This is a genomic window from Rhodanobacter denitrificans (assembly GCF_003335105.1).
Taxonomy (GTDB): domain Bacteria; phylum Pseudomonadota; class Gammaproteobacteria; order Xanthomonadales; family Rhodanobacteraceae; genus Rhodanobacter; species Rhodanobacter denitrificans_A.
Genome location: NZ_QFWQ01000006.1, coordinates 1 through 452,741, shown reverse-complemented (window position 1 = coordinate 452,741; position 452,741 = coordinate 1). Strand labels below are relative to the sequence as shown.

General features: G+C 68.5%; 400 protein-coding genes, 4 tRNA genes, 1 other RNA gene and 3 riboswitches (1 of these 408 running past the window's edge). Of the genes, 207 read left to right on the top strand and 198 right to left on the bottom strand.

Features of this window, described 5'->3' with window-relative positions:
- Together metE and metK are read left to right on the top strand one after the other, a co-directional pair.
- Window positions 1-1,470: the 3' portion of a 5-methyltetrahydropteroyltriglutamate--homocysteine S-methyltransferase gene (gene metE, locus DEO45_RS11605; protein WP_114343699.1), read on the top strand. Its footprint begins 825 nt before the window's first position; only the last 1,470 of its 2,295 coding nucleotides appear in the window; the start codon falls outside the window, past its left edge; it ends in the stop codon at window positions 1,468-1,470.
- A 180-nt stretch (window positions 1,471-1,650) separates the two neighbouring features.
- On the top strand, window positions 1,651-2,850 hold the full coding sequence (gene metK / locus DEO45_RS11600) for a methionine adenosyltransferase (protein WP_114343697.1): 1,200 nt from the start codon (window positions 1,651-1,653) through the stop codon (window positions 2,848-2,850).
- A gap of 59 nt (window positions 2,851-2,909) precedes the next feature.
- Here metK and DEO45_RS11595 read toward each other — a convergent pair whose 3' ends face one another.
- The 4 genes from DEO45_RS11595 to DEO45_RS11580 all read right to left on the bottom strand — a co-directional run bounded on the left by DEO45_RS11595 (window position 2,910) and on the right by DEO45_RS11580 (window position 5,188).
- Entirely contained in the window at window positions 2,910-3,458 is a 549-nt protein-coding gene (locus tag DEO45_RS11595; RefSeq protein WP_114343695.1) for a DUF6933 domain-containing protein, read from the bottom strand.
- A gap of 85 nt (window positions 3,459-3,543) precedes the next feature.
- The gene (locus DEO45_RS11590; RefSeq protein ID WP_114343693.1) at window positions 3,544-3,729 is read right to left on the bottom strand and encodes a hypothetical protein; all 186 of its coding nucleotides are present in this window, start codon (window positions 3,727-3,729) and stop codon (window positions 3,544-3,546) included.
- 18 nt (window positions 3,730-3,747) lie between these two features.
- Complete coding sequence (locus DEO45_RS11585) at window positions 3,748-4,851, bottom strand: HigA family addiction module antitoxin (protein WP_189339732.1); 1,104 nt, start codon at window positions 4,849-4,851, stop codon at window positions 3,748-3,750.
- Window positions 4,844-5,188: a type II toxin-antitoxin system RelE/ParE family toxin gene (locus DEO45_RS11580; RefSeq protein ID WP_114343688.1), complete on the bottom strand. Its 345-nt coding sequence runs from the start codon at window positions 5,186-5,188 to the stop codon at window positions 4,844-4,846. Before DEO45_RS11580 ends, DEO45_RS11585 begins: the two co-directional genes overlap by 8 nt.
- Before the next feature lie 180 nt (window positions 5,189-5,368).
- Between DEO45_RS11580 and DEO45_RS11575 the strand changes: the two genes are divergently transcribed.
- The 5 genes from DEO45_RS11575 to DEO45_RS11555 all read left to right on the top strand — a co-directional run bounded on the left by DEO45_RS11575 (window position 5,369) and on the right by DEO45_RS11555 (window position 9,618).
- Window positions 5,369-7,255: an ATP-binding cassette domain-containing protein gene (locus DEO45_RS11575; protein ID WP_114343686.1), complete on the top strand. Its 1,887-nt coding sequence runs from the start codon at window positions 5,369-5,371 to the stop codon at window positions 7,253-7,255.
- A gap of 232 nt (window positions 7,256-7,487) precedes the next feature.
- On the top strand, window positions 7,488-7,883 hold the full coding sequence (locus DEO45_RS11570; RefSeq protein WP_114343684.1) for a hypothetical protein: 396 nt from the start codon (window positions 7,488-7,490) through the stop codon (window positions 7,881-7,883).
- Window positions 7,855-8,493 carry an HD domain-containing protein gene (locus DEO45_RS11565; RefSeq protein WP_114343681.1) on the top strand — a complete coding sequence of 213 codons (639 nt, stop codon included), beginning with the start codon at window positions 7,855-7,857 and terminating at the stop codon, window positions 8,491-8,493. The genes DEO45_RS11570 and DEO45_RS11565 overlap by 29 nt, the downstream gene beginning before the upstream one ends.
- 197 nt (window positions 8,494-8,690) lie before the next feature.
- Complete coding sequence (locus DEO45_RS11560; protein WP_114343679.1) at window positions 8,691-9,320, top strand: glutathione S-transferase family protein; 630 nt, start codon at window positions 8,691-8,693, stop codon at window positions 9,318-9,320.
- 4 nt (window positions 9,321-9,324) lie between these two features.
- Window positions 9,325-9,618 carry a GIY-YIG nuclease family protein gene (locus tag DEO45_RS11555; RefSeq protein WP_114343676.1) on the top strand — a complete coding sequence of 98 codons (294 nt, stop codon included), beginning with the start codon at window positions 9,325-9,327 and terminating at the stop codon, window positions 9,616-9,618.
- A 26-nt stretch (window positions 9,619-9,644) separates the two neighbouring features.
- Here the strand turns inward: DEO45_RS11555 and ppc are convergent, their stop codons facing one another.
- Window positions 9,645-12,350: a phosphoenolpyruvate carboxylase gene (ppc, locus tag DEO45_RS11550; RefSeq protein WP_114343674.1), complete on the bottom strand. Its 2,706-nt coding sequence runs from the start codon at window positions 12,348-12,350 to the stop codon at window positions 9,645-9,647.
- Between the two features lie 111 nt (window positions 12,351-12,461).
- Window positions 12,462-12,591, top strand: a riboswitch (S-adenosyl-L-homocysteine riboswitch).
- A 19-nt stretch (window positions 12,592-12,610) separates the two neighbouring features.
- Between ppc and ahcY the strand changes: the two genes are divergently transcribed.
- From ahcY to DEO45_RS11530, 4 genes are all read left to right on the top strand, one after another.
- Window positions 12,611-14,050, top strand: a complete 1,440-nt coding sequence (ahcY, locus tag DEO45_RS11545; RefSeq protein WP_114343672.1) for an adenosylhomocysteinase — start codon at window positions 12,611-12,613, stop codon at window positions 14,048-14,050.
- A 193-nt stretch (window positions 14,051-14,243) separates the two neighbouring features.
- A complete protein-coding gene (gene metF / locus DEO45_RS11540) occupies window positions 14,244-15,068 on the top strand; it encodes a methylenetetrahydrofolate reductase [NAD(P)H] (RefSeq protein ID WP_114343670.1) in 825 nt (274 codons plus the stop codon).
- Window positions 15,069-15,093: 25 nt separating this feature from the next.
- Window positions 15,094-15,669 (top strand): DUF4124 domain-containing protein, encoded by a 576-nt coding sequence (locus DEO45_RS11535; RefSeq protein ID WP_114343667.1) that lies wholly within the window; start codon window positions 15,094-15,096, stop codon window positions 15,667-15,669.
- A 53-nt stretch (window positions 15,670-15,722) separates the two neighbouring features.
- The gene (locus DEO45_RS11530) at window positions 15,723-16,640 is read left to right on the top strand and encodes a branched-chain amino acid transaminase (RefSeq protein ID WP_114343664.1); all 918 of its coding nucleotides are present in this window, start codon (window positions 15,723-15,725) and stop codon (window positions 16,638-16,640) included.
- Between the two features lie 192 nt (window positions 16,641-16,832).
- Here DEO45_RS11530 and DEO45_RS11525 read toward each other — a convergent pair whose 3' ends face one another.
- The 5 genes from DEO45_RS11525 to DEO45_RS11505 form a co-directional block, all read right to left on the bottom strand.
- Window positions 16,833-18,116: a sensor histidine kinase gene (locus DEO45_RS11525; protein ID WP_114343662.1), complete on the bottom strand. Its 1,284-nt coding sequence runs from the start codon at window positions 18,114-18,116 to the stop codon at window positions 16,833-16,835.
- The gene (locus DEO45_RS11520; RefSeq protein ID WP_068090153.1) at window positions 18,100-18,786 is read right to left on the bottom strand and encodes a response regulator transcription factor; all 687 of its coding nucleotides are present in this window, start codon (window positions 18,784-18,786) and stop codon (window positions 18,100-18,102) included. The genes DEO45_RS11525 and DEO45_RS11520 overlap by 17 nt, the downstream gene beginning before the upstream one ends.
- A gap of 462 nt (window positions 18,787-19,248) precedes the next feature.
- Window positions 19,249-20,172, bottom strand: a complete 924-nt coding sequence (rimK, locus tag DEO45_RS11515) for a 30S ribosomal protein S6--L-glutamate ligase (protein WP_114343660.1) — start codon at window positions 20,170-20,172, stop codon at window positions 19,249-19,251.
- Window positions 20,169-20,624 carry an ATP-dependent zinc protease family protein gene (locus DEO45_RS11510; protein WP_114343659.1) on the bottom strand — a complete coding sequence of 152 codons (456 nt, stop codon included), beginning with the start codon at window positions 20,622-20,624 and terminating at the stop codon, window positions 20,169-20,171. Before DEO45_RS11510 ends, rimK begins: the two co-directional genes overlap by 4 nt.
- A gap of 33 nt (window positions 20,625-20,657) precedes the next feature.
- Window positions 20,658-20,731: transfer RNA gene (locus DEO45_RS11505), tRNA-Gly, on the bottom strand.
- Between the two features lie 208 nt (window positions 20,732-20,939).
- Here DEO45_RS11505 and DEO45_RS11500 point away from each other — a divergent pair.
- The 4 genes from DEO45_RS11500 to trmB all read left to right on the top strand — a co-directional run bounded on the left by DEO45_RS11500 (window position 20,940) and on the right by trmB (window position 25,130).
- Window positions 20,940-23,204, top strand: coding sequence for a DUF6600 domain-containing protein (locus tag DEO45_RS11500; RefSeq protein ID WP_114343658.1), 2,265 nt, complete (start codon window positions 20,940-20,942; stop codon window positions 23,202-23,204).
- Between the two features lie 133 nt (window positions 23,205-23,337).
- Window positions 23,338-23,538 carry a sulfur carrier protein ThiS gene (gene thiS, locus DEO45_RS11495; protein WP_114343657.1) on the top strand — a complete coding sequence of 67 codons (201 nt, stop codon included), beginning with the start codon at window positions 23,338-23,340 and terminating at the stop codon, window positions 23,536-23,538.
- Between the two features lie 33 nt (window positions 23,539-23,571).
- Window positions 23,572-24,372 carry a thiazole synthase gene (locus tag DEO45_RS11490; protein WP_114343656.1) on the top strand — a complete coding sequence of 267 codons (801 nt, stop codon included), beginning with the start codon at window positions 23,572-23,574 and terminating at the stop codon, window positions 24,370-24,372.
- Window positions 24,373-24,425: 53 nt separating this feature from the next.
- Window positions 24,426-25,130 (top strand): tRNA (guanosine(46)-N7)-methyltransferase TrmB, encoded by a 705-nt coding sequence (trmB, locus tag DEO45_RS11485; protein WP_114343655.1) that lies wholly within the window; start codon window positions 24,426-24,428, stop codon window positions 25,128-25,130.
- Between the two features lie 130 nt (window positions 25,131-25,260).
- Here the strand turns inward: trmB and DEO45_RS11480 are convergent, their stop codons facing one another.
- Entirely contained in the window at window positions 25,261-25,608 is a 348-nt protein-coding gene (locus tag DEO45_RS11480; RefSeq protein WP_114343654.1) for an endonuclease domain-containing protein, read from the bottom strand.
- 312 nt (window positions 25,609-25,920) lie between these two features.
- Between DEO45_RS11480 and DEO45_RS11475 the strand changes: the two genes are divergently transcribed.
- The gene (locus DEO45_RS11475) at window positions 25,921-27,738 is read left to right on the top strand and encodes an SLC13 family permease (RefSeq protein WP_114343877.1); all 1,818 of its coding nucleotides are present in this window, start codon (window positions 25,921-25,923) and stop codon (window positions 27,736-27,738) included.
- A 45-nt stretch (window positions 27,739-27,783) separates the two neighbouring features.
- Here the strand turns inward: DEO45_RS11475 and DEO45_RS11470 are convergent, their stop codons facing one another.
- Entirely contained in the window at window positions 27,784-28,152 is a 369-nt protein-coding gene (locus DEO45_RS11470; protein WP_114343653.1) for a Rieske (2Fe-2S) protein, read from the bottom strand.
- Window positions 28,153-28,230: 78 nt separating this feature from the next.
- On the opposite strand from DEO45_RS11470, the gene DEO45_RS11465 reads away from it, so the two are divergent.
- The 3 genes from DEO45_RS11465 to DEO45_RS11455 all read left to right on the top strand — a co-directional run bounded on the left by DEO45_RS11465 (window position 28,231) and on the right by DEO45_RS11455 (window position 31,051).
- Complete coding sequence (locus tag DEO45_RS11465) at window positions 28,231-28,497, top strand: hypothetical protein (RefSeq protein WP_114343652.1); 267 nt, start codon at window positions 28,231-28,233, stop codon at window positions 28,495-28,497.
- A gap of 54 nt (window positions 28,498-28,551) precedes the next feature.
- Window positions 28,552-29,463, top strand: a complete 912-nt coding sequence (gene yedA, locus DEO45_RS11460) for a drug/metabolite exporter YedA (RefSeq protein ID WP_114343651.1) — start codon at window positions 28,552-28,554, stop codon at window positions 29,461-29,463.
- 199 nt (window positions 29,464-29,662) lie between these two features.
- Window positions 29,663-31,051, top strand: coding sequence for a short-chain fatty acid transporter (locus DEO45_RS11455; RefSeq protein WP_114343874.1), 1,389 nt, complete (start codon window positions 29,663-29,665; stop codon window positions 31,049-31,051).
- Between the two features lie 79 nt (window positions 31,052-31,130).
- Here DEO45_RS11455 and DEO45_RS11450 read toward each other — a convergent pair whose 3' ends face one another.
- The 4 genes from DEO45_RS11450 to DEO45_RS11435 form a co-directional block, all read right to left on the bottom strand.
- On the bottom strand, window positions 31,131-32,456 hold the full coding sequence (locus tag DEO45_RS11450; protein ID WP_189339731.1) for an ABC transporter permease: 1,326 nt from the start codon (window positions 32,454-32,456) through the stop codon (window positions 31,131-31,133).
- Between the two features lie 13 nt (window positions 32,457-32,469).
- The gene (locus DEO45_RS11445) at window positions 32,470-33,636 is read right to left on the bottom strand and encodes an ABC transporter permease (RefSeq protein ID WP_114343650.1); all 1,167 of its coding nucleotides are present in this window, start codon (window positions 33,634-33,636) and stop codon (window positions 32,470-32,472) included.
- A gap of 10 nt (window positions 33,637-33,646) precedes the next feature.
- Entirely contained in the window at window positions 33,647-34,333 is a 687-nt protein-coding gene (locus DEO45_RS11440) for an ABC transporter ATP-binding protein (protein WP_114343649.1), read from the bottom strand.
- A 69-nt stretch (window positions 34,334-34,402) separates the two neighbouring features.
- Complete coding sequence (locus tag DEO45_RS11435; RefSeq protein ID WP_114343648.1) at window positions 34,403-35,644, bottom strand: efflux RND transporter periplasmic adaptor subunit; 1,242 nt, start codon at window positions 35,642-35,644, stop codon at window positions 34,403-34,405.
- 224 nt (window positions 35,645-35,868) lie between these two features.
- Here DEO45_RS11435 and DEO45_RS11430 point away from each other — a divergent pair, with 224 nt between their 5' ends.
- The 3 genes from DEO45_RS11430 (at window position 35,869) to DEO45_RS11420 (ending at window position 38,645) form a co-directional block, all read left to right on the top strand.
- Window positions 35,869-36,555 (top strand): fumarylacetoacetate hydrolase family protein, encoded by a 687-nt coding sequence (locus tag DEO45_RS11430; protein ID WP_114343647.1) that lies wholly within the window; start codon window positions 35,869-35,871, stop codon window positions 36,553-36,555.
- A 110-nt stretch (window positions 36,556-36,665) separates the two neighbouring features.
- The gene (gene mscL, locus DEO45_RS11425; protein WP_114343646.1) at window positions 36,666-37,076 is read left to right on the top strand and encodes a large-conductance mechanosensitive channel protein MscL; all 411 of its coding nucleotides are present in this window, start codon (window positions 36,666-36,668) and stop codon (window positions 37,074-37,076) included.
- A gap of 135 nt (window positions 37,077-37,211) precedes the next feature.
- Window positions 37,212-38,645 (top strand): M20/M25/M40 family metallo-hydrolase, encoded by a 1,434-nt coding sequence (locus DEO45_RS11420; protein WP_114343645.1) that lies wholly within the window; start codon window positions 37,212-37,214, stop codon window positions 38,643-38,645.
- Between the two features lie 164 nt (window positions 38,646-38,809).
- Here DEO45_RS11420 and DEO45_RS11415 read toward each other — a convergent pair whose 3' ends face one another.
- The 4 genes from DEO45_RS11415 to DEO45_RS11400 all read right to left on the bottom strand — a co-directional run bounded on the left by DEO45_RS11415 (window position 38,810) and on the right by DEO45_RS11400 (window position 44,117).
- A complete protein-coding gene (locus DEO45_RS11415) occupies window positions 38,810-39,181 on the bottom strand; it encodes a hypothetical protein (protein WP_114343644.1) in 372 nt (123 codons plus the stop codon).
- A gap of 58 nt (window positions 39,182-39,239) precedes the next feature.
- A complete protein-coding gene (locus DEO45_RS11410) occupies window positions 39,240-42,332 on the bottom strand; it encodes an efflux RND transporter permease subunit (RefSeq protein ID WP_114343643.1) in 3,093 nt (1,030 codons plus the stop codon).
- Window positions 42,333-42,336: 4 nt separating this feature from the next.
- A complete protein-coding gene (locus DEO45_RS11405; protein WP_114343642.1) occupies window positions 42,337-43,446 on the bottom strand; it encodes an efflux RND transporter periplasmic adaptor subunit in 1,110 nt (369 codons plus the stop codon).
- A 218-nt stretch (window positions 43,447-43,664) separates the two neighbouring features.
- Window positions 43,665-44,117 (bottom strand): MarR family winged helix-turn-helix transcriptional regulator, encoded by a 453-nt coding sequence (locus DEO45_RS11400; protein WP_114343641.1) that lies wholly within the window; start codon window positions 44,115-44,117, stop codon window positions 43,665-43,667.
- A gap of 72 nt (window positions 44,118-44,189) precedes the next feature.
- On the opposite strand from DEO45_RS11400, the gene DEO45_RS11395 reads away from it, so the two are divergent.
- Window positions 44,190-44,708 (top strand): O-acetyl-ADP-ribose deacetylase, encoded by a 519-nt coding sequence (locus tag DEO45_RS11395; protein ID WP_114343640.1) that lies wholly within the window; start codon window positions 44,190-44,192, stop codon window positions 44,706-44,708.
- Between the two features lie 75 nt (window positions 44,709-44,783).
- Here DEO45_RS11395 and DEO45_RS11390 read toward each other — a convergent pair whose 3' ends face one another.
- The 11 genes from DEO45_RS11390 to DEO45_RS11340 form a co-directional block, all read right to left on the bottom strand.
- Entirely contained in the window at window positions 44,784-46,433 is a 1,650-nt protein-coding gene (locus DEO45_RS11390; RefSeq protein WP_114343637.1) for a BatD family protein, read from the bottom strand.
- A gap of 32 nt (window positions 46,434-46,465) precedes the next feature.
- A complete protein-coding gene (locus DEO45_RS11385) occupies window positions 46,466-48,343 on the bottom strand; it encodes a tetratricopeptide repeat protein (protein WP_114343635.1) in 1,878 nt (625 codons plus the stop codon).
- A complete protein-coding gene (locus tag DEO45_RS11380; RefSeq protein ID WP_114343634.1) occupies window positions 48,340-49,326 on the bottom strand; it encodes a VWA domain-containing protein in 987 nt (328 codons plus the stop codon). The genes DEO45_RS11385 and DEO45_RS11380 overlap by 4 nt, the downstream gene beginning before the upstream one ends.
- Entirely contained in the window at window positions 49,319-49,837 is a 519-nt protein-coding gene (locus tag DEO45_RS11375) for a DUF4381 family protein (RefSeq protein ID WP_114343631.1), read from the bottom strand. Before DEO45_RS11375 ends, DEO45_RS11380 begins: the two co-directional genes overlap by 8 nt.
- Entirely contained in the window at window positions 49,834-50,769 is a 936-nt protein-coding gene (locus tag DEO45_RS11370; protein ID WP_114343628.1) for a DUF58 domain-containing protein, read from the bottom strand. The genes DEO45_RS11375 and DEO45_RS11370 overlap by 4 nt, the downstream gene beginning before the upstream one ends.
- Window positions 50,766-51,761, bottom strand: a complete 996-nt coding sequence (locus DEO45_RS11365; protein WP_114343626.1) for an AAA family ATPase — start codon at window positions 51,759-51,761, stop codon at window positions 50,766-50,768. The genes DEO45_RS11370 and DEO45_RS11365 overlap by 4 nt, the downstream gene beginning before the upstream one ends.
- A gap of 185 nt (window positions 51,762-51,946) precedes the next feature.
- Window positions 51,947-54,094, bottom strand: coding sequence for a type IV pilus secretin family protein (pilQ, locus tag DEO45_RS11360; protein WP_114343624.1), 2,148 nt, complete (start codon window positions 54,092-54,094; stop codon window positions 51,947-51,949).
- Between the two features lie 57 nt (window positions 54,095-54,151).
- Complete coding sequence (locus DEO45_RS11355) at window positions 54,152-54,697, bottom strand: pilus assembly protein PilP (RefSeq protein ID WP_114343622.1); 546 nt, start codon at window positions 54,695-54,697, stop codon at window positions 54,152-54,154.
- Complete coding sequence (locus tag DEO45_RS11350) at window positions 54,697-55,350, bottom strand: type 4a pilus biogenesis protein PilO (protein WP_114343619.1); 654 nt, start codon at window positions 55,348-55,350, stop codon at window positions 54,697-54,699. Before DEO45_RS11350 ends, DEO45_RS11355 begins: the two co-directional genes overlap by 1 nt.
- Window positions 55,347-56,087 carry a PilN domain-containing protein gene (locus DEO45_RS11345; protein ID WP_114343616.1) on the bottom strand — a complete coding sequence of 247 codons (741 nt, stop codon included), beginning with the start codon at window positions 56,085-56,087 and terminating at the stop codon, window positions 55,347-55,349. The genes DEO45_RS11350 and DEO45_RS11345 overlap by 4 nt, the downstream gene beginning before the upstream one ends.
- Window positions 56,087-57,145 carry a pilus assembly protein PilM gene (locus tag DEO45_RS11340; protein ID WP_114343606.1) on the bottom strand — a complete coding sequence of 353 codons (1,059 nt, stop codon included), beginning with the start codon at window positions 57,143-57,145 and terminating at the stop codon, window positions 56,087-56,089. Before DEO45_RS11340 ends, DEO45_RS11345 begins: the two co-directional genes overlap by 1 nt.
- A gap of 256 nt (window positions 57,146-57,401) precedes the next feature.
- On the opposite strand from DEO45_RS11340, the gene DEO45_RS11335 reads away from it, so the two are divergent.
- Together DEO45_RS11335 and DEO45_RS11330 are read left to right on the top strand one after the other, a co-directional pair.
- Window positions 57,402-59,930, top strand: a complete 2,529-nt coding sequence (locus DEO45_RS11335) for a penicillin-binding protein 1A (RefSeq protein WP_114343604.1) — start codon at window positions 57,402-57,404, stop codon at window positions 59,928-59,930.
- A gap of 59 nt (window positions 59,931-59,989) precedes the next feature.
- The gene (locus DEO45_RS11330) at window positions 59,990-60,661 is read left to right on the top strand and encodes a hypothetical protein (protein ID WP_114343601.1); all 672 of its coding nucleotides are present in this window, start codon (window positions 59,990-59,992) and stop codon (window positions 60,659-60,661) included.
- Between the two features lie 79 nt (window positions 60,662-60,740).
- Here the strand turns inward: DEO45_RS11330 and DEO45_RS11325 are convergent, their stop codons facing one another.
- The 7 genes from DEO45_RS11325 to rpoZ form a co-directional block, all read right to left on the bottom strand.
- A complete protein-coding gene (locus DEO45_RS11325) occupies window positions 60,741-62,036 on the bottom strand; it encodes a citrate synthase (RefSeq protein WP_114343598.1) in 1,296 nt (431 codons plus the stop codon).
- Window positions 62,037-62,309: 273 nt separating this feature from the next.
- Window positions 62,310-62,564: a type B 50S ribosomal protein L31 gene (locus DEO45_RS11320; protein ID WP_114343596.1), complete on the bottom strand. Its 255-nt coding sequence runs from the start codon at window positions 62,562-62,564 to the stop codon at window positions 62,310-62,312.
- An 81-nt stretch (window positions 62,565-62,645) separates the two neighbouring features.
- Window positions 62,646-63,581, bottom strand: a complete 936-nt coding sequence (locus DEO45_RS11315) for a nucleoside hydrolase (protein ID WP_114343594.1) — start codon at window positions 63,579-63,581, stop codon at window positions 62,646-62,648.
- A 146-nt stretch (window positions 63,582-63,727) separates the two neighbouring features.
- Window positions 63,728-65,842 (bottom strand): ATP-dependent DNA helicase RecG, encoded by a 2,115-nt coding sequence (gene recG, locus DEO45_RS11310; RefSeq protein WP_114343591.1) that lies wholly within the window; start codon window positions 65,840-65,842, stop codon window positions 63,728-63,730.
- Between the two features lie 82 nt (window positions 65,843-65,924).
- Window positions 65,925-66,308 (bottom strand): Rid family detoxifying hydrolase, encoded by a 384-nt coding sequence (locus tag DEO45_RS11305; RefSeq protein ID WP_114343589.1) that lies wholly within the window; start codon window positions 66,306-66,308, stop codon window positions 65,925-65,927.
- Between the two features lie 86 nt (window positions 66,309-66,394).
- Complete coding sequence (locus DEO45_RS11300; RefSeq protein WP_114343586.1) at window positions 66,395-68,560, bottom strand: RelA/SpoT family protein; 2,166 nt, start codon at window positions 68,558-68,560, stop codon at window positions 66,395-66,397.
- A 127-nt stretch (window positions 68,561-68,687) separates the two neighbouring features.
- Complete coding sequence (rpoZ, locus tag DEO45_RS11295) at window positions 68,688-68,978, bottom strand: DNA-directed RNA polymerase subunit omega (RefSeq protein ID WP_068092597.1); 291 nt, start codon at window positions 68,976-68,978, stop codon at window positions 68,688-68,690.
- A 221-nt stretch (window positions 68,979-69,199) separates the two neighbouring features.
- Here rpoZ and DEO45_RS11290 point away from each other — a divergent pair, with 221 nt between their 5' ends.
- Window positions 69,200-70,006: an MlaA family lipoprotein gene (locus DEO45_RS11290; protein ID WP_114343584.1), complete on the top strand. Its 807-nt coding sequence runs from the start codon at window positions 69,200-69,202 to the stop codon at window positions 70,004-70,006.
- A gap of 78 nt (window positions 70,007-70,084) precedes the next feature.
- Here the strand turns inward: DEO45_RS11290 and DEO45_RS11285 are convergent, their stop codons facing one another.
- The 7 genes from DEO45_RS11285 to DEO45_RS11255 all read right to left on the bottom strand — a co-directional run bounded on the left by DEO45_RS11285 (window position 70,085) and on the right by DEO45_RS11255 (window position 75,175).
- Window positions 70,085-70,393, bottom strand: a complete 309-nt coding sequence (locus tag DEO45_RS11285) for an STAS domain-containing protein (RefSeq protein ID WP_114343582.1) — start codon at window positions 70,391-70,393, stop codon at window positions 70,085-70,087.
- Window positions 70,390-71,061: an MlaC/ttg2D family ABC transporter substrate-binding protein gene (locus tag DEO45_RS11280; protein ID WP_114343580.1), complete on the bottom strand. Its 672-nt coding sequence runs from the start codon at window positions 71,059-71,061 to the stop codon at window positions 70,390-70,392. Before DEO45_RS11280 ends, DEO45_RS11285 begins: the two co-directional genes overlap by 4 nt.
- A 50-nt stretch (window positions 71,062-71,111) precedes the next feature.
- Window positions 71,112-71,963, bottom strand: coding sequence for an outer membrane lipid asymmetry maintenance protein MlaD (gene mlaD, locus DEO45_RS11275; RefSeq protein WP_114343578.1), 852 nt, complete (start codon window positions 71,961-71,963; stop codon window positions 71,112-71,114).
- A gap of 34 nt (window positions 71,964-71,997) precedes the next feature.
- A complete protein-coding gene (gene mlaE / locus DEO45_RS11270) occupies window positions 71,998-72,774 on the bottom strand; it encodes a lipid asymmetry maintenance ABC transporter permease subunit MlaE (RefSeq protein WP_114343576.1) in 777 nt (258 codons plus the stop codon).
- Window positions 72,771-73,607 (bottom strand): ABC transporter ATP-binding protein, encoded by an 837-nt coding sequence (locus DEO45_RS11265; protein WP_114343574.1) that lies wholly within the window; start codon window positions 73,605-73,607, stop codon window positions 72,771-72,773. The genes mlaE and DEO45_RS11265 overlap by 4 nt, the downstream gene beginning before the upstream one ends.
- A gap of 78 nt (window positions 73,608-73,685) precedes the next feature.
- Window positions 73,686-74,318 (bottom strand): guanylate kinase, encoded by a 633-nt coding sequence (gene gmk, locus DEO45_RS11260; protein WP_114343571.1) that lies wholly within the window; start codon window positions 74,316-74,318, stop codon window positions 73,686-73,688.
- Window positions 74,315-75,175, bottom strand: coding sequence for a YicC/YloC family endoribonuclease (locus tag DEO45_RS11255; RefSeq protein WP_114343568.1), 861 nt, complete (start codon window positions 75,173-75,175; stop codon window positions 74,315-74,317). The genes gmk and DEO45_RS11255 overlap by 4 nt, the downstream gene beginning before the upstream one ends.
- A 104-nt stretch (window positions 75,176-75,279) precedes the next feature.
- Between DEO45_RS11255 and rph the strand changes: the two genes are divergently transcribed.
- The 10 genes from rph to cydX all read left to right on the top strand — a co-directional run bounded on the left by rph (window position 75,280) and on the right by cydX (window position 85,419).
- Window positions 75,280-76,008, top strand: a complete 729-nt coding sequence (rph, locus tag DEO45_RS11250) for a ribonuclease PH (protein ID WP_114343566.1) — start codon at window positions 75,280-75,282, stop codon at window positions 76,006-76,008.
- Window positions 76,009-76,112: 104 nt separating this feature from the next.
- A complete protein-coding gene (gene rdgB / locus DEO45_RS11245) occupies window positions 76,113-76,715 on the top strand; it encodes an RdgB/HAM1 family non-canonical purine NTP pyrophosphatase (RefSeq protein WP_114343564.1) in 603 nt (200 codons plus the stop codon).
- Complete coding sequence (gene hemW, locus DEO45_RS11240; protein ID WP_114343562.1) at window positions 76,712-77,893, top strand: radical SAM family heme chaperone HemW; 1,182 nt, start codon at window positions 76,712-76,714, stop codon at window positions 77,891-77,893. The genes rdgB and hemW overlap by 4 nt, the downstream gene beginning before the upstream one ends.
- 90 nt (window positions 77,894-77,983) lie before the next feature.
- Window positions 77,984-80,275, top strand: a complete 2,292-nt coding sequence (locus DEO45_RS11235) for a DUF1631 family protein (RefSeq protein ID WP_114343560.1) — start codon at window positions 77,984-77,986, stop codon at window positions 80,273-80,275.
- Complete coding sequence (locus tag DEO45_RS11230) at window positions 80,272-80,622, top strand: PilZ domain-containing protein (RefSeq protein ID WP_114343558.1); 351 nt, start codon at window positions 80,272-80,274, stop codon at window positions 80,620-80,622. Before DEO45_RS11235 ends, DEO45_RS11230 begins: the two co-directional genes overlap by 4 nt.
- A gap of 176 nt (window positions 80,623-80,798) precedes the next feature.
- The gene (gene pepQ / locus DEO45_RS11225) at window positions 80,799-82,115 is read left to right on the top strand and encodes a Xaa-Pro dipeptidase (RefSeq protein ID WP_114343555.1); all 1,317 of its coding nucleotides are present in this window, start codon (window positions 80,799-80,801) and stop codon (window positions 82,113-82,115) included.
- Window positions 82,116-82,323: 208 nt separating this feature from the next.
- On the top strand, window positions 82,324-82,554 hold the full coding sequence (gene cydP, locus DEO45_RS11220; protein ID WP_114343553.1) for a cytochrome oxidase putative small subunit CydP: 231 nt from the start codon (window positions 82,324-82,326) through the stop codon (window positions 82,552-82,554).
- Window positions 82,551-84,122, top strand: a complete 1,572-nt coding sequence (locus DEO45_RS11215) for a cytochrome ubiquinol oxidase subunit I (protein ID WP_114343551.1) — start codon at window positions 82,551-82,553, stop codon at window positions 84,120-84,122. Before cydP ends, DEO45_RS11215 begins: the two co-directional genes overlap by 4 nt.
- Window positions 84,123-84,132: 10 nt before the next feature.
- Window positions 84,133-85,263: a cytochrome d ubiquinol oxidase subunit II gene (cydB, locus tag DEO45_RS11210; protein WP_114343549.1), complete on the top strand. Its 1,131-nt coding sequence runs from the start codon at window positions 84,133-84,135 to the stop codon at window positions 85,261-85,263.
- Between the two features lie 15 nt (window positions 85,264-85,278).
- Window positions 85,279-85,419: a cytochrome bd-I oxidase subunit CydX gene (gene cydX, locus DEO45_RS11205; RefSeq protein WP_114343546.1), complete on the top strand. Its 141-nt coding sequence runs from the start codon at window positions 85,279-85,281 to the stop codon at window positions 85,417-85,419.
- Window positions 85,420-85,446: 27 nt separating this feature from the next.
- On the opposite strand, the gene DEO45_RS11200 is transcribed toward cydX, so the two are convergent.
- On the bottom strand, window positions 85,447-86,787 hold the full coding sequence (locus DEO45_RS11200) for an aminopeptidase P N-terminal domain-containing protein (protein ID WP_114343544.1): 1,341 nt from the start codon (window positions 86,785-86,787) through the stop codon (window positions 85,447-85,449).
- Window positions 86,784-87,347, bottom strand: a complete 564-nt coding sequence (locus tag DEO45_RS11195; protein ID WP_114343542.1) for a UPF0149 family protein — start codon at window positions 87,345-87,347, stop codon at window positions 86,784-86,786. Before DEO45_RS11195 ends, DEO45_RS11200 begins: the two co-directional genes overlap by 4 nt.
- Before the next feature lie 97 nt (window positions 87,348-87,444).
- On the opposite strand from DEO45_RS11195, the gene DEO45_RS11190 reads away from it, so the two are divergent.
- The 6 genes from DEO45_RS11190 to rpiA all read left to right on the top strand — a co-directional run bounded on the left by DEO45_RS11190 (window position 87,445) and on the right by rpiA (window position 90,075).
- On the top strand, window positions 87,445-87,684 hold the full coding sequence (locus DEO45_RS11190; protein WP_114343869.1) for a TIGR02449 family protein: 240 nt from the start codon (window positions 87,445-87,447) through the stop codon (window positions 87,682-87,684).
- Between the two features lie 8 nt (window positions 87,685-87,692).
- Entirely contained in the window at window positions 87,693-88,001 is a 309-nt protein-coding gene (locus DEO45_RS11185) for a cell division protein ZapA (RefSeq protein WP_114343540.1), read from the top strand.
- A gap of 75 nt (window positions 88,002-88,076) precedes the next feature.
- Window positions 88,077-88,263: non-coding RNA, 6S RNA (ssrS, locus tag DEO45_RS11180), on the top strand.
- A gap of 66 nt (window positions 88,264-88,329) precedes the next feature.
- Complete coding sequence (locus tag DEO45_RS11175; RefSeq protein WP_114343537.1) at window positions 88,330-88,950, top strand: 5-formyltetrahydrofolate cyclo-ligase; 621 nt, start codon at window positions 88,330-88,332, stop codon at window positions 88,948-88,950.
- A gap of 11 nt (window positions 88,951-88,961) precedes the next feature.
- Window positions 88,962-89,399, top strand: a complete 438-nt coding sequence (locus DEO45_RS11170) for an EVE domain-containing protein (RefSeq protein WP_189339738.1) — start codon at window positions 88,962-88,964, stop codon at window positions 89,397-89,399.
- A 34-nt stretch (window positions 89,400-89,433) separates the two neighbouring features.
- Entirely contained in the window at window positions 89,434-90,075 is a 642-nt protein-coding gene (gene rpiA, locus DEO45_RS11165; protein ID WP_114343533.1) for a ribose-5-phosphate isomerase RpiA, read from the top strand.
- 50 nt (window positions 90,076-90,125) lie between these two features.
- On the opposite strand, the gene DEO45_RS11160 is transcribed toward rpiA, so the two are convergent.
- The 4 genes from DEO45_RS11160 to rplM all read right to left on the bottom strand — a co-directional run bounded on the left by DEO45_RS11160 (window position 90,126) and on the right by rplM (window position 93,132).
- Complete coding sequence (locus tag DEO45_RS11160; RefSeq protein ID WP_114343530.1) at window positions 90,126-92,021, bottom strand: chloride channel protein; 1,896 nt, start codon at window positions 92,019-92,021, stop codon at window positions 90,126-90,128.
- A gap of 192 nt (window positions 92,022-92,213) precedes the next feature.
- Window positions 92,214-92,288, bottom strand: a tRNA-Gln gene (locus tag DEO45_RS11155).
- Between the two features lie 12 nt (window positions 92,289-92,300).
- Window positions 92,301-92,693 carry a 30S ribosomal protein S9 gene (gene rpsI, locus DEO45_RS11150; RefSeq protein WP_114343866.1) on the bottom strand — a complete coding sequence of 131 codons (393 nt, stop codon included), beginning with the start codon at window positions 92,691-92,693 and terminating at the stop codon, window positions 92,301-92,303.
- Between the two features lie 10 nt (window positions 92,694-92,703).
- The gene (gene rplM / locus DEO45_RS11145; protein WP_108472001.1) at window positions 92,704-93,132 is read right to left on the bottom strand and encodes a 50S ribosomal protein L13; all 429 of its coding nucleotides are present in this window, start codon (window positions 93,130-93,132) and stop codon (window positions 92,704-92,706) included.
- 417 nt (window positions 93,133-93,549) lie between these two features.
- On the opposite strand from rplM, the gene coq7 reads away from it, so the two are divergent.
- A complete protein-coding gene (gene coq7, locus DEO45_RS11140; RefSeq protein WP_114343527.1) occupies window positions 93,550-94,191 on the top strand; it encodes a 2-polyprenyl-3-methyl-6-methoxy-1,4-benzoquinone monooxygenase in 642 nt (213 codons plus the stop codon).
- Between the two features lie 12 nt (window positions 94,192-94,203).
- On the opposite strand, the gene DEO45_RS11135 is transcribed toward coq7, so the two are convergent.
- A complete protein-coding gene (locus tag DEO45_RS11135; protein WP_428992443.1) occupies window positions 94,204-94,470 on the bottom strand; it encodes a phosphotyrosine protein phosphatase in 267 nt (88 codons plus the stop codon).
- 99 nt (window positions 94,471-94,569) lie between these two features.
- Complete coding sequence (gene speD / locus DEO45_RS11130; protein WP_068092516.1) at window positions 94,570-95,355, bottom strand: adenosylmethionine decarboxylase; 786 nt, start codon at window positions 95,353-95,355, stop codon at window positions 94,570-94,572.
- 294 nt (window positions 95,356-95,649) lie between these two features.
- Here speD and crp point away from each other — a divergent pair, with 294 nt between their 5' ends.
- Both crp and DEO45_RS11120 read left to right on the top strand, forming a co-directional pair.
- Window positions 95,650-96,345 (top strand): cAMP-activated global transcriptional regulator CRP, encoded by a 696-nt coding sequence (gene crp / locus DEO45_RS11125; protein WP_114343522.1) that lies wholly within the window; start codon window positions 95,650-95,652, stop codon window positions 96,343-96,345.
- 90 nt (window positions 96,346-96,435) lie between these two features.
- Window positions 96,436-97,179, top strand: coding sequence for a sulfite exporter TauE/SafE family protein (locus DEO45_RS11120; RefSeq protein ID WP_114343519.1), 744 nt, complete (start codon window positions 96,436-96,438; stop codon window positions 97,177-97,179).
- A 15-nt stretch (window positions 97,180-97,194) separates the two neighbouring features.
- On the opposite strand, the gene DEO45_RS11115 is transcribed toward DEO45_RS11120, so the two are convergent.
- From DEO45_RS11115 to DEO45_RS11070, 10 genes are all read right to left on the bottom strand, one after another.
- Window positions 97,195-97,854, bottom strand: a complete 660-nt coding sequence (locus tag DEO45_RS11115; RefSeq protein ID WP_223250852.1) for a haloacid dehalogenase-like hydrolase — start codon at window positions 97,852-97,854, stop codon at window positions 97,195-97,197.
- Window positions 97,855-97,874: 20 nt separating this feature from the next.
- Window positions 97,875-98,669, bottom strand: coding sequence for an indole-3-glycerol phosphate synthase TrpC (trpC, locus tag DEO45_RS11110; RefSeq protein WP_114343517.1), 795 nt, complete (start codon window positions 98,667-98,669; stop codon window positions 97,875-97,877).
- A gap of 88 nt (window positions 98,670-98,757) precedes the next feature.
- A complete protein-coding gene (gene trpD / locus DEO45_RS11105) occupies window positions 98,758-99,816 on the bottom strand; it encodes an anthranilate phosphoribosyltransferase (protein ID WP_114343515.1) in 1,059 nt (352 codons plus the stop codon).
- Window positions 99,813-100,409, bottom strand: a complete 597-nt coding sequence (locus tag DEO45_RS11100; RefSeq protein WP_114343512.1) for an anthranilate synthase component II — start codon at window positions 100,407-100,409, stop codon at window positions 99,813-99,815. Before DEO45_RS11100 ends, trpD begins: the two co-directional genes overlap by 4 nt.
- A 201-nt stretch (window positions 100,410-100,610) precedes the next feature.
- Window positions 100,611-101,846 (bottom strand): dicarboxylate/amino acid:cation symporter, encoded by a 1,236-nt coding sequence (locus DEO45_RS11095; protein WP_114343510.1) that lies wholly within the window; start codon window positions 101,844-101,846, stop codon window positions 100,611-100,613.
- Window positions 101,843-102,622, bottom strand: a complete 780-nt coding sequence (locus DEO45_RS11090; RefSeq protein WP_114343508.1) for a L,D-transpeptidase family protein — start codon at window positions 102,620-102,622, stop codon at window positions 101,843-101,845. Before DEO45_RS11090 ends, DEO45_RS11095 begins: the two co-directional genes overlap by 4 nt.
- Window positions 102,623-102,772: 150 nt before the next feature.
- Window positions 102,773-103,630 (bottom strand): MurR/RpiR family transcriptional regulator, encoded by an 858-nt coding sequence (locus tag DEO45_RS11085; RefSeq protein WP_114343862.1) that lies wholly within the window; start codon window positions 103,628-103,630, stop codon window positions 102,773-102,775.
- A gap of 2 nt (window positions 103,631-103,632) precedes the next feature.
- Complete coding sequence (locus tag DEO45_RS11080) at window positions 103,633-104,730, bottom strand: dipeptide epimerase (protein ID WP_114343505.1); 1,098 nt, start codon at window positions 104,728-104,730, stop codon at window positions 103,633-103,635.
- Window positions 104,731-104,783: 53 nt separating this feature from the next.
- A complete protein-coding gene (locus DEO45_RS11075) occupies window positions 104,784-106,187 on the bottom strand; it encodes an SH3 domain-containing protein (protein WP_114343503.1) in 1,404 nt (467 codons plus the stop codon).
- Window positions 106,188-106,214: 27 nt separating this feature from the next.
- Window positions 106,215-107,372 carry a DUF819 domain-containing protein gene (locus DEO45_RS11070; protein ID WP_114343501.1) on the bottom strand — a complete coding sequence of 386 codons (1,158 nt, stop codon included), beginning with the start codon at window positions 107,370-107,372 and terminating at the stop codon, window positions 106,215-106,217.
- 161 nt (window positions 107,373-107,533) lie between these two features.
- On the opposite strand from DEO45_RS11070, the gene DEO45_RS11065 reads away from it, so the two are divergent.
- From DEO45_RS11065 to DEO45_RS11030, 8 genes are all read left to right on the top strand, one after another.
- Window positions 107,534-109,060, top strand: a complete 1,527-nt coding sequence (locus DEO45_RS11065) for a transglutaminase-like domain-containing protein (RefSeq protein ID WP_114343499.1) — start codon at window positions 107,534-107,536, stop codon at window positions 109,058-109,060.
- A 54-nt stretch (window positions 109,061-109,114) separates the two neighbouring features.
- A complete protein-coding gene (locus tag DEO45_RS11060; RefSeq protein WP_114343497.1) occupies window positions 109,115-112,129 on the top strand; it encodes a TonB-dependent receptor in 3,015 nt (1,004 codons plus the stop codon).
- 61 nt (window positions 112,130-112,190) lie between these two features.
- Window positions 112,191-113,459, top strand: a complete 1,269-nt coding sequence (lysA, locus tag DEO45_RS11055; RefSeq protein ID WP_114343494.1) for a diaminopimelate decarboxylase — start codon at window positions 112,191-112,193, stop codon at window positions 113,457-113,459.
- Window positions 113,456-114,667, top strand: a complete 1,212-nt coding sequence (locus tag DEO45_RS11050; protein WP_114343492.1) for a dipeptidase — start codon at window positions 113,456-113,458, stop codon at window positions 114,665-114,667. Before lysA ends, DEO45_RS11050 begins: the two co-directional genes overlap by 4 nt.
- Before the next feature lie 217 nt (window positions 114,668-114,884).
- Entirely contained in the window at window positions 114,885-116,402 is a 1,518-nt protein-coding gene (locus DEO45_RS11045) for a serine hydrolase (RefSeq protein ID WP_114343490.1), read from the top strand.
- Window positions 116,399-117,217, top strand: a complete 819-nt coding sequence (locus tag DEO45_RS11040; RefSeq protein WP_114343488.1) for a M15 family metallopeptidase — start codon at window positions 116,399-116,401, stop codon at window positions 117,215-117,217. The genes DEO45_RS11045 and DEO45_RS11040 overlap by 4 nt, the downstream gene beginning before the upstream one ends.
- A 107-nt stretch (window positions 117,218-117,324) precedes the next feature.
- Complete coding sequence (locus tag DEO45_RS11035) at window positions 117,325-118,374, top strand: serine hydrolase domain-containing protein (protein ID WP_114343486.1); 1,050 nt, start codon at window positions 117,325-117,327, stop codon at window positions 118,372-118,374.
- Between the two features lie 89 nt (window positions 118,375-118,463).
- Window positions 118,464-119,252, top strand: coding sequence for an N-acetylmuramoyl-L-alanine amidase (locus DEO45_RS11030; protein ID WP_114343484.1), 789 nt, complete (start codon window positions 118,464-118,466; stop codon window positions 119,250-119,252).
- Window positions 119,253-119,261: 9 nt separating this feature from the next.
- On the opposite strand, the gene DEO45_RS11025 is transcribed toward DEO45_RS11030, so the two are convergent.
- The 7 genes from DEO45_RS11025 to pdsR all read right to left on the bottom strand — a co-directional run bounded on the left by DEO45_RS11025 (window position 119,262) and on the right by pdsR (window position 130,242).
- On the bottom strand, window positions 119,262-122,381 hold the full coding sequence (locus tag DEO45_RS11025; RefSeq protein ID WP_114343482.1) for an efflux RND transporter permease subunit: 3,120 nt from the start codon (window positions 122,379-122,381) through the stop codon (window positions 119,262-119,264).
- The gene (locus DEO45_RS11020; RefSeq protein ID WP_114343480.1) at window positions 122,378-123,520 is read right to left on the bottom strand and encodes an efflux RND transporter periplasmic adaptor subunit; all 1,143 of its coding nucleotides are present in this window, start codon (window positions 123,518-123,520) and stop codon (window positions 122,378-122,380) included. Before DEO45_RS11020 ends, DEO45_RS11025 begins: the two co-directional genes overlap by 4 nt.
- A gap of 22 nt (window positions 123,521-123,542) precedes the next feature.
- A complete protein-coding gene (locus tag DEO45_RS11015; RefSeq protein ID WP_189339736.1) occupies window positions 123,543-125,132 on the bottom strand; it encodes an efflux transporter outer membrane subunit in 1,590 nt (529 codons plus the stop codon).
- A gap of 275 nt (window positions 125,133-125,407) precedes the next feature.
- Complete coding sequence (gene trpE, locus DEO45_RS11010; RefSeq protein WP_114343859.1) at window positions 125,408-126,883, bottom strand: anthranilate synthase component I; 1,476 nt, start codon at window positions 126,881-126,883, stop codon at window positions 125,408-125,410.
- Between the two features lie 57 nt (window positions 126,884-126,940).
- A complete protein-coding gene (locus DEO45_RS11005; RefSeq protein WP_114343476.1) occupies window positions 126,941-128,959 on the bottom strand; it encodes an ATP-binding protein in 2,019 nt (672 codons plus the stop codon).
- Window positions 128,960-128,971: 12 nt separating this feature from the next.
- Window positions 128,972-129,565, bottom strand: coding sequence for a hypothetical protein (locus tag DEO45_RS11000; protein WP_428992441.1), 594 nt, complete (start codon window positions 129,563-129,565; stop codon window positions 128,972-128,974).
- The gene (gene pdsR / locus DEO45_RS10995; protein ID WP_068092446.1) at window positions 129,553-130,242 is read right to left on the bottom strand and encodes a proteobacterial dedicated sortase system response regulator; all 690 of its coding nucleotides are present in this window, start codon (window positions 130,240-130,242) and stop codon (window positions 129,553-129,555) included. Before pdsR ends, DEO45_RS11000 begins: the two co-directional genes overlap by 13 nt.
- Before the next feature lie 305 nt (window positions 130,243-130,547).
- Between pdsR and DEO45_RS16780 the strand changes: the two genes are divergently transcribed.
- Window positions 130,548-130,679 (top strand): hypothetical protein, encoded by a 132-nt coding sequence (locus DEO45_RS16780; RefSeq protein WP_262982191.1) that lies wholly within the window; start codon window positions 130,548-130,550, stop codon window positions 130,677-130,679.
- 371 nt (window positions 130,680-131,050) lie between these two features.
- On the opposite strand, the gene rpe is transcribed toward DEO45_RS16780, so the two are convergent.
- From rpe to DEO45_RS10980, 3 genes are all read right to left on the bottom strand, one after another.
- Entirely contained in the window at window positions 131,051-131,719 is a 669-nt protein-coding gene (gene rpe / locus DEO45_RS10990; protein ID WP_114343473.1) for a ribulose-phosphate 3-epimerase, read from the bottom strand.
- Between the two features lie 117 nt (window positions 131,720-131,836).
- Window positions 131,837-132,655, bottom strand: coding sequence for a co-chaperone DjlA (djlA, locus tag DEO45_RS10985; RefSeq protein ID WP_114343471.1), 819 nt, complete (start codon window positions 132,653-132,655; stop codon window positions 131,837-131,839).
- On the bottom strand, window positions 132,652-132,966 hold the full coding sequence (locus DEO45_RS10980) for a c-type cytochrome (RefSeq protein WP_114343468.1): 315 nt from the start codon (window positions 132,964-132,966) through the stop codon (window positions 132,652-132,654). Before DEO45_RS10980 ends, djlA begins: the two co-directional genes overlap by 4 nt.
- A 127-nt stretch (window positions 132,967-133,093) precedes the next feature.
- Here DEO45_RS10980 and DEO45_RS10975 point away from each other — a divergent pair, with 127 nt between their 5' ends.
- The 3 genes from DEO45_RS10975 to DEO45_RS10965 are packed head-to-tail and all read left to right on the top strand — an operon-like array spanning window position 133,094 to window position 134,885.
- A complete protein-coding gene (locus tag DEO45_RS10975; protein WP_114343855.1) occupies window positions 133,094-133,990 on the top strand; it encodes a phosphoribosylaminoimidazolesuccinocarboxamide synthase in 897 nt (298 codons plus the stop codon).
- 20 nt (window positions 133,991-134,010) lie between these two features.
- A complete protein-coding gene (locus DEO45_RS10970) occupies window positions 134,011-134,481 on the top strand; it encodes a DUF962 domain-containing protein (RefSeq protein ID WP_114343466.1) in 471 nt (156 codons plus the stop codon).
- Window positions 134,478-134,885 (top strand): hypothetical protein, encoded by a 408-nt coding sequence (locus DEO45_RS10965; RefSeq protein WP_114343464.1) that lies wholly within the window; start codon window positions 134,478-134,480, stop codon window positions 134,883-134,885. Before DEO45_RS10970 ends, DEO45_RS10965 begins: the two co-directional genes overlap by 4 nt.
- 78 nt (window positions 134,886-134,963) lie before the next feature.
- Here the strand turns inward: DEO45_RS10965 and DEO45_RS10960 are convergent, their stop codons facing one another.
- The 3 genes from DEO45_RS10960 to DEO45_RS10950 form a co-directional block, all read right to left on the bottom strand.
- Window positions 134,964-135,407, bottom strand: coding sequence for a hypothetical protein (locus tag DEO45_RS10960; protein ID WP_114343462.1), 444 nt, complete (start codon window positions 135,405-135,407; stop codon window positions 134,964-134,966).
- 170 nt (window positions 135,408-135,577) lie between these two features.
- A complete protein-coding gene (locus DEO45_RS10955) occupies window positions 135,578-137,713 on the bottom strand; it encodes a beta-agarase (RefSeq protein WP_114343852.1) in 2,136 nt (711 codons plus the stop codon).
- 109 nt (window positions 137,714-137,822) lie between these two features.
- The gene (locus DEO45_RS10950; protein WP_114343460.1) at window positions 137,823-139,154 is read right to left on the bottom strand and encodes an APC family permease; all 1,332 of its coding nucleotides are present in this window, start codon (window positions 139,152-139,154) and stop codon (window positions 137,823-137,825) included.
- 174 nt (window positions 139,155-139,328) lie between these two features.
- Window positions 139,329-139,404, top strand: a riboswitch (S-adenosyl-L-homocysteine riboswitch).
- Between the two features lie 17 nt (window positions 139,405-139,421).
- Between DEO45_RS10950 and DEO45_RS10945 the strand changes: the two genes are divergently transcribed.
- The 4 genes from DEO45_RS10945 (at window position 139,422) to DEO45_RS10930 (ending at window position 142,876) form a co-directional block, all read left to right on the top strand.
- Window positions 139,422-140,336 (top strand): ATP-grasp domain-containing protein, encoded by a 915-nt coding sequence (locus DEO45_RS10945; RefSeq protein WP_114343458.1) that lies wholly within the window; start codon window positions 139,422-139,424, stop codon window positions 140,334-140,336.
- On the top strand, window positions 140,326-141,288 hold the full coding sequence (locus tag DEO45_RS10940; protein WP_114343455.1) for a UPF0104 family protein: 963 nt from the start codon (window positions 140,326-140,328) through the stop codon (window positions 141,286-141,288). Before DEO45_RS10945 ends, DEO45_RS10940 begins: the two co-directional genes overlap by 11 nt.
- Before the next feature lie 46 nt (window positions 141,289-141,334).
- Window positions 141,335-142,429: a DNA polymerase IV gene (dinB, locus tag DEO45_RS10935; protein WP_114343453.1), complete on the top strand. Its 1,095-nt coding sequence runs from the start codon at window positions 141,335-141,337 to the stop codon at window positions 142,427-142,429.
- Window positions 142,430-142,588: 159 nt separating this feature from the next.
- On the top strand, window positions 142,589-142,876 hold the full coding sequence (locus tag DEO45_RS10930; RefSeq protein ID WP_114343451.1) for a hypothetical protein: 288 nt from the start codon (window positions 142,589-142,591) through the stop codon (window positions 142,874-142,876).
- Between the two features lie 117 nt (window positions 142,877-142,993).
- On the opposite strand, the gene DEO45_RS10925 is transcribed toward DEO45_RS10930, so the two are convergent.
- Window positions 142,994-143,620 (bottom strand): trimeric intracellular cation channel family protein, encoded by a 627-nt coding sequence (locus tag DEO45_RS10925; protein ID WP_114343448.1) that lies wholly within the window; start codon window positions 143,618-143,620, stop codon window positions 142,994-142,996.
- Window positions 143,621-143,679: 59 nt separating this feature from the next.
- Entirely contained in the window at window positions 143,680-144,006 is a 327-nt protein-coding gene (locus DEO45_RS10920) for a DUF6249 domain-containing protein (RefSeq protein ID WP_114343446.1), read from the bottom strand.
- A 121-nt stretch (window positions 144,007-144,127) separates the two neighbouring features.
- Between DEO45_RS10920 and DEO45_RS10915 the strand changes: the two genes are divergently transcribed.
- From DEO45_RS10915 to DEO45_RS16610, 4 genes are all read left to right on the top strand, one after another.
- The gene (locus tag DEO45_RS10915) at window positions 144,128-144,709 is read left to right on the top strand and encodes an RNA polymerase sigma factor (protein WP_114343444.1); all 582 of its coding nucleotides are present in this window, start codon (window positions 144,128-144,130) and stop codon (window positions 144,707-144,709) included.
- Window positions 144,706-145,185, top strand: a complete 480-nt coding sequence (locus tag DEO45_RS10910) for a hypothetical protein (protein WP_114343441.1) — start codon at window positions 144,706-144,708, stop codon at window positions 145,183-145,185. Before DEO45_RS10915 ends, DEO45_RS10910 begins: the two co-directional genes overlap by 4 nt.
- 93 nt (window positions 145,186-145,278) lie before the next feature.
- Window positions 145,279-145,818 (top strand): hypothetical protein, encoded by a 540-nt coding sequence (locus DEO45_RS10905; protein WP_114343439.1) that lies wholly within the window; start codon window positions 145,279-145,281, stop codon window positions 145,816-145,818.
- A 9-nt stretch (window positions 145,819-145,827) separates the two neighbouring features.
- Window positions 145,828-145,971, top strand: a complete 144-nt coding sequence (locus tag DEO45_RS16610) for a hypothetical protein (RefSeq protein WP_189339729.1) — start codon at window positions 145,828-145,830, stop codon at window positions 145,969-145,971.
- Between the two features lie 15 nt (window positions 145,972-145,986).
- Here DEO45_RS16610 and dapB read toward each other — a convergent pair whose 3' ends face one another.
- From dapB to aceF, 4 genes are all read right to left on the bottom strand, one after another.
- Complete coding sequence (gene dapB, locus DEO45_RS10900; RefSeq protein ID WP_114343437.1) at window positions 145,987-146,787, bottom strand: 4-hydroxy-tetrahydrodipicolinate reductase; 801 nt, start codon at window positions 146,785-146,787, stop codon at window positions 145,987-145,989.
- 126 nt (window positions 146,788-146,913) lie between these two features.
- Entirely contained in the window at window positions 146,914-147,561 is a 648-nt protein-coding gene (locus DEO45_RS10895; RefSeq protein ID WP_114343434.1) for a dihydrofolate reductase family protein, read from the bottom strand.
- Between the two features lie 180 nt (window positions 147,562-147,741).
- Window positions 147,742-149,562: a dihydrolipoyl dehydrogenase gene (gene lpdA / locus DEO45_RS10890; RefSeq protein WP_114343432.1), complete on the bottom strand. Its 1,821-nt coding sequence runs from the start codon at window positions 149,560-149,562 to the stop codon at window positions 147,742-147,744.
- Window positions 149,563-149,577: 15 nt separating this feature from the next.
- Window positions 149,578-150,933, bottom strand: a complete 1,356-nt coding sequence (gene aceF / locus DEO45_RS10885) for a dihydrolipoyllysine-residue acetyltransferase (RefSeq protein ID WP_114343850.1) — start codon at window positions 150,931-150,933, stop codon at window positions 149,578-149,580.
- 222 nt (window positions 150,934-151,155) lie between these two features.
- Here aceF and DEO45_RS10880 point away from each other — a divergent pair, with 222 nt between their 5' ends.
- Both DEO45_RS10880 and DEO45_RS10875 read left to right on the top strand, forming a co-directional pair.
- Entirely contained in the window at window positions 151,156-152,040 is an 885-nt protein-coding gene (locus DEO45_RS10880) for an ABC transporter ATP-binding protein (RefSeq protein WP_114343430.1), read from the top strand.
- A 31-nt stretch (window positions 152,041-152,071) separates the two neighbouring features.
- Window positions 152,072-155,671 (top strand): ABC transporter permease/M1 family aminopeptidase, encoded by a 3,600-nt coding sequence (locus DEO45_RS10875; RefSeq protein ID WP_114343427.1) that lies wholly within the window; start codon window positions 152,072-152,074, stop codon window positions 155,669-155,671.
- A gap of 2 nt (window positions 155,672-155,673) precedes the next feature.
- Here DEO45_RS10875 and DEO45_RS10870 read toward each other — a convergent pair whose 3' ends face one another.
- The 8 genes from DEO45_RS10870 to DEO45_RS10835 all read right to left on the bottom strand — a co-directional run bounded on the left by DEO45_RS10870 (window position 155,674) and on the right by DEO45_RS10835 (window position 160,188).
- The gene (locus DEO45_RS10870) at window positions 155,674-156,522 is read right to left on the bottom strand and encodes a mechanosensitive ion channel family protein (RefSeq protein WP_114343425.1); all 849 of its coding nucleotides are present in this window, start codon (window positions 156,520-156,522) and stop codon (window positions 155,674-155,676) included.
- Between the two features lie 94 nt (window positions 156,523-156,616).
- Window positions 156,617-156,922, bottom strand: coding sequence for a DUF2845 domain-containing protein (locus tag DEO45_RS10865; protein WP_114343423.1), 306 nt, complete (start codon window positions 156,920-156,922; stop codon window positions 156,617-156,619).
- Window positions 156,923-156,989: 67 nt separating this feature from the next.
- Window positions 156,990-157,565, bottom strand: a complete 576-nt coding sequence (locus DEO45_RS10860) for a DUF924 family protein (protein WP_114343847.1) — start codon at window positions 157,563-157,565, stop codon at window positions 156,990-156,992.
- Between the two features lie 11 nt (window positions 157,566-157,576).
- Entirely contained in the window at window positions 157,577-158,014 is a 438-nt protein-coding gene (locus DEO45_RS10855; RefSeq protein WP_114343421.1) for a hypothetical protein, read from the bottom strand.
- 125 nt (window positions 158,015-158,139) lie between these two features.
- Window positions 158,140-158,892, bottom strand: coding sequence for a DUF2884 family protein (locus DEO45_RS10850; RefSeq protein WP_114343419.1), 753 nt, complete (start codon window positions 158,890-158,892; stop codon window positions 158,140-158,142).
- Window positions 158,893-158,959: 67 nt separating this feature from the next.
- On the bottom strand, window positions 158,960-159,433 hold the full coding sequence (locus DEO45_RS10845) for a hypothetical protein (RefSeq protein ID WP_114343417.1): 474 nt from the start codon (window positions 159,431-159,433) through the stop codon (window positions 158,960-158,962).
- Window positions 159,433-159,612, bottom strand: a complete 180-nt coding sequence (locus DEO45_RS16605; RefSeq protein ID WP_189339728.1) for a hypothetical protein — start codon at window positions 159,610-159,612, stop codon at window positions 159,433-159,435. The genes DEO45_RS10845 and DEO45_RS16605 overlap by 1 nt, the downstream gene beginning before the upstream one ends.
- Window positions 159,613-159,729: 117 nt before the next feature.
- Entirely contained in the window at window positions 159,730-160,188 is a 459-nt protein-coding gene (locus DEO45_RS10835) for a hypothetical protein (RefSeq protein ID WP_114343844.1), read from the bottom strand.
- Here DEO45_RS10835 and DEO45_RS16710 point away from each other — a divergent pair.
- From DEO45_RS16710 to DEO45_RS10825, 3 genes are all read left to right on the top strand, one after another.
- The gene (locus DEO45_RS16710; RefSeq protein ID WP_223250849.1) at window positions 160,181-160,378 is read left to right on the top strand and encodes a hypothetical protein; all 198 of its coding nucleotides are present in this window, start codon (window positions 160,181-160,183) and stop codon (window positions 160,376-160,378) included. The two genes, DEO45_RS10835 and DEO45_RS16710, sit on opposite strands and share 8 nt — an antisense overlap.
- Window positions 160,379-160,441: 63 nt before the next feature.
- A complete protein-coding gene (locus tag DEO45_RS10830; protein WP_114343414.1) occupies window positions 160,442-160,858 on the top strand; it encodes a universal stress protein in 417 nt (138 codons plus the stop codon).
- 135 nt (window positions 160,859-160,993) lie between these two features.
- Window positions 160,994-161,815, top strand: a complete 822-nt coding sequence (locus DEO45_RS10825; RefSeq protein WP_114343412.1) for a ferritin-like domain-containing protein — start codon at window positions 160,994-160,996, stop codon at window positions 161,813-161,815.
- Between the two features lie 3 nt (window positions 161,816-161,818).
- Here the strand turns inward: DEO45_RS10825 and DEO45_RS10820 are convergent, their stop codons facing one another.
- The 3 genes from DEO45_RS10820 to DEO45_RS10810 form a co-directional block, all read right to left on the bottom strand.
- Window positions 161,819-162,271: a DUF6491 family protein gene (locus tag DEO45_RS10820; protein ID WP_114343842.1), complete on the bottom strand. Its 453-nt coding sequence runs from the start codon at window positions 162,269-162,271 to the stop codon at window positions 161,819-161,821.
- Window positions 162,272-162,332: 61 nt separating this feature from the next.
- Window positions 162,333-163,067, bottom strand: a complete 735-nt coding sequence (locus tag DEO45_RS10815; RefSeq protein WP_114343410.1) for a hypothetical protein — start codon at window positions 163,065-163,067, stop codon at window positions 162,333-162,335.
- Between the two features lie 70 nt (window positions 163,068-163,137).
- Window positions 163,138-164,004 (bottom strand): LytTR family DNA-binding domain-containing protein, encoded by an 867-nt coding sequence (locus tag DEO45_RS10810; protein WP_114343408.1) that lies wholly within the window; start codon window positions 164,002-164,004, stop codon window positions 163,138-163,140.
- A gap of 157 nt (window positions 164,005-164,161) precedes the next feature.
- Between DEO45_RS10810 and DEO45_RS10805 the strand changes: the two genes are divergently transcribed.
- Window positions 164,162-165,991 (top strand): FAD-binding oxidoreductase, encoded by a 1,830-nt coding sequence (locus DEO45_RS10805; RefSeq protein ID WP_114343406.1) that lies wholly within the window; start codon window positions 164,162-164,164, stop codon window positions 165,989-165,991.
- Between the two features lie 180 nt (window positions 165,992-166,171).
- Here the strand turns inward: DEO45_RS10805 and DEO45_RS10800 are convergent, their stop codons facing one another.
- The gene (locus tag DEO45_RS10800; protein ID WP_114343403.1) at window positions 166,172-166,474 is read right to left on the bottom strand and encodes a DUF3247 family protein; all 303 of its coding nucleotides are present in this window, start codon (window positions 166,472-166,474) and stop codon (window positions 166,172-166,174) included.
- 224 nt (window positions 166,475-166,698) lie between these two features.
- On the opposite strand from DEO45_RS10800, the gene DEO45_RS10795 reads away from it, so the two are divergent.
- From DEO45_RS10795 to DEO45_RS10775, 5 genes are all read left to right on the top strand, one after another.
- The gene (locus tag DEO45_RS10795; protein WP_114343401.1) at window positions 166,699-167,616 is read left to right on the top strand and encodes an arginine deiminase-related protein; all 918 of its coding nucleotides are present in this window, start codon (window positions 166,699-166,701) and stop codon (window positions 167,614-167,616) included.
- A gap of 46 nt (window positions 167,617-167,662) precedes the next feature.
- Entirely contained in the window at window positions 167,663-169,516 is a 1,854-nt protein-coding gene (locus tag DEO45_RS10790) for a family 43 glycosylhydrolase (RefSeq protein ID WP_189339727.1), read from the top strand.
- Window positions 169,517-169,553: 37 nt separating this feature from the next.
- A complete protein-coding gene (locus tag DEO45_RS10785) occupies window positions 169,554-170,222 on the top strand; it encodes a glutathione S-transferase family protein (RefSeq protein WP_114343399.1) in 669 nt (222 codons plus the stop codon).
- Between the two features lie 88 nt (window positions 170,223-170,310).
- Window positions 170,311-170,640 carry a hypothetical protein gene (locus DEO45_RS10780; protein WP_114343397.1) on the top strand — a complete coding sequence of 110 codons (330 nt, stop codon included), beginning with the start codon at window positions 170,311-170,313 and terminating at the stop codon, window positions 170,638-170,640.
- 89 nt (window positions 170,641-170,729) lie between these two features.
- The gene (locus DEO45_RS10775) at window positions 170,730-172,340 is read left to right on the top strand and encodes an MFS transporter (protein ID WP_114343394.1); all 1,611 of its coding nucleotides are present in this window, start codon (window positions 170,730-170,732) and stop codon (window positions 172,338-172,340) included.
- A gap of 60 nt (window positions 172,341-172,400) precedes the next feature.
- Here DEO45_RS10775 and aceE read toward each other — a convergent pair whose 3' ends face one another.
- From aceE to rsgA, 4 genes are all read right to left on the bottom strand, one after another.
- Window positions 172,401-175,115, bottom strand: coding sequence for a pyruvate dehydrogenase (acetyl-transferring), homodimeric type (aceE, locus tag DEO45_RS10770; protein ID WP_114343392.1), 2,715 nt, complete (start codon window positions 175,113-175,115; stop codon window positions 172,401-172,403).
- A 190-nt stretch (window positions 175,116-175,305) separates the two neighbouring features.
- Window positions 175,306-177,597 carry an NADP-dependent malic enzyme gene (locus DEO45_RS10765; RefSeq protein ID WP_114343390.1) on the bottom strand — a complete coding sequence of 764 codons (2,292 nt, stop codon included), beginning with the start codon at window positions 177,595-177,597 and terminating at the stop codon, window positions 175,306-175,308.
- Window positions 177,598-177,711: 114 nt separating this feature from the next.
- Window positions 177,712-178,995 carry a flavohemoglobin expression-modulating QEGLA motif protein gene (locus DEO45_RS10760; protein ID WP_114343388.1) on the bottom strand — a complete coding sequence of 428 codons (1,284 nt, stop codon included), beginning with the start codon at window positions 178,993-178,995 and terminating at the stop codon, window positions 177,712-177,714.
- Between the two features lie 126 nt (window positions 178,996-179,121).
- Window positions 179,122-180,177: a ribosome small subunit-dependent GTPase A gene (rsgA, locus tag DEO45_RS10755; protein ID WP_114343386.1), complete on the bottom strand. Its 1,056-nt coding sequence runs from the start codon at window positions 180,175-180,177 to the stop codon at window positions 179,122-179,124.
- Window positions 180,178-180,352: 175 nt separating this feature from the next.
- Between rsgA and DEO45_RS10750 the strand changes: the two genes are divergently transcribed.
- The 4 genes from DEO45_RS10750 (at window position 180,353) to grxD (ending at window position 184,175) form a co-directional block, all read left to right on the top strand.
- Window positions 180,353-181,597 carry an aminotransferase class I/II-fold pyridoxal phosphate-dependent enzyme gene (locus DEO45_RS10750; RefSeq protein WP_114343383.1) on the top strand — a complete coding sequence of 415 codons (1,245 nt, stop codon included), beginning with the start codon at window positions 180,353-180,355 and terminating at the stop codon, window positions 181,595-181,597.
- Window positions 181,598-181,604: 7 nt separating this feature from the next.
- Window positions 181,605-182,216: an SGNH/GDSL hydrolase family protein gene (locus DEO45_RS10745; protein WP_189339726.1), complete on the top strand. Its 612-nt coding sequence runs from the start codon at window positions 181,605-181,607 to the stop codon at window positions 182,214-182,216.
- A gap of 87 nt (window positions 182,217-182,303) precedes the next feature.
- Window positions 182,304-183,170, top strand: a complete 867-nt coding sequence (locus DEO45_RS10740; RefSeq protein WP_114343381.1) for a UDP-2,3-diacylglucosamine diphosphatase — start codon at window positions 182,304-182,306, stop codon at window positions 183,168-183,170.
- A gap of 81 nt (window positions 183,171-183,251) precedes the next feature.
- Window positions 183,252-184,175 (top strand): Grx4 family monothiol glutaredoxin, encoded by a 924-nt coding sequence (gene grxD, locus DEO45_RS10735; protein WP_114343379.1) that lies wholly within the window; start codon window positions 183,252-183,254, stop codon window positions 184,173-184,175.
- A gap of 94 nt (window positions 184,176-184,269) precedes the next feature.
- Here the strand turns inward: grxD and DEO45_RS10730 are convergent, their stop codons facing one another.
- A complete protein-coding gene (locus tag DEO45_RS10730) occupies window positions 184,270-185,586 on the bottom strand; it encodes an aspartyl/asparaginyl beta-hydroxylase domain-containing protein (protein ID WP_114343834.1) in 1,317 nt (438 codons plus the stop codon).
- A 227-nt stretch (window positions 185,587-185,813) separates the two neighbouring features.
- Between DEO45_RS10730 and DEO45_RS10725 the strand changes: the two genes are divergently transcribed.
- Both DEO45_RS10725 and DEO45_RS10720 read left to right on the top strand, forming a co-directional pair.
- On the top strand, window positions 185,814-187,400 hold the full coding sequence (locus DEO45_RS10725) for a tetratricopeptide repeat-containing sulfotransferase family protein (protein ID WP_114343377.1): 1,587 nt from the start codon (window positions 185,814-185,816) through the stop codon (window positions 187,398-187,400).
- The gene (locus DEO45_RS10720) at window positions 187,397-189,046 is read left to right on the top strand and encodes a tetratricopeptide repeat-containing sulfotransferase family protein (protein ID WP_114343375.1); all 1,650 of its coding nucleotides are present in this window, start codon (window positions 187,397-187,399) and stop codon (window positions 189,044-189,046) included. Before DEO45_RS10725 ends, DEO45_RS10720 begins: the two co-directional genes overlap by 4 nt.
- A gap of 7 nt (window positions 189,047-189,053) precedes the next feature.
- On the opposite strand, the gene DEO45_RS10715 is transcribed toward DEO45_RS10720, so the two are convergent.
- The 3 genes from DEO45_RS10715 to DEO45_RS10705 form a co-directional block, all read right to left on the bottom strand.
- A complete protein-coding gene (locus tag DEO45_RS10715) occupies window positions 189,054-190,874 on the bottom strand; it encodes a tetratricopeptide repeat-containing sulfotransferase family protein (RefSeq protein ID WP_223250848.1) in 1,821 nt (606 codons plus the stop codon).
- Between the two features lie 79 nt (window positions 190,875-190,953).
- Window positions 190,954-193,887 (bottom strand): TonB-dependent receptor plug domain-containing protein, encoded by a 2,934-nt coding sequence (locus DEO45_RS10710; RefSeq protein WP_114343370.1) that lies wholly within the window; start codon window positions 193,885-193,887, stop codon window positions 190,954-190,956.
- Window positions 193,888-194,348: 461 nt separating this feature from the next.
- Window positions 194,349-195,140 (bottom strand): AMP nucleosidase, encoded by a 792-nt coding sequence (locus DEO45_RS10705; RefSeq protein ID WP_114343368.1) that lies wholly within the window; start codon window positions 195,138-195,140, stop codon window positions 194,349-194,351.
- Window positions 195,141-195,332: 192 nt separating this feature from the next.
- Here DEO45_RS10705 and DEO45_RS10700 point away from each other — a divergent pair, with 192 nt between their 5' ends.
- Entirely contained in the window at window positions 195,333-196,277 is a 945-nt protein-coding gene (locus DEO45_RS10700) for a DegV family protein (protein ID WP_189339725.1), read from the top strand.
- A 22-nt stretch (window positions 196,278-196,299) separates the two neighbouring features.
- Here DEO45_RS10700 and DEO45_RS10695 read toward each other — a convergent pair whose 3' ends face one another.
- Window positions 196,300-197,082, bottom strand: a complete 783-nt coding sequence (locus DEO45_RS10695; protein WP_114343363.1) for an SDR family oxidoreductase — start codon at window positions 197,080-197,082, stop codon at window positions 196,300-196,302.
- Between the two features lie 102 nt (window positions 197,083-197,184).
- Between DEO45_RS10695 and DEO45_RS10690 the strand changes: the two genes are divergently transcribed.
- Entirely contained in the window at window positions 197,185-197,394 is a 210-nt protein-coding gene (locus tag DEO45_RS10690) for a hypothetical protein (RefSeq protein ID WP_114343361.1), read from the top strand.
- 29 nt (window positions 197,395-197,423) lie between these two features.
- On the opposite strand, the gene sppA is transcribed toward DEO45_RS10690, so the two are convergent.
- Complete coding sequence (gene sppA, locus DEO45_RS10685; RefSeq protein ID WP_114343359.1) at window positions 197,424-199,304, bottom strand: signal peptide peptidase SppA; 1,881 nt, start codon at window positions 199,302-199,304, stop codon at window positions 197,424-197,426.
- A 36-nt stretch (window positions 199,305-199,340) separates the two neighbouring features.
- Complete coding sequence (locus DEO45_RS10680; RefSeq protein ID WP_114343356.1) at window positions 199,341-200,726, bottom strand: MATE family efflux transporter; 1,386 nt, start codon at window positions 200,724-200,726, stop codon at window positions 199,341-199,343.
- Between the two features lie 106 nt (window positions 200,727-200,832).
- Between DEO45_RS10680 and DEO45_RS10675 the strand changes: the two genes are divergently transcribed.
- Window positions 200,833-202,029 (top strand): DUF3667 domain-containing protein, encoded by a 1,197-nt coding sequence (locus tag DEO45_RS10675; RefSeq protein ID WP_114343354.1) that lies wholly within the window; start codon window positions 200,833-200,835, stop codon window positions 202,027-202,029.
- Between the two features lie 401 nt (window positions 202,030-202,430).
- Window positions 202,431-204,605, top strand: a complete 2,175-nt coding sequence (locus DEO45_RS10670; RefSeq protein ID WP_114343352.1) for a primosomal protein N' — start codon at window positions 202,431-202,433, stop codon at window positions 204,603-204,605.
- A gap of 6 nt (window positions 204,606-204,611) precedes the next feature.
- Here the strand turns inward: DEO45_RS10670 and tatC are convergent, their stop codons facing one another.
- The 4 genes from tatC to DEO45_RS10650 all read right to left on the bottom strand — a co-directional run bounded on the left by tatC (window position 204,612) and on the right by DEO45_RS10650 (window position 206,809).
- Window positions 204,612-205,370 carry a twin-arginine translocase subunit TatC gene (tatC, locus tag DEO45_RS10665; protein ID WP_114343350.1) on the bottom strand — a complete coding sequence of 253 codons (759 nt, stop codon included), beginning with the start codon at window positions 205,368-205,370 and terminating at the stop codon, window positions 204,612-204,614.
- A complete protein-coding gene (gene tatB / locus DEO45_RS10660) occupies window positions 205,357-205,791 on the bottom strand; it encodes a Sec-independent protein translocase protein TatB (RefSeq protein ID WP_114343348.1) in 435 nt (144 codons plus the stop codon). Before tatB ends, tatC begins: the two co-directional genes overlap by 14 nt.
- Before the next feature lie 27 nt (window positions 205,792-205,818).
- A complete protein-coding gene (locus tag DEO45_RS10655) occupies window positions 205,819-206,058 on the bottom strand; it encodes a twin-arginine translocase TatA/TatE family subunit (RefSeq protein ID WP_114343346.1) in 240 nt (79 codons plus the stop codon).
- A gap of 61 nt (window positions 206,059-206,119) precedes the next feature.
- The gene (locus DEO45_RS10650; protein WP_114343344.1) at window positions 206,120-206,809 is read right to left on the bottom strand and encodes a lipid-binding SYLF domain-containing protein; all 690 of its coding nucleotides are present in this window, start codon (window positions 206,807-206,809) and stop codon (window positions 206,120-206,122) included.
- Between the two features lie 96 nt (window positions 206,810-206,905).
- On the opposite strand from DEO45_RS10650, the gene hemH reads away from it, so the two are divergent.
- Together hemH and DEO45_RS10640 are read left to right on the top strand one after the other, a co-directional pair.
- Complete coding sequence (gene hemH, locus DEO45_RS10645; protein WP_114343342.1) at window positions 206,906-207,961, top strand: ferrochelatase; 1,056 nt, start codon at window positions 206,906-206,908, stop codon at window positions 207,959-207,961.
- On the top strand, window positions 207,958-208,809 hold the full coding sequence (locus DEO45_RS10640) for an alpha/beta fold hydrolase (RefSeq protein WP_114343340.1): 852 nt from the start codon (window positions 207,958-207,960) through the stop codon (window positions 208,807-208,809). Before hemH ends, DEO45_RS10640 begins: the two co-directional genes overlap by 4 nt.
- Window positions 208,810-208,832: 23 nt before the next feature.
- Here the strand turns inward: DEO45_RS10640 and DEO45_RS10635 are convergent, their stop codons facing one another.
- Window positions 208,833-209,831, bottom strand: coding sequence for a YncE family protein (locus DEO45_RS10635; protein ID WP_114343337.1), 999 nt, complete (start codon window positions 209,829-209,831; stop codon window positions 208,833-208,835).
- A gap of 46 nt (window positions 209,832-209,877) precedes the next feature.
- On the bottom strand, window positions 209,878-212,712 hold the full coding sequence (locus tag DEO45_RS10630; RefSeq protein WP_114343334.1) for a TonB-dependent receptor: 2,835 nt from the start codon (window positions 212,710-212,712) through the stop codon (window positions 209,878-209,880).
- A 211-nt stretch (window positions 212,713-212,923) separates the two neighbouring features.
- Between DEO45_RS10630 and DEO45_RS10625 the strand changes: the two genes are divergently transcribed.
- Together DEO45_RS10625 and DEO45_RS10620 are read left to right on the top strand one after the other, a co-directional pair.
- The gene (locus DEO45_RS10625; RefSeq protein WP_114343332.1) at window positions 212,924-213,601 is read left to right on the top strand and encodes a response regulator transcription factor; all 678 of its coding nucleotides are present in this window, start codon (window positions 212,924-212,926) and stop codon (window positions 213,599-213,601) included.
- Between the two features lie 4 nt (window positions 213,602-213,605).
- Window positions 213,606-214,967 carry a sensor histidine kinase gene (locus DEO45_RS10620; protein ID WP_114343330.1) on the top strand — a complete coding sequence of 454 codons (1,362 nt, stop codon included), beginning with the start codon at window positions 213,606-213,608 and terminating at the stop codon, window positions 214,965-214,967.
- Between the two features lie 10 nt (window positions 214,968-214,977).
- Here the strand turns inward: DEO45_RS10620 and DEO45_RS10615 are convergent, their stop codons facing one another.
- Window positions 214,978-216,696, bottom strand: a complete 1,719-nt coding sequence (locus tag DEO45_RS10615; RefSeq protein ID WP_114343328.1) for a dipeptidyl-peptidase 3 family protein — start codon at window positions 216,694-216,696, stop codon at window positions 214,978-214,980.
- Window positions 216,697-216,881: 185 nt separating this feature from the next.
- On the opposite strand from DEO45_RS10615, the gene DEO45_RS10610 reads away from it, so the two are divergent.
- The 11 genes from DEO45_RS10610 to DEO45_RS10560 all read left to right on the top strand — a co-directional run bounded on the left by DEO45_RS10610 (window position 216,882) and on the right by DEO45_RS10560 (window position 226,510).
- A complete protein-coding gene (locus tag DEO45_RS10610) occupies window positions 216,882-218,234 on the top strand; it encodes a TCR/Tet family MFS transporter (protein WP_114343326.1) in 1,353 nt (450 codons plus the stop codon).
- Complete coding sequence (locus DEO45_RS10605; protein WP_114343324.1) at window positions 218,231-218,737, top strand: DUF1993 domain-containing protein; 507 nt, start codon at window positions 218,231-218,233, stop codon at window positions 218,735-218,737. The genes DEO45_RS10610 and DEO45_RS10605 overlap by 4 nt, the downstream gene beginning before the upstream one ends.
- 139 nt (window positions 218,738-218,876) lie before the next feature.
- Window positions 218,877-219,098, top strand: a complete 222-nt coding sequence (locus DEO45_RS10600) for a hypothetical protein (RefSeq protein WP_114343321.1) — start codon at window positions 218,877-218,879, stop codon at window positions 219,096-219,098.
- 155 nt (window positions 219,099-219,253) lie between these two features.
- On the top strand, window positions 219,254-220,918 hold the full coding sequence (locus tag DEO45_RS10595; RefSeq protein WP_114343318.1) for an NAD(P)/FAD-dependent oxidoreductase: 1,665 nt from the start codon (window positions 219,254-219,256) through the stop codon (window positions 220,916-220,918).
- A gap of 75 nt (window positions 220,919-220,993) precedes the next feature.
- Window positions 220,994-221,647 carry a DsbA family oxidoreductase gene (locus DEO45_RS10590; protein WP_114343315.1) on the top strand — a complete coding sequence of 218 codons (654 nt, stop codon included), beginning with the start codon at window positions 220,994-220,996 and terminating at the stop codon, window positions 221,645-221,647.
- Between the two features lie 188 nt (window positions 221,648-221,835).
- Window positions 221,836-223,953: an ATP-dependent DNA helicase DinG gene (gene dinG / locus DEO45_RS10585; protein WP_114343313.1), complete on the top strand. Its 2,118-nt coding sequence runs from the start codon at window positions 221,836-221,838 to the stop codon at window positions 223,951-223,953.
- Window positions 223,950-224,504: a HutD/Ves family protein gene (locus tag DEO45_RS10580; RefSeq protein ID WP_114343311.1), complete on the top strand. Its 555-nt coding sequence runs from the start codon at window positions 223,950-223,952 to the stop codon at window positions 224,502-224,504. The genes dinG and DEO45_RS10580 overlap by 4 nt, the downstream gene beginning before the upstream one ends.
- Window positions 224,505-224,574: 70 nt before the next feature.
- Window positions 224,575-225,153 (top strand): NnrU family protein, encoded by a 579-nt coding sequence (locus DEO45_RS10575; RefSeq protein WP_114343309.1) that lies wholly within the window; start codon window positions 224,575-224,577, stop codon window positions 225,151-225,153.
- A gap of 92 nt (window positions 225,154-225,245) precedes the next feature.
- Complete coding sequence (locus DEO45_RS10570; protein ID WP_114343308.1) at window positions 225,246-225,443, top strand: hypothetical protein; 198 nt, start codon at window positions 225,246-225,248, stop codon at window positions 225,441-225,443.
- A gap of 13 nt (window positions 225,444-225,456) precedes the next feature.
- Window positions 225,457-226,053, top strand: a complete 597-nt coding sequence (locus DEO45_RS10565; RefSeq protein ID WP_114343307.1) for a DUF938 domain-containing protein — start codon at window positions 225,457-225,459, stop codon at window positions 226,051-226,053.
- Window positions 226,054-226,108: 55 nt separating this feature from the next.
- A complete protein-coding gene (locus tag DEO45_RS10560; protein WP_114343306.1) occupies window positions 226,109-226,510 on the top strand; it encodes a YchJ family protein in 402 nt (133 codons plus the stop codon).
- A 320-nt stretch (window positions 226,511-226,830) separates the two neighbouring features.
- On the opposite strand, the gene ligB is transcribed toward DEO45_RS10560, so the two are convergent.
- Both ligB and DEO45_RS10550 read right to left on the bottom strand, forming a co-directional pair.
- Window positions 226,831-228,522 (bottom strand): NAD-dependent DNA ligase LigB, encoded by a 1,692-nt coding sequence (gene ligB, locus DEO45_RS10555; protein WP_114343305.1) that lies wholly within the window; start codon window positions 228,520-228,522, stop codon window positions 226,831-226,833.
- Between the two features lie 93 nt (window positions 228,523-228,615).
- Window positions 228,616-229,392, bottom strand: a complete 777-nt coding sequence (locus tag DEO45_RS10550) for an NRDE family protein (RefSeq protein WP_114343304.1) — start codon at window positions 229,390-229,392, stop codon at window positions 228,616-228,618.
- 378 nt (window positions 229,393-229,770) lie between these two features.
- Between DEO45_RS10550 and DEO45_RS10545 the strand changes: the two genes are divergently transcribed.
- Both DEO45_RS10545 and DEO45_RS10540 read left to right on the top strand, forming a co-directional pair.
- On the top strand, window positions 229,771-230,991 hold the full coding sequence (locus DEO45_RS10545) for a murein hydrolase activator EnvC family protein (RefSeq protein ID WP_114343303.1): 1,221 nt from the start codon (window positions 229,771-229,773) through the stop codon (window positions 230,989-230,991).
- A gap of 118 nt (window positions 230,992-231,109) precedes the next feature.
- Window positions 231,110-232,501, top strand: a complete 1,392-nt coding sequence (locus DEO45_RS10540) for a S41 family peptidase (RefSeq protein ID WP_114343302.1) — start codon at window positions 231,110-231,112, stop codon at window positions 232,499-232,501.
- 78 nt (window positions 232,502-232,579) lie between these two features.
- Here the strand turns inward: DEO45_RS10540 and rpoH are convergent, their stop codons facing one another.
- The 6 genes from rpoH to DEO45_RS10510 form a co-directional block, all read right to left on the bottom strand.
- A complete protein-coding gene (rpoH, locus tag DEO45_RS10535) occupies window positions 232,580-233,443 on the bottom strand; it encodes an RNA polymerase sigma factor RpoH (RefSeq protein WP_114343301.1) in 864 nt (287 codons plus the stop codon).
- Window positions 233,444-233,601: 158 nt separating this feature from the next.
- Window positions 233,602-234,324, bottom strand: coding sequence for a uracil-DNA glycosylase (ung, locus tag DEO45_RS10530; RefSeq protein ID WP_114343298.1), 723 nt, complete (start codon window positions 234,322-234,324; stop codon window positions 233,602-233,604).
- Window positions 234,321-235,163, bottom strand: coding sequence for a response regulator (locus DEO45_RS10525; protein WP_114343295.1), 843 nt, complete (start codon window positions 235,161-235,163; stop codon window positions 234,321-234,323). The genes ung and DEO45_RS10525 overlap by 4 nt, the downstream gene beginning before the upstream one ends.
- A gap of 138 nt (window positions 235,164-235,301) precedes the next feature.
- Window positions 235,302-236,282, bottom strand: coding sequence for a permease-like cell division protein FtsX (gene ftsX, locus DEO45_RS10520; RefSeq protein WP_114343292.1), 981 nt, complete (start codon window positions 236,280-236,282; stop codon window positions 235,302-235,304).
- The gene (gene ftsE, locus DEO45_RS10515) at window positions 236,279-236,956 is read right to left on the bottom strand and encodes a cell division ATP-binding protein FtsE (protein WP_114343289.1); all 678 of its coding nucleotides are present in this window, start codon (window positions 236,954-236,956) and stop codon (window positions 236,279-236,281) included. Before ftsE ends, ftsX begins: the two co-directional genes overlap by 4 nt.
- 110 nt (window positions 236,957-237,066) lie before the next feature.
- Window positions 237,067-238,785 (bottom strand): DEAD/DEAH box helicase, encoded by a 1,719-nt coding sequence (locus DEO45_RS10510; RefSeq protein ID WP_114343287.1) that lies wholly within the window; start codon window positions 238,783-238,785, stop codon window positions 237,067-237,069.
- A 388-nt stretch (window positions 238,786-239,173) separates the two neighbouring features.
- On the opposite strand from DEO45_RS10510, the gene trxA reads away from it, so the two are divergent.
- The 3 genes from trxA to DEO45_RS10495 all read left to right on the top strand — a co-directional run bounded on the left by trxA (window position 239,174) and on the right by DEO45_RS10495 (window position 243,159).
- Complete coding sequence (gene trxA / locus DEO45_RS10505; protein WP_114343285.1) at window positions 239,174-239,500, top strand: thioredoxin TrxA; 327 nt, start codon at window positions 239,174-239,176, stop codon at window positions 239,498-239,500.
- 185 nt (window positions 239,501-239,685) lie between these two features.
- Window positions 239,686-241,479 (top strand): transcription termination factor Rho, encoded by a 1,794-nt coding sequence (gene rho, locus DEO45_RS10500; protein WP_114343832.1) that lies wholly within the window; start codon window positions 239,686-239,688, stop codon window positions 241,477-241,479.
- Window positions 241,480-241,791: 312 nt separating this feature from the next.
- Window positions 241,792-243,159, top strand: a complete 1,368-nt coding sequence (locus DEO45_RS10495) for a glutamate--cysteine ligase (protein WP_114343282.1) — start codon at window positions 241,792-241,794, stop codon at window positions 243,157-243,159.
- A 113-nt stretch (window positions 243,160-243,272) separates the two neighbouring features.
- On the opposite strand, the gene pyrC is transcribed toward DEO45_RS10495, so the two are convergent.
- The 3 genes from pyrC to hemB form a co-directional block, all read right to left on the bottom strand.
- Entirely contained in the window at window positions 243,273-244,322 is a 1,050-nt protein-coding gene (gene pyrC / locus DEO45_RS10490; protein ID WP_114343280.1) for a dihydroorotase, read from the bottom strand.
- Between the two features lie 888 nt (window positions 244,323-245,210).
- Entirely contained in the window at window positions 245,211-246,152 is a 942-nt protein-coding gene (locus DEO45_RS10485; RefSeq protein ID WP_114343278.1) for an alpha/beta hydrolase, read from the bottom strand.
- Between the two features lie 95 nt (window positions 246,153-246,247).
- The gene (gene hemB / locus DEO45_RS10480; protein WP_114343276.1) at window positions 246,248-247,240 is read right to left on the bottom strand and encodes a porphobilinogen synthase; all 993 of its coding nucleotides are present in this window, start codon (window positions 247,238-247,240) and stop codon (window positions 246,248-246,250) included.
- A gap of 156 nt (window positions 247,241-247,396) precedes the next feature.
- On the opposite strand from hemB, the gene DEO45_RS10475 reads away from it, so the two are divergent.
- From DEO45_RS10475 to DEO45_RS10460, 4 genes are all read left to right on the top strand, one after another.
- On the top strand, window positions 247,397-249,031 hold the full coding sequence (locus DEO45_RS10475) for a S53 family peptidase (protein ID WP_114343274.1): 1,635 nt from the start codon (window positions 247,397-247,399) through the stop codon (window positions 249,029-249,031).
- A 112-nt stretch (window positions 249,032-249,143) separates the two neighbouring features.
- Window positions 249,144-250,154 (top strand): glucokinase, encoded by a 1,011-nt coding sequence (glk, locus tag DEO45_RS10470; RefSeq protein WP_114343272.1) that lies wholly within the window; start codon window positions 249,144-249,146, stop codon window positions 250,152-250,154.
- A 15-nt stretch (window positions 250,155-250,169) separates the two neighbouring features.
- The gene (locus DEO45_RS10465) at window positions 250,170-250,853 is read left to right on the top strand and encodes an HAD family hydrolase (protein WP_114343270.1); all 684 of its coding nucleotides are present in this window, start codon (window positions 250,170-250,172) and stop codon (window positions 250,851-250,853) included.
- 104 nt (window positions 250,854-250,957) lie between these two features.
- The gene (locus tag DEO45_RS10460; protein ID WP_114343268.1) at window positions 250,958-251,275 is read left to right on the top strand and encodes a hypothetical protein; all 318 of its coding nucleotides are present in this window, start codon (window positions 250,958-250,960) and stop codon (window positions 251,273-251,275) included.
- A gap of 9 nt (window positions 251,276-251,284) precedes the next feature.
- Here DEO45_RS10460 and DEO45_RS10455 read toward each other — a convergent pair whose 3' ends face one another.
- From DEO45_RS10455 to secB, 3 genes are all read right to left on the bottom strand, one after another.
- On the bottom strand, window positions 251,285-254,302 hold the full coding sequence (locus DEO45_RS10455) for a DEAD/DEAH box helicase (protein WP_114343829.1): 3,018 nt from the start codon (window positions 254,300-254,302) through the stop codon (window positions 251,285-251,287).
- A gap of 101 nt (window positions 254,303-254,403) precedes the next feature.
- Window positions 254,404-255,429, bottom strand: a complete 1,026-nt coding sequence (locus tag DEO45_RS10450; RefSeq protein ID WP_114343265.1) for an NAD(P)H-dependent glycerol-3-phosphate dehydrogenase — start codon at window positions 255,427-255,429, stop codon at window positions 254,404-254,406.
- A gap of 9 nt (window positions 255,430-255,438) precedes the next feature.
- On the bottom strand, window positions 255,439-255,942 hold the full coding sequence (gene secB, locus DEO45_RS10445) for a protein-export chaperone SecB (protein WP_114343263.1): 504 nt from the start codon (window positions 255,940-255,942) through the stop codon (window positions 255,439-255,441).
- A gap of 295 nt (window positions 255,943-256,237) precedes the next feature.
- Here secB and rpmB point away from each other — a divergent pair, with 295 nt between their 5' ends.
- The 4 genes from rpmB to DEO45_RS10425 all read left to right on the top strand — a co-directional run bounded on the left by rpmB (window position 256,238) and on the right by DEO45_RS10425 (window position 257,787).
- Entirely contained in the window at window positions 256,238-256,474 is a 237-nt protein-coding gene (gene rpmB / locus DEO45_RS10440; RefSeq protein ID WP_007513766.1) for a 50S ribosomal protein L28, read from the top strand.
- A gap of 10 nt (window positions 256,475-256,484) precedes the next feature.
- Window positions 256,485-256,652, top strand: a complete 168-nt coding sequence (gene rpmG / locus DEO45_RS10435) for a 50S ribosomal protein L33 (RefSeq protein WP_007513765.1) — start codon at window positions 256,485-256,487, stop codon at window positions 256,650-256,652.
- Window positions 256,653-256,831: 179 nt separating this feature from the next.
- Window positions 256,832-257,374, top strand: a complete 543-nt coding sequence (locus DEO45_RS10430) for a DUF4166 domain-containing protein (protein ID WP_114343261.1) — start codon at window positions 256,832-256,834, stop codon at window positions 257,372-257,374.
- A complete protein-coding gene (locus DEO45_RS10425; protein WP_114343259.1) occupies window positions 257,371-257,787 on the top strand; it encodes a thiol-disulfide oxidoreductase DCC family protein in 417 nt (138 codons plus the stop codon). The genes DEO45_RS10430 and DEO45_RS10425 overlap by 4 nt, the downstream gene beginning before the upstream one ends.
- Here DEO45_RS10425 and DEO45_RS10420 read toward each other — a convergent pair.
- Complete coding sequence (locus DEO45_RS10420; RefSeq protein WP_114343257.1) at window positions 257,777-258,889, bottom strand: saccharopine dehydrogenase family protein; 1,113 nt, start codon at window positions 258,887-258,889, stop codon at window positions 257,777-257,779. The two genes, DEO45_RS10425 and DEO45_RS10420, sit on opposite strands and share 11 nt — an antisense overlap.
- Window positions 258,890-258,963: 74 nt before the next feature.
- The gene (locus tag DEO45_RS10415) at window positions 258,964-260,157 is read right to left on the bottom strand and encodes a DesA family fatty acid desaturase (RefSeq protein ID WP_114343255.1); all 1,194 of its coding nucleotides are present in this window, start codon (window positions 260,155-260,157) and stop codon (window positions 258,964-258,966) included.
- A gap of 172 nt (window positions 260,158-260,329) precedes the next feature.
- Here DEO45_RS10415 and DEO45_RS10410 point away from each other — a divergent pair, with 172 nt between their 5' ends.
- The 5 genes from DEO45_RS10410 to mutM are packed head-to-tail and all read left to right on the top strand — an operon-like array spanning window position 260,330 to window position 264,555.
- Window positions 260,330-261,094: an ABC transporter ATP-binding protein gene (locus tag DEO45_RS10410; protein ID WP_114343253.1), complete on the top strand. Its 765-nt coding sequence runs from the start codon at window positions 260,330-260,332 to the stop codon at window positions 261,092-261,094.
- Window positions 261,091-261,861, top strand: a complete 771-nt coding sequence (locus DEO45_RS10405) for an ABC transporter permease (protein ID WP_114343250.1) — start codon at window positions 261,091-261,093, stop codon at window positions 261,859-261,861. Before DEO45_RS10410 ends, DEO45_RS10405 begins: the two co-directional genes overlap by 4 nt.
- Window positions 261,861-263,216, top strand: a complete 1,356-nt coding sequence (locus DEO45_RS10400) for a GldG family protein (protein WP_114343248.1) — start codon at window positions 261,861-261,863, stop codon at window positions 263,214-263,216. Before DEO45_RS10405 ends, DEO45_RS10400 begins: the two co-directional genes overlap by 1 nt.
- Before the next feature lie 3 nt (window positions 263,217-263,219).
- Window positions 263,220-263,711 carry a hypothetical protein gene (locus DEO45_RS10395; protein WP_114343246.1) on the top strand — a complete coding sequence of 164 codons (492 nt, stop codon included), beginning with the start codon at window positions 263,220-263,222 and terminating at the stop codon, window positions 263,709-263,711.
- A 16-nt stretch (window positions 263,712-263,727) separates the two neighbouring features.
- Window positions 263,728-264,555, top strand: a complete 828-nt coding sequence (mutM, locus tag DEO45_RS10390) for a bifunctional DNA-formamidopyrimidine glycosylase/DNA-(apurinic or apyrimidinic site) lyase (protein WP_114343244.1) — start codon at window positions 263,728-263,730, stop codon at window positions 264,553-264,555.
- Window positions 264,556-264,704: 149 nt separating this feature from the next.
- Here mutM and DEO45_RS10385 read toward each other — a convergent pair whose 3' ends face one another.
- The 3 genes from DEO45_RS10385 to DEO45_RS10375 all read right to left on the bottom strand — a co-directional run bounded on the left by DEO45_RS10385 (window position 264,705) and on the right by DEO45_RS10375 (window position 267,582).
- The gene (locus tag DEO45_RS10385) at window positions 264,705-265,475 is read right to left on the bottom strand and encodes a hypothetical protein (RefSeq protein WP_114343242.1); all 771 of its coding nucleotides are present in this window, start codon (window positions 265,473-265,475) and stop codon (window positions 264,705-264,707) included.
- A gap of 22 nt (window positions 265,476-265,497) precedes the next feature.
- Window positions 265,498-266,130 carry a thymidine kinase gene (locus tag DEO45_RS10380; protein WP_114343240.1) on the bottom strand — a complete coding sequence of 211 codons (633 nt, stop codon included), beginning with the start codon at window positions 266,128-266,130 and terminating at the stop codon, window positions 265,498-265,500.
- 120 nt (window positions 266,131-266,250) lie between these two features.
- Window positions 266,251-267,582, bottom strand: coding sequence for an NAD(P)/FAD-dependent oxidoreductase (locus DEO45_RS10375; protein WP_114343238.1), 1,332 nt, complete (start codon window positions 267,580-267,582; stop codon window positions 266,251-266,253).
- Between the two features lie 106 nt (window positions 267,583-267,688).
- Between DEO45_RS10375 and DEO45_RS10370 the strand changes: the two genes are divergently transcribed.
- Both DEO45_RS10370 and DEO45_RS10365 read left to right on the top strand, forming a co-directional pair.
- Window positions 267,689-269,671, top strand: coding sequence for a UvrD-helicase domain-containing protein (locus DEO45_RS10370; RefSeq protein WP_114343235.1), 1,983 nt, complete (start codon window positions 267,689-267,691; stop codon window positions 269,669-269,671).
- 80 nt (window positions 269,672-269,751) lie between these two features.
- Entirely contained in the window at window positions 269,752-271,332 is a 1,581-nt protein-coding gene (locus DEO45_RS10365; RefSeq protein ID WP_114343233.1) for a tetratricopeptide repeat-containing sulfotransferase family protein, read from the top strand.
- 16 nt (window positions 271,333-271,348) lie between these two features.
- On the opposite strand, the gene DEO45_RS10360 is transcribed toward DEO45_RS10365, so the two are convergent.
- A complete protein-coding gene (locus DEO45_RS10360; RefSeq protein WP_114343230.1) occupies window positions 271,349-272,380 on the bottom strand; it encodes an AI-2E family transporter in 1,032 nt (343 codons plus the stop codon).
- Window positions 272,381-272,507: 127 nt separating this feature from the next.
- On the opposite strand from DEO45_RS10360, the gene DEO45_RS10355 reads away from it, so the two are divergent.
- From DEO45_RS10355 to DEO45_RS10325, 7 genes are all read left to right on the top strand, one after another.
- Complete coding sequence (locus DEO45_RS10355; RefSeq protein ID WP_114343228.1) at window positions 272,508-273,407, top strand: 5'-nucleotidase, lipoprotein e(P4) family; 900 nt, start codon at window positions 272,508-272,510, stop codon at window positions 273,405-273,407.
- A gap of 292 nt (window positions 273,408-273,699) precedes the next feature.
- Entirely contained in the window at window positions 273,700-274,632 is a 933-nt protein-coding gene (locus DEO45_RS10350) for a hypothetical protein (RefSeq protein ID WP_114343226.1), read from the top strand.
- A 31-nt stretch (window positions 274,633-274,663) separates the two neighbouring features.
- Window positions 274,664-277,288, top strand: a complete 2,625-nt coding sequence (gene plsB, locus DEO45_RS10345; RefSeq protein WP_114343224.1) for a glycerol-3-phosphate 1-O-acyltransferase PlsB — start codon at window positions 274,664-274,666, stop codon at window positions 277,286-277,288.
- Window positions 277,289-277,443: 155 nt separating this feature from the next.
- Complete coding sequence (locus tag DEO45_RS10340; protein ID WP_114343222.1) at window positions 277,444-278,799, top strand: metal-dependent hydrolase family protein; 1,356 nt, start codon at window positions 277,444-277,446, stop codon at window positions 278,797-278,799.
- Window positions 278,800-278,809: 10 nt separating this feature from the next.
- Window positions 278,810-279,565, top strand: a complete 756-nt coding sequence (gene ubiE / locus DEO45_RS10335; RefSeq protein ID WP_114343827.1) for a bifunctional demethylmenaquinone methyltransferase/2-methoxy-6-polyprenyl-1,4-benzoquinol methylase UbiE — start codon at window positions 278,810-278,812, stop codon at window positions 279,563-279,565.
- An 88-nt stretch (window positions 279,566-279,653) separates the two neighbouring features.
- A complete protein-coding gene (locus DEO45_RS10330) occupies window positions 279,654-279,920 on the top strand; it encodes a DUF2249 domain-containing protein (RefSeq protein WP_114343220.1) in 267 nt (88 codons plus the stop codon).
- Window positions 279,920-280,534 carry an FmdE family protein gene (locus DEO45_RS10325; RefSeq protein WP_114343217.1) on the top strand — a complete coding sequence of 205 codons (615 nt, stop codon included), beginning with the start codon at window positions 279,920-279,922 and terminating at the stop codon, window positions 280,532-280,534. The genes DEO45_RS10330 and DEO45_RS10325 overlap by 1 nt, the downstream gene beginning before the upstream one ends.
- A gap of 173 nt (window positions 280,535-280,707) precedes the next feature.
- Here the strand turns inward: DEO45_RS10325 and DEO45_RS10320 are convergent, their stop codons facing one another.
- The 3 genes from DEO45_RS10320 to DEO45_RS10310 are packed head-to-tail and all read right to left on the bottom strand — an operon-like array spanning window position 280,708 to window position 282,649.
- Window positions 280,708-281,400 carry a glutathione S-transferase family protein gene (locus tag DEO45_RS10320; protein ID WP_114343214.1) on the bottom strand — a complete coding sequence of 231 codons (693 nt, stop codon included), beginning with the start codon at window positions 281,398-281,400 and terminating at the stop codon, window positions 280,708-280,710.
- A 15-nt stretch (window positions 281,401-281,415) separates the two neighbouring features.
- Window positions 281,416-281,736 carry a cupin domain-containing protein gene (locus DEO45_RS10315; protein WP_114343212.1) on the bottom strand — a complete coding sequence of 107 codons (321 nt, stop codon included), beginning with the start codon at window positions 281,734-281,736 and terminating at the stop codon, window positions 281,416-281,418.
- A complete protein-coding gene (locus tag DEO45_RS10310; protein ID WP_114343210.1) occupies window positions 281,723-282,649 on the bottom strand; it encodes a DMT family transporter in 927 nt (308 codons plus the stop codon). Before DEO45_RS10310 ends, DEO45_RS10315 begins: the two co-directional genes overlap by 14 nt.
- 124 nt (window positions 282,650-282,773) lie before the next feature.
- On the opposite strand from DEO45_RS10310, the gene DEO45_RS10305 reads away from it, so the two are divergent.
- The 3 genes from DEO45_RS10305 to pip all read left to right on the top strand — a co-directional run bounded on the left by DEO45_RS10305 (window position 282,774) and on the right by pip (window position 286,058).
- Window positions 282,774-283,268, top strand: a complete 495-nt coding sequence (locus tag DEO45_RS10305; RefSeq protein ID WP_114343207.1) for an Lrp/AsnC family transcriptional regulator — start codon at window positions 282,774-282,776, stop codon at window positions 283,266-283,268.
- An 83-nt stretch (window positions 283,269-283,351) separates the two neighbouring features.
- Window positions 283,352-285,049 (top strand): acid phosphatase, encoded by a 1,698-nt coding sequence (gene acpA, locus DEO45_RS10300; protein ID WP_114343205.1) that lies wholly within the window; start codon window positions 283,352-283,354, stop codon window positions 285,047-285,049.
- Between the two features lie 55 nt (window positions 285,050-285,104).
- Complete coding sequence (gene pip / locus DEO45_RS10295; protein WP_114343204.1) at window positions 285,105-286,058, top strand: prolyl aminopeptidase; 954 nt, start codon at window positions 285,105-285,107, stop codon at window positions 286,056-286,058.
- 150 nt (window positions 286,059-286,208) lie between these two features.
- Here pip and DEO45_RS10290 read toward each other — a convergent pair whose 3' ends face one another.
- On the bottom strand, window positions 286,209-288,344 hold the full coding sequence (locus DEO45_RS10290) for a putative bifunctional diguanylate cyclase/phosphodiesterase (protein ID WP_114343201.1): 2,136 nt from the start codon (window positions 288,342-288,344) through the stop codon (window positions 286,209-286,211).
- Window positions 288,345-288,554: 210 nt separating this feature from the next.
- Here DEO45_RS10290 and DEO45_RS10285 point away from each other — a divergent pair, with 210 nt between their 5' ends.
- The 3 genes from DEO45_RS10285 to DEO45_RS10275 all read left to right on the top strand — a co-directional run bounded on the left by DEO45_RS10285 (window position 288,555) and on the right by DEO45_RS10275 (window position 292,199).
- The gene (locus tag DEO45_RS10285) at window positions 288,555-290,411 is read left to right on the top strand and encodes a M1 family metallopeptidase (protein WP_114343199.1); all 1,857 of its coding nucleotides are present in this window, start codon (window positions 288,555-288,557) and stop codon (window positions 290,409-290,411) included.
- Window positions 290,412-290,516: 105 nt separating this feature from the next.
- Window positions 290,517-291,461, top strand: a complete 945-nt coding sequence (locus DEO45_RS10280) for an alpha/beta fold hydrolase (protein ID WP_114343197.1) — start codon at window positions 290,517-290,519, stop codon at window positions 291,459-291,461.
- Between the two features lie 150 nt (window positions 291,462-291,611).
- On the top strand, window positions 291,612-292,199 hold the full coding sequence (locus DEO45_RS10275) for a sterol desaturase family protein (protein ID WP_114343195.1): 588 nt from the start codon (window positions 291,612-291,614) through the stop codon (window positions 292,197-292,199).
- Between the two features lie 18 nt (window positions 292,200-292,217).
- On the opposite strand, the gene DEO45_RS10270 is transcribed toward DEO45_RS10275, so the two are convergent.
- The 4 genes from DEO45_RS10270 to ttcA all read right to left on the bottom strand — a co-directional run bounded on the left by DEO45_RS10270 (window position 292,218) and on the right by ttcA (window position 296,253).
- Window positions 292,218-292,988 carry a M48 family metallopeptidase gene (locus DEO45_RS10270; RefSeq protein WP_114343192.1) on the bottom strand — a complete coding sequence of 257 codons (771 nt, stop codon included), beginning with the start codon at window positions 292,986-292,988 and terminating at the stop codon, window positions 292,218-292,220.
- A 119-nt stretch (window positions 292,989-293,107) separates the two neighbouring features.
- Complete coding sequence (locus tag DEO45_RS10265; RefSeq protein WP_114343190.1) at window positions 293,108-294,025, bottom strand: recombination-associated protein RdgC; 918 nt, start codon at window positions 294,023-294,025, stop codon at window positions 293,108-293,110.
- A gap of 159 nt (window positions 294,026-294,184) precedes the next feature.
- Complete coding sequence (locus DEO45_RS10260) at window positions 294,185-295,387, bottom strand: aromatic amino acid transaminase (protein WP_114343188.1); 1,203 nt, start codon at window positions 295,385-295,387, stop codon at window positions 294,185-294,187.
- A gap of 14 nt (window positions 295,388-295,401) precedes the next feature.
- A complete protein-coding gene (ttcA, locus tag DEO45_RS10255; protein WP_114343169.1) occupies window positions 295,402-296,253 on the bottom strand; it encodes a tRNA 2-thiocytidine(32) synthetase TtcA in 852 nt (283 codons plus the stop codon).
- 108 nt (window positions 296,254-296,361) lie between these two features.
- Here ttcA and DEO45_RS10250 point away from each other — a divergent pair, with 108 nt between their 5' ends.
- The gene (locus DEO45_RS10250; protein ID WP_027484175.1) at window positions 296,362-296,568 is read left to right on the top strand and encodes a YdcH family protein; all 207 of its coding nucleotides are present in this window, start codon (window positions 296,362-296,364) and stop codon (window positions 296,566-296,568) included.
- 19 nt (window positions 296,569-296,587) lie between these two features.
- Window positions 296,588-297,187 carry a GNAT family N-acetyltransferase gene (locus tag DEO45_RS10245; RefSeq protein WP_114343167.1) on the top strand — a complete coding sequence of 200 codons (600 nt, stop codon included), beginning with the start codon at window positions 296,588-296,590 and terminating at the stop codon, window positions 297,185-297,187.
- Window positions 297,188-297,283: 96 nt separating this feature from the next.
- On the opposite strand, the gene pssA is transcribed toward DEO45_RS10245, so the two are convergent.
- From pssA to DEO45_RS10210, 7 genes are all read right to left on the bottom strand, one after another.
- On the bottom strand, window positions 297,284-298,675 hold the full coding sequence (gene pssA, locus DEO45_RS10240; RefSeq protein WP_114343165.1) for a CDP-diacylglycerol--serine O-phosphatidyltransferase: 1,392 nt from the start codon (window positions 298,673-298,675) through the stop codon (window positions 297,284-297,286).
- A gap of 62 nt (window positions 298,676-298,737) precedes the next feature.
- Window positions 298,738-299,745: a biotin/lipoyl-binding protein gene (locus tag DEO45_RS10235; RefSeq protein ID WP_114343162.1), complete on the bottom strand. Its 1,008-nt coding sequence runs from the start codon at window positions 299,743-299,745 to the stop codon at window positions 298,738-298,740.
- 9 nt (window positions 299,746-299,754) lie between these two features.
- Window positions 299,755-299,955 carry a DUF1656 domain-containing protein gene (locus DEO45_RS10230; protein WP_189339724.1) on the bottom strand — a complete coding sequence of 67 codons (201 nt, stop codon included), beginning with the start codon at window positions 299,953-299,955 and terminating at the stop codon, window positions 299,755-299,757.
- Complete coding sequence (locus DEO45_RS10225; protein WP_223250847.1) at window positions 299,948-302,077, bottom strand: FUSC family protein; 2,130 nt, start codon at window positions 302,075-302,077, stop codon at window positions 299,948-299,950. Before DEO45_RS10225 ends, DEO45_RS10230 begins: the two co-directional genes overlap by 8 nt.
- A gap of 4 nt (window positions 302,078-302,081) precedes the next feature.
- On the bottom strand, window positions 302,082-302,576 hold the full coding sequence (locus tag DEO45_RS10220; RefSeq protein WP_114343819.1) for a MarR family transcriptional regulator: 495 nt from the start codon (window positions 302,574-302,576) through the stop codon (window positions 302,082-302,084).
- Window positions 302,577-302,729: 153 nt separating this feature from the next.
- Entirely contained in the window at window positions 302,730-303,137 is a 408-nt protein-coding gene (locus DEO45_RS10215; RefSeq protein WP_114343160.1) for a DUF4156 domain-containing protein, read from the bottom strand.
- A 142-nt stretch (window positions 303,138-303,279) separates the two neighbouring features.
- Window positions 303,280-306,141: a M16 family metallopeptidase gene (locus DEO45_RS10210; RefSeq protein ID WP_114343158.1), complete on the bottom strand. Its 2,862-nt coding sequence runs from the start codon at window positions 306,139-306,141 to the stop codon at window positions 303,280-303,282.
- A gap of 261 nt (window positions 306,142-306,402) precedes the next feature.
- On the opposite strand from DEO45_RS10210, the gene DEO45_RS10205 reads away from it, so the two are divergent.
- The 8 genes from DEO45_RS10205 (at window position 306,403) to DEO45_RS10170 (ending at window position 312,070) form a co-directional block, all read left to right on the top strand.
- Window positions 306,403-306,606: a hypothetical protein gene (locus DEO45_RS10205; protein WP_114343817.1), complete on the top strand. Its 204-nt coding sequence runs from the start codon at window positions 306,403-306,405 to the stop codon at window positions 306,604-306,606.
- Between the two features lie 41 nt (window positions 306,607-306,647).
- Window positions 306,648-307,118: a tRNA (uridine(34)/cytosine(34)/5-carboxymethylaminomethyluridine(34)-2'-O)-methyltransferase TrmL gene (trmL, locus tag DEO45_RS10200; RefSeq protein ID WP_114343156.1), complete on the top strand. Its 471-nt coding sequence runs from the start codon at window positions 306,648-306,650 to the stop codon at window positions 307,116-307,118.
- A gap of 28 nt (window positions 307,119-307,146) precedes the next feature.
- Window positions 307,147-307,797 carry a ubiquinone biosynthesis accessory factor UbiJ gene (locus DEO45_RS10195; RefSeq protein ID WP_114343154.1) on the top strand — a complete coding sequence of 217 codons (651 nt, stop codon included), beginning with the start codon at window positions 307,147-307,149 and terminating at the stop codon, window positions 307,795-307,797.
- Window positions 307,794-309,443: a ubiquinone biosynthesis regulatory protein kinase UbiB gene (gene ubiB / locus DEO45_RS10190; protein WP_114343151.1), complete on the top strand. Its 1,650-nt coding sequence runs from the start codon at window positions 307,794-307,796 to the stop codon at window positions 309,441-309,443. Before DEO45_RS10195 ends, ubiB begins: the two co-directional genes overlap by 4 nt.
- 119 nt (window positions 309,444-309,562) lie before the next feature.
- Window positions 309,563-310,279 (top strand): pseudouridine synthase, encoded by a 717-nt coding sequence (locus tag DEO45_RS10185; protein WP_114343815.1) that lies wholly within the window; start codon window positions 309,563-309,565, stop codon window positions 310,277-310,279.
- Window positions 310,280-310,394: 115 nt separating this feature from the next.
- Window positions 310,395-310,817, top strand: a complete 423-nt coding sequence (gene arfB / locus DEO45_RS10180; RefSeq protein WP_114343149.1) for an alternative ribosome rescue aminoacyl-tRNA hydrolase ArfB — start codon at window positions 310,395-310,397, stop codon at window positions 310,815-310,817.
- A complete protein-coding gene (locus tag DEO45_RS10175; RefSeq protein WP_114343147.1) occupies window positions 310,814-311,410 on the top strand; it encodes a lysophospholipid acyltransferase family protein in 597 nt (198 codons plus the stop codon). Before arfB ends, DEO45_RS10175 begins: the two co-directional genes overlap by 4 nt.
- A 30-nt stretch (window positions 311,411-311,440) precedes the next feature.
- On the top strand, window positions 311,441-312,070 hold the full coding sequence (locus DEO45_RS10170) for a LysE family translocator (protein ID WP_114343144.1): 630 nt from the start codon (window positions 311,441-311,443) through the stop codon (window positions 312,068-312,070).
- Window positions 312,071-312,073: 3 nt separating this feature from the next.
- Here DEO45_RS10170 and DEO45_RS10165 read toward each other — a convergent pair whose 3' ends face one another.
- On the bottom strand, window positions 312,074-313,108 hold the full coding sequence (locus DEO45_RS10165) for a LysR family transcriptional regulator (RefSeq protein ID WP_114343142.1): 1,035 nt from the start codon (window positions 313,106-313,108) through the stop codon (window positions 312,074-312,076).
- Between the two features lie 123 nt (window positions 313,109-313,231).
- Here DEO45_RS10165 and aceB point away from each other — a divergent pair, with 123 nt between their 5' ends.
- Entirely contained in the window at window positions 313,232-314,860 is a 1,629-nt protein-coding gene (aceB, locus tag DEO45_RS10160) for a malate synthase A (protein ID WP_114343139.1), read from the top strand.
- A gap of 22 nt (window positions 314,861-314,882) precedes the next feature.
- Window positions 314,883-316,178, top strand: a complete 1,296-nt coding sequence (gene aceA, locus DEO45_RS10155; protein WP_114343137.1) for an isocitrate lyase — start codon at window positions 314,883-314,885, stop codon at window positions 316,176-316,178.
- Window positions 316,179-316,270: 92 nt separating this feature from the next.
- Here the strand turns inward: aceA and DEO45_RS10150 are convergent, their stop codons facing one another.
- The 3 genes from DEO45_RS10150 to DEO45_RS10140 all read right to left on the bottom strand — a co-directional run bounded on the left by DEO45_RS10150 (window position 316,271) and on the right by DEO45_RS10140 (window position 320,132).
- Window positions 316,271-318,064 (bottom strand): cation:proton antiporter, encoded by a 1,794-nt coding sequence (locus DEO45_RS10150; protein WP_114343135.1) that lies wholly within the window; start codon window positions 318,062-318,064, stop codon window positions 316,271-316,273.
- A 166-nt stretch (window positions 318,065-318,230) separates the two neighbouring features.
- Window positions 318,231-319,724: a YifB family Mg chelatase-like AAA ATPase gene (locus tag DEO45_RS10145; protein ID WP_114343133.1), complete on the bottom strand. Its 1,494-nt coding sequence runs from the start codon at window positions 319,722-319,724 to the stop codon at window positions 318,231-318,233.
- Window positions 319,725-319,871: 147 nt separating this feature from the next.
- Complete coding sequence (locus DEO45_RS10140) at window positions 319,872-320,132, bottom strand: accessory factor UbiK family protein (RefSeq protein WP_114343812.1); 261 nt, start codon at window positions 320,130-320,132, stop codon at window positions 319,872-319,874.
- Window positions 320,133-320,311: 179 nt separating this feature from the next.
- On the opposite strand from DEO45_RS10140, the gene glnK reads away from it, so the two are divergent.
- Entirely contained in the window at window positions 320,312-320,650 is a 339-nt protein-coding gene (gene glnK, locus DEO45_RS10135) for a P-II family nitrogen regulator (RefSeq protein ID WP_114343130.1), read from the top strand.
- Window positions 320,651-320,739: 89 nt separating this feature from the next.
- Window positions 320,740-320,954, top strand: a riboswitch (cobalamin riboswitch).
- 155 nt (window positions 320,955-321,109) lie between these two features.
- Entirely contained in the window at window positions 321,110-323,575 is a 2,466-nt protein-coding gene (locus DEO45_RS10130) for a ribonucleoside-diphosphate reductase subunit alpha (protein ID WP_428992438.1), read from the top strand.
- Window positions 323,576-323,699: 124 nt separating this feature from the next.
- On the opposite strand, the gene DEO45_RS10125 is transcribed toward DEO45_RS10130, so the two are convergent.
- On the bottom strand, window positions 323,700-323,996 hold the full coding sequence (locus tag DEO45_RS10125) for a GIY-YIG nuclease family protein (protein ID WP_114343128.1): 297 nt from the start codon (window positions 323,994-323,996) through the stop codon (window positions 323,700-323,702).
- A 186-nt stretch (window positions 323,997-324,182) separates the two neighbouring features.
- Here DEO45_RS10125 and DEO45_RS10120 point away from each other — a divergent pair, with 186 nt between their 5' ends.
- The 3 genes from DEO45_RS10120 (at window position 324,183) to DEO45_RS10110 (ending at window position 327,535) form a co-directional block, all read left to right on the top strand.
- Window positions 324,183-325,208, top strand: a complete 1,026-nt coding sequence (locus tag DEO45_RS10120) for a ribonucleotide-diphosphate reductase subunit beta (protein WP_114343126.1) — start codon at window positions 324,183-324,185, stop codon at window positions 325,206-325,208.
- A gap of 82 nt (window positions 325,209-325,290) precedes the next feature.
- A complete protein-coding gene (locus tag DEO45_RS10115; RefSeq protein ID WP_114343123.1) occupies window positions 325,291-325,677 on the top strand; it encodes a BlaI/MecI/CopY family transcriptional regulator in 387 nt (128 codons plus the stop codon).
- 1 nt (window position 325,678) lies between these two features.
- On the top strand, window positions 325,679-327,535 hold the full coding sequence (locus DEO45_RS10110; protein WP_114343121.1) for a M56 family metallopeptidase: 1,857 nt from the start codon (window positions 325,679-325,681) through the stop codon (window positions 327,533-327,535).
- 149 nt (window positions 327,536-327,684) lie between these two features.
- Here DEO45_RS10110 and DEO45_RS10105 read toward each other — a convergent pair whose 3' ends face one another.
- Entirely contained in the window at window positions 327,685-330,021 is a 2,337-nt protein-coding gene (locus tag DEO45_RS10105) for a S9 family peptidase (RefSeq protein WP_114343118.1), read from the bottom strand.
- A 226-nt stretch (window positions 330,022-330,247) separates the two neighbouring features.
- Here DEO45_RS10105 and DEO45_RS10100 point away from each other — a divergent pair, with 226 nt between their 5' ends.
- Window positions 330,248-331,000, top strand: coding sequence for a glutathione S-transferase family protein (locus DEO45_RS10100; protein WP_114343116.1), 753 nt, complete (start codon window positions 330,248-330,250; stop codon window positions 330,998-331,000).
- A 31-nt stretch (window positions 331,001-331,031) separates the two neighbouring features.
- Window positions 331,032-331,415: an acyl-CoA thioesterase gene (locus DEO45_RS10095; RefSeq protein WP_223250846.1), complete on the top strand. Its 384-nt coding sequence runs from the start codon at window positions 331,032-331,034 to the stop codon at window positions 331,413-331,415.
- Window positions 331,416-331,479: 64 nt separating this feature from the next.
- Here the strand turns inward: DEO45_RS10095 and DEO45_RS10090 are convergent, their stop codons facing one another.
- Complete coding sequence (locus tag DEO45_RS10090) at window positions 331,480-332,382, bottom strand: LysR family transcriptional regulator (protein ID WP_114343110.1); 903 nt, start codon at window positions 332,380-332,382, stop codon at window positions 331,480-331,482.
- 108 nt (window positions 332,383-332,490) lie between these two features.
- On the opposite strand from DEO45_RS10090, the gene DEO45_RS10085 reads away from it, so the two are divergent.
- Window positions 332,491-333,498, top strand: coding sequence for an aldo/keto reductase (locus DEO45_RS10085; RefSeq protein ID WP_114343108.1), 1,008 nt, complete (start codon window positions 332,491-332,493; stop codon window positions 333,496-333,498).
- 78 nt (window positions 333,499-333,576) lie between these two features.
- On the opposite strand, the gene DEO45_RS10080 is transcribed toward DEO45_RS10085, so the two are convergent.
- Genes DEO45_RS10080 through DEO45_RS10060 form a run of 5 tightly spaced genes read right to left on the bottom strand, consistent with a single transcriptional unit; the run spans window position 333,577 to window position 340,756 of the window.
- On the bottom strand, window positions 333,577-334,512 hold the full coding sequence (locus DEO45_RS10080; protein WP_114343105.1) for a hypothetical protein: 936 nt from the start codon (window positions 334,510-334,512) through the stop codon (window positions 333,577-333,579).
- Window positions 334,509-336,890 carry an LTA synthase family protein gene (locus tag DEO45_RS10075; protein ID WP_114343103.1) on the bottom strand — a complete coding sequence of 794 codons (2,382 nt, stop codon included), beginning with the start codon at window positions 336,888-336,890 and terminating at the stop codon, window positions 334,509-334,511. Before DEO45_RS10075 ends, DEO45_RS10080 begins: the two co-directional genes overlap by 4 nt.
- A 13-nt stretch (window positions 336,891-336,903) precedes the next feature.
- Entirely contained in the window at window positions 336,904-338,190 is a 1,287-nt protein-coding gene (locus tag DEO45_RS10070) for a YaiO family outer membrane beta-barrel protein (RefSeq protein ID WP_114343100.1), read from the bottom strand.
- Window positions 338,187-339,698 carry a glycosyltransferase family 2 protein gene (locus DEO45_RS10065; RefSeq protein WP_223250845.1) on the bottom strand — a complete coding sequence of 504 codons (1,512 nt, stop codon included), beginning with the start codon at window positions 339,696-339,698 and terminating at the stop codon, window positions 338,187-338,189. Before DEO45_RS10065 ends, DEO45_RS10070 begins: the two co-directional genes overlap by 4 nt.
- Entirely contained in the window at window positions 339,695-340,756 is a 1,062-nt protein-coding gene (locus DEO45_RS10060; RefSeq protein WP_189339723.1) for a HEAT repeat domain-containing protein, read from the bottom strand. The genes DEO45_RS10065 and DEO45_RS10060 overlap by 4 nt, the downstream gene beginning before the upstream one ends.
- 424 nt (window positions 340,757-341,180) lie before the next feature.
- Between DEO45_RS10060 and queF the strand changes: the two genes are divergently transcribed.
- Both queF and DEO45_RS10050 read left to right on the top strand, forming a co-directional pair.
- Complete coding sequence (gene queF, locus DEO45_RS10055; RefSeq protein ID WP_114343096.1) at window positions 341,181-342,005, top strand: NADPH-dependent 7-cyano-7-deazaguanine reductase QueF; 825 nt, start codon at window positions 341,181-341,183, stop codon at window positions 342,003-342,005.
- Between the two features lie 189 nt (window positions 342,006-342,194).
- Window positions 342,195-342,776 carry a hypothetical protein gene (locus DEO45_RS10050; protein WP_114343093.1) on the top strand — a complete coding sequence of 194 codons (582 nt, stop codon included), beginning with the start codon at window positions 342,195-342,197 and terminating at the stop codon, window positions 342,774-342,776.
- A 449-nt stretch (window positions 342,777-343,225) separates the two neighbouring features.
- On the opposite strand, the gene DEO45_RS10045 is transcribed toward DEO45_RS10050, so the two are convergent.
- Both DEO45_RS10045 and DEO45_RS10040 read right to left on the bottom strand, forming a co-directional pair.
- Window positions 343,226-343,302, bottom strand: a tRNA-Arg gene (locus tag DEO45_RS10045).
- Between the two features lie 168 nt (window positions 343,303-343,470).
- Complete coding sequence (locus tag DEO45_RS10040; protein WP_114343091.1) at window positions 343,471-345,369, bottom strand: M61 family metallopeptidase; 1,899 nt, start codon at window positions 345,367-345,369, stop codon at window positions 343,471-343,473.
- A gap of 277 nt (window positions 345,370-345,646) precedes the next feature.
- Between DEO45_RS10040 and DEO45_RS10035 the strand changes: the two genes are divergently transcribed.
- Window positions 345,647-346,717 (top strand): GGDEF domain-containing protein, encoded by a 1,071-nt coding sequence (locus DEO45_RS10035; RefSeq protein WP_114343088.1) that lies wholly within the window; start codon window positions 345,647-345,649, stop codon window positions 346,715-346,717.
- A gap of 11 nt (window positions 346,718-346,728) precedes the next feature.
- Here DEO45_RS10035 and DEO45_RS10030 read toward each other — a convergent pair whose 3' ends face one another.
- From DEO45_RS10030 to DEO45_RS09995, 8 genes are all read right to left on the bottom strand, one after another.
- Window positions 346,729-348,240, bottom strand: a complete 1,512-nt coding sequence (locus tag DEO45_RS10030) for an amino acid permease (RefSeq protein ID WP_114343086.1) — start codon at window positions 348,238-348,240, stop codon at window positions 346,729-346,731.
- A 168-nt stretch (window positions 348,241-348,408) separates the two neighbouring features.
- The gene (locus DEO45_RS10025; RefSeq protein WP_114343083.1) at window positions 348,409-349,695 is read right to left on the bottom strand and encodes a sterol desaturase family protein; all 1,287 of its coding nucleotides are present in this window, start codon (window positions 349,693-349,695) and stop codon (window positions 348,409-348,411) included.
- Window positions 349,692-350,462 (bottom strand): lysoplasmalogenase, encoded by a 771-nt coding sequence (locus DEO45_RS10020; RefSeq protein ID WP_114343804.1) that lies wholly within the window; start codon window positions 350,460-350,462, stop codon window positions 349,692-349,694. Before DEO45_RS10020 ends, DEO45_RS10025 begins: the two co-directional genes overlap by 4 nt.
- Window positions 350,463-350,516: 54 nt before the next feature.
- Window positions 350,517-352,787: a TonB-dependent receptor gene (locus tag DEO45_RS10015; protein WP_114343081.1), complete on the bottom strand. Its 2,271-nt coding sequence runs from the start codon at window positions 352,785-352,787 to the stop codon at window positions 350,517-350,519.
- A 200-nt stretch (window positions 352,788-352,987) separates the two neighbouring features.
- Window positions 352,988-354,097, bottom strand: coding sequence for a glycerophosphodiester phosphodiesterase (locus DEO45_RS10010; RefSeq protein WP_114343801.1), 1,110 nt, complete (start codon window positions 354,095-354,097; stop codon window positions 352,988-352,990).
- Between the two features lie 86 nt (window positions 354,098-354,183).
- The gene (locus DEO45_RS10005; RefSeq protein WP_114343079.1) at window positions 354,184-355,941 is read right to left on the bottom strand and encodes an alkaline phosphatase; all 1,758 of its coding nucleotides are present in this window, start codon (window positions 355,939-355,941) and stop codon (window positions 354,184-354,186) included.
- Between the two features lie 58 nt (window positions 355,942-355,999).
- Window positions 356,000-356,263, bottom strand: a complete 264-nt coding sequence (locus tag DEO45_RS10000) for a hypothetical protein (RefSeq protein ID WP_114343077.1) — start codon at window positions 356,261-356,263, stop codon at window positions 356,000-356,002.
- A 143-nt stretch (window positions 356,264-356,406) separates the two neighbouring features.
- The gene (locus tag DEO45_RS09995; protein WP_114343075.1) at window positions 356,407-358,074 is read right to left on the bottom strand and encodes a sulfatase-like hydrolase/transferase; all 1,668 of its coding nucleotides are present in this window, start codon (window positions 358,072-358,074) and stop codon (window positions 356,407-356,409) included.
- A 267-nt stretch (window positions 358,075-358,341) separates the two neighbouring features.
- On the opposite strand from DEO45_RS09995, the gene DEO45_RS09990 reads away from it, so the two are divergent.
- A complete protein-coding gene (locus DEO45_RS09990; protein ID WP_114343072.1) occupies window positions 358,342-360,339 on the top strand; it encodes a bifunctional 2',3'-cyclic-nucleotide 2'-phosphodiesterase/3'-nucleotidase in 1,998 nt (665 codons plus the stop codon).
- A 708-nt stretch (window positions 360,340-361,047) separates the two neighbouring features.
- On the opposite strand, the gene DEO45_RS09985 is transcribed toward DEO45_RS09990, so the two are convergent.
- From DEO45_RS09985 to DEO45_RS09950, 8 genes are all read right to left on the bottom strand, one after another.
- Entirely contained in the window at window positions 361,048-361,731 is a 684-nt protein-coding gene (locus tag DEO45_RS09985; RefSeq protein WP_147269695.1) for a hypothetical protein, read from the bottom strand.
- A gap of 773 nt (window positions 361,732-362,504) precedes the next feature.
- The gene (locus DEO45_RS09980; protein WP_114343068.1) at window positions 362,505-363,398 is read right to left on the bottom strand and encodes a UbiA prenyltransferase family protein; all 894 of its coding nucleotides are present in this window, start codon (window positions 363,396-363,398) and stop codon (window positions 362,505-362,507) included.
- A 4-nt stretch (window positions 363,399-363,402) separates the two neighbouring features.
- Entirely contained in the window at window positions 363,403-364,113 is a 711-nt protein-coding gene (gene ubiG / locus DEO45_RS09975; protein ID WP_114343065.1) for a bifunctional 2-polyprenyl-6-hydroxyphenol methylase/3-demethylubiquinol 3-O-methyltransferase UbiG, read from the bottom strand.
- Entirely contained in the window at window positions 364,091-365,242 is a 1,152-nt protein-coding gene (locus tag DEO45_RS09970; RefSeq protein WP_114343063.1) for a sedoheptulose 7-phosphate cyclase, read from the bottom strand. Before DEO45_RS09970 ends, ubiG begins: the two co-directional genes overlap by 23 nt.
- Window positions 365,239-365,721 carry an S-ribosylhomocysteine lyase gene (locus tag DEO45_RS09965; protein ID WP_114343060.1) on the bottom strand — a complete coding sequence of 161 codons (483 nt, stop codon included), beginning with the start codon at window positions 365,719-365,721 and terminating at the stop codon, window positions 365,239-365,241. Before DEO45_RS09965 ends, DEO45_RS09970 begins: the two co-directional genes overlap by 4 nt.
- A gap of 29 nt (window positions 365,722-365,750) precedes the next feature.
- Entirely contained in the window at window positions 365,751-366,992 is a 1,242-nt protein-coding gene (locus tag DEO45_RS09960; protein WP_114343058.1) for a sugar phosphate isomerase/epimerase family protein, read from the bottom strand.
- 262 nt (window positions 366,993-367,254) lie between these two features.
- Complete coding sequence (locus DEO45_RS09955; protein WP_114343055.1) at window positions 367,255-368,541, bottom strand: cytochrome c; 1,287 nt, start codon at window positions 368,539-368,541, stop codon at window positions 367,255-367,257.
- Window positions 368,538-369,293, bottom strand: coding sequence for a c-type cytochrome (locus DEO45_RS09950; protein ID WP_114343053.1), 756 nt, complete (start codon window positions 369,291-369,293; stop codon window positions 368,538-368,540). Before DEO45_RS09950 ends, DEO45_RS09955 begins: the two co-directional genes overlap by 4 nt.
- Before the next feature lie 402 nt (window positions 369,294-369,695).
- On the opposite strand from DEO45_RS09950, the gene DEO45_RS09945 reads away from it, so the two are divergent.
- The 17 genes from DEO45_RS09945 (at window position 369,696) to DEO45_RS09865 (ending at window position 391,748) form a co-directional block, all read left to right on the top strand.
- Window positions 369,696-370,847: a homoserine dehydrogenase gene (locus DEO45_RS09945; protein ID WP_114343051.1), complete on the top strand. Its 1,152-nt coding sequence runs from the start codon at window positions 369,696-369,698 to the stop codon at window positions 370,845-370,847.
- Window positions 370,844-371,842, top strand: a complete 999-nt coding sequence (locus DEO45_RS09940) for a homoserine kinase (protein WP_114343049.1) — start codon at window positions 370,844-370,846, stop codon at window positions 371,840-371,842. Before DEO45_RS09945 ends, DEO45_RS09940 begins: the two co-directional genes overlap by 4 nt.
- A 103-nt stretch (window positions 371,843-371,945) precedes the next feature.
- On the top strand, window positions 371,946-373,256 hold the full coding sequence (thrC, locus tag DEO45_RS09935; RefSeq protein ID WP_189339722.1) for a threonine synthase: 1,311 nt from the start codon (window positions 371,946-371,948) through the stop codon (window positions 373,254-373,256).
- Between the two features lie 189 nt (window positions 373,257-373,445).
- Window positions 373,446-373,583 (top strand): hypothetical protein, encoded by a 138-nt coding sequence (locus DEO45_RS16600; protein WP_189339721.1) that lies wholly within the window; start codon window positions 373,446-373,448, stop codon window positions 373,581-373,583.
- 108 nt (window positions 373,584-373,691) lie between these two features.
- Window positions 373,692-375,338, top strand: a complete 1,647-nt coding sequence (locus DEO45_RS09930; RefSeq protein WP_114343048.1) for a 2-isopropylmalate synthase — start codon at window positions 373,692-373,694, stop codon at window positions 375,336-375,338.
- Window positions 375,335-376,276 carry a branched-chain amino acid transaminase gene (locus DEO45_RS09925; RefSeq protein ID WP_114343047.1) on the top strand — a complete coding sequence of 314 codons (942 nt, stop codon included), beginning with the start codon at window positions 375,335-375,337 and terminating at the stop codon, window positions 376,274-376,276. The genes DEO45_RS09930 and DEO45_RS09925 overlap by 4 nt, the downstream gene beginning before the upstream one ends.
- Window positions 376,276-377,688 (top strand): 3-isopropylmalate dehydratase large subunit, encoded by a 1,413-nt coding sequence (gene leuC, locus DEO45_RS09920; RefSeq protein ID WP_114343046.1) that lies wholly within the window; start codon window positions 376,276-376,278, stop codon window positions 377,686-377,688. The genes DEO45_RS09925 and leuC overlap by 1 nt, the downstream gene beginning before the upstream one ends.
- Entirely contained in the window at window positions 377,685-378,266 is a 582-nt protein-coding gene (gene leuD / locus DEO45_RS09915; RefSeq protein ID WP_114343045.1) for a 3-isopropylmalate dehydratase small subunit, read from the top strand. The genes leuC and leuD overlap by 4 nt, the downstream gene beginning before the upstream one ends.
- Complete coding sequence (gene leuB, locus DEO45_RS09910; RefSeq protein WP_114343044.1) at window positions 378,263-379,360, top strand: 3-isopropylmalate dehydrogenase; 1,098 nt, start codon at window positions 378,263-378,265, stop codon at window positions 379,358-379,360. Before leuD ends, leuB begins: the two co-directional genes overlap by 4 nt.
- A 249-nt stretch (window positions 379,361-379,609) precedes the next feature.
- Window positions 379,610-381,313 carry a dihydroxy-acid dehydratase gene (locus DEO45_RS09905; protein ID WP_114343043.1) on the top strand — a complete coding sequence of 568 codons (1,704 nt, stop codon included), beginning with the start codon at window positions 379,610-379,612 and terminating at the stop codon, window positions 381,311-381,313.
- Window positions 381,310-382,323, top strand: a complete 1,014-nt coding sequence (gene ilvC / locus DEO45_RS09900) for a ketol-acid reductoisomerase (RefSeq protein ID WP_114343042.1) — start codon at window positions 381,310-381,312, stop codon at window positions 382,321-382,323. The genes DEO45_RS09905 and ilvC overlap by 4 nt, the downstream gene beginning before the upstream one ends.
- Before the next feature lie 187 nt (window positions 382,324-382,510).
- Complete coding sequence (ilvB, locus tag DEO45_RS09895; protein WP_428992437.1) at window positions 382,511-384,367, top strand: biosynthetic-type acetolactate synthase large subunit; 1,857 nt, start codon at window positions 382,511-382,513, stop codon at window positions 384,365-384,367.
- An 11-nt stretch (window positions 384,368-384,378) separates the two neighbouring features.
- Entirely contained in the window at window positions 384,379-384,627 is a 249-nt protein-coding gene (gene ilvN / locus DEO45_RS09890; protein ID WP_114343040.1) for an acetolactate synthase small subunit, read from the top strand.
- Complete coding sequence (gene ilvA / locus DEO45_RS09885) at window positions 384,624-386,171, top strand: threonine ammonia-lyase, biosynthetic (protein ID WP_114343039.1); 1,548 nt, start codon at window positions 384,624-384,626, stop codon at window positions 386,169-386,171. Before ilvN ends, ilvA begins: the two co-directional genes overlap by 4 nt.
- A gap of 227 nt (window positions 386,172-386,398) precedes the next feature.
- The gene (gene ubiA / locus DEO45_RS09880; RefSeq protein ID WP_428992445.1) at window positions 386,399-387,292 is read left to right on the top strand and encodes a 4-hydroxybenzoate octaprenyltransferase; all 894 of its coding nucleotides are present in this window, start codon (window positions 386,399-386,401) and stop codon (window positions 387,290-387,292) included.
- 289 nt (window positions 387,293-387,581) lie between these two features.
- The gene (locus DEO45_RS09870) at window positions 387,582-390,095 is read left to right on the top strand and encodes a TonB-dependent receptor (RefSeq protein ID WP_223250844.1); all 2,514 of its coding nucleotides are present in this window, start codon (window positions 387,582-387,584) and stop codon (window positions 390,093-390,095) included.
- 111 nt (window positions 390,096-390,206) lie between these two features.
- Window positions 390,207-391,748, top strand: coding sequence for a CehA/McbA family metallohydrolase (locus tag DEO45_RS09865; RefSeq protein WP_114343035.1), 1,542 nt, complete (start codon window positions 390,207-390,209; stop codon window positions 391,746-391,748).
- On the opposite strand, the gene DEO45_RS09860 is transcribed toward DEO45_RS09865, so the two are convergent.
- Both DEO45_RS09860 and DEO45_RS09855 read right to left on the bottom strand, forming a co-directional pair.
- Window positions 391,729-392,457, bottom strand: coding sequence for a ComF family protein (locus DEO45_RS09860; RefSeq protein WP_114343034.1), 729 nt, complete (start codon window positions 392,455-392,457; stop codon window positions 391,729-391,731). The two genes, DEO45_RS09865 and DEO45_RS09860, sit on opposite strands and share 20 nt — an antisense overlap.
- A gap of 13 nt (window positions 392,458-392,470) precedes the next feature.
- A complete protein-coding gene (locus DEO45_RS09855; RefSeq protein WP_114343033.1) occupies window positions 392,471-392,677 on the bottom strand; it encodes a hypothetical protein in 207 nt (68 codons plus the stop codon).
- A 152-nt stretch (window positions 392,678-392,829) separates the two neighbouring features.
- Here DEO45_RS09855 and bioB point away from each other — a divergent pair, with 152 nt between their 5' ends.
- Genes bioB through bioC form a run of 5 tightly spaced genes read left to right on the top strand, consistent with a single transcriptional unit; the run spans window position 392,830 to window position 397,494 of the window.
- Window positions 392,830-393,873 carry a biotin synthase BioB gene (gene bioB / locus DEO45_RS09850; protein ID WP_114343032.1) on the top strand — a complete coding sequence of 348 codons (1,044 nt, stop codon included), beginning with the start codon at window positions 392,830-392,832 and terminating at the stop codon, window positions 393,871-393,873.
- The gene (bioF, locus tag DEO45_RS09845) at window positions 393,860-395,065 is read left to right on the top strand and encodes an 8-amino-7-oxononanoate synthase (protein ID WP_114343031.1); all 1,206 of its coding nucleotides are present in this window, start codon (window positions 393,860-393,862) and stop codon (window positions 395,063-395,065) included. Before bioB ends, bioF begins: the two co-directional genes overlap by 14 nt.
- Before the next feature lie 28 nt (window positions 395,066-395,093).
- Window positions 395,094-395,837, top strand: a complete 744-nt coding sequence (locus DEO45_RS09840; RefSeq protein WP_114343030.1) for a sulfurtransferase — start codon at window positions 395,094-395,096, stop codon at window positions 395,835-395,837.
- Window positions 395,834-396,619, top strand: a complete 786-nt coding sequence (gene bioH / locus DEO45_RS09835; protein WP_114343029.1) for a pimeloyl-ACP methyl ester esterase BioH — start codon at window positions 395,834-395,836, stop codon at window positions 396,617-396,619. The genes DEO45_RS09840 and bioH overlap by 4 nt, the downstream gene beginning before the upstream one ends.
- Entirely contained in the window at window positions 396,616-397,494 is an 879-nt protein-coding gene (bioC, locus tag DEO45_RS09830) for a malonyl-ACP O-methyltransferase BioC (RefSeq protein WP_114343028.1), read from the top strand. The genes bioH and bioC overlap by 4 nt, the downstream gene beginning before the upstream one ends.
- A 277-nt stretch (window positions 397,495-397,771) precedes the next feature.
- On the opposite strand, the gene DEO45_RS09825 is transcribed toward bioC, so the two are convergent.
- The 3 genes from DEO45_RS09825 to DEO45_RS09815 all read right to left on the bottom strand — a co-directional run bounded on the left by DEO45_RS09825 (window position 397,772) and on the right by DEO45_RS09815 (window position 400,334).
- On the bottom strand, window positions 397,772-398,602 hold the full coding sequence (locus tag DEO45_RS09825) for a transporter (protein ID WP_114343027.1): 831 nt from the start codon (window positions 398,600-398,602) through the stop codon (window positions 397,772-397,774).
- 90 nt (window positions 398,603-398,692) lie between these two features.
- Entirely contained in the window at window positions 398,693-399,451 is a 759-nt protein-coding gene (locus DEO45_RS09820; protein WP_114343026.1) for a hypothetical protein, read from the bottom strand.
- A gap of 304 nt (window positions 399,452-399,755) precedes the next feature.
- Entirely contained in the window at window positions 399,756-400,334 is a 579-nt protein-coding gene (locus DEO45_RS09815; RefSeq protein ID WP_114343025.1) for a DNA-3-methyladenine glycosylase I, read from the bottom strand.
- Between the two features lie 79 nt (window positions 400,335-400,413).
- On the opposite strand from DEO45_RS09815, the gene DEO45_RS09810 reads away from it, so the two are divergent.
- On the top strand, window positions 400,414-401,295 hold the full coding sequence (locus DEO45_RS09810; protein WP_114343024.1) for a DMT family transporter: 882 nt from the start codon (window positions 400,414-400,416) through the stop codon (window positions 401,293-401,295).
- A gap of 68 nt (window positions 401,296-401,363) precedes the next feature.
- Window positions 401,364-402,479, top strand: a complete 1,116-nt coding sequence (locus DEO45_RS09805) for a sterol desaturase family protein (RefSeq protein WP_114343023.1) — start codon at window positions 401,364-401,366, stop codon at window positions 402,477-402,479.
- 13 nt (window positions 402,480-402,492) lie between these two features.
- On the opposite strand, the gene DEO45_RS09800 is transcribed toward DEO45_RS09805, so the two are convergent.
- Window positions 402,493-403,440 carry a pyridoxal-phosphate dependent enzyme gene (locus DEO45_RS09800; RefSeq protein ID WP_114343022.1) on the bottom strand — a complete coding sequence of 316 codons (948 nt, stop codon included), beginning with the start codon at window positions 403,438-403,440 and terminating at the stop codon, window positions 402,493-402,495.
- On the bottom strand, window positions 403,440-404,471 hold the full coding sequence (locus DEO45_RS09795) for an aldose 1-epimerase (RefSeq protein WP_114343021.1): 1,032 nt from the start codon (window positions 404,469-404,471) through the stop codon (window positions 403,440-403,442). Before DEO45_RS09795 ends, DEO45_RS09800 begins: the two co-directional genes overlap by 1 nt.
- A 37-nt stretch (window positions 404,472-404,508) precedes the next feature.
- Between DEO45_RS09795 and pepN the strand changes: the two genes are divergently transcribed.
- Window positions 404,509-407,163 carry an aminopeptidase N gene (gene pepN / locus DEO45_RS09790; RefSeq protein ID WP_114343020.1) on the top strand — a complete coding sequence of 885 codons (2,655 nt, stop codon included), beginning with the start codon at window positions 404,509-404,511 and terminating at the stop codon, window positions 407,161-407,163.
- Between the two features lie 178 nt (window positions 407,164-407,341).
- Here pepN and DEO45_RS09785 read toward each other — a convergent pair whose 3' ends face one another.
- Window positions 407,342-407,527, bottom strand: a complete 186-nt coding sequence (locus DEO45_RS09785; protein WP_114343019.1) for a hypothetical protein — start codon at window positions 407,525-407,527, stop codon at window positions 407,342-407,344.
- Between the two features lie 599 nt (window positions 407,528-408,126).
- On the opposite strand from DEO45_RS09785, the gene mnmG reads away from it, so the two are divergent.
- The 4 genes from mnmG (at window position 408,127) to DEO45_RS09765 (ending at window position 415,252) form a co-directional block, all read left to right on the top strand.
- Entirely contained in the window at window positions 408,127-410,004 is a 1,878-nt protein-coding gene (gene mnmG / locus DEO45_RS09780; protein ID WP_114343018.1) for a tRNA uridine-5-carboxymethylaminomethyl(34) synthesis enzyme MnmG, read from the top strand.
- Between the two features lie 63 nt (window positions 410,005-410,067).
- Complete coding sequence (locus DEO45_RS09775; protein ID WP_114343017.1) at window positions 410,068-410,817, top strand: RDD family protein; 750 nt, start codon at window positions 410,068-410,070, stop codon at window positions 410,815-410,817.
- A 146-nt stretch (window positions 410,818-410,963) separates the two neighbouring features.
- On the top strand, window positions 410,964-413,291 hold the full coding sequence (locus tag DEO45_RS09770) for a Tex family protein (RefSeq protein ID WP_114343016.1): 2,328 nt from the start codon (window positions 410,964-410,966) through the stop codon (window positions 413,289-413,291).
- A 113-nt stretch (window positions 413,292-413,404) separates the two neighbouring features.
- Window positions 413,405-415,252, top strand: coding sequence for an autotransporter outer membrane beta-barrel domain-containing protein (locus DEO45_RS09765; RefSeq protein WP_114343015.1), 1,848 nt, complete (start codon window positions 413,405-413,407; stop codon window positions 415,250-415,252).
- Window positions 415,253-415,331: 79 nt separating this feature from the next.
- Here DEO45_RS09765 and DEO45_RS09760 read toward each other — a convergent pair whose 3' ends face one another.
- The 7 genes from DEO45_RS09760 to DEO45_RS09730 all read right to left on the bottom strand — a co-directional run bounded on the left by DEO45_RS09760 (window position 415,332) and on the right by DEO45_RS09730 (window position 424,834).
- Window positions 415,332-416,213 carry a YbaY family lipoprotein gene (locus DEO45_RS09760; protein ID WP_114343014.1) on the bottom strand — a complete coding sequence of 294 codons (882 nt, stop codon included), beginning with the start codon at window positions 416,211-416,213 and terminating at the stop codon, window positions 415,332-415,334.
- A gap of 181 nt (window positions 416,214-416,394) precedes the next feature.
- Entirely contained in the window at window positions 416,395-417,678 is a 1,284-nt protein-coding gene (gene purD, locus DEO45_RS09755; RefSeq protein WP_114343013.1) for a phosphoribosylamine--glycine ligase, read from the bottom strand.
- Between the two features lie 89 nt (window positions 417,679-417,767).
- A complete protein-coding gene (locus DEO45_RS09750; RefSeq protein WP_114343012.1) occupies window positions 417,768-419,141 on the bottom strand; it encodes an AMP-binding protein in 1,374 nt (457 codons plus the stop codon).
- Between the two features lie 135 nt (window positions 419,142-419,276).
- Window positions 419,277-419,849, bottom strand: a complete 573-nt coding sequence (locus tag DEO45_RS09745; protein WP_114343011.1) for an L-threonylcarbamoyladenylate synthase — start codon at window positions 419,847-419,849, stop codon at window positions 419,277-419,279.
- A complete protein-coding gene (locus tag DEO45_RS09740) occupies window positions 419,850-422,348 on the bottom strand; it encodes a DNA topoisomerase I (protein WP_114343010.1) in 2,499 nt (832 codons plus the stop codon).
- Window positions 422,349-422,453: 105 nt separating this feature from the next.
- The gene (gene dprA / locus DEO45_RS09735; RefSeq protein ID WP_114343009.1) at window positions 422,454-423,620 is read right to left on the bottom strand and encodes a DNA-processing protein DprA; all 1,167 of its coding nucleotides are present in this window, start codon (window positions 423,618-423,620) and stop codon (window positions 422,454-422,456) included.
- Window positions 423,621-423,712: 92 nt separating this feature from the next.
- Complete coding sequence (locus DEO45_RS09730) at window positions 423,713-424,834, bottom strand: LysM peptidoglycan-binding domain-containing protein (protein ID WP_114343007.1); 1,122 nt, start codon at window positions 424,832-424,834, stop codon at window positions 423,713-423,715.
- A gap of 187 nt (window positions 424,835-425,021) precedes the next feature.
- Between DEO45_RS09730 and def the strand changes: the two genes are divergently transcribed.
- The 6 genes from def to DEO45_RS09700 all read left to right on the top strand — a co-directional run bounded on the left by def (window position 425,022) and on the right by DEO45_RS09700 (window position 432,027).
- On the top strand, window positions 425,022-425,531 hold the full coding sequence (gene def, locus DEO45_RS09725) for a peptide deformylase (protein WP_114343004.1): 510 nt from the start codon (window positions 425,022-425,024) through the stop codon (window positions 425,529-425,531).
- 26 nt (window positions 425,532-425,557) lie between these two features.
- Window positions 425,558-426,484 (top strand): methionyl-tRNA formyltransferase, encoded by a 927-nt coding sequence (gene fmt, locus DEO45_RS09720; protein WP_114343001.1) that lies wholly within the window; start codon window positions 425,558-425,560, stop codon window positions 426,482-426,484.
- A 10-nt stretch (window positions 426,485-426,494) separates the two neighbouring features.
- Entirely contained in the window at window positions 426,495-427,796 is a 1,302-nt protein-coding gene (rsmB, locus tag DEO45_RS09715) for a 16S rRNA (cytosine(967)-C(5))-methyltransferase RsmB (RefSeq protein ID WP_114342999.1), read from the top strand.
- 80 nt (window positions 427,797-427,876) lie between these two features.
- Window positions 427,877-429,598 (top strand): ArnT family glycosyltransferase, encoded by a 1,722-nt coding sequence (locus DEO45_RS09710; protein ID WP_114342996.1) that lies wholly within the window; start codon window positions 427,877-427,879, stop codon window positions 429,596-429,598.
- Between the two features lie 161 nt (window positions 429,599-429,759).
- A complete protein-coding gene (locus DEO45_RS09705) occupies window positions 429,760-431,013 on the top strand; it encodes an O-antigen ligase family protein (protein WP_223250842.1) in 1,254 nt (417 codons plus the stop codon).
- Between the two features lie 12 nt (window positions 431,014-431,025).
- Window positions 431,026-432,027 (top strand): glycosyltransferase, encoded by a 1,002-nt coding sequence (locus DEO45_RS09700; protein ID WP_114342990.1) that lies wholly within the window; start codon window positions 431,026-431,028, stop codon window positions 432,025-432,027.
- Here the strand turns inward: DEO45_RS09700 and DEO45_RS09695 are convergent.
- From DEO45_RS09695 to DEO45_RS09685, 3 genes are read right to left on the bottom strand one after another with little or no spacing between them, the layout of a single operon-like run.
- Entirely contained in the window at window positions 432,015-432,869 is an 855-nt protein-coding gene (locus tag DEO45_RS09695) for a glycosyltransferase (protein ID WP_114343797.1), read from the bottom strand. The two genes, DEO45_RS09700 and DEO45_RS09695, sit on opposite strands and share 13 nt — an antisense overlap.
- 20 nt (window positions 432,870-432,889) lie before the next feature.
- Complete coding sequence (locus tag DEO45_RS09690; RefSeq protein ID WP_114342987.1) at window positions 432,890-433,816, bottom strand: glycosyltransferase family 2 protein; 927 nt, start codon at window positions 433,814-433,816, stop codon at window positions 432,890-432,892.
- Window positions 433,813-434,763, bottom strand: coding sequence for a UDP-glucuronic acid decarboxylase family protein (locus tag DEO45_RS09685; protein ID WP_114342984.1), 951 nt, complete (start codon window positions 434,761-434,763; stop codon window positions 433,813-433,815). The genes DEO45_RS09690 and DEO45_RS09685 overlap by 4 nt, the downstream gene beginning before the upstream one ends.
- A gap of 167 nt (window positions 434,764-434,930) precedes the next feature.
- On the opposite strand from DEO45_RS09685, the gene DEO45_RS09680 reads away from it, so the two are divergent.
- The 4 genes from DEO45_RS09680 to DEO45_RS09665 all read left to right on the top strand — a co-directional run bounded on the left by DEO45_RS09680 (window position 434,931) and on the right by DEO45_RS09665 (window position 438,910).
- Window positions 434,931-435,746 (top strand): glycosyltransferase family 2 protein, encoded by an 816-nt coding sequence (locus DEO45_RS09680; RefSeq protein WP_114342981.1) that lies wholly within the window; start codon window positions 434,931-434,933, stop codon window positions 435,744-435,746.
- Window positions 435,746-436,777, top strand: a complete 1,032-nt coding sequence (locus DEO45_RS09675; RefSeq protein ID WP_114342978.1) for a CDP-glycerol glycerophosphotransferase family protein — start codon at window positions 435,746-435,748, stop codon at window positions 436,775-436,777. The genes DEO45_RS09680 and DEO45_RS09675 overlap by 1 nt, the downstream gene beginning before the upstream one ends.
- 85 nt (window positions 436,778-436,862) lie before the next feature.
- Entirely contained in the window at window positions 436,863-438,587 is a 1,725-nt protein-coding gene (locus DEO45_RS09670; protein WP_114342975.1) for an ArnT family glycosyltransferase, read from the top strand.
- The gene (locus DEO45_RS09665) at window positions 438,584-438,910 is read left to right on the top strand and encodes a tetratricopeptide repeat protein (protein ID WP_114342973.1); all 327 of its coding nucleotides are present in this window, start codon (window positions 438,584-438,586) and stop codon (window positions 438,908-438,910) included. The genes DEO45_RS09670 and DEO45_RS09665 overlap by 4 nt, the downstream gene beginning before the upstream one ends.
- A gap of 104 nt (window positions 438,911-439,014) precedes the next feature.
- On the opposite strand, the gene DEO45_RS09660 is transcribed toward DEO45_RS09665, so the two are convergent.
- Window positions 439,015-439,908, bottom strand: coding sequence for a lipid A biosynthesis acyltransferase (locus DEO45_RS09660; RefSeq protein ID WP_114342970.1), 894 nt, complete (start codon window positions 439,906-439,908; stop codon window positions 439,015-439,017).
- A 115-nt stretch (window positions 439,909-440,023) separates the two neighbouring features.
- Between DEO45_RS09660 and dtd the strand changes: the two genes are divergently transcribed.
- Window positions 440,024-440,464 carry a D-aminoacyl-tRNA deacylase gene (gene dtd / locus DEO45_RS09655; RefSeq protein WP_114343795.1) on the top strand — a complete coding sequence of 147 codons (441 nt, stop codon included), beginning with the start codon at window positions 440,024-440,026 and terminating at the stop codon, window positions 440,462-440,464.
- Window positions 440,465-440,631: 167 nt separating this feature from the next.
- A complete protein-coding gene (gene rpoD, locus DEO45_RS09650) occupies window positions 440,632-442,509 on the top strand; it encodes an RNA polymerase sigma factor RpoD (RefSeq protein ID WP_114342968.1) in 1,878 nt (625 codons plus the stop codon).
- Between the two features lie 59 nt (window positions 442,510-442,568).
- Here the strand turns inward: rpoD and DEO45_RS09645 are convergent, their stop codons facing one another.
- The gene (locus tag DEO45_RS09645; RefSeq protein ID WP_114343793.1) at window positions 442,569-442,940 is read right to left on the bottom strand and encodes a nuclear transport factor 2 family protein; all 372 of its coding nucleotides are present in this window, start codon (window positions 442,938-442,940) and stop codon (window positions 442,569-442,571) included.
- A 121-nt stretch (window positions 442,941-443,061) separates the two neighbouring features.
- Between DEO45_RS09645 and DEO45_RS09640 the strand changes: the two genes are divergently transcribed.
- Both DEO45_RS09640 and DEO45_RS09635 read left to right on the top strand, forming a co-directional pair.
- Window positions 443,062-443,137: transfer RNA gene (locus DEO45_RS09640), tRNA-Ile, on the top strand.
- Between the two features lie 191 nt (window positions 443,138-443,328).
- Window positions 443,329-444,540, top strand: coding sequence for a tyrosine-type recombinase/integrase (locus DEO45_RS09635; protein ID WP_114343791.1), 1,212 nt, complete (start codon window positions 443,329-443,331; stop codon window positions 444,538-444,540).
- A 381-nt stretch (window positions 444,541-444,921) separates the two neighbouring features.
- On the opposite strand, the gene DEO45_RS09630 is transcribed toward DEO45_RS09635, so the two are convergent.
- Window positions 444,922-445,212 (bottom strand): helix-turn-helix domain-containing protein, encoded by a 291-nt coding sequence (locus DEO45_RS09630; RefSeq protein WP_114343789.1) that lies wholly within the window; start codon window positions 445,210-445,212, stop codon window positions 444,922-444,924.
- Window positions 445,213-445,437: 225 nt separating this feature from the next.
- Between DEO45_RS09630 and DEO45_RS09625 the strand changes: the two genes are divergently transcribed.
- From DEO45_RS09625 to DEO45_RS16505, 6 genes are all read left to right on the top strand, one after another.
- Window positions 445,438-446,592 carry a hypothetical protein gene (locus DEO45_RS09625; protein ID WP_147269694.1) on the top strand — a complete coding sequence of 385 codons (1,155 nt, stop codon included), beginning with the start codon at window positions 445,438-445,440 and terminating at the stop codon, window positions 446,590-446,592.
- A gap of 177 nt (window positions 446,593-446,769) precedes the next feature.
- Window positions 446,770-447,111 (top strand): hypothetical protein, encoded by a 342-nt coding sequence (locus DEO45_RS09620; RefSeq protein ID WP_114342963.1) that lies wholly within the window; start codon window positions 446,770-446,772, stop codon window positions 447,109-447,111.
- A gap of 602 nt (window positions 447,112-447,713) precedes the next feature.
- Window positions 447,714-448,115 (top strand): DUF3482 domain-containing protein, encoded by a 402-nt coding sequence (locus DEO45_RS09615; RefSeq protein WP_223250853.1) that lies wholly within the window; start codon window positions 447,714-447,716, stop codon window positions 448,113-448,115.
- A 101-nt stretch (window positions 448,116-448,216) separates the two neighbouring features.
- Window positions 448,217-449,173, top strand: a complete 957-nt coding sequence (locus DEO45_RS09610; RefSeq protein ID WP_114342958.1) for a DUF932 domain-containing protein — start codon at window positions 448,217-448,219, stop codon at window positions 449,171-449,173.
- A 532-nt stretch (window positions 449,174-449,705) separates the two neighbouring features.
- Window positions 449,706-451,439, top strand: coding sequence for an Eco57I restriction-modification methylase domain-containing protein (locus DEO45_RS09605; protein WP_189339719.1), 1,734 nt, complete (start codon window positions 449,706-449,708; stop codon window positions 451,437-451,439).
- A 75-nt stretch (window positions 451,440-451,514) separates the two neighbouring features.
- Window positions 451,515-452,741, top strand: a 1,227-nt coding sequence (locus DEO45_RS16505) for a hypothetical protein (protein WP_223250841.1), incomplete at its 3' end; no start/stop codon positions are given.

The window sequence follows — 452,741 nt, the reverse complement described above, 5'->3', positions numbered from 1 at the left end:
GTGCTGGATGCGCTGCCCGCCGACCGCATCCTCAGCGCCGGTGTGGTCGACGGCCGCAACATCTGGCGCAGCCATCCCGCGCGCGTGCTGCCATTGCTGCGCAGGGCACAGGCGCGGATCGGCGGCGAACGCCTGTGGCTGGCGCCATCGTGCTCGCTGCTGCATGTGCCGATCGACCTTGAAGCGGAAACCGGGCTCGACCCGCAGCGTCGCGCGTCGATGGCGTTCGCGCGGCAGAAGCTCGAGGAGCTGCGCGTGTACGCCGATGCCCTCGCCGGCCAGCCCGAAGCCGATGCCGCACTGGTCGCGCAACAGGGGCTGCTGGACGCGCAGGCGAATGCGCCCGGCGTGGTCGTTGCCGGCGTGCGTGGCCGCCTGCACGCGCTCGGCCCGCAGGCCTCCCTGCGCCGATCCGCCCATGCGAAGCGCCGGGTGACCCAGGCCGAAGTCCTCGACCTGCCACCGCTGCCCACCACCACGATCGGCTCGTTTCCGCAGACCGACGACCTGCGCAAGGCACGCGCCGCGCATCGCGCCGGCAAGCTCGACGACGCGGCCTACGAGCAGCGGCTTCAGGCGGAAATCAACCGGGTGGTGCGCTTCCAGGAGCGCCTCGGCCTGGATGTGCTGGTGCATGGCGAGCCCGAGCGCAACGACATGGTCGAGTACTTCGGCGAGCAACTGGACGGCTACCTGTTCACCCGGCTCGGCTGGGTGCAGAGCTACGGTTCGCGCTGCGTCAAACCGCCGGTGATCTGGGGCGACGTGGCCCGGCCCGCGCCGATGACGGTGCGCTGGTCGCGCTACGCGCAATCGCTCACCGACAAGCCAATGAAGGGCATGCTGACCGGCCCGGTGACGATGCTGCAGTGGTCGTTCGTACGCGACGACCTGCCGCGCGAAACCGTCTGCCGGCAGATCGCGCTGGCCCTGCGCGACGAGGTGCACGACCTGGAAGCGGCCGGCATCGGGCTGATCCAGATCGACGAGCCGGCCCTGCGCGAAGGCCTGCCGCTGCGTCGCGCCGACTGGCCCGGCTACCTGGCGTGGGCGGTGGAATGCTTCCGCATCGCCGCCGGCGGGGTGCGCGATGCAACCCAGATCCACACCCACATGTGCTACTCGGAGTTCAACGACATCATCGAGGCGGTGGCGGCGATGGACGCCGACGTGATCTCGATCGAGACCAGCCGTTCGCGGATGGAACTGCTCGACGCCTTCGCCCGCTTTCGCTACCCGAACGGCATCGGTCCCGGCGTCTACGACATCCACTCCCCGCGCGTGCCCGGGCAGGAGGAAATCCTCGCTCTGCTGCACAAGGCGCTCGACGTGCTGCAGCCCGGGCAGCTGTGGATCAACCCCGACTGCGGCCTGAAGACCCGCGGCTGGCCCGAGGTGGAACAGGCCCTGCGCCACATGGTCGACGGCGCGCTGCAGCTGCGCGCCGAGCTGGCGGCCATTCCCGGATAGCGTGTCACCGGCGATCGTCCGCTCTCGCGGGAGCGGGCGATCCTGCGGCCGTCCAAACGGCTGAACATGGACCTAACCCCACAGGACCCAGAATCGCCGCGGGCTGCAAAACCGCGGGCGGCGATGTATCATGCCCGACTTCATTTATCTTTCTATCCGTACAAAGGGATATAAACCGCGATGTCCAACTACCTGTTCACCTCCGAATCGGTCTCCGAAGGCCATCCGGACAAAGTCGCCGACCAGATCTCCGACGCCGTGCTCGACGCGATCATCGCGCAGGACCCGCGCGCCCGCGTCGCCTGCGAAACCATGGTCAAGACCGGCGTGGCGATCGTCGCCGGCGAAATCACCACCAATGCGTGGATCGACCTCGAAGCGATCACCCGCAAGGTGATCCTCGACATCGGTTACGACTCCAGCGACGTCGGCTTCGACGGCGCCACCTGCGGCGTGATCAACCTGATCGGCAAGCAGTCGCCGGACATCAACCAGGGCGTGGACCGCAAGAAGCCGGAAGAACAGGGCGCGGGCGACCAGGGCCTGATGTTCGGCTACGCCACCAACGAGACGAAGGACTTCATGCCGGCGGCGATCTACTACTCGCACCGCCTGGTCGAGCAGCAGGCGAAAGTCCGCAAGCGGAAGAACTCGCCGCTGCCGTGGCTGCGCCCGGACGCGAAGAGCCAGGTCACCCTGCGCTACGAGAACGGCATCGCCACCGCGATCGACGCCGTGGTGCTGTCGACCCAGCACGATCCGGACGTGAAGCAGAAAGACCTGATCGAGGCCGTGCGCGAGACCATCCTCAAGCCGGTGCTGCCGGCCAAGCTGCTGCACAAGGGCACCAAGTTCCACATCAACCCGACCGGCAAGTTCGTGATCGGCGGACCGGTGGGCGACTGCGGCCTGACCGGCCGCAAGATCATCGTCGACACCTACGGCGGCTGGGCCCGTCACGGCGGCGGCGCGTTCTCGGGCAAGGATCCGTCCAAGGTCGACCGTTCGGCCGCCTACGCGGCGCGTTACGTGGCCAAGAACATCGTCGCCGCCGGCATCGCCGACCGCTGCGAGGTGCAGGTGAGCTACGCGATCGGCGTGGCGCACCCCACCTCGATCTCGGTCACCACCTTCGGCACCGGCAAGATCAGCGACGAGAAGATCGAGAAGCTGATCCGCAAGCATTTCGACCTGCGCCCGTACGGCATCCTGCAGATGCTCGACCTGATCCACCCGATGTACCAGCAGACCGCCAGCTACGGCCACTTCGGCCGCACCCCGCACCAGATGAAGGGTCCGGACGGCAAGGCCTTCACCGCGTTCTCGTGGGAGAAGACCGACCGCGCCGAGGCGCTGCGCAAGGATGCGAAGCTGAAGTAAGCCGCATTCGCTTTGCACGTGAAGAAAAGGCCGCCCCCGGGCGGCCTTTTCCTGTTCGCTCACTGCAGCAACATTCCCGGCGGCAAATACGCGGCCAACCGGCGACGGTGATCGATCGGTGGCAGGCCGAAAGCCTCGCGCACGCGGTCGGCGGGAAAGCCGATGTGTTTCGGCTTGATCACCACGACCTCGCTCAGCCGCTCGGTCAATTCGCGTGCCGAAGCAGCCTGGCCATGCCACAGGTCGCTTTCGATATGAAACGCGAACTGGTTCAAGGTGGCCAGCACCGAACGCGAGTTGCTCGACGCCAATTGCACGTCCCGCATCGACTCGGCCTCCGCCGCCGCCATATCAGCCGGAATCTCCAGATGCAGCAGCGCCTTGAACAGGGCGTGGCCGAAGCGCTCGGGAATCAGCTTGTAGGGTGCCGCATCGATCACCACGCCGAGACGGGTCGGCTCGCTCACTGCCAGCACCAGCTGGATGTGCGAGGCACGAATCAGGTTGGCCGTCCATTCGCCCAGGCGATTGTCGGCGGGCGCCGGATCGGCCACCGGCGTGGCCTTCATCGCCTTGAGCAGTTTGGCGGTGCAACGGAAGGCAGTCATCTCGATCGGACCCGTCTTTATCCACTGATGGCTCGACGTAATTGCGCCGCGACCGAGGTCCCGACCGTCACCGCATCCGTCGCCATCAGGAACACCCAGCGCCCCTCGCTGGCAGCCGCCCACACGACAGGGCGTCCAGGTTGTCGCCCAGGATCAGCAGGTTGTCCGACGCCGGGTCGCCCACCTGTTCGACGGATTGCAGCAGGCGATACGGCACCTGGCGCGCGGCCAGTTTGGCCTTGCGGTCGCCGAGCCAGTTCAGTTCAGGCATGGGTTGTTCTCTTCCAGGTCAGGCCGCGCGAGTTTCGTGAGTCCAGCGGAAACTGGTCTTGAGTTTGCTCAGAGGATGCCGGAACGGAACTGCGCCACGATGCTGCAGCTGCCCGGCGACGATACCAGGTGCCACGTTCTGTTGCCCGGCAAACGCCTGTACGGTGGCGATGCGGAAATCCCCGGCTTCAATGAGCTGCGCCAGGGCATTGGGCGCAACCAATTGGCTTGCCGCGAACTCGTTGGCCTCCCGTTCCTGCACATTCACGTCGTGCGCTTTCTCGAAATCGATGAACTGGCTGCGCTTGCCGTGCAGCAGCACATGGCCGAGTTCGTGGAACAGGGTGAACCAGAGTTGGTCGTCGGTCTTGTAGCGCAGGCTCAGTTGCACCAGCACCTTGTCCTTGCTGAGCCAGCGGGTGGCACCGCAGACGCGGGCACCATCCGGCGCCGGCACAAACGCCAGCGCCACACCAAACTCGCCGCAACGCCGCACCAGCGGCTCCACGAAGGTCACGCCGGGTAGGCGGGACATCGCCTTCAGCTCCGGCAGCACCGCGCGCAGGCCGGCGGCGTCAAACGGCCGGCAGCCGAGCCGCTCCGCCTCCCGCTCGCCCTGCGCCAGCCAGGCCAGCAGCGCCCATTCGTGCGACTGGAACGCCTCGGCCTTGCGATAAGCCGCCTGCACGTTGCCCCACACGTCCGGCAGGTAGTTGAGCGAGCCGACGCAGAAAAATGCGCGCAAGGCACGTACCAGTTCCACGTCGCGCAGGCGCGCGGGAATCCAGCCGAGCTTGGCCAGGGCGCGATGCGGCAGCTGATCCAGCCACGGCAGCTCGACAGCGAGGCCGGCATGCTCTGCCTCGCGCGCCAGGTGCTCGCGGTAGCGCGCCTCCAGCGCCAGCCAGACCCGCGCGGGCAAGCCGAATACCGCCTCCAGCTTGAGCGCAGTTTCCGGCGTCACCGGCTCGAGGCCCGCCAGCAGCCGGTTGACGTGCTTGGGGGAAAAGCCGATGCGCTGGGCCAACTCGGCTTGGGTCAGCCCGATGGCTTCGCGATGTTCGTCGAGCACGTCGCCGGGAGAGACGGCATGATCGGGCAGGTAGGTGTTGCGACTATTCATGGGTGTCTGCGATTTCGAGGATGCGGATTCCATTGACACGGCTCCAATCCAGGCCACCCGCATCACGCTCCGGCAGCGGGTCGTGATTGGGTGAGAAGATCAATCTGTAAGGGTGATCGAGGTCGATCGAGAGTTGGCCGGCACGGTCGCCGGTCAATTCGTGGCAGCGCATGGGGCCGCGGTAAGGCGGCCCGATATCGGCGAGACAAGTGGCGGCGGCCAACACGGCGAGCCGGCTCTTCAAGAGCTTGGCACGGCGTTCGCCATGCCTGCGCAGCAACAGGCGAGCATTATTGCATTCCTTCTCGAGCTTGCGATCAGCGAAGCAGATGTCCATCCGTGGCACCTTGTTTATTACCCATTAGGTTAGCAAAACTCTTTCATCCTGTCCAGCGTCGGGATGAACGAGGCCTCGGCCGCCGGATGCCAGTGCATTGAAAGTATTGGTCCGTTTTCTTTCAAGCCGGCCGGCTCTCCAAAAGCAGGTTTTCAATGTCGCTACCGCTACAATGACCGGATGTCCCTTATCCAACTGCAACGCGTCGACTTCAGCATCGGCGGCCCACTCCTGCTCGAACATGTCGATCTGTCGATCGAGGCGAACGAGCGGGTGTGCATCGTCGGCCGCAACGGCGAAGGCAAATCCACCCTGATGAAGCTGATCGCCGGCGAGCTGCACGCCGACGACGGCGAGGTGCGCGTGCAGAACGGCATCGTGGTCGCGCGGATGGCGCAGGAAGTGCCGCACGGCACCGAAGGCAGCGTGTTCGACGTGGTCGCCGATGGCCTGGGCGATCTCGGCCACCTGCTGGCGCGCTATCACCACCTGCTCGACGAAGGCGACTTCGACGCGCTGGGCGACGTGCAGCACGAAATCGAGGCGCAGCACGGCTGGGACCTGGACCGCCGCGTCAGCGACGTGCTGACCCAGCTGGAACTGCCCGGCGAAACCGATTTCGCCGCGTTGTCCGGCGGCATGAAGCGCCGCGTGCTGCTGGCGCAGGCGCTGGTGCGCAAGCCCGACGTGCTGCTGCTGGACGAACCGACCAACCACCTCGACATCGAAGCGATCGGCTGGCTGGAAACCTTCCTCAAGCAGTTCGCTGGCAGCATCATCTTCGTCACCCACGACCGCAGCTTCCTGCGCGCGCTGGCCACGCGCATCGTCGAGATCGACCGCGGCGCGCTGACCGACTGGCCCGGCGACTACGACAACTACCTGCGCCGGCGCGAGGAGCGGCTGCATGCCGAAGCGCAGGCCAACGCGCTGTTCGACAAGAAGCTGGCGCAGGAGGAAGTGTGGATCCGCCAGGGCATCAAGGCCCGGCGTACCCGCAACGAGGGCCGCGTGCGCGCGCTGAAGGCACTGCGCGTGGAACGCGCCGAGCGACGCAATCTCGGCGGCAACGTGAAGATGACCGCAGCCAATGCGCAGGCCTCGGGCAAGAAGGTGATCGACCTCGAGCACGTGCACCAGGCCTACGGCGGCCGCGTGCTGGTCGACGATCTCACCACCACCGTGATGCGCGGCGACCGCATCGGCATCATTGGCCCGAACGGCGCCGGCAAGAGCACCTTACTGAAGATCATGCTGGGCGAGCTCAAGCCGCAACGCGGCACCGCGGAGCTGGGCACCGGCATCCAGGTCGCCTACTTCGACCAGCACCGGCTGCAGCTCAACGACAACTTGAATGCGCTGGACAACGTGGCCGAGGGGCGCGAGTACATCGAGCTCAACGGCCAACGCAAGCACATCATCGGCTACCTGCAGGATTTCCTGTTCTCGCCCGAGCGTGCGCGCGCGCCGATCACCCGCCTGTCCGGCGGCGAGCGCAACCGCCTGCTGCTGGCCAAGTTGTTCGCCCAGCCGTCCAACCTGCTGGTGATGGACGAACCGACCAACGACCTCGACGTCGAGACGTTGGAATTGCTGGAAGAACTGCTGACCGACTACCAGGGCACCCTGCTGCTGGTCTCGCACGACCGCGCCTTCCTCGACAACGTGGTCTCCAGCACGCTGGTACTGGAAGGCGAAGGCCGGATCGGCGAGTACGTGGGCGGCTACAGCGACTGGCTGCGCCAGCGGCCTCAACCCCGTCATCCCGGCGAAAGCAGGGAGCCAGTGCCTTCCGCCACGAACAAGTCGCTGGATCCCGGCCTTCGCCGGGATGACGAGAAAAAAACGAAACGCAAGCGCAGTTTCAAGGAACAGCACGAACTGGAACAGCTGCCGAAACGCATCGAGCAGCTCGAAGGCGACATAGCCGCGCGCACGGCGGCGATGAACGAGCCGGCCTTTTTCCAGCAGGACAGCGCCGCCATCGTCAAGGCGAACGAGGCATTGGTCGCGCTACAGGGCGAACTGGAAGCGGCCTATGCGCGCTGGGCGGAACTGGACGGCTGAGCACGCAGCCTCTGCCTGAGCGTGGGAGGGAAACCGTGATTTTGCCCGTCATCCCAGCGAGGCGCTTCATAACGACCGAAGGGCCGGTCAAGCCGGGATCCAGCGCCTTCAAGTGAAGGCATGCGAAGACAGTGTGACTCTGCTTGACCAACCCTTAAGCTGTTGAAAAGCTTCCCGCTGCAAGAAACCGATTGCTCCGGCCTTCCCTGACCATGGACGAAGGAGACTCGACGTGCCCACCATTCCAAAGACGGAAACCCTTCACCTGGCCTCCGGTCGGCGCTGTGAGCTTTCCGCCATCCGGAACGAGCTGATTCCGAATTACTACTTGCTGGCCTTCCCGAAGAGCCAAGGTCAGCCGTCTGCCGAGGAGGTGGCAGAGATGCTCGACTTTGGCATTCGCCAGGCACAACGCCTGTCACAGGAACTACTCAACGACACCCAAGCCTTCACGGTTCTCTACAGCGGGTACAGCGCAAGACGCGAGAAAGGTTGGCACGTTCATGTCATTCTGCTTGGCAACCGCTGGCGCAAAGCATGGTTGTACACCGTGCTGGCTGGCAAAAACCTGGTGCAGGCCCTCGGATTGAGGAAGGACGATGCTCCACGACTCACAGATGACGCCTGAGCGCTGGTCACGGCTGATGACTGCCTGGGGCTTCCCACGCAGGCGTGAAGTTTTCGACAAACTGGTGGCTGCCTACTCGGAAAGCTGGCGCCATTACCACACAGCCGAACATATCTCGGCGTGTCTTCGGCATCTGGACCTGACCACTGCCCTGCTTGATGCCCCTCATGAGGTGGAGATCGCGCTGTGGTTCCATGACGCGATCTACAAGCCCCTGTCCCACGACAACGAGCTGCGCAGCGCAGATTGGGCTGCTGCTTTCATGCGGGATAACGGTGCAGCCACGGATGCCGCCACCCGCGTGCACCGGCTCATCATGACCACTCGCCACATAGGCTCTGCGCAAACCAGGGATGAGGCCACACTGGTGGACATCGACCTGTCGATACTTGGCACGAGTCCGCCGGTGTACGCGCGCTATGAGCAGCAGGTGCGCCGTGAATACAAACTCGTGCCTGCTTTTCTTTATCGGGAAAAGCGGGCAGCGATCCTGCGCAGCTTCCTGGAACGGCCAAAAATCTACACTAGCGATTGCTTTCCCGATGCAATGGAACAGCAGGCCATAGTGAACCTTCAGCATGCCATCGCCGAGCTGGAAGGGAGGCGCTGACGGACCCCGGACCGCCGAAACCCGATGTTGTATTCGCCAATGATCTGCGCATCGCCGATGACGTGACAGAAGACGTTACCGCCAACAAGGCGATCACAAAACTGCGGGGCGGATTCGATGCGGCCCATGCACACCGAGCGGAACTGAATGGCTTGACGCGGCGTACAATTCGCAACTTGTCTCCACGGAAACCCACCATGTACAGGCTCTACTACGCCCCCGGTTCGGCCAACCTGCTGGTGCACCTGGCGCTGCTGGAAATCGGCGCGCCGCACGAGCTCAAGCGCATCGACATCGAGAAAGGCGAGCAGCGCAGCGCAGCGTACCTGGCGATCAATCCGAACGGCGTGGTGCCCACCCTGATGATCGACGGCGTGCCGCACGGCGAAGCCGCGGCACTGGCGATGCTGCTGGCCGAACGCCATCCCGAAGCCACACTGGCGCCGGTCCCCGGCAGTACCGAACGCGCGGACTACCTGCAGTGGATGCTGTACCTCGCCAACACCCTGCAGCCACTGTTTCGCCAGTGGTTCTACCCCGGGGACCATCTGCCGGAAGGCGCCGACGCGATCAAGCAGGCCGCCCGTGCCGGCATCGAAAAGTGCTGGACGAAGATCGACGCCCACCTCGCAACGCATGGCCCGTACCTGCTCGGCGAAAACTTCAGCGTGGTCGACCTTTACGCCCTGATGCTGATGCGCTGGTCGCGCAACATGCCGAAGCCGGCAACAGCGTGGCCGCAACTGGCCGCACTGGCCACGCGACTGAAGGCGCGCCCGTCATGGAAACGCGTCTGCGATGCCGAAGGCCTGATCGAATGGGCCTGAGGGGATGAGCGACGCGGATGCGCCCGGCGACGACGCCTGGGCCGTCTACCTGCTGGAATGCGTGGACGGGCGCGTCTACACCGGCATCGCGCGCGACCCGGAGCAGCGCTACGCGAAACACCTCGGCGGCAAGGGCGCCCGCTTCACCCGCGCCAACCCGCCGAAACGGCTGCTCGGCTGGGTCTGGGTCGCCAGCCGCAGCGAGGCGCTCAAGCTGGAGATCGCGTGGAAGCGCTTGCCGCGCGAAGCCCGCATCGCCGCCCTGCGCGAAAGCAAACGCCCCACGCCCCTCCCGTAGGACGGGCACCGCCCTACGCGGCCGGATCAGCCGGTGTTCTGCAGGCCTTGCGATACACCGTTGACGCAGGCGACCAGCGCCTGCAGCACGGCATCGTCCGCGCGATCGCCTGCCCGCCAGCGCTGCAGCAGGTCGACCTGCAGCAGGCTCATCGGATCGACGTAGGGATTGCGCAGGCGGATCGAGGCGGCCAGGCGCGGCTCGCCGCGCAAGAGCACCTCACTGCCCTTCAACCGCAACAGCCAGTGGCGGGTGCGCGCGAACTCGGCGCGGATCAGGCCGAAGAATTCCTCATGCAGCGGGCCGGACAGTTTCGAGAAGGCCTCGGCGATGTCCAGGTCGCACTTGGCCAGCACCATCTCCACGTCGTCCAGCAGGTTGCAGAAGAACGGCCAGTCGCGCGCCATCTCCGCCAGCACGGCTTCGCCGAACTGCTGCACCCCCTGCTCCAGCGCGCTGCCCAGGCCGTACCAGCCAGGCAGGATCGAGCGGCACTGGGTCCAGGCGAATACCCACGGGATCGCGCGCAGGTCCTGCACGCCGCGCATGCTGCGGCGGCTGGCCGGGCGCGAACCCAGGGTCATCCGCTCGATCACGTCGACCGGCGTGGCGCTGCGGAAATAGTCGACGAATCCGTCGCGCTCGACGAAGGCGCGATAGGTCTGCCGGCTGGCCGCCGACAGCGTGTTCATCACTTCGCGCCAGCGCTCCTCGCGCGGCTCGTCTTCGCGCGGGCGCAAACTGGCGCGCAGCACCGCACCCACGGTCTGCTCCAGGTTGCGCAGTGCCAGCGCGCGGATACCGTACTTGCGATGGATCACCTCGCCCTGTTCGGTCACCCGGAGCACGCCGGCCACCGCGCCGCGCGGCGAGGACATCAGCGCCGGCGTGATGCGCGCGCCGCCGCGACTGGCCGAGCCGCCGCGGCCGTGGAAGAAGGCCAGGTGGATGCCGGCCGCGTTCGCTACCTCCAGCAATTCCACCTGGGCGCGCTGCAGGCCCCAGCGCGAGGCCAGCGTGCCACCGTCCTTGCCGCTGTCGGAGTAGCCAAGCATCACCCATTGCTGGTCGCCGCGCGCGGCGAGGTGGCGACGGTAGACCGGATCGCCGAGCAGCGCGCGCAGCGTGGCCGGCGCGCTCTTCAAGTCGTCGACGGTCTCGAACAGCGGCGCGATGTTGAGCGGCACGTCGCCCGCCGCATCGACCAGGCCGCCGCGCCGCGCCAGCGCCAATACCGCCAGCACGTCGGCGGCCGAACGCGCCATGCTGATGATGTACAGGCCGGTGGCGTCGCGGCCGTGGCTGCGGCGGCTGTCGCGCAAGGTGGCGAATACCGCCTGCAGCGACTCGGCATTCGCGTCGCTGCTGTGCGCAAACACGGCTTCGCCGCTGGCGTAGGGGCGCAACCGGTCGGCGCGTGCAGTGCTGTCGCGGGCGGACCAGTCCGGATCGGCCAGCAGGGCCGCCAGCGCGTCGTCGTGCACGCGCGAATCCTGCCGCACGTCGAGCCGCGCCAGGTGGAAGCCGAAGCTGCGCACGCGGCACAGCAGGCGCTCCACCGCGTAGGCGCCGGCGTGCACACCGCGATGCTGGAGCAGGCTGTCGGCGATCAGCTGAAGGTCGTCCAGCAATTCGTCACTGGACGGATAGCCGTCCGACGATTCGTCACCGGTCAGCGCCAGCCGCGCGCCGACCAGCTGCAGCAGGCAGCGATACGGCATGTCGGCGTGGCGTGGACGGATCTGCGCCGCGGCGGCGGGAAAGCGTGCACGGTAGTCCGCCAACCGTGCGCGCAACGCCGCCGAGGCGGCGACCCTTCCCTCGGTCTGGCTGAGCGACCGCGCCAGCGTGGCAACGTCCTCGCGGTAGCGCTCCAGCACCAGCGCGCGCTGCGAGTCGAGGCAGTCGGCGATGGTGTCGGCGCCCACGTTCGGATTGCCGTCCATGTCGCCGCCGACCCAGCTGGCGAAGCGCAGCAGCTGCGGCAGCCGGATCGCCACGCCGTAGGTTTCCTGCAGCGCCTGCGCCAGCGATTCGTACAGCGCCGGCACGATCCGGTACAGCGGGTTGGCCAGGTAGAAATCCACGTGCTCGCGTTCGTCCTGCACGCTGGGCCGTACCGGCGAGGCCTCGGCGGTCTGCCAGCCGGCGGACAGCGCCATGTAGATGCGGTCGTCGTCCTCCTGCCGCTCCTGCGGCGTCCGCTGCGGGTCGAAGCCGTCGATCAGCGAAGCGACGATCGCCTGCTCCTTCTCCAGCAGCGAGCGGCGCACCGCCTCGGTCGGGTGCGCGGTGAACACCGGCTCGATCCACAGCCGGTCGAGCCAGCCGGCCAGTTCGTCGGCGCCCACACCCTCGGCCTTCAACCGGCCCAGCACGTCGAGCAGCGATTCAGGCTGCGGCGCGCTGCCCTCGCGCTGGTAGTCGCGGCGACGACGGATGCGGTGCACCCGTTCGGCCGTGTTCACCGCCTGGAAATAAGTGGCGAACGCGCGTGCCAGCGCCTCGGCATCGGCGGCGTCGAGGCCGGCCAGCGAGTCGGCCAGGTCGTCGACCGAAGCTCCTTCACGGCGACGGCGGATCGCTGCGGTACGCACCTGTTCGACCCGCTCGAAAAACGCCGTGCCGCCCTGCTCGGCCAGCATCTGCCCGACCATCGCGCCGAGCCGGCTGACGTCCTCGCGCAACGGGCCGTCGGGCGGCAGGAATTCGGGTTCGCGACTTTGTTCCACGCAGCTGCTCCATGACGGGCCAAGCCTCCAGCGTAACCAATCCCGGCGCGGGGGACACCCAACCATGCGGCATAAGCTCATGTCTGCCGTTACAATGCCCCCTCTGTACTGCCCGCCGAGGGGCGCTGCGACCGTTGCCGTGAAGGCGGATTCATCCGCAAAATCCCGCATCTCCCTGCGGGACCTTCACAGAAAGCGGCCAGGCTCGGCGCGGCACGTTCCACAACGGCGCCCGGTTGTTTCAAGAACCGGAGATACCTATGAACGCCGCACTCAAAGAAAACCCCCACGACTACAAGATCCGCGACCTCGCGCTGGCCGACTTCGGCCGCAAGGAACTGGACATCGCCGAGCACGAGATGCCGGGCCTGATGTCGATCCGCAAGAAATACGCCGCCACCCGGCCGCTGAAGGGCGTGCGCGTGACCGGTTCGCTGCACATGACGATCCAGACCGCGGTGCTGATCGAGACGCTGAAGGACATCGGCGCCGACGTGCGCTGGGCCTCGTGCAACATCTTCTCTACCCAGGACCACGCCGCCGCCGCGATCGCCGCCACCGGCACGCCGGTGTTCGCCTGGAAGGGCGAGACGCTGGAGGAATACTGGGACTGCACGCTGGACGCGCTGTCCTTCCCCGACGGCAAGGGCGGTTTCCTCGGCCCGCAGCTGGTGGTCGACGACGGTGGCGACGTCACGTTGCTGATCCACAAGGGCTACGAGCTGGAAAACGGTTCGAAGTGGGTCGACGAGAAGGCGTCCTCGCACGAGGAGCAGGTGATCAAGAACCTGCTCAAGCGTGTGCATGCCGAGCGTCCGGGCTACTGGCACACCGTGGTCAGGGACTGGAAGGGTGTCTCCGAGGAGACCACCACCGGCGTGCACCGCCTGTACCAGCTGGCCGAGGCGAAGTCGCTGCTGGTGCCGGCGATCAACGTCAACGACTCGGTCACCAAGAGCAAGTTCGACAACCTGTATGGCTGCCGCGAGTCGCTGGCCGACGGCCTGAAGCGGGCGATGGACGTGATGCTCGCCGGCAAGGTGGCGGTGGTCTGCGGCTACGGCGACGTCGGCAAGGGTTGCGCGCATTCGCTGCGCGCCTACGGCGCGCGCGTGGTGGTCACCGAGATCGACCCGATCAACGCGCTGCAGGCGGCGATGGAAGGCTTCGAGGTCAACACGGTCGAGAGCACGCTGGGCCGCGGCGACATCTACGTCACCACCACCGGCAACAAGGACGTGCTGACGCTGGAGCACCTGAAGTCGATGAAGGACCAGGCCATCGTCTGCAACATCGGCCACTTCGACAACGAGATCCAGGTCGACGCGCTCAACGCGATGGCCGGCGTGACCAAGCTCAACATCAAGCCGCAGGTGGACAAGTACACCTTCAAGGATGGCCGCGCGATCTTCCTGCTCGCCGAGGGCCGCCTGGTCAACCTGGGCTGCGCCACCGGCCACCCGAGCTTCGTGATGTCCAACTCGTTCTCCAACCAGACGCTGGCACAGATCGACCTGTGGGCGAACAAGGACCGCTACGAGGCCAAGGTCTACATCCTGCCGAAGAAGCTCGACGAGGAAGTCGCGCGCCTGCACCTGGAGAAGATCGGCGTGAAGCTGACCACGCTCAGCGCCGAACAGGCCGCCTACCTCGGCGTGCCGGTGGAAGGCCCGTACAAGCCGGAGCACTACCGCTACTGATGGCGGCGGATCGGGGGTAAACGCCCGATGCTCCAGGCAAAACGGGGTGCAGCAATGCACCCCGTTTTTTTTGCCCACCTACGACGCCTTGCTCTCCCCTGCGAAGGAGGGGGTCGGGGGTTGTCTTTTATCCATCGCTTCATCGCGACATAAAGATATATACTCGCCGGCACCGCAACCAGGAACCCGTGCGATGCCTTCGATCAGCTTCGAATTCTTCCCGCCCAAGACCGACGAGCAGCGCACGCAACTGGACCGGGCGGCACAGGTGCTGAAGGCGCACCAGCCGGAATATGCCTCGGTCACCTTCGGCGCCGGCGGCTCCACGCTCAGCTACACCGGCGATACGGTGGCACGCCTGCACGCGCAGCATGGCCTTGATGTGGCCCCGCATCTTTCGTGCATGGGCGGCACCCGGGCCGAGATCGCCGCACTGCTGGACAACTACCGCGCCGCGGGCTATCGGCGCCTCGTGGCGCTGCGCGGCGACATGCCCTCGGGCATGGCCACGGCGGGCGACTTCCGTTATGCCGCCGAACTGGTGGGCTTCATCCGCGAGCACTGCGGCGACCACTTCCACATCGAGGTGGCGGCATACCCGGAAACCCATCCGCAGGCCGACGACGCGCTGCGCGACCTGCAGCATTTCAAGGCTAAGATCGACGCCGGCGCGAACGGCGCGATCACCCAGTACTTCTTCAACCCCGACGCGTATTTCCGCTTCGTCGACGACGTGCGCAAGCTCGGCGTGAACGTGCCGATCGTGCCGGGCATCATGCCGATCGCGAACTACAGCCAGCTGAAGCGCTTCTCCGACCTGTGCGGCGCCGAAATCCCGCGCTGGATCGCCAAACGCATGCAGGCTCACGGTGACGACGCCGATTCGGTCCGCGCGCTTGGTGCCGAGGTGGTGTCGCAGCTGTGCCGGCGCCTGCTCGACGGCGGCGCGCCCGGCCTGCACTTCTACACGCTCAACCGCGCCAGGGCGACGCAGGCGGTACTGCAGCAACTTTCCTGATCCAGGGGAGGGCTATGCTGGCGCGATGCGCCGGTCAGCCATTCTCTCCTGCCAGATCCTGCTTGCGTGTACCGTACCCGCCGCAGCGCAGGCGCCGATCCATCGCTGCATCGGCGCGAACGGCGGCGCGGTGTTCACCGATCAACCCTGCGCGGCGCTGCAGGCCACCCCGGCCGCCGCCGCCAAACCCGGCGACATGGCAACGCCGGCCGCCGCACCGCCACCGATCCTGTGCGCGGCCAGCCGCCACGAACTGCGCCAGAGCGTGATCGACGCGTTCGCCAGCCGCGACGCGAATCGCCTGGCCGGGCTGATGCTGTGGAACGGCTACGGCCGCGGCACGGCGATCGCGGACATCCACTCGCTGGCCGAGCTGATGAAACAGCCGCTGCTGGACGTGGACATTCCGGGCGCCGCCGAACCGGCGCCGGCCGCCAGCGCCGGCGATCCATTCGCCACCGACCGGCCATCCACGCCATCGCCGGCCGCCGACCGGCTGGTGCTGCACACCGCCGGCAGCGACGGCAGCGGCGGCCCGCGCGAACTGCGCTTCGACATCGTGCGCCAGGCCGGATGCCTGTGGCTGCGCGACGCGAATTGACGCCGGCCCGACGCCCACCAGTTATCATGGGCGGTCACCATTGGAGAATCGACATGGCGCAGCAATACCCCGAATGGATCTGGCAGAACGGCAGCATCAAGCCCTGGGCCGAAGCGACCACGCATGTGATGTCGCATGCGCTGCACTACGGCTCGTCAGTATTCGAGGGCATCCGCAGCTACGCCACGCCCGACGGCGCGGCGATCTTCCGCCTCACCGACCACCTGAACCGGCTGTACCAGTCGGCCAAGATCTACGACATGGCGCTGCCGTACACGGCGGATGAGCTGGCCGCGGCCTGCCGCGAGGTGATCAAGAGGAACGGCCTTGGCGCCGCCTACCTGCGCCCGGTTGCCTGGCGCGGCCTGGGCGGTTTCGGCCTGTCCGCCGAAACTCCGATCGACATGGCCGTAGCCGCGTGGCCGATGGGCCCGTACCTCGGCGCCGAGGCGCTGCAAAACGGCATCGACGCCTGCGTGTCGAGCTGGCAGCGCTTCGCGCCGAATACCATCCCGGCCGGCGCCAAGGCCGGCGGCAATTATCTCTCGGGCCAGCTGATCGCGCGCGAAGCGCGTCGCCTGGGCTTCGGCGAAGGCATCGCGCTGGCTTCCACCGGCCTGCTCAGCGAAGGCGCCGGCGAGAACCTGTTCCTGGTCTTCGACGGCGTGCTGCATACCCCGCCGGCCAGTGCCTCGCTGCTCACCGGAATCACCCGCAACACGCTGATGACGCTGGCCCGCGAGGACGGCATCGAGGTGGTCGAGCGCGACATCCCGCGCGAATACCTCTACCTCGCCGAGGAGGTGCTGATGTGCGGCACCGCCGCCGAGATCACCCCGATCCGTTCGGTCGACGGCAAGCAGGTCGGCACCGGCAAGGCCGGCCGCGTCACCCTGCGCCTGCAGGAGCTGTTCTTCGGCCTGTTCGACGGCCGCACCCACGACAAGTGGGGCTGGCTGGAGCAGGTCTGAGAGCAGAAGTGCGTGTGGGGCGAAGAGTGCGGAACGAGAGCATAGAGCCTTCGTTTTCCACTCTTCCGCGCACGTTCTCGGGCCAAGTTTCGTAGGGCGGGCACTGCCCGCCGGCTTTTCGATCGGTGGTTGAGTGACAAAACGGCAGGCGGTCCCCGCCCTACTGTTCCACAGGGGGAGGAACTGGAGGCTTCAGCCGAACCTGATGCTGGCGATCGCGCCGTTGGCGTCGGCACGCGGGCGCATCGAGACGTCCCAGCCATACAGTTCGCACAACCGGCGCACGATCGCCAGGCCGAGGCCGGCGCCGCTGCCGCCAGCGCCTTCGCCGCGCACGCCACGCTGGAACAGGCGTTCGGCATCCTCGGGCTTGATCCCGGGGCCGGTGTCGATCACCTCGATGGAGCCGTTCTCCACCACCACGCGCACGCTGCCCTCGAGGGTGTACTTGATGGCGTTGCCGATCAGGTTGGTCAGCGCCACCGACAGTACCGAAGCCGGCGCGTTGACGCTGACCGACTCGTTCACCGCCAGCCCGATCTCCAGCGACTTGCCGCGCACCTGCGGGCGCTGGCTCTCGATCACGTCGGCGGCGACCTTGCCAACGTCGGTGGTTTCGCCGCGGGTGGGGCCGCGCCGCTCGGCGCGTGAAAGCAGCAGCAGCGCCTCGATCAGCTCGGTGGCCTGGCGCGAGGCGCGCTCGATGCGCTTCAGCCGCTCGCTGAGCTTCTCGGTGAGGTCGGGCGAACCCTGCAGCAGTTCGGTGGTGCTGGCGATCACCGCGAGCGGCGTGCGCAGCTCATGGCTGACATCGGAGTTGAACTCGCGGTCGCGCTCGACCATCGCGGTGAGCCGCGCCGAGTATTCGTCCAGCGCGTGCGCCAGCTCACCCACCTCGTCGTCGGCGAAATGCGGCGCCAGCGGTTCGGCCTTGCCGGCCTTGCGAAAATCGCGCAGGCGCCTGGCCAGTTCGCTGACCGGCTTGAGCACCTTGCGCGACAACCAGAGACCCAGCACCAGCGACAACAGGCCGAACAGGAACACCGCGCCGATCACGCTGATCAGCAGCTGCCGCTTGCCGAGGTCGTCGCGGCTGACGTCGTACTTGACGAAGGCGATCAGGCCGTATTTCCGGCTTACCGCCAGCTTGTAATGCCGCTGGCGGCCGTCCGCGTCGGTCTCGTGGATGTCGTGCACGCCGCTGGGCAGCGGCTGCCATGCCAGCGGCGCCTTGTAGAGGGTGCGGTCGCTCCAGCCCCAGCCGGTCATCAGCTTCGAATAGAACGGCTGCCCCGGCGACTCGTGCATCTGCTGCACGTAGCTGTCGGCATCCTGCTGCAGCGCCGAGGCCACCAGCTGCTCCTCCACCTTGGCGCGGACGTACAACGCGGCCACGGCGAACAGCGCGCTGAGGCCGAAGCCGAACAGCGCGAACGAGACGATGAGGCGGAACCGCAGCTTACGCCTGGACTGCATCCGGCTCGACCATCCGATAGCCAATGCCGTGCCGCGTGTGGATCAACGGCTTGTCGAACGGTTTGTCGATCGCCGCGCGCAGGCCGTGGATGTGCACGCGCAGCGAATCGCTGTCCGGCAGCTCCTCGCCCCACACGCGCTGCTCCAGGTCCTGCCGGGTAACCACCGACGGGCTCGCTTCCATCAGCGCCTGCAGCAGCTTCAGGCCGATCGGGTTGAGCTGGATCGACTTGCCCTCGCGGTTCACCGTGAGCGTGTCGAGGTTGAAGGTGAGGTCGGCCACCTTCAGCACGCGACTCTGCGGACCCTTGCCGCGGCGCGCCAGCACTTCCAGCCGCGCCGCCAGTTCCTGCAGCGCGAACGGTTTGGTCATGTAGTCGTCGGCACCGGACTCGAAGCCGGTCAGCTTCTGCTCCAGCGCGTCGCGCGCGGTCAGCATCAGGATCGGCGTCTGCTTGTGCGCCTCATGGCGCAGCTTGCGGGCGACCTCCAGGCCGTCCATCCCGGGCAGGGTGAGATCGAGCACGATCACGTCGAAGTCGTGCACCACCGCCAGGTGCAGGCCGGTCACGCCATCACCCGCGAAATCCACCACGTGGCCACGATCTTCCAGATAGTCGCCGATGTTGGTCGCGATGTCGCTGTTGTCTTCGATCACCAGAACGCGCATGTGTCACTCCTGCACAGCCGGCGCACGGGCCCGCTGGAGTGGCAAGCTTAACAAGCTTGCGTGAATGCGGCGCACCCGGCGCGCCACGAAACTGAACGGGCGCCGCGCGGGCAATAAAAAAGCCCAGACGCGCGACTCGCCATCGCCACGCCTGGGCCCGAACTACTACCCCGATACCATCGTCTGCCGCCACCGGATCGCGTGCCGGGCAAAAAACAGTGTGAACTTTATAGGGGGTGGATGGTTACAGTGCAGTTAACCCGTTCTCACCTGGCCGTTAAACGTCCCGCAGCATCGCGGACTTGCCGCTGCACCGGCGGTAGCCAGCATCCGGGATGGCGCCGACCACTCGGTCCAGCTTCGGCCTGTGTCTGCCATCCCATCACGATCCACGACAGATATGACCAGCCGCTTTCGCGTCGATCCCGCCATTTGCCTGCCGTATCAACGAAAATTTTCGTACTATGACTTTCGTAGTTCGTCCCGGCGCAAGCGTCCCTCGGAACGGGCGCCCATGATGGTCGCCTGCAGCAGGTCCACGATGGCGCCGGCCACATCCACGCCGGTGGCGGCCTCGATGCCTTCCAGGCCTGGCGAGGCGTTCACTTCCAGCAGCAGCGGGCCGCGGTTGGAGCGCAGCAGATCGACCCCGGCGATGCCCAGCCCCAGCGCGCCGGCCGCGCGCACGGCGATGCGTTTCTCCTCGACGCTGAGCGTGGCCGCCATCGCAGTGCCGCCGCGGTGGAGGTTCGCGCGGAATTCGCCTGGGGTAGCGTCGCGCTGCATCGCCGCCACCACCTTCTTGCCGACCACGAAACAGCGCAGGTCGCTGCCCTTCGCCTCGGCCACGAACTCCTGCACCAGGAAATTCGCGTACAGGCCGCGGAACGCCTCGATCACGCTCTGCGACGCGGCGTGTTTCTCGGCCAGCACCACGCCGGTGCCCTGGCTGCCTTCGTTGAGCTTGATCACGTGAGGCGGATCGCCGAGCAGGGCCAGCACGTCGTCGGCATCGTCCGGGTTGTCGCCGAACACGGTCACCGGCATGTCGATGCCCTGCGCAGCCAGGATCTGCAGGCAGCGCAGCTTGTCGCGCGCGCGCAGCACCGCGTCGGACGGGTTCGGCGTATACACGCCCATCATCTCCAGCTGGCGCAGCACGGCGGTGCCGTAGAACGTGCTGGTGGTGCCGATACGCGGGATCACCGCGTCGATGTCGCGCACCTCACGGCCCTTGTAGCGGATCGACGAGGCACCGGGCGCGATGCGCACGTAGCAGCGCAGCGGGTCGAGCACGCGCACCACGTGGCCGCGCACGCGGGCGGCCTCGACCAGCCGCTTGGTCGAATAGAGACGGGTATTGCGCGACAGGATCGCAATCTTCATGCGGAAAGGTCCGTGGCCACCCGGGGCGGCCGTGGCTGTGTGTAGGAGCACGCCGGATCCACTGCAAAGCGCCCGCTCAGCGCGCTGCGGCCCAGCAGCATCGGAAACAGCATATGCCGGCGATCGGTCAGGTTGATGTCGACGCCGAACCGCTGTCCGGCCAGCTGCACTTCGCTGCGGATGAACCAGCGCTCGGTGCGCCGGCCGCCCGTGTCGGTCACCGCGCGGCGGTCGAGCGCAGGTGCCTCGCAGCGGATCTCCAGCGGCTGGCGGCGGCCGGCATGGATGGTGAAACGCAGCCAGGTCGCGCCGTCGCGCAGGAAGGTTTCCAGGGTATCCACATGCAGCGAACTGCTGCGCGCGCCGGTATCGAGCTTGGCCTTGAGCACGCCGATGCCCAGCTGCGGCAACGCCAGCCGCTCCCGCCAGCCGAGTGTGATCAGATCCGCCATGTCGGTTCGGGGAGTCGCTCGGGGATCGGGGAGTGGAGCGGGTGAAGGGAATCGAACCCTCGTCAGTAGCTTGGGAAGCTACAGCTCTACCATTGAGCTACACCCGCCTTGGCGGGCGGATGGTAACCCGGGATTCGCACGGTTGGAAAGCGCGTACCCGCTCCTTCTTGCGGCGCCCGTCGGGCCAACGCGTGCTGAACGGCAGCGGGCGCAGGGCTCCCATGCGGTCATCACCTGTACTCCAATGGACGTTGAGGCAGGTGTGTCGGACGGAACCCCGTGCCGCACCCGCCTTTGCTTGTGAGGAGAACATCCATGCCCAGGTCTGCCGAGTTGTCTGCTTCGTGGCGCCGTCACTGGCGAGCGCTGGCGATCGTGCTGCTGTGCGCGGCGGCGGGTCTGGTTCAGGCGCAATCGCGCCCGGGCGACGGTGTCGATCCGCCCAGCCGGGTGGCGCGGCTGTCATACATTGCCGGCGACCTCGGGCTCCTGCCGGCCGGTGCGAGGGACTGGAGCGACGCCAACATCAACCGTCCGCTGACCACCGGCGACAAGCTGTCCAGCGCAAGGGATGCCCGTGCCGAACTGGAATTCGGCGGCGGCACGCTGCGCATCGACGACCGCACCGACGTCGGCCTGCTCGACCTCGATGACAAGCTGGCCCAGCTCGAACTCACCCGCGGCACGCTCAATCTCACCGTCCGCCGGCTGGGCGACGGCCAGAGCTACGAGATCGATACACCGACGGTGGCGCTGGTAGTCGACCGGCCCGGCACCTTCCGCGTCGACGTCGACGACCGCGACGGCGGCACCCAGGTCACCGCATTCGACGGCGACGCGACCGTATTCGGCGAGAACAACGCCCAGCGCACGATCAACCCCGGTCGCAGCTACCGCTTCACCGACGCCAGCCTGGCGACAGTGACGATCACCGACATCGATGGCGGCGACGCGTTCGACGACTGGGTCAACGGGCGCGAACGGCGCTACGCGCGGTCGGAAAGCCGCCGCTACGTATCGGAAGACGTGGTGGGCTATCAGGATCTCGACCAGTACGGCAGCTGGCGGGACACCAGCGAATACGGCGCGGTGTGGTTCCCGAGCCAGGTCGATTCCGACTGGGCCCCGTACCGCACCGGCCATTGGGCGTACATCGCGCCGTGGGGCTGGACCTGGGTGGACGATGCGCCGTGGGGCTTCGCGCCCTACCACTACGGACGCTGGGCCTACGTGGGCGGCGGCTGGGGCTGGATCCCGGGCCCGGTCGACGTGCGCCCGATATACGCGCCGGCGCTGGTCGCCTTCGTCGGCGGCGGCAGCTGGTCGATAGGCATCGGCAGCGCGCCAGTCGGCTGGTTCCCGCTCGGCCCGGGCGAGGTCTACAACCCCTGGTACCGCTGCGACCGCAGCTACTACACGCGCGTCAACGTCACCAACATCTACGTGAACAACACCACCATCAACCGCACCACCGTCATCAACAACATCGACAACCAGTACAACAATTACCGCGCCGGCCGCCCGTTGCGCGAAGCCGCCTATGCCAACCGCATGGCGCCACGCGGTTTCACCGCCGTGCCGGGCCATGCCTTCGCCGACGGCAGCCGCGTGCAGCGCGACCGGATCCGTGTCGACCCGCGCAAGCTGGCCGACGCCCCGGTGCTGGTGCGCGGCGCCAACCGGTCGCCGCCGGTAGCCGGCAGCGCGATGCCACCGCGCAGCGCCCACGTGCGCGACCTGCCGACCGGCGGTTTCGAGCGGACGGTAGTGGCGCGCCATGCGCCACCGGGCGTGACGCCGGAAGCCGTCGCCCGCGGCCGGATTGCCCAGTCGGCCGCCGCCACGCGCGACGAGGCCTCCCACCCGAATGTGCGCATGCTGGACGCGCGCGGCAATGCCGACCGTGGGTCGCGCCCGGCACTCGTCGGACGCGACGGCAACGGGTTCCGGCAGCCGCAGGCTCCTGGCACGACGCTCCCCGCGGTCAACCGGATCACCCCGGCCGCAGCGCAGGGCAACCCGTCCGCGCCGCGCGAGGGTGCCGAACTGCGCTCCGCGCGCTTCGCCCATCCGCGCGGCCGCGATATCGCCGATCATCCGCGGCCCGGCGTCAGCTACATCGCGCCCGCGGACCGGGCCGGCCCGCCGTCCGCCGCCCGCACCGCGCTTCCGCCGGTGCCGCAGATCCGGCGCGCCACTCCGGCCGACCGCGAGTCGGTGCCAGCGGCGGCTGAACGCACCCCGCGCTACGAACCGGCGAACCGCGCGATGCAACGCGACACCATGCCGGCGCGCGCCGCGGATGAGCCGCGTTTCCAGCGCCCCGAACCGGCACCGCGCTTCCAGCGCCAGGAACCGATGCCTCGCGGCTATGTTCACGAACAAGCGCCGCCGACTGCAGCCGCACCGCCGCGCGAAATGATGCAGCCACCGCGTCCGCAGCCGTCCTATCAGCCGCCACCGCCGCGCTTCAACCCGCCGCCGCGCGTCCAGCAGGCGCCGCAGCCGCCGCGCGGGGAACCGCGGCAGCCGCCGCGCAAACCCGCGCCACGCGACAACCAGGACCGCCAGCAGGACTGAAACCGCCCCGTTCGGGCGAGGCGCACGCGCCCCGCCCGATGGCGCCGTCGTTCCGGTGACCGGCGGAAAGCGGCGTCCGGGGCTTTCGAGGCTCCCGTCGGTAGCTCGCGACGCCAGCCGCTACAATGTCCGCATGCAGATCATTCTCAACGGCCAGCCGCGCGACTGCGACGCCGCCACCACCATCGCCCGGCTGCTGGAACAGGCCGGCTACGCCGGTCGCCGCGTGGCGGTGGAACTGAACCAGGAAATCGTGCCGCGCAGCCGGCACGACAGCCAGTTGCTGGCGGACGGCGACCGGCTGGAAATCGTCCATGCCATCGGCGGCGGCTGAGTCCACGCCGCTTTGCGCACTCCAGAGTCTCCCATGAACCTCAAGACCACCGCCCCGACCGACCCGCTGATCATCGCCGGGAAAAGCTACGGCTCGCGCCTGCTGACCGGCACCGGCAAGTACCGCGACTTCGACGAGACGCGCGCCGCCTCGCTGGCGGCCGGCGCGGAGATCGTCACGGTGGCGATCCGCCGCGTGAACATCGGCCAGGATCCTTCCGCGCCCAGCCTGATCGACGCGCTGCCGCCAGGCGAATTCACCCTGCTGCCGAACACCGCCGGCTGCTACAACGCGGCCGACGCGGTGCGCACGTGCAAGTTGGCGCGCGAGCTGCTGGACGGCCATCGGCTGGTGAAGCTGGAAGTGCTCGGCGACCAGAAAACGCTGTTCCCCGATGTGGTGGAGACGCTGAAAGCCGCGGAGGCACTCGTCGCCGACGGCTTCGAGGTGATGGTCTATACCAGCGACGACCCGATCCTCGCCAGGCGTCTGGAAGAGATCGGCTGCGTCGCGGTGATGCCGCTGGCCGCGCCGATCGGCTCGGGCCTGGGCATCCAGAACCGCTACAACCTGCTGGAGATCATCGAGAACGCGAAGGTGCCGATCATCGTCGACGCCGGCGTGGGTACCGCCTCCGATGCGGCGATCGCGATGGAGCTGGGCTGCGACGGCGTGCTGATGAACACCGCGATCGCCGGTGCGCGCGACCCGGTGCTGATGGCGCATGCGATGAAGCTGGCGATCCAGGCCGGCCGCGCTGCGTTCAAGGCCGGGCGCATCCCGCGCAAGCGCTACGCCTCCGCCTCCAGCCCGATCGATGGCACCATCGGCTGACGGCGCTGCGCCTCACCCCGCTTGCAGCGACAGCCCCTTTTCTTCGGACCCGCATGACCGACACGCCCCGCCACGACGCTCCCGAACACCTGCGCCGCATCCGCAGTTTCGTGCTGCGCGAGGGGCGCATGACGCCGGCGCAGCAGCGCGCGTTCGACACACTGTGGTCGCGCTACGGCATCGACTACCAGGGCGCTTCGCGCGACTTCGATACGAACTTCGGCCGTACCGCGCCACTGGTGCTGGAGATCGGCTTCGGCAACGGCGAGGCGCTGGCCTGGGCCAGCGAGCACGACCTGGCGCGCGACTTCATCGGCGTCGAGGTGCACGGCCCCGGCGTGGGCCGGCTGATGAACGCCCTGGCCGCGCGCGACGCCAGCAACGTGCGGCTGTACAAGCATGACGCGGTCGAGGTGCTGGAACACGAAATCGCCGCCGGCAGCCTGGCCGAGGCGCGCATCTGGTTCCCCGATCCGTGGCACAAGAAGCGCCACAACAAGCGCCGCATCATCCAGCCCGGGTTCGTCGCCCTGCTCGCCTCGCGCATGGCCCCCGACGGCCTGCTGCACCTGGCCACCGACTGGCAGCCCTACGCCGAGCACATGCTCGAGGTGATGGAAGCCGCGCCCACGTGGCGCAACGCCACCGGCCCTGGCGAATACGCCGAGAAGCCCGCATGGCGCATCGAGACGCACTTCGAACGGCGCGGGTTGAAGCTCGGGCATGGGGTGTGGGATCTGCTTTACCGCAAAGCCTGACCCCCTCCCAACCTCCCCCTACTTCGCAGGGGGAGGAGCAGAGCGGCGGTGTCCTCCCCTAGGGAGTGCACCAGGCGGGCCGGGTAGCTTTTCTCCCTCCCCTGCGAAGTAGGGGAGGGTTGGGGCGGGGTCAGGCTTTTGACCTTTCCTCCGGCACCCGAAAAATCTCCGCCACCACATCCTGCGTGCGTAACAGCACATCGTCGTCCCAGAAGCGCAGCACGCGATAACCCTCACGCTGCAAGGCTTCGGTGCGCCACTGGTCGTACGCCAGTGCGTCGAGGTGTTGTCCGCCATCCAGCTCGACCACCAGCCGCACCGGCACGCAGACGAAATCCGCGATGTAACCGGCCAGCGGATATTGCCGGCGGAATTTGTGGCCGCCCAATTGCTGCCGCCGAAGAAAACGCCACAAGCGGCGCTCGGCGTCGGTGCTGTCGTTGCGGAGCCGGCGGGCGCGGATCCATTTGATATGCATGGCGAGTCCTTCGCTTGGCGTGAGCGAAGAGCTTTACCCCTCCCGACCACCCCCCGCTAGCAGGGGGTGGAGTAGAAGCCGGTACTCCCACGCCGCCGTGCCGTACTCCCTCCCCTGCTCGCAGGGGAGGGCTGGGGTGGGGTCGCTCTTGGCTCTTGGTTCACCAGCCATCGCACCACCCCGCTTATACTCACGCTCATCCGCCCAGGGACGAATCGACCGCAGCGTGAAGCTTCCACTGCCCCGCCGTATCCACCGTAACCAGCTGTCCTGCAGGGGCGTCAGCTAGTGGCGCTCTCGCTCACCCCCGAAATGGTCCTGGTACTCGGGCTGGTGGGCTTCACCATGCTGATGCTGGTGCTCGAGTGGATCCGCGCCGACATGGTGGCGCTGCTGGTGGTGGTGGTGATCGGGTTGACCGGGCTGATCCCGTCCGACCGCGTGTTCAACGGCTTCGCCGGCAACGCGGTGATCGCGATCATCGCGATCATGATCATGGGCGAGGGACTCGACCGCGCCGGCGTGCTCGCCCTCACCGCGAACTTCGTGATGCGCATGGCGCGCGGCGTGGAGTCGCGCCTGGGCCTGGTGATCAACTTGGTCGCCAGCCTGTTCAGCGCGGTGATCCCCAGCCAGGCGCTGGCGGCGCTGATGATCCCGGTCAGCAGCCGGCTGGCGGCACGCACCGGCGTGCCGTTGTCGCGGCTGCTGCTGCCGATGGCGTTCTGCATTCTCACCGCCACCAACACCACGCTGATCGCGAACTCGCCGCTGATCGTGCTGAACGACCTGATCGCCAGTGCCAACGTGAACCTGCCGCCAGGCGCGCACACCATTCCGAAGTTCGGCCTGTTCAGCGTCACCCCGGTCGGCCTGACCCTGGCTCTGCTGGGCGTGGGCTATTTCTACTTCTTCGGCCACAGGCTGCTGCCCGGACACGAGGACGAGCGGCTGAAGGTCACGCCCGGGCGCACCGAGAGCTACTTCGCCGAGACCTACGGCATCGTCGGCGAAACCGCCGAGCTCACCGTCACCGCGGAGAGTCCGCTGGTCGGCATGAGCATCGGCGAGGTCGAGCAACTGCACGGCGCGCCGCTGATCCTGGCGATCAAGAGCGGCAACGACGCGCGCATGGCGCCCCCGGCCGACCACGTGATCTGGGTCGGCTCGGTGCTCGGCGTGCTCGGCCCGCGCGAACAGCTGAACCAGTTCGCCAACAACCAGCTGTGCCGGCTGTCCACCCGCATGCGCCAGCTGGGCGAGCTGTTCAACCCCACCCGCGCCGGCATTTCCGAGGTGGTGATTCCGCCGGTGTCGCGCTTCATCCGGCACACCGTGGGGGAGCTGCGCCTGCGCAAGCGCTTCGGCATCTCGGTGCTGGCGGTGAACCGCGGCGACCAGGTGTTCCGCGACGACGTGCGCTCGGTCAGCCTGCGCGCCGGCGACACCGTGGTGCTGCACAGCAACTGGCGCGACCTGGCGCTGGCCGCGGAAGACCGCGACCTGGTCGTCGTCACCGACATCCCGAAAGAACAGCAGCGGCCGGGCAAGATCTGGCAGGCGGTGGGCTTCTTCGTGCTGGCGAAGTGCCTGGCGCTGTTCACCAACCTCGACCTGTCGGTGGCGATGATGACCGGCGCGATCGGCATGCTGCTGACCGGCGTGCTGAACATGGACGAGGCGTACAAGGCGGTCAACTGGAAGACGATCTTCGTCACCGCCTGCCTGATCCCGCTGGGCTGGTCGATGGACGCCACCGGCACCGCCGCGTGGATCGCCCAGGTGGTGCTGGACCACCTGGGCAGTGCCTCGCCGTGGCTGCTGCAGCTGTGCCTGGCCGTGCTCACCCTGCTGTTCTCGCAGGTAATGTCCAACGTCGGCGCCACTGTGATGATGGTGCCGATCGCGATCAGCGTGGCCGTCGCCACCGGCGGCAACCCCTCGGCATACGCGCTGATCGTGGCGGTGTCCTCCTCCAACACCTTCCTGCTCAGCTCCGGCCACCCCGCGCTGATGATGGTCACCGGCCCCGGCGGCTACAAGGGCAAGGACTTCCTGCGCGTCGGCCTGCCGCTGACGTTCCTCGTCCTCGTCGTCACCCTGCTGGCGATCAACCTGCTGTTCCACTGAATGCAGGCCAGGCAAGCGACCCGCTGCGGTCCGGGTCGCGCCCCATCAGGCGCTGTCTTGCGCCAGCTTCACCTCACCCGCTTCCACCCGCACCGCCACCGCGCGCAGGTGTTCGCCGCGGCACGGGCCGGCGATGCACAGGCCGCCCACCTGGTCGAAGGTGGCGCCATGCACGGCGCAGATCAGGGTGTCGTTCTTCAGCAGGAACTTGCCGGGGGCGTAGTCGAGGCGGCGACCGGCGTGCGGGCAGACGTTGAGGTAGCCTCGCACCTGCTCGCCACGGCGCAGCAGGATCAGGCTTTCGTCGCCGTCGGACAGGTGCGCGTCCACCGCGGTGGCGCCGCCATCGGGGATCTCGTCCAGCCGGCACAGCGTCCGCCGGTCCTGCGATGCGGCGGGGGTGAATGTATCCATCGGCACTTGCCTCGCGGGGCGGTTGGCCCCATGGTTGCACGCGTAAGTCGTTGATTTTACCACACGGATTTTTAACACATGCACTTCGCCCTGCCTTCCCTTCGTCGTCCCCGCCACCCGCTGGCCCGTGCCCTGTCGCTGCTGCTTGGCGTGGTGGTGCTTGGCGTGCTGCTGGTGTTCGGGCTGGTGGTGGCCGGCGTGCTGCTGGTCGGCGGCCTCGTGCTGCTGGCCGTGCGCCAGTGGAAGCAGGGTCGCATGCTGGCAGCATCCGGCGTGCACGCGCGGCCTGCCGTGCTGGAAGGCGAATTCGTGGTGATCCGCCAGGGACGGCCGGTCGCGCATTGAGCAAACCGCAGGGGAACCGACGGATAATGTACCGTCCCCCCACGATCCGCCCCCATGTCCGACACCCCTGCCTCCGTCGCGGTCGAAACGCCGCGCAGCCTGACTGATCCCCGCTTCCTGATACCGCTGTCGCTGTTCGCGCTGTACGTGATCTGGGGCTCGACCTATCTGGGCATCCGTTTCGCGCTGGAAAGCTACCCGCCGTTCCTGCTCGCCGGCGTGCGCTTCCTCGGTGCCGGCGTGGCGCTTTACGGCTTCCTGCGCTGGCGCGGAATGGCCCCGCCGACGCCACTGCAATGGCGCAACGCGGCGATCACCGGCCTGCTGCTGCTCGGCATGGGCAACGGCCTGGTGTGCTTCGCGGAAGAGCGGGTGAGCTCGGGCATCGCCGCGGTGGCGGTGGCCAGCATGCCGCTGTTCGCGGCGCTGTTTTCCGGCCTGTACGGCGAATGGCCGCACCGGCGCGAAAGCATCGGCCTGGCGATCGGCTTTGCCGGCGTGATCGTGCTGAACCTGGGCAGCAGCCTGGCCGGCTCGTCGCTGGGCGCGGCCGCCCTGCTGGTGGCGGCGGCGGCCTGGGCGTTCGGCTCGGTGTGGAGCCGGCGCCAGACGATGCCGCCGGGTCCGATGAACACCGCCGCGCAGATGCTGTGCGCCAGCGTCGCACTGCTCGTCGTGGGCTTCGCCAGCGGCGAGCACCTGCCCGCGCACCCGACCACCCGCGCCACGCTGGCGGTGGTCTACCTGGCGGTGTTCGGCTCGATCATCGCGTTCAGCGCGTTCCTCTACGTGCTCAGGCACGCGCGCCCTGCGGTGGCCACCAGCTACGCCTACGTGAACCCGCCGGTGGCGGTGCTGTTCGGCGTGCTGCTGGCCGGCGAGAAGGTGGGGCCGTTCGACCTCGCCGGCATGGCGATCATCCTGGCCGGCGTGGCAGTGATCACGCTGGCGAAGCAGAAGCGCTAGGTCGAAAGCGCCATCCCCCTTCCAACTTCCCCCTGCCTTGCAGGGGGAAGGGTGAACGAGGCGTCGCCTGCGGCGACGCAGCTTCGCTTCATTGAGGCGGGGCTTCGACCATTGTCGCCTTGCCTGCCCATCCACCGCCGCGCGACGATGTCGCGATTCACCTGCGGAGAGCGGCATGAACGCGAGACAGGACGGCTGGATGGCGCGCGCGGCGTTGCGCAGTGCGGCGTGGGCGGAACGCTGGTTTCCGGATGCGTGGGTGTTCGCCGCGCTGGGCGTGGTGGTGGTGGCGCTGGCGGCGTTCGCCTTCGGCGCCACGCCCACGGCCACGGTCAATGCGTTCGGCGATGGTTTCTGGAGCCTGATCCCGTTCACCATGCAAATGGCGTTCGTGGTGATTGGCGGCTACGTGCTGGCCACCGCGCCGGTGGTGGCGCGCTTCATCGACGTGCTGGCGCGGGCGCCGCGCACGGGCCGCGGTGCGGTGGTGTACATCGCGCTGGTCAGCATGCTGGCCTCCCTGCTTTCCTGGGGCTTTTCGCTGGTGTTCGGCGGCCTGCTGGTGCGCGCGCTGGCGCGGCGCAGCGACCTGCGCCTGGATTATCGCGCCGCCGGCGCGGCGGCCTACCTGGGCCTGGGAGCAATCTGGGCGATGGGCCTGTCCTCGTCGGCGGCGCAGCTGCAGGCGAACCCGGCCAGCATGCCGCCGGGCCTGCTGGCGATCACCGGCGTACTGCCGTTCAGCCAGACAATCTTCCTGTGGCAGTCGATCGTGCTGACCGCGGTGCTGATCGTGGTATCGCTGCTGATCTGCTGGACCACCGCGCCGTCGGACGCGAACGCGCGCACCGCGGCGGATTTCGACGTCAGCGAAAGCTCGACGCCGGCGCTGCCGCCGCGCACGCGGCCGGGCGAATGGCTGGAATACAGCCCGCTGCTGGCGCTGGCGATCGGCCTGCTGGGCCTGGGCTGGCTCGGCCACGAGTTCGCCAGCAAGCCGGCGGTCACGGCGATCGCCAACCTCAACACCTACAACTTCCTGTTCCTCACCCTGGGTATCCTGCTGCACTGGCGGCCGCGCAGCTTCCTCGACGCGGTGCACCGCGCGGTACCGAGCACGGCCGGCGTGCTGATCCAGTTCCCGCTGTACGGCGGCATCGCCGCCCTGCTTACCCACGTGCCGGGCGCCGACGGCGCCACCCTCGCGCACCGGCTGTCGAACCTGTTCGTGCACATCGCCGGCACCGAGAGCTTCCCCGCGGTGATGGGCGCGTATTCGGCGATCCTCGGCTTCTTCGTGCCGTCCGGCGGCGGCAAGTGGCTGGTCGAGGCGCCATACGTGATGCAGGCGGCGAACGACCTGCACGTGCACCTGGGCTGGGCGGTGCAGGTGTACAACGCGGCCGAGGCGCTGCCAAACCTGATCAACCCGTTCTGGATGCTGCCGCTGCTCGGTGTGCTGGGCCTGAAGGCACGCGACGTGGTGGGCTACACCTTCGTGCAACTGGTGGTGCACGTGCCGCTGGTGCTGGGCATGCTGTGGCTGCTGGGGCTGACGCTGGACTACGTGCCACCGGTGATGCCCTGAACGTAGGGCGGACACCGCCCGCCGGCCTTCGGACTCACAAAGAGCGGCGGGCAGTGCCCGCCCTACGAAGCTCCAAGCGCTACAACTCGCGCAGCGCCGTGGTCACCGGCAGCCGCGCGGCGCGCACCGCGGGGAAAAGGCCACCGATGAAGCCGATCGCCAGCGCCCATTTGAGCCCGGTCCAGAACAGCGCCGGCGTCACCGCGAGCCTGAAGCTGAGCGTGCCGACCGTTCCCTGGGCCAGGGTCGATGCGCTGTAGCCGTTGAACACCAGCCACGCCAGCAGACCGCCGATGACGCCGCCGAGCAGCGCAAGCAGCATGGTCTCCAGCATCACCGCCACCACCACCGGCAGGCCGCGGAAACCGATGGCGCGGAGCGTGGCGATCTCGCGGGCGCGCGCGGCGACGGTCGCGAACATGGTGTTGAGTGCGCCGAACACCGCGCCTATGCCCATGATCACGCCGACCACGATGCCGATGATGGTGATCGCCTTGGTGACGCCCTCGGACTGCTTGCGGAAGTAGTCCAGCGTGGTGCTGGTGTCCACTTGCAGCCGCGGGTCGCTGGAGAGCGCCGCCCTGAACGCGTCGAACGCCGCGGCACCGGTCAGGCGCACGAACACCGAGGTACGGCTGCTGCCGCGGCGGTAGGTGTCGGCGACCACGTTGGCATCGCCCCACAGTTCCGAGTCCATCGCGTTGCCCGACTCGAACACGCCGGCCACGGTCCAGGTCTGGCTGCCCAGCTTGATCTCGCGGCCCGGCGCCAAGCCGGCGAACTGGTGTTGCGCACCCTTGCCCACCACCAGTTCGCGCAGACCCGGCGTGAACTTGCGCCCGGCGACGATCTTCACTTCCGGACGCAGTGTCCATGCCTGGTCGCCGACGCCGCGCACCTGCACGCTGCCTTCGTCACCGCTGCCGTCGTTGAGCGGCAGGTTCGCCGCCACCACCAACTCCGGCGAGGCGATCGGCTTGCCGGCGGCATCGCGGGCAATGCCCGGCGCCTGTTCGATCACCGTGGTGCTTGCATGATCGAGCACCGAGGACACCTCCGAGGCCGAGCCCCCGCGCAGGACGATGGCGGTGTCGGCGCTGCCGCTCCGGCTCAGCGTCTCGCGGTAGCCCACGCCCATCGCCAGCAGCGACACCAGCACCGCGACCACGCCAGCGATGCCGATGACCACGACCGACGAGGTGCCGATGCGCTGCGGCAGGGTGCTTACGCCGACGCGGGTGACCGAGCCGGCCTGCCGGCCGGTACGCGCCAGCAGCATCCACAACGCAAACAGCACGGCCAGTGCCAGCAATGCCGGCCACGGCAACACGGTCCAGGCGGCAATGCCGACGACGATGATCAGGCACAGGCCGAGGCCGCGCAGAAACGATTTCAACTTGCCCATGAGGGAATCTCCTTTAGCGGCCGGCCAGTGCGTCGACGATGTTCAGGCGCATCGCCCGCAGCGCGGGCAGCACTCCCACCAGCAGCCCGATGGCGACCATCAGGCCCACGCCCAGCAGCCAGCTGCCTGCATGCACCGGCGGCATGTTGAGGACGCCGCCGCTGCCGGCACTGACGATCGGCCCCAGCACTGCAGCCAGCCCGAGTCCCAGCACGCCGCCGATCAGCACCAGCAGCACCGATTCGGCCAGCACGATCATCAGCACGCTGGTACTGGAGAAGCCGATGGTCTTCATCACCCCCAGCTCCGAAGTGCGTTCGCGCACTGCCTGCGCCATGGTGTTGCCGGTCAGGAACAGCAGCGTGAAGAACACCGCGCCCATGATCGAGAACACGATCAGGCCGATGTTCGCCATCTGCTTGATCCACGATGCCATCGCGGCCTGCTCGGTCTGCGTCTTGGTTTCGTGGTCGGAATTGGCCGACAGCGCATCGATCGCCCGGGCCACCTGGTCGGCCTGGGCGGGATCGGCGACGCGGCTGACGTACCAGCCCACCTGGCCCTGGTTGTAAGGGTTGGATTCGTCGAAGTACTTCCAGTGCATCAGGATGCCGCCCTGCAGGAATTCGCCGTGATCCGGATCCTTGGCGTGCATGATGCCGGCGATGTCGAAGGTCCAGTTCTTGCTGCCGTCGCGGTTGGGAAAAATATTCGACATCAGCGGGATCTTGTCGCCGACCTTCCAGTGGTACTTCTTCGCCAGCACGTCACCGACCAGCACGCCGGTACGGGTGCTGTCGAAAGCCTTGCGCTCGGCCGGCGTGATGATGATCTCCGGATACATGTCGATGTAGTTCGGGCTGACCGCGAAGGTGAAGATCTGGTTGTGAGAATCCTGGTAGGCGCCGCCGAACCAGTTGGCGGAGGCCACGTCCTTCACGCCGGGCACGTTCGCGATCTTCGTCTGCAGCGCCGACGGCAAAGGCTGGATGAACGAAAGCTTCGAGCCGGTCTGCAGGCGCTCGGCGCCGGCCGCGCTCTTGCCGGCGTTGGCGAAGCTGGTGCGTACGCCATCGAGCATGCCGAACAGCAGGAACGCGGCGGCGATCGACACCAGGGTGAGGACGGTGCGGGTCTTGCGCCGGAACAGCGCGGCCCAGATCAGGTGGAGGTATTTCATCGTGGCCTCCTTACGCCATTGCCTGTTCGACGAGCGTGCCCTTGTCCAGGTGCAGCGTGTGGCTGGCGTACTCGGCGGCCTTCGGGTCGTGGGTGACCATCACGATGGTCTTGCCGTGTTCGCGGTTGAGCTGCTGCAGCAGGCCGAGCACGTCCTCGGCGGACTGGCGGTCGAGGTCGCCGGTGGGTTCGTCGCAGACCAGCAGCTCGGGGTCGGAGACGATCGCGCGCGCGATCGCCACGCGTTGCTGCTGACCGCCGGAAAGCTCGCCCGGCTTGTGGCTGCCGCGATCGGCCAGGCCGACCAGCTGCAGCGCGATGGCTGCGTTCTTCCTGCGCTGCGCCGCGGACAACTTCGTCAGCAGCAACGGCAGCTCCACGTTGCGCTGCGCCGACAGCATCGGCATCAGGTTGTAGAACTGGAACACGAAGCCCACGTTCGACGCGCGCCACTTCGCCAGCGCGCCACCGCTCAGCTGGTCGATGCGCTGGCCGCCGACGCTGATGCTGCCGGCGCTCGGCGCGTCCAGGCCGCCGATCAGGTTGAGCAAGGTGGTCTTGCCGGAACCGGACGGCCCCATCAGCGCCAGGAAATCGCCTTCGGCGATGCCGAGGTTGACGTGGTGCAGCACTTCGACTTTCTGCTTGCCGCGCTCGTAGGTCTTGGCAAGGTCCTTGATCTCGATCAGCGTGCCCATGGTGGTTCTCCAATAACCGGGAATTTTGTGCAGGAGCCCGCTCGCGGGCTCCACAGGGATTGAAACGATCTACGGCTTCTTCGTCTGGACGTCCGAACCATCTTTCAACTCGGGCGGCGGCGATACCACCACGCTGTCACCCGGCTTCACCGCGGCCGGCAACAGGCGCAGCTCGCCGTATGCCTGCGCGGCGGGGTTCACCACGCGCTGGCGCGCCTGGCTGCCGTCGAGCACGAACACCACGCTGCGACCGTCGCGCTGCACGATCGCCGCGGCCGGCACCAGCACGCCTTGGGGCACGCTGACGACGCCCTTCGGTTTTTCTTCCAGGAACGATACCCGCGCGCCCATGTCGGGCACCACGCGGGCGTCCTTCTTTTCCAGCGCCACGCGCACCTTGATGGTGGCCTTGCCGCGGTCCGCGGTGGGCACGATGGCGACCACGTGGGCGGGAATCTTCCAGTCCGGGTAAGCGTCGAGCACGGTTTCGGCCGGCATGCCCGGCTTGATCCGGCCGATGTAGGCCTCGTTGACGTCGACGTCGATTTCCAGCGAATGCATGTCGACGATGGTGCCCACGCCGGTGCGGGTGAAACCGCCGCCGGCGGACAGCGGCGAGATGATCTCGCCGACCTGGGCATCTTTGGTGGTGACTACGCCGCTGAACGGCGCGCGCACCACGCAATAGTCGAAATTGACCTGCGCCACCGCGGCCTGGGCGTCGGCGGACCTGGCCTGCTGCCGCTGCGCATCGAGCTGCGCGCGCAGGCTGTCGACCTGGGTACGGGCCTGCTCGGCGGCCTGCTTCGACACCAGCCCGCGGGCGACCAGCGATTCCAGCCGCGCCGCATCGTGGATGCCTTGCGCCAGCTGCACCTGGATCTGGGCCGCCTGGGCATGCGCCGCGTCGGCCTGCGATCTTGCCGCGGCCAGGCCGGCCTTGTAGCCGCTGTCGTCCAGCCGTGCCAGCACCTGGCCCCGGGTGACGTGATCGCCCTCCTCGATCAGCACCGCGGTGAGCGTGCCGGTGATCTGCGCCGATACGGTGGCCCGGCGCCGCGCGGTGACGTAACCGGTTGCCTGCAGCACCGCGCCCGCCTCGCTGCCTGCACTGGGCGCCACCGCCGTGGCCGTCTGCACGATCACCGGGCGATGGCCAAAGAACAGCCACGCGCCACCACCGAGCAACAACAGCAGCACCGCCACGGCGGCGGCAATCCACGGCCAGCGGCCCGGATGGCTCCCGTGGTCCTCGCGCTGATGGCGTTCGATGCGAAGTTCCTTCAACAGTTCAGCGTTGCCCACATCCACTCCCGTTCAAACGGCCATGCTCCAGGCAATGAGGTGCATCATGGACGCCCTGCCGGCACGCTGCCAGAGCACCGCATCAACCATCGACGGTGACAGCTGTCATCCGCATCCCGTGGCCATCCGTACATGACGAACGGGAACGCGGAGGATCGACATGCAGCGCCAGCCGCCGTCGGGGGCCTTGTTCCGGCCACGCCCCTCCAGGCTTTGCTACGCTTGCAGCCATGAACTACGCCATCGCCCCGCCCGCCACCCCCAGCCTGCCGATCACCGGTTCCGACCAGCGCTTCCCGATCCGCAGGGTGTTCTGCATCGGGCGCAACTATGCCGAGCACGCGCGCGAGATGGGCGCCACGGTGGACCAGTCCGCGCCGATGTTCTTCTGCAAGCCGGCCGACGCGGTGGTCGCCGATGGCGCCGACGTGCCCTACCCGCAGGCCACCGCCGACCTGCATCACGAGGTGGAGATGGTGGTGGCGCTGGGTGCCGGCGGACGTGACCTCGCTCCGGACGCAGCTGCCGCCCTGGTCTGGGGTTATGCCGTAGGACTGGACCTGACCCGTCGCGACCTGCAGGCGCAGGCCAAGGCGAAGGGCCAGCCGTGGGATGTGGCCAAGGGCTTCGACCACTCCGCCCCGGTTTCCGCGCTGCGCCCGGCCGGTGAGGTGGCGGTGGGCGGACAAACCGTGCTGCGGCTCAGCGTGAACGGCGAGCTGCGCCAGCAGACCACGCTGGGCGAGATGGTGCACGACGTGCCGCACATCCTGGCGGCGCTGTCCACGCTGTTCGAGCTGAAAGCCGGCGACCTGATCTTCACCGGCACCCCGGCCGGCGTGGCCGCGCTGCGGCGCGGCGACTGCTTCCACGCCGAGCTGGTGGGCGTGGCGGAACTGGACGGGCACATCGTCTGAGAACCTGTTCCTGATCCGGGATTTCCACGCAACCTTCATCTGTGCGCGCCTACGTTGTCGCATTAAAGTTGCACCGCCATCCGGCCCAACCCGAGGGGAGTAGAAGCAGCATGAGCATGATCAGCGAGTTCAAGGCCTTTGCCATGCGTGGCAACGTCATCGACCTGGCCGTCGGCGTAGTCATCGGTGGCGCGTTCGGCAAGATCGTCACTTCCCTGGTCGACCAGATCATCATGCCGCCGATCGGCTGGCTCACCGGCGGCATCGACTTCTCCTCCATGAAGTGGGTGCTCAAGCCCGGCGACGACAGCGACCCGAAACACAAGATCGCCGAGGTAGCAATCCAGTACGGCGCCTTCATCAACACCCTGATCCAGTTCATCATCATCGCGTTCGCGATCTTCATGGTGGTCAAGGCGATCAACAAGCTCAGCCGCAAGCAGGAAGCGGCACCCGCCGCCCCGCCGGCCGACGTGGCGTTGCTGACTGAGATCCGCGACCTGCTGAAGAACAAGCCGTAACCGAACGGCAACTGCCGGCTTCGCGGGGCGGCCGATGCCCACCCTGCGAAGCCCCGCTCCGCCACCCATGACTTCTGGCCTAAGCGGCAACGGCCCGTGACGCCATAATCGGGGTTTCCCACGCGGAGTCCCCCGATGCGCCGTCTAACCCTTACCCTGCTCGCCGCCAGCCTGCTGGCCAGCGGCATCGCCAGCGCCGCCACCACCACGATTCCTGCCACAGCCGTAAAGACGGCCGAACTGCTGCGCGACAAGGCGTTGCATGACGACACCGCGTACAAGGTCACCGCCTCGCTGACCACCGAAGTCGGCGCCCGCCTGGCCGGCGGCCCGAACGACCAGCGTGCGCGCGACTGGGCCGTGGCGAAGTTCAAGGAACTCGGTTACGACAAGGTCTACACCGAGGCGGTGACCTACCCGCTGTGGGAACGCCGCAGCGAGCACGCCGCGATCGTGGCGCCGTTCCCGCAGCCGTTGACGCTGACCGCGCTGGGCTATTCGGCCGGCACGCCGAAGGGCGGGCTGACCGCCGAGGTGGTGAAGTTCGACACGCTGGAGGCGCTGAAGGCGGCCGATCCGGCCAGCATCAAGGGGAAGATCGTCTACGTCGGCTACCGCATGGAGCGCGCGAAGGACGGTCACGGCTACGGCATGGGTTCGGCCGTGCGCACGATGGGCGCCGTGATCGCCCAGGCCAAGGGCGCCGCCGCCTACCTGCTGCGCTCGGCCGGCACCGATGCGCACCAGCGCGCCGCGCATACCGGCGTCACCGGCTTCCGCGACCCAGCCAAGGCGATCCCTGCCGCTGCACTGACCAACCCCGACGCCGACCAGCTCGAACGCGTGCTGGCCTACGGCAAGCCGGTCACCTTGAAGCTCGACCTCGACTGCGGCGTGGTCGGCGAATACACCGGCGCCAACGTGATCGGCGAGATCACCGGCCGCAAGCACCCCGACCAGGTGGTGGCGATCGGCGGCCACCTCGACTCGTGGGACCCGGGCACCGGCGCGATCGACGATGGCGCCGGCGTGGCGATCGCGATGGCAGCCGGCAAGCTGATCCGCGACCTGCCGCAGCGGCCGGACCGCACGATCCGTGTGATCGCGTTCGCCAACGAGGAGATGGGCCTGTGGGGCGGCCGCGCCTACGCCGAGAAACACGCCGCCGACGTGGCGAAGTTCCAGCTCGGCACCGAGTCCGACTTCGGCGCCGGCAGGATCTGGCGCATGAGCGCCAGCGTGAAGCCCGAAGCACGCGGTGCCATCGGCCAGATCGCCAGGGTGCTGGAACCGGTCGGCGTGGCCTACGATGCCGGCAAGCCCGGCGGCGGCGGTTCGGACCTGTCGCAGATGCACGCCAAGGGCATGGCCGCGCTGTCGCTGACCCAGGACGGCACGAAGTACTTCGACTGGCACCACACCCCGAACGACACGCTGGACAAGATCGACCCCGCCGAGCTTGCGCAGAACGTGGCGGTCTACGCCGCGTTCTCGTACATGGCCGCCCAGGCCAACGGCGACTTCGGCTCCGCGCCGGGCGCGTTCGCGAAGGACGGCGCCGGCGAGTGAGCTCTGGAGCGAGGAACGAGTGAGAGCAGTGCGGCGGGCACTTCCCGCCCTACCAGGGCAGGCTCCGTAGGGCGGGCACTGCCCGCCGCGGTTGCGACCCGAGCGGAGCAGGGTGAAGAACGAGGCTGGCTCCTACTCTTTTTCCACTCCTCCCCACTCATTCCTCACTTCGCGTAGTACAGCCCCGACGCCACCAGCGGTTCGGGGATGCAGAACATCTCCGACCGCATGGTGATCGCGATCGGCACCAGCACTTCCCGCTCGACGCCACCCACGCTGGCGCACGCGGCCCCCGGCGGCAGCCGGTAGTGGATGATGCGCACGGTGTACTGCGGGCACACGTCCGAGCAGGGATGTTCGGCGACCACCGACACGCCGCGGTAGCGGCCCACTTCCACCGTGGTGTTCATCAGCGCGGCCTTGTCCCACGGCTTGCGGGCCCAGGCCTGCAGCGCGGCGGCGTCGAACGGCGCGGGCATGCCGGCATGGGCGCAGGCGATGGCGAATCCGGCGGCGATCATGGCCAGGCTGCGCATGTCCGCTCCTGCGATGACGGAATGGCCAGCCTAGTCGCGGACGGCCGAGCGTCGCAAGCTACCGCCCGGGCAGCGCTTTGCCCGGTCGCGCGAAGCGCCGCTGCAGCTGATCCATCCAGATGTAGATCACCGGCGTCAGGTACAGCGTGAGCACCTGCGAGAACACCAGGCCGCCGACCACCGCCAGGCCCAGCGAACGGCGTACCTCGGCACCGGCGCCGAGACCCAGCGCGATCGGCAGGGTGCCGGCCATCGCCGCCATGGTGGTCATCATGATCGGGCGAAAGCGCACGCGGCAGGCATCGGCGATTGCCTGCGCCGGCGACATGCCTTCCTCGCGCTGACGTTCCAGCGCGAAGTCGATTAGCATGATCGCGTTCTTCTTGACGATGCCGATCAGCATCACGATGCCGACGAAGGCGAACAGGTCCAGCGAGGCGTGGAAGATCACCAGGGTCAGCAGCGCGCCGACCGCCGCCGCCGGCAGGCCGGACAGGATGGTCAGCGGGTGGATGAAGCTCTCGTACAAAATGCCCAGCACCAGGTAGATCACGAACACCGCCAGCAGCAACAGCATGCCCATGCCCTGCATGGATTGCTGGAACGCCTGCGCGGTGCCCTGCACGCTGCCGCTGATCGTCGCCGGCAGGCCTAGCCTACCCATCGCGCCGTCGATGCTGGTCACCGCGTCGCTGAGCGACACGCCGGGCGCCAGGTTGAACGACACCGTCACCGCGGGCAGCTGGCCCTGGTGGTTCACCGTTAGCGCCTGCGGCTCGCGGCTGAAGCTGGCCACCGCGCTGAGCGGCACCAGACTGCCGCGGTTCGAGGTGACGTACAGCTGCGACAGTACCGCCGGGTCGTCCTGCAGCCTGCGCTCGACCTGCAGGATCACCCAGTACTGGGTGGCCGAACCGTAGATGGTGGAGACCTGGTTCTGGCCGAAACCGATGCCCAGCGCGGTCTGCACCTGCGCCATGGTCAGCCCCAGCGGCGCCAGCTTGGCGCGGTCGACCTTGACCATGATCGAGGGGCTGTTGAGGTCGAGGTCGTTGGTGACGTCCTCGAAACCCGGCAGCGCGGCGAACGCGTGGGTCACCTTGCCGCTCCACTCGTACAACTGGTCGAGGTTCACCGACTGCAGTGTGTACTGGTATTGCGCCTTGGACTGCCGCCCGCCGATCTGGATCGCCGGCGCGTTCTGGATGTAGCTGCGGATGCCCGCCACGGTCGCCAGCTTCGGCCGCAATTCCTGGATGATGCCGTCCGGACCGAGCTTGCGCTCGTTTGCCGGCTTCAACAGCAGCAGGATCGAGCCGTTGTTGATGGTGGCGCGCGCCCCGCCGGCACCCACGGTGGACATGTAGCCGGCGATGTTCGGGTCTTTTGCCACGATCTCGACCAGCTGCTGCTGGCGCGCCAGCATGCCATCGAACGACACATCTTCCGGCCCTTCCGTGTTGACTCGCAGCTGGCCATTGTCGCCGGCCGGGATGAAATCCTTCGGCGCCACGTAGAACAGCAGCGCGGTGGCCAGCAGGCTCACACCGAAACCGGCCAGCACCAGGCGCGGGCGCTCCATGCACCAGCGCAGGCTGTCGGCGTAGCTGCGCTGCACGGCGCTGAAGCCGCGGTCGAAGCCGGCGACCAGCCAGTTCTTCCTTTCATGGTCGTGCGCCCTGACGAAGCGGCTGCACAGCATCGGCGTCAGCGTGATCGCGACGATGCCGGAAATCAGGATCGCCACGCTGATCACCACCGCGAACTCGTGGAACAGCCGGCCCACGATGCCGCCCATGAACATCACCGGGATGAACACGGCGATCAGCGACAGCGTCATCGAGAAGATGGTGAAGCCGACCTCGCCGGCGCCCTGCAACGCAGCCTCGTACGGCGGCACGCCCGCTTCCATGTGGCGCACGATGTTCTCCAGCATCACGATCGCGTCGTCCACCACGAAGCCGACCGCCAGGGTCAGCGCCAGCAGCGAGAGGTTGTCCAAGCTGTAGCCCAGCGCGTACATCACGCCGAACGTGCCCAGCACCGAGATCGGCAGCGCCACCGCCGGGATCAGCGTGGCGGACAGGTTGCCGAGGAACAGGTAGATCACGAACACCACCAGCGCGCCGGCCAGCAGCAGGGTGAACTGCACGTCGTCGACCGATTCGCGGATCGACTGCGAGCGGTCGTACAGCGTATCCAGCGTGATCGACGGCGGCAGCCCGGCGCGGAAACTGGGCAGCACCGCCTTGATCCGGTCCACCGTGGCCACCGTGTTCGCGCCCGGCTGGCGCTGGATCGCCAGCACGATCGCCTGGGCACCGTTGTACGAGCTGCTGCGCTGGTCGTCCTGCACGCTGTCGTGCGCGCGGCCGATGTCGCCCACGTGCACCGGCGCGCCGTTGCGGTACGCCACCACCACGTCGTTGTAGGCGGCCGCGCGCAGCAGCTGGCCGTCGCTGCGGATCGGCAGCTGCTGGCGCCTGCCGTACAGCGAGCCGGTGGACTGGTTGACGTTGGCGTCGGCGATCGCGTTCTGCACCTGGTCGATGCCGATGCCGGCCGCGGCCAGCCGGTCCGGGTCCACGCTGATCCGCACCGCGTACTTCTGCGAGCCGTACACGTTCACCTGGGCCACGCCGTCGATCATCGACAGCTGCTGCGCCAGCTCGGTCTCGGCGTATTCGTCGACCTGGGTCAGCGGCAGCGTCGAGGAGCTCATCGCCAGGTACAGGATCGCGGCGTCGGCCGGGTTCACCTTGCGGAAGGTGGGCGGCGTGCTCATCTCCTTCGGCAGCTGGCGCAGCGCCGAGGAGATCGCCGCCTGCACGTCCTGCGCCGCCGCGTCGATGTTGCGGTCCAGCTCGAAGCTCAGCGTGATCGAGGTGGAGCCCAGCGCGCTGGTCGAGCTCATCGAGCTGATCCCGGCGATGGTCGACAGCCGGCCTTCCAGCGGCGTGGCCACCGCCGAGGCCATCGTCTCCGGCGAGGCGCCCGGGAGATTCGCGCTGATGCTGATGGTGGGAAAGTCGACGTTCGGCAGCTCGTTCACCGGCAGCTGCGGATAGGCGACCAGGCCGAACACCAGCAACGCCGTCATCAGCAGCGTGGTCATCACCGGGCGGCGGATGCAGAGCTCGGGGACGTTCATCGGCTCAGCGCCTGACCGTGGCGGTGCTGCCGTCGACCAGCAGCATCTGGCCTTCGGTCACCACCTGCTCGCCGGCCTTCAGGCCCTTGTCGATCACCGTGCGCCCGGCACTGGTCGGACCGGGAGTGACGTAGCGCTGCTGCACCTTGCCGTCGGCACCGAGCACGAACACGAAGCTGCCGCTGCTGGCACTCTGCAGCGCCTGCACCGGCACGCTGACCACGTCGGCCAGGCGCGTGGTGGGCAGGCTCACTTGCACGAACTGGCCCGGGGTGAGCCGGTGTTCGGTGTTGTCGAAGCGCGCCTTCAGCACGATGGTGCCGGTCGTGGCGTCGACCGCGTTGTCGATGAATTCCAGCGTGCCGGCCAGCGGCTTGCCCTTGTCGCCGGACACGGTCACCTGCACGGCGATCGCGCCGCTGGCCAGCGCGGCGCGCACGGTAGGCAGGCTGTCCTCGGGGATGTTGAACGCCACACGCACCGGCTCGACCTGGTTGAGCACCACGAGGTCGGTGTTGTCGGCGCTGATCTGCGCGCCCGGCCATACCAGCGGCGCGCCGGCAATGCCGTCGAACGGGGCGCGGATGCTGGCGTAGTCGAGTTGGGTCTGCGCCAGTTCCTGCGCGGCGCGGTCGCTCTGCAAGGTGGCGCGGGCCACCGCCAGGTTGGCCTGGTACAGGTCGTAGTCCGCCTTCGAGACGAACCCCCTGGCCAGCATGTCGGCATAGCGTCGCTGGTCGGCCTGCGCCTTCTGCAGCAGCGCCTGGTCGCGCGCCACGTTGCCGCGCGCCTGGTCCAGCTGCGCCTGCAGCAGGCGCGGGTCGATCTGCGCCAGCACGCTGCCCTTGCGCACCAGCGCGCCGGGCGTGAACGACAGCGACTGCAGCTGGCCGGAGACGCGCGCGCGCAGGCTCACCGTCGACCACGCCTCGACCCGGCCGACCAGCTTCAGCGAGAGCTCGACGTCGCCCCGGGTAACGCTGGCCACCTCGACCGGCACCGCCGCAGGCGCCCGGGTGGCCTTGCTGCTGTCACCGCGACCGCGCCCGAAATGCATGGCCAGGGCGATCGCCAGCAGGACAGCCAGCACCAGGACGATCTTTTTCCAGGACATGCGCGGGGGCTTCTCGATCTTCGCGCCACGCGCGGTGGCGATGCGGGTTCTACGTGGTCAGATACCGCGGGGCTGATGACGATGCACCAAGTTCGTTACAACGCAGGCGGCGTCTTCGGGTTGACCTGCCGCGAGACACGACCGTCGTCACTATGCCGCGAATTCCGCCGCATGCGCCCCCGACCTATGGCACTGGCCGGCGCCGCCGCAGAGGCGCATCACGGCGTGCCGTCGCCCTGCTCCAGCGCCTGCAGGTTGTCCTTGATCCGGCCGATCACCGCCAGCGCATGCTGCAGCTCGTCGTGACCGATGCCGCGGGTGGCGTCCTTGCGCAGCTCGCGCGCGATCAGCTCCATGTCGCCCACGATCACGCGCGCCTGCTCGGTGACGTACAGCCGCCAGGCGCGGCGGTCCTTCGGGTCGGGCCGGCGCTCGACGAACCCGGCCGCCTGCAGCCGGTCGATCACCCGGCCTACCGCGATCGGCTCCATTTCCAGGAATTCGGCCAGCTCGGTTTGCCGCAGGCCCTCGCGGTGGTACAACACCTTGGTCGCACGCCACTGCGCGCGGGTCAGGCCGAATTTCACCGCGCGCCGGTCGAAGTGCTTGCGGAACAGCAGGGTCACGTCGCTGAGCAGGTAGCCGAAGGAAATGTCTTCCGTTTTCGCCATGGTCCGTTGCCACCCCGCCGCGCCCGAATGCCTGCCCGAAGCATAAGCCAAGCCGTCAGCTCCCGCGAAGCCATGCCCATCCAGATCATCAGCGCCGACATCACCCGCCTGTCCGTGGACGCCATCGTCAACGCGGCCAACCCCAGCCTGCTCGGCGGCGGCGGGGTGGACGGCGCGATCCACCGCGCCGCCGGGCCGGCCCTGCTGCGGGCCTGCCGCACGCTCCCCGAATCCGCCCCCGGCGTGCGCTGCCGCACCGGCGAGGCGCGCATCACGCCAGGTTTCGCGCTGCCCGCACCCTGGGTGATCCATACGGTCGGCCCGGTCTGGCGTGGCGGCGACGACGGCGAAGCCGAACTGCTGGCGCGTTGCCACCGCAATGCGCTGCACCTGCTACGCGAACGCCGGCTGCGCACGATTGCTTTTCCGGCGATCAGCTGCGGTGTCTACGGCTACCCCGCCGAGCAGGCCGCCGCTGTGGCCACGGCCACGCTGCGCGACGAGCTGGCCCGCGACGACGACATCGAGGTGACGCTGTGCTGCTTCAGCGATGCCATGCGCGCGGTGTTCCAGCAGGCGCTGGCGCCATAAGGCGGGCACCGCCCGCCGCCCCCGATCGCGCCGGCAAAAACCGGCGCCCGACGGCCGCTCCACGGCGCGAGCTGTTCAATGCAGCTTGAACGGGTACAGCGGCGGCAGCCCGGAGTTTTCTTCGGTCGCATCTACGGCACGCCAGGCGAAGCCGTCCTTGAACGCTTCAGCCAGGTTCGCACCGACGCCGGGTGACGGCGTGCCGGCGTAGTGGCGCTGCTGCAGCACGGCGATCGCCGCGCGTTGCGCGGCATCGTCGAGTGCCGCCGACAACTCGCCCAGGTGCTGGATCGCCGGCCGTTCCGCACGCGCCCAGGCCAGCAGGGTTCGCACCTGCGCGGCCGCGTCGCCGCCGCGCGCCGCCGCGAGAAAGGCCAGCTGGCAGCTGCGCGCCGAAGTGCGCGCTGCGACCGGTGGCGGCGCCGACGACGCGCGCCGGCGCCGCCACCGCCACCAGGCCAGTGCGCTTAGCAGCCACAGGCCGAGGCTGGCCAGCGCGATCCGGCGCCATGGCATGGCGGTGGGCGCCGCCGGGCCGGGTGTGGCAGCGGCGCCGCTCCCCGCTTCGGCCGGTGCGGACGGCGCGGCGGCGGCAGCCGCACCGATCGCCGGCAGCACGGTGATGCTGTGCGCGGGGATTTGCGCCACCTCCGGCTTGTCGGTCAGCACGTTCCACCACTTCAGCGTGGTGGCGGGAATGGTCAGCGTGCCGGCACGCTCGGGCACGATCGCGAACGACTGCTGGCGCCGCCCGATGATCCACTGGCCGTCCTGGCGGTTGCCGGTGACCGGCTTGTCCGGGTACACGGTGGCGCCGTCCAGCGGCGGCAGGCTCAGCGCCGGCAGCGCCTCGTACGACAGGCCGGCGGCCTCGAGATTCATGGTGAGGTTGAGCGGCTGGCCAACCCGCGGCGACGCGCCCTGCGCGGCCGGCCAGCCGTCGAGGCTCAGGCTCAGCCGGCGTGCCGGCAGCCATGCGCTGGCGCCCCAGCCGGCCGGTGCCGGCTTCACCTCGATCGTCTGCGCCGGCGCGCTGGCGCTGACCGGTACGGTGGCACCGAAGAAGCTGTTCGGGTCGGCCGGATCGGCCGTCTCGCCCTGGAAATCCACCGGAGGGATCTCGATCTTGCCGGCGTGCTGGGGGATCAGCGCATAGCGCTGTTCCAGCACGTGATAGCTGCGCCCGCCGCGTTCGGCGTCGTAGTTCAGGCCCTTGCCGAGCGCGCTGACTTCCACGCCGTCGACCTGCGGCGGCGGCGCCTCGCCGCCGATGCGGTTGGCGTAGTACAGGCGCACCACGTAGGTCAGTTGCTGGCCGACGTAGCCGTGCGCCGGCTCGACCTGCGATTCCATGAAGACGTCGCTCTGCGTGGCGGCCGCCGCGGCCGGGTCCGGCGCGGCCACGGTGAGCTGCAGCGGCGCGGTGCGGCCGCCGGCCACGCTCAGCGCGGGGATCTGCAGCACGCCGACATGGCGCGGGCGCAGCGCCACGCCGAAGGTCAGCTCGGCGCTCGCCCGGCCGTTGACCACGCTGAGGCTGCTGTTCTGCGAGGTGCCGAGCAACTGGAAATCCTGGCTCAGCGCGCGCAGGTCGGGCGCGGCGGCACCGGTGTCGCCCTCCACCCGCACGTTCAGCGTCACCGTCTCGCCCAGCTGCACGTGGTCGCGATCCAGCGTGGCGGTCACCTCGGCGGCACCAGCCAGCGCCGGAACCAGCGCCAGCATCAGCAGGCACCCTTGCACGACATGTCGGAACTTCACGGCTGTTGATCCTCGCTCGGCGCGCCGCCGTGGCGCTGCTGGTATTCCAGTTCGAACTTGCGCCGCAGCAGGGCGCCGGGATCGTCCGGCACGCGCTGCAGGGCGTGGCGCAGGTCGGCAGGCAGTTTCGCCTGCGGGTCGTCCTTGGCCAGCGCGCCGAGCTGGTGCTCGGACTGGCGCTCGCCCGGCTTTGCCAGCGCCTCGTCCATCTGCTGCTTCAGCGCCTGCCGGGCCTGCTCCGCCTGCGCCTCCTGCTCGGCCTGCTGCTGCGCGGTCTGCGGCTTGGGCTGACCGGCGTCGCCCTGCCCTGATTTGCCCTGCGACGATTCGTTTTGGCCGGACGGGTCCTGCGCTTGCGACTTGCCGTCCTGGCCCGGCGGCTCGGCATCATCCGAGGCGGACGACTGGTTCTTCGCATCCTGCTTGCCGGTCTTGCCCTGTTCGCCGGGCGACGATTGGTTTTTCTTGCCGTCGTGGCCTTCGTGTTCCCTCTGGTCCGACGGCTGCTGTTGCTGCTGGCGCAGCCAGTCCTCGACTGCCTGGCGGTTCGCCTTGGCGTCGGCGTTGGCCGGATCGAGTTGCAACGCATGGTCGTAGGCCGCCAGCGCCTTCTGGTACGCGCCCTGCTTCGCCAGCGTGTTGCCGAGGTTGTACGCCGCGTCGCTGCCGGGCGCCTGTGGCAAGGCCTGCGCCGCGGCGGCGTAGTCGCCGGCGCGATACGCCGCCGCACCGCGCCAGGCCGGATCGCGCGCGAGCTGCTGCGCCCGCTTCGCATCGCCCGCACGCAAGGCCTGCGCGGCCTGCTGGTCGGGGCGCTGCCACAGGTCGTGCCAGCTCGTCGCCGCGGCCGTGCCCGGCCACAGCGGCAACACGGCCAGCGGCAGCAACAGCAGCCAGCCGCGGCGGAACGCCAGCGCCACCAGCGGCAACAGCGGCAGCAGCAGCCATGCGCCGCGATCCTGCCAGGCATCGCCGACCTGCCCGTCGGCCAGGGTCGCCTTCGCGCTGCGCAGTTGCGCATGCAGCGTATCGACGTCGTGCTGGTCCGCGCTCATCGCCACGTAGTGGCCGCCGCCGGCTGCGGCCAGCGCGGCGAGCTCCGCATCGTCACGGCGGGCCAGCAGCATGCCGCCCTGCGCATCGCGCAGGAAGCCGCCGTCGGGCAACGGCACCGGCCCGCCCTGCGGCGTGCCCACGCCCAGCACCGATACCTGCACGCCGGCAGCGTTCGCCTTGCGCGCGGCGGCCTCGGCGGCGGCATCGGCCTGGTCGGTAATCAGTACCAGCGAACCGCCGCCGGCCTTGCCATCGCGGATCAGTGCCGCGCCGCGTTCGATCGCCGCCGCCGCGTTGTCGCCGTCCACCGGCATGGTATCCGGCGCCATCGCGTCGAGCAGGTCGCCGAGGCTGTGCGCATCGGAGGTCAGCGGCGCCACCACGAACGCCTCGCCGGCGTAGCCGATCAACGCGTTGACCCCGTCCTGGTTGGCATGCAGCAGGTCGCGCGCCTTGTAGCGTGCGCGATCGAGCCGGCTCGGCGCCACGTCGCGCGCCAGCATGTGCTGCGACAGCGAGATCGCCACCACCTGCGCCGCGCGCCTGGCATACAGCGGCTGCTCCACGCGGCTCCAGGTCGGCCCGGCCAGGGCCAGCGCGCACAGCGTCCAGCCCAGCACGAACAGCCACAGCGGCAGGCTGCGGTTGCCGACGCGCCCGTACAGCAGATGCGGCAGCAGTTCGGCGTCGACCAGTCGCGACAGTTCCATTTGCGCCACGTTGCGGCGCACGCCGAACCAACCCAGCAGCGGCAACAGCAGCAGCGCGGCCAGCCACCACGGCCGCAGGAAATGGAATTGCTGCAGCAGCGCGCTCATGCGGGGAGCTCCCGCACGCGCGCGAAGCGGCGCGGCACGATCACCAGCAACAGCAGCGCGGCTGCGGCCAGCAACGGCCAGCGGAACAGTTCATGCCGCGGCCGCAGGCTGGGGCCGTGCTGCGGCATCGGTTCCAGCGCGTCGATCGCACGATACGCATCGGCCAGTTCGGCGCTGTCGGTGGCACGGAAGAAGCGGCCGCCGGTCTCGTTGGCGATGCCGGTGAGCATGTCCGCGTCAAGGTCGGCCGATGGGTTGACCAGCTGGCTGCCGAAGAAGCCAGGGATGCGCATGCGCGTGGCGCCGATACCGATGGTGTAGATGCGCACGCCGGCCGCCTTCGCCGCGCGCGCCGCGTCGCGCGGCGCGATGCTGCCGGCGTTGTTGACGCCGTCGGTGAGCAGTACCAGCACGCGCGCCTGCTCGGGCAGCGCCGCCAGTCGCTTCACCGCCACCGCGATGGCGTCGCCGATCGCCGTTTCGGTGCCGGCCAGTCCCACCGCGGCGCCCTGCAGCTGTGCGCGCACGGCCGACAGGTCGTAGGTCAGCGGCGTCACCAGGAAAGCCTGGCTGCCGAACATGACCAGGCCCATCTCGTCGCCGCTGCGGCGATCGATGAAGTCGCCAGCGATCGCCTCCACCGCACCGAAGCGGCTGACCGGTTGCCCGGCCAGTTGCATGTCCTCGGTGCGCATGCTGCCGGACAGGTCCACCGCCAGCATCAGCGCACGGCCGCTGCGCTGCTGCGTTTGCGGCGGCCCAATCCATTGCGGCCGTGCCGCCGCGGCCAGCAGACACAGCCAGGCCAGCGCCAGCAGCCACGGCGTGGCGCCACGCGCCCGGTTGCCGGCAACGGCGGCCAGCCGCACGCCCGGTTGCGGCAGGTGCAGTGCCTGCCCCGGCGCGGCCGGTCGCAGCCAGCGGCGCAGCAGCCACGGCAATGGCAGCAGCACGATCACCCAGGGCCAGGCGAATTCAGGCATCGGCATGCTCCGTCGCGGCCGGCTTCCAGCGCGCCGGTTTCAACGCCAGTTGCAGCCATGCCCTGGCGGCCGCCACGCTGGCCGCACGATCGAACGGTACGGATGGCCGATACATCCGCTGCTCCAGCGCCAGCAGTTGCTGCAGCGTGGTCGTATCGACCGGTACCCGCGCCAGCGTCTGCCGCCACGCATCGCCGCGTTGCCGCACGGCCAGCGCGTCATGCTGGCGCGCCACGCGGCGCAGCAGCTGGTGCAGTGCGCTGGCCAGCGCGGCCGCATCGTCATCGTGCTGGTGTTGCCCCGCGATCCGCTCGAGTTCGTCCAGCACCTGTCGACGCTGGCGCCATGCACGGTGCCGGCGTCGCCACCATTCGATGCCGAGCAGCGACAGCACCAAAAGCAGCACCGCCAGGACCCACCAGCCAGGCGCCGGCGGCCACCAGGACGGCGCTGGCGGCAGATGGATATCGCGCAGCTGCGGGCCGGGCGATGACGCGGGTTGCAGCATCATCGCGTTGTCCTCCGTGCGCCGAGCAGGCCGCTGACCGCGTCGAACGCATCGGCCGCGGTGTCGATGCTGTTCCAGCGCAGGCCCAGCGATTGCGCCAGTTCGCCCAGCCGCGCCGCGCCGGCACCCAGCGCCCGCTGGAAATCGCCGCGCTGGCGCTCGGACTGCAGCAGCACTTCGCAGCGCTCGCCGGCATGTTCCAGCGGATAGCGCCCAGGCGGCGCCGGCGCCAGTTCCAGCGCATCGGCCACCACCAGCACACTGACCCCGGCATGCCGGCCGAGATCGCGCAGGCGCTGCCGCGCCGAGGCGTCACAGCTGAAGCCGTCGCTGACCAGCAGCACGCGGCTGGCGCCGTGCAGCACGCGGCCGGCGCGCGCCAGCGCATCGGACAACGGCTCGACCCGCCCGGAGACCGGCTGCGCGTCCCATTCGGCCAGCGCACCGCACACCGCCAGCGCGCCGCGCGGCCCGGCCTGCGGCCGCAGCAGCGGGTCGGCGTGGCCGAAGGCCATCACGCCCACCCGTTCGCCGGCCCGCACGGCGTACCACGCGGCGGCCGCGGCAGCGCGCGCCGCCTGCACCGACTTGAAGCGCACACGGGTACCGAAATGCATGCTGGCGTGGGTATCGAGCAGGATCAGCAGGCAACCTTCGCGGTCCTCCTGAAACAGTTTGGTATGCAGCTTGCCGCTGCGCGCGGTGAGCCTCCAGTCGAGCCGACGCACGTCGTCGCCGGCCTGGTAGACGCGCGACTCGGCGTAGTCCATGCCGCGACCGTACAGACGGCTGGACTGCTGGCCGCTGCGTGCGGCGCGGCTGAGCAGTGGCGCCATGCGCGCGCGGCCGACCCGTGCGCGCAGCGCGATCAGCTCGGCCAACGCAACCTGGCTGCGGCCGTCGCCATCCGCGGGATGTGACGCGACGGCATTCACGGCAACGGCACGAGATCCAGCAGGCGATCGACCACCTGGTCCGGCCGCACGCCTTCGGCTTCCGCCTCGTAGCTGAGCAGCAAGCGATGGCGCAGCACTTCGTGGGCGATCGCGTGCACGTCTTCCGGCAATACGTAATCGCGCCCGGCCAGCCACGCCTGCGCACGCGAACAGCGGTCCAGCGCGATGGTGGCCCGTGGGCTGCCGCCCCAGGCGATCCAGCGCTTCAGTTCGGGCCCGTAGCGGCCCGCATCGCGGGTGGCCAGCACCAGTTGGGTCAGGTATTCCTCCAGTGCCGGCGCCATGTGCACCGCCATCGCCGCATCGCGCGCGGCGAACACGTCGGCCTGGCTCAGCAGGGCCGGCGATGCCGCGACCGGATGAGCGCGGCGACTGGCCTGTTCGCGTGCGAGCTTGAGGATGGCCAACTCGGCGGCGGCATCCGGGTAACCGATCGTCACATGCATCAGGAAACGGTCGAGCTGGGCTTCCGGCAGGGTGAACGTGCCCTCCTGCTCGATCGGGTTCTGCGTCGCCATCACCATGAACAGTTCGGGCAGCTGCCAGGTGCGCCGGCCGACGGTGATCTGCTGCTCCGCCATAGCCTCCAGCAGTGCCGACTGCACCTTGGCCGGAGCGCGGTTGATCTCGTCGGCGAGGATGATGTTGTGGAACAGCGGGCCGCACTCGAACTCGAAGCTGCCCGATTGCGGGCGGAACACGTCGGTGCCGGTGAGGTCGGCCGGCAGCAGGTCGGGGGTGAACTGGACCCGGTGGAAATCCGCCTCGATCCGCGCCGCCAGTGCCTTCACCGCGGTGGTCTTGGCCAGGCCGGGGGCCCCCTCGACCAGCAGGTGGCCGTCGGCGAGCAGGGCCACCAGCAGGCAGTCGATCAGGTGCGGCTGGCCGATGATGCATTGCTGCAGGTCATCGCGCAGTTGCGCGAACGACTGCTGCAGACGGTTCGGCGGATTGGTTTCGGGCATGTCCATGAACGGTTCCGTACTTGGCGTGGCAACGGCGTGGCCCGGCTTGCAGAGCAGGCAGGCGCGGGGCCGGGCGGCGTGCTACAGACCATCGCCGGCGCCGGAAGTTTAGTCCGGCCGGTACCGCCCCGCCGAATGACGCAAAAAAAGAGGCGGCCGAAGCCGCCTCTTTCGCTGCGTGTACGCTGGTCCTATTGCAGCGAGGCGCTCAGGATGCGCGGCGTCACGAAGATCAGCAGCTCGGCCTTGGTGTTCGTCCGCGAGGTCTTGCGGAACAGCACGCCGACGCCGGGGATGTCGCCCAGGCCGGGCACCTTGGTCATCGTGTTGGCCTTGTTGATCTCGTAGATGCCGCCCAGCACCACCGTCTGTCCGTTGTCGACCAGCACCGAGGTGTTGATCTCGCGGGTGTCGATGGTCGGGATCTTGCCGCTGCCCGGTGCGTCGACGTAGCCGGCGAGCGCGTCCTTCTTGACGTTGATCATCAGGTAGACGCGGTTGTCGGCGGTGATCGTCGGGGTCACCTTCAGCTCCAGCACGGCATCCTTGAACTGCACCGTGGCGGTACCGCTGCCGGCGCCGCTGCCGCCGCTGTTCTGGAACGTGACGTAGCCGATTTCCTGGCCCTGGCGGATCACCGCCTCCTGCTGGTTCGCGGTGATCACCCGCGGGCTGGAGATCACCTCGCCGCGACCCTCGGTCTGCGCGGCGGAGAGCTCCAGGTCGATCGCGTAGTTGGCGCCGAGAATGGCCAGCCCGAAGGTTCCGGCCGCGGGGGCGACCGGCAGGTTCACGTTGAGCCCAGCGCTGGTCACGTTGCCGCCGCCGAGGCCGGCGGTCAGGGCCGGCGTCGCCGTGGCGGCATTCTGGAACTGGGTGTTGTTCACCCGGCCGGTGACGCCGAACTTCGTGCCCAGTTCGCGGGTGAAGTCGTCGGAGGCGACCACGATGCGCGACTCGATCAGCACCTGCTGCACCGGCTTGTCCAGCACGGCGATCAGCTCACGCAGCTGCTTGATCTTTTCCGGCGTGTCGTTGAGCAGCAGCGTATTGGTGCGCGTATCGAACGACACGCTGCCGCGCGGCGACAGGAAGCCGCGCTGGGTATTGCCGCTGCCGCCGGCGCCGCCACTGCCCTGCATGCTGCCACTGGTCAGCAGCTTGGCGATGTCCGCCGCCTTGCCGTAGCTGATCGGCACGTAGTCGGTGAGCAGTTCGGCGGTGTCCTGCGCCTTCAGCTTGGCATCGGCCACGTCCTGCTCGTACTTGGCCAGCTCGGCCTGCGGCGCAACCCACACCACGTTGCCGTTGCGGCGCTTGTCCAGGCTCTTGGCACGCAGGATCACGTCCAGCGCCTGATCCCACGGCACATTGACCAGCCGCAGCGTGACGCTGCCGCCGACGCTGTCGGAAGCGACCAGGTTGAGGCCCGAGATATCGGCGATCAGCTGCAGCGCCGAGCGCACCGGGATGTCCTGGAAGTTGAAGGTGACGCGCTTGCCGTTGTAGTTCGGCTCCTGGGTGAGCCGGGCCAGGCGGTCGGCCGGCTTGTCCTCGGCCTTCTTCGGCGCGACTTCCACCACGTACTGGTTGGCGGTCTGGTAGGCGGAGGTCTCGACGTTGCCCTTGACCGCGATTTCCATGCGCGCGCCGCCACCCGCGCCGGCGCGGGTGACGATGGACTGCACCGGCGTGGCGAAGTCCAGCGTATCCAGGCGCTGGGCCAGGTTGGGCGGCAGGTTCGCATGGTCGATGGTGACCAGTACCTTGTCGCCCTTGCGGACCATGTCGGCATTCGCTCCGCTGCCGCTGAAGTCGATCAGCACGCGGCCTTCGCCGTTCGGACCGCGACGGAAGTCGATGTTGGAGATGGCCGGACCATTCGAGGCCGAGGGCAATGCCTTGGTCGGATCGATCGTGGCCGCGGTGGTGACGGACTGGTTCGCGCTGCCGTTGTCGACGGTCAGCACCAGGCTGTTGCCATCGACCCGCGAGCGGTAGCTCGACTCGCGCATCAGTTCGACCACGACGCGGGTGCGACCACCGGCCGACACCGCGGACACACCGGAGGTCGAGCCCTTGCCGATGTCCAGATGCCGTGGCGCCGCATTGTCGGTGTCGGCGAAATCGACGGCGATGCGCGGCGGATTGTTGGTGGTGAAGATCTTCGGCTGCGGCACCGGACCGCCGCCGAAGTCCAGGCGCAACTCGACGCTGCCGCCAGGCAGCGCGTCGTAGCTGATGTTCTTCAGCGTGGTGGTCGCGGCCATCGCGACGCTGGCCCAGGCGGCGCCCACGATCAGCAGGCACATCGACATGTAGCGGCTTGCATGGCGCATGACACGGCCCCGGACGGATTGGATTTGGTTGGTCATTAGCATGATGCCCCTGTCTACCTATTTCGCGTCGAGCGCGATGCTGGCGGGACGTTCCATCCAGCCACCATTACCGTTGGACACCAGCTCGACCAGATCGATGTGGTCTTCGCTGATTGCCGTGATGTGCCCGTAGTTCTGACCCATGTACTCGTTGACATGGACGCGGTGGATCACGCCGCCCGGATCCTTGACCAGCACTTCCATGCCCGCACCGGTACCGACGGTGCCGACCATCTTCAGGCTGTCCAGCGCGAACAGTTCCAGCGGCTGCTTGGCGCGGTTGGCATCCGGACGCGGACCGCTTGCAGTGTTGCTGTTGTTGTCGAGTTCGGCCGTGCTCGGGCTGAACGGATCACGCCGGTCCTGGTCGCTGTAGGTGAAGGTCTCGAAGGTCTTGATCACCGGCAGAGGCTGGATCGGCGCGCCCTTCTTGGCCTTTTCCTGCGCCACCCAGTTGCGCAGGTCGGACATGCCGCGGGTGCAGCCGGCCAGCACCAGCGCGACGCCAAGCATCAGCGCCAGTCGCAGGACCTGGGCGGGTTTGACGGCAGCAAACTTCTTCATCACTTCGCCCCCCCGGCTTTCTTGCCCTTGCTCGCGGCGGCACTCTCTTCGTCATCCAGGTAGCGGTAGGTTTTCACGGTGCCCTGCAGTACCAGCTGGCCATTCGCGGTACCGTCCTTGCCCGGCGACTTCGGCGTCAGCGAGACGTCGTGCAGGGTCAGGATCACCACCCGCGGCAGCGACGCGACGCCGCTGATGAACGTGCCGAACTGGTGATAGGTGCCGGTGAAACGCAATGCGATCGGTTTCTCCGCGTAGAAATCCTTCGGCGTCTCCGGACCGGGCTGGAACAGGTCGCTCTCCAGGCCGGCCGCCTGCGCGGTCTGCGAGATGTCGATCAGCAGTTCGGGCATCTCGGTCTTGCTGGGCAGCTGGCGCAGCAGCTGGCGCAACATGTCCTGCATCTCGTCGAGCTGCTGTTGCAGCGCTTCGAGGTTGACCGATTTCGCCTGCTTGGTGGAGAACTCCTGCTTGAGCTGGTCCTCCTTGCCGGCCAGGGCCTTCAGGCTGTCCTGCTGGCCGCTGACGAAGAAATACCAGCCGACCAGCAGCACGACGCCGAGCAGCAGCGCAGTGAAGAAGATCTTGACCGACTGCGGCCAGCCACCGACGTTGTTGCGGTCGAGGTTCTGGATATCGTGAAGGAAACTCATGATCCGGCACCTCCCTTGGGGGCCGCCGCACTCACCGGCTTGGCTTCCGTCGCGGGCGCCGCGGTCGTGGACGGCTTCGCCGGCGCGATGACGGCCTTCGCCGCGGCGGCGACCGAGGCCTGAACCGCGGGAGCCGTGCCGGAACTGCTGCCGGCCGGCAGTACCGAGGTCTTGCCGGTGTCGTTCTCGTCGGCCTTCGGCTTGCTCAGCGATACGTTCAGGCCGAACACGTACGGCATGCGGCTGCCGTTATGGGTGTTTTCGGTCTTGCGCAGATCGGCATGCCCCATCCACGGCGAACCCTCGATGTTGCGCATGTATTCGGCGACGCTCGCGTTGGACTGGGCTACGCCGTCGAGCGACATCGACTGGCCGTTCTGCTTCAGCCCGCTCAGCCGGGCGCTGGCGGGGATCGTCTTCACCAGCTCGTCGAACAGGTGCACCATCTGCGAGCGGTCGGCCTGCAGCTGCTCGATGATCTGCTTGCGCGCCAGCAGGTGCTCGCGGACATTTTCCAGATCCTTGATCTTCGCGATGCGTACGTCGAGCTGCTTGATCTCGGTCTGCAGGTAGGTGTTGCGGTTGTTCTGGTTGTCGATGCGCTGGTCCATCCAGAAGATCCACAGCAGCAGCACGCCCAGACCCACCACGAAGGCAGCGCCGAGCTGCATGTAGAACTCGCGCTCGCGCTGCTTGCGCCGCGCTGCCCGCCACGGAAGTAGATTGACGTGTGCCATCAGTCGAAGCTCCTCAAGGCGAGGCCGACCGCAATCATCAACGCGGGGGCGTCCTGCGCCAGCGACTGTGCCTGTACCCGCGGCGACAGCGACATGCGGGCCAGCGGATTGGCGACGATGCAGGACACGCCGAGCTGCTCCTCCAGCATCGGGCCGAGCCCCTCGATCGAGGCGCAGCCACCGGCCAGCACCACCTGGTCAACCTTGCTGAATTCGCTGCCGGCGAAGAAGAACTGCAGCAGGCGGCTGATCTGCTGGATCAGCGACTCCTTGAACGGCTCCAGCGCCTCGGTCTCGTAGGACTCGGGCAGGCCGCCCTTGCGCTTGGCGCGACCGGCCTCCTCGTAGGAGAGCCCGAAGCGGCGCATGATCTCGTCGGTCAGCTGCTTGCCGCCGAAGACCTGCTCGCGCGAGTAGATCGTGCGCTGGTTGCGCAGCACCGACAGCGTGGTCATGGTGGCGCCGATGTCGACCACCGCCACCAGCGCGTCGCGACCCACGTTGAGTTGGTCGGCGATCATCGCGAAGGCGTTCTCCATCGCGAACGCCTCGACGTCGACCACCCCGGCGGCCAGTCCGCCCAGGTCCAGCGCGGCCACGCGCATGTCGACGTTCTCGGTGCGCGAGGCGGCCAGCAGCACGTTGTTCATGTCGGGGCTGTCACGCACCGGGCCGAGCACCTCGAAATCAAGGCTGATCTCGTCGATCGGATACGGGATGTACTGGTTCGCCTCGACCTGGATCTGGCCTTCCAGGTCGTCCTCGGAAAGATCGGCGCTCATCGGGATGACGCGGGTGATCACCGCCGATCCGGCCACCGCCACCGCCGCATGCCTGAGCTTGGATCCCGAGCGCGCCAGTGCGCGACGGATCGCGTCGCCGACCGCTTCGACCTCGACGATGTTCTTCTCGACCACGGCATTGGGCGGCAGCGGCTCGACCGCGTAATGCTCCACGCGATAGCGGCCACCTGCCTGACTGAGCTGCAGCAGCTTGACGGCAGTCGAACTAATGTCGACACCAATCAGCGCCGGCTTCTTCGGTGTAAAGAGCCCCACGGTGTTTCCCCCTTGCCGCTGACGCCCATGGCCAGGATCCTGGCGGGGTGCGCAGTGGCATTAAATCTAAAAATTAACGTAATGGCAACGGCCTACAGAAACTTTCTCAAGTAATTGGCGTGATGTCGGCCACATTTGCGCCATCGGCCCTGCGCTGGCGTGACCCTTGCTTTGGCGGATCACGCCTCAGTGCGGCAGATACTGCTACATCTATACTTCGCCATGTTTTGACTCAGGTCTCGCTATCCCCCACACCATGCAAATTTTCCGACGTTTGTTGCGCTGGGCCCTGATCCTGGCGTTTTCCGGCTTGCTCCTGGCAGTTCTTGCGGTCGGTGTGGCGTACTGGCTAATTGCCCCCCGGCTTCCCTCGGTGGCCGAGCTGAAGAACTATCCGATGCAGGTACCCCTGCGGGTGCTCAGCGCCGATGGCAAGCTGATCGCCACCTTCGGCGAAACCCGGCGCATCCCCGTGGACATCGGGCACGTGCCGGACCGGCTCAAGCACGCCGTGCTGTCGGCCGAGGACGCGGATTTCTACCACCACCCGGGCGTGGACTGGCACGGCATCGCACGGGCCGGCTGGCACGTCATCGTCACCGGCGGCGACAAGGGCCCCGGCGGCTCCACCATCACCCAGCAGGTCGCGCGCAACTTCTTCCTCAGCCCGGAGAAGCTCTACTCGCGCAAGCTCACCGAGATCTTCATCGCGCTGCGCATCGAGCATGAGCTGAGCAAGGACCAGATCCTCGAGCTGTATCTCAACAAGATGTTCCTCGGCCACCGTTCCTACGGCGTGGCCGCGGCGGCCGAGTACTACTACGGCAAGACGCTGGACCAGCTGAGCGTGGCCGAATGCGCGATGCTCGCCTCGACCTTCCAGCTGCCCTCGGCGGTCAACCCGATCAACAGCCAGAAGCGCGCACTCGCCCGGCGCAACTGGGTGTTGGGCGAGATGCTGCGGCACGACTACATCACCAGGGCGGTCTACGAGCAGGCGGTGGCCGAGCCGAACCGCGCCTATCCGCACGAGCAGCCGATCGAGGTGGACGCACCCTACCTCGCGGAAATGGTGCGGCGGCAGGTGCTCGATCGCTTCGGCAACGATGCGCTCACCGAGGGCTACGTGGTCTGGACCACCGTGCCGAGCGGGCGCCAGCAGGCCGCCCTGGAAGCCGTGCGCACCGGGCTGGTCGCCTATGACCGCCGGCACGGTTGGCGCGGACCCGAAGCCCACCTGGAGCTGCCCGCCGACGCGGGCGACGCGGATTTCGACCGGGCCCTGTCCGGCTACGGCAGCGTTTCCGGCATGCAGCCCGGCCTGGTCACCGCCAGCAGCGAGAAGCAGGCTACGGTCTACCTGTCCAGCCGCGAGAGCGTGATCCTCGAACTGCCCGCGATGCAATGGGCGCGACCGCACATCAACGAGGATCGCGTGGGCGCCGCACCGACCAAGGTCGACGCGGTGCTCAAGCGCGGCGACATCATCCGGCTGTCGCGCGACGACAAGGGCGAATGGCAGCTGGCGCAAATCCCCGCGGCGCAAGCGGCGCTGACCTCGATCAACCCGGAAGACGGCTCGATCCAGGCGCTGGTCGGCGGCTTCAACTTCGTGCGCAGCAAATTCAACCGGGCCGTGATGGCGGCGCGCCAGCCCGGCTCCAGCTTCAAGCCCTACCTGTATTCGGGCGCGTTCGAGCGCGGCTTCACCCCGGCCTCGATCATCAACGACGCGCCGCTCGCCCTACCCGACCCATCGCGCCCGAACGGCATCTGGACGCCATCCAACGACGACGACAAGTTTGCCGGACCGATGCGCCTGCGCGAGGCGCTGGTGCAGTCGAAGAACCTGGTTTCGGTGCGCCTGCTCGACGCCATCGGCGTGCGCTACATGCGCGAGTACGCCACCCGTTTCGGCTTCTCGCAGGACGCGATCCCGGCCAACCTGTCGATGGCGTTGGGCACCGCCTCGGTATCGCCGATGAGCATGGCGCGCGGCTACGCCGTGTTCGCCAACGGCGGCTATCTGGTCACGCCGTACTTCATCCACCAGATCGACGACCGCAACGGCAAGGCGGTGTACGTGGCAAACCCCGCGCGTGCCTGCCGCAACTGCCAGGAGCGCCTGCTCGACACGCGCCCGCCAGGCCCGCCGCCGGCGGACATGACGGCCACCCCCGCCAACAACCTGGCCCGTGCCGGCAGTGCCGGCGAGCCCGCCGAATCCAGCAGCGTCGACGGCGTGGGCGAGGCGGTGCTGCCGGCCGACGTGCACGGCGGAAACGCACCGCCGGTGCTCGCGCCGCGGGTGATCGATACGCGCAACGACTACCTGATCACCTCGCTGATGAAGGATGTGATCCTGCGCGGCACCGGTTCGGCCGCGCGCGCACTGAACCGCGACGACCTGGCCGGCAAAACCGGCTCCACCAACGATCATCGCGACGCCTGGTTCGTCGGCTTCAACGGCGACCTGTCGACCGCGGTCTGGGTGGGCTTCGACGATTACAGCTCGCTCGGGCGCGGCGAGTTCGGCGCCAAGGCGGCGCTGCCGATCTGGATGGAGTACACCGGCACGGTGCTGAAGGGCCTGCCGCCGAGCACGTTGCCGATGCCGCCGGGAATCAGTACGGTACTGATCAACCGCAACAGCGGCCTGCCCACCGCGGCGGGCGATCCGGACGGCATCAACGAGATGTTCAAGGTGGAAGACGTCGACCGGCTGCGCAGCCAGGCGGCCCAGCAGAAGGAGCAGGACCAGCAGCACGCCTACGACATCTTCTGATGCCCCTCCGGGGCCAGGTTCGGCCCGGCCGTCGCTCATCCATCGTTGAGGAGTGCCCCATGTCCCGAGGCGACCACCACCGCATCCACGCGCACGACCGTGCGCAGCGCAACCGCCTGCGGGTGGCCCAGGAAGCCGCGCGGCTGATGAGCGAGCACGGCATCCGGGATTTCCATCACGCCAAGCTGAAGGCCGCCGAACGGCTTGGCATCCTCGATGCGCAGGCGCTGCCGCGCAACCTGGAGATCGAGCAGGCACTGCGCGAGCACCAGCGGCTGTTCCTCGCCGACAGCCAGCCGCAACTGCTGCGCCAACGACGCGAGGCGGCGGTCGAGGCGATGCGTTTCCTCGTTCCGTTCGAGCCGCGGCTGGTCGGCGCGGTGCTGGACGGCACCGCCGACGCGCATTCCGCGGTCTGCCTGCACGTATACAGCGACGACCCGGAGGCGGTCGTGCTGTACCTGCGCGAGCGCGGCGTACCGATCGAAACCCAGGTGCGGCGGCTGCGCTACGGCCGCGACGAGCAGCCTGAATATCCGGTGCTGCTGTTCGCCGCCGACGGGCTGCCGTTCGACCTGACCGTGCTGCCGCGCGACGCTCTGCGCCGGGCCCCGCTGGACCGTGCCGACGACCGGCCGATGCGCCGCGCCTCGCTGCCGCAGGCGGAAGCCCTGCTGGAGGAGGAATCCGCCAGCGACTTCGAGCAGCGGCTGAGCGCTGCGCTGCGCTGACATCCGCAGTCATCCATCCCACCAAAAAAAGCCCCGGCTGATGCCGGGGCTTTTTTCGTGCTTCAGTGCAGGCCAGCGCTCAGCGCTTGGCCGTCGGCACGTAATCGCGCACGTTGGCGCCGGTGTAGACCTGGCGCGGGCGGCCGATGCGCGACCCGGGGGTTTCGTGCTGCTCGATCCAGTGCGCGATCCAGCCGGCGGTGCGGGCGATGGCAAACATCACGGTGAACATCTCGGTGGGGATGCCCAGCGCCTTGTAGATGATGCCGGAGTAGAAGTCGACGTTCGGGTACAGCTTGCGCTCGACGAAGTATTCGTCCTTCAGCGCCGCCTCCTCCAGCTTCATCGCCACGTCCAGCAGCGGGTCGTTCACGCCAAGCTCGGCCAGCACCTTGTGGCACATCTCGCGGATGATCTTCGCGCGCGGGTCGAAGTTCTTGTAGACGCGGTGGCCGAAGCCCATCAGGCGGAAGCTGTCGTTCTTGTCCTTCGCGCGCAGCACCGCGGTCTCGACCTTGTCCGGCGAACCGATCTCCTGCAGCTGCTTGAGCACCGCCTCGTTGGCGCCGCCATGCGCGGGGCCCCACAGTGCGGTGATGCCGGCGGCGATCGACGCATACGGGTTCGCGCCGGTGGAACCGACCAGGCGCACGGTGGAGGTGGAGGCGTTCTGCTCGTGGTCGGCATGCAGGATGAACAGCAGGTCCAGCGCCTTGGCGGCGACCGGGTTCATCTGCAGCGGCTCGCTCGGCACCTCGAACATCATGTGCAGGAAGCGGTCGACGTATTCCAGGTTGTTGCGCGGATAGCGGAACGGCCAGCCGATCGAGTAGCGGTAGCAGGCGGCGGCGATCGTCGGCATCTTCGCGATCAGGCGGATAGCGGCCATCTTGCGGTCGGCCGGATCCTCGACGTTGAGGTCATCGTGGTAGAACGCCGACAGCGAGGCCACTGCGGCCGCCAGCATCGCCATCGGATGCGCATCGTGGTGGAAGCCCTGGAAGAAGTTCTTCAGCGACTCGTGCATCATCGTGTGATGCGAGACGTCGTGCTCGAACGCGGCGAACTCGGCGGGCTTCGGCAGCTCGCCGTTGAGCAGCAGGTAGGCCACCTCGAGGAAGCTGGATTTCTCGGCCAGCTGCTCGATCGGATAACCACGGTACAGCAGCACGCCCTGGTCGCCGTCGATATAGGTGATCGCGCTCTTGGTGCTGGCAGTCGAGCCGTAGCCGGGGTCGTAGGTGAAGTGGCCGGTGTCCTTGTACAGCGTGCCGATGTCGATGCACGCCGGCCCCAGCGTACCGCTGACCAGCGGCAGCTCGCTGCTGCGCTTGCTCGACTCATCCACCAGCTTGACGATCTTGGGGTCGGACACGGAAACCTCCTTACATGTGGGTCGCCATTGACGGCGGCCGCAAGGTCGGTGCCGTCCAACGGGGGAATGCCTGGTGCCGCACGCCGGGGAAAGCGTGCGACGCAACGGACGCCTTGGCGCCGGTTCGCCGGCCATTATCGCACAAGGCCACCGATGCATTCGATGGCGAATGGTCGTAGGCCGGGCACGAAAAAACACGGGGCAAGCCTGCGCTCGCCCCGTGTCTGGAATCGGATCCGGCCGGCCTTTGCGGGCCGGGCCGCGGCCGCCCGGTTATTCCTTGGCGGAACCCGCGTAGCGGCGACGGAACTTGTCGACGCGACCGCCGACGTCCAGCGTCTTCTGCTTGCCGGTGTAGAACGGGTGCGAATGGCTGGAGATATCCACCTTGATCAGCGGGTACTCGTGGCCGTCCTCCCACTTGATGGTTTCCTTGCTGGACATGGTCGACTTGGTCAGGAACGCGAAGTCGGACGACAGGTCCTGGAACACCACCGGGACGTACTTCGGATGGATGTCAGGCTTCATGGCTGGCTCTAAAGCGGTGGTGAAAAGAGCGGCATTGTAGCGGGCTAGCAGCCATCGCCGCAAGTCGGCGGCTCGCACGCTTCAACCTGCCACGCCCAGCGCGCGCCGCACCATCGTGGCGAAGCGGGCCTGATCCACCTCCAACACGATGTTCGCCCGGGCCGGCCGGCCCAGCCGGCGCTTCCAGTCGACCACCGTGGCGCCGCGGGTCAGCCGGCCGTCCAGCTCGACCGCCACGGAGCGGGTCTCGCGGCGGGTGACGATGGCGGGATCGAGCGCCACCGCCATCGCCAGCGCGTCGGCGGCGACCAGCCCGTGGCGGTCGTGCTTCGCGTTGTAGCGGCGCGCCGTGGCCACGATCCGGCGGAAGAAGTCCGCACGCCGATCGCCGGCCGCCAGCCAGCCGTCGAATTCGTCATCGTCGAACGCGTGCCGCAGGGTGGCCTCCCAGTCGACCAGGTCGAACGTGGGGAACGCCTCGAACACCACGTGCGCCGCCTCCGGGTCGAAGCCGACGTTGAACTCCGCCGGCACCCTGCCGGTGTTGCCATGGCCGGTCACCGCCCCGCCCATCACCACCAGCCTCGCCACGCGGTCGGGCAGCGTCGGATCGAGCCGCAGCGCCAGCGCGAGGTTGGTCAGTGGCCCCAGCGCCACCAGGGTCAGTTCGCCCGGCCGCTCGCGGGTCAGCCGCAGCAGGGCCAGTGCGGCCGGCTCGTCGGCCAGTACGGCGGTCGGCGCGGGGAAGCCGACATCGCCGAACCCGTCCTGGCCGTGCACGAACGCGGCATCCTCATCCGCCGCGCGCACCAGTGGCACGGCGCAACCGGCGAACACCGGCGTCGCCGCCCCGACCAGGTCGACCAGGGTGCGCGCATTGCGCACGGTATGGCCGAGGCCCACGTTGCCCGCGGCAATACTGAGGCCGGCGATGTCGGCGTGCGCGTAGGCCATCAGGATAGCCAGTGCGTCGTCGACGCCAGGGTCGGTATCGATCAGGAGTTGCGGCTTGCTCATGAATGGATGATTTCAAGAATTGAAAAGTGCAGCCAGGGATGGCCGCCCGTTTGATCTTCCCAATCAGGGACGATTGCAAGAATATTGAAAAATGCGGCCGGGGGTGACCGCCCGTTTGACCTTGCGATCAGGGATGATCGCAAAAATCACGCATGCGCGTAGCGCGCCGCGCCGCCGATCCAGCGTTCGATCAATTGCGTGGTTTGCCGCGGGTACTCCGCCAGCATGTACTCGCCGACCTGCTGCACCGCGGGCAGCAGATGCGCGTCGCGGGCGAGGTCGGCGATGCGGAAACTGAGCTGGCCGGTCTGGCGGGTGCCCAGCACCTCGCCGGGGCCGCGCAGCTCAAGATCCTTCTCGGCGATGCGGAAACCGTCGTTGGTGTCGCGCATCACCTGCAGCCGCTCGCGCGCCAGCTGGCCCAGCGGTGGCTGGTACAGCAGCACGCAGTTGGAGGCGACCTCGCCGCGGCCGACCCGGCCGCGCAGCTGGTGCAGCTGCGCCAGGCCCAGCCGCTCGCTGTTCTCGATCACCATCAAGCTGGCGTTGGGCACGTCCACGCCCACCTCGATCACCGTGGTGGCGACAAGCACGGCCAGTTCGCCGGCCTTGAACGCGTCCATCACCGCCTGCTTCTCCTTCGGCTTCAGGCGCCCGTGGATCAGTCCGACCCTGAAGCCAGCGAGCGCAGCGGAGAGTTCCGCGTGCGCCACCTCGGCCGCCTGCGCCCGCAGCTGTTCGGATTCCTCGATCAGCGTGCATACCCAGTACGCCTGGCGCCCTTCGCGGCAGGCAGCATGGATGCGTTCGATTACCTCGATCCGCCGCGCGTTCGAGATCGCCACGGTCTGCACCGGCGTGCGCCCGGGGGGCAGCTCGTCGATCGACGACACGTCGAGGTCGGCATAGGCGCTCATCGCCAGCGTGCGCGGAATCGGCGTGGCGGTCAGCACCAGCTGGTGCGGCACCAGATCGCCGTCCCTGCCCTTGTCGCGCAGGGCCAATCTCTGCTGCACGCCGAAGCGGTGCTGCTCGTCGACGATGACCAGGCCGAGCCGCGCGAACGCTACGCCTTCCTGCATCAGCGCGTGCGTGCCGACCACCACCGACGCACCTTCGGCCACCCTCGCCAGCGCCCGCTGGCGCGCCTTGCCGGTGACCTTGCCGGCCAGCCACTCCACCTCGACGCCGAGCGGCTGCAGCCAGTGGCGGAAATTGCGCAGGTGCTGCTCGGCCAGCAGTTCGGTCGGCGCCATCAAGGCGACCTGGCAACCCGACTCCACCGCCGCCAGCGCCGCCAGCGCCGCGACCACGGTCTTGCCGCTGCCGACATCGCCCTGCACCAGCCGCAGCATCGGCCGCGGCTGCACCAGGTCGCGCCCGACCTCTTCGCCGACACGCTGCTGGGCTGCAGTCAGCCGGAACGCCAGCCCGGCCAGCAGCCGCTGGCGCAGCTCGCCCGTGCCGCCCAGTTGCGGCGCGCGCCGCTGGCGTACCGCCGCGCGCATGCGCTTCAGGCTGAGGTGCTGGGTCAGCAGTTCCTCGAACGCCAGCCGCTGCTGCGCCGGATGCCGACCCAGCATCAGCTGGCCGAGGTGGGCGTCCGGCGGCGGGCGGTGCACGTACAGCAGCGCATCGCGCAGCGAGGTGAGTCCGTGCCGGGCGCACCATTCCGGCGGAATCAGTTCCAGTTGCGCGGCCGGCGGCAGCAGCGCCAGCGCCTTGCCGATCACCCCGGCCAGCCGTTTCGGGCCCAGCCCCTCGGTGGTCGGATAGACCGGGCTCAGCGCCTCGTCGACGGTGGCTGCCGCAGCCTCGTCCAGGCGCCGGTAGTTCGGGTGCACCATCTCCAGGCCCTGCGCGCCGTGGCGTGCTTCGCCGTAGCAAAGCAGCCGCGTGCCCGGCAGCAACTGCTCGGCCTGCGCGCGGTTGAAGTGGAAGAAGCGCAGCAGCAGGGTCTGCCGGCTGGCGTCGCCGATCGCCACCTTCAGCTGCGGCCGATAGCGGAAACCGCGCTCGACCGCCTCGACCACGCCCTCGACCTGCGCCCGCTCGCCCGCCCGCAAGTCGGCGATCGCGGTGATCCGGGTCTTGTCTTCGTAGCGCAGCGGCAGGTGGAACCACAGGTCCTGCACCCGCTCCAGCCCCAGCCGGGCCAGCGACGCTGCCAGCGCCGGACCCACCCCCGGCAGCGCGCCGACCGGCGTGAGGCCCGGGTCGGCGTCGACGGCGGAAGCGGGGCGGACAGTGCGGGTGACCATGGCCTGCAAGCCTAACCGAGCGCCGTCGCCTGCCGTAAGCCGCTTGCCGACGCCGGCTGTCGGCGTGCGGCGCCGACGGGACTCAGTCCAGCACCATCACCGCGTCGACCTCGACCTGCGCCGCCTTCGGCAGGCCGGACACCTCGATGGTGGAGCGCGCCGGGTACGGCTGCCGGAAGTATTCGGCCATCACCGCGTTGACCGCGGCGAAGTTCGCCAGGTCGGTGACGTAGATGCCCACGCGCACGATCTGCGCCAGGGAGCCGCCGGCCGCCGCCGCCACCGCGGCGAGGTTGTCGAACACCCGCCGCGTCTGCGCCGTGATGTCACCGTCGACCAGCGCTCCGGTGGCCGGGTCCAGCGGGATCTGGCCGGAGAAGTACACGGTATTGCCGGCACGCACGGCCTGCGAATACGGGCCAATCGCGGCCGGCGCCTGTTCGGTGGAGATGATGCTGCGGGACATGGGCTTGCCTCGGGTGGCCAGGGGAGAGAAATGGAAAACGAGAGCGATATTACCAGCACTCGTTTCCCGCTCCGCTCCACTCGCTCCTACAGGGGATAGCGATAAGCGCCGCTGACCACGCCGGTGCGGCGCACGCGGCGGATCACGTCGGCCAGGTGCTTGCGGTTCTTCACTTCCAGCGCGAACAGCAAGGTGGCCGCGGCGGCGTCGCGCTCGACGTATTCCACGTTCTCGATGTTCGAATCGGCCGCGGCGATCGCGGCGGCCACGGTGGCCAGCACGCCGGGGCGATTGATCACCTCGATGCGCAATTCGGCGCGGTAGTCGCCCTGCACGTCGCGGTCCCACTCGATCGCCACGCAACGCTCGGGCGACTTGCGCAGCTCGATCACGTTCGGGCACTCCTCGCGGTGCACCACGATACCCTTGCCCGAGGACAGGTAGCCGATGATGTCGTCGCCCGGCAGCGGATGGCAGCAATTGGCGAAGCTGAGCACGCCGCGCTCGGCGCCGGTGATGCGGATCTTCTCGTGCGCGTGCGCCGACGCCTGCGGCTTGCCGGCCTTCCTGCCGCGCGAGGCCAGCAGCTGGCTGGCGACCACGTCGGGCATGCGGTTGCCCAGCGCGATGTCGGACAGAAGTTCCTCCAGCCGTTTCAGCTTGGAGGTTTCCAGGAACCGGTCCAGCACCGCCGGCGGGATGCCGTCCAGGCTGCTGCCCTGGGCGTCCAGCGCGCGGTCGAGCATGCGGTGGCCGAAGTCCACCGCGTCCTCGTGCTGCAGGTGTTTCAGGTACTGGCGGATCGCGGTGCGCGCCTTGCCGGTGACCACCACTTCCAGCCATGCAGGATTCGGCACCGCCGACGGTGCAGTGATGATCTCCACCAGCTGGCCCGATTCCAGCTTCGTGCGCAGCGGCAGCAGCTTCTTGTCGACCCGCGCCGCCACCGCGTGGTCGCCCACGTCGGTGTGCACGGCGTAGGCGAAGTCCAGCGCGGTGGCGTTGCGCGGCAGCGACAGGATGTCGCCGCGCGGTGTGAACAGGTAGACTTCGTCGGGGAACAGGTCGATCTTGACGTTCTCGATGAACTCCGACGACGACACGGTATTCGCCGAGCTGTCGACCAGCGAGGACAGCCACTCGCGCGCCCGCGCCTGCGCGCTGTTGGCCGGACCCGAGTCGGTCTTGTAGGCCCAGTGCGCGGCCACGCCGCGCTCGGCGACCGAATCCATCTCGGCGGTGCGGATCTGCACCTCGATCGGCGCACCGAATGGCCCCAGCAACACGGTGTGCAGCGACTGGTAGCCGTTCGCCTTGGGAATCGCGATGAAGTCCTTGAAGCGGCGGTCGACCGGCTTGTACAGCGCATGCACCACGCCCAGCGCCATGTAGCAGCTCATCGCGCTGTCCACGACCACGCGAAAGCCGTAGACGTCCATCAGCTGGGCGAAGCTCTTGTGGTCCCCGCGCATCTTCGAATAGATGCTCCACGGCGATTTGATGCGACCGACCACCATCGCCGGCATGTGCTCGGCGGCGAGCCGCGCGGAAAGCGCCGCCTCGATCTTGCCCATCGCCTCGCGACGGTTGCCGAGCGCGGCGCGGATGCGCTCGCTGATCACCCGGTAGCGGTCCGGGTACAGCGCGCGGAAGCCCAGGTCCTGCAGCTCCGCCTTGAACTTGTTCATGCCCAGACGCTGGGCGATCGGCGCGAAGATTTCCAGCGTCTCGCGTGCGATGCGGTGACGCGAATCCGCATCCTTGGCGCCCAGCGTGCGCATGTTGTGCAGCCGGTCGGCCAGCTTGATCAGGATCACCCGGATGTCGCGCGCCATCGCCAGCAGCATCTTGCGGAAACTTTCCGCGTCGGCCTCCTGGCGACTGCCGAAACGCATCTTGTCCAGCTTGGTGACGCCGTCGACCAGCTCGGCCACCACCTCGCCGAATTCCTCGGCGATGGTCTCGCGGCTGAGCTCGGTGTCCTCAAGGGTGTCGTGCAGGATCGCCGCGATGATCGTCTCGGCATCCAGCCCCAGCTCGGCCAGGATGCCCGCCACCGCCACCGGATGGGTGATGTACGGCTCGCCGCTCTTGCGTTCCTGCCCGGCGTGCGCCTGCGCGCCGAGCTGGAACGCGCGCAGCACGCGCTCGACCTGCGCCTCGGGCAGGTAGGCGATGCGTTCCTTCAGGGCCAGCGCGTACGGTGGCAGCGCGGACAGGTCGACCGTGGCGGTAGGGGTGGCCGCAGTCATCGGATGCCGGCGCCTGCTCAGGCGCCTACCTCGCGGCGGATGGGGGATTCGGCTGCCCGGCGCACGCAGGCCGTCGCACCGGACGCGCCGGCGCGACGGATGCGCATGCTACAGCAGCCGCCATCCATCAGTCGTCGCCGCCCTTGGAAAGATCGTCGTCCACCTCGGCCGCAGCCCACTCCAGCGCCTCGCGCTCGGCGCGCTCGCGCTCGGCCTTGTCGATCTGGTCGATGGTGGCCTGGTCGATGCGGCGGGCGGCGATTTCGCGCAGCGCCAGCACGGTCGGCTTGTCGTGATCGGGATTGACGGCCGGTTCGGCGCCCTTTTCAAGCTGGCGTGCGCGCTTGGTCGCCATCAGCACCAGCTCGAAACGGTTGTCGATCACCTCGAGGCAGTCTTCGACGGTAATGCGTGCCATGTGAAATCCTTAGGGAATAAATGACTTATGTAGTCTTACAGTGTAGCCAGCAGGTGCTTTGCTGGCAATGAGCACGCGCGTATCATGGCGGGCTGGCCACGGATCGGCGGTGCCCGGGAAAGCGCTCCGAAAGCCGTGCAGGATATAAAACCAGACAGTACACTTAACTGTCTCCCCGACGCGAATCCTCTGCGCCAATGACTCCACAGCTTCGATTCCCCATGTCGCGCCGCTGGTTGCCCGTGCTTGCGCTGGCGTTGCTGGCCGGCTGCACCATCGCCAAGCCGCGCACCGACGACCCGCTGGAGAAGTACAACCGCAGCGCGTACAAATTCAACGACACGCTGGACAAGGCGGTGGTGCGCCCGGTCGCGATGGGCTACCGCAAGGTGACCAATCCGCCGGTGCGCCGCTCGTTCAGCGATTTCTTCACCAACATCCGCATGCCGATCACGGTCGCCAACGACCTGCTGCAGGCGCGGCCGAAACAAGCGCTGCAGAGCACCGGGCGGTTCCTGGTCAACCTCACGCTCGGCATCGGCGGCTTCTTCGATCCGGCCAGCCAGCTCGGCCTGCCGCTGGAATCCAACGACTTCGGCATCACCCTGGCACGCTGGGGTGCGCCGGAAGGCGATTACCTGGTGGTCCCGTTCCTGGGCCCAAGCACCGTGCGCGACATCTGGCAGGCCCCGGTCGACAGCTATTTCTTCGACCCGCTGACCCTGTACGCCAACAACCACCACTACAACGGCCTGCAGTACCTGCCCACGGCGATCTACCTGGTGACCCTGCGTTCGCGTGCGATCGATGCGGAAAGCTTCCTGCAGTCCGCCTACGACCCTTACGTATTCATCCGCGATGCCTACCGGCAGCAGCGCCTGTACAAGATCTACGACGGCAACCCGCCGCTCGAGGTCATCCAGCAGATGCAGGGCCTGAACGACCAGAATTTCGACCCCGAGCAGTTGCTGGAACAGCAGCACCAGTGGGAGAACAAGCATCCGGACCAGGCGACCAAGCAGCCGTAGTCACGTCCGGGGCACGGCCACGGAAACGTAGAGGGGCCGCAGGCCCCCCAACGTTTCCGTCGTTGCCGCCCAAGCGGATCAGGCGATCAGGCGATCAACCTCGCAGACCTGCGCCAGCGCCTGCATGCCGGCCGGCACATGAACGACCTGCAAGGGCCGTCCGCGCCGGGCGGCGCCGGCCATGACCGCCAGTATGCAGGCAAGCCCCGCGCTGTCGTTGCGCAGCACGCCGGCCAGGTCCAGCCGCGACGCCGAACCGGCCGCCAGTGCGGACTGGATCGCCTGCAATGCGGCTGCCGCCGTGTCGAAACTCAGCTCGCCGTCCACGCCCAGGGTGGCTGGCGTGGTGGTATCGAGCCGGAAGCCCTGTCCGGTCTGGCCCGTCATGACGCGCTCTTGCTGTCCTTGTCCATCGTCTCCAGCGCCTTCGAACCCTGGGTTTCCAGGTTCGTGATCAGCTTCTCGATGCCGGCCTTGCGGATTTCCGCGTCCACCTGGTTGCGGTAGTTGGTGACGTAGGAAATGCCCTCGATGATCACGTCGTAGGCCTTCCAGTCGCCGTTGCGGCTCTTGCGGAACGCATAGTCGACCGAGACCAGCTTGCCGTCATCCAGCACCACCTGGGTGCGCACCACGGTGCGCTTGTCGTTGAGGTCGCCATTGAACGGCAACACCTTGACCCGGCCGCGGGTGTAGTTGAGCAGGCCCTCGGCATAACGGTGGGTGATCGAGTTGTAGAACGCGTGGGCAAAGCGCTCGCGCTGCTCCGGAGTGGTCTCGCGGGCATGCTGGCCGAGCACCAGGATCGAGGCATAGTCGACGTCGAAGTGCGGCAGGAACGCCTCGTCGATCACGCTGATCAGTTTTTCCTGGTTTTTTTTCAGCTCGTCGCGATGCCCCTCGATCGCCGAAGCCAGCTGGTCGGCGATGCCCTGCACGACCTGCACCGGCGCCTGCGCGGCGGCGGCCGTGGCCGTGGCACCCTGGGCAAGAACCGGAGCGGCGATGACGCTGCCGAACGCGATGGCGGTGGCAAGAGCCAGTCTGCGCAACATGGGAAACTCCTTCAGGGGAACCGGCTCGGCGAGCCGATGGGAATGGTGGACTATTTGCCGCCGTTGCCGGCGTCCTTCTTGTCGCTGGGCGAACCATTGACGAGGAACTTGCCGATCAGGTCCTCCAGCTGCATCGCGGACTGGGTGAGGATCATCTCGTCACCGTCCTTGAGCATCTCGGGGGAGCCGCCGGGCTGGATCGCAACATACTGGCTGCCGATCAAACCGCTGGTGAACACCGCGGCGGAGGAGTCGTCGGGAATCGCGTTGTAGCGCTTGTCGATCGAAAGCACGACCTGGGCGTTCAGCTTCACCGGGTCGGCGTGCACCGACTGCACGCTGCCGATCACCACGCCGGCCATCTTCACCGGCGCGCCGGCCGAGAGCGTGCCCACGTTGGAGAAGCCCGCCTTCACGGCATAGCTGCCACCGACATTGTCGACCACGCCGCCGGCGCCAAAGAACTTGCCCAGCATCTCCTCCAGCGGCTGGGTCGACTTGGTCCGCGCCAGCGTGCCGCCGGCGGCCACCGTCTGCTTCGAGCTGCCGTAGTCGATGCCGACGTACTGGTCGCCGAGCAGGCCGCTGGTGAAGATCGTCGCCACCGAGTCGAGCGGGATGTGGTTGTAGCTCTTGTCGATCGACAGCTTCACCTCGGCGACGTCGCGATCGGGCGTCAGCGTGATCGACTGCACCTGGCCGACCCGTACGCCGGCGATCTTCACCGGCGCGCGCTCCTTCAGCTGGCCGATGTTGGTGAACTGCGCATCGACGACGTAGCTGTCGCCCTGGTGCACGTTCGCCACCGAGCTGGTCTGGGTGGCCAGGTAGGCCAGTGCGGCAAAGCCGAGCACGATGAACAGGCCGGTGCCGACGGCATAGGAACTTCTCGGTTGGCTCACGGCGGAATCCTCGGAAAACGATGGGTCATGGCGGTCACATCAGGAAGGCGGTGAGGACGAAGTCCAGCGCCAGAATCGCGATCGACGACGCCACCACGGTGCGGGTGGTGGCATAGGCCACGCCTTCGCTGGTCGGCGGCGTGGTGAAACCCTGGAACACGGCGATCAACGACACCACCGCGCCGAACGCCAGGCTCTTCAACAGCACGCCGTTGACGATGTCGGTGTGCACGTCGACCTGTGCGGTCATGTTCGACCAGAACGTGCCGTTGTCCACGCCCAGCCACGTCACGCCGACCAGGTGGCCGCCGAAGATCGCCATCGCGCAGAACACGCAGCACAGCAGCGGCATCGCGATCAGCCCGGCCAGGAAGCGCGGCGTGGCCACGTAGGCGATCGGGTCCACCGCCATCATCTCCATCGCGTCGATCTGGTCGGTTGCGCGCATCAGGCCGATCTCGGCGGTGACCGCGGTGCCGGCGCGGCCGGCGAACAGCAGCGCGGTGACCACCGGCCCCAGCTCGCGGTACACCGACAGCGCCACCACCATGCCGCTGGCCGAGGTACCGCCGAAGATCGACAGCACGTGGTACAGCTGCAGCATCAGCACCATGCCGACGAACAGGCCGCAGACCATGATGATGGTAAGGCTCATCGCACCGACGAACCACAACTGGCGGACCGTCTCGCGCAGGTAGCGGAAGCTGCGCGGGATCGCCGCCAGCAGGGTCAGCAGGAACAACCCGCATTGGCCGATCTGGGCCAGCGACTGGGTCACCACGTTGTCGTGCTGCGGCGCACGCGCGTTCATTTCGCCGCTCCGGCAAAACCCAGCTCGGCGGCGTAGTCGCCGGCCGGATAGCGGAACGGGATCGGGCCGTCCGCCTCTCCGCCGAAGAACTGCCGCGTCCACGGCGAGCCGTCGTCGGCGATGGTCTTCGGATCGCCCTGCGCCACCACCTTGCCCTTGGCCAGCAGGATCACGTGATCGGCGATCTGTTGCACCGCTGCCAGTTCGTGCGACACCAACACGCTGGTGATGCCGAGCGTCTGGTTCAGCGTCAGGATGAGTTTCAGCACCTGGTTCAGCGCCACCGGGTCGAGCCCCACGAACGGCTCGTCGTACAGGATCAGCTGCGGATCGAACACGATCGCCCGCGCCAGCGCCACGCGCCGTGCCATGCCGCCGGAAAGCTCGTTCGGCATCAGCCGCGCCGCGCCGCGCAGGCCCACCGCCTGCAACTTCATCAGCACCAGGTCGCGGATCAGCACTTCCGGCAGCTTGGTGTGCTGGCGCAGCGGGAAGGCCACGTTCTCGAACACGTCGAAGTCGGTCAGCAGCGCGGAGTTCTGGAACAGGTAACCCACGCCCTCGCGCAGCTTGTACAGCTGCTCGCGCGACAGGCCGGCGACATCCTGGCCGTCGACGTGGATGCTGCCGGCATCGGCGCGCATCTGCCCGGTGATGTGCTTCAGCAGGGTGGTCTTGCCGGTACCGCTGGGGCCCATGATCGAGGTGATCTTGCCGCGCGGGATGTCGAGATCCAGCGCGTCGAAGACGGTCTTGCCGCCGAGCACCGTGGTCAGCCCACGGACCCGCACCAGGGTGGCGTCGTCAGGCGTGGCGCGAACGGGTTCGGTCATGGGCGGCAAAAACTGTGGGGAGGATGACAAGGTAGCGGAAGCGTGGTTCGAAGGCCATGTGACGGCGGGAACGGGCCTTCAGGCTCCGGCGGCCAGCAGCTCGGCGATCAGCGCCTCGTGCCGCTGCAGCTGCAGCGCGCTGCGCAGGCGCACCGCTTGCACGATCGTCTGCAGCCCGGCCAGCGCCTCGTCGAACACGTCGTTGACCAGGATGTAGTCGAACTCGTGCGCGTGGGCGATCTCGCCGCGCGAATTGCGCAGCCGGCGCTCGATCACCTCGGTGCTGTCCGAACCACGACCGCGCAGGCGCCGCTCGAGTTCCGCCCGCGACGGCGGCAGGATGAACACGCTGACGCAGTCGGGTTTGCTGCGGCGGATCTGCCGGGCGCCCTGCCAGTCGATCTCCAGCAGCACGTCGCGCCCCTGCCCCAGCAACTGCTGCACCGTGGTGCGCGAGGTGCCGTACAGGTTGCCGTGCACCTCGGCATGTTCCAGGAAGATGCCCTCGGCGATCTCGCGCTCGAACTCGGCGCGCTCGACGAAGTAGTAATGCCGCCCGTACGTCTCGCCCTGCCGCGGCGGCCGCGTGGTGTGCGACACCGACAGCGATATCCCCGGCTCGCGTTCCAGCAGCGCATTGACCAGGGTGGACTTGCCCGCGCCCGAGGGCGCCGCGACCACGAACAGGGTGCCTTCGAACGGAGCGTTCATTCGATGTTCTGCACCTGTTCGCGCATCTGCTCGATCAGCACCTTCAGCTCGACCGCCGCGTTGGTGCTGCGCGCATCGACCGACTTCGAGCCCAGCGTGTTCGCCTCGCGGTTGAATTCCTGCATCAGGAAATCCAGCCGCCGCCCGACCGGTTCCTTCAGGCCGAGTACGCGGCGCGTCTCGCCGATATGGGTGCTGAGCCGGTCCAGTTCCTCGTCGACGTCGGTACGGGTGATCTGCAGCACCAGCTCCTGTTCCAGCCGGCCCGGCTCGACCGGCTGCTTCAGGTCGGCCAGCCGCGTTTCCAGCCGGGTGCGCAACGCGGCGCGGATCTCCGGCATCCAGCCGCGCACGTCGGCGACCACTCGTTCGATCGCATCCAGCTTGTCGCGCAGGATCCCGCCCAGCTTCTCGCCCTCGCGCTCGCGGGTGGCGGTGAGCGCGTCCAGCGCGCGGTCGAGCACGTCGAACAGCGCGGCCTGCTGCGCCTCCGGATCGACCTCGGCCTGCTGCATCACGCCGGGAAAGCGCAACAGCTCGGTGAACTGCACCTGCATTCCCGGAAACCGCGCGATCATGTCCAGATTCAACTCGGACAGACGCGTCAGCAGCGCGTTGTTGATTTGCAGCAATTCGCCGCGCGCATCGCCAGTACGGCGCACGGTGAGGTCCAGCTTGCCGCGCGACAGCTTCGCCGCCACCCGCTCGCGCAGCTGCGATTCGAACGCGCGCAGGTCGTCCGGCAGCCGCGGGCTCAGCTCGAGGTAACGGTGGTTGACCGTGCGCAGCTCGCAACTGAGTGTGCCGGCGGGGCCGGTGGTTTCGGCACTGGCGTAAGCCGTCATGCTGCGGATCATCGGCGCCTTCCGGACATGGGGAAAGGACGCAATGGTAAACTCTCCCGTCCCGCCTTGCCCAATCCGGCCAGGCGACCCCAGGACCTCTCCATGAAATCCCCCGCATGAACGACATCCGCCGTCCCAGTGGCCGCGCCGGCGACCAGTTGCGCAGCGTCAGCATCGAACGCCACTACACCCGCCACGCCGAGGGTTCGGTGCTGGTGAGCTTCGGCGACACCCGCGTGCTGTGCACCGCCAGCATCGAGGACCGCGCGCCGGCCTGGCTGCGCGGCAAGGGCGAGGGCTGGGTCACCGCCGAATACGGCATGCTGCCGCGCGCCACCAGCACGCGCACCCAGCGCGAAGCCACCCGTGGCGGCCAGGGCGGGCGCACCATGGAAATCCAGCGGCTGATCGGCCGCAGCCTGCGCGCCTGCGTCAACCGCCAGGCATTGGGCGAGCGCGTGATCACGCTGGACTGCGACGTGCTGCAGGCCGACGGCGGCACCCGCACCGCGGCGATCACCGGCGCCTATGTGGCCCTGGTCGATGCGGTGAACCTGCTGATGAAGCGCGAGAACCTCAAGCGCAACCCGGTGGTGGGCGCGGTCGCCGCGGTCTCGGTGGGCATCTACAAGGGCCTGCCGGTGCTCGACCTCGACTACGCCGAGGACTCCGACTGCGACACCGACATGAACGTGGTGATGAACGACGGCGGCGGCTTCATCGAGGTGCAGGGCACCGCCGAAGGCCACGCGTTCCGCCGCGACGAGATGGACGCGTTGCTGACGCTGGCCGAGAAGGGCGTCGGCGAGCTGGTCGCGGCGCAGCGCGCAGCGCTGGCCCGATAGCGTAGCCCGATAGCGTAGGGCGGGCACTGTCCGCCATCGTCCACTCGGCGGCCGGCGGGCAGTGCCCGCCCTACGCGCATTTCCAAAGGTTACGGAGTGAGTCCATGACACAGCGCATCGTGCTGGCCAGCAGCAACCGCGGCAAGCTTGCGGAGTTCGGCGCTCTGCTCGCCGGCGGCGGCTTCGAGGTGGTCACGCAATCGAGCCTGGGCATCGCGGACGCCGAGGAAAACGGCCTCAGCTTCGTCGAGAACGCCCTGCTCAAGGCGCGCCACGCGGCCCGGGCCAGCGGCCTGCCCGCGCTGGCCGACGACTCCGGGCTGTGCGTGGCGCACCTGCACGGCGCGCCCGGCCTGTATTCGGCGCGCTATGCCGGCGGCCACGGCGACAGCGCGGCGAACAACGCGAAATTGCTGCGCGCGCTGGACGGGGTGCCGCCGGCGCAGCGCGATGCGTTCTTCATCTGCGCGCTGGTGCTGCTGCACGATGCCAACGACCCGGCTCCACTGATCGCCGAAGGCCGCTGGCACGGCCGCGTGCTCGACTCGCCGCGCGGCGCGCAAGGTTTCGGCTATGACCCGCTGTTCCTGCCGCACGGCCAGTCGCGCAGCGCCGCCGAACTCGAGCCGACGCTGAAGAACCGCCTCAGCCACCGCGGCCAGGCCCTGGCGCAGTTGCACGCGAGGCTGGCCGAACGCCACGCATGAGCCTGCTCGCGCCGCCGCTGTCGCTGTACGTGCACATGCCGTGGTGCGTGAAGAAGTGCCCGTACTGCGATTTCAACTCGCATGGGCTGCGCAACGAGCCCCCGCCGTACGCCGATTACATTGGCCATCTGCTGGCCGACCTCGACGCCGACCGCGCGGATTTCGCCGCGGCGCTGGAAGGCCGCCGGGGCATCAGCCGGCCCGTCGTCAGCGTGTTCTTCGGCGGCGGCACGCCGAGCCTGTTCGCGCCGGAACTGATCGCGCGCCTGCTCGACGGCGTGCGTGAGCGGCTGCCGCTGGCCGATGACGCCGAGATCACCCTGGAGACCAACCCCGGCACGGTGGAGCACGGCCGCTTCGACGGCTACCTGGCCGCCGGCGTCAACCGCATCTCGTTCGGCGTGCAGAGCTTCGACGACGACAAGCTGCGCCGGCTCGGCCGCATCCACTCGGCCAGCGAGGCCGAGGCGGCGGTGAAGTCGGCGCAGGACGCCGGCTACGCCAACATCAACCTCGACCTGATGTACGCGCTGCCGCAGCAAGACCTGGACGGCGCGCTGGCCGACGTGGACCGCGCGCTGGCGCTCGCGCCCGCGCACATCTCGCACTACCAGCTGACGCTGGAGCCGAACACCGCGTTCGCCGCCAACCCGCCGCCGCTGCCCGACGACGACCACGCCTGGGCGATGCAGGAAGCCTGCGAGGCGCGCCTCGCCGCCGCCGGCTACGGCCAGTACGAGATTTCCGCGTATGCACAACCGGGTCAGCGCTGCGCGCACAACCTCAATTACTGGCAATTCGGCGACTACCTCGGCATCGGCGCCGGCGCGCACGGCAAGCTCAGCAACGCGGCCAGCGGCGAAATCCGCCGGCGCTGGAAGACTCGCGGGCCGCGCGCCTATATGGATGCCACCGGCGGCCCCGCCCGGATCGGCGGCGACAGCGTGGTCGGCGCGGACGAGCTGCCGTTCGAATACATGCTCAACACGCTGCGCCTGGTCGACGGCGTGCCGATGGCCGCGTTTGCCGAACGCACCGGCCTGCCGCCGGAACGGATCGCCGCCGCACTGGCGACTGCGCGCCGCCGCGGCTGGCTGCACGACGATCCGCAGCGGCTGCATACCACCACGCTGGGCCAGCGGTTCCTCAACGACGTGATCGGCGCATTTCTGGACTGAAAGCTGCGCTCCGGCTGCCCGGCACCCGTATGGCGCAGCCACGGCAACCGGCATAGACTTGCCGCACTAGGGGAATTCACAGGTTGATGCATGGATGTCGGGCACGATCGACGGCAATCGTTTGCGTCGCAGCCGGGCGGGCGCGCAGGTAACGCACGCTGGCCGGCGCGGGCGCAACGCCTGCTGGAAGCCAGCTGCCACCTCTGCATGGAGGGGTTGCAGGAACCGCTGCGCCGTTGCCTGAGCGAATTCGAAAAGCAGCTTTTTGCTCTGGCCGAGCGTGCCCACCACGGCGGCGAGCAGCAGAATTGCTTCGCCAGCCGGCAGCGTGTGCTGCAGGGTCGCACCGCCTTCGTGCAGCGTTTCATGGAGCGCCTCGGCAGCGCATTCGACGAGATCGGCAACGTCGGGACCGCGCCGACCGCGGCCGCCACCGGCGTGAACCCACGGCAGACACTGGCCCTGATCGACCCTGCCGAGCAGGAAGTGTCGATGACCCTGGAGCAGCTGGGCGCCCGTGGCGAAGTGCGCCACAGCAGCGCGCTGTACGAACTCGGCCATCGGCTGGCGGTGCTGATCGGCGCCCCGCCGCTGGAAAGCCAGGTGCTGCCGCTGGGACCGCACGCGTTGGCGCAGGCTTGCAGCGAAGCCGGCACCGAACTGGAACTGCCGCTGAAGCACCAGTTGCTGCTGCTGCAGCATTTCGACCAGTGGGTGATCCAGGCACTGGCACCGCTGTACGACACCATCAACACGCACCTGCAGGGCGACGGCATCCTGCCGCAACTGCGCAGCATTCCGATCCCGCGGCACCTCGGCAAACGGGCGCGCCCGGTCGCCGGACGCGCCGAGGCCGCCAGCGAGCCGGCGACCGGCAGCGCCAGCACGGTACCGGGTACCGCTGCGGTCGGCGGCCCCGGCGCGCCGATCGAGGTGCTGGAATCCCTGCGCGACCTGCTGGCGCGGCAACGTGCCAGCCAGAGCGGCCTCGGCGGCCAGCCGGCCGGTCGTGCCGCCAGCGAGCAGGAACTGCAATCCGCGCTGGGCGCACTGCAGCAGCACCTGGCCCAGGTCACCGACCAGGCCGGCCGCGAACTGCGCAGCGCGGCGCGGCTGCGCGAGGAACTGCTGGCCCAGCTCAACTTCGGCAAGCCCGGCGACGCGCCGCGCACCCAGTTGAGCGACGAGCAGGGCGACAAGGTGGAACTGGTCGCGCGGCTGTTCGAGCAACTGGGCCAGCAATTGCAGCAGGGCAGCAATGCCCACCAGTTGCTCGGCGACCTGCAGCTGCCGGTGCTGCGCATGGCGGTGACTGACCGCGGCTTCTTCGAGCAACGCGAACATCCGGCGCGCCGGCTGCTCGATACGGTGACCGCCGCGGCGAACGACTGGCTCGACGGCAGCGACGACGAGAGCAACCGGCCGCTGGCGACCAAGCTCGAGCAACTGGTCGCCCGTGCCAGCCGTGAGCCGCCCAGCGCGGGCCTGTACACCACGCTGCTGGCCGACATCGAGCATCACCTGGCGCTGCTCACGCGCAAGGCGCAGGCCGCCGAACGGCGTCACGTGGAGGCGGCGCAGGGGCGCGAGCGGCTGGACCAGGCACGCCACCGCGCCGGCGAGCTGATGGCCGAACGCTTCGCGCAGTCGCCGCCGCGCGGCCTGCTGCGCGCCCTGCTCGACCGCGCCTGGTCCGACGTGCTGGCGTTGACCCTGCTGCGGCACGGCGAGGAAAGCGAGGCATTTCGCGCGCAACTGGCGATCACCGACCAGTTGCTCGGCCGCCTGCCGACGGGTGACCGCCTGCAGCTGCAGGTGGAAGTGGAATCCGGCCTGCAGCAGATCGGCATGCACGCCGAAGAAGCGGTTCAGGTGGCGCAGCGTCTGCTCGGCGCGGGCAAGCCCGACCCGGTCGCGGAACTGCCCAGCGCCACGGATCTTGCGCTGCGCCTCAAGCAGCACCAGCGGCTCGGCGAGCAGCAAGCCGGTCATGAGCCGGTCGCCGCCCCCGCGTCGGCCGTTGTACCGGCGGCCGCAGCGGCCGACCCGCGCGAGCAGCGCATCGAACAGCACCTGCGCGAGCTGCCGTTCGGCAGCTGGTTCGAGTTCGTCGATCCGCATACCGGGCAGATCGCCCGGCGCAAGCTGGCCTGGTACTCGCCGATGTCCGGGCGCTGCCTGCTGGTCAGCCGGCGCGGTCAGCGCGGCGAGGAGATAAGCCTGGCGCAACTGGCCCATGAGATCGCCAGCGGCCGCGCCTGCGAGGTGCCGGCGCAGCCGGAGAGCCTGCTCGACCGCGCCTGGCGCAACCTCACCGGCAGCCTGCGACAACCGGTCGCCACCCGGCGCCCCCCCGCCCCGACGGAGCTCCCGCGCCGATGACCGATGCCTTCAACCAGCGCCGGGCCGAGCGCAAGCGCACCACCGTCAACGCCGTCGTCACCGACGTGATCAGCGGCCTGCCGATCGGCCACCTGGGCAATCTCTCCAACACCGGCATGCTGCTGATCAGCGCGCAGGCGCCGCGCAGCGAGGCGCTGTACCAGGTCAGCATGACCCTGCCCGGCTCGGACCGCATGCTGGCCCAGTCGCAACCGATCGAAGCCGGCATCCAGGAACAGTGGCACGAGTCCGCCGCCAGTTCGGGACAGGTCTGGGCCGGTTACCGCATCGTGGCGATCACCGATGCCGACGCCGCCCGGATCGAGAGCTGGCTGGCGCAGGACTGACTCCACGTCGGCAGGCGCTTCACTGGCGATCGCCACGCGCGCACGTCATCATGGGCGTCGCTTTCCCATCCCCAGTTCACCACGGGCTGTACCGGCCCTGCGCGGAGGCCGCCAGTGGCGGCCACGGCACACGCAGGCGCTCCGGCAGCAGAGCAGCCCGCCGCCGAGGAGTCATCATGCACGACCAACCCGCCTCGCTGTATTCGCACCACCTGGCCACCCTGCGCGAACGCGCCGACAAGGCGCTCGCGCTGGGTGGCTTCGACCATCTGCTGGTCGCCGCCGGTACGCCGCTGCGCAAGTTCCTCGACGACCAGGACTACCCGTTCGTGGTCAGCCCGCACTTCAAGCACTGGCTGCCGCTGACCGACGCGCCGGGCAGCTGGGTCGCGTACACGCCGGGGGCGAAGCCGAAGCTGGTGTTCGTGCAGCCGCGCGACTACTGGCACGTGGTGCCGGAAGCGCCGCACGGCTACTGGGTCGAGCACTTCGACATCGTGATCGTGCGCAGCGCGGCGGAGGCGATCGCGCAGCTGCCGCGCGGCAAGCGCGCCGTGATCGCTGCCGCCTGCCCCGCCAACGATGGCGTGGAGGCGAACAATCCGCCGGCTGTGCTCGACTATCTGCACTGGCATCGCAGTTACAAGACTCCGTATGAGCTGGCGCTGATGCGCGAGGCCAGCCGCATCGGCGCGCGTGCGCACCGCGCCGCCGCGGCCGCGTTCCGCGCCGGCGAAAGCGAGTTCGGCATCCACCTGGCCTACCTCGCCGCGGCGAAGCAGATCGACGCCGAGCTGCCCTATGCCAGCATCGTGGCGCTGAATGAGCACGGCGCGGTGCTGCACTACACGAACTTCGAGCGCACGCCGCCGGCGCACAGCCGCTCGTTCCTGATCGACGCCGGCGCCAGCGCCGCCGGCTACGCCAGCGACATCACGCGCACCTACGCCTCGCCGAAGGCCGCGGAATTCCAGGCGCTGATCGACAGCGTCGATGCCGCGCAGCAGAGCTTCGTGGCGAAAGTGCGCGCCAGGCAGAGTTACTCCGAGTTGCACATCCACGCCCACCACGTACTGGCCGGCGTGCTGCGCGAGCATGGCTTCATTCGCATGAGCGCCGAGAGCGCGGTCGAATCGGGCGTCAGCAGCGCGTTCTTCCCGCATGGCCTCGGCCACCCGATCGGACTGCAGGTGCACGATGTCGCCGGCTTCCAGCAGAACGAACGCGGCGGTAGCATCGCGCGTCCGGACGGCCATCCGTACCTGCGCATGACCCGCGTGCTGGAGCCGGGCATGGTGGTGACAATCGAGCCCGGCGTGTACTTCATCGACATGCTGCTGGCCGAGCTGCGCGACAAACCGGTCGCGGCCGACATCGACTGGGCAAAGGTCGACGCGTTCCGCCAGTACGGCGGCATCCGCATCGAGGACGACGTGGTGTGTACCGACGCCGCGCCGGAAAACCTCACGCGGGATGCCTTCGCTTCGGCCTGAACCGGACCAGCCCCTCGTTTCTGCTTTTTTCTTTTCCGGAACGAAGGAGCCTTCGTCCTCCATAAGAGGGTGAAAGCTCTTCGCTCTGGACCGGACCACGCCATGGAAGGCGGCTCGGGGCGACCGTATCCTGCTGCGACATCCATCCACACCGCGCCCACATCCGCGCGGCGTATGCTGTCGGGCAGGTAATGCACGGATTCGTCGCATGTCCAGTCCCGCGGTTTCCAGCGTTCCGCCCGAAGGCCTTCGCACGCCGCCACGCCCGCTGCGGCGGCTGACGCTCGAGCTGTTCGGCATCGTCGCGCTGAAGATCGCGGCGCTCGCGCTGATCTGGTGGGTGGTGTTCGCGCCGCAGCCGAAGCCCGACGCCAGTCCGGGTGCCATCGCGCAACGGCTGGCGCCCACCGTCCACGCGCCGCCGGAAGCCCAGCCATGATCCCGATCGACACCGATGTCGTCACGCTGTCGCGCCTGCAATTCGCGCTGACCGCGCTATACCACTTCCTGTTCGTACCGCTGACCTTGGGCCTGGTGTGGATGCTCGCCATCATGGAGAGCGTCTACGTGATGACCGGGCGCGAAGTATGGAAGCGCATGGTGCAGTTCTGGGGCGTGCTGTTCGGCATCAACTTCGCGATGGGCGTGGCCACCGGGGTGACGATGGAATTCCAGTTCGGCATGAACTGGGCGTATTACTCGCATTACGTCGGCGACATCTTCGGCGCGCCGCTGGCGATCGAGGGGTTGATGGCGTTCTTCCTCGAAGCCACCCTGATCGGCGTGTTCTTCATGGGCTGGGATCGCATTTCGCGGATCAAGCACTTGCTGGTGACGTGGTTCCTCGCGCTGGGTACCAGTCTGTCGGCGCTGTGGATCCTGATCGCGAATGCGTGGATGCAGCATCCGGTCGGTTCGGAGTTCAACCCGGCGACGATGCGCATGGAAGTGACTTCGTTCTCCGAGGTGTTCTTCAATCCCGTGGCGCAGGAAAAATTCGTGCACACGGTAAGCGCGGGCTACGTGCTGGGCGCGATGTTCGTGCTGTCGATCAGCGCGTGGTACCTGCTGCGCGGGCGTAATCTCGATTTCGCCAAGCGCTCGATGACGGTGGCGGCGAGCTTCGGCCTGGCCGCGGCGTTGTCGGTGGTGGTGCTGGGCGATGCATCGGGCTATACGGTGTCGCTGAACCAGAAGATGAAGATGGCCTCGATCGAGGCGATGTGGCATACCGAGCCGGCGCCGGCGTCGTTTACCTTGTTCGGCATACCCGACGTGCAACAGCGCACCACGCACTACGCGGTGAAGATTCCCTGGGTGATGGGCCTGATCGGTACCCACTCGATCGACGAGACGATGCCCGGCATCGCCGAGCTGGTGGATGCCGCCAAGGGCCGTATCGGCAACGGTATCCAGGCTTACGACGCCATGCTGATGCTGCGTCAGGACAAGGACAATCCGCAGGCGAAGGCGACCCTCGCCGCGCATGACAAGGACCTGGGCTACGCCTTGCTGCTGAAGAAATACGTCGACGATCCCCGCCAGGCCACGCCGGCGGACATCCAGAAGGCCGCCGACAGCACGATTCCGAACGTGCCGGTGCTGTTCTGGGCGTTCCGCATCATGGTCGGCTGCGGCTTCTATTTCATCGCACTGTTCGCGTTCTCGTTCTGGAAGGCCAGCACGCGCACGCTGGACAGCCAGCGCTGGTACCTGCGCCTGGCGCTGTGGAGCCTGCCGCTGCCGTGGATCGCCATCGAGCTGGGCTGGATCGTGGCCGAGTACGGCCGCCAGCCGTGGGCGATCGAGGGCGTGCTGCCGACGGCGCTGGGCGTGTCGTCGGTGAGCGCCGGCCAGGTACTGACTTCGCTCGGCGGCTTCGTGTTTTTCTATACCGCGCTGGCGATCGTCGACGTGTTTCTGATGCTGAAGTTCGCGCGCAAGGGACCGGACGGGCTGGGCATCTGGCCGCCGGCGATCACCGCCATCCCCTCCGACCGGCCCTGAGGAAACCGCCATGCTCGACTACGCCACGTTGCGGGTGATCTGGTGGGCCTTGCTGGGCACGCTGCTGATCGGTTTCGCGATCATGGACGGCTTCGACTTCGGCGTCGCCGGCCTGCTGAAGGTGCTGGGCCGCGACAACGAGGAACGGCAGGTGCTGCTCGAAGGGATCGAGCCGACCTGGGAGGGCAACCAGGTGTGGTTCATCCTGGCTGCCGGCGCCACCTTCGCGGCGTGGCCGATGCTGTACGCGGTGGCGTTCTCCGGCATGTACCTGGCGATCGCGCTGGTGCTTCTGGCGCTGATCCTGCGCCCGGTGGGCTTCAACTTCCGCGGCAAGATCCACGACCCGCGCTGGGCCTCGCTGTGGGATTGGGTGCTGACCGGCTCCGGGCTGGCGGTGATGCTGGTTGCCGGCATCGCGTTCGGCAGCCTGTTCCTCGGCCTGCCGTTCCGCTTCGACGACGACCTGCGCATGAGCTGGCACGGCGGCTTCATCGACCTGCTGCATCCGTTCGCGCTGCTGTGCGGGCTGGTCTCGCTCTCCATGCTGCTGGCGCACGGCGCGTGCTTTGCCGCGATGAAGGCCGATCACGCGATCGCCGCACGGGCGGTGGCGACCGCGCGCTGGGCGACGCTGGTCTTCGCCGTGCTGTACGTGCTTGCCGGCGTGTGGCTGGCCTGGGGCATTCCCGGCTACGCGATCGTCGGGCCGGCGGCGACCGAGGGCGTTTCCAACCCGCTGTACAAACAGGTCGCCGTCGGCAGCAGCTGGTTCGCCGGCTACATGCGCTATCCGTGGTTCTGGACGGCACCGCTGCTGGCGCTGGCCGCGGCAGTCGGCGTGCAGGCCCTGGTCGACCGGCGCAGCGTGGCCGGCTTCCTCGCCAGCAGCCTGATGGTCGGCGGCACGATCGCCTCGGCCGGTTTCGCGCTGTTCCCGTTCCTGCTGCCAGCCAGCCTCGACCCGCGTTCCAGCCTCACCGTGTGGGACGCCTCGTCGAGCCGCGGCACGCTGCAACTGATGCTGGTGGTCACGGCGGTATTGCTGCCGGTCGTCATCCTCTACACCGGTTGGGTATACCGGGTAATGCGCGGACGGATCACGCTGGATCAAGTGCGCAAGGCGCACGGCGGTTATTGAAAGGAGTGCGGACCGATGTGGTACTTCTCGTGGATCCTCGGGCTGGGCCTGGCCTGCGCCTTCGCGATCCTCAATGCGATGTGGTACGAGGTGCACGCCACCGACGAGGCGAACCGCCTGCGTGAGGATTCCGAATTGCCGGACGAATTGACCTAGGGATGCCCTGATCCATCCAGCGCATCGCTAACGCGCCGCCAGCAACGCCTCGATCGCCTCGGCCTCCTTCGGCACCGCGGCGGTCAGCACCTCGTTGCCGTCGCGGGTCACCGCCACGTCGTCCTCGATGCGGATGCCGAGACCGCGCCAGCGCTCGGCCACCGAGCGGTCGTCCGGCGGCACGTACAGACCCGGCTCCACGGTCAGCACCATGTCCGGCTCGAGCAGGCGCGACTCGCCGTCGACCCGGTAATCGCCGACGTCGTGCACGTCCAGCCCCAGCCAGTGCCCCGTCTTGGCGGGGAAATAGCGCTGGTAGCTCCCATCGGCGATCGCCGCGTCCGCACCGCCCTTGAGCAGGCCGAGCTCGCACAGGCCTTCGGCCAGCACGCGCACCGCCGCCGCATGCGCGGCACCGAACGGCCGGCCCGGCCGCACCTCGTCGATCGCCGCCAGCTGCGCGCCCAGCACCACTTCGTACAGTGCGCGCTGCTCGCGGCTGTAGCGGCCGTTGACCGGGAACGTACGGCTGATGTCGGACGCGTAGCAGTCCAGTTCGGCGCCCGCATCGATCAGCAGCAGCTCGCCGTCGCGCAGCGTCGCGCGGTTGCTCTGGTAGTGCATCACGCAGGCGTTCGCGCCGCCGGCGACGATCGGCGGGAACGCCGACACCGCACCGCGGCCGCGCACCACCCGCAGCAGTTCGGCCTCCACCTCGTACTCGTGGCGGCCCGGCGTGGCGACCCGCATGGCGGCCAGGTGCGCTTCGGCCGCGATCGCGGCCGAAGCGCGCATCAGCTTCAGCTCGGCGCGCGACTTGTACAGGCGCAGGTCGTGCAGCAGGTGGCCGAGCGCCACGAACTCCTTCGGCACCACGCCGCCTCCGCGCAGCTGGCGCAATCGGCGCATCCAGCCGAGCAGGCGCGCGTCGAAATCCGGCTCGCGGCCAAAGTGGCAGTACACGCGGCCGCGGCCCTCGATCATGCCGGGCAGGATGTCGTCGATGTCCTCGATCGGAAAGGCATCGTCCATGCCGTAGCCGGCCACGGCCTGCTCGGTGCCGATCGCCGGCCCGTGCCAGCGCTCACGCGCCGGATCATGCTCGCGGCAGAACAGCACCGCCTCGCCGTGCCGGCGTCCCGGCAGCAGTGCGAGCACCGCGTCGGCTTCGGGAAAGCCGGCCAGGTAATGGAAGTCCGAATCCTGCCGGTACGGCCACGCTGCGTCGGCGTTGCGCATGCGCTCGGGGGCGGCGGCAACCAGCACCACCGCGTCCTCGCCGGCCATCTGCATCAACTGGCGGCGGCGCCGCGCGAACTCGTCCGGGCCAATCGCCAGCGCGGCCAGCTTCGACGCTTGAGGGATCAATGCACGCTGCCGCTGGCGGACGGGTCGGGTGCCCCGCATTCGGTGTACAGCAGCATCGCGGCCACGCGCACGAACTCCTGCACCTCGACCAGCGCATCCTCATCCTCTTCCTCGTCGCCGAAATCGAACGACGAGCCGGCGACCGTGCCGAGGTCGCGCAACACTTCCTGCGCCTCGTCCGACAACTGCGCGTGCGCCGCGGTGCCGGCCAGGCCGAAACCGCCGAGGAACCCGCGGCACCAGTCAGCCATCGCCTCGGCGCGTTCAGCCAGCGGGCGGTCGTCCTCCGGCAGCAGCGGCTCGAAGCCCAGCTCGGGATCGGCCAGCTCGGTTTCGCTCTGTCGCGCCAGCCGGTCGAGCAGGGCCAGGTCGTCCGCGCCCACGTCGGTCGCCTCGCCATCGAGCTGCAGCGCAGCCAATATCGAGGTACCGCGCAACGAGCCGCCGGCGGCCAGGTAGCCACACAGCGAGCCATGCAGTTCGCTGGCCGCGGTGCCCAGGCGCAGGCGTCCGACCAGCGCATCGATGTCGTCGTGGCCTACCAGCCCCGGTGCCGTCATGGCGTTGCTCCGTCAGGAAATAGGCGCCAGTTTAATGCAGCACGGCCCCGTCACCGACCCGGCTGATTTCCGCCGGCGTCCTGTTATAGTTTTGGGCATGAGCACGCCCGAGTCCGTCCGGACCGATCCGGTCCATCAAGAGTTGGCAGCCCTGGCGCAGCAGCTTGACCGGCTGCTCGCTACGGTGCGTCTTCTCACCGAGGAAAATCGCAGCCTGCGCCAGAGCCAGGAGCAGTTGTCCGGCGAACGCGCCGGCCTGCTGGCACGCAATGAACAGGCACGCAGCCGCGTCGAGGCGATGATCCAGCGGCTCAAATCGCTTGAAAGCAACGGCTGATAGAAACCATGTCCAGCAGTGAACCGGTCGCGCTGCGACTGATCGACCGAGAATTCCTGATCGCCTGCGCGCCGGAAGAGCGCGAGGGGCTGCTCGAAGCCGCCGGCTTCCTCGACCGCAAGATGCGCGAGCTGCGCGCGAACGCGAAGGCGCCGAGTTTCGAACGGCTGGCGGTGCTCACCGCAATCAGTGTGGCGCACGAATTCCTGAGCCTGCGCAAGGAGCATGACAACCAGGAACGTCGCCTCAGCGACGGCCTCGCCGCGCTGCGAAGCAAGCTTGATGCCGCACTCGACGGCGAGCCGACCCGACGCTGACCGCCGCGCCCACATGAATCCCGGCTGGCGTCGGCAGTGGCACATTCCGGAGCAAGCGCCTAAAATCATCCACGGCGTTTTCTGCGATGTGCGCCAGCACACTCTTACATTTGCCTTGTTCCTAAATACGGCCCCGGGTCGGCTTCACATCGGCTGTTGTGCATGTCCGCCACGTGCGGAAAGCCTTGAGGCCATGTAGCCCTCCCACCTGATCCATCGTGGATCAAGGTCGTTCGGTGGGCAGCGGCATCGCGGTTGACGCCACCTTTTCCCGCGCCCCGCCCGTCACGCGACGGACGGGGCGCACCACGACGGAGCTGCGCGATACGTGGACGCCCTCGCCCGACGACGCGAGTTTCGCCAGCGCCTGGCCGATCAGCGCCGCGCCCTGCCACCGACCCAGCGCATCGCCGCCGCGCAGGGCCTGCGCCGCAGTCTCGAGCAATTGCCCGAATACCTCACTGACGCGCGCGTGGCCGGCTACTGGGCCAGCCACGGCGAGCTGCCGCTGAACCTGGCGATCGCGCCGCTGGCCAGCCGCGGCCAGCAGTTCCTGCTGCCGGTGATCCGCACGGGCAAGCAACTGCGCTTCGCGCCGTGGCAGTCCGGTGATGCGGTGCAGCCGAACCGCTACGGCATCCCCGAGCCGGTCGCGCCGGCCGAACTGCTGGAGCCGTTCCAGCTCGACCTGGTGCTGGTGCCGCTGCTGGGTTTCGACCGCCGCGGCAACCGCCTCGGCCACGGCGGCGGCTACTACGACCGCAGCTTCGCCTTCCTCAACGAGCAGGTGCGCCCGACCGAGCCGCTGCTGGTCGGCATCGGCTACGCGTTCCAGGAATTGCCCGAGGTCGACGAGGAGGACTGGGACGTTCCGCTCGACTTCGTCGCCACCGAGCGTGAACTGATCGACTGCCACGCGCCCGCCCCCCATCCGGAGACTGCCGCGTGAATCACTGGCTGATGAAGTCCGAACCCGATGCGTTCTCGATTGACGACCTGAAGCGAAAGAAGCGGGAAGCCTGGGACGGCGTGCGCAACTACCAGGCGCGCAACTTCATGCGCGACGGCATGCGCCCCGGCGACAAGGTCTTTTTCTACCACTCCAACTGCGCCGTGCCCGGCATCGTCGGCATCGCCGAGGTAGCCACGGATGCATACCCCGATCCCAGCCAGTTCGACCCGAAGAGCAAGTACTTCGACCCCGGCAGCTCGCGTGACAACCCCCGCTGGATGCTGGTGGACGTGAAGTTCGTGAAGAAGCTCAAGCGCACGATCAGCCTGGACGAACTGAAGAACGACCCCGCCCTCACCGACATGCCGCTGCTGCGCAAGGGCAACCGGCTGTCGGTGATGCCGGTCGACGCCGCCCACTGGAAATACATCCTGGCGCTGGAATGAGCGCCGCCCGATCCTCTTCCACCGGAACCCATTCATGAGCAACGCAAACGAAAAACGCCAGGCCGGCGAGGCCGCGATCCGCTACGTCGAGGACGACGCCATCGTCGGCGTCGGCACCGGATCCACCGTGGCGTTCTTCATCGACGCGCTGGCCGACCTGAAGCATCGGATCCAGGGCGCGGTGTCCAGCTCGGAACAGTCCACCGCACAGCTGAAGAAGCTGGGCATCCCGGTACTCGACCTCAACGCCACCGGCCCGTTGACGCTCTACGTCGACGGCGCCGACGAGTGCGATCCGTACAAGCGCCTGATCAAGGGCGGCGGCGCCGCGCTGACCCGCGAGAAGATCGTGGCGGCGGCCAGCGAGAAGTTCGTCTGCATCATCGACTCCAGCAAGCGGGTCGAGTTGCTGGGCAAGTTCCCGGTACCGATCGAGGTGATCCCGATGGCGCGCAGCCTGATCGGCCGCGAGATCGTCAAGCGCGGCGGCCACCCGGTATGGCGCGACGGCGTGGTCACCGACAACGGCAACTGGATCATCGACGTGCACGGCTGGCAGATCGTCGACCCGGCTGCGCTGGAAGGCGAGCTGAACCAGCTGCCCGGCATCGTCACCGTCGGCCTGTTCGCGCGGCGGCCGGCGGACGTGGTGCTGGTCGGCGACAAGGAGATGTGATCCGCCGCCGCACCGTTATCCGCGAAAACGGCCCGTACGGGCCGTTTTTCTTATGGCGCCGGCCGAGGCTTCAGCCCGTCGCGGAAACGCAGATGCCGCGCCGAATGTCGAGCCTCGCGCAGGCGCCGCGCGTGCGCCGCAAGGATGTCGCCGCGGGTGATGATGCCGACCAGCTTGCGGGGGTCGTCCTTGCTCACCACGACCAGCCGGCCCACGCTCTCGGCGACCATATGGTCGGCGGCCTCGCGCAGCGAATGGCTTTCGCTGACCGCGATCGGCGGCCGCGTGACGAGTTCGCTCAGGGTCAGCGTGTAGTGCCACTGCGGATCGAGCAGGCTGCGCCGGGTCAGCACGCCCTGCACGTGGCCGTGTTCGTCCACCACCGGATAACCCTGGTGCTGAGCCTGCGGCGACTCCTCGGCCAGCCAGCGGCGTACTTCGGCCAGCGCCTGGCTGGTCCTGAGGGTCACCACGTTGCGCGAGCAGGCCTCGTCCACGCCGACCTGGTCGAGGTAGTCGGCCACGTACTCGGACGGCACGCGCACGCCGCGGCGCACGATCTTCTCGGTCATGATGGTGTTGCGCATCATCAGCGCCGAGATAAGGTAGGCCGCAGTGCAGCCGCCCAGCAGCGGCAGCAGGCCGACCGGCTGGCCGGTGGTCTCGAACGCGAACACCACCGCAGTCAACAGCGCCCGCGAGGCGCCGGCGAAGATCGACGCCATGCCGACCAGCGCGGCGATGCGCGGATCCATGCCGAACTGCGGCGCCAGCGCGGCAATGCCGATGCCGATCAGCGCGCCCAGCGCGCCGCCGATGGTGAACAGTGGCGCCAGCGTGCCGCCGGAGGTGCCGCTGCCCAGCGCGATCGACCAGGACAGGAACTTCATCACGCACAGGAACGCCAGCGCGGCCAGGGTCAGCCGGCCGTTGAGGATGTTCTCGATGTTGGTATAGCCCACGCCCAGCGTCAGCGGCGCGAAGTAGCCGACCACGCCGACCACCACGCCGCCGAGCGCCGGCCACCACATCCAGTGGATCGGCAGCTTCTCGAACCAGTCCTCGATGCCGTACACGAGCCGCGTGGTCCACACGCTGACCACGCCGATCAGCGCGCCGATCAGCACGTACAGGAACAGTGCCATGGCGCCCGGTGCGGCCAGCACCGGCATCTGGAACACCGGGGTCGTGCCCTGCAGCAGGTAACGCATGCCAGTGGCTGCGACACAGGCCAGCGCCACCGGAATCAGTGAGCGCGGGCGCAGTTCGAACAGCAGCAGCTCCACCGCCAGCACCACCGCCGCGATCGGTGCGGAGAACACCGCCGCCATGCCGGCCGCCGCGCCCGCCGCCAGCAGCACCTTGCGCTCGCTGCCGGTGACCTTGAGTACCTGGCCGATGAACGAGCCCAGCGCGCCGCCGGTGGCGATGATCGGGCCCTCGGCACCGAACGGGCCGCCGGTGCCGATCGCGATCGCCGAGGAGATCGGCTTCAGGAACGTGATCCGCGGCGGGATCTTCGACTCGTTCAGCAGCACCTGCTCCATCGCCTCGGGAATGCCGTGCCCCCGGATCGCGCGCGAGCCCCAGCGCGCCATCACGCCGACGATCAAGCCGCCGGCTACCGGCACCAGCACCACCCACCAGCCCAGATGCGGCACCGCATCGGCGGGCGAGGAGAACGCGGTGGACCAGCGGCCGTAGAACGCCAGGTTCGTCACCACGCCGATCAGCGCGGTCAGCAGTCGGGCGATCAGCGCCGCCAGCACACCCAGCACGATCGATACCGCGGTGATCCGCAATACGCGGCGGTCGACCAGGGTCGAGCGGCGCGGCATCTTCGCCGCGTCCAGGCTCATGCCCATCGTCGGTGCAAGCGGAAGGGCGTCGGTACTGCCTTCGGTTCGTACGGCCGGGCGACCCGGCTCGTTTTCGCTTGCAGTCATGGATCCACCACGGGGGAACAAAGGCGCGGATTTTACGCTGGTGCGGCGCAAAACCGAAGGGCAGAAGTCCATGAATTGACTCGCAATTTCATGCTGCCAACAGCACGTCGGCCCGCTGCCGACGAAAAAGCCCGCCATAAGGCGGGCTTTGGTGCCGGAGCGCCGCAATTGCGGCGGCATCGGCGTCTGGATTGGCAGCCCCGGATGGATTCGAACCACCGAATGCCTGAGTCAGAGTCAGGTGCCTTACCGCTTGGCGACGGGGCTAGGAAGCTGAGTTTAGCGCTTCGAGAACTGCGTGGCGCGACGTGCCTTGTGCAGACCGACCTTCTTGCGCTCGACCTCGCGGGCGTCGCGGGTCACGAAGCCGGCCTTGCGCAGCGACGACTTCAGGCTTTCGTCGTACTCGATCAGCGCGCGGGCGATGCCCAGCCGGATCGCTCCGGCCTGGCCGGTGATGCCGCCGCCGGCGACCGTCACCTTGATGTCGAACTTGTCGGTGCTCTGGGTCAGTTCGAGCGGCTGGCGCACGATCATGCACGAGGTCTCGCGACCGAAGAACTGCTCGAGCGACTTGCCGTTGACCACGATTTCGCCCTTGCCCTTGCGCAGGAACACGCGAGCGGCGGAGGTCTTGCGGCGGCCGGTGCCGTAATTCTGCTGGGTTGCCATGCTCATTTCCTTAGATCTCCAGCGCCTGCGGCTGCTGTGCGGTATGCGGATGCTCGGCGCCACCATAGACCTTGAGCTTGCGGTACATCTCGCGGCCCAGCGGGTTCTTCGGCAGCATGCCCTTGACGGCGATCTCGATCACGCGCTCCGGGTAGGTGGCCAGCAGGTCCTTCAGGCTGGTGGTCTTCAGGTTGCCGACGTAGCCGGTGAAGCGGTGGTACTTCTTGTCGTCCAGCTTGGCACCGGTGACGGCCACCTTCTGCGCGTTGATCACCACGATATAATCGCCGGTGTCGCAGTGCGGGGTGTATTCCGGCTTGTGCTTGCCGCGCAGACGACGGGCGATTTCGGTCGACAGGCGACCGAGCGTCTTGTTCGTGGCATCGACCACGAACCAGTCGCGCTTGACGTTGTCGGCATTGGCGCTAAACGTTTTCATTTCAGAATACCTGTCTGCCGCCGTGAGGCGGTACGCATGATTCAGGAAAGCATGCTTCGGTGGAACAAAGGCGCGAGATGATAGCGGAGCCGTCATCCACGGCGCAAGCCCACCGGCCGGCGAGCTGTGAGCTGGCAATGATAGCATGACCACCGTGGCGCTTGGAAAGCCCCCCCATGCGCGCGGACGCATCGCGCTTGCCCGCGGGCTGACCGTCCTCCCGGCGGAACGGCGCGCGTACCCGGCCTGTACGAAGATGCACTGCGGCAAGCCGCCACGCTGGCGCCGCAGGCGCTGTTGTCGTCCAATACCGGCTGCTGCCTGCACCTTGCCCGCCGCCCTCGCGGCGCAGCGCCTGGCTTGGCCGAACCGGCACGCGCTGACCCTGCTGGCCGAACAACTGCAACGGGAAACCCCATGAACGTGCGCACCCTGAGCCCCCTCGACCGCCTGCTCGTCCAGGGCGAACGCGCACTGGAGGCGATCGCCGGCGCACCTTCCGCGCACCGCCCCTCGCCGGCCACCGGCGTCGCCGAGGCGGTGCTGGACGAGGCCGAGCGGCACCACGCCGCTGGCCTCATGCGGATCAACCACACCGGCGAGGTCTGCGCGCAGGCGCTGTACTTCGGCCAGGCCGCGCTCGCGCGCGACGCCGACAACCGCCGGCACCTGCTGCACGCCGCAGCCGAGGAAACCGACCACCTGGCCTGGTGCGCCGAACGTCTGCGCCAGCTGGACAGCCGGCCCAGCCTGCTCAATCCGCTGTGGTACGCCGGCAGCTACGCGATCGGCGCGGCCGCCGCGCTGGCCGGCGACCCGGTCAGCCTGGGCTTCGTGGTCGAGACCGAACGCCAGGTGGAGGCACACCTGGCCGAGCACCTGGAAAAGCTGCCCGCGCAGGACGGGCGCTCGCACGCCGTACTGGTGCAGATGCAGGCGGACGAGATCCGCCATGCGCAGGCGGCGCAGGCGCGCGGCGGCATCGAGCTGCCGTTCCCGCTGCCGCAGCTGATGCACCTGAGCTCGATGGTGATGAAGACGGTGGCATACCGGATCTAGGTCGGACCGCGTTCACCGGACAAGCAGCGGCCGCACCTTCCGTTCCAGCATTGCCACCAGCTCTGGCTGCATGTAGCCGTACCGGTCGGGAATGGCCACGCACGTCACACGCTTGCCCTTGAGCCGGGCGCCGAACTGCTGCACCAGTCGCGCTTCGTGCCGGCGCTCCATGACCACGATGAGGTCGGCCCAGTCCACCTGCGCCGCATCGAGCACCGTCTCCGCGTCCGGCGCCAGGCCGGCGGAGTCCACCTCGACACCGGGCATGCCGTCGAACACGGCCTCCGCCGTCGGGCTGCGGAGACGGTTGCGGCTGCAGACGAAGAGTACGTGCCACGCCATCGCAAAGAGAAAACCCGCCTTCCGGCGGGTTTTTCGTCACATCAGGTTGCGGCCGTGGAACAGTTCCTCGATCTCGCGGCGCAGCAGCGACTCGATGCGCTGGCGTTCCTTGAACGAGAGGTCGTCGGCATGCGCCTCGAACAGGTAGGTGTCGAGGTCGAAGTCCTTGATGTGCATCTTCGTGTGGAACATGTTTTCCTGGTACACGTTGACGTCGAACATCTCGTACTTCTGGCGGATGTGCTTGGCCAGGTAGTCCTGCACCGAGTTGATCTTGTGGTCGATGAAGTGCTTCTTGCCCTTCACGTCGCGGGTGAAGCCGCGCACGCGGTAGTCGGCGATGACGATGTCCGACTCGAAGCTGTCGATCAGGTAGTTCAGCGCCTTCAGCGGCGAGATCACGCCGCAGGTAGCCACGTCGATGTCCGCGCGGAACGTGGCGATGCCGTTGTGGGGATGCGTTTCCGGGTAGGTGTGGACAGTGATGTGGCTCTTGTCCATGTGCGCCACCACCGCGCCCGCGATCGAATCGCGGCCCAGCTTCTCGACCACCGGCTCCTCGGAGATCAGGATGGTCACCGAGGCGCCCTGCGGATCGTAGTCCTGGCGGGCCACGTTCAGGATGTTCGCGCCGATGATCTCGGCCACGTCGGTGAGGATCTGGGTGAGCCGGTCGGCGTCGTACTGCTCGTCGATGTACTCGATGTAGCGCTGGCGCTGGTCTTCGGACACCGCATAGCAGATGTCGTAGATGTTGAAGCTCAGGGCCTTGGTCAGGTTGTTGAAACCCTGCAGGCGCAGACGGGGGAGTGGCTTGACCACGGGCGGCTCTCCATGACCGATATGTTCGGCCAGCAGCAGAGGCGGGTTAGCGACAAGGGTCCCCGCGATATGGTGTGAAGCGCAGGCGGCAGCCTGCACGACCCTTGTGTACCGCATGCGACAATCCTGCCGCATCCGGAAGACCGCGAATTATGGGGCAAAAGAATGAAAAATTGAACCTGCCGCAAATCGTCAGGTTTGCCATAATGCCAAGCTTGCAGGGATGGTCCGCGGACAAGCAGTGCCGTGTGGCAATGGCCGCCGCTGTGACTTCAACCATCTGTGGGGGATAACGTGGCGCAACTCAAGTACCAGCTCCAACAGGCTTTCGAACGTTCGCAGGCGCCGCTCGGCTTCGCCCCGGATCCCGCCTCCATGGAGCGTTTCCTGGCTCTGTGCCACCGCCGGCGCTACCCGGGCAAGACCGCAATCATCCGTCCCGGCGACCCGGCCAACACCCTGTACTACGTGATCGACGGCTCGCTGGCCGTGTGCACCGAGGACGAACAGGGGCGCGAGCTGATCCTCGCCTACATCAGCCGCGGCCAGTTCATCGGCGAAATGGGCCTGTTCGTGGAGCAGGCGCAGCGCGAATCGATGGTGCGCACGCGCACCCCGTGCGAGATGGCCGAGGTCAGCTACGAGCGGCTGTTCCAGCTGATGGAGGGCCCGCTGCGCGAGGAATGTCCGAAGATCCTGTTCGCGATCGGCTCGCAGCTGACCAACCGCCTGCTGCGCACCTCGCGCCAGGTCAGCCGGATGGCGTTCATGGACGTCACCAACCGCATCTCGCGCACCTTGCTGGATCTCTGCCAGGAACCGGACTCGATGACCCACCCGGACGGCACCCAGATCCGCATCTCGCGCCAGGAAGTGAGCCGCATCGTGGGTTGCTCGCGCGAGATGGTCGGACGCGTGCTCAAGCAGCTGGAAGAGCAGCGGATGATCGACGTCTCCGGCAAGACCATCGTGGTGCGCGGCACGCGCTGACCTCGCGGAGCGTCCCCGGCCGCCGCCGCAACCGGTTCCTCGCGGGGGCCGGGTGCGGACGGTTCGCCGCCACCGGTTGCGAGGCCGCGCTTGGATTACGGACAGTTCTTCATCTTCGCCGGGGTCGGCCTGCTCGCCCAGCTGGTCGACGGCGCGCTGGGCATGGCCTACGGCCTGGTTTCCAACTCGATCCTGCTGGCGCTGGGGCTGCCACCGGCGGTGGCCAGCGCCACGGTGCATGCCGCCGAGGTATTCACCACCGGCGTCTCCGGCGCCTCGCATGCCTGGTTCGGCAACGTGCGCTGGCGGCTGTTCTGGCAGCTGGCGATTCCCGGCGCGGTCGGCGGCGTCATCGGCGCCCTCTTCCTCGCCAACGTGCCGGGCGAGACGATCCGCCCCTTCGTCAACGCCTATCTGCTGATCCTCGGCACCATGGTGCTGCTGCGCGCGTTCGGCAAGCGGCTGAGCCGCCACCAGGTGCAGCACAGCGGCGTGCTGGGCTTCTTCGCCGGCCTGCTCGATGCGATCGGCGGCGGCGGCTGGGGACCGCTGGCCACCAGTACCCTGATCGCCCGCGGCGGCAGCGTGCGCAGCACGATCGGTTCGGTCAACGCGGCCGAATTCGTGGTGACGGTCAGCGTGTCGGCCACCTTGGTCATGCACGTCGGCGTCGGCCACTGGCCAATCGTGCTGGGCCTGCTGTGCGGCGGGGTGATCGCCGCGCCGTTCGCCGCATGGCTGGTGCGGCACCTGCCCGAACGCGCCATGATGGCGGCGGTGGGCAGCCTGATCGTGCTGATCAGCCTGGGCCAGCTGGCGCGCCAGTGGTGGTGATTCTCCGCGGGGCGGTCAGAACCACTCGACGCGGGTGACCGCCCGCCCCAGAGCCTTCTCCACCTTCTTGCACAGCGCGGGCGTGCCGTTGACCAGCACCGCCTCGGCGGCCAGCTTCAGCATCGCCACGTCGTGCATCGAGTCGCCGTAGGCAACCTGCCAGGCGCCGACCCCGTGCTCGCTCAGCGACCGCACCTTGCGCGGGCCCACGTTGTGCCGCAGCAGCCGCATGCCGAACCAGCCCGGCCGCAGCTGCGAGGCCAGCACCTCCAGTCCGGTCAGGCCCAGCTGCTGCAGGATGCCGCTGGCCAGGGTCTGCTCGCAGCCGGTCACCACGAGCACGCGATCCCCCGCCAGCTGGTGCCGGCGCAGCGCCTGCAGGCCGTCACGGCAGAACTGCTTCGGCCGGCGCGCCAGCGTGGCGGCGAACGCGTTCGCCGCCACCTGGTAGCGCCGCTCGCCCAACCCCAGCAAGGCGATCCGCACCAGCGTGTACATCGGCCAGCGCCGCGAGAACGGTCGCTGCAACAGCAGCAGCGGCGAACACAGCAAGGCCAGCGCGCAGCGCCACGGCGAGCGCCGGTAGCGTTCGCGCATGAACTGGTAAAACGAATCGCCGCGGATCAGCACGCCGTCGAAATCGAACAGCACCACCCGCGGCGACGCGGCCTCCATCTCCCCCTCCGACATGACGGTCACGGCAGGGCGAACAGCCGCTTGAGTTCGCTGCCCGGATCCTCGGCGCGCATGAACGCCTCGCCGACCAGGAACGCCTGGATGCCGCCCTCGCGCAGGTACGCCACGTCTTCCGGCGTGTGGATGCCGGACTCGGCCACCAGGATGCGGTCGTACTCGATCAGCCCCTGCAGCAGCAGCGAGGTCTCCAGCGAAGTCTCGAAACTGCGCAGGTTGCGGTTGTTGACGCCGATCAGCGGCACCGGCAGCGCCATCGCGCGTTCCATTTCTTCCTCGTCGTGCACTTCGCACAGCACGTCCAGGTCGAGCTCTGCGGCCTGCAGCGACAGCTGCAGCAGCACGTCGTCGTCCAGCGCCGAGACGATCAGCAGGACGCAGTCGGCACCGATCGCCCGCGCTTCCTGCACCTGGTATGGGTCGATGATGAAATCCTTGCGCAGCACGGGCAGCGAGCAGGCCTCGCGCGCCTGCTGCAGGAATGCCTCGCTGCCCTGGAAGAAGTCGCTGTCGGTCAGCACCGACAGGCAGGCCGCGCCGGCGGCCTCGTAGCTGCGTGCGATCGCGGCCGGGTCGAAATCCGGACGGATCACGCCCTTGCTGGGGCTGGCCTTCTTCACCTCGGCGATCACCGCCGGCAGGCCGGCGTCGATCTTCGCCTCGATCGCCGCGGCGAAGCCGCGGGTGCCAGGCAGATCCGCGATGCGAGCGGCCAGCTCGGCCTCGGGCAGCCGTGCCCGGCGTTCGGCAATCTCTTCCGCCTTGCGGGCAAGAATGCGATTGAGGATGTCAGTCATGGCATCTCACTGGTGGTATAGGAACGCATCCCATGCGCGACGAGGGCCCGGACAGCGGGCCACGGCAGTTTCGCGCACCATGCACACCCTACGATGAATGGGCAAGCCGACGGGTGGCCGCCACGAAGGCCTGCATTTTCGCATGTGCGGCGCCGCTGGCAATCGTGGCGCGGGCCAGCTCGATACCCTCGCCGATCGAAGCAGCCACGTCGGCCGTGTACAGCGCCGCGCCGGCGTTCAGGCAGACGATGTCGTAGGCTACGCCATGGCGCCCTTGCAGCACGTCCAGCAGCATCGCCTTCGACTCGCCCGCATTCTCCACCCGCAGGTTGCGGCTGGACGCCATCGCCAGGCCGAAATCCTCCGGTTCCACCTCGTACTCGCGCACCACGCCGTCGCGCAGCTCGCCGACCAGGGTCCCGGCGCCCAGCGATATCTCGTCCAGCCCGTCGCGGCCCCACACCACAAGCGCGTGCCGCGCGCCGAGCTGCTGCAGCGCGCGCACCTGGATGCCGACCAGATCGGGATGGAACACGCCCATCAGGATGTTCGGCGCGCCGGCCGGGTTGGTCAGCGGCCCGAGGATGTTGAACAGCGTGCGCACGCCCATCTCCTTGCGCACCGGCGCCACCACCTTCATCGCCGGATGGTGGTTCGGCGCGAACATGAAGCCGATGCCGGTCTCCGCCATGCACGCGGCCACCTGCGCCGGCGGCAGCTCGATCGCCGCGCCGAGCGCCTCCAGCACGTCGGCGCTGCCCGACTTCGACGACACGCTGCGCCCGCCGTGCTTGGCGATGCGCGCGCCGGCCGCCGCCGCCACGAACATCGCCGTGGTGGAGATGTTGAAGCTGGAGGCGCCGTCGCCGCCGGTGCCGACGATGTCGACGAAGTGCTCGTGCGGCGGCGCGTCCACCTTCGCCGACAGCTCGCGCATCACCCGCGCCGCGCCGGTGATCTCGCCCACGGTTTCCTTCTTCACGCGCAGGCCGGTGATGATCGCCGCCGTCATCAGCGGGCTCACCTCGCCGCTCATGATCTGCCGCATCAGCGCAATCATCTCGTCGTGAAAGATCTCCCGGTGCTCGATCGTGCGCTGCAGCGCCTCTTGCGGCGTGATGGTGATCTCGCGGGCGTGGCCGTTCATGCCGCCGCCCTCAGCGGCTGGCCCAGGAAATTGCGCAACAGGTCGTGGCCGTGCTGGGTCAGGATCGATTCGGGATGGAACTGCACGCCCTCGACCGCCAGCGTCTTGTGGCGCAGGCCCATGATCTCGTCGATCGAGCCGTCCGGGTTTTCCGTCCATGCGGTGACTTCGAGGCAATCCGGCAGCGAGGACTGCTCCACCACCAGCGAGTGGTAGCGCGTGGCATCGAACGGATTCGGCAGGCCGGCGAACACGCCCTGCCCGCGATGGATCACCGGCGACGTCTTGCCATGCATGATCCGCTTCGCGCGGATCACCTTGCCGCCGAACACCTGGCCGATCGCCTGGTGGCCCAGGCATACGCCGAACACCGGGATCTCGCCGGCCAGCTCGCGCAGCAGGTCCAGCGACACGCCCGCATCGTCCGGCGTACCCGGCCCCGGCGAGATCATGATGTGCGAGGGCCTGAGCGCGCGGATGCCGGCCACGTCCAGCGCATCGTTGCGCACCACCTTGACCGCCTGCCCCAACTCGCCAAGGTACTGCACGAGGTTGTAGGTGAAGCTGTCGTAGTTGTCGATCATCAGCAGCATGGCGGGATATCGCTTCGGTCGCATTGGCGCAGTGCGTCATGATAACCGCAGTACGTGCACCGCGCGTCACCGCGCCGGATCGCCGACATCCGGCCAGTGGCGGGGCAGTCGCCGACTGCGGACCGCCGGCCCCGCCGACCGGCGCCGCCGGGCATCGGCCACGCCGGCGGCGGTCGCAACGGCCTCAATTCACGGAGGTGCTCAGGCGAGGTCGCGCCGCGACTGCCGGGCCACCACGCTGGTGGCGGTGAGGTCGCCGGTGACGTTGCCCAGCGTGGCCAGTGCGTCGGGGATGGTGTCGACCGCCAGCATCAGGCCCAGCGGACTCAGCGGCAGGCCCATCGCCTGCGCCACCGGCAGGTTGGTGGCGATGAAGGTGACCTGGCCCGGCAGGCCGACCGAACCGAGGCTGATCACTACCGCCAGCAGCGCACCGGCGAGCAGTTGCGCGGTACCGAGGTCGATGCCGTAGGCCCAGGCGATGAACACCGCCGAGGTGACGTACTGCACCGGGCTGGTCAGGCGGAACAGGCTCACCGCCATCGGCAGCACCAGCGCGGCCACCTGCTTCGGATAGCCGAGCCGGCGATCGGCGCTCTCCAGCATCGCCGGCAGCGAGGCCAGCGAGGACTGCGTGCTGATCGCCACCACCTGTGCCGGCACCAGCGCCAGCGCGAAACGGCGCAGCTTCTCGCCGCCGAACACCACCGCCAGCGGCAGCATCATCACGGTGACCGAGAGATACAGCAGGCACTCCGCCAACACGTACACGCCGAGCGCGCTGAGCATGCCCAGGCCCGAGCGCGCGCACACGGAAAGGATCAGCGCGAACACGCCCAGCGGCGCGATCCACAGCACCCAGCGCACGATCACGATCATCGCGTCGGCGACCGCCTGGAAGAATTCCATCAGCAGCGCGCGCCGCGCCGGCGCGATCCGGGTCAGCGCGAAGCCGAGGAACAGCGCGAACACCACCAGCGGCAGCATCGCGCTCTGCGCCGCGGCCATGACCGCGTTGTTCGGCACGATCGCCACCAGCGTGTCGATCCAGTTCGGCGCCGTCTGCGCGGCCGCGGGCACGCTGGCGTGGTCGAGCGCGGCGACCAGCGCCGGGTTGTGCGGGAACAACGAAAACACCAGCGGAGCGGCCAGCGCAGCGAACACCGCGCCGCCGGTCAGCACCACGATGAACACCACGATCGCACGGCGCGCGATGCGGCCCGAGGCGGCCGCGTCGGTGGCGGTGTTGACGCCCACCACCACCAGCGCCAGCACCAGCGGCACCACCGTCATCTGCAGCGCGTTCAGCCACAGCTTGCCGATCGGCTGCGCCACGTTCGCCACCTGCAGCGCCACGGACTCGTTCCAGCCGGCCAGCAGCAGGCCGATCAAGGCGCCGGCGGCCAGTCCTATCAGGATCCGCGTGGTCGCACTCACCGTGCGACATCCGCGGCGGCCAGTGCCGGCAGCTGCCACGGCGCGCGTAGCCGCTCGTACTCGGCTCGCGGCAGCAGCACGAACACCGGATGATCCTGCGGCTTCAGCCAGGCCAGCAGTTTCTGCATCAACGCGGGCGTCATCGCGGTGCAGCCGGCGGTGGCATCGGCCGGCGACTTCCACAGGTGCGCGAAGATGCAACTGCCGCCCTGCGGCGCCGCCTGTGCGTTGTGCTCGATCACGAAGCCGAGCCGATAACGCTGGTCGCCGTTCGCGTGCAGGTCGCGCCGCATCGGTTCGCTGGAACCCTTCACCGCGTCGGCGCCGACCACGTTCGCGTCGACGATGCGGTTGTATTGCGCCGTGCCGCTGACATCCATGCACCAGTCGGTGGCGCTGAGCGCGCGGTACGGCAGCGCGGTGGCCGCCTGCGCGGCGTAGCCGAATGCCTCGCCGATGCGGAAGACGCCGGCCGGGCTGCGGTTGTCGCCCTCGCGCTTCACCGGGCCGCCGGTTTGCGGCGCGTTCAAACCCAGGCCCCAGCCGGCACCGTTCTTGCCGATGGTCACCGGCGCGGGCGCGACGACCTCCTTCCAGCCGTCGCCGCTGCGCTCGAAGGCGCGCAACTCGCCGTGGTTGGCGTTCCAGTCGGCCGTGGTGACCAGCACCAGCTGGCGGGCATCGTGCCAGGGCGTGGCCGCCGAACCGGCGTGCACGGCACCGGCGAGCGTGACGGCGAGCGTCCACAAGACAACGGTTTGGCGGCGAACAGTCATCGGTTTCCGTCCTGCAGGGTGAAGATGCGCTCGGCCTCGTAGGGCGGACACTGCCCGCCGTTCTCGTGAAAAAGCGCCGGTGAAGTATCGGAAAGGCGGCGGGCAATGCCCGCCCTACGATCCCGGCAAACACTGTTGCGGCGCACGTCCCTACGGCTCCAGCATCAGCTGGATGCGGTCGAGGTTGGCCAGCAGCTGCGCGTGGAGGTCGTCATGGCCTTCGCACAACTGCACGAACACGCCGTCGAGCAGGTGCTGCAGCGCCGACTGGTACAAGAGCGGCTGGATGTACGGCAGCTCGTCGTGCGCGGACACCACCAGGGAGAGGTCGGCCAGCGCCCGCAGCGGGTTGGCGGTGTGCCGGGTCACCGTGATCACCTGGCCGCGGCGCTCGCGGAAATAGCGGGCGATCTTGCACAGCGCCGGATGGTTGCCGTGCTCGGAGAACACCAGCAGCACGTCGCCGGCGCTGGCCGCGGAAACGTTTGCGGTCATCCGCGCGGTGTCGAAGTTGTGCACGGTAAGGATGCCCAGCAGCGACAGCTTCAGCGCGAAGCCGCGCGCATGGATGTCGTCCTCGCCCAGCCCGATGATGAACACCTTGCCGGTACGGCCGGCCTGTTCGATCGCAGCCGCCATCGCGTGCAGCGTCTGCGGCGGATTGATCAGCCGGGTGGCCTCCTCGGCCTCGGACTTGCGCCGCCACAGGTTGCCGGCGGATGCGCCGCCGCGCTCACTGTCGTTGGCCGCATCGGGTTGCGGCGCGTCGCCGTTGTCGGCGCGGGCGATCGCCTCGCCCACCGAATACTTCAGGTCCGGATAGCCCTTGAAGCCCAGCTTCTGGGTGAACTTGACCACGCTGGACTGGCTGATCCCCAGCGCATTGGCCAGCTGCTGCGAAGAGTAGTCGCGCAGCAGCTGCGCGTTCTCCAGGATGAAGTCGGCGATGCGCCGCTCCACCGCCGACATCTGGTCGCGCTCCGAACGGATTTTGACCAGCGCCGACATCATCAATCCCCCAGCCTCTCCAGACCGCGGATCTCGCGGATGCCCAGTCCGGGGGCGTCCGTCACCGAGATTTCCGACTCGTTGAAGATTACCCCACCGTCGACCGGGTTGAACTGGCACAGCGAGGGGCCGTCCAGGTCGACCTTGGTGATCACGTTCGACTTCGCCACCGCCACGTGCACCGCCGCGGCCACGCTGATCGAGGTCTCCAGCATGCAGCCGATCATGCACTCGATGCCGTGCATCGCGGCGATGTCGGCGATACGGATCGCGTTGGAGATGCCGCCGGTCTTCATCAGCTTGATGTTGATGATGTCGGCCGCGCGCAGGCGGATCAGCTCGATCACCTCCATCGGGCCGAACACGCTCTCGTCGGCCATCACCGGCGTATGCACGCGCTCGGTGACGTAGCGCATGCCGGCCAGGTCGCGCGCCTTCACCGGCTGCTCGATCAGCTCCAGCTTGATGCCGGCCTCCTCCAGCGTCTGCAGCGCGTACACCGCCTGCTTGGCGGTCCAGCCCTGGTTCGCGTCCAGCCGCAGCAACGCGCGTCCCTGCACCGCCGCGTAGATCGCCTTGACCCGCTCGATGTCGACGCCGATGTCCTTGCCGACCTTGATCTTCAGCGACTCGAAGCCGCGCTCCACCGCGGAGACCGAATCGGCCACCATCTTGTCGATATAGTCCACGCTGATGGTGATGTCGGTGGTGATCACCGGATCGCCGCCGCCCAGCAGTTTGTACAGCGGCGCGCCATAGAGCTGGCCCCACAGGTCGTACACCGCGATCTCCACCGCCGCCTTGGCGCTGGTGTTCTTCTCCATCGAGGACTGGATCAGCTGGGTGAGGTGGTTGAGCTCGGCGATGTCCTGGCCGATCAGCCGCGGCGAGATGTAGTGGCGGATCGCGTCGATGATCGAGCCGTGGGTGTCGCCGGTGATCACCGCGGTGGCCGGCGCCTCGCCGTAGCCGACCTGGCCCGAGTCGGTGTGCACCATCACCACGATGTCCTCCACCGTGCCGACCGTGCGCAGCGCCGTCTTGAACGGGGTCTTCAGCGGCACCCGCAGCATGCCGAACTGGATGTCGGTGATTTTCATGGGCAAGCCTTCATGGAATCCGTGTCCTGGTTTTCTTCTTGGTGCCGGCGCACTCAGCGGCGGATGCGCACGATGCTGGTCATGCGCTCGACATAGCTTTGCTTGTCGTTGTAGAGCAGCGGCAGCAGCGGGGTCACCGACACCGCGTTGAGCTTGATCCGCGCCTTGCCGCCGTCGGCCTTGCGGTAGCTCATGCCGCCCACGTCGTGGATCACGTACGGCTGGCCGTGCAGGCGGCCGATCACCATCATCACGTGGCCGGGGATGTAGACCAGGTCGCCCACCTCCAGCGCCTGCGCGGCCTTGATGCGCGCCTCGCGGCTGTCCTTCGCGGTGAACACGCGATGCTCCAGCGCCGGGCTGACCGCCTGCCTGCTGGTGTTGCGCGGCATCTCGACACCCATGCTGCGGTACACGTCGGAGACGAAGCCCGAGCAGTCGCGACCGTCGTAGGCATGGCCCCAGCCGTAGCGCTCGCCGAGGAACTTGAACGCCTGGCGGATGATGTTGGCGCGGGTCAACGGCAGGTAGTCGGCCGCCGTGTCGGTGTTCTTCTGCAGCAGCGCCGGACTGAACCCCAGCGAGCCGTCGGCCTTGCGCAAGGGCAGTTCGATCACGTGCGCGGCGTACGGCGTCTGGCCGTTGACCGGCTGGTCCGGCGGCAGGTCGGTCACCAGCGGCACGCGCGTGCCCATGTCCAGCGGCAGCTGCGATACCGCCGGCTGCTCGCGGGTGAACACGGTACGCTCGACAGCACCGGTGATCACCCGGTACGGCGTCCTGCCGGCGTAGCCGAATACTTCGCCCGCGCTGCCCTCGGCCACGTTCTCTTTCTCGGTCCAGGCGGCGTAGCGCGGACTGATCACGAACAGCCACTTGCCGTCGGCGCTGGTGTGCACGATCGCCACCGGCGTGCCGGGGAACTCGGCGGTCTCCTGGAAACGGTCGATGTCGGTGTCGCCCTTCGTGCTGAATACGCGCAGCGCGGTGGGGAACGTGCGCAGCGCAGCGCGGCGCACCACCAGGCCGTAGCGCGTATTCTGCTGCGCTGGGATCGCGTCGAGCGCGAGGTTGCCGACCACGGCATCCAGCGTGGCGGTCGGCACCGGCTGGCCGTCGACGTCGAACAACGGGCGATCCGGCCGCTCGGACAGTTTCTCGATCCAGCCGGCGACCTGCTCGCGGCTCAAGGTCTTCGGCAACGCGCGCAGGTCGTGCATCGACGGATCGACCTGCAGCAGCCTCGCGTTCTGCGCCTCGATCGCCGCGCGGTCGAGGATCACCCGGTCCGGATCGGCCTGCAGGCCGATCCAGAACGCCGGGGCGAGCTGCGCCTCGCCGACGCCGAGCACGCCGGACGGCGGCACCGTCAGCGCTTCGTTGGCCTCGCGCGCCTGCAGCGTGGCGCTGGCGAAGACGAGCGCGAACACGGTGGCGGCAAGCAGGGAAAGTCGCATCGTCTCAGGTCCTATGTTGAAGCCGCATCACGGGCCGGCCAGCGCCGACAACACCGTTGCCACCACCAGCCCGAAACCGGTGCCCAGGATGTAGCCGAGCAGCGCCAGCAGGATACCGACCGGCACCAGCGCGGCGGAATAGCTGGCCGCCAGGATCGGCGTGGCCGCCACCCCGCCAATATGCGCCAGCGAGGAGATCCCGCACAGGTACAGGTCGAAGCGGAATAGTTTTGCGAAGCCGACCAGCAGCACCGCGTGGATCGCGATGATGGTGACGCCGCACAGCAGGTACAGCGGCGCCGCGGCGATGCCCTGGAAGTTGCTCTGCGAGGCCAGCACCGCCACCACGCTGATCAGCATCGCGCTGGAGATCGTGCTGGCGCCCGGAAACTCCGCCAGCGGCGTGTGCGCCACCACCAGGCCGAAGCCGGTTGCCAGCAGGATGGTCCAGGTGGTGGCGCTGATCATGCCGGATGCCGGCAGCCAGTCGGCCAGCCAGCCCGACAGCGCCGCCACCGCCAGCGCCATGCCGAGCCACAGCAGTACGCTGTCGTAGGTGGTCGGTGCCTTGGTCTTCACCGGCGCCAGCGGGATGTCGCCGCTGGATTGCGCCCGGGTCCAGCGATTGAACGCCGGCGCCAGCCGCGCCACCGAGAACAGCACCACCACCCACATCGAGTAGCCCAGCGCATCGGTCAGCAACGACATTGCCAGATGCGCATCGGACATGCCGATCGCCTGCTTCACCGCGATCATGTTCGCGCTGCCGCCGACCCAGCTGCCGGAGAGCGCGGCCAGCGGCTGCCAGTCGTCGCCGGGCAACCAGCGGCGATAGAGCAGATAGGTGCCGATGAAGGCCACGAACAGGCTGATCGAGGTGCAGGCAAACACGCCGAGCACCCGCGGGCCGAGCCGCCAGATCGCGCGCAGGTCGCAATTGATCATCAGCAGGAACAGCAACGCCGGCACCAGGTGCGACACCAGCATCGACTGCGCCGCCTTGATCTCCGCGTTGACCTGCCACAGCCCGGAAACCGCCAGTGTGGTGACGAACAGATAGGTCAGCACGATCGGCGGCAGCACCGAAAACACCTTCCAGCCGAAGCGGCGTTCCATCGCCGGAAACAGCCCGGCGACCAGCAGCATCAGCGCCAGGTAAGGCCAGACCGTATGGATCACAGGCATCCCCTCGTGGATCGTTCGCGGGTATTCGCAGGCTGGCCGGCTTGCACCATCAAGGAATAGTTGATTCTTATGAACTTTGATCAAAGCATAAATTATTGACCGGCATTTGCAAGCATGTTACACAGCGGTTTCAGGGGATTCATTGCAGGGGACGTTTGTCGATGGATACGTTGCTGCCTGTCGCATCGGGAATACGCCGCCACGCCCGTGGCCTGCGCCTCGTCGTGACCCTGCTCGCCTTGCTGTCCGCCGCACCGCTCGCCTTCGCCGGCAACGCCATCAACGACAAGGTCGTCACGCCCATCATCGCCCAGATCGACGCCGGCCACTTCAAGGCGGCCGAGGCGGAGATCGCCGGCGCACTGGCGCAACCCGGCCTGCCCGCCGGCACACGCGACGCGCTCGCGTTCCAGCGCGAACGCATGCGCCGCATCCTGCTCGACTTCACCCTCGGCGCCGACGACGTCGAGGCACGCGTGCGCAAGCAGATCCCGGGCCTCACCGATGCCGAATTCGCGAAGTGGAACGCGGCCGGCCTGTTCGAGCACCAGGTCATCGACGGCAGGACGCTGTACTTCAAGCGCTCGCCCGGCAACCTGTTCCGGCTCAGTCCCGAAGCAGTGGCGCGGCGCGCGGTGCAGACGCCGATCACCGACGGTCCGATGGAAACGCTGAACGACCAGCAGCGCGCGATCTACAAGGCCGCGTTGGCCGAACACCGCAGCAGCGTGCTGCCGCGCCGCCTGCGCATGACGCAGACGCTGACCGTCGATGCCGATGCGGTGCCCGCCGGCGAAACCGTGCGCGCCTGGATTCCGTATCCACGGGCGGTGCCGGGCCAGCAGGAAGACATCCGCTACGTGGCCAGCGTGCCGGCGCAACACCGGATCGCGCCCGAGTCGGCACCGCAGCGCACGGTGTACCTCGAAAAGGCCGCCGTGGCCGGCCGGAAGACGGTGTTCTCGATCACCTACGAGCTGACCCTGCTGGCGCAATACCACCCGATCGACCCGGACCGGGTGCGGCCGGAAAACATCACCCCGGAGCTGGCCCCGTTCGTGGCCGAGCGCGCGCCGCACATCGTGTTCACCGACGCGATGCGCAAGTTCTCGCATGAAGTGGTCGGCGACGAGAAGAACCCGTACCGCATCGCACAGAAGCTGTTTGCCGCAGTCGACCGCATCCCCTGGGCCGGCGCGCGCGAATACTCGACGATCTCCAACATCAGCGACTACGCGCTGCACGCCGGCCACGCCGACTGCGGCCAGCAGACCCTGCTGCTGATCACCCTGCTACGGCTCAACGGCATCCCCGCGCGCTGGCAGTCCGGCATGGTGTATTCGGACGACGGCAGCCGCTACAGCAACATCCACGACTGGGGCTACCTCTATCTGCCGCCCTACGGCTGGGTGCCGATGGACGTCACCACCGGCCGCCTGCATCCGGCACCCGGCGACGACAAGGCGCTGGAGTGGTTCTACCTCGGCGGGCTCGACAACTGGCGCATCGCCTTCAACGACGACTTCGGCCGCCGCTTCCAGCCGCCCAAGCGGCACTTCCGCTCCGACAACGTGGACTCGCAGCGCGGCGAGGCCGAGTGGCGCGGCGGCAACATCTATTTCGACCAACTGGACTACGACTTCGACTGGCAGATCCTGCCGGCGGCGCAGGGACACGGCGACAAATAACCCGCAGCTTTTCATGAACATGGCATCGACAGGATCGATGGGGGGAGATGGGAAATGAGCAACATCCGCACATTGCGCAGGACCGTACTTGGCACGGCGCTCGGCCTAGGCTTGGGGTCGCTGGCTGGGGGCCCCGTGCTGGCCCAGGCTGTCACCGGCGCCGTCGCCGGACGTGCCGACGCCGGCGCACAGATCACCGTCACCAATGCCGCGACCGGACAGGCGCGCTCCGTCACGGTCAACGCCGACGGCACCTACCGAGTCGCCCAGTTGCCAGTGGGCGATTACAGCCTGCAGGTATCGCGCGACGGCCAAGCTGTCGGCACGCCGGTGTCGGTGGCCGTGTCCCTGGGTGGCACCACCAACGTCAACCTGGGCAGCGGCGGCAACGTGACCAACCTGCAATCGATCCAGGTCATGGGCTCGCAGGTGGTTAACCGCGTGGACGTGTTCTCCACCGAATCGGCCACCAACATTACCCGTGCCGAACTCGCGCGCCTGCCGGTGGATCAGAGCCTGGCCTCGGTCGCGCTGCTGGCGCCGGGCGTGGTCTCCTCGGGCGCCTCCTTCGGCGGCCTCACCTTTGGCGGCTCGTCGGTGGCCGAGAACGTCGTCTACATCAATGGCCTCGACGTCACCGATCCGTATCGCCGCCAGGGCTTCTCCACGGTGCCGTTTGCATTCTTCGAGGAGTTCCAGGTCAAGACCGGCGGCTATTCGGCGGAATTCGGCCGCAGCACGGGCGGCGTCATCAACGCCGTGACGCGTTCCGGCGGCAACGACTTCCATGCCGGCGCGGAAGTGACGATGGAACCCTCAGCGTGGGCGTCGTCGGCAAAGGATCATTTCTATCCCGACGGGAAAATCAGCTCCCAGGATCGCACCAGTCGCGACGTGAACCCGCTCTACAAGGCCAACGTGTGGGCGTCCGGCGCCCTCGTGAAGGACAAGCTGTTCTTCTTCGGCATGTACGAACGGCGCGATTCCAGGCCGCAGGACATCGACACCTCTGAGGCCTGGAAAACCAGGGACGCCAACAATTTCTGGGGTGCCAAGATCGACTGGCACATCAACGATGACCACTTGCTGGAGCTGCTGGCGTTCTCCGACAAGGCCGACGCGACCACCAGCAAGTACGACTACACCTGGGACTCCTCCGCGTTCGGCAAAAAGCAGGGCGAGAGCACTTCGGGTTCCGGCGGCGACAACGGCTCGCTCACCTACACCGGCCATCTTGGCGAAAATTTCGTCGCCAAGGCAATGTATGGCGTGAACAAGCGCAGCGCCACCAGCAGCAGCCCGTGGGACGCCGAGTGCAGCATTGTCACCCGCTCGAGCAGCTATACCGCCGCGTTCGGGCCGAAGACCGCGCAGGAAGGCTGCCACCCGAGCAACAGCAGCATCAGCAACCGCTACGACCAGCGCAAGGCGGCGCGACTCGACTTCGAATGGACCCTCAGCAACCACCTGCTGCGCTTCGGCCTTGACCAGGAGCTCATGGATTCGAAGAGCTCGAGGGTGTATCCGGGCGACGGGGCGAGTTATCAGGCCCAAGCCGCCACTCCCGGCGGCATACTGCCCAACGGCGCCGTGGTTCCCGCCGGCGTCACGGCCATCGTCGATGCGCGCCGCTACGTCACCGGTGCCCCGGTCAGCACCAAGGCGCAGGCGTTCTACGTGGAGGACAATTGGAGCGTCACCCCCAACCTGCTGCTGAACCTCGGCGTGCGTGCGGACAAGTTCCACAACAAGCTGGCGTCGGGCGCGACCTTCGCCAAAGCCGAGTTCAGCGACATGATCTCCCCACGCATGGGCTTCAGCTGGGACGTCAAGAGCGACGGCAGCACCAAGGTATTTGGCAATGCGGGGCGCTACTACATCCCGTTGACCAACAAACTCACCGACTATTTCGGCGGCGGCACCACCGACGAGCATACCTACTACGCACTCGACGGCTGGACCCAGAAGAACGACCCGGTGACCGGCGCCCCCTATCTTTTCCCGAAGCTCGGCGCCCAGCTCGGCCCGGTCAATACCGACGGGAACACGCCCGCGCCCGACGACGTCCGCACCGCGGTCGACCGCGACCTGAAGCAGGTGTTCCAGGACGAGTACATCCTGGGCTTCCAGCAGGCGATCAACCAGACCTGGTCGTACGGCGTGAACGTCACCTACCGCAAGATGACCCGCGCGGTGGAAGACGTGCGCATCAACCACGTCGACGGCTGCCCGTGGTACTCCGGCGACTGGCCCATCCTCAACCCGGGCGAAAAGGCCACCCTGTGGTGCCCCGATACCAACAACTGGGTCACCTTCGATACCTCGAAGGATGGCTACAAGGCGTCGGGCAGCGGCGCCATCATGGGCTACAAGAAGCCGCGGCGTACCTACAAGGCGGTCGAGCTGCAGCTGGACCGCGCCTGGGACGGCAAGTGGGCCTTCAACGCCAGCTACATCTGGTCCAAGAGCGAGGGCAATATCGAAGGCCCGGTGAACTCTGATACCGGCTACAACGACACCAGTCTGGTGCAGTACTACGACCATCCGGCGGTGAACGAGCGCTTCGGCCCCACGTTCAACGACTATCGCCACCAGATCAAGTTGAACGGCAGTTACAAGCTCAATGACATGTGGAGCTTCGGATCGACGCTGTTCGCGCGCTCGGGCGGACCGATCACGGCCTTCGGCGTGGTCTGGCCCAACGACAACCGCTCGGCGGGTGGACCCGGCGAATACAGCGGTGGTGGCTCAGGTTGGCTGTGCACGAGTTCGCCGACAAACAATTGCTCCGATTGGCGTACGCGGCAGCTCACCTACAGCCCACGCGGCGCGTTCGGCCGCATGCCGTGGTACTGGAACCTGGGCGCCAACGTGACCTGGACGCTGCCGGTGAAGGACATCGACCTGAAGGCGCGCCTCTCCGTCTACAACCTGCTCAACCGGCAGACCATGATCAACCTGCATTCCCGCTACGAGAGCGCACCCGGCACCAAGATGCCCTACTTCGGCGAAGGCACCAACTGGCAATCGCCGCGCTACGTGCAGCTGGTCGTGACCTACACCTACTGACCCAAGCTTCCCTCCCTAGGCGGCCCGCCGATCGGGCCGCCGCTTTTTCCGGGACAGCAACATGCAGGAACATCAGGCCTCCATCACTGGAGGAACATGCGAGGGCGTCGACCTGGCGGCCCTCGCACAGCGCGAGGGCACCCCCCTGCACGCCTATTCCACCAGTTCGATCCGCCAGCGCATCGGCGATCTCAAAATCGCACTCGCCGGCCTCGACGCCACGATCTGCTTCGCGGTGAAGGCCAACCCCAACCTCGCCATCCTGCAGCTGATGGCGAACGCCGGCGTCGGCGCCGACATCGTCTCGGTCGGCGAACTGCGCCGCGCGCTCAACGCCGGCATGCCGGCCGAGCGCATCGTGTTCTCCGGCGTCGGCAAGAGCGCCGACGAGATCGCCGGCGCGCTGAACGTGGGCATCCTGCGTTTCAACGTCGAATCGCTGGACGAACTGCACACCTTGCAGCGGGTCGCGAAGGCGCAGGAAGTGACTGCGCGCGCCGCCGTGCGCATCAACCCCGACGTGGACGCGCAGACCCACGCGAAGATCTCCACCGGCAAGTCGGAGAACAAGTTCGGCGTCGGCATCGACGAGGCGCGCCGCTGGTTCGCCGATCGCAAGGCGCTGACCCACGTGCAGCTCGACGGCCTGCACGTGCACATCGGTTCGCAGATCCTCAGCCTGGACCCGTTCCGGCTCGCGCTGCAGCGGGTCACCGCGTTCTGGCGCGAACTCGAACAGGCCGGCCATCCGGTCAACAGCATCGACGTGGGCGGCGGCCTCGGCGTGTGCTACCGCGCAGGCGTGGACCGGCCGGTCGCCGCCGCCGATTACGTGGACGCGATCCGCGAAGCGCTGGCCGGCTATCGCGGCCGCCTGCTGCTGGAGCCGGGCCGCTGGCTGGTGGCCGAGGCCGGCGTGCTGCTGACCCGGGTTTTGCGCATCAAGCAAGGCACCGAGCGGCGCTTTCTGGTGCTGGACGCGGCGATGAACGACCTGCAGCGACCCAGCCTGTACGACGCCTGGCACGATATCGTGCCGGTGACGGACGAGCCGCGCCCGCCGACCACCTACGACATCGTCGGCCCGGTCTGCGAAACCGGCGATACTTTCGCCCGTGCCCGCGAGCTGCCCGAATGCGCGGCCGGCGACCTCTTGCTGATCAGGGCCACCGGCGCGTACGGTGCGTCGATGGCCTCCACCTACAACTCGCGGCCGCTGGCGGCCGAGGTGCTGCTCGACCAGGGCCGCTACGCCGTGGTGCGCCGTCGGCAGCACTTCGAGGACATGATCGCCGGCGAGCAGCCGGCACGGAATTGGGAAACCGCATGAACCTGACCGTCCGCCTCGCCCTTCTCACCGCCCTGGCGCTGCCCGCCGCACTGAACGCGCAGGCCGCGCAGGACCCGCCGGTCACCATCGACACGCACGTCGATATCCCGTTCACCTACATGGCCGAGCCGCGCTTCGACGCCGGCAAGGACACCCGGCTGCTGGTCGACCTGGGCAAGATGGAGCGCGGCGGCCTCGACGCGGCGTTCTTCGTGGTCTGGGTGCCGCAGCACCAGCTCGACGCCGCCGGCTACGCCAAGGCAGTGCAACAGGCCAGCCAGAAATACGACGGCATCGGCCGCATGCTGATGATGTATCCCGACCGCATCCGCCTGGCCACCACACCGGAGCAGCTTGTGGCCAACCACAAGGCCGGCCTGCTCTCGGCGACCATCGAGATCGAGAACGCCTACTCGCTCGGCCACGACCTCCGCCGCCTCGACGCCGCATTCGACCGCGGCGCCCGTTCGGTCGGCCTGGTCCACGTCGGCAACAACGACCTGTGCACCAGCTCGCTGCCCGACACCGAGCACGGCGAGCCGGCGATGAACAGCGCGGCCGACACCGGCATGAGCGACTTCGGCCGCGCCGTGGTGAAACGCGCCAACCAGCTCGGCATGCTGGTCGACATCTCGCACGCCTCGGACCACTGCGTGCGCGATGCGCTCAAGGTTTCCACGACACCGATCTACGCCTCGCACTCCGGCGCCCGCGCCGTGCTCGACCACCCGCGCAACCTGCCCGACGACCTGCTGCGCGCGATCGCCGCCAGGGGCGGCGTGATCGATGCCGTCGCCTACAAGGAATTCCTGAAGAAGGATCCTGGCCGCGAGGCCGCCGAGAAAAAATTGCAGGCGGCCGTGGCGAAACAGGCCGGCGAGAAGGAATACGACAGCGACAACGACGACTACCGGCCCGAGATGGAAGCGGGCATGGCCGAGATCCAGAAGCAATACCCGCTGGCCACGCTGGACGACTACGTGAAACAGATCCGGCACATGGTGCAGGTGGCCGGCATCGACCACGTCGGCCTCGCCTCCGACTTCGACGGCGGCGGCGGCATCACCGGCTGGAAGGACGCCAGTGAAACCCGCAGCGTCACTGCTGCGCTGCGCAAGGCCGGCTTCAGCGACGCCGACATCGCCAAGCTGTGGGGCGGCAACCTGCTGCGCGTGTGGGGCGAGGTGGAGCGCCATGCACAACGCTGACACCGCGGGGGCTTCGGTGAGAAGCGGCGTCGATACCCGCCCGAAAGCACCGGCATTCGTCATCCCGGCGAAAGCCGGGATCCAGGGTCTTTCGCCTTGGTGTCGCTTCGGGAAAAGCCGGCGGCACGGGATCCGGGCTTTCGCCGGGATGACGGGGGTTCTCCGCTGCTCGCTCGCATTTTCCGGCGCGGCACTTCTTGGCCTGGTTTCACTGACCATGCCGGTGCGCGCCGAATCTCTCTCTGCTCCCAAGCCGACCTACGACAAGATCGTCGACGCCACCATCGCACGCTATCACCTGCCCGGCATCGCCGTCGGCGTGATCGAGAACGGCAAGGTCGTCTACGTGCGCACCGCCGGCGAGACCGTCGCCGGTTCGGGCCAGCCGATCACCCCGCGCACGCTGTTCAAGATCGCCTCCAACAGCAAGGCGATGACCACCGCGCTGCTCGGCCGGCTGGTCGACCAGGGCAAGCTGCGCTGGGATGATCCGGTGACGACGTATCTGCCGCAGTTCCGCATGCACGATCCCTGGGTGACCGCGAACATGCGCGTGGCCGACCTGCTCACCCACTCCAGCGGCCTGCCCGAGGGCGGCGGCGACCTGATGCTGTGGCCGGAGCCGAACGCGTTCACCCGCGCCGACATCATCCACGGCCTCGCCTTCATCAAGCCCGGCTACAGCTTCCGTTCGCAGTACCAGTACGACAACCTGCTCTACGTGGTGGCCGGCGAAGTGGCCTCGGCGGCGGGCGGCGCGCCGTACGAAACGCTGATGCGCAGCGAGGTGTTCGCGCCGCTGGGGCTGGACCGCTGCCAGGTCGGCGCATGGAACCGCGACACGGTCGGCGACGTCGCCACTCCGCATCGCCGCGACGGCGGGCGCAACGTGGCGATAGCCGAGGATGCGGCGATCCCCGCGATCACCTCCGCAGCCGCCGGCGGCATCCGCTGCGACCTCACCGACATGCTGGCGTGGGCGCGCAACTGGCTGGCGCCCACCCACGCGCAGCTGCAGTGGCTGTCGCCGGTGCAGCGCGACGTGCTGCAGGCGCCGCACATGTTGATCCCGGTCTCCGCGCAACGCCGCGCGTGGGACCACACCCACGTGATGGCCTACGGCTACGGCTGGCGCATGGCCGACGTCGACGGCCAGTGGAGCGTGTGGCACACCGGAACGCTGAACGGCATGTACTCGATGCTGGCCCTGCTGCCGGATCGCGGCAGCGGCTTCGTGTTCATGATCAATGGCGACGCCGGCGACGCGCGCACCGTGCTCGGCGAGGTGCTGATGAAGCACTTCACCGCGCCGGACGACCGTCGCGGCGTGGACTGGTACGCCGACGCGCTGGAGCAGCGGGCGAAACAGAGGCCGGCGGCAACGTCCGCCCCGGACACTTCGCGCCTGCAGCCGGCCAGCGCCGCCGAACTTGCGCGCTGGAGCGGGCAGTATCGCGACCCATGGTTCGGCGACGTCACGCTGTGCCCGCGCGATGGCACGATGCATTTCGCCGCCGCGAAGTCGCCGACGCTGGCCGGCACCGTGATGCGCCTGGGCGACCGCTACCTGGTGCACTGGGACGACTCGGCCGACCTCGACGCCTGGCTGGATTTCCGTGCCGCCGCCGGGCAGCAGCCGGTCTCCCTGCGCATGGCCAAGCTCGATCCGCTGGGCGACTTCAGTTCCGACTACGAAGACCTCGACTTCCACCGCGTGGGGAGCTGCCATCCATGACCAACCCATCGTCCATGACTACCGGCAGGAGCGCGCTTGCGGGCGATGCTCTTTCCTTGGGGCTGCAGAGCAGGAGCATCGCCCGCAAGCGCGCTCCCGCAAAAGCCGCGCATCTCATCGTGTTCGCCTTGCTCGTCGCCCTTGGCGGAGCCGCCCGCGCGGATCAGCCACCCGCCCTGTCGCCGGCAACGACCGCCGCCGCGGCCAACCTGGTCGACATCCGCACGCTGGTGCCCGACATCGCCGAGGACATCAAGTACGCCGGCCACGACAACTTCGTGGGCGCGCCGGTCGATGGCTACCTGGCACCGAAGTGCCTGCTGCTGCGTCCGGTCGCCGAAGCGCTGGCGCGGGTCGAGCGCGAACTGCGCACGCGGCAGCTGCGCCTGAAGATCTGGGACTGCTACCGCCCCGCCCGCGCGGTGGCGCACTTCGTACGCTGGGCGCACGACCTGACCGATCAGCGCACCAAGCCGCAGCACTACCCCACGCTGGACAAGTCGAAATTGCTCGGCGATTACATCGCACCGGTCTCCGGCCACAGCCGCGGCGCCACCGCCGACCTCACCCTGCAACGCTGCGCCGCCGACGGCACCCGTTGCGCGCCGCTGGACATGGGCACCGACTTCGACTTCTTCGATGTGCGCGCCCACACCGATGCGCCCGGCATCACCGCCGCGCAGCACGCGAACCGCCTGCTGCTGCGCGACGCGATGGCGCGCGAGGGCTTCCGCAACTATCCAATGGAATGGTGGCATTACACCTTCACGCCCGAACCCACGCCGCACACGCTCTACGACGTGCCGGTGCAATGACCCGCAGGGCGGGCACTGCCCGCCGGCCCTTCGACCCGTCCCACGCGCTCCGCAAACACGGCGGGCCTTGCCCGCCCTACACATTGATCAACCGGGGGATCTCTGCCTTGCCCAGATTGTTCATCGGCCTTGCTGCCATCCTGCTCGTCGGCTGCGGTTCGGGCACCAAGCCGGTCGACCCGACCGACGCGCTGATGGCGCGCTACGCCGGCGACGTGCCCGGCGCCTCGCTGCTGGTGCTCAAGGACGGCAGGCCGATCGTGCGCCGCGGCTACGGCATGGCCAACCTCGAAGACGGCGACAAGGCCACGCCGGCCACCAACTACCGGCTCGCCTCGGTGAGCAAGCAGTTCACCGCCGCGGCGATCCTGCTGCTGGCCGAGCACGGCCGGCTCGACCTCGACGACCCGGTGCGCCGCTGGCTGCCTTCGCTGCCGGAGACAACGTCCACCGTCACCTTGCGCCAGCTGCTCACCCACACCGGCGGCCTGGTCGACTACGAGGACCTGATCCCGCCAGGCACCACAGCCCAGGTCAGCGACGACGACGTGCTGCGCATGCTCTCGGCTACGCCGAAGACCTATTTCGCGCCGGGCAGCGCGTACCGCTACAGCAACTCCGGCTACGTGCTGCTCGGCCTGGTGGTGGAACGCGCCTCCGGCATCGGGCTGCCGTCGTACCTCAAGCAGCGCATCTTCCAGCCGCTGCACATGGACCATACCCTGCTCTACGAGCACGGCAAGGGGCCGGAAGTGGCGAACCGCGCCTACGGCTACAGCGAGGAACACGGCCGCTGGACGCGCACCGACCAGAGCGTCACCAGCGCCACCCGCGGCGACGGCGGCATCTACTCCTCGATCGACGACCTGGCCAGGTGGGACGCCGCGCTGTACGACGACCGCCTGCTCAGCGCCGCCTCGCGCCGGCTCGCTTTCAGCCCGCACGTCAAGATCACTGGCGAGCCGTACCAGGCCAGCTACGGCTACGGCTGGCGCATCACCGGCGACACGCTGTGGCACTCCGGCGAGAGCATCGGCTTCCGCAACGTGATCGTGCGCTGGCCGAAGCAGCACCTCACGGTGATCCTGCTCAGCAACCGCAACGACCCGGAGCCGTACCGCACCGCGCTGGCGATTGCCCAGCCGTACCTGCATTGACCCTGCCACCATTTTCGCTCACCCGCACCGTCATTCCAGCGAGGCGCTTTTCAACAGCCGAAGGGCTGGTCAAGCTGGAATGACGAGCCATGAAGCCCACCGCCATGTACCCGACACTCCCTGCGTCCCGCCTTCTGCGCATCGCTGGCCTGCTGATCCCGCTCGCCCTGCTCGCCGCCTGCGCCCCGCTGCCGCCGCGCAACCCGCTGGCGACGTGGGTGCCGTCGCCGAACCACGACATCCGCCGCCCGGTATTGATCGTGCTGCACTTCACCAACCAGCACTCGGTGCAGGAGAGCCTGGACACCCTGCGCACCGCCAACAGCACCGGCCCGGTCAGCGCCCACTACCTGGTCGGCGCCGACGGCCGCATCTACCAGCTGGTGTCCGACCAGCTACGCGCATGGCAGGCAGGCCCCGGGCGCTGGGGCACCATCACCGACCTCAACTCCGCCTCGATCGGCATCGAGCTGGACAACGACGGCGCCACGCCGTTCGCCCAGCCGCAGATCGACAGCCTGCTGCGCCTGCTCGCCGACCTCACCACGCGGCTGCGCATCCCGCGTACGCAGATCATCGGCCATGAGGACCTCGCCCCCGGCCGCAAGGACGATCCCGGCCCGCTGTTTCCCTGGAAAACCCTGGCCGACGCCGGCTACGGACGATGGCCGCAGGGCGCGCTGGCCGACCCGCCTGCCGGCTTCGACCCGTGGATGGCGCTGGCCGTGGTCGGCTACCCGCTGGAGGACCGCACTGCCGCCGTGCGCTCCTTCCACCACCACTTCCGCGGCATCGAAAGCGACGCGCTGGACGGCGAGGACCTGCGCATCCTGTACAACCTGGCGCAGCAGATCGAATCCGGCGATGAGGGAAACTGAGCTACCCGTTCACACTTCCAGCCGGTCGTCCGGCCGCGCCACGATCGCGTACAGCGCCGGCATCAGGAAGATGCTGATCAACAGCCGCGTGAACAGGCCGCTGACGATGACCAGGGCGAACGGCCGCTGGGTATCCGTGCCCACGCCCGTTGCCAGCGCGGCCGGCAGCAGGCCGAGCGCCGCCACCAGCGCGGTCATCATGATCGGGCGCAGACGCAGGATCGCCCCTTCGCGGACCGCCTCGGCCACCGCGACGCCATTGCGGCGCAGCTCGTTGACGTAGGAGATGTACACCACGGCGGTCTGCACCGAGACGCCGAACAGCGCGAGGAAGCCGATGCCCGAGGACACCGAGAACGGCGTGCCGGTCAGCCACAATGCGATGATGCCGCCGGCCGGCGCCGACAGCACCACGCCGACCACGGTGATGAAGGGGAATTTGAGGTTGCTGTACAGGGTGAACAGCAGCAGGAAGATCAGCCCCACCGTCAGCGGCACGACCAGGTTCAACTGAGCCCGCGAGGCGGTGTATTCCTTGTATTCGCCGCCCCAGTCCAGCCGGTAGCCGCTCGGCAACTTCACCTTCGCGTGGACCTGTCCGATCGCATCCTCCACCGCGCCGGCAAGGTCGCGCCCTTCCACCGAGAACTGCACGCCGATGTAGCGCGAGTTGTTCTGCCGGTAGATGAAGGAGGCGCCGGTGGTCACCCGGATATCGGCGAACTCCTTCAGCGGCAGCTGCTGGCCGCCCGGCGTGGCCACCAGGATGTTGCCGATTTCCTCGGGGTTGTCGCGGTACGGGCGATCCAGGCGCACGACCAGGTCGAACTGTTTCTCGCCCTGGATCACCTGGGTCGCCACGTCGCCGCCGATCGCGGTCTGGATCAGGCCGTTGATGTCGTCCACGTTCAGGCCATAGCGGGCGATCGCCGCGCGGTTGATCGTGATGGCCAGGCTCGGCTGGCCCAGCTCCTGCACCAGGGTCACATCACGGATGCCGCGCACCTGTTCCAGCACGTGCTTGATCGCCTTGCCCTTCAGCTGCAGCGTGTCCAGGTCCGCACCGAACACCTTCACCGCCAGTGCGCTCTTCAGGCCGGTCTCGGCCTCGTCCACCGCATCCTCGGCGGGCTGGGTGTAGTTGAAGGTGATGCCGGGAAAGACCTGCAGCTTGCGGTTGATCGCCGCGATCAGCTCGGCCTTGTCGTGGTACGCACCCTTCCACTGCGCATACGGTTTCAGGCCGACGTAGAACTCGACGTTGAAGAAGCCGGTGGAGTCGGTGCCGTCGTCGGGCCGGCCCAGCTCCGAGGCGACCGTGGTGACCTGCGGGAACGAGCGCAGGATGTCGCGGATCTGCGGCGCGATCTTCGCCGATTCGTCGAACGAGATGGTGTACGGCATGGTCGCGCGCACCCACAACGCACCTTCGTCCAGGTGCGGCATGAACTCCGCACCGATGCGCGGGATCAGCAGCAGCGCGAGGCCCAGCAGCGCCGCCGAGGCTAGAGTGGTCGCCCATACGCGGGCGAGGCAGAAATCCAGCCCCTTGATGTAGACCGCCTTGATCGCCTCGAACGCGCGGTTGCGCCGCTCGCGCACGCCCTTGCGCATGAACCACGAACACAGCACCGGCAACAGGGTCAGGGTGACCACCAGCGAACCGATCAGCGCGAACACCATGGTGTCCGCCATCGGCTTGAACAGGATGCCCGACGGGCCGGACAGCACATAGATCGGCAAAAAGCTGACCACGATCACCGCCACCGCATAGAACAGCGGACGATCGACCTCCGCGGCGGCATCGCGGATCACCTCGATGACGTTGAATTTCGTTCCCTCGCGATCGGCGAGCTGGCGATAGATGTTCTCCACCATCACCACCCCCGCATCGACCAGGATGCCGAAATCCACCGCACCGATCGACAGCAGATTGGCCGAGGCGCCCTGCAGATCCAGGCCGATGAAGGCGACCAGCAGCGACAGCGGGATGGTGACCGCCACGATCACCCCGGCACGCACGTCGTACAGGAAGAAGATCAGCACCACCACCACCAGCAGCATGCCGCGCAGCAGGTTGTCCCTGACCACCTGGGTGGTCACCGCGACCAGGTCGCTGCGGTCGTAGAACGGATGGACCTTGATGTCCTTCGGCAGGATCTGTTCGTTGAGTTCCTGCGTCTTCGCCTCGACCCGCTTCAGCACGTCCTGGGTCTTCTCGCCGGTACGCAGCGAGATCACACCCTCGACCGCGTCGTCCTGCTTCTCGAAACCGAACTGGCCCAGCCGCGGCGCAATGCCGATGACCACCCGCCCCACGTCCTTGACCAGCACCGGGCTGCCGTCGTGCACCGCCAGCACCGCGTTGCCGATGTCCTCCAGCGTCTGCAGCCGGCCGACGCCGCGCACGTAGTAGAACTGGCCGCCCTGCGAGTAGAAGCCGCCGCCGGCGTTGCCGTTGTTGGCGGCCAGCGCGGCCTTGACCTGCTGCGCGCTGAGCCCGACGCCGGCGATCTTCGCCGGATCCAGCAGCACCTGGTACTGCATGCTGCCGCCGCCGAAACCCGAATCGTCGGCCACGCCCGCCACGGTGCGGTACTGCGGCTCCACCACCCAGTCCTCGAAGGTCTTCAGCTCCATCGGCGAGCGGTCGGAGCTTTGCAGCACGTAGCGATAGATCAGCCCCGACGGCGACGACAACGGCGACACCGACGGCTTCACCCCATCGGGCAGGGAGAGGTCGCCAAGCCGGTTGAACACCTGTTGGCGCGCGAAATAGTTGTCCGTGCCGATGTCGAAGGTCAGCGTGACCACCGACAGGCCGTACAGCGAGATCGAGCGGACATTGTCGGTCTTCGGAATGCCGGTCATGCCCCGCTCGGCCGGCACCGTGATCAGCCGTTCCACTTCCTCGGCGGTATGCCCCGGCCACTGCGTGACGAGCTGGACGCTGGGCGGCGACAGGTCCGGATAGGCGTCCACCGGCAGGCGATGCAGCGCATGCACGCCGGCGCCGATCAGCACCAGCACCAGCAGGGCGATCAGGAAACGTTGCGCCAGCGAGGCACCGACGATCCGGTTCATCAGCGACGCCGCGCGCGGCGGCATGGGCGGCAACTGGTCGCTCATTGGTTTTGCATGAACTGCACGAAGATGGCGCCGTCGACCACGATCCGGTCGCCCGGCTGCAGCCCTTCGCTGACCAGGTAGTCGTCGCCGGTGCGCGGGGCCGCCGTGACGTGCCGGCGCGCAAAGCTGCCGTCATGCTGGACGAGGTAGACGAACGGCAGGTTCTCGTCATCGCGCAGCAGCGCCGACGCCGGGATCAGCAGGCCCTCGCCGGCCTGGCGCGACTGGATCCGCACGCGCACGTACATCTGCTTGCGCAGCGCGCCCTCCGGGTTGCGGAGCACGATGCGCGCGGCGACCGCGCGGGTGTCCGGGTTCACCACCGCGGCAATGTTGTCCACCACGCCCGCCAGCGCCGTCCCCGGCGCACCGGCGTCGACCTGTGCCGGATCACCGACCTTGATCCCGGCAAGTTCCGCCGCCGACACCTGCGCCATCACCCACACCTTCGACAGGTCGGCCACGGTGAAGCAGGGCGTAGTGCCCGCCTGCAGCAGCTGGCCGGGGGTGATCAGCTTTTCCACCACGGTGCCGGCGACCGGCGCGCGGATGATGCCCTGCACGCGCGCCACCGTGCCGCCGGCCTGGATCGCCTTGATCGTGCCGGCATCGACATGCAGCGCCACCAGCGCCTGCAGCGCCGCGTCCCGATCGGCTTCGGCGCTGGCGGCGTCGGTCTGCGCCTGTTCGGCCTCCCGCCGCGAGACGCCTTCGTGCTGCAGCAGGTCCTGGTCGATATCGGCCAGCCGGCGGGTGTTCCGCGCGCTGACCAGGGCCTTGCGATAGGCACCGATCGCGGCCGAGAAGTCCGGCGAGTCCACCAGCGCCAGCGGCTGGCCCTGGCGCACCTTGTCGCCCGGCGCCACCAGCAGCCGCGCCACCGGCCCGGAGAACGGGGCCAGCACGCTGGTCGCCTGGTCGTTGTCGAAATCCACCACGCCGGTGGTCTCGATCGCGCGATGGAAGCTGGCCGGCGCGACGGTGAACAGGTGGATGCGCTGGCGCTGCGCCGGCGTCATCGTCACGTTCTGCGGCGTATCGGACACTGCAGCGTGCTGCGCTTCGGGCCTGGAGGAACAGCCGGCCGCACCAAGCAACGCGCCCAGCGCGAGCAGGAACGCCGCGGGACGCCATGGCATCAGGCACGGCGCCGAAGATGATCTACTTTTCATCGCTGTCCCGGTCTGCCTTGGCGTGATCCGAATCGGAGGGGTGCGGCTGCTTCGACGCGGCGTCGGCCTGCGTAGCGTCCGCGGCGTTCCACCAGCCGCCACCCAGCGCCTGGAACAGCGCCGCGGTGTCGGCGTAGCGGCTGGCCTGCGCCTGCACCAGCGCGATGCGCGCCTGCTGGTAGCCCTGCTCGGCGCCGAGCAGGGACAGGTAGCCGGCATAGCCGTCCTTGTACTGCCGCTGCGACAGATCCAGGGTGAGCTTTGCCGCCTGCGCGGCGCTGCTCGCCGCCTGCAGGCCTTCGGCATCGTGCTGCAGCGCAGCCAGCGTATCGGCCACATTCTGGAACGCCGTCAGCACCGTGCTGCGGTATTGCTCTGACGCCTGCACGTAGGCCGCCTTCGCCGCGCGCTCCTGGTGCAGCAGGCTGCCGCCGTGAAAAATCGGCGCGGCGATATCGGCACCGATACCCCAGAAGCCAGTGCCGCTCTTGAATACTTGGTCGATCGCCACCGCGGTGCTGCCCACGTTCGCGGTCAATGAAATATTCGGCAACCGGTTCGCGATCGCCACGCCGATATTGGCGCTGGCCGCGTGCATGTTCGCTTCGGCCTGGCGCACATCGGGCCGTTGCGCCACCAGCGTGGATGGCAGGCTCAGCGGCAGTTGCTGCGGCAACTGCAGGCTGGCCAGGTCGAACGCCTGCGCCGGCGCTTCGCTCGGCAACCGCCCGGCCAGCACCGCCAGCAGATCGTTCTGCTGATCAAGCCGGGTCAGCAGCGGCGGCAGCGTGGCCTGCAGCTGGGCCAGTTGCGATTCCTGCGCGGCGAGATCGAGCCGGCCGGCATATCCCTTGGCCAGCTGGTAGCGCAGGATGTCCACCATTTTCGAGTCGATCGCGATCAGCTCGCGGGTCGCGTCGATCTGCGCGCGCAACGAAGCCTGCTGCACGGCCGTCGCCACCACGTTGGTGCTCAGCGTGATGCGCGCGGCGATCATCTGGAAACGCGCGGACTGCTCCTGCGCCTCCACCGACTCCACTGCGCGCCGGTTCAGGCCGAACAGGTCCGGCGCATAGGAAATGCTGAGCTGCGGAGTGAAGAAGCTGTACAGATACTCCTGCGGCACCACCGGATAGTTCGGCCCGGGTGCCACCTGTTGCGATTGCTTCTGGCGGGTGGCCGAGAAACTGCCGTCGACGGCGGGATAGTAGGCGCCACGCTGCGCGCGGGCATTCTCGTGCGCCACCGTCAGCGCCGCCTGCGCGGCCTTCAGGTCGGCGTTGTGCGCCAGCGATTGTTCGATCAGCGCATTGAGCTCGGCGGAATGGAACAGCGTCCACCACTGCGCGGGAATGTCGCCACCCGGGACGAAGCGCTGCTGCTCTCCGCCCGCGACGTCCGCACTGGCGGTGGTGGCCGGCAGCGGGGCGGCGGTCAGGCGGCCGACTGCGGGCGCAGCAGGCCGCTGAAAATCCGGCCCCACCGCGCACCCGGCGAGGCCCAGCACGGCCGCAGCCGCAAGCAGCCGCCGCAGCGGCAACCGCGTCGCAAATGGCAACGAGCGCAGCCGCCCGATCATCGTGGCCATCACGTCGACGGCGCCGCCATGCACTCGAACCACGGGTTGTTCATGCGGACGCGTCTTGGCCAAAGGATCGGAGACGCAACGATATAACGTACCAACATCGTCGCGAAACCCTGCAAGAAATTACGTTCGGCGACGGGCGGCCAGCCATGCCATGGGACGCGTCGGCCGGCCGTCGGTTTGCGTCCCGGACTTAGGGACAACCGCGCATGGACGCGCCGTTCGAATGGATGGCCGGCCGGACGAGGCCGTCGACGATGACCGCGCGCCTACAGCCCCTTCGCCGCCTGCGCCACCGCGCGGAACAACGCGCGGCCCTTGTTCATCGTCTCCTCCCACTCGGCGGCGGGGTCGGAGTCGAACACGATGCCGGCGCCGGCCTGCACGTGCAGGCGGCCGCCGTGGATCACCGCGGTGCGGATCGCGATGGCGGTGTCGGCGTCGCCCCACCAGCCGATCCAGCCGATCGCGCCGCCGTAGATGTTGCGCTTGGCCGGCTCCAGTTCCTGGATGATCTCCAGCGCGCGCACCTTCGGCGCGCCCGAGAGCGTGCCGGCCGGGAAGGTGGCCTTCAGCACGTCCATGTAGCTCAGGCCTTCGCGAACCGTGCCCTGCACCTGCGACACGATGTGCATCACATGCGAGTAGCGCTCGATCGCGAACGAGTCGCTCACTTCCACGCTGCCGGTTTCGCTGATCCGGCCCAGGTCGTTGCGGCCGAGGTCGATCAGCATCACGTGCTCGGCGCGCTCCTTCGGATCGGCCAGCAGCTCGGCTTCCAGCGCCTGGTCTTCCCCTTCTGTGGCGCCGCGCCGGCGCGTGCCGGCCAGCGGACGCACCACCACCTTGCCGTCCTTGAGACGCGCCAGGATTTCCGGCGAGGAGCCCACGATCTGCGTTTCGCCCAGGTCGACGAAGTACATGTACGGCGAGGGGTTCAGTGCGCGCAGCGCGCGGTACACGTCCACCGGCCGCGCGTTGAAGCCGACGCTGAGCCGCTGCGACGGCACCACCTGGAAGATGTCGCCGGCGCGGATGTATTCCTTCGCCTTCTCCACCATCGCCTCGAACTCGTCCCGGGTGAACGAGGACTTGAAGTCGCCCTCGTCCAGCGCGGTCGACTGGGTGAGCTGCGGGTAGGAAGCTCCGCCCTGGCGCAGCCGGTAGACCAGCGCGTCGAGCCGGCGCTGCGCGGCGGCGTAGGCCTGCGGCTGCGCGGGGTCCGCATGCACGATCAGGTACAGCCGGCCCTTGAGGTTGTCGAATACCGCCACTTCCTCAGCCAGCATCAGGAGCACGTCGGGCGTGCCCAGCTCGTCGGCGCGATCCCACTGCGCCAGGCGCGGCTCGATGTAGCCGATCGTCTCGAAGCCGAAGTAGCCGACCAGGCCGCCCGAGAATGCGGGCAGCTGCGGCAGCCGCGGCACGTCGTACTGCGCGCGCAGCTTCTCGATCTCCGCCAGCGGGTCATCGAGATGCCGGCGCCCAGTGACCTCGCCGGCGTCTTCCACTTCCAGCTCATGCCCGCGCAGGCGGTACACCCGCTTCGCGGGCAGCCCGATGATCGAATAGCGTCCCCAGGTGGCGCCGCCCTCGACCGACTCGAACAGGAAGGTGTACGGCCCGTCGGCCAGCTTCAGGTACACCGACAGCGGCGTGTCGAGGTCGGAGAACACCTCACGCACCAGCGGGATGCGCGTATGCCCCTGGGCAGCCAGCGCGTCAAATTCGTCTCGGGAGATCACGTAGGGGGGATCCGGATGGCCAAACGAGGAAGCGGCCATTGTAGGCGAAGCGCGGCCTCAGCCACTCAGCCGCTGCCGCGGCATGCCGCGCAGGCGCAGCGAGAACGCCACGCCGCTGCCGTCGTCGAGGTTGCGTGCGCCGGCGATGCCGCCGTGGCGTTCGGCCACCAGCCGCACCACATACAGGCCCAGGCCCAGGTGCGGGGCGTCGCCGGGGGTGGCCTTGTCGCGCAGGCTGACCAGCGAGTCGAACAACCGGCCCTGCATCGCCGCGGGCAGTGGCTGGCCCTGGTTGGCCAGCTCGATCTCGGCGCCCTCGGGCGTGGCGCGCAGCGCGAGGCGCAGCCAGCCATCCGGCGGCGTGAACGACAACGCGTTGTCGAGCAGCTTGTCCAGCGCCTGTGCGATCAGCTCGGGCGCACAGTGCAGGTACAGCGGCGCATCGGGCAGCATGCAGTCGAGCCGGCGCGCGCCGATCAGGGGCCGGTAGGCATCGGCACAGCCGCGCACCACGTCGCGCAGGTCGACGTCCTCGGGTTCGGCGGCAAGGATCGAGCGTTCCATCCGGCTCGACTCGCTCATCGCGCGCACCAGTGCGCCCAGCCGCGCCACGCCATCGCGGGCGCGCGCCAGGTACGGCTGCGCCTCCGCCGGCAAGGCGGCATGCTCGAGGTTGTCCAGCGACGATTTCACGATCGCCAGCGGCGTGTTGAGTTCGTGCGAAAGCTTCGAGGCCAGCGTACGCAGGTAATCGGTGTAGCTGCCGACCACCTCGAACAGCCGCTCGAAGCTCCGTGCCAGGTCGCCGATCTCGTCGGGCGCGTCGGTCATCGGAAACTTGCCGCGCTCGAACAGGCCGTCCAGACGTCCATCGTTGAGCTGGGCGCGCTCGGCCGCGTTGCGCAGGCGGCCCAGGCGCAGGCTCAGCCGCGTGGCGAACAGCAGCAGGATGCCGCCGGCCACCAGCAGCACGCCGAAGCTGGTCAGCAGCAGGCCGAACAGCGCGCGGTTGGCCAGCAGCGGCACCGTGCGGCTGGCCTGCTCCAGCAGCAGCACGCCATCGACCCTGCCAGCGTGTTCGATCGGCACCGCGGCGGCCAGCACCACGCTGCCGCGCTCCTCGCCGCTGCGCCACACCGACACCGGCCTGCCGGCAGCCGCCGCGGCCACTTCGCGGGTATCCAGCCGCGGCACGTCCTGCGACCACAGGCTGGCGTCCTCCAGCCGGGTCGCCAGCAGCGAGCGGTAGACCAGCGCGGCGAACCAGCCCGGCTGGCCGTCGCTGCCGGGCGCGGTGTTCAGGCGGCCGCTGCGTGCCAGCAGCCAGCCCCGCGACGCCAGCACGCGCGCCTGCACGCGATCGGGTACCAGCTGCGCGAGCTCGCTGGCGAGCTTGTCCGAATAGCCGAGCAGCGGCCGCGTGTCGGCAGCCATCCGATCGCCGCCCGCCGCCGCGTCGTATACGCCGACACCGAGCGCGCGCAGACGGAGATCACGCGGAAGGCGCAGCTCGACCCGGTAGCCGCTGCCGTCCTCCTGCCATTGCGCGGCGATCGCCTCCGGCAAACCGTCGACCGGCGGATCGAGCGGCCGCGCGGTGAACGGCCCCGGCGCCGCGCTGGCCAGCAGGTAGCGGCGCCGCCCGTTGACGTTGTCCAGCGCTAGGATCAGGTGATCGGCCGCCAGCGCATCCGCATCGTCCGCATCGGCGCGGCTGCGGCGGGTGGCACGCACGTCGGCGTACAGATACAGCCAGTCGTCATCCGCGGCCAGCAGCAGCTTGCCGCGCGCGCCCAGCGGCTGGCTCCACGGCGTCAGCGGCGCCCAGTCGTCGCCGTAGCCGTCGACGGTGATCGGGTTCGGCGCCTGCTGCACGTACCAGCCCGGGCCGGCGGAATCCGGCGCCACCGCGCCGGTCACCACCAGGCTGCGCGCCACCGCGCCGGCCGAGGCCAGCAGCGCCTGCGACTGCCCCTCGCGCAGCAGCGTCTCCATCTGCCGCACATACAGCCAGCCGGCCACCGGCAACGCCAGCGTGCACAGCGCAACCAGCAGCAGCTTGCGGCGCAGGGTCATCGGCGCCGGCGGTCAGCGGCCACGCGCGGGCGAGGTCACGGTGTGGTCCCTTGACCAGCGCGTGGCTACCACCACGCGCATGAAGTCGTCGAGCAGCGCGCGGCTCGACGGGTCGGCGTCGTCGAACGCCATCGACCAGCTCAGCCGCACGCCGCTGGCCGTGCCCGGATCGCAGAACACCAGCACGTCGTCGACATGGTCGCTGCCCTGGTAGACCGAGGCCTCGCACGGCATGACCGGATGCCGCACGGCGAAGCCGGATACCTTGCCGGCGGGGTCGTGCTGCAGGTAGCGCTTGCGGTCGGCCTGCACCTCGTCGGCCAGCGTGGCCAGTTGGCGCGGCCACACGTTGAGCACCATCACCCGCTGCGGCTTGCCGCTCCATTCACCCTGGTACAGCACCGCATTGACGCCGATCGCGCGCGCGTAGGTGCAACAGTCGCGGGTCCAGCCGGCCGGGGTGGCCGCGCTGATCGCCCAGGCCGGCGCGGCGCCGTCGCGTGCGCCGCGCGCCAGCACGCCGTCGTCCTTGCCGCTGGCCTGCGCCAGCGCAGCGAACGCGCACAGCGCCAGCGCCGCCCAGACGCGCCGCCTCACGGCTTCCACCGGTAGCCGACGCCGTGCACCGTCTCGATCGCGTCGAACTCGGGCGCCACCGCGATGAACTTCTTGCGGATGCGCTTGATGTGCGAGGTGATGGTGGCGTCGTCCACCACCAGCTCCGCCTCGCGCATCAGCTGGTCGCGGTTCTTCACGTGGCCGGGGAAGCGGATCAGCGTGTGCACCATCCAGAATTCGGTGACGGTGAGCGGGATCTCCTCGCCGTTCCAGGTGATGCGCATGCGCTCGGATTCCAGTTTCAGCGGTCCGTGCTCGATCACCGTCTCGCTGCTGGCCGGCACCTTCAGCGATTCGATGCGGCGGAACAGCGCGGCGATGCGCGCGGCCAGCTGGTGCAGGCTGGTGTCCTTGCTGAGATAGTCGTCGGCGCCCAGGCGCAGGCCGGAGATCACGTCGAAATCCGAGTCGCGCGCGGTGAGGAAAATGATCGGCAGCGTGGCCGATTTCGCGCGCAGCTCGCGGCACAGGTCGAAACCGCCCTCCGGCTCGTCGCCCAGGCCGATGTCGATGATCACCAGCTCCGGCAGGCGCATCGCGAACGCGCCGGATGCCTCCTGCCGCGAGCCGTAGCCGCGCGCGTCGTAGCCGAAGCGGTTCAGCGCCTCGACGTAGTTGGCGCGGATCAGCGGTTCGTCCTCGACGATGGCAATGCTGCGGCCCATGGCGCGCTCCCTGATGACAGTGCGCGCAGCGTGCTATGCGAATCGCACGCGCGCAAGCCGCGCGGCGCGGTTGCCCGCGTTTTGCCACATGCCGGCAGCCGCCCGGCCCGATTGCGCCGGCGCCAGCGCCCGCAGCCGCGGTCTGATAGGCCCCAGCCAGCCGACCGGGAATGCCGCGATGCCCAGAACCGAATCCACCGAACGCGACCCCAACGCCGAACTGCACGGCTTCGAACCGCTGCGGGTCGCCTTGGCGCTGGGCGCCCTGCTGCTCGCCCTGCTGCTCAGCCTTTGAGGGGGACGCCGTGAACCCGCTCCGTCCCGATCCGAATCCGCTCGACCGGTTTGCCGTGGAAGGCCGCGTTGCGCCCGGCGCGAAGGGAATCGCGCCGGGCGCGGGGCAGGACGACCCCGATCCCGACTGGCAACCCCTGTAACCCTGCGCCCATTCCGTCCGACATGGTGGTTCCTTGTCCCCTCCCCCGAGGGGATTTTTTCGCACCAGGGCGCATCGCGGCGCGCCGGCGGCCCGTTCATGAACGCGTGGGAACCAAACCGGAACGACCCGGTCAACACTACTGATTGGTAGCGTTCCTCTTGCCGTGGAACGTGCCGGCACGGCAGTCGACTCTCCCCTGTAAAGCGGCCGTGCCGGCACACCAATCAATGGTGTTCCCTCTCACGTCCAAGACGACGTTTTTCCCGGTGCAGCCCCCGCTGCACCGGGATTTTTATGTGCGTGGCCGACCGGCCGCGGCCGGAGTAGCTGGCCTAGCGCCTAACGCATGGCGCATGGCACCGCGCAGGCCTACCCGATCGCCTTGCGCATGGCGGCGATCTCGGCACGGTAATCCTTCGCATGGAAGATCGCGGAACCGGCGACGAAGGTGTCGGCACCGGCGGCGGCAATCGCACCGATGTTGTCGGCGGTGACGCCGCCGTCGACTTCCAGCCGGATCGCGCGGCCGCTGGCGTCGATGCGCTGACGCGCCTGACGCAGCTTCTCCAGCGCGCCGGGGATGAATTTCTGCCCGCCGAAGCCGGGGTTGACCGACATGATCAGGATCAGGTCGAGTTTATCCATCACGTAATCGAGGTAATCCAGCGGCGTGGCCGGGTTGAACACCAGTCCGGCCTGGCAGCCCGACTCCCTGATCAGCCCCAGCGTGCGATCGATGTGCTCGCTCGCCTCCGGATGGAAGCTGATCAGGCTGGCACCGGCCTTGGCGAAGTCCGGCACGATGCGGTCGACCGGCTTGACCATCAGGTGCACGTCGATCGGCGCGGCGATGCCGTACTTGCGCAGCGACTGCAGCACCATCGGGCCGATCGTGAGGTTCGGCACGTAATGGTTGTCCATCACGTCGAAGTGCACCCAGTCGGCGCCGGCGGCGAGCGCCGCGGCGGTGTCCTCGCCGAGCCGGGCGAAATCGGCGGCGAGGATGGACGGGGCGATGACGGCGGTTTGCTTGCTCATGACGGCTATCCGGTATGTCGGAGACGCGATTGTAGGAGCCCGCTGGCGGGCGACGCTCCTGCTCTGGTGTTGCGAAGTGACATCAGGGCGAAAAAGGCATCGCCCGCCAGCGGGCTCCTACTTGAATCCGCGCGCTTCCTTGATCCGGTCGTACGCGGCGTTGATCTCGCTGGCGCGTGCCTCGGCCCGCTTGCGCATGTCCTCGGGCAGGTCGCCGAGGCGGTCGGGATGGTGTTCGGAAATGAGCTTGCGGTAGGCGCGCTTGACCGCGCGGTCGTCGGCGCTGCGGTCGATGCCGAGCACCGCATACGGGTCCGGTCCCTGCGCGGCGCGCTGCGGCGGTACGTAGCCGCCACCGTTGCCGTGGGCCTGGCCGCCACCGTAACCGCGCGAGCCGCCCGGGCCGGCGTTCCAGGCGTAACCCTTCATCGCCATCAGCGCCATCAGCTCCATGTCGCTGACCCGCAGCGCGAACGCCAGCTGGCGCAGGATCGCCATCTTCTCCGGCGGCGGGTTGCCTTCGGCCAGCACGGTCTCGATCACCACGTCGAGCACCGGGAACGCGTGGTCGCGGCGCAGGCCGACCCAGTTGCGCAGCGCGGCGATGGTCTGGGTGACGTCGAACTCCGGCTGCTTGCCGACGTTGAAGCTGACCACTGCCTGCCTGCGCAGCTCGGCGTCCAGGTTCATCCGCGTCATCAGGCGTTCGGCGACTGCGATCTCCTGCTCCGACACGCGGCCGTCGGACTTCGCCACCGCACCAAGCAGGGTGAACAGCGGGCCGACGAAGCCGCCGGCTTCCGGCGTGGCGTTCCTGCGCTGGCTGTAGCGCATGTTGTCGAAGATCAGGCCGATCACCGCGCCGGTGATCGCGCCAGGCAGGTGCCCGATGATCAGGCCGAAGAACGCGAACCACAACGTATAGGTGTAACTCATGGATTCCCCTGCGCCTGCGGTGGCTGCGCGCTATACCAGTGCGCCAGCGCGTCGAGCTCGGCGTCGCTGATCGGACCGACCGCGGCGCGCATCACCGCTACGTTGCGGCGGCCATCGCGGTACTGCCTCAGCGCGTCGCGCAGGTAGTCCAGCCGCTGCCCGGCCAGGTGCGGCACGCCTGGCATGCTGGCGTGGCCACTGGCACCGTGGCAGGCGGCGCACAGGCCCAGCCGGGTCGGCGGCGTCGGGGTCTGCGCACGGAGCGGCAGGGCGGCGAGCAGGCAGAGCGCCGCGAGCAATAGGATTCGCATCGGCAACCAATGGGGGCCAAAGGTCGCCAATTCTAGCAGCGCGCCCCGATTTCCCGAGGCGGCGTTTCCGGCGCCACGGCCGCAGCGGCTAGAATGGGCGCTTCCCCGCCACGTGGAACCCGCCGCCGTGCCCACCACCCTGCCGCAATCGAACCTGTCCGGCCTCGAGCTGATCCACCGCGGCAAGGTGCGCGATGTATACGCGTTGTCCGACGATCGGCTGCTGATGGTCGCCACGGACCGGCTGTCGGCGTTCGATGTGGTGCTGCCCAACCCAATCCCGGGCAAGGGCGAGATGCTCACCCAGATCTCCAACTTCTGGTTCGGCAAGACCGCGCACCTGATACCGAACCACCTGCTCGACGTGCCGCTGGCCGAGGTGCTGCCGCCCGGCACCGACCTCGCGCTCTACGCGAAGCGCGCGGTGGTGACGCGGCGGCTGAAGCCGGTGCCCGTGGAATGCATCGCCCGCGGCTACCTGATCGGCTCGGGCTGGAAGGATTACCAGAAGACCGGCGCCGTATGCGGCATCGCGCTGCCCGCGGGCCTGAAGCAGGCGCAGCAGCTGCCCGAGCCGATCTTCACCCCCTCGACCAAGGCCGCGGTGGGCGACCACGACGAGAACGTGAGCTTCGACGCCGTGGTGGACCTGGTGGGCCGCGAGCTGGCCGGAAAGGTGCGCGACGCCACCCTGGCGATCTACCGCTGGGCCGCCGCCTATGCGGCCGAACGCGGCATCATCCTCGCCGACACCAAGTTCGAGTTCGGCACCGATGCGGACGGCAAGCTGTACGTGATGGACGAGATGCTGACGCCCGACTCCACGCGCTACTGGCCGGCCGACCAGTACCGGGTCGGCATCAGCCCGCCCAGCTACGACAAGCAGTTCGTGCGCGACTGGCTGGAGGCGCAGGGCTGGAACAAGACCCCGCCCGGTCCGGTGATTCCGGACGAGGTGATCGCGCGCACCGCCGCCAAGTACGCCGAGGCGCTGGAGCGCCTCGCCGGCATCCGGCTCGACTGAGGCATCCACCGGGGAACGCCATGCGCAGCATGCAGGACTGGCTCGACAGCTACAGCGGCGACCATCGGAACCCGACCAACCAGGTGTTCCACTGGTTCTGCGTGCCGCCGATCGTGTGGTCGGTGATCGCGCTGCTGTGGGCGATCCCGGTGCCGGTCAGCCAGCTGCGTCCCGGCTCCTGGGCCGTGCTGGTGATGGTGCTGGCGTTCTACTGGTACTGGCGGCGCTCGCACCGGCTGGCGGTCGGCCTGCTGATCGTGTTTGCGCTGCTCGGCCTGCTCACCAACTTCCTGTACGCGCGGCTCGGCGCGGCGCAACTGTGCTGGCTCGCGGCCGGCGTGTTCGTGGTCGCCTGGATCGGCCAGTTCATTGGGCACAAGTTCGAAGGACGCAAGCCCAGCTTCCTCACCGACCTCTCCTACCTGCTGATCGGCCCGGCCTGGCTGATGGCCAAGCTGCTGCGCAAACTGGGATTCACGCAAGTCACATGACCACCCTGCTTACCGTGATCAGCACCCTGCTCTGGTGGGTGCTGTACAGCAGCATGGCTGCACTGGCGTTCGCCCTGATCGGCTGGTCCGTATTGCGCTGGGCCGAGCGCTGCGCGGTGGTGTTCAACCGCATCTACCTGGCCTGCCTGCTGTGGACCCTGGCCGGCATGCTGCTGGTGGTCGGCGTGGCGGCCCACGAAGGCCGGCTGCATCCGCCCTACGGCGCCCTGCTGGGCTCCGGCCTGCTGCGCGGCGCGCTGGTGCTGGACATGCTGATCGGCAGCGTGCTGCTGTGGCGGCTGGTGCCGCGCGTCGATGCGCATCGCATTCGTCCCGGCAGTGCCTGCATGGCAGTGGCGGTGATCATGGCGCTCGGTTTCGGCGTCGCCACCAGCCTTGCCTGATCCACGGGCAGATCGCGCGAAAAGAGCGGCATGCCGCCGCCTTTTCCCGCATCCGCCATGCCGCCGGGCAGGCTCCGCTCAGTGCATTCCCCACACGGCCGCGCCGAACACCATCATCATCAGCAAGCCGATGATCATGGCCAGCACGGCGCCGATCACCAGGTAGACCAGTTCCACCAGGCACGCCTTGCCGAACCCGATCTGGGCACCAGTCTGCGAAGGCAGCCGATAGTTGACCAGCGCAGCGCCGACCAGGAACTGCACGGCCATCGAGAGCAGGCCACCCGGGCCGCCATGCAGCAGCGAACCGGTCAGCATGCCCAGCACCATCGACACCACCACCGCGGCGATCGCCGCCAGCAGCACCACACCCAGCGCGCGCAGGTAGGACGGCATGTAGCCGACCACCAGCCGGAACGCCACGCTCAGCACCAGCGCCGCGAGCAGCACGCCCACCACGATCATCACCACAGCCGCGAACATGCCCATGCCGGCCAGCACGGCAAACGTCGAAGTACCCATGGAACCCCCTGTCAGTCGATGGAACCGCCCGGCGGCATCCCCATGCCGCCCGCCCTCCCCGGCGGTGGCGCCAGCCTAGCCGATGGCCGCACTGGCGTCTCCCGCGGCGCGATCGGACCGGGCCATGCCATCGGCCCCTTGAGAAACAAGCCGTGAGCCATCGCACTTCTTCACTCGTGCGGACGCATGGCGCTCCGATTCGCCGCACGCACTGCTTCCACAAACCCGCCGAACGGCACATCGGTGATCCCCACCAGCCCGACATGGCTGTTCTCGCCGTCGAGCACGCGGCCGGTGACGGGCTGGTCGGCGTAATCGAACCAGTGCACGCCGACGATGGCGGGATCGGCAGCGGCGGCGGCGACGTATTTCGCGTAGGCCTCGCCGCGCTGCGCCTCGTTCCACACCGGCACCACGCCCTTGCCGAACGGGCCGCGGTCGTCGGAGCCGAAATGGAATTCGCCGATCAGCACCGGCTTGTCCAGCGCGTGCAGCGCGGCGAGGTCGAGGCCGTGCTGCGGCAGGTCGGCGTAGACGTTGAAGCTGAGCACGTCGCAGTACGCGGCGCAGGCAGCGACGGCCTCGGGGGTGCGCGCCGCGAAGCGGCCGCCGAGGAACAGGTGGTGCGGGTCGTGGCGGCGGATCGCTTCGGCCACGGTGCGGAAGTAGGTGTCGGCGTAGCGGCGCAGCCACGTGCTGTAGTCGCGCGCGATCGCCGGATGCGCCTCGCTCGGCGCGGGTGCGGCGAAGCCGGTGGCGTCGAGCGCACCCCATGAGGCGAGCGCGATGCCCCACGCCGCGGCCAGCTGCGCGGGTGTGCGGTAGCTGGCCTTGAGGTCGGCGATGAACGCCCGCTTGGCCGGGCTCTTCGCGTCGCCGGCCAGCGTGCCCAGCGCCAGCCCCCAGTGGCCTTGCGGGCCGCTGCCGGCCCAGGCCAGCTCGTTGTCGGCGAAGTAGCCGAGCAGCCACGGATCGTCGCGCACGCCGGCGCTGGCCTTGATTACCGCCCGTTCGGCGGCCTGCGCGAAGCGCGGGTCGAACGGATCGGGCATGCGGCCCCAGTAGTCGTAACCACTCGAGACGTTGGCATAGTCGCCGCCGATGTCGATCGAGCGCGTGTACGGCAACCGGTGCGCCTGCCCCAGCGCGTCGTCGCTCCAGTTGCCGAGGGTATTGAAGCCCCAGGCCTGCAGCCGCTGCAGCGCGCGCGTGCGCCATGCCGCCAACCAGTCCCTGCCGTCGACGCGATATAGGTTCGCCGCATAGAAGTCGAACCAGCGGCCGTGGTTGTAGCCGATGCCGCGGCTGGCGCCCTGCTCCGGGTTGCGGTTGTCGTCATGGCCGTAGAACGCCGCCCATTCGCCGCTGTCCGGCGGCAGGTCGCGGAACATGAACTCGCGGCCCTCGACGTAGCTGCGCCCGCCGTCGGTGATCACCGCGTTGACGCCGAGCGAGAAGAACGCATGGCCGTCGGGCGTCACCAGGTGCCAGCGACCGTCCTGCTTCTGCGTGTGGAACCAGCCGGTCTTGCGCAGGCCCTGGACGTCCAGACGTCCGCCGTACGCATCCAGCCCGGCGCGCTGCGCCGCGGTCGGCGTCGCCTGCACTGCCGCACGCAACCCGGCGTCGGAACCGATCTTCTCCGGCCAGCGGCCGCGGGTGTACTGCCCGTAGCGGTCGACGATGCCCGCATACGCGTCGCGCAGGGTAGCCGCGCCCGGCGCCACCTCGACGCGGCCGAACAGCATGGTCTGCGCAGCTTGCGGCGCGGGCATGCCTAGCCGGACCGCGCCGACCTTGCGCAGGTCCAGCGCGCCCTGCACCGTGGTTGCCAGCAGAGTCGGCCGGCCGCGGTCGTCGAACGGCATCGGCGGCCCCACCTGCATGCCTTCGCCGCGCGGCGACGTCGCCTGCAGCGGAACCACCAACGTCTGCGCCGGCCCGGCCGGCACGCCGACCGTCGCCTGCAGGCGCTGGTCGGCCGCACCGTCGATCTCAACCATGAGCGTCACCGCCCACGGCATCGCGTTCTGCACGCGCAGGCGAAGCTCGCCCTGGCCCGACCAGTCCCATGCACCGCTCGCCGGCGCGATCACGAGCTGCGGCTGCGCCGCCGGCTGGAACGCGTAGCGCTGCTGCGCCACGCCATCGCCGGCGCGTTCGGTACCGCCGATGCGCTGCACATGGTCGAGGCTGATGCGGACCCTGGCATCGGGCGCCGCCAGGTCGGCCACGCCCGGCGCGGTCGCGGCGTGGCAGGCACCGAGACCGCACAGGCCCAGCCAGATCCATGCATGACGTTTCATCATCGGCATCCTCGCGTGAATCGGCTTTGCAGGGCGGGCACTGCCCGCCGCTCCAGCATCATGAAGCCAGGAGCCGGCGGGCAGTGCCCGCCCTACGGAGCGTAATGCCTCAAACCGGCTGGCGGCGCGCCCAGCGCTGCCAGCCGTAGTACACCGGCACGCCCAGCGCGATGATCAGCAGGCTCATGCCGGCGTCGCCCGGCGCGTGGATCGCGCTGGCCACGATCACGCCGAACACGGTGATCACGAAGACCAGCGGCAGCAGCGGGTAGAACGGGACCCGGTACGGCGCCGGATCGTCGATGAAGTGCTTGCGGTACCAGAACAGCGTGCCGATGCCGAACACGTGGCCCAACCACTCGCCGACCGTGGTGTAGTTGAGCAGCTGGTTGAAGCTGCCCGACAGGGTCAGCACCACCGCCCAGGCGCCGAGCAGGGCCAGCGCGATCTGCGGCGCGCGCGTGCGCGCATCGACGCGGCCCGCGGCGCGGAAGAACACCCCGTCCGCGCCCATCGTCTGCAGCACGCGCGCGCCGCCGGCGATCGCGATGCTGCAGTAGCCGAAGGTGGAACAGGCGATGCCCACCGCGATCACGGTGGCACCGTGCGCGCCGAACAGCCGGCGCATCAGGTCCGCCGCCGGCGCCTGGCTGGCGGCGAGGCCGGCGTGGCCCAGGCCCGCCAGGTAGGCGAAGTTGGCCAGCAGGTAGCAGAGCACCACGCCGGCCATGCCCAGGCCCAGCGCGCGCGGCAACGTGCGCTGCGGGTCGCGCACTTCGCCGGCAAGATCGTTGAGGTAGTGGAAGCCGCCGTAGGTGAACAGCACCGGCAGCAAGGCGCCGACGAACGACCATGGCGACGTCGGGTGGCTGGCCGCCGCCACCGGCGCCAGGCCGAGGCGGCCGTGCGCCAGCACCAGCCCGGCGACCACCAGCAGCGCGATCGCCGCCAGCTTCAGCACGGTGAACACGTTCTGCATCCACGCGCCGGCACGGATGCCGAACAGGTTCACGCCGACGATGAACACGATCGCGCCCACCGCCGCCGGCTTCACGTACAGCTGCGGCAGGCCGACCGCCGTGCAGAAATATTCGGCGAACATGGTGGCCACCGCGGCGACGCTGCCCGGGTAGTTGATCAGCGCCATGGTCCAGCCGAACAGGAACGCCGGCAGCAGCCCGAACGCCTCGCGCAGGTAGACGTAGATGCCGCCCGCCTGCGGCCGCCGCGCGCCCAGTTCGGCGTAGCACAGCACGCCGGCCAGGGTCAGCAGGCCGCCGATCGCCCACAGCATCAGCACCTCCGTGCCCGACGACGTGTTGCGCGCCACCGTGGCCGGGGTGAGGAAGATGCCTGCCCCGATCACGCCGCCGATGACGATCATCGCGGCGTCCCAGGTGTTCAGGCGGCGGGCATAGGCATTGGCGGGTTCGATTGGCATGGCGGCTACCTTGCCATCGTCCGTGCCGGTTCCACCAGTCCCGCCCGGCACATGCCCGGCATGCCGCGCCACCGCCCGGCAAATTGACAACCCGGCGGCGCGCCGGAAGACTGTCGTGGTCGGCATGGCAGGTGCCGTCATTTTTTGGCGTTGCGGCGATGCCGCCGCGCCATCGCCGTCGAGGGGTGCTGCAGCGGACGCCGTCCGCCACGCTCGATGTGCGAATCCGTCGCAAGGGCGCCCTTTCCGCACAATGGAGACGTCGCCATGCCCATTCCCGCCGCCCCTCGCCGGCTCGCCCTCGCCACTTCCGCGGACCATCCGTCGGTTCAACCCGACGACGCGCATCTGGCCGCCACGCTGGAGCAGCTCGGCCTGCCGCCGGCGGTCTGCGTGTGGAACGACCCGGCGGTGGACTGGTCGGCGTTCGACGCGGTGCTGATCCGCACCATCTGGGACTACTTCAAGCACCATGCGGCGTTCCTGCACTGGCTGGACCGGCTCGATGCGCTGGGCGTCCCCACCATCAACGACAGCGCGCTGCTGCGCTGGAACAGCGACAAGCGCTACCTGCTCGAACTGGCGCAGCACGGCGTCGCCATCATCCCCACCCGGCTGGCCGATGCCGCGGCGCTGCCCGATACGCTGGCGGCCCTGGCGGGGCAATCGGTGGTGATCAAGCCCAGCGTCAGCGGCAGTGCCTGGCACACGTTGCGCGGCACCGCCGGCGACGCGGCGTTCGCCGATGCCGTGGCGCAACTGCCGCGCGAACGCGACTACCTGGTGCAGCCGTTCGTGCCGGAAGTCGTCAACGAGGGCGAATGGTCGCTGCTGTATTTCGCCGGCGAATTCGGCTATGCGGTGATCAAGCGCCCGGCCGCAGGCGACTACCGCGTGCAGGGCGAGTACGGCGGCAGCGCCGAGCCGGCGCAGCCCGACGCCGCGATCCTGGCCGCCGCCGATCGTGCGCTGGCCGCGCTGGCGGCGCTCGGCCACGGCAACCACGCCTACCTGCGCGTGGATGGCGTGGTCAGCGGCGGCCACTTCCTGGTGATGGAGCTGGAACTGATCGAGCCGTTCTTGCACCTGGCCGGGCATCCGGCGGCGGCAGAGCGGCTGGCGCGGGAAGTGGCCGCGCGGATCCACCGTCCGGAGGCGACCATGGTGGCCCGTGCGCGCTGAGCCGCCGCACCGGCAAGACGACGCCGCGCGTTCGCCGCCGCGCTGGCTGCGCCTGGCCTCGTGGGGCGGTTCGCTGGCGGCGTTCGCGCTGGCGGCGTGGCTGCTTCAGCGCTACGTCACCGGGCTGTCGTGGCGCGAGGTGGTGGCCGCCTGGGCGCAACTGCCGGCGCGGCACATCGCAGCCTCGGTGATCGCGGCGGCGGTCAGCCTGACGATGCTGGCGCTGTTCGACGTGCTGGCGGCGCGCACGGTGGTGGGCGATCGCGTCTCCGCGCGGCTGGCGGCGTTCGCCGGCGCGGTCACCCAGGGCATCTCGAACACGCTGGGCTTCCATGCGATCACCGGTGCCGCGCTGCGCTACCGCATCTATGCGGCGGTCGGGCTGGGTGCCGGCGACATCGCGCGCATCGTGGCCCTGGCCGGACTCGGCGTGGGGTTGGGTTTCGCCGTAGTGATCGCTGGCGCGCTTTGCTGGCAGCCGCAGATCACGCAAGGCTGGGGCCGCTGGCCGGGCATGGCGCTGGTCCTGCTGCTGCTCGCCCTGCTGGGCTGGCTGGCGCGACCGCGCACGCTCGCGCTGGGACGGCTGACACTGCCGCTGCCGGGCGCCGGCACCGCGGCGGCGCAGATGCTGATCGGCGGTGTGGAGATGCTTGCCGCGATCAGCGCGCTGTACGTGCTGCTACCGCCCGGCGCAGCGCCGCCGTTCGTCGATTTCCTGCCGATCTACGTCGGCGCGGTGCTGGCCGGCATCGTCAGCCACGCGCCGGGCGGCCTGGGCGTGTTCGAGACGATCATGCTGGCCTCGTTTCCGCCCGAGGCGCGCGCCGACCTGCTCGCCGCGATGCTGTGCTACCGGCTGACCTACAACCTGCTGCCGTTCGCGCTGGCCAGCGCGGCGCTGGCCGGCTTCGAATGGCGCCTGCGGCGATCGGCGCGGCATCACTGCTGACACCCTCCGACGACGCACGCCTCTAGAATCGGTGCATCGCCCCGCCATGGTTGTCCGCGTGTCCGCCTCGCCGCGCAAGATCCTCCACGTCGACATGGACGCGTTCTACGCGTCGGTGGAGCAGCGTGACGACCCCTCGCTGCGCGGCAAGCCGGTGGCGGTGGCATGGCGCGGCGCGCGCTCGGTGGTGTGCGCGGCCAGCTACGAGGCGCGGGTGTTCGGCGTGCGCTCGGCGATGCCGGCGATCCGCGCCGAGCGGCTGTGCCCGCAGCTGATCTTCGTGCCGCCGGATTTCACGCGCTACAAGGCGGTGTCGCGGCAGGTACGCGAGATCTTCGCGCGGCACACCACGCTGATCGAGCCGCTGTCGCTGGACGAGGCCTACCTCGACGTCACCGTGACACGGAGCGGCCTGGGCTCGGCCACCGCCACCGCCGAGGCGATCCGCGCGGCGATCCGCGAGGAGACGCAGTTGACCGCCTCGGCCGGGGTGGCGCCGAACAAGTTCCTGGCCAAGATCGCCTCGGACTTCCGCAAGCCCGACGGCCTGTTCGTGATCCGGCCGCAACAGGTCGAGGCCTTCCTCACCCCGCTGCCGGTAGACCGCCTGCCCGGCGTGGGCAAGGTGATGGAGGCGAAGCTGGCCGCGCTCGGCATCGCCACCGTGGGTGAACTGCGCGCGCATGCGCAGGCCGAACTGGAGCAGCGCTTCGGCCGCTGGGGCCGCCGCCTGCACGAACTGGCGCGCGGCATCGACGAGCATCCGGTGCAGCCGGAACGACCCACCCTGCAGATCTCCGCCGAAGACACCTTCGAGCACGATCTGCGGCTGGAGGAACTCGAACCGCACATCCACCGGCTGGCCCAGAAGGCGTGGGCGGGCTATCTGCAGGAACACGCTCGCGTCGCGCGCACGGTGGTGCTGAAACTGAAGACCTCGGACTTCCACACCCTGACCCGCAGCCTCACGCCGGCACAACGCCCGCAATCCGCCGCCGAACTGGCCGGCATCGCCTGCAGCCTGCGCGAACGCGTCGAACGGCCGGCCGAAAGCCGCTACCGCCTGGTCGGCGTGGGCCTGGCGGGCTTCGTCGACCGCGACAGTTACCAGGCGCAGGCGGACCTGTTCGGCGCCGGCTGACACGATGCAGGGCTGGCGGCACGTCAGCCAGGCATCGCTGGCGTGACGCGGGTCTCACGCAGTTTCTTGCGCATATCCGCCATTCATCCTGCCGGCCGGACACCGCCCTATGGTGGGTACGCCATGCGCCGCATGGTCACATCAAACAGAGGATACGCCATGACCAAGACCATCACTGCCGTCCTGATTGCCGCCGCGTTTGCCCTGCCGGTCTCGTTTGCCATCGCTGCTCCGCAGCATGGTGCTGGTGGCGGCCATACCCCGCCCAGCGCGCCGTCCATGCCGATGAACCAGGATTCGCATGGCGACGCCGTGTCCTCCGCCGCGCAGACGGCGAAGGCGGACGACGCCAACGTCGGCAAGGCCGTCAGCCCGGTCGCCAACGACAAGAACAAGGGCAAGCACGAGGCCAAGGGCCACTCGAAGACCCATCATCACCACCACTGAGTATCCTGCGCACACTGTGCACAGCGAGGGGCCGGATCGCACGATCCGGCCCCTCGGTTTTGTCCAGCTCCCCCGCCATCGCCTCGAGGGCCTGCTGGCCCGGAATTGCGTGGCTCGTCACCCCTGGCGGTCGCGGCCGAAGCGCGGCAGGTTCCAGTGGTAGTGCAGCGACGCGAAGCGCAGCCCGAAACAGAACAGGATCGGCAGCCAGGTCGCCCATACTGCTGGCCAATGCAGGTACTCGCCGACCACCGCCAGCGCCGCGCCGGCGAGCGCGGCCAGCGCGTAGATCTCCTGCTGCAACACGATCGACACGCGCGCCAGCAGCATGTCGCGCGCCATGCCGCCGCCGATCGCGGTGACCATGCCGAGCAGGATCGCGACCTCCGCGTTGTGGCCGAACGCCAGCGCCTTGTGCGCGCCATACACCGCGAACAGGCCCAGCCCCATCGCGTCGAACAGGCGCACCGGGTAGGTCAGCCGTTCCACCCAGCGGTACGCCACGATGGTGAGCAGGGCCGCCACGACCGCGGTAAGCAGGTAGCGCCAGTCGGTGAGGCCCGCCGGCGGGATCGCGCCGATGCACAGGTCGCGCACGATGCCGCCGCCACAGGCGGTGATATAGGCGATCACCAGGATGCCGAACACGTCGAGGTTGCAGCGCCGCGCCGCGGTCGCGCCGCTGATCGCGAACGCGAACGTGCCGGCCAGGTCCACCACGTTGAACAGCAGTTGCTCGTTCATGCTGCCGACCCGCTTCCTTCATGGCGCGCCGACCAGACGGCGGACAACCGCCGTCAAATCTAGCCGATCCGCCGCGAGATCGCGAAGAACGCCAGGTTGCCCAACCCGGTCGCGCCGGCCAGCACGGCGATCAGGCCGGGAGTGACCTCGTGCCAGTCGAACCACTGGATCAGGCCGAAGCCGATCGCCAGCGCCACCAGCACGATGCCCCAGCGCAGCGAGGAGTGGCGCCGGCGCTGATCCTCGTCGCGCAGGATCGAATTGACCAGGTCTTCCGAACCGCCGGCGTTGACCATGTGCCGCCGCACCATGGCATCGACGCAGACCTTGATCGAATAGGCGATGCAGACAAACAGGCTGATCGGGATGAGTTCGCCGAAATTCATGGTGCTCTCCTGGTGCGTGGCTGTGGTGATGGTGGCTGTCGGAGAGTTAGATACAGCCGCCGCCGCGCCGGTTGCAGCCGTCCACTTGCAACCGTCCGCCGTCTGCGCGTATCCCTTGCCCATGGATGACATCCGCAGCAGCCCCGACCGCGAGCTGGTCGATGCCGTGCTGGCCAACCGGCCGGGCGCGTTCGAACGCCTGGTGCGCGAGTACCAGGGGCTGTGCTGGCACATCATCCAGCGCATGGTGCGCAACCCCGAGGACGCGCGCGAGCTGTGCCAGGACACCTTCCTGCGCGTGCACCAATGCCTGCATCAGTACCGCCACGAGAGCGCGTTGAAATCCTGGATCGGGCGCGTGGCGTACACCATCGCGTTGCGCCACCTGCAGCACAAGCGCATTGCGCTGGTCGAACCGGCCGGCGCCGATGACGACTACTCGCTGGTGGACAACATCGGCGACGGCTTCGACCTGGAAGCCGCCTGCGCGGATGCGGAAACGGCGCGGCACCTGCACGCGGCGATCGAGACGTTGCCGCCGTTGCAGCGCACGCTGCTGACCTTGTACTACCTTGAAGAAACGACCATCCCGGAGATCGCCCGGATCACCGGACTGGCCAGCGGCACCATCAAGAGCCACTTGTTCCGCTCACGTTTGCGCCTGCGCGGCGCGCTCGAAGCGCGGACCGGAGTTGCAGCATGAACCAGCACACCGACGACCCCATCCCTGCCTTCGACGACGACGCGCACGAGCGCGAATGGCTGGCGCAGGAACGCGCGATGCGGCGCGAGCGCCTGCAGCTCGACCCCGCCAGCGACGATGCGCGCGGCCGGCGCTACTGCCTGCTCGCACGGGCGCTGCGCGAACCGCTGCCGGAGGCGTTGCCGGCGGATTTCGCGCAGCAGCTGGCCGCGCGGGTCGCGGCCGCCCCGGCGCGACAGCCTGTCACCGGCGGCTCATTCGAATCCGCGCTGACGCTGGCACTGGCCATCGCCCTGGCCATCGCCGCGGTGGCGGTGGTGGCGATGTATGGCCGCGCGTGGTTGCCCTCGTTCGTTACGCTTTTGCCGACCCCGCACGCACCCGCCACCCGCTGGCTGCTGACGCTGGCCGGCTGCCTCGGCGCGTCTTGGCTGCTGGGACGGTGGCAGCAGCATATTGACGGCCCGACCGCCTGAATTCCCGAACCGGCCCGACACCCGGCCCAAGCCGGAGCCGGAGCCGGCCAATCCGATACCCTTCGCACTCCGCCTGCCATCCCCGGAGACAGCATGCACCTCGAACTGCCGAAGGTTCGGCTGGAGTCCTTCAAGGACTTCGCCAAGCACTACCTGATGATCGTACTCAGCATTCTCACCGCGCTCGGCCTGGAAGCATGGATAGAGCACGCACACCACGTCCACGCCGCCGAGGTGGCCAGCTTGCGTATCGATGCGGAGATCCGCTCCAACCTGGATGCGATCGATTCTTCGCTGACACAGGACGCACGGCAGGTGAAGCGACTCGCCGCGATTCGCGACAGCCTGATACAAGACTTCAAGGCGCACGCGCCGGAAGCGATCATCGCGCAGCATATCCAGTCGCAGGTCTCGGCCGGGAATTTCAACCTCAACCTGAACTGGCCGACCCTGCGCCACGAAGCCTGGGATGTGGCGGTGGCGGATCAGTCCGCCAGCTGGATCGACCGAGAGCGCATACAGCGCTACTCCGCGGTCTACGCCAACCAGCGCGACGTCGGCATTGGCCTGAGCACGAACCTGGCACTGGCGATGGATGGCCCGCGGATGATCGACACGTTGACTGATCTCTAATCCGGGAACGTGCACTCACGCGAATTTCTGCACGTGGTCAGCCAGATGGCGACGATGCTGGATCAGGCGCAGCAGAGCCTGCTGACACTGCAGCGCCACCTGCGGGACGCACTGCCCGCGCAGGCCGACAGCACGTCAGCAAGCCGTCACTGAATCGGAAAACTCTCGCTACAGGTCCAGCACCGCATCCAGTCCACGGTGCAGGCCGATCAGGCCGGGCACCTTGCGGATCGCCAGCAACGCACCGTCAACGTAGGGCTTCGCGCTGCTGCCGGCATTGTGGCGGATCGTCAATGTCTGGTCCGGCATGCCGAAGATCGCCTCGGCGCCGATCACGAAACCCGGCAGGCGCAGCGCGTGCACTTGGCTGCCGGCCAGCGTGCCGCCGCGCGTCTCGCGCAGGCCGACGGTCCGCTCCAGCGGGACCTCCAGCTGCGGCTGGCGCACGCGGCCCATGCGCGTGGCCAGTTCGCGCACCGTGCCGCTGGGCGCATCCGGCTTGCCCGCGCTGGCGTAGTCGACGAGCTCCCACTGCGGGATGAGCTTTGCCGCCATCTCGGCGAACTTGATCAGCAGCACCGCAGTGAGCGCAAAGTTGCCGCAGGCCAGCACGCCGCGCTGCCGCTCGCGCGCCAGTGCGTCGATCTGCGCGTAGTCCTCGTCGGTGAGGCCCGAGGTGCCGACCACCACGTGCGCGCCGCGTTCCAGCGCGGCGAGGATGTTCGCCTTCGCGCTGTCCGGATGGGTGTACTCGACGAACACGTCGCACGGCTGCGCCAGCGCCTCGGCGGCGCTGGCAAAGACCGGCGTGGCGAGCCCCGGTTCGCCCAGCACTTCGCCCAGCGACCGCCCTGCCTGCCGGCGCGAGACCGCGGCGACCAAGGCAAGATCGGCAGCCGCGGCAATCCCGCGCGCCAGTTCGGACCCGGCCCAGCCGGTGGCACCGGCGAGACATACTTTCAATGGCATATCGACCTCGTTCTGATGGGGATGTTCCAGCGCCGGCAATGAGTCGACACTATCGCCGGTTCCGATCGTTCGCCACGGCCAGACGCTCGATCCCCACGACGGCGCACGGCCAGCAGGGCCGACAGGTCACGCCCGCCTGCTCAGGAACACATGGGTGGCACGTTCGCCCGCGACGTGTCCCGTGCATTCGTAGCCGAGAGCAGGCAGATCGAGGCCGTCCAGCAGATGTTCCCCGGAACCGAGCAGGACCGGCCGCATGGCGAGATGCAGTTCGTCGACCAGGCCCGCGCGCAGATACTGCCGGATGGTGGATACGCCGCCGCCCAGGCGGACATCGCGGCCATCCGCGGCAACGGTCGCCTGCTCCAGCGCGGCGTGGATACCTTCGGAGACGAAGCGGAACTCGGTGCCTCCCGCCATCCTGAGCGGCGCGCGCGGATGGTGCGTCAGCACGAAGACGGGGGTGTGGTACGGCGGCTCGTCGCCCCACCAGCCCTTCCAGCCGTCGTCCGGCCACGGGCCGCGGACCGGCCCGAACATGTTGCGCCCGAGAATCCAGGCGCCGATGCCGGCGAAGCCCTGCTCCACGATGCCGTTGTCGACGCCCGTCTCGCCCTCGTCGCCGCCGTGCATCTTCGACCATGCGCGGGTGTGGAAGATCCACTCCATCAACGCGGGGCCGCCGATGCCGAGCGGATGCTGGAGATCCTGGTCCGGTCCAGCGCCATAGCCATCGATGGAAAGGGCAAAGCTCGCGACGCGAAGTTTCGACATGAGATGCCTCGCTGCGTGGTCAATGCGCCCGCCAACCTGCGGGCGATGTCGCCATGATCGACGTTCAGGAGGAGCCGGACAATAGCCGCCTCGGATCGAACGCGGACACGGGCGGGTCCCTCCCGAAACCCGCTCACAAAAAAAGCCCGGATCGCTCCGGGCTTTTCCCTGCGGCTCGGATCACTTCTTCTTCGGCAGGTACAGGTCGGTGATCGTGCCTTCGTAGACTTCCGCCGCCATGCCGACCGATTCGCCCAGGGTCGGATGCGGGTGGATGGTAAGCGCGATGTCGGCCGCCTCGCTGCCCATCTCGATCGCCAGCGCCAGTTCGGAGATCAGGTCGCCGGCGTGCACGCCGACGATGCCGGCGCCGACGATGCGGTGGGTTTCCTCGTCGAAGATCAGCTTGGTGAAACCCTCGGTGCGGTCGATGCCGATGGCGCGGCCCGACGCCGCCCACGGGAACTTGCCCACGCCGACCTTCAGCCCCTTTTCCTTCGCCTCGCGCTCGGTCACGCCGACCCAGGCGATTTCCGGATCGGTGTACGCCACCGACGGGATCACCCGCGCATCGAAGTGGCTCTTCTGTCCGGCCACTGCCTGCGCCGCGACGTGCGCCTCGTGGGTGGCCTTGTGCGCCAGCATCGGCTGGCCGACCAGGTCGCCGATGGCGAAGATGTGCGGCACGTTGGTGCGCATCTGCGTGTCGACGTTGATGAAGCCGCGCTCGGTCACCGCCACGCCGGCCTTGTCCGCGCCGATGTTGCCGCCGTTCGGCGAGCGGCCCACCGCGACCAGCACGCGGTCGAACAGCGTGGTCTCGGGAATGCTGTCGCCTTCGTAGCCGACCTCGATGCCTTTCTTGGTGGCCTTGGCACTGACTACCTTGGTCTTCAGGTGCACGCCCTTGAGCTTGCCGCTCAGGCGCTTGGCAAGCGGCTTGATCAAATCGGCGTCGGCACCCGGGATCAGCTGGTCCATGAACTCGACCACGGTCACCGCGCTGCCCAGCGCGGCGTACACGGTGGCCATTTCCAGGCCGATGATGCCGCCACCGACGACCAGCAGGTTCTTCGGCACGTCCTTCAGTTCCAGCGCGCCGGTGGAATCCATCACGCGCTCGTCGTCCCACGGGAACGCCGGCAGCTTCACCGACTGCGAACCGGCGGCGATGATCGCGTGCTCGAAGCGGAGCAGCTTCACGCCGTCCTTCGTCTGGACTTCCATTTCGTGCGGCGACACGAACGCGCCGCTGCCTTCGACCGTGCGCACCTTGCGCGCCTTGGCCATGCCGGCAAGGCCGCCGGTGAGCTGGCCGACCACCTTGTTCTTGAAGCTGCGCAGCTTGTCGATGTCGATTTTCGGTGCGCCGAACGTGACGCCGTGCGCGCCCATCGCCGCGGCCTCGTCGATCACCGCCGCGGCATGCAGCAGCGCCTTGGACGGGATGCAGCCCACGTTGAGGCAGACGCCACCGAGGCTGGCGTAGCGCTCCACCAGCACGGTGTCGACGCCGAGGTCGGCGGCGCGGAACGCGGCGCTGTAGCCGCCGGGGCCGGAGCCAAGCACGACCAGCTTGCATTCGATGTCGGCCTTGCGGCCGGTGCCGGCCGCCGCTTGCGGCACCACGTCACTCCCTCCCCTGATCGCCGGGGAGGGTTGGGCAGGAGTGGCCGCCGGAACGGCGGCCGTCGTCGGTGCAGCAGCCTTGGGCGCTTCCGCTTTCGCAGCTTCCGCCGGCGGTGCGGCAGCAGCCTCGCCGGCAACCTCCAGCACGGCAATCAGCGCACCCTCGGAAACCTCGTCGCCCACCTTGAGCTTTACTTCCCTGATCACGCCGGCGGCGCTGGAGGGAATCTCCATGGTCGCCTTGTCCGACTCCAGGGTGATCAGGCTCTGCTCCTTCGCCACCGTGTCGCCGGCCTTCACCAGCACCTCGATCACCGGCACGCTGTCGTGGCCGCCGATGTCGGGAACCTTGATCTCGATCGTGTTCGCCATCGTCGTCGCCTCCGGTCAGAGCAGCAGCCGGCGGATGTCGCCGAGCTGGTTGGCGAGGAAGCTGGCGAAGCGCGCGGCGAGCGCGCCGTCGATCACCCGGTGGTCGTACGACAGCGACAGCGGCAGGATCAGCCGCGGCGCGAATTCCTTGCCGTTCCACACCGGCTTGGTCACCGACTTGGAGACGCCGAGGATGGCCACTTCCGGCGCGTTGACGATCGGCGTGAAGTAGGTGCCGCCGATGCCGCCGAGCGAGCTGATCGAGAAGCAGCCGCCGGACATCTCGGCCGGGCCGAGCTTCTTGTCGCGTGCCTTCTTCGAGATCTCGGCCAGGTCGCGGGCCAGCTCGAGCAGGCCCTTCTTGTCGCAATCGCGGATCACCGGCACCACCAGGCCGTCAGGCGTGTCCACCGCGATGCCGATGTGGAAGTACTTCTTCAGGATCAGCTTCTCGCCGGACTCGTCGAGCGAGGCGTTGAACTGCGGGAACGCCTTGAGCGCCGCCACCACCGCCTTGATCTGGAACACCAGCGGGCTGATCTTGAGGTCCTTGTTCTCGGCGCCAAGCTGCTTGCGGAACGCATCCATCTCGGTGATGTCGGCGTCCTCGTGCTGGGTGACATGCGGGATCATCGCCCAGTTGCGCGCCAGGTTCGCGCCGGAGATCTTCTGGATGCGCGACAGCTGCTTCTCCTCGATCTCGCCGAACTTGGCGAAGTCGACCTTCGGCCACGGCAGCAGGTTCAGGCCACCCACCGAGGCGGCGGCGCCGGCCACCGGACGCGCGCCGGAAGCGAGCGCGTGCTTGACGTAGGCGCTGACGTCCTCGCGCTGGATGCGGCCGCCGCGGCCGCTGCCCTTCACCTGCTGGATATCCACGCCCAGCTCGCGCGCGAAAGCGCGGATCGCCGGGCTGGCGTATGGCGCGTCGCCGGGCATCACGATGCTGGCATCCATCGGCGGGCGCGCCTGCGGCGACACGTCGCCCTCGGGCGCGTTGCCCGGCTGCGCGCCCTGGCCGGCGATCGGCGCGGGCTTGGCTGCGGCGGGTGCCGGTGCAGGCGCCGCCGGGGCCGGAGCTGGGACTGGAGCCGCTGCGGCGGGCTTGGTGGCGACCGCCTCGGCGGCTGCGCCATCGGCCTCGATGACCGCGATCACCGCGCCCTCGGAAACCTCATCGCCCACCTTCAACTTCATTTCCTTCACCGTGCCCGCGAACGGCGAAGGCACTTCCATCGTCGCCTTGTCCGATTCCAGCGTGATCAGGCTCTGTTCCTTCTCCACCCGGTCGCCGGCCTTGACCAGCACTTCGATGACGGGAACGTCCGCGTGGCCGATATCGGGAACGCGGGCTTCTTTGAGGTCGGCCATGGTGACTCCTGCGGCGATGGCGTGCCGCTCGGGGATGGCGGCCGCATACAAGAGTTCAATCATAACGAAGGCAGGGCCGATCCGTATGCCCGGATCGTGGGGTCGCCGCGCCATTTACCATGCGCATACGTATGCATGACCTTGAGCGCACGCACCGGGCCGCCCCCTTCCCGTAACCTGACCCGCATGACCCTGCCGCATGGCGGCGCAGGAAAACACCCCATGCTGACCATTCGCGACCTGTCGAAGACCTACGCCAACGGCGTGCGGGCGCTGCGCGGCGTGTCACTGGACATCCCCTGCGGCATGTTCGGCCTGCTCGGCCCGAACGGCGCCGGCAAGTCCTCGCTGATGCGCACCATCGCCACGCTGCAGGATCCGGACGAAGGCACGATCCGGCTGGGCGGGATGGACCTGCTGGCCGACAAGCAGGCCACCCGCCGCCTGCTCGGCTACCTGCCGCAGGAATTCGGCGTCTACCCGAAGGTCTCGGCCGAGGCGATGCTGGAGCACTTCGCCGTGCTCAAGGGTGTCACCGCAAGGGCTGAGCGGCGCGAGCTGGTGGAATCGCTGCTGCGCCAGGTGAACCTGTGGGACGTGCGCAAGCGCAAGCTCGGCACCTACTCCGGCGGCATGCGCCAGCGCTTCGGCATCGCCCAGGCGCTGATCGGCGACCCGCGGCTGGTGATCGTGGACGAGCCCACCGCCGGGCTCGACCCGGAGGAGCGCAACCGCTTCCTCAACCTGCTGGCCGAGATCGGCGAGCGGGTGGTGGTGATCCTGTCCACCCACATCGTGGAGGACGTCACCGACCTGTGCCCGCGCATGGCGATCATCGGCCAGGGCCAGGTGCTGCTCAGCGGCGAGCCGGTCGAGGCGATCCGCTCGCTCGAAGGCCGCGTGTGGCGGCGCACGATCGACAAGGCCGAGCTGGACGGCTACCGCGCCCGCATGAACATCCTGTCCACCCGCCTCGCCGGCGGCCGCACCCTGCTGCACGTGCTGGCCGACGCGCTGCCGGAAGAAGGCTTCGAACCCGTGGCGCCCGACCTGGAGGACGTCTACTTCGGCCGCCTGCGCGCACAGGCCACCGCCCGCGCCGCCTGACGCCATCTTCGAAACACGGACGGGAATACCGATGTTCTTCGAGATACTTCGTTTCGAACTGCGCCAGCAGCTCAGGGCGCCGCTGTTCTGGATCGTCGCGGCGGTGTTCGGCTCGCTGGCGTTCGCGCTGGCCAGCACCGATGCGGTGATCGTCGGCGGCGCCAGCGGCAACGTGCTGCGCAACGCCCCGCTGGTGATCGCGCGGCTGCTCGGCGTGCTCAGCGTGCTCAGCACCTTCCTGGTCACGGTGTTCGTGGCCGGTGCGGCGCTGCGCGATTTCGACCAGCGCACGTCCGAACTGTTCTTCACCACGCCGATCAGCCGCGGCGCCTACCTCGGCGGCCGCTTCGCCGCCGGCGGTCTCGCCGCGCTGGCGGTCATGCTGGCCTGCGCGCTGGGCCTGGCCATCGGCGGCCTGATGCCATGGATCGACGCGGCGCGGCTGGGCCCGGCGAGCTGGCACGGCTACGCGTGGGCGTTCGGCGTGATGGTGGTGCCGGACCTGCTGTTCATCGCCGCGCTGCTGTTCCTGCTCGCGACCACCACGCGCTCGCTGCTGGCCACCTACATCGGCCTGATCGTCTACTTCGTGCTGAACTCCGTGGTCGGCCTGCTGACCCGCGACGTCAACAACCATGTCATCGCCGCCATGCTCGACCCGTTCGGCGGCCGCACGCTGGCCCTGGTCACGCGCTACTGGTCGGCGGACCAGGCCAACCACGAGCTGCCGGCGCTGGGCGGCGTGCTGCTGTTCAACCGCGTGCTGTGGGGCGCGGTGGGCATGGCCATGCTGGGCGCCACCATGGCGCTGTTCCGGCCGAACCGCGAAGGCCTGCAGCTGCCGCGGCGAAGGAAGCGGACGGAGCCGCCGATGCTGCGCCCGCAGGCCGCCGCCGCGCTGGTGCTGCCGAAGGTGCGGCTGGCCGACGACCTGCGCACGCACCTGCTGCAACTGCGCACGCAGTTCGCGTTCGACACCCTGGGCGTGCTACGTGGGGCGCCGTTCCTGATCATGCTGGCGCTCGGCTTGTTCAACCTGGTCTTCGCGCTGGCGCTGTCCAGCCGGATCTACGGCACGGCCACCTGGCCGGTGACGCACCAGGTGCTGGAGAACGTGCGCGGCGGCTTCCAGTGGCTGCTGTACATCATCATCACGTTCTACGCCGGCGAGCTGGTGTGGCGCGAGCGCAGCCAGCGCTCGGCCGAAGTCACGGACGCGTTCCCGGTGCCGGACTGGGTACCGCTGACCGCCAAGCTGGGCGCGCTGCTGGCGGTGATCGCCGCGTTCCTGCTGATCGGCGCCGTGGTGGGCATCGGCTGGCAGCTGGGCCACGGCTACACGCAGCTGGAACCGGGGCTGTACCTGGCCACGCTGGCGCTGAATGCGATCCCGTTCGTGCTGCTGGCGGTGCTGGCGCTGTTCCTGCAGGTGGTCGCCAACAACAAGTTCCTCGGCTACCTGCTGACCATCGTGTGGCTGGTACTGGGCACGATCGGCTTCGACCTGCTGCACTGGGAGCAGAACCTGTACAACTACGGCAGCGCGCCGGGCCTGCCGTACTCGGACATGAACGGCTTCGGCCATTTCCTCCCGGCCGTGCTGTGGTTCGATTTCTACTGGGCCTGCTTGGCCGTGGCGCTGCTGGTGCTCGCCGCGCTGCTCTGGGTGCGCGGCACCGGGCAGTCGTGGCGCGAACGCCTGCGCGAAGCGCGCACGAGGCTGCATACGCCGGCGAAGATCATGCTGGCCACGGCGCTGCTTGCGTTCGTCGGCAGCGGCGCGTGGATCTACTACAACACCAACGTGCTGAATCACTTCCAGAGCAGCGTGGCGAAGACGATCCAGCGCGCCGACTACGAGAAGAAGTACTCGAAGTACAAGGACCTGCCGCAGCCGCGCATCACTGCGGTGAAGGCCGACGTGGACATCTTCCCCTACCGGCGCCGGCTGGAGATCCGCGGCCACTACATCCTGGTCAACAAGCACGCTGCGCCGATCAGCGAGCTGCACGTGAACTTCGCCGACGAATTCACCGTGAAGTCGCTGGCGCTCGCGCCGCACGACACGGTCAGCGCGGACAAGGAGCTCGGGTACAGCATCTACCGGCTGAAGACGCCGCTGGCGCCGGGTGCGTCGATGGCGTTCGATTTCACGCTGGAATACGCGCCGAAGGGCTTCACCAACAGTCCGGAAGGCCAGTTCCTCGCCCACAACGGCACGTTCTTCAACAACGCCATGATGCCGCAGTTCGGCTACCAGGCCCGAACGCAACTCACCGATCGCAACGACCGCCGCAAGTACGGACTTTCCGCCGGGGTGCCGCGGATGCCGAAGCTGGGCGACCAGAAGGCGCGTGCGGACACCTACATCAGCAACGACGCGGACTGGATCAGCTTCGACACCACCGTTTCCACCACGCCCGACCAGATCGCCATCGCGCCGGGAACGCTGCAGAAGGAATGGACGGCCAACGGCCGGCGCTATTTCCACTACACGATGGCCCAGGACGGGACGGACCAGCCGATGCTGCCGTTCTTCTTGTATCTGTCGGCGCGCTACGCGGTGAAGCACGAGACGTGGAAGGGCGTGGACATCGCGGTGTACTACAACCCCGCGCACGCCTGGAACGTGGAGCGGATGATCCAGGGCGCGAAGGACGCGCTGGACTACGACGACGCGAACTTCACGCCGTACCAGTTCAAGCAGCTGCGCATCCTTGAGTTCCCGAACTACGCCGGCTTCGCGCAGTCGTTCGCCAACACCATCCCGTATTCCGAGTCGATCGGCTTCATCGCCGACCTGCGCGACAAGAGCAAGATCGACTACGTCTACTACGTCACCGCGCACGAGGTAGCGCACCAGTGGTGGGCGCACCGGGTGATCGGCGCGAACATGCAGGGTTCGACCATGCTCAGCGAGTCGCTGGCGCAGTATTCGGCGCTGATGGTGATGAAGCACAAGTACGGCGCCGACCAGATGCACAAGTTCCTGAAATACGAACTGGACGGCTACCTGGCCGGCCGCGCCACCGAGAAACTGGCCGAGGAGCCGCTGGCCAAGGTGGAGAACCAGCAGTACATCCACTACCGGAAAGGCTCGCTGGTGTTCTACGCGTTGCAGGACTACCTCGGCGAAGGCACGCTGAACGCGATGCTGAAGCAGTTCCTGCTCGACAAGGGCTTCCAGCAGCCGCCGTACACCACGTCGCGGGAGTTCATGGATGCACTGGCGAAGGCCGTCGATCCGAAGTGGCGCGGACTGCTGGACGATTTCTTCTGGAAGATCACCCTGTTCGACAACCGCCTCATTGACGCCACCGCGAAGAAGCTGCCGAACGGCAGGTACGAAGTGACCCTGCGGGTGCACGCCGGCAAGGTCTACGTCGACGGCACCGGCAAGGAAACCGCGGCGAAGCCGGACATCCCGATCGAGGTCGGCGTGTTCGCCGCGTCCCCGGGCAACGGCAGGGACGGCAAGCCGCTGTACCTGGAAAAGCGCCTGCTGCCCGACGGCGACAGCACGCTCACCGTCACCGTCGACGGCAAGCCCGCACTGGCCGGCATCGACCCGTACAACGAACTGATCGACAAGGTCTCCAGCGACAACCGCCGCGCGGTGACGGTGCCGTAGGCTCAGTCGGCCTTCGGTGCGCCCCGCACCAGGGTGACTTCCTGCGGACCCGCCGGGACGCTGATCTGCCGTGCATCGATCTGCCGCTTGATCGCATGCAGCAGGTCGGTCTGTGTGCTCCAGTTGTCGGCGCTGCGGGTCCAGCCGCGCAGCACCAGGTTCACCGTCTGCGTGGCCAGGCTCTCGATCCACACGCCGGGGGCCGGCTCCTTCAGAACCCGCGCGTCCGCAGCCATCAGTTGCGTGATCACCGCCATCACCCGGTCCGTGTCGTCGCGGTAGGCGATGCCGAGCTTCAGCTCGAAGCGCCGCGAGCCCAGGCGGTTGTAGTTGAGGATGACATCGCCGCCGATCTTCGCGTTCGGCAGGATCGCCTCGCGGTTGTCCGGCAGGATCAGCTGCGTATGCATCAGGTTGATGGCATGCACCGTGCCTTCGCTGCCGCCGGCACTCACGTAGTCGCCGACCCGGAACGGCCGGAACACCACCAGCAACACGCCCCAGGCCAGGTTGCTGAGCGAACCCTGCAGAGCCAGGCCGATCGCCAGCCCCGCCGTGCCGAGCGCGGCGACCATCGGCGCCGAGGGCACACCCAGCACACCCAGCGCGGTCACCAGCAGCAGGGCAACCAGCACGCCGTAGGTGAGGTTGCGCAGGAAGCCGCTGAGCGTGGAATCGAAATTGGCGCGGCCCAGCGCACCCTGCACGACATTGGCCAGCCGGCGCGCCACCCACATGCCGACCAGCAGCACCAGCAGGGCGCCGAGCAGGTGCAAGCCGATCTGCACCGCCTGGTCGGAGTAGGCAGACATCGCACGAGCCACTGCCGGCGCGACGGAAACATCGGACATGGTCTCGCCTTCCGAAAAAAACCGGAGGCCAGCCTAGCAGGAGAACCGCGACGACATCGCCATCGCGGGCGGTGCGGGTACCCCCTACGGACGGCTAGAGCCGGCGATCCTCGATCTCGCTGACCCGGCCGTCGACGATGGTCACCACGGTCGTGTGGTCGCCGCGGCGGTACCGCCACTGTTCGCCGCCCTGGTGCTTGTCCACCACCTGGACGCCGCCGCGGCGACCGTGGCGGCGCGCCTTGGGTGCATGCGATTTCGACGAGGGCTTGCCCAGCAGCTCGACCACCCGCTCGCGGCTGTCGCCGGCGGCAAGCACCTGGTTGCCGACGCGCAAGGTGCTGGAGGCATGCACGGCGGCACTGAACGCGAACAACGCGACGACGAGACGAATGCGCATGACCTGCTCCCTGGCCTGATTGGAACGGACTGGCTGGAATCGCGTAACCCGCGGATCGCGCCGCCTCTCAGAAACCGGCGCCCGGCTGCGCCAGGTAGCGCATTTCCTCCGGCGTGCTGGGGCGATCGAGCGCGGCGTTGCGATGCGGAAAGCGGCCGAAGCGCGCGATCACCCCGGCATGGCGCCGAGCATAGTCCAGGAAATCATCGAACAGCTGGCGCTGTTCTGCCGGTACGCCGGCGCGCAACGCTTCGAACAGGGCCACCGATCGCTGCTGCAATGCCCGGTCTTCCGCGTGTTCCAGCGGCAGGTAGGCGAATACGCGCCGCAGTGGCGGCAGTTGCCGGTCGTCGCCGCGGGCCAGGCCCGACAATGCGAGGCGCTGTGCCCTGACGTCCTGTGTCCACGCGCGCGCATCGCCGCGGTACAGGTTGCGCGGGCACTGGTCGAGCAGGATCAGCAGGGCCAGCCAGCCGGCCGGCGTGGCCGCCCAGTCGTCCAGGCCGCCGGCTGCGGCGGCTTCCGCGGCAGCGCCGAAGTGCATGCAGATCCGCGCGTCGAACGCGGCGTCGGCGGCAAACCAGTGCGCCTGGTTCGCTTCGTCGAACCAGAAATCGAGAACGTCCTGTGCGGTCGCGGGCATCATCGCTTGGATCAATAACGGGCGGTGCCGGCCAGGCTGTGCATGTCCAGGTGGATGCCGCGCAGGCGCGGCAGTTGCCGCCGCAGGACCAGCGCCGGCGCCGCCGGGGCGATCGCGATGGCGTGTTCGAAACGGTGCAGCAGGTCGCTTTCGCCGTGGGCCAGCACGCGCAGCCAGGCCTGGTCGCGGCGGCTGGCGGCATGCACCAGCCAGCCGGCCAGATGCCGATGAACGACGCCCCGCCAGCTGCCACGCAGGCAGGCCCGGTCGCCGGAGCGCGACTGCGCCTGCAGGTCGGCGATCAGCAGGTCCAGCGTCCGTGCGTTGTCGCTCAGCACCATGCGCAGGCCCGGTTCGCACATCCTCGCGGCATGCCGGTACAGCTGGCGCAGGTCGATGCTGCGCCGGGTCAGGGCATGGCAGGTGGATGCTTGCGGGCGCCGCGGCATGGCCGCCTCCGGGCGGTGGGTGGCTGGTCGGCGGCCATCCTCGCTCCCGCCTACTTAGCGGGAGATTAACCTGGCGCGTTTCATCGCCGGCCAGTCAGCCGCAGGTGGGCTTGGCCGGCACCGGCTCACGGCTGGATCTGCAGCAGATCCAGCGGCCGGCCGTTGCCGCCGCGCACGCCCTGCTGCAACGATGCCAGTTGCCGGATCGACGGGCACAGCGCCTCGATCTGCGGGCGAAGCGCCTGCAGACGGGCCTGCACGCGCGGCTGCAATCCGGTGGCCAGCGCGGCAGCACGGTCGCGCAGGCTGGCCGCGGCCTGCAGGTCGCCGGCCAGCGCCGCGCTGACCGCCTGCTGGCCGAGGTCGCCAGCCAGCAGCGGCAGCAGGTCGCCGGCGATCTGGTTCATCATCTGGTTGGCGGCGTCGCCCTGCCAGTCGCGGGTGCTCTGGCTGAGCGAAATGCGGCGCTTCAGCTCGTTCGCATGCGCCGCCAGCCGGCGCTCGAACTCGGCGCGGGTGGCGGCGTCCAGCTGCATGCCGTCGGCCTCGGCACGCAGCGCCTGCGCCGCCATGTCCACACCGTTGCGCGCCACCGTGCGGACCCGCGGCGCCAGCGCGCGCAGGTCGCGCTCGAACAGCGCCAGCCGGTCCTCGTTCTCCGCGTTCTGCGGCACCACGGCGCCGTCGGTGCGCAGCACCCCGCGCTGCAGCTCGACGTGGAACGGCGCCGGCGTGGTCCGGTCGAACAGCAGGCTGTCGGGTTTCAGGGTGACGTCGTAGCTGCTGCTGGCGTGACAGGTCGTCGCCAGGTCCTGCGCATGCAGCGGAGTGGCGGCGAGAGGCAGGGCGAGCAGCAACAGCAATCGTGGCAGGCGCATGGATGGCTTCCGGATGAACTTGCCCAGCGATAGCCGACGCCGTCGCAACCGCCGCTGAACTGGCCGCTCAAGGGCGTCGCGGGTGGAACTGCGCACGCACCGCCGGGCGGCCCAGCTGCCAGGCCAGCCACAGCAGCAGCGGCAGCGCGGCCGCCTTGAGCGCCAGGCCGACCTGCCAAGTGCGCTCGGCCCGCGCGATCATCCACAGCGCCACCTCGCCCAGCTGCGGTTGCGCCCGCGCATGCTGCCGCGCGATCTCGAAGTCGCCGGTGTGCTGCAGCATCAACACGCCGGTGACCAGCGTCCACCCCGCCAGCAGCACGGCCAGCACCTGCATCGTCGGCCGCGCCCATGCCTGGTGCAGGATGCAGCCAGCGCACGCCGCGATCACCACCAGCGCGGCCGCCAGGTAGGCGTATTCGGCGTGCTGCAGGTACTGTACGAACCCCACCGCGGCGAACAGCAACAGGATCCAAACGGCGCTCATCCACGCCGAGAAGCGCTGCGCCGAGGCGGGGCCGGTACGCATCGCCAGCGGCATCAGCGGGCCGCCTTCAGGCCGGCCAGGTCGCCCAGCACCTGTGCCGAGTTCTTCTCCGGATCGACGTCCACGTAGACCTTCGCGACCTTGCCCTGCGGGCCGGTTGGGAAAGTGGCGCGCCAGGCGCAGTGCGCGCCCATGCGCGAGCCCGGCACGAGCAGGCAGGAAAGACGACGCATGGCGGTGGCGGCTCCAGTTCGGGGAAACGAAAACCCAGGGGGCAACCGCCACAGTCTACCCGTCGCGACGAAGGAGGGCGCCGGACGGACACCCTCCTTCGCCGCACCGTGCGGACATCAGTGTTTGCGGATGGTGAACTTGCCCACCGAGACACCCAGATTCACGCCTTCCCCGGTGCCGGACAGCGCCAGCGAGGTCGTGCCCTTGGTCAACACCTGCACGGTGCCGCTCTTCACCACGCCAGCCTCGGCGCCGGCCTGCACGTAGTCGCCGTAGACGTCGGCGATGCCATGCACCTTGCTGATCTCGCCCTTGCCGTGATCGATGTGGTACTTGCCGGCGGTGAGGCCGCCGCCGACCACGGCGATCTTCACATCCGCGCTCTGGCCGTTGTCGCAGGTAATCGTGCCGCTTCCTTCGGCGTGCTTGTAGAGCAGCGACCAGCCGGAGAGGTTGTAGACGAGATCGCATTTCACCGACGCTTCGGCAGCTTGTGCGTTGCCCGCCGGCCACGCGGCCATCGCGCCGGCACAGGCCAGGACCAGGGCAGCCATTCCAAGAGTACGCTTGATCATGATGTTCTCCTTGCGGTTCGTGCGGGGGGACACGGACGCGACCGGCCGCATGGATCGCGGGCTGCCGCGTGGTCGGAAATCGTGTTTACGTCAGCGTGACAGCGATGTGCAGAAGCTTGACTGCCCGTTCAGGTTGTCCGGCGAAAGCACCGCGCTGGCAACGATTCGCAAGCCGCGCCGAGACTTGTGAGCGGACCGGGACCGTGCCTAGACTCGGCATGGCCCGATGCCGGATCACCGCGCAAGGAGAACCATGGTCAAGTATTCACTGGTGGGTTACGACGGCTCGGAAGCCTCGCGCCGAGCGTTCCAATTCGCCATCGAGCTGGCCCGCTGCGGCAACGGCCGGGTGCGCGTGGTGTCGGTGCTGCAGGTGACCGAGGGCGGCGCGGACGCCTCGGCGTTGATGATGGCCGACTCCGGCACCCGGCGCGTGCAGGAACTGCTGGAGGAACTCACCGCGATCGTGCCGGACGCCGACCGGCTGGTCGACGTCGAGCTGATCTACGGCAGCCCCGGCGACGTGCTGCTCAGCCAGGTCGAGCAGCATGGCGTGGACCATATCGTGATCGGCCATACCGAGCGCGGCGCGCTGGCGCGCTGGCTGCTCGGCTCGGTGTCCGGCAACGTGCTGGCACGTGCCCATGTGCCGGTGACGGTGGTGCGCTGAAGTGCGGCGACGCCGCGGTGCGAGTCGGGCCGCGTTAACCCACCGTCGCGCCCGCGTCGTATCCTGTGACATCTTTCTGTCATGCGGGCGCCTGCCGCGGCGGCCGGCATTCGCGTTGCCCTACGGGAAATCCGCTTGAGTTATTCCACCGACCTGCCCTGGACCCTGGAAAGCATCGATCTGGACCGGATCGAGGTCGCGCGCATACGCCACGACGAGGATCTGTTTTTCCTGCTGTGCAGTTCGTCCTTCGTCGAGAGCGGCTCGGACCTGTACACGCAGAACCTGGTCCGCCACTTCGCCGACGACGAGGAACTGGGAGCCTGGCTCAGCCAGCACTGGGAGCAGGAGGAGCTGCAGCACGGCCGTGCGCTGGCCGCCTACGTCAGGAAGGTCTGGCCGGAATTCGACTGGGACAAGGGCTTCCAGGCGTTCTGGAGCGAATACGGCGCGGTGTGCACCGCCGAGCAGCTGGAAACCTGCCGCGGGCTGGAACTGGCCGCGCGCTGCGTGGTGGAAACCGGCACCGCCAGCCTGTACCGCGCGCTCAACGAGATCACCGACGAGCCGGTGCTGAAGCAGCTGACCAACCACATCAAGAGCGACGAAGTCCGCCACTTCAAGTACTTCTACCAGCACTACCGGCTGTATCGCGAGCGCGAGGGCTTCGGCCGCTACAAGGTGTTCCGGGCGATCCTGCGCCGGGTCAACGAGATCAAGAGCGAGGACAGCGACATCGCGCTGCGCCACGTGTTCAACCAGTGTTACCCGCAGCACCAGGGCAACGAAGCCGAGTTCCGCCGCATCAGCGACCGCGCCCAGGGCCTGTTGCGCCGGCACATTCCGGCCGGGATGACGGTGAAGATGCTGCTCAAGCCGCTGGACCTGCCCGCGCGCCTGCAGAGCGCCCTGGAAAAGCCGCTGGCGAAGATCACCGAGAAGCTGTTCCTGCACTGATGCTCATGGCGATCCGGCGGGCGGGTCCGTGCGCGCCTTGCTGTCGATCTGCCGCTGCTTCTGCTGCGCGACCTTGAGGCTCTTCACGTCGACCGGGCGGATCCGGGTGATCGTGCAGGGGAAATTGCGCGCCCCGGTGAGCACCTTGTCGAAGCCGACCATCACCTGGCCGACGCTGGAGGTGATCCCGATCGCGTTGACGAATTCCAGGTCGTGGCAGCCGCCGAGGTCGAGCAGCCACGCCTCGTTCGGCCGCGTGTAGACGGCCAGCTCGGTGTCGCCCAGCGGCTCCCACGTGTACAGGTTGAAGAAGCGGAAGCTGCGCACCGGCGCCCCGGCCGCGGCGGCATACGCGGCCTGGCGCTCGCTGATCCGCTGCGTGTAGGGCGCGCCGGCGCAGCCGACGAGCATGGCGGTCAGGGCCGTCGCCAGCAGAACACGTGTCGTGGTGCCCATGTCGTCGGTCTCCATCGGTGGGAGGTACCAGAACGCACGAGACGGCTTTCCGCGTACCGCGCTACTTCTTTTTCTGCTTGCCGACGGCAACCCACCTGGCCGGGTCGAAGCCGGCCACTTCGTAGACCAGGGCCTGCCTCTTCTCGCCGTCGACCAGGGTGACGTCCAGCTCGATCTTCTTGGCCTTGCGCAGCATTGCGATGAAGCCGTTGTCGTCGCGGATCATCAGCGCCGGCTCGCCGGTGGACGGCGCGAATGCCTTGATCCGCACCGGCTTGCCGTCGGCGCTGCCGGCGATGATGCAGTTGCCGCGGCAGACGAAGCCGGGCTTGCTGCCGTACAGGAACACGCTCTGGCCCCACTCGGTGTGCCGGCGCAGCACCAGCCGCACGCGGTCGCCGCTGGCGGGCTGGCTGTTCTCGATGGTGGCGGTGGACTGCGTGCCGCCGGCCATCGGCGCCACCTGGTACAGCCACAGCCCGGCCAGCCGGTTCTTCTCGCTGGCCTCGGTGTAGCGCTGCTCGATCGCCGGCAGGGTCTGCAGCACCTCCTTCGCCGCGGCGCTGTCCGGAAACCGCTTGACGATGTCCTTGCCCATCGACACCGCCATCTCGTCGTTGCGGATGCGCAGCAGCTGGCGGTAGGTATCGAGGTTGCGCGCCGCGTCGGCCGTCCGGGCCTGGGCCTGCTGCTGCTCCGCCGTCGGTGCCGGAGCGCCGCCCTGGGGCGAGCAGCCGGCCAGCAGCCAGGCAGCGCAGAAAGCCAGCGGAACACAACGGAGAAAAGCGCGATTCATCGGCGACCTGCCAGGCGGGAACAGGCGGCTAGCTTGGAACGATCGGCCGTCGCCGCGCAACCGTCCGTGTTCAATCCTGCCGGCCGAAGCGCTCGCGCAGCGCGGCGCGATGGCGCCGGCTGCAGGGAATCTTCCCGCCGTCACGCATCTGCAGCCGCGCGTCGCCGGTTTCCAGCGGCTCGATCTCGGCCAGATAGTCGAGGTTGACGAAGTAGCCGCGATGCACCCGCACGAAGCGCGCCGGATCCAGCCGTTCCTCGATCCCGGCCATGGTGGCGCGCAAGGGATAATCGCGACCGCGCACATGCAGGTTCACGTAATTGCCCGCAGCCTGCAGCCACTCGATCTCGCTGGCGTTGAGCAGAAACTCCTTGCCCAGCTTGCGCACCAGGAAGCGCTCCGGCCGCTCCACCGGCTCCACCGGCGCACCCTCGTCCGGCGCGGCCAGCAGTTTCGCCTCGCCCTGCTGGCGCAGCAGCCACAGCCGCGACAGGCAGATCAGCGCGACGATGATGAAATAGCTGCGGATGTCCTTCAGGTACTCGTAACCGAAGTTCGGCCACCACGCGCCCAGATGGTAATGCCGGCCTGCCATCGCATAAGCCAGTCTGCGCAGCCCGACCATGCCGGCCACATGGATCAGGCTGAACGCCACACTGGCCAGCAGGTGCCAGGGCAGGCTGTGACGCCACGTATCGAAGCGGAACGGCCAGCGCCATTCCACCATCTTCACGAAGGGGATCAGCAGCAGGACCAGCAGCGCGCTGCTCGATTCCCACACCCACGGTTCCCAGGCCGCCGTGCGGGCATGGTCGATCTGCGCAACGAAGCCGTTGAACACCGTGTTCAGGAGGGACAGCGCCACCCAGAAAGCCACCTCGACCGAGGGTGGCCAACGCTGAAAATCCCTATATCCACCATCCGCCTGCTCGCTCATGCGGGCGATTCTACGTGGCCGCGGCGAAATCCCCACGCGCCCCGTCCCGCACCGGGGTCGCTTCGTCCCCGACGGCCCGCCATCCGTCACCCCAGGCTGGGAATGACGGCAACACCGGCCCATGCTGGCCCCCGTCCATCCAGCCCGGAGCGATACGATGAAAAGGCGCGACTTGCTGAAGGCGGCCGTCACCCTGCCGCTGCTGCCCTTGCTGATGCGCAGTGGCACGGCCCTGGCGCACGGCGCCGGCACCCTTGCGACAACCCTGCGCTCGCGGCTGCGCCCGGAGCAGCCGGGCTGGCCCGCGGCCGCGGAATGGGAGCAACTGAAACGGCAGGTCGGCGGCCGGCTGCTGAAGCTGGAATCGCCTTTCGCCCACTGCGACCCGTCGCAACCGGACGGCGCCTGCGCGCAGGCGCTCAAGCAGCTGGCCAACCCGTTCGCGGTGGGCGACAACCCCGCGCTGACCCAGACCAGCGGCTGGGCCGATGCCTGGAGCTCGCAACCCAGCGCCTGGGCCGTGGCAGCCGAGAACCCGGCCGACGTGGTCGCAGCCGTCAACTTCGCCCGCAAGCATCACCTGCGACTGGTGGTGAAGGGCGGCGGCCACAGCTACCAGGGCACCTCGGACGCGCCGGATTCGCTGCTGGTGTGGACGCGCCACATGAACCAGGTGAGCCTGCACGACGCCTTCGTGCCGCAAGGCTGCGCCGGCCATCTGGCGCCACAGGCGGCGGCAAGCGTGCAGGCGGGCGCGATGTGGATCGACGCCTACGACGCCGTGACCACCCGCGGCGGCCGCTACGTGCAGGGCGGCGGCTGCACCACGGTGGGCGTGGCCGGGCTGGTGCAGAGCGGGGGCTTCGGCAGCTTCTCCAAGCGCTGGGGCACGGCGGCGTCCAACCTGCTGGAGGCGGAGATCGTCACCGCCGACGGCCAGGTACGCATCGCCAACGCCCGCACGAATCCGGAGCTGTTCTGGGGCCTCAAGGGCGGCGGTGGCGGCAGCCTGGGCGTGGTCACGCGGCTGACCCTGCGCACCTTCGAGCTGCCCGAGTTCTTCGGCGGTGTCAACCTCACCGTCAAGGCCGACTCGGATGCGGCCTACCGCGCCCTGATCGCCGAGGCGGTGGGCTTCTACCAGCGCGCGCTGTTCAATCCGCACTGGGGCGAGCAGATGAAATTCTACGGTGGCCACACCTTCGAGGTTTCCATGATGTTCCAGGGCCTCAGCCAGCAACAGGCCGAACAGACCTGGGCGCCCTTTCTGGCCTGGGTGCATGCGCGCAAGGATTGCCACGTCAGCAAACTTTTCCAGGCGCTGGCGGCGCCGGCCCGACATCTGTGGGACGCCGAATTCCTCCGCAAATATCTGCCGAGCGCCATCGTGTCGGACGACCGGCCCGGCTCCCCCCGCCACCACTTCCTGTGGTCCGGCGACCACGACCAGGTCGGCTGGTTCATCCAGGGCTACCAGTCGGCCTGGCTGCCGGCTTCGCTGCTGCAGCCAGGGCGGCAGACGCCCTTGGTGGATGCCTTGTTCGAGGCCGCGCAGCACTACGGCGTCTCGCTGCACTTCAACAAGGGCCTGGCCGGCGCGCCAGCCGATGCGATCGACCGTGCCCGCGACACCGCCACCCATCCGCAGGTGCTCGATGCCTTCGCCCTGGCCATCAGCGCCAGCGGCGGCGATCCCGCCTTTCCCGGCATGCCGGGTGCGAAACCGGATCTGGCCATGGCGCGGCGCATGGCCGCGGCCGTCGACAAGACGATGGATGCGCTGCGTGCCGTGGCACCCGACGCCGGCTCCTATGTCTCGGAAAGCGACTACTTCCTGCACGACTGGCAGCGGGGATTCTGGGGCGGCAACTATCAGCGCCTCGCCGCAGCGAAGCGCAGGTACGACCCCGACGGCCTGTTCTTCGTGCACCACGGCGTCGGCAGCGAGGAGTGGAGCGCGGACGGCTTCAACCGCTTGCTGACCTAGAACGCCAACCTGCTTGCGCCCGGAGCTTGTGAAGGAAACCACTTCCCGTGGTTTCCTTCCGTCGCGAGTCCGGCACATGTATGCCCGCTCCGCTCCCGGGCATCGGGCAACTGCTCCTTCGTTGCCTCAACTCCTCGCCTCGCCCTGGCCAGGCCTCGAGCTTGAAGAATTCGCAATCTCTCAATTTTCGCCGGCCATGCACGAGTCGAGGTGCTCGACCCGCACGATCTGGTCAAGCCAGACCTGCCGGCTCCATTCCGGCACGTCGGGCCGTTCCAGCTGCACGGTGGCGTTGATGCCTTCGCGCTCGTCCGCATCGCGGAACAGCTGCACGTTCGGTCGCGTGACGACCACGCCATCGCAGCTGCTGCCGTCCTTGAGCAGCAGCACCACATGGCCGTTGGCCGGCAGTTCCTCGACCAGCGATTCGAGCTGCCGGATGCTGGTCCGGTCGGTGTAGACGCGTTCCGCTGCTCTGCCCATGGCATTCGCCTCGCGTGACGTGATCGGGCATCAGGGTGGTTGGCCCCATGGAAAGCGCGCGTCAATTCGTCCGTCTGCCAGCTGAACGGCAGGCTGGATGCCGGACGCCATGCACGCGCGATAGCGGGTCCCGATCGGGCTGGCTGCAAGCGACGGATGGAAGCCGCCGCGCGGGAAGAACCGGCAGCGGATATGCTTTTACGCTTCCCGCATGGAGCCGCGCCATGATCACCACCTCGCCAGGCGAATTCCTCGAAGCATTCGCCGCGCTGGCGCCGTTGCCGGGAGCGGCGGCGACCGCGCGGGCCGCGTTCATGGTGGCGCCAGCCGAATTCGCGCTGGCGCAGGAATCGGCGCGCGACAACCGCTACATGGACCTGGGCCTGATGGTCGACCCGCTGAAGGCGCTGGCCCAGCACGGCGCGCTGGCGCAGGCGCTGCGCGCAGACGTGCCGGTGATCACCTTTCCCGGTGACCCGGCAACGCCCGACGCGGTGTTTCCGAACAACGTGTTCGCCACTGCGCCGGGACGGCTGATCGTCGGTCGCATGCGCCACCGGGTACGCCAGCGCGAGGCCGCGCGCGGCGACATCCGCGGCTTCTTCGGCGACGTGCTGGGCTACGACGAGATCGACCTGTCCGCCCGCGGCGACCTGGTCGCCGAACTGACCGGCGCGCTGGTGATCGACCGTGCCCGCGGCATCGGCTACTGCGGCCTCAGCGAGCGCTGCGACCCGGCCGGCGCCGAGGCGATGCACCAGGCGTTCGGCCTGCGCCTGACCTACTGCTTCGAGCTGGCCGAGACCGAGTACCACACCAACGTGGTGCTGACCCTGCTGGCCGGCCGTGCCGCGATCATCGCCGCCGACGGCTTCCGCGACCCGGCTGCGGCGCAGGCGATCGCCACCGCCTGTGGTGACCGCGCGGTCTGGCTGAGCCCGGCGCAGAAACAGGCCTTCGCCGGCAACGCGATCACCCTTTCCGACCACCGCGTGTGGATGAGCGCCCGCGCCGCCCGTTCGCTCACCGACGCCCAGCGCGAAGCGCTGGCCGGCTACGGTTTCGCGGTGGGCGCGGTGGAACTGGACGAGATCGAGAAGGCCGGCGGCAGCCTGCGCTGCTGCGTGGGCGAGATCTACTGAGGCGGTCCGCGTTGCGCGGCCACCATCGCCGGGGCATGCTCGGCGCATGTCAGCGTCGCTATCCTATACACGCCTGCTGCGGTTGATCCTGTTCGCGATCCTCCTGGCCGCGGCCGGCGCGGGGTCTGCGTCCGCCGCCACGGGCGGCCGCACCTGGGCCAATCCGCTGGATATCGACTACCGCTACAACTACGAGCAGATGAACCAGGGCATCTCGTACCGCACCGGCGCGGACCCCGCGTTCGTGCGCTACGGCGACGCGTACTACCTGTTCCTGACCCTGGCCGACGGCTACTGGTGCTCGACCGACCTGGTGCACTGGCAGTTCGTGCAGCCGGACCGATGGCCGTTCGACGGCCCGGTGGCGCCGGCCACCCTGGTCGCCGACGGCAAGCTGTTCCTGATGTCGTCGGCGATGGAGCCGCGCCCGCTGCTGTACTCGACCGATCCGGCGCATGGCCGCTGGCAGTTCTGGACGCGCCTGCTGCCGGCGGTACCGGGCGCGGTGTGGGCCGGGCACGAGAGCGAAATGAAACCGGGTGACCTGCCGCCCGGTCCATGGGACCCGGGCCTGTTCCGCGACGAGGACGGCAGGACCTATCTGTACTGGGATTCCTCCAACGTCTTTCCGTTGTACGGCGCGCAGATCGACCTGGCGCTGGACCGCGCCGACGAAGGCGAAGGCAAGCGGATCACCTTCGTCACCAAGCCGGCCGCACTGCTCAAGGCCGACCCCGCCGCGCACGGCTGGGAACGTTTCGGGCAGGACCACGCCGACGCCCGCATCGCGCCCTTTGTCGAGGGCGCCTGGATGAACCGCCACGGCGACCGCTACTACCTGCAATACGCCGCGCCCGGCACCGAGTACAACGTGTACGCCACCGGCGTTTACGTCGGCAGCAATCCGCTGGGACCGTTCACCTACGCGCCATACAACCCGGTCGGCTACAAGCCAGGCGGCTTCGCCATCGGCGCAGGGCACGGCTCCACTTTCCAGGACGCCTACGGCAACTGGTGGAACAGCGGCACCATGTGGGTGGGCCTGAACTGGACGTTCGAGCGGCGCATCGAACTGTTCCCCGCCGGCTTCCACGCGGACGGCCAGATGTGGGTCGACACGCGCTTCGGCGATTTCCCGCAGCGCATGCCAGACCATGCGCTGCGCGAGGGCGAAAGCACCTTCACCGGCTGGATGCTGCTGTCGTACCGCAAGTCCGCGCGCGCTTCGTCGCAACTGCCGAAACATCCACCCTCCGCCGTCACCGACGAGAACCCGCGCACGTTCTGGGCGGCGGCAAGCAACACCGCCGGACAGACGCTCACGCTCGACCTGGGCGGCCCGCGCACGGTGCGCGCGGTGCAGGTGGACTACGCCGACTACCGCTCCGGCCGCTACGGCGATGCGCCCGACATCGTCACCCGGTTCCGCCTCGACGGCTCGGCGGACGGCAGGCGATGGACCACCCTGGCCGACCTCTCGCACGAAACCCGCGACCGGTCGAACGCCTATCTCGAACTCGACCATCCGGCACGCATCCGCTACCTGCGCTACGTGCACGGCCACGTCGGCGCACGCACCCTGGCGATCTCCGACCTGCGCGTGTTCGGCAACGCCGACGGCCCGCCGCCGCCGGCGCCGGTGCTGGTTTCCGCCCGCCGCCTGGCCGACACCCGCGATGCCGAGATCGTGTGGCAGCCGGTGCCCGGCGCGGTCGGCTACAACGTGCGCTGGGGGCTGGCCGCCGACCGCCTGCACGAGACGTACCAGCGTTTCGCCGACCAGCCGACCCGGCTGACCTTGCGTGCGCTGAGCAAGGGCGTGACCTACGTCGTGGCGGTCGAGGCGTTCGACGAGCGCGGAGTATCGACGCTGTCGCGGGCCGCCACATTGCAACCCTGAGCTTGCGTGCACCCGCGCAGTGCGCTCTGATGCGTGGATGATCGTCGTCCACCACCTCAACAACTCGCGTTCGCAACGCATCCTGTGGCTGCTTGAAGAACTTGGCGTGCCCTACGAGATCAGACGCTACCAGCGCGATCCGCAGACCATGCTGGCACCGCCGGCATTGCGCGCGATCCACCCGCTGGGCAAGTCGCCGGTGATCACCGACGGCGAACTCACCCTGGCCGAGTCCGGCGCGATCGTGGAATACCTCGCCGACCGCTACGGTGCCGGCCGGCTGATCCCCGCGCCCGGCACGCCCGAGCGGCTGCGCTGCAGCTACTGGCTGCACTACGCCGAAGGCTCGGCGATGCCGCCGCTGCTGCTGAAGCTGGTGTTCCGCCGGATCGAGACGACGCCGATGCCATTCTTCGCGAAGCCCGTCGCAAAGGGCATCGCGCGCAAGGTGCAGGGCGGCTTCGTCGACCCCCAGCTGAAACTGCACATGGATTACCTCGAAGGCGAACTCGGCAAGAGCGAGTGGTTCGGCGGCGATACGTTCGGCGTCGCCGACATCCAGTTGAGCTTCCCGCTGGAAGCGTTTGCCGCGCGCGGGGGACTGGACGACAGTTACCCGCGGCTGGCCACCTTCCTGCAGCGCATCCACGCGCGGCCTGCTTACCAGCGCGCGCTGCAGCAAGGCGGCGAATACCGGCTCGGCTGAACGGATCGCGACGCCGCGCGGCGCTGTTTACGCCTCGCTCACGAAGTCGCTGGCAGCCTCGGAAGCCCGCCGACGAGGAGAACACTCCATGCGCAACCACGATATCGAGAGCCGACTCCGCGACGCCGGCGAGCGCGCGGGCGAACAGGCGCGTCGCTATGCCGACGGCGCCGCCGAGCGTGCGCATAGCCTGTTCGAACGGGGCCGCGAGCTGGGTTCGCGCTGGAACCGGCACGGCGATTCGTACGGTCGCCGGCTGTCGCATGCGGCCGAGGATCTCGCCGACGAGGCGAACTACCAGTACCGCCGCCTGCGCCGCCAGGTAAACCGCCACCCGCTGGCCACGGCGGCGATCGTGGCCGGTACGCTCGGGGCGTTCCTGCTGCTGCGTCGCGTGTTCCGCAACGACGACGAGTGAACGCCGCGCGCGCCTGAACGCGATTGGCGCGAATCGGCGCACCGCCCGCCGCGGTATGCTGGTCATCCGTACGTCAGGTTGGCCGATGCATGCGTTCGAGGGACCTCACCTTCCACCACCCGGTGGCGTTCTGGCTCGGCTGCGCCATGGTGATCGCCGGCGTGCTGGCGCACCTGCCGATGCTGGCGATGGCCGCGCCGATGCATTACCGGCTCGTCGGCATGCCGATCGACAATGCCATGCTGGCCGGCATGCTGCTGGTGCCGCTCGGCGTGCTGCTCGCCGGTTACGGCCTGATGCCCCGGCTGGAACAGATGCGGCGCACGCTGCATCCCGATCGCGACCCGCTGCCGTTCCACGCCGCCGACCACGTACCGCTCAACCGCGAGCACTGGAAGCTGGTGACCGTGCTGACCATCGCGCTGGCGGTGGACGTGATGAAGCCGGCCACGATCGGCTTCGTGATGCCGGGCGTCTCGACGGAATACGGCATCGGCGCCTCCACCGCCGGCCTGCTGGCGTTGTCGGCGCTGACCGGCACCGTGATCGGCTCGGTGGTGTGGGGTCGCCTCGGCGACCTGTTCGGCCGCCGCGCGACGATCCTGCTGTCGGCGCTGATGTTCATGGGCACCTCGATCTGCGGCGCGATGCCGGCGTTCGGCTGGAACCTGGTGATGTGCTTCATGATGGGCGCCGCCGCCGGCGGCATGCTGCCGATCACCTTCACCCTGATGGCGGAGACCATCCCGACCCGCCACCGCGGCTGGCTGCTGGTGGCGCTGGGCGGGGTCGGCACCTCGGCCGGCTACCTGCTCGCCTCCGGCGCCGCGACCCTGGTCGAGCCCGACTTCGGCTGGCGCGCGCTGTGGCTGCTCAACCTGCCCACCGGCGCGCTGATCATCCTGCTCAACCACTACATTCCCGAATCGCCGCGCTTCCTCGCGCTGGCCGGTCTGGAGGATCAGGCGCGCGCGGTGCTGCAGCGGTTCTCGGGCACGGCGGCATCGGTGGCGGCGCCTGCCCGCCCCGCGGGCGAAGCGGCCCGGCCCGATCCGCATGCCTCCGCCCGCGTCGGCATGCGCCAGCTGCTGCGGGGAAGGCATGCGGCGATCAGCTGGGGGTTGATGGTATGCGCGGTGGCCTGGGGGCTGGCGAATTTCGGCTTCCTGCTGTGGCTGCCGGCAAACCTGGTCACCCTGGGCATCGACGCGCAGGCCAGTGCAGCGCTGCTGGCGCGCTCGGCGATCCTGGCGCTGCCCGGCATCGGCCTGGTGGTGTGGTTCTACCAGCGCTGGAGCAGCATCCGCACCCTGGTGCTGTTCATCGGACTGACCGCGCTGTCCCTGCTGTTCTTCTTCGCGATCGCGCTGGCCAACCTGCGCTCGACGACGCTGACCATCGTCGGCACGGTGGCCCTGCTGCTGAGCATCAGCGGGGTGATCGCCACACTGATCCCGTACGCTGCGGAGATCTACCCGGTGCACCTGCGCAGCACCGGCGCGGGGCTGATCGCCGGGGGCTCAAAGTTCGGCGGCATCCTCGGCGCGGTGATCGGCGTGGCCGGCCTGTTCGAACACTTCATGCTGTCCGCGCTGCTGATCGCGCTGCCGATGATCGCTGCCGCCTGGCTGCTGGCGCGCAGCGGCATCGAGACGCGCGGCCACGGGCTGGAAGCGATCCAGCACGCGCTGTCGGAATAGCCGCAAAGGAAAGCCGCCTCGCGGCGGCTTTCCCTGACCTTGACGCCGAGCGCCGATCGCTCACACGGTCAGCGGGTTCGGCTTGTCCGGGTCGAGCTTGTACTCGCGGATCGCGCGCGCCACGTCCTTGGCGTTGACCTTGCCTTCCTTCGCCAGCGCGGCCAGCGCGGCGTGGGCGATCCAGTAGCGGCTGATCTCGAAGAACTCGCGCAGGTGTTCGCGGGTGTCCGAGCGGCCGTAGCCGTCGGCGCCCAGCGCGGTGAAGGAACGTCCGTCGGGCACGAAGGCGCGCACCTGGTCGACCACGCCGCGCACGTACTCGCTGGCGGCGATCACCGGGCCGTCGTGGTCGGCCAGGCACTGCGCCACGTGCGGCACGCGCGGTGCCTTGGCTTCCGGGTGCAGGCGGTTCCAGCGTTCGCAGTCGAAGCCGTCGCGCGACAGTTCGCTGAAGCTGGGGCAGGACCACACGTCGGCCTTCACGCCGAAGTCGGCATCCAGCAGCTCCGCGGCGGCGACCGCCTCGAGCACGGAACCGCCCGCGGCCATCAGCTGCACGCGCGGCGCACTGCTCTTGCCCTTGCCCTTGGCGGCGCCGGCCCCCGAATCCCGGAACAGGTACATGCCCTTGACTATGCCGTCGTAGCAGCCCTCGGGCATGTCCGGGTGGGTGTAGTTCTCGTTGGTGGTGGTGATGTAGTAGAAGACGTCCTGCTGCTCCTCGTACATCTCCTGCACGCCGCGATGCAGCAGCACCGCCACCTCGTAGGAGAAGGTGGGGTCGTAGGCGCGGCAGTTGGGCACGGTGCCGGCCATCAGCTGCGAGGCGCAGTCGGAGTGCTGCAGGCCCTCGCCGGGGAAGCTGGCGCCGGCGGTGGCGCCGATCAGGAAGCCTCGCGCGCGCTGGTCGCCGGCGGCCCAGATCAGGTCGCCGACACGGCGGAAGCCGAAGAACGAGTAGTAGATGAAGAACGGCAGCATCGGCTGGTTGGACACCGAGTAGCTGGTGGCCGCGGCGATCCACGCCGACACGCCGCCGGCCTCGGAGATGCCTTCCTGCAGCACCTGGCCGTCCTGCGCCTCGCGGTAGTACAGCAGCTGGTCGGCGTCCTGCGGGCGGTACTTCTGGCCGAACGGCGCGTAGATGCCGATCTGGCGGAACATGCCCTCCATGCCGAAGGTGCGTGCCTCGTCGGCCACGATCGGCACCACGCGCGGGCCGAGCTGCTTGTCGCGCAGCAGCAGGTTCATGCCGCGAACCAGCGCCATGGTGTTGGAGATCTCGCGCTCGCCGGTGCCGGCGGTGATCTGCGCGAAGGCAGACAGCTCCGGCGCCTTGCACGGCACGTCGGTGCGGCGGCGGCGCTGCGGCAGGAAGCCGCCCAGCGCGCGGCGGCGCTCCTGCATGTATTCCACCTCGGGCGAGTTCGCGCCGGGGTGGTAGTAGGGCACGCTGTCGAGCTTGTCGTCGGCAATCGGGATCTGGAAGCGGTCGCGGAAGTGCCGCACCGCGTCACCGGTCATCTTCTTCTGCTGGTGGGTGGGGTTCTCCGCCTCGCCCGAGCCGATGCCCATGCCGTAGCCCTTCACCGTCTTGGCCAGGATCACCGTGGGCATGCCCTTGGTGTTCACCGCGGCGTGGTAGGCCGCGTAAACCTTGTGCGGGTCGTGGCCGCCGCGGTTGAGGCGCCAGATGTCGTCATCGCTGAGGTTGGCGACCATCTCGCGCGTCTGCGGGTACTTGCCGAAGAAGTGCTCGCGCGTGTACGCGCCGCCGAACGCCTTGCACGCCTGGTACTCGCCGTCGACGGTTTCCATCATCAGCTTGCGCAGGATGCCGTCCTTGTCGCGCGCCAGCAGCGGATCCCAGTAGCTGCCCCAGATCACCTTGATCGCGTTCCAGCCGGCGCCGCGGAACACGCCCTCGAGTTCCTGGATGATCTTGCCGTTGCCGCGCACCGGACCGTCCAGGCGCTGCAGGTTGCAGTTGATCACGAAGATCAGGTTGTCCAGCCCCTCGCGGCCGGCCAGTGCGATGGCGCCCAGCGACTCGGGCTCGTCCACCTCGCCGTCGCCGAGGAAGCACCACACCTTGCGGTCGGACTTGGGAATCAGGCCGCGGTTTTCCAGATAGCGGAAGAACTGCGCCTGGTAGATCGCCTGGATCGGGCCCAGGCCCATCGACACCGTGGGCATCTGCCAGTAGTCGGGCATCAGCCACGGGTGCGGGTAGGAGGTGAGCGAGCGCTCGCCGCCGATCACGTCGGCGCGGAACAGGTCGAGCCGGTCTTCGCTGATGCGGCCCTCGATGAAGGAGCGCGCGTAGATGCCGGGGCTGATGTGGCCCTGGTAGCCGATCAGGTCGCCGGGGTGCTCCGCGCTGGGCGCGCGCCAGAAGTGGTTGAAGCCCACGTCGTAGAGCGTGGCGCTGGAGGCGAAGCTGGCGATGTGGCCACCCAGCGAACCGGGCTTGCGGTTGGTGCGCACCACCATCGCCATCGCGTTCCAGCGGATCAGCGAGCGGATGCGCCACTCCATCGCCGCGTCACCCGGGCTCTTCGCCTCGTTCGCCGGCGCGATGGTGTTGACGTAGGCGGTGGTGGGATCGAACGGCAGGTGACCACCCGAGCGGCGGGTGGTGTCGACCATCTGCTCCAGCAGGAAATGCGCGCGCTCGGTACCGTCGTGATGGATCACCGCGTCGAGCGAGTCGATCCACTCGCGTGTCTCGGTGGGATCGATGTCCTGGTTGAGGATGTCGTCGAGCTGATCCATGAGTTTCTCCGCGGCGCCATTGCAGCGCCCATGCTTGAGGGGGATACCCCGCCGCCGGGGGATGACGGCGGGATCATTGTCCAAGTCTAGCCGCTGGCCCGGAGGGCCGCCAATGCAGGCTCCATGCGGCGGCGCACGGCAACCGGGTTGCCGCGCCGCACCGGCCACTCCGGACCGGTGACCGACGCGCTCAGCCGGACTGGCGGTTGAGCGCGCGGATCTGCGCCTCGACGCAGGCCACCGCGCTCATGTTCACCACCCGGCGCACGGTCGACTGCGGCATCAGGATGTGCGCCGGCTTGGCCACGCCCATCAGGATCGGCCCGATCACCACGCCGTCCGAGAGCATGCGGGTCATGTTGTAGGCGATGTTGGCCGCGTCCAGGTTGGGGAACACGAACACGTTCGCCTTGCCCTCCAGCCGCGAGTTCGGGAACAGCTTCTCGCGCAGCGAGGGCACCAGCGCCACGTCGGCCTGCATCTCGCCCTCCACCTCCAGCCGCGGGGCGCGGGCGCGGATCAGTTCCAGCGCCTTGCGCATCTTCTTGGCGCCGCAGGTGTCGCGGCTGCCGAAGTTGCCGCCGGACAGCAGCGCGATCTTCGGCGTGATGCCGAACAGCTTCAGCCGGATCGAGGCCTGCAGGGTCGCCTCGGCGATCTGCTCCGGGCAGGGATCGTCCTGCACGTGGGTGTCGAGGTAGAAGAACGTGCCCTTGTCGGTGGACACCGCGGCCATCGCCGACGGCTCGACCACGCCGGCATCCAGGCCGATGATGTCGCGGATGTAGCGCAGCTTGCCCTGGTACTGGCCGACCAGGCCGCAGATCATCGCGTCGGCCTCGCCGCGCTCGACCATCAGCGAGGCGATCGCGGTGGGGCGCGAGCGGACCACCGCCTTGGCCATCGACGGGGTCACCCCGCGGCGCTCCATCAGGCGGTGGTAGTGCTGCCAGTAGTCGTCGAAGCGCGGGTCGGAGTTGATGTTGCAGATCTCGATGTCCACGCCCGGCTTGATGCGCAGGCCGGCGCGATTGATGCGCTTCTCGATCACTTCCGGGCGGCCGATCAGGATGGGTTTGGCCAGGCCTTCATCGACCACCACCTGCACCGCGCGCAGCACGGTCTCCTCCTCGCCTTCGGCGTAGACCAGCCGGCACGGCGCGGACTTGGCCCGCTCGAACACCGGCTTCATCAGCAGGCCGGTACGGAACACGAAGCTGGTCAGCTGGTCGGTGTAGGCGGCGAAGTCCGCGATCGGCCGCGTCGCCACGCCCGAGTCCATCGCCGCCTGCGCCACCGCCGGCGGCAGCTGCAGCAGCAGGCGCGGGTCGAACGGCTGCGGGATCAGGTAGTCCGGGCCGAAGCTGGGCGGCTTGCCGCCGTAGGCACGCGCGCTGACGTCGGACGACTCGCGCCGCGCCAGCGCGGCGATCGCCTTCACGCAGGCGATCTTCATCGGCTCGTTGATCACCGTGGCGCCCACGTCCAGCGCGCCGCGGAACAGGTACGGGAAGCACAGCGCGTTGTTGACCTGGTTCGGGTAGTCCGAGCGGCCGGTGGCCATGATGCAGTCCGGCCGCACCGCCTTCGCCTCTTCCGGGGTGATCTCCGGGTTCGGGTTGGCCAGCGCGAAGATGATCGGCCGCGCGGCCATGGTGGCGACCATCTCCGGCTTCAGGATGCCGCCGGCGGACAGGCCGAGGAACACGTCCGCGCCGTCGACGATCTCGGCCAGCGTGCGCGCCTTCGTGTCTCGCGCGTAGCGCTGCTTGTCCGGATCGAGGTCGGTGCGTTCGGTGTGGATCACGCCGTGGCGGTCGAACGCCAGGATGTGCTCCGGCTTCACGCCCAGCGCCACCAGCATGTCCAGGCAGGAGATGCCCGCCGCGCCGGCGCCGGTGGTGGCCACGCGGATGTCCCCGATCTTCTTGCCGACCACCACCAGCGCGTTGAGCAGCGCCGCGCCGACGATGATTGAGGTGCCGTGCTGGTCGTCGTGGAACACCGGGATCTTCATCCGCTCGCGCAGCTTGCGCTCGACGATGAAGCATTCCGGCGCCTTGATGTCCTCCAGGTTGATGCCGCCGAAGGTCGGCTCCAGGCTGGCGATGATGTCGACCAGCTTGTCCGGGTCGTTTTCCTGGATCTCGATGTCGAACACGTCGATGCCGGCGAACTTCTGGAACAGCACGCCCTTGCCTTCCATCACCGGCTTGGCCGCCAGCGGCCCGATGTTGCCCAGGCCGAGCACCGCGGTGCCGTTGGTGATCACCGCTACCAGGTTCGAGCGGGCGGTGTACTCGGCCGCCGTGGTCGGGTCCTCGACGATCGCATCGCAGGCCGCGGCGACGCCGGGCGAATAGGCCAGCGACAGGTCGCGCTGGGTCAGCAGCGAGGTGGTCGGGGTGACCTTGATCTTGCCGGGGCGCGGCAGGCGGTGGTATTCGAGGGCGGCGAGGCGCAGTTCTTCGGGAAGGCTCATGGATGCTTTGTTTGCGGGTGGAGGGGGCGGCGAGCGCCTCGACGGGGAATGGCCTGCGATGTTAGCACCGGGGCGGACCTGCCCGGCCGGCGCCTGCGACGCGACGACACATCGTCAGCCACCGTGCAGCAGTTCGTCGCCTTGCACCCGGCTCATGTGGATGCCGTTGATGAACACTGAGAACGCCAGCTTGCCGGCCAGCCCGTGCACGTGCTGCATCCACGGCGGCAGCCAGCGCGGCGGCAGGATCGCGCCGGAGGCGAAGTGCGGCTGCAGCGCGACCACGTCGTGCAGGGTCAGCTTGCCGGCGAACAGGTGGCGCAGCAGGTCCATCCGCCGCTGCTTCAGCGCCCAGCGGAAGAACGTATGCACGGTGAGCAGGCCGGAGAGGTAGACGTTGTCCTTGGCAAACGCCACACCGCCGCCCGGCGGCACCCCCCGAAACACGCGCTGGGCCGAGTGGAAGCTGTCCGCCGCGCTCTGCCCGCAGGCGCTGAAATAACGGTAGACCTCCACGAAATCCGCGCCGTTGAGCGCCATGTCGATCGCCAGGATGCGCAGGCTGATGCGCTTCAGCCGCGCAATGTCGATGGCGCCGGACATCAGTTCGGCGAACACCGCCAGTCCTTCCTGGGTCGCGGTGACCCGCGGCGAGGTACGCGCCAGCGAGGCGAGCAGCGGCTGCCGGCGACCGTTCAACGCGGTGAGCGAGTGCACGAACGCCTCGTGCGCCAGCAACTGGTGGCGGTCGTATTCGCTGAAGCAGGTGCCGCCGCGCAGGCGGATGCGGGTGGCGCCGGCGGCCGCCTTGGCGGTCAGTTCGGGATCGACCTCGACCTTGATGGTGCCGGCGCCGAAGAACGCGTCCAGCGTGGCGGCCAGGTCCGCGCGCAGCTCGTCGGCCGGCACGTTGACGCTGATGTCGTCGGCCAGCAGGTCCGCGCCGAGTTCGTCGGACAGCTCGACGAAGTAGCGCGCCGCGTCCAGGTTGCTGCGCTGGCTGCCCGGGATGGCGTCGTCCGGACGTCCATACAGCACGATCGACGGCGCGGCGAAGCCGCTGGTGCCGACCGACTCCAGCATCTCCGCGGCGATCCGCCACGACTCGGCGGTACGCCGCAGGTAGTCGCCCAACGGGTCGATGTCCGCCGCGTCGGCGCCGCCCGCGGCCGCCTCGATCGCGGCCAGTTCGGCGCGCGCCGCGGCCAGGTCCGGCCGCACGTAGTCCACCTGCGGCAGCGCGAACCGGCCCTTGCTGTAATCCGCGATCATGCGGTCCTCCAGCGAGGCCGGCCACGCCACGGTGGGCAGGATGCGGATGCCGCGCACCGCCGCCAGCAGCCGCCGGTCGAGCTCGGCGTAGTGCTGCAGCGCCACGTCCGTCGTGGACGCGCTCATCGGCGCATACCGCGCTTTGCCATGCCCATTCCCGCCGTCATCGCCCTCGATCTCCCGCCGTGCACTGCCGGACCCGGTCGTTCCGGCAACGCGTCCAAATCCCGTGTCTGCGGCCCTTCCGCCGGCTCACTCCCGTTCGTGCCGTCCGCGGTGCGGGTGCGGCCGCTCGATCGGTCGGCCGCCACGCTGGCGGCGCAGACGCGCCTCAAGCGTGGCAGCCTGCTCCTCGCGTTCGTCATGCAGCTTCAGGTAATTGCGCCAGCGCGCCGCGGCCAGCTCGCCATTGTCCAGCGCCGCCTGCACCGCGCAACCCGGCTCGCTGCCGTGGCCGCAATCGGCGAAACGGCATTGCCCGGCCAGCAGCTCGATGTCGGCGAACAGGTCGAGGTTTTCCTCGCCGGTCAGCTTCAGCTCGCGCATCCCCGGGGTGTCGATCAGGCAACCGCCCGAGGGCAGCTGCAGCAAGGCGCGATGGGTGGTGGTGTGGCGACCGCGGCTGTCGTGGCTGCGCACCTCGGCGGTGGCCATGCGCGCCGTGCCGAGCAGGGTGTTGGTCAGGGTCGACTTGCCGGCGCCGGAGGAACCCACCAGCACCGCGCTGTCGCCCGGCTGCAGGTAGGCCGCCAGCGACGCCACGCTGGCCGGGTCCTTGCCGTTCAGCGCATGGATCGGGGTGCCCGCGGGCAGCCGCGCGCGCAGGGCATCGACCTGTGCCGCGGCGTCCTCGCGCACGTCCAGCTTGCTCAGCAGCACCACCGGCTGTGCGCCGGAATCCTCGGTCAGCGACAGGTAGCGCTCGATCCGCGCCGGGTTGAAGTCGCCGTCCAGCCCGGTCAGTACCAGCACGTAGTCGATGTTGGTGGCGATCAGCTGCCGTTCGTAGCGCTCGCCGGCGGCCGCCCGCGACAGCACCGTGCGCCGCGGCAGCACGCTGACGATATGCGGCGGCGTGCCTTCGGCGACCTCGACGAAGTCGCCCACCACCGGCCGCTCGGCCGGGTCGAGGCCACGCTTGAGGAAACGTCCGTCGGGCTGCGCGCCGAACAGGCTCGCGCCGTCGTGCAGCTCGTAGCCGGCGCGATGCTGGGCCACCACCCGGGCCAGGCGCAGGCCGCCGGCCGGCAGGGTTTCGCCGCGCCAGCCGATGTGGCGCAGGCGCTCGATCGTTTCGGCGTCACTCATGGGGAGGGTCGGTCGGCACGGTCCGGTGATTATGCCTTGCCTGAGGATTGCCCGACGATGAACCGGGACCCGGCCCAATTGGTGCTCGCGCTGCACTGCACCACGCTGCTAGCATCAAGCTGCCGGCGGCGCGGCCGCCTGTCGATCCCACCTCAAACATGCAAAGGACACCGGCGTGGCTCCCATCACCCCCAGTGCGCACCTGGCGGACGTGCGCTACGAAATCCGCGGCGCACTGACCCGGCGCGCGCGCGAGCTGGAGGCCGCCGGCCTCGACATCATCAAGCTCAACATCGGCAATCCCGGCCGCTACGGTTTCGCGGCACCGGCCCACCTGCGCGAGGCCATCGCCGGCCATCTGCACGACAGCGAGGCCTACGGCCACGAGCAGGGCCTGGAGCTGGCCCGCGAGGCCATCGCCGCGCAGCAGCGCGCGCGGGGTGCGCGCGGCGTCGAACCCGAGCGCATCTTCATCGGCAACGGCGTCAGCGAGCTGATCGACCTCAGCCTGCGCGCCCTGCTGCAGCCCGGCGACGAGGTGCTGCTGCCCAGTCCCGACTACCCGCTGTGGAGCGCCGCCACCATCCTCAACGGCGGCCAGCCGCGCTACTACCGCTGCCTCGCCCGCGACGGCCACCTGCCTGATCCGGACGAGGTCGAGGCGCTGATCACCCCGCGTACCCGCGCGCTGGTGCTGATCAACCCGAACAACCCGACCGGCGCGGTGTACCCGCGCGCGCTGCTGCAGCGGTTGGCGGACATCGCGGCGCGGCACCGGCTGCTGTTGCTTTCCGACGAGATCTACGACGAGATCCTGTACGACGGCGCCAGCTTCCAGCCACTGGCCGAAGTAGCCGGCGAGGTGCCCTGCCTCAGCTTCGGCGGCCTGTCCAAGGTGCACCGCGCCTGCGGTTACCGGGTCGGCTGGGCGAGCCTGTCCGGCAACCCCGCACACACCGCGGCGTATCGCGACGCCTTGCAGTTGCTCGCTGCGCTGCGCCTGTGCGCGAACGTCACCGCGCAGTGGGCGGTGCTGCCGGCGCTGCAGGATGCGCCCACGATCGGCGCGCTGACCGCGCCCGGCGGCCGCCTGCATGAGGCGCGCCGTCTGGTGCTCGAAGGCGTGGCCGCCAGCGACTACCTGGAGCTGGTGGTACCGCAGGGCGCGCTGTACGCGTTCCCGCAGGTACGCGCCGACCGCATCGCCCACTTCGACGACGAAGCCTTCGCGCTGCGCCTGCTGGAAGAAGAGTCGGTGCTGGTGGTGCCGGGAAGCAGCTTCAACGTGCCATGCAGCCGCCACTTCCGGCTCACTCTGCTGCCGCCGCCGGCGCAGCTGCGCGAAGTGTTCGTGCGCACCGAGCGGGTGCTGGCGCGGATGGCGCGCGAGCAGTTGCCGCAGTCGGCCGCGGTCGCCTGATCCCGTGATGCCGGCCACCCTGCCGCGCTTTCTCGCCCTTGGCGACTCGTACACCATCGGCGAGGCGGTGGCCGCGCACGAAAACTGGCCGTCCACGCTGGCGCGGCGCCTGCGCCAGGACAACATTCCTCTCGACGAGCCGCAGATCGTCGCGGTCACCGGCTGGACCACCGACGAACTGGCGCAAGGCATGGACGCGGCCGCGCTGACGCCGCCGTACGACCTGGTAACGCTGCAGATCGGCGTGAACAACCAGTACCGCGGCCGCCCGGCCGACGATTACCGCGGCGAGTTCGCCGGCCTGCTGGACCGCGCGATCGCGTTGGCCGGCGACCTTGCCGCGCGCGTGGTGGTGGCATCGATCCCGGACTGGGGCGTCACCCGCTTCGCCCGCGACCAGGGCCGGGACCCGGCGCGCATCGGCGCCGAACTGGACGCCTACAATGCGCTCGCCTGCGCCGAAGCCGAGCGCGCCGGCGCCCGTTTCGTCGACATCACCGGCATCTCGCGCCTGCATCCCGCGCTGCTCGCCGCCGATGGCCTGCATCCCTCCGCGGCGCAATACGCCTTGTGGGCGCAGGCGATCGAGGCGGCCGCGCGCGCCGCCCTTCGTTCCTGACCGCAACCGCGCTGCAACCTGCCCGCCATCGCACGGTGACGTGGCGATCGCACACTGGCGCCCCGGGCCACCACCGGGGATCGTGCCATGACCAGCTTCCATTGCCGCAGCGCCTTCATCTCGGACGTGCATCTGGGCACGCCGGACTGCAAGGCAGCCTACCTGCTCGACTTCCTGCGCCGGCTGCGTTGCGAAAAACTTTATCTGGTCGGCGACATCGTCGACCTGGAGGCGCTGTCCCGGCGCCACTGGTGGCATGCCGAGCACAGCGCGGTGATCGCGGAAGTGCTGGCGCTGGCGCGCCGCGGGGTCGAGGTGGTCTATATCCCCGGCAACCACGACGCACCCATGCGCAAGCTGCACGGGCAGAACTTCGCCGGCGTGCGGATCGAGCTGGACGCCGTGCACGTGGGTGCCGACGGCCGCCGCTACCGGGTCAGCCACGGCGACGAATTCGACCCCGAGCGGATCGGCAGTCGCTGGATGCTGCTGCTCGGCGAGGCGATGCATCGCCTGATCTGCTGGAGCAACCGCCGGCTGCATGCATTGCGGCGGCGGCTGGAACTGCCGTACCTGCCGCTGTCGATCATCGTCAAGTCGCACGTGGGCAAGGCGCTGGCGTACATCCGTGCCTACGAGCAGCGCGTCGCCGACGACGCGCGGCGGCGCGGCTTCGACGGCCATATCTGCGGGCACATCCACTTCGGCCACGTGCGCGAGCTGGGCGGCGTGCTCTACCTCAACGACGGCGACTGGGTCGAGCACTGCACCGTGCTGGTCGAGGACCATGCCGGCGCGATGGAGCTGATCCACTGGAGCGAGCAGTCCACCGCGCTGGGCCGCGCCAGCCGCGAGCAGGTGTGGCCCTCGCCCGCCGCGGTGCTGGCGCTGGCGCCGCTGGGTGCTGCGCGGCGCGGCGAACCGGACCCGGACGAACTGCCTCGCGCCGCCTGAACGGGCGGCCTTGAAGGCCGGCGGGAACCCCGCATATCGGGGCGGCGTATCATAGCCGTCTTACCTGCCGGAGTTATCCCCATGTCCCTCGACAGCGCCACCCGCGAACGTATCGAAACCCTGCTCAAGGACCACCGCGTGGTGCTGTTCATGAAGGGCAACCGCCAGCAGCCGATGTGCGGCTTCTCCGCGGCGGCCACCAATACGCTGAACGAGCTGCTGCCCGACTACCACACGGTCAACGTGCTGGACGATCCGGAAATCCGCGAAGGCATCAAGGCCTACGGCGACTGGCCCACCATCCCGCAGCTGTACGTGGAGGGCGAACTGGTCGGCGGCGCCGACATCATCCGCCAGATGTACGGCAGCGGCGAGCTGCACCAGCTGTTCGGCCTCGCCGCGCCGGACCGCACCGCGCCGGAAATCACCATCACCGATGCCGCCGCCGAGGCGATCCGCCAGGGCACCGCGAACGCGCAGGGCGTGGCGCTGCACCTGGAGATCGGCCCCGACCACAGCGCCGGCTTCCAGCTGGCGCCGGCCGGCGAGCACGACATCGTGGCGCACGCCAACGGGCTGGAGATCCATTTCGACCCGGCCAGCGCGCAACGCGCCAAAGGCATCGTGATCGACTGGGTTTCCACCGTGCAGGGCGAGGGCCTGAGCCTGAAGTTCCCCGGCGCGCAGGAGATCAAGCCGCTCGGCGTGCAGCAGCTGAAGGACCGCCTCGCCGCCAACGACCTCGTGCTGATCGACGTGCGCCCCGCCGCCGGCCGCGCCATGGCCGCACCGCTGGCGCAGGCGCGGGTGCTGGAGGAAGAAGGCTACGAGGCCCTCGCCAGCCTGCCGAAGGAGACCGCACTGGCCTTCATCTGCCACCACGGCATCTCCAGCCGCGCCATGGCCGAGCGCTTCGCCGCGCACGGCTTCGGCAACGTGTACAACGTCGAGGGCGGCATGGACGCGTGGGCCCGCGACGTGGACCCGGGCGTGCCGCGTTACTGACCGTCCGGCCAACCGGATCGCATCGCGAAAGGCCCTGTCGTGGGGCCTTTCGTTTGCCGGCGATCGGACATTCCGTGAGAACCGCTCCCCCGGCTCAGTCGCCGGGCAAGTCGCAGCTCCGGTTGAAATCGCCGATGCCGGCGACCAGTTCGGCGAGCGCGGCGCGTTCGGCCTCGCTCAGGTCGGGATTCCAGCAGTCCATGATCAGCACCACGCGCGTCTCGCCGCTGCGGTTCCACGCTTCGTGCTCGAACGTGTCATCGAAGGTGACGCAGCGGCCTTCCTGCCACTCGTGAATCTCCCCACCCACGTTCAGCGCGCAATCCGGCGGCACGATCAGCGGCAGGTGGGTGACCAGCCGCGTGTTGGTGACGCCGCGGTGCGGCAGGATGTGGGTGCCGGGCCGCAGCACCGAGAACAGCGTCTCCGGCCCGTGCTCGCGGATCCGCGACAGCGGCATCCGCTCGATCAGCGCAGTGGTTTGCGGGCAGCTGGCGCAGTGCGTGTCGTAGCGCTGCCCATGGCGATAGAAGAAGTAGGCGTCCCACGCCGCCTGCTGCGTACCGGAGGCACGCAACATGGTCCCCGCGTCCTGCGATGACTCGACCTTGAGGAAGGCCTCCAGGTCGCGCGGCTGCTCCAGCACCGCGCGCAGCTCTTCGCGGATCGCCGCGGTACCGGCCTCCAGCGCCTCGAACTCCGGAAAGCGTTCGCGTGGGTAGTACGGCTGGCTGGGAATGCCGGGGAAGTAAAGGAACTTCGGCTGCTGTCGCGGATCAGGCAGGTTCGCCGGCTGCTCGTGCAGGTAGATCGCCAGGCAGTGCTCGACGCGCCGCAGTTCCGAACGGCCATAGCGTTCGCGCAGCGGTTCCAGGATGCCGTCGAACAGGTCGTGCCGGCCGGCATCGACGTAGCGCATGGCATGCTTCACCGCGTCGCGCATCCCCGGCGCGGTGTTCGCATCGCCGAGCCAGCGCCCTTGCGTCTGCGCGGCGTGAATCGCGCCGTAGTAGGCAACCAGCGCGTCGTGTGACTGCCCGAGCTGCTCCAGTGCCAAGCCGAGCCGCAGGCGGGCCACGAACATCTGCGGTGCCAACGCCAGCGCGTCGCGCAGATCGACGACGGCACCGGCGTAATCCGCACCCGCCATCCGCGCCGAGCCCAGCTGATGCAGCACTCCCGCGTCCCGCAGGTGCGCGCGATGCGCTGCCAGCAGGCGCTCGATCGCCTTGCCCACCTCGCCGCGGACGAGGTGGCGCATGGCGAGATACTGCAGCGCCTCCGCATCACCCGGCTCGGCGTCCAGCAGGTGCAAAAAGGACTGCTCCGCCACCATCTCGTCGCCGTGGTCCAGGGCGAAGCGCGCGCGTTCGCGGTAACCCGGCTGAGGATTCGACAACTGCTCGTTCATGACCGGCTTCGCCTGAAACTGGGGATGCGGCGCCATGCATGCGCCACGGCGGGAAACATGAGCGGCATAATACCCCCGATGCCAACTGCCACTGCGACATCACGCCGAAGACTCCGGGAAAGTCTTCGTCAGGAGGTGTCCCGGTCAAGGAACGGCACGCATCCGGATGCGCGCATCGTTACTGGGCGTCCCGGAACCCGCCACCGACTCACCCGACAGGTCGCCGCATGCCGCCCACTTCCCCAACCTCGCGACTGAACGGGCTGGATTCGGCCGGCGTCCAGCACGTCGCCGCCGTTGCCGAAGCCCTGGATGCCGGCCGGGTTGACGAGGCCAACCGCCGCCTCGGGTTCGTCATGGCCACGCACCCCAGCCATCCAGAAGTGTTGCGCATGCAGGCCGGCATTCTCGGCCAGCGGGGCCTCCACAGCGAGGCGATCCACACGATGCAGCGCGCACTGGCGCAACGGCCGCAGGACGCGCTGTATTACAACACCCTCGGCGCCCTGCTGGGCGCGGCCGGCAACTACGACGGCGCCATCGTGGCCCTGCGCCGGTGCTGCGAGCTGCAGCCGCGGCTGGCACTTGCCTGGTACAACCTCGGCGTGATGCTGACCCGCAGCGTGCAGAACGATGAAGCGGTGGGCGCGCTGCGGCAGGCCGTGGCGATCGACCCGGACCATTACGCCTCACGCGCACTGCTGGCCGACCTGCTGCGCACCACCGGCCAGGTCGAACAGGCCGCCATCGAGTATCGGCGCCTGCTTGCGCAACAGCCCGCCACCGGCATGGCCTGGTGGGGGTTGGCCGAACTGAGGAGCAATCGCTTCAACGATGACGACGTCGCGCGGATGCGTGCCATCGCCCGGGACCCGGGCATCGATGCGGACGACCTGATCGCCACCGGCTTCGCGCTGGCAAAGGCACTGGACGAGGCCGGCCGCCCGGCCGAATCGCTGGCCGCCCTGGAACACGCCAATGCCGTTGCCCGGCGCCGGCAACGCTGGAGTGCCTCGGCTTTCTCGACCACCATCGATGCGATCCTCGGCGCCTTTACTCCACCCCCCGTCGGCGCCACGGCGGAGCAGGGCAGCGAAGCGATCTTCGTCGTCAGCCTGCCCCGCTCCGGCTCGACCCTGGTCGAACAGATACTGGCCTCGCATAGTCGCGTCGAAGGCGCCGGCGAACTGGCCGACCTGCCGCAGGTACTCGGCGAGGAGTCGCGCCGCCGCGGACTGCACTTCCCGCAATGGGTCGGCGCGATGCAGGCCGGCGACTGGGAGCGGCTGGGGCAGCGCTACCTGGAGCGCACCGCGCGCTGGCGCCGTCAGCGTCCCGTATTCATCGACAAGCTGCCCAACAACTGGATGTACGTCGGTGCCGTCCGGGCCATGCTGCCTTCGGCGCGCATCGTCGCCTGCCGGCGCGATCCGCTGGAAACCTGCTTCTCCTGCTATCGCCAACACCTGGCGGGCAACGAGTACACGCGCACCTTCGAGGACCTGGCCGGTTTCTGGCGCGATTTCGATCGCAGCGTGCAGCGCTGGCGCGAACTGCACCCGGCACATGTATTCGAGCACCGGTACGAGGACCTGCTGGCCGGACCGGAAGCCGGTATCCGGCGATTGCTGGATTTCTGCGGCTTGCCCTTCGAGCCTGGTTGCCTCGATTTCCACGAAACACGGCGCGACGTGCGATCGCCCAGCGCCACCCAGGTGCGCCGCCCATTGCACAACACCGCGCGTGCGCCACGCTATGGTGCGCTGCTCGATCCATTGCGCACCGCGCTGGGACTGCCGCGGTGGCACGCATGACGCAGGAGCGCGCAGCCAGTGCTGACGCGACTGCCGCCGGTACCCGGGCACTGGCCGAGTACCGGCGGCAACGCACCATCGGTGATACGCGGGCGGCGCGACAGGCCTTGCAGACGGCCCTTGCCGACGCCGCCGAGAGCGAGTGGCTGGAGTGTTCGCGCGCCCTGGTGCTGGGCGGGGACCTCGACGCGGCGCACGCCGTGCTTGCCGCCGGCATCACCGTCCATCCCGACTCGACCGATCTGCGCTTTGCCCTGGCTGGCATCCTGTACGAACGGGGTGAGCCGGCGCAGGCGGAGTTCCTGCTGCGCGAATTGCTGGAACAAAGGCCCCTGCACGCCGCAGCCACTTTTCTCCTTGCCCGGCTGCTGCGCCAGCAAGGCCGCCTGAGTGCGGCGGCGGCCGCACTGCGCACCCTGTTCGTCCACGACCGGCACCCTCTGGCTACCGTGATCCAGGCCGTGGAACTGCTCGACGATTGTGGCAGGAAGCAGGACGCCGCCGCGATCTGCCAGGCCGAGATCGCCGCCGGCTGCACCGATCCGCGCATTTACGCGTATGCCGGCATGCTGGAACTCCAGCTGGGCGCGTTCGAAGACGCACGCCGGCATTACACCTATGTGCTGGCGCATGACGAGCGGGCGCCGGAATGGAACATCCCGATCGGCCTCAGCAGCATGCAGCGCTATCGCGACGCAGGCCATCCGGATTTCCAGCTGTTCCGGGACACCCTGCGGCAGGAAGGGCTGAGTGAAAAGGCACGCAGCGCCACCCTGTTCGCACTGGGCAAGGCGCATGACGACATCGGCGATTACGCCCAGGCGGCGGATTACCTGCGCCGGGCCAATGCGATCGCGCACAAGGCTACCGGGTGGTCGCGCAAGCAATGGCGCCGCCGAGTGGATTTGCAGCTCGCACGCCCGTCCATGCCTTTCAAGCTGGTGCCGCCGGACAGCTGGACGCCCGTGTTCGTGGTCGGCGTGCCGCGCTCCGGAACCACCCTGCTCGCCGACCTGCTGGCACGGCATCCCGACGTGTGCAACCGCGGGGAGCTGCCCTGGCTCAGGCACGTCGCGCAGTCGCTGTCGCTGCATGACGAGAGCCGCATCGAGGCATTCGAACAGGCAGCCGCCACCTATGCGGCGCAGCTGCGCCAGGACGACTCCGACGCGGCATGGTTCATCGACAAGCAGCCGCTCAATCTGCTGCATGTCGACCTGATCCTCGCCTTGTGGCCCAACGCCCGCATCGTGTTCTGCCAGCGGAATCCACGCGATACGGCGCTGTCGCTGTGGTCGCAGTCGTTTCTCGACGATGCGCACGGCTATGCCTACGACTTCGCCGACATTGCCGTGGTCATCAGGGACTGCCTCCGGCTGATGGCGCGATGGGAGCAGCTCCACCCCGCAGCGATCCACACGGTGGCCTACGAGCGGCTCGTTGCCGATCCCTTCGCGACCATGGCGGAGGTGGCCAACTGGCTGGAATTGCCATCATTCGACCCGCAGACATTGCGGCAGCCATCCGTCGCGATCAGTACCGCCAGCCTGTGGCAGGCACGCCAGCCGATCCATGCCGGCTCGGTGGAGCGCTGGCGGCACTACGCGGCGCATCTGCCCGAGCTATTGCGAATCCCCGAGCGCTGAGGTCGTCTCACGCGCCCGGTTCGCCGGCGTAGCCCCAATGTCGCAGCATCGGCACCAGCACCGGCAGCACTGCGGAAAATTCCCCCTGATAACGCTTCCAGCGGTCCAGGCCCTTGCGATTCACCGGCTGGATTACCTGGGTGTAGCTGGGCGTGGCGATGTAGCCCTTGTCGCGGGCATGCTGGTCGAACCGCAGCATCGGCGACGGATCCCGCACGCCCAGGAATTCCGCGATCCGGTGCGCGTGCGCTTCCGGATCGGCGACCAGTTCCTCATAGCGGGAGACCAGCAGGTCCGGCTTGAATACCTCGACATGGTGCAGCCAGCATTCCATCGCCGTCACGTAGGCCGCCGCCAATTGCGGCAACGAGGCGCAGGCGGCGGCCAGCACGCTGGCCTTGTAGTTCTGCATGTAGTTGCTGATCAGCACATCGCAGGGATGCCGCAGCGCGAGGATGAACTTCGCCCGCGGGAAGATGCGGTGGATCAGCGGCAGCCACAGCATGTTCAGCGGGTTCTTGTCGACCAGTTGCGTATCCCACCGACGGGCGATCTTGGTGCACACCAGTTGCAGGTAATCCTTGCGCAATTCGTCGCAGGCATGCTGGTCGAGCCGGTGCAGGTCCCGGGGTACCGAGATCCCGTCGTCATCGAGACGGTTCGCCAGCACGTTGAAGAACGGACGTTCGTCCATAGACTGCAGCGACGGATGGGCATCCAGCATCTGCTCGAGCAATGTCGTCCCCGAACGGGGGAACCCCACGATGAACACCGGTGACTCCACGCCGGCCGGAGCGAGCAGCTGCGGCCACTTGAGATAGTCCTCCGCAGAGACGCGCCCCACCGCCGCGGGCAGGATCGGCGCCCCGGGCTCGAATCGGTGCGGCACGGTCTGGCGGAGCTCGTCCACCTGCAGCCGGTGCGCCATGTCCAGCGCGCGCATGGCTGCGGCGTTGTCGTTCAGCCGGTCGCAGACCCCGGCCAGATCGAAATAATGCGCGTAGTCGCCGGGGTTGCGCGGCCCGGCCTGTTCCAGGATCCCGCGCGCGAGCGTGGCATCGCCGCGACGCGTGGCCATGGTGGCGCGAAGATGCGTGAGGTCCTGCAGGTTCGCCGCGCTCAGTGCCCCGGGGTGGCGCAGCAGGCTCTCCTGCAGCGACTGGGCGGCATCCAGGTCGTTGACGCGCTCATACACTCCCGCCAGCAGGACGGCGGCGGGGACATTCCGCGGCGAGCGCGCACACAGGTCCTCCAGCAGGATCTGCGCGGTACGCCCGTCGCCAAGCGACTGATGCAGGTCGGCCAGCTCGAGTTGCAGGTCATCCTCCAGCGGCAACCATTCGCGCCATGGACGGATCAGTTCCTCGGCCCGGTAGTCCCGGCAGATCGCGCAGGCGCGCGCCGCGCGGACAATCGTTTCCGGCGAGCGAGGATCCAGTTCGACCGCCCTCAACAGGGCGTCGCGCGCATCCTCGAAGTTCTTCTGTTCCAGTTGCAGCATGCCGCGATTGACCCACTGGGCAGCATCGTCCGGCGCCAGCCGCAATGCGGTGTCGCAGGCGACGGCAGCCTCGTCCAGGCGCCCGGCCTCGCGCAGCATCGTGGCGTAATTGCCCCAGTGCAGAGGGCTGTCGGGGAGCAGTTCCGTCAGCCTTGCGTGAACCGCTACAGCCTCTTCCTGCCGCCCCTGCGCGCCCAGCGCCAGCGCCAGCAGCAGCAGGGTGTCCGTATCACCAGGAAAGCGCTGCAGACTGTCGCGGCACAACCGCTCGGCGTCGACTGCCCTGCCAGCCTGCAGGGCGGCGACGATATCCGGGATTTCGTTCAAGGTCGTACTCATCAAGAAAAGGGCCGCGCGGGAAACCCGCGCGGCCCATGGTATCAACCAATCGGACTGACTTGACTGGTTAGAAGCTCACCGTCACGCGGCCCCAGAAGTAACGACCCTGCAGGTCGAAATCGCTCGGATCGGTGTTGGCGTTCAGGGTGTTGTTCGCGTACAGCATCGGCGGTTGCTTGTCGAACAGGTTGTTCACGCCGAAGTCCACGCGCGTGTTGAACTGCTCGATGTTGTAGCCGATCGACACGTCGTTGTAGACCGTCGCACCCTTCTTCATCACGTAGTTCGGGATGCCCGGAATCGGCGAGGCCGTGTAACCCGGAACCGGCGAACCCAGCTCGTAGCGACCGATGTAGCGCATGCGCCACGAAGCGTTCCAGCCGGCGAGGTTCCAGTTCACGAAACCCTGACCGCGCCAGCGCGGGAACAGGCATACGCCACCGCCGGTCGGGCACGCACCGGATTCCGGCGAACCGAAGAACTCGAAGTGCCCGGCCTCGTGGTAAACCGTGTTGCCCGGCAGACCCGGCGAGGTCTCCTGGTCGTAGCGCTTCATGTACGTGCCGTCAACGCCCACCATGAAGTTGCCGAAGCCGAACTGCGGCACCTTGTAGCGCAGCGACAGATCCACGCCGCTGGCGTCGGTGCGGCCGAGGTTGCCGGTCGGCTCGATGATCTGCGCGATCTGGCCCGGGTTGGTGCTGCCGGCGCCGGAGCGGGTGACCAGCGGGCAGTAGGTGGTGACCCCGTTGTAGCAGAGGTTCAGCACGGTCTGCGCACCGATGGCGGTGATGGTGTTCTTGAGGTAGAGGCGCCACACGTCGACGCTGGCCGACAGGCCCGGCGCCCACGACGGCGAATAGACCGCGCCGAAGTCGAACGACTTGCCCTTCTCCGGCCCGAGCGGGAAGCCGGCGTACTTCGAGCCGGAAGACACGGCCTTGATCTGCTGGCCGAGCGCCACGTCCTGGTTCACAAAGCTGCCATCGGTGGGCACACCCACGCAGGCCGGGTTGCCGGCGGTGGTGGTGTGGTCGCACGGGTCGCTGCTGAGCTTCGGTGCGTCGCTGATCGGCGCGCCATACACATTGCCCACGGTCGGGGCGCGGAACACGTCGGACATCGTGCCACGCAACAGCAGGTCGGCGATCGGGCGGTATTCGATGGCGAACTTCTTGTTGTTGGTGGTGCCGAAGGTGCTGTACTTGGAGTAACGGTCACCGATGTCGACGTTCAGCGCCGTGATGCCCGGGATGTCCTTCAGGATCGGCACGAACAATTCGGCGTAGCCTTCCTTCACGTTGTAGCCGCCGCGCAGCGGCGAGCTGCACTGGCTGCCCAGCGTGCAGTTGCCGGTAGCCGGGTCGATCAGCAGCAGCGGGTCGATCGTGCTGTTGGTGTACTCCTTGCGGTACGAAGCGCCACCGGCCAGCTGCACGGTGCCGGCGGGCAGTTCGAACAGGCCGCCGTTCAGGTCCACCGAGTAGGTCTTCTCGATCGAGTAGTTGTTGCTGATCGCCGGTACGGCGGCAGCCTGCAGCGCCTTGATCGAGTTCGGGTCGAACAGGTTGAACGGGTTGAACGGGGTGCAGCCGGACGACGGCGTATTGCAGACTACCTGGCCGCTCGCCGGGTCGAGGTGCGACGGCCCCAGATCGGCATTGATGACGTTCTGGTTCGGCAGGCCGCGGGTGATAAGGTTCTGCGAGAAGTGGCCGTAGTCCAGGCCGGCATCCCAGTTCCACGCCTGCCCGAAGACCGTGAAGTCACCCTTGAAGCCGGTCTGGATCTGGTCCGTGGTGATGCCGGAGTTCGCGCTGCGGTTGCCGGCGGACACCAGGCGTGCACGGTAGTCGTTGCCCGCGGACGAGAATTCCACACCGAACGGGTTGTAGTACGCATCCTTGGAGATCACTGCGCCGTAGATGGAACCCAGCAATGCCGGCGCCAGCTGGAAGGCCGAGGCGGTCTTGTTGTGGTAGCCGGTCAGGTAGACCTGCACGTGGTCGCCCAGGTTGTAGCTGCCCTTCAGCCAGGCGCTGGTGCGCTCCTGCGGGGTCTGGATCAGGTTGACCGCCGCATAGTTGTACTTGTCGCTGTTCGTGAAGCAGTGGTAGTCGGTCGCCGTGTTCTGGCCGCTGGCGCCCGGATTGATGGCGACGTTCTTGCAGCCGTAGGTGGCCCGCAGGGTCGGGGGCAGCTGGATGCGGTCGTGCGCGGGGAAGCTGGAGCCGCCGATATAGGAATAGATCGGGGTGCTCGCGCTGCCCGTGATCGAGACGGCGTTCTGGCTGAACTTGCGGTTCTTGGCCAGCACGGACTCGGTCTTGTTGTAGTCCACGCCGCCCATGATGCTGCCCTTGTCGGACGTCTGGCCAAACGTGAACGTGTAACCGGTCGAAGCGCCATCATTGTGGTCGGACTCGCCGTAGGTCGCCGAGAACTGGGCGCCCTGGTAGTCCTTCTTGAGGATGAAGTTCACCACGCCGCCGATCGCGTCGGAGCCGTAGACCGAGGACGCGCCGTCGGTCAGCACTTCGATGCGCTCGATCATGTCGGCCGGGATCGAGTTCGGATCGCCGTTGATGATGCGCTTGCCGTCGATCAGGATCAGGGTGCGCTGGCTACCCAGGCCACGCAGGCCGATCGAGGAGCCGCCGGTGCCGCCGCTGTTGTTGACCTGCGGATTGATGTTGCCGCCGGTGACTGCCGGCAGCTGCTGCACGATATCGCCCAGGGTGAGCTTGCCGGTTGCCTTGATGGCAGCCGCATCGATGGTGACCACCGGGTTGGACGTTTCCAGATCGACACGACGAATGTTCGAGCCGGTGACCACCACCGTCTGCAGCGTCTGCGCCTTTTTCTGGCTGGGCTGGTTGGCCGTGTCCTGCGTGCCCGTATCCTGCGCGAAGGCCGTGGTGGATACGCCCACCGCGATGACAGCACCCAGCGAAAGACCGAGACGGACTGCCGAAGAAAGTTTCTTGACCCCAAGTTTCATGAAAGCACCCTCCGATTAATTATTTAATGCGTCAGTAAAACTTAAATTCCCACAAAGCGATTGCGAGTCGACGTGGCCTTGGCTCTCGATTCCTGATGAGTGCCGAACCATGGGAACTCCCGATCCGCGCCGATACTAACAGGGAAATAACACTGCGAGAACACGGCACCCCCGCCATGGCCAGCACCGCTGAGAACACCGGGAATGCGTTACAGCTGGCTTGTCGACCCCGCAGCTCGATCCATGTGCGATCCATCTTTATTACGCTTCATTTACGCGTTGTCAACAAATTTCCAATAGCAATAATTTACGAATAAATCCGCATCTATCCGCAATTATTTGCGCATTCGGTCATGGATGCCTTTACTGCCAATGGCTTTCGGTACAAGCAATAACTTGCGATGGCGGGATTGTCTCCTGTATTCGACAGCCCATCTCCCTCTAAGCTGCCGTCGCACGGCCTACTCGTTCTCCCCGTCCGCCTCGAAGCGCAGGTGCTTCACGCTGCGACCGTTGCGGCGCACCAATTTGAGTGCCTCGATGCCGATGCGGATGTGCGCCTCGACGAATGCCGAGGTGATCCGGCGGTCGCTGGCCTCGGTCTTCACGCCTTCCGGGATCATCGGCTGGTCGGACACCAGCAGCAGCGCGCCGCACGGGATGCGGTTGGCGAAGCCGGCGGCGAAGATGGTCGCGGTCTCCATGTCCACCGCCATGCAGCGGGTACGCCGCAGGTAGTCCTTGAACGCGTCGTCGTGCTCCCACACGCGCCGGTTGGTGGTGTACACCGTGCCGGTCCAATAGTCGTGGCCCAGGTCGCGGATCATGGTGGAGACCGCGCGCTGCAGCTGGAACGCCGGCAACGCCGGCACCTCCGGCAGCAGATAGTCGTTGCTGGTGCCCTCGCCACGGATCGCCGCGATCGGCAGCACCAGGTCGCCGAGCTGGTTCTTCTTCTTTACCCCGCCGCACTTGCCGAGGAACAGTGCGGCCTTCGGTCCGATCGCGCTGAGCAGATCCATCATGGTTGCGGCGTTGGGGCTGCCCATGCCGAAGTTGATCAGGGTGATACCGTCGGCGGTGGCGCTCGGCATCGGCCGGTCGCGCCCCTGCACCTCCACGCCGTGCCATTGCGCGAACAACTCCACGTAATGGCCGAAGTTGGTCAGCAGGATGTACTCGCCGAACTGCTCGAGCGGCACGCCGGTGTAGCGAGGCAGCCAGTTGGAGACGATTTCCTGTTTGCTTTTCATGGATGCAGCAATACCTGATGGGATGGCCGGCGCCGCCACGCCGGCGGAAGGCCGGACACATGCGGCAGTCATTCTAGGGCCGGACCATCCGCCATGCCCCTGGCGCGCCGGCGTCAGCGACACTTTTTCCTGTGACCGCAGTCACTTGTGACATGTTATGTTGCACTTGCCATTCATGACGGGGGGAAACGTATGCGGATGGGCCTGGCAATCGACGCGGCCTGCGACCTGTCGCAGGCATTCCTGCAACAGCACCATGTTGCGGTGATGCCGATCACCGTGCGGGTGGATGGCGAAGTCTTCTTGGACGACCGCAAACCGGCCGAGATCCAGCGCTTCATCGACCGCCGCCTGGGCAGCCGCAGCCACTCGGCGGAAACCGAGCCGTGCCCGGTGGAGGAGGTGCAGAAGCTGTTCCTGGAGAAGCTCGTGCTGGAACAGGACTGCGTGTTCTGCCTGACCATCACCGCCACCCGCAGCCCGATCAACGAGCACGTCAACAAGGCCAGTTTCGGGATCCTCAAGAACTACCGGCAGGTGCGCGAACAGGCCGGCGTGCCCGGCCCGTTCATGATGCGCGTGATCGACACCCGCAACATCTTCGCCGGCGCCGCACCGCTGGTGTACGAGGCGGCCCGGCTGATCGCGGCCGACGAGGCGCCTGGGGTGATCCGCGAACGGCTCACCCACCTCGCCAACCATACCTACGGCTACATGCTGCCACGCGACCTCTACTACCTGCGCGCCCGCGCCAAGAAGAAGAACGACCGCAGCGTCGGCCTGGTCAGCGCGATGCTGGGTTCGGCGCTGGACATCAAACCGATCCTGCGCTGCTTCCGCGGCGAGACCGGCCCGGTCGGCAAGGTACGCGGCTTCGAGCAGGGCGCGGAGGCGCTGTTCGGCTATACCGCACAACGCGTACGCGCCGGCCTGCTGGTGCCGATGGTTTGCGTCAGCTACGGCGGCGACCTCGAGGTGCTGCCGCACCTGCCCGGCTACACCGAGCTGCGCGTCGTCTGCGAGGAGCACGGCGTCGAGGTGATGGAGGCGCCGATGAGCATCACCGGCATGGTCAACGTGGGCGAAGGCGCGGTGACGGTCGGCTTCGCCGCCGAGGAGCACGAGGCGGAGTTCTGACCGGCGGCGAGCCACCCGGCGCTCAGAACCCGTAGCTCAGGAACCCGCCGTCCACCGCCAGCACCTGGCCAGTGATGTAGCTGGCCGCCGGCAGGCACAGGAAGGCGATCGCCGCGGCCACCTCCTCCGGCTCACCGATCCGCTTCAGCGGGGTGCGATCCAGCACCTCGTCCAGGTAGTCGGCATCGGCCAGCGCCGGATCGGTGCGCTGGGTGCGGATGTACCACGGCGCCACCGCGTTGACGCGGATGCCGTCCACCGCCCATTCGGCGGCAAGGTTGCGGGTGAGCTGGTGCAACGCCGCCTTGCTCATGCCGTAGGGCGCGCCGGTGCGCACGTGGGTGATGCCCGACACCGAACCCACGTTGACGATCGCCGCATTCGCATGCTGCACCAGCTGCGGATGCGCCAGCCGGCACATCTCGAACGCGGAGAACAGGTTCTGCTCGAAGATCGCGCGGTAGTCCTCCTCGCGATAGTCCAGCGTGGCGCCGGGCTGGTTGCCGCCGGCGTTGTTCACCAGCAGCGACACCGGCGCGCCGAGGTCGGCGATCCAGTCGAACACCGCCAGGCGCTCCTCCGCGTCGACCAGATCGGCGCCGAACGCCAGCACCTCGACGTCGGCGAATTCGTCGGCCAGCTCCACCCGCACCTGCTCGAGGTAGTCCTCGTCGCGCGCCACCAGCAGCAGGTCGGCGCCGCGCCCGGCCAGCTCGCGCGCGGTGGCGTAGCCGATGCCCTTGCTGGCGCCGGTGACCAGGGCGGTGTGGCCGTGCAGTTGCCAGGTGTCGAGGCGGCTGTCCATGCGCGCAGCTTAAAGCGTCGATCACGCCGCGCCTAGGCGGCGCCTTGCCTGCGGCGGGGCATGGCGGGACACTCGGCGGGTCGATCCCGCGCGAGAACCGTCATGAAACCGCTGCCGCTCCTGCTCTGCGTCCTTGCCCTCGGCGCCTGCTCCGGCAAGCCGCCGGAACCCCAGGCCAAGCCGGCGTCCGCCGACACCGCCACGCCGTTCGACGCGCTGAAGGCGGATGAGCAGCGCGCGAAGGACGTGCAGAAGACAGTCGACAAGCAGACCGAGGAGCAGCGCAAGCAGATCGAGGCGCAGGCGCAGTAGGCACGCTTCCGCTCAGCGACCTATCCGGTTCAGCGCGGACTGCACAGGCAATCCGCGTAGATGTTCGGCGTGCCGGCCTTCGCGTTGCGCAGCCATTCGAGTTCCGGTGCCAGCGTCGGCAGCTGGGCGAACCAAACCGGCAGGCGTACGCCCCACGACTGCAGCAGGCGCACACCGGCGCCTTGGTTGAGCCCGATCAGGAATCGCTCAAAGCCGCCCAGCGGCGCCTCCACGTAGCGCACCGGATAGCCCTTGCCCAGCCTGGCCAGGCCTGCCGCGTCGGCGACCGCCGCGTCCAGTCCGCCGAGGCGGTCGACCAGGCCGCGCTCGAGCGCCTGCTTGCCGGTCCACACCCGGCCCTGGGCGATTGTGTCGATCGCCTCGTAGCTCTTGCCGCGCGCCTTCGCCACGTTGCCGACGAAGTCGCGGTAGCCCTTGTCGATGACCGCCTGGATCACCGTGCCGACCTTCGGGTCGAGCGGACGGGTGATGTCGAAGGCACCGGCCATCGGCCCGGTGCCGACGCCATCGCTCTGGATGCCCAGCTTGGCCAGCGTGTTCGGCACCGTGTAGTACATGCCGAAGATGCCGATCGAGCCGGTGATGGTGTTCGGTTCGGCATAGATGCGGTTCGCGTTCATCGCGATCCAGTAGCCGCCGCTGGCCGCCACGTTGCCCATCGACACCACCACCGGGATGCCCGCGCCGCGAGTCAGCTCGATCTCGCGACGGATCTGCTCGGCCGCGTACACCTCACCGCCGGGCGAGTTCACCCGCAGCACCAGCGCCTTGGTCTTGCGGTCCTCGCGCGCGCTGCGGATCAGCGCCGCGGTGGACTCGCCGCCGATCGAACCGGCCGCGCGCTTGCCGCCGGCGATCTCGCCCTCGGCCACCACGATCGCCACGCCGGGCGCGAACGCGCCGCCGTCCTGCGGCAGGCCGGCGGCGTAACGGCCCAGGTCGACCTGGCGGAAGCTGTGGCCTTTCTTGTCCGCCGGCACGCCCTCCCCGCGCATCATCGCGATCAGTTCGCTGCGCGTGGCCAGGCCGTCGACCAGATGCTGGTCCAGCGCCAGCTGCGCCAGGTTGCCGCGGGTCCCGGCGATATGCTGCGGCAGGTTGTCGATGTCGTCGCGCAGCGTCGCCGGATCCAGCTTGCGCATGGCCGCCACCTCGTCGAGGTAGCCGTCCCACAGGCCGCCCATCCAGTAGCTGTCGGCCTGCTTCGCCTCCGCCGAGGCGTGGTCGAGGATGTACGGCTCGGCCGCGCTCTTGAACTCGCCGACGCGGAACAGGTGCACGTCGACGCCGAGCTTGTCCAGCAGGTCCTTGTAGAACAGCCGGTAGTTGGCCAGACCGGTGAGCATCACGCCGCCCTGCGGGTCGACCAGCAGGCGGTCGGCATGCGCGGCGAGGTAGTACTGGCCCTGGTCCAGGTTCACCGCCCACGCAACCACCGGCTTGCCCGCGGCGCGGAAACGGTCCAGCGCCGCGCCGACCTCGCGCAACGCGGCGAAGCCGCCGCCCTGCAGTTCGTCCGGCAGCAGCAGGATGCGGCTGATCCGCTTGTCCTTCGCCGCCGCGTCGATCGCGCCGACCAGGTCGCGCAGCTGCACCTGCTTCGGCTCCTCGCCGGACAGCCCGGCCAGCGCCCGTCGCAGCGGATCGATGCTGTATTGCTCGACCAGCTGGCCCTGCGGCCGGATCACCAGCACGCTGTCGTCCTGCACCGCGCGCTCCATCCGGCTGCCCGCGATGCCGGCGGTCAGCAGCAAGACGAGCACGAACAGCACGCCGAAGAACACCAGGTTGAGGATCACCAGCCGCAGCAGATTGATGCCGCGCCCGAGCATGCGCAGGAAGGCCCAGAATTCGTTGCGGCGGGGCGGTAGCGGTGGCGGAAGCGTCATGTAGGTATCCGGAATCGTCGGGTCAAGCGTAGCCGGTCAGGCGGGCGCGGTCATCGGCAGGTGACGGCGCCAGCGCTGTTTCCAGGCGCTGCGCCAGAAGCGGGTGAACAGCATCGCGGCCGCCACCGACAGCCCGGCGATCAGGCCGATCCACATCCCGCGCGCGCCCATGCCGTGGCGGAAGGCCAGCCACCAGCCCACCGGCATGCCGACCATCCAGTAGGCGAACAGGGTGATCGCCATCGGCACGCGGGTGTCCTTGAGGCCGCGCAGCGCGCCGTTCGCGGCGACCTGGATGCCGTCGGAGAACTGGAACAGCCCGGCCAGCATGATCAGCTGCGCGGCCAGCGCGATCACCTTCGGCTCGTGCGTGTAGAGCGCGGCGATGAAGTGCGGCAGGCCCAGCATCAGGCCGGCCGAGAACAGCTGGGTGAGCAGGGTCAGGCCGATGCCGCAGAAGCCGGCGTAGCGCACGCCGCGCTCGTCGCCGCGGCCCACCGCGTTGCCCACGCGCACGGTGATCGCCATGGCCAGGCCGAGCGGGATCATGAAGAACAGCGAGGCGATGTTGATCGCCACCTGGTGGCTGGCGATCACGTCCTCGCCCAGCGTGGCGATGATCAGCGCAGTGGCCACGAACAGGCCCGCTTCGGCCAGCAGGGTCACCGCCATCGGCAGGCCGATATGCACCAGCTGGCCGATCCGGCGCAGGTGCGGCCACTCGAAGCGCTCGAACAGCCCCAGCCCGTGGTAGTTGCGCCGGAGCATCACGTAGAGGCCGAACGCCAGCGTTTCCAGCCACAGCACGATCGCGGTGGCCACGCCGCAACCGTGCGCGCCCTGCGGCGGGATGCCCAGCTTGCCGAACATCAACACGTAGCCCAGCGGCACCAGCAACACCAGCCCGCCGAGGCTGAAGTACATCGACGGCCGGGTCAGCGACAGCCCTTCGGAGAGGCCGCGCAGCGCGAAGTAGCAGGTCAGCGCCGGCGCGCCCCAGCTGATCGCCAGCAGGAAGCGCTGCACGTCGTGGCGCAGGCTCGCCGTCACCCCGATCAGCTCGATCAGCGGCTCCGCGTGGCGCACCGCGAACCACAGCAGCGCGCCCATGCCCAGCGCCAGCCACAGCGCCTGGTGGAATACCGCGCCGACCTCGCCGCGGCGCCCGGCGCCGTCGAGCTGGGCCACCGACGGCGGCACCGCCATCATCATGCCGATGCCGCAGACGATCGCCAGCGACCAGATGCTGGCGCCCACCGCCACCGCACCCAGCACGTGAGCACTGACGTGCCCGGCCAGCACCGCGTCGATCACGTTGCTGCCGACCGCAGCCAGCTGGGCGGCGATCAGCGGCAGTGCCAGGCGCACGGTGGCGCTCACCTCGTGCAGCAGATGGGCGCGTTCGGGACGGAGGGACTTCATCGGCGCAGCAGACTCCAGGGCCGGTCATTCTACCTGAGCCATTCGTCACGGCCGCCCCGCCACCGGCGTGTGCGAAGATCGCCCGCTGCAACGGACGGAAACCGCGATGAAGCAGCTGACCAGCCACGAAGGACTGCATTGCGCCAACTGCGGCACCGCGATGCAGGGCGAGTTCTGCCATGAGTGCGGGCAGTCGATCCATAGCATGCTGAAGCCGATGCACCACATGGTCGAGGAAACCGTCGAGACGGTACTGCACATCGACGGCCGCATCGTGCACACGCTGCCACCGCTGTTGTTCAAGCCCGGCTTCCTCACCCTGGAGTATTTCGCCGGCCGGCGGGTGCGCTACATCGCGCCGTTCCGGCTGATGTTCGTGCTGTGCCTGCTGTCGTTCTTCGTGTTCCACCTGGCGATCGACCAGGTCGCCGGCAAGATGCCCGCGAACGGGCGCCCCCTGCTGAACGTGGACAGCCGGGCGATCGAAACCGCCGCCGACCCGGCCGGGGTGCGTGAGGCCTTGCAGAAGCAGCTCGACGATCTGCAGCGCGCCCGCGCAACCGGCGTGCTGCCGCCGAACCTGCTGGAGCAGGCCGATGTCGACGAGCGCGACCTGCGCCGGAAGGCCGAGCGCCGCCTGGCCGAACTCGGCGCGGCGCCAGCCCCGGCCGCTTCCGTGGCGGTGAAGCCGCCGGAGGCCGCGAAAACCGCTCCCACTCCACCGGACGATGCCGCGCGCCGGAGGATCCGGCAGGAATCGGCGCCGGTGCGGATCCGCTGGCTTCCCGACGCCGCCAACGCGCGCCTGACCGAGCTGGGCCACCGTCTCCAGGAGAACTTGCGGATCTTCAGGCATGGCGATGCCGCGGCCAGCGCCGAGGCGAAGCAGCGGATGATCAATGGCGTCTTCGGCACGCTGCCGCCGACCATGTTCGTGCTGATCCCGCTCTTCGCGGTCCTGCTGGAACTGTTCTACGTGTTCCGCCGGCGGCTGTACATGGAACACCTGATCGTGGCCCTGCACAGCCACGCGTTCATGTTCCTCAGCCTGCTGCTGCTCACTCTCGTCGGCATGCTGTCGACCTGGCTGCAGCCGCATGCGGCCTGGGCTGGTCACGCGCTGGGCTGGCTGCAGGCCGCGCTGATCCTGTGGATTCCGGTCTACCTGCTGCTCACGCAGAAACGGATCTATCGCCAGGGCTGGCCAATGACCCTGCTGAAATTCTGGTGCATCGGCTGGTGCTACTTCTGGCTGTTGATATTCGCGCTGGCGATCGCCCTGCTGCTCGGCGCGGCCCACTGAGGCCACTCCCCGACCGGCAGGCCTGCGTGGGTTTTGCACAGCGTCATGAGCCTGTCAAGGCAACCGGGGGCGGTTTGTCAATTGTGTGAACTGCTGCTCAACGAAATTTGCAAATAATTGATGGTAAAAGGAATTTTTACCTGACCAAAACGTCGTCAGACTGACGAAAAAGGCGCCACGGCGCGCTTTGAGGCTCCCCCTCCCCGCTGCATCCACAGACTTATCCACAGCTGCTGTGGATAAACGCAAAAACTTCCCGGGGATAGCCACTTAGCCTGGATTCCTCGATAACCGGACAGCAAGTTCGCGCAACTCGAGCAGGTACGCCACGCTTCCCATCAACACCCTCGCCGCGGGCCCGGCGACGGCCGCAGTTACACTGTGCCGCCACGAGGTAGTCCATGCCCGCCGTCCTTCGCGTCGCCCTGCCGGTTCCCCTGCCCAGCCTGTTCGATTACCTGCCGCCCGCGGCGGGCGAGGCTCGCGTGGGCAGCCGGCTGCAGGTGCCGTTCGGCCGGCATCGGCTGGTCGGCGTGGTGGTGGCGATCGAGGCCGAGGCGGCGGTCGATGGCGGCCGCCTGAAGCAGGCGCTGCGGCTGCTCGACGACGACGCGCTGCTCGACGCCGAGCTGATGCAGACGCTGGCCTGGGCCGCGGACTACTGGCTCGGCGCGCCGGGCGAGGCCTATGCCAACGCCCTGCCGCTCGCCCTGCGCGAGGCGAAGCCGCTGCCGCCGATCGGCGACGAATACTGGTCGCTCACCGGCGCCGGCCAGAGCGCCCACGATGCGGGCAGCCGGCGCGGCGGCAGCAAGGCGCTGCTGGCCCTGCTGGCCGGCGGTGCGCTGGGCGCGCAGGAGCTGGGCGAACGCCAGCCCGGCTGGCGCGAAGCGGCGCGCCGGTTGGCCGCGGCCGGCCTGCTCGAACGCAGCGAACGGCCGCCGCCCGATCGTCGGCTGCCGCCATCGCTGGCACCGCCACTCAACGACGAGCAACAGCAGGCAGTCGCCGCCGTCGGTGCCAGCTTCGGCCGCTACCACCCGTTCCTGCTCGACGGCGTCACCGGCAGCGGCAAGACCGAGGTCTACCTGGCCTTGATCGAGCAGGTGCTGGCGCGGGGCCAACAGGCGCTGCTGCTGGTGCCGGAGATCGGCCTGGCCCCGCAGACCGTGCGGCGCCTGCGCGAGCGGCTCGGGGTGAGCGTCGAGGTGCTGCATTCCAACCTGTCCGAAGGCGATCGCGCACGTGCCTGGCTGCGCGCTCGCGCCGGCAGTGCACGGGTGATCCTGGGCACGCGTTCGGCGGTGTTCACGCCGCTGCCGCAGGCCGGGCTGATCATCGTCGACGAGGAACACGACAGCGCCTACAAACAGCAGGAAGGCTTCCGCTACCATGCCCGCGACCTGGCCCTGGTGCGCGCCCGCGCGCTGGGTGTGCCGGTGCTGCTGGGCTCGGGCACGCCGTCGCTGGAATCGCTGGCGAATGCCGAGGCCGGCCGCTACCGCACCCTGCACCTGCGCGCGCGGCCCGGTGCGGTGCGGCCGCCGCAGGTGCAGATCATCGACATGCGCGCGCAGCGGCTGGAGCACGGCATGTCGCCGGCGCTGCTGGCGGCGGTGGCGGAGACGGTGGCGCGCGGCGAGCAGGCGCTGGTGTTCCGCAACCGCCGCGGCTACGCGCCGGTGCTGCTGTGCCACGCCTGCGGCTGGCATGCGGCCTGCCCGCGCTGCGAGCGCCCGCTGACCCTGCACGCGGGCCGGCGCCAGCTGATCTGCCACCATTGCGATTTTCGCCAGCGCGTTCCGGCCGCCTGCCCCGCGTGCGGCGCCGGCGACCTGAAGGCGCAGGGCCAGGGCACCGAACGGCTGGAGGAAGCGCTGCTCGCACAGTTCCCGCAGGTGCCGGTGCTGCGCGTGGACCGCGAAACCACCCGCCGCCGTGATTCATTCGAGCAATTGCTGGCCACGCTCGGCGACGAGCAGCCGGCGATCCTGGTCGGCACCCAGATGCTGGCCAAGGGCCACGACCTGCCCAACCTCACCATGGTCACGATCGTGGGCGTGGACGAAGGCCTGCACAGCATCGACTTCCGCGCCGGCGAACGGCTGGCGCAACTGGTGGTGCAGGTGGCTGGGCGCGCCGGACGGGCGCGCAAGCCCGGCCGCGTGCTGCTGCAGACCCACCAGCCGGAACACCCGCTGCTGCGCAGCCTGCTGGCGCACGGTTACGCCGCCGCCGCGCGCGAACTGCTGGCCGAGCGCCGGCTGATCCGGCTGCCGCCTTACAGCCATCAGGTATTGCTGCGTGCCGAGGCGCCGCAGCGCGAGCTGGTCGAGGCCTTCCTCGCCGCGGCGAACGCTGCGCTGCCGCCGGACGACCGACTGCAGGTCGCCGGGCCGATGCCCGCGCCGATGCCGCTGCGCGCGGGCCGCCATCGCGGCCAGCTGCTGCTGGAGGCGGCCAGCCGACAGGCGCTGCACGCGATGCTGCGACCATGGCAAGTGGCGCTCGGCGCACTGCCGGCGGCGCGCAAGGTGCGCTGGTCGCTGGACGTCGACCCGATCGACCTGTACTGAACGCGCTCAGCCCGCGTCGGGCTTCAGCGAACCCGGCTTCACCAGCCAGCGCACCGCCAGCACGCCCAGCTCGTAGAGCAGGCACATCGGCACCGCCAGCATGATCATCGAGGTGATGTCGGGCGGCGTGATGAAGGCGGCGATCGCGAACGCGCCGACGATGGCGTAGCGCCGGCTGCTGCGCAGCTTGTCCAGGTCGACGACGCCCACCGCGGCAAGGATCACCACCGCCACCGGCACCTCGAAGCACAGCCCGAAGGCGAAGAACATCAGCATCACGAAATCGAGGTAGTGGGTGATGTCGGTCATCATCTCCACGCCCTGCGGGGTGATCGCGGTGAGGAAGCGGAACGCTGCGGGCAGCACCAGGAAATAGGCGAACGCACAGCCCATGTAGAACAGCACCAGCGCCGCGGCGAGCAGCGGCCGGGCCAGGCGCTTCTCGTGCTTGTACAGGCCCGGGCTGACGAAGGCCCACAGCTGGTACAGGATCATCGGCATGCTGATGAACAGCGCCGCGTAGAACGCCAGCTTCAGCGGCGTGACGAACGGGCTGGCCACCTCGGTGGCGATCAGGTGCGCGCCGGCGGGCAGGCGCGCTACCAGCGGCGCGGCCAGCTCGGTGTACAGGCGGTTGGCGAACGGCACCAGCGCCAGCAGCACCACCAGCACGGTGGCGCTGGCCTTGAGCAGCCGCGAACGCAGTTCCAGCAGGTGCGAGAACAGGCCCTGCTGCAGGTCGACCTCGGGCTCAGGCGTGGCCATGCGGCGGTTCCCCGGCGGCCTTGGCAGCAGTGCCCGCGAACAGGTCGCCGGTGGCAGGGTCCGGCGCGCTTTCCGCCGCGGCCTCCACGGCGGCGGGGCCGGCCGGCGCCGCGCTCGCGTCGCCGGTCACCGCTGCATCATTTGGCACCAGGACGTGCTGCACGTCGCGCACCTTCTGCACGGCGGCATCCAGCTCCGCCTGCGCCGCTTCCGCCTGCGCGGCGGCCTCGCGCGCGGCGCGCTTGATCTCCTCGACCTGCAATTCGCGCTCCACCTCGGCACGCACGTCGTCCCAGCCGCTGCGCATGCGCCGCAGCAATGCGCCGGCCGTGCGCGCGGCGCCTGGCAGTTTCTCCGGGCCGAGCACGATCAGCGCGATGAGCGCGAGCAGCACCAGCTTGCCGAAGCTGATCTCGATCATCGCCGCAAACCCGCCCGTCGCCGCGGCTTACTTCGCGTCGCTGGAGTCGCGCTGGCCCTGCGTCGCCTTGTCGGCGGAGCCGGCCGGCGGATCCGCGCGCAGGCGCTCGGCCTCTTCCTTGCGCTTGGCCTCGTCCTCGTCGCCGTTGAGGCCCTTCTTGAAATCCCGCATGGCGTTGCCGAGATCGGAGCCGATGTGGCGCAGCTTGCCGGTGCCGAAGATCACCACCACCACGACCAGCAGGATTATCAGATGCCAGATGCTCATGTCTTACCTCGAAAACGGACCGGACCGGAAACCCCCTCGCGCGGCGCGCCGGTCTTCCGTATCAGCGCGAAGTGTACTCCTCAAGCCGGTCGCGGAAATCCACCACCGGTGCCGGCACGTTGCTGACGCCGCCTTCGAAGATGCGCCGCGGCGTGATGCCGGCGCCGTAGATGGCGGCGTTCGCGTCGTAGTCGATGCGCAGTGCCGAGCCGTCCAGCGCCACGCCGGCGAACAGGCCGCGGCTGCGCGAGTAGGAATAGATCTCGGCCTTCATCTGCGCGTCGGTGGAGGCCGTGGCGGTGCGGCCGACCGGGCCGGCCGCGGCGGAGGCATCGGCGCCCAGGGTGAACTTGCCGTTGACGATCGAATCCACGCCGCGCTGGGTGCGGAACACCAGGATCACGTCGGTCGACGACACGCCGACCTGGAAGCCCACGCTGCCACCGGTCATGGTGACGAAGCTGGGGTTGGACCAGGTGCCGTCCGGGCTCTTCACCGAGATCAGCCCCTCGCCGCGACGGCCGCCGAAGATGAAGCCGGCCTTGAGCATGTCCGGGATCACCGCGATCGCCCTCGCGTTCTGCAACAGGTCCTTCGGGATCGCCTTGTCCGGCGCCTGCATGATGTCGTTGAGCACGCGCACCGCGTTGGCGGCACGCACCAGCGGCGGATCCTCGGCGTGCACGGCCATCGCCGGCAACAGCAGGGCCAGTCCGGCAAGCAGCAGGCGTTGCAGCGATGTCTTCAACATGGGGCAGCTCCACTCGGGTTCGGGGGAAGGCGCGGCGCCACGCGGTACGCCGGGCTTGTGGCAGACTGCACGGCTCCAGCGGCCACGGCTGTCACGATGCCACGCAGCAACCACTATACCGGCGTTGCCGACGATTCCGGTGCGCGGGTCGTTCCGTCCGTTCAGGCTGGCGTGCTGCTGGTCAACCTGGGCACGCCGACCGCGCCAACCGCCAGGGCGGTGCGGCCTTATCTGGCCGAATTCCTGGGCGATCCGCGGGTGATCGACTACCCACGCTGGCTGTGGTGGCTGATCCTGCACGGCGTGATCCTGCGCGTACGGCCGCGGCGCTCGGCGCACGCCTACGCACGGATCTGGGACGAACGCGGCTCGCCGCTGCGCTACCGCAGCGAGACGCTGGCGGCCGGCCTGCAGGCCGAACTGGACCGGCAGCAGCCCGGCACGCTGCGGGTGGCGCTGGCGATGCGCTACGGCGAACCGTCGGTGACGCACGCGATCGGGCAACTGCAGCGCGACGGCGTACGCCGGCTGCTGGTGCTGCCGCTGTACCCACAGTACTCGGCCACCTCCACCGGCTCGGTCATCGACGCGGTCGCCAACGCCTTCAAGCGGCTGCGCTGGCCGCCGGAGCTGCGCTTCATCAACGACTATCACGACGACCCGGGCCACATCGAGGCCCTGGCCGCCGGCATAGAGCGCTGGTGGGCGGCGCACGGCCGCGGCGAGAAACTGCTGCTGTCGTTCCACGGCATTCCCGAGCGCTATGTGCGCCTCGGCGATCCGTACGCCGATCAATGCCGGCGCACCGCGCAACTGCTGCGCGAGCGGTTGCAACTTGGCGAACACGAAATGGTGGTCAGCTTCCAGTCGCGCGTCGGCCGCGAGCGCTGGCTCGAACCCTACACCGACGCCACCGTGCGCCGGCTCGCCGCCGACGGCGTACGTACGCTCGACGTGGCCTGCCCCGGCTTCGCGGTGGATTGCCTGGAGACGCTGGAGGAGATCGCGATGCAGAACCGCGACTTCTTCACCGCCGCCGGCGGCGAGGCGCTGCGCTACATCCCCGCGCTGAACGACAGCACGGACCAGGTGGCCAGCCTCGCCGCGCTGGTGCGCCGGCACCTGGGCGGCTGGCCGGAAGCCGCCGGGTGACGGTGCCGGTCGAGCGCCGCGTCGGATTGCCGCACCTGCCGCTGGCCGCGCAGGTCTGGGGCGATGAAACCCTGCCGCCGTTGCTGGCGTTGCACGGCTGGCTCGACAACGCTGGCAGCTTCGCGCGGCTGGCGCCGCTGCTGGCCGCGCGCTGGCAGGTGATCGCGCTGGACCTGCCTGGCCACGGCCATTCCGGCCATCCCGCCGCCGGCGCCAGCTACCACTACGTCGATTACGTGCAGGCGGTGCTGGCCGCCGCCGACGCACTTCAGCTGGATCGCTACGCCCTGCTCGGCCATTCGCTGGGCGCCGGCATCGCCGCCCTGGTCGCCGCGGCGCGACCCGAACGGATCGAGCGGTTGCTGCTGATCGAAGGCCTCGGCCCGCTCGGCGACGACGGCTCGCACACGCTGCAGCGCTTCCGCGATGCGCTGGCGCCGCGCAACGACAACCGCAAGCCGCTGCGGATATTCCGCGATGTCGAGCAGGCGGTCAGCGCACGCAGCATCGCCAGCGGCCTGCCCGCCGAACAGGCGCGGCCGATCGTCGAGCGCGGCCTGCTCGAAACCGACGGCGGCTGGCGCTGGCGCAGCGACCCGCGGCTGACCCGCCCCAGCGCAGTGCGGATGGCCGAAGCGCAGGTGCACGCGCTGCTGCGCGGCATCGCGGCACCGACCGCCCTGCTGCTGGCGCAACCGGCCACGCCTTACCTGCCCGGCGCACTGATGCAGGCCCGCGCCGCATGCGTGGCGGACATCCTCGTCAGCCATCTCGACGGTGGCCACCACCTGCACCTGGAACACCCGCAGGCCGTCGCCCGCTGGGCGAACGCCAGCCTGCCCGCCTGAACCGTCGCGGCGACCGGCGGCGGCTACTTCCCGGCCGCCACCAGTACCTCGAAGCCTTCTACCGGCTTCCCTCTCGCCGCCGACTTCGCCGCCACCAGGTAGACCTCGTGCGTCTGCGGATCCAGCGCCATCGTGCGGGCGCTCTTCTGCGTCGGCACGTTCGCCACCACGTCGTAGTGGTCCGCATCGCGCTGGCGCACCACGGTCAGCGAGCCGTCGCCGTTCGAGCTGAGCACCAGGTGCCGCGCGGCGTCGTACGCCGCGGCGTCGGGGCCCTTGCCGATCGGCAGCTTCGCCACCGGATGGCCGTCGCGCGCATCGACAACCAGCATGACGCGGTTGTCGCACACCGAGAACAGCCGCTGCGCGGCGAGGTCGTAGGCAAGCCCGGTCGGCCCTTCGCACCCGGCCAGCGGCCAGACATCGGCGACCTTGCCCGCCTTCAGGTCGACATGAACCAGCTGCCCCTTGTCCTCGAGGTTCACGAACAGGTTGCCGTGGCCGTCGGTCACCGCGAACTCGGGGTTGCCCGGCACGGCGATGCTGGCCAGCTCCTTGCCGGCCACCGGGTCGATCACGCTGATGCTGTTGCTGCGTGCATCCATGGCCAGCACGTGGCCGTTCGCCGGGTCGGCGATGATCGCGTCCGGATCCTTGCCGCTCACCGCGATGCGACCGACGACCTTGAGCGCATCCAGGTCGATCACGCTGACATCGTCGCCGTGGCCATTGCTGACATAGCCGCGACGCTGCGCCGGCAGCAGGGCGATGCCGTGTGCGTGCCGCATGCCGGGGATCTGCGCGAGCAGCTTGCCGCTGTGCGCATCGACCACCATCACGCGGTCGTCGCGGGCGATGAACAGGCGATGCGAGGCCGGGTCCAGGGTGAGGTAATCCCAGCCGCCCTCGCCGCCGACCGCGTAGCGCTGGGTGACCGCCCAGTCCGACCCGGTGGCGGATCCGGCCTGCGCGGAAGCGCTTATGCCCGCGGCCAGCAGCAGCGCCCATGCAAGAGCTTTCATCGATGGTTTCTCCAAATGGTTCGTGGTGGAACGCCGGCGGGTTCGATCAGAACTTGAAGCGGAAGCCGGCGGTGATCGTCTGACCGTAGAACTCGCGCTGGATCGGCCGGCTGTTCGACGGACCCTCGGTGAACTTCATGCGGGTGTCGGTGAGGTTCTTCGCGTTGAGGAACAGCGACCACTGCTCGTCGACCGCATAGCTGGCGCCGAAGTCGAGCGAGAAGCGCGGCTGCGACCAGACGTCGGTGGACGGATCGCCGCCGACGCCGAAGATGTTCTTGCTGACGTAGTAGGCGCCGAGGTTCACGTCGAGGCCGCCGAGGCTGTAGGTCAACGCGAGATTCGCGGTATTGCGCGAGGTGGACGGCAGCAGCTCGGTGTCGCCCGGGCGCAGTTCCGCGCTGGAATCGACATAGGTATAGTTGGCGCTGGCGCCGAACCCGGCCAGCCAGCCCGGCAGCATGGTGAATTTCTGCTGGTAGTTGAGCTCCACGCCGCGGGCGCGCGCGCTCTTCAGGTTGGCGAAGGTGAACACCTTGGCGGCGCCGGTGAAGCCGGCGAACAGGCCGTTGTTCGGGAACGTGACGCCGACCTCCTCCTTGTTGACGATGTAATTGCTCAGTTCCTTGTCGAACACGCCGACCGAGGCGATGCCGCCGTTGTCGAGGTAGTACTCCAGCGACAGGTCGAAGTTGTCGCTGGTGGTCGGCTTGAGGTCCGGGTTGCCCTGGGTCACGGTGTCGGCGCCCGGGTCGATCAGCATGGTCGCGGTGACCTGGTTGAAGCCGGGGCGGGCGATCGTCTTCGAGTAGCTGGCGCGGGCGATCAGGTCCTCCCGCAGCTCGTAGCGCAACTGCACGGTGGGGAAGAAGTTGCCGTAGCTGTGCTTCAGCGCATGCGGCACGGCGCCGGCGAAGTTGCCGCTGACCGGATCGATCAGGATCTGGTTGCCGCCATAGCTCGCCACGGTGCGCTCCCAGCGCACGCCGGCGAGCACGCCCAGCTTGTCGACGGGCGTGAACTGGTACTGGCCGTACGCCGCGTAGACATCCTCGCTGTCGTTCGAGGCGCCCTGTGCGTCGTTCTGCTGGTCGGCCAGCGGATTGGACTCGGGGAACAGCCCGGGGTTGCCGATGAAGAAGTTGCGCAGGGCCTCGGCGTTGATGTTCGCCAGGTTCTGGTAATGATCGTGGTAGAAGCTGACCGGGCCGCCGGCGGTGAACCCGGTCAGCGGCAGCGACGGGACGTCGTAGCGGTATCGCCCGATCGCGCCGTGCCGGTCGCGCAGGCGCGCGCCGACGCCGAACTTCATGTTTTCGTCGTCGCCGTGGAAGTAGCTGGTCGGCAGCGTGAGGTTGAAGGCACCGGAGTATTCCTGGTCGTGGTCGTGCTCGGTGCTGTTCTGGAAACCGCCCAGCGTGTAGTTGGACGGATCCTGCGGGTTGACGCCGGCGACATAGGCGAAGCGCGGGTAGCGCGGATCGCTGATGTTGTCGTAGGCCACCGTGGTGGGGCCGGCGGTGGAGAAGGTGGAGTTGTAGTCGAACGCCTTGTTGTACGAACCGATCGCCAGCGCGGCCAGGTAGTCGATCCTGAAGCTGTGGAAATCGTTCTCGCCGCCGATCGTGGCCACGCGGGTGTCGATGCGCTCCTTCTCGTTGCGCAGCGTCTTGTCGAACGTCACCGTCGGGTCGATGAAGCCGTTCGGATTGGATGGATCGGCGCTGGTCGAACCGGTGCCGTTCTGGAACATGTTGTAGGTCAGGCGCTGGCGGTTGACCGACTCGGTATAGCCGGCATCGAAATAGCGCGCATACCAGCGGTTGTCGGCGTCGGGACGGTAGTCGAGCTCGCCGCCGTAGCCGACGCGGCGGCGATGGTAGCGGTAGTAGCGTTGCTCGAAATCGTTCATCACCTTGTCCGGCGTGCCGTTCGCCTGGTCGTCGGCGTAGGAGCCCTCGATGTCGTCGACGCCGCGCTTGTCCTCGTAGTACGCGAGCGTGCCGATGAAGCTGAAGGCGTTGTCCGCGCCGAAGCGGCCGCCGCCGCTGAGCATGAAATCCTTGATCGGGCTGTCGCGCAGCGTCTCGACGCCGCTGCCGATCTCGCCCTGCAGGAAATGGTCCTTGTCCGGCGGCACCTGCCGCGGGGTGATCTCGATGGTGCCGCCGAGCGCCTCCGCGTCCTGATCCGGCGTATTGCTCTTGGTCACCGTGATCGCGCCGATCAGGCCGGCCGGGATCGAATCGAACGCGACCGCACGACCGCCGCCCAGCGGCGAGGCGACGTTCGTCGGCGGCAGCCGGACGCCGCCGAACGTGGTGCCGTTGAGGTCCGCATCGAGGCCGCGGATATTGATGAAACGCCCTTCGCCGGTGTCGCTTTCCAGCGAGATGCCCGGCACCCGGCGCACCGCCTCGGCCGCGTTCACGTCCGGCAGCTTCTGGATCTCGGTCGCCGGCAGCACGTTGACGATGTTCGGCGCGTACTGCTGGAGGCTGCGCGCCATCGCGACCGGCGTAGCCTGCGCGGTGACCCTGAGTGCCTGCAGGGTCTTCACGCGGGCGCCCAGTTCGACGTCCTGCTCGATCGACTGCCCCTCGTGCAGCACTACCTGGCTGCTCACCGGCGCCTCGCCGGCGGCGGTCACCATCAGCGTATAGGTTCCGGGCTGCACCGAGGCGAACACGAAATCCCCGGCGCTGCCGGTGGTGCCGCTGAGGCCCAGTTCGCGCAACTCCACCCGCGCGCCGGCCACCGGCTGGTGGTCGTTTTCCACCTGGCCCTTGAGTACCGCGGGTGCGCCGGCGGCGTGGACGAGGCCCACTCCGGCAAGCAGGGTGCAGCTGACCAGCAGGCTGCGAACGCGTGGACGATGCATGGGAACAACCTCGACACAGGGGGATGGGATGCGACAGGCGGCGCGCTGCGGTATCGGCGGCAGGGCGTCGGCCGGCTGTCATCTGGCCGACGTTAGGCGCGTGGTATGACAGTCCCGATGCGTCGGACTTACCGATCGGTAAGGAAGCGCAGGGCGACAAGCGCAAGGATGCACAGGACCGAAGCGCTGAACGATCCGGCCAAGAGCCTGCATGAAGATCCTGATCATCGAAGACGACCTGGCGACCGCCGCGCATATCGCCGCGAACCTGCATCACCGCCATGACTGCGTGGATCGCGCCGGCGACGGGCCGCGAGGCCTGTCGATGGCGGCGGGACAGCACTACGACGTGCTGATCGTCGACCGCATGCTGCCCGGGCTCGACGGCCTGAGCCTGGTGCGCAAGCTGCGCGCCGACGGCCGCGAGATGCCGGTGCTGATGGTCTCGGCGCTGGGCGAGGTGGACGCGCGCGTCGAGGGGCTGGAGGCCGGGGTGGACGATTACCTGGCCAAGCCGTTCGCGATGACCGAGCTCAACGCCCGGCTGGCGGCGCTGGCACGGCGGCCGCGGCTGGGCGAGGCCGCGACGCGGCTGCGCGTGGCCGACCTCGAGCTGGACCGGATCAGCCGCGAGGTCCGCCGCGCCGGGCGCACGATCGAACTGCAGCCGCGCGAATTCCGCCTGCTCGAATACCTGATGGCGCACGCCGGGCGCGTGGTGACCCGCACGATGCTGCTCGAGCATGTGTGGGAGTTCCACTTCGAGCCGCAGACCAGCGTGGTCGAGACGCACATCAGCCGGCTGCGCGGGAAGATCGACCGCGGCTTCGACGACGAGCTGCTGCACACCATCCGCAGCGTCGGGTACTCGTTGCGTGCAGCGGACTGAGGGCTTGCGCGCGATCGTCTTCCGCACCGCCGCGTTCCGCATGGCGCTGTGGCAGGCCGCGCTGTTCGCCGTGCTCGCCGCCGCCCTGCTCGGCATCGTCTGGCTGCGCATCAACGACTATGCGCAGGAACAGCTGCGCGACGACGTCGCCATCGAGATGGCCAGCCTGCGCCAGGCCGACGCCCGCGATAACCTGGAAGCGGAACTGCGCCAGCGGCTCGCCGGGCTGCCGGCCGACCAGGACTACTACCTGCTCACCGATGCCGGCGGGCGCGCGATCGCCGGCAACCTCAGCTACCGGCCCGCCAGTGCAGGCTGGCACGCGGTTCCGCTGCATGGTGCGGTCGGTAAGGACAACAGCGACGCCGACCAGGTGCAGCTGTTCGCCGCGCGCCTCGCCGACGGCCGCTGGCTGGTGGTCGGGCGCGACAACCGCTCGGTGGTCGAGCTGGGCGAGGTGCTCAGCCGCGGCTTCATCGATATCGGCCTGCTCGCCGTCGTGCTGGTGCTGCTCAGCGGGGGCTTCGCCAGCTGGCGCTACCTGCAGCGCATCGACGCGCTCGGCGAACGCGCCGAACGCATGCTCGAGGGCGCCCCGGAATCGCGCATCGTCGGCAGCGGGCGCGGCGACGAGATCGATCGCCTGGCGGCCCGGCTGAACCGCATGCTCGAGCGCATGCGGGTGCTGATGGAAGGCATGCGCCAGGTGTCGGATGACATCGCGCACGACCTGCGCACGCCGCTGAGCAAGGTGCGCCAGCAGCTGGAGGCCAGCCTGGCCGACACTTCGGACGAGGCCATGCTGCGACGTTCGGTCGATCGGGCCATCGCCGACATCGACGGATTGCTGGTCACCTTCCGCGCGCTGCTGCGCATCGCCAGCGTTGAGGCGCGGGAGCGGCAGGCCGGCTTCGGGGAGGTCGACCTGTCGGCCGTGTTCGAGCACATCGCCGAGACCTATCGGCCGGTGGCGGAGGACGGCAATCGTCGCCTCGAAGCCAGCGTCGCGCCCGGCCAGCGGATGCGCGGCGACCGGGCGCTGATCACCCAGATGCTCGCCAACCTGGTCGAGAACGCGCTACGCCACACCCCGCCCGACGCGCATATCCGGGTGGACCTTCAGGCCGGCGCGGGCGCGCTAGTCGGGCGCATCGCCGACACCGGTCCGGGCATCCCGGCCGAGTCGCGCGAACGGGTGCTGAAGCGCTTCGTGCGGCTGGACAGCAGCCGCAGCACGCCGGGAGCCGGCCTGGGCCTGGCGCTGGTCGCGGCGGTCAGCGACCTGCACGGGATCAAGCTGACGCTGCGCGACGCGGCACCCGGGCTGGTGGTCGAGCTCCGGTTCCCGGATACCGCGCCCCGCTAGAGCGCAGCCTTCAGTGCGACGGGCTGGCCAGCCCCAGCACGGCCAGGCCCTGCTCGAAGCGGATGTCGACCGGAATATGTGCCTGGTCGAGCCGCTTCAGGTCGCCGGCCAGTTCGGCGTCGACCGCGCCCATCTGGTCGGTGAGCTGCCTGGCGGCCTCGTAATCGCCGTCGCCCTGGATGGTCAGCAGCTTCGCCGACAGTGCGTTCATCGCCGCGGTCATCTTGTCGAAGTCGACGCGGTAGCGGCCGGTCTTCTCGTCGCGGCTGAACGCACCCTGCTGCTTGAAGAAGTTGAAGCGCACCATGTTGGCCTTGGCGTGCGCGTCGCTGGCGCCGAAACGCACCGAGCGGAGGATGCCGGCGAGGAAGGTGACGTAGTTGTCCATCAGCCTCGCCTTGTCCAGCTCGCCCTTGTCGGCGAGCTTGGTCACCATGTATAGGCCGAGGATGTCCGCCTTGCCTTCCTCGAAGCTGGAGGCCTGGTCCTTCAGCGCCTTGCGCACGGTGCCCTTGCCGTCGAGGGTGTTCTTGATGCCCAGTCCGTGCGCCACCTCGTGGAACATGGTGTTCTGGAAGAACGCGTCGAAGCTGAGGTTGTGCTGCTGGTCGTCGGCGATCAGCTCCTTCGCGATCGGCCGCATGATCTGGTCGAACTTCGCCTGCATCACGTTTTCCAGCTGCAGCCGGCGGGTGCCCTTCTTCAGCTGCACCTGCTCGTCGTTGGGCAGGTTGATCGCGATGGTCTTGGCGCCGACGTTGGCGTCGCCGCCGTAGTAGACCGCGAAGTAGGCGTTGAGGTCGGCGTCGGAGCCCGGCTTCTCGGCCTTGTACCTGTCCGGCACCGGCAGGCCGCGCTGCAGCTCAGGCAGGTACTTCGCGAAGCGTGCCAGCTTCGCGCTCCAGGCCTGGTCCTTGATCAGCACGTAGGACTCGTAGCTGGCCTTGTAGCCGTACAGCTGGTCCTCGTAGGTCTCGATCGGGCCGATCACGAGGTCGATCGGGTTTTTCTTCATGTCCATCCAGGCGAAGTCGCTGGCCTGGTAGTCGTCGCTGAGCAGCGCGCCGGCGCGCAGCGTGAGGTATTTGCGGAAGCCGGGGTCCTTCGCCAGTTTCGCGGCCTGGCGCAGCAGGCCGGCGGTCTTCTCCAGCTCGGCCTTGTACGCCTCGTGGTACGGCACGGTGATCAGCTGGCCTTGCGCGTCGCGGCGCAGCAGGGTGTACAGCGCGGTCTTGTCCTTCAGCGGGGACTTTTCGAACTCCGCCTTGCTCATGTCGGCCGGATAGAACTGCGCGCCCGGCGGACGCGCACCGACCCCATCGACGAACGGCTGGTCGTTGTCGAGCCGATCCCACGGGCCGTAGTTGATCTCGGCGAATTCGCGCGTGGCCGGGTCGGCGATCTTCTGCAGCAGCGCATTCCTGTCGCCCCACGCCTGCTGCCAGTAGATCGCATTCATGCTGTCGGCGGCCTCGACCAGCAGCGCGATCATCTTCTTCTGCCGTGCGTCGAACCGCGACAGGTCGGCGACGAGTTTCACCGTGGCGTAGTCGGCCAGATGCCGCTGCACCGCCGTGCTGGTGGCGTCGCTGGTCGACGCCGGGGCAGGCGCGCTGGCGGTCGGCGCCGGCGCCAGTTCTTCCTTCGACACCGGTGCCGGCGTGTCATGCTGGGAGGAACAGGCGGCCAGTGCCAGCAGCAGACACACGGGGAGCAGACGTCGGACCATGGCGACTCCTTGAAGAAGCGGTCGCCCATGGTATCGCGCCATGCCTCCCGGCGGCGCCCGCGCGGCGGATCGTGCGAACCGCATCGCGATTGCGGCGTCGGCCTTGCGGGTCATGCCTGACCGGATGCACATGCCGTGCCGCGGCCGTTCGGTTATCGTGCCCCTCCCATCGCCCCGCCACGTCCATGGACCAACCGCCGACTCCCGCCGCACCGCGCCACCGGGCCGCGCTGGCCTTCATCTATGTCACCGTGCTGCTGGACATGCTGGCGTTCGGCATCATCATCCCGGTGCTGCCGCACCTGATCGAGCAGCTGGCCGGCGGCGGCATCGCGAAGGCGGCGTGGTGGGTGGGCATCTTCAGCACGGTGTTCGCGCTCGTTCAGTTCGTGTTCGCGCCGGTGCAGGGCGCGCTGTCGGACCGTTACGGCCGGCGGCCGGTGATCCTGATCTCCAACCTCGGCCTGGCGGTGGATTTCGTGGTGCTGGCGCTGGCGCCCACGCTGTGGCTGCTGTTCCTGGCGCGCATCCTGCTCGGCATGACGGCGGCCAGCTTCAGCACCGCCAATGCCTATATCGCCGACATCACGCCGAAGGAAAAACGCGCGGCAGCGTTCGGCGTCCTCGGCAGCGCGTTCGGTCTGGGCTTCATCATCGGCCCCGGCGTGGGCGGCTTCCTCGGCGGCATCGCCCTGCGGCTGCCGTTCTGGGTGGCCGCTGCGCTGGCGCTGTGCAACTTCATGTACGGCTGCTTCATCCTGCCCGAGTCGCTGCCGAAGGAACGCCGCACCCGCCGGCTCGAGCTGCACGGCGCACACCCGTTCGGCTCGCTGAAGCTGCTGCGCCGCCACCCGCAGGTGCTCGGCCTGGCGGTGGTGCTGTTCCTGGTCTACCTGGCGCATTACGTGCTGCAGACGGTGTTCGTGCTGTATGCGGATTACCGCTACCACTGGGGTCCGCAGGCGGTCGGCTACGTGCTGATGCTGGTCGGCGCCTGCGACGGTTTCGTGCAGGCGGTGCTCACCGGCAAGCTGGCGCCGCGGTTCGGCGAACGCCGCGTGCTGCTGGCCGGCATGCTGTTCGGCGTCGGTGCGTTCCTGGTGATGGGTATGGCCGACGTAGGCTGGGCGTTCCTGTTCGGCGTGCCGCTGCTGGCGCTGTGGGGGCTGGCGATGCCGCCGATCCAGTCGATCATGACCCAGCAGGTCGACCCTTCCGAGCAGGGCCGGCTGCAGGGCGCGATCAGCAGCCTGGGCAGTTTCGCCGGCATCTTCGGGCCCTATCTGTTCGCGCAGGTCTTCGCGCTGTCGATCGCCCCGTCTTCGCCCGTCCATCTGCCGGGTGTAGCCTTCGTGCTTTCGGCCGCGCTGATGCTGGCCGGCCTGGCGATCGCCGCCCGGGTCACCCGGCACCTGCCGGCGGTCGCGGTACCGGACCCCGACGAGCTTGCCCCCATCGTGCTTCCCGGCGACCTGCCCATGCTGGCTGCCGCTCCTTCACCCGAACACTCCCGCAAACCCCAGGAAGACCACCCATGACGCTTTCCATGTACCAGGCCTCCGTTCCCGTCTTCGTCCGCGCGCTGGGCAACCTCGCCCATGTGCTGAAGAAGGGCGAGCTGCACGCGAAGTCAAAGAACGTCAGCGACGAAGTGCTGCTGCAGACCCGGCTGATCCCCGACATGCTGCCGCTGATCAAGCAGATCCAGATCGCCTGCGACATGGCCACCCGCGGCACCGCCCGCCTGGCCGGCGCGGAGCCGCAGAGCTTCGAGGACAACGAGGCCACGCTGGAGCAGGCCTACAGCCGCATCGAGCGCTCGATCGAGTACATCAAAAGCTTCAAGCCAGAGCAGATCGACGGCAGCGAGACCCGCGCGATCCACCTGAAGATGCGCAACGGCGAGATGCATTTCGAAGGCCAGGCCTACCTGCTGCACTTCACCATCCCGAACCTGTTCTTCCACTGCACCACCGCCTACGACATCCTGCGCCAGGCCGGCACCGACATCGGCAAGACCGACTTCATCGGCAACGCCTGAGCTGGCACGGCGGCGGCCCGGGGACGGGCCGTCGCCGCGGAATCCCTGAAATGTGATGCACTCCACATTTCGCCAAGAACCGATGGCCCGGCTCCTGCTTGCAGGGAGATACCTCCCCGCAGCTTCTCGAGCACGCGTCATGGAACAGATCAAATGCATCATCGTCGGCGGCCCGCAGCACGGCCTGGTGCTCTGCCACCCGTGGGACCGACGCCGCCCGGCTCCGTTGTGCGTGACCGCCGACGACGGCGAGCCGTGCGTCGTCGCCGCCCGACGGCATGACCGCAGCATGCGTCCGCACTACCTGCTACTGCACCCGCGCGCCACCGGCGAACAGATCCTGACCATGCTCGCGGCCTGAACTGACCCTGCGGGTCACTTCGGGGCCGCCCCGGCACCTGCCGAGACAGGACAACAAGTCACAGGGCCGGCCGCGCTTGTCGGCTACGCGCGATCGCATCGACAATAGCCGACCGGGCCAACGCCCCTCCTAGTCGACGACCGCCCCGGGCACCCATGCTGCGACTGACCGACCTCAAGCTGCCGCTCGATCACGGCGAGGCCGCGCTCACCGCCGCGATCCTCGGGCGGCTGGACATCGACGCCGCCGCGCTCACCGGCTACACCGTCGCCCGGCGCGGCTACGACGCCCGCAAGCGCGGCGCGATCACGCTGATCTACGCACTGGACATCGACACCCCGCGCGAGGCCGAACTGCTGCGTCGTTTCGCCGGCGACCCGCACGTGCAGCCGACGCCGGACACCAGCTACCACTTCGTCACCAAGGCCCCGCCGCGGCTGGAGCACCGCCCCCTGGTGGTCGGCTTCGGCCCCTGCGGGCTGTTCGCGGGGCTGATCCTGGCGCAGATGGGTTTCCGCCCGATCATCCTCGACCGCGGCAAGGAAGTGCGCGAGCGCACCCGGGACACCTGGGACCTGTGGCGCAAGCGCCAGCTGCACCCGGAATCGAACGTGCAGTTCGGCGAAGGCGGCGCCGGCACCTTCTCCGACGGCAAGCTGCACAGCCAGATCCGCGACCCGCAGCATCACGGCCGCAAGGTGCTCACCGAATTCGTCAAGGCCGGCGCGCCGGAGGAAATCCTCTACGTCAGCAAGCCGCACATCGGCACGTTCCGGTTGGTGACGATGGTGGAGAACATGCGCGCCACGATCGAGTCGCTGGGCGGCGAGATCCGCTTCAGCCAGCGCGTGGACGATCTGCTGATCGACACCGATGCAGCCGGCGAGCGCCACGTCCGCGGCGTCACCCTGGCCAGCGGCGAGCAGCTCCGTGCCGACCAGGTGGTGATGGCGCTCGGCCACAGCGCGCGCGACACGTTCGAGATGCTGCATGCACGCGACGTGTACCTGGAGGCAAAGCCTTTTTCGATCGGCTTCCGCATCGAGCACCCGCAATCGGTGATCGACCGCGCCCGCTTCGGCCCGCAGGCCGGCCACCCGATCCTCGGCGCGGCCGACTACAAGCTGGTGCATCACGGCAAAGGAAATCAGGGTGGCCGTGGCCGCTCCGTATACAGCTTCTGCATGTGCCCCGGCGGCACCGTGGTGGCCGCCACCAGCGAACCCGGCCGCGTGGTCACCAACGGCATGAGCCAGTACTCGCGCAACGAGCGCAACGCGAACGCGGCGGTGGTGGTCGGCATCGAACCCGCCGATTTCGCGCCGTTCGATGCCAGCGGCAGCCCGCTGGCCGGCATCGCCCTGCAGCGCGCGCTGGAAAGCCGCGCCTATGTGCTCGGCGGCGAAAACTACAGCGCCCCGGCGCAACGGGTCGGCGACTTCCTCGCCGGTCGCGCCTCGCGCGAGTTCGGCGACGTGCAACCTTCCTACCAGCCCGGCGTCACCCTGGGCAGCCTCGACAGCGCGCTGCCCGACTACGCGATCGCCGCGATCCGCGAGGCGCTGCCCACGTTCGAGCGGCAGATCCGCGGCTATGCGATGCACGACGCCATCCTCACCGGCGTGGAGACGCGCACCTCCTCGCCCGTCCGCATCACGCGCGACGACAGCCTGCAAAGCCTCAACACCCGCGGCCTCTACCCCGCCGGCGAAGGCGCCGGCTACGCCGGCGGCATCCTTTCCGCCGCGGTGGACGGCATCAAGGTCGCCGAGGCGGTCGCGCTGAGCATCACCGGCAGCCTGGTTCCGACCGGCGGTTGATTGCGCCGCGTCGCGGCCGCATCTTGATCGGATCCGCAGTACTTGCACTGCCTGCCTCACGACCAGGGTACCCCGATGTCCACGCCCGCTCCGCTTCGTATCGACTTCGTCTCCGACGTTTCCTGCCCATGGTGCGCGATCGGGCTGGCTTCGCTGCAGCAGGCGCTGGCGAAGCTGGACGGCGAGGTGACGGCCGAGATCCACTTCCAGCCGTTCGAGCTGAACCCGCAGATGGCGGCGGAGGGCGAGGACGCGGTCGAGCATCTGGTGCGCAAGTACGGCAGCACGCCGGCGCAGATGGCGGCGAACCAGGAAATGATCCGCGAACGCGGCGCGGCGTTGGGCTTCACCTTCGACATGGCGCGGCGCCGCCGCGTCTACAACACCTTCGACGCGCACCGGCTGCTGCACTGGGCCGGGCTGGAAGGCCGCCAGCTCGCATTGAAGCAGGTGCTGCTGCGCGCGTACTTCACCGACGGCGAGGATGTCGGCGCGCACGATACGCTGGTGCGGCTCGCCGGCGAAGTCGGCCTGGACGCCGCACGCGCGCGTCAGATCCTCGCCGGCGACGAGTTCGCCGACACGGTGCGCGCGCAGGAGGAGTTCTTCACCTCGCGCGGCATCCATTCGGTGCCGGCCACCATCATCAACGGCCGGCACCTGATTTCCGGCGGGCAGCCGCCGGAGGCGTTCGAGCAGGCGTTGCGCCAGATCGCCGCCGCGGAGTAGGCGCGCCCGGCATGCGGGGGCGCCGCGACCGATTCCCGCGCGGCGGCAGCGGGCGCAGCTGGCCGGGCGAGGAGCAGCCGCCTGCCTGCGGGTGAACACGCAATACCGATAAACTGCCGCCTGTCATCCGGCGCCACGTCCGCCGCCGCGTCCACGCGTACCCGCGCCACAGGCTCCCGATCCACCGCATGCTCGCCGACACCACCAAAGACGCCATCCGCGCCGCCTACTCGCGCCTGAAGGACGGCCTGCCGGATTTCCGTGCGCGCGCCTCGCAGGGGCGCATGATCGCCGAGGTGGCCAAGGCATTGGCCACCGAAGGCGGCGTCGCGGTGATCGAGGCCCCGACCGGCACCGGCAAGTCGATGGCCTACCTGATCGCCGGGGTGGCGGTGGCGCGCTTCCAGAAGAAGAAGCTGCTGATCGCCACCGCCACCGTGGCGCTGCAGGAACAGCTGGTGCAGCGGGACATCCCGCTGTACCTCAAGCTCAACGGCATCGAGGCGAAGGTGGCGCTGGCCAAGGGCCGCGGCCGCTACCTGTGCCCGCGCAACCTGCTGATGGCGGCCAACAGCGTCCACGACGCGCAACTGGGCCTGGCCGGTTTCGAGGCGGACCTGCTGTTGTGGAGCAAGCCGCCGCAGCCGCGCGACAAGCAGGCGCTGGCAAAGCTGCGCGATGCGTTCGACCGCAACGAGTGGAACGGCGACATGGACAGCGCGCCGGAGCCGGTCAGCGACCTGCTCCGGCCGATGATCACCACCAGCGCCGGCGGCTGCACCAACCGCAAGTGCGGTCAGTTCATGATCTGCCCGTTCTTCGCCGCGCGCCGCGCGGTGGACGACGCCGAGATCATCGTGGCGAACCAGGACCTGGTGCTGGCCGACCTCACCATGCCGGGCGAGGACGAGGGCGACGGTACCCAGGGATGGGGCGGCGTGATCCTGCCGCGCCCCGACGAGACGCTGTACATCTTCGACGAAGGCCACCACGTGCCGGGCAAGGCGATCGACCGCGGCGCAGCCGAGGTCTATATGACCGCCAGCGTGCGCCAGCTGAGCCGGCTCGGCCGGCAGGTGCATGCGGCGTATTCGCTCACCGACAAGGAAAGCCTGGGCAAGCTCACGCTGGACAAGGGCGACGCGAAGCTGCAGGAGCTCAGCGACGCGCTGGAAGAGCTGGAGAAGGAGATCCGCCTAGGATGGCTGCCCGACCCGGCCGAGACCGAACCGATGTACCGCGGCTCGCTGGGCCAGCTGCCCGAGCCGTGGGTGGAACGCGCGCGCCTGCTCAGCCTGCTCACCGGCGAGGTGCAGCGCTGGCTTGGCGCGGTGCGCCGCGCGGTGGTCGAGATGACCGACGGCGGGCCGACCCAGGAGGCGCTGGCGCGCGAGCTGGGCATCGCACTGGAACGCATCGGCAGGCAGGCCAGCTGCTGGCGCGCATGGTCCGGCGACGATCCGGACAACGCGCCGCCGCTGGCGCGCTGGGTCACCCTGGGCGGCGACCAGCAACTGGTCTGCCACGCCTCGGCGGTATCCGCCGCCGACCTGCTGCGCAGCGTCCTGTGGGGCAATGCCAGCGGCGTGCTGCTCACCTCAGCCACCTTGAGCGCGGGCGGCAACTTCCGCGGCTTCGCCGACGCGGTGGGCCTGCCCGACGACGCGGTGACATTGAGCCTGCCCTCACCCTTCGACCTTGCCGCGCAGGCACGGCTGGAAGTGCCGGCGATGCGCACGCTGCCCGACGCGCGCGAGGCACACGCGGAGGAGATCAGCGAGTGGCTGGCGGAAAACCTGGACTGGGACGCCGGCAACCTGGTGCTGTTCACCTCGCGCCAGAAGCTCGACCGCGTATTGCAGAAGTTGCCGATCGCGCAGGTGCGCAAGGTGCGCGCGCAGGGCTCGCTGGGCAAGTCGCAGCTGGTCGCCGAGCATTGCGCCGACATCGAGGCCGGCAAGGGCAGCACGCTGTTCGGGCTGGCCTCGTTCGGCGAAGGCCTCGACCTGCCCGGCAAGCTGTGCGAGACGGTGGTGATCACCCAGCTGCCGTTCGCGGTGCCCACCGACCCGGTCGGCGCCACCTATGCCGAATGGCTGGAATCGCGCGGGCGCAACCCGTTCATCGAGGTCAGCATCCCCGAGGCCACGCGCCTGCTCACCCAGTACTGCGGCCGCCTGATCCGCAACGAGACCGACCGCGGCCGCATCGTGCTGCTGGACCGCCGCGTGGTCACCAAGCGCTATGGCGCCGGCATGCTGAAGGCGCTGCCGCCGTTCCAGCGCATCATCGAGAGGACCGCATGATCATCCGCCTGGCCGATTGCCCCTCGCAGCCGTGGAAGAACGGCCTGGGCCGCACTCGCGAAATGGCCGTCCAGCCGTCCGCTGCCGGCAGCGGCGATTTCCTCTGGCGCGTCAGCATCGCCGAAGTCGACAGTGCCGCGCCGTTCTCCTCGTTTCCCGGCATCGACCGGCAGATCGTGCTGCTCGACGGTGCCGGCTTCACGATGATGCTGGACGACGGCCGCGTGCACGCACTGACCACGCCGTTCGCGCCATTCGCGTTTCCCGGCGAGGCGAAAGTGGAAGTGACGCTGGCTGGCGGCCCCACCCGCGACTTCAACCTGATGCTGCGCCGTGCCCGGGTGCGCGGCGCGATCGACGTATGGCGGGATGCGGGGCCATACCTGACCGACGACGCCACCGTGCTGGTGTATTGCGCCCGCGGCACGATCGGCAGCGCCGACGGCATGCTGCACCCGGGCGACGCCTGGCGGCCGCCGCCCGCCGCCGCGGCGCTGACCTTGCACCCGGGCGCGCTGGCCCTGGTCGCGCGGGTCGAGGCCGTCGCCTGACGATTGTCACTATGACGTTGCGCGGCAGCCTCCTATATTCGCCACTTCCCACCGCCACTGGAGTCCGGCCATGCCCGTGCTGATCCTCGGCCTGTTGATCTTTCTCGGCATCCACTCGCTGCGCATCTTCGCCGACGGCTGGCGCAACCGGCAGCGGGCGCGATTTGGCGAGATGGGCTGGAAAGGCATCTACTCGGTGGCCTCGATCATCGGCCTGGTGCTGATCGTGTACGGCTTCGGCCTGGCGAGGCAGCATCCCGTGCCGCTGTACGTGCCGCCGCTGTGGCTGCGTCACCTCAACGCGCTGTTCACCCTGCTTGCCTTCGTCCTGGTGGCGGCCGCGTACATCCCGCGCAACCATCTCAAGGCGAAGTTCGGCCATCCGATGCTGCTGGGCGTGAAGACTTGGGCGGTCGGTCACCTGCTGGCCACCGGCATGCTGCACGACGTGCTGCTGTTCGGCGCGTTCCTGCTGTGGGCCGTGCTGCTGTTCATCGTGTCGCGCCGACGCGATCGCGCCGCTGGCACGGTCTATCCGGCCGGCACCCTGGCCGGTGACCTGCTGGCCGTGGTGGTCGGCATCGCCGGCTGGGCGGTGTTCGCGCTGTGGCTGCACCTGCGGCTGATCGGCGTGAACCCCATGGCGTGAACCTGTCGCGGGGGTGCCGAGAGTCACCTGCGCGCGGGTATCGAGCTGCGCTAAAGTCGGTATCCATTCCACCCCTCCGCGAGGATCACCGCATGGCTGGTTTCCTGCTCTGGCTGTTGCTGCTGGTGTTCTGCTGGCCGCTGGCGCTGCTGGCGCTGGTGCTGTACCCGATCGTGTGGCTGCTGTTGCTGCCGCTGCGGCTGGTCGGCATCACCGTAGGCGCCGTGTTCGCCTTCCTCGCTGCGCTGCTGATGTTGCCCGCACGCGTGCTGCGCGGGCATCCCGTCTGACGCTCGCCTGCGCGTGGAGAAGCCGCACTCGCCTTCGTGCGAGCGCAACCGCGAACCGATCCTCGGCGTGTTGCGCGAACATTTCGCCGACCGCCGACAGGTACTGGAGATCGGCAGCGGTACCGGCCAGCACGCGGTACATTTCGCCGCGGCACTGCCGCAACTGAGCTGGCAGAGCTCCGACCGCGCGGAAAACCTGCCCGGCATCCGCGCCTGGCTGGACGAGGCGGCGCTGCCGAACACTCCGCCGCCGCTGGAACTGGACGTCGGCGGTTCCTGGCCGAACGGCCCGTTCGACGCGGTGTTCAGCGCCAACACCTTGCACATCATGGCCTGGCCCGAGGTGCAGCGGCTGTTCGCACGGTTACCCGCGATCACCACCGGCGATGCCGTGCTGGCGATCTACGGGCCGTTCAATGAGCAGGGCCGCTACAGCAGCGACGGCAATGCCGCGTTCGACGCATGGCTGAAGGCACGCGGCGAGCACATGGCGATCCGCGACGCCGAAGCCGTCGACGCACTGGCCAACGCCGCCGGTTTCCGCCTGCGCGCCGACGTCGCGATGCCGGCCAACAACCGCTGCCGCGTGTGGCAGCGCGTCCACGGCTGAGCATCGCCCATACGCCAGACCTGCATGATCGCGCCGAACCGGGTACAAAGGCGGCATGAAGTCGATCGACACGCTGACCCCCTGCCCCTGCGGCAACCCGGCCGGTTACAGCCAATGCTGCGGGCCGCTGCACGACGGCGCCATCGCCGCCACGGCCGAACAGCTGATGCGCTCGCGCTACAGCGCCTACGTGCTCAAGCGCGAGGACTACCTGCTGGCCAGCTGGCATGCCGACACCCGCCCGGCCTCCCTGCGGCTGGCCGCGCAGCAGCCGCCGCCGACCTGGCTGGGGCTGGAGGTGCGCCGCCAGCAGGCCATCGACGACGCCCATGCCATCGTGGAGTTCGTGGCCCGCTATCGCCTCGGCGGCGGTCGCGCGCAGCGCCAGCATGAGACCAGCCGCTTCGTGCGCGAGGACGGCCGCTGGTACTACCACGACGGCGAGTTGAAGAGCTGAGAGGTTGTGGTTTTTCAACCTCGAAGCCCGGCTATGGCGAGGGCATGGCGAGGGCATGGATGCCCGAGTTGAGGCAACCCAGGAGCAGTTGCCCGATACCCGAGTTGAGGCAACGCAGGAGCGGTTGCCCGATGGCCAGGCGCGGATCGGGCCCGCAAGTGCCTGATTCGCGTGAGCGAGTCCGGACAAATCCGTCAGGAACGGATTTGAACAGCCGCAGGCTGGCCCGCAGGGTGCATGCCAGGATGGCATGCACACATGTGCCGGACTCGCGGCGGAAGAAAACCACAGGATGTGGTTTTCTTCCCAAGAGCTGAGGCTCAGAAACCCTGCACGCCCGCCACCCGCAGACGTGCGGCCAGCGCACGAACTTCGGGACAGGCGAAGAACGCCACCAGCTGGTTTGCGCGCCCGGTACCGATGCCCTCCAACGCCTGCCAGTCGCTCGCCTCGCGCGCAGTCGAGGCGGCCCAGTCGGGCAGTCCTGCCGCCACGCCGGAGGGCACGCCCAGCGCCTGCAGCCAGCGCGCGAAAGGACGATCGCGCGCCTCGGCGAAGTTGCGCGCCAGCGTCGCGGCGCGGACGGCGCCCAGACCCGGCGCGGTCGCCAGCTGCTCCGGCGTAAGGCTCATCCAGTCCACCAGGCCGTGCACCAGCCCGGCATCGATCAGCGCCTGCCAGGTATCCGCCCCGAGTCCCTCGAGCTGCAGGCCCTGCCGGCCACCCAGCCAGACCAGCCGCGCGCGGAACTGCTGTTCGCAGCCCGGCGTGGCCTGCCAGCAGGTCAGCGGACCGTATTGCGCCGGATCCGGCGGCGTCACCGTCACCCGCTGCTGCGTGCGCCACGCCACCGACTGCAGGCGCGGGATGGTCAGCCCGGCCAGCGCCACCTCGACCTGGTCGCCAGGTCGGATGTCCAACTGCCGCCAGCGCCCGAGCGAACCCACGCTGACCCGCTGCACGCGGTGGTCGTCCAGTTGCACCGGCTCCAGCTCCAGCACCGGCGTGATGCGGCCGCTGCGACCGACGGTGAACTCGACTGCACGCACCTCGGCCAGCGCCGATGCGGCCGGATACTTCCACGCCACCGCCCAGTCCGGCGGCACCGCGGTCCAGCTTGCGGCCGGCGGCCGATGGCCCTGGCGCAGCACCGTGCCATCGGCGGCGAACGGCATCGCGTGGCGATACCACCGCTCGCGCCACTGCTTCGCCTCATCCAGCGTGGCGACCGGTCGCGTGTACGCCACGCTGTCGGCCAGACCCATCGCCGCGAGCCCGGCCAGCCGTGCCGGCATGCCGGCCGGGCCGTTTGGCCAGTCCCACACGAACAGGCCGATCCGCGCCGCGCTGTCGGCATCCAGCGAGCTGCGCGCCAGTGCGCCGGCCACTGCCGAGCGCGCGTTGGCTCCGCCGTCGTCGGCCTGCACATGGCCGGGCAGGCGCCAGTACAGTTCGCCCTGCAGCACCACCTGCGCCGGCGCATGCGGCAGGCGCTTCGGAATCGCCTCGATCGCCTGCGCCGGCTGCGTCCAGTCCGAGCCCTGCAGGCCGTCGCCGCGGCTGGTCGCCTGGCGCAACTGGCCGTCCACGTACAGCAGGGTGACCGCCACGCCGTCGACCTTCGGCTGCACCCACAGGTCGCGGTCGTCGCGCGCGTGCATCCACGCACCTGCCGCCCTGTCGTCCGGCAACTTGGCCAGGCCGGTCTGTGCCACCGGCAAACGTACCCGGCCGCCGGCATCGGCGAGATGGGCCAGCGGTGCCGGCGCCTGCGCGGGGAAACAACGCTGCCACGCGGCGAGGCGCTGCGTGGCCTGGTCGTAGACCGCATCGCTCACCGGCGATCCATCGCCGGCCCGGTACGCGCGGTTCCAGCCATCCAGCCGGTCGTGCAGCATGGCGAGCTCCTGCCGCGCCCGCACCGGCGACCAGTCCGGGCAATCGGCCGCATGCGCCGCGCCGGCGATGGACAACGCAACACCGACGGCCAGCGAAAACCATTCCCTGCGCATGCGCCCGTTCCGTTCCATGGACCTGGCGAAAGGCTAGCCCCGGCCCGCACGCACGGGCAGCCGGCGATGCCGATCGCCGGCGTAGGCGCCGAGCTAGCGGTGCGGCGCGAGCGCGCCGAAGCGCAGCATCGTCTCGCCGTGGAAGCGGCCGCCCGGCCCGAAGCGACGTTCCACGATCACCCCGCCGCCATCGTGGCCGATCGCCACCACGGTGCTGGCGCGCGTGCCGTACTGCTCGCCGCGGATGAACGCAGGCGACAGCAGGCGCTCACGCTCCAGTCCCACTCCGGTGTCGGGCAATTGCGCATCCGGCGCCTGTCGTTCGTCGGCGAGCGCCTCGAACAGCAGTGCGAAGTCCTCGTCGCCGGCTTCGTCGATCCACTGCTGCAGCCGCTGCATCAGCGCGCGGGTTTTCGGCCACGGCGTGTTGAAGTCGGCGTTCGACAGGCCGTGCACGCCGGAGGTCACGGCCTGCGCGCGCGGATCGGGGCGATTGCCGAGATAGAACGCCGCGCGCGCATCGAAGGTGAGCAGGTTGAACGGACGGTAGTCGGCGGCCGCACGCAGCAGCCGTTGCGCGTGCGCGGCGGCATCGGCTTCGCCGACGAGGTAGTCGGTGGCGAGCAGGCCGCGCGATGTGCCAAGCTGCGGATCGCGCGGGTCGCGCACGTTGGTCACCACGCAGCAGCGCCCGCCATCGGTGACCCCGAGCCAGGTGCCGCCGGCCTCGAGGTCGCGGCCGCCGACAATCGGCGCATCGTCCCAGCGTGCCAGCGCCGCACTGGGGCGCGCGTGGAACTCGTCGCGGTTGCCGGCCAGCAGCAGACGCCAGCGCGGATGGGTGTTCCAGGCGAAGGCAATCAGGCACATCGCGACGACCCGGGCGGGGCGGGCCATGCCGGCACCCGGCCATGCTCGCCGCGGACGGTGTCGATCCCGCCGTCACTTGCCGGTGCGCCGAAGCCGCCGCCGTCGAGCCTGGAAACCGGAGCATGGAGCATGGGGTCGCCTGACTGCACCATCGTGTGTTCCGTCGTGGGCGTGCCGGGCGCATGCCCGTCGGCGACACCGTCGCGGCACGCGGAAGGGCGTCCACTAGAGCACAGCGGTTGCGACGCGTCAAAAGTGATTTGGACGGCCATACGCAGCCGGTTTCCCGGGCCACCGGCGAGATCCGCCCGCGGGGTCGCCGGCCGGCCGTGGCGAGGCCGTCTCGCCTGGGCCAGCCGGCTCGGTGATAATCCCGGCATGCCCAAGCCCGCCTGCCTGCTTCGCCACGCCTTGCCCGTCCTTGCCATCGGCCTGGCTACCGCCCTCGCACCACCGGCGCTGCAGGCACGTCAGGACGGCAGGAGCCGCAACGAGCAAGTCGCGGCGAAGGAGAAGCTGGCCGAATTGCAGCACCGGATGGAAGCGCTGGCGAAGGAGCAGGCCGACACCGCCGCCCGTCGCGACAGCGCGAATGCGGAACTGGCGCGGCAGGCCAACGCGCTGGCCGGCGCGGCGCGCGCGGTGCGCCAGACCGATGCCGAACTGGCCGCCAAGCAGCAGCAACTGGACCAGCTGCAACTGCAGCGCACCGAACTGGGCCGGAAGCTGGACGGCCAGCGCGCCGCGATCGCCGACCTGCTGCGCGCTACCTACGCGCTCGGCCACGGCTCAGACCTTAGGCTGCTGCTGGGCGACGAGGACGTGGCGCGCATCGCACGCGCGCTGGTGTACTCGAAATACTTCCAGCAGGACCGCGTACGGCGCGTGCAGCAGCTGATGACCGACCTGGCGCAGTTGCAGGAACTGGAGCATGCCATCAGCGCCGAACAGCAGGCGCTGCAGGCGACCCGGACGCAACGCGGGCAGCAGGCTGCGGTACTGGCGCAGCAGCGCGCCGCACAGCAAAAGCTGGCCGCCGCCACCGACGCGCAATACCGGGACCAGGCGCAGCGGCTGGCAGCGATGAAGCAGAACGCGCAGTCGCTCAACCACCTGCTCGACAGGCTGCAGAAGGCGATCGACGAAGCCGCCGCCCGCGCCGCCGCCGAACGCGCGGCGGCGGCGCGCAAACATCCCGGGCACAAGCCGCCACCGCCGCTCGAGGTCGGCAGCGCCGGCGCCAACATCCGCGGCAACCTGCCGTGGCCGGCCAGCGGCGTGGTCAACAGTTACGGCAACGGCGTGCTGATCAAGGCCAGCGGCGGCAGCGAGATCCACGCGGTGGCACGCGGCCGGGTGATCTACGCCGGCTTCCTGCGCGGCTACGGCATGCTGCTGATCCTCAACCACGGCAACGGCTGGATGAGCATGTACGGCAACAACGAGGCCCTGCTGCACACCGTCGGCGACGAGGTCGAGGCTGGCCAGGCGATCGGCACCGCCAGCGCACCCACCGGCGTCAATACTGGCGTGTATTTCGAGCTGCGCAGGAACAACCAGCCGGTCGATCCGCGCGGTTGGCTGGCCCAGCGCCGCTGACGCGGCCGGCATGGCGTCGCCGGCTGCCGATGAATTACGCTGGCGTTCCGTTGTCAAAGCCGGAAGCTGGTCCTTCCGTCGCGTGACAGCGCGACGTCGCCGCCGTACGGAGCCACCCATGCGTCCATCCCCTCGCCGCCCGTTCACCCTGTTGCTGGCCGTGCCATTCCTGCTGCTGGCCACGCCGGGCGCCCGCGCGCAGAGCGCACCGGCCGGGGCCGCCACGGTCGCGCCGCCGGTCGATCTGCCGGCCGCCACCAGCCGCGCGGCCGCGCCAGCCAGCGCCAGTTCCGTCGACCAGGTGGACCTGGACGACATCCGCAACTTCAGTCGCGTCTACGAGGTGGTCCGCCAGGCCTACGTGGAGAAGGTCGACAACAAGACCCTGATGAAGGCGGCGATCACCGGCATGCTCAGCGGCCTCGACCCGCACAGCGAATACCTCGACAAGGAGGGCCTCACCCAACTCAACGAGGACACCACCGGCGAATACAGCGGCCTCGGCATCGAGGTGCTGCAGGTCGACGGCGGCCTGCGCATCGTCTCGCCGATCGACGATACCCCGGCGGCACGCGCCGGCATCAAGCCGGGCGACAGCATCGTCAAGGTCAACGGCACCGTGGTCGACGCGCAGAACGTCGATGAGATGTTCAAGCAGCTGCGCGGCAAGCCGGGCAGCAAGATCGACCTGACCATCGTGCACCAGAACAGCGACAAGCTGATCGACCTGCACCTGGTACGCGAGAACATCGCGATCAGCAGCGTCAAGGTGCGCGAGCTGGAGCCGGGCTACGCCTACGTGCGGATCAGCCAGTTCCAGAGCGACACCGCCGCCGACCTCGAGAAGAAGCTGGGCCAGCTGATCGCGAAGAACGGGCCGCCGAAGGGCGCCGTGCTGGACCTGCGCAACAATCCCGGTGGCCTGCTCACTGCGGCGGTCGGCGTCAGCGACGACTTCCTCGATGCCGGCACCATCGTCACCACGCGCGGCCGGCTGCAGGACGCGAACATGAGCTTCACGGCGCACCCGGGCGACCAGCTCGGCGGCGCGCCGATGATCGTGCTGACCAACAACGGGACCGCCTCGGCGGCCGAGATCGTCTCCGGCGCGCTGAAGGACAACCACCGCGCGCTGATCATGGGCCAGCGCACGTTCGGCAAGGGCGTGGTGCAGACCGTGTTGCCGCTGGACGCCGAGCATGCGGTCAAGATCACCACCGCGCGCTACTACACGCCGAACGGCACTTCGATCCAGGCCGAGGGCATCAAGCCCGACATCGCGCTGGCCGACCTCTCGGTGAACGCGTCCGACCACGGTCCGGTGCTGATCAGTTCGGAAGCCGACCTGCCCAACCATCTGGCCAACGAGAAGGCCAAGGCCGGCGGCGACATCAACGACGACGGCAGTGCCGCCGATGCCAAGCTGGCCACCAGCGACTACGCGCTGTCACAGGCGCTGAACGTGCTCAAGGGCATGGCGCTGCGCCAGCCCGCCGCCGCGCATCGCTGAGCGGCACGCCGGCCGCCGGGGGCCGGACAAGAAAACGGCCCCGTGCGGGGCCGTTTGCATTGGCAGCGAAGCGCGGGCTCAGGCCGCCGCGACGAACAGGCCGCGCATCTTCTTCATGGCGTTCGCCTCGACCTGGCGGATGCGCTCGGCGGAGACGCCGTACTCGTCGGCCAGATCCTGCAGCGTGGCCTTGTCGTCGTCCAGCCAGCGACGCTGGATGATGTTACGCGAACGCTCGTCCAGGTGGCCCAGCGCGTCGTTCAGGGTCTGCATCTGGTTGTCGGCGTAGTCCTCGTCGGCCACGTTCTCGTACGGGTCGGCGCCGTCGTCGACCAGGAACGCCGCCGGGGCCGGCTTGGCATCGTCGTCGGCATCGGCCGGAGCCTCGAAGCCGATGTCGCGGCCGGACAGGCGCGATTCCATCTCGCGCACAGTCGCCTCGGGCACGCCCAGGTCCTTCGCCACCGTGCTCACCTCGGCCGCATTCATCCAGCCCAGCCGCTTCTTGTTCTTGCGCAGGTTGAAGAACAGCTTGCGCTGCGCCTTGGTGGTGGCGACCTTGACGATGCGCCAGTTCTTCAATATGAACTCGTGCATCTCGGCACGGATCCAGTGCACCGCGAAGCTGACCAGACGCACGCCCTGGTCGGGGTCGAAGCGCTTGACCGCCTTCATCAGGCCGATGTTGCCCTCCTGGATCAGGTCGGCCAGCTGCAGACCGTAACCCGAGTAGCCACGAGCCACATGCACCACGAAACGCAGGTGCGACATCACCAGCTTCTTCGCGGCGGCCAGGTTGGCCTCTTCGAGATAGTCGCGCGACAGTGCCTGCTCTTCTTCCGAGCTCAGCACCGGGATCCGATGGACCGCGGAGATGTACGCATCCAGACTGCCGACGACACTCGGCAGCGGGAAGTTGGCGGTCACCAAGGCTTGAGACATGGGTGGAACCTCCTGAATAGCGTCGAAGTTTAGCACTCGGGTGGTTGGAGTGCTAAAGCGCGGGATTGGTTCCGCGCTTTAATGAACCAAATAGTACAGATATTTGCCGCCCTTGTCCAGCGCCCGCCCGGTCCGACATGAGGCTGGCTAAACGGCGTTCAAGTGGGCGTGAAATGGCCCTGCAATTCGGTTCGCGGCGGCAACGACCAGTCGATCGGCGGCTGGCCGCGGGCTTCCAGGTAGCGGTTGGCGGCGGAAAAGTGGCCGCAACCGAGGAAGCCGCGGTGGGCCGAGAGCGGCGACGGATGCACGCTCTTCAGCACGCCGTGCCGGCGGGTGTCGATCAGCTGGCCCTTGCGCTGGGCATAGCTGCCCCACAGCAGGAACACGATGCCCTCGCGCTCGCGGTTCAGCGCATCGATCGCCGCGTCGGTGAAGCCTTCCCAGCCCTTGCCCTGGTGCGAGCCGGCACGGCCCTCTTCCACCGTCAGCACGCTGTTGAGCAGCAGCACGCCGCGGTCGGCCCATGGCGTGAGGCAACCGTGGTCGGGGCGCGGGATGCCGAGGTCGCGCTGGATTTCCTTGAAGATGTTTTCCAGCGACGGGGGCACCCGTACCCCGGGGCGCACCGAGAAGCACAGGCCATGTGCCTGGCCCGGGCCGTGGTACGGGTCCTGGCCGAGGATCACCACCCGCACCGCGTCGAACGAAGTGTGTTCGAACGCCGCGAAGATCTCCGGACCGGGCGGGTAGATCCGTTTGCCGGCCTGTTTCTCCGCACGCAGGAACGCCGCCAGCGCCTGCATCTCGGGACGCAGAAGGTAGTCGCCGATGCGCGCCTTCCACGACGGTTCCAGCTTGATCTGCGCCGCGTCGCTCATGCCTCGGCCGCGTGCCCGCGCAGGTGCTCCGCCACGCGCAGCTGGAACAGCAGCTTGGTGATCAGCAGCTTTTCCTCGACCGGCTTCTCGACCAGGTCGTTGGCGCCGGCCTTGATCAGCGCGGCCTGGTTGGCCGGGTTCTCGTCGCCGGTCATCACCAGCACCGGCAGCCGGCCCTTGCCGTAGCCGAACTCCTCGCGCACCACCTTGAGCAGGTCGCCGCCGGTGAGTTCGCCCTTCAGGCTGACGTCGGTGAGCACGACGTCGGCGCCGACCTGGCCCTGCGCACGCGAAGTTTCCAGCAGGGCAAGCGCGTCCTCCACGCTGACCACGTGACGCACGGTCAGGCCGATCTTCTCCAGCATGCGGCGGGTGGCCAGCGCCACCACGCGGCTGTCCTCGACGTACAGCACCACGCCCTCCGCGGTGTCGTCCGGCCGCACGTAGCCGCGGATGAATTCGGCGAGCGCCTGGAAGCCCAACGCCTTGTCGAAGTAATCGGTGACGTGCTCGCCCAGCGAACGGCGATGCAGCCGGTCCTCGACGTCGCCGGAGACCACCACGATCGGCACGTAGGCCTGCGGCGCCGACTCGCGCACGAACCGCGCCAGCTCCAGCCCGTCCATGTCGGGCAGGCGCAGCGCGATGGTGATGAAGTCGAACACGCCTTCGCCGAGCACCTGCTGCGCCTCCGCACCGCTGCCGCAACCGACCACCTCGACGCCGGGCAACTCGGCCAGCAGCACGCGGGTAATCAACTGGCGCACCACGCGCGAGCCGTCGACCACCAGCACCCGCGGTGCATCGGTCAGCAGACGGCCGCTGATATTCGTACTCATGCCTCAGTTCACCCACCTGACCGTGGCGATCCTTCGCCCATGAACCGGCGAGCGCACCCCTGCGCCCGCGTCGACTGTCGATCGTGCATCAAACGTGGTGCCGGCGGCTGCGATTCACGTCACCCCGGCACAAGGCCGTCACGCCGCCTTGCGCAGTTGCCACGCACTGACCAGCCGCGCACCCAGCCAGCCGAGCGCGGCGGCGGCCAGCGGCACCGCCAGCAGCAGCCACAGCGGCAGGCCGCCGACCTGCAGCTTGCCATCATAGGCCTGGCTGAGCTGCGCCACCGGTGCGGCCAGCGCGAATTCGATCAGCACCGCCAGCAGGGCGGCCAGGATGCCGCTGAACAGGCCGTACCAGATTCCGGCATACAGATACGGCCGCCGCACGAACGCGCCGCTGGCGCCAACCAGCAACAGCACGCCGATCTCCTCGCTGCGGCTGGCGATGTCCACGCGCACCGTGTTGCCGACCACCAGCAGCGCCGCCAGCGCCAGCAGCGAGGCAAGCACCAGCGCCGCGCGGTTGCCCACGCCGAGCAGCGCGTCCAGCCGTTTCCGCCAGCTGCCGCTGTCCTGCACCATGTCGACGCCATGCATGCCGCGCACGTCGGCGACCAGCTGCTCCAGCGCCTGCGCGCTCGCCCCCGCGCGTGGCTGCAGCTGCAGCACGTACGGCAGCGGGTTGTCGTCCAGCGTCTGCAGCGCGCCGGAGAAGCCCTGCATCCGGGCCAGCTCGTCCATGCCCTGCTGCGGCGTCTTCACCACCACCGCGGCCAGCTCCGCACGGTCGGCCAGTTGCGTGGCCAGCAGCTGCGCCTGCGGGGCGGCCTGGCCAGGCTGCAGGAACACGCTGATCGCCTGGCTCCGGCCCAGCGCATCGCCGAGTTTCTGCACGTTGCCCAGCAGCAGGTAGAACGCCAGCGGCAGGGCCAGCGCCAGCCCCATCACCGAGATCGTGAGCAAACTGCCGAACGGGCGCGAGGCGAGCCGGCGCAGGCTGGACGCCGCGCTCCAGCCGTGGTGCTCGCGCCAGCTGCCGAAGCGGCTGCCGCGGCTGTGGGCATTGCGCGGCGCAGCGTCCGCCGGCGCGTGCAGGGATTCGGACGACGCGTTCACAGCACCTCCTGCGCTGCCAGGTCGGCGACCAGGCGGCCATGGTCGAGCACGATCACGCGCTTCTTCATGCGCTTGATCAGCGGCAGATCATGGCTGGCGATCAGCACGGTGGTGCCGACCTGCTGGAATTCGCCGAACAGGCCCATGATCTCCACCGCCAGCTGCGGATCGAGGTTGCCGGTGGGCTCGTCGGCGATCAGCAGGCCGGGCCGCGCCACGATCGCGCGGGCAATGCCCACGCGCTGCTGCTCTCCGGCGGACAACGTGGCCGGCAACTGCCGCTCGTAGGCGAGCAGGCCAACCTTCTCCAGCGCCGCGCGCACCCGCCGCGCGCGCTCGGCGCGGGCGATGCCGCCGATCGCCAGCGGCAGCTCGACGTTGGCGAACACGCTGCGGTCCATCAGCAGGCGATGATCCTGGAACACCATGCCGATGTGCCGGCGCCACTTCGGAACGCCGCTGTGGCGGATCTTCGCCAGGTTCTTGCCGTCCACGCTGATCGTGCCGTGCGACGGCCGCTCGATCAGGCCGAGCAGCTTGAGCAGGGTGCTCTTCCCGGCGCCGGAGTGCCCGGTGACGAAAGCCATTTCGCCGGTCGGCACCGCGAACGAAAGCTGCGAGAGCGCCTCATGGCCGCCCTCGTAGCGCTTGCTGACTTGATCGAACTGGATCACCGCGCGTCCCCGAGCCTGCGTGTCGTCGCAACGACGGCAAGGATAAGGGATGCCGGCGCCCAGATGCGGCGTCCGTCCGCCGCGGATTCAGCCCGCGGCGGAGATGATGCTCAGCGGCCGGTGAACAGCCGGGTGAGCCGGCGGAACAATCCCGGCTTCTTCGCCTGGCCGTGTTCGCCCGGCTTGCCGGCAACCGCAGCGACCTGCCGCGACGGCCGGCTGTGCGGTGCGCCGGCGGAGTCGGTCGCATTGCGTTCACGCGACGGGCGATGCTCGCCGCGCGGCGCGCGGCTGCCCTCGACGGCCGGGCTGTTGTTCCCCGCGACCTCGGCACCGACGCCCGGTACACCCTCGCGGCGGCGGTTGCGCCCTCCGCGGCGACGGCGACGCTTGTGCGCGGCATCGGCGCTGGCGCTGTCGGCGACGGCCGGCGCGGCCACCACCGGGGCTGCCAACACCGGCGCCTCGGCGGCCGCGGCAGGCTTGCGCTCGCGCGGCGGGCGCGAATCGCTGCGGCCGCCACCGCGCTCGCCGCGGCCGGTGCCGCCGGAACGGCGCGGCTTCTCGCCGGGGCGCGGCGCCACCACGTCGCCGAACGCGGCGCTGTCGGCGGCGGCGTTGGCGGCGAATTCGGGGTCGATCGCATGCGGCTTCGGCATCACCAGCAGTTCCGGATCCATCGCCGCCACCGGGATGCTCTGCCCGATGTAGGTCTCGATATCCGGCAGCGACATCGCGTACAGGTCGCAGGCGAAGCTGATCGCATCGCCCTCGGCGCCCAGGCGCGCGGTGCGGCCGATGCGGTGCACGTAATCCTCGGCCTCGTGCGGCAGGTCGTAGTTGAAGACGTGGCTGACCGCAGGAATGTGCAGGCCGCGCGCGGCCACGTCGGTGGCCACCAGGATGTCCAGCTGGCCGTCCTGGAAGCGCTGCAGCAGCTTCTGCCGCTTCAGCTGCGGCACGTCGCCGGAGATCGCGCCGACACGGCAGCCGTGGCGCTTGACCCGCTCGGTGACGCGCTCGGCGGCGGCCTTGGTGTTGACGAAGATGATGCTGCGGCTCGGCCGGTGCCGGTCGATCAGGTTCAGCAACAGCGGCATCTTCTCTTCCTTGGCCGGGAAGTAGACCAGCTGGCGCACCTTGTCGGCGGTGACGTTGTCGCTCTCCACCACCACCTTCTCGGCCTCGTGCATGTGCTCGTAGGCCAGTTCCAGCACGCGGTGGCTGAGCGTGGCGGAGAACAACAGCACCTGGCGCTGCTCGCGCGGCGGCAGCTTGCGGAAGATGAAGCGCACGTCCTTGATGAAGCCGAGGTCGAACATGCGGTCGGCCTCGTCGATCACCATCACCTCGACGCTGTTGAGGCTGAACACGCCCTGCTTGTGGTAGTCGAGCAGGCGGCCGGGCGTGGCGATGACGATGTCGCAGCCGTCCTTGAGCTGCTGGCGCTGCTTGTCGTAGTCGACGCCGCCGTAGATCAGCGCGGTCTTCAGGCCGGTGTGGCGGCCGATGTTGCGCGCGTCCTTGTCGATCTGGATGGCCAGCTCGCGGGTGGGCGCGATCACCAGCGCGCGCGGATCGCTGTCCTTGCGGTCGGCCACCGCGGGGGTGGTCAGCAGGCGGTTCATGGTGGCGACCAGGAACGCGCAGGTCTTGCCGGTGCCGGTCTGTGCCTGGCCGGCGACGTCGCGCCCGGCCAGCGCCAGCGGCAGGGTCAGTTCCTGGATCGGCGTGCAGCGGGTGAAGCCGCTGTCGTCCAGGCCCTGCTGCAGCAGCGGATGAAGATCGAAATTGGCGAAGAAGGTATCGGTGAGTACGGTTTGTGACATATGCGGATGGTTGACCTTGCCTGACGGCGGCGTGATGCGCTGCACCCGCTCCTGGCGCCGGTTCGGCGGAGGGCGGTGCAGGACGGTGCGCGATGCGCGGCGAAGCGGCTCAATGTCAGGGTCAACAAGGTCGCGCCGCGGCTGGCGACGCCGTATTTGCCGGCGGTCTGACGGGCGGCCGTGCCGGCCGCCCTTGAATCGTGCCCGGAGTTGCGCTGGAATGAAATCCCGCCGCCATGGCGAGGCCTCGTCCGGCCCAACCCGCGCTTCGTGGGCGCCTGAGTGTAGCCGATGGCAGGGTCGCCCGTCGTCACTCCTTGTTTTTCGGCTCCGGCCGCCCCATTGTTTTCCATCTGCCAATTCTGGCTCCCAGCCACGGAGATCCCCGGTGAGCGACCTGATTACCCATGTGAATGACGACGCCTTCGAACAGCAGGTGCTCAAGTCCGAAACCCCGGTGCTGCTGGATTTCTGGGCGGAATGGTGCGGCCCGTGCAAGGCCATCGCGCCGATGCTGGACGAGATCGCCCAGCAGTACGAAGGCAAGCTGCGCATCGTCAAGGTCAACATCGACCAGAACCAGCAGACCCCGCGCACCTATGGAGTCCGCGGCATCCCGACCCTGATGGTGTTCAAGAACGGCAAGGTCGAGGCCACCCAGATCGGCGCCGTCAGCAAGGGCCAGCTGACCCAGATGATCGACAAGGCCATCTGACCCCCGTTGCCCATCCGCTGCGCGCAGCCTGCCCGGCCCGGCCCGGCAGGCTCGCCAGGCTTTACGCCGATACGCAGCGAGTGCTAGATTCATCGCGTCCGTCGGGACAGTCCTGTCCCCCTGCGCCCTCCGCGCGACGCACACCCTCCCTCCTGTAATTCAACGGCGCCCCGCGAGGATTGCCCGTGTCCGATACCGAAAACAAAGTCCCGAACGACGCCCAGGGCGCCGACGCCCGGCCCGTGGCCGAAGGCCGCCCCGAGCCGCGCACGCGCGCGCCGCGCCGCACCGCCGCCGCGATCGCGGCGGCGAATGCCGAAAAGGCGGCGGTCGCCGACAGGCCCGCCGTTCCGCGAGCGCCAGCGCCCGCACCGGCTCCCGCAGCTCCCGCGCCGGTAGCGGCCAGCCAGCCGGCGGCAGCCCGCCCGGCGCAGGAGCCGCGCGACTTCGCGCCGCAGACCGCGCCCAACCCGGAGTCGCCGCAAGCCCAGCAGAACCCGGGCCAGGCACAGAACCCGAACCAGGGCCAGAATCAGGGCCAGAACCAGAACAACGGCGGCCGTGAAGGTCGCGAAGGCCGCGGCCGGCGTCGGCGCAACGAGCGCGGCGGCAACCCGAACCAGCAGCAGGGTCGTCCGCAGGGCGGTCATCCGCGGCCCAACCCGAACGGCCTGCCGGTGGACGACGACAACGCCGATCCGGGCAGCAACGACCGGGTGATCAACCTCACCGAGTTGAAGCGCATGAAGGCGCCGCAACTGCTGGAATTCGCCGAGTCGCTGGGCTTGCACGAAGGCGTCGCCCGCGCGCGCAAGCAGGACGTGATCTTCAACGTGCTCAAGGCGCACGCCCGCTCCGGCGGCGGCATCTGGGCCGAAGGCGTGCTGGAAATCCTGCAGGACGGCTTCGGCTTCCTGCGCTCGGCCGACGAGTCGTACCTGGCCGGCCCGGACGACATCTACGTGTCGCCGAGCCAGATCCGCCGCTTCAACCTGCGCACCGGCGACTACATCACCGGCCGCGTGCGTCATCCGAAGGAAGGCGAGCGCTACTTCGCCATGCTGCGCGTCGACGACATCAACGGCGATCCGCCGGAGGCGTCGAAGAACAAGATGCTGTTCGAGAACCTCACCCCGCTGTTCCCGCGCAAGGCGTTCAAGCTGGAGCGTGGCAACGGGTCGAGCGAGGACATCACCGGCCGCATCCTCGACCTGATCGCGCCGATCGGCAAGGGCCAGCGCGGACTGATCGTCTCCCAGCCGAAGTCCGGCAAGACGATGATGCTGCAGAACATCGCCCAGGCGATCCAGTACAACCATCCTGAAGCGCACCTGATCATGCTGTTGATCGACGAGCGTCCGGAGGAAGTCACCGAAATTGCCCGCACCGTGCGCGCCGAGGTGATCTCCTCCACGTTCGACGAGCCGGCCGTGCGCCACGTGCAGGTTGCCGAGATGGTGATCGAGCGCGCCAAGCGCCTGGTCGAGCACAAGAAGGACGTGATCATCCTGCTCGACTCGATCACCCGCCTGGCGCGGGCCTACAACACCGTGATCCCGAGCTCCGGCAAGGTGCTCACCGGCGGTGTCGACGCCAACGCGCTGCAGCGTCCGAAGCGCTTCTTCGGCGCCGCGCGCAACGTCGAGGAAGGCGGCAGCCTGACCATCATCGCCACCGCATTGACCGAAACCGGCAGCAAGATGGACGAGGTGATCTACGAGGAGTTCAAGGGCACCGGCAACATGGAAGTGCACCTCTCCCGGCGCATCTCCGAGAAGCGCGTCTACCCGGCGATCGACATCAACCGCTCCGGCACCCGCCGCGAGGACCTGCTGATCGACCCGGACATGCTGGCCAAGATCTGGATCCTGCGCAAACTGCTGCACCCGATGGACGAGCTGGCCGCGATGGAGTTCATGCTCGACAAGATGAAGAACACCAAGTCCAACGACGAGTTCTTCAATTCGATGAAGCGCTGAGAGGTCATGAATTTTTCGACCTCGAAGCCCGGCACATGTCCGGACTCGCTTGTGAAGAAAACCACAGGAAGTGTTTTTCTTCACAAGCGCTAAGTAGCGGAAAACCGGAAATCGCAAGATCCGATGTCCTTCCCTGCAACGAAACGGCGGCCAGTGGCCGCCGTTTCGTCTTGTGCGCCGGCCTGATCCAGCTCAGGGTGCCACCCACCCGATGCTGCTCTCATGGAGCTCCGACCCCGCATTCCGCGACACCCCCTTTTCGTCGCCTTGCGCCGCCCCCATAGTGTCGGCTCCCCCAGCGAGGCGTCGCCCGTGTCCATACCCAGTGCCGTCAAGAGCACCCCGATTGCAGGCCGCCAGCAGCTCGTCGATTACCTCGCCGCCGGCGAGAAGCCGCGCGAGGCGTGGCGCATCGGTACCGAGCACGAGAAGTTCGGCTTCCGCACCGACGATCTGGCGCCGCCGCCGTTCGAGGGCGAGCGCGGCATCCGCGCCCTGCTCGAAGGCATCGCCACGCGCTACGGCTGGGACATCTCGCGCGAAGGCGAGATTCCGGTCGCCCTGTCGCGGAACTCCGCCTCGATCACGCTGGAGCCGGCCGGCCAGCTGGAGCTGTCCGGCGCGCCGCTGGAGACCATCCACCAGACCTGCTGCGAGGTGAACTCGCACCTGGAGGAGGTGCGCTCGGTCGCCGACGGCATGGGCCTGGGCTTCCTCGGCATGGGCTTCCAGCCCAAATGGCGCCGCGACCAGATGCCGTGGATGCCGAAGGGTCGCTACAAGATCATGCGCGAGTACATGCCGAAGGTCGGTTCGCTCGGCCTGGACATGATGACGCGCACCTGCACGGTGCAGGTGAACCTGGACTTCTCCTCCGAAGCGGACATGGTGAAGAAGTTCCGCACCAGCCTCGCGCTGCAGCCGATCGCCACCGCGCTGTTCGCCGATTCGCCGTTCACCGAAGGACGTCCGAACGGCTATCTGTCCTACCGCTCGCACATCTGGACCGATACCGACAAGGATCGCACCGGCATGCTCGACTTCGTGTTCGCCGACGGCTTCGGCTACGAGCGCTACGTCGACTACATCCTCGACGTGCCGATGTACTTCAGCTACCAGGACGGCCGCTACATCGACCTCGCCGGGCAGGACTTCAAGCGCTTCCTTGCCGGCGAGCTGCCCACGCTACCGGGCGTGCACGCGACGATGAAGGACTTCGCCGACCACCTCACCACCGCCTTCCCCGAGGTGCGCCTGAAGCAGTACCTGGAGATGCGCGGCGCAGACGGCGGCCCGTGGAACCGGTTGTGCGCGCTGCCCGCGTTCTGGGTCGGCCTGCTCTACGACCAGCAGGCACTGGATGCGGCGTGGGATCTGGTCAAGGACTTCAACCGTGAGGAACGCCACGCCCTGCGCGACGGCGTGCCGAAGCACGCACTGAAGCTTCCGTTCCGTGGCGGCACGGTACGCGACCTCGCCGAAGAGGCACTGAAGATCGCCGGCCACGGCCTGAAGCGCCGCGCCCGACTCAATCGTCACGGTGCCGACGAAAGCATCTTCCTCGAACCGATGATCGAGATCGTGCAGGCCAACCAGACCCCGGCCGAGCGCAAGCTGGAACTGTTCCACGGCCCGTGGCACGGCAGCGTCGACCCGGTGTTCCGCGAGTTCGCCTACTGAGCGACGGCGTTCCGCGCTGGCCGTCCCCAGCGTAGGAGCCCGCTCGCGGGCGATGCTCTTGCTTTTGCGAATCCCGAATCCTGGCTTTCAAAGCATCGCCCGCGAGCGGGCTCCTACCGGGAAGGGGTGGCGAGCGACCACGCTACCGACTCGCCCGCCCGCATCGGCTTGCAGGTGGAACCGGCCAGCGGATAGGCGTCCGGCACGATCCACGGTGTGCGCTCGAGCGCGATGCGATCCGTGTTGCGCGGCAGGCGGTAGAAATCCGGGCCATGGAAGCTGGCAAACGCTTCGAGTCGATCCAGCCGGCCCGCCTGCTCGAACGCTTCGGCATAAAGCTCCAGCGCCGCATGGGCCGTATACAACCCCGCGCATCCGCAGGCCGTTTCCTTCGCCTCACGAGGATGCGGTGCGCTGTCCGTGCCTAGGAAGAAGTGCGGACTGCCGCTGGTCGCCGCCTGCAGCAACGCGGCGCGATGCGTCTCGCGCTTGAGGATCGGCGCGCAGTAGTTGTGCGGACGGATGCCTCCCTCGAACAGCGCGTTGCGGTTGAGCAGCAGGTGGTGCGCGGTAATCGTGGCAGCCAGGTTGGCCGGTGCATCGCTGACGAAGTCGACCGCATCGCGCGTGGTGATGTGTTCCAGCACCATGCGCAAGGCCGGGAACCGCGCCTGCAGCGGCACCAGGTGGCGCTCGATGAAAACCCGTTCACGGTCGAAGATGTCGATGTCGGGATCGGTGACCTCGCCATGCAGCAGCAGCGGGAGATCGTGCTTCTCCATCGCCTCGATCACGCGGTACACCCGCGACAGCTCGCGCACGCCGGAATCCGAATTGGTGGTGGCCCCCGCTGGGTAGTACTTCACGGCGAAAACGCTGTCGCTGGCCCTGGCGCGTGCGATTTCCTCGACCGCCGTGTTCTCGGTGAGGTACAGCGTCATCAACGGCCGGAAGCTCGAGCCTGCCGGCAGGCTCGCCATGATCCGCCGACGATAGTCTTCGGCCTGCGCCACCGTGGTCACCGGCGGCTTGAGGTTGGGCATCACGATGGCGCGGGCAAATCGCTGCGCGGTGTGACCGATCACCGAGGCCAGCGCGTCGCCGTCGCGAAGATGCAGGTGCCAGTCGTCGGGGCGGGTGATTTCTAGGCGCGGTGGTGTCATGGCTAGCGAGCTCGGTTTTGCTGTCAGATGTGACAATGGTATCGCGCGCGCTTCGGACCCGTGCGTTCCAATTCGTCATCCTGAAAAGCAGAGCTTTCGTCCTCCTTCGGAGGGCGAGGTACTTCTCTTTTGCTTGTCCAAAAGAGAAGTACCCAAGAGAAAACGACACCCCGCTTACGCGCTTTCCGGGCTTCCTGCCCGGAAAGTCCGCGTGCGGGCTACGGGGTTTGTCGACAGGGCATCCTGCCCTGACGACAAACTGGCCGGCATCCATGCCGGCCACCCTGCGGGCTTTCCTTCGCCCGCCCGCCGCTGCAGAGGGGACCCGGGTAGAGCAGCGCGCATCCTGCGCGCACTTTTCAGAAGAGCCAGATTAAGAGCAGGAGCAAAGCCCCGGCAAAGCGCCGCTTTGCTGGGGCTTTGGCTGTGGTTTTGGCTGTTGCTTTTCAGCTTCATCACCGAGTGCGGGCCAGGAGGGCCCGCTGCTCTACCCGGGGTCCCCTCTGCGGCGGTGAGTCGGGGTCGACAGGCCGCGCAGCGGGAGCCGACTGGGATGTCGGCTCCTTTTCGCGCGGGCAGGAGCCCGCTCGAAAAGCCCGGCCCCGGCTCACGGACTTGCCGCCCATGGATGGGCGGCAAGCGCCAAGCGGGGTGGCCTTTCTCTTTGGTTACTTTCTCTTTACTCCGGGCATCCTGCCCTTCGCCCTTCGGGCCAGCTTCGCTGTTCGCGCACGCATACTGCATGCGCGTGGCCACGCAAAGAGAAAGTAACTCGCGCGCCGAAGGCGCACGAAAGCTCTTGCTTCTGCAAAACGCGATGGCTTGCCACAAGAACTGAGCCCGACCCCCGATATTCAGAGATTTCGCCCCTGCGAATGGAGGCGACGCTCAGTTCCGAACCATGCCGATCGTCCGCAGCCACGCCTCGACCAATCCGGGCCAGCCAGTAATCGGAAATTGCGTCCGCCGCAAGCCGAACGCGTGGCCGCCGTGCGCATACAGATGCATCTCCACCGGCACGCCGGCCTTCTTCAGTGCGGCGTAGTAGACCAGCGACTGATTCACGCCGTCCGTGTAGTCGTCTTCCGCCTGCACCAGGAACGTGGGTGGCGTCTCGCCGGAGACCTGAACATTGGGATTCAACCTGTCGTCATCGGTGGCAAGATGCCCCGGATAAATCCCAGCGGCAAAATCCGGACGACTGCTTTCCTGGTCGGCCGCATCTACCGGCGCATACAGCCGCCGCTTGAAGTTCGTGCTGGCCTCCGCCACCAGATACCCGCCTGCCGAAAACCCCAGCACTCCAATCCTGTGCGGATCGATATGCCATTCCGCGGCATGAAAGCGCACCAGCCTCAACGTTCTCTGGGCATCCTGCAACGCCGGCACTGACACCGCGAAATCGTCGGGACGGCAATTGCATCGCCAGTCATAAGGCACACTCGGGACGCGATACTTCAGCAATACGCAAGTGATGCCCCGGGATGTCAGCCAGTCGCAGACTTCGGTGCCTTCGAGGTCGATCGCCAGCACCTCGAAGCCACCACCTGGAAACACGACGACCGCGGCACCGGTGTTCTTCCCCTTGGGAGCATAGACCGTCATCGTGGGCCGGGTCACGTTGGTCACCGCCATCCACGGCCTTCCTGCAATCAGGTGTTCCGTCCTCGGCGCTTCGGTTTCCGGCCCCGGTGCTGACTGTGCATCAGGCGCCACGCCTGGCCATAGAGGTATCTGCATGTGGCCTGCAGCCGGCTGCCAGACAGCGGTCTTCGCATGCAGGCTGCCGCACGCAGTCAACAGACACAGGGCAATGGCCCACAGCTTCATGACGCTCTCCCGTTTTGGCGCTTGGCCCAGGTTGCACGCCACCCATGGCCTTTAGCCATCACTGCCATGGATTTTTTCGGGCAAGCTCGTTGCGCTCACTCCCCCCGCAACCACCGCGCCGCGTCGATCGCGTAGTACGTAAGGATCGCATCTGCCCCCGCCCGCTTGAACGCGGTGAGCGCTTCCAGCACCACCGCCTTCTCATCCAGCCACCCATTCTGCGCGGCGGCCTTCAGCATCGCGTACTCGCCGGAGACCTGGTAGACGAAGGTAGGCGCGCCGAACGCGTCCTTCACCCGGCGCAGCACGTCGAGATACGGCAGGCCGGGCTTCACCATCACCGCGTCGGCGCCTTCGAGCAGGTCCAGTTCGACCTCGCGCAGCGCCTCGTCGCTGTTGCCCACGTCCATCTGGTAGGTGTGCTTGTTGCCCTTGCCGAGGCTGGCCGCCGAACCGACCGCATCGCGGAACGGCCCGTAGAACGCGGAGGCGTATTTCGCCGAGTAGGCGAGGATGCGCGTGTGGATGTGACCGGCTTGTTCCAGCGCGTCGCGGATGGAACCGATGCGCCCGTCCATCATGTCCGACGGCGCCACGAAATCCATGCCGGCAGCGGCCTGCGCCAGCGACATCCTGATCAGCGCCTCGACGGTGGGCTCGTTCATCACGTAGCCGGCGTCGTCGATCAGGCCGTCCTGGCCGTGCGTGGTGTAGGGATCCAGCGCCACGTCGCCGATCAGGCCGAGTTCGGGGTACTTCGCCTTCAGCGCGCGGGTGGCGCGATGCATCAGGTTGTCGGGATTCCATGCCTCGGCGGCATCCTCGCTTTTCACCGCGGAGCCCGGCGACGGGAACAGCGCCAGCGCAGGGATGCCCAGGCGCACGCACTCGCCGGCCAGCTTCAGCAGTTCGTCGACGGACAGCCGGTCCACTCCGGGCATCGACGGCACCGCCTCGCGCTGGCCTTCGCCCTCGATCACGAACGCGACCATGATCAGGTCGCTGGGCAGCAGGGTGTGCTCGCGCATCAGCGCGCGGGAGAAGGCGTCGCGGCGCATGCGGCGCATGCGGATGGCGGGAAAGCTCATGACAGGTCCTGGCGGGTCGTATCCACGCATTTTAGGCCACAACACCAAGCCCGCGGCCCCGCCGCGACATCCGCGACACGCTGGCGAAACCGGGCCATAACATTTCCCGGGGCACTCTCGGTACGGCATCCGCCGCCATTCCTCCGGGAGGAAGCCATGAGCACGGCCCGAACCGCCACCCCGCCCGCCCACCGGCATCAGCCGCCCGGCGCCCGCTACCTGGGCCGGCATGCTCCGGATGCGTCGCTCGATGTGACCCTGGTGCTGCGGCGCAGGAACCCGCTGGACACGATGCCCCCGCCTTCATCGCGCGCCACCCGGCATGCCGAGTTCGAAGCGCGCTACGGCGCCGATCCGGACGACGTGGACCGCGTGCGCAGCTTCGGCCGCCAGCATGGCCTGCAGGAACTGGCCTCGGAGCCGGGGCGGCGGGTACTTCACCTGCGCGGCACGGTGCAATCCCTGCAGCAGGCGTTCGGCGTGCAGTTGGGGCGCTACGAGCTGACTCCAGGCGGGGCGTCCTATGTCGGCTGCATGCAGGCACCGACCCTGCCGGATCCATCGGTCATCGCGGTGCTCGGCCTCGACCGGCGCCCGGTCGCCCGGCCGCACTTCCGCGTGGCACAGGCACAACCGGTGAACACCTACACGCCGCTGCAGGTGGGCCAGCTGTACGACTTTCCCGCCGGCGCGGACGGCAGCGGCCAGGTCATCGCGATCATCGAACTGGGTGGCGGCTACCAGCAGGCCGACCTGGATACCTACTTCACATCGCTCGGCCTGGCCACGCCCTCCATTACCGCCGTCTCCGTCGACGGCGGCAGCAACCAGCCCGGCGGCGCCGCGGATGCGGAGGTGATGCTGGACATCGAGATCGCCGGCGCGCTGGCGCCGGCGGCGAAGCTGGCCGTCTTCTTCGCCCCGAATACCGACCAGGGCTTCTACAACGCCATCTCGCAGGCCGCGCACGACAGCAGCCTGCCGGCCACGGTGATGTCGATCAGCTGGGGCGCTCCCGAGGACAGCTGGGTCACGGCGTCGCGCAACGCGATGGAAACCGCGCTGGAGGATGCCGCCGCGCTCGGCGTGACGGTGACCGCGGCGGCCGGCGACAGCGGCTCCGGCGACGGCGCAAGCGACGGCCAGCCGCATGTGGATTTTCCCGCCGCCAGCCCGTCCGTGCTGGGCTGCGGCGGCACGAAGCTGCTCGGCAGCGGCAAGGCGATCAGCAGCGAGGTGACATGGAACGAAACCGCGGCCAACGAGGGCGCCACCGGCGGCGGCGTGAGCACGGTGTTTGCGCTGCCGAGCTGGCAGGCGGCGGCACAGGTACCCACGGCGGCCGGAGGCTTCGCCGGACGCGGCGTACCGGATGTCGCGGGCAATGCGGATCCGCTCACCGGCTATGCCGTACGCGTGGATGGCCAGGACGAGGTCGTCGGCGGCACCAGCGCGGTGGCGCCGCTGTGGGCTGCACTGGTGGCTCGCCTCAACCAGCAGCTGGGCAGCACGCTGGGTGCGGCCCAGGTCGCCCTGTACCGCCTCGGCAACGGCGCATTCCACGATATCACCCGGGGCGACAATGGCGGCTATGCGGCGGGTCCGGGCTGGGACGCCTGTACCGGACTGGGCAGCCCGGACGGCGCGGCCTTGCTCGGCGCCCTGCAGGCGATGCCGGGCAGCCCCATTCCGGCTCCGCCCGGCCACAAACCCAAGCACGGGGGCCACAAGCCCAAACCCGGCGGCCACAAGCCGCCCGCCAAGGGCGGCAAGCACAAGGGCAAACCATAGGATCGACCGACACGCACAGGGCAACCGGAGCCTGACCGATGCGATCGGTGCTGGACGCTGGAGCGCATTCGCGGCAGGCTTGCTGCTTTCCGTGTCCGCCGATGGAGTCCCGATGCACGTTTCCGCGCCCACCCTGCTCGTCGATCTCGGCGGCACCAATGTCCGTTTCGGGGTGGCCGATCCATCGCGCGACAAGCCGCTGCTGACCGACAGCATCCGGCGCTACCGCGTGGCCGAGCACGACTCGCTGGTGGCCACCGCGAAGCACTACCTCGCCGACACCGGCCTCAAGGTGAGCCGCGCCATCGTGGCCGCCGCCGGGCGCATCGTCGACGGCGAGACGGTCAAGGTCACCAACAACCCGTGGGCGATCTCGGCGCAGCAGACGGCCGGCGCGCTGGGCCTGGAATACGTGCACCTGGTCAACGACTTCGCGGCGCAGAGCATGGCGGTGACCCTGCTGCAGGGCGACGACCTGGTCGACGTTGGCGCGGTGCCGCGCCCGGTGGTGGGTGCCGAGAACGAGCAGACCTTCGCCGTCGTCGGGCCCGGCACAGGCCTCGGCGTCGGCGGCCTGCTGGTGCGCGGCGGCCACTGCAGCGTGCTGCAGACCGAAGGCGGCCACGCCGGTTTCGCCGCGCACACGCCGGAGGACATCGCCATCCTCGACTACCTCAACCACAAGTACGGCCGCGTCTCCAACGAGCGGCTGATCTGTGGCCAGGGCCTGGTGAACCTGTACGACGCGATCTGCCACATGGTCGGCGCGCAGCCCGACGCGCTGAAGCCGGAGGACATCACCGCCCGCGCGAAGGACGGCAGCTGTTCGCTGTGCACGCGCACGGTGGAAACCTTCGCCGGTATCTTCGGCAGCGTCGCCGGCGACCTGGTGCTCACTCTCGGCGCGTGGAACGGCGTCTACCTCACCGGCGGCCTGATCCCGATCCTGCTGCCCTGGCTGGAACGCGGCCGCTTCCGCGAACGCTTCGAGGCCAAGGGCCGCTTCCGCGACATCATGGAGAAGGTGCCGACCCAGGCGATCATGAACCCCGAGCCGGGCCTGCTCGGCGCGGCGGCGCTGGCGGTACTGGAATCGGGGCGCTCGCTGCTGCCGCGCCACTGAACCGGGAAAGTCGCCATGCCCCGCCACGACACCGCCTTCCTGTTCGACCTCGACGGCACCCTGATCGACAGCGTCTACCAGCACGTGCTGGCGTGGAAGGAGGCGCTGGATCGCGAAGGCGTGGAATTGTCGGTGTGGCGGATCCACCGCAAGATCGGCATGAGCGGCGGGCTGTTCGCGAACATCCTGCTTCGTGAGACCGGGCTGGAAATCACCGAGGAGCGCCTCGACCGCCTGCGCCGCTGGCACGCCGATGCGTTCAACCGCCAGCATGCCCAGGGCTCGGTGCGGCCGCTGCCGGGAGCGCGCGAACTGCTGGATTACCTCACCGCGCAGGGCATCCCGTGGGCGATCGCCACCAGCGGGCGGATGGAAACCGCAGCGCCCAACCTGGCGGCGCTCGGCGTCGACCCGGCGCAGGTGCCGGTGGTGACGCGCGACCAGGTGCGCCACGCCAAGCCCGATCCGGACCTGTTCCTCGCCGCCGCCGCGCGGCTGGGCGTGGACATCCGGCAATCGCTGGTGATCGGCGACAGCGTGTGGGACATGCTCGCCGCGCAGCGCGCCCGCGCGCTCGGCGTCGGCCTGCTCGCAGGTGGCTACGGCCTGGCCGAACTGCAGCAGTCCGGCGCGTTCCGCGTATACGACGACCCGGCCGACCTGCTGCGCCACCTCGACGAAGTGGCCGCGCGCGATTGAGCCTTCGATGGCCGCTGAACCGCGCTCACGGGCATCATGAAAATTTAATCTCCCGTGCCCGGCCTGGCGCTAGGCTTCTTCACAAACCGCTTACGGAGCCGCCCATGCGCCGCCTCGCCGTCAGCCTGCCGCTCGCCCTGCTGCTCGCCGCATGCTCGCCCTCGCCGGCGCCGCCGCAAGCCGGTGCCGGCCAGAACGCGCCCGCGGACGCCGCCCTCGGCTCGCCCGAATGGTATGTCTGGGTCGACCACTCGTTGCACATCGGCGACAACGGCCACGGCCCCGAACACGGCTCGCCAGCGTGGAACCAGGCGGTGCAGAACAAGCTGGGCCAGGAAGCGCCGCCATCGAAACCCGGCTCGCCGCAGTGGCAGCAGTCGGTCGATGCGCTGCTGCGCACGCGGCTGCCGCCGTCGTCCTGACCGGGCGGCTCAGCCCGGCGCCAGCAGCGTCTCCAGATCGCTTTCGTCGAAGCGCAGCCTCTCGCGGGTGCCGCCGCCCTCAAGCACCGCGGCCGCCAGTTCGGCCTTGCGCTCCTTCAGCTGCTCGATGCGTTCCTCCACCGTGCCCGAGGTGATCAGGCGGAACACGAACACCGGTTTGTCCTGGCCGATGCGATGCGCGCGGTCGCTGGCCTGCGCCTCGGCGGCGGGGTTCCACCATGGGTCGTAGTGAATCACGGTGTCGGCGGCGGTGAGGTTCAGGCCCACGCCGCCGGCCTTCAGCGACAGCAGGAACAGCGGCACCTCGCCGTTCTGGAAACGCTGCACCGGCTCGGCGCGGTCGCGGGTGTCGCCGGTCAGGGTGACGTAGCGGATGCGCCGCCGGTCGAGCTCGGCGGCGATCAGTTTCAGCATGCCGGTGAACTGCGAGAACAGCAGCACCTTGCGACCCTCGTCGAGCAGCGCCGGCAGCATGTCCATCAGCAATTCGAACTTGGCCGACTCATGCACGCCGCGCGCCGCTTCGAGCTTGACCAGCCGCGGGTCGCAACAGACCTGGCGCAGCTTCAGCAGGGCGTCCAGCACCACGATGCCGGAGTGCGCGATGCCGCGCTGCGCGATCACCTCGCGCAACTCCTCCGCCAGCGACAGGCGCAGGCCCTCGTAGAGGTCGCGCTGGCGGCCTTCCAGCACCACGCGGCGGGTGATCTCGGTCTTCGGCGGCAGCTCCTTCGCCACCTGCGCCTTGGTCCGGCGCAGGATGAACGGCGCGATGCGCAGGTTCAGCCGCTGCTGGCATTCCTCGTCGTGCTGCTTCTCGATCGGCACGCGGTAGAAACGGCGGAACGCACCCTCGTCGCCGAGCAGGCCGGGCACGGCCAGGTCGACCTGCGACCACAGCTCGCCGAGATGATTCTCCAGCGGCGTGCCGGTGAGGCAGACGTAGCGCGGCGTGCGCAGACTGAGCAGGGCGCGGCGCGCCTGCGTGCGCGGGTTCTTCACCTGCTGCGCCTCGTCCAGCACGATCAGCGCGAAGGGTTGTTTTCTCAGGGCGACCACATCGCGCGGCAGCAGCGCATAGCTGGTCAGCACGATGTCCTGCGCGCCAAGCTGGACGAATTCCTCGGCGCGCTGCGGCCCGTGCAGTGTCAGTACCTGCAGCATCGGTGCGAAGCGCGCGATCTCCGACTGCCAGTTCGGGATCAGGCTGGTCGGCACCACCACCAACGCTGGCTGGCTCAACGTGCCGGCCTGCTTCAGTGCCAGCAGGTGGGTGATCAGCTGCAGCGTCTTGCCCAGGCCCATGTCATCGGCGAGCACGCCGCCGACGCCGGCTTCGGCCAGCGCGTTCAGCCAGCGCAGGCCTTCGCGCTGGTAGGGCCGCAGTTCCACGGTGAGCCCGTCGGGCACCGCGTCGCTGGCTCGCGCGGCGGCATCGCGCAGGCGCGCGGCGAAACCGAGCAGCGGCTCGGCCGCCTCCAGCGTGCCGTCGCCCGGCATCGCCGCGGCCAGCTCCTCCAGCCGGCCGGCCTGCACCCGCGGCAGGTGCAGCTTCTTGCGCGGCTTCTCCAGGTACTCGGCCAGCGGCGCCAGCAGTCCGCGCAATTCCTTCAGGCGCACCGGCACGCGCCGGCGCGCGTCGACCGGCGCGTACCACACCGCGTCTTCCGGCTCGTTCGGCGCCGGGCTGAGGTTCAACTGATGCTCGGCCAGCGCCTGCGCCACCGCGGGCAGCAGGTTGTGCCGCTGGCCATCCAGCTCGATGCCGATTTCCAGGTCGAACGCGTGGTCGTCGGCGTCCTCCACCGCCTGGCCGTACCAGTGCACCGGCCCTTCCAGCACCTCGAACGGAAAGCTAGGCGCATACTCGACCTGGAAGTTCTCCGCTTCGAGCTTGGGCCGCAAGGCCAGCCAGCGCGCCGGCGTGTTGACCTCCAGCGCGCCGGCGTAGCCGGTGCCGGGAAACAGCCAGGCGTCGTCGGGCAGGGTCTCGGCCACGTCCCACGGCAGGCCCTCAGTATCCACGCCGGGAGTGAGCCCGGCGCGTTCGAGCCGTTCCATCGCGCTGAGTTCCTCCGCGCGGCGGCGGGTGATCTCGACCAACTGGTCGTTGCGCACGCGCCGCACCAGCGGCTCGCCGCCCCGGCCGGGCAGGCGCTCGCCGGCATAGTCGAAGGCCAGCCGCGCGTAGCCCAGCGGCGGCGTGCCGGCAGCGAGCCGGGCATGCCGGGTCAACGCGTGCAGGATCAGCACCGGCTTCGGCGCCAGCGTCGAGCGGCGCACCTCGCCGAACACCAGCGGCGGCGGCACCCGCGTGGCCAGCCGGCTGCCGGCCAGGCGGCTGCGCAGGCGGCGGCCGTGCTCGTGCTTCAGCGGCGGCAGTTCCAGCCAGTGCGCTTCCTCGGCCGCGGCGTCGAAATGGCCCACGGTGGCGCGCTCGACATCGAGGTACCACAGCCCGTCGATGCGCAGCAGGCGCTGGCTGTGCGGCAGCACCGGCAGCAGGCGCTGGCTGCCGTCCGGCTCCAGCTGCCAGTGCCAGTTGAGCGGGTGCGACCTGCCGCGCGAGAGGCGCAGGCCGGCCAGGCCGCCGAGGAAGCACGGTGCGGTGTCGAGGATCTCGGCCAGCAGGGTGTCGCCGACATGGCCGCCGAGGCGCGCGTAGCTGCGGCCCTTGCGCACGTTCTGCGGCAAACCAAGCATGGTCGCGGCCAGGCGCTGCTCGTGCGGCTGCAGCGGCGACTGCGCCAGGTGCCGGCTGTCCAGCGGCACCGGTCGCGCGTAGCGGCCGTGCTCGACCACCGCCAGCAGCACCGGCGCCACGTCCAGCCGGGCAAACGGGGCGCCATCTTCCGGCATCACCTCCAGGAAGAAACCGAGCACGCCATGGTCGTCGGTCACCGCCGGCTTCGGCGCGGCCAGCAGCCGTCGCCAAGCCTGCGGCAGGGCCTCGTCGTCGCCGGAAGGCGCGACGACGGCGTGCTGTTTCTCGTCCGGTTGCTGCATGCGCATGCGGTCCGTGGCGACGACCAAAACATTGAGCTTAGCAGTGCGGCGGCGGGATGCGACCCTCGCCAGCGCGACAAATCGCGCCTGTGCGGGCGGGCTCAACCGGTGCCGAACAGCCCGTACGGATATTCCGGCTTCTGCTCGCGCGCCATCAGCGCCTTGAGTCCGTCGGCCGGGGTGACCTCGCCGTGCAGCACGGCACGCACGCCAGCGCTGATCGGCAGGTCCAGGCCGTGCTTGTCGGCCAGCCGCGCCACCTCGTCGGCGGTGAGGATGCTTTCCACCACCTGGCCGATCCGGCGCACCGCCTCGTCGATCGCCACGCCCTGCCCCAGCGCCAGGCCGAGCCGGCGGTTGCGCGAGAGGTCGCCGGTGCAGGTCAGCACCAGGTCGCCGAGGCCGGACAGGCCGATCAGCGTCTCCGGCCGCGCCCCCAGCGCCACGCCGAGGCGCAGCATCTCGTTCATGCCGCGGGTGATCAGGCCGGCGCGGGCGTTCAAACCCAGCTGCATGCCGTCGGCGATGCCGGTGGCGACCGCCAGCACGTTCTTCATCGCGCCGCCGAGTTCGGCGCCGAGCACGTCGCCGCCGGAGTACGCACGCAGGTTCGGAGCGTGCAGCAGGGTGGCCAGTTGCTGCGCGAATGCCGCATCGTCCGAATGCACGGTGACCGCGCTGGGCAGGCCGGCAGCCACTTCCTTCGCGAACGACGGCCCGGTGACCACTGCCGCGGCGCGACCGGGCAGCCGCGCGGCCACCAGTTCGTGCAGGAAGCGGCCAGTGCCCGGCTCAAAGCCCTTGGTCGCCCAGGCGATCGCGGTGCCCGCGTCGAGCAGCGGGGCCAGCTCGACCAGCATCGCGGCGAACGCATGGCTGGGCACCACGATCAGCACGATCCCGGCGCCGCGCACGGCGGCAGCCAGGTCGCCCTCGTAGGTCAGCTCCGCGGGCAGCTCGATGTCGGGCAGGTAGCGCTGGTTGCGGCGGCTCGCCGCCATCGCCGCCAACGCCGCGCGGTCGCGCCCCCACAATGTGGTGGGCACGCCGTTGCGCGCAGTCAGCGCCGCCAGCGCGGTGCCCCAGGAGCCGGCCCCGAGGATGGTCAGCTTCGGGTTTTCAGCCATGCACGCGGCTCAGCTGTTGAGCATGGCCGGGGCGTCGTCGCCGCCCATCGCGCGGCGCTGCTGCTCGGCGAACAGCGCGTCGAAGTTGATCGGCTGCAGCAGGAACGGCGGGAAGCCGCCTTCCAGCACCAGCGAGGAAATCACCTGGCGGGCATACGGGAACAGCAGGTTCGGGCAGTAGCTGCCGATGATCCCGGCATGATCCATCTCGCTGAAACCGGCGATGCCGAACAGGCCGGCCTGCTCCACCTCGGCCAGGTAGGCGGTGCGCTGACCGACGGTGCAGGTCAGGGTGAGGCTGAGCACCACCTCGTACAGGTCGTTGCCCAGGTCGGTGGCTTTCTGGCCCAGGTTCAACTGCACCTGCGGCTGCTCCTTCTCGTCGAGCTCCTGGAAGATCTGCGGCGCGTTCGGCGCCTCGAAGGACACGTCCTTCACGTAGATCTTCTGCATCACCAGCTGCGGCTGACTGGCCTGGCCGTTGGCCTGGTCGTTGGTGATCTCTTGTGCCATCGGGGATTCCTCGGGTTTCGGTGTCGTGTATAAAAGAGGTCGATTGTTCCATACAACACCACCGCACGCACGCCGGGAGCCGCCCGGCCGGCTCCGGCGGATTGCGCACGGCCTTGTTTTTCTGCGAGAATACGCGGCTCGCCTCTGTCGACCCGGTACTTCCGGGCGGTCCGCCACGCGGTACGGACCTCACGATCATGCGTTTGCGACAACTCCAGCATCGCGTGGCGCATGGCGCCGCTGGGCCGATCTCACCCTGGCCAACGGGTGTCCATCAGGAATTACGGAGGTCGTCATGGCCCGTGTATGTCAAGTCACCGGTAAGGGTGTGCAGAGCGGCAACAACGTCTCGCACGCCAACAACCGTACCCGTCGCCGCTGGTTGCCGAACCTGCATGAGCGTCGCTTCTGGGTGCCCAGCGAGAACCGCTGGATCAAGCTGCGCGTTTCCAACAACGCCCTGCGCACGATCGACAAGAATGGCATCGAGGCCGTGATTGCCGAGATGCGCGCCCGCGGCGAAAAGGTCTGAGGATTGAGCCATGGCTAACAAATCGCAAGACAAGATCCGCATGATCTCCTCGGCCGGCACCGGCCACTTCTACACCACGCAGAAGAACAAGAAGAACACGCCGGAAAAGTTCGAGTTCAAGAAGTACGATCCGGTCGTGCGCAAGCACGTGATCTACAAGGAAGGCAAGATCAAGTGACGTTCTGACCCGCTCGCGCTCCGCGCGAGCGGGTCAGAACGTCATCCCTGCGCAGGCAGGGATCGCTTTTGCTTCCGCATCTGCAACAGCGACAGCGATGCCTCGAAGGAAACCCGCCCATCTGGCGGGTTTTCTTTTTCCTGCTTGCCGGAACGGTGACCGCCCCGCATCATCGGCGGATGAGCATCGCCCTGTTCCCCGACCTGCTCGGCGACGAAACCTGGCGCTCGCTGCCGGCCGCCGTGCGGGCGATGCACGGAGCCGTGCCGACGCTGCATGCGCACGGTCTGGCGGACGTCGCCGGCGCCGACCACTTTCCGGCGCGCTGCCTGCGCCGCCTGCTCGGCCTGCCCGCACCGGGCCCGCAGCAGGCATTGGCGCTGACCATCGAGCGCCGCGGCACGCGCGAGACATGGACCCGCCGCTTCGCGCACCGGCGCATGCAATCGGTACTCGATCGCCGCGGCGGATCGCCGCTGCTGTACGAACGATTGGGGCCTGCCATGCTGGGTTTCGCACTGCATCGCGACGGCGACGCCATCGACTGGCAGCTACGCAGCCTGCACGTGCTCGGCCTGCCGCTGCCGCGTGCGCTGCACGGCAAGGTGCTGTCGCGCAGCGCCATCCGCGACGGCCGCTACCACTTCAGCGTCGACGTGTGGCTGCCATGGCTGGGCCGGTTGATCGCCTACGACGGGTGGCTGGAACCGGTGCCCGAATGAACACTGACCCCGCGCCGCCAGTGATCGTGTTCGACGGCGTCTGCCTGTTGTGCAGCCGCTGGGTGCGTTTCCTGCTGAAACACGATCGCGCAGCGCGCTACCACTTCGCCTCGATGCAATCCGACAGCGGCCGCACCCTGCTGCTCGCACACGGACTGGACCCGGAGTCGCCGCTGTCCTTCCTGCTGGTGGAAGGCGGCCGCGGTTACACCGACAGCGACGCGATCGTCCGGGTGCTGCATGGCCTGGGCGCGCGCCGCTGGCGCTGGCTGGGCCGTGCGATAAGGCTGGCGCCGCGCTGGCTGCGCGACCCGATGTACCGCTTCGTCGCCCGCCATCGCTACCGCATCTTCGGGCAAAGCCGCGCCTGTTTCCTGCCCACCCCGGGGCAGCGCGCACGCTTCATGCCGTGAGCGTGTCCAGTTGCGTCCCGACCGCGAAACCGTCGAGCGCGGCCAGTGCCTCGTCCAGCGTGAACAGACCCATGCACGGCATGGCGCCCCGCGCAGACAATTCGCCATCGGCAAGCTTGCGCGCCAGCACCACCGCCGGCGTGGCGGGGATCTGCGGACCATCGCCTTGCGCCGCGCTCAGCGACCAGCGCAATCGCAACAGTCCGCCCTGCAAATCGCGTCCGGCCAGCTCCACCACCATGCCGCCCACGTCGCTGCCGGCAGCGAGGAACCACTCGCTGATCCGGCGCAGGCGCGGCGCATGCCGGGCCAGGTCGCGCAGCAGCCCCAGCCGCACCAGCCACGCCGCAGCGAGCGTGCCGAAGTGCAGGCGCTTCAGTTCCAGCCCGGCGCGGAACGCCACCGTGCGCACGCCGGGATAGCGCGCGGGGAACAGCTCCAGATCCGGCACGTCGCACAGGCCGACCCAGCGCCGGCCGAACGGAAACGCCTGCCGGCGCGTCGACATCCAGCCGCGACCCTGCTGCCAGCGGCCATCGCGCCACACGCGCAGCGGCCGGCCGCAGTAGCCGAGGATCGCCGCCACCGTGGCGTCGCCGCGCGGCGTGCGGTTGCCGGGGCTGATCGCGTGCTCGATGATGTCCAGCGCGGCGAAGCGCGTAAGCAGCCCGTCCACCACCGCGCTGCTGAGTGCAGGCACGGTGGACGCGCCGCTGACCAGCAGGCGGCCCGCGGCTTTCGCGCGTGCATCAAGATGCCGCATGCCGGCCACGAAATCGCGGCCGTCGGCGAGGTCGACATAGTGGCTGCCGCAAGCCAGGCAGGCCTCGGCCACCCGATAGTCCTGTGCCTGGAACGGGCCGGCGGCGTGGATCACCAGCTGCGGCTGCAGCTCCGCCAGCGCGCCGCCGAGGCGATCCGCCGTCACGTCCAGCGTGGCCAGTTGCACGGCCGGACCGCCCAGATCTTCGCGCAGTGCCAGCAAGCCAGCCTGCCGGCGACCGGCGAGAATGAGCTGGAAGCGGGGGTCGCCGGCCAGCCGCGCCGCAATCCGCGAACCGAACACGCCTGCGGCACCGATCAGCACCACGCGCAAGGCCATCCCCTTCCCCCGAAGCCTTCAGAAAAACAAAACCCGCCGAAGGGCGGGTTTTGCCGGAAGCTGTGTCGCGACGATCAAGCTGTCGTGACGCTGTAACCCTTCAGCCGCTGCGCGAACTCCTGCAGGGCGCGGATGCCGCTTTCCTCGGCTTCGTGGATCCACTGCTGCAGGCCCTTCAGTGCCTGCTCGGCACCGCGCTGCTCCATCAAAGCCGCCAGACGGGTACGGAAGTCGCACACGGTCTTCAGCGTCGGGCGCCGCGCAAGCACGGCCTGCATGCGGTCGCGGCCTTCGTTGTCCAGCCAGCGGCCGCCGTCGGCCAATGCCAGGCGCACGCGGCGCGGCATCGATTTGATGCTCTCGCCGGCGTGCTGCGCCTCGTCACCGATGGTCGGCAGGATCACGCCGCGGTAGTAGTCGGTCATCGCCTGGAAGCGATGGGTCAGCACGGCCTTGAGCGTATCGGCATCCGGCAGGCGCACGTTCGGGCGCACGTCCAGCGACGGTGCCACGCGCAGCACCTTGGCCAGGCCGACCGCACGCAAGCCGCAGATCGCCGCCCAGCCGATGTCGAACTCCCACTTGCGCAGGGCGAACTTGGCCGAGCTCGGGAAGGCGTGATGATTGTTGTGCAGCTCTTCACCGCCGATCCAGAAGCCCCACGGGATCAGGTTGCGCGCGGTGTCGGCGCTCTCGAAATTGCGGTAGCCGGCCCAGTGTCCGATGCCGTTGACGAAGCCGGCGGCCCAGAACGGGATCCATACCATCTGCACCGCCCACAGCGCGGCGCCGATCACGCCGAACAGGGCGAGGTCGATCAGCAGCATCAGGGTCGGCCCCCAATACGGGTGCGCGCCGTAGACGTTGTGCTCGACCCAGTCGTCCGGGGTGCCGCGACCGTACTGCTCCATGTCCTGCTTCGACTCGCAGGCATCGCGGTACAGCGAGACGCCATCCCAGAACACCTTCTTGATGCCGTAGATCATCGGGCTGTGCGGGTCTTCCGTGGTCTCGACCTTGGCGTGGTGCTTGCGATGCACCGCCACCCACTCGCGGGTGACCATGCCGGTGGTCAGCCAGCCCCAGAAGCGGAAGAAGTGCGCCAGCGCAGGGTGAAAGTCCACGCCGCGATGGGTCTGGCTGCGATGCAGGTACAGCGTCACCGTGAAGATGGTGAGCTGGGTCACGACCAGCATGTAGACCAGCATCTGGCCCCAGCTTGCGCCGGTGAGACCGTCGTTCAGGAAATTGAGTACAGCGTCGAGCATGGAAGGCACCGGGTGAGGGATGGCGCAGTGTAGATCGGGGGTTTCCATACCCGCCAGCACGGCGAACCACAAATGGTAGCAGCTGGTCAAGAGCAGGTCGCTAAGGCGACGTTATCCACGCCCGCGACCTGCGCCTGTTGTCTAACGATGGGGGCGCCGTGACAATCAAGCAATGACCCCGCGCATTTCCGACCCACCCCGAAACGTCCTGCGCCTGCAACGGCTCAGCCGCCGCCGTGCCGCCCGCGCCGCCGTGCAGGATCTCAGCCTGGAGCTGCAAGCCGGCCAGGTGATGGGACTGCTCGGCGTGAACGGCGCCGGCAAATCCACCACCCTCTCGATGATCGCCGGTGCGCTCAAGCCCGACAGCGGCGACATCGAGCTGAACGGCGAGGATTTCCTGGAGCACCCGGAACGGGCCCGCACGCAGATCGGCTGGCTGCCGGAACGCGCACCGGTGTGGGCCGAACTCAGCGTCGAGGAGCATCTCGACGCGCACGGCCGCCTGCGCGGATTGAACGGCGCCACGCTGCGCCAGGCGCGTACCGCCATCATCGAGCGGCTGGAACTGCAACCGCTGGCCCGGCGCCTGGCCGGCGTGCTGTCGCAGGGCCAGCGCCAGCGCCTCGGCCTGGCCTGCGCGCTGCTGCACCGCCCCGCCTTGCTGGTACTCGACGAGCCGGCCAATGCGCTCGATCCGGTGCAGGTCGCCGCGCTGCGCACGCTGATCCGCGAGCAGGCCGCGGCCGGCACCGCGGTGATCCTGTCCACCCACCTGCTGGCCGAAGTCACCGCGGTGTGCGATCGCGTGGCGATCCTGCACGAAGGCACGCTGCGTCACGATGGCCCGGTGCGCCCCGACGACCACGCCGCACTGGAGAAGACCTTCTTCGGCATCGCGATGAACGGCGGCACCGAACCGGCGCGCGCCGCATGAGCCACGCTTTCGCGAACACCGTCGCCGTGACGCGACTGGAATGGCGCCGGCTGCTGGTGCGCCCGCTGGCCTGGGTGCTGGCGGCGCTGACCCTGGCCTGGCTGGCGTGGAACTTCACCCTGCTGCTGGGCGGCTTCCTGGCCGGGCAGATCCAGCGTGCCGCACTGCCGGACGGCCCCGGCTTCACCGACCTCGTCGGCGTGCCGCTGCTGGCCCAGCTGGCCCAGCTGGCGTTCCTGGTGGTGCCGCTGCTCACCATGTCAACGCTCGCCGGCGAGCGTCGCAACGGTACCCTCCCGCTGTTGTTCGCCGCGGGCGTGCCGGCCTGGCGCATCGTGCTGGGCAAGTACCTGGCGGTGCTGGGCTGGCTGCTGCTCTGGCTGGTGCTGACCCTGGCGATGCCGCTGACGCTGATGCACGCCACCCACTTCGACTGGGGCAAGCTGGCCGCCGCTACGCTGGGCCTGGCGCTGATGCTGGCGGCGCTGGGCGCGGTCGGCGTGGCCTGTTCGAGTTTCGCCTCGCATCCGGCGCTGGCCGCCGCCGCCGCGCTGGTGATCGCGCTGGCGCTGTGGAGCGTGAACCTGGGCGCGCAGATGGCCGGCGTCAACGGCGGCGCGATCAACTGGCTGGCGATGAGCACGCACCTGCAGCCGCTGCTGCGCGGCTTGGTGTCAAGCACCGATATCGTCTGGTTCGCGCTGCTGATCGTGCTGGCGCTGGCGCTGGCCACGCGCCGGCTCGACGCCGACCGGGAGCGCAGCTGATGCGAAATCTATTCAGACGTCTGGACGGCTGGCTGTTCGCGCTGCTGCTGGTGCTGGCGACCGCGGCGATCGGCTACCTCAGCACGCGCTACGCGCACCAGGCCGACTGGACCGCGAACGGCCGCACCAGCCTGTCGGCGGAAAGCCGCGCGGTGCTGGCTCGCTTCGACGGCCCGGTGGAAATCGTCAGCTACGCCAACCCGCAGGGCAACCTGCGGCAGACCGTGGCCGGCTTCCTGCAGCGCTACCAGGCGGTGAAGAGCGACCTCACGCTGCGCTTCGTCGATCCGCAGCTGGACCCGGCGAAGATGCGCGAGCTGGGCATCACCGTCGACGGCGCATTGATCCTGCACTACAGGGATCGCGAGCAGCGTCTGGACGAGCTGTCCGAGCGCAGCCTCACCAATGCGCTGGAACGGCTGCTGCGCGGCAGCGACCGCATCGTCGCCTTCGTCACCGGCGACGGCGAACGGCGCGCCGACGGCCAGGCCAACGCTGACCTCGGCACCTTCATCACGCAGCTGGAGGCGCGCGGCATGCGCGCGGTGCCGCTGAACTTCGCCCAAGTCGGCGCGGTGCCCGAACACACCGACCTGGTGGTGCTGGCCAGCCCGACCCTTGCGCTGCCGCCGGGCGCGGTGCAGGCGCTGGTCGCCTACGTGCAGAACGGCGGCAACCTGCTGTGGCTGAGCGAGCCGTCGAATGACGACCTCGGCCTCGATCCGCTGGCCGCCGCGCTCGGCGTGCGCGTGCTGCCGGGCGTGCTGGTCGATGGTTCCGGCGCCGCGCTGGGCCTGCACGACCCTCGCCTGATCGCGCTGGGCAGCTACCCGCCGCAAGCGATCACCCGCGGCTTCACCTTGACCACGCTGTTCCCGCAGGCCTCGGCGCTGGCCCAGCTGGCGCAGGGCGACTGGGCGGCCAAGCCGTTCCTGCGCTCCGGCGCGCAGAGCTGGACCGAGTTCCAGCCGATCGACAACAGCAAGCCCTCGGACATCCGCTACGACGCCGACGCCGGCGAACTGAAGGGCCCGCTGGACTTCGGCTTCGCGCTGAGCCGCTTGTCGCCCAGCCCGGACAAGAGCGAGCAGCGCGCGGTGGTGATCGGCGACGGCGACTTCCTCTCCAACACCTTCCTCGGCAACGGCGGCAACCGCGCGCTGGGCGAGCGCGTGTTCGACTGGCTGCTCGGCGACGACAAGCTCGTCCAGCTGCCGCCGCGCGGCGCGCCGGACCGGCTGCTGGAGATCTCGCAGGCTGGCTTGAATGCGCTGAGCCTCGGCTTCCTGGTCGTGCTGCCGCTGTTGCTGCTGCTGAGCGGCGGCCTGATCGCTTGGCGCCGGCGGCGGCGCTGAGCGATGAAACGCGCCACCCGCCAGCGCCTGCTCCTGTTGCTCGCCGTACTGGCCTTGTCGTCACTGGCCGGCTGGCAATGGCTGCGCGACGCCCGCCATGAAACCGGCAACCTCACCACGCTCGACCCGGCCGGCATCAGCCGCATCGTGCTGACCCTGCCCGGTGCGCCGACCCTGCACTACGAAAAGCGCGACGGCCACTGGTGGCGCACCGACGGCACTCCGACACGCGCCGTCGACGCCCGGCTCAACGACCTCGCCGACACCGCCGTGGCGCCCGTGCTGAGCTGGCGCCCGGCCAGCGATTTCGAGCCGGCGAAGATCGGGCTGGCGCCACCGCGGGCGCTGCTGGTGCTGGATGGGCAGGCGCTGGAATTCGGCGAAAGCTCGGTCACCGGGCCGCAACATTACGTGCGCGTGGGCCAGCGCATCGCGCTGGTATCGTCGCGCTACATGCCGCGCTCGCCGGCGACGGCGACCACCGAGCTGCACTGAGCCGCGGGATCACGCCTTGCCCGAACTGCCCGAAGTCGAAACCACCCGCCGCGGCATCGCGCCGTATCTGGTCGGCCGCCGCGTCACTGGCGTGACCCTGCGCCGGCCCGACCTGCGCTGGCCGATTCCGCCGGAGATCACGACACTGCTGCCCGGCCAGCGCATCGACGCGGTGGAACGCCGCGCGAAGTACCTGCTGCTGCACACGAAAGCCGGCAGTGCGCTGCTGCACCTTGGCATGAGCGGCGTGCTGCGCGTGCTGCCGCCGGATGCGCCGGTGGGCCGGCACGACCATGTCGACATCGCGCTGGAACGCACGAACGCGCAGGCGCCACGCATCCTGCGCTTCACCGACCCGCGCCGCTTCGGCTGCCTGCTGTGGCAGCCGCCCGGCACCACCCACGAGCTGCTCGCCGGGCTCGGCCCCGAGCCGCTCACCGACGCCTTCGACGGCGACCTGCTGTGGCATCGCTCGCGCGGCCGCACGGCGGCGGTGAAGCTGTTCCTGATGGACAACGCCGTGGTCGTCGGCGTGGGCAACATCTATGCCAGCGAGGCGCTGTTCCGCGCCGGCATCGACCCGCGCAAGCCCGCCGGCAGCGTGTCGCGGGTACGCTACGCACGCCTGGCCGCGGAGGTGAAACGCTTGCTGGCCTGGGCCATCGAGCGCGGCGGCACCACCCTGCGCGACTTCCTCAACCCCGACGGCGCACCCGGCTACTTCTTCCGCGAACTGATGGTCTACGGCCGCACCGGCGAACCGTGCCACGTCTGCGGCACGCCGATCCGGCAGGTCACACTGGGGCAGCGCTCCACGTTCTGGTGCCCGCACTGTCAGCGTTGAGGGCCACGGACCTGCCGTGACCGTAGGGCGGGCATGGGCCGCCGGCCTTCCGATCCGTTACCGTGCGCCTGGACACGTGCGGCGGCCGGTACCCGCCCTACCCAAGCTGGACGCCATAGCACGGCGCGCCAGCGGAGATGTGTCACGACTCACTCCGGCCAGCGGAACTCCACGTGGGTGTTGTTGAACTCCGGGTCGTCGAGGCTGCCGCCCGGCTGAGCCACCAGGCCGCCGGGGATGCCGTCGACGTCGAGCTGCTGGCCGGCGTTGAAGTGCGCGCCCAGCGACAGCAGCTCCACCAGTTTCTCGCACAGCACGCCGGCGCGGTCGATGTCCCGCTCGGGCACGTGGCGCAGGCTGAGGTCCGGGCGGCCGAACTTGCGCATGCCGCGGGTGTGGATCCACGAGCGGTCGGCAGCCTCCTCGCCGCTGCGCAGGATCAGCACGTGGTGGCGCGGCGGTGCACCGTCCCTGACCAGGTAGTGACGGCGCCAGTGGTCGGCGTCGAACAGGGTGAGGATCTGCGGGTCGAGGATCGCGGTACCGCCCACGTCGAGCATGCCGGCCAGCACGCCCAGCGTGTCGCGCAGGTAGTCGAGGCTGGCGCCGTCCTTGAGCACGCCACGCACCACCAGCACCTCGGGCGCGATGCGCGCCTCCTCGTACGCTCCGGGCGTGTCTTCCCTGATCAGCCGGCCCAGTTCGCCGTTCAGCGGATAGCCCTCCCACTGGCGCAGCACGGCGTTCTGGAAGCGCTGGATCCCCACGCCCGCGGGCAGGCCGGGGCTGCCGTAGCGCGGCGACGGGATCAGCAGCTCCGGCTCGAACTTGCCGAACACGTAGAACTGCAGCACCGCCTCGTCTTCGCCGGGTTGCCAGTACGGCCGCGGCCAGCTGGCGGGGGGAGTGGCTTCGCTCATGCGGATTCCTTGGTGGCTCGGTTCATTCGCGCTCGCCCAGCGGCAGCACGGTCTGCTGCAGCTCGATGCGGCCCTGGCCCTCGCTGATCTTCTTGAACTCGGCGCGGCTCACCGAGACATAGCGTTCGTTGCCGCCGATCTCAACCTGCGGGCCGTCGGTGACGGCGCGGCCGTGCTCGTCCACGCGCACCACCATGGTCGCCTTGCGCCCGGTGTGGCAGATCGTCTTGATCTCCTGCAGCTCGTCGGCCCAGGCCAGCAGGTAGCTGCTGCCCTCGAACAGCTCGCCGCGGAAATCGGTGCGCAGGCCGAACGCCAGCACCGGGATGCCGAGCCGGTCGACCACGTCGCTGAGCTGCCACACCTGCGCCTTGGCGAGGAACTGCGCCTCGTCGACGAACACGCAGTGCAGCGGGCCGTGCACGGCGATGTCGGCCTCCACCAGCGCCAGCAGGTCCTCGTCGCCGGAGAAGCGTCGCGCGGCCGCCTTGAGGCCGATCCGCGAGGCCACCACGCCCTCGCCGAAGCGGTCGTCCAGCGCCGGGGTGAGGATCAGCGTGCGCATGCCGCGCTCGTGGTAGTTGTACGCGCTCTGCAGCAGCGTGGTGGTCTTGCCGGCATTCATCGCCGAGTAATAGAAATAGAGCTTGGCCATGGTGCGCGTTCGGTTGAAGACCGTGCATGTTAGCGCGACAGGCGAGTGTCGATGGCTTGCCTGAAGACACAAGAGCTCCCCTTCCCGCCCCTCCCCTTCAAGCAGGGGAGTGAGCACACTTCAGGCCTTGTCCGGCGGCGAGTCGCCGCCGGTGAATGGCGCGCGGGCCTGAGCCAGGCGGTCGCGGCGTTCGGCGCGGCTGCGGCGCCAGTCGCGCAGGACGCTGATCGCGTGGACCAGCTTGAACAGCTGCAGCCGCCGCAGCACCTTCGGCGTGTCGAACAGGTCGCCAGCCAGCATCGAGATCACCGCCTGCTCCAGTTGCCAGGTGTTGCGCGGCGAGCGGAGCATCTGCCGCATGACCGGCCCGTTGAAGCGGTGGATAAAGAACGCGAAGCGTGCCATGCCCTTGCGCTGGCGCCGCTCCAGCCGTCGCAGCAGGGCACGTTCGCGCCGCGGTTCGCGCAAGGCCGCATCGACCATGTCGGCGGCCCGCTCCGCACCGTCCATCGCCAGGTACACGCCGGAGGAAAACACCGGGTCGAGAAAGGCGAATGCATCGCCGACCAGCACCCAGCCCGGACCACCCATGCGGGTCGCGTCGTAGGAATAGTTGCCGGTGACATGCACCTCGTTGCCGATCAGCCCGGCGCGCTCGACGCGCCGCCACAGCGCCAGGTTGAGTTTCAGCGTGTCGAGCAGGAACTCCACCGTGCGGCCCCTGCGCTGCTTCAGGTAATCCGGGCGGCACACCGCGCCCACGCTCATCACCCCGTCGGGCAGCGGGATCATCCACATCCAGCCGTGCGCGAAGCGGTAGATGCTGACGTTGCCGGCATCTTCGCCGTCGCGGCGGTCGGCGCCGCGGAAGTGGCCGAAGATCGCCGCGCTCTGGTGCTGGTCGCTCTTGCGCCGCAGCTTCATCTTCGTCGCCAGCAGCGCATCGCGGCCGCTGGCGTCCACCACGTAGCGCGCCTGGATCGCGTAGTCGCGGCCGTCATCGGTGCGCACATCCAGCCGGCTCTCGCGTGGGCCGCGCTGCTCCACGCGCCGCACCTCGTGCCCTTCGCGCGCGTCGGCACCGCAGCCGCGCGCATGCTCGTACAGCATCCGGTCGAAATCCTGCCGCCACACCTGGTACGAGTGCGGCGGGCTCTGTCCGATCGCGCGGGCGAACGCGTAGACGTTGTAGCCGCGCGCGTTGTCGGCCTCGAAATCCGCGCCGGACTTGAACACGCCAAGCTCGCGTACCTTGTCCAGCACGCCGAGGCGCTCGAACACCGGCAGGTTCATCGGCAGCAGCGACTCGCCGATGTGGAAGCGCGGGTGGTGCGCCTTCTCCAGCGCGATCACCTTGTAGCCGCGGCGCGCCAGCAGGGTGGCCGCGGTACTGCCGCCGGGGCCGCCGCCGATCACCGCCACGTCGCACTGTTCGACTTCCTGTTCCGCCATGCCGTTCTCCGCTGACTTCCCGTGCGGCCGATTATGGCCGAAGCCGAAGGGTGCGCCCGGAGCGCTCTGCTACCATCGGCCGCCGCCTCACGCCTCGCTCTGATCCATGCTCAATCCACAACAACTGGCCGCCGTCGAACACTGCGACAGCCCGCTGCTGGTGCTGGCGGGCGCCGGTTCAGGCAAGACCAGCGTGATCACCCAGAAGATCGCCTACCTGATCCAGCGCCGCAAGCTGTCCGCCTCGAAGATCGCCGCGATCACCTTCACCAACAAGGCCGCGCGCGAGATGCGCGAGCGCGTGGCCAAACTGGTCAGCAGCGAGGACGCCGCGGCGCTCACGATCAGCACGTTCCACGCGCTGGGGCTGAAGTTCCTGCAGATCGAGCACGCCCGCGCGGGCCTGCGCCGCGGCTTCTCGGTGCTGGACGCGGACGACAGCGAGGGCATCGTGAAGGAGCTGGCGCCGAAAGGGGCCAAACCCGACGTCTTGTTCGGCATCCGCAACCTGCTCAGCCGCGCCAAGAACGGCGGGCTCTCGCCGGAAGAGGCGCTGGCCGTCGCGCGCAGCCCGCGCGAGCTGGAGGCGGCGACGATCTACGAGCTGTACCAGGCACGCCTCGCGGCCTTCAACGCGGTGGATTTCGACGACCTGATCCGGTTGCCGCTGCGCATCCTGGAATCCGACGCCGAGTGCCGGGACGCCTGGCGCGAGCGCCTGCGCTACCTGCTGGTGGACGAATACCAGGACACCAACGACGCGCAATACCGCCTGCTCAAGGCACTGGCCGGCGAGCGCGGCCACATCACCTGCGTGGGCGACGACGACCAGTCGATCTACGCCTGGCGCGGCGCGAATCCGGAGAACATCGACCAGCTCGGCCGCGACTGGCCGAACCTGCGCGTGATCAAGCTGGAGCAGAACTACCGCTGCGGCCGGCGCATTCTGCGCGCGGCCAACGCGTTGATCGCGCACAATCCGCACAGTCATGAAAAGAAGCTGTGGAGCGAACACCCGGAAGGCGCGCCGATCCGCGTGCTGGAGTGCAAGGAAGCCGAGCACGAGGCCGAGAAGATCGCCTCGATCGCCACCACGCTGGCCGAGAAGCACAAGGCGCGCTGGGACGACATGGCCATCCTCTACCGCGGCAACTTCCAGGCGCGGCCGCTGGAGAAGGCGCTCCGCCTGGCGCGCATTCCGTATCACCTCACCGGCGCCTTGAGCTTTCTCGACCGCGCCGAGGTGAAGGATCTGCTGTGCTACCTGCGCCTGCTGACCAACCCCAGCGACGACGCCGCGTTCCTGCGCGTGGTCAACGTGCCGAAGCGCGAGATCGGCGCGACCACGCTCGATAAGCTCGGCCAGCTCGCGCAGTCGCGCCACTCGTCGCTGCTCGATGCGACGCGCAGCGACGGCGTGCTGCGCCAGCTCACCCCGCGCCCGGCCGCGGCGCTGGCTTCGTTCGCCAGCCTGCTCGACGAACTGCGCAGCGCCTCGTTGCACGAGAGCGCCGCCGACCTGGTCGAACTGATCCTGAAACGCACCGGTTACGCGGCGCAGATCGCGGCAAACACGCCCGACACCAGCGTGCGCGAGCGCAAGCTCGGCAACCTGAAGGAACTGGCCGACTGGTTCCGCGCGATGCAGAAAGGGGGCAACACGGCCGGCGACCTCGCCTCGCAGCTCGCCCTGCTCAGCCACGCCGACCGCGACGAGCCCGGCAACGCGGTGCGCATGATGACCCTGCACGCGGCGAAGGGGCTGGAGTTCCGCTTCGTCTTCATCGTCGGCTGCGAGGACGGCACGCTGCCGCACGAGGGCGCGCTGGACGAAGGCCGCGTCGACGAGGAGCGCCGGCTGATGTACGTCGGCATCACCCGTGCCAAGGAACTGCTGACGCTGTCGTGGTCGGCCAGGACCAAGCGCTACGGCGACGTCCACAACAACCAGCCCAGCCGCTTCCTGCACGAACTGCCGCAGGCCGACCTGCACTGGCAGGGCAAGGACCCGGAAGCGGACAAGGAAGTGACCCGCGAGACCGCCGAGTCGCACATGGCGCGAATCAAGGCGATGCTGGCAGGCGGTTGAGTTGACGACCCGGGGCAAATGTTTTCCAGTTCCCGTCACGACAGCCAGCCGCACGCGCCTTCCGGCGCCAGGGGATTCCCATGACCGACCCGACCCGGGCGTATACCAGGCTCATCGAGGCATTCAACCAGAATGACTGGCCGCGGGTACGGCAGCGCGCAGCGCAACTTCTGCCGACCCTGCCGCACGATCCGGTGGTGCATTTCATGGCCGGCGTGGCCTGCATGCAGACGCAGCAGATGCCGCAGGCGCTGGACTGCCTGCTCAGGGCCACCCAGCTGGAACCCGGCCGCGCCGACTTCCTCGCGCAGTACGCGAGGGCGCTGCTCCTCGTCCGGCGGATGCGGGAAGCGCGGCTGGTCGCCGACGAGGCCATGAACTTCTCGCCCGGCGACCCGATGACGCTGGATGCGCTGGGCGTGGTCTACGCCCAGGTCCATGCGTTCGCGCAAGCGGCGGCGGTCTTCCGCCGCGCCGTGGCGCTCACGCCCGCGCAGGCCTCTTCCCGTTTCCATCTCGCCCATGCGCTGACGGCCATGGGCGACAACGAGGGCGCAGAGCGCGAGCTGGAGGCCGGCATCCGGCTCGAACCGGGCTACTGGAAAGCCCACCTCAACCTGGCCCAGCTGCGGCGGCAGGCCCCGACCCGCAACCACCTCGAACGGATGCAGTCGCTGCTGTCGCAGCACGGCAACGACATCGGCGCACGGATCTACCTCAACCTGGCGCTGGCCAAGGAGTACGACGACACCGCCGATTACCCGAAAGCCTTCGGGCACCTACTGCACGGCAATGCGGCGGTGCGCAGTCTGCGCCCCTATTCGGCCAGACGGGACGAGGCGATGTTCGATGCCCTGGTGCGCACCTTCCCCGCCGTGCACGACGAGCCGGCCGAAGGCGATCCCTCCGCTGAGCCGATCTTCGTCATCGGCATGCCGCGCACCGGCACGACGCTGCTGGAGCGCATCCTCTCCAGCCACCCGGACGTGTACGCCGCGGGCGAACTGCAGAACTTCCCGACGGCGCTGCAGCAGGCGGCGGGTGGCCAGCTGCCGCTGCTGTTCGATCCGGACATCGCCGCCCGCACTACCGCCATCGACTGGCGACGGCTCGGCGCCGCCTATCTCGCCAGCACCCGGCCCGCCACGGCGGAACGGCCGCGCTTCATCGACAAGCTGCCGCACAATTTCCTGTATGCCGGCTTCATCGCCCGTGCCCTGCCGAACGCCAGGATCATCTGCCTGCGCCGCGACCCGCTGGACACCTGCCTCGGCAACTTCCGGCACTTCTTCGACCGGGAGTCGCCCTACTACGACTACTCCTTCGACCTGCTCGACACCGGTCGGTATTACGTCCAGTTCGAGCGCCTGATGGCGCACTGGCGGAACGTGCTGCCCGGACGCATCCTGGAGCTGCCCTACGAATCGCTGGTGCAAACGCCCGAGACGGCGGCGCGCCGGCTGCTGGCGTTCTGCAACCTGCCCTGGAACGACGCCTGCCTGCGCCCCGAGAGCAACGCCGCACCGGTCAACACGCCCCATGCCTGGCAGGTGCGCGCGCCGATCTACGGCACGGCGATCGGCCGCTGGAAACACTACGAACCGCAATTGCAGGAGCTGCGACAGTTGCTCGGCGAAGCCGGCATCGGGTTGCGGGACTGAACCGCCGCCGCGTGGCTCAGATCAGCTTCGCCGCCTCCAGCTCGCTCTTCAGGTACGCGTAGTAGATCGGCGCGGCGATCACGCCGGGCAGGCCGAATGCGGCTTCCATCAGCAGCATGGCCACCAGCAGCTCCCAGGCGCGGGCGCGGATCTGGGTGCCGACGATGCGTGCGTTGAGGAAGTATTCGAGCTTGTGGATGAGGATCAGGAACGCCAGCGCGGCGATGCCCACGCCCAGCGACACCGACATGCCGGCCACCGTGATCGCCGTGTTGGAAATCAGGTTGCCGATCACCGGCAGCAGGCCGGCCACGAAGGTCACCGCCACCAGGGTCTTGGCCAGCGGCACGTGGATGCCCATCAACGGCAGCAATCCAAGCAGGAAGACCGCGGTGAACGCGGTGTTGATCAGCGAAATCTTGATCTGCGCGAACACGATGTTGTGGAACGCGTCGGCCAGGCGCTGGCAACGCAGGCTCAGCGCCGCCGCCAGCGGACCCATCTGGTGCGCCGGGCGGGTGCGGCCGAGCGCCACGATCGCGCCCAGCACCAGGCCGATGATGACGTGCACGAATACCCGCACCGCGCCCTTGCCCGCCAGTTGCAGCGTATCGGCATGCTTGCGGGCCAGCTCGATCGCGCCCACGCGCAGGTCGTCGACGCTGTCGGGCAGGTTGTTCACCAGCGCCGGCGGCAGTTGCTGGCGCGCTTTCTCCACCAGCGGCATCAGCTGCTCCTGCCAGAGCAACTGCGGGTTGCCGATTTCGTGCCGGAACAGGCTGATCGCACCGAGGATCAGCAGCAGCAGCAGGCCCACCACGATCGCGCCCAGCACCGCCACCACCACCACCCGCGCGCGGTCGCCGGAGATGCGCCGGCCCAGCAGCGGCACCATCGCCTGCACCAGCTCGAACACCAGCAGGCCGGCCAGCAGCGCGGGCAGCAGGTGGATCCTGACGACCAGCAGCAGCACGGCCGCCGCCAGCAGGTAGCTGGCGCAGCGGATCACCGACGAGGACTCGCGCAAGGCGGGTAGGGGGGAATCCATGCGGAAGGGAACCGTGGGCCAGGAAACCGCCAGTCTGTCAGCAGCCCGCCACCGCTGCCAGCCCTGCCACGGCGCTGTCGTAAACTTCGTTCATCGTTCCGCCTCGCTTCCCGCCAAGGATTACCGCATGTCACTCCGTTTGCCCGCCGCCCTGCTCGCGCTCGGCCTGCTGGCTGGCTGCGCCACCGCGCCGCGCCAACCTGCCGCCACGCTGCCGGCAGCGATGCCTGCCGCGGCTGCCGTCCCGGCGACGGTCGCCGCCAACGACAACCTCAATGCGGTGGCGTGGAGCCAGACCGCGATCGAGCACGACCTGATCTACCTGCAGACCTTCCGCGATGCGCAGGCGCAACTGCTGACCGCGCTGCACGACAGGCACTGGGACGCCCTCGGCAAGGGCGACCGCACCACGCCGCTCGCGGGCCTGAAGCCGGCGGTGATCCTGGACGTCGACGAGACCGTGCTGGACAACTCGCCGTTCGCCGCACGAGGCGTGCGCGGCGGCAGCGAATACAACGAAGCCGAATGGGCGGCCTGGTGCCGGGAGGAACGTGCCAGGGCGTTGCCCGGCGCGGTCGAGTTCACCCGGTTCGCGGCGAAGCACGGCATCGCGGTGATCTACATCTCCAACCGCGCGAAGGACCTGGACCAGGCCACCCTGGCCAACCTGCGCAAGGCGGGGCTGCCGGTCAGCGGCCCGCAGGCGTTCCTCGGCCTGGGCACCGTGGTGGACGGCTGCGAACAGGCCGGCAGCGAAAAGGGCTGCCGCCGCCAGCTGGTCGCGCGGCACTATCGCGTGCTGATGCAGTTCGGCGACCAGATCGGCGATTTCGTGGACGTCCTCGCCAACACCGCCGACGGACGCCGCAAGGCGGTCGCCGACTACCTGCCGTGGGTCGGTACCCGCTGGTTCGTGCTGCCCAACCCCACCTATGGCTCGTGGGAGCCGGCGCTGTTCAACAACGACTGGAGCCTTTCGCCCGGGCAGCGACGCCAACAAAAGCTCGATGCACTGCGCGCTGAATAATTTTAACGTTGTAAAACAATAAATTGTAGAATAAACAAAAAGTATTGCCTCAGCTTTAACGAGCGGGTAATATTTGAACCGCCAACACCTGCTGACCAAAATCTTCGCAGGCATGGCCATTTCCCTCCGGCTCTGCCGGATTTCCCCGTGAGGCCCAACGCCCGCGGGGTTTTCTTTTGGGGGTTCGCAAAAATTTGCGCTTCGACCTTGTTTCGAGGCCGCCACGACCCTTACCCTGCGCGCTCGCCTCGGCCGCGCGGCGCGTCCGCCGCCACACCGTGAGAAACCGCCCATGCGACTTCCTTCCCTGCGCCACGTCCTGCTGCCGCTGCTTGCCGCGCTGTTGCTCGGCGCTTGCCATGGCAAGGACGAAGCCGCCCAGCCGGGCGGCAGCTCTCCGGAGGCGGCGCTGCGGACCTCGATCGACCTGTTCAAGGCCGGCGACTTCCAGGGGCTGTGGAAGCACGCGCTGCCACCAGCCGACTACGCCGCCATGCGCTCGGACTGGAGCCGCCAGCAGCTGGCGCCGGAACCGGTTGCCGCCGGGGACCGCGCCCGCTTCGACGAGATGGTGCGCAAGCTCACCGAACCGGATGCGGAGAACAGGCTGTACGCCGAACTGCAGCCGAAACTGGCCGCCATGGAGCAGCAGTACAAGGATCAGCTGCCGGTGCTGGTCAGCATCGGCGAGGCGCTGGTGAAGAACGGCCTGGCACGGAACCCGACCCTGAGCGCGGCGCAGAAAAACCAGGTCACCGACGTGCTGGACGCGCTGCTGCCTTGGGCGCAGCAAACGCCGTGGTTCGACCAGGCCAGGGCGAAGCAGGCGATCCGGGTGGCCGTGGCCACCACGCGCCAGCTCGACCTGAAAAGCCCGGAACAGCTGCGCACGATGGACTTCGACGCCTCGATGGCCAGGTATGCCACCGCCTATGGCGGCCTCAAGCAGTTGCTGGCGATCTACGGGCTGTCGCTCGACGCCACGCTGGACTCGATCCGGCTCGGCCCGGTGTCCGGCAGCAACGGCCGCGCGGTGGTGCGGATCGACTACACCCTGCTCGGCAAACCGCTGTCGACCGAGTCGACCCTGGTGCAGGAAGACGGCCGCTGGTACAGCGAGGACCTGTTGCACAGCGTGCGCCAGTCGCACCAGCGCCGGCTGCAGGAACTCGCCGGCGCACCGGCGCGCGCAACCAGTGCCCCTGGCGCCGTAACGAAAGACTGAACATCACGGCCATTAGAATAGACCGATGCCAATGAACAGCACCGCGGACTCCCCTGCCCGCCAGCGCGCGCCCTGGTGGTTCAACCTGGCCGGCCAGCTGCTGCAGCCGTGGGTGCGCATCCGCCGCGACCCGGCCGAGCCCACCACCTTGCTGCAGGCCGGCGTGCCGGTCTGCTACGTGATCGAGCGCGACGGCTTCTCCGACGCCCTGATCCTGCAGCGCGCCTGCCGCGAAGCCGGCCTGCCCAACCCGATGCAGCCGCTGGCCGGCACCCGCCGCCGGCGCTCGGTGTTCGCCCTTGCCCGGCGCGACGGCTGGCTGTTCGGCCGCAACCGCCGGCGCAACCCCAACGAACCGCTGCGGCAACTGGTGCGTTCGCTGGAAGGCATGCCCGGGGACGACATCCAGATCATGCCGGTATCCATCTACGTCGGCCGCGCGCCCAGCCGCGACAGCGGCTGGTTCCGCGTGCTGTTCTCGGAAAACTGGGTGATGGTGGGCCGCTTCCGCCGCATGCTGGCGCTGCTGCTGAACGGGCGCGACACGGTAGTGCACTTCTCCGCCCCGGTGTCGCTGCGCCAGATGCTGGACGAAGCCGACGCGATCGCCCCGGAACGTTTCGCACGCAAGGTCGCGCGGGTGCTGCGCGCGCATTTCCACCGCATCCGCGCCGCGGTGATCGGACCGGACCTGTCGCACCGGCGCACGGTGGTCGATGCGGTGCTGAACGCCGAACCGGTGCGGGCCGCGATCGCCGCCAGCGCGGCCAAGGAAAAGATCAGCCAGGCCAAGGCCTGGCGCAAGGCGCACAAGCTGGTGCTGGAGATCGCCGCCGACTACTCGCACCCGGTGGTGCGCTCGGCCTCCTTCCTGCTCTCCAACTTCTGGAACAAGCTGTACGACGGCATCGCCATGCACCACTTCGACAAGGCCCGCGCCGCCGCGCCGGGCCACGAGGTGATCTACGTGCCCTGCCATCGCAGCCACGCCGACTACCTGCTGATGAGCTATCAGCTGCACGTTTCCGGCGTGGTGGTGCCGCATATCGCGGCGGGCGTGAACCTCAACCTGCCGGTGATCGGACCGATCCTGCGTCGCGGCGGCGCGTTCTTCCTGCGTCGCAGCTTCAAGGGCAATGCGTTGTACTCGGTAGTGTTCAACGAGTACGTGGCGCAGCTGATCGACCGCGGCGTGCCGATGGAATACTTCATCGAGGGCGGGCGTTCGCGCACCGGCCGCCTGCTGGCGCCGCGCGCCGGCATGCTGGCGATGACGGTGCGCGCGTTCCTGCGCGCGCCGCGCCGGCCGGTGCTGTTCCAGCCGGTCTACATCGGCTACGAGAAGCTGATGGAGGGCAAGTCCTACATCGGCGAGCTCAGCGGCCAGCCGAAGGAAAAGGAATCCCTGCTCGGCCTGCTCAAGGGCCTCAAGGTGCTGCGCCAGCGCTACGGACACGTGGCGCTGAACTTCGGCGAACCGGTCGAGCTGACCCCGCTGCTGGACGCCGCCAGCGGCGACTGGCGCGTCGCCACCACCGACCCCGAGGCGAAACCGGAGTGGCTGAACGCGGTCACCGACCGCCTCGCCGAGCGGATCCAGATCAACATCAACCGCGCCGCCGACGTCAACCCGATCAACCTGCTGGCACTGGCGCTGCTCGCCACGCCCAAGCACGCGATGGCCGAGAGCGACCTTTTGACCCAGCTCGAGCTGGGCAAGGCGATGCTGGAGGAACTGCCGTATTCCGACCGCATCACGCTGACCCCGATGGGCCCGGCCGCGATCATCGCCTACGGCGAGCAGATGGGCTGGATCCAGCGCGTGCAGCACCCGCTCGGCGACGTGCTCACCGCCACCGGCGAGCGCGCGGTGCTGCTCAGCTACTTCCGCAACAACGTGCTGCACCTCACCACCACCGCTGCGTGGGTCGCCTGCTGCTTCCTCAACAACCGGCGCATGTCGCGCTCCTCGATCCTGCGGCTGGGCCGGATCATCTACCCGTTCATCCAGGGCGAGCTGTTCCTGCCTTGGGACGAGGACGGATTCGCCACGCAGATGCAGGCGACCATCGACTTCTTCGTGCGTCGCGGCCTGCTCGAATCGGTCAGCGACGGGCGCGTGCTCGAGCGCAGCCCCGGCCAGGACGACGGCGCCTACCAGCTCAAGGTGATCGCGCGCAGCCTGATCCAGGCGTTCGAGCGCTACTACATCACCATCGCCGCGCTGGCCAAGAACGGCCCGCACACGCTGACCGGCGCCGAGCTGGAGAATGCCTGCACGCTCACCGCGCAGCGGCTGTCGCTGCTCAACGAGCTGTCCGCGCCGGAGTTCTTCGACAAGGCGCTGTTCCGCGGCTTCATCCAGAAGCTGCGCGAGCGCCGGGTGGTGTGGACCGACGAGGACGGCAAGCTCGACTACGACGCCGCGCTGGAAGGCATGGTGCGCGACGCGCGGGTGATCCTGTCGCGCGAGGTGCGCCACTCGATCCTGAAGATCACCCCCGGCGGCGACCGGGAACCCATGGCGGACCAGCCCGCCCACGTTCCCGCCGACAGCGACGACGCCGCACTGCACGAACGCCACGTCGCGGCCGAGCACCACCTGCACCAGGCATCGGGCGGCACCGGGGCAGCGGCCGACCCGACGCGGGAATGAGGCGGCAACGCCGCCTCGCATCGGTCACCGGCGGGCGCAGCCGCCGTTGCATCCCCGCTTGACGCAGGCCGGCCCGTGCCCGGGCGCCGGCGCAGGGTAGGCGAAGGCTTCGCGCAGGCTCTAGGATGGGCGTTCCCCTCCTGGAATCCTCGCCCATGACCGCACGCCGTCTCCTCGTCCTCACTGCCGCCCTGCTGTCGCTGCCGGTCGGCGCCGCGGCGGCCGACATCGCGGCCCGGCCCGACGTTCGCGTGCTGCATTGCGCGCGCCTGCTCGACACCGCTGCCGGCAGGATGCTCGGCGAGACCAGCGTGGTGGTCGACGGCAACCGCATCCGTGAGTTGCACGCCGGCGCCGTGGACATCGAGCCGTACCGCAAGCAGGCCGGCGCGGCAGGCGGCTCGTTCGAGTACATCGACCTGCCCGGTTCGACCTGCCTGCCCGGCCTGATCGACAGCCACACCCATCTGACCATGGAGTTCAGCCGCTCCACCTACAGCGACAAGTTCCGCCTCGATCCGGCGGACTACGCGATTCGCAGCACGGTCTATGCCAGGCGCACGCTGCTGGCCGGCTTCACCACCGTGCGCAACCTCGGCGACGCGCACAACGAGTCCATCGCGCTGCGCAACGCCATCAACGCCGGCATCGTGCCGGGACCGCGCATCTTCAGCGCCGGCCAGTTCATCGGCACCACCGGCGGCCACGCCGACCCCACCAACGGCTACCGCGCGGACCTCGCCGGCGACCCCGGCCCGAAGGACGGCATCATCGACTCGCCCGGGGACGCCTGGAAAGCGGTGCGCCAGCACTACAAGGACGGCGCCGACCTGATCAAGATCATGCCCTCCGGCGGCGTGCTCGACGAAAGCAGCAGCGCCGACAATGCGCAGATGACCCTCGAGGAGATCAAGGCCGTGGTCGCCGCCGCGCACGACTATGGTTTCACCGTGGCGGCGCACGCGCACGGCGCCGAGGCGATCCGTCGGGCGGTGCTCGGCGGCGTCGACTCGATCGAGCACGGCACCTACATGGACGACGCCGACATGAAGCTGATGAAGGAGCACGGCACCTGGTTCGTGCCGACCATCATCGCCGGCAAGTTCGCCGAGGAGAAGGCGAAGGAAGGCTGGTATCCGCCGCAGGTCGCCGCCAAGGCGGAACAGGTCGGGCCGATCATCCAGGCCACCGCCGGCAAGGCCTACAGGGCCGGCGTGAAAATCGCATTCGGTACCGATGCCGGGGTGTATCCGCACGGCGGTAACGCGAAGGAATTCCTCTACATGGTGCAGGCCGGCATGCCGCCGATGTTCGTGCTGCAGGCCGCCACCACGCATGCCGCCGAGCTGCTGCACAAGCAGGACGAGCTGGGGCGGATTGCCGCGGGCCGGCGCGCCGATGTCATCGCGGTGCCGGGCAACCCGCTGGATGACATCGGCGCGATGCAGCATGTCAGCTTCGTGATGAAGGACGGCATCGTCTACAAGGACGGCGGCAAGCCGACGCTGTAGCATGTCGCCCATGAACGAGCCGCAATCCAAGACCACCCACTTCGGCTTCCGCGACGTGCCGGTGGACGACAAGCAGAAGCTGGTCGGCCAGGTGTTCACCTCGGTCGCTCGCAGCTACGACCTGATGAACGACCTGATGTCGTTCGGCATCCACCGGCTGTGGAAGCGCCATTTCGTGGCGATCAGCGGCGTGCGCCGCGGCGACCGCGTGCTGGACCTGGCCGGCGGCACCGGCGACATCGCCGCGCTGATGAAACCGGTGGTCGGCGACGAGGGAGAGGTGGTGGTGGGCGACATCAACGCGGCAATGCTCGGCGTGGGCCGCGACCGCCTCACCGACCGCGGCTTGGTCGCCGGCCTGCGCTGGGCCCAGCTCAACGCCGAGGCGCTGCCGTTCCCCGACAACAGCTTCGACGCGGTGACCATGGCCTTCGGCCTGCGCAACGTCACCGACAAGGACAAGGCGCTGGCCGACATCTGCCGCGTGCTCAAGCCCGGCGGCCGCGCGCTGGTGCTGGAGTTCTCGAAAGTACAGAGCGAGCTGTTCGGCAAGCTCTACGACTTCCACTCGTTCAAGATCCTGCCGAAGCTGGGCCAGCTGTTCGCCGGCGACGCCGACAGCTACCAGTACCTGGCCGAGTCGATCCGCAAGCATCCCGACCAGGCCACCCTGAAGGGCATGATGGAACGCGCCGGCTTCGGCCGCGTCGAGGTTCGCAACCTCAGCAACGGCATCGTGGCGATCCACCGCGCATACAAGTTCTGAGACAGGGGCCGGTCCGGCTGATCCAGATCAGTGGCCGGCCAGAGTGCGCGGCGTATGTTGGGGCTCCCTTTCCCGCGAGCCTCCTCCCATGTCCATCGACACCGTTTCCGAACAGAACGTGCACCTCTTCGACGCGCGCGGGGTGGCCCGGCGCTTCCGCCACTCGGCGATCTTCGGCGCGATCGGTGCGCTGCGCTCGGGCGAGACGATGCGCTTCGTCAACGACCACGACCCGATCCCGCTGATCGCCCAGCTGCGCGAGCGCCTCGGCGACCACCTCACAGTGAACTACCGCCAGCGCGACGCCGATGCGGTGGTTATCGACTTCGGCATCACCGGCCTGCCGGGGGAGTGATGGACTACCCCGCGTTCTACGACCAGGCGCCGCGCATCACGATGCGCGACCCGCTGGCCGGGTTTCTCGGCGCCGCCGGGGGCGGCCTGCTGGAATACAGCTACCTCGATGCGGTACGGCTGGCCGGCCACTCCTGCCCCACCGTCGCCGGCGCCTGGCTGATGGCGCGCACGGCGCTGCAGGCGCTGTACCCGGGTGAGCCGGCCGAACGCGGCGGCATCACGGTGCGCATGCCGGCGCCCGCGGACGAGGGGGTCACCGGCGTGATCGCGCAGGTGCTGACCCTGGTCACCGGCGCCGCCGCCGAGAACGGCTTTCACGGCATCGGCGGCCGCTTCGTGCGGCAGTCGCTACTGGATTTCGCCGCCGCCCCGAGCGCCAGCGCGGTGCAGTTCAGCCGCCGCGACAACGGCGAGGCGGTCGCGGTGACCCTGGACCTGTCCCGCGTGCCGCCGGCACCGAACCTGCGCGAGCTGATGGTCGTCGCGCTGCACCCGACCGCCACCGCGCACCAACACGCCACCTTCGCGCACGCCTGGCAGGACCGCGTGCGGCGCCTGCTGCTGGAGCACGCCGACGACCCCGAGGTGTTGCGGCTGACCCGGCTGAACTGAGAGGTTGTGACTATTCAACCTCGAAGGCCGTCCATGGATGGCCGGGCGCGGATCGGGCACGCAAGTGCCTGATCCGCGTGAGCGAGTCCGGACACGTGCCGGACTCGCGACGGAAGAAAACCACAGGAAGTGGTTTTCTTCACAAGCAGTGAGCGCGCGCCGACGGCGCGCACTCAACCGGCGCGGCGCAGGTCCTGCAGCCAGGTGCCGGCGCGGCGCACTTCGTCCTCGTGTTCCGGGTCGCGCCAGCTCTCGACCAGCGCGGCGGCGTACCACTCGCGCATCGCGGGCAGGTCGAGCAGGCGCTGCGCATAGGCCATCGCGGCGTCGCCGAGCCGCAGCCCGTAGCTCTGGATGCGAAACGCCACCGGCGCGTAGAACGCATCGACCGCGCTGAAGGCGTTGCCGGCGAGGAACGGGCCGCCGAAGCGCGCCAGCCCCTCGTTCCACAGTTCGTCGAGGCGGGCAAGGTCCCGGCGCAGCGCCGCGTCCGGCGCCTCGACGCGCACGCGAACCCCGCAGTTCATCGTGCAGCTGCCGCGCAGCGCGGCGAAACCCGCGTGCATCTCCGCCGCCGCGCAGCGCGCCCAGGCGCGCGCGAACGCGTCGGCGGGCCACACGCCGGGATGGCGCTCGGCCAGGTATTCGACGATGGCCAGCGAATCCCACACCGTCACCTCGCCGTCGCGCAGGCACGGCACCTTGCCGGTGGGCAAGAAGGCGCGGAACGCGTCCCAGCTCTCGCCGCTGCCGCCGGTGAACGGCACCAGCCGCTCGGCGAACGGGATGTCCAGTGCGCGCAGCAGCACCCATGGCCGCAGCGACCATGAGGAGTAGTTCTTGTTGGCGATGCAGAGTTCGTACATGCGTATCTCCCGTGGTCAGGTGTCGACGATGAGCAGGATGCCATGGCTGCCTTCCGCCACCGCATGCGCAACGCCGGCCGGCACCAGGCACAGTTCGCCGGCGCCCACCGTCCGCACCTGATCGGCGAAGCGCAGCCGCATCCGGCCTTCGAGCACCAGCAGGGCCTCGGCCTGGTCGTGGATTTCCTCCGGGTAAGCGCCGGCATCCATCCGCAGCAGTTTCAGCCGGGCCTGCCCTATGCCTCCGAGCAGCCGCGATCGCCACGCCTGCGGCAACTCCCGCGCCAGCGTGCCGAGGTCGATGACGTCGGGCGCTGGCGCATCAGGGCCGCTCATTGGCGCATGCCTCCGCAAGGACCGGCGCCGGTGGCGATGCGCGACGCCGGGCGTTCGCCAGCACCACACCACCCACGGTGATCGCGCCACCGACCAGGATCAGCGCGTTCGGCACCTCGTGCAGCCACAGCCAGCCGATCAGCAAGGCGATCGGCGGCGACAGGTAGATGAAGCTGCTGACCCGCGACGCCGAGGCGCGGCTCACCGCCATGTTCCAGGCCAGGTAACCGATGAAGGTGGGCGCGATGCCCAGCCACAGCAGCGCGCCGATCCGCGGCCAGCTCGCAACGCCCAGCGCCTGCGGCAACTGCCAGCCGAATGGCGCGGTGGCGAGCGTGCCGGCGAAGAAGGTGAACGCGGTGACGCCGAGCATGCTGTTGCGCGCGAACAGCGCCTTCTGGCCCACGAAGTAGATCGCCGATGCGAGTACGCACAGCAGCACCAGCAGTGCCTTCGGGTCCACCTCCACCCGCTCACCGCTGGCCAGCACCACCAGCACGGTGCCCACCAGCGCCACCGCCAGGCCGACCCAGGTGCGCAGCGTCAGCCGCTCGCGCAGCCAGAACGCGGACACCGCCGCGGTGGCGGCCGGCACCAGCGAAATCAGGATCGAGGCGGTGCCGCTGGCGATCCGCGTCTCGGCGTAGTTCAGGCACAGGTGGTAGACGGTGAGGCCGATCACGCCGAGCAGGGCCAGCTGCGGCCAGTCGCGCCGCGCCGGCAGCGGCACGCGCCTTGCCCGCAGCAACACGGCGAAGCACAGCGAGCCGATCAGCAGCCGCGCGAACGCCACCTCCCCGGGGGTGAACGCGGGCAGCGCGTAGGCGATCGCGGCGTACGCCGACGACCAGGTGAGCAGGGCGATCGCGATGCCGGCCAGGGCGCGGCCATCGAGGCGTTCGACGGTATCCATGGGGACGGATTCCAGGGGATGGGAAGTGCGCATCCTAGCCCTGGCGCCCCGGGCGGTGAATAATGCATCGCATTGTGCACGCCGCGTTTGACCGGCGAATGAAACCATCGCGAGGGCCTCCACCTTGGATTCGAAACCGGAACTCGACGGCAAGGACTGGCAACTGCTGGAAGCCCTGCAGCAGGACGCGCGCCTGGGCTACGCCGAGCTGGGCCGCAAGGTGCGCCTGTCCGCGCCGGCGGTGGCCGAGCGGGTGAAGCGGCTGGAGGAGGCAGGCGTGATCAGTGGCTACCGCGCAGTGGTGGAGCCGAAGCGGCTGGGCTACCGCATCGAGGCGATGGTGCGGCTGCGCTGCGACGGCGGCATCTGCGCGCGCATCGGCGTCGTCGTGGCGGACATCCCCGAGGTGCTCGACTGTCGCCGCCTCGCCGGCGAGGATTCCGCCCTGCTGCGCGTGGTGGCGATGTCGATCAGCCACCTGGAAAGCGTGCTCGACCGCCTGCTGAAGATCCACGCCAGCATCAGCACCACTACCCTGGTCGTGCTGCAGGCACCCCATGCGAACCGCGCGATCAACCGCCCGATGTGGGACGCCGCGCGCAAGTTCTCCGCCGATTGAGCCGCGTCGCCACGCGCCTGCCACACGATTGCGGTACTTCTGCCGGTGCACCACTCCCTTCCGCCCCGTCCATGTGAACCGCCATGACCAAACCGTCGCCGCCCGCTCCACCGCGCACCGAGACCGATGCTCCGGTCGATCCCACGCGCCGCAAGCTGCTAGGCGGCATCGCGCTGGCTGGTGCCGCGCTGGCCACCGGCGGTTGCCAGATCGCCGCCGGCAGCCGCCCCGCGCGCACCGGCCGTGCCGCGGAGGCCGCGCTGGATGCCGCGCTGCGTGAACACGTCCGCCACGTGGTGGTGATCTACGCAGAGAACCGCAGCTTCAACAACCTGTTCGCGGATTTCCCCGGGCTTGAACGGCCGCTGGCCGCGCTGAAGCCGGAGCAGTACCGCCAGCGTGACCGCGACGGCCGCCTGCTCGATACGCTGCCGCCGATCTGGCACGGCCTGGTGCCGCACGAACAGACGCTGGACAACCGCCGCTACCAGATCGGCGAGGAGGCGATCCGCAATCTCGCCAACGCCCCGTTCGCGCTGCGCACGCCGCAGGGCGAATCGCTGCCGCCAGCGCTGGTCACGCGCGACCTGATCCACAACTTCTACAACAACCAGCTGCAAATCAACGGCGGCCGCAACGACGGCTTCGTCGCTTGGGGCGACAGCGGCGCGCTGGTGATGGGCCGCTACGCGGAAGGCGCGGCGGACCTGCAGCTATGGCGGCTGGCGCGGCAGTACACGCTGTGCGACAACTTCTTCATGGGCGCCTTCGGCGGCTCCTTCCTCAACCACCAGTACCTGATCGCGGCACAGCCGCCGTTCTTCCCGCACGCGGACCAGGGGCCGGCAAAACAGCAGATCGCGCAGGTGGAAGGCGACGATCCCGCCGGCATCCGGCTGAAGCTGGCCGAAGACTCTCCCGCCAGCGCCATGCAGGGCCGGCCGAAGTTCGCCTCGCGCAACGTGCTCACGCCGGATTTCTGGGCGGTGAACACGATCGGCCCGCCCTACGCGCCCGGCCTCACCCGCGACCCGCACGATCCGCTGCTGGCCGACCCGGCCGACCCCAGCACGCTGCCGCCGCAGCACCACGCCACCATCGGCGACCGGCTCGACGCGCAGGGCATCGACTGGGCCTGGTACGCCGGCGGCTGGCAACTGGCGCTGGATGGCGGCGGCATGCGCGGCACGCACGGGCAGTTCCCCTACGGCCCCAACTTCCAGATCCACCACCAGCCGTTCAACTACTTCCGCCAGTTCGCGCCCGGCACCGTCGCGCGCTCGCAGCACCTGCGCGATGCCGGCACCGGCGACAGCGCCGCCAGCAACCGCTTCATCGCCGCCATCGAGAGCGGCACGCTGCCGCCGGTGGCGTTCTACAAGCCGCAGGGCGACCTCAACATGCACGCGGGCTACTCGGACGTGGCCGCCGGCGACCGCCACATCGCGCACATCATCGATGCGCTCCAGCGCAGCCCGCTGTGGGAACACACCCTGGTGGTGATCACCGTGGACGAGAACGGCGGCTGGTGGGACCATGTGGCGCCGCCGAAGGGCGACCGCTGGGGGCCGGGCACGCGCATCCCCGCGCTGGTGGTGTCGCCGTTCGCGAAAAAGGGTTTCGTCGACCACACCGTCTACGACACCGGCTCGATCGCCCGCTTCATCACGCGGCGCTTCGGACTGCAGAAACTGCCCGGCCTCACCCTGCGCGAGCAGGCGATGATCGCCGCCGGCGGCCCGCCGCCGGGCGACCTTACCGCCGCCCTGCAGTTCGGTTGATTCGACCGGCCTCTCCCCCGGCAGGGGAGAAGCCCATCTCCACGAGGTTCCCCGCATGCGCGAGCTGTATCCCGAGATCGAGCCGTACCGCACCCACCGGCTTGCCGTCGACTCGATCCATACCCTGCATGTGGAGGAATGCGGCAACCCCGCCGGCCTGCCGGTGGTGTTCCTGCACGGCGGCCCGGGCGCGGGACTGTCGACCTACCACCGCCGCTTCTTCAATCCGGCGCACTACCGCATCGTGCTGTTCGACCAGCGCGGCGCCGGGCGGTCCACCCCGTTCGCCGAACTCACCGACAACACCACCTGGCACCTGGTCGCCGACATCGAGGCGATCCGCGAGCAACTGGAGATCGAGCGCTGGGTGGTGTTCGGCGGTTCGTGGGGCTCGACCCTGGCGCTGGCCTACGCCCAGGCGCACGCCGAGCGCGTGCTGGGACTGGTGCTGCGCGGCATCTTCCTGGGCCGGCCGCAGGAACTGCGCTGGTTCAACGAGCTGGACGGCGGCGCCGCGCAGATCTTCCCCGAGCGCTGGGCGCGCTTCCTCGCCTTCATTCCCGAGGTCGAACGCGACTCGATGCTGGACGCCTACTGGCGCCGCCTCACCAGCGACGACGAAGCCACCCGGCTCGCCGCCGCGCGGGCGTGGAGCGCATGGGAAGGCGGCAGCACCACCCTGCTGCACGACCCCGACGCCGGCGGCGAGTTCGAGGATCCGCACAAGGCGGTCAGCCTGGCGGTGATGGAGGCGCACTACTTCCGCCACAACATCTTCCTCGAACCCGGCCAGCTGCTGCGCGACATCGGCCGCATCCGGCACCTCCCCGCCACCATCGTGCACGGCCGCTACGACATCATCTGCCCGATGAAGAGCGCGTACGACCTCAGCCTGGCCTGGCCCGAAGCGCACCTGCACGTGGTGCTGGCCGGCCACAGCGCGGCCGACCCGGCGATCGTGGACAAGCTGGTGGCGGCGGCCGACCAGATGGCGGATCGGTACTGCTGAGCTGCCAGCTCCAACGCTACCGCGGGGACTTGCATGCACGTATCGTTGCCGGCGCCTGGGAGCCTGTTCAGTATCTCCGCGTGGCCCGCGCCGGAAGTTGTTTGCGCGCAGGCCAAGGCCTCCGGTTGATCGCGGCGCTGCCCACTTCCTTCAGGAAAGAAGAGCCTGCCGGTGGTCGGCCAGCCAGTGCCGGAAGCCGGCATCGCTCACCGGGCGGCTGATCAGGTAGCCCTGCAGGCCGTCGCAGCCCATCTGCTCCAGCGCCTGGCGCTGGTACACGGTTTCCACGCCCTCCGCCACCGCCATGATGCCCAACCGATGCGCCATGTCGATGATGAAACCCGCCAGCGGATTGCCGGCGTCGGCCTGCAGCTCGCTCACGAAGGCACGGTCGATCTTGATGACGTCCAGCGGCAGGTGCTGCAGATAGCTCAGCGAGGAATAGCCGACGCCGAAGTCGTCGAGCGCCAGCCTGAAGCCCGCGGCGGCGAGCTGCCGCAGCGTCGCCTGGGCGCCGTCGAAGTCCTGCAGCAACGCGCTCTCAGTCAGTTCCAGGGTAAGCCGCGCCGGCGCAACGCCGGCCTCGTGCACCTGCGCGACGAGCCGGGCGGCGTAATGCGGGTGGGCGAGTTGCCAGGCGCTCACGTTGACCGCCAGGGATTTGCCGTGGGCAATGCCGTCGCGATCCCAGGCGCGCAGGTGCGCACAGGCCTCATCGACGACCCAGGAGCCGAGTGCATGGATCAGCCCGGTTTCCTCGGCCAGCGGGATGAATTTTTCCGGCGCCACCTCGCCCAGTTGCGGGTGGTGCCAGCGCAGCAGCGCCTCGGCGCCCAGCAGCTCGCCGTCGGCAGTGATCTGCGGCTGGAAGTGCAGGGCAAACTGCGTGCCCATGCGATCCTGCTCCAGCGCCGCGCGCAGGCCGCGCTCCAGGATCAGGCGCAGGTCGGCCTCCTGCTGCATCGGCGGCAGGAACACCCGCACCGTGTTGCGCCCGGCCGCCTTGGCCCGGTACAGCGCGATGTCGGCGCGGCGCAGCAGGTCGGCAACATCCTCCTCGCCGACGGGGTACACCGCCACGCCCACGCTGGCCCCTACCCCGAGTACGCGCCGGCCCTCCATCACCGGCTCGGACACCAGCGCGATCATGTCCTGCGCGATCCGTTTTGCGCGCGCCTGCACATCGGACGGCGTGCGCTCCCGCAGCCCCAGCATCAGCACGAATTCGTCCCCACCCAGGCGCGCCAGCATCGCATCGGGTGGCGCCGCGGCGAGCAGGCGCTCGGCCATCGCCTGCAGCAGGCGATCGCCGACGTGATGGCCCAGGCCGTCGTTGATGGTCTTGAAGTTGTCCAGATCGATCAGCAGCAACGCGCCGCAGCCGCCGCGCGCCAGCGCGTCGGCGCGCCACTCGGCGAGGCGCTTCAGCGCACTGGCGCGATTGGGCAGGCGGGTCAGGCTGTCGTGGTAGGCGAGGTGGCGCAGGTTCTGCTCGGCGATGCGGCGCGTGTGTTCCTCGACCTCCAGCTGCCGCCGCGTGTGTTCCAGTTGTGCCGTGCGCTGCCGCATCTGCGCCGCCAGCGACAGGCTCATCAGCAGCACGAAGGGCAGGAAGGCGAAGGCGTCCAGGTACGGCGCCCGGGACTGGAGCAGGTCGACCACGATATCGCCCCACAACAGGGTGGCGAACTGCACGATCAGGCAACCGCCCAGCAATACCGCGCGCCACACGTCGCCGCCGCGATATAGCACCCACGCGCGGCCGAGCGCCCACAGGAAAACCACATAGCTGGCCGCATGGAATGCCAGGCCCCAGGCCGACCCCGCGCCGGTGACGCGGTACAGCCGCTCGCCCCAGGGCAGCACGATGGCCTGGTCGGGCTCCAGTCGCGAGAAGAACAAGGTGGTCGGCGCCGTTGCGTTGACCCACAGGAAAACCGCCGTCAGCAGGCCCATCGCCACCAGCGCGCGCCAGTTCGTGCCGGCACCGGTGTAGGCGCGGATGAACACCACCATCGGAACGAAGCTCGCGATCGCCGCAGCGATCATCCAGCGCAACGCGGCGGTGGCCTGCGCCAGATCCCCGGCCCCGAGCAGCAGCATGTTGCCCAGCGCCAGCACGGCAACGCAGAGGCACAGCGCCGCGTAGGAAAGATAGATGCCTTCGCGGCGCCGCCACAGGCCGATGACCACGAACTGCACGCCGGAAGCGAACGCGATGCCGGTGGTGGCGATCAAGGCCGCGATGAAGTAGCCGAACGCCGGCGGATCCGCGCCAATCAGCATGCCTCCCCTCCCCAGGTCCTGGCCGCCGATGCGCAGCCGTCGATCATGGCGACTTCCATGCCGCAAGCTTGCACCTTTCGCGGCCAAGAAAAAAGTTTCCGCGACACGCCGCCCGCAACCACCGCAGCCCCCGACCGGGTCTTCCGTCACGGGCCAGGCGAGCCGTTGCGATGGCATACTCATTGCCTCCCCCGCACCCGGAGCCGCTGCATGCGCCTGTTTTCCATCCTCGCCTTCGGCACGCTCATGCTGCCACTGGCGGCCCGCGCCAACGACCCGAACTCCTACGCCCAGCCTGACCAGGTGCGCGTGACCCACCTGGACCTGGACCTGGCGATCGACTTCCCGCGCAAGCAGCTCGACGGCCAGGCCACGCTGACGCTGGACTGGCAGAATCCCAAGGCGCAGTCGCTGGTGCTGGATACGCGCGACCTGAAGATCGCCAGGGTCGAGGCGCTGGCCGCCGACGGCAAGGCCACCGGGCTCAAATACATTCTTTCGCCGCGCGACAAGCAACTGGGCAGCAAGCTGACCATCGCCACGCCGAAGCGCCCGGCCCAGGTGCGCATCGTCTACACCACCTCGCCCGAGGCCTCCGGCCTGCAATGGCTGACGCCGGCGCAGACCGCCGACAAAAAGCTGCCCTTCATGTTCTCGCAGTCCGAGTCGATCCACGCACGCTCATGGGTGCCGCTGCAGGATTCGCCGGCGATCCGCTTCACCTACGACGCCCGCGTCACCGCGCCGAAGGACGTGCGCGTGGTGATGAGCGCGATCAACGACGCGAAGCATCCGCTGGACGGCAAGTTCGCGTTCGACCAGCCGCACCCGATCCCGTCCTACCTGCTGGCGATCGCCGCCGGCGACCTCGCGGTGAAGGAAACCGGCCCGCGCTCGGCCGTCTACGCGGAACCGTCGGTGGTGGACAAGGCCGCGCACGAATTCGAAGACACCGAGAAACTGATCGCCGCCACCGAGCAGTTGTACGGCCCGTACGCCTGGGGCCGCTACGACATCCTGGTGCTGCCGCCGTCGTTCCCGTTCGGCGGCATGGAAAACCCGAACATGACGTTCGCCACGCCGACCGTGCTGGTCGGCGACAAGAGCTTGGTCTCGCTGGTCTCGCACGAACTGGCGCATTCCTGGTCGGGCAACCTGGTGACCAGCGCCGCGTGGCGCGACATCTGGCTCAACGAGGGTTTCACCACCTACGTGCAGGGCCGCATCACCGAGGCGGTGTACGGCAACGCGCTGGCCGACGAAGAAGCGCTGCTGTCCGCCCGCGCGCTGCAGAAGAGCATCGGTGCGATGGCCGCCAACGCGCAGAAGCTGGCGCCCGACCCGCGCGGCATCGGCGCCGACGATGCGCTGTCCGACGTGGCTTACGACAAGGGCTCGTGGTTCCTGCGCACGCTGGAGCAGCGCTTCGGCCGCGAGCGGTTCGACGCGTACCTGAAGGGCTACTTCCACCACTTCGCGTTCCAGAGCATCACCACCGAGCAGATGCTCGACTACATGAAGCCGAACCTGGTCGAGAAGTATCCCGGCAAGATGGGCTGGGACGAGGTGAGGGCTTGGGTCTACGGCGAAGGCATCCCGAAGGGGGCGCCGCTGCCCGACTCGCCGCGCTTCAACACGATCGACCGCGAGCGCAGCGACTTCCTCGCCGGCAAGCTGGCCGCCGGCAAACTCGACGCCAAGGGCTGGAACACGCAGGAATGGATGTACTTCCTCGACCGCCTGCCCGATGCGCCGCCGCTGGCGAAGATGCAGCAACTCGACGCCGCCTGGCACCTCACCGGCACGCCGAACGCGGAAATCGGCATGCGCTGGTACAGCCATGCGATCGCCGCCGGCGACAAGGCCGTGTGGAATGCCGCCGCCGAACACATGACCCGGATCGGCCGGATCTACCTGACCACGCCGCTGTACAAGGCGTTCGCGAAGACGCCGGAAGGCCTGGCCTTCGCCGAGCAGGTCTACGCCAGGGCCAGGGCCGGCTACCACCCGCTGACCCAGCAGGTGGTGGAGTCAGTTTTTGCCTCGGCAAAAACTGCGCATAAGTAAGCTGTGCACCATCCCCTTTAGCAGGGGATGGTGCGAAACGTCCGACTCACTCAAGAAGCCCTCATGCCGCCATCGACACCTGCCACCACCCCGCTCTGGAAACGCATGCTGCTGCGCCGGCTGAAATTCCTGGCGTGGCTGGTGGCGCTGCTGGCGATCGTGCTTGGCGGCAGCTATCTGTTCGCGCCGCAGTGGCTGCTGCAGGCGAACGTCACGCGCGAGGCGATGGCCGCGCACCTTGAGAAGCACTCGGTGCAGGCCGGCGACACGCACTGGATCTACTACGAAGGCGGCCAGGGGCCGACCATCGTGCTGCTGCACGGTTTCGATGCGGACAAGAGCGTGTGGCTGGAAACGGCGAAGCTGCTGACACCGCACTTCCACCTGATCGTTCCGGACCTTCCCGGCTGGGGCGAGTCCTCGCGCGACGCCGGCGCCAGCTACAACATCGACGCCCAGGCCGCGCGCCTCGACGGCTTCGTGCAGACGCTGGGCCTGCAGCGCTTCGTGCTGGTCGGCCACTCGATGGGTGGCGCGATCGCCGGGGTGTACGCCAGCGCACATCCCGCGCACGTGGCCGCACTGGCGCTGGTCGACGCCTTCGGCCTGAAGGGCAAGGTGAACGCGTTCGACCACGAGGCGCTGGCCGGCAGGAACCCGTTCGTATTCGACGACCGCGCCGGCTTCGAGCGCACCACGGCGCTGGCGTTCGACAAGCCGCTCGACCTGCCCGGCCGTTTCGTCGACGTGTTCATCAAGCGCAACCAGCACGATCGCGCCTTCATCGAGCACACCTTCAACGAGCTGCGCGAGCCCGCACAATACCTTTCCGTGCAGAACCGGCTCGGCCAGCTCACCATGCCGGTGCTGGGCCTGTGGTGCCACGACGACAAGATCGTCGACATCTCCGCGCTGGACAGCCTGCGCAACGGCCTCACTGCTGCCAGCGCGATCAGCACCAGCACCATCAACGGCTGCAACCACATGCCGATGCTGGAAAAACCCGAACAGACCGCGCAGATCCTCACCGGCTTCGCGTTGTCGCACTGAGCCCCGGCGCAAGCATCATCGGTTGCTGAACGGATCCGCTCCTCCCTGGCGCATTATTGTGAATTGCGTGTGACACCATGGGAGAATACCGCCGTGACGCCGCGGTCATGGCGTATCCACGCGCATGAAGGCAGGACGGTGCAGCAAGTGATGAAACGGAATCCCTGGCGCATCTTCGTGGATGCGGTGGTACGAATGTCCGCCACCCGCGCCAACTATTGGGCCGAGCTCGGCGTGGACAGCGTGCTGTGCCTGCTGTTGCTGGTGCTGGGCTGGCAAAGGCATACGGGTGGCCCGCCGACCGCGCTGCTGGCGATCGGCCTGGGCCTGTTCGCCTTCAGCTTCATCGAGTACTTCTTCCACCGCTGGCTGTTCCACACGCGGGTCCCGTTGTTCGCGCAGGGCCATGACCTGCACCACGCGCGGCCGCTGGGCTACGACTCGCTGCCGTTCTTCCTGCCGCCGGCGGTGCTGCTGGTGCTGGCCGGCGTGTTCGTGCTGCTGCTGCCGACCGGCTTCGCCCTGCTGCTGGCGAGCGCGATCACCTTCGGCTACATCGTCTACGGCCTGGGCCACTTCATCATCCACCACGTGCGCTTCAAGCAGCCGCTGCTGCGCCGCTGGGCCGGCGCCCACCATGTGCACCACTATCACCCGGACAGCAACTTCGGCGTCACCACGCCGCTGTGGGACGTGCTGCTGGGCACGCGCTACGTGCGCCAGCCCAGGAACCGCTGAACCGGCTCGCTCGCGGCATCAATCCGCCACGTCGGCGACCAGCCGGTCGAGCTCCGCCTTCAGGATCGCGCCGTGCTGGCGCAGCCAGTCGCGCTGCTCGCGCCAGTCCGGAAACAGGTTTTCGACCTGCGCCCAGAACCGCGGCGAATGATTGCGTACCTTGAGATGGCACAACTCGTGCGCCAGCACGTAGCGCAGCGCCGACGGCGGTGCCAGCGCCAGGGCGAGATCGAGGTTGATGCGGTCGCGGGTGTCCAGGCTGCCCCACAGGCTCTTCATCGGACGGATCCGCAGTGAGGTCGGCGCCAGCCCCAGTTGCGGCACGTACCCGGCCAGCCAGCGCGAAACGTCGCGGCGGATCAGCGTTTCCAGGTGCGAGGCGAGCAGGCCGCGGGCGATCGGCAGCGCGCGGGTATGCGGGCGCGGGATCACCAGGGTCAGCCCGGTCGCATGCGGCTCGATCTTCGGATAGGCGCCTTCGGCCCAGTCCAGCTCCGCCAATTCGCCGCGCAGCGGGAAGCTGCATGCATAGCCCACGCGCAGCGGCGGCAGCGGCTCCACGATCAGGTTCAGCTCGTCGAGCTTCTGCTCCAGCCAGTCGGCGTGGCTGCGCAGGAACGCGCTGACCTGGGCCGGGTGGGTGCCGAGCGGATAGGTCACCCGAGCGCCCTGCGGCGTCACCGTGAGACGCAGCCGGCGGGCGCGCGGATGGGCGGTCTTCAGCACCCGGATGATGCTGCCGCCCACGGTCGCCAGTTCCAGCCAATCGCCTTCCAGATGCTGCGCCATGATCCTGCCTGCTCTTGCCTGGGCCTGTTCAGATCAGAGATGGGGAATCCGGGCCGCCCGGAGGCGGCCGGACGCCCAGTATGGCGCGCCCGTGGGCCGGGCGGTATGAATTTTTTCGTTCAGCCGTCGGCCGGACGCGGCAGCCCGAACCATTCCTCCAGCTTGCCCAGCAGCCGCTCCAGTTCCAGCGTCAGCAGGGCGAAACCGGCGTCCAGCTCGGCATGGGGGTCGGACTGGCTGTCGCCCAGCTCGTCCATCACCACGTCGAGGAACTTCAGCTTGCGCACGATCAGGTCCTCGCCCAGCACGAAGCTGATGCGCTCATCGAAGGTGAGACCGAGCATGAACACCTGCTTGCCGTTGCGCAGGTGTTCCTTGACCTCCTCGGCGTCCAGGTCCTGCCGGCGGCAGCGGGCGATCGCGCCGGTGGCGGTGGCCGGGTCGCGCAGTTCGCATTCGTCGCCCAGGGCGAGGCCGGCCGGCAGGTTGCCGTTGGCCAGCCAGTCCGTCATCAGCACGCGCGGGCCTTCCTCCGGCGCCAGCGGCACCGCAGGGAAGCTGCCCAGCGCCTCGCGGACCTGGGTCAGCGCGTTCTCGGCCGACTTGCGGCTGGAGGTGTCCAGCACCAGCCAGCCGTGCTTGCGGTCGACGTAGAGGGACATCCGCGAATTGCGCACGAAGGCGCGCGGCAGCAGCTCGGTCAGCAGGTCTTCCTTGATCCGCTTGCGCTCGCGGCCGCCCACCTTGCGACCCTCCTCCTCGGCGATCTTCTGCACCTTGCGATGCAGCTCGTCGTTGACCACCGCGGCCGGCAGCAGCTTGTCCTCGCCGCCCACGGTCAGCAGGGTGCAGTGCTTCACCGCATGCGTGAGCGGCTCGCCCTCGCCACGCCCGACCGGGGGCACGAAACCCTTGGTGAACATCTCCAGCGGCCCGCACGGGCGCAGCCGGTGCTCGGTCAGCGCTTCATCGAGGCGGCCCAGGTCATCGGCGACGGCGGGGGAAAAACGGAACAGCGTGAGGTTGCGAAAGAACATTCGGTATCCGGATCAGTGTTTCAAGAGAAGTGGAGGCTCCCGTGGGCGCCGCTGGATTACTGGCCGCTTCCTGCGGCCAGCCCATCGGGCCGCCTGCGGCGTTCGCTTCGGCATCCTGCCTTCGCGAACCGGCTTGCGCCGGGATGACGATCAGGAATGTCAGCGGGAGACGGCAGCGACCGCCGCGGCCACGGTGTCGAGGTTGGCCCGGTTCAGCGCGGCCACGCAGATGCGCCCGCTGTCCAGCGCGTAGATCGCATGCTCATCGCGCAGCCGGTGCACCTGCGCCTTGCTCAGGCCGGAGTAGGAAAACATGCCGGCCTGGCGGTTGATGAAGCCGAAATCCGGCGCGCCGTGCGCCGCCAGCCGTTCGACGAAGCCGGCGCGCATCGCATGGATGCGCTCGCGCATGCCGCCCAGCTCCTGCGCCCAGCGCGCATGCAGTTCCGTACTGCCCAGCACGCCGGCGACCAGTGCGGCGCCGTGCGTGGACGGGCTGGAGTAGTTCGCGCGGATGGTCTGCTTGATCTTCGACAGCAGCCGCGCCGCCTCGTCGCGGTCGGCGCCGACCATCGACAGCGCACCGACGCGTTCGCCGTACAGCGAGAACGACTTCGAGTACGAATTGGCCACCACGAACGCCTCGATCCCCGACGACGCCAGCAGGCGCACGCCGGCGGCATCGGCGTCGGCGCCCTGGGCGAAGCCCTGGTAGGCCATGTCGACGAACGGCAGCAGCCGGCGCTCCTTCAGCAGGTCGATCAGCTGCTGCCACTGCGCCGCGTCCAGGTCGACGCCGGTCGGGTTGTGGCAGCACGCGTGCAGCAGCACCACGGTGCCGGGCTCGAGCCGGCCCAGGTCCTCCAGCATGCCGGCGAAGTCCAGGCCATGGCTGGCCGGGTCGTAGTAGCGGTACTCCAGCAGTGCGAAGCCGGCAGTGCGGAACACCGCGTGGTGGTTGCCCCAGCTCGGGTTGCTGATGGCTATCTTCGCGCCCGCGCCGGCCACCTGCTTCAGCACGTCCGCTGCCACCCGCAGCGCGCCGCTGCCGCCCACGGTCTGCACGGTAGCGACGCGGCCGGCCGCCAGCAGCGGCGAGTCGGCGCCGAACACCAGCTGCTGGGTCGCCCGGTTGTACGCCGGCATGCCGTCGATCGGCAGGTAGCCGCGCGGCCGCGCCGCGGCCGCCAGCGCCTGCTCCACTTCGCGCACCGACGGCAGCAGCGGGATGCGGCCCTGCTCGTCGACGTAGATGCCCACGCCCAGGTTGATCTTGCCGGCGCGCGGATCGGCCAGGTAGGTTTCGGTGAGGCCCAGGATCGGATCGCCCGGGGCCATTTCAACGGATGCAAAGAAGGACACGGCAGTTACTCGGCTCAGGTGGTGGATGGGTGGAGGGTTCGGGTCGGTGCCGCGGCGAGCGATGCGCCGAAGCTGAAATCGAACAGCCCGCGGTCGGCCAGTTGCGAGGGCGACACATGGCCCAGCGCGCGGAAGATGTTCTCGCTGCGCCCGGGCTGCTGCTCGTCCCATTCGGCCAGCATGCGCTGCACCGCCTTGCGCTGCAGGTTGTCCTGCGAGCCGCACAGGTTGCACGGGATGATCGGAAACTGCCGCTGCGCCCCGTATTCGGCGATGTCGTTTTCGCGGCAGTACGCCAGCGGGCGGATCACCACGTGGCGGCCATCGTCCGAGCGCAGCTTGGGCGGCATCGCCTTCAGCTGCGCCTGGTAGAACAGGTTGAGGAAGAACGTGGCGAGGATGTCATCGCGGTGGTGGCCCAGCGCGATCTTCGTGATGGCGTTGTCCGCCGCCCAGGTGTACAGCGCGCCGCGCCGCAGCCGCGAGCACAGGCTGCACATGGTCTTGCCCGCCGGGATCACCCGCGTCACCGTGCTGTAGGTGTCCTGCTCGATGATGTGGAACGGCACGCCGCGCGCAGTCAGATAATCCGGCAAGACGTGCGCGGGGAAATCCGGCTGCTTCTGGTCGAGGTTCACCGCGATCAGCTGGAAGCGCACCGGCGCCTTCGCCTGCAGTTGCAGCAGCAGGTCCAGCAGGGTGTACGAATCCTTGCCGCCGGACAGGCACACCATCACCTTGTCGCCGTCCTCGATCATCCCGAAGTCGCCGATCGCCCGGCCCACCTGCTGGCGCAGGCGCGCGGCCAGCTTGCCGGCTTCGACAGCGGCGACAGGCGGACGGGGCATCCCGGGTTGGGTGGACATGGCGGCTGGCAGGACGAGGGGAACGCCCATTGTAGCCGGCCGGGCGCCCCGCCACCGGCCGGCGAACGGCGTTAGACTAAGGGAACCGCCCCAGCAGCCGCCGATGCCATGCAGGTTCAGGATCACGCCGAGATCGTCCATCTCCTGGCCGAATTGCGGATGGAGCACCGGGACCTCGACGCGGCGATCGAGCAGCTTGCCTCGGCGATCGGCCGCGACGAACTGCAGCTGACCCGGCTGAAGAAGCGCAAGCTGCTGCTGAAGGACAACATCGCCCGGCTCGAGAGCAAGTTGATCCCCGACCTCGACGCCTGAACACCGCACCGGACTCCCCATGAACCCGTTCGCCCCGATCCGTCTGCACGACGAGTACGTCGTGCTGGAACCCCTGAGCCTCGACCATGTGCCGGCGCTGGAAGCCGCCGCCGCCGACGGCGAGCTGTGGAACCTCGCGGTCACCAGCGTGCCGCCGCCGGGGCAGGCGCGCGGCTACGTCGAGAAGGCGCTGCAGGGCCACGCCGAGGGGCACATGCTGCCGTTCGCCGTGCGCGAGGCCGGCAGCGGCGAGATCGTCGGCAGCACCCGCTACTACGAGATCGACGCCACGCTGCCGCGCCTGGCCATCGGCTACACCTGGTACGCCAGGCGCTGGCAGAAGACCCACCTCAACACCGCGTGCAAGCGCCTGCTGCTGGAGCATGCGTTCGAGTCGCTGGATTGCGTGGCCGTGGCCTTCCACACCGACGAGAACAACGAGGATTCGCAGCGCGCGATCGAACGCCTCGGCGCGCAGCGCGAAGGCGTGCTGCGCGCACACAAGCGGCGCACCGACGGCAGCCTGCGCAACACGGTCTGCTTCAGCGTCCTCGCCGACGAATGGCCGAACGTGGCGAACTGGCTGGGCATGCGGCTCAACCGGCTCGCCGCGTCGTAGGGCGGGCACGGCCCGCCGCTCTCGCCGCGGCATATCGAAAAGCCGGCGGGCGGTGCCCGCCCTACGAAACTCAACCGGCTCGCCGCGTCGTGAGGCTCACAGCAGGCGATTGACCAGCCGGTCCAGCCGGGTGCGGTTCAATCGCCGCAGCAGCCGGCGCACTTCGGCCGGGTAGCGCCGCGGACTTTCCAGCGCGTGGTAATCGGCCACCCGCGTGGCGTGGCGGCGCAGGGCCGCCCACTCCGCCTCGTGTTTCGCCTGCAGCAGATGCGCGGGGTCGCGCAGCACCAGGCCGTTTTCCAGGTCCAGCGACCAGGCGCGCGGGTTGAGGTTGTTGCCGGTCAGCACGGCCACGTCGTCGTCGATGAACAGGCCTTTCAGGTGGTAGCTGTTGTCGCCGTCGCGCCACAGGTGCAGGTTGAGCTGGCCACTGTCGATCTGCCGGCGATGCGCCCGCGCGAAGCGGCGCAGGTTGTTCTCGTACAGGTACGGCAACAGGCCGATCGTCTTGAACGGCTGTCCCGGCGGAATGTAGAAATCGTTGGCGACCTTGTCGCCGACCATGATGTCGATGGTGCAGCCGCGGCGCAGCAGCTGGCCCAGCACCACCCGCACCGGCCGCGGCAGGTTGAAGTACGGCGTCAGCAGGATCAGCCGCCGGCGCGTGCCGCCCAGCAGCGCCAGCAGCGCCTCGTTGAGCGCGTTGTCGCCACGGCCGAAACCGAGCAGCGGCGTCACCGCCAGCTCGCCGGCTCCCGGCAGCTCGTGCGGCACCTGGTAGGCGGCATGCTGCAGGGCCTGGCGGAATTCGCGGATCGCCGGCTGCAGCGCCCTGGTGGACGGAACCGTGGCCGCGTCCAGCCGGCACACCGCCGCGCTTTCGGCGAAGTACTGCTGCACGAAACCCGCCATGGCATCGGCCAGGCCGCGATGCAGCAGCAGGTGGTAGCGGTCGAGCCGGTAGCGCCCGTGTCGCGCCAGGTAGACGTCGTTGAGGCTGGCGCCGCTGTACAGCACCGCATCGTCGATCACGAAACCCTTCAGGTGCAGCACGCCGAACAGCTCGCGGTTCTGCACCGGCACGCCGTGGATTTCCACGCCGGGGCCCAGCCGCGCGGCGTATTCGCGGTACATGCCGGCGTTGCCCGCGCTCTTCTGCTTGCCGATCAGGCCGCGCTGCGCACGATGCCAGTCGACGAACACCGATACCTGCAGCGCCGGCTGGCGCGCCTTCGCCGCGTACAGCGCGTCGAGCACCTCGCGGCCACCGTCGTCGTCCTGCAGGTACAGCGCCACGATCACGATGCGCCGGGTGGCCTGTGCGATGCGCTGCAGCAGCTCGCGCCGGAACACGGCCGGATCGGGCAGCACGGCGATGTCCCCGGCGGAGACGGCAAAGGACGGCAGCGCGACCGGCGCCGCGTGCGACTTGCGCCGGAACGGCAGCATGCGCGCGAGTCGGCCGGGGGCGGCGATCAGCTTGTTCATGGCGACACCGGTAAGCAACAGCGCCCATCATCGCAAACCGCGGCGGACGCGCCTACCGCCGGCTATTTCCCGCCTGCGCGCGGCCGCACCTCGATGGTGGCGGTCATGCCGGCGGCGATCAGCGTGTCGGGCGAGAGCCTGCTGGTGTCGATCGCGATGCGCACGGGCACCCGCTGCGCCAGCCGCACCCAGTTGAAGGTGGGGTTGACGTCGGCCAGCAGGTCGCTGCCGGTCGGGTTGTCGCGATCCGTGATGCCGCGGGCGATCCCGGTGATGGTGCCTTTCAGGTGCACGCCGCCAGCCATCAGGCGGATGTCGACCGGGTCGCCCACGCGCAGCTGCGGCAGCTTGGTTTCCTCGAAGTAGCCGTAGATGTAATAGCCGTGGCTGTCGATCAAGGCCAGCCGCGGGCTGCCGGTACTGGCGTAGTCGCCGACGCGGATGTCGAGGTTGGTGACGTAACCGTCCACCGGCGCGCGCACCTCGGTGCGCTCGAGATTGAGCGTGGCCTGGTCCAGCGCGACCTGCGCCTGCTCCACCGCGGCCTGCGCCTGTTGGCGCACCGCCGATGCCTGGCTGCCGCCGGCCTGCGCCTGGGCCCAGGTAGCGCGGGCGGAATTCGCGGTGGCGGTGGCATTGGTGCGCTCTTCCCTGGTGACGATGTCGCCCAGGCGCTGGCGGCGCGCAGCCTCTTCCGCACGCATGTCGTATTCGGCCTTGCGCGCCGCGGCGCTGGCCAGCGCCGCGTTGATGTTGGCGCCGGCGGCGCGGGCGCTGGCCTCGGCGGCATCCAGGTTCGCCTGCGCCTGGTCGACCGCATAGCGGAACCGCGCGGGATCGATGGCGAACAGCAGGTCGCCCCGGCGCACGAACTGGTTGTCGCTCACCGCCACGCGGGTGACCAGGCCGGAGACGTCCGGCGCGATCCGCACCACCTCGGCACGCACGCGGCCGTCGCGGGTCCACGGCGAATACAGGTAGTGCTTCCACAGGGCATGGCCGAGCAGGACCGCCACGATGACGATGATGCTGGTGACGGCCAGGCGCAGCAGCAGGGGTTTGTTGTTCATGGGATGGACTCAGTGGATCAGCAACAGTCCGGCGGCGCCGAACAGGCAGACGAACAGCGCCAGCCGCACCAGCGATGGATGCAGCACGTAGCGGTACAGGCCAAGCCGCCCGATGACCTCGTCGAGCAGCCACATCAGCAGCAGGCAACCGAAGAAGATCACCACCAGGCCGGGCATCATGGCGCCGCCGATCGATACTTCACTAGGCATGGGCAGGCTCCTCCGCCACCGGCATGTACGGCGCCAGCGCCGATTCGTCGTCGCGCAGCACGCTGCGCAGCTGGTGCAGGTGCAGCAGCACGCGGCGGCTGCCGGCCTGCGCGCCCGACTGGCCGCGCCGGATTCCCGTGATCGCCTCAACGACTGCCTGCTCCGCCTGCTGCCAGCGCACGGGGTCCGGCGCCTCGAACAGCCAGGCCACGGCCTGCACCGCCTGCTGCGCGTGCCGCTCCACCGGAGCGGGCAACTGGCTGCCGGCCATGTCCTGGCGCAGCTCGATCAGGGCGCGGCCGCACTCGTGCACGGTCAACGCCCAGGCCAGCAGGTCGCGCGATTCGCGGCTCTCCGGCCGGGTATACGTCACCACCTGCAGGAACAGGTCGCGGTTGATGCTCTCGAAGCGGTACGCCAGCCCCGCCAGCGGCGCGCTGGCTGCCTGCACCACCTGCCGGCGCAACTGGCGCAGCTGGCGCGCGCGCTGCCAGCCGGTGCCGGCGATCGCCGGAATGGCCATGAAGGCCACCGCGCAGAGCGCGAACCCGGCCAGCTGCGCCATCGCCTCGTTGATGAAGAACGCCGGGTCGTAGCTCATCCGGTTGGTCAGCAGCATGCTGGAGACGAAGCCGATGCCGTAGCCCACGCCCATGGTGGAAAGCGCGGGCTTCGACTGCACATAGAAGCCGGGAATCAGGAACGGCAGCGTGGCCGCGATGAACATCGTGTAGCCGTCGCAGCTCGGCAGCAGCCCGAACGTGACGACGAACGCCACGGCCATGCCCAGACCTTGCGCGAACAGGGTGCGGAACGCCGCCGACACCGGATTCGGTGCCATCGCCAGCAGGCCGGCGAAGATCGTCGCGATCAGCATCGCACTGGCCCCGTGCGGCCAGCCGCTGGCCAGCCAGAACGCGCCCAGTGCGATCATCGTGAGGAAGGTGCGCAGCACCGCAAGGGCGGCACCGGCGTAGTCGTTGCCGCGGCGGAACTGCACCCGTTCCACGTTGCCGCGCAGGCGCTCGGCGCGCAGCGAGCTCACCACCAGCGTGAAGCCGTGCAATTCGTCGGCGAGGCGCTGCAGCAGGATCGCGCCGGTGTCGAAGTCCAGCCGCGCCGGCTCCCCCGGCAGCGTATCGCGCAGGTGCTGCGCCAGTGCCGGCAGCGTCTGTTCGCAGGCCCGCAGCCGCGGCGCCAGCACGGCCGGGTCGTGCCGCTGCGCCGGCTCCGGCGACAACGCCTCGCCGATCGGCCGGTACAGCGCAATCAGCGCATCGGCGGCCTCGGCGCGGCCGCTGCGCTGCAGCCGGTTGATCAGGTGGTGCACCGACTGGAAGGTGGTGGTGGCCGACATGTAGCGCTGGTTGAGCAGCCGGATGCGACTGCTGCGCGCACGCGCCTCCGGATCCTCGAAGATCACCGCGGCGCGCAGGTTTTCCAGCTGCACCGCGCCCCGCACGAAACGCAGGTAGGTCTGCTCCATCTCGCCACGGGCGATCGCGCCGCCGGTACTGTTGCGGGCGAAGTCGAGGAAGTGCCCGATCTGATCGCGCGCTTCGCGCCGCAACGTCTCGCGCAGGCGGGTGGGCAGCACCAGGTCGCTCACCGCGCCGGCCACGACCACGCCCAGCAACACCTCGCTCACCCGCATCACCGCCGAGTCGAACACGTTCAGCGGATTGCCGATCGCCGGCAGGGTGACGATCGCAGCGGTGTAGCCGGCCAGCACGAAGCCGTAGGACATGAAGTTGCGGTACAGCGTGGCGCCGCCGGCGCACAGCGCCACCCACAGCGACATCGACAGCAGGAACAACTCGCGCTGCTGCGGGAACAGCGCCATCAGCAGCACGCCGAACATGCTGCCGGCCAGCGTGCCGATCGCCCGGTAGAAGCTCTTCGCCAGCACCATGCCGCTCTGCGGGTGCATCAGCAGCACGACGGTGATCATCGTGGTGGACGGTTTCTCCAGCTGCAGCCACATCGCCAGCCAGGTCGCCGCATACAGCGCCAGCGCGGCCTTGAACACGAACAGCCACGCACCGCCTTCGCTGGCGAGGGCGTCGGTCAGCCACTGCCGGAGCGGGGGTTGCGGTCCGGATTCGATGACGTCGGCGGTCACGACTTCAGGCCTGCTCGAGGTGATCCAGGAATTTCTTCAGCAGCTTTTCCAGCTGCGCGGCCTCGCGCGGCTGCAGGCCGGAGGTCTGACGCTCCAGCAAGGTGCAGACGTCGGGCAGGAAGCCCTTGATCATCGCCACCCCCGCCCCGGTCAACGTGAGCGCGATCCGGCGGCGGTCCTCGTCGCTGGCGGTGCGCTCGATCAGGCCCTTGTCGCACAACCCGTCGGTCAGCCGCGTGATGTTGGCGGATTTCTCCCCCGCCGCCGCCGCCAGCTGCGACGGGCTCAGCGTATACCCCTCGGTGCCGTACAGCATCATCAGCAGGTTGTATTCCGGGTGGTTGATGCCCCACGGCTTCAGCAGCGCATTGGCGTCGTCATGCAGGCGCTTGTAGAGATGCTTGACCAGCCGCACCAGCACCGCCGGCTCGCGCGGAAACGCCGGGTGCCGGCGGCAGGTGACCGCGAGGCGCTGCTCGGTGGGGGCAAAGCTGTTCACGGCATCGATCATTAGGTGTTACGTATATTATACATATATGTACTATTTGTTTGTGAAGTTTATGCCGACCCTTTGCACGGTGCAAGTACCCGGTCTGCGCGCACGAAAAAGGCGCCCCGCAGGGCGCCTTTCGATGACCGGACCAGGCGGGCTTCAGCCGCCGTGCACGGGGAAGGTCTGCAACTGGCCAGGAGCCGAGCCGGAACCGGCCGGCGCCCGCGGCGCACCGGTCGGCGCAGGCTGGTGTGCACCGCACTGGTAGGCGCCCCATGGCTGCGAGCCGTCGGCCGGTTCGGCCAGCGGCTTGATCGTATCGGCGTGCATCTTGGCGGCTTCGTTTCGGGCCAGCACTTCCAGTTCGTCACGCACCTTGATGTCGTTGCGGTCGACCGGGCCGACGCGGTCCATCACCGACACGGTGACCTTGCCCAGTTCGCGACAGGAGGAGACGTCGCCGCTCCACGCCGTGCGCACGTTCTTGGCGGCGTCGTCCAGGGTGATGCCCCAGCTGCAGGCACCAAGCAGGAGGATGGGGACGAGCAACAGCAGGGTCTTGCGCATGGGTGGCTCCGCGACGATGGCTTGGACATGAAAGAGGCCGGGCATTGCCGGCACGGCCTCCATCCTAGCGCGGGGACGGCGGCGCGTCCCCCAACCGATCCACAACGCGTGGTGCCGGCGCATGCCGGCACCACGCACGGGCTCACTGCACCGGCTTGCCGTCGGCGTCGAGCACCTGCACTTCGCCAAGCTTCAGCGCGCGGATCGGCGCCTCGATCTTCTTGAGGTCACCGACGATCACCCAGGTGAGCTGGTCCGGGTGGATGATCTCCTTCGCCGCCGCTTCCACCGAGGCATCGGTCTGCGCCTCGATGCGCGACTTCAGGGTCTGCACGTAATCATCCGGCCGGTGGTACAGCGCGATGCCCTGCAGCGCGCCCATCACCGCCGAGGTGGTCTGGTAGCTGCCCGGCATGCTGCGCACGTCGCCGACCTTGATCTTGCCGATCTCCTGCGCGGTCAGCGGCTGCCCGCCGATCACGCCCTTCGCCTCCTTCAGCATCTCGGCCACCGACGGTGCGGTCTTGTCGGTCTGCACCGGCGCGTACAGCATGAACGGGCGCTGGCCCTGCGCGTTCTGCAGGAAGCTGAAGGCGCCGTAGGCCCAGTGCTTGTCCTCGCGCAGGTTCATGTTGAGGCGCGAGGTGAAGGTGCCGCCGAAGGCGCCGTTCATGGTCTGGATCTCCAGATTGTTCGGCGCTTCGGTCGATGGCGCCAGGCTGCCGGCGAGGATCAGGCTCTGCTGCGCGCCGGGGCGGTCGACCAGGTACACGCGCACCTGCGATGGCGGCGCGACCTTGCCGATGTTCTTCGCCGGCACCTTGCTGGCTGGCGCTTTCCAGTTGCCGAACGCGGCATTCAACTGCGGGATGACCTTGTCCAGCGTGGTGTCGCCGGCGACCAGGATCTGCATGTTGTCCGGGCGGATGAAATCGCCCATGAACGCGCGCATGTCGGCGGCGCTCAGCGACTTGATCGAGGCCTCGGTGCCGGTGCCGGTGAACGGAATCGCATAGGCGTGGCCCTTGCCGTACAGCAGCGGCGGCAGGGTGCGCAACGCGATGCCGGTCGGCTGGCTCTTCTCCTGGGCGATGCGCGCCAGCCACTGGCCGCGCAGGCGGCCGATGTCGGCCTCGCGGAACGCCGGGTTGCGCACGATGTCGGCGAACAGGTCGAGCGACGGCTTCAGCTGGTCGTCCAGCGCGTTCAACGAGGCATTGCAGTAGTCCAGCCCGCAACCGCTGGCGATGATGGCGCCGAGGCGCTGCTTGCGCTTGGCGATCTCGACCGAGTCGAGTTCCTTGCTGCCCTCGTCGAGCATCGCCATGGTGAAGCTGGAAGTCCCCAGCTTGCGGCCCTGGTCGGCCGCGTAGCCGGCGTCGAACAGCAGCTGCAGCTGCACCGCCGGCACCGCATGGCGCTCGGCCAGGATCACTTCGACGCCGTTGTCCAGCTTGCCGCGCTGCAGGGCGGGGAAGCTGAGGTCGGGGAACGTGCCGACTGCGGGCACGCCCTTGCTGCGGTCCACATCGCTCTTCACCGTGCGGTAGTTGCCCTTCGCCGACAGCATCGGCGCCGGCGCGCCGCCGGCCGCGGGCCGGCCGGCCACGGTGGCCATGTCGGTGTCCTCGACCTTGCCCGGCACCACGGTCAGCGTGTAGTCGCCCCTGGCGATCCACCGGTTCGCCACCGCGCTGACCTGCGCCGGGGTGGCCGCCATGAATTCCTTGAAGTCCTTCAGGTAGGCGCCCGGATCGTTGCGGTACAACTGGCTCTCGGCCAGGATCGAAGCCTGCGTATTGACCTTTTCCAGCCCGCGCACGAACGAGGCACGGGTTTCCGTCTTGACCCGCGCCAGCTCGTCGGCACTGGGGCCGTCCTTCAGGAATTTCCGCCACTCGTCGGCGATCGCCGCCTCGACCTTGGCCGGGTCGGCGCCCTTCTTCACGTCCACCTGCAGGTTGAACAGGCTGGCCAGCACGTGCTGCTCGACGTCGACCGAGACGCTGTCGGCGAGCTTGTCCTGGTAGACCAGCCGCTGGTACAGCCGCGAGGTCTTGCTGCCGCCCAGCACGGCGGCGGCCAGTTCCAGCAGGTTCTCGTCGCGGCTGCCGCGGCCGGGCACGTTCCACTCGCGATAGATGCGCACCTGCGCCACGTTGTCGGTCATCGTGCCGCGGGTCGAGCGGTCGCGCGGCGCCACCCACGGCTGCGGCCGCGGCACCTGCGGCCCGGCGGCGATGTCGCCGAAGTACTTCAGCATCTTTTCCTTCGCCAACGCCGGCGTGATGTCGCCGGACAGCACCACCACCGTGTTGGCGGCGCCGTAGTAATCGCGGAACCATTGCTTGACGTCGCCCAGCGAGGCGGCGTTCAAGTCGTCCATCGAGCCGATGGTGTCGTGGTGGTATGGGTGGTTGGCCGGGAACGCCTCGGCCTGGATCAGCTCGCTGGCACGGCCGTACGGCTGGTTCTCGCCCTGGCGCTTCTCGTTCTGCACCACGCCGCGCTGCTCATCGAGCTGCGGCTGGCCGATCGCGCCGAGCAGGTGGCCCATGCGGTCCGATTCCATCCACAGCGCCATGTCCAGCGCGCTGGTCGGCACCGTCTCGAAGTAATTGGTGCGGTCGAGCCAGGTGGTGCCGTTCTGGTCGGTGGCGCCGGCCAGCTCGAACGGCTTGAAGAATTCGTCCTTGTGGTTTTCCGAGCCCTGGAACATCAGGTGCTCGAACAGGTGCGCGAAACCGGTCTTGCCCTTCGGCTCGTACGACGAACCGACGTGATACCACACGCTCACCGCCACCACCGGCGCCTTGTGATCCTCGTGCACCACCACGGTCAGCCCGTTCGGCAGGGTGAAGCGGGTCCAGGCGAGTTCGGGGATCTGCTGCTGTGTCGTCGTCGCCGCCGCCATGGCGGTGTCGGGTGCGGCCAGCGCCAATGGCATGCCGCCGGCCAGGGTCAGCAGGCCGGCAATGAGCAGGGCAAGCGGTTTCTTCGTCACGGTGAACCTCCTGTTTCACGGATAAGTCTCCGCAGGCTAGCGACGCCCCACAGGCATCGCAAATGACTTGTGGCACGGTCGCGACCGGCCTGTCCGGCTGTCCGGCCGCGGGCGGACGGCTGTCCGCGGACAATGTCGCGGTCGCCTGATCCGCTTATTTAAATTTTAGAAATCAATAACTTGACCACATGTCTCTGCATGGCACGGGGATTGCTCGTAGACAAAGTACAGGAACCTTCCCCTTCATACGGAGACATGACCATGAAATTCGAGACCATGATGTTGCACGGCCTGTTCATCGCTTGCCTGGCGGTCTGCAGCCTGATCCTCGCCGCGATGGTGACGACCACGCCGGCATCGGTGCAGCTTGCCGCCAAGGGCAGCGTCGCCGCGATCCTGCTGGCCGCACCGAGCAGCTGCGCGTTGCCGCCGGACGGTGTGGTCTGCCCCCGGATTGGCAGCTGAGCGCTCGACGCCGACCGGCACGGACACGCGATAATGGCGGGATGCTCCACGTCATCCTGTTCCGTCCCGAGATCCCGCCGAACACCGGCAACGTGATTCGCCTGTGCGCGAACACCGGCGCGGCGCTGCACCTCATCCGCCCGCTCGGTTTCGCGCTCGACGATGCCCGGCTGCGGCGCGCCGGGCTGGACTACCACGAGTACGCCAGCGTCGCGGTGCACGACGATCTGGCGCCCTGTCTCGACGCAATCGGCACGCCGCGGGTGTTCGCCTTCACCACCCGCGGCCAGGTCGCCCACGTCGACGCCTGCTTCGCCGACGGCGACGCACTGCTGTTCGGCTGTGAGACCGCCGGCCTGCCGAGCGAGGTGCTGGAAACCATTCCCGCCGGACAACGCCTGCGCCTGCCGATGTGCCCGGACAGCCGCAGCCTGAACCTGTCGAACACGGTCGCCGTGGCCGTCTACGAAGCGTGGCGCCAGCTCGGCTTCCCCGGCGCGGTGAAGGCCTAGCGCCTTGCCGGCGGGCTACAATCGCCGGATGAACGCCGCCACTCCCAACTCCTGGTTGCCGCAGCCGCTGCGCAAGCTCGCCGGCCGCGCGCTGGAAACCGCGCTGAACCACACCTTGTCGCTGGACCCGGACACGCAGCAGCGGCTGGTCGCACTGAACGGCCGCAGCGTGCAGCTGCATCTGCGCGGACCGGAACTCGCACTGGCAGTAACCGTCGACGACACGCGCTTGCGAGTGGGTCCGCCGCAGGACGACAGCCAGCTGAAGGTGGCCGCCACGCCGGGCAGCCTGCTGGCGATGATGTTCCGCCGCGACGACGACGGCATCGCGCCGGGCAAGGTGGAGATCGCCGGCGACGCCGAACTGGCACGCCGGCTGGAGAAACTGGCCGGCAAGTTCGCCCCGGATTTCGAGGAAGCGTTCGCGCGCACCTTCGGCGACGTGCTCGGCGTACCGCTGGCGAAGGCCGTGCGCAAGGGCCTAGCCCACGCCCGCGAGACCGCCGGCCACCTCACCGAGGACACCGCCGACTGGCTGCGCGACGAGGCGCGTGTGGCAATGGCGCCGGGCGAGGTCGAGGGTTTCCTCGACGGCGTGGACACCTTGCGCGAACGCAGCGAACGGCTCGAATCACGCGTGCAGCGGCTGTTGCAGCGCCTGCAGGGCAACGCCGCGTGACGCCGCTGAAGGTGGTGCCGCGCCTGCTGCGGGTCGCCTCGGTGCTGCTGGCGTACCGGCTCGACGAACTGGTCGACGCCGCCCACCTGTATCGCCCACTGAAGCTGCTGCGCCCCCTGGTGGCGCGACCACGTACCGACATCCGCGGCATGCCGCGCGGCGCGCGCCTGCGCCACGCGTTGACCGAGCTGGGTCCGATCTTCGTCAAGGCCGGCCAGGTACTGTCCACCCGCCGTGACCTGGTGCCGGTGGACGTCGCCGACGAACTGGCCCTGCTGCAGGATCAGGTCGCGCCGTTCCCCGGAAGCGCGGCGCGCACCATCGTCGAGCAGGAACTGAAATCAACGATTGACCGTCTATACGCCCAATTCGACGAAACGCCACTGGCCTCCGCCTCGATCGCGCAAGTGCACGCGGCTACCCTGCACGACGGCCGCGAGGTGGTGGTGAAGGTGCTGCGCCCCGGCATCGACGCGCAGATCGCCCGCGACGTGAAGCTGCTGCGCTCGCTGGGCGAGCTGGCCCGGCGCTGGCACCCGAACGCCGACAAGATCCGCCCGCTCGACGTGGTGGCCGAAGTCGAGAAAATGCTGGAGAACGAACTGGACCTGCAGCGCGAAGGCGCCAGCGCCAGCCTGCTCAAGCGCAACTTCGACAGCGGCACCGACCTGTACGTGCCGGCGGTGCACTGGGAACTGACCAGTGCGCGCGTGCTCACGCTGGAGCGCGTGCACGGCATCAGCAGCGACGACATCGCCGCGATCGACGCCGCCGGGCTGGACCGCAAGGCGCTCGCCGCCAAGGGCGTGCGGGTGTTCTACGAGCAGGTGTTCCGCGACAACTTCTTCCACGCCGACGCCCACCCCGGCAACATCTGGGTCGACCCCACGCGCACCGGCGAACCGCGCTTCATCGCGCTGGACTTCGGCATCATGGGCTCGCTGCCCGAGGCCGACCAGTACTGGCTGGCACAGAACTTCATCGCGCTGTTCGAGCGCGACTATGCGCGCATCGCCAAGCTGCACGTGGACGCCGGCTGGATGCCCGCCGACGTGCGACTGGACGAACTGGAAGCGGCGGTACGCACGGTGTGCGAGCCGTACTTCACCCGCCCGCTGGCGCAGATCTCGCTGGCAGAGCTGGTGGTGAAGCTGTTCCAGACTGCGCGTCGCTTCCAGCTGACGCTGCAGCCGCAGCTGATCCTGCTGCAGAAGACCCTGCTCAACATCGAGGGCGTCGGCCGCATGCTCGATCCGGAGATCGACATCTGGGCGGTGGCGCATCCCGTGCTGAAACGCATCCTGCGCGAACGCTACAGCCCGCGGCGCACCCTGCGCGAAGTACGCAGGCGGTTGCCCGAGTGGCTGCACGAAGCGCCGCAACTCCCCGAGCTGGTACGCGACGCGTTGCGCCAGATCGCGCGCGGCGAGCAGCGCGCGACAAGCGACCCGCTGGCGCTCAAGCTGAGCCTGGACAGCGCCCACCGCCAGCACAAGCTGCTCGCCTGCAGCATGCTCGGCAGCACCTTCCTGATCGGCTCGATCCTCTTGTGGACACTGGCGCCGCAACATGGCATCTGGCTCCCGCTCGGCGCCGGAATCGCCGGCCTGCTCGCGTTCGCGACCGGCTGGCCGCGCTCGCGCTGATCGGCACGAAATCCATCGGACGTAGGGCGGGCACTGGCCGCCGCCCGTCAAGAGCCGGCGGGCAGTGCCCGCCCTACGTCGCCCCGTAACCGCATCAACACCTCGCTCGACGGATGGAAATGCTCGACATCCTCCACCAGGACGACGCCCTGATCGCGGTGAACAAGCCCGCGAACCTTGCCGTGCATCGTTCGAAGATGGTGGGCAACGCGGAGGAGTTCCTGATCGATCTGCTGCGCGAGCAGATCGGCGACAGCGTGTACCTGGCGCACCGGCTCGACCGCGCCACCAGCGGCGTGCTGCTGGTGGCGCGCAGCAAGGAAGTCGCCACCGCGCTGGGCGAGCAGTTCATGGGCCGCCTGGTGCACAAGCAATACCTCGCCGTGGTGCGCGGCTGGCCGGAACCGGCCGAGGGCCTGATCGATTATCCGCTGCCCGGTTCGCGCGAAACCGGTCCGCGCCGCGAGGCGCGCACACACTACCGGCGGCTGGCCACGATCGAGGTGCCGATCGCGCTCGGCCGCTACCCGCAGCAACGCTACTCGCTATTGCTGGCCGAGCCGGAAAGCGGCCGCTTCCGCCAGATCCGCAAGCACCTGGCGCACATCCACCACCCGGTGATCGGCGATTGCCAGCACGGCCGCGGCGACCACAACCGGCTGTACAAGCAACACTTCGGCTGCCACCGGATGCTGCTGCACGCGTGGCGGCTGCGCTTCGCGCATCCGCTGAGCGGCACGGCGATGGAGATCGAGGCACCGCTGGACGCCGCGTACGCCGGGCTGCTTGATCGCTTCGGCTGGAGGCTTGGGGCAGAAGTGAGTGGAGAGAAGTGAGAAACGAGAGAGCCAGGGCAAGCCGTACCAGCGCTTTTCTCTCACTCCTCACTTCTCTCCACTCCCTCCTCGCGCCCTCTCCACTCACTCCTCGCTTCTCCCCTACACTTCCCGCATGCTGACCATCAGCCGCACCCTTGCCCTGCCCGAATCCGAACTGGTCGAGCGCTTCCTGCGCGCCGATGGTCCGGGCGGCCAGCATGTGAACCGCACCGAGAGCGCGGTGGAGTTGCGCTTCGACGTGGCGGGCTCGCCGTCGCTGCCGGAGGAAGTCCGCACCCGATTGCTCGCCCGGCGCGACCGCCGGCTCACCGCCGAGGGCGTGCTGGTGATCCAGGGTCGCCGGTTCCGCGACCAGGGCCGCAATCGCGACGACGTACGCGAGCGGCTGGTCGAGCTGATCCGTGGCGTGCTGCTGGCGCCGAAGAAACGCGTGGCCACCAAGCCGACCCGCGCCTCGAAGGAGCGCCGCCTGGTCGGCAAGCAGCAACGCGGCAGGATCAAGCAGACGCGTTCGCGCAAACCGGACTTCGAATGAAGGGACGCCTGTTCACTCCCGCCCAGCTGCCGGCGCTGATGCCCCATCTGCGTGACGGCTGGCAACGCCGCACCTGCCGCGCGGCACTACGCATGGCCGGCTGGAGCCTGGTCGGCGAGTTCCCCGACGTGCCCAAACTGGTGCTTATCGCCGCGCCGCACTCGTCCTGGTGGGACGGCGTATGGGGGCTGCTGATCAAGGTGGCGGTCGGCGCCGACGTGCATTTCATGGGCAAGCGGGAGCTGTTCTTCTGGCCGCTGGGCGCCCTGCTGCGACGGCTGGGCGGCATGGCGATCGATCGCGGCAGCGCGCAGGGCGTGGTCGAGCAGACGATCGACCAGTTCCGCCAGCGCGACCGGCTGTGGCTGGGCATTGCGCCGGAGGGCACGCGCAAGCCGGTGAAGCGTTGGAAGAGCGGCTTCTGGCGCATCGCCCGCGAGGCCGGCGTGCCGATCTTCCCGGTGGCGTTCCACTACCCCGACAAGACCATCCAGCTCGGTCCGCTGCTCGACACCAGCGCCGACATGGAAGCGGATCTCGCACGCCTGCGTGCGTTCTACGCACCGTTCCGTGGCAAGCATCGCAACGTCTGACTGCCTCTCCTCCGCCTTCCGGATCCCTCCATGCTCGGCATCCAGCACTACGACACCTTCCTGCTGGCCTGCATCGCGCTGAACCTCACGCCGGGGCTGGACACGTTCTACATCCTCGCGCGCAGCGGCCGCGAAGGCCACGTCGTCGGCCTCGGCGCCGCACTGGGCATCAACGCCGGCTGCGTGGTGCACACGCTGGCCGCGGTATTGGGGCTGTCGGCGATCCTGATGACCTCGGCCACCGCGTTCACCGCGCTGAAGTACCTCGGCGCCGCCTACCTGGTGTGGATCGGCCTGCGCATGCTGCTCGGCAGGCAGGCGATGCATGCACCTGCCACCACGCGCGGCCACGGCTTCGCCGCCGCGTTCCGCCAGGGCCTGCTCACCAATGTGCTGAACCCCAAGGTGGCGCTGTTCTACCTCGCCTTCCTGCCGCAATTCGTCACGCTGCAGGCGCCCCGGGCGCAACTCGGGCTGCTGGTACTCGGCCTGAGCTTCATCGGCACCGGCCTGTGCTGGTCGCTGGTGCTGGCCCTGCTCGGCTCGCGCATCCATCGGCTGCTGCAGCGGCGACCACGGATCGGCGTATGGATGGACCGCGTGTGCGGCGGCGTACTGCTGGGGTTCGGGCTGAAACTGGCGCTGCAGCGCCCCCAATGATCCTCACCGCCCCGAATGACCCGGCTCGTCGTAGTCGCGATGGGTCAGCAGGCCGGGCCGGATCAGGTCGACGAAGGCGCGCGCCTCGGCGCTGAGAAACTTGCCCTTGCGCATCACCACGCCGTAACTGCGCTGCGGGAAGTATTGCTTCATGTTGCGCACCGCCAGCCGCGCGTGATCGGCCTCGGTGATGCAGATGCCGGTGACGATCGAGATGCCCAGGCCCATCGCCACGTATTCCTTGATCACATCCCAGCCGCCCACCTCGATCGCCACGTGGTACGGCATCTGGCGCTGCTGGAAGACCAGGTCGACTAGGCGGTAGGTGGACAGCCGCTGCGGCGGCAGGATCAGGCCGTACGGCGAGATGTCCTCCAGCGTGATCTTCTCCTTCGCCGCCAGCGGATGGTCCGGCGGCAGGATCAGCATCGGGTCGTAGTGCTGCACCGGCGCCCAGGCGATGTCGTTGGGCACGTCCAGCATCGAGCCGACCGCGAAGTCGGCCTCGTCCGCACGCAACATCGCCAGGCCATCCTTGCCGGTGACGTTGGCCAGCTGCAGTTGCACCGCCGGAAAGCGCTCGCGATAGCGGCGCACCAGCTCGGGCAGCAGGTACTGGATGGTCGAGGTGCCGGCGGCAATGGTCAGCCGGCCGGCCTGCAGCCCCTTGACCCGGGCCTGGAAGTCGCGGTCCAGCGTGTCCCAGCCTTCGACCAGCGGTCGCGCCAGCTCGTACAGCGCCTCGCCGGCGTCGGTGAGGTTGATGCGCCGGCGGCGGCGTTCCAGCAGGGTCACGCCCAGTTCGCGCTCCAGCGCCTGCAACTGCAGGCTGATCGTGGGTTGCGACAGGAACAGCGCCTCGGCGGCCCGGGTCAGCGTGCCCAGCTTCACGACGCTGACGAAGGCGCGCAGCTGCTTGTGGCGATTGCCCTTGTAGTAGAAGCGGCCGGCATCGGCGGGTTCGCCGCCAGCACGCTTTTTTGCTGCGCTGCGGTGTATTTTTTTTGACTTGCTTGGCGTACCAGCGTGCTTTTTCATCCAAGTATTTCAGTTATTTGTAATATGGATTGAATTTATCAATATTTATGATTGAAACATTCACTTTGTCAAATACATGATTGCTGTCCTAGCTTCGAGTCATTCACGACACGGAGCGAACCCATGGCAGTCCCACAGGAACGGCTTGCACCCGGCACCGTCGAGATCCACGCCGACACGGCCGGTTACGCTGGCATCCTGACCCCCGCGGCACTGGACTTCCTGGCCCGGCTGCACCGCCGCTTCGAGCCTACCCGGCAGCAGTTGCTGCAGGCCCGGCGCGAACGCCAGGCCGGTTATGACGCCGGCGACCTGCCGGACTTTCGTGCCGATACGGCGGCGATCCGCGCATCCGAGTGGACGGTGGCTCCGATCCCGGCCGTGCTGCAGGACCGCCGCGTCGAGATCACCGGCCCGGTCGAGCGCAAGATGATCATCAACGCGCTCAACTCCGGCGCGAAGGTGTTCATGGCCGACTTCGAGGATTCCTCGGCGCCGACCTTCGCCAACCAGCTCGATGGCCAGCTCAACCTGCGCGACGCGGTGAACGGCACGATCGGCTTCACGTCGCCCGAGGGCAAGAGCTACCGCGTCAAAGACAATCCGGCCGTGCTGGTGGTGCGCCCCCGAGGCTGGCACCTGCACGACAAGTTCTTCAGCGTGGCCGGCGAAGCGATGGCCGGCGCGCTGGTCGATTTCGGGCTGTTCGTGTTTCACAACGCCCGCGCGCTGCACGGCCGCGACCGCGGCCCGTACTTCTACCTGCCCAAGCTCGAGGCGATGGAGGAAGCCGCACTGTGGGACGCGGTGATGGTCGCCGCCGAGGACGAGCTGCAGCTGCCGGCCGGCACGATGAAGGCCACCGTGCTGATCGAGACCTTGCCGGCGGCGTTCCAGATGCACGAGATCCTGCACGCGCTGCGCCGCCGCGCGGTCGGGCTCAACTGCGGCCGCTGGGATTACATCTTCTCCTATCTGAAAACTCTGAGAGGCCATCGCGACCGCCTGCTGCCGGAGCGCGGCCAGGTGCAGATGACCGCGCCCTTCCTGAAGGCGTATTCCGAGCTGCTGATCCAGACCTGCCACCGCCGCGGCGCGTTCGCGATGGGCGGCATGGCCGCGCAGATCCCGATCAAGGGCGACGACGCGGCGAACGAGGCCGCGCTGGCCAAGGTGCGTGCCGACAAGCTGCGCGAGGTCAACGCCGGCCACGACGGCACCTGGGTGGCGCATCCCGCTCTGGTGCCGGTGGCGCAGCAGATTTTCGATGAATACATGCCGGCGCCGAACCAGCTGGGCACGCTGCGCCAGGACGTGCAGGTGAGCCGCGAACAGCTGCTCGCCGCGCCGAACGGCACGATCACCCGCGCCGGCTTCGACAACAACGTCGAGGTCTGCCTGCGCTACACCGCCGCCTGGCTGGACGGCCTGGGCTGCGTGCCGATCCATCACCTGATGGAGGACGCCGCAACCGCCGAAATCGCCCGCGCGCAACTGTGGCAGTGGCTGCACCACGCCGACGCGCCGGCCGGCGGGACGTTGGCTGGGGACCACCTGGAATTCCCCGACCACGCGCCGATCGACTTCGCCCTGTTCGACCACGCCGTGGCCGCACACACCCATCGCCTGCGCGACAGCCGTCATCCCGGGGCCACCCGTGCCGATGCCGCGGCCGCCCTGCTCACGGCGATGACCCACGCCAGCACGCTTGGCGACTTCCTCACCCTGCCCGCTTACGAGCAACTCGCCTGACCGCCTTCCACGGAGCCATGCCATGAAGACCACAATGCCCACCGCCGAACAGATCTCGCTGGACTGGAACAACAATCCGCGCTGGGTTGGCGTCCAGCGCAATTACTCCGCCGAGGACGTGGCGCGCCTGCGCGGCACCGTGACGGTCGAACACTCGCTGGCCCGCCGCGGCGCCGAGCGGTTGTGGAAGTCGCTGCACCAGGAAGATTTCGTCAACGCGCTGGGCGCGCTCACCGGCAACCAGGCGATGCAGCAGGTGAAGGCCGGCCTGCAGGCGATCTACCTCAGCGGCTGGCAGGTCGCCGCCGACGCCAACGTGGCCGGCGAGATGTACCCCGACCAGTCGCTGTACCCGGCCAACTCCGTGCCGCTGGTGGTCAAGCGGATCAACAACACGCTGCTGCGCGCCGACCAGTTGCACCACGCCGAGGGCAAGGACGACTGCGACTGGCTGGTGCCGATCGTGGCCGACGCCGAGGCGGGCTTCGGCGGCGTGCTGAACGCGTTCGAGCTGATGAAGGCGATGATCGAGGCCGGCGCCGCCGGCGTGCACTTCGAGGACCAGCTCGCCTCGGTGAAGAAGTGCGGCCACATGGGCGGCAAGGTGCTGGTGCCGACCCGCGAGGCGGTCGACAAATTGAACGCCGCGCGCCTGGCCGCCGACGTCGCCGGTGTGCCGACCCTGCTGGTGGCACGCACCGATGCCGACGCCGCCGACCTGCTCACCTCCGACGTCGACCCCAACGACCGCCCGTTCATCACCGGCGAGCGCACCGTCGAGGGCTTCTTCCGCGTGCGCCCGGGACTGGACCAGGCGATCAGTCGCGGCCTCGCCTACGCGCCATACGCCGACCTGATCTGGTGCGAGACCAGCAAGCCGAACCTGGATGACGCGCGTCGCTTCGCCGAGGCGATCCATGCGAAGTTCCCCGGCAAGATGCTGGCCTACAACTGCTCACCCAGCTTCAACTGGAAGAAGAACCTGGACGATGCCACCATCGCGAACTTCCAGAAGGAACTGGGTGCGATGGGCTACAAGTTCCAGTTCATCACCCTGGCCGGTTTCCACAGCCTGAACTACGGCATGTTCGACCTGGCACACGGCTACGCGCGCCGCCAGATGAGCGCATTCGTGGAACTGCAGGAAAGGGAATTCGCTGCCGCCGAGCGCGGCTTCACCGCGGTCAAGCACCAACGCGAGGTGGGTACCGGCTACTTCGACCAGGTGACCCAGGCGATCCAGCAGGGCCAGTCTTCGACCACCGCGCTGAAGGGTTCGACCGAAGAGGCACAGTTCAAGCAGGCCTCGGCGGCGTGAAAGGCGAGAAGTGAGTAGAGAAGAGTCAGGAGTGAGAGAAGACAGGTGAACGCCGGTGCGCAGCGCGCCGGCTCTCTCTCACTTCTCGCTCCTCATTTCTCACTCCTGGTTTCCGGCACCAGCGCGATCACCGTCCAGCCCGGCTTCGGCTCCAGCTCGCGCTTGGCCGACGCCACCCGCAACGCGCCCTTCTCCTCCACGCCGAACATCAACACCGCGCTCGAACCGTACTGCTCGATGAAATGCGGCCAGTCGAACGTGGCGCTGAGTCTGGTCGACTTGATGCGCCAGCCCTGCTCCAGCATTTCGGCGAAGCGGCCGTGGGTCATCGCCTCATCGAACAGCGGCGGGGCGAGCAGGCTGCCGGCCAGCGCCGCGCGGTCGGTGTTCTCCTGCGGCGTAAGGTTGCGCAGGCGATAGACCTTCGATCGCCCGAACTCCTGCCGGTAATGCACGCAGGCCAGCGAGTTGCGCTCGCGATGGGTGGACACCGCCAGCAGCCGACCGATGCCGGTGAGGTCGAGGTACCGTTCGGCATGCGGCGAAGCCGGGTTGCCGAAGAACGTGGCAAGCCCTTCCATCCGCGCCAGGCGGATGCCGTCCCAGTCGTCATCGGCCAGCACCACCCGAAAACCGGCCTCGTGCAGCGACTTGCCGATCGCACGGGCCACCGGATCGGAGCCGAAGATCAGCACCCCGCGCGGCTCCGGCTCGGCCACCTTCAGCCAGATCGCCAGCGGCCGTGCGGTCGCGCTCTGCAGGATCACCGTGCCGATGATCAGGGTGAACACCAGCGGCACCAGCGCCTCCGCGCCGGGCACGCCGAGCGCGTCCAGGCGCAACGCGAACAGCGCCGAAACCGACGCCGCCACGATGCCGCGCGGCGCCACCCAGCCGATCAACGTGCGCTCGCGCCAGGAAAGGCCGCTGCCCAGGCTCGACAACGCCACGGTCAGCGGTCGCACCACCAGCTGCGCGATCAGGAACAGGACGATGCCCGCGCCCAGCATGCCGTCGGGCAGCGGCCAGTGCAGCCGCGCCGCCAGCAGGATGAACAGCAGCGACACCAGCACGGTGGTGAGGCTTTCCTTGAAATCGAGGATGTCGTCGATGTGCACGCCGCGCAGGTTGCCCAGCGCGATGCCCATGATCGTCACCGCCAGCAGCCCCGACTCGTGGGTCAGCGTGTTGGAGATGCTGAAGGCCAGCAACACCGCGGCCAGTACCGCGTAGTTCTGCAGATACTCGGGGATCATCTGGCGGCGCAGGAAGAATGCCATCAGCCAGGCGGACAACGCACCAATGCCCACGCCGCAGCCGATCGTGGCGATGAACACGCCGATGGTGTGCCCCTCCTGGCGCGACACGATCGCCTCGTAGATCAGCACCGCGAACAGCGCGCCCAGCGGGTCGATCACGATGCCTTCCCAGCGCAGCGTGTTGGCGATGCGCGCGTTCGGGCGCAGCGTGCGCAGCATCGGCGCGATCACCGTCGGCCCGGTCACGCAGGCGAGCGCGCCGAACAGCAGCGCGATCGGCCAGGCCAGCCCGGCAACGAGGTGCGCGGCCAGCGCCAGCAGCAGCAACGAGGCCACCGCGCCATAGCTGACCAGCCCGCGCACGGCCTTGCCGATGCCCGGCAGTTCATGGAAACGCAGGGTCAGGCTGCCCTCGAACAGGATCAGCGCCACCGCCAGCGACACGGTCGGGAACAGAAGCCCGCCCAGCAGCCGGTCCGGATCGAGCACGCCGCCGATCGGGCCCAGCACGATGCCGGCCAGCAGCAGGAACAGGATCGCGGGCAGCTTCACCCGCCATGCCAGCCACTGCGCCAGGAAGCCGATCATCAACATGCCGGCAAGCATCAGGCCCGGCTCGATCGCCATCGCAATCCTTGGACACCTCGGGCCGCCATCGAAACATGCGGCGGGGCGCGCGTCCAGCATCTGAAAAGCGAGGAGTGAGTGGAGAGGAGTGAAAAGTGAGTGAAGAGCAGAAGCGTGCGACGACGCGCGCTCTCTCATCTCTCACTCCTCTCCACTCGCTCCTGCTTCAAAACCGCCGGTACTGCAACGCCTCGGCCAGGTGCTCGCGCTCCAGCAACGCGGCGCCGCCATCGAGATCGGCGATGGTGCGAGCCACCCGCAGCACGCGATGGTAGGCGCGCGCGGACAGGCCCAGCCGCTCCAGCGCCGATTCGAACCAGCGCCGCTCGGCCGGCCCCAGCGCGCAGTCACGCTCCAGTTCGCGCGTGCTGATCTCCGCGTTCGGCCGGCCCGCGCGCATCAGCGACTGCCGCCGCGCCTTGAGCACGCGCGCGCGCACCGTGGCGGAATCCTCGTCGCGCTCGCCGCGCGGTGTGCCCAGGTCGGCCAGCGGCACCGGCGGCACCTCCACGCACAGGTCGATGCGGTCGAGCAGCGGCCCGGAGATGCGCGCACGGTAACGCTGGATCTGGTCCGGCGTGCACTGGCAGCGCGGATCGCCGGCGTGGCCGCAGGGGCAGGGATTCATCGCCGCGACCAGCTGGAACTGCGCGGGAAAGGTCGATTGCCGTGCCGCGCGGGAGATCATGATATGGCCCGATTCCATCGGCTCGCGCAGCACTTCCAGCACGTGCCGGCTGAACTCGGGCAGCTCGTCCAGGAACAGCACGCCGTTGTGCGCCAGCGAGATCTCGCCCGGGCGCGGGTTCGAGCCGCCGCCAACCAGCGCCACCGCCGAGGCGGTGTGGTGCGGCGCGCGAAACGGGCGCCGGCGCCAGTGCTTCGGGTCGGTGATCTGCCCGGCCACCGACAGCACGGCGCAGGTTTCGAGCGCCTCCGACTCCGACAGCGGCGGCAGGATGCCAGGCAGGCGCTCGGCCAGCATGGTCTTGCCGGTACCTGGCGGCCCCACCAGCAGCAGGTGGTGGCCGCCCACCGCCGTGATCTCCAGCGCACGCCGCGCCTGCAGCTGACCGCGCACGTCGGCCAGGTCCGGGCCGCCGTCGGCGCCGCCGTCGCTGGGAATGCCGACCGGCATCGACAGTTCGTGCGCGCCGCGCAGCCAGCCGCACACTTCGGCCAGGGTGTCGGCGACCCGCACGTCCACGTCCGATACCAGCGCCGCCTCGGCGGCGTTCTCGCGCGGCACCACCACCCGGCGCCCGCGCGCCCGCGCACGCAGCAGCGCCGGCAGTACGCCAGACACGCTGCGCAACGTGCCGGTCAGCGCCAGTTCGCCGAGGAATTCGCAGTCGTCCAGCTTCTCGCGCGGCACCTGGCCGCTGGCGGCGAGGATGCCCAGCGCGATCGGCAGGTCGAAACGGCCGCCGTCCTTGGGCAACTCGGCCGGCGCCAGGTTCACCGTGACGCGACGGCCGGGGTACTCGAACGCAGTGTTCTGGATCGCCACGCGCACGCGGTCGCGCGCCTCGCGCACCGCGGCCTCGGGCAGGCCGACGATGCTGGTGCTCGGCAAGCCACCGGAAAGATGCACCTCGACCATCACCTGCGGTGCGGCGATCCCTTCCTGGGCCCGACTCAGGGTGACGGCAAGACTCATGCGACCGCTGGTCGGTGGCGCGTGGCGGACAGGGTGCTGACAGGCACGGACATCGGCGGCTCCATCAGCAGCGCTGAACAAATAACCGCCTCCGATCGTTCTCGGGGTGAGGGTGACGGATCGGAGGCGGCTCCCGGGAGGTGGTTGTCACGAACCCGCGCGGGCAGCCACCGCGGCCTCCAGTTCGGCCACGCGTCGCTCCAATTCGTCGACCTTGGCGCGGGTGCGCGCCAGTACCTGCGACTGGACTTCGAATTCTTCGCGGGTGACCAGATCGAGGCGGCGCAATCCTTGCGCCAGAACATCTTGGAAGTTGGCTCGCAAGTCCTGATGCGCCTGTGCCACCCCTGGCGGTACCAACGACACAAGTCGCAGGGCAATCTGGTCGATATCCTGCCTATCCATCATGGATAGCGCCTCGAGCTCGTCGAGGTAAATACTAGGTGAACGGAAATCGCGGGCACCATCGGCAGGCTCCATCAAAAGTTGTAGGGATTGTCCTACACGTGCCGTTTCCAGGCGACAACCCTTCACTGGGCAGGCAGAATGCCAAGCCGACCCATCCGATGCCCTGCAAGGAACAAACCATGAAGCTGGTCGTGGCGATCATCAAGCCGTTCAAGCTGGACGACGTGCGCGAAGCGCTGGCCGAGGTCGGCGTGCAGGGCATCACGGTCACCGAAGTGAAGGGTTTCGGTCGCCAGAAGGGCCACACCGAGCTGTACCGGGGCGCCGAGTACGTGGTCGACTTCCTGCCCAAGATCAAGCTGGAGGTGGCGGTGGCCGACGACCAGCTCGACCGCGTGATCGAAGCGGTGCAGGCCTCCGCCCGCACCGGCAAGATCGGCGACGGCAAGATCTTCGTCAGCACGCTGGAACAGGTGATCCGGATCCGTACCGGCGAGCTGGACCACGACGCGCTGTAATTCCGCCGCGGCCCGCACCGGCACTCGCCCGCGAGGGCCTTCCCGCCGACTTATGCACAACTTGTTGGGTTGACCATGCTTGGGTCACCCGATATGTTGTGTGCGTCGGTGCCCGACCAGATGCGACATCGGTCGGGCTTAAAAGGGAATCCGGTGTAACTCCGGAACTGCCCCGCAGCGGTAAAGCGGAAACGAACGCCTTCACAAGCACTGGTCGTCCACGGCCGGGAAGCGAGGGCAAGTAGGCGGATCGCTTTGATCCTCGTCCGCAAGTCCGAAGACCTGCCGGCACATCGGGGCGAACGTGCCCCGGTGCGTAGTGACGGCTTCCGCGGGGAAGCGCGTCGTGAAGCAGGTCGCCACCCGGCGCCCGGCTTGCGCGTCGCCCTCCGGAATCCATCGCTATCAGGCCCTGCGCGCGGGAGCAGGCGTTTGATATCCATGCCGGAGCCACCAGCCATGCAACCCCTCGATACCGTTGGGCACGAGCGCACCGCCGCGCGCACCGACTCGCCCGCCGCCATGGGCGAAGCGCCCGCGTCCGAAACCGCGTTCGCGCTGACCCCGCCGCACAATGCGGCACCCATGCGCGTGACCAAGCGCAACGGCGGCCAGGAAACCGTCGACGTCAACAAGATCGTGCGCGCGGTGACGCGCAGCGCCGAATGCCTGCACGGTGTCGATCCGCTGCGGGTGGCACTGAAGACCATCGGCGGCCTGTACGACGGTGCCACCACCCAGGAGCTCGACCAGCTCTCGATCCGCACCGCTGCCGCGCTGACCGCGGAGGAACCCGAATACGGCCAGCTCGCCGCCCGCCTGCTCGGTGCGTACATCGACAAGGAGGTCAGCGGCCAGGAAATCCAGAGCTTCTCGCAGTCGATCGCGCGCGGCGCCGAACTTGGCATCCTCAACGACCGCCTGCGCGACTTCGTGGCCGCCAACGCACGCAAGCTCAACGACGCGATCGATCCGCTGGCCACGCGCCGCTTCGAATACTTCGGCTTGCGCACGGTGTACGACCGCTACCTGCTGCGCCATCCGCAACAGCGCTTCGTGATCGAGACGCCGCAGCACTTCTTCATGCGCATCGCCTGCGCGCTGGGCGGCAACGAGGGCGGTACCCATCAAATCAGCGAGACGCTGGAACTCTATCGACTGCTGTCATCGCTGGAATACATCGCCAGCTCGCCCACGCTGTTCAACGCCGGCACCCGGCACGAGCAGCTCAGTTCGTGCTACCTGCTCGATTCGCCGGTCGATTCGCTGGAGTCGATCTACGACAAGTACGCCGACGTGGCCAAGCTCAGCAAGTTCGCCGGCGGCATCGGCCTGGCGTATTCGCGGGTGCGTTCGCGCGGTTCGCTGATCCGCGGCACCAACGGCCACTCCAACGGCCTGCTGCCATGGCTGAAGACGCTGGACGCGTCGGTCGCCGCAGTGAACCAGGGCGGCAAGCGCAAGGGCGCCGCCTGCGTCTACCTGGAATCGTGGCACGCCGACATCGAGGATTTCCTCGAACTGCGCGACAACACCGGCGACGATGCACGACGCGCGCACAACCTCAACATCGCGAACTGGATTCCCGACGAATTCATGCGCCGGGTCGAGAACGACGGCGACTGGTCGCTGTTCGATCCGAAGGTCGTGCCGCACCTCGTCGACAGCTGGGGCGAGACGTTCGACCGCGCCTACGCCGAGGCGGAAGCGGGCGGCCTCGCCGTGAAGAGGGTGAAGGCGCGCGAACTGTATGCACGCATGATGCGCACGCTGGCGCAGACCGGCAACGGCTGGATGACCTTCAAGGACCGCTGCAACGCCACCAGCAACCAGACGGCCAGAGCGGACAACGTGATCCACCTGTCCAACCTGTGCACCGAGATCCTGGAAGTGAGCTCGGCGAACGAAACGGCAGTGTGCAACCTCGGCTCGGTGAACCTGGCGCGGCATGTCGTCGATGATTCATTCGACTTCGACCAGCTCGCCGCAACCGTGCGCACCGCCGTGCGCCAGCTCAACCGGGTGATCGACCTCAACTACTACCCGATCGAGACCGCACGCACCGCGAACATGAAGTGGCGCCCGGTGGGCCTGGGCGTGATGGGCCTGCAGGACGTGTTCTTCCGGCTGCGCCTGCCGTTCGACTCGGCCGAGGCGCTGGCGCTGTCCACCCGCATCGCCGAGGAGATCTATTTCCACGCGCTGTCGCAATCGTGCGAACTGGCCGCGGCCGACGGTGCGCATCCCGGCTTCGCCGAGAGCCGCGCCGCCGACGGCGAGCTGCAGTTCGACTACTGGCCGCACGCCGCGCCGCACGATGCCGCGCGTTGGGACGCCCTGCGCGAGCGCATCCGGCAGCACGGCCTGCGCAACTCGCTGCTGATCGCGATCGCGCCCACCGCCACGATCGCCTCGATCGCCGGCTGCTACGAATGCATCGAACCGCAGGTGTCCAACCTGTTCAAGCGCGAGACGCTGTCCGGCGATTTCCTGCAGGTGAACCGCCATCTCGCCGACGAGCTGAAGGCGCTGGGCTTGTGGACGCCGGAAATACGCGACGCGATCAAGCTGGCGGAAGGCTCGATCCAGGGCATCGCGGCGATCCCCGAGCGCCTGCGCCGGATCTACCGCACGGTGTGGGAATTGCCACAGAAGGCGCTGATCGACCTGGCCGCCTCCCGCGGGGCCTGGATCGACCAGAGCCAGTCGCTGAACCTGTTCATGGAAAATCCGAACATCGGGCAGCTCTCGTCCATGTACATGTACGCCTGGAAGGCCGGCATCAAGACCACCTACTACCTGCGCTCGCGACCGGCGACGAAGATCGCCAAGACCACGGTGTCGGCGCTCTCCGACCAGGCCCAGGCCAATGCCGCCGTGTTCTGCTCACTGGAAAATCCCGAGTACTGCGAGGCTTGCCAGTAACCCCACACCCGTCATCCCAGCGCAAGCTGGGATCCAGCGTCTTCGATGCATGGAGCAGAGGCACTGGATGACCAGCCCTTCGGCTGTTGAGAAGCTCCTCCAGCTTGCGCTGGAATGACGGCCTTCAGCCGCAGATCTCCGCGTACAAGTCCCGCCAATACGGATTGGATTTCCCGATGAGTTCGATCTTCCACGCCCGCTTCCACGCCTTGATCGTCTTTTCGCGGGTGACGGCGGATTCCATCGTCTCGTGCACTTCGAACCAGACGAGGTCATGCACCTGATGGCGCTGGGTGAAGCCCTCGACCACGTTGCTTCGGTGCTGCCAGACGCGCACTGGCAGGTTGGAGGTGACACCGATGTACAGCGTGCCGTTGCGCTGGCTAGCAGGCAGGTAAACACAAGGTTGACGCTCCCTCATCCCCACCCTCTCCGAGACACCTCAATCCCGTCATTCCAGCGAAAGCTGGGGGAGCTTCTCAACAGCCGAAGGGCTGGTCACCCAGTGCCTTCGGCTTCTGCCGCGATACCGCGTAGGCAAAAGTCGCTGGATCCCGGCTTTCGCCGGGATGACGAACGAAAATCCATGCATCCAAGGAACCACCCCATGTCCGCCCAACCTGCCCGCAACGCCCACATCCTCGACCCCGGTTTCGAACTCACCCTGCGCCCGATGCGCTACCCCGGCTTCTACGAGATGTACCGCAACGCGATCAAGAACACCTGGACCGTCGAGGAGGTGGATTTCTCGATGGATACGCGCGACCTCGACACCAAGATGTCCGCCGCCGACCGCCACCTGATCCGGCGGCTGGTGGCGTTCTTCGCCACCGGCGACACCATCGTCTCGAACAACCTGGTGCTGAACCTGTACCAGCACATCAACGCGCCGGAAGCGCGCATGTTCCTGTCGCGCCAGTTGTACGAGGAGGCGCTGCACGTGCAGTTCTACCTCACCCTGCTGGATACCTACATCCCCGACCCGGGCGAGCGCAACGCCGCGTTCGCGGCGATCGAGACGATCCCGTCGATCCAGCAGAAGGGCGCGTTCTGCTTCAAGTGGATCGACTCGATCCAGGACCTGCGCCGGCTGGAGACGCGCGAGCACCGGCGGCAGTTCCTGCTCAACCTGATCTGCTTCGCCGCCTGCATCGAAGGGCTGTTCTTCTACGCCGCGTTCGCCTACGTCTACTACCTGCGCTCGCGCGGGCTGCTGCACGGGCTGGCCGCCGGCACCAACTGGGTGTTCCGCGACGAGAGCGGGCACATGACGTTCGCGTTCGAGGTGGTGCGTACCGTGCGCGCGCAGGAGCCGGACCTGTTCGACGAGGCGATGCGCGCGCAGGTGGAAGAGATGCTGGAGGAGGCGATCTCCTGCGAGACCCGCTTCGCCGAGGACGTGCTGTCCGGCGGCGTGGCCGGCATGTCGGTGAAGGACATGCGCCAGTACCTCGAATACTGCGCCGACCAGCGCCTGGCCCAGCTCGACCTGCCGAAGAAGTACGGCGCGAAGAACCCGTTCGACTTCATGGACCTGCAGGACGTGCAGGAACTGGCCAACTTCTTCGAGCGGCGCGTGTCCGCGTACCAGGTTGGCGTACAGGGCGAGGTGGCGTTCGACATGGCGTTCTGAACGATGTGCCGGACGGGCTATTGACTACAGGTGTAGTCAAGGCGTACGTTGACTACAACTGTAGTCACGTGGTGCCCCGGCCATGCGCAAACCCTCCATCGGCGACCAGGAACTGGCGCTGCTGCAGCACATCGACGAATGCGGCGCCGCCTCGGTCGGCGAGGTGGCGACGAGCTTCGGCGAGCCGCGTGGGCTGGCCCGCTCCACCGTGCTGACCATGATGGAGCGGCTACGCGGCAAGGGTTACCTCAAGCGCCGCCAACTCAAGGGAATGTTCCGCTACAGCACCGCCACCGGCGCGGGCGAGGCGGTGCGCAGCGCCGTGGGCAGCTTCGTCGAGAAGACGCTCAGCGGCTCGGTGTCGCCGTTCGTGGCCTGGATGTCGGAGCGCGCCGAAGTCTCCGATGCCGAACTGGCCGAGCTGGAGGCGCTGGTAGCGCAGCTTCAATCCCGGCGCAGGGAGTCGTGACATGGACGCACTCGACCACCTCGCCGATACCCTGCTCACGCGATTGGTCTGGACGTCCATCCAGGCCGCCCTGCTGATCGGCGTCATCTGCCTGCTCGGCCGCTGCTGGCCGCGCCTGTCGGCGGCAATGCGCTGCATGCTGTGGTGGCTGGTCGCCGCCCAGCTGCTGCTGGGCCTGCTGTGGCACGCGCCGCTGGAACTGCCGCTGCTGCCGCCTGCTCCGCTCGAAGCCACCGCGCCAGCCATGCCGCCCGCGGCGTTCTTCGCCACGGCGGCGGCTCCCGGCGACACTGCGCCATCGACGTCGCCGGCCGCTTCGCCGGCAACGCCCGCGCTGTCCTGGCGTACCGGCATCGCCCTGTCGTGGCTGGCTGCCCTGCTGCTGCAGGCACTGGTCGCACTGCGTCAATGGCGGCAGGCACGATGCCTGCTGCGCGAATCGCAACCCTTGCGCGATGTTTCGCTGCAGGCGTTGTGCGCACGCCAGGCACGGCAGCTCGGCTTGCGCCGCTGTCCTCGCCTGCGCGTCTCCGACGCCATCGTCTCGCCGCAGGTGACCGGCCTATGGCGACCCACCGTGCTGCTGCCCACCGGCCACGCGCTCAGCGCCGACGAGGCGGCGATGGCGATCGCGCACGAACTGGCCCACCTGCGCCGCGGCGACCTGTGGCTGGCGTGGGTGCCGGCGCTGGCGCAGTGCCTGTACTGCTTCCACCCGCTGGTGCGCTGGGCGATGCGCGAGTACGCGATCAACCGCGAATCGGCCTGCGACGCGCAGGTCCTGCGGCACGACCGTGCCGCCCCGCAGGACTACGGCCGCCTGCTGCTGCGCCTCGGCGTGGCGCAACCGATGCACGCCGGCCTTGCCGGCGCTTCCCCGTCCTTCCACAACCTCAAGAGGCGACTGACCATGTTGCAGCAAACCGTGAACCAGCCGCCGTCGCGCGCGCGCGGCTGGCTGCTCGTCGCAGCGATCGCCCTGGTCGGCGTGCTGCCCTATCGCGTGACGGCGGCCGCAGCGGACAACACGCCCGCTGCGTCGACTTCCACGCAGGCGAACCTGTTGCCGCCACCACCGCCGCCGCCAGCCCCTCCAGCGGCACCGCTCCCCGCCGTGCCGCCGGTTCCGCCTCCGCCTCCGCCTCCCCCGCCGCCACCCGCGCCGCCGCACGACATCAGCGGCCTGCGCGTCCACCACGCCAACGTCGCCATCCATACCGACGCCAGCGAAGGCTTCGCGCTGCTCGACGGCGATGCGGCCATCGTCAACGGCAGCGACGTCGACCTCGCCGCCGCGAAGCGCCTGCAGCGGAACGGCAGGCCCACGATGTGGTTCCGCCGAGGCGACAAGGCCTACCTGATCGACGACCCCGCCTACGTGCAACGCGCCAAGGCCGCCTACGCGCCGGTCGACACCCTGGCCAGGCAACAAGGCGAACTGGGCGGCGAGCAGGGCGCGCTCGGCGGCAAACAGGGGGCCTTGGGCGCGCAGCAAGGCACGCTGGGCGCCAGGCAAGGGCAGCTCGCCGGCCAGCGCGCGATGCTGGCCAGCCAGCAAGCCATGCTTGCCACGCAATCCAGCCAGCATGAACGCTCCGCGGAAACGCAGGCGAACCATGCCAAGCTCGACACCAGCGAGCAGGAACTCGATCGGCAGCAGGAAAAGCTCAGTCAGCAACAGTCGGCACTGGGCCGCCAGCAGGCCGAACTGGGCAAGCAGCAGGAAGCGCTCGGCGCACAACAGGAAGCACTGGGCAAGCGCCAGGAACAGGCCACCAACCAGGCCAATCGGCAGATCGGCAAGCTACTCGATGAAGCGATCGCCAAGGGTGTCGCGAAGCCGACGGCCCTGCGCTGAGCAGAATCACAGCCGCCCCGCGACCACGCATCTTCTTGCCCCTTCCGCTGTCCGCAGGGAAGGGGTTGCTCTTCATCAAGTCAAGGTCGAGAGCGTTACCCTCTCCTGACCCCCCCCTGCTGCGCAGGGGGAGGAACCGGACGTAGCGCTCAGCGCCAGGGCCACGCCTTCAGCTGGTACTCGTGCGGCGGCGTGTTGCCGGCCAGGTACTGCACGAAGTAGTCCCAGCGCCGGCGGGTGGCGTACGGGGTGGCTTCGGCGTAGCCGTGATGGACGTTCGGGATCAGCAACAGGTCGAAATCCTTGTTTGCCTTGATCAGCGCGTCGGCCACCAGGAGGGTCTGGTAGGGCGGCACGTTGTCGTCCATCGTGCCGTGCACCAGCATCAGCCGGCCCTTGAGGTTCTTCGCGAAGCTCTGGTTGGCCTGGGCGTCGTAGTTGGTCTTGCCGTCCTTGCCGGTGACCAGCAGGCCCTGCCACTTCTCGGCCCAGTCGTCCTCGTAGTTGCGGTTGTCGTGGTTGCCGCTCTCGGCCCAGCCGACCTTGAAGAAGTCCGGGTAGTGGAACATCGCGGCCGCGGTGGCGTTGCCGCCGCCGGAGTGGCCCCAGACGCCTACGCGGTCGAGGTCGATCCATGGGTACTTCTTGCCGAGCTCCTTCAGGCCAAGCACCTGGTCGGGCAAGGTGTTGTCCTCGACATGCTCGAAGTAGGCGTCGTGGAACGCCTTGGAACGCCACGGCGTGCCCATGCCGTCGAGCGCGATCACGATGAAGCCGAGTTCCGCCATCGCCTGGTGGTCGGCGCGCGCGGAGGAGAAGCTGCGCCCGCGCACCGAGCCGGTCTGCGGGCCCGGGTAGATGTAGTCGATGATCGGATACTTCTTCGACGCATCGAAGTTCGTCGGCTTGAACATCATGCCGTACAGGTCGGTCTTGCCATCGCGGCCCTTTACCGTGAACGGGATCGGCGGCGCCCAGCCGGCGGCCTTCAGGCGCGAGATGTCGGCGCTGGCCACGCTGGCCAGCTTGCGGCCATCCTGCGAATCGCGCAGCACGGTGACCGGCGGCGTGGTCGGGGTGGAGTACGCGTCGACGAAGGCGTTGCCGTCCGGCGACAGCGTCACCGTATGGTCGGCCGCTTCCGGCGTCAGCAGCACCGGCTTGCCGCCGTCCAGGCCGACCTTGAAGAACTGCTGGTAGTACGGGTTCACGCCCGCCGTGCGGCCGACGCCGCGGAACCACACGGTGCGCGTCTTCGGATCGACCTTCAGCACCTCGGTGACGTTGCCGTCGCCCTTGGTGATCGCATGCTTGAGCTTGCCGGTGCCGAGGTCGTACAGATACAGGTTGCCCCAGTTGTTGCGCTCGCTGAACCAGATCGCCTCGTTCGTCTCGGGCAGGTAGCGCCAGTTCACCGCGCCGTTGCCGCTCTCGTAGTAGGTCGGCACCGATTCCTCGAACACCGTGCGCACCTTGCCGGTTCCCGCGTCGGCGATGCGGAACCACTCGTGCTTGTGATCGCGCGAGGTGGAGACGAAGGCCAGCGTCTTGCCGTCCGCCGCCCACTTCACGTCGTCCCAGCCACCGTCGGGGCCGCAGCTGACGTCGTCGCACAGGGTGGAGCGATGCTGGTCCGGCGGCATCTGCAGGCGCAGCACCTTCTTTGCGGCGACGTCGATGATGACGCGCTCGATCATCGTCACGTCCTTGTCGCCGACCAGCGGGTACTTCCACTTCTCCAGCTTCGGATGGCCGACGTTGGTGCTGACCAGGTACATCTCGCCGGTCTTGCGCTGGTCCTGCTGGAAGGTGGCGATCTGCTTCGAATCCGGCGACCACTCCACGATCGCGTTGTCGGTGTGCTTCCAGCCGGCGTTGTCGGTGGCGTAGCCGAAGTTCTCGACGCCGTCGGTGGTGAGCTGGGTCTCCTTGCCGCTGGCGACGTCGCGCAGCCACAGGTTCCAGTCGCGGATGAACGCCTCGCTCTGCTTGTCCGGCGACAGCGCGCCCGGCTCCTTGCCGGTCTTCACCAGCGTGGCGCGATCGACGCAGCTCGCCTCGGCCGCGGCGAGGTCGCATACGTAGCGCTTGCCGCGCACGGCAACGTCGATGCGGCCGTCCGGCTTCGCTTCGTAGCCGGTCACCGGCAACTTCTTCGCGTCGAGCGGCTTGCCGCTGGCCTTGCCCAGCGCCGCGGCGAGCTTGGCCTGGTCGAACAGCGGCACGACCTTGCCGCTGGCCGCGTCCATCCGCACGAAGTGGTCACCGCCGGCGTCGTGGTCGACGTACCAGAAATGGCCGTCGTCCAGCCAGTCGACCTTCTGCACCGCGTGATCGACCAGCGGCGCGGTGTTGTAGCTCATGAAGCGCTCCGCCCGCGCGTAGTCGTCCGCGCCCAGCGTGCGACCCTGCGCCGCGACACCGGCCGACAAGGCGCCCATGACCAGCGCGCCGAGCACGCGCGAACTGCCGATTTTCAAACTCATGCTGCGTTCCCCTTGAGAAAGCGGATCTGTGCGGTTGCCGGCCCTGGCGCGGACTCACCCGAATGCCCGATGCTAACGCGGGCATGACCAATGGCACCCCTGCCATTGGTCCCGATTGAGCCACCCGCACCGCCAGCGCATCACCGCATGGACGGCCCCGCCCTGCGCTTGACGGGCAGGCGCCGGCCATCGCACCCTGCGCCATCCGTGTTCCCGGAGTCGCGTCATGCCGCAGCGCCTCAGAGTCATCGGCAACTACATCTCGCCCTACGTGCGCAAGGTGCTGGTGTGCCTGGAGCTGAAGGGGCTGGAATACGAGATCGACCCGATCGCGCCGTTCGTAGGCAACGACGAATTCACCCGGCTCAGCCCGCTGCGCCGCATCCCGGTGCTGATCGACGGCGGGCTGGAGCTCAACGACTCCTCGGTTATCTGCCAGTACCTGGAGGACCGGCAGCCCACGCCCTCGCTCTATCCGCGCGACATCGCCGACCGCGCGCGCGCCCGCTGGCTGGAGGAGTACGCCGACACCCGGCTGGCCGACGGGCTGGTCTGGCGGCTGTTCAATCAGCTGGCGATCAAGCGCCACATCTTCGGCGAGGCGCCCAACGAGGCGGTGGTGCAGCACGCGCGCGAGGTGGAGATCCCCGCCGCGCTCGACTACCTGGAAACGCAGCTGCCGGACGACGGCTTCGTGTTCGGCGCGCTGTCGATCGCCGACATCAGCATCGCCAGCTTCTTCCGTACTGCCTCGTTCGTGCGTTACGCGATCGACGCCGAACGCTGGCCGCTGACGGCGGAGCTGGTGGCGAAGGTGCAGGCGCTGCCGGTATTCCGGAAACTGGCCGGCTTCGAGGATTGCATGCTGCGCCTGCCGCTGGCCGAGCAGCGTGGCGCCCTGATCACCGCCGGCGCCCCGCTGACCAGCGAGACCCTCGGCACCAGCGCGCCACGCCCCGGGCCGCCGCGCGCGTCCTGAGGCTGCCGGCAGACCGGCTAGAATGCGCGGCATGAGCCTGCCCGAAGCCACCCTGCTGGAAATGGTCTTTCCCGACCACACCAACCACCTCGGCACCTTGTTCGGTGGCCAGGCGCTGGCGTGGATGGACAAGGCCGCCTTCATCGTGGCCTCGCGCCACGCCCGCCGCATCGTGGTCACCGCGCGCTCGGAGGAGGTCAGCTTCCGTGTTCCGGTACGCAAGGGCCAGCTGGTCGAGCTGGTGGCGCGCATCGTGGAGGTGGGCCGCAGCTCCATGCACGTGGAGGTGGAGATGACCGCCGAGGACCCGCTCAGCGGCGACCGCCGCGTGTGCACCAGCGGACGCTTCGTAATGGTGGCGCTGGATTCCAACGGCATGCCGACCCAGGTGCCGTCGCTGCCGGCCGGCGACTGACGCCGGCGCCGGGCGCCTGCCGATCGCCCGCCCTGGTGCGCCCGGGGGAAAGCGGCCTTCGCCGTCAGCCCTGCCGCCCCATCAGCTCCACCAGCCAGTCCACGAACACGCGCAGCCGCGCCGGCATCTGCCGCTGCGATGCGTACAGCACGTGCACCGGCAGCGAGGGCGGCGGCAGCGCGGGCAGGATCTGGCGCAAGGTGCCCTTGGCCAGCGCGTCGGCGATGCGGTAACGGGGGAACTGCGCGATGCCCAGCCCCGCCTCGCAGCAGGCGAGGTAGGCGTCCACGCCGCTGACGGTGACGCGGGCCGGCAGGCTTACGGCGCGGCGACGGCGGTTCACCACGAACTCCAGCGCGGGCTCGGGCCGGCGCGTGGTGGGCGAGGCCCAGTTCACCGCCTGATGGCCCTGCTGCAGGTCGGCCAGCGTGGCGGGCTGGCCGTGGCGACGCAGGTAGGCCGCGCTGGCCACGGTGACCTGCGCCAGCGTGGCCACGCGCCGCCCCACCAGGCCCGAGTCCGGCAGCTCGCCCACGCGCAGCACGCAGTCCACGCCTTCGCGCAGCAGGTCCACGAAGCGGTCGCTGGTGCCGATGTCCAGCTCGATCTGCGGGAAGCGCGCGCAGAACTCGGGCAGCACGGGGATCACCAGTTGCCGCGCCAGCGTGGCCGGCAGGTCGATACGCAGGCGGCCCTGCGGCTTCAGCGCAGCCTCGCGGAAATCGGCCTCCACCTCGTCGAGGTCGGCCAGCAGGCGCACGCAATGCGCATACCAGGTCTGGCCGTCGCGGGTGATGCGCTGGCTGCGCGTGGTCCGCTGCAGCAGCTGTGTGCCCAGCCGCGCCTCCAGCGCCTTGATCGCGTTCGTCACGGTGGCGCGGGGCAGGCCGAGGTCGTTGGCGGCGGCGGTGAAGCTGCCCAGCTCGACGATCCGCGCGTACAGCCGCATGGTGTCCAGGCGATCCATGGATTGTTGTGTCTGATGGAATGGTGATGGCGATTATTGGGTATTTATCCCGCAACGGCCAGGGCGCAGCATGGCGCCACCTTCCCCCGCCACCCCGGAGCACACCCCATGCAAACCCGCACGCTCGGCAAACATCCTGACGGAAAGCAGGGTCCCCAGGTCTCCGCCCTCGGCCTCGGCTGCATGGGCATGAGCGATTTCTACGGCCGGCACGACGACGCCGAATCCATCGCCACCATCCACCACGCGCTGGACCGCGGCGTGACCCTGCTCGACACCGCCGACATGTACGGCCCCCACACCAACGAGCAACTGGTGGGCAAGGCGATCAAGGGCCGCCGCGAGCTGGCCTTCGTCGCCACCAAGTTCGGCATCATGCGCGACCCGGCCAACCCGACCGCGCGCGGCGTCAACGGCCGCCCCGAGTACGTGCATGCCGCCTGCGAGGGCAGCCTGAAGCGGCTCGGCATCGAGACCATCGACCTGTACTACCAGCACCGCGTAGACCCGGGCGTGCCGATCGAGGAAACCGTGGGCGCGATGGCGGAACTGGTGCAGGCCGGCAAGGTGCGCTACCTCGGCCTGTCCGAAGCCTCGGCCGCCACGCTGGAACGGGCCAGCAAGGTGCATCCCATCGCCGCGCTGCAGAGTGAGTTCTCGCTGTGGACGCGCGATCCCGAGGACAACGGCATGCTCGCCGCCTGCCGCCGGCTGGGCGTCAGCCTGGTCGCCTACTCGCCGCTGGGCCGCGGTTTCCTCACCGGCGCAATCCGCTCGCCCGACGACTTCGAGGCCGACGACTACCGTCGCAGCAGCCCGCGCTTCCAGGGCGAGAACTTCGCGCGCAACCTGGCGCTGGTGGACCAGGTGAAGGCGCTCGCCGCCGACAAGGGCTGCTCACCAGCGCAGCTGGCGCTGGCCTGGGTGCTGGCGCAGGGCGAGGACGTGCTGGCGATCCCCGGCACCCGGCAGCGCAGCCGACTGGACGAGAACCTCGGCGCGCTGGACGTGCGGCTGAGCGCCGCCGAGCTCGCGGCCATCGACGCGGTGTTCCCGCCGGACGCTGCCGCCGGCGAGCGCTATGCGGCGGAGAGCATGGCGCACGTGAATCGTTGACGCCGGCTCGCGGAATGCGCGACTCGCTCCAACCCGACTCCGCGCCACCCGCGGAGGGGAGCAGGTGCTGACCGCGCATCAGTCCCGATGCCGCTCGATCCAGTTGCGGTACGTGCGGTAATGATGGATGGCAAAGCCGGCGAACGACGGATCGTCGCGCAATGCCCGCTCCACGGCGCTCAATGCCTGCTCGAACACTTTCGGCCCCGCCTGGTCGAAAGTGACCTTCTCCAGTTCGTTGGGCGATACCTCAAGACCGATCACTACCTTCTTGCCGACACGGTCGGCGTAGGCGATCTCGCTGGCGGCGAGCGAGAGGATGCTGTCGCTGCCTTCGGCCTTGTGGCGGTAGTCCATCAGGGCGACGTAATCGAACAGGTCGATGACGTGCTCGCTCGCCGGGCGCCGGACGCCCTTCCATTCCAGCTCGATGCCGTCCAGCCAGAACGGGATCGCAGGCCCCACGGCCAGGGTGGCGTGATGCTCGCGCTTGATCTTCATCAGCGCGTCGCCCATGTCCAGGAAACCAGCGAGCAGGCGCTCGCGGGTGTGGTCGTTCCATTCGTCGAGGATGTGCGGTTCGATGTCCAGATTGACGCCGTCGAAGCGTGCCGTCGCCGGCGCGGCGGCGTTGTACCGGACCACCCGTCGGAACATGTCCTCGGCCTGCTCGCGGTAGGCGGGCAGCACGTAATTTTCGGTATGCAGGTAGGCCGAACCCAGCAGCGCATACACCTTCATGTGCCGCCGATGCAGCCGCTCGATGAAGGCGCGATACAACTGCGGCTGCTCGACGATCAGGTTGTGGCCCTGGTATGCATCGGCATAGAGGTACACCGTGTCGATGCGCTGCGACTGCAAGTAGGCCGTGGCTTCCTGCGCGACGGCCGGATCCTTGACCATGGCGCTGGACTCGGCTTCCCAGGTCCATACGGCGCGACTGGCCTGGCCCATCGCGCTGATCGGCAATGTGCATAGCAGAAGCAGCAGGCACAGGTGGAACAGGCGTGTCATGGCGTGTTTCCGGCCGTGGTGTCCGTATCCACCGGCACGTGGTAGCGCCCTTGTCCGACGACCTTGCCGGTCTGCGGATCGGACGGGAACAGCGACAGGTAGCAGCGACTGCTGCAGGCATCGGGACGCTGCAGGATCAGCTGTACCTGCTGGTGTCCGTTCGCCGGAAGCTGCAAGGCGCGGCCGGAGAATTCCAGCAGTTCGCGACCATCCCCGGCGGTCAGCACAGCCAGCGGCACGAACGCGCGACTTGGTTGCGCATCGCGGTTGCTGAAGGTAGCCGTCAGCTGCACGCCGCGGCTGGCAACCGTCACCTCGACCGATTCCGTCGACAACCCGCGCACAACCGGAGCGCCATCGATCGGCTCCGGCTTCTGAACGGCAGCCTGGTAAGCCACCAGTTCTGGTGCGGCGCCGTCCGGAGTCAGCGCCAGCTTCTGCATGAAGATCGCATTGGCCTGCTCGTAGCGGTGCAGCCGGCGGGCCACCCAGTCGCGCGCGGACGCATCGGCGGCGGCGGTCAGATGCATGCCGTCCAGCAGCGCGTACAGTTGCCCGCCACGCAGCCACCAGCGCCCGGCCAGGTACTCCGGCGCGCTGGTCTTGGTCTGTTGCAACGGGAACTGGTGGATGTTGCGAAAGCGGTCGGCCATGTCCAGGCCGGTGCCCAGCCAGGGCGTCCGCGCCGGCTGCTCCAGGCCGTAGGTATGGGACAGCAGCGCCACCAGCGACGGCGTGACGTCCAGTTGCGAGGACACCGCGCGGATGCGCCCAGGCTGCTTGAGCAGCGGCGAGAAGACGATGAGCGGCACGTGATAGCGATCGACATATTCGCCCATCGGAATCTCCGGCAGGCGATGGTCGCCGGTGATCACGAAAATGGTGTTGGCATACCACGGCATCTTCGCCACCGCGTCGAAATAGCGGCGCAGCTGGTCGTCGGTGTAGAGGATGGTGCTGTAGATGTCGGCGTTGGCCCGATAGGCCGACAGTTGCGCGGCGGGAATGCGCAGCTCGCGAAGACGTTGCTCGAAACGCGCAAGGTATGCGTCCTGCCCGGGGAACCGGTAACTGGTGTGCATGGAGATCGTCTGCATCGCCAGCACGAACGGAGTCTGCATATCCGCGCTGTCAGCCAGCACGCGCGACACCAGTTCCTTGTCCGGGTAGCCCCATTCGCTGAAGGGATTCAGCTGATAGCCCGGGCCAAAGTTCCTCCTGTCCACCAGATGCTGCACCTGCTGCAGCTCCAGGTAGCCGCGCTCGTTGTCGAAGGCGGTGTCGGTGCCGTTGTAGAACGCAGTGTGGTAACCCTGCTGCCCCAGCACGCTGAACAGTCCCGGGTGCGGCGGCATGCGTTCACCCAGCGAGGTGAATCCCTCCCCGGCAAAAGGCACCGAACCGAACAGGCTGGGCAGCACGCCGAAGGTGCGGCCCTGGTTGGACAGGAAGTTGTCGAAGTACAGGCTGCGCGCGGCCAGTTCGTCGAGGAACGGCGTGAAGCTGCCCAGCGGCGCCTGTGGACCGGAGAACGAGCGCCCCAGCCCTTCGACGACGATCACCACCATGTTGGGCGGGCGATTGGCGGGGGTGGGCGAGAAGTACGGGCCGAGCGTGTCCGGCGTCCGTTCCGTGCGCAGGAATGGAAACTGCGGATTCAGCGGCAGCTCGCCCGGGTCGGCGACCGAAGTCGCATGGGCCGCCGCCTGCACGACCACGGCGCTGCCCCGCGACCAGCGCCAGACATCGGCGCTGAACCATGCCAGCTTGTCGCAGGCCAGATCCCATGCCGCAGCGTCCTTCAACATGCCGGCACCGGTGGGCAACGGCACCAGCCACGCCAACAGGCCCGCGCCCAGCAGCAACGTGGTCCACAAGGAGGTGCCGAATCCGTTGCGGCGGCGCATCCGCCAGTACAGGCCGCCCCACAGCACCAGCAGCGGCAGGCTCAATTGCAGCAGACTGCGCGGATCGAGTGGCGAGTTGCCGGACAGGATGGTGCGGATTTCCGCGACGCTGTAGCCGAACAGGTCGGCTCCCAGCGGCACATGCGCCACCTGGAAGTACTGGTCGAGCACGGCCTCGGCCAGGATGAACACTGACCATAGCGCCGCCAGCGACACGACGCGCGGCGTGGACCGCCTCAGGGCCAGCAACGGCATCGACAGCAGCAGCAGGATCGGCGACGCGCGCAGCAGCACCAGCAACGCCTGCACGATGGCGACCAGCGCGACGGCCGTCTTCTGGCCGCCGCTCAAGGCGACATCGGCGAAGCCGTGGATCATCGCACCGGCCACCAGCGCAAACTGCGCAGCCAACAAGACCGGAAACGCGGCGGAGTAGCGTGACCAGGCCCCGTCACGATGCCGGACGGTCATCAGCGCGACCCGCTCACCACCGCGAGTACACCGTCAGCCAGAGCCGTCGCTCGTCGTAGCCGTCATCGTCACCGGCATAGCCCGCACCGAGCTTGAAGCCCCACTGCCGCGCAAAGTAGTGTGCCCAGGCGATGCCGATCGCAGCATTGCTGTTGCGCACTACGGTGCCGAAGCGGTCCATGTCGGTGCTGCGGCCATTGCTGATGCTCAGCTCCAGGTAATCGTCGGCATCGCCCCGGTAGTAGTCGCGCAGCAGGAAACGGTTGCTCCAGCTGCCGGAGCCCACGCCCGGCACGTACTGCAGCTTGTAGCGCGCGTACCAGTTGCCGACGTAACGGCCGACGCCGATGCCGTAGAAATCAGTATTGCCGGAGAAGTGCAGATGGTCGACGCTGGCCGACAGCTCCCAGCCGCGGCCCACGCCCTGGAACACCTCCATGCGCCATGCCTGCTCCGGCAGAATGCCGTTCGAAGGACCCTGCTGGTAGCGCAAATTGGCGTAGGCGCGCGACCACAGCGGCGCATAGCCGTCCAACGCCCAGGCCGTGTCGCTGGTGCCGAAATGGTCGGCACGCAGCAATTCCAAGGCAAGCGAGCCGCGGTTGAAATAGCGGCGCAGTGACAGGTCGACATCGTTCCAGTCCTGCCGATCGCCGCTGAAACCGGTGTGGTCCCAGTCGGCGCTGACGCCCCAGCGATAGCCATTGCCGGAATGGATCGCGCGCGGCAACAGGCTTTGCCGCAGATCGTCGACCTCGTCGGCATTCGCCCCTCGTGCCGCCGCCGCATCGAAATCGGCGCGGGCGGCCGCAGGTTGCCCGGCGTCGCGCAGGGCGCGGCCCCGCGCGAGGCGCGCCGCCGGATCGTCCGGCACCAGTGCCACCCAGTGCGCATAGGCCTCAGCCGCCTGCTGCGGACGGCCGCTCCAGCGATAGGCATCGCCCAGCGCCGACCATGCATCGGCATAGCCCGGGCTCTTCTGCACCACGGCATGCAGGTCGCTTTCGGCGGCAGCGAACTGCCCGTCCCAGGCGTAGGTGCGCCCGCGCGCCAGCAGCAGGTCGCCGTTGCCGGGGTACTCGGCCAGCAAGGCGGTGTAGCGCTCGATGGCCAGTCGTCGCTGGCCGCCGGTGGCGAGTTCGCGTGCCTGCAGCATCTTCGCCGTCAATGCACCGGAGGCGGCATCCTGCGCCATCAGGCTGGGCGGACATGCCGCCAACGCCAGCAGCAGCCAAGGCAGCAGGCGAAACGTGCGGAACGGATTCCGTTGCGTGGCCACAGACAGTCCCCTGCGCTTCATGGATGGCTGCTTCCTTCAGCGACCTGCTCGGCGGGCATCACCGTAGTCTCCGCCGGGCTGTGTTGCCACGAACCTTCACGATTGACGTGACCCCACCGGTGCCGCCTGCGCAGCCCGATCAACCAGGTCAGCGTGCCGTAGAAGCGCCAGCAGGAATTCAGCTGCCGATAGCCGAAGTTCTCCAGCACCGCCATGGCGAAAAGCCGGAGTTGCTGCATAGGTCGTGCGTACAGGCCGAAGGACAATTCCTCCAACAGCATCGCGTTGACCGAAAGCAGGACGCCCATGCCCACCGCTGCGACCAGGAACACCAGGAACACCTTCAGCGAGACCAGCCCGACCAGGGCCAGCACGATCATCGAGACGTAGCCGACCACCTCGATCACCGGGCCAAGGAACTCGAAAATCAGCATGAATGGAAACGCCACCCAGCCCGCCGCGCCGCCGCGACGGCTGAACATCAGGCCGATGTTGGACCAGAGGCTTTCGGCCAGGCCGCGTTGCCAGCGCACGCGCTGGTTGCGCAGCGAGGCGAGATCCGTCGGTACCTCGGTCCAGCACACCGGGTCCGGCACGAACACGATGCGGTAGTCGTGCTTCTCCTCGCGCAGGTTGCGGTGCATCCGGACCACCAGATCCATGTCCTCGCCTACCGTGTCGTCGCGGTAGCCGCCAATCGCGATCACCCGCTCCTTGTAGAACACGCCGAATGCCCCGGAGATGATCAGCAACGCATTCATCGGCGACCAGCCCATGCGCCCGAACAGGAACGCACGCAGGTACTCGATCACCTGGAAGCCGGGCAACCAGCGCTCGGGCAGGCCCACCTTCGAAAGCATGCCATCGGTGACCTTGCAGCCGTTGAGCACACGCACCACGCCGCCGCTGGCCACCACGCGCCGGTCCTCCAGGAAGGGACGCACCACTCTGGACAGGCTTTCCGGCTGCAGGATGCAGTCGGCATCCACCACGCAGAACAGCGGATAGCGCACGCAGTTGACGCCGGCATTGATCGCATCGGCCTTGCCGCCGTTGACCTTGTCGACCATGCGAACGTTCGGATATCGCGCCGAGGCGTAGACGCCCCTGACCTGCTCGGTCTGCAGGCGGGCACGATAGGCCTCGGGCACCCACACGAATCCGAATGCCTCGATCAGCGCCTCCCGGGTGCGGTCGCTGGAGCCATCGTTGACCACGACGATCTCGAACTCGGGATAGTTGGTCTTGAGCAGCGAATGCACCGAGGCCACAACCGACTTCTCCTCGTTGCGCGCGGGCAGCACGATGCTCACCGGCGGCTGGTACTCGCGCAGGCCCGGCGGCAGATAGTTGGCCCGGTACTCGCGCATGTAGCGCACGATCTGGTACGCGGAAATGTAGTTGAGGATCAGGTAGGCCAGATTGATCGCCAGGAAATAGATCAAGAAGATCCACTGCATCGATGCAGCGGCGTGCACCCAGGGCACCTGCTGCAGCTGGGCCACGAAGGTCGTCCAGTACCCGTTCATGCCATCGCCCCCATTTCGTACTCGGAAAGCACCTGATCGATGATGTCGCGGCCATAGGCATCGCGTTGCCGCTGCTGCACCTGACGCAACGCAGCGACATCCATTCCGGGCAGCGCCAGCATCGCCTGTGCGGCCCGATAGCGCACCCACCACTCCTTGTCGGCCAGCATGGGCTCCAGGCGTCCGCCATCGGCCGCTTCGCCGATGCGGCCGAGTGCGGCCACCGCGTGCATGCGCACGTGCCAGCGCGATGCGGCGAGGAGGTTCGCTACCCGTTCGCGGTCCCGCTTGTCATTCACCAGCTGCAGGCAGACCGAGGTGACGTGGTCGTCGACAGGGTTGTCGAGCAATTGCCGGATCACGCTGGCGGCACGCTCGGAATCGATGTCGGCCAGGAACCGCACCAGCTTCCCCATGGTGGCGTCATTGGCACGCAGCACGACATTGCCGAGCTCGCGTGCCGCGCTGCCATCCTCGTTCTTGGCCAGGATGCGCGCCACGCTGCCGGACGCCCAGTCCTCACGTTTCAGGATCATCGGCACGAACATCGCCATCCCGCGGGACGGGTCCACCTGCCCCAGCGCATGCGCCGCGCATAGCGAAACGATAGGACTGCGATCGCCGAGGAACGAGGCCAGTTCGTCGAACACATTCCGGTCGCGCAGGTGCCCGAGCGCGATGATGGCCATCGCCCGATGGTGGTAGCTGCCGCGCAGCATGTGTCGCGACGCCTCCACCAGCCCGACGCGATGTCCCAGCGGCACCAGTCGCCGCGACTCCGGATCGGCCAGCGATTCGTGGACCGCGTTCCACGCCTCGATGAAGCCGGTGGCCTCGCCTCGTCCGAGGCGGCGCGTCGGCACATCCTTGCCCGCCAGCACTTGCTGCAACACCTGCGCCCAGTGCAGACGTGCGCGCTTCTCACGTCGCGCACGCCTCTGCGCGTGCACTCGCAGAAGAATGATGACCGCCAACATGCTGAAGGCAAGGAGCAGGGTGAGCGCCGCCACCCAGTACGCCACATCCAGTACGGTGGCTTCGTTGGCCAGACTTTCCATGCGTTTCCCCTCCTGCGCCGAGAAGGCGCAGCTGCCCAAAATCCTGCTTGATTCAGAAAAATGCATGGTTTGCGCCAACCTCGCGCGAGCAAGCCTGGCAGCCCATGTCTTTGTTCGTGAGTCCCCTGGTCAGCGCGACAGGCCGCGGCACACGGCGGGCTATGCGCTGTCAGAGATTATAGCGTGAGAAAATGTGAATGCGCTCACAGATTTTGACTTCGTACTGTGTATGGACACACAGTAGCCAAACCTGACGTGGAGGGTCACGCCACCGACAGCATCGGTCCGGCCGCTGACGGTACCGCGACGCAACCGGCCCAGGTGGTGCATGCCAGGTCGGTGCCGGCGACCGTTGCGCCCAATGCGGCGGCCGTGCCGGAGCCCCCATGCCGACCGTCGCCCGCGGCAGGTAAAATGCCGGCCCATGAGCACCCCCGAACACTCTCCGCTCGGCAAGGACACCGTCTACGCCGGCCGCTACGACCCCAGCCTGCTGTTCCCGATCCCGCGTGCGGACAAGCGCGCGGAGATCGGCATCGCCGACACGCTGCCGTTCCATGGCGTGGACATCTGGAATGCCTACGAGCTGTCATGGCTCGACCTGCGTGGCAAGCCGCAGGTGGCGATGGCCGAGTTCCGCGTGCCGGCGCTGTCGCCGCAGATCATCGAGTCGAAGTCGTTCAAGCTGTACTTGAACGGCTTCGCGCAGGAGCGCATCGCCGATGCCGCCGCGCTGGCCGCCACCCTGACCCATGACCTCTCCGCAGCGGCCGGCGCGGCGGTCGGCGTGCAGTTGCGCGACGCGCGCGCCGACGCACTGCCCGTCATCGATTTGGACGGCCATCTGCTCGATGACCAGAACATCGCCATCGACCACTACGGGCCGCCACAAGCCGATTTCCTGCAGGCCGACACCGGCGCGATGCCGGTGGCCGAAACCGTGCTCTCGCACCTGCTGCGCTCGAACTGCCCGGTCACCGGCCAGCCCGACTGGGGCAGCGTGCAGATCGCCTATCGCGGCGCGCCGATCGACCACGCCGGGCTGCTGCGCTACCTGGTTTCGTTCCGCACCCACAACGAATTCCACGAGCAGTGCGTGGAGCGCATCTTCGTCGACCTGACGCAGCGTTGCGCGCCGCGGCAGCTCAGCGTGTATGCGCGCTACACCCGCCGCGGCGGACTGGACATCAACCCGTTCCGCAGCAGCGCGCCGGCCTCGCCCGGCAATCCGCGCACGGTGCGCCAGTAGCGGCACAACCATCGCCCGCATTCCGCACCGCCCGTCGCCGGCGCGTGAAAACGCATCGCCCTGGACGCCGCTCGGTAATCCTCGCTTCAGATCGACGGCGCTAGCCTTGGTGACCTGACCAACGCGCCCGGACGGCGCCGCGGCAGTCGCCATGGACGGCATCCGTCTGCGACCGAGCCAGGAGTTTCCATGACACGTCCCATGCGCAACACCGCACTGTTGAGCGCTGCCCTTGCCGCCCTGCTGCTGAGTGCCTGCGGCAAGAACGAACCTGTCGCCCCGCCGGCCAGTGCACCCGCCCCGGCCCACACCGCCGCCGTTCCCGCACCGGCTCCCGCTCCGGCCGCCACCGCCGCGCAGCCCGCCGCCGCCACTACCACCCATACCAGCGATGTGGCGCCCAGCGCCCCGGCAACACCCCCGCCCGCACCGCTCACCGTGGCCAAACTGACCTTGGGCAGCGCGGTGAACGCCGAATACAAGGTGACCCGCCCCGGCAACCGTTTCGCCACCAGCGACAGGACCATCTACGCCAGCGTCGCCACCGAAGGCAGCACCGGCGGCGCCACGCTCAACGCGAAGTGGAGCTACCTGGAAGGCCAGGGCCAGCTGGTCAGCAGCATCAGTCAGTCGATCGCCACCGACGGCCCCGCCATCACCACGTTCAAGGTGCAGAACCCCGACCTGTGGCCCGAAGGCAAGTACCGCGTGGAGATCTCGCTGGACGGCAAATCCGTGGCGAAACAGGATTTCGAGATCAGGAAGAGCTGAGCGAGAAGGCATGGAACAAGCGGAGAGGAGTGGGCACGGCGGCGCCGGTCGGCGTTCTCCCGTTGCTCATTTCCCTTCACCGGTGCGCAGGTCGAACAGGCGCGGCTCGCTGCGGAAACCGCAGAGCCGATACGGATGGGATTGCTCCGGAACCGGGCGGTCGTGCAACCGTTGCTGCAGGCGTTGCGATGCGCAGTCTTGCTGTAATTCTGCCCTGCCATCTCCCGCATCAGCATATGCAGATAGTCGGCAACAATCGCCTCGACTTCTTCGCGCCCCCAATCCCTTCGAGGCAATGGCAGGTCTGTACCCATGCCGGGTCGAACCTTCAGCAACGTATCTGGCGGATGTCGCACCAGGTGGTGCGCGCCGTGACACGCGGCACGCCGCTCCACGCACGATGCACCAGCACATCCGTCATGGCTGCGCCGGTTCGTTCAAAAAGAGAATGGTGCGCCCGGCGGGATTCGAACCCACGACCCCTGCCTTCGGAGGGCAGTACTCTATCCAGCTGAGCTACGGGCGCATGCAAGGCCGCGCGGCAGGCCGGCCAAGGCCGGTGCCGCGGGGGAGCGCAGTATAGCGGAGTTGCCGCCGAGGGGCATGCGTGGCGCGGCGGCAGGTGGCGCCCCGCTCCGCATGCCCGCCCAACCCCCGGCCCTCTCCCGGCACGGGAGAGGGATCGCGGCGGGCTTCAGCGGGCCTTGAGCAGCGTGGTGAGCGTGTCGGGCTTGCGGGTGTCGCGGACCAGGTGCGGGTATTTCAGGCCGTCGTGGTAGTCGATGCGGATGGTCTTGTACTCGTCGAAGTTCTTCACCAGCAGCTCGACCGGCTGGTTCCTGTCCTTGGCCGAGGCGGTCACCGCCTCCTTGAGCGCGTCGGCGTCATAGTCGCGACCATTGACGGCGATCACCGTCATGCTCGGCGACAGGCCGGCCTTGAACGCGGGGCCGTCCCACAGCACGTCGCTGATGCTGCCACCCTTGCCGATGGAAACGCCCAGCGAGTAGGTGAGGTCGACGCTGTGCCGGCGCGCCTCGATCGCCTTCACCGCGTCGGACGGCTTGTCGGTGTAGACCAGCTTCCAGCCGTGCGACTCGATGCCGCCGGTCAGCGGGCCATGGCCATCGAGGCGCGTACGCAGGTATTTCGCCCAGTCGTACGGCGCGATGTCGTTGAGCGTCTTGACCACGTCCTCGAAGGTGTAGGTGTTGACGTCCCACTTGCCGTTCTCCATGCCGAAGAACGCCCTGCCGAAGTCGTCGATGCTCTTCTTGCCGCCGCTCAGCTCACGCAACTGGCCATCGACGTCGAGCCAGATCATCTGGCCGGCCGAGTAGTAGTCCTCGCTGCCCTGGTAGTTGCGGTACGGCAACGGGCGACGCTGCGCGATGATCGGGTCGTTGGTGGTGTCCTGCACGTTGCGGAAACTGGCCAGGCCGGGGCGGCCCCTGTCGTAGGCGGCAGCGGTGAAGGCCCACATGTCATGCGCCTGATCGGCGTCCCACAGGCCCGAACGCGCGGCCATCACCTGGCCCCAGAACTGGGTCTGGCCTTCGTAGACCCACAGCAGGGTGTCGCTCATCGGCACGTTGAAGTTCGGCGTGGCGAGATCCGCGCCGCGGCGATACTTGCCGTCCCAGGAATGGTTGAACTCGTGCGAGAACAGATCGCGGGCCAGCGCATTCTTCTTCCACTCGGTGAAGAAGTCGGCCGAGGTGCCGTCCTCGCTGGAGCGATGATGCTCGAGGCCATTGCCGCTCATCTTGTCGCTGAGCGAGACGAGGAAATCGTAGTGGTCGTAATGGTGCGCGCCGTACATCTTGTACATCTGCTGGACCAGGTCCCGGAACGGCTTGATCTGCTCCGGCTTGATCTCCAGGTACTTCATGTCGTCGGCCACGATGCTCATGTGCACCGGCGCCTTGGCGCCCGGATCCAGGTCGATGCGCTTGAAGTACTTGCCGGCATAGATCGGTGAATCGACCAGGTCGTCGTAATTGATCGGCTTGAAGTTCAGCGTGTCGCCGTCCTTCGAGGCCACTTCCAGCGCGGTGCCGGCCTGCCAGCCGGCGGGCAGCTTCACGCTGGCCTCGGTATTGATTTGGCGGGCGAAGTAGCCAGCCGGATACAGCGTCACCGAGTTCCATTGCAGGTTGAGCATCTCCGGCGTCATCACCACGCGGCCCTGACGCTGGTCCTGCGACGACAGGAACTGGAACTCGACCTCCACCCCACTGGCACCCTGCGGCACGTCGACGTGGAACGCGTAGACGTTCAGCGGGTCGCGCGTCCACGGCAGCACCTGGCCGTTCGCCTTCACCATCAGCCCGGCCATCTTGTCGATCGTGCCGTTCGGCGAATGGTTGCCGGGCAGCCACTGCGGATAAAGCAGGGTCAACGGCCCCGGCTGCGCCGGAATCACCTCGTGCACGCGGAAGATCCGGCGCGCCACGTCGGTAGCGTCCACTTTGATCTTCAAGGTGCCCTGATACGGCACATCCCGCGGCGCAGGGACATCGGCAAGCGCGGCGAAACTGGCCAGGCCGAGGGCGGCAGCGGCAAGGGCGGAAGCGAGGCGGGTGGCTTTCAATGCGTTCTCCGGGAGGGAAATGGGCGTCTGCCGGGCAGGCCGGGATCCGCGGCGAGAGGGCCGCCCAGGCCAGACAGACTCGGGGAATCCGTGCCACAGCAGTTGCCGCGGCAGGAATCCGAGGCGTCGATGCTAGACCGGCAACGCCGGGCTTCACCCCTGCCGAAGGTCACGCGCATGGCTCGCGCATGAACCCACCTCGGCCGCCGGCCGGAGTCTGGCATCCATCTTGCTCTGCTTGAGTCGAGCCTCCCGGCCTCCACCCGGCAGAACCCGCATGCACGTCCTGTTCAAGCACCTCCGGAAAGCCGGCAACACGGAGCAACGCCGCGAGTACAGCCACTATCTGGCGCAGCAGATGGGGCCGATGATCCACGCCTTGATGCTGGTGGGCGCGCTTGCCTATCTGGTGGCAGTCATCGCCAGCACCCTGGTGAACCACTCGTCGTTGCCGCTGTGGCTGCGTCTCGTACCGCTGCCGCCGCTGCTGCTGGTGGCCTCGTCGACCCGGTATGTGCGGCAGCCGCGCCTGCTCAGCTCGCTGACCCTGCTGTGCGTCGTGCTGCTGGAGATCGGCATCAACCTCAACGGCGTGGATGACGTGCACCGGCGGTCCGTGGTGCTGCCCGGGTTGCTGCTGCCGGTGGCGTCGTCGGTGATCTGGCTGGGTCGCTGGGATTTCCTCGCCGCCATGTTGCTGTGCGCGCTGGGGCCGCTGCCGATGCTGCTGTTCGGCGGTACCGACAACATGCAGGTCCTCCAGTACCTGGTCTACATGGCGATCGCGATCGCGCTGTCGACGGTGCTGCGCGCATTCATGGCGCGCACCCTGTTCGAGCAGTTCCGCCTGGAACGCCAGCTGCGCGAGCAGGTCAACACCGATGGCCTCACCGGCCTGCTGGTGCGCAACCGCTTCCTGGAGCTGGCGCGACTCGCGCTGGGCGACATCCGTCTACGGCAGCAGCCGGCGTGCGTGCTTTACCTGGACGCCGACCACTTCAAGTCGCTCAACGACAACTACGGCCACGCCGCGGGGGATGCGGCGCTGATCGCGCTGGCCTCGGTAATACGCCGGCAGATGCGCCAGGGCGACCTGATCGGCCGCATCGGCGGCGAGGAGTTCGCGATGCTGCTGCCCGGCCTCGACCTGCAACAGGCCGGCGCCCGCGCCGAGCAGCTGCGTCAGTCGATGCACGAGATCCTGCGCCCGGACGGCCCGTTGACGGTGAGCATCGGCGTGGCCGAATGCGACCACGCCGGCGAGGTCCTCGAAACCCTGCTGGCCCGCGCCGACCAGGCGATGCGCCAGGCCAAACGCGACGGCCGCGACCGGGTCGTCAGCGCCTGACCCGGCGAGGTTCAGCCTTCGCCCGACGCCGCCAGCTTGCTGCGGCGGATGCCGTAGGCGAAGTAGATCACGCAGCCCAGCGCCATCCAGACGATGAAGCGCTCGTAGGTGATCCACGGCAAGCCGTAGATCAGCGCGGCGGAGAACACGATGCCCAGTGGCGCGGTGAACCACACCGCAGGGGTCCTGAAGTTGCGCTGCAGTTCCGGCCGGCGCACGCGCAGCAGCATGATCGAGGCGCAGATGATGATGAAGGCGCTGAGCGTGCCGATGTTGACCAGCTCGGCCACCTCGCCGATCGGCAGCAAGCCGGCGACCAGCGCGGTGAACAGGCCCAGGATCAGGGTCGGTCGCGCCGGCGTGCCGAAGCGCGGGCTGACCCTGGCGAACCATGCCGGCAGCAGGCCGTCGCGGGCCAGCGCGAACCAGATCCGCGCCGCGCCCAGCATGAACGCGAACAGCACGCTGGTCACGCCGATCACCGCCGCCGCCGCGATGGTGACGCTGAGCCAGTGCAGGCCGATCGACTCGAACGCGTCCGACACCGAGGCCTCGCCGCCCAGCTTGCTGTAATGGGTGATGCCGGTGAGCACCAGCGATACCGCGAGGTACAGCACCATCGCGATCGCCAGCGACAGCAGCACCGCGCGCGGCAGGTCGCGCTGCGGGTGCTTCGATTCCTCCGCCGCGGTGGTCAGCGTGTCGTAGCCGAACACCGCGAAGAACACCACGCTGGCGCCGGTCAGCACGCCCTGCCAGCCGAAGTGGCCGATGCCGGTGGCGGCGTCGACCATCCGCGGCGGCACGAACGGATGCCAGTTCGCGGTGTCGATGTAGAACACCCCCACGCCGACCACCAGCAGCACGCCGATCACCTTGATCGCCACCACCAGCGTATTGAAGCGCGCGCCCCACTCGGTGCGCACGGTCAGCAGTACCGCGACCGCCAGCGACACCGCGGCGGCGATCACGTTGAAGCGGTGGCCGTCGCTCGGTCCGGCGATCGGGTGGCTGCCGTGCACGCCGAAGGCCTGCTGCAGGTAGTACTCCATGGTCTGCGCGCTCATGCTCTGCTGCGCCCATTCCGGCAGGTGCACGCCGGCGGAGTTCAGCAGCACCTGCACGTAGCCGGACCAGCCGATCGCCACCACCGCGACCACCAGCGCGTATTCCAGCAGCAGGTCCCAGCCGATGATCCAGGCTGCGAACTCGCCGAGCACCGCGTAGCCATAGGTGTAGGCACTGCCGGTGACCGGAATCAGCCCGGCGAACTCGGCGTAGCACAGCGCGGCGCAGGCGCTGCCGATGCCGGCGATGAGGAAGCTGAGCGCCACCGCCGGGCCGGCGTTCATCGCCGCCTGCTGCCCGGCCAGCACGAAGATGCCGACGCCGATGATGCCGCCGATGCCGATCGCGGTGAGCTGCCACAAGCCCAGCACGCGGCGGAAATCGCCACGCGTGCCGGCCTCCGCCTGCAATTGCTCGACCGTCTTGTGGCGCACCAGCTTGCTGAAGAATCCCATCGCCTGCCCCTGAGTCAAACAAGCGGCGATCATAGCGAATGCGCACGCGCTCACCCAGCGCGGTGCAGCACGGTTGCCGCCGGACCGCCGAAGTTCCGCGCAAATCCGGCAGGGCGCGCACCGCGCGCCGCTTTTGCCAGAGCAGACAGCCGGCGGGCGATGCCCGCCCTACCGCAGCGAAGCGGCTGCGGATTCAGCGGGAACAGCGGCCACGCCCGCGCCGCCCGACGACGCGCGCAACCATGGCAGTGCGACCGCGCTGAGCCCGGACACCGCCGCGATCGCCAGCGCGACGCGGCCGTCCAGGTGGGTCACGCCGAACCAGCGCCCGCTGAGCAGCGGCACCGCGGCGGTGGCCAGCACGCGCACGCCTTCCGCCCACGGCGCCCAGCGCCGGCCTTCCATCAGCGCGCCGAGCACGCACAGGCCGGCAACCAGGTAGATCGCATACAGCAGCAACTCCGGCAGACCGGCCGTGCCGGCCATGCCGAGGAACTGCGTGGTCATGCCCAGCAGCAGCGCGAACTGCGCCAGCACGTAAAGCTTCAGCGCCCGCGACAGCGGCGGATCGAAGCGCTCGTTGGGCATCACGAAATCCGGCTTCGGGTAGCGCGCCGCCACGTCAGCCGGGCGCCAGCCCGGCGGCTTCAGCCATACCAGCAGCTTGTCGCGCCAGCGCCGCGCATGCCACGCGTCCACCGCGGCATGCCAGTACACCTCGGCGTTCGCCCACAGTGGGTTCCAGCTGCGCAGCGGCGAGCGGGTGCCGTATACCGGAGGATCGTTGTCGTCCTCCTCGACGAAGCTGCCGAACAGGCGGTCCCACACGATCAGGATGCCGCCGTAGTTGCGGTCGAGATAGCGGTCGTTCACCGCGTGGTGGGCGCGATGGTTGGACGGCGAGCAGAACACCCGGTCGAACCAGCCGAGCCGGCCGATCTGCTCGGTGTGCACCCAGAACTGGTACAGCAGGTCGATCAGCGCCACCACCACGAACACCTTGAGCGGCACGCCGAGCACGGCCAGCGGCAGGTAGAACAGCCAGCCCAGCAGCACGCCGCTGCCGGTCTGGCGCAGCGCGGTGGACAGGTTGTAGCGCTCGCTCTGGTGATGCACCACGTGGGCAGCCCACAGGATGTTCACCCGGTGCCCGGCGCGGTGCAGCCAGTAGTAGCAGAAGTCGTACAGCAGCAGCGCGCCGGCCCACACCAGCAGGTTGTCCGGCGGCAGCACGAATAGCGCCAGGTGCTCGACGCACCACGCATAGATGCCGATCGTCAGCAGCTTACCGAACACGCCGACCAGCTGCGAGATCACGCCCAGCCCGATGCTGTTGATCGCGTCGTTGCTGGCGTAGGCGTCGCGCCCGCGTCGCTTCGCCACCAGCAGCTCGATGCCGATCAGCAGGAAGAACACCGGGGTGGCCCAGGTGATGATGAGTTCCTGCGTGTTCATGCCGCCTCGTCTTCGACTGGTGTGCCCTGCACCGAGCGGGCGATCCACCACAGCGCCAGATAATACGCCGCCAGCACCCACAGGCCGGCCCCCGGCAACGGGCCGCGGAAGCGGTCCCACGCAAGCAGGCTGTCGCTCAGCATGAACACCAGAGCGCCGCGCGCGGCCAGCCGTGCGGCCGGCGCCTGCGCGTCGTGGCGTCGGGCGGACGCCAGCGCGCGCGCCACCGCCTGCCCGCCCATCGTGGCCAGCACCGCCACGTAGACGACCACCGGCACGCGCAGCGGCGCGTCGATGGCACCCCACAGCAGCGCGAGGTTCGCCGCGCCGTAGGCCAGACAGGCCGCGAGCGGCCACGCCGGCACGGCGAAACGGCTGTCGCCGAGGAACGCCGCGATGAAGCATGCATGCGCGAGCAGGAACGCCAGCAGCCCCGGCACGAACAGGTCGCCCGGCAGCATCAGCAGCACGTCGCCAGCCAGCGAACAGGCGATGCCCGCCAGCATCCATCGCCGGTAGCGCGGCGACGGCGCCGACCGCGCGCGCCACGCCAGCATGAAGATCAGCGCGGTGGCCAGCGGCTTGCCGATCCAGTGCAGCCACAGCCAGCCGCTCCCGGCGTCGCCCGCACCCAGCAGCGCGCCGGCGATCGCCACGGCTGCCGCACCCGAGGTGGCGAAGGCGAACCGGCGCACGCCGGCCGGCAACGGGGAACGGAAGACCATCGCGACCATGCAGGGCTCCGTGGAGGATACCCGCCCGATCATAGCCAGCGCGCCGCCGTCGCGGTGACGGCGGCGCACGGCGTCAGCGACGGCCGGTCAGAAGCGCACGGTGGCGGTCAGCATCGCCGCACGCGGCGCACCCACCTGCAGGGTGGCGAACTCGCCGGTCGGGTCCGTCGCGGTGAAGCCGTTGGAGCCGATCGTGCCGTAGTAGTGCTTGCCGGCGAGGTTGGTGACGTTGAGCGCCAGCTTCAGGTCCTCGGCCACGCCGAGCTTGCCGAAGTCGTACGCCGCGGCGGCGTTGAACAACCAGTACGACGGCACCGAAGCGTCGTTGACGTAGGTGTAGTAGCGCTTGCCGGTGTAGTTGGCGGACAGGCGCAGGTCCCACGCGCCCGGCGTCCAGGCGATCTCCGAGGAGAACAACTGCTTCGGGCTGTCGACCACGGTCTTGCCCCGGGTCGCCACCACGGTGGTGCCGTTGAGGTAGTCGCTGTCGTAGCGCGAGCGGTTGTACGACAGCGCGTTGTACCAGCGCAGCTCGCTGGTCGGCTTCAGGATGAAGGTCAGCTCGGCGCCGCGACTGGTCACCGAGCCGACGTTCGCGTACGCCGACGGGCAACCCTGAATGCCGGACGAGCACTGCTGGATCGCCAGCAGGCGGTGGTCGAACTTCACGTCGTATAGCGCCAGCGAACCCTCGAACAGTTCCTCGGCATGGCGCACGCCGGCCTCGACGGTGCGCGACTCTTCCGGCCGGAGCTTGCCGCTGATCAGGTCGAACGCGGCCTGGGTGGTGGCGAACGGGCCGCTCACGCCGGCCTGGAACGCGGCGATGTTCTGCGCGTAGGAGGCGAACAGTTCGTTCTGGCCGTCCAGCTTGTAGCTCACGCCGAGCTGCGGCAGCAGCGACTTGTCCGCGGTCAGCTCGCCGTTCGCGTAGCTGCCCACCACGGCGTGCGTGCGGGTGCGCGTCTGCGGGCTCTTGACGCCGACGTCGAGGTGCAGCCTGCCGTCGAGCAGGCTGATGCTGTCCTGCAGGTAGAGCTGGTGCGTCTCGGTTTCGTAGCGCTGGTAGAACTTGCGGATGCTCGGGTTGTGCAGGAAGTACTGGTCGTCCAGCGGGCCGGCGATGAAGTAGAAGTTGCGCTGCACCGTGTGGTGGCTGTTCTCGTACCAGAAGCCGCCTTCGAGATGGTGATTGCCGAGGTCCCAGCCCAGCGAGGCGATCGTGCCCCAGCGATCGATGCCGTACTCGGTGGTGCGGATCGCGATCGGCGTCTCCTGCGGCGTGCCGGCGAACGAGGTCTGGTACGGCGTGAACCAGTGACCCTGGCCGCGGTTGCTGTGGTAGTAGCCGGTGGCCTTCAGGCGCACGCCCTCGGCCACGCCGAAGTCGCCGAACAGGCCGGCCAGGCTGTCGTCGCGCAGGCCGCGGCCGGCGTAGTACGCATCGTCCAGGTTGTTGACGCCGCCGGTGAAGATGCCCTTCGCCGCGTTCACCGCACGCTGCCAGTCCGGCGCGTAGTTGTCCCAGTTCCAGCCCAGCCGCTTCTGCGTGTCCAGCGACAGGTCCTGGTAGTCGGTCTCGTTGCGGCTGGAGGTGTTCAGCATCGCGGCGACGTGATTGTCGCCGAAGTCGTACACCGCCTTGCCGTTGAACTGCTGCTGCTTCTGCGCGCCGTCGCCCTTCCACTTGTCGCTGTCGGCGTAGGCGCCGGACAGGTACATCGCGAAGCCGTTGTGGTCGCCGGTGTCCAGCCGCGCGTAGGTGCGCAGCGCGCTGTCGCTGCCGACGCTCTGCGCCAGCGTTACGCCGTAGTTGCTGGACGGGTCGGTCGAGTAGAACTGCACGGTGCCGCCGAGGTTGCCGGTGGAGGCGGTGCCCAGCGCACCGATGCCGGCGGCCAGCTCGGCGCCGCCGAGATTCTCGGCGATCAGCGCGCGGCTGATGTGCAGGCCGTTGTTGTTGCCGTAGCTCATGTCGCCGAGCGGAATGCCGTCCAGCGTGAAGCCGAGCCGGGTCTGGTTGAAGCCGCGCAGGCTGATACGGGTGGACCACTCGTAGTTGCCAAACGAATCGGCCGACTCGAAATGCACGCCCGGCAGCTTCGCCAGCAGCTTCAGCGGGCTGGATCCCGGCGGCAGCAGCTTCACGTCCTGCACGGTGATGCGCTGCACCTGGCGGGTTTCACCCTGCCCGATCACCGACACCGATTCCAGCGTGCGGGCCTGGTCGGCGGCGGCATCCGGCATTGCCGCCGGCGTGGCGTTGTCGAGCGGAGCGGCGATCGCCACGCCGTTGAGCGCGGCGAACAGCGCCAGGGCGAGACCGGTTCTGCGGTGAGAGCGTTTGCTGACAGACATGCGCAGGCATCCTTTGCGCAGCCTCCCGCTTCGCGGCAGGCCACGGCATCATTGTGTGGAAGGGGAGAACGGCCGCCCCCAGCGACCGTACGCACAAGCATGGACGCGCTTTGTGTAGGGAGCCTTACAGCCGAATGTCATCTTTCATATGGACGTCCATACGATGGAGCCGTTCCGGCCGCGTCACGCGCGGGCGACGCTCAGCGGCCGTCCAGCGCCTTGCGTCCGATCGCCGGGTCGTCGGTGAAGAACGCATCGATGCCGGCGTCGAGGTAGGCGCGGATCTCGGCGATCGAGCCGGCCTCGTTGAACGTCTTCGGGTCGCTGCCATGGCGGAAGTTCTTCGCCTGAAACTGGTTCTCCGGACGGAACGTATAGGGATGCAGCTCCAGCTTCGCCGCATGCGCGTCGTGCACCAGCGGGGTCGGCCGGCCGAGCGTGCCGTCGCTGGCCAGCGGGATGATCGCGCGGATGTTCGGACCGATCGCGTCGGCGTAGCCGGCGATCTCGCGCAAGCCGGCCGGCGTGCACATCCCGCCGTAGGTCAGCCGTCCGCCGGCGGCGGCCACGTCGTACGGCTGCAGGTCGGCGTCGTCGATCAGCTGCAGCAGGCGGATGTTGCGGTGGTCGTGGCCGAGCTTGCCGCGCAGATACTTGAGGTTGGCGATCTCGAACGACTGGATTTCCACCGGCGCCGTGCGCGTGTATGCGTGCGCGGCGAGGATCGCCAGCACGCGGTCCTCCATCGGCAGGCCGGCCTGCTGGAAATAGGTGCCGTGCTTGATCTCCGGGATGATGCCGACCACCCGCCCCTGGGTCGCCGACTCGGCGGCGACGAAGTCGATGATCTCGTCCAGCGTGGGGATCTGGAAGCGGCCGTCGTATACCGTGCCGCGCAGTTCGGGCAGGCGTTCGCGTGCCCGCAGGGTCTTCAGCTCGGCAAGGGTGAAGTCCTCGGTGAACCAGCCGGTGACCGGTTCGCCGTCGACGGTTTTGGTGGTCCTGCGCGCGGCGAACTCGGGATGCGCCGCCACGTCGGTGGTGCCGCCGATCTCGTTCTCGTGGCGCGCCACCGGCACGCCGTCCCTGGTCATCACCAGGTCCGGCTCGATGAAGTCGGCGCCGTCGGCGATCGCCTTGCCGTAGGAGGCCAGCGTGTGCTCCGGCCGCAGCGCGCTGGCGCCGCGGTGGCCGATCACCAGCACCCTGGCGGCCAGCGGCGTCTCGGCTCCCATGGCGTTGGACATGCCGGCGAATCCGATCAGGAGGGCAGCCAAGCATAGGCGTTTCGACAGCGAAGGTTGCAGCATGCGCATGGTCCTTGCGGATCGGCGTGATGCCCGCTGCGGCGGCACGGGCGAGGCGCCGACTCTGCCGGCCGCATGTGTAACGGTCTTTACAGCGCCGTGGCGGTCGCGGCGGAGCCGAGCTTCAGCCATTGCTGCCAGTCCGGGCGATCCACCGGCACGCCGTCGGCGTTGCAGCTGCCGAGCCGGCACAGCTCGGCGCGCAGCCGCGGCGTGTGCTGCACCATCACGTGGAAGATCACGTTCTGCTCCAGCTCGCCATGGAACGCCGCGGCGCCGGGGCCGGTGGCGAAGATCGCCACGTCCTCGCCGCCGTGCGTCTCGGCCTTCAGCGGCACGGCCGCTTCCTGCATGTAGTCCGGGTCGGTGGTGTCGAGCTGGCGCAGGTCGGGCCGGCCCTTGCCGATCGCCTCGTACTCGCGCGGGTTGTGCGGGTAGCGCTTGCTGCCTTCCGGCTGGCGTTCGCTGGCGCCGGTGTAGCCGGGGCCGTTGGCGAAGCCCAGCGTGGTGTATGGCAGGCCGGTGGCGTCGCGCGCCAGGCCCGGCGCACTTTCGTCGTCGTAGCTGTCGGTGTGGCCCGTCACTTTGCCCAGGATCGGGTTGCCGCGGCGGGGGTAGCCCGCGAAGGTCATCGTATGGCTGTGGTCGGCGGTGACCACGATCAGCGTGTCGGCCGGGTCGGTGTGCTGCAGCGCGGCCTGCACCGCGTCGGCGAAGGCGATCGTCTCGTCCAGTGCGCGGTACGCGTTGCCGGCGTGCAGCGCGTGGTCGATGCGGCCGCCCTCGACCATCAGGAAGAAGCCGTTCGGGTTGCGTTTCAGCACCTCGATCGCACTGGCGGTCATCTCGGCCAGGCTGGGCTCGCCCGCCTTGTCGTGCGCGCGCTCGTGCTCGTAGTTCATGTGCGAGGGCTCGAACAGGCCGAGCAGGCGCGGCGTCTTCGCCAGGTCCAGCGCCTTCAGCTGCGCGGCGTTCCACACGTACTTGCCGTCCGGATGCCTGGCGGTCCATTCGCCGATCAGGTCGCGGCCGTCGAGGCGCTGGCCCACGCTGGCCGGATATTCCGGATCGTCCGCGCCGGCCGGCATGAATTCGGTGCGGCCGCCGCCCATCGCCACGGTGAGGCCGCCGGCGACCGGGAAGTCGGTCAGCTGCGCGGCGAAGTCCTTGCAGCCGGCAGCCTTCGCCGCTTCGCTGAGGTCGGCGTCCACCTCCCAGTTGCGCTCGGGCAGGTGGCCGTAGGTGGCGGCCGGGGTGGCGTGGGTGATGCGCGTGGTGGTGACCGCGCCGGTGGCCATGCCGGCCGAGGCCGCCAGCTCCAGCGCGGTGACCAGCTCCTGCCCACGGCTGCCGGCGCAGTCCTGCCGCTTCGGCAGTTGCGAGACGCCGATGTAGCCGGCGCGGGTCTTCACCCCGGTCATGATCGCGGTCATGGTGCCGGCCGAGTCGGGCGTCTGCTGGTCGGTCTCGTAGGTGCGGCTCAGCGCGCTGAACGGAAACTTCTCGAAGCTCAGCCGGTAGCTCTCGCCGTCCACGCCCGCGCGCTCGCCGGCCAGCACGTGCGCGGCGGCGATGGTGGGGATGCTCATGCCGTCGCCGAGGAACACGATCACGTTCTTCGCGCGCTGGCCATCCGCATTCGCCTCGCGGGAAGCGAGCGCCGCCTGCGCCGCGCCGCTGCGGAACCACCAGGCCGCCGTCTCGCCCTGCGGACGCTGGATGGCGGGCACCGCAATCGCGGCCGTCGATGCCCGCGGCGCGGACGGCGGCTGGCTGGCGCAGGCGCCGAGCAAGGACAGGCAGCTGCCCAGCAGGGCCGGGCGCAGACGGGACAGGGAACGGGGCATGCGGATCTCTTCACCAGGCGTCGCGTGAACGGCCACGCGAATCGCCCGCGATCCTAAATCATGTTGTGCGAACCTTCCGTGGCACCGGCGTGACCGGAGCCGACGCGCCATCGGCGCCGTACATCCGGCGATACGCCTCGCCCAGCTGCGCCTGGCGTCCGTCGCCCCGATGCGCCTTCTCGAACACCTCGTTGATCTGCTTCTCGGCCGCGTGGAGATCGCGCAGGAAACGCCGGGTGCCTTCCGACAGGCCGCTGTCGGCCATCCGCTGCTCCAGGCCGGGATCGGAGGTTTCACCGCATTCGGGCTTGCGCTCGTTCATGCCTGTTGGAAAGCAAGACGCCTGCCAGCGGCGTCCACGCCCGGTGCATGCGGCCCACGCCCGTCGCGGCAGCCGGCCCCGCTGCCCGGGCGCGGCGGAAACTGCCGCTGCCGGTCGCACCCGGCAGGGCGCGTCGCCCCCGCTCACTGGTAGACGTGCAGCCGCCCGATCGTCCATGCGTGGTAGGACGCCAGCAGGCCCGGCACCGCGCAGTCGTCGTAGCGGCCGTCGCAGCGGTCGCGCAGTTCGGTCGATGCGGCGAAGTACGCGTCGACCGGTACCCCGGCGGCCTGCAGCACCATGTCGGGCAGGAATGCGATGTCGAGCAGCGGGTACTGCGGCAGCGGCGGCCCGGCGAAGTTGCTCTTCAGCATGTAGTAGGTGAGGTAGTCGCGGTACGCCTGCAGGTCGGCCGGCAGCCGCCGCGGCAGGTCGCGGATCAGCCCGTTGAAGGACGGCTGGTGATCGCCGAAGTGCAGCAGCACGGTCGGCTGCGGACGGTCGAGAAAGGCGTGCTCGAGGGCGCGCATCGCCGCGTCCGAAGCGTGCAGGCGCGCCAGGTAGGTATCGAAGTTCAGCGCCGCATCGCGCGGCAGCCCGTGCAGCAGGTTGCGATAGGGCTTCGGCAGCTTCGACATCGGCTGGTGGTCGTGCGGCCCGTGCTGGTTCAGCGTCAGGATCATCACGAATACCGGCTGGTCCGGCGTCTTCACCTTGTCGTAGATGCGTTTCGCCGCTGCGAACATCTGCGCGTCGCTCTCCTCCCACTCCTCCAGCCCCAGCTCGTCGGCGCCGTACAGGTGGTCGAAGCCGTAGGCCCGGTACGCGTTGCGCCCATTGATGAAATCGGCGCCGGTGGGATAGATGCCGATGGTGAGGTAGCCGAGCCGGCGCAGCTGCAGCGCCAGCGCGTCGTGCACGTTCGGCGCCAGCACGTACGGCGCGTACATGCCGCCGGCGCCGAAGATGTCCTGCGGCATGCCGGTCAGCGCGGCGAACTCGCTGACCCAGGTGCCGCCACCGAAGGTATGCACGCGCAGCATGCCATGCGCACGGGTGCGCGCATCGGGGCGGAACATCGCCACCCGGCACGATGGCACGTTGCAGGCATCGTAGATCGACGGGTCGAACGTGCTCTCCTCCAGCACCTGCACGATGTCCGGGTACGGCGGCGTGCCGCCCACGCGACCCGATGCGGTGGCGCCCCAGTCGCGCTCGGCCGTGGCCTCGTCGGCCATCGGCGGCAGCTGCACGCCGGCGTCGCGCAGGTTGACGAAGAAGTTGGTCAGCTGCGCGTCGTCGGACATCTTCTCCCACGCGTTGCGCGAATGGACCTGCGCGAACGGCCCGGTCGGCAGCAGACACAGCCAGAACGCCAGCGCATACAGCGCCGTGCCGCCGATCCGCATGCCGGCGGCATGGCGCGGCCGCAGCGGCGCCAGCACACGCCAATCCCAGCGCCACGCCAGGTACAGCAGCGGCAGCAGCGCGGCGACGCCGAGGGCGGCGAGGTACAGGTGCGGATAATGCAGCAGCGTATCGAGCAGGCTGCTGCGCAGGTAATAGATGAAGTCCGACGGCATCAGCTGCGAGTCGAGGTAGCGCAACTTCAGCACCGCCACGAACTTCAGCAGCAGGAACAGCCCGCCGCCGACCAGCAGCGCGGTGGCGAAGCGGCCGAAGGCGAACAGCAGCATGCCGAAGATGCACAGCATCAGCCCCGCGATGAAGGCCCGCTGCAGCGGGAGCGGCTCCTGCCAGGCGGTGAACGCGACGCTGAGCGCGAAGAAGGCCACGGCGCACAGCGCCACCGCACATGTTCGCGCAGCACACAACGGGATTCGAGGCATAGGTCGGGGTCCCCCTGCAGGACCGGATGTCACCTTGACGTCATCCTACTGACTTGCAACAGCAACGTGCGGACGCCGGGCATGTCCGTTCCACTGCCGTTGGGGATCGCACCAGGGCACGGAAAGCCCCATCCCGGGCCGCGGAAGAAGGCCATCGCGATGCCGGCAACATGACATGCCGATCTGCTACCTTGCCGCGGCCCGGACCCCGCACCTCACGGAAGCCCCATGTCGCCACGCCCGCTCCCCTTCGCAGTCCTGCTGCTCGCCCTTGGCGCCGCCCTGCTCGCCGGCTGCGCCGGCCTGCCCCGGGCATCCGGCACGACGCCCGACGGGGCGCGTGCGAGCGTGGCGATCCTGGAGACCACCGACGTGCACGCGAACGTGCTCAGCTACGACTATTACAAGCTGAAGCCGGACGATTCGCTCGGCTACGAGCGCACCGCCACGCTGACCCGCCGCGCCCGCGCCGAATTCCCCAACAGCTTCCTGTTCGACAGCGGCGACACCATCCAGGGCAGCGTGCTCGCCGACTACCAGGCGCTGGTGAAGCCGGTCGCCTGCGACCAGGAACTGGCCATCTACAAGGCGATGGACGCGATGGGCTACGACGGCGGCACCGCCGGCAACCATGAGTTCAACTACGGCCTGCGCTTCCTCTCGCAGGTCACCGGCACGCCGATGAACGTGGATGGCGGGCATACCGACCGTTGCGCCGGCCCACGCTTCCCGCTGGTGCTGGCCAACGTGTACAGCGCCCGCGACGGCAAGCCGATCTTCCGGCCGTGGACGGTGGTGACCAAGCAGATCGAGGCGTACACCGCCGATGGCAGCAGGATCGAGCTGCCGCTGAAGGTTGGCATCATCGGCTTCACCCCGCCGCCGATCCTGGAGTGGGACCGGCAGAAACTGGCCGGCAAGGTCACCGTCAGCGGCGTGGTCGAGGCCGCACGCAAGTACCTGCCCGAGCTGCAGGCGCAACATCCCGACCTGGTCGTGGCGATCCTGCACGGCGGCCTGGACACCGCGCCGTACACCCCGGACATGGAAAACGCCGGCTGGTACCTGGCCGGCGTGCCCGGCATCGACGCGCTGCTGCTAGGCCACTCGCACGCCGAATTCCCCGGCCCCCGCTACGCCGGCCTGAAGGAGGTCGATGCCAGCCGCGGCCTGGTGCGCGGCGTGCCGGCAGTGATGGCGGATTTCTTCGGCAAGGATCTCGGCGTGATCCGGCTCGTGCTGGACCGCAAGGACGGCCGCTGGGTGGTCGACCACGAGGAAAGCCGCAGCGAGGTGCGACGCATCTGTGCGCAGAAGAACGACTGCGTGCCGGCCGATCCGGCGATCGCGCCGCTGGTGCGGCAGGCGCACGAAGCCGCGGTCGCCTACGTCAACACGCCGATCGGCGAAAGCACCCTGCGCCTGAGCAGCTACTTCGCCGACGAGGGCAACATGACCGCGCTGGCGCCGGTCAACGCCGCCCAGATCGACTACGTGCGCGCCGAACTGCCGCGCTCGCATCCGGAACTGGCCGGCGTGCCGGTGCTGTCCGCCGCCGCCGCGTTCCGCACCGGCTTCGGGGGCCCCGACGACTACACCGACGTCGCCCCCGGCCCGCTCACCCTGCGCAGCGCCGCCGACCTGTACTTTTATCCGAACACCCTGGCCGCGGTGAAGATCGACGGCGCCGGCCTGAAAGCCTGGCTGGAGCAATCCGCCGAACGCTTCAACCGGATCGACCCGGCCAAGGCCGGCGAACAGGCACTGATCAACAGCCACTATGTCGGCTACAACTTCGACCAGATCCAGGGCGGCATCCATTACGTCATCGACGTGTCGAAGCCGGCCGGCCAGCGCATCACCACGCTGACCTTCCAGGGCAAACCGGTCGAGCCGGGCGAGCCGTTCATCGTCGTCACCAACAACTACCGCGCCAGCGGCGGCGGGCACTTCCCCGGCCTCGACGGCAGCAACATCGTGCTGGCCGCGCCGGACGGCACCCGCGAGATCCTGGCGAAATGGCTGGAACGCCGGCACACGGTCGGCGCGAAAGACCTCGACCCCGCGTCCTGGCGCTTCGCCCCGCTGAAGACGCATGGCCTGGTCACCTTCACCGGCGCCAGCGGCAAGCAGGACGTGGCCCACGCGGCCGGCCTCACCGCCATCCGCCAGCTGAAGGACAACGGCGACGGCACCGCGACCTACGCGATCGACCTATCGCACTGACGCTGGCGCGCGCGGGAAACCGCGCTGACGTTGAGGTCCTCGAATCCGCAGGGCGGGACCGTTTTTGCCGCCGTTCCTTTCTGCGCTGGTATGAACATTAGAAGAGCAAGAGCTTTCGTCCTCCTTGCGGAGGGCGAGTCCCTTTCTCTCGCTTGCCCGAGAGAAAGGAACCAAAGAGAGGGGCACCCCGCTTCCGCGCTTTCCGGGCTTCCTGCCCGGAAAGTCCGCGGTCGGGCTCCGGGGTTTGTCGACAGGGCATCCTGCCCTGACGCCAAACTGGTCGGCATCCATGCCGACCACCCTGCGGGCTGATCCTCCAACCGCCCGCCGCTGCAGAGGGGCCCCGGGTAGAGCAGCGGGCCATCGTGGCCCGCACTCTTCAGAAGAGCCAAAACCGCGCCACCTGCGCCTTTGATGCAGTTGGCAGTTGTCACCCTTCACGTCACGCGTGCGAAAAACGTCTCGCGCAGTCTTCAGGGTGTTGCATCGACCGACTGAATCCGCAACCCAAAGCGGACGATTTTTTTGGTGGACAGGGGGATGGGGGCACCTGTTTCGCCCTCTGTTCTCGCCAGTGTTAGCCAGCACAGATACCGTTTGGGATTGTACGGTCCCCCGGCAAGAGAGATGGAAAGCCGAGTACATGCGCAGAATCAATTTGGCGTCAGCACCCAAGATGGCCCCGGTGACCTTCGAATGCCACACTGGTTACGGCAAACCGGCCAAAAGGTCATCAAATGACATGAATTGAACGCCGTAGGTCTGCGTGAGCCACGCCCGATTCTCGACATCCAAAATCGAATTGGTCGCATTGCTATTACCCATATCGTTGGAGCAGAACACGTCGATGCCGTAGGCAATATGAGAGGCAATCGAATCAGCGTCTGCCCATTCGGCGAAGGCACGTTCGATCTCGCGCTGCTCGTGAATGTCCTTTGCCTTCGTTAGTGCACTGAACCAAGCGCCTTGCGGGTCACCCGCCAGCCCAAGGCCAAGCTTCATGAGCTGGGCCATGCCGAGCCCCTTGGCTTCAATAGAAGCGGTTACTTCTTGCGCCTTGTCGACCCAGAGAGCTAAATCCTCGTCTACGCCATTATCGAGATAGAAAGTTCCGTCAGGGTCATCGATCCTGTAGGCACCGACTCGCGGCACCGCCTTTAGAGCGCGGACTCCAAGCCCATGAGCCGCTTTAATCCGTGCCTTGACCTCCGGGTGTACTTCTTGGCGAGCCGACTGATTGGCAATCAGCTTGATAGTGTGCGTCTCAAGATCGCTGTCACCAACAAACGATCGGATCTCCTCCGGCAGATCCGCGTTCTTGGTCGTCTTCGAAGTCTCACGCACTGCCGTAAGCGTGGTGCTCTCGTATACTGCAGCGCGGTCCCTATTCATGATTCCTTCGATTGTGAGCATCGTGACCGAAAAGAATCCTTGGATCGCTCTGTTCCTCAACGCATCACGAACATTTGCAAGCCGAGGCTGCCGCGGGTCTTTGGAGTAGCGCTCAGGACGGCATGCGTAGTCCAAAACGTTTGTGTCAAACGTTACGCGTAGGACCATGAAATTCCCCTTTGGCGATGGGTCAGTTTAGAGGATCATCATGATCCCCTAGAAGCTGTGAACCTTCGCTCGCGCACACCCGAAAGTTGGGTCAGGGTTTGAATGGCTGCTCCTGGCCGAACCGAGACATTTGCCGCATTGAAAAGTCCCGCTTGCAGCGGGAGTCTTTCACTATTGGCTTTACAGCTTTCGCGACCGCACAGCGGTCGCGCACCGAGTGCGCGCCAGGATGGCGCGCTGCTCTACCCGGGGCCCCTCTGCAGCGGCGGGCGGGCGGAGGAAAAGCCCGCAGGGTGGCCGGCAGGGATGCCGGCCAGTTTGGCGTCAGGGCAGGATGCCCTGTCGACAAACCCCGGAGCCCGACCGCGGACCTTGCGGACAGGATGTCCGTAAGGCGCGGAAGCGGGGTGTCGTTTTTTCTTGGGTACTTCTCTTTTGGACAAGCAAAAGAGAAGTACCTCGGCCTCCGCAGGAGGACGAAAGCTCTTGCTCTTGAACCACCCCGGTCACTGCGACCGGACAAAAAACCTTCGGCAATTGCGCAGTGCGGTTGCCTTGCGAAGTAAAGCGCATCGGTAGTTCGCCGCTAAAACCGCCGCGACGCCTCAATGAATCAACACGAACACCGTGACAATCGCCAGCAGCGCCAACGGATACAGGCTGGCGCGGTCGAACAGCCGCGCCGCCTGGCGGCCGTCCAGCGTGCGCGCGAGCCGGAGCGCCGGCGGCAGCAGCAGGCCGGCGCCGGCAGCGAAAATGGCCAGCTGGAACGGCCAGCCCGACGCCAGCGGCGACATGCTCGGCAGCAGCAGGCTCACAAGCACGGCCACGCCCAGGCTGACGGCCGCCAGCACGCCGGCCGTGCGCAGGCCGAACACCAGCGGAATGGTGCGCGCGCCGATACGGCGGTCTTCCTCGATGTCGTTCCAGTCAGCCGGGATGTTCTGCCCGCCGATCTCCCACAGCATCAGCCACGCCAGCAACCCCAGCAGCCCCGGCCACGACGGTGCGGGGATCACCGCGAATACCGCGGCGACCGGGCCGGCCGACTTGACCAGGCCGCTGACCACGGTGCGCCACCAGGTGACCTTGAGCAGCTTGACGTAGACCACTTCCAGCGCCGCCGCAGCGAATACGATGAGCAGGATCCGCGGATTCAGCAGCCAGGTGCCGAGCACGGCCAACGCGAACCAGCAGCCGAACCACGCCAGCGCGCCCTTCATGCTGATCAGGTTCTGCGCCAGCGGGTAGCGCATGGCGGAGGCCTCCACCGCGTAGCCCGGGGTGATGCCGCCGGCCACCTTCTCCTGGTCGTCCTTCACCCCGATCAGGTCGTTCAGCGCGTAGATGGCCGTGTAGCCGGCCAAGGCAGTGACCAGCGACAGCGCCAGCACCCGCCACGAGGGGAAATGCCCCAGCCACAGCAGTGCGGCGAAGCCGGGCATGGCGATGTCGAGCACACCGTGGACGGAACGCGACAAGGCAAGAAAACGCCGCATGGGGTCAGCCTTTCCTGACGAAGCAGGCCATGTAGTTGATGTCGGCGCGGTCCGGCGCGACGCGGAAGCGTCGCGCCAGCGGGTTGTACATGAGGCTGTCCACCGCCCTGAACTCGAGCCCCGCGGCGCCGGCCCATGCGCGCAGCTCCGTCGGCCGTATCAGCTTGCGGTAGCTGTGGGTGCCGCGCGGCAGCAGGCCGAGGATGTATTCGCCGGCCACGATGGCGAAGGCGAAGGCCTTGAACGTGCGGTTGATGGTGGAGAAGAACGCCACGCCGCCCGGCTTGAGCAGGGCGGCGCAGGCGGCGATGACCTGCTCCGGATGCGGCACGTGCTCGAGCATCTCCATGCAGGTGACCGCATCGAAGCTGCCAGCCTCGTCGCACGCGAGGGTCTCCGCGTCGAGCTCGCGGTAGTCGATGGCCAGCCCGCCGCGTTCGGCGTGCTGGCGGGCGATGTCCAGCGACATCCGCGACAGGTCGATGCCGGTCACCCGCGCGCCGGTTTTGGCCAGCGCCTCGGCCAGGATGCCGCCGCCGCAGCCCACGTCGACGATGCGCGGCGCGGGCACGCCGATGCGCTCGGTGATGAAGCGCAGGCGCAGCTCGTTGATCGCGTGCAGCTGCCCCATCTTGCCACGCGGGTCCCACCACAGCTGGGCGATGCGATTGAAGTGGGCGATTTCCGCTGCATCAACATTCGGCGATTCGGTCATGGCTGGTCATGGTCCGCTGGTTCAGGGTGTGGATGGAGACTTCGATTTCCGCGCGTGCGATGTCGTTGACGAACACGCACTCGCCCAGCCCCGCGGGCAACGGCACGCGCTGCAGGCCGTTGCGGTGTTCGACGCGGTCGAGCAGCGACTGCCACATCAGTTCGGCGTCGAGCAGGGCGAGTTCGGGGGCAAGCTGCAGGCGCTCGACCAGGGCGAAGATGCGCCCGGCAGCGGCCGCGTCGAGCAGGCCGCGCCGGCGGGCGATAGCGGTCGACACCAGGATGTCCAGCAGCACCGCCTCGCCGTGCAGCAGGTCGTCCCCATAGCGGGTTTCCAGGCCGTAGCTGAAGGTGTGGCCGAAGTCGACCTTGCGCTCCAGCTCCTCCTCATGCAGGTTCGGCGCCAGCTCTTCCAGCATGCCGCCGATGGCGCAGTCGAGGATTTCCCCGCCATGCGCATCCTGGAAAAACGTCTCCATGGAAGATGCGCCGTGCCGCTCCAGCAGGCGGAACAGCGCGGCGTCGCGGATCACCGCCAGCTTGACGATCTCGCACATGCCGTTGCGCAGGTGGCGCGGCGGCAGGCTGCGCAGCAGGCTGCGGTCCAACAGCACCCGGCGCGGCGGCTCGAAGTTGCCCAGGCGGTTCTTGTGGTCGTTGAAGTTGATCCCGGTCTTGATCCCCACCGCGGCGTCGACGTAGCCCATCAGCGTGGTCGGCACCTTGATGTGAGGCACGCCGCGGCGGTAGCTGGCCGCCGCGTAGCCGACCACGTCGGTCAGCACGCCGCCGCCGATGGCGATGATGGGCTCGTCGCGGCGATGGATCGGGAAACCGTCCAGCTCGCGCAGCACCGCGAGCCAGGCCTCCAGCGTCTTGCCGCCCTCGCCGCCCGGCAGGGTGATGATGCGGGCGTCGATCCGGTGATGGGCGAAGTAGGCGCGGATGCGTTCGCCGTGATGTGCGTGCACGCATTCGTCGACCACCACGAAGCGGCGCCCATCCCGCACGCGGCCCATCGACAGCAGCGCGTCGCTTTGCGGATCGAACACGTCGGCCACGTTGAGCAGGTCGTACTCGATCCGGCGCGTGGCGCTGACCTGCCAGCTTGCGCCCTGCGCCGCGCTCATGTGATGTCCCGCCATGCGGTGCGTTGCGCCAGCACCTCGCGCGCCACGGCCTGCGCGCGCGCCAGGTCGTGGTGGCGCCAATGGCCGCACTGGTCGATGCGCGCATACGGCACGGCGTCGGCGGTGAGTACCCCTTCGAGGATCGCAGTGAGTGCATCCTCGACCACGGCGCGCCGGCCTTCGCCGAGCAGGGTGAGGTAGAAGCCGGTCTGGCAGCCCATCAGGCCGATGCCGATGAAGTGCCGCGGCAACAGGCGCTGGAAACCTTCCAGCAGAAAATGCTCGATCGAGTGCGCCTCGGTGCTGGACAGGCAGGCGTCGGCGTTCGGCCGGCGCAGGCGCAGGTCGATGCTGTAGACGACGTCGCCCGCCTCGCCCGCGCGAGCGCCGCGCAGCTTGACGCTGGGCGCCTTGAGCAGGCGGTGGTCCAGTTCGCCAACGGTGTCGCTGCGCCAGCCCAGTGCCTCGAAGTCGATCATGGTGGTTGCCCGTTGGAACGGCCGATCATTCACGCCGGCTGCGCGATGGCGGCCAGGTGGCGGTAACTCTGGTCGAGCGCCTGCTGCCAGCCCTCGACGTGGTGGTAGAGCTCGACCGAGCCGAAGCCGTCGAAGCCGTGCGTGTTCAGCACATCGAAACTCGCCGCCAGATCCAGCGTGCCCTCGCCGGGGATCTCGTGGAAATGCACGATGCCGGTGCGCGTGTTGGCGACCATCCGCCCGAATAGCGCGGGGCCGCGCACGCCGCGCAGGTAGGCGACGATCGGCCAGGCCCGTTCGAGCACGTCGAAGCTCAGCCCCGGCACCGAGATCAGGTAAGTGAAGATCTCGTCGTCCAGCGGCGAGGCGCCGGCGTACAGGCTGCCGTAGTCGACCAGGCCCGCCGCCTGCCCGATGCCGGTCTGCGCCAGCAGAGCGTCGATGCGCCGGCGTCGCGCCGCGTCAGGCGCGCGGTCGGCGAAGTACAGCGGGTGGCGGCGATCGAGCAGCAGGTAGTCCGCGCTGTCGGGGAAGTACACCAGTGCGCTGGCGTCATGGAGATCGAGCGCCGGCACGGCATCGTCGCGCACGATCCTCAGGTTGTGGCCCTGGCGCGCATCGGAGATGTGCAAGTAGCGCGCGTGCGGCGCGGCTTTCGCCAGCGCGCCGATGTAGTCCGGCTCGGAACAGTAGGCATGGCAGATGTCGATGTGCAGCGCGAAGCGCGGCGAGCCGACCGCGCGGATCAGCGCCAGCCCCTGCTCCAGCGTCTCGACGTACATGCCCGGCTCGGGCTCGATCAGCAGCGTGATGTCCTCGTCGTCGCGGAGCTCGCGCAGGCATTCGCGGATGCTGTCCACCAGCACCTCACCCGGATCAACCTGCGGCTGGCGCACGTGCTCCTCGCGCAGGAAGCCGCTGCCGAAGGTGACCAGCTTGACGCCCAGCCGACGCGCCACGCGGATGCCGCGCTTGACCAGGTCGATGCGGCGCTTGCGCCCGGCCACGTCCAGCGTCATCAAGGACGGTTCATGCGGCCGCGACGGGGTGAAGAAGTGCGAGGCGGTGGCCACGCAGGCCGGCACGATGCGCGCCGCGTCCAGCCGCGCGTGCACGGCATCGAGGTCGGCATCAGTGAGGTTGAAGGGATTGAACTGGTCGCGGTGGAAGGACAGCTCGATCCCCGCGTAACCGGCGCGGGCCACGGCGTCGATCGCCTCCGGAAACGGCAGGTTGGTGAGGCCGAAGGTGCTGTAGCTGAGCTGGATCATGCCCGGGAGCCGTGATGAGCGAGCGGTGGCGGAACTCGAGTGCGCCGCTGGCCCGAACCCTTCGGCTGCAGCACGCACGGCGTCGGTTGCGCCACGCGGGCCAGCCGACGTCGAGTTGGTATCCGCGCAGCGTGCGGGCGCGGCGGCACGCTCGCCATGACCCACGTCAAATCGCGCCCGCCGGCGCCTGCGTTCGGATGCCGCAGTGCGTCGGCGGCCGGCTGCAAGACCACGGCGACATCGATGCCGAAACTCCGGCGGCTCAATCGCTCGGCGTATTCCGGTATTTGCCGACGTCGGCCGGTTGCACCGCAGCGGCCTTGTTCGACCACGACTGGCGGATGTAGCCGACCACCGCGGCCACGTCGGCGTCGCCCAGTTGCTGCGCGAACGGCGGCATCGAATACGGCTGCGGGTTGCCGGCGGTGGCCGGGGCGAAGCCGCCGAGCAGCACGCTGCGGATCGCGTTGATGCCGGTCGGTTCGGTCACCGAGGTGTTGCCGTCCAGCGGCGGGTAGACGCCGGCCACGCCGCGACCGTCCTTGCCGTGACAGTCGGCGCAGCGTTGCGCGTAGAGCTTGCCGCCCTGCTCGTGGCTGCCCGCCTGCACGAACGGAACCGCGGCCGCTGGCGCGCGCGGCGGCAGCGACTGCAGGTAGACGGCCACCGCCTGCAGGTCGGCTGCGCTCAGGTGCTGGGTGCTGTTGCGCACCACGTCGGCCATCGGCCCGAACGCCGTGCCCTTCGCCGACTGGCCGGTCTTCAGCAGGTCGACGATATCCTGTGCGCTCCAGCCCTCGAGGCCGCCACCGGGCCTTGTGCTGAGGTCGGGCGCATACCAGTCCAGCTGCGGGATCCGCCCGCCGGTGAGGTGGCGGTCCTGCGCGATGCCGCCGAACGAGTCGCGCGTGGTGTGGCATTCGTTGCAATGGCCCAGGCCCTGCACCAGGTAGGCGCCGCGGTTCCACTGATCGGACTTCGCCGGATCGGGCTGGAACACGCCCGGCTTGAAGTACAGCGCGCGCCACGCGAGCAGGCTGCTGCGCACGTTGTAGGGAAACGCCAGCCCCAGTGCAGTGTCGGGCCGTTGCACCGGCGGCAACGACTTGAGATAGGCGAAGATCGCCAGCGCGTCGGCACGGCTCACCCGGGTGAACGAGGTGTAGGAGAACACCGGATACAGCAGCTCGCCCTGGCGACCCTTGCCTTCATGCAGCGCGCGCCAGAAATCGTCGAAGCTCCACTGGCCGATGCCGGTTTCCGGATCGGGCGTGATGTTCGGCGCCGGCACGTCGCCGAATGGTGTGCCCAGCGAGCGGCCGCCGGCGTAGCGCTGGCCGTCGCGCGCGGTGTGGCAGGCGGCGCAATCGCCGGCCGTGGCCAGGTATTCGCCCCGCGCGATCAGCGCTGGATCGTGCAGCGCGGCAGCATCCGCCTCGCGCTGCGCCGGCGACGCCGCCGTCAGGTCGGCACGGCCGAAGTACAGCCAGCCCAGCACGACTGCCGCCAGCAATGCCGGCACCCACCATCCACGTCGCCACCACTTCATTGACCTGCTCCGCTCTTGCCCATCACGCACCAGCCCGGCAACGGTTCGGTCTGCGCACTGGCCGGTGCCGGATGCATGTCGGCCGGCGGCTCGTGGCTGGCCAGCCACGCTGACACGGCGGTGATGTCCGATTCGCGCATGCGGTTGGCGACCACGCCCATGCAGTACGGCCCTTCGGCCGCGCGCTGGCGCGTGCGCCACGACACCAGCTGGGTGTTGAGATAGTCGTACGACAGGCCCATCAGGCCCGGCATCATCGGTTCCACGCCGGTGAGCCTGGCGCCGTGGCAGCTGACGCAGGACGGCACGCCGCGGGTGGAGTCGCCACGCATCACCAGTTGCTCGCCGCGCCGCAGGGTCTCGGCTGACACCGCCGGCACCGGCAGTTTGCTATAGGGCACGTCCTGCTGCGCGAAGTAGCCGGCGATCTCGCGCAGGTACGCCGGGCTCAGCTGGCGCACCACGTATTCCATCGGCGCGTGCCGGCGCTGGCCGCTCTGGAAATATTCCAGCTGCTGCAGCAGGTAGCCGGCCGGCTTGCCCGCCAGGCGCGGTATCGCCACGCTGTCCGGCGAGCCTTCGCCATGTGCCCCGTGGCAGCTGGTGCACGCGGCGACGCGCTGCTGCATGGTGTCGGGAACCGGTGCGGCACCGGCCTGGGACGCGGCCGCCGAAGCCGTACCACAGATGCCGAACGCGAACAGCACGACGGCCGCGCGTAGCCAGCGGCGCAGGAAAACGAGACGGTTCATCCGTCCATTCTAGGCCCGTGCAATGCCTCTCCCGGGCCCGGATCGGCCGGTCGCGACAACCTGCCGCAGGTCGCGGCGACGCCGTCCGGCAGTATCCAGCGCCTGCAAAAGTTGCAAATGTATCTGTTGACCGCAGTGCAGCAATCCGCTTAAGGTCGGTTCCATGTCGCCGCTTTCCACGCCCGCACGCATGCACCTCGCCCCGGTTCGCACCGGTCGCATGCCCACGCGCGCGGGCGCCATCGCCGCCACCATTACCACCACGATTACCACCGGTACCACGTGTCCCGGGCGGAGCGTCGTGCGTAGCTGAGTTTTCCCACGCAACGGCCCGCCCTCGAAGAGGCGGGCCGGCCCATGCCGACACGCCAGCGAGAACGGGCCTCCACCGGAGAGGCCACCGTGATCACCTGTGCACCCGAGCAAGTCCAGCATTCCCCGTTGCCGCCGTCGTCGATGACCCGCATGGGCACGACCCGGCGCCGCGTGCTGGCAGTGGGCGTGATCGGCCCCGGCCGGGTCGGCAGCGCGCTGCTGGAACAGCTGCGCGCTGCCCAGCCGCGGCTGGCCCGCGACAGCGCGCTGGAGCTGAAACTCTGCGGCGTGGTCGCCAGCAAGCGGATGTGGCTGGACTGCGACGACGCCGAACTCAATGCCCGCCACGGCGGCGCGCAGATCTGGCGGCCGAACGACCTGGACGCGTTCGCCGGGCACGTGCGCGGCAACGACGGCCGCCATGCATTGCTGATCGACTGCAGCGCCAACGACGAAGTGGCCGCGCACTACCCGCGCTGGCTGGCCGCCGGCCTGCACGTGGTGACGCCGAACAAGCTGGCCGGCAGCGGCCCGCTGCCGCGCTGGCAGGCGATCCGCGCGGCCTGCGCCGGCGGCGCGCGCTTCCGCTACGAGGCCACCGTATGCGCCGGCCTGCCGGTGGTGCAGACACTGCGCGACCTGCTCGACACCGGCGACGAACTGTTCGCGGTGCACGGGATGTTCTCCGGCACGCTGGCCTGGCTGTGCAACCGCCACGACGGCCGCCAGCCGTTTTCCGCACTGGTGCGCGAGGCGCACGCGCTGGGCTATACCGAGCCCGATCCGCGCGACGACCTGTCCGGGCTGGACGTCGCGCGCAAGCTGGTCATCCTCGCGCGCGAGGCGGGCTGGCCGCTGTCGCTGGAAGACGTCGACCTGGAAGGCCTGGTGCCGCCAGCGCTGGCCGCGTTGTCGCGCGACGATTTCATGCAGCGGCTCGACGAACTCGATGCGCCGATGGCGGCGAAACTGGCCGCGGCGCGCGCCGAAGGCGGCGTGCTGCGCCACGTGGCGCAGCTGGACCGGCACGGCCGGGCCAGCGTGCGGCTGCAGGTGCTGCCGGCCGCGCACGCATTCGCGCATACCCGGCTTACCGACAACATCGTGCAGTTCAGCACCCGCCGCTACTGCGATAATCCGCTGTCGGTGCAAGGCCCCGGCGCCGGTCCCGAGGTGACCGCCGCCGGCGTGTTCACCGACCTGCTGCGCATCGCCGAGTCGCTGGAGGCGCGCGCATGAATTCCTCGCTGCTGGAACCCGCCATGGCCCCACCGCGCCACGCCACCCCTCCACAAGTCGCCTTCGCCTTCGCGCCGGCCAGCGTCGGCAACGTGGGCGTCGGCTTCGACCTGCTCGGCCACAGCGTGGCCGGCGCCGGCGACCGCGCCGAGGTGCGCCGCATCGACGAGCCGGTGGTGCGCATCGCCGCGATCCGCGGTTGCGTCACCGAACTGCCGACCGACCCGCGCGCGAACACTGCCGGCACCGCGCTGCTCTCGCTGCGCGAGGCGCTCGGCCTGCGGCACGGTTTCGAGCTGACCCTGCACAAGGGCATCGCGTTGGGTTCGGGCATGGGCGGCTCCGCCGCCTCTTGCGTGGCCGCGCTGGTGGCCGCCAACGCGCTGCTGGCGGAGCCGCTGCCTCGCGAGGCGCTGTACGCGTTCGCGCTGGACGGCGAGGCGGTGGCCAGCGGCAGCCGCCACGGCGACAACCTCGGCTCGATGCTGCTCGGCGGCCTGGTGCTGGCCACCCACGACCGCCTGCTGCGCATCGACGTGCCGGCCGCGTGGCATTGCGCGCTGGTGCATCCGCACGTGGTGCTGGAGACGCGCCGGGCGCGCGCGGCGCTGGCCGGGCACTACGCGCTGGGCGAGTTCGTGGCGCAGAGTTCGAATCTCGCCCTGGTGCTGGCCGGCTGCTGGCGCGGCGACGCGGCGCTGGTGCGCGAGGGCCTCAAGGACGTGCTGGTGGAACCGCGCCGCGCGCCGCTGATCCCGCACTTCGCCAAGGTGAAGCAAGCCGCGCTCGACCACCGCGCGCTGGGCGCCAGCATCTCCGGCGCCGGCCCCAGCGTGTTCGGCTGGTACGACAACCGCGCCGACGCCGAGGCGGCCAGCGTAGCGATGCAGGCCGCGTTTGCCGAGGGCGGACTGGACAGCGACGCCTGGGTGTCGCCGGTCAACGGGCCCGCGGCCGCGTTGATCGACTCCCTCGACGTGGAGTCGCAACCATGACCAACGTAGGGCGGGCACTGCCCGCCAGCTTCTGCTCTCAGGTCATGACGGGAGCGGCGGGCAATGCCCGCCCTACGCCTGCATCGTCATGTGGAGTCGCGGCATGAACCCGGCGCCGCTGCGTTACCACAGCACCCGCGGCACCGCCCCGGCCGTGCCGATCAGCCAGTCGATCGCCGCCGGGCTGGCGCCGGACGGCGGCCTGTACGTGCCCGAATCCCTGCCGCGACTCGATCCGGCCGCGTTCGATCCGCATGGCACGCTGGCCGACACCGCCGCTACCCTGCTGGCGCCGTTCTTCGCCGGCGATGCGCTGGCCGATGAACTGCCCGCGATCTGCGCCGAGGCGCTCACCTTCGATACGCCGCTGCGCGCACTGCCAGCGCATCCGCACACGGCTATGCTGGAGCTGTTCCACGGCCCCACCTCGGCCTTCAAGGATGTCGGCGCGCGCTTCCTCGCCGCCTGCCTGCGCCGGCTGCCGCGCCGCGATGCGCGGCCGCTGACGATCCTGGTCGCCACCTCGGGCGACACCGGCGCCGCGGTGGCTGCCGCGTTCCATCGCCAGCCGCATGTACGCGTGGTGATCCTGTATCCGGACGGCCTGGTCTCGCCGCGCCAGGCGCACCAGCTCGGCTGCTTCGGCGACAACGTGACCGCGCTGCGCGTGGCCGGCCGCTTCGACGACTGCCAGCGCATGGTGAAGGTCGCGCTCAACGACGCGGAACTACAGGCGGATGTACCGCTGTCTTCGGCCAACAGCATCAGCCTCGGCCGCCTGCTGCCGCAGATGAGCTATTACGCGCACGCCGCGCTGGGCTGGTGGCGCGAACACGGCACGCCGCTGAACTTCATCGTGCCCACCGGCAACCTCGGCAACGCGCTGGCCTGCCTGTGGGTGCGTGAAACGGGTTTGCCGGTCGGCGAAGTACGGCTGGCCTGCAACGCGAACGCCACCCTGCCCGAGTTCTTCGCCGGCGCCGACTACAGCCCTCGCGAAGCGGTCGCCACCCTCGCCAACGCGATGGACGTCGGTGCGCCCAGCAACTTCGAGCGGCTGCGCTGGACCTTCCCGAATGAATCCGCGTTGCGCCAGCTGCTGCAAGCCCACAGCGTGGACGACGCCACCATCCGCCGCACCATCGCCACCCATGCACGCGAGCACGGCGAAGTGTTCTGCCCGCACACCGCTACCGCGATGCACCTGCTCGATCGGCTGCGCGCGGATGGCGACGAGGCGCCGTGGGCTGCGGTCGCCACTGCCCATCCAGCCAAGTTCGAGAGCGTGGTGGAGCCGCTGCTCGGCCATCCGCTCGACGTGCCCCCGGCGCTGGCCGCGATGCTGGCGCGCAGCGCCAGCGCCGAACCGCTGGCGGCCAGCGACGCCGCCCTGCGGGACTGGCTGAGGCCCTAGATCATGCCGAAGCGCACCCATGCGCTCCAGCGCGCGCACGCGCCACCGGGCTCCCGATCGGGCCATACGCATACGCATCGAAAAACCGTCTGGCCATCTGGACGTCCAAACGTCCGCCGCACGGCCATTTTCAATATTTTTGAAAAAAGTTGTTGACAGGCGCCGACGACCTGCTTTACGGTCGATCACATGTCGCAGCGCAACAGCCACCGCAGCATCGCCGAAGGAAACCGTCTCATGACGGTTGCCGGCCTGCTGCAGGCTCGCGGCACGCTCCTTATTACCCTCGTACTCGTACTCCTTATTACCAACGGAGGTGCGGGCTGAGGGCATGTGTCCAGGTAGCTAGAAAAACCTGAAAACACCCGAAGAACCCCGCACCCGGTAACGGATGCGGGGTTTTTTTGTGCCTTCGGCGCCGCCCACAGCGGAGCCATGATGAAAACCCCCGACCAGCAGAGCCCTCCCGCCAGCGACGACGACGTAGTCGGAGAGCGCGTGCGGATCTTCGACACCACCCTGCGCGACGGCGAGCAGGCGCCCGGTTTCTCGATGGACCGGCGCGCCAAGCTGCGCATGGCGCAGCAGCTCGAGGCGCTCGGCGTGGACGTGCTCGAAGCGGGTTTTCCGCAGGCCTCGCCGGACGATTTTGCTGCAGTCGCGCAAATCGCCGGAGCGCTGAAAGCCACCACGGTCTGCGCCCTGGCGCGCTGTCAGGACGGCGACATCGACAGCGCCGCCCGTGCGTTGCAGGCGGCCCGTCATTCGCGCATCCACCTGTTCCTGTCGACCAGCCCGCTGCATCGCGAGCACAAGCTGGGCATGAGCAAGTCGCAGGTGCTGGAGACTGCGGTGCGCGCGATCGAGCGCGCCCGCGGGCTGTGCCATGAGGTGGAATTTTCCGCCGAGGACGCACTGCGCACCGAACCCGACTTCCTCGCCGAGGTGTTCAGCGCCGCGGTCGCCGCCGGCGCCAGCACGCTCAACGCACCGGACACGGTGGGCTACACCACGCCGACCGAGATCGTCGAGCTGTTCGAGTACCTGCGCCGCCACATCGTGGGCGCGGAGCGGGTGGTGTTCTCCAGCCACTGCCACGACGACCTCGGCATGGCGGTGGCGAACAGCTTGGCCGCCGTGAGCGCCGGCGCACGCCAGGTGGAATGCACCATCAACGGCATCGGCGAGCGCGCCGGCAACGCCGCGCTGGAGGAGGTGGTGATGGCGCTGAAGGTGCGCGCGCCGCACTTCGGCGTGGATACCCGTATCGACACGCGCCAGCTGTACCCGACCTCGCGCCTGCTGACCGAGCTGACCGGCCAGGCGGTCCCGCGCAACAAGGCGATCGTGGGCGCCAACGCGTTCGCGCACGAATCGGGCATCCACCAGCACGGCATGCTCAAGCACCGCGGCACCTACGAGATCATGCGGCCGCAGGACGTCGGCATCGCCGAGACGAAGCTGGTGATGGGCAAGCATTCCGGCCGCGCCGCGCTGCGCCAGCGCCTGCAGGCCATGGGCCATACCCCGGACGACGACGCGCTGGACGACATCTTCAGCCGCTTCAAGACGCTGGCCGACCACGGCCGCGAGCTGCACGACGAAGACCTGGAAGCGCTGGCGCTGGGCCACGACCCGCACGCCGGCGGCCCATGGCAACTGGTGCAGCTGCACGCCAGCTCGCACCTGGGCGGCAGCGCCTCGGCCTCGGTGAAGCTGGCCCACGACGACGGCCACGAGGTCGGCGAGGCGGCGATCGGCGACGGCCCGGTGGACGCGGTGCTGCGCGCGATCGAGCGCGCCACCGGCACGCCGCTGGCGCTCACCCGCTTCCAGATCGACGCGCTCGGCGAAGGCGCCGACGCCCAGGGCCACGCGCAGCTGAGCGCGCGCCATGCCGCGCGCGACTGGCGCGGCCACGGCAGCAGCACCGACATCGTCGAGGCCGCCGCGCTGGCCGCGCTGGTCATCGTCAATCGGATCGAACGCCAATCCACCTTGAACCCACTAACCGACAAGCGGCCTTCCATGGCCGCGCGCACGGACGCGCACGGACGCGCGCACAAGGAGACCACCGCATGAACACCCCATTCGTCTGGCACAACGGCCGCATCAAGCCGTGGGCCGAGGCCAACGTCCACGTCAGCACGCACGCGCTGCACTACGGCTCCTCCGTGTTCGAGGGCGAGCGCGTGTACGCCACGCCGCGCGGTCCGGCCTATTTCCGCCTGGCCGACCATACCCGTCGCCTGTTCGAGTCGGCCCGCGTCTACGAGATCGACGTCGGCTACAGCGAGGACGAGATCAACGCCGCCTGCCTGGAGCTGATCCGCGCCAACGCGATGCCGTCGGCCTATGTGCGGCCGATCGTGTTCCGCGGCGCCGGTGGCCTGGGCGTGCTGGCGAAGGACGGCGCGCCGGTCGAGGTGGCGCTCATGGCGATGGCCTGGGGCGCGTACCTGGGCGAGGCGGCCGAACGCGGCGCCGACGTGTGCGTGTCGTCGTGGCACCGCCCCGCGCCGAACACCATCCCGAGCTGGGCCAAGGCCGGCGGCAATTACCTCTCGAGCCAGCTGATCGGGCTGGAGGCGCGCCGCAACGGCTACGACGAAGGCATCGCGCTGGGCCACGGCGGCCTGCTCAGCGAAGGCGCCGGCGAGAACATCTTCCTGGTCAAGCGCGGCAAGCTGCTCACGCCGCCGTCCAGCGCCGGCATCCTGGCCGGGATCACCCGCGACAGCGTGCTCGCCCTGGCCGCCGACCTCGGCATCGCGGTGGAAGAACGCGAGCTGCCGCGCGAGGCGCTGTACTCGGCCGACGAAGTGTTCATGACCGGTACCGCCGCCGAGATCACCCCGGTGCGCTCGGTCGACCGCAAGGCGATCGGCAAGGGTGCGCCCGGCCCGGTCACGCAACAGCTGCGGCAGGCGTTCTTCGGCCTGTTCGATGGGCGTACCGAGGATCGCCACGGCTGGTTGAGTTTGGTGCACAGCGAAGCCACGACGCAGGAGGCTGCGTAATGGCCAAGACCCTCTTCGAAAAAATCTGGGACGCCCACGTCGTCGCCGCCGAGACCGCCGACACGCCGGCGATCCTCTACGTCGACCTGCACCTGGTACACGAGGTCACCTCGCCGCAGGCGTTCAGCGAATTGCGCGAGCGCGGCCTGAAGCTGCGCCGGCCGGATCGCATGCTGGCCACGCTGGACCATTCCACGCCGACCCTGCCGGTGAACGCCGACGGCAGCCGCCCCTACGCGAGCGCCGAGGCGCAGGCGCAGGTCGCGCAGTTGGAAAGCAACTGCCGCGAGTTCGGCGTCGAGCTGCACGGCTGGGACAGCGCCGAACGCGGCATCGTGCACGTGATCGGCCCCGAGCTCGGCGCGACGCAACCGGGCATGACGATCGTCTGCGGCGACAGCCACACCTCCACGCACGGCGCGTTCGGCGCGCTGGCGTTCGGCATCGGCACCACCGAGGTCGGCCACGTGATGGCCACGCAGTGCCTGCTGCAGCGCAGGCCGAAGACCATGGCGATCCACGTCGATGGCGCGTTGCCCGCCGGCGTCGGCGCCAAGGACCTGATCCTGCACATCATCGGCAGCATCGGCGTCGATGGCGGCACCGGCCACGTGCTGGAGTACCGCGGCGCGGCGATCGAGGCGCTGTCGATGGACGAACGCATGACCGTCTGCAACATGTCGATCGAGGCCGGCGCGCGCGCCGGGCTGATCGCGCCGGACGAGACCACCTTCGAATGGCTGAAGGGTCGCCCGCGCGTGCCGCAGGGCCCCTCGTGGGACGCGGCGATGGCGCAGTGGCGCACGTTGAAGAGCGACGACGGTGCGCGCTACGACCGCGAGGTGCGCATCGATGCCGCCGCGGTGAAGCCCACCGTCACCTACGGCACCCATCCCGGCATGGCGATCGCGATGGACGCACCGGTACCGGCGGCGACGAATGCGCAGGAGCGCCGCGCGCTCGACTACATGCAGAGCAAGCCCGGCCAGCCGATGCAGGGCACGCCGGTGGACGTGGTGTTCGTCGGCAGCTGCACCAACTCGCGCCTGTCCGACCTGCGCGAAGCGGCCCGCGTGCTGCACGGCCGGCACATCGCCAGTGGCGTGCGCATGCTGGTGGTGCCCGGCTCCGAGGCGGTACGCCGCGACGCCGAGCGCGAAGGCCTGCACCACGTGTTCACCGCCGCCGGCGCCGAGTGGCGCGTGCCCGGCTGCTCGATGTGCATCGCGATGAACGGCGACCTGGCGCAGCCGGGCCAGCTGGTCGTGTCCACCTCCAACCGCAACTTCGAAGGCCGCCAGGGCAAGGGCGCACGCACCGTGCTGGCCAGCCCGGCCACCGCGGCGGCGTCGGCGATCGCCGGGCGCATCGCCGACCCGCGCGAGTACGCGACGCAGGAGCAAGCCGCATGAAACCCATCACCCGCCTCCACTCGCGCACCGCCGTGCTGGCCGACGAGAACATCGACACCGACCGCATCATTCCCGCGCGCTTCCTCACCACCACCACCCGCGAAGGGTTGGGCAGGCTGTGCTTCCACGACTGGCGCTACCAGGCCGACGGCAGCGACAACCCGGCCTTCCCGCTGAACGGGCCGGAAGCGCGCGGCTGCTCGATCTTGGTCGCCGGAAACAACTTCGGCTGCGGTTCCTCGCGCGAGCACGCACCGTGGGCACTGCTCGACTACGGCATCCAGGCGGTGCTGTGCAGCGAGATCGCGGACATCTTCCGCGGCAACGCGCTGAAGAACGGCCTGCTGGCGATCCAGCTCGACGAGCTGGAACACCGCTGGCTGCTCAGGCACCCCGGCATCGAGCTGGCGATCGACGTGCGCGGCCAGTTCATCGAACTGCCCGACGGCGGCCGCATCCCGTTCACGCTGGAACCGTTCGCCAGGCACTGCCTGCTCAACGGCGTCGACCAGCTCGGCTACCTGCTGCAAAACGAGAAGTTGATCACCCATTACGAACAACAGGAGCAAGCGGCATGAAGGCCCATATCGTCACCCTGCCCGGCGATGGCGTCGGCCCCGAGGTCACCGCCGCCGCGGTGGCCGTGCTGAAGACCGTGGCCGCGCGCTACGAGCACGCGTTCACGTTCGACGAACAGCTGATCGGCGGCGCCGCGATCGACGCCAGCGGCGAGCCGCTGCCGGCCGCCGCGCTGGCCGCCTGCCAGGCCGCCGACGCGGTGTTGCTGGGTGCCGTGGGCGGCCCGAAGTGGTCCGATCCGAACGCGCCGGTGCGTCCCGAACAGGGACTGCTGGCGCTGCGCGCCGCGCTGGGCGTGTACGCCAACCTGCGCCCGCTGCAGGTGCATCCGGCACTGGCCAGCCTGTCGCCGTTGAAGAACGACCGGCTGCGCAACGTCGACGTGCTGTTCGTGCGCGAGCTCACCGGCGGCACCTATTTCGGCGCGAAGACGCGCAGCGCCGACGCCGCCACCGACGAGTGCAGGTACACCGTGGCCGAGGTCGAGCGGGTGGTACGCCGCGCGTTCGAGCTGGCGCGCGGCCGCCGCCAGCACGTCACCTCGGTGGACAAGGCGAACGTGCTGGAAACCTCGCGGCTGTGGCGCAGCACGGTGCAGCGCATCGCCGCCGACTACCCCGACGTGAAGGTCGAGCACCAGCTGGTCGATTCCATGGCGATGCTGCTGCTGACCCGGCCGAACAGCTACGACGTGGTGGTCACCGAGAACCTGTTCGGCGACATCCTCACCGACGAAGCCGCCGCACTCGCCGGCTCGCTGGGCCTGCTGCCGTCGGCCTCGCTGGGCGAAGGCCGGCGCGGCCTGTACGAGCCGATCCACGGTTCCGCGCCGGACATCGCCGGCACCGGCGTGGCCAACCCGATCGGCGCGATCCTTTCCGCTGCACTGCTGCTGCGTCATTCGCTGGGCCTGGAGGCCGAGGCGACTGCGGTGGAGTCGGCGGTGGAGCAGGTGTTGCGCTACGGCCCGCACAGCCGCGACATCGGCGGCCACGCCGGCACCGACGAGGTGCGCGACGCGGTGCTCGAAGCGGTCGGCGAGCAGGCCGACACCGCCGCCGCGTTCTTCTGCGGGGCACGCGCATGCGGCTGATGCCATTACCCGGTTTCCCAGGCGGCCACACGGAGGTGTCCGCGTTTTCTGCTGCCCCCTGCGCGCATGCGACGCGGATGGTCCCTGCACGCCGCGATGGCGCCGACTCCCTGGCCGTCCCGTCGACCTCCCTCGCGCGCAGGGGGCGCTTTTTTCCTGTGCTTCGCTCGGCTCCGCCGCGAGCACCCACCCCTCATCCCGGCCTTCTCCCCGGCGGGGAGAAGGCATTCCGTCCTTCGGAGATTTTTGATGCGCAGTGACCTGATCAAGAGCGGCCCCGACCGCGCACCCGCCCGCGCCATGCTGCGCGCCACCGGCCTCGACGACGAAGCCATCGCCAAGCCGCTGGTGGCCGTGGTGCATACCTGGTCGAACGTGAGCCCGTGCAACCTCAATCTGCGCGAGCTGGCGGCCGAAGCCGCCGCCGGCATCCGCGCCGCGGGCGGCACGCCGGTGGAGTTCAACACCATCGCGGTCACCGACGGCATCGCGATGGGCACGCCGGGCATGCGCTCGTCGCTGATCAGCCGCGAGGTGATCACCGACTCGATCGAACTGGCGGTGGACGGCCACTGCCTCGACGCGATGGTGGTGCTGTGCGGCTGCGACAAGACCATTCCGGCCGCCGCGATGGCGCTGGCGCGGCTGAACATCCCCGGCGTGGCGCTGTACGGCGGCACCATCGCGCACGGCACTCACGACAACCATCCGATCACCATCCAGCAGGTGTTCGAGGCGGTCGGCGCGCACGGCGCAGGCAAGATAGACGACGAGGAGCTGACCGCGGTGGAGCGCGACGCCTGCCCCGGCGCCGGTGCCTGCGGTGGCCAGTTCACCGCAAACACGATGGCGATGGTGCTGACCACGCTGGGCCTGTCGCCGCTGGGCTACAACGACATCCCCGCCACCCATCCGGCCAAGGGTGCGGCCGCGTTCCGCTGCGGCGAGCTGGTGATGGAGTGCCTGCGGGCGGACCGCACGCCGCGCGGGCTGATCACGCGCACCTCGACGCGCAACGCCGCGCGCATGGTCGCCGCCACCGCCGGATCCACCAACGCGGTGCTGCACCTGCTGGCGATCGCGCGCGAAGCCGGCGTCGAATGGACGCTGGAGGATTTCCAGCCGGCCTCGGAACACACCCCGGTGATCGCCGACCTGCTGCCCGGCGGCCGCTACACCGCGGTCGAGCTGTTCGGCGCCGGCGGCAGCGCGCGGGTGGCGCAGGAGCTGATCGCCGCCGGCATGCTGGAAGATGCACCCACCGTCACCGGCCGTTCGCTGTTCGCCGAAGTCGCCGCCGCACCGCGCGCCGAAGCACAGGACGTGGTGCATCCGGTGGACGCACCACTGAAGCCGCGCGGCGGCTACTCGATCCTATACGGCAACCTCGCACCGGAGGGCTGCATCCTCAAGCTCGCCGGCAAGGGCGCCAGCCATTTCGAAGGCTGCGCCCGCGTCTACGAGAGCGAGGAGCAGGCGTTCGCCGCGGTACAGGCCGGCGACATCGGCAAGGGCGACGTCATCGTGATCCGCAACGAAGGCCCCGCCGGCGGCCCCGGCATGCGCGAGATGCTCGGCGTCACCGCCGCGCTGATCGGCCGCGGCCTCGGCGACGACGTGGCGCTGATCACCGACGGGCGCTTCTCCGGCGCCACCCACGGCTTCATGGTTGGCCACATCGCGCCGGAAGCCGCGCGCGGCGGCCCGATCGCGCTGCTGCACGAAGGCGACCGCATCCGCATCGACGCCGACACGCGCGAGATCGCCACCGACGCCGATCTCGCCGGCCGTCGCGCCGGCTGGCAACCGCCGGCACCCAAGGTGGCGCGCGGCGCGCTGGCCAAGTACGCGCTGCTGGTCGGCTCCGCCTCCGACGGCGCCACCACCCATCCGCAAACCGCCACATCCATTCCCGTCCGCCAACGCACCACCATCGAAGGAGTCACCGCATGAGCAACGCCAGCAACCCCCTCGCCACATCCCGCATCGCCGTACTCGGCTACGGCAGCCAGGGCCGCGCGCACGCGCTCAACCTGCGCGACTCCGGCCTCGACGTGGTGGTCGGCCTGCGCCCGAACGGCCCGACCTGGCACAAGGCCAAGGCCGACGGCTTCAACGTCGCCGAGCCGGCCGAGGCGGTGAAGGGTGCCGACCTGGTCGCCGTGCTCACCCCGGACATGGTGCAGCCGACGCTGTACAGGGAATCGATCGAGCCGAACATCAAGCCCGGCGCCGCATTGCTGTTCGCGCACGGCTTCAACGTGCATTTCGGCCAGATCAAGCCGCGCGCCGACATCGACGTGATCCTGGTCGCGCCGAAAGGCCCCGGTGCGCTGGTGCGCAGCGAGTACGAGCGCGGCCGCGGCGTGCCGTGCATCTGGGCGGTGCACCAGGACGTCAGCGGCCAGGCGGAGGCAAAGACGAAAGGCTACGCCGACGGCATCGGCGGCGGCCGCGCGATGATCATCCGGACCGACTTCAAGGAAGAGACCGAGACCGACCTGTTCGGCGAGCAGGCGGTGCTGTGCGGCGGTGCGAGCGAGCTGGTGATCAAGGGCTTCGAGACCCTGGTCGAGGCCGGCTACCAGCCGGAGATCGCCTACTACGAGGTGATGCACGAGCTGAAGCTGATCGTCGACCTGTTCTACGACGGCGGCCTGGCGAAGATGCTGCAGTTCGTCTCCGAGACCGCGCAGTACGGCGACTACGTCAGCGGCCCGCGGGTGGTCGACGCCGGCACCAAGGCGCGCATGAAGGACGTGCTCACCGACATCCAGGACGGCACCTTCGCGCGCAACTGGATTGCCGAATACCAGGCCGGCCTGCCGAACTACAAGCGCCTGAAGCAGGCCGACCTCGAGCATCCGATCGAGCAGGTCGGCGCGAAGCTGCGTGCGCGGATGCCGTGGCTGCAGCCCAACCCGGCACCCGCCGCCGTCGCGCCGTTGAAGAAGGCTGGCTGACGCTCCTGGCTCCTCCCCCTGCAAAGCAGGGGGAGGTTGGAGGGGGTAAAGCTTTTGACTTCAGGATCAAGATCAAGAGCGACCCCTCCCCAACCCTCCCCTGCGTTGCAGGGGAGGGGCACATCTGCCGTATTTCTCCACTGTCTTGCAGGGAAGAGCACGGCACTGAACCTTGGGGATTTTTCTAGTGAATGCACAAGCACTGCAAGCCGAAACCACGACCGGTCGACGCCCGCTGGCCGGCCAGAGCATGAGCGGCGCCGAAGTGATCGTGCAGGTACTCGCCGACGAAGGCGTCGGCGTGCTGTTCGGCTATTCCGGCGGGGCTATCCTGCCGGTGTACGACGCGGTGTTCCGTCACAACGCCGAACATCCGCGCGCCGACGGCAACGAGGCGATGCGGCTGGTGGTGCCGGCCAACGAGCAGGGCGCCGGCTTCATGGCGGCCGGCTATGCGCGCGCGTCGGGCCGGGTCGGCGTGGCCATCGTCACCTCCGGCCCCGGCGCTACCAACATGGTCACGCCGGTGCGCGATTCGATGGCCGACTCGGTCCCGCTGGTGGTGATCTGCGGCCAAGTGGGCACCGCGGCGATCGGCAGCGATGCGTTCCAGGAGGCGCCGGTCAGCAACATCATGGGCGCCTGCGCCAAGCACGTGTTCCTGGTCACCGACGCCACGCAGCTGGAAGCCACCGTCCGCACCGCGTTCACCCTGGCGCGCAGCGGCCGGCCCGGCCCGGTGGTGGTGGACGTGCCGAAGGACGTGCAGAACGCCGCGCTCCCCTGGCACGGGAGCGGCGAACTGCTGCTGGCCGGCTACCGCGCGCGGCTGCGCGCGGTCGAGCAATCGGTGCTCGGCGACGCCGACTGTGGCGCCTTCTTCGCCGCGCTGATGCGGGCCGAGCGTCCGCTTATCTACGCCGGCGGTGGCGTGATCGCGGCGGAGGCGTCAGCCGCGCTGCGTGCGTTCGTCGATGAATTCGGGCTGCCGGTAACCACCACGCTGATGGGCCTGGGCAGCTTCGACAGCACCGCCCCGCTGGCACTGCACCTGCTCGGCATGCACGGCACCGCGTACGCGAACTACGCCGTCGAGGATTGCGACTTCGTGCTGGCGCTGGGCGCACGCTTCGACGACCGCGTCGCCGGCGTGCCGGACAAGTTCGCGCCGCGGGCGAAGTTCATCGCCCAGCTCGACATCGACCCGTCCGAGATCGGCAAGGTGAAGCCGGCCGACTGGCATCACGTCGGTCCGCTCAGGCGCGCGCTGGAGCGACTCACCGCGTATGGCCGCGCGCATGGCATGCGGCCGAAGCTGGGCGCCTGGCATGCGCACGTGGCCGAACTCAAGCGCGTGCACGCGATGAACTACGACCGCGCCAGCACGCTGATCCAGCCGTACGCGGTGATCGAGGCGATCAACCGCCATGCGCAGGGCAACGCCATCGTCAGCACCGGCGTCGGCCAGCACCAGATGTGGGCGGCACAGTATTTCGACTTCCGCGCGCCGCGCCGCTGGCTCACTTCCGGCTCGATGGGCACGATGGGCTTCGGCCTGCCGGCCGCGATCGGCGCGCAGTTCGCGCATCCGGGCAAGCTCGTCATCGACATCGACGGCGACGCCAGCATCCGCATGAACATCGGCGAGCTGGAAACCGTCACCACTTACGGCCTGCCGCTGAAGGTCGTGGTGCTCAACAACGTCGGCGACGGCATGGTGCGGCAGTGGCAGAAGTTGTACTTCAAGGGCCGCTTCGCCTCGTCGGACAAGAGCCTGCACAGGAAGGACTTCGTGCGTGCCGCGCAGGCCGACGGCTTCGCCTGGGCGCAGCGGCTGGAGCGCCACGACGCGCTGGAGGCGACCATCGCCGCCTTCCTCGCCTTCGATGGCCCGGCCTTCCTGGAAGTGATGATCGACCCGGACGCCGGCGTGTACCCGATGGTCGGTCCCGGCGCCAGCTACGCGCAGATGATCACCGGCGATTTCATTGCCTCGCGCGCGGCACCGGCCGCACGCGAGCCCTCCACGTCGAACATGTTCTAGGGAGAAACGCCATGCAGCACACCCTGTCCATCCTGTTGCAGAACGAAGCCGGCGCGCTGGTGCGCGTGGCCGGCCTGTTCGCCGCGCGCGGCTACAACATCGACACGCTGACCGTGGCGGCCACCCACGACCCCGCCGTCTCGCGGCTCACCTTGAGCCTGCAGTGCGACGACGCCGCGCTCGGCCAGATCCTGCAGCAGACGCGCAAACTGGTCGACGTGCTGCAGGTGGCGCATCCGGCCCCCGCGCTCGCGGCATGAATGCCGTCGCACCACTCGTCGTCGACGACGACCTGCTGGCGCGGATCCGCGCCGCGCGGGTCTACGAGGTGGCGCAGGTATCGGCGCTGGAAGCTGCGCCGCTGCTCGGCGAACGTCTGGGCCGGCCAGTGCTGCTGAAGCGCGAGGACCAGCAGCCGGTGTTCTCGTTCAAGCTGCGCGGCGCTTACAACCGCATGGTACAGCTGGATGCGGCGCAACGCGCGCGCGGCGTGGTCGCCGCTTCCGCCGGCAACCATGCGCAGGGCGTGGCGCTGGCCGCGGCGAAGCTGGGCATCCGCGCCACCATCGTGATGCCGGTGACCGCGCCACGGGTGAAGGTGGACGCGGTGCGCCGCTTCGGCGGGGCGATGGTGGACGTCGTGCTGGCGGGCGACTCCTACAGCGACGCGCAGGCCGCCGCCGCGCGGCTGCAGGCCGAGCGCGGCGCGGCGTTCGTGCACCCGTTCGACGACCCTGCGGTGATCGCCGGCCAGGGCACGGTCGCGCTGGAGATCCTGCGGCAGCATCCGGGCCCGCTCGAGGCGGTGTTCGTGCCGGTCGGCGGCGGCGGCCTGCTCGCCGGCGTGGCCGCATGCATCAAGGCGCTGCGACCCGAGGTGCGGGTGATCGGCGTGCAGGCGACGGATTCGGACGCGATGGTGCGCTCGCTGGAAACCGGCGAACGCGTCGCGCTGGATGAGGTCGGCCTGTTCGCCGACGGCACCGCGGTGAAGCAGGTCGGCGCGCTGACCTTCGCGCTATGCCGGCAGCACGTGGACGCGATGCTGCGGGTGGATGCCGACGCGATCTGCGCGGCGATCCGCGACATCTACCAGGACACCCGCAGCGTGGCCGAACCATCCGGCGCGCTGGCGCTGGCCGGGCTGAAGCAATACGTGGCCGCACACGGCGACGGCGCGGGCGCGCTGGTGGCGATCGTCTCCGGCGCCAACATGAACTTCGACCGCCTGCGCTTCGTCGCCGAGCGCGCCGAGGTGGGCGAGCAGCGCGAGGCGGTGTTCGCGGTGACCATCCCGGAGGAGCGCGGCAGCTTCCGCCGCTTCTGCGCCGCGCTGGGCCGGCACGACATCACCGAGTTCAACTACCGCATCGGCGACGCCCGTTCCGCGCACATCTTCGTGGGCGTGCGGATCGCCAGCCGCGACGAGCGCGAGGCGCTGGCCGCGGCATTCCGCGCGCAGGCGTTCGACGTGCTCGACCTCACCGACGACGAGCTGGCCAAGCTGCACCTGCGCCACATGATCGGCGGCCGTTCGCCGCTGGCGCGCGACGAGCGGCTGTACCGCTTCGAGTTCCCCGAGCGGCCCGGCGCGCTCACCGATTTCCTCGGCCGGCTGCACCCGGACTGGAACGTCAGCCTGTTCCACTACCGCAACCATGGCGCCGACCACGGCCGCATCCTGGTCGGCATCCAGGTACCGGCGGCCGAGCAGCCGCTGTTCCAGCGCTTTCTCGCCACGCTCGGTTACCCGCACATGGACGAGAGCACGCACCCGGCCTACCGGCTGCTGCTGCGGGAATGATCGCGGCAGGGCAACCGTGACCCGCGCGGCGAGGGACGGGTGGCGCACTCCATAGGCGTGAGGTGACCGGTGACGCCATCCGGTCGCGGCCGGCACGCTAAACTCGGCGAATGGCTCCCTCCTCCCGCAAACGCCAGCGGCGCAGTGCCGCGCCCTCGCCCGCCACCCGGCCACGACCCGCCGCGCGGCCGACACGCCCGGCCGACAGCTCGACCCGCGCCACGCGGGTGCTGGGCTGGCTGCTGCAGAAGCTGCCCGCGCGGCAGCGCGAGAAGGCGCTGGACTATCTGGTGCTGACCCGGATGGACCGCCCGATCGGCGCGCTGCTGCTGCTGTGGCCGACCTGGTGGGCGCTGTGGCTGGCCACCGCCGATTTCCCGTCATGGAAGCTGCTGGTCATCTTCACCCTCGGCGTGTTCGCGATGCGCGCGGCCGGTTGCGCGATCAACGACTACGCCGACCGCAAGCTCGACCCGCAGGTGGCGCGCACCGCCGGCCGCCCGCTCGCCAGCGGCCGGGTGACGCCGCGCGAGGCGCTGCTGGTGTTCGCCGCGCTGCTCGCGTTCGCGTTCGTGCTGGCGCTGTTCACCAACGCGCTGACCATCCAGCTGTCGTTCGCCGGCGCCGCGCTGGCGGCGATCTATCCGTTCACCAAGCGCTGGACCTACCTGCCGCAGGTGGTGCTGGGCGCCGCGTTCGGCTGGTCGATCCCGATGGCGTTCGCCGCGGTGACGCACACAGTGCCGCCGCTGGGCTGGCTGCTGTTCCTCGGCAACATCCTGTGGTCGGTGATCTATGACACCGAGTACGCGATGGTCGACCGCGACGACGATCTCAAGGCCGGCGCGAAATCCACCGCGATCCTGTTCGGCGACGCCGACCTGCCGATCCTCGGCATGCTGATGGGCACCTTCCTGCTGGCGATGCTGTTCGTCGGCCAGCGCGCCGCGCTGGGCTGGCCGTACTGGCTGGCGCTGCTGGCCGCCACCGGCCTGTTCGGCTGGCAGTTGTGGCTGATCCGCGGGCGCGCCCGCGATGCCTGCCTCGCCGCGTTCCGCCACAACAACTGGCTGGGGCTGGCGATCTGGATCGGCATCGCGCTGGCGCTGGCGGTGCGCTGAACGGCCCGGGGCCGCCAGCCCGCCATGACGCCCGGCTTGGCGGAACGCGCCATTTGGACGTCTAAATTTCAGCCTTGTCATGCCACCGGGCACCTAACTGTCACAGGTCCTCCCTAGGCTGCGCATCCATCAGAGCCTGTGACGGAAGCGGTACATCCACGGGCAGGGACGCTTCTGCACGAGACAGCTACCGGCGATGCCCCGCCACCGCGGCGGGAAGGCCTCGCCGTCGTTTCGCACGCATTCCCCGCACGGCTCCGCGATCTCCCCGTCCCCCGGAGCATTCAACTTGCGTACTTCCCTCATCAGCCGATCCATCGGCATGGCCCTGCTCGGCAGTCTGGCGTTCGGCGTCGCCCTTTCCGTCCAGGCGCAGGACAGCGCCGCCACCCCGCCGGGCACCGCCACGGCAAGCACCGACAAGGCCAAGAACCTCGACAGCGTGGTGGTCACCGCGCGTTCCGGCGTCGAGACGCGGACCAAGGCCGAGACCAGCTACTCGATCACCACCATCGACGAGGACCGCCTGCGCATGCAGGCGCCGACCTCGGTCACCGAGGCGATGAAGTCGGTGCCCGGCTTCTGGGTCGAGGCGTCCGGCGGCGAGGCCAGCGGCAATATCCGCGCGCGCGGCATTCCCGTCGACGGCTTCGGCTCGGTCAACCTGCTGGAGGACGGCATTCCGGTGCAGCACGATCCGGCGCTGGGCTACCTCAACGCCGACCAGGCGTTCCGCCTGGACGAGACGATCGAACGGATCGAGGTGGTGCGCGGCGGTCCCTCGTCGGTGTTCTATTCGAATGCGCCGGCCGGTGCGATCAACTTCATCCCGCGCCAGGTCGGCGACACGCCGGAAGGCCTGGTCAAGTACACCGTGGGCGACTACGGCCTGCAGCGTGGCGACTTCTGGTACGGCACGCCGGTCGGCAACGGCTGGAAGCTCGGCGTGGGCGGCTTCTACCGTGTCGACGACGGCATCCGCGATCCGGGCTTCCATGCCAATGACGGCGGCCAGATCCGCCTGAACCTGGCGAAGGATTTCGAGCACGGCCGCTTCAGCGTCGACTTCAAGCACATGGACGACAAGGTCGCGCTGTACCTCGGCATCCCGATGCGCACCTACCCGAACGGCAAGATCAAGGCCGTACCCGGCTTCGACGGCAATTTCGGCACCATGGCCGGGCCGGAGACCGAGCGCGTGCTGATGAAGCAGGGCAACGGCAGCCTGTACAACTTCGACAACAGCGTGGGCACGCACGTGAAGCGCGACCAGCTCACGCTGAAGTTCGACCATGACCTCGGCGCGGACTGGAAGCTGGCCGAGTCGATGCGCTACAGCGACACCAAAACCCAGCGCAACGGCGTGTTCCCGAACTCGCTGATGAGCGCGGACAAGTTCCTGGCCCAGGCCAAGCAGTTCCAGCCGGCCGGTGCGGCCGGCCTGCAGCTGCGCTACGTCGACAACCCCGCGCAGGTGTTCGACAACCAGAACCAGAACGGCAACGGCCTGGTGGTGATCGGCGGCCTGCGCGGCGTGACCATGCCGGTGCAGGAGTTCGTCAACGATACCCGGCTGCTGCGCAAGTTCGACCTCGGCGGGCAGAGCCACGACGTCACGCTCGGTTACTACTACGCGCACTTCAACCAGGATTTCAGCCGCTACTCCTCCAGCGCCCTGCTCGACGTGCGCGACAACGCGCGCCTGCTCGACCTGGTCGCGGTGGACGCAGCGGGCCAGCCGCTGGGCACGCTCACCGACCACGGCATCTACCGCTACGGCTACGAGTGGGAGAACGCCAGCGGCAGCTCGGCGACCCATGCGTTCTACGTTTCCGACGAATGGCAGGCGACCGACGCGCTGCGCATCGACGGCGGCGTGCGCTGGGAGCGCGTGAACACCAGGGGCTGGGTCGAACAGAAGCAGACCGTGAACCTCGGCACGCTGGCCACCTCGCAGATCCAGACCGGCACCGGCCAGACCGTGTCGTACGACCACAGCTTCAGCAAGCCGGGCTGGACGCTGGGCGCGAACTGGCAGTTCTCCGAGCGCTCCGGCGTGTTCGCGCGCTGGACCTCGGCGTTCCGCCTGCCGAACCTGAGCAGCTACATCACCAACGCGACCGCCACGCCGATCATCCAGACCATGAAGCTGGGCGAGGTGGGCTACAAGTATTCCGAGCGCCAGCTCGACCTGTACGCCACCGCGTTCTACACCAAGTACGACAACGTCGGCTTCAACAACTACGTGTTCAACCCGAACAACAACACCTCGGTCGCACAGCAGGGCTACGCCAGCACCAAGACCAAGGGCCTGGAACTGGAAGGCACCTGGTTCCCGACCCGCTGGCTCGACGTGCAGCTCACCGCCACCTGGCAGGACCCGCAGTACGAAGGCCTGCGCTACACCGACAAGGGCAGCACCGGTCCGATCCTGCGCGATTACACCGGCAACCAGCTGATCCGCGTGCCGAAGCTGAGCTACCGCGTGGTGCCCGGGGTGAATCTGCTGGACGGGCAGCTGCGCCTGCAGCTGGCGTACGAGCACGAGGGCGAACGCTTCGTCGACACCGCCAACTCGGTGCGGCTGCCCTCCTACGACGTGTGGAGCGCCAGCGCGCGCTACGACGTATCGCCGATGTTCTCGGTGTACCTGTATGCCGACAACCTTACCAACTCGCTGGGCCTGACCGAGGGCAACCCGCGCGCCGGCGAGCTGCAGAGCGCGGACGCGGGGGCGAACACGTTCATCGCGCGGCCGCTGCTGGGCCGCTCGTACCGTGCCGCCGTGATGTACCGCTTCTGACCCAGCGCGGCCGGGTGGTTCGCCACCCGGCCGCCAAGTTGCGCGTTGGTGACGGCCGCGCGCCACGGACCCACCCCGTCACCCGACATCAACCGCCACCGGAAGTCCAGCATGAGCCCGCGTCTGCGCCATCGCCTGAACCATCTGCTCGCCGGTTTGCTGCTGGCCGGCCTGATGCTGCTGCTCGGCATGGTGCAGGCCGCTCCCAGCCGGACCGGGCACGAGCAGCCCGACCTGACCCTGCACGGCGAACTGGACGGCGCGGACAACCAGACCTACCGCACGCTGCCATTCGAGGTGCCCGCGGGCACCAGCCGCATTACCGTGCAATTCGATTACAGCGGCCACGACGACGAGCGCACCACGATCGACCTGGGCCTGCTCGGCCCGGACGGCTTCCGCGGCTGGAGCGGCGGCTCGAAGCACGTATTCACCGTGTCCGCCACCGACGCCACGCCCTCCTACCTGCCCGGCGCGATCCGCCCGGGCCGCTGGAGTCTGTTGCTGGGCATCCCCAACATCCGCCGCAACAGCCACTCCCGCTATACCGCGAACATCTGGTTCGGCCGGCCGGACGACCCCGCATGGGTGCCGGCCGTGCTGAACCCGCCGCTGCGCCGAGAGGCGCGCTGGTACCGCGGCGACCTGCACATGCACGACGCGCACAGCGACGCCAGCTGCGCCAGCCAGTCCGGCCAGCGCGTGCCCTGCCCGCTGTTCCTCACCGTCGAGGCGGCGGCGCGGCAGGGCCTGGACTTCATCGCGATCACCGACCACAACACGGTGTCGCAGGCGAATCCGATGCGCGAGCTGCAGCCGTACTTCGACCGCCTGCTGCTGATCCCCGGCCGCGAGATCACCACCTTCAGCGGCCACGCCAACCTGTTCGGCAGCACCGCGCCGGTGGACTTCCGCGTCGACGGCCGCCAGGTGAAGGACTGGAACGCGCTGCTGCGTCAGGTCGCGCCGCTGCAGGGCCTGCTCTCGATCAACCACCCGGTCCGCCCCAGCGGCGAGAACTGCATGGGCTGCGGCTGGACCGCCACGCCGGCGGTGGACATGACGCAGGTGCAGGCGATCGAGATCGTCAACGACAGCGACGCCGGCACGCCCCTCTCCGGCGTGCCGTTCTGGGAACGGCAGCTCGCCCAGGGACACCGGCTCACCGGCATCGGCGGCAGCGACAACCACGATGCCTTGCTGAGTGCGGCCAGGCCCGGCTCCAGCCTGGTCGGCCGGCCCGCCACGGTGGTCCACGCGGCGGAGCTGTCGATGCCGGCGATCCTGGCCGGCATCCGCGCCGGCCACGTGTTCGTCGACGTGGAAGGCAGCCGCGACCGGCTGCTGGAACTCGACGCGCAGAGCGGCGGGCAGCACGCCACGATGGGCGATGCCCTGCGCGCCGACGCGGGCGCGCGGGTCCACTTCGAAGTGCATGCCGTCCAGGTATCCGGGAAACGACTGGCCGTGCTGCTTGACGGCAAACCGTTCGCCCCCGCCGTCGATGCCGCCATCGGCGGTGCCGACCAGCGCATCGGCTTCGACTGGACCAGCGACGGTCGCATGCACTGGCTGCGTGCGGAGATCCGCGACGACGCCGGCAAGCCCCTGCTGATCGGCAATCCGGTCTATCTCAACCCTGCGCTCCATTGACCCGCGGCGACGGCGCGCGCGCCAGCGCCCATACGTCCACCCGCTGCACGCCGGCGCGACGCAGCACGCGAGTGCACTCGGCGAGGGTGGCGCCGGTGGTCATCACGTCATCAAGGATCGCCACGTGCGCGGGCAGCGTCACGCCTTCGCGCAGGGCGAATGCGCCGTGCACGTTGCGGCGGCGGGCCACCGCGTCCAGTTCGGTCTGCGCGCCGGTGGCGCGCTGGCGCTGCAGCGCATCCGGATGCACCGGCACGCCGAGCGCGCGCGCCAGTGGCCGGGCCAGTTCCAGTGCCTGGTTGTAGCCGCGCCGGCGCAGGCGGTTGCGGTGCAGCGGCACGGCCAGCAACAGCTGCGGCGGCTTGAGCGGCAGCCGCTCCCTGAGCCACAGCTGGGTCAGCACCCGACCGGCGGCCAGATCGGCCTGGAACTTGTAGCGCGATTCCAGCCGGTCCAGCGGCCAGCCGTAGCGGAACGGCGCCCACGCCGCATCCCACGGCGGCGCGCGGCGCTGGCACTCGCCGCACCACGCCGCCGGGGTGGCCAGCGGCAGGGCACAGCGCGCGCAACAGCTGCGGTTGCGCGGCAGTTCGTTGGCGCAGGCGGCGCAAAGGTCGATGCCGTCGCCGTGATTGCCGCCGCACAACAGGCAGCGCGGCGGCAGCACGAAGCGCTGCAGGCGCCGCCAGACTGTCGCCATCGCGTCCATGCCGGGCTCCGGCTCAGCGGCCCGGCTTGTACAGCGCCGCGTCGAGGATCGACCACAGATGGATCAGCCAGCCGAGCAGGACGATCCACAGCACCGCCGCCAGCACGAACATGACGATCGCTATCAGCAACCGCCCCTGCACCAGCTGGCCCAGGCCCGGGATGAAGAAACTGCAGATCGCCGCGAGCACGTTGCCGGTACTGCCTTGTCCTTCGCTCATCGCCGCACTCCCCGAGCAGGTGGTCCCACGAGCAGGCGATGGTAGCGGCAGGAAGACGCCCGTGTCCCGTCAACCATTCGTGCAGGTATCGAGTTGACAGGCCTTGGGGCGGCTTCCACACTCTCGCGCTTCCCGCATGGAGTATCCGTCCCATGGCCGACACCGCCATCCGCCACGACTGGAGCCGCGCCGAGGTGGCCGCGCTGTTCGCGCTGCCGTTCAACGAGCTGCTGCATCGCGCGCACACGGTGCATCGCCAGCACCACGACCCGAACGCAGTGCAGGTGTCGACCCTGCTGTCGATCAAGACCGGCGGCTGCCCCGAGGACTGCGCCTATTGCCCGCAGGCGGCGCGCTACGACACCGGCGTGGCCGCGCAGAAATTGATGGAAATCGACGATGTGCTGCACCGCGCGCGCGCCGCCAAGGCCGCCGGCGCCAGCCGCTTCTGCATGGGTGCGGCCTGGCGCGGCCCGAAGGACCGCGACATCCCCAAGGTCGCCGCGATCGTGCGCGCGGTGAAGGACCTCGGCCTGGAAACCTGCGCCACCCTGGGCCTGCTCGGCGACGGCCACGCGCAGGCGCTGAAGGATGCCGGCCTCGACTACTACAACCACAACATCGACACCGCGCCGGAGTTCTACGGCGAGATCATCCACACCCGCGAATACCAGGATCGACTGGTCACGCTGGAACAGGTGCGCGACGCCGGCCTGAAGACCTGCTGCGGCGGCATCGTCGGCATGGGCGAGACGCGCGAGCAGCGTGCGGGCCTGCTTCAGGCGCTGGCCAACCTGCCCGAACACCCGCAATCGGTGCCGATCAACCAGCTGGTGCCGGTGCCCGGCACGCCGCTGGGCGATGCCGAACCGCTCGATCCGTTCGAGTTCGTGCGCGCGATCGCGGTGGCGCGGATCCTGATGCCGCTGTCGATCGTGCGCCTCTCGGCCGGCCGCCAGCAGATGGACGACGCGGTGCAGGCGTTGTGCTTCTTCGCCGGCGCCGGCTCGATCTTCTACGGCGAGAAGCTGCTCACCACCGGCAACCCGGACGTGGCAGCGGACCGCGCGCTGTTCCGCCGGCTCGACCTGCACCCGCTGGAGGTGGTTGAGAGCGCGGGCACCGTGCACGCGGACATTGGCGACAACGGAAACGCCGATTGCGGTCACGGCTGCGGCTGCAGTGCCGCGGCCTGACCTGCTCGATCGGCTGGCCATCCGCACCAGCGAACACGCCAGCGCACAGCTGCGCCGCCGGCTGCGCACGATCGACCACGCCGACGGCCCGTGGCTGGAAACCGGCAGCCAGCGCCTGCTGTCGTTCTGCAGCAACGACTATCTAGGCCTGGCGCAGCACCCGCAGCTGGTTGCCGCGCTCACCCGCGCGGCGCGCGGGGAAGGCGTCGGCAGCACCTCGGCGCACCTGATCTGCGGCCACCGCCGTGAACACGCGGAACTGGAGGAGGCGTTGGCCGTCTGGACCGGGCGCGAGCGCGCGCTGCTGTTCTCCACCGGCTACATGGCCAACCTCGGCCTGCTGCAGGCGCTGCTCGCGCGCGGCGATGTCTGCGTGCAGGACAAGCTCAACCACGCCTGCCTGCTCGATGGCGCCAGGCTCAGCGGCGCCGAGCTGAAGCGTTATCCGCACGCTGACGTGGACGGCGCCGCGCGCCAACTGGCGGCGAATCCCGACGCGGCGGCAATGCTGGCCACCGATGGCGTGTTCAGCATGGACGGCGACGTCGCGCCGCTGCCCGAGCTGGCGCAGCTGTGCGCACGCGAGCGCGCCACCCTGATGGTCGACGACGCGCACGGCTTCGGCGTGCTCGGCGCGCGCGGCGCCGGCAGCCTCGACGCGGCCAACCTGGGCCAGCACGAAGTGCCGCTGCTGATGGCCACGCTGGGCAAGGCGCTCGGCTGCAGCGGCGCGTTCGTGGCCGGGCCGGCCGCGCTGGTCGAGGGACTGCTGCAGTTCGCGCGCCCGTACATCTACACCACCGCGATGCCGCCGGCGCTGGCCGCCGCCGCGCTGGAGGCGGTGCAGCTGGCGCAGGCCGAAACATGGCGGCGCGACAAACTCGCGGCGCTGATCGCCCGTTTCCGGCGCGGCGCGGCCGAACTCGGCCTGCCGCTGGCGGCCTCGCCCAGCGCGATCCAGCCGCTGCTGCTGGGCGGCGCCGAGACTGCACTGGCGGCGGCGCAGGCGCTGGAACGGCAACGCCTGCTGGTAACCGCGATCCGCCCGCCGACCGTCCCCGCCGGCCACGCGCGGCTGCGTATCACGCTGTCGGCGGCGCACGAGGAAGCCCACGTCGACCGGCTGCTGGGCGCGCTGGAAACGCTGCGCCTGCCGGCCTCGCTCCGGGCGCGCGGCGACGACCACGTATAATCGCCGCCTGCTCCGCCGATTCCCCCGCATGTCGATCGTCAACATCTCCGCCTACAAGTTCATCAGCCTGGACGACCTTCCCGCGCTGCGCGAGCGGCTGTTCGCGCGCTGCGAGGCGCTGGCGCTGAAGGGCACCATCCTGCTGGCGCCGGAAGGCATCAACCTGTTCCTCGCCGGCAGCCGCGCGCAGATCGACGGCTTCATGGCCACGCTGCACGACGACCCTCGCTTCGCCGACCTCGCGCCGAAGGAATCGCTCTCCGCCACGGTGCCGTTCGGCCGCCTGCGCGTGCGCCTGAAGCGCGAGATCATCACCATGCGCCTGCCCGCGATCCGCCCCGAAGGCGGCCGCGCGCCCGTGGTGGACGCGCCCACCCTGCAGCGCTGGCTGGACCAGGGCCGCGACGACGACGGTCGCGAGGTGGTGCTGCTGGATACCCGCAACGACTACGAGACCGATGCCGGCAAGTTCGCGCAGGCGGTCGACTACCGCCTCGCCAGCTTCACCGGCTTCCCCGCCGCGATCGCCGCCGACCGCGCGCGCTACGAGGGCAAGACGGTGGTCTCGTACTGCACCGGCGGCATCCGTTGCGAGAAGGCCGCGCTGCACATGCATGGGCTCGGCATGGAGCACGTCTACCAGCTCGATGGCGGCATCCTGAAATACCTCGAACAAACCGACGGCGCGCACTGGCAGGGCGACTGCTTCGTGTTCGACGGGCGCGGTGCCGTGGACAAACGGCTGCTGCCCGCACAGGGCACCGACGCATGAGCCTGTACGTCGATCGGCGCGGCCACGGCTCCATCCCGCTGGTGCTGCTGCACGGCTGGGCGATGCACGGCGGCGTACTGGCGCCGCTGGTCGAGGCGCTGGAAACGCAGTGCACGATGTATGTGGTCGACCTGCCCGGCCACGGCCGCTCGCGCGACTGCGGCCTGCCGCTGGAGCCGCAGGCCTGTGCCGCGGCGATCGCCAGGGTCACCCCGCCGGCGATCTGGCTGGGCTGGTCGCTGGGCGGCACCATCGCGCTCACCGCCGCGCTGGAACTGCCACGGCAGGTGCGCGGGCTGGCGATGCTGTGCGCCACGCCGAAATTCGTGCGCGACGCCGGCTGGCCGCACGGCAGTGATGCCCAGCTGGTGCACCAGCTGGCCAGCGACCTGGAAACCGACTACCACGCCACCATCGAGCGCTTCCTGGCGCTGGAGGCGATGGGCAGCGCCGACCCGCGCGGCGAGCTGCGCCATCTGCGCCAGCTGGTGTTCGCGCATGGCGAACCCGACCTGCGCGTGCTGCAGGAAGGCATCCGCATCCTGGAAAGCAGCGACCGCCGCGCCGCCCTGCCCGACCTCGCCGTGCCCAGCGCTTGGGTCAGCGGCCGCCGCGACCGGCTGGTGCCGCCGCAGGCGATGGCCTGGTCGGCCAGCCAGTGCGGCGGCCAGTACACCGAAATCCAGCAGGCCGGCCACGCGCCGTTCTTCGGTCACGCCCGCGCAGTGGCGCAGGTGCTGCAGCCGCTGTTGACCTCCACAAAATTCGAGCAAGTGCGATGAGCGACTTCCAACTCGACCAGCACCTGGTGCGCCGTCACTTCGGCCGCGCCGCACGCAGCTACGAACAGCACGACGCACTGCAGCGCGAGGTGGGCGATGCCCTGCTCGAACGGCTGGGCTTCTACCTGGAAACGCCGCTGCGCGTGGTCGATGTCGGCGCCGGCACCGGCCGCGGCACCGCGCTGCTGAAGCAGAAATATCCCAAGGCCGAAGTGATCGCGCTCGACCTGGCGCTGCCGATGCTGCGCGCCGCGAAACAGCACGGCAGCTGGCTGAAGCCGTTCATGCGCGTGTGCGCCGAAGCCACCCATCTGCCGCTGGCCGACCACAGCGTGGACGTGCTGTATTCCAACCTGTGCTTCCAGTGGGTCGACGACCTGTCCGCGCTGTTCGGCGAATGCATGCGCGTGCTGAAGCCCGGCGGCTTCATGGCGTTTTCCAGCTTCGGCCCGGACACCCTGAAGGAACTGCGCGCAGCGTGGGCCGAGGCCGACCAGCAGCCGCACGTGGGCCGCTTCCTCGACATGCACGATGTCGGCGACGCGATGCTCAACGCCGGCCTGCGCGACCCGGTGCTGGACGTGTTCCGCTACACCCTCACCTACAGCGAGCCGCGCAAGCTGCTGGAAGAATTGCAGGGTCTGGGCGCCACCAATGCCGACCGCACGCGTGCGCGCGGCCTCACCGGCAAGGGGCGCTACCGGCGCATGCTGGCCGCGTACGAGGCGATGCGTCTGGGCGGCCGCATCCCGGCCACATGGGAAGTGGTGAGCGCGCACGCCTGGGGTCCGCCGGTGGGCCAGCCGCGCCGCGTGGGCGGCGCCGAGATCGCCAGCTTCTCGATCGACCAGCTGCGTGGTTCGCGACGGCGCTGAGCAGGAGCCTGGGGGCGTGGCCGCAGCCGGCGGCCCGGCGTTCGAATGGCCTGACCGCTTCGCGCCTTGACTCACGATGCTTGGCCATCAACACGCCGTTGAGGGCCGTCCCTGATCGAAGGTGTCCGTCAAATCCGGACTGGCTCATCCTGGCTCCGTTTCCACGGACCCATGTGCGATCGCCAGAATGAAAAAAGGCTCCGTGCAGACGCACGGAGCCGGGGCTCGGAAACTTTCGGGCAGACCTAAGACTCGACGCGAGGCCCCCGATGTTTCTTCAGAAGCTGAACTTCAGCGACGCGCCCACGCCGTAATCCGGGCTGCCGTTGGCGAAACCGCCGAGCACGTAGGCCTGCAGGCGCAGGCTGTCGTTGAACTTGTGGTTCCAGTAGCCGGTCACCTCGCTCTGCGGCGCGCCGCCGGTGGCGATCCGCTCGCGGTAGTAATAGTAGGCACCGATGTCATCGCTGCCGCCGAGCTTGTAGCCCATGCCGACGTTCGCGTTGAAACCGTTCTTCAGCTGGATGTACTGCGAGCTGGTGTACTTCATCCAGCCGACGCCGCCGAACGCGGTCCAGTCGCCCATCACCTTGTAAGTGTCGAGCGAGAGGCCGTAATCGTTCTTGCCGGTGCCGAGGCCCTTGTTCTCGTCGGCGGTGCCGAACTTCACCTTACCGGTGAGATCGAGCCCGGCGGTGCGGTCGGCGTTGGTGAACAATTCGTAGCCGGCCGAAGCGGTGACGTCGCCGAGGCCCGATGCCGAACCAGTGGTCGTCGTGCCCGGCACGGGCGGCAGGCCGCCCTTGCCGTGGCCGCGCCCATTCGGGTTGTTGTTCTTCACCTTGCCCACGCCGGGAATCACGTTGTCCGCGCCGCTGATGTTGATGTACGGCACGACCAGCTTGAACGTCCAGCGGTCGACGTCATACTCGGCGGTGACCGGCACCGACCAGATGTCGGTGGTGGCGGTGGTTCCGTACTTGCCGCTGCTGTAGTTCGCGCCTGCGGAGAGGCTGAACTGGCCGCTGTCGGACGTGGCGGCATGAGCCGCCGGTGCTCCGACCAGCAGCAGTCCGCCGACGATCATCCAGTGTTGTGGGTTACGCATGAATAGGGTTTCCTTGCTGTTAGAACGATGAACGCAGGCCCGGCATCATACCGGGCCTGCGGAACTGCCACATAATGTCGAACTCCGGACTCAACCGCCCGGACGACCGGAGTGATCGGGATGCTCGGGGCGCTCCGGCCGGCTTGGACGATCCGGGCGATCGGGGCGATCAGCCTTGGCCACGTGCTCCGGCTTGCTCGAACGATCGACGCCGTGCACCTTGGCCACCTCGACCTTTTCCACGTGAACGTGCGCATGCCCGTTCGCGGCGGCGTTGCCGACCGCCTTCGGCGAGCGCATCACGTCGCCGAGCTTGAAACCGTCGGCCTTGGCGATCTGGCCCCAGCCCTCGCCGGCGGCGCGCTGAGCCAGCACGCCTTTCAGGTCGATGCTGGTGCCGCTGGCCAGTACCAGGGTGCCGCCGTTCAGTGCGGCAGCCACCTCGGCGGCAGTCGGATCGGTGATGCCGGCCTTGGCGAGCGTCGCTTCGGCCAGCGACAGCGCAATCTTCACGTTGCCGTAGCCCATCGGGCCTGTGGCCGGCTGGAAGGTCGTCGATACCGTGGTGGTGCCCGTGGTCGTACCCGTCGTCGTTGTCGTGGGAGCCGGCCCGGTGAGCGTGATCGAGGTGCCGTTGCGCAACCCCTGCACCAGTGCCTGCGAGTTCATGGTCGAACCGGCGAACGTGCCGAACTGGTTGCTCAGCGTGGTCGATTCATGGGTGGTCGTGGTGGTGGTAGTGGTCGTAGTCGTCGTGGTGCCGGTGGTCTGCGCCAGCACCGGCGAGGCGGCCAGCGCAGTGAGCACGGCGGCACTGGCCAGCTTGAGCATGAGATGACGTGATTTCATTGAGTGCCTCCGAGTGTTGCGGTCAAGGATGACTGGACATGGCCAGATGCGTTGCTGTTCCCCTGCGATGCTTCGATGCCCGTCGCGATGCCCATTGAACGCAGCGAACGACCGGCTTCGACCTGCGCAGCTTCCATCGCGGAACAGGAAATTCACAAGTGCAGGCGTCACGCCATTCAGCACGCGTTTTGCCCGCGTGAAGGCAAGCGTTCAAACATGTCTCGTTAGTGTGAAGGGGCGCACATTTCGCGTGCCGCGCGACGGCCCGGCACGCAATTTCCTGCACCGCCAGGCGACGCCTCGATCACACCTGCCGGTGGCGGAAACAACCCGTCAGGTGGTCGTTGACCATCCCGGTGGCCTGCAGCAGCGAGTAGCAGATGGTGCTGCCGACGAAGCGGAAGCCACGCTTCCTGAGCGCCCTGCTCATGCGGTCGGACAACTCGGTGCTGGCCGGCACCTCGGCCCGTTCGCGCCAGCGGTTGCGCAGCGTCCTGCCGTCGACGAACGACCACAGATAGACGTCCAGACTGCCAAACTCCGCGATCACCTGCCGCGCCGCGACTGCGTTGTCGCGCGCGGCCGAGATCTTCAGCCGGTTGCGGATGATGCCGGGATCGAGCAGCAGCTTTTCCAGTTCGCGGTCCTTCATCGCGGCAACGCGCTCGATCTCGAAGTGGTGGAAGGCCTTGCGGTAGTTCCCGCGCTTGGCCAGCACGGTGCGCCAGGACAGGCCGGCCTGGGCGCCTTCGAGGCAGAGAAATTCGAACAGCGCGTGGTCGTCATGCAGCGGCACGCCCCACTCGGTGTCGTGGTAATCGCGCATCAGCGCATCGTTGCCCGTGGCCCAGTGGCAGCGCTGAAGTTCGGGGGTCTCGGTCATGGCTGGCGGATGGTCGATGGGTGGCGCACAACGTAACCCAGGCCGCTAGACTTGTCGCCTCACTCCGTGCCGGTTTCCCATGCCTCCCTCGCCATCGCGCGGCGCACTGTCCGCGTTGCTCGTCACCATCCTGATCTGGGCCTACAGCTGGGTCGTGATGAAACAGGTGCTGGCGTACGCCGGACCGTTCCACTTCGCCGCATTGCGCTACCTGCTCGGTGCCGCCGTGCTGTTCGCCGCACTGCTGCTGTCGCGGCAATCGCTGCACCCGCCGCCGTTGCTGCCGACACTGCTGATCGGCCTGTGCCAGACCAGCGCGTTCCAGGGGTTGGAGCAATGGGCGCTGCTCGACGGCGGCGCCGGCCACGTCGCGCTGCTGGCCTACACCATGCCGTTCTGGGCGGTGCTGCTGGCCTGGCTGCTGCTGGGCGACCGACCGACCGCTCGACACTGGCTGGGGCTGGCGCTGGCCGCACTCGGATTGCTATGCATCATCGAACCGTGGCGCACCATGGGCAGCACGCTCAGCACCACACTGGCGATCGGCGGCGGTGTCGCCTGGGCCGCCGGCACGGTGCTCAGCAAGCGGTTGTTCCAGCGACATGCGCCATCGGTGCTCAGCCTCACGGCGTGGCAGATGCTGCTGGGCGGCAGCGCGCTCGGCGTGATCGCGCTGGCGGTGCCGGAGCGCACGATCGAGTGGAACTGGATCTTCATCGGCGGCCTGACCTACAGCGTGCTGCTGGCCTCCAGCCTGGCCTGGTGGCTGTGGTCGATCGTGCTGCAGCGGCTGCCGACCACGGTGGCCAGCGTGTCCAGCCTGGGCGTGCCGATCGTCAGCGTGCTGCTGGCCTGGCTGATCCTGCACGAGCAGCCGTCGCCGATGGAACTGCTCGGCATCGTGTTCGTGCTGCTGGGCCTGGCCGCGGTCAGCGGCGTGGGCGCGCGGCGGCGCCCCTGACCGCCATTCAGCGTGCGGGCTTTCGCGCGGCGATATGATGCACAGCTGCCGAAACCGAAGAAACGTCGATGTTCGATCTATCCCAACTGTGGGCTCACTGGGTCAGCTGGCTGAGCGCACATGCCGTCGTGCCGCTGCTGGATGCGCTGCACCTGGACGGCTTGAGCGGCAACCCCGACGATATCGCCGCCGCGCTGCTGATCGCGGCGCTGCAGGTGGGCATCATCGGCTTCATCTTCCGCCCGCTGGAGACATGGTTTCCCGCCGAGCGCTGGAGCGACCGCCGGCTGACCCGGGTCGACCGCAATTACACGCTGCTGATGCTGCTGGGCATCTTCCCGCTGTTTACCTACCTGGTGCTGACCCCGTTCAGCCATCTGTTCGGCGGTACCGACAGTGCCACCTCGAGCACCGGCTCGGCGCTGGCGCTGACCCACTGGGTGCCGTGGTTCAACCAGCATCCCTACGTGCTGTTTGCCGTCTACTACGTGATCTACGACTTCGTGTACTACTGGATGCACCGCACCCAGCATGCGATTCCGTGGTGGTGGGCGCTGCACAGCATGCACCACAGCACGCGCCAGATGAGCTGCTGGACCAACGACCGCGGCAGTCTCGTGGACGGCTTCATCCAGTCGATGATCCTCGCCACGGTGGGCCTGGTGATCGGCGTCGACCCGGACGAGTTCGCCTGGCTGATGCTGATCGGTGAACTGGTGCAGAACTTCTCGCATACCAACGTGCGGCTGGGCTTCGGCCGCGTGTTGGACCGCGTGTTCGTGGCCCCGAAGTTCCACCGCCTGCACCACATGCTGGTCGACCCCGAGCGGCCGACGCTGCACAACTGCAACTACGGCCAGGTGCTCTCGGTGTGGGACGTGCTGTTCGGCACGGCGCTGTACGGCGAGCCGCCGCGGCCGACCGGCGTGGGCGACCCGATCGTCGACGCCGACAATAACTACGGCCTGGTCGGGTTGCACTGGGCTGCGCTGAAACGTTTCTGGGTCGCCGTGCGCCAGCCCGCCGGCTGGCGGCCGGGCGAGGTGGCCTTCGGCGCGGACTACACGCCGATCCCGGTCGGCCAGCTGGACCTCCACGCCCTCGCGCGCCATATGCCTGCCGTCGCTTCCGATGAGGACGCGCCGACCAGCGGCAGCGCGGCGACGGAATCCGTGCCGGGCTGATCCGCCCTCGCGCCTACCAGGGCAACGCCTGCAGATCCACGTTGCCGCCCGTCAGCACCACGCCGACCCGCCGGCCGGCGAAGCGCTGCGGTTGCCTGAGGATCGCCGCCAGCACGGTGGCGCTGGACACTTCCACCACCTGCTTCAGCTCCGACCACAGCAGCTGCATCGCAGCGACGGTTTCGGCGTCGCTGACCGTGATCACCTCGACGCGATGCGTGCGCAGCGCCTCCAGATTGCGCTCGCCGACCAGCGCGCGCAGGCCGTCGCAGACCGTGTCGGGCACCACCGTGGTGACCCGCGTGCCGTGCGCCAGCGATTGCACCGCGTCGTCGGCGCCCAGCGGCTCGGCGCCGAACAGCGCCAGTGCCGGATCGATGCCGTGCGCGGCAATCGCCACGCCGCTGGCCAGGCCGCCGCCGCCGACCGGCGTGATCAGCACGTCCAGCCCCGGTGATTGCTGCAGCAGTTCCAGCACAAGGGTGCCCTGGCCGGCCATCACCCGGGTGTCGGCATACGGATGCACCAGCTCCGCGCCGGTGGCGCGCTGCACCTCGGCGCACTTCGCCTCGCGCGCGGCCTGCGTCGCTGCGCAGCGGTGCAGGGTGGCACCGGCGCGCTCGATCGCCTCCAGCTTGGCGCGCACCGCGCCTTCCGGCACCACTACGTGCGCGGCGATGCCGCGGGTGGCGGCGGCCAGCGCCAGCGCGTTGCCGTGGTTGCCGGAAGAATGGGTGACCACGCCGCGCGCGGCCTGTTCGTCGTCGAGCGACCACACCGCATTGCAGGCGCCGCGGAACTTGAACGCGCCGCCGCGCTGGAGGTTCTCGCACTTGAAATGCAGCGAGGCGCCGCTCAGGGCGTCCAGCGCCGCGCTGCGCAGCACCGGCGTGACGCTGGCGTACGGCGCGATGCGCGCAGCGGCGTCACGGATGTCATCGAAGCTGGGCAAGGCATCCATCACGGTTCGATCTCCACGCCACAACGGAAACGGCGCTCGGCGCCGGGTTCGAGCCGGATCGCCGCGGCGCACTCGGGCCGGTTGAACGCGTCGGCCATGCACTCCATCGGCTCCAGTGCCACCGAGCGGCGCGCATCGCGGCTCACCGTATCCGCGGTGAACGCATGCATCACGCCGCGCTCCTGCCACACCGCGATGGCCAAGCCGCTGGCCGGATCGCGCAGGCGGGTGCGGATGCGGCCGTCGGCGTCGGCGTCGAGATCGGTGTAGCCCTGGTCGATGATGCTGTCGCCGATCAGCCGCGGCTCGCGAAAATCCAGGGCCGGCGCATCGTCCAGCGCCACGTAGGCTTCCGCGCCGGCCAGCGCGATCAGGTCAGCGCCGGTGCGGATCAGGGTCTGCGCGGGAATCTGCAGTTGCCAGTCGTCGACCTCGCCGTCGGCCACGCGAAAATACGGATGCCAGCCGAAGAAGCACGGCGCGGCGCGGTCGCCGACATTGCGCATGCAAGCCTCCAGGGTGAGGCCGCCGGCGTCGAGGGTGAACGTCACCGCAAGGTCGATAGCATGCGGGTAGCCGGGCTGCGGGCGGATTGCGCGAGTGGTCAGGGTGGCCTGCGCGCGGCCATCGTCCGCATCGAGTGCCGCGAGGTCGAAATCCACGTCGCGCACGAAACCGTGCCGGCTGGCCCGCGCGGCGCCGGTCACGCCGGGCTGCAGATCCTGCAACTGGCCGTCGAAGCGGTAGCGCGCATCGGCGATGCGCCCGGCGAACGGCGCCATGATCGCGAAGCGGGAGCCCGGGCGCATGGCGACTTCCGCCGCGTCGCGATAACCGTCGGCGAGATCGCGCGCGATCCCGGCAACACCCGCATCGAAGCTGAGCAGCGCCGCGCCATGCCGCGCGATGCGGACGCGCCGGGCGCTGCCGGCCTCGGTCAACACCACGATGTCCTGGCTGCCGAGTCGGTCAAGTCCGACGGCATATCGCGTCGCATCCACGGGGGTTCTCCTGCGGCCGAAACGCCCCATGTTACCCTGACCAGTCCCCATTCTTTTGTGTTAGCCCATGCACGCACTGTCGCAACCCGCCGCTCAGGGCCTGATCCGCCTCCGCGACTACCGCGCGCCGGCCTGGCGGGTCGAGACGGTCGACCTGGATGTCGACCTCGGCATCGACGCCAGCGAGGTGCTGGCACGCCTGCTGCTGCGCCGCGACCCAGCGCAGGACGCGCCGTTGCGGCTGGACGGCGAAGGCCTGCAGCTATTGTCGATCGCGCTCGACGGCAGGCAGTTGCCTGCCAGTGCGTACCGCTACGACGGCAGCGTGCTGGAAGTCGACGGCGCCCGCGACGGCAGCGTGCTGGAAACCCTCGTGCGATTGCGTCCGGCCGCGAACACTGCGCTGGAAGGCCTGTACCTGTCCGGCCCGCGCGAGAGCGGCTTCCTGCTGACCCAGTGCGAGGCCGAGGGCTTCCGCCACATCACCTTCTTCCCCGACCGGCCCGACGTGCTCTCCCGCTACACGGTCACCCTGCGCGCCGACCGCACGCGCTTCCCGGTGCTGCTGGCCGGCGGCAACCCGGACGGCGCCGGCGAGCTGGATGGCGGCCGCCACTGGGCACGCTTCGTCGACCCGCACCCGAAGCCGAGTTACCTGTTCGCCCTGGTCGCCGGCCATCTGGAAGTGATCGGGCGCGATTACGTCACCGCCGACGGTCGCGCCGTGCAACTGAAGATCTGGGCCGAGGCCGACGCGATCGACCGCTGCCACTACGCGATGGACGCGCTGGAACGCGCGATGCGCTGGGACGAGCAGGCCTATGGCCGCAACTACGACCTGGACGTGTTCCACGTCGTCGCCACCCACGACTTCAACATGGGCGCGATGGAGAACAAAGGCCTCAACATCTTCAACGCGAAGTGCCTGCTGGCCGAGCCGGATTCGACCACCGATGATGAATACCGCCACGTCGAGGCGGTGGTGGCGCACGAGTACTTCCACAACTGGAGCGGCAACCGCGTCACCTGCCGCGACTGGTTCCAGCTCAGCCTGAAGGAAGGCCTCACGGTGTTCCGCGAGCAGAGCTTCTCGGCCGACATGAACTCGGCGCCGCTGAAGCGCATCGAGGACGTTGCCCTGCTGCGCCGCGCGCAGTTCCCCGAGGACGCCGGCCCGCTGGCGCACCCGGTGCGCCCGGCGCAGTACAGCGAGATCAACAACTTCTACACCGCCACCGTCTACGAGAAAGGCGCCGAGCTGGTGCGCATGCTCGCCGGCGCGCTGGGCCGGGACGGCTTCCGCCGCGGCATGGACCGGTACTTCGCGCGCAACGACGGCCGCGCCGCCACGCTCGAGGATTTCCTCGCGGCGCTGGGCGAGGCGAACGACACCGACCTCACGCCCTACCTCGCCTGGTACGCCCAGGCCGGCACGCCGCGGTTGAAGGCGCATGGCCGCTACGACGCGGCTACCCGCACCTACACGCTGACGCTGGCCCAGCACATGGCCGGCGTCGCCACGGCCGAGGCACGGCCGCCGCTGCCGATCCCGGTCAAGCTGGCGCTGTTCACGCCGCACGGCGACATGCTGCCGCTGCATCTGGACGGCCAGACTTCCAAACCTGCCACGGAGCAGGTGGTGGTGCTCGACCGTGCCGAACAGAGTTTTGTCTTCACCAACATCGCTACCGTGCCGGTGCCGTCGCTGCTGCGCGGATTCTCCGCGCCGGTGATCCTGGAGTGCGACTACACGCCGGACGAGCTGGCCCTGCTGCTGGGTCACGACGCCGATGGCTTCAACCGCTGGGAGGCCGGCCAGCAGCTGGCCGCACGCGCCTACGAGGATCTGCGCGACAGCACCGCCGGTACCGCCCTGCAGGCCTGGTGCGATGCGCTGGCCCGGTTGTTCGACCACGCCGTCATCGACGACGCGCTGCTGGCCGACCTGCTGACTCCGCCGGGCGAGATCGAGCTGGCCGAGCGCGAGACCGCGATCGATCCGCAGCGCATCCATCACTTGCGCCAGGCCCTGCAGCAGCGGCTGGCCGCACGGCTGGGTGCCGCGGCCTTGCGCCAGCGGTATGCCGCGCTGGCCGCGCATACCAATACCGAGCTCGATGCATCGAGCCAGGCGCGCCGCCGGCTAAAGCGCCGCGCGCTGGAATTGCTGGCACTGCTCGACCCTGCCGGCGCCGGCGAACTGGCCGCCGCGCAATACCGCGCGGCGCCCGGCATGACCGACCGCCTCGCCGCGCTGTCCGTGCTGTTACGCGGCGACGCCCCGCAGGCCGCCGCGGCGCTGCGTGATTACCGTGAGCGCCACGCCGGCAACGCGCTGGCTCTGGACAAATGGTTCGCGGTGCAGGCGCAGTTGCCGGGCGAACCGGCACTGGAGCGCGTGCGACTGCTGGAGCGCGACGCCGCGTTCACACTGAAGAACCCGAACCGGGTGCAGTCGCTGCTGGGTGCGTTCGTGCGCAACAACCCCAGCGGTTTCCACCGCACCGACGGCGCCGGCTACCGGCTGCTGGCCGAACGGCTGGTGGCGCTGGATGCGCTGAACCCGCAGGTCGCGGCGCGGCTGGCCACGGCGTTCAACGGCTGGCAGCGGCTGGAACCGTTGCGGCGCGAGGCTGCGCGTGCGGCGATCGTGGAACTGGCCGGGCACCACGGGCTCTCCCGCAACCTGGCGGAGATCGTCGACAGCGTGCTGAATCACTGAGCGGTTGTGACTATTCAACCTCGAAGCCCGGACATGTGCCGGACTCGCGACGGAAGAAAACCACAGGAGGTGGTTTTCTTCACAAGCTCTGAAAGGTCGCCGCGGCATCGGGCCGCTGCGTAGACCCGCCTGGCATGCGCGGCGCCCGGTCCACGCATGCAGCGGAAGACGGCCGGATTCAGACGGCCAGATGGTCGAGCGCGTCGAGCAGGCTCTGCATGCGCGACTCGAGGCCCGGCTGCAGCGCGTCGCGCTCGCTCTCCTTGCGCCCGTCCAGACCGTCAAGGGCCATCTCGACCTGACCGAGTTCGACCAGCAGGTCGTGATACGGATAAACCGGTTGGAAATCGAAGCTGGTATCCACGGCAAACCCTCGCTTGGCTGACGAGGAAACGGATGCAACCGACGTGCCATGCGTGACGCTCATCACGGTCAATTTGCGCTCTTAATCACGTGACTGACGCAACACGTCATCAGCTGCCGCGATCGGGCAGAAAATTCCTTTTCAGTCACCCCATGTTCACGCATTCGCGGCGATTATGCCTCCCACGTTCCGCGCCAATATGCGCAGGGCGCGCCAGCAGATTTCCGGTTTCTGGCGCTCGGCAATACGGTCATCCTGGATTCCCCCTGTTCCTGAGACCGCCGGGCGCCAGATCTAAAAGCACGAGGCCCCGCGGCTGCCAAGCCGCGGGGCTTCGTCTTTGTGGCGTTTGGTGGATTTTGCGACGGCCCAAAAGGCGACGGCACCCCGAGGGGTGCCGTCTTGCTTCCTTTCCTGGTACGCGATCGAACCCCTGTCCGTTCGATCTCGGCGCGCGTGGTCGCGCAGCGTCTGCCCGTGAAAGTGCTGGCCTTTTCCAAGCAGAAAGCGTGCCATTTCTCCAGGCCAGCTCGCAAGGCATTGATGGCGCTACCATGGCGCCCCGTTTCGTCACTTTATTGCTTGCCCAGGTCAGTCCGATGCGCCATCCGACCCACTACGACGTCATCGTGATCGGCGGTGGCCACGCCGGCACCGAGGCCGCGCTGGTCGCCGCGCGCGCCGGCGCGCGCACGCTGTTGCTCAGCCACAACATCGAGACGATCGGCCAGATGAGCTGCAATCCGGCGATCGGCGGCATCGGCAAGGGCCACCTGGTGAAGGAGATCGACGCGCTGGGCGGCGCGATGGCGCACGCGGCCGATCGCGCCGGCATCCAGTGGCGCACGCTGAATGCCTCGAAAGGTCCGGCCGTGCGCGCCACCCGTTGCCAGGCCGACCGCGCGCTGTACAAGGCGGCGATCCGCCGGATGGTGGAAACCCAGCCGAACCTGGAGCTGTTCCAGCAGGCAGTGGACGACCTGGTCATCGAGGGCGGCCGTGTCAGCGGCGTGGTCACCCAGATGGGGCTCACGTTCGGCGCACGCGCGGTGGTGCTCACCGCCGGCACCTTCCTCGCCGGCAAGATCCACATCGGCCAGGCGCAGTACGCCGGTGGCCGTGCCGGCGATCCGCCGGCCAGCGCGCTGGCGGCGAAACTGCGCGAGCTGCCGGTGGCCGCCGACCGGCTGAAGACCGGCACGCCGCCGCGCATCGACTTGCGCAGCATCGACTTCAACGGCCTGGAAGAACAGCCCGGCGACACGCCTGCACCGGTGTTCTCCTACCTCGGCTCGCGCGACGAGCACCCGCGCCAGGTCAGCTGCTGGATCACCCACACCGGCGAACAGACGCACGAGATCATCCGCGGCGCGCTGGATCGCTCGCCGTTGTACACCGGCCAGATCGAAGGTGTCGGTCCGCGCTACTGTCCGTCGATCGAGGACAAGGTGGTGCGCTTCGCGGAGAAACCATCGCACCAGATCTTCATCGAGCCGGAAGGGCTGGACACGTTCGAGATCTACCCGAACGGCATCTCCACCTCGCTGCCGTACGACGTGCAGCTGGCGCTGGTGCACTCGATCAAGGGCTTTGAACATGCGCACATCACCCGCCCCGGCTACGCGATCGAGTACGACTACTTCGACCCGCGCGGACTCCACCCGTGGCTGGAGACGAAGGCGATTCCCGGCCTGTACTTCGCCGGCCAGATCAACGGCACCACCGGCTACGAGGAGGCCGCCGCGCAAGGCCTGGTCGCCGGCCTCAACGCCGCTCTCGCGGCGCAGGGCAAGGCGCCGTGGTACCCGCGCCGCGACGAAGCGTATATCGGCGTGCTGATCGACGACCTCACCAGCAACGGCACCATCGAGCCGTACCGCATGTTCACCTCGCGCGCCGAATACCGGCTGCACCTGCGCGAGGACAACGCCGACCTGCGCCTCACCGAAAAGGGTTTCGAGCTGGGCGCGGTACCGCAGGTGCGCTTCGATGCGCTGCGCGCCAAGCGCGACGCGGTCGAGCGCGAACTGCAGCGCCTGGGCGCGTTGTGGGTGACCCCGTCGAACGCCCGCGGCGCCGCGGTCGAACGTCGGCTCGGCATCGCGGTCAGCCGCGAGACCAGCGCCATCGATCTGCTGCGCCGGCCCGAACTCGATTACGCCACGCTCGCCGCCGTGCCCGAACTGGGGCCGCCGGTGCCGCGCGACGACGTCGCCGCGCAGGTCGAGGTGCAGGTGAAGTACGCCGGCTACCTCGAGCGTCAGCGCGAGGAGATCGAGCGCCAGCGCCGCCAAGAGCAACTGGCGATTCCCGCCGGCTTCGACTACGACAAGGTGCGCGGCCTGTCGGCCGAGGTGCTGCTGAAACTGAAGCGCTCGCTGCCGGCCACGGTCGGCCAGGCCGCACGCGTCAGCGGCGTCACCCCCGCCGCGATCTCGCTGCTGCTGGTGCACCTGAAGCGCCGCGACGCCGCCTGACTCACCCGCGCGGCAACACGCTCATGGCATCATGCGTACCTTGACCAAGACGGGAACGCACGCATGGAAATCTGGATCGGCCGCGACGGCGAACGGCATGGCCCGTACCAGGAAGACGACGTGCGCCAGTGGCTGCGCAGCGGCCAGGTAAGCCCGCAGGATCTGGCCTGGTACGAAGGCCTCGCCGACTGGCAGCCGCTGTCGGTGCTGTTTCCCGATGAAACTCACAGCGTGCCGGCCGCTCCTTCCATGCCGCCACTACCGTCAACCAACGCCGCGACCCTGGAAGATTGTGCCGGATTCTGGAAGCGATTCGCCGCCTGGGTGATCGATTATCTGATCCTGCTGGTCCCGATCTTCGTCATTGCGATGTCAATGGGCGCCACCACCGCATTCGAGCATTTCATGACACAAATCCAGGGCGGCGCCACACCCACCCTGGCGATGGAGGAATACGCCAGGGCCGTTCGTCCGGCCACGATGTGGTCACTGCTGGTGGGCTATCTCTACTACGCCTTCTTCGAATGCTCCGTTTGGCAGGCCACGCCGGGCAAGCTGGCGCTGGGCCTGCGCGTCACCGACCTTGAGGGAAGGCGCATCAGCCTCGGTCGCAGCCTGGCCCGCAACGCGGTTCGACTGACCAATGTCCTGACCGCCCTGATCCCCTTCGTCTGCTACCTGGCGGTGGCTTGGACCACCCGCAAGCAGGGTTTTCACGACCTGCTGGCCAAGACCCTGGTGCTGAACGGCCGCGCCAGCGAGTTCACGCCGAACCAGGCAGCGTCCGACAGCCGCAACTCGTTCAGCGCCTGATCCGCTGACCCACGACGGCGCCGCGGTCGATCCGCGGCGCCGTTTTCGTTTGTGCGGCAGCGTCGCCGCAGCCGCTTGGTATCATCGACCGCTTCGCTCTTCTTCATCCGGCGCATCACGCCGACGCCAGGAACCGATCACCGCCCATGCTCAGCATCGAACAACGCATTGCCAACGACATCGCCGCCAGGACCGAACAGGTACGCGCGGCGGTCGACCTGCTCGACGGCGGCGCCACCGTGCCGTTCATCGCACGCTACCGCAAGGAGGTCACCGGCGGCCTCGACGACACCCAGCTGCGTCTGCTGGAAGAACGCCTGCGCTACCTGCGCGAACTGGAAGAACGCCGCGCCGCGATCCTCGCCAGCGTGGAAGAACAGGGCAAGCTCGGCGATGCGCTGAAGGCCGACCTGCTCGCTGCCGACACCAAGGCGCGACTGGAGGACCTGTACCTGCCCTACAAGCCGAAGCGCCGCACCAAGGCGCAGATCGCCCGCGAAGCCGGGCTGGAACCGCTGGCGCTGGGCCTGCGCGAAGATCCCACGCGGTCCCCGGAGACGTTCGCCGAAGCGTTCGTCGATGCGGAGAAAGGCGTCGCCGACGTGCGCGCCGCGCTGGACGGCGCCCGCGCGATCCTGATGGAGTCGATCGCCGAAGACGCGCACCTGGTCGGCGAGTTGCGCGACTGGCTGTGGGCGCAGGGGCAGATTCGCGCGAAAGTGGCCGAAGGCAAGGAAAGCGAAGGCGCCAAGTTCCGCGACTACTTCGACCACGTCGAGCCGATCGCGAAGATTCCCTCGCACCGCCTGCTGGCGCTGATGCGGGCGCGCAACGAAGGCGTGATCGAGCTCGAACTCGCGCCCGCCGCCGACAGCGAGCAAGGCCATGCCGAAGGCGAAGGCCGTGTCGCCGCGCATGCCGACATCCAGAACCGTGGCCGCGCCGCGGATGCATGGCTGCGCGAGACCGTGCGCCTGACCTGGCGCGTGAAGCTGCACCTGCATCTCACCCTCGACCTGTTCGGCCGCGTGCGCGAAGGCGCCGAGGACGAGGCGATCCGCGTGTTCGGTGACAACCTGAAGGACCTGATGCTGGCGGCGCCGGCCGGCGCCAAGACGGTGATGGGACTGGACCCCGGCATCCGCACCGGCTGCAAGGTCGCAGTGGTCGACGCCACCGGCAAGCTGCTGGCCACCGACACGATCTACCCGCTGGAGCCGCGGCGGCAGTGGAACGAATCGCTGGTGTCGCTGGCCAGGCTGTGCAAACAGCACAACGTCGACCTGATCGCGATCGGCAACGGCACCGGCTCGCGCGAGACCGACAAGCTGGCCGGCGAACTGATCAAGAAGCTGCCCGAGGCGAAGCTGGCGAAGATCGTGGTGAGCGAGGCTGGCGCGTCGGTGTATTCCGCCTCCGAACTGGCGGCGAAGGAGTTTCCCGATCTCGACGTGAGCCTGCGCGGCGCCGTCTCCATCGCACGCCGGCTGCAGGATCCGCTGGCCGAGCTGGTGAAGATCGAGCCGAAGGCGATCGGCGTGGGCCAGTACCAGCACGACGTGAACCAGATCAAGCTGGCGCGCGCACTGGACGCGAAGGTGGAGGACTGCGTCAACGCGGTCGGCGTGGACGTGAACACCGCCTCCGCCGCGCTGCTGTCGCGCGTGGCCGGTCTGTCCGCGTCGGTGGCCGAGAACGTGGTGAAGCACCGCGACGCCAACGGCCCGTTCGCGAACCGCAAGGCGCTGCTGAAGGTGCCGCGGCTGGGCGACAAGGCGTTCGAGCAATGCGCCGGCTTCCTGCGCGTGCCGAACGGCGACAACCCGCTGGACGCCAGCGCGGTGCATCCGGAAGCGTACCCGGTGGTCGAACGGATCATCGCGCAGTGCGGCCGCGAGGTGCGCCACATCATCGGCGACAGCGGCTTCCTGCGCGGCCTGAAGCCGGAACAGTTCACCGACGACAAGTTCGGCGTGCCGACCGTGCGCGACATCCTGAAGGAACTGGAGAAGCCTGGCCGCGACCCGCGCCCGGGGTTCGTGGCACCCAGCTTCGCCGAAGGCGTCGAGGACGTGAAGGACCTCAAGCCCGGCATGATCCTGGAAGGCCGCGTCACCAACGTCGCCGCGTTCGGTGCGTTCGTCGACATCGGCGTGCACCAGGACGGCCTGGTCCACGTCTCGGCGCTGTCGCATACCTTCGTGAAGGATCCGCGCGACGCGGTGAAGGCCGGCGACATCGTCAAGGTCAAGGTGATGGAGGTGGACCTGCCGCGCCAGCGCATCGGCCTCAGCATGCGGCTGGACGACGAGCCGGGCCAGGCGCGTGGCGGCCGACCGGGTGCCGGCAGCGATGCCCGCGGGGGTCAGCGCGACGGCCGCGGCCCGCGTCCGGGCGGCACCGCGCCGAAGCCTGCGCCCACGCCGGCCAACAGTGCGTTCGCCGATGCGCTGACGCGCGCGATCAAGCGCTGAAGGCCCCGTGCAGCCTCGCATACGGCTGCAGTGCACTGCAGCATGCGGTTCCGTATGGAATGCCGTAACGTAACATCCAGCTAACAGGGCCATCCCGGCCCAGGAGTGTCAGCATGCTTCGTACCCGCCATCTGGCTGGCGCCATCGCCACCGCCCTGCTGTTCAGCACGGCCGCTGCAGCCACCGATTTCAGCAACGTCATCGTCTTCGGCGACAGCCTCAGCGACGGCGGCAACATCTCGCTGGCCTCCGCACCCGCCATCCAGCCGCCACTGCGCTTCACCACCAATCCCGGCACCACCGCGGCGGAAAACGTGGCGGCGGGCCTCGGCTTCACGCTGGCTCCGTCGGCCGTCGGCGGCACCGACTACGCCTGGGGCGGCGCCGGCTTCGTCAACAACGTGGCCGCCGTACCGACCATCCCGCAACAGCTGCAGATGTACCTGGGCGCGAACGGCGGCAAGGCCGACTCCCATGCCCTGTACCAGGTCTGGGGCGGGGCGAACGACATCTTCTACCTGAGCGGCGCGCTGACCAATCCGAACGCGATCGCCGCCGGCGCCGTCAACGCGGCACAGACCGAACTCGGCGTGCTCGGCGGCCTGCAGGCCGCCGGCGCGAAGTACGTGGTGGTCTACAACCTGCCCGACCTCGGCAAGACCCCGTCGGCGGCCGCCGGCGGCCCCGCCGCGCAGGCCGGGGCCAGCCAGCTCGCCGTGCTCTACAACGGCGTGCTCAGCAGCGGCCTCGGCCAGCTCAGCAGCAACGGCCTGAACGTGATCCCGGTGAATACCTACGCGCTGCTCAACGAGGTGATCGCCAATCCGTCCGCCTACGGTTTCACCAACGTCACCGCCCCGGCCTGCGGCGCCGGCTCCAGTTCGGTGCAGTGCGGCCCGCAGGGCTCGGGCCTGCCGTATACCTATGCGCCGGGCACCAACCAGACCTACCTGTTCGCCGACGGCGTTCACCCGACCACCGCCGCCCACGCGATGCTCGGCCAGTACGTGCTGGCGACGATCCACGCGCCGGAGCAGATCTCCATGCTCGGCGAGGCGCCGCTGTCGGCCACCGCGGTGCAGGGCCGCGTGGTACGCAAGCAGATGCTGATGGACAGCACCGGCGGCGAGACCCGCGCCTTCGTCAACATCGACTACGGCATGCAGCGCTTCGACGCCAGCAACAGCTCGCCGAAGACCCACAGCGACAACTTCAACCTCACCCTCGGCGCGGATGCCCGCGCCACCGAGAATATCTCGGCCGGCCTCGCGCTCGGCATCGGCCGCAACAACGCCGATTTCTCCGGCGGCCGCGGCGGCTACACGATGCAAGACATCAGCGCGCTGGGCTATCTCACCTACAACGTCGGCGGCGGCTACATCGGCGGTTACGCGGATTTCGGCCAGTCCAATTTCAAGGACATCAATCGCCACATCGAGGTCGGCACGGCCCGGCGCACCGAGAGCGGCAAGACCGACGGCACGCATCTGGGCGGAGGCCTCACCGGCGGCTGGTGGTTCGACGTGAGCAGCCTGCGCACCGGCCCGTTCGCCACCGTCGAGTGGCAGACCGTGAAGGTCAGCGGCTACAACGAGAACGGCAACGACAGCAGCGCGATGTGGTTCGGACGGCAGCAGCGCGACGCGCTGATCGGCAGCCTCGGCTGGCGCCTGCAGGGCGACTGGAACGTGGGCAACACGGTGCTTTCGCCGTTCGCCGAGCTGGCGTGGAACCATGACGACAAGGCCGGTCCGCGCATGGTCAGCGCCGGCCTGAACAGCATGAACGGCACGTTCGCGCTGCCCGGCTTCACGCCGGACCGGAACTGGGGCTCGGTCGACCTCGGCCTGTCCGCCAAGCTGACCCCGAGCGTCACCAGCTGGATCGGCTACAACGGCCGCTTCAGCGACAACAGCCAGAAGTACAACAGCTTCAACATGGGCTTCAAGGTCATGTTCTGAGCCGGTCGACCGGCAATGAAAAAGCCGCCGGGAGACCGGCGGCTTTTTTATTGCCCGGACGTCTGGACGTCCGTACGGCTTACTTGTTCTTGCCGCCGGTGGCCAGGCTGAGGATCTCCATGGCCTGCTTCTTCATGGTTGCCGCGGCGGCGTCATCCAGCGCCTGCACGCCGCTGCCAGCCTGGTGCTGCTTCAGCACCAGCGAACCGTCCTCGCTCCAGCCGGCGCGATCGGTCGCGCTCGGCTTGCCGTCGCGGCTCGCCTTGGTCTCCTGCACGATCACCCACGGCTTGCCGTCCTTGTAGGCATAGTCGGTGCTGGTATAGCCCTTGTCGCCGTAGTCGACTTCTTCGCGGATGAACTTCACCTCGCCGGCCTGGCGGAACAGCTGCCAGCCGCGCGAGTCGTTGGTTTCCAGCTTGGTGCCGTGGCTGATCTTCATGCCGCCGAGCTGCGCTTTCACCTCGTTGAACCCGGCCATCAGCTTCTCGCTGGGCGTCTGCTCGGCGGCCAGTTCGATCGCCACGCCGTCATTCTTGCTGCCCTTGGCCAGCACCGGCGCCTGGATCGGCATCGCGTACTTGCGGTCGCCGTCGGTCAAGGTCGCCTGGATCACGTACAGGTCGTTCGACTTCACCTCGGCCGGGTTGAAAGTCAGCGTGAACGACTGCGGGAAGGCACCGGCAGGCGCCGTCTTGCTGGCCAGCGGGGCGGAGCCCACGGCGTTGGACGATACGTCGACCAGGTTCAGCACCAGGGTGGCCTTGTCCGAAGGCGTAGGCGAGCCGGCGCGCAACGAAACCGTACCGCTCACCTGGCTGGGCACCGGGGCGGCCGCGCCGGCCGTTTTGGCGGACGCAGGTGCATTGGAATCAGCCGGCTGCGTCGAGTTGGAGGCGTTGTTGCAACCAGCCAGCGCCAGTGCAGCAACGGACATCAGCGACAAAAACGTCTTGCGCATGGGAAACCTCAATCTGGGTGAAAACAAGCACGAGACCGTTCAGGCGCTCTGCGCCACGACATCTACGCGGGGGAAGTTTCTAGCATAGCCCAAAAATGGCGATGCGGAAAAGTCAACCCATCCGATGGCCTACCATGCGTAGGCGTATGGCGTGCGCGGCGCCGCCCGTGGGCGGCCTGGGTCAACGGCGGTGCAAGGCCAGGTGCGCGATGTCGCGGCGACAGAACGCGCCGTCGTAGGGGATGCGCCCGATCGCGGCGTAGGCGTTCTCGCGCGCCGCGGCGAGATCGCCGCCCAGCGCGCATACGGTCAGCACCCGGCCTCCGGCGGTAACCGTGCGGCCCTGCTCGTCGAAGCGGGTGCCGGCATGGAACACCTTCACGTCGGCCTCCATCGGCGCGTCGAGGCCGTCGATCACGTCGCCCAGGCGCACCCGGCCCGGATAGCCGCCGGCCGCCATCACCACGCCGATCGCCGGGCGCGCATCCCAGTGCGCCGTGGTCTGCGCCAGCCGGCCGTCCAGTGCCGCGTCGATCAGTTCGACCAGGTCCGATTTCAGGCGCAGCATGATCGGCTGGGTTTCCGGATCGCCGAAGCGCACGTTGAATTCGATCACCTTCGGCGCACCCGACTTGTCGATCATCAGTCCGGCGTAGAGGAAGCCGATGAACGGCGCGCCCTCGGTGGCCATGCCGTGCAGGGTCGGCTCGATCACTTCCTTCAGGATGCGCTGCTCGACTTCCGGCGTGACCACCGGCGCCGGCGAATACGCGCCCATGCCGCCGGTGTTCGGGCCGAGGTCGCCCTCGTCGCGGCGCTTGTGGTCCTGGCTGGATGCCATCGGCAACGCATGGCTGCCGTCGCTCATCACGATGTAGCTGGCTTCCTCGCCGTCAAGGAATTCCTCGATCACCACCCGCGCCGAGGCATCGCCGAACGCGTGCGCGCCGAGCATGTCGTGCAGCGCCAGTTCCGCATCGGCCAGGGTCAGCGCGACCACCACGCCCTTGCCTGCGGCGAGGCCATCGGCCTTGATCACGATCGGCGCGCCGTGCTTGCGCACGTAGGCCAGCGCCGGATTCAGTTCGGTGAACACCGCGTAGCGCGCGGTGGGGATGTTGTGCCGCTGCAGGAAATCCTTGGCGAACGCCTTGGAGCCCTCCAGCTGCGCGGCGATCGCACGCGGCCCGAAGATGCGCAGGCCGGCGGCGCGGAACTTGTCGACCACGCCCGCCACCAACGGCACCTCGGGGCCGACCACGGTCAGGCCGACCTTCTCGCGCCTGGCGAGCTGCAGCAGGCCGTCAATGTCGTTCATCGCGACGTCGGCATTGCGCATCTTCGGCTCGCGCGCGGTGCCGGCGTTGCCCGGGGCCACGATCACCTCGTCGACCTGCGACGACTGCCTGAGCTTCCACGCCAGCGCATGCTCGCGCCCGCCGCCGCCGATGACCAAGACCTTCATGCCTGCACTCCCGGAATTCGCGCGCCGCCACGCGGCGCAGGCGCGCATTGTAGCGGCTGCACCGCGGCGCCCGCGAAACCACGGCGCGTTCAGTCGGGCCGCTGCAGCAGTTCCAGCAGCGCCGCGCGCGGCAGCTTGCCGGTCTCGTTGCGCGGCAGCGCGTCGACCAGGCGCAGCGGGCGCGGCAGGAACAGCGGGTCGATCGCGCGACGCAGCGCGTCGAGGATGAGGTGCTCGTCCAGCCCCGGCGCCACCGCCAGCGCGGCGATCCGGTGCACGCCCAGCGCATCGCCGTCGTCGAGCTGGAACACCACGCCATCCTGCACGCCGGGAATCGCCAGCAGGCGCCGGCTGAGGTCGCCCAGCGAAGCGCGCTTGCCGGCGATCTCCAGCATATCGGCATGGCGGCCGCGCAGGCGGAAGCGGCGGCCGTCGCGGGACAGGCTGACGATGTCGGCCAGGGTGACCGGCGCGGCCAGCTGCGGCGCCTCCACCATCGTGCCGTCCGGCTGCGGATGCAGGATGGCACCGTCGTACAGCGACCAGTCCTCGTCCACGGCGGGGCGGCGGCTGGCGAACACGCAGGTCTCGGTGGATCCGAACACTTCCAGCAGCGGTGCGCCGAACCGCCGTTCGGCGGCCTGCGCCAGCTCCACCGGCAACGGCGCGGTGGCCGACAGCATCGCGGCGATCGGCGGCAGCGCGATGCCCGACTCGACCAGCGCGCGCAGGTGCACCGGCGTAGTCACCAGCACGCGCGGCGCCGACACCTGGGCCAGCGCGGCGGCCACGTCGGCCGGGAAGAACGGCCGCCCGGCATGCACCCCGAAGCCGCCCAGCAACGGCAGCAGTACCGACATCTCCATGCCGTACATGTGCTGCGGCGGCACCGTGGCGACCACCTCGAAATGCGCTCCGGCAACGGCATGCAGCATCGCCAGGTTGCCGCTGTTGCTGGCGTGGAAGCTGGCCCAGGTCTTCGGACTCGCGCTGGGCGTACCGGTGGAGCCGGAGGTGTAGCCGACCGCCACGACCTGGTCGGCGGCGATCGACGGCCACGCCGGATCGGCCTCGAGCGGCGATGCGGCATCCAGCGGCGGCAGCTGCCGGTAGCCGCGCGGAGCCGGATCGAGCGCCTGCTCGCCCAGCGCGTAGCAGCCCGGATGCGCCGCCATCACCTCGTCCACCGCCTGCGGTGCGCGCGACGACGGCAGCAGGTTGGCCTGGCCGCGCAGCGCTATGGCGCAGAACGCGACCAGAAACGCGTAGCGGTCCTCGCACAAATTCACCGCGGCGGTCGCCGTCGGCAGCAGGGCGGCCACCGCGTGCACCTGTGCCAGGAAGCGCGCGGCGTCGACCGGTTCGCCGTCGCGCCAGGCCACGATCCGCGCGGGATCGACCACGCCCAGCAACGGCAGCCGCGACGGTGCCTCGCGCTGGTAGGTGTCGTAAACGATGGCCAAGCTGCGGTCTCCCTGATATGCGGTTCGTCACGTCCGGCAGCATCGCGCCGCACGATGAACGGCGGCATGAACGGCTGCCGCTGGCGTCCCACGGCGGTTCAGCCAAGACATGAGCCGGCGCGCTCCCCCGAACGCTCAGGCGCGGATGATAGCGCCCGACAATGCGTCGCGGATCATCGTGGGGCCGGCCTGGCCGCCCAGCGGGGCATCCAGCAGGCCATCCAGCGCGTCATCGAAATAATCCGTCACGGTCTGCGCCGCGCGCGCCGGTGGCCGGCCATGCGGGTTCGCGCTGGTCGACACCAGCGCACCGCCGAACGCGCGGCATAGCGCGGCGGCGGGCTCGTGCGCGGTGACCCGCAGCGCTATCCCGGCATGCGCGCCGGCGACCCACGCCGGCACCGCGGCCGAGCGCGGGAAAACCCAGGTATGCGGGCCGGGCCAGCTCGCGCGCACCTGGGCGAGCACCTCGCCGGGCACCGCAGCCAGTTCGATGTAGCGCTCGACCTGGGCGAAATCCGCGGCGATCAGCAGCACGCCCTGGGTCGCCGGGCGCTGTTTCAGCGCGAACACACGCGCGAATGCGGCATGGTCGTGCGGGTCGCAGCCGAGCCCGAACACCGCCTCGGTGGGATAGGCCAGCACGCCGCCGGCATGCAGCAGCGACGCGGCGGCATCGAGTTCGGCAAGGGTGAAGCGGCGCGGCACTCAGGCCTCGGCCTTGCCGCCGACGCTCTTCCTCGCGACGGCCTTTTTCGTGGCGGCTTTCTTCGCGGCAGTCTTTTTCGCCGCGGCTTTCTTCGCCGGCGCCTTCTTGGCGGGAGCCTTCTTCGCCGCGGCCTTCTCCGGCGGCGCGGCCTTTTTCGCGGACGCCTTCTTCACGGCCGTCTTCTTGCCGAAGCGACCCTTCCGTACCGGCGCGGCGGCGAGCAGCTCCGCGCACTGCGCCTCGGTCAGCTCCTTCGGCTCCTGATCCTTCGGGATGCGCGCGTTCTTCTCGCCGTCGGTGATGTAGGCGCCGTAGCGACCGTTGAGCACCTGCACGCCGTTGCCGAAATCGAGGATGACGCGGTTGGCCAGCATCTCAAGTTTTTCCTGCACGATCTGCAGCGCGCGCGGCAACTCGATCGTGTATGGATCGTCCTCTGGCTTCAGCGAGGCGTAGGTGCTGCCCTGCTTCACGAACGGGCCGAAGCGGCCGACGCCGACGCTCACTTCATCGCCGTTGTCGGCCTGACCCAGCTTGCGCGGCAGCTTGAATAGCTCCAGCGCCTCGGGCAGGGTGATGGTGTGCATGCTCTGGCCGCCGCGCAGGCTGGCGAACTGCAGCTTCTCGTCCTGGTCCTTGTCCCCGATCTGCGCGTACGGCCCGTAGCGGCCCAGCCGCACCGAAACCGGCTTGCCGGTCTTCGGGTCGGAGCCCAGCTCGCGCGCGCCGGTCGCCTCGCTGCGGTCGACCGATTCGGTCTTTTCGTCCACCTGCTGCTTGAACGGCTGCCAGAAGCGCTCCATCAGCGGCACCCAGGCTTCCTCGCCACGGCTGACCGCATCGAGTTCGTCTTCCATCTTCGCGGTGAAGTCGTAGTCGACGTAGCGGGTGAAGTGCTGGGTGAGGAACTTGCTGACCGCGCGGCCCACGTCGCTGGGCTTGAAGCGGCGGCTGTCGAGGAACACGTACTCGCGGTTCTGCAGCACCTGGATGATGCTGGCATAGGTCGACGGACGGCCGATGCCGTGTTCCTCCAGCGCCTTGACCAGACTCGCCTCGGAGTAGCGCGGCGGCGGCTCGGTGAAGTGCTGGTCGGCGACGATCTCGTGCAACGGCACCGCCTCGCCCTTTTCCAGCCGCGGCAGGCGGCGACCTTCGTCGTCGTCCTCGGCGCTTTTCTGGTCGCGGCCTTCCTCGTACACGGCGAGGAAGCCGGGGTCGACCACGGTGGTGCCGCTGGCGCGGAACGCGGCATCGCCGCCGGGCACGTCGCGCACGGCGAATTCCGCAGTGACGGTGTTCAGCGTAGCGTGGATCATCTGGCAGGCGACGGTGCGCTTCCAGATCAGTTCGTACAGCTTGCGCTGGTCGTCGTTGAGGAAGGACGCCACCGACTTCGGCGTATGCATCGCCGAGGTCGGGCGGATCGCCTCGTGCGCTTCCTGCGCGTTCTTCGACTTGGTCTTGTACACCTGCGGCGCATCCGGCAGTGCCTGGCCGCCGAAGTCGCGCGCGATCAGCTGGCGCAGCTCGGCCACCGCGTCGTCGCCGAGCATGGTCGAGTCGGTACGCATGTAGGTGATCAGGCCGACGTTGCCCTCGCTGCCCAGCGCCACGCCCTCGTACAGGCCCTGCGCCACCTTCATCGTGCGGCTGGTGGTGAAGCCGAGCTTGCGTGCCGCTTCCTGCTGCAGCGTGGAGGTGGTGAACGGCGCGGCCGGACGGCGCTTGCGCTCCTTCGAGCTGACCTCGCTGACGATGAGGCGGCCGCGTGCGGCCTGCTTCAGCGCGTCGCGGGCGGCCAGCGCATCGGCTTCGCTGGTGAGGTCGAACTGCTCGAATTTCTTGCCGTTGAGCCTGGACAGGCGCGCGCTGAAATCGCCGTCGACATGTTTCAGCTGGGCCTCGATCGTCCAGTATTCGCGTGCCCTGAACGCCTCGATCTCTTCCTCGCGCTCGACGATCATGCGCAGCGCCGGCGACTGCACGCGGCCGGCGGACAGCCCGCGCTGCACCTTGCGCCACAGTACCGGCGACAGGTTGAAGCCGACCAGGTAGTCCAGCGCGCGGCGCGCCTGCTGCGCGTCGACCAGGTCGTGCGAGAGCTGGCGCGGCGCGGCCACCGCGGCCTTGATCGCCTTCGGCGTGATCTCGGAGAACACCACCCGGTGGAGCTGCTTGCCCTTGGTCAGGCCGCGCTCGTTGAGGATCTCGCTGATATGCCAGCTGATCGCCTCGCCTTCGCGGTCCAAGTCGGTCGCGAGGTAGATGTCGTCGGCCAGCTTGGCCGCCTTGGCGATCGCGTCGACATGCTTCTCGTTGCGTTCGATCACCTCGTACTTCATCGCGAAGCCGTGCTCGGGGTCAACCGCGCCCTCTTTCGGCCTCAGGTCGCGTACGTGGCCGTAGGAGGCAAGTACCTGGAAGTCCTTGCCGAGGTATTTGTTGATCGTCTTGGCCTTGGCCGGCGATTCGACGATGAGCAGGTTTTTTGCCATGAAACAGGGTATCCAGAGGTGAACCACCGGCGCTTCCGTGCCGGACATATATATAGTTGAAACCACGCCGCGCCAGCGGCTGTCAAGCAAACCGCGCCATGCGGCTCAGCCACCGGGCAATCGCTGGTAGCGGTTGCCGGGCAGGCATTCGACCCGCGCCTCCAGCTCCAGCATCAGCAGCATCGAGGAAAGCGCGGCCGTCGATTGCCCGGTACGCTGCACAAGTTCGTCCAACGTCGCCGGCGCATGACCAAGTTCAGTCAAAAGCCGTCGATATTCCGCATCATTGCCACGTCCGCCCAACCCGGATGGGGTGCCGCCCATGCCATCGAAGCGGATCGCCCCATCGTTGGGCTCCCGCAGCCGCACGGCCAGTTCGCCACCCAGCATGCGCGCGGCCAGCGTCAAGGTTTCGACAATTTCCGCGGCGTCCTCGATCAGCCGGGCGCCGTCGCGGATCAGCCGATGGCAGCCGCGGGCCAGCGGATTATGGATGGAACCGGGCAAGGCGAATACCTCGCGCCCCTGTTCGGCGGCCAGCCGGGCGGTGATCAGCGAGCCGGAGCGCAGGCCCGCCTCGATCACCAGCGTGCCCAGCGACAGGCCCGCGATGATCCGGTTGCGGCGCGGAAAATGATCGGCACGCGCGGGCATGCCGGGTGGAAATTCGCTGACCAGCGCGCCGTGCGCGGCGATCCGCCGGGCCAGTGCCTGGTGCTTGCGCGGATACACCCGGTCCGGACCGGTGCCAACCACGGCCAGGGTCGGCGCCTCCGCATCCAGCGCCGCCACGTGGGCGGCACCGTCGATGCCGTCGGCCATGCCGCTGGTGATCGCGAAACCGGCCGCGGCGAGCGCACGGGCGAACGTCCGTGCATGCGCCAGCCCCGCCGCGCTGGCGCTGCGTGCGCCCACGATCGCCACCTGGGGATGCAGCAGCAGGCTGGCGTCGCCGGCCACGAACAGTACGGCCGGCGGTTGCGGGATGTGTTCCAGCTGCGGCGGGAAATCCGCCTCCGTGCAGCGCAACAGCCGATGTCCCGGCTCGGCCAGCCACGCCTGGTCGGAGGCCAGGCGCTCCTCGTCCGGCCGCGCCAGCCAGGCCTGCGCCGGCTCGCCCAGCGGCGCGGCGCGGCGGCGCAGCTGCCTCAGTGCCGCACGGATGTCGCCGCCGGCGTCATCCAGCCGCTCGCGCAGGCCGCCCGGGCCGAGGCCCGGCGTGCGCAAGGCGACCAGCCAGGCACGCAGTTCATCAGGATCGTCCATGGTCATGGCGGCAGTTTACGGAGCGGCCCGCAAAGGAAACGGCGCGGTGGAAGCCGCGCCGTCCTGTAGGCAGAAGCCGCAACGTTGGTCGCAGGCTCTTATTCGGGCATGACCAGACGGGAACCGACGTGCACCGGCCGCAGGCCGTCCATCACCAGGCCGTAGCTGACCCGGTCGAAGGTGCGGAATACCATCACGTGGCCGATGTACTCGTCGGGCAACTTGACAGTCTCACCCACGCCACGCCGCCAGCTGTTGCTGGCCACATCGTCGTGGATCGTCTCGCCGGGCTGGAGCATGGTGAAGGTCTGGCCGTTGTCGACGCCGTCCTTCGCACCGATCGACAGCAGCACCACCTGGCGCGACCCGGCCGCATCCATCGCGTCGGCGAAGCCGATCACCTTGGCGTTGGCCGGCACCGACTTCGGCGGATGCGGGTAGTAATAGGCGTCGTACGGCGCATCGTCGACCGGCATGATGCGGTCGCCGCTGCGGATCTCCTGGGTGGCGCCGAGCAGCAGCAGAGTTGCGGGGTCGCCCATGCGCAGCGTCTCGGCGGTGCCGATCACGCTGACCTCGACGCCGAGGTCGTCGCCCTTGCCGTAGTGGCCGTCGTTGCGGGAGTCCTCGCGCCACGGCGCATTGACCATCGCCGCGTTGCTGTCCAGGTCGTGGGCGACCAGGTCGGCGCTGGCCGCGTCACCCTGGTTGAAGCCGCGGAACACGTGGCTCGGCCGCACGATCGCCCAGCGCTGGCCAGGCTCGCCCTGCAGGCCGCGCACGTAGATGTTCTGGCCGACGGCGCCGCGCAGGCGGGCCTCCTCGAGGCCGACCACGTACGGCGCGGAGCTGACCGCGTTCGAGTCCATCACCCGCATGTCCTTGAGGAACATCCTCAGCTCGGACAGCGGGATCGCCGGCACCGCCTCGCCTTCGCGATGCACGCCCGGCTGCAGGCCAAGCCGCGGACCGTTGATGAAGGACAGGTTGAGCACGTCGCCGGGGTAGATCAGGTGAGGATTGCGCACCTGCGGGTTGGCCTGCCAGATTTCCGGCCACAGCCACGGCTTGGAAAGGAACTTGGCGGAGATGTCCCAGAGGGTGTCGCCCCGGCGCACGGTGTAGCTGTCCGGATGATCGGCCCGCAGTTGCGCACCGGCCGCATACACGGCCACGGTAACCAGCATGCCGGCGAGCAACACGATAGTTTTTCTGATCATTGGCGGGAATCCCCCTTCCCCAAAGCTCGGTCGAGTGTAACCGAATGGTTAATGTGCGCAACTGGCGCTGGTTGGCAAAAATCGTCTGCAGTCGGACGCTTGCCGACGTACAATGAGGCACATTCTAGATGGCTCCGAGGGTGGCTTTTTACCAAATCGCCCGCATTTTCGGCGCCGAGGTGATGCCATGTCCGTCCTGTCCATCCTTGAATTCCCCGACCCCCGGCTGCGCACCCGCGCCGCACCGGTGACCGTGTTCGACGCGCAGCTGAAGCAGTTCGTCGCCGACATGTTCGAGACCATGTATGCCGCCAACGGCGTCGGCCTCGCCGCCACCCAGGTCAACGTGCACCAGCGCGTGCTGGTCGCGGACATGAGCGACGAGCGCAACCGCCCGCTGGCGCTGGTCAACGCGCAGATCCTCGAGAAGGACGGCTCGCAGGTCTACCAGGAAGGCTGTCTGTCCTTCCCCGGCCTGTACGCCGACGTCACCCGTGCGCTGAAGGTGAAGGTGCAGGCGCAGGACGTGGACGGCAAGGAGATCATCATCGAGGCCGAAGGCCCGCTGGCGGTGTGCATCCAGCACGAGATGGATCACCTGGAAGGCAAGGTGTTCGTCGACTACCTGTCGCCGCTGAAACGCAGCCTGCTGCTGAAGCGGCTGGAAAAGCACCGCAAGCAGGCGGTCGGTGCTTGAGCAAGGCCGGCTTGGGTAACCCGGGTTTGCGGCTGGTCTTTGCCGGCACCCCGGAATTCTCCGTGCCCTGCCTCGAGGCCTGCCGCGACAGCGGCGCCGAGGTGGTGGCCGTCTATACCCAGCCCGACCGCCCCGCCGGCCGCGGCCGCAAGCTCGCGCCCAGCCCGGTGAAACAGGCCGCACTGGGCGCCGGCCTCGCGGTGGAACAGCCCGAATCGCTGAAACCCGCCGAGGTGCAGCAACGGCTTGCCGATTACCGCCCCGACCTGGTGGTGGTGGTGGCCTATGGCCTGATCCTGCCGCGCAAGGTGCTGGCGATTCCGCGGCTCGGCTGCTGGAACGTGCATGCCAGCGTGCTGCCCCGCTGGCGCGGCGCCGCACCGATCCAGCGCGCGATCCTGGCCGGCGACGCCGGGAGCGGGGTCGACCTGATGCGGATGGAAGCGGGCCTGGATACCGGCCCGGTGCTGCTTGAACGACGCACCCCGATCAGCCGCGACGACACCGGCGGCTCGCTGCACGATCGTCTCGCCGCGCTGGGCGCGGAGGTGCTGGCCGAGGGCCTGCGCCGCACGCTGGCCGGCGAGGTGCTGGTCGCCGCGCCGCAGCCGGACCATGGCGTGACCTACGCGCACAAGCTGGACAAGGCCGAGGCAAAGCTCGACTTCCGCCGCCCCGCGATCGAGCTGGAACGCCAGGTGCGCGCGTTCGACCCGTGGCCGGTGGCCGAAGGCGAGATCGCCGGCGAACCTCTGCGGATCTGGGCCGCCCGCGCAATCGAACTCGATCACCATGCCGCGCCCGGCAGCGTGCTGGCCGCCGGCCGCGACGGCATCGACCTGGCTTGCGGCCATGGCGCGCTGCGCGTCACCGCCGTGCAGCGCGCCGGTGGTAAGCGCATCGGTGCGGCCGACTACCTCAACGCCCGCCCCGAGCTGCGCCAGCTTCGATGAGCAAGGCCCGATGAAAACAGATACCCGCGCCCTGGCCGCCCGGGGGCTCGCCGAAGTCGCCCTGCGCGGCGCCTCGTTGCGCGACGTGATGGAACGTTCCGCGCCGCGGCTGGCCGACCCGCGCGACCGCGCCCTGCTGATGGCTCTGCTCAGCGAAGGCGCGCGCTGGTGGCTGCGTTTCGATCCCGCGGTCGACGGCCTGCTGGAAAAATCGCTGCGGCACAAGGACCCGGCCGTGCACGCGCTGCTGGTGCTGGGTCTGGTCCAGCTGGAGATCCTCGAGCTGCAGGACTACGCCGCGGTGGCCGCCACGGTCGAGGCGGTGCGCGCGCTCAAGCGGCCGCAGCTGGCCGGTTTGGTCAACGCCGTACTGCGGCGCTGGCAGCGCGAGCGCGAAAACCTGCTGGCGAAACTCGACGCCAGGCCGCAGACCCGCCACGCCCATCCGGCATGGCTGGCCGCCGCGCTGCAGCGCGACTGGCCGCAGCAGGCCGAGGCGGTGATGGCCGCCGACAACGGCGAGCCGCCGCTGATGCTGCGGGTCAACCGCCGGCGCAGCGAGCGCGAGGCGCTGATCGCACGATTGCAGGCCGCCGGCTATGCCGCCACCGCGCATCCCTGGCTGACCGACGCGCTGGTGCTGCCGCACAGCAGCGACGTCACCCGCATGCCCGGCTTCGACGATGGCCTGTTCGCAGTGCAGGACGGCGCCGCGCAGGTGGCCGCCGACCTTGCCGACCTGCGCGACGGCCAGCGCGTGCTGGATGCATGCGCCGCGCCGGGCGGCAAGGCCTGCCATCTGCTCGAACGCGCCGACATCGCGCTGACCGCGCTGGAGTTCGACGCGACGCGCGCAGAACGCATCCGCCAGAACCTGATGCGGCTGCGCCTGGACGCGAAAATCGTGGTCGGCGACGCCGGCGCGCCGAAGGGCTGGTGGAACGGCCAGCCGTTCGAGCGGATCCTGATCGATGCGCCGTGCTCGGCCACCGGCGTGCTGCGCCGCCGGCCGGACGTGCGATTGCACCGGCGCGAGAGCGACATCGTCGCGATGCACGCGCAGCAGCGCCGCATCCTGGCCTCGTTGTGGCCGCTGCTGGCGCCGGGAGGTCGGCTGGTCTACATCACCTGCTCGGTGCTGCGCGCGGAAAACGAGGCGATCATCGGCGAGCTGCTGGCGGCGCAAACCGATGCCCAAGCCATGGCATTCACCCTGCCAGCCGGCCAGGCCGCCGCCGTGGGCTGGCAGCTCCTGCCCGGCGACGGCGACCTCGACGGCATGTACTACGCGGTGCTGCAGAAGCGCGCCTGAGTTGTCGCTGCGGCAAGCGTGACACCTCGCCGGGCTATGCTTGGCAACCTGCCGACCACCGCCGACGGAACGCCTCGCCCGTGAAGCCCTGCACCCCTCTGTCCCATGCGCGCCCGCTGTGGCTGCGCGACGCTCGCCGGGAGCTGCTGCTGTTCGGCGTGTTCGCCCTGCTGCTGCTCGGCCTGGGACTGGGCCTGCGCGACCCGTGGCCGTCCGACGAACCGCGCTTCGCGCTGGTCGCGCAATGGATGGTCGGGCACGGCCAGTGGCTGTTCCCGCACCGCGGCCACGAGCTGTACCCGGACAAGCCGCCGGTGTTCATGTGGCTGCAGGCACTCGGCTACTTCCTCACTGGCAACTGGCGCATCGCCTTCCTGCTGCCCTCGCTGGCCGCGGCACTGGCGGCGCTGGCGCTGGTCTACGACCTGACGCGCCGGCTGTGGAACCATCGCAGCGCGCTGCTGGCCGCGGCTGCGCTGCTGGTCACCATCCACTTCACCTACCAGATGCGCAACGCGCAGATCGACCCGCTGCTGCTGGGCTGGATCACCCTGGCCAACTACGGCCTGCTGCGCCACCTGCTGCTGGGGCCGTCGTGGCGCTGGTTCGCCGCGGGCTGCTTCTTCGCCGGCGTGGGCGTGGCGACCAAGGGCGTCGGCGTGCTGGCGCTGCTGATGCTGCTGCCTTACCTCGTGGCGCGCCGCGGCCACTGGCGCCAGCTGGCGCGGCCGACCGGAGGCTGGCGCTGGGCCGGCGGACTGGCGCTGTTCCTCGTGCCGATCCTGGGCTGGTTGCTGCCGATGCTGCTGGTCGCCCATGCCGACGGCGATCCGCAGCACGCCGAGTACGTGCAGAACATCCTGTTCGGGCAGACCGTGCACCGCTACGCCACGCCGAGCGGGCACATCCACTCGCCGTTCTATTTCCTCGGCATCATCGCGGCCGACTGGCTGCCGCTGTCGCTGCTGCTGCCGTGGGTATTGCCGGCGTGGTGGCGCCGACTGAAGCGACGCGACGCGCGCTTCCTGCTGCCACTGGGCTGGATCGTGCTGGTGCTGCTGTTCTTCTCGTTCAGCCCGGGCAAGCGCGACGTCTACATCCTGCCGGCGCTGCCGATGACCGTGCTGGCGCTGGCGCCGCTGTTGCCCGGCCTGCTGCGCCGGCGCGGCGTGCGCCTCGCGGTGTTCACGCTGACCACCCTGCTGGCCGGCGCACTGACCGCGGCGGCTGCGCTGGCACTGCATCGCCATCCGGCCTGGGCGGTGAAGATCGAGCAAAGCCTGGACCCGCAGATCTGGTGGATGCTGCTGGCCATCGGCGCGGCCGGCATCGTTGTGGTCGCGCTCACCCGAGTGCGCCGTGCGCCGCTGGGCTGGCTGCTGTTCGCCGGCGTGCTGTGGAGCGTGTACGGCCTGTGGGGCTATCCGATGCTCAACGGCGACCGCTCGGCGCGCGACGTGATGGTGCGGGCACGTGCCATTGCCGGCCCGGACGCCGGCATCGGCCTGCTCGCCTGGAAGGAACAGAACCTGCTGATGGCGCAGGGGCCGGTCGCCGAATTCGGCTTCCTGAAACCCTGGCCGCAGCAGTACGCCGACGCCGTCGCCTGGCTGCAGGCCGATCCGGCGCGGCGGTGGATCTTCAGTCTCGACGAAGCAATGGGACAGTGCGTGGACCGCCATCGCGCCATCCATGTCGGCCACGCCAACCGCCGCGAGTGGTGGATGTTCCAGGCCGCCGCGGTGGCGCCCGGCTGCGTACCGGGCACGAGCGCGGAGCAGGATGCCGACGAGCAGCCCTGAGGCCGCGATCAGGCGGGACGGAAGGTGTATTGTTCACAACGGCCATACACAAACCGGATGAACCTCCGCGGTATAGGGATGTGCCATGCAGGCCGCGGCCGCGCGCCGCGCCGTTAGCATGACCGGACAGGGAGTAGATGTTGGTTCGACAGGTTCATCACGTGCGCGCACACCCGGTTTCATGGCAAGTCTGGACGGCATCGTCGCTGCTGGCGGTGATGCCGCTTTGTTTCGCCGTATCGAACCGCCTCAAGGTGGTGCCGATGGCGCTGCTGTTCGTGGCCGGTATCGTGCTGCTGGCCACGCGTCCGGAAACCCGCCGCGTTTATCGCCTGGCCTGGCCGGTGGCCGCTGCCTGCGCCTTGCGCCTGGTCTATGACTTCGGCAACTTCCTCGGGCATCGGCTCGACTGGCCCGCGATCGACCTGCCGGCGCAGACCCTGCTGTTCCTGGCGATCGCCGCCGTGTTCAGCCTGCCGCTCAAGCGGAACGTGATCGATGTCGGGATCAGCCTGACTGCCCTGCTGCTCGGCGCAGCCGCCATCCAGCAGCGTTACGCGCAGGGTGTCGACCGGCCCTTCGGACTGAATGGCGGCGACTGGGCCGCGGTCGAGTTCGCGATGTTCCTGCTGATCATGGTGCTGCTTTCGACGCTGCAGGCGCTGCGCCCGACCACCCCGCGCCGGCTCCGCTGGCTGCACATCGCCGCGGTGGTGGTGGGCCTGTACGGCGCGGTGCTGACCCAGAGCCGCGGGCCGCTGCTCGCCTTCGCCCCGGTCTACCTCGGCCTGGTGGCGTGGTACTGCGCGCATTCGCGCCACTGGCGCCGTGCGCTCGTGCTTTTCGCTGTGACCGTGGTCGGCATGCTCGCGGTCACCGCCACGCTGCACCGGGAGATGGTCGACCGGCTGGTCAGTGTCCCTGCCGAGGTCACCAGCTACGGCGATGGCGCCGCCGACGCCGCCAGCGGCGCGATCGGCGAGCGGCTGGAAATGTGGCGCGTCGCCTGGCAGGCCTTCCGCGAGCATCCGCTGGCCGGCATCGGCCTGGACCAGTTCGGCGTGTACGCGCGCGAACAGGTCGCAGCCGGCAAGGCCAGCGCGTCGATCGCCGGCTATGTGCACCCGCACAGCGAATACCTCGAGTCGATGGTGGCCGGCGGCGTGCCCGCCCTGCTCGTGCTGCTGCTGCTGTTCGCCGTGCCGCTGGTGTTCTTCGGCCGCCGGCTCGGCCATCCACAGGAACCGGTCGCCGCCGATGCGGCGGCGGGGCTGATCGTGGTCGGCATGTATGTCCTGTGCGCATTCAGCGACAACGTGCTGTACCGGGCCATGCCGCAGTCGCTCTACCTGTTCCTCGTGCTGGGCCTGGCCGTCAGCATCGGCCGTCAGCTGCACCACACCCCACCCCGCTGACCTCGATCCGCCATGGCCCGTATCAATCTGCTTGCGTGGGACAACCAGCGCGGTCTCAGCCACGATATCCGGCTGCTGTCCGAGGCATTGCGCGCGCTCGGCCACCAGGTCGAAGTGACCCGGCTGGGCCCGCGCCGGCACGACGGCCGCTGGCAGGCATGGCGGATGCGCCTGCGCCTGTGGTGGCACCGGCTGCGCCATGCCGATCGCCGGCTCGCGCTGTACGACGCGAACATCGCGCTGGAACACGTGCGCCCGGACTGGTTCGGGCTGGCCCGGCTGAATCTGCTGGTGCCGAACCCGGAATGGCTGTCACCACGCAGCCAGCGCCATCTGGCCCGCTACGATGCGATCCTGTGCAAGACCCGTTACGCCGTCGAACTGTTCGCCGCGCGCGGTTGCCGTGCCCTGCACATCGGCTTCCGCAGCACCGACTGCCTGCAGCCGGAAGTCCAGCGGCAGCCGACCTTCCTGCACCTGGCCGGCGCCAGCCGGATGAAGGGCACGCAGCGACTGCTGGCGCTGTGGCAGCGGCATCCGGAATGGCCGAAGCTGCTGGTGCTGCAGTCGCCGCACACCGCGACCCGCCTGGTCGAACCCGTCGCCGCCAACCTCGAACACCGGATCGGCTACCTCGGCAGCGTGGACGAGATCCGCAGACTGCAGAACGCACACCTGTTCCACCTGTGCCTGTCGGAAACCGAAGGCTGGGGGCACTACATCGCCGAGGCGATGAGCTGCAAGGCAGTGGTGGTCACCTGCGACGCGCCGCCGATGAACGAACTGGTCACCGCGACGCGCGGTGCCGTGGTGAAGACCCACGCCACCGGCACATTCAACCTGGCGGTACGGCACCAGTTCGACGACGCGGCGCTGGAGGCCGAGATCGAGCGCCTGCTGGCGATGCCGACGCCGGAGCGCGTGGCGCTGGGCGAACAGGCGCGGGCGTGGTTCACCGCGAACGAGGCGACCTTCGCCGCGCGGCTGGACGCGGCCCTGCGTCAGCTGCTCTGACCGGCGCCGGGCCTGCGCACGAACTCGCGCAGGTCGGGCGGCGGCGCGGCGAACTCGGCCAGGTGCCGGTCGACGCCGAGTTCGCAACGCACCAGGCCGCGTGTGCGGGTGTCGTCCACGATGCGGTCGTTCGGGTTGCCGACCACGTGCTTGCGGGTGCGGTGGTAGAGGTGCGTGGCCAGCCCGCTGAAGCGCAGCTCGCGTCGCAGCAGGCCGGCATGGAAGGCGCGCAGCGCAAGCTCGGTATCCTCGCGGCCCCAGCCGGTCATCGCCTCATTGAAGCCGTTCACGCGCAGCAGATCGTCGCGCCAGAACGCCATGTTGCAGCTCTTGATGCCGCGCCGCTTGGTGCCGGGCCGGGCATACCAGCGCGCCAGCAGGGGCAGGCGCAGGGTGTGCCGGCGCCGCTCGATGCCGCGGCTGAAGAAGCCCGGCATCGTCACCTCATGTTCCAGCAGGCGTCGGGTCAGCGCGGCATCGGTGAGCACGCGCGAGCCCTGCACGAAACAGCCGCCGCGCGCGAATGCGCGATGGTCGGCGACGAAGTGCGGCTCGGCCACCATGTCGCCGTCGAGCAGGATCACGTAGTCGCCCTGCGCGGCGGCGATCGCGCGGTTGCGCGCGCGGCTCATGCGGGCGCCGTCGTCCGGCTGCCACAGGTGCACCAGTCGCACCGGATAGTCCGCGGCGATGCGCTCCAGCAGCTCGCGCGTGGCCGGCTGCGAGCCGTCGTCGGTGACGATCACCTCGTGCGGCAGCTCGCTCTGCGCGGCCAGCGCGCGCAGCACCAGCGCCAGCGCCTCGGGCCAGTTGTAGGTGATGACGGCAACGCTGATCCGCATCGCGGCGATCTCGTCCGGCCTCATGACTCGCCGGGCGCGCGGCGGCGGCGCCACAGCACCGGCCACAGGATCGCCAGCGCGCGTTCCTGGTTGGCCAGCCACGAGCCTCGGCGCAACCGCGCCAGCTTCGCGTAACGCTTCGCTTCCTTCCAGGTCGGGTCCGGCTTGGTGCGGAACTCGAACTTGGCGCTTTCCACGCAGCGTTCGTCCAGGCCGATGCTCCTGGCGTAGATTTCGATCAGGCAGCGCGAATGGAACCGGTTGAGGTAGCGGCTGGCCGGCGTCTGCCGGCCCCACCAGCCGTTGTTGCCGTGGATGCGGTAACGCACGGCACCGGTGCGCAGGTAATACTTGTGCGCGCCCAGCACGCTGGCGCCGAACACCAGGCAGTTGTCGGCGGACAGCCGCCAGGTGCCGATGAGATGCGCGGGCAGTTCCAGCGTGCGGCGCGCCCACGAGGCACGCATCGACAGCGCCGACGTCGGCGCGCCGTACCAGTGCATCAGCATGTAGGTGCTGATCACGGTGAAACCGAGGTCCTGCGAGCGTTCGCCCCAGCCCATCCAGCGCTGCTCGTCGCCAAACAGCTGCATGTCGGAGAACACGAAGTCGATGTCGCGACGCGCGTCGTAGAGTTCGCCGAGCTGCGCGAGATAGTCCGGCTCCCAGCGATCGTCGGCATCGAGGAAGCAGACCACATCGGCGCGCGCGTGGGCCATGCCGCGCTGGAATGCGCTGAGCTGGCCGCCGTTGTCGCCGCACAGCAGGGTCACCCGCGGGTCGGCGCCGTAGCGTTCGCGCAGGTGGGCCGGGGTGCCGTCGGTGGAGCCGTCGTCGACCACGATGATCTGCATCGGCGCGCGTGTCTGCGCCAGCGCGTCGTCGATCGCCAGGCCGACGAACTCGCGGTAGTTGTAGCTGGTGATGACGACCGCGAAGCTGGTCATGCCGCCGCACCGTCCTGCAGCAGCCGGCGGAAATAACCGATGGTTTCCTTCAGACCGTCCTCCAGCGCCACCGTCGGCTGCCAGCCGAGCCGGTCGCGGGCCACGCCGATGTCCGGCTGGCGCTGGCGCGGGTCGTCCGACGGCAGCGGCTTGTGCACCAGCTTCGAGCGGCCGCCGACCAGCGCGATCACCTTCTCGGCCAGCTCCAGCATGGTGTACTCGACCGGGTTGCCGATGTTCACCGGACCGGTGAAGCCGCGTTCGGATTCCATCATGCGCACGATCACCTCGATCAGGTCGTCGACGTAGCAGAAGCTGCGGGTCTGGCTGCCGTCGCCGTAGATGGTGATGTCCTCGCCGCGCAACGCCTGCATGATGAAGTTGCTCACCACCCGCCCGTCGTTCGGATGCATGCGCGGGCCGTAGGTATTGAAGATGCGCACCACCTTGATGTCCAGCGCGTGCTGACGCCAGTAGTCGAAGAACAGCGTCTCGGCACAGCGCTTGCCTTCGTCGTAGCAGCTGCGGATGCCGATCGGGTTCACCCTGCCCCAGTAGCCCTCGACCTGCGGGTGCACTTCCGGGTCGCCGTAGACCTCGCTGGTGGAGGCCTGCAGGATGCGTGCCTTCACCCGCTTGGCCAGGCCCAGCATGTTGATCGCGCCGTGCACGCTGGTCTTGGTGGTCTGCACCGGGTCGTGCTGGTAGTGCACCGGCGAGGCCGGGCAGGCCAGGTTGAAGATGCGCTCCACCTCCACGTACAGCGGGAAGGTCACGTCATGCCGCATCAACTCGAAGTACGGATGGCCGAGCAGGTGCGCCACGTTGCGCTTGCTGCCGGTGAAGAAGTTGTCGACGCACAGCACGTCGTGGCCATCGCGAAGCAGGCGATCGCACAGGTGCGACCCGAGGAATCCGGCACCACCGGTGACGAGGGTTCGTTTCATGGCATGCCGATGGATGGGTTGGAGAAGGGCTGCGACGCCCGATCGGTCGCAAGTTGACAAATATTGTCACGGATTTCCCCGCGAGGTTGCGATCGGCCCGGCTGAACGGGAAATCCGCCCCGCCCGGAGCGACGGGAGCCGGCACGGGCTTCGGCTAGAATCCTCGCATGCCCACCCTGCCGCTGACCCTTGCCGTGATCACCCGCAACGAGGCCGGGAGCATCGCGCGCTGCCTGGACAGCGTGCCGTTCGCGGCCGAGAAGCTGGTGGTCGACTCCGGCAGCGACGACGACACTGTGGCGATTGCCCAGGCGCACGGCGCGCGCGTGGTGCATCAGGACTGGCTCGGCTTCGGCGCGCAGCGCAACTTCGCCACCACGCAGTGCGCGCACGACTGGATCCTGGTGCTGGACGCCGACGAATACCTCAGCCCGGAACTCGCCCTGGAGCTGTGGCAGCGTCTGCCGGAACTGATCGCCGGCGACGCGCCGGCGGCGTACCTGCGGCGCCGCACGATCTACATGGGGCGGCCGATGCGCTTTTACCGGCCGTCGGTGGGCGAGAAGCTGGCGCGGCTGTACCACCGCGGCCGCGCACGCTGGAGCGATGCGCGGGTGCACGAGTCGCTGCGTTTCGAAGGTGCCGCGCCGACCCTGCGCGCGCCGTTCGACCATGCCAACAACCCCACCCTGCCGCACAAGCAGCTGAAGGTACTGCGCTACGCCGAGCTGAAATGCCGCGACTGGCTGGACAAGCGCAAGCCGGTGCGGATGTGGCAGGCGCCGTTCGTGTTCGTGCTGGCCTTCGCCAAGGACTACCTGTTCCGGCTGGCCTTCCTCGACGGCTGGCGCGGCTTCCTGATCGCGCAGACCGCCGCCAGCTACGCGCTGTACAAGCGCATGCGCTACTACGAGATGGTCAACAACCCGGATTCGGTGGCGAGTGCCACGGCCCTGCTCCACAAACACGACATCGATCGCTGATGACCAGCCAGAAACACTATCTTCTGTACGGCTCCGAGCGCTACGCGCTGGCGATCCTGCGCCCGCTGCAGGCGGCGATCCGCGCCCGCGGCGACGAGGCGGCGTGGTTCTTCGACGGCCCCGGCGCGGAGGACCTGGTCGCGGGCGAGCGCCTGCTGACGGTGGCCGAGGTGCGCGCGTGGCGCCCGCTCGCGGTGATCACCTCGTCCAACGCGGTGCCGCACTTCTTTCCCGGCGTGAAGGTGGAGACCTTCCACGGCTTCGACGCCGGCAAGCCGCGGCACATCTACGTGCGCGGCTTCTTCGACCTGTACTGCACCACCGGCCCGCGCGACACCGCGCAGTTCCAGGCGATCGCCGACAAGGTGGGCCACTTCAGCGTCATCGAGACCGGCTTCCCCAAGCTCGATCCCTTCATGCAGGAGATCGTCGGTCCGCTGCCGCCGGTGCGCCGGCCGCCGGTGATCCTGTACCACTCCACCTTCTCGCCCTCATGGAGCGCGGCGGAGATTCTCTACGAGGAAGTGAAGCGGCTGTCGCGCGACGGTCGCTGGCGCTGGATCGTCACCTTTCACCCGAAGATGAATCCCGACACCACGGCGAAGTTCAAGGCGCTGCAGAACGAGTACCTCCGCTTCGCCGAGAACGACAACATCCTGGAGCTGTTCCCGCAGGTCGACCTGATGTGCTCGGACACCTCCTCGGCGCTCAACGAGTTCCTGCTCACCGGCAAACCGGTGGTCACCTTCAGGAATCGCCGCCCCGGCCCGCAGCTGATCGACATCGACGACCCGGCGCAGTTCGAGCCGGCGATCGAGCGCGCGCTGGCGCGGCCGCCGGAACTGCTGCAGGCGATCCGCGAGTACGCCGACGCGATCCACCCCTACCGCGACGGCCGCTCCAGCGAACGCGTGCTCGACGCGATCGACAGCTTCGTCGCCGCCGGTGCCCGCAACCGCCGGCGCAAGCCGCTGAACCTGTGGCGCAAGCTGAAGATCCGCCGACGCATCGGCTACTGGGGTCCGCCCTGAGCCATGCACCCGATCCCGGCCGCCTTGCCGCCGCCTCGCGCAGTCTAGAATCCGTCTCCTGCCCGCCAAGAGCCCGCCCGTGTCCTTGAGCCCCTCCTACAGCCGTTCCGAACAACTGCGCGCCGTCTGGCCCTGGCTGCCGCTGTGGGCCGCCGTGGCACTGCTGGCGATCTTCTCGCACGGGCCGATGCCGCTGTATTCCACCCGCACCCTGGCGGTGGCCTGGGAAATGTGGAACCAGGGCCACTGGCTGGTGCCGCACATCAACGGTCAGCCATACAGCGAGAAGGCACCGCTGCTGTTCTGGCTGATCCACGCCGGATGGTTCGTGTTCGGCGTCAGCGACACATGGCCGCGCGTGCTCGAGGTGCTGGTCGGCGGCGCGCAGCTGGTACTGGCCTCGCTGCTGGCGCGACGGCTGTTCCCCGGCCGGCCGTGGATGGCCAAGGCGACGCCATGGATGCTGCTGGCGTTCGGCTACGCGTTCCTGTTCGGCCTGCAGATCATGTACGACGTGCTGCTGGCCACCTGGGCGCTGGCCGCCCTGCTGTGCCTGACTCCGAAAATGCACCGTGCCGAGCCGCGCTGGCTGCTGTTCGGCGTATGCGTGGGCCTGGGGCTGCTGACCAAGGGACCGGTGATGCTGCTGCATGTGGCGTTTCCGTGGCTGCTCGGCCCGCTGTGGAACGACTGGGCCGACCAGCACCGCGCGCGCTGGTACGGCCGCGGCGTGCTGGCGCTGCTGCTCGGCGGCGCGATGCTGCTGGCGTGGGCGCTGCCGGCCGGGCTCTCCGGCGGCGAGGCGTATCGGCAGCGGCTGTTTTTCACCCAGACCGCCGGTCGCGTGGTCGACAAGCTGGCCGCCGGCAAGGACCTGCAGAACCACGCCGAGCCGTTCTGGTTCTACCTGCTGTGGCTGCCGCTGATGCTGTTCCCGTTCAGCGGCTGGCCGCGCATCTGGGTGGCCGTGGCCGGCCTGCGCCGGCCGCTGGAACCGGGCCTGCGTTTCGCGCTGTGCTGGCTGCTGCCAACCTTCGTGGTGTTCTCGCTGATCAGCGGCAAGCAGCTGTACTACCCGCTGCCGGAACTCGCCGGCGCCGCGCTGCTGATGGCCGGTGCGATCGCCGTGCTGCGCGAGCGCCGGCCACACCTGGCCTACAACGGCTGGCTCGGCACCTGGCCGCTGGGCGTGGGCGGCATCGGATTCGCCGTGGCGCTGTTCGTGCTGCCGCTGCTGGTGGCGGGCAACCGCCTGCACGGCGAGTGGGTCGACTCCGCGGCGCCGTACAGCCGCTACTTCAGCGTGGTGTTCCTGTTGCTCGGCGGCCTGCTGCTGCTGCGCGGCCGCGGCGAGCTGCGCCGGCTGGCGGTGGCCGGACTGATCGGCGTGCTCGCGCTCAACGCACTGTTCACGCTGACCCTGTGGCCACGTTTCGACCTGCGCCCGATCGCCCACCTGCTCGGCGCCGCCGAACAGGCCGGCCACCCGCTCGCCTACACCGGCAACTACGAAGGCCAGTTCCATTTCGAGGGCCGGCTGACCCGGCCGATCAGCGAACTGTTCGGTGACCAGGCCATACAGGATTTTGCCCGCGCCCACCCGGACGGCGTGATCGTGCTGCACGTGCACAGGCCGGACGCGAACGACCTGCGCTACGCCCTGCTGGCGCAGCCGTTCCGCTCCTCCTGGCTGGTGGCCTGGCCCGCCGTCTCGCTGGCCGACCTGCGCAGCGCCCACACCCCGCCCGAACCCGCGCAGCCGACCCGCGTCTACCCGGCCGACGCCTGGCGCTACCGTACCTGGCCATGAGCGCGAACCTGATCGCCAGCCTGCGCCTGCAGTGCGGCGGCCCGCGCGATGGCGCGCTGCTGCGTTTCTCGCTGGGCAGCGCGCTGCTGGCCGATGGCGACGCCGGCGCCGCGATCGACGAACTGCGCCGCGCCGTAGGCTTCGACCCGGCATACTCAGCGGCGTGGAAGCTGCTCGGCAAGGCCTGCCTGGCGCACGGCGACGAAGCGGCCGCCGCCGAAGCCTGGCGCAGCGGCATCGCCGCCGCCACGCACCGCGGCGACAAGCAGGCCGAGAAGGAAATGGGCGTGTTCCTGCGCCGGCTGGAGAAACCCCGCCGCTAGAAGGCTGGCGTAGGGCGGGCACTGCCCGCCGCTCCTGGCCCTGGTTCTTCGCAGAGCCGGCGGGCAGTGGCCGCCCTACGCAGCTGGAAAAGCGTCGGTCACAACTAGCCCTGCCCGCGATCGTACGGGCTGACCAGGCCATCCGCCGAATAGCGCTTGTACTGCCACTGGTACTGGGCGAAGGCCAACTCGACGCAGTCCTGCACGCCCCGGTTCAGCGCAGCGCAGGCCGTACCAAGGTCGGCGTCGTCCAGTCCCGGCGGCGCCTCGCGCAGGTGGATGCGATAGCCGGCGCCGTGCGGCAGCCGTTCGGCGAACGCATACAGCACGGTGGCGCCGGTGCGCGCGGCCAGCCGCGGCAGCAGCACCATGGTCAGCGCCGGGCGGCCGAAGAACGGCGCGATCTGGCCCTCGCCCGCGCGCGGCTTCTGGTCCGGCAGGATGCCGACCGTGCCGCCGGCGGCCAGCCGCTTGTACAGCGTGCGCACGCCGGCGCCGTCGGCGCGCACCTGCTCCGGCGCCAGCGCGCCGCGCACCTTGCGCAGCAGGCCCTCGATCGCGGCGATCCGCGGCGGCCGGTACAGGATCGCCATCGGCGTCTTGCGGCACAGCCAGTAGTTCAGCAGCTCCCAGCAGCCCAGGTGCGGCGCGGCGATGATCACGCCGTTGCCCGCCGCCAGCGCCGCATCCAGCAATGCCTCGCCGCGCACCTCGCGCACCAGCGTCAGCGCGCGGTCGGCGCCTGCGCCCCAGACCTTGACGATCTCGCTTGCCGACTTGCCGCTCTCGGCCATCACCTCGCGCAGCAGCGCGGCCTGCGCCCTCTCCTCCAGCTGCGGGCGCGCGATCGCCAGGTTCGCCGCGGTGTTGTGCACCGTGCGGCCGCCACGCCACAGCAGCAGCCGGCCCAGGGCGGCGCCCAGGCCATGCAGCGTGCGCAGCGGCAGCAGTGCCAGCAGGCGCAGCAGCAGGTAGATGAGGTACATGTCGATACGCATCCGCGCAGTTTACGGGAGGCGGCTGCGCGGCAACCGCGCCGATGCCGGCGAGCGGCCATCTTTCGCCGGCCGCGGCGGCACCGTAAGCTGGGCACCCCGCTACCGCCGTGCGTCCATGATTGCCCTGATCCAGCGCGTACTGTCCGCCAGTGTCAGCGTCGGCGAGGAAACGGTCGGCATGATCGGCCCCGGCCTGCTGGCGCTGGTGGCGGTGCAGCCCGACGATGGCGAGGCGCAGGCGAAGCGCATGCTGGAACGCCTGCTCGGCTACCGCGTGTTCGCCGACGACCACGGCAAGATGAACCGCTCGCTCGCCGACACCGGCGGCGGCCTGCTGCTGGTCAGCCAGTTCACCCTGGCAGCCGACACCCGTTCCGGCATGCGCCCCAGTTTCACCCGCGCGGCGCCGCCCGAGCATGGCCGGCGCTGGTTCGAGCGGCTGCTGGAACTGGCCCGCGCCGTTCACCCCGGGGTGGAAACCGGACGTTTCGGCGCCCATATGGTGGTCCGGCTGGTGAACGACGGCCCGGTGACCTTCTGGCTCGACACCGGCTGAACGACGAGTGGTGTGCCACGCCCGGACGAGGCCGGCCGGGCACGGCAACACCGCAATCTGGCGCGATTTTTGCGTGTCCTCCAGCGACCTTTTTCCACTTGAAAACTGGTCAAAAAAGCAGCACATCGCTATAATGTCCGGTTCTTGAACCTTGCGGCGGTCGGTGAATGAATAGCAAAGCTCCCCACGAGCAACAGTCTGAAATCAAGGCGCTCATCTCCAAGGGCCTGGAGCAGGGCTACCTGACCTACGCCGAGATCAACGACCACCTGCCCGACGACATCGTCGACCCGGAGCAGATCGAAGACATCATGGCGGTGCTCAAGGGCGTCGGCATCGAAGTGCACGACGCCGCGCCGGACACCGACCCGCTGGCCGACAAGGCCGGCAGCAGCACCGACGACGAGGCTGCCGCCGAGGAAGCCGTGGCGCTGCTCTCCGCGGTGGATTCCGAAGTGGGCCGCACCACCGACCCGGTGCGCATGTACATGCGCGAGATGGGCACGGTCGAGCTGCTCACCCGCGAGGGCGAGATCGCCATCGCCAAGCGCATCGAGGAAGGCCTGGGCCAGGTGCAGACCGCGCTGGCCAGCTTCCCGCTGACCATCGAGTTGCTGCTGGAGGAATACGACCAGCATCTGGACGGCAAGCGCCGCCTCAGCGAGATCCTGGCCGGCTTCCTCGACCTGGAGGAAGCCGCCGACCTCGCCCGCAAGGAAAAGGAAGCCGCTGCGCTGCTGGCGCCCGAGCCCGAAGTCGGCGAGGACGACGCCGACACCGACGACGAGGAGACCGCCACCGAGGACGAGGAAGAAGCCGGCCCCAGCGGTCCCGACCCGGAAGAGGTCAAGCGCCGCATGGAGCTGCTGCGCGAGCACTACGCCAAGTTCCAGAAGGCCGCGCCGAAAGCCGCCAGCATCACCGACAGGAAGATCGTCAAGCTGCGTGACCAGATGGCCGAGGAGTTCCTCAAGCTCAAGCTGCCCAGCGCGCTGATCGACGGCTTCGTGCGCAAGCTGCGCGAGGTGGTCAACGACATCCGTCACCACGAGCGCGTGCTGATGGACATCTTCGTCAAGCAGGTGAAGATGCCCAAGGCCGAGTTCATCAAGGCGTTCCCCAGCAACGAGGGCAACCTCGAGTGGGTGGCCGAGCTCAGCCGCAAGCGCCAGAAGTGGTCGCCGAACATCAAGGTCCACCGCGAGGCGATCGACGCCGAGCAGGAGAAGCTCGCCGCGATCGAACGCAAGCTGTTCCTGCCGCTGATCGACATCAAGGACATCAACCGCGCCATGGCCAGCGGCGAGGCCAAGGCACGCCGCGCCAAGAAGGAGATGGTGGAGGCGAACCTGCGCCTGGTGATCTCGATCGCCAAGAAGTACACCAACCGCGGCCTGCAGTTCCTCGACCTGATCCAGGAAGGCAACATCGGCCTGATGAAGGCGGTGGACAAGTTCGAATACCGCCGCGGCTACAAGTTCTCGACCTACGCCACCTGGTGGATCCGCCAGGCGATCACCCGCTCGATTGCCGACCAGGCCCGCACCATCCGCATCCCGGTGCACATGATCGAGACGATCAACAAGTTGAACCGCATCTCCCGCCAGATGCTGCAGCAGTTCGGCCGCGAGGCCACGCCGGAGGAACTGGCCAAGGAAATGGACATGCCGGAGGACAAGATCCGCAAGGTGCTGAAGATCGCCAAGGAACCGATCTCGATGGAAACCCCGATCGGCGACGACGAGGATTCCCACCTGGGCGACTTCATCGAGGACGGCAACGCCAGTTCGCCGATCGACTCGGCCACCGAGACCGGCCTGATGGAAACCGTGCGCGACGTGCTCGCCGGGCTCACCCCGCGGGAAGCGAAAGTGCTGCGCATGCGCTTCGGCATCGACATGAACACCGACCACACCCTGGAAGAAGTGGGCAAGCAGTTCGACGTCACCCGCGAGCGGATCCGCCAGATCGAGGCGAAGGCACTGCGCAAGCTGCGCCACCCCAGCCGTTCGGAACAGCTGCGCTCGTTCCTCGACGTCGAGTAATCCTCGTCACCGCAACACCGAAAAGCCCCGCCCGTGCGGGGCTTTTCGTTTGGGTCGCCTCAACCCACGTCATAGAAGAACTGCTCGCGCACGATCTTGCCGCCGTGCACGCGGTACACGCAAATCTCGCTCATGTTCATCCGGCCGCGCCCCTTCATCGTCACGTCCATCGCCAGCGCGACGCTGAACCAGTTCTCCGCGATCACCGGTTCGCTCACGCTGCCACCATGCACTGCCTCGATCATCGCGCTGAACTGCCGCCCCTTCTCGAAGATCGCCGCCAGCCCCTTCACGCTGCCCAGCGCACCCGGCGGCAACCCCTCCGGCTCGATGCTCACCACATCCTGCGCATACAACTCGCGCTGCGCGTCCTCGTACCTGCCTTCACGGCACAACTCGACCAACCGTTTCGCAATCGCTTCGGTGTTCATGCGCACTCTCCGGCCCAGGGGGACGACCAGCCTACGCCCCGCATCACCGCGTCACCACCCGACTTCCGGCACGCCATCCTCGTGCCCACCTGCACGCTACGGTAAACTTCCGCCGTCGCGCGGGCCTATAGCTCAATGGTTAGAGCAGAGGACTCATAATCCTTTGGTTCCAGGTTCGAGTCCTGGTGGGCCCACCATCTAGCCGTCCAGCGGCATCCAGCAAAGTCCAGCACAACCGCAGAAATCCCTTAAAACATGGGATTTTTTGTCTAGGTGTGCCCAGGGTCGTCCAGTTGCATCCAGGCAGAAAGTGAGTAAGGCTGTGAGTAACGAGGTGCGCTACATTGTGCCTTACTCACACTTCCGTTACTCACACTTGGCAACCTACATGCTTACCGACGTCAAGATCCGCGCCTTGAAGCCTCGCGCCAACATCTATCGCGTTGCCGATGCGAATGGTCTTTGTTTGGAGGTGCGTCCCAGTGGTTCGAAGCTGTGGCGGTATCGCTATCGCTACGCCGGGAAAGCAAGCATGTTGCCGCTGGGTGAGTACCCGACCATATCGTTAGCCGAGGCGCGTGCTGGGCGCGACAAGGCTCGCGCTCTAGTGAAGGGTGGCGGCAACCCCGCCGACGCGGTGCGGGTGGCACGGGCAGCAAAATTGGAGAGCGCATCCAACACCTTCGCCGCTATCGCTACCGAGCTACTGGCCAAACGAACGAAGGAAGGCATGGGAGCTGGCAGTGTCGCACGCGACATGCGCATGATCGAGAAGGATCTGGTCGGTATCAGCCACCTACCTGTAACTGAAATCACCGCTCCAGTGCTGTTGGCCGCGCTGCGTAAACTGGAGCAACGCGGCGTGCTGGAAACAGCACATCGTGCGCGCGGGTTTGCAGGACGTGTATTCCGGTATGCGATCGCTACAGGCCGTGCCGAACGCGATCCGTCGGCCGATCTTCGCGGCGCACTGGTGCAACCGCAGACTAAGCACTTCGCAAGCATCACCGATCCTGCGCGCATCGGCGAGCTGTTGCGTGCCACTGAGGCATACAAGGGCTCGCCCGTTACGATTGCGGCATTGAAGCTTGCGCCGTTGGTGTTCGTTCGCCCGGGAGAGTTGCGCAAAGCGCGGTGGGTCGATCTGAATTTGGACGCAGCCGAATGGCGATACATTGCGAGCAAGACAAACACGCCACATCTAGTGCCCCTGGCGAAGCAGGCGGTGGTGGTGCTACGCGACTTGCAGTCACTGACGGGACGCAGTGAGTTCGTGTTCCCGGGCATACGCAGCCTGCGCCGCCCCATGTCGGAGAACACGGTCAACAGCGCATTGCGCTACATGGGCTTCGACAGCGAGACCATGTGCGGTCACGGATTCCGCGCCATGGCACGCACCGTGTTGGATGAGGTGCTGCAATTTCGTCCCGACTATATCGAGCACCAATTGGCGCACGCCGTGCGCGACCCAAACGGGCGAGCGTATAACCGTACAGCGCACCTGCCGGAGCGCCGCAAGATGATGCAGGCATGGGCGGACTATTTGGATAGCCTTCGCGTCGGCGCCAAAGTCATTCAGCTAGAGCGCCAGTCGGCCTGAACATCCAAAGAATTTTCAAATCCATATCACCGTGTTGAACAGGAGAATGCCTGCTCCTTGTGCAAGACAAACATGCACAAGCCTTCAAAGGAGCCTTGGTGATGTCTGACCGATCGTGGGTGAGCTATCCGCGGTCTTAGTTGGGTGAGGGGCTGCTCGTGTTCGTCGTGCTGTTCGTTGCGAGTTGCCTCTGGGCAGTCTGTATCCGCTGGAATCTGAAGTACCGCGGGGAAGAAGCTGCGATGGAATCGCGTGAATAGGTTGCGATCTGATAGTCAGGCATGTGGGCACGGCAAGATCCCAAGGCCCTGCACAGTGATCTGCTGGGCCTTGGGATTTATGCCGTGTCTTGTCTGGAAAACGTATTCTGCCGTCGCAGCGTCAGCGCTTCTTACGCGGAGTGGCCTTTTCCTCGCCCAGTGCCCCTTCCATCCGTTGCGCCCAGTCGATGAGGTTCGTGCCGCAGGCACGGCACCAGTCCCGTAGTTGTAGAGCATCCAGCCGCACGGCTCCGCGCTCGGCCTGACTCACGTAGGTCTGTGACCGCGCCAGCTTGGCAGCGAAAGCCGTCTGGTTCAGGCCTGTGGCATCCCGCATCTCCCGCAGCAGGCCGATGACGACCAGGATTTCTGGTCGGTAGATGGATTTGGGCGTTTTCTTGGGTACTGGCATGGCCCGCTCGGACATTCAGCGACGGGCTTTAAAGCTATATGCGGCAATCGGTTAGACAGTTATTCGATAACCGGTTAAGCGATGATCTACTATATGTGAACCATGTCTGCTCGCTGGCTCTTGGGGCCGTGCCGACATTGGTCATGGATGTTGGGACAGGCGATGAAGCCAGCAGCATCCACGCTGGAATGAAGTGGAGATCGTTCAATCAATCAGGGGACTTCAATGGAACAGGCAGGTGAACGCGGTCGTTCGATGTCGCTCAGGATTGCCAAGGTGCTGGCGGCGGCGTGGAGCCTCAGCCTCGCTGGCTGCGGCAACAGCGATATCAGCACCGTCAAAGGACTAACGCTGGAGCAGGCTCCATCGTTCACGGTGGAACAGGCCTTCGATCATCGAAAGGTGTGCGACTCAGTGAAGTGGCGCGAGTTCAAGGACGACCGCGAGCGAAAGATCGTGGAATACCGGTGCACCTTCAAAGGCGTGGCCGATTTCGCGAGTCACACCGTTGTTGACCTCACCCAAAAGCTGAACACCAGCGCTCAGATCGCCAAGAGCACCTACGACGGCGAGATAAGCGGTGACCAGGCGGAAGTCGACCGCGTCAACAAAAGCATCGCTGGCCTCAATGCCACGCTGTCGAACGACGCGCCGTCGGTTCCCGACGCAAGTATTCAAGCCAGCATCGATCACAGCAAAAGCCTGATCGCGGTTCTGCAGACGGGCAACGTCGACCAGATCGTGTCCACCGACTTTACGGATCACGCCAGCCCGATCAGTGAACAGATGTCGCAGTCGAGCAACTTGGCGGAGGCTATCGGCCAATACAAGGGCAGCGTGAAGGATGAATCGTTGGACCCGGCACGGGCAACCCTGTGGGCACAAACCGCCCAGCGACAACGTGCGGCCATCCAGTCGAGCATCCCGGCCGCGATCGATAGCCTGAATGCCCAGATCCGGGACCTGCAGCAACAACAGCAATCCGCGATGCAAGGGCAGACGGGCCAGAAGGACTACGCCCGGAACCACCTGCCAGTCATGCAGGCCAATCTCCAAACGGCGCAGTCAGCTCTCGCGGCCAAGGTATCCGGCAAGAGTCAGTATTTCGCTTCGGTCGATGCGGACCTATCCGTGAAGCTTCAGCGCTTGAATGCCAGGGCGCCGACGAACGTCGATGAAATCTTCCAATGGTCGATGTCGGACAACACGGACCCGGTGCTGGTCTTCTCCGGCGTCGCGATCACGTCCAAGAGTGGCGAGACCAAGCAGTTCAGTTACCAAGGCTACCGCACCAAGAATGCGGTCGTGGCCTTTGTCCGAAACGATGCAACGGACTACGCGCATTACATCGCCGAAACCCTCACCGGGCAGTGGCCCTGAGTTCTCCATCGGGTGATGGGGCTATCGACGTTTTGAGCCCCCAGTCGGGAGATACCGCGAAGCCTCTCTGACGGCACCGATCGGACGAAATTTCAGCCCTATATCACGGACATGACCGAGTGCCGGTCCCGGCGCTCGGCAAACCAACCATCGACGAAACATGCAAAGGGGAAAACCATGGATACCGTGACATTGATGCTCATGCTTGTGGTCACCTTCAATCTGACCTTGCTGGTCATGAAAGTGTGGGGTGACAAATTTCCACAGCCTCGCGCACGGAATCTGCACGCTAACTGGCTGCAGGGCTGGCGCAATACCCAGAAGCCGCTTCGTCGGTTCTGGATCCAGGTCGGGATCATGTTCGTGATCATGATGCTCTTCAACATCGCCGACGAGATGGTGATTGGCTTCCTGGTGTTCGCGCGCCTGATCGTTTACTGCGTTGGCTACAAGCGCGCCAAGCAGCAGTTGGCGCAAGCCACTCTTGTCCAGCATGCCGCCTCCACGATCAACCAGTAAACGATTGGTGCGATGGCCCGCGCGACGTTCGAGCCGTTTTCGGCGCGACGTGCTACGAGGCAGCCACCGCTTTATCGTGTCGAGCTCACTATCTTTGCTAGCAACATTTCCTATCACCCGTGCAATAAGGAGTTGAAAGATGCGTGTTGTACCGTTTGTTCTGTTTGTCGTAATCGCAAGTATGGCCTTGGCCGGCTGCAACCACTCTAGCGATGCGAATGACCTGGTCCAGTCCAAGATCGACAACTCCCCTGCGTCCAGCATGAGTGCCGAAGCGGGGCACACCTCAAGTGTCGCGGCACCTCCTGGATCGAGGGCTGTCCCAGCGGATCTTCACGATCCCACTTTGCTGTCGGGCTCTACCAAGGATCAGCCCCCGTCGGCGACCTCCTCGCATTGAGGGTGGATAGGCACCGAGTGCGTAAGTCGTTTGACGACTCGATCTGCAACATGCTGATGCTGGAGATGCACCGCGCGGCACGACGGCCTTTCGCGAATCAAATACCCTTCGACCACATATCACCTAAGCGAGCAGGGTTCTGACCACTGCTCCACGCATGCAAATGCCTGCAGGCGTGTCTTTCTCCCAAGGAGCATTGGTGATGCATGAACACACGTCGCTTGTCCCCGGTGATCGAGATCCGGCTCGACCGTCATCCGGACTGATTCCGATGGCACCGTCCTGTCCCGTCTGCCGTTCAGTACGCATCGAAACCCGGCAGTATGGAAAGAAGGTCGGCGGCACCATCGGTGCGGTGGCCGGCGCCACCAGTGGCGCGGCGCTGGTGCTGTCCGGGGCCGAAGTCGGTGCGATAGCCGGTGCGGTGGCAGGGCCGGTCGGCTCGGCCTTCGGTGCGATCACCGGAAGCGTGCTGGCGATGTTGATTGGCGGTGCCACGGGTTGCGCCGCCGGTGCCGCGTTCGGCGAAGTCATCGACGACAACGTGCTCGACAAGTATCGCTGTGCCGATTGCGGCTACACCTTCGGCAGCAGGCCGTCCTGACGCAGCCCACCGCGAACCGCTCTCTACTACTCGTGCATATCGCCCAGCGCCCGGCCTCAACCGGGCGCTGGGCGTTTATGCCTACGCAAAAAGGAGTTCTTATGCATCTGGTCGAAACGATGGCGTATGCCGGCGAGAAGCCGTGGCATGGCCTGGGGAAGAGGCTCGAAGCTCAGCAGCCGATTGAAGTCTGGAAGGTCCATGCTGGTATGGACTGGCAGATCGAGGAATCCGAAGTCCGCTACTTCAGCGGTAAGAACAACGTGGGCGTCATCAACGCCTTCCCGGAGCAGAAGGTGTTGTACCGCTCCGATACCAAGGCACCACTGGCCGTGGTCTCCAAGCGTTTCCAGGTCGTCCAGCCGGGCGAGATCCTGGAGTTCTACCGCGACCTAACCGCCTGCAACGGCTTTGTACTGGAAACAGCGGGTGTGTTGCGCGAAGGACGGAAGGTCTGGGCGCTGGCACGCACCGGCCAGAGCGCCACGCTCAAAGGTAAGGACAAGGTCGATGGTTACCTGCTGCTGGCGACGGCCTGTGACGGCACGCTGGCCACCACGGCGCAGTTCACCAGCGTCCGTGTGGTGTGCAACAACACGCTGCAAATCGCTTTAGGGCAGTCCAGTGGGGCCATCAAGGTGCCACACCGCAGTGCGTTCGACCCGGATGCGGTCAAGCGCCAGCTCGGCATCACAGTGTCGTCGTGGGGTGACTTTGTCACGCGCATGAAGGCGCTGGTGGATTGCCCTGTCGATCCGGATTCCGTGGAAGAGTTGCTGCGTCGTGTCCTCACCTACCCAGGGCAGGACACTAAAGCCATAGTGGTCAACGAGCAGGCTGTCGCAACGGTGCGCGCTTTGTACGAAGGTGGCGGCCGGGGTGCGTTGATGGCATCCAGCCGCGGCACCGCCTGGGGTCTCCTCAACAGCGTGACCGAGTTCGTCGATCACCATCGGCGTGCGCGTAGCAACGATCATCGCCGCGATGCCGCATGGTTCGGCCAAGGCGCCCAGATCAAGCAACGTGTATGGGATGAAGCCATGAAGTTGGTCGCCTGACGGGAGGCGTATCAACGGTGAGACTTGTCGTCGCATAGGCAGTGACGGTGTGGTCAACCAAGACTGACGGAGGCGGATAACTCACGGGGAGGGAGCATAGCTCTCCCTCCTCATGCGGCGACCTCTTTTTTTGTATCAAGGCTTGAGACGATGCCCTCCCATATTGGAAGCCGTCAGAGGGGGATTTAGCCCCTCAGGATCCTCAGCGGCTCATCCCATGGTTCGTGAACTACCAGTACATTCTCGAGCATTGCCGTATGTGCAGAGGTGTTGGATTTCTGCCAGGCAGGAGCCTTTTGGTGGGTGCCATCCAAAGTGGGTCACCTTATGTGATATTTATCCACTTTGGCGGGGGATCTGGGGCAGCATCTGTGAAATCTCGGAGTACGTGGATGACGCACATCGGAGCGTGGCAGGTCCTTCAAGAAAACGAAGTCGACAACTGCAGATCTTGCGGCTGCCTGTCTCGCAGACACACGGGCGGGCAGCTCACTACTGTAGTCGATGCCAAAAGCATTGCCGGGGATTGAGGATGGTAATCCCAATCGCCCGACTCAAGTTCTACCGGCGGGCGCAGGCGCTGGAGTCGTTGATCAGAGTGGGCCAGACGCCAAGTCGTCTGATGCGAATCTTGATCTACCTTTGGCAAAAGAGTTCGTATCCAAATCTGCTGCCTGAGCGCGCACCTTGGGCATCGTCCAGCCTCATCTCCAATCCATCCGTCAACGAGTTCGTGGATTGGCTTAGGCAGCAGCCATTCGAGGAGGCGGCTTACTGGCTTGCAACCCTCTATTCAAGACTGGTGGATCGTTCCGTCCGGTCAGAGCGCGCGATGTTCTTCACTCCACCGTTGCTGGCTCAGCGAGTGATTGACGATCTCCAATGCAATGGCGCATCGATCATCGAACACAAGTGGCATGATCCAGCATGCGGCGGATCGGCCTTTCTTGTTCCGCTCGCGCTACGGATGAAGAAAGAGCTTGGTAGAAGGAAGCTCCCAGCCAAGGAGCAGCTCAAGAAAATTGAGCGAAATCTGAGTGGAAACGATCTGGATGAGGAACTACTCGAACTCTCCAGCTCGCTGTTGCAAATGGCTCTTTATCCACTGATAGAGGCCTCTGGCTACGTTCCCAATTTCAAGCTATCCAATGGCGACGGACTTGGCTTAGGAGATGTCGCAGCGCGTAAATACGATGTGGTGATATGCAATCCGCCATATCGAAAGCTCCGATCAGAAGAGGCTGAGCACTATCGGGATGGATACGGTGACATCATGGGAGGACAGCCGAACATCTATGGCCTGTTCATCCGTCAAGGCCTTCGGTTGTGTCGAACCGGAGGCCTTGTTGGGCTGTTAACCCCCACAAGTTTCCTTTCAGGTCGGTCCTTCTTCAAACTACGAAAGCATCTGATCTGCGAAGCGAGCATCTTGCAGTTCGACATGCTCGGCAACAGGACATCGATGTTCATCGACGTCCTGCAAGAAACGACGATCAGTGTGCTGAAGGCGCAGAAGGTTCCCGAGAGCGCTGAACGAAATGCAAAAGTGAGCGTTCTTACGGACGATGGGAAGTTCAGCGATGTAGGTCGTTGCTGGTTGCCAAGCAATGGGGATCCATGGCCCATTCCAAGGACGGAGTCGGATGCGTCGCTGCTCAGGCTTGCTGAGAAGGCCAAATTTTCGCTGTCGGATTATGGATACGTCGCGAAAGTTGGACACCTGGTTCCCTTCAGGGATGCACGCCGCCGCTTCAAGGAATATCCAAAGTCGAAGTCAGTTACCAAGACAATCGTCCCTTTGGTCTGGGCAACCGATGTTGCGCCGAATGGAGAGTTCAAACACGGGCGAGACCTCAAGAATAAACAGAACGAAGCCTTTGTGGAGGTCGGAAGCCTTAAGGGGCAAGGTGTCGTATGCCAAGCCGCCGTACTTCTGCAACGACTGACTTCCAGCGATCAGCGAAGCAGGCTTGTTGCCGCACCTGTACCGGCGAACTGGGTCAAGAAGCACGGAGGGTTCGTTTGCGAGAACCATGTGATATCCCTCCTGAAAAAGGAGGATTCATTGGTCCCCGTCGAGACAATGGCGAAGATTCTGAATTCCCAGCCGGTCGACCGGGTCTTCAGATCTATTTCAAGCGCAAATAACGTTGGCATTTCTGAGCTCAATAAGCTCATGCTGCCAACTCCGACGGAGGTTCTTCGCCTCCTTGCTGCGGGCACTGACGTTGATCGCGCCGTGCTCCTTGCCTATGGAGGGGGGTGAAGTATGAGGCGGCGGGGTGTCGGCACTTCGAACGATTTATTTAAAATCCGGTTGGCACAGGAACGTAAGCGCGAGTTGACCGCTAAACTCCTCTCGCGCAAGGGGAGCGGCCCTTCGCCAGTAACTCCGCAGCCCGTGGGGCCTGCGGAGCGAACGACCGAAAACAGCCACTCACGTCGGAAGGAGCTCGAACCGACGGAGATAGGACTTCGCCTGCGGTCAGATGACACGACGGTCGAGCTTCATGCAAATCGGGCGATTGGTCTACTCGCCGCAGAATTATTGCAGGCCGCGGAGTCACGAGAGTCACAAGTCATATTGCTCTGGCCTGGTTCGTTGCGGGCTTTGGCCCTTGCTCATGCGGTCGCAACCATTGCTCGATGGCACCAAGGCAACAAGCAAGGAATCCGGACTCTGCTGTATCCGGCAAAGTCGAATTTCCTGAACGCCTTGAACCACGCCCATGTGGATCGATCGGACCTACTCGAGTTGGCCCGAGAGCTCTTTGAGAACTCCAACAAGCCTAATCCAAAGGTCACGCATCCTTTTCGGGAGAAGGACGCTTTTTGGTTCTCCGTGAACGATCTCAAGCCAGAGATGGCGGACAGGATTCATCCGAGCCTGGCGGAATTGCTTCCGCACTACTTCGCTAACAAGGATTTCGAAGGTTGGCGTTCTTGCGATGGCGACTTGCTTCGTCACATCAAGGCCAACCTTCGAAACCACGCGTATCGACGTGTGTTGAACGAAAACGCAATTCGCACACTCAGCAACCCCGACAATGCGCCAGACTCGATATTCACGGTCAGCTGGAAGGCATCCCGCCCGGACATCCGAGCCGCATTGCGGGATCTGGAACATGCGGTGAAGCCAGATGTGCTGGTTCTCGATCTCACGCGGGCGTTGCGTCGAGACAACCCATCGTGGAAATCGAATGCCATCATGTTCCTTGAATGTTTCAGACGAACCTACTCGGAGGACGCGCCCCCCGTACTCATTGTGACCGATGAGCCCTACGTATGGCCCCAACTGACGAAGGAATTGAAGAAGAGTGCAAACAAGAGGGGAGACGTCGCACGATGGCTGCTTGGCTCGGAACCTGCAGTTATCGGCATAGTTTGCACGGCCGCACGCAATGGTAGTGGCCTCACCACAATGGAGGATACGGAGGCGCGTACACCTTCAGAAAAGGACATTCAGATCGCGATCACGGATACGGAGGCAGGCCGAGTAATTACCCTGCTCGACTGTGTGCGGGAAGAGTTATCCGATCCGGATTGGGGGGTTCTACCCCGATTCTGC

What these genes read in the sequence shown, in the direction of transcription:
- DEO45_RS10945 (WP_114343458.1), top strand. Translation starts at nt 139,422, where the DNA reads ATGCCCATTCCCGCCGCCCCTCGCCGGCTCGCCCTCGCCACTTCCGCG.
- DEO45_RS11490 (WP_114343656.1), top strand. Translation starts at nt 23,572, where the DNA reads ATGAACCTCAAGACCACCGCCCCGACCGACCCGCTGATCATCGCCGGG.
- rsgA (WP_114343386.1), bottom strand. Translation starts at nt 180,177, where the DNA reads ATGAGTGACGCCGAAACGATCGAGCGCCTGCGCCACATCGGCTGGCGC.
- DEO45_RS09690 (WP_114342987.1), bottom strand. Translation starts at nt 433,816, where the DNA reads ATGACCAGCTTCGCGGTCGTCATCACCAGCTACAACTACCGCGAGTTC.
- DEO45_RS10680 (WP_114343356.1), bottom strand. Translation starts at nt 200,726, where the DNA reads ATGAAGTCCCTCCGTCCCGAACGCGCCCATCTGCTGCACGAGGTGAGC.
- DEO45_RS10965 (WP_114343464.1), top strand. Translation starts at nt 134,478, where the DNA reads ATGACCACCCTGCTTACCGTGATCAGCACCCTGCTCTGGTGGGTGCTG.
- DEO45_RS09965 (WP_114343060.1), bottom strand. Translation starts at nt 365,721, where the DNA reads ATGATCGACTTCGAGGCACTGGGCTGGCGCAGCGACACCGTTGGCGAA.
- DEO45_RS10195 (WP_114343154.1), top strand. Translation starts at nt 307,147, where the DNA reads ATGAACGCCGCCACTCCCAACTCCTGGTTGCCGCAGCCGCTGCGCAAG.
- DEO45_RS09960 (WP_114343058.1), bottom strand. Translation starts at nt 366,992, where the DNA reads ATGATCCAGCTCAGCTACAGCACCTTCGGCCTCACCAACCTGCCGTTT.
- DEO45_RS10485 (WP_114343278.1), bottom strand. Translation starts at nt 246,152, where the DNA reads ATGAAGCTGTGGGCCATTGCCCTGTGTCTGTTGACTGCGTGCGGCAGC.
- DEO45_RS10810 (WP_114343408.1), bottom strand. Translation starts at nt 164,004, where the DNA reads ATGAGCGAGCAGGCGGATGGTGGATATAGGGATTTTCAGCGTTGGCCA.
- DEO45_RS11375 (WP_114343631.1), bottom strand. Translation starts at nt 49,837, where the DNA reads ATGATGCTGCAACCCGCGTCATCGCCCGGCCCGCAGCTGCGCGATATC.
- DEO45_RS09860 (WP_114343034.1), bottom strand. Translation starts at nt 392,457, where the DNA reads ATGGACGCGATGGCGACAGTCTGGCGGCGCCTGCAGCGCTTCGTGCTG.
- DEO45_RS11070 (WP_114343501.1), bottom strand. Translation starts at nt 107,372, where the DNA reads ATGCCTGTGATCCATACGGTCTGGCCTTACCTGGCGCTGATGCTGCTG.
- DEO45_RS09955 (WP_114343055.1), bottom strand. Translation starts at nt 368,541, where the DNA reads ATGAAGTGGTGGCGACGTGGATGGTGGGTGCCGGCATTGCTGGCGGCA.
- DEO45_RS10720 (WP_114343375.1), top strand. Translation starts at nt 187,397, where the DNA reads ATGACGCAGGAGCGCGCAGCCAGTGCTGACGCGACTGCCGCCGGTACC.
- ilvN (WP_114343040.1), top strand. Translation starts at nt 384,379, where the DNA reads ATGCAGCACACCCTGTCCATCCTGTTGCAGAACGAAGCCGGCGCGCTG.
- DEO45_RS10880 (WP_114343430.1), top strand. Translation starts at nt 151,156, where the DNA reads ATGCTGACCATTCGCGACCTGTCGAAGACCTACGCCAACGGCGTGCGG.
- DEO45_RS10560 (WP_114343306.1), top strand. Translation starts at nt 226,109, where the DNA reads ATGAAGTCGATCGACACGCTGACCCCCTGCCCCTGCGGCAACCCGGCC.
- DEO45_RS10430 (WP_114343261.1), top strand. Translation starts at nt 256,832, where the DNA reads ATGAGCATCGCCCTGTTCCCCGACCTGCTCGGCGACGAAACCTGGCGC.
- DEO45_RS10150 (WP_114343135.1), bottom strand. Translation starts at nt 318,064, where the DNA reads ATGGCGATCGAGCCGGGCCTGATGCTTGCCGGCATGTTGATGATCGGC.
- DEO45_RS10740 (WP_114343381.1), top strand. Translation starts at nt 182,304, where the DNA reads ATGACCAGCTTCCATTGCCGCAGCGCCTTCATCTCGGACGTGCATCTG.
- bioC (WP_114343028.1), top strand. Translation starts at nt 396,616, where the DNA reads ATGAGCGACTTCCAACTCGACCAGCACCTGGTGCGCCGTCACTTCGGC.
- DEO45_RS11320 (WP_114343596.1), bottom strand. Translation starts at nt 62,564, where the DNA reads ATGAAGCCTGACATCCATCCGAAGTACGTCCCGGTGGTGTTCCAGGAC.
- DEO45_RS11510 (WP_114343659.1), bottom strand. Translation starts at nt 20,624, where the DNA reads ATGGCGGATCTGATCACACTCGGCTGGCGGGAGCGGCTGGCGTTGCCG.
- DEO45_RS09795 (WP_114343021.1), bottom strand. Translation starts at nt 404,471, where the DNA reads ATGGGGCGTTTCGGCCGCAGGAGAACCCCCGTGGATGCGACGCGATAT.
- DEO45_RS10415 (WP_114343255.1), bottom strand. Translation starts at nt 260,157, where the DNA reads ATGCTCGACGCTGTACTCAATTTCCTGAACGACGGTCTCACCGGCGCA.
- DEO45_RS09980 (WP_114343068.1), bottom strand. Translation starts at nt 363,398, where the DNA reads ATGCGGCGTTTTCTTGCCTTGTCGCGTTCCGTCCACGGTGTGCTCGAC.
- DEO45_RS09925 (WP_114343047.1), top strand. Translation starts at nt 375,335, where the DNA reads ATGAACACCCCATTCGTCTGGCACAACGGCCGCATCAAGCCGTGGGCC.
- DEO45_RS10175 (WP_114343147.1), top strand. Translation starts at nt 310,814, where the DNA reads ATGAAGGGACGCCTGTTCACTCCCGCCCAGCTGCCGGCGCTGATGCCC.
- DEO45_RS10000 (WP_114343077.1), bottom strand. Translation starts at nt 356,263, where the DNA reads ATGAACGAGCGCAAGCCCGAATGCGGTGAAACCTCCGATCCCGGCCTG.
- DEO45_RS09970 (WP_114343063.1), bottom strand. Translation starts at nt 365,242, where the DNA reads ATGAGCGCGGCGCAGGGCGCAAGCTGGCAGGTCAGCGCCACGCGCCGG.
- DEO45_RS10120 (WP_114343126.1), top strand. Translation starts at nt 324,183, where the DNA reads ATGTCCGCCCAACCTGCCCGCAACGCCCACATCCTCGACCCCGGTTTC.
- DEO45_RS09685 (WP_114342984.1), bottom strand. Translation starts at nt 434,763, where the DNA reads ATGAAACGAACCCTCGTCACCGGTGGTGCCGGATTCCTCGGGTCGCAC.
- DEO45_RS10100 (WP_114343116.1), top strand. Translation starts at nt 330,248, where the DNA reads ATGCCGCAGCGCCTCAGAGTCATCGGCAACTACATCTCGCCCTACGTG.
- hemW (WP_114343562.1), top strand. Translation starts at nt 76,712, where the DNA reads ATGAGCCTGCTCGCGCCGCCGCTGTCGCTGTACGTGCACATGCCGTGG.
- grxD (WP_114343379.1), top strand. Translation starts at nt 183,252, where the DNA reads ATGTCCCTCGACAGCGCCACCCGCGAACGTATCGAAACCCTGCTCAAG.
- DEO45_RS10695 (WP_114343363.1), bottom strand. Translation starts at nt 197,082, where the DNA reads ATGGACAGCCGCCTCGACACCTGGCAACTGCACGGCCACACCGCCCTG.
- dapB (WP_114343437.1), bottom strand. Translation starts at nt 146,787, where the DNA reads ATGCCATTGAAAGTATGTCTCGCCGGTGCCACCGGCTGGGCCGGGTCC.
- cydX (WP_114343546.1), top strand. Translation starts at nt 85,279, where the DNA reads ATGTGGTACTTCTCGTGGATCCTCGGGCTGGGCCTGGCCTGCGCCTTC.
- DEO45_RS10580 (WP_114343311.1), top strand. Translation starts at nt 223,950, where the DNA reads ATGATCATCCGCCTGGCCGATTGCCCCTCGCAGCCGTGGAAGAACGGC.
- metK (WP_114343697.1), top strand. Translation starts at nt 1,651, where the DNA reads ATGTCCAACTACCTGTTCACCTCCGAATCGGTCTCCGAAGGCCATCCG.
- DEO45_RS11465 (WP_114343652.1), top strand. Translation starts at nt 28,231, where the DNA reads ATGCACTTCGCCCTGCCTTCCCTTCGTCGTCCCCGCCACCCGCTGGCC.
- DEO45_RS10670 (WP_114343352.1), top strand. Translation starts at nt 202,431, where the DNA reads ATGCCCGCCGTCCTTCGCGTCGCCCTGCCGGTTCCCCTGCCCAGCCTG.
- DEO45_RS10930 (WP_114343451.1), top strand. Translation starts at nt 142,589, where the DNA reads ATGACCAAGACCATCACTGCCGTCCTGATTGCCGCCGCGTTTGCCCTG.
- DEO45_RS11305 (WP_114343589.1), bottom strand. Translation starts at nt 66,308, where the DNA reads ATGTCCCGCAGCATCATCTCCACCGAACAGGCGCCGGCCGCGATTGGC.
- DEO45_RS10525 (WP_114343295.1), bottom strand. Translation starts at nt 235,163, where the DNA reads ATGAGTACGAATATCAGCGGCCGTCTGCTGACCGATGCACCGCGGGTG.
- DEO45_RS09760 (WP_114343014.1), bottom strand. Translation starts at nt 416,213, where the DNA reads ATGCGCAAGACGTTTTTGTCGCTGATGTCCGTTGCTGCACTGGCGCTG.
- rpmB (WP_007513766.1), top strand. Translation starts at nt 256,238, where the DNA reads ATGGCCCGTGTATGTCAAGTCACCGGTAAGGGTGTGCAGAGCGGCAAC.
- DEO45_RS10705 (WP_114343368.1), bottom strand. Translation starts at nt 195,140, where the DNA reads ATGAAAAGCAAACAGGAAATCGTCTCCAACTGGCTGCCTCGCTACACC.
- DEO45_RS11230 (WP_114343558.1), top strand. Translation starts at nt 80,272, where the DNA reads ATGACCGATGCCTTCAACCAGCGCCGGGCCGAGCGCAAGCGCACCACC.
- DEO45_RS10815 (WP_114343410.1), bottom strand. Translation starts at nt 163,067, where the DNA reads ATGAATCGCGCTTTTCTCCGTTGTGTTCCGCTGGCTTTCTGCGCTGCC.
- rpiA (WP_114343533.1), top strand. Translation starts at nt 89,434, where the DNA reads ATGAGCAACGCAAACGAAAAACGCCAGGCCGGCGAGGCCGCGATCCGC.
- DEO45_RS10955 (WP_114343852.1), bottom strand. Translation starts at nt 137,713, where the DNA reads ATGAAACGTCATGCATGGATCTGGCTGGGCCTGTGCGGTCTCGGTGCC.
- DEO45_RS11405 (WP_114343642.1), bottom strand. Translation starts at nt 43,446, where the DNA reads ATGTCCTGGAAAAAGATCGTCCTGGTGCTGGCTGTCCTGCTGGCGATC.
- DEO45_RS10925 (WP_114343448.1), bottom strand. Translation starts at nt 143,620, where the DNA reads ATGAACGAGCAACTGCTGTTCAACGTGGTGGACCTGGCCGGCACGTTC.
- DEO45_RS10270 (WP_114343192.1), bottom strand. Translation starts at nt 292,988, where the DNA reads ATGGCGCAGCATCTGGAAGGCGATTGGCTGGAACTGGCGACCGTGGGC.
- DEO45_RS11290 (WP_114343584.1), top strand. Translation starts at nt 69,200, where the DNA reads ATGTCGCGCCGCTGGTTGCCCGTGCTTGCGCTGGCGTTGCTGGCCGGC.
- DEO45_RS10060 (WP_189339723.1), bottom strand. Translation starts at nt 340,756, where the DNA reads ATGGAAAGTCTGGCCAACGAAGCCACCGTACTGGATGTGGCGTACTGG.
- DEO45_RS11530 (WP_114343664.1), top strand. Translation starts at nt 15,723, where the DNA reads ATGGCGCAGCAATACCCCGAATGGATCTGGCAGAACGGCAGCATCAAG.
- DEO45_RS09805 (WP_114343023.1), top strand. Translation starts at nt 401,364, where the DNA reads ATGTTCGATCTATCCCAACTGTGGGCTCACTGGGTCAGCTGGCTGAGC.
- pdsR (WP_068092446.1), bottom strand. Translation starts at nt 130,242, where the DNA reads ATGGGCCGCAGCATTGCCATCGTCGAGGACGAACCGCTGATCCGCGCC.
- DEO45_RS11020 (WP_114343480.1), bottom strand. Translation starts at nt 123,520, where the DNA reads ATGCCATGGCGTCCCGCGGCGTTCCTGCTCGCGCTGGGCGCGTTGCTT.
- DEO45_RS10700 (WP_189339725.1), top strand. Translation starts at nt 195,333, where the DNA reads ATGCGGATGGGCCTGGCAATCGACGCGGCCTGCGACCTGTCGCAGGCA.
- DEO45_RS10250 (WP_027484175.1), top strand. Translation starts at nt 296,362, where the DNA reads ATGCAGGTTCAGGATCACGCCGAGATCGTCCATCTCCTGGCCGAATTG.
- DEO45_RS11050 (WP_114343492.1), top strand. Translation starts at nt 113,456, where the DNA reads ATGAACCTGACCGTCCGCCTCGCCCTTCTCACCGCCCTGGCGCTGCCC.
- DEO45_RS10760 (WP_114343388.1), bottom strand. Translation starts at nt 178,995, where the DNA reads ATGAGCGCGTCCACGACGGACGTGGCGCTGCAGCACTACGCCGAGCTC.
- dinG (WP_114343313.1), top strand. Translation starts at nt 221,836, where the DNA reads ATGCTCGCCGACACCACCAAAGACGCCATCCGCGCCGCCTACTCGCGC.
- DEO45_RS09675 (WP_114342978.1), top strand. Translation starts at nt 435,746, where the DNA reads ATGACCAGCCAGAAACACTATCTTCTGTACGGCTCCGAGCGCTACGCG.
- DEO45_RS16600 (WP_189339721.1), top strand. Translation starts at nt 373,446, where the DNA reads ATGTCGCAGCGCAACAGCCACCGCAGCATCGCCGAAGGAAACCGTCTC.
- leuD (WP_114343045.1), top strand. Translation starts at nt 377,685, where the DNA reads ATGAAACCCATCACCCGCCTCCACTCGCGCACCGCCGTGCTGGCCGAC.
- DEO45_RS10870 (WP_114343425.1), bottom strand. Translation starts at nt 156,522, where the DNA reads ATGTCCGATGTTTCCGTCGCGCCGGCAGTGGCTCGTGCGATGTCTGCC.
- DEO45_RS11385 (WP_114343635.1), bottom strand. Translation starts at nt 48,343, where the DNA reads ATGAGCGCGCTGCTGCAGCAATTCCATTTCCTGCGGCCGTGGTGGCTG.
- leuC (WP_114343046.1), top strand. Translation starts at nt 376,276, where the DNA reads ATGGCCAAGACCCTCTTCGAAAAAATCTGGGACGCCCACGTCGTCGCC.
- DEO45_RS10635 (WP_114343337.1), bottom strand. Translation starts at nt 209,831, where the DNA reads ATGAAAGCTCTTGCATGGGCGCTGCTGCTGGCCGCGGGCATAAGCGCT.
- DEO45_RS10025 (WP_114343083.1), bottom strand. Translation starts at nt 349,695, where the DNA reads ATGAACACGCAGGAACTCATCATCACCTGGGCCACCCCGGTGTTCTTC.
- glk (WP_114343272.1), top strand. Translation starts at nt 249,144, where the DNA reads ATGCACGTTTCCGCGCCCACCCTGCTCGTCGATCTCGGCGGCACCAAT.
- thrC (WP_189339722.1), top strand. Translation starts at nt 371,946, where the DNA reads ATGAACCCGGCGCCGCTGCGTTACCACAGCACCCGCGGCACCGCCCCG.
- DEO45_RS11475 (WP_114343877.1), top strand. Translation starts at nt 25,921, where the DNA reads ATGGTCCTGGTACTCGGGCTGGTGGGCTTCACCATGCTGATGCTGGTG.
- DEO45_RS09865 (WP_114343035.1), top strand. Translation starts at nt 390,207, where the DNA reads ATGAGCCCGCGTCTGCGCCATCGCCTGAACCATCTGCTCGCCGGTTTG.
- DEO45_RS10855 (WP_114343421.1), bottom strand. Translation starts at nt 158,014, where the DNA reads ATGCCGCGGCGCCCGCAAGCATCCACCTGCCATGCCCTGACCCGGCGC.
- DEO45_RS10690 (WP_114343361.1), top strand. Translation starts at nt 197,185, where the DNA reads ATGAAACCGCTGCCGCTCCTGCTCTGCGTCCTTGCCCTCGGCGCCTGC.
- ilvC (WP_114343042.1), top strand. Translation starts at nt 381,310, where the DNA reads ATGAGCAACGCCAGCAACCCCCTCGCCACATCCCGCATCGCCGTACTC.
- DEO45_RS09620 (WP_114342963.1), top strand. Translation starts at nt 446,770, where the DNA reads ATGGATACCGTGACATTGATGCTCATGCTTGTGGTCACCTTCAATCTG.
- DEO45_RS11410 (WP_114343643.1), bottom strand. Translation starts at nt 42,332, where the DNA reads ATGAACGTCCCCGAGCTCTGCATCCGCCGCCCGGTGATGACCACGCTG.
- DEO45_RS10550 (WP_114343304.1), bottom strand. Translation starts at nt 229,392, where the DNA reads ATGTGCCTGATTGCCTTCGCCTGGAACACCCATCCGCGCTGGCGTCTG.
- hemB (WP_114343276.1), bottom strand. Translation starts at nt 247,240, where the DNA reads ATGAGCTTTCCCGCCATCCGCATGCGCCGCATGCGCCGCGACGCCTTC.
- DEO45_RS11590 (WP_114343693.1), bottom strand. Translation starts at nt 3,729, where the DNA reads ATGCCTGAACTGAACTGGCTCGGCGACCGCAAGGCCAAACTGGCCGCG.
- pepQ (WP_114343555.1), top strand. Translation starts at nt 80,799, where the DNA reads ATGCACGACCAACCCGCCTCGCTGTATTCGCACCACCTGGCCACCCTG.
- DEO45_RS11575 (WP_114343686.1), top strand. Translation starts at nt 5,369, where the DNA reads ATGTCCCTTATCCAACTGCAACGCGTCGACTTCAGCATCGGCGGCCCA.
- DEO45_RS11565 (WP_114343681.1), top strand. Translation starts at nt 7,855, where the DNA reads ATGCTCCACGACTCACAGATGACGCCTGAGCGCTGGTCACGGCTGATG.
- DEO45_RS11430 (WP_114343647.1), top strand. Translation starts at nt 35,869, where the DNA reads ATGAACTACGCCATCGCCCCGCCCGCCACCCCCAGCCTGCCGATCACC.
- DEO45_RS10570 (WP_114343308.1), top strand. Translation starts at nt 225,246, where the DNA reads ATGGCTGGTTTCCTGCTCTGGCTGTTGCTGCTGGTGTTCTGCTGGCCG.
- lpdA (WP_114343432.1), bottom strand. Translation starts at nt 149,562, where the DNA reads ATGGCGAACACGATCGAGATCAAGGTTCCCGACATCGGCGGCCACGAC.
- yedA (WP_114343651.1), top strand. Translation starts at nt 28,552, where the DNA reads ATGTCCGACACCCCTGCCTCCGTCGCGGTCGAAACGCCGCGCAGCCTG.
- DEO45_RS11090 (WP_114343508.1), bottom strand. Translation starts at nt 102,622, where the DNA reads ATGACTGTTCGCCGCCAAACCGTTGTCTTGTGGACGCTCGCCGTCACG.
- DEO45_RS10310 (WP_114343210.1), bottom strand. Translation starts at nt 282,649, where the DNA reads ATGGATACCGTCGAACGCCTCGATGGCCGCGCCCTGGCCGGCATCGCG.
- DEO45_RS10820 (WP_114343842.1), bottom strand. Translation starts at nt 162,271, where the DNA reads ATGGGCACCACGACACGTGTTCTGCTGGCGACGGCCCTGACCGCCATG.
- DEO45_RS11555 (WP_114343676.1), top strand. Translation starts at nt 9,325, where the DNA reads ATGAGCGACGCGGATGCGCCCGGCGACGACGCCTGGGCCGTCTACCTG.
- DEO45_RS10910 (WP_114343441.1), top strand. Translation starts at nt 144,706, where the DNA reads ATGAACCAGCACACCGACGACCCCATCCCTGCCTTCGACGACGACGCG.
- DEO45_RS10960 (WP_114343462.1), bottom strand. Translation starts at nt 135,407, where the DNA reads ATGGGTACTTCGACGTTTGCCGTGCTGGCCGGCATGGGCATGTTCGCG.
- aceA (WP_114343137.1), top strand. Translation starts at nt 314,883, where the DNA reads ATGAAGACCACAATGCCCACCGCCGAACAGATCTCGCTGGACTGGAAC.
- DEO45_RS11030 (WP_114343484.1), top strand. Translation starts at nt 118,464, where the DNA reads ATGAAGCCCACCGCCATGTACCCGACACTCCCTGCGTCCCGCCTTCTG.
- DEO45_RS09950 (WP_114343053.1), bottom strand. Translation starts at nt 369,293, where the DNA reads ATGAACCGTCTCGTTTTCCTGCGCCGCTGGCTACGCGCGGCCGTCGTG.
- DEO45_RS11560 (WP_114343679.1), top strand. Translation starts at nt 8,691, where the DNA reads ATGTACAGGCTCTACTACGCCCCCGGTTCGGCCAACCTGCTGGTGCAC.
- DEO45_RS09695 (WP_114343797.1), bottom strand. Translation starts at nt 432,869, where the DNA reads ATGCGGATCAGCGTTGCCGTCATCACCTACAACTGGCCCGAGGCGCTG.
- DEO45_RS09775 (WP_114343017.1), top strand. Translation starts at nt 410,068, where the DNA reads ATGGAAATCTGGATCGGCCGCGACGGCGAACGGCATGGCCCGTACCAG.
- DEO45_RS09630 (WP_114343789.1), bottom strand. Translation starts at nt 445,212, where the DNA reads ATGCCAGTACCCAAGAAAACGCCCAAATCCATCTACCGACCAGAAATC.
- DEO45_RS10905 (WP_114343439.1), top strand. Translation starts at nt 145,279, where the DNA reads ATGCACCTCGAACTGCCGAAGGTTCGGCTGGAGTCCTTCAAGGACTTC.
- DEO45_RS10895 (WP_114343434.1), bottom strand. Translation starts at nt 147,561, where the DNA reads ATGTCGAAACTTCGCGTCGCGAGCTTTGCCCTTTCCATCGATGGCTAT.
- DEO45_RS10575 (WP_114343309.1), top strand. Translation starts at nt 224,575, where the DNA reads ATGCCCGTGCTGATCCTCGGCCTGTTGATCTTTCTCGGCATCCACTCG.
- ttcA (WP_114343169.1), bottom strand. Translation starts at nt 296,253, where the DNA reads ATGTCCACCCAACCCGGGATGCCCCGTCCGCCTGTCGCCGCTGTCGAA.
- DEO45_RS10845 (WP_114343417.1), bottom strand. Translation starts at nt 159,433, where the DNA reads ATGCCGCTGGCGATGCGTACCGGCCCCGCCTCGGCGCAGCGCTTCTCG.
- DEO45_RS11285 (WP_114343582.1), bottom strand. Translation starts at nt 70,393, where the DNA reads ATGACGGGCCAGACCGGACAGGGCTTCCGGCTCGATACCACCACGCCA.
- rpsI (WP_114343866.1), bottom strand. Translation starts at nt 92,693, where the DNA reads ATGGCAACCCAGCAGAATTACGGCACCGGCCGCCGCAAGACCTCCGCC.
- rdgB (WP_114343564.1), top strand. Translation starts at nt 76,113, where the DNA reads ATGACACAGCGCATCGTGCTGGCCAGCAGCAACCGCGGCAAGCTTGCG.
- DEO45_RS10280 (WP_114343197.1), top strand. Translation starts at nt 290,517, where the DNA reads ATGCTGCTGCGCCGGCTGAAATTCCTGGCGTGGCTGGTGGCGCTGCTG.
- DEO45_RS11300 (WP_114343586.1), bottom strand. Translation starts at nt 68,560, where the DNA reads ATGACTGCGGCCACCCCTACCGCCACGGTCGACCTGTCCGCGCTGCCA.
- DEO45_RS09615 (WP_223250853.1), top strand. Translation starts at nt 447,714, where the DNA reads ATGCATGAACACACGTCGCTTGTCCCCGGTGATCGAGATCCGGCTCGA.
- DEO45_RS10650 (WP_114343344.1), bottom strand. Translation starts at nt 206,809, where the DNA reads ATGTTGAAGACATCGCTGCAACGCCTGCTGCTTGCCGGACTGGCCCTG.
- DEO45_RS10380 (WP_114343240.1), bottom strand. Translation starts at nt 266,130, where the DNA reads ATGGCCAAGCTCTATTTCTATTACTCGGCGATGAATGCCGGCAAGACC.
- DEO45_RS10915 (WP_114343444.1), top strand. Translation starts at nt 144,128, where the DNA reads ATGGATGACATCCGCAGCAGCCCCGACCGCGAGCTGGTCGATGCCGTG.
- ung (WP_114343298.1), bottom strand. Translation starts at nt 234,324, where the DNA reads ATGAGCGACGCGGCGCAGATCAAGCTGGAACCGTCGTGGAAGGCGCGC.
- DEO45_RS10865 (WP_114343423.1), bottom strand. Translation starts at nt 156,922, where the DNA reads ATGCGCATTCGTCTCGTCGTCGCGTTGTTCGCGTTCAGTGCCGCCGTG.
- DEO45_RS10030 (WP_114343086.1), bottom strand. Translation starts at nt 348,240, where the DNA reads ATGGGATTCTTCAGCAAGCTGGTGCGCCACAAGACGGTCGAGCAATTG.
- DEO45_RS10385 (WP_114343242.1), bottom strand. Translation starts at nt 265,475, where the DNA reads ATGAGCGAAGCCACTCCCCCCGCCAGCTGGCCGCGGCCGTACTGGCAA.
- DEO45_RS10095 (WP_223250846.1), top strand. Translation starts at nt 331,032, where the DNA reads ATGAGCCTGCCCGAAGCCACCCTGCTGGAAATGGTCTTTCCCGACCAC.
- DEO45_RS11420 (WP_114343645.1), top strand. Translation starts at nt 37,212, where the DNA reads ATGCGCCGTCTAACCCTTACCCTGCTCGCCGCCAGCCTGCTGGCCAGC.
- DEO45_RS10775 (WP_114343394.1), top strand. Translation starts at nt 170,730, where the DNA reads ATGCGTTCGAGGGACCTCACCTTCCACCACCCGGTGGCGTTCTGGCTC.
- DEO45_RS10265 (WP_114343190.1), bottom strand. Translation starts at nt 294,025, where the DNA reads ATGTTCTTTCGCAACCTCACGCTGTTCCGTTTTTCCCCCGCCGTCGCC.
- DEO45_RS10275 (WP_114343195.1), top strand. Translation starts at nt 291,612, where the DNA reads ATGAAACGGAATCCCTGGCGCATCTTCGTGGATGCGGTGGTACGAATG.
- sppA (WP_114343359.1), bottom strand. Translation starts at nt 199,304, where the DNA reads ATGACGCTTCCGCCACCGCTACCGCCCCGCCGCAACGAATTCTGGGCC.
- DEO45_RS10950 (WP_114343460.1), bottom strand. Translation starts at nt 139,154, where the DNA reads ATGCCAATCGAACCCGCCAATGCCTATGCCCGCCGCCTGAACACCTGG.
- dprA (WP_114343009.1), bottom strand. Translation starts at nt 423,620, where the DNA reads ATGACCATGGACGATCCTGATGAACTGCGTGCCTGGCTGGTCGCCTTG.
- DEO45_RS10920 (WP_114343446.1), bottom strand. Translation starts at nt 144,006, where the DNA reads ATGAATTTCGGCGAACTCATCCCGATCAGCCTGTTTGTCTGCATCGCC.
- DEO45_RS10185 (WP_114343815.1), top strand. Translation starts at nt 309,563, where the DNA reads ATGCTCGACATCCTCCACCAGGACGACGCCCTGATCGCGGTGAACAAG.
- DEO45_RS10405 (WP_114343250.1), top strand. Translation starts at nt 261,091, where the DNA reads ATGAGCCACGCTTTCGCGAACACCGTCGCCGTGACGCGACTGGAATGG.
- lysA (WP_114343494.1), top strand. Translation starts at nt 112,191, where the DNA reads ATGCAGGAACATCAGGCCTCCATCACTGGAGGAACATGCGAGGGCGTC.
- rplM (WP_108472001.1), bottom strand. Translation starts at nt 93,132, where the DNA reads ATGAAAACGTTTAGCGCCAATGCCGACAACGTCAAGCGCGACTGGTTC.
- DEO45_RS10465 (WP_114343270.1), top strand. Translation starts at nt 250,170, where the DNA reads ATGCCCCGCCACGACACCGCCTTCCTGTTCGACCTCGACGGCACCCTG.
- DEO45_RS11470 (WP_114343653.1), bottom strand. Translation starts at nt 28,152, where the DNA reads ATGGATACATTCACCCCCGCCGCATCGCAGGACCGGCGGACGCTGTGC.
- ahcY (WP_114343672.1), top strand. Translation starts at nt 12,611, where the DNA reads ATGAACGCCGCACTCAAAGAAAACCCCCACGACTACAAGATCCGCGAC.
- DEO45_RS11330 (WP_114343601.1), top strand. Translation starts at nt 59,990, where the DNA reads ATGTCCCGAGGCGACCACCACCGCATCCACGCGCACGACCGTGCGCAG.
- DEO45_RS10765 (WP_114343390.1), bottom strand. Translation starts at nt 177,597, where the DNA reads ATGAGCCTTCCCGAAGAACTGCGCCTCGCCGCCCTCGAATACCACCGC.
- DEO45_RS10170 (WP_114343144.1), top strand. Translation starts at nt 311,441, where the DNA reads ATGCTCGGCATCCAGCACTACGACACCTTCCTGCTGGCCTGCATCGCG.
- DEO45_RS11580 (WP_114343688.1), bottom strand. Translation starts at nt 5,188, where the DNA reads ATGGACATCTGCTTCGCTGATCGCAAGCTCGAGAAGGAATGCAATAAT.
- dtd (WP_114343795.1), top strand. Translation starts at nt 440,024, where the DNA reads ATGATTGCCCTGATCCAGCGCGTACTGTCCGCCAGTGTCAGCGTCGGC.
- cydB (WP_114343549.1), top strand. Translation starts at nt 84,133, where the DNA reads ATGCTCGACTACGCCACGTTGCGGGTGATCTGGTGGGCCTTGCTGGGC.
- plsB (WP_114343224.1), top strand. Translation starts at nt 274,664, where the DNA reads ATGAACAGCACCGCGGACTCCCCTGCCCGCCAGCGCGCGCCCTGGTGG.
- DEO45_RS09840 (WP_114343030.1), top strand. Translation starts at nt 395,094, where the DNA reads ATGTCGATCGTCAACATCTCCGCCTACAAGTTCATCAGCCTGGACGAC.
- DEO45_RS11335 (WP_114343604.1), top strand. Translation starts at nt 57,402, where the DNA reads ATGCAAATTTTCCGACGTTTGTTGCGCTGGGCCCTGATCCTGGCGTTT.
- DEO45_RS10710 (WP_114343370.1), bottom strand. Translation starts at nt 193,887, where the DNA reads ATGAAACTTGGGGTCAAGAAACTTTCTTCGGCAGTCCGTCTCGGTCTT.
- DEO45_RS10780 (WP_114343397.1), top strand. Translation starts at nt 170,311, where the DNA reads ATGCGCAACCACGATATCGAGAGCCGACTCCGCGACGCCGGCGAGCGC.
- DEO45_RS11525 (WP_114343662.1), bottom strand. Translation starts at nt 18,116, where the DNA reads ATGCAGTCCAGGCGTAAGCTGCGGTTCCGCCTCATCGTCTCGTTCGCG.
- ubiG (WP_114343065.1), bottom strand. Translation starts at nt 364,113, where the DNA reads ATGACCGAATCGCCGAATGTTGATGCAGCGGAAATCGCCCACTTCAAT.
- DEO45_RS09820 (WP_114343026.1), bottom strand. Translation starts at nt 399,451, where the DNA reads ATGAAATCACGTCATCTCATGCTCAAGCTGGCCAGTGCCGCCGTGCTC.
- DEO45_RS09700 (WP_114342990.1), top strand. Translation starts at nt 431,026, where the DNA reads ATGGCCCGTATCAATCTGCTTGCGTGGGACAACCAGCGCGGTCTCAGC.
- DEO45_RS11595 (WP_114343695.1), bottom strand. Translation starts at nt 3,458, where the DNA reads ATGACTGCCTTCCGTTGCACCGCCAAACTGCTCAAGGCGATGAAGGCC.
- DEO45_RS11415 (WP_114343644.1), bottom strand. Translation starts at nt 39,181, where the DNA reads ATGCGCAGCCTGGCCATGATCGCCGCCGGATTCGCCATCGCCTGCGCC.
- DEO45_RS11585 (WP_189339732.1), bottom strand. Translation starts at nt 4,851, where the DNA reads ATGAATAGTCGCAACACCTACCTGCCCGATCATGCCGTCTCTCCCGGC.
- DEO45_RS10140 (WP_114343812.1), bottom strand. Translation starts at nt 320,132, where the DNA reads ATGATGGATAGGCAGGATATCGACCAGATTGCCCTGCGACTTGTGTCG.
- DEO45_RS10075 (WP_114343103.1), bottom strand. Translation starts at nt 336,890, where the DNA reads ATGACCGTCCGGCATCGTGACGGGGCCTGGTCACGCTACTCCGCCGCG.
- DEO45_RS11015 (WP_189339736.1), bottom strand. Translation starts at nt 125,132, where the DNA reads ATGATCGGGCGGCTGCGCTCGTTGCCATTTGCGACGCGGTTGCCGCTG.
- DEO45_RS10235 (WP_114343162.1), bottom strand. Translation starts at nt 299,745, where the DNA reads ATGAACAACAAACCCCTGCTGCTGCGCCTGGCCGTCACCAGCATCATC.
- rimK (WP_114343660.1), bottom strand. Translation starts at nt 20,172, where the DNA reads ATGAAGATTGCGATCCTGTCGCGCAATACCCGTCTCTATTCGACCAAG.
- DEO45_RS10130 (WP_428992438.1), top strand. Translation starts at nt 321,110, where the DNA reads ATGCAACCCCTCGATACCGTTGGGCACGAGCGCACCGCCGCGCGCACC.
- DEO45_RS11080 (WP_114343505.1), bottom strand. Translation starts at nt 104,730, where the DNA reads ATGAAAATCACCGACATCCAGTTCGGCATGCTGCGGGTGCCGCTGAAG.
- DEO45_RS10360 (WP_114343230.1), bottom strand. Translation starts at nt 272,380, where the DNA reads ATGGATTCCCCCCTACCCGCCTTGCGCGAGTCCTCGTCGGTGATCCGC.
- purD (WP_114343013.1), bottom strand. Translation starts at nt 417,678, where the DNA reads ATGAAGGTCTTGGTCATCGGCGGCGGCGGGCGCGAGCATGCGCTGGCG.
- cydP (WP_114343553.1), top strand. Translation starts at nt 82,324, where the DNA reads ATGTCCAGTCCCGCGGTTTCCAGCGTTCCGCCCGAAGGCCTTCGCACG.
- DEO45_RS10450 (WP_114343265.1), bottom strand. Translation starts at nt 255,429, where the DNA reads ATGGCTGAAAACCCGAAGCTGACCATCCTCGGGGCCGGCTCCTGGGGC.
- DEO45_RS09730 (WP_114343007.1), bottom strand. Translation starts at nt 424,834, where the DNA reads ATGATCAGAAAAACTATCGTGTTGCTCGCCGGCATGCTGGTTACCGTG.
- DEO45_RS09990 (WP_114343072.1), top strand. Translation starts at nt 358,342, where the DNA reads ATGTCGCCACGCCCGCTCCCCTTCGCAGTCCTGCTGCTCGCCCTTGGC.
- DEO45_RS10805 (WP_114343406.1), top strand. Translation starts at nt 164,162, where the DNA reads ATGAAAAGGCGCGACTTGCTGAAGGCGGCCGTCACCCTGCCGCTGCTG.
- DEO45_RS09625 (WP_147269694.1), top strand. Translation starts at nt 445,438, where the DNA reads ATGGAACAGGCAGGTGAACGCGGTCGTTCGATGTCGCTCAGGATTGCC.
- DEO45_RS10800 (WP_114343403.1), bottom strand. Translation starts at nt 166,474, where the DNA reads ATGGGCAGAGCAGCGGAACGCGTCTACACCGACCGGACCAGCATCCGG.
- recG (WP_114343591.1), bottom strand. Translation starts at nt 65,842, where the DNA reads ATGGTCACCCGCACTGTCCGCCCCGCTTCCGCCGTCGACGCCGACCCG.
- DEO45_RS10610 (WP_114343326.1), top strand. Translation starts at nt 216,882, where the DNA reads ATGGACCAACCGCCGACTCCCGCCGCACCGCGCCACCGGGCCGCGCTG.
- DEO45_RS10725 (WP_114343377.1), top strand. Translation starts at nt 185,814, where the DNA reads ATGCCGCCCACTTCCCCAACCTCGCGACTGAACGGGCTGGATTCGGCC.
- DEO45_RS10110 (WP_114343121.1), top strand. Translation starts at nt 325,679, where the DNA reads ATGGACGCACTCGACCACCTCGCCGATACCCTGCTCACGCGATTGGTC.
- rpoD (WP_114342968.1), top strand. Translation starts at nt 440,632, where the DNA reads ATGAATAGCAAAGCTCCCCACGAGCAACAGTCTGAAATCAAGGCGCTC.
- gmk (WP_114343571.1), bottom strand. Translation starts at nt 74,318, where the DNA reads ATGAACGCTCCGTTCGAAGGCACCCTGTTCGTGGTCGCGGCGCCCTCG.
- DEO45_RS09645 (WP_114343793.1), bottom strand. Translation starts at nt 442,940, where the DNA reads ATGAACACCGAAGCGATTGCGAAACGGTTGGTCGAGTTGTGCCGTGAA.
- DEO45_RS10070 (WP_114343100.1), bottom strand. Translation starts at nt 338,190, where the DNA reads ATGAAGCGCAGGGGACTGTCTGTGGCCACGCAACGGAATCCGTTCCGC.
- DEO45_RS10010 (WP_114343801.1), bottom strand. Translation starts at nt 354,097, where the DNA reads ATGCTGCAACCTTCGCTGTCGAAACGCCTATGCTTGGCTGCCCTCCTG.
- DEO45_RS11215 (WP_114343551.1), top strand. Translation starts at nt 82,551, where the DNA reads ATGATCCCGATCGACACCGATGTCGTCACGCTGTCGCGCCTGCAATTC.
- DEO45_RS10475 (WP_114343274.1), top strand. Translation starts at nt 247,397, where the DNA reads ATGAGCACGGCCCGAACCGCCACCCCGCCCGCCCACCGGCATCAGCCG.
- DEO45_RS11535 (WP_114343667.1), top strand. Translation starts at nt 15,094, where the DNA reads ATGCGCCGGTCAGCCATTCTCTCCTGCCAGATCCTGCTTGCGTGTACC.
- DEO45_RS10330 (WP_114343220.1), top strand. Translation starts at nt 279,654, where the DNA reads ATGTCCATCGACACCGTTTCCGAACAGAACGTGCACCTCTTCGACGCG.
- DEO45_RS09985 (WP_147269695.1), bottom strand. Translation starts at nt 361,731, where the DNA reads ATGAATAGGGACCGCGCTGCAGTATACGAGAGCACCACGCTTACGGCA.
- bioH (WP_114343029.1), top strand. Translation starts at nt 395,834, where the DNA reads ATGAGCCTGTACGTCGATCGGCGCGGCCACGGCTCCATCCCGCTGGTG.
- DEO45_RS10375 (WP_114343238.1), bottom strand. Translation starts at nt 267,582, where the DNA reads ATGGCGGAACAGGAAGTCGAACAGTGCGACGTGGCGGTGATCGGCGGC.
- DEO45_RS10050 (WP_114343093.1), top strand. Translation starts at nt 342,195, where the DNA reads ATGACACGTCCCATGCGCAACACCGCACTGTTGAGCGCTGCCCTTGCC.
- aceF (WP_114343850.1), bottom strand. Translation starts at nt 150,933, where the DNA reads ATGGCCGACCTCAAAGAAGCCCGCGTTCCCGATATCGGCCACGCGGAC.
- DEO45_RS11045 (WP_114343490.1), top strand. Translation starts at nt 114,885, where the DNA reads ATGCCGGTGCGCGCCGAATCTCTCTCTGCTCCCAAGCCGACCTACGAC.
- DEO45_RS11235 (WP_114343560.1), top strand. Translation starts at nt 77,984, where the DNA reads ATGGATGTCGGGCACGATCGACGGCAATCGTTTGCGTCGCAGCCGGGC.
- DEO45_RS09610 (WP_114342958.1), top strand. Translation starts at nt 448,217, where the DNA reads ATGCATCTGGTCGAAACGATGGCGTATGCCGGCGAGAAGCCGTGGCAT.
- DEO45_RS11255 (WP_114343568.1), bottom strand. Translation starts at nt 75,175, where the DNA reads ATGATCCGCAGCATGACGGCTTACGCCAGTGCCGAAACCACCGGCCCC.
- tatB (WP_114343348.1), bottom strand. Translation starts at nt 205,791, where the DNA reads ATGATCGAGATCAGCTTCGGCAAGCTGGTGCTGCTCGCGCTCATCGCG.
- DEO45_RS11350 (WP_114343619.1), bottom strand. Translation starts at nt 55,350, where the DNA reads ATGAGTTTCCTTCACGATATCCAGAACCTCGACCGCAACAACGTCGGT.
- DEO45_RS11440 (WP_114343649.1), bottom strand. Translation starts at nt 34,333, where the DNA reads ATGGGCACGCTGATCGAGATCAAGGACCTTGCCAAGACCTACGAGCGC.
- trmL (WP_114343156.1), top strand. Translation starts at nt 306,648, where the DNA reads ATGCTCCACGTCATCCTGTTCCGTCCCGAGATCCCGCCGAACACCGGC.
- DEO45_RS11060 (WP_114343497.1), top strand. Translation starts at nt 109,115, where the DNA reads ATGAGCAACATCCGCACATTGCGCAGGACCGTACTTGGCACGGCGCTC.
- DEO45_RS10540 (WP_114343302.1), top strand. Translation starts at nt 231,110, where the DNA reads ATGCGTCCATCCCCTCGCCGCCCGTTCACCCTGTTGCTGGCCGTGCCA.
- DEO45_RS11025 (WP_114343482.1), bottom strand. Translation starts at nt 122,381, where the DNA reads ATGAGCGACCAGTTGCCGCCCATGCCGCCGCGCGCGGCGTCGCTGATG.
- mnmG (WP_114343018.1), top strand. Translation starts at nt 408,127, where the DNA reads ATGCGCCATCCGACCCACTACGACGTCATCGTGATCGGCGGTGGCCAC.
- DEO45_RS11395 (WP_114343640.1), top strand. Translation starts at nt 44,190, where the DNA reads ATGCCCATCCAGATCATCAGCGCCGACATCACCCGCCTGTCCGTGGAC.
- DEO45_RS10400 (WP_114343248.1), top strand. Translation starts at nt 261,861, where the DNA reads ATGCGAAATCTATTCAGACGTCTGGACGGCTGGCTGTTCGCGCTGCTG.
- DEO45_RS10860 (WP_114343847.1), bottom strand. Translation starts at nt 157,565, where the DNA reads ATGCCCGCGACCGCACAGGACGTTCTCGATTTCTGGTTCGACGAAGCG.
- DEO45_RS10020 (WP_114343804.1), bottom strand. Translation starts at nt 350,462, where the DNA reads ATGATCGGGCGGGTATCCTCCACGGAGCCCTGCATGGTCGCGATGGTC.
- DEO45_RS09930 (WP_114343048.1), top strand. Translation starts at nt 373,692, where the DNA reads ATGATGAAAACCCCCGACCAGCAGAGCCCTCCCGCCAGCGACGACGAC.
- DEO45_RS09800 (WP_114343022.1), bottom strand. Translation starts at nt 403,440, where the DNA reads ATGGATGCCTTGCCCAGCTTCGATGACATCCGTGACGCCGCTGCGCGC.
- DEO45_RS11355 (WP_114343622.1), bottom strand. Translation starts at nt 54,697, where the DNA reads ATGAAGAAGTTTGCTGCCGTCAAACCCGCCCAGGTCCTGCGACTGGCG.
- DEO45_RS11455 (WP_114343874.1), top strand. Translation starts at nt 29,663, where the DNA reads ATGGCGCGCGCGGCGTTGCGCAGTGCGGCGTGGGCGGAACGCTGGTTT.
- DEO45_RS10655 (WP_114343346.1), bottom strand. Translation starts at nt 206,058, where the DNA reads ATGAGCATCTGGCATCTGATAATCCTGCTGGTCGTGGTGGTGGTGATC.
- rsmB (WP_114342999.1), top strand. Translation starts at nt 426,495, where the DNA reads ATGAAAACAGATACCCGCGCCCTGGCCGCCCGGGGGCTCGCCGAAGTC.
- coq7 (WP_114343527.1), top strand. Translation starts at nt 93,550, where the DNA reads ATGAACGTGCGCACCCTGAGCCCCCTCGACCGCCTGCTCGTCCAGGGC.
- DEO45_RS09680 (WP_114342981.1), top strand. Translation starts at nt 434,931, where the DNA reads ATGCCCACCCTGCCGCTGACCCTTGCCGTGATCACCCGCAACGAGGCC.
- DEO45_RS10980 (WP_114343468.1), bottom strand. Translation starts at nt 132,966, where the DNA reads ATGCGAATCCTATTGCTCGCGGCGCTCTGCCTGCTCGCCGCCCTGCCG.
- DEO45_RS10625 (WP_114343332.1), top strand. Translation starts at nt 212,924, where the DNA reads ATGAAGATCCTGATCATCGAAGACGACCTGGCGACCGCCGCGCATATC.
- DEO45_RS11185 (WP_114343540.1), top strand. Translation starts at nt 87,693, where the DNA reads ATGTCCAGCAGTGAACCGGTCGCGCTGCGACTGATCGACCGAGAATTC.
- DEO45_RS10115 (WP_114343123.1), top strand. Translation starts at nt 325,291, where the DNA reads ATGCGCAAACCCTCCATCGGCGACCAGGAACTGGCGCTGCTGCAGCAC.
- DEO45_RS11195 (WP_114343542.1), bottom strand. Translation starts at nt 87,347, where the DNA reads ATGACGGCACCGGGGCTGGTAGGCCACGACGACATCGATGCGCTGGTC.
- DEO45_RS10035 (WP_114343088.1), top strand. Translation starts at nt 345,647, where the DNA reads ATGCACGTCCTGTTCAAGCACCTCCGGAAAGCCGGCAACACGGAGCAA.
- DEO45_RS11315 (WP_114343594.1), bottom strand. Translation starts at nt 63,581, where the DNA reads ATGAGCAAGCCGCAACTCCTGATCGATACCGACCCTGGCGTCGACGAC.
- trmB (WP_114343655.1), top strand. Translation starts at nt 24,426, where the DNA reads ATGACCGACACGCCCCGCCACGACGCTCCCGAACACCTGCGCCGCATC.
- DEO45_RS10790 (WP_189339727.1), top strand. Translation starts at nt 167,663, where the DNA reads ATGTCAGCGTCGCTATCCTATACACGCCTGCTGCGGTTGATCCTGTTC.
- DEO45_RS10350 (WP_114343226.1), top strand. Translation starts at nt 273,700, where the DNA reads ATGCGACTTCCTTCCCTGCGCCACGTCCTGCTGCCGCTGCTTGCCGCG.
- dinB (WP_114343453.1), top strand. Translation starts at nt 141,335, where the DNA reads ATGGTTGTCCGCGTGTCCGCCTCGCCGCGCAAGATCCTCCACGTCGAC.
- DEO45_RS09665 (WP_114342973.1), top strand. Translation starts at nt 438,584, where the DNA reads ATGAGCGCGAACCTGATCGCCAGCCTGCGCCTGCAGTGCGGCGGCCCG.
- DEO45_RS10005 (WP_114343079.1), bottom strand. Translation starts at nt 355,941, where the DNA reads ATGCCCCGTTCCCTGTCCCGTCTGCGCCCGGCCCTGCTGGGCAGCTGC.
- DEO45_RS10455 (WP_114343829.1), bottom strand. Translation starts at nt 254,302, where the DNA reads ATGCAGCAACCGGACGAGAAACAGCACGCCGTCGTCGCGCCTTCCGGC.
- DEO45_RS10315 (WP_114343212.1), bottom strand. Translation starts at nt 281,736, where the DNA reads ATGAGCGGCCCTGATGCGCCAGCGCCCGACGTCATCGACCTCGGCACG.
- DEO45_RS11445 (WP_114343650.1), bottom strand. Translation starts at nt 33,636, where the DNA reads ATGAAATACCTCCACCTGATCTGGGCCGCGCTGTTCCGGCGCAAGACC.
- bioB (WP_114343032.1), top strand. Translation starts at nt 392,830, where the DNA reads ATGGCCGACACCGCCATCCGCCACGACTGGAGCCGCGCCGAGGTGGCC.
- DEO45_RS10425 (WP_114343259.1), top strand. Translation starts at nt 257,371, where the DNA reads ATGAACACTGACCCCGCGCCGCCAGTGATCGTGTTCGACGGCGTCTGC.
- DEO45_RS11520 (WP_068090153.1), bottom strand. Translation starts at nt 18,786, where the DNA reads ATGCGCGTTCTGGTGATCGAAGACAACAGCGACATCGCGACCAACATC.
- pssA (WP_114343165.1), bottom strand. Translation starts at nt 298,675, where the DNA reads ATGAACAAGCTGATCGCCGCCCCCGGCCGACTCGCGCGCATGCTGCCG.
- DEO45_RS10785 (WP_114343399.1), top strand. Translation starts at nt 169,554, where the DNA reads ATGATCGTCGTCCACCACCTCAACAACTCGCGTTCGCAACGCATCCTG.
- djlA (WP_114343471.1), bottom strand. Translation starts at nt 132,655, where the DNA reads ATGAGTTACACCTATACGTTGTGGTTCGCGTTCTTCGGCCTGATCATC.
- arfB (WP_114343149.1), top strand. Translation starts at nt 310,395, where the DNA reads ATGCTGACCATCAGCCGCACCCTTGCCCTGCCCGAATCCGAACTGGTC.
- DEO45_RS10365 (WP_114343233.1), top strand. Translation starts at nt 269,752, where the DNA reads ATGACCGACCCGACCCGGGCGTATACCAGGCTCATCGAGGCATTCAAC.
- DEO45_RS11160 (WP_114343530.1), bottom strand. Translation starts at nt 92,021, where the DNA reads ATGACTGCAAGCGAAAACGAGCCGGGTCGCCCGGCCGTACGAACCGAA.
- DEO45_RS10215 (WP_114343160.1), bottom strand. Translation starts at nt 303,137, where the DNA reads ATGCGCAAGACCCTGCTGTTGCTCGTCCCCATCCTCCTGCTTGGTGCC.
- DEO45_RS10745 (WP_189339726.1), top strand. Translation starts at nt 181,605, where the DNA reads ATGCCGGCCACCCTGCCGCGCTTTCTCGCCCTTGGCGACTCGTACACC.
- rph (WP_114343566.1), top strand. Translation starts at nt 75,280, where the DNA reads ATGAACGACATCCGCCGTCCCAGTGGCCGCGCCGGCGACCAGTTGCGC.
- glnK (WP_114343130.1), top strand. Translation starts at nt 320,312, where the DNA reads ATGAAGCTGGTCGTGGCGATCATCAAGCCGTTCAAGCTGGACGACGTG.
- mscL (WP_114343646.1), top strand. Translation starts at nt 36,666, where the DNA reads ATGAGCATGATCAGCGAGTTCAAGGCCTTTGCCATGCGTGGCAACGTC.
- DEO45_RS10590 (WP_114343315.1), top strand. Translation starts at nt 220,994, where the DNA reads ATGTCCACGCCCGCTCCGCTTCGTATCGACTTCGTCTCCGACGTTTCC.
- DEO45_RS11480 (WP_114343654.1), bottom strand. Translation starts at nt 25,608, where the DNA reads ATGCATATCAAATGGATCCGCGCCCGCCGGCTCCGCAACGACAGCACC.
- DEO45_RS11190 (WP_114343869.1), top strand. Translation starts at nt 87,445, where the DNA reads ATGAGCACGCCCGAGTCCGTCCGGACCGATCCGGTCCATCAAGAGTTG.
- DEO45_RS10090 (WP_114343110.1), bottom strand. Translation starts at nt 332,382, where the DNA reads ATGGATCGCCTGGACACCATGCGGCTGTACGCGCGGATCGTCGAGCTG.
- def (WP_114343004.1), top strand. Translation starts at nt 425,022, where the DNA reads ATGTCCGTCCTGTCCATCCTTGAATTCCCCGACCCCCGGCTGCGCACC.
- ilvA (WP_114343039.1), top strand. Translation starts at nt 384,624, where the DNA reads ATGAATGCCGTCGCACCACTCGTCGTCGACGACGACCTGCTGGCGCGG.
- DEO45_RS11040 (WP_114343488.1), top strand. Translation starts at nt 116,399, where the DNA reads ATGACCAACCCATCGTCCATGACTACCGGCAGGAGCGCGCTTGCGGGC.
- DEO45_RS11280 (WP_114343580.1), bottom strand. Translation starts at nt 71,061, where the DNA reads ATGTTGCGCAGACTGGCTCTTGCCACCGCCATCGCGTTCGGCAGCGTC.
- DEO45_RS10850 (WP_114343419.1), bottom strand. Translation starts at nt 158,892, where the DNA reads ATGCGCCTGCCACGATTGCTGTTGCTGCTCGCCCTGCCTCTCGCCGCC.
- DEO45_RS10460 (WP_114343268.1), top strand. Translation starts at nt 250,958, where the DNA reads ATGCGCCGCCTCGCCGTCAGCCTGCCGCTCGCCCTGCTGCTCGCCGCA.
- DEO45_RS11500 (WP_114343658.1), top strand. Translation starts at nt 20,940, where the DNA reads ATGCCCAGGTCTGCCGAGTTGTCTGCTTCGTGGCGCCGTCACTGGCGA.
- DEO45_RS10510 (WP_114343287.1), bottom strand. Translation starts at nt 238,785, where the DNA reads ATGTCACAAACCGTACTCACCGATACCTTCTTCGCCAATTTCGATCTT.
- DEO45_RS10205 (WP_114343817.1), top strand. Translation starts at nt 306,403, where the DNA reads ATGAAATTCGAGACCATGATGTTGCACGGCCTGTTCATCGCTTGCCTG.
- DEO45_RS09635 (WP_114343791.1), top strand. Translation starts at nt 443,329, where the DNA reads ATGCTTACCGACGTCAAGATCCGCGCCTTGAAGCCTCGCGCCAACATC.
- rpmG (WP_007513765.1), top strand. Translation starts at nt 256,485, where the DNA reads ATGGCTAACAAATCGCAAGACAAGATCCGCATGATCTCCTCGGCCGGC.
- secB (WP_114343263.1), bottom strand. Translation starts at nt 255,942, where the DNA reads ATGGCACAAGAGATCACCAACGACCAGGCCAACGGCCAGGCCAGTCAG.
- DEO45_RS10835 (WP_114343844.1), bottom strand. Translation starts at nt 160,188, where the DNA reads ATGATCAAGCGTACTCTTGGAATGGCTGCCCTGGTCCTGGCCTGTGCC.
- DEO45_RS10970 (WP_114343466.1), top strand. Translation starts at nt 134,011, where the DNA reads ATGCGCAGCATGCAGGACTGGCTCGACAGCTACAGCGGCGACCATCGG.
- DEO45_RS11365 (WP_114343626.1), bottom strand. Translation starts at nt 51,761, where the DNA reads ATGGACATGCCCGAAACCAATCCGCCGAACCGTCTGCAGCAGTCGTTC.
- ubiE (WP_114343827.1), top strand. Translation starts at nt 278,810, where the DNA reads ATGAACGAGCCGCAATCCAAGACCACCCACTTCGGCTTCCGCGACGTG.
- ligB (WP_114343305.1), bottom strand. Translation starts at nt 228,522, where the DNA reads ATGCGCAGGGAATGGTTTTCGCTGGCCGTCGGTGTTGCGTTGTCCATC.
- DEO45_RS10370 (WP_114343235.1), top strand. Translation starts at nt 267,689, where the DNA reads ATGCTCAATCCACAACAACTGGCCGCCGTCGAACACTGCGACAGCCCG.
- DEO45_RS10355 (WP_114343228.1), top strand. Translation starts at nt 272,508, where the DNA reads ATGTCACTCCGTTTGCCCGCCGCCCTGCTCGCGCTCGGCCTGCTGGCT.
- trpD (WP_114343515.1), bottom strand. Translation starts at nt 99,816, where the DNA reads ATGAACGGCCACGCCCGCGAGATCACCATCACGCCGCAAGAGGCGCTG.
- DEO45_RS10795 (WP_114343401.1), top strand. Translation starts at nt 166,699, where the DNA reads ATGATCACCACCTCGCCAGGCGAATTCCTCGAAGCATTCGCCGCGCTG.
- DEO45_RS09605 (WP_189339719.1), top strand. Translation starts at nt 449,706, where the DNA reads ATGGTAATCCCAATCGCCCGACTCAAGTTCTACCGGCGGGCGCAGGCG.
- DEO45_RS11170 (WP_189339738.1), top strand. Translation starts at nt 88,962, where the DNA reads ATGAAGTCCGAACCCGATGCGTTCTCGATTGACGACCTGAAGCGAAAG.
- DEO45_RS09825 (WP_114343027.1), bottom strand. Translation starts at nt 398,602, where the DNA reads ATGCGTAACCCACAACACTGGATGATCGTCGGCGGACTGCTGCTGGTC.
- DEO45_RS11005 (WP_114343476.1), bottom strand. Translation starts at nt 128,959, where the DNA reads ATGACCCTGCGCCGCAAGCTGCTGCTGGTTGCGCTGTGCACGCTGGCG.
- DEO45_RS09855 (WP_114343033.1), bottom strand. Translation starts at nt 392,677, where the DNA reads ATGAGCGAAGGACAAGGCAGTACCGGCAACGTGCTCGCGGCGATCTGC.
- DEO45_RS09765 (WP_114343015.1), top strand. Translation starts at nt 413,405, where the DNA reads ATGCTTCGTACCCGCCATCTGGCTGGCGCCATCGCCACCGCCCTGCTG.
- DEO45_RS16605 (WP_189339728.1), bottom strand. Translation starts at nt 159,612, where the DNA reads ATGCGTCGTCTTTCCTGCCTGCTCGTGCCGGGCTCGCGCATGGGCGCG.
- trpC (WP_114343517.1), bottom strand. Translation starts at nt 98,669, where the DNA reads ATGACTGACATCCTCAATCGCATTCTTGCCCGCAAGGCGGAAGAGATT.
- pilQ (WP_114343624.1), bottom strand. Translation starts at nt 54,094, where the DNA reads ATGCGCCATGCAAGCCGCTACATGTCGATGTGCCTGCTGATCGTGGGC.
- DEO45_RS11100 (WP_114343512.1), bottom strand. Translation starts at nt 100,409, where the DNA reads ATGCTGCTGATGATCGACAACTACGACAGCTTCACCTACAACCTCGTG.
- mlaE (WP_114343576.1), bottom strand. Translation starts at nt 72,774, where the DNA reads ATGAACGCGCGTGCGCCGCAGCACGACAACGTGGTGACCCAGTCGCTG.
- pyrC (WP_114343280.1), bottom strand. Translation starts at nt 244,322, where the DNA reads ATGACACCACCGCGCCTAGAAATCACCCGCCCCGACGACTGGCACCTG.
- DEO45_RS11400 (WP_114343641.1), bottom strand. Translation starts at nt 44,117, where the DNA reads ATGGCGAAAACGGAAGACATTTCCTTCGGCTACCTGCTCAGCGACGTG.
- DEO45_RS09770 (WP_114343016.1), top strand. Translation starts at nt 410,964, where the DNA reads ATGCTCAGCATCGAACAACGCATTGCCAACGACATCGCCGCCAGGACC.
- tatC (WP_114343350.1), bottom strand. Translation starts at nt 205,370, where the DNA reads ATGGCCACGCCTGAGCCCGAGGTCGACCTGCAGCAGGGCCTGTTCTCG.
- DEO45_RS11085 (WP_114343862.1), bottom strand. Translation starts at nt 103,630, where the DNA reads ATGTCGGCGCTGGTCAAAATCCGTTCGGAGCGCGACCAGATGTCGGCG.
- aceE (WP_114343392.1), bottom strand. Translation starts at nt 175,115, where the DNA reads ATGGATCAGCTCGACGACATCCTCAACCAGGACATCGATCCCACCGAG.
- DEO45_RS10325 (WP_114343217.1), top strand. Translation starts at nt 279,920, where the DNA reads ATGGACTACCCCGCGTTCTACGACCAGGCGCCGCGCATCACGATGCGC.
- DEO45_RS09815 (WP_114343025.1), bottom strand. Translation starts at nt 400,334, where the DNA reads ATGACCGAGACCCCCGAACTTCAGCGCTGCCACTGGGCCACGGGCAAC.
- DEO45_RS11265 (WP_114343574.1), bottom strand. Translation starts at nt 73,607, where the DNA reads ATGACCGAACCCGTTCGCGCCACGCCTGACGACGCCACCCTGGTGCGG.
- DEO45_RS11115 (WP_223250852.1), bottom strand. Translation starts at nt 97,854, where the DNA reads ATGGAGGCCGCGTCGCCGCGGGTGGTGCTGTTCGATTTCGACGGCGTG.
- DEO45_RS10600 (WP_114343321.1), top strand. Translation starts at nt 218,877, where the DNA reads ATGGAACAGATCAAATGCATCATCGTCGGCGGCCCGCAGCACGGCCTG.
- thiS (WP_114343657.1), top strand. Translation starts at nt 23,338, where the DNA reads ATGCAGATCATTCTCAACGGCCAGCCGCGCGACTGCGACGCCGCCACC.
- DEO45_RS09740 (WP_114343010.1), bottom strand. Translation starts at nt 422,348, where the DNA reads ATGGCAAAAAACCTGCTCATCGTCGAATCGCCGGCCAAGGCCAAGACG.
- DEO45_RS10230 (WP_189339724.1), bottom strand. Translation starts at nt 299,955, where the DNA reads ATGCCTAGTGAAGTATCGATCGGCGGCGCCATGATGCCCGGCCTGGTG.
- DEO45_RS10285 (WP_114343199.1), top strand. Translation starts at nt 288,555, where the DNA reads ATGCGCCTGTTTTCCATCCTCGCCTTCGGCACGCTCATGCTGCCACTG.
- DEO45_RS10125 (WP_114343128.1), bottom strand. Translation starts at nt 323,996, where the DNA reads ATGAGGGAGCGTCAACCTTGTGTTTACCTGCCTGCTAGCCAGCGCAAC.
- DEO45_RS10015 (WP_114343081.1), bottom strand. Translation starts at nt 352,787, where the DNA reads ATGTCTGTCAGCAAACGCTCTCACCGCAGAACCGGTCTCGCCCTGGCG.
- acpA (WP_114343205.1), top strand. Translation starts at nt 283,352, where the DNA reads ATGACCAAACCGTCGCCGCCCGCTCCACCGCGCACCGAGACCGATGCT.
- rpe (WP_114343473.1), bottom strand. Translation starts at nt 131,719, where the DNA reads ATGAGCAAGCAAACCGCCGTCATCGCCCCGTCCATCCTCGCCGCCGAT.
- DEO45_RS11075 (WP_114343503.1), bottom strand. Translation starts at nt 106,187, where the DNA reads ATGCGACTTTCCCTGCTTGCCGCCACCGTGTTCGCGCTCGTCTTCGCC.
- DEO45_RS11345 (WP_114343616.1), bottom strand. Translation starts at nt 56,087, where the DNA reads ATGGCACACGTCAATCTACTTCCGTGGCGGGCAGCGCGGCGCAAGCAG.
- pepN (WP_114343020.1), top strand. Translation starts at nt 404,509, where the DNA reads ATGCACGCACTGTCGCAACCCGCCGCTCAGGGCCTGATCCGCCTCCGC.
- DEO45_RS10340 (WP_114343222.1), top strand. Translation starts at nt 277,444, where the DNA reads ATGACCGCACGCCGTCTCCTCGTCCTCACTGCCGCCCTGCTGTCGCTG.
- DEO45_RS11450 (WP_189339731.1), bottom strand. Translation starts at nt 32,456, where the DNA reads ATGGGCAAGTTGAAATCGTTTCTGCGCGGCCTCGGCCTGTGCCTGATC.
- DEO45_RS10545 (WP_114343303.1), top strand. Translation starts at nt 229,771, where the DNA reads ATGCCCAAGCCCGCCTGCCTGCTTCGCCACGCCTTGCCCGTCCTTGCC.
- leuB (WP_114343044.1), top strand. Translation starts at nt 378,263, where the DNA reads ATGAAGGCCCATATCGTCACCCTGCCCGGCGATGGCGTCGGCCCCGAG.
- DEO45_RS10615 (WP_114343328.1), bottom strand. Translation starts at nt 216,696, where the DNA reads ATGGTCCGACGTCTGCTCCCCGTGTGTCTGCTGCTGGCACTGGCCGCC.
- rpoH (WP_114343301.1), bottom strand. Translation starts at nt 233,443, where the DNA reads ATGTCTCAAGCCTTGGTGACCGCCAACTTCCCGCTGCCGAGTGTCGTC.
- DEO45_RS11380 (WP_114343634.1), bottom strand. Translation starts at nt 49,326, where the DNA reads ATGCCTGAATTCGCCTGGCCCTGGGTGATCGTGCTGCTGCCATTGCCG.
- DEO45_RS10830 (WP_114343414.1), top strand. Translation starts at nt 160,442, where the DNA reads ATGGTCAAGTATTCACTGGTGGGTTACGACGGCTCGGAAGCCTCGCGC.
- DEO45_RS10165 (WP_114343142.1), bottom strand. Translation starts at nt 313,108, where the DNA reads ATGAAAAAGCACGCTGGTACGCCAAGCAAGTCAAAAAAAATACACCGC.
- DEO45_RS09905 (WP_114343043.1), top strand. Translation starts at nt 379,610, where the DNA reads ATGCGCAGTGACCTGATCAAGAGCGGCCCCGACCGCGCACCCGCCCGC.
- DEO45_RS10290 (WP_114343201.1), bottom strand. Translation starts at nt 288,344, where the DNA reads ATGCTGATTGGCGCGGATCCGCCGGCGTTCGGCTACTTCATCGCGGCC.
- DEO45_RS10410 (WP_114343253.1), top strand. Translation starts at nt 260,330, where the DNA reads ATGACCCCGCGCATTTCCGACCCACCCCGAAACGTCCTGCGCCTGCAA.
- DEO45_RS11065 (WP_114343499.1), top strand. Translation starts at nt 107,534, where the DNA reads ATGGATACGTTGCTGCCTGTCGCATCGGGAATACGCCGCCACGCCCGT.
- DEO45_RS09810 (WP_114343024.1), top strand. Translation starts at nt 400,414, where the DNA reads ATGCCTCCCTCGCCATCGCGCGGCGCACTGTCCGCGTTGCTCGTCACC.
- DEO45_RS09940 (WP_114343049.1), top strand. Translation starts at nt 370,844, where the DNA reads ATGAATTCCTCGCTGCTGGAACCCGCCATGGCCCCACCGCGCCACGCC.
- DEO45_RS10105 (WP_114343118.1), bottom strand. Translation starts at nt 330,021, where the DNA reads ATGAGTTTGAAAATCGGCAGTTCGCGCGTGCTCGGCGCGCTGGTCATG.
- DEO45_RS10675 (WP_114343354.1), top strand. Translation starts at nt 200,833, where the DNA reads ATGAAGCAGCTGACCAGCCACGAAGGACTGCATTGCGCCAACTGCGGC.
- rpoZ (WP_068092597.1), bottom strand. Translation starts at nt 68,978, where the DNA reads ATGGCACGCATTACCGTCGAAGACTGCCTCGAGGTGATCGACAACCGT.
- DEO45_RS10595 (WP_114343318.1), top strand. Translation starts at nt 219,254, where the DNA reads ATGCTGCGACTGACCGACCTCAAGCTGCCGCTCGATCACGGCGAGGCC.
- hemH (WP_114343342.1), top strand. Translation starts at nt 206,906, where the DNA reads ATGCCACGCAGCAACCACTATACCGGCGTTGCCGACGATTCCGGTGCG.
- DEO45_RS10245 (WP_114343167.1), top strand. Translation starts at nt 296,588, where the DNA reads ATGAACCCGTTCGCCCCGATCCGTCTGCACGACGAGTACGTCGTGCTG.
- DEO45_RS10065 (WP_223250845.1), bottom strand. Translation starts at nt 339,698, where the DNA reads ATGAACGGGTACTGGACGACCTTCGTGGCCCAGCTGCAGCAGGTGCCC.
- DEO45_RS10320 (WP_114343214.1), bottom strand. Translation starts at nt 281,400, where the DNA reads ATGTACGAACTCTGCATCGCCAACAAGAACTACTCCTCATGGTCGCTG.
- DEO45_RS10080 (WP_114343105.1), bottom strand. Translation starts at nt 334,512, where the DNA reads ATGACACGCCTGTTCCACCTGTGCCTGCTGCTTCTGCTATGCACATTG.
- DEO45_RS11390 (WP_114343637.1), bottom strand. Translation starts at nt 46,433, where the DNA reads ATGCTGGCGCTGGTTCCGGCGCTGGCTGGTGCCGCCGAGGTGACCGCC.
- DEO45_RS10085 (WP_114343108.1), top strand. Translation starts at nt 332,491, where the DNA reads ATGCAAACCCGCACGCTCGGCAAACATCCTGACGGAAAGCAGGGTCCC.
- DEO45_RS10145 (WP_114343133.1), bottom strand. Translation starts at nt 319,724, where the DNA reads ATGAGTCTTGCCGTCACCCTGAGTCGGGCCCAGGAAGGGATCGCCGCA.
- queF (WP_114343096.1), top strand. Translation starts at nt 341,181, where the DNA reads ATGAGCACCCCCGAACACTCTCCGCTCGGCAAGGACACCGTCTACGCC.
- aceB (WP_114343139.1), top strand. Translation starts at nt 313,232, where the DNA reads ATGGCAGTCCCACAGGAACGGCTTGCACCCGGCACCGTCGAGATCCAC.
- DEO45_RS10420 (WP_114343257.1), bottom strand. Translation starts at nt 258,889, where the DNA reads ATGGCCTTGCGCGTGGTGCTGATCGGTGCCGCAGGCGTGTTCGGTTCG.
- DEO45_RS10730 (WP_114343834.1), bottom strand. Translation starts at nt 185,586, where the DNA reads ATGAACGAGCAGTTGTCGAATCCTCAGCCGGGTTACCGCGAACGCGCG.
- DEO45_RS10395 (WP_114343246.1), top strand. Translation starts at nt 263,220, where the DNA reads ATGAAACGCGCCACCCGCCAGCGCCTGCTCCTGTTGCTCGCCGTACTG.
- metF (WP_114343670.1), top strand. Translation starts at nt 14,244, where the DNA reads ATGCCTTCGATCAGCTTCGAATTCTTCCCGCCCAAGACCGACGAGCAG.
- DEO45_RS09660 (WP_114342970.1), bottom strand. Translation starts at nt 439,908, where the DNA reads ATGCGTATCGACATGTACCTCATCTACCTGCTGCTGCGCCTGCTGGCA.
- pip (WP_114343204.1), top strand. Translation starts at nt 285,105, where the DNA reads ATGCGCGAGCTGTATCCCGAGATCGAGCCGTACCGCACCCACCGGCTT.
- DEO45_RS10605 (WP_114343324.1), top strand. Translation starts at nt 218,231, where the DNA reads ATGACGCTTTCCATGTACCAGGCCTCCGTTCCCGTCTTCGTCCGCGCG.
- DEO45_RS10630 (WP_114343334.1), bottom strand. Translation starts at nt 212,712, where the DNA reads ATGCATCGTCCACGCGTTCGCAGCCTGCTGGTCAGCTGCACCCTGCTT.
- DEO45_RS10875 (WP_114343427.1), top strand. Translation starts at nt 152,072, where the DNA reads ATGTTCTTCGAGATACTTCGTTTCGAACTGCGCCAGCAGCTCAGGGCG.